This is a genomic window from Halothiobacillus diazotrophicus, from assembly GCF_001663815.1.
In the GTDB taxonomy this organism is placed as follows: Bacteria; Pseudomonadota; Gammaproteobacteria; order Halothiobacillales; family Halothiobacillaceae; genus Halothiobacillus; species Halothiobacillus diazotrophicus.
The window spans coordinates 1,742,672-2,204,044 of the sequence record NZ_CP016027.1; the positions used below are offsets into that span (position 1 = coordinate 1,742,672).

At 62.1% G+C, this 461,373-nt stretch carries 407 protein-coding genes, 4 tRNA genes, 3 pseudogenes, 1 CRISPR repeat array and 1 riboswitch (2 of these 416 only partly in view); of the genes and pseudogenes, 177 read left to right on the forward strand and 237 right to left on the reverse strand.

Annotated features, from left to right (window positions below; genetic code table 11):
* From A9404_RS07660 to gpmI, 5 genes are all read left to right on the forward strand, one after another.
* Positions 1-222, forward strand: partial view of a phosphoribosyl-ATP diphosphatase gene (locus A9404_RS07660; protein ID WP_066099811.1) — the 3' portion only. Its footprint begins 132 nt before the window's first position; the window shows 222 of its 354 coding nt (coding positions 133-354); its start codon lies beyond the left edge, outside the window; it ends in the stop codon at positions 220-222.
* A gap of 27 nt (positions 223-249) precedes the next feature.
* Positions 250-528, forward strand: coding sequence for a Sec-independent protein translocase subunit TatA (gene tatA / locus A9404_RS07665; RefSeq protein WP_066099814.1), 279 nt, complete (start codon positions 250-252; stop codon positions 526-528).
* Between the two features lie 42 nt (positions 529-570).
* Positions 571-1,179: a Sec-independent protein translocase protein TatB gene (gene tatB, locus A9404_RS07670; RefSeq protein WP_066099817.1), complete on the forward strand. Its 609-nt coding sequence runs from the start codon at positions 571-573 to the stop codon at positions 1,177-1,179.
* On the forward strand, positions 1,176-2,300 hold the full coding sequence (tatC, locus tag A9404_RS07675; RefSeq protein WP_066099819.1) for a twin-arginine translocase subunit TatC: 1,125 nt from the start codon (positions 1,176-1,178) through the stop codon (positions 2,298-2,300). Before tatB ends, tatC begins: the two co-directional genes overlap by 4 nt.
* Before the next feature lie 70 nt (positions 2,301-2,370).
* Entirely contained in the window at positions 2,371-3,912 is a 1,542-nt protein-coding gene (gene gpmI / locus A9404_RS07680; RefSeq protein ID WP_066099822.1) for a 2,3-bisphosphoglycerate-independent phosphoglycerate mutase, read from the forward strand.
* 40 nt (positions 3,913-3,952) lie between these two features.
* On the opposite strand, the gene A9404_RS07685 is transcribed toward gpmI, so the two are convergent.
* From A9404_RS07685 to A9404_RS07695, 3 genes are all read right to left on the reverse strand, one after another.
* Positions 3,953-4,747 (reverse strand): ABC transporter permease, encoded by a 795-nt coding sequence (locus A9404_RS07685; RefSeq protein WP_066099824.1) that lies wholly within the window; start codon positions 4,745-4,747, stop codon positions 3,953-3,955.
* Positions 4,744-5,337: an ABC transporter ATP-binding protein gene (locus tag A9404_RS07690; RefSeq protein ID WP_066099826.1), complete on the reverse strand. Its 594-nt coding sequence runs from the start codon at positions 5,335-5,337 to the stop codon at positions 4,744-4,746. The genes A9404_RS07685 and A9404_RS07690 overlap by 4 nt, the downstream gene beginning before the upstream one ends.
* A gap of 121 nt (positions 5,338-5,458) precedes the next feature.
* Positions 5,459-6,694 carry an MFS transporter gene (locus A9404_RS07695; protein ID WP_082922822.1) on the reverse strand — a complete coding sequence of 412 codons (1,236 nt, stop codon included), beginning with the start codon at positions 6,692-6,694 and terminating at the stop codon, positions 5,459-5,461.
* A gap of 129 nt (positions 6,695-6,823) precedes the next feature.
* Here A9404_RS07695 and A9404_RS07700 point away from each other — a divergent pair, with 129 nt between their 5' ends.
* From A9404_RS07700 to A9404_RS07710, 3 genes are read left to right on the forward strand one after another with little or no spacing between them, the layout of a single operon-like run.
* Positions 6,824-7,552, forward strand: coding sequence for an MBL fold metallo-hydrolase (locus tag A9404_RS07700; RefSeq protein ID WP_066099833.1), 729 nt, complete (start codon positions 6,824-6,826; stop codon positions 7,550-7,552).
* A gap of 18 nt (positions 7,553-7,570) precedes the next feature.
* Entirely contained in the window at positions 7,571-8,695 is a 1,125-nt protein-coding gene (locus tag A9404_RS07705; RefSeq protein ID WP_066099836.1) for a YeeE/YedE family protein, read from the forward strand.
* Positions 8,696-8,751: 56 nt separating this feature from the next.
* Positions 8,752-9,417 (forward strand): ArsR/SmtB family transcription factor, encoded by a 666-nt coding sequence (locus A9404_RS07710; protein ID WP_066099839.1) that lies wholly within the window; start codon positions 8,752-8,754, stop codon positions 9,415-9,417.
* Positions 9,418-9,513: 96 nt separating this feature from the next.
* Here the strand turns inward: A9404_RS07710 and A9404_RS07715 are convergent, their stop codons facing one another.
* On the reverse strand, positions 9,514-10,422 hold the full coding sequence (locus A9404_RS07715) for a c-type cytochrome (protein WP_066099842.1): 909 nt from the start codon (positions 10,420-10,422) through the stop codon (positions 9,514-9,516).
* Between the two features lie 196 nt (positions 10,423-10,618).
* On the opposite strand from A9404_RS07715, the gene recG reads away from it, so the two are divergent.
* Both recG and A9404_RS07725 read left to right on the forward strand, forming a co-directional pair.
* Positions 10,619-12,694: an ATP-dependent DNA helicase RecG gene (gene recG / locus A9404_RS07720; RefSeq protein WP_082922823.1), complete on the forward strand. Its 2,076-nt coding sequence runs from the start codon at positions 10,619-10,621 to the stop codon at positions 12,692-12,694.
* Between the two features lie 136 nt (positions 12,695-12,830).
* Entirely contained in the window at positions 12,831-13,271 is a 441-nt protein-coding gene (locus tag A9404_RS07725; RefSeq protein ID WP_066099844.1) for an Hsp20/alpha crystallin family protein, read from the forward strand.
* A gap of 118 nt (positions 13,272-13,389) precedes the next feature.
* On the opposite strand, the gene A9404_RS07730 is transcribed toward A9404_RS07725, so the two are convergent.
* The 3 genes from A9404_RS07730 to A9404_RS07740 are packed head-to-tail and all read right to left on the reverse strand — an operon-like array spanning position 13,390 to position 17,820.
* On the reverse strand, positions 13,390-14,766 hold the full coding sequence (locus tag A9404_RS07730) for a diguanylate cyclase (RefSeq protein ID WP_082922824.1): 1,377 nt from the start codon (positions 14,764-14,766) through the stop codon (positions 13,390-13,392).
* Between the two features lie 2 nt (positions 14,767-14,768).
* Complete coding sequence (locus A9404_RS07735) at positions 14,769-15,140, reverse strand: response regulator (RefSeq protein WP_066103013.1); 372 nt, start codon at positions 15,138-15,140, stop codon at positions 14,769-14,771.
* 40 nt (positions 15,141-15,180) lie between these two features.
* Positions 15,181-17,820: a response regulator gene (locus tag A9404_RS07740; protein WP_231880879.1), complete on the reverse strand. Its 2,640-nt coding sequence runs from the start codon at positions 17,818-17,820 to the stop codon at positions 15,181-15,183.
* A 197-nt stretch (positions 17,821-18,017) separates the two neighbouring features.
* Between A9404_RS07740 and A9404_RS07745 the strand changes: the two genes are divergently transcribed.
* On the forward strand, positions 18,018-18,764 hold the full coding sequence (locus A9404_RS07745; protein ID WP_066099847.1) for a PP2C family protein-serine/threonine phosphatase: 747 nt from the start codon (positions 18,018-18,020) through the stop codon (positions 18,762-18,764).
* Between the two features lie 56 nt (positions 18,765-18,820).
* On the forward strand, positions 18,821-19,678 hold the full coding sequence (locus tag A9404_RS07750) for a LysM peptidoglycan-binding domain-containing protein (RefSeq protein ID WP_066099849.1): 858 nt from the start codon (positions 18,821-18,823) through the stop codon (positions 19,676-19,678).
* Between the two features lie 49 nt (positions 19,679-19,727).
* Here the strand turns inward: A9404_RS07750 and A9404_RS07755 are convergent, their stop codons facing one another.
* The 3 genes from A9404_RS07755 to queF all read right to left on the reverse strand — a co-directional run bounded on the left by A9404_RS07755 (position 19,728) and on the right by queF (position 22,655).
* Positions 19,728-21,431 (reverse strand): protein kinase domain-containing protein, encoded by a 1,704-nt coding sequence (locus tag A9404_RS07755; protein ID WP_066099852.1) that lies wholly within the window; start codon positions 21,429-21,431, stop codon positions 19,728-19,730.
* A 104-nt stretch (positions 21,432-21,535) separates the two neighbouring features.
* Positions 21,536-22,054, reverse strand: a complete 519-nt coding sequence (locus A9404_RS07760; RefSeq protein WP_082922826.1) for an FHA domain-containing protein — start codon at positions 22,052-22,054, stop codon at positions 21,536-21,538.
* Between the two features lie 211 nt (positions 22,055-22,265).
* On the reverse strand, positions 22,266-22,655 hold the full coding sequence (gene queF / locus A9404_RS07765) for a preQ(1) synthase (protein WP_066099854.1): 390 nt from the start codon (positions 22,653-22,655) through the stop codon (positions 22,266-22,268).
* Between the two features lie 97 nt (positions 22,656-22,752).
* Here queF and smc point away from each other — a divergent pair, with 97 nt between their 5' ends.
* Genes smc through ligA form a run of 3 tightly spaced genes read left to right on the forward strand, consistent with a single transcriptional unit; the run spans position 22,753 to position 29,339 of the window.
* Positions 22,753-26,271 carry a chromosome segregation protein SMC gene (gene smc / locus A9404_RS07770; RefSeq protein ID WP_066099856.1) on the forward strand — a complete coding sequence of 1,173 codons (3,519 nt, stop codon included), beginning with the start codon at positions 22,753-22,755 and terminating at the stop codon, positions 26,269-26,271.
* A gap of 2 nt (positions 26,272-26,273) precedes the next feature.
* Complete coding sequence (locus A9404_RS07775) at positions 26,274-27,281, forward strand: cell division protein ZipA (protein WP_066099859.1); 1,008 nt, start codon at positions 26,274-26,276, stop codon at positions 27,279-27,281.
* A gap of 33 nt (positions 27,282-27,314) precedes the next feature.
* On the forward strand, positions 27,315-29,339 hold the full coding sequence (gene ligA, locus A9404_RS07780) for an NAD-dependent DNA ligase LigA (protein ID WP_197490486.1): 2,025 nt from the start codon (positions 27,315-27,317) through the stop codon (positions 29,337-29,339).
* Between the two features lie 54 nt (positions 29,340-29,393).
* Here the strand turns inward: ligA and A9404_RS13405 are convergent, their stop codons facing one another.
* Entirely contained in the window at positions 29,394-29,537 is a 144-nt protein-coding gene (locus tag A9404_RS13405) for a hypothetical protein (protein ID WP_156521280.1), read from the reverse strand.
* Between the two features lie 324 nt (positions 29,538-29,861).
* Between A9404_RS13405 and A9404_RS07785 the strand changes: the two genes are divergently transcribed.
* Positions 29,862-30,938: a hypothetical protein gene (locus tag A9404_RS07785; protein ID WP_066099865.1), complete on the forward strand. Its 1,077-nt coding sequence runs from the start codon at positions 29,862-29,864 to the stop codon at positions 30,936-30,938.
* Positions 30,938-31,633 carry a TlpA disulfide reductase family protein gene (locus A9404_RS07790; protein ID WP_066099868.1) on the forward strand — a complete coding sequence of 232 codons (696 nt, stop codon included), beginning with the start codon at positions 30,938-30,940 and terminating at the stop codon, positions 31,631-31,633. Before A9404_RS07785 ends, A9404_RS07790 begins: the two co-directional genes overlap by 1 nt.
* Before the next feature lie 5 nt (positions 31,634-31,638).
* Here A9404_RS07790 and A9404_RS07795 read toward each other — a convergent pair whose 3' ends face one another.
* The 9 genes from A9404_RS07795 to A9404_RS07835 all read right to left on the reverse strand — a co-directional run bounded on the left by A9404_RS07795 (position 31,639) and on the right by A9404_RS07835 (position 41,445).
* Complete coding sequence (locus tag A9404_RS07795) at positions 31,639-32,271, reverse strand: nucleotidyltransferase family protein (RefSeq protein ID WP_066099871.1); 633 nt, start codon at positions 32,269-32,271, stop codon at positions 31,639-31,641.
* A 21-nt stretch (positions 32,272-32,292) separates the two neighbouring features.
* Positions 32,293-33,342 carry an XdhC family protein gene (locus tag A9404_RS07800; protein ID WP_066099874.1) on the reverse strand — a complete coding sequence of 350 codons (1,050 nt, stop codon included), beginning with the start codon at positions 33,340-33,342 and terminating at the stop codon, positions 32,293-32,295.
* A gap of 2 nt (positions 33,343-33,344) precedes the next feature.
* Complete coding sequence (locus A9404_RS07805) at positions 33,345-35,516, reverse strand: xanthine dehydrogenase family protein molybdopterin-binding subunit (RefSeq protein ID WP_066099876.1); 2,172 nt, start codon at positions 35,514-35,516, stop codon at positions 33,345-33,347.
* Positions 35,513-36,136, reverse strand: coding sequence for a (2Fe-2S)-binding protein (locus A9404_RS07810; RefSeq protein WP_066099879.1), 624 nt, complete (start codon positions 36,134-36,136; stop codon positions 35,513-35,515). The genes A9404_RS07805 and A9404_RS07810 overlap by 4 nt, the downstream gene beginning before the upstream one ends.
* A gap of 145 nt (positions 36,137-36,281) precedes the next feature.
* A complete protein-coding gene (locus tag A9404_RS07815) occupies positions 36,282-36,827 on the reverse strand; it encodes a GNAT family N-acetyltransferase (protein WP_066099882.1) in 546 nt (181 codons plus the stop codon).
* Between the two features lie 173 nt (positions 36,828-37,000).
* A complete protein-coding gene (locus A9404_RS07820) occupies positions 37,001-37,357 on the reverse strand; it encodes a DUF3817 domain-containing protein (RefSeq protein ID WP_066099885.1) in 357 nt (118 codons plus the stop codon).
* Positions 37,358-37,480: 123 nt separating this feature from the next.
* Positions 37,481-38,890 carry a glutamate--ammonia ligase gene (glnA, locus tag A9404_RS07825; protein ID WP_066099888.1) on the reverse strand — a complete coding sequence of 470 codons (1,410 nt, stop codon included), beginning with the start codon at positions 38,888-38,890 and terminating at the stop codon, positions 37,481-37,483.
* A gap of 366 nt (positions 38,891-39,256) precedes the next feature.
* On the reverse strand, positions 39,257-40,657 hold the full coding sequence (locus A9404_RS07830) for an ATP-binding protein (RefSeq protein ID WP_066099891.1): 1,401 nt from the start codon (positions 40,655-40,657) through the stop codon (positions 39,257-39,259).
* Positions 40,657-41,445 carry a response regulator gene (locus A9404_RS07835; protein ID WP_231880881.1) on the reverse strand — a complete coding sequence of 263 codons (789 nt, stop codon included), beginning with the start codon at positions 41,443-41,445 and terminating at the stop codon, positions 40,657-40,659. Before A9404_RS07835 ends, A9404_RS07830 begins: the two co-directional genes overlap by 1 nt.
* Before the next feature lie 231 nt (positions 41,446-41,676).
* Between A9404_RS07835 and A9404_RS07840 the strand changes: the two genes are divergently transcribed.
* From A9404_RS07840 to A9404_RS13620, 4 genes are read left to right on the forward strand one after another with little or no spacing between them, the layout of a single operon-like run.
* On the forward strand, positions 41,677-43,086 hold the full coding sequence (locus A9404_RS07840) for a TolC family protein (protein ID WP_066099894.1): 1,410 nt from the start codon (positions 41,677-41,679) through the stop codon (positions 43,084-43,086).
* The gene (locus A9404_RS07845; protein WP_066099897.1) at positions 43,083-44,267 is read left to right on the forward strand and encodes an efflux RND transporter periplasmic adaptor subunit; all 1,185 of its coding nucleotides are present in this window, start codon (positions 43,083-43,085) and stop codon (positions 44,265-44,267) included. Before A9404_RS07840 ends, A9404_RS07845 begins: the two co-directional genes overlap by 4 nt.
* A gap of 1 nt (position 44,268) precedes the next feature.
* Positions 44,269-47,370 (forward strand): efflux RND transporter permease subunit, encoded by a 3,102-nt coding sequence (locus A9404_RS07850; protein ID WP_066099900.1) that lies wholly within the window; start codon positions 44,269-44,271, stop codon positions 47,368-47,370.
* Complete coding sequence (locus A9404_RS13620) at positions 47,367-47,669, forward strand: DUF3240 family protein (RefSeq protein WP_066099904.1); 303 nt, start codon at positions 47,367-47,369, stop codon at positions 47,667-47,669. The genes A9404_RS07850 and A9404_RS13620 overlap by 4 nt, the downstream gene beginning before the upstream one ends.
* A 211-nt stretch (positions 47,670-47,880) precedes the next feature.
* On the opposite strand, the pseudogene A9404_RS13715 reads toward A9404_RS13620, so the two are convergent.
* The 12 genes and pseudogenes from A9404_RS13715 to A9404_RS07905 form a co-directional block, all read right to left on the reverse strand.
* Positions 47,881-47,934, reverse strand: a pseudogene (locus tag A9404_RS13715) (hypothetical protein); the annotation flags it as partial.
* A gap of 55 nt (positions 47,935-47,989) precedes the next feature.
* The gene (locus tag A9404_RS07860; protein ID WP_156521282.1) at positions 47,990-48,838 is read right to left on the reverse strand and encodes a hypothetical protein; all 849 of its coding nucleotides are present in this window, start codon (positions 48,836-48,838) and stop codon (positions 47,990-47,992) included.
* Between the two features lie 259 nt (positions 48,839-49,097).
* Positions 49,098-49,847: a tetratricopeptide repeat protein gene (locus A9404_RS07870; protein ID WP_156521283.1), complete on the reverse strand. Its 750-nt coding sequence runs from the start codon at positions 49,845-49,847 to the stop codon at positions 49,098-49,100.
* A gap of 195 nt (positions 49,848-50,042) precedes the next feature.
* Positions 50,043-50,456, reverse strand: coding sequence for a hypothetical protein (locus A9404_RS07875; protein ID WP_066099919.1), 414 nt, complete (start codon positions 50,454-50,456; stop codon positions 50,043-50,045).
* Complete coding sequence (locus A9404_RS07880) at positions 50,453-51,025, reverse strand: hypothetical protein (RefSeq protein WP_066099923.1); 573 nt, start codon at positions 51,023-51,025, stop codon at positions 50,453-50,455. Before A9404_RS07880 ends, A9404_RS07875 begins: the two co-directional genes overlap by 4 nt.
* 177 nt (positions 51,026-51,202) lie before the next feature.
* Complete coding sequence (locus tag A9404_RS07885) at positions 51,203-51,637, reverse strand: hypothetical protein (protein WP_156521284.1); 435 nt, start codon at positions 51,635-51,637, stop codon at positions 51,203-51,205.
* Between the two features lie 2 nt (positions 51,638-51,639).
* Positions 51,640-51,942: an EndoU domain-containing protein gene (locus tag A9404_RS13720; protein ID WP_197490303.1), complete on the reverse strand. Its 303-nt coding sequence runs from the start codon at positions 51,940-51,942 to the stop codon at positions 51,640-51,642.
* A 141-nt stretch (positions 51,943-52,083) separates the two neighbouring features.
* Complete coding sequence (locus A9404_RS07890; protein ID WP_156521285.1) at positions 52,084-52,524, reverse strand: hypothetical protein; 441 nt, start codon at positions 52,522-52,524, stop codon at positions 52,084-52,086.
* Positions 52,521-64,199 carry a two-partner secretion domain-containing protein gene (locus A9404_RS07895; RefSeq protein ID WP_066099932.1) on the reverse strand — a complete coding sequence of 3,893 codons (11,679 nt, stop codon included), beginning with the start codon at positions 64,197-64,199 and terminating at the stop codon, positions 52,521-52,523. Before A9404_RS07895 ends, A9404_RS07890 begins: the two co-directional genes overlap by 4 nt.
* 27 nt (positions 64,200-64,226) lie before the next feature.
* Complete coding sequence (locus A9404_RS07900; protein ID WP_197490304.1) at positions 64,227-65,900, reverse strand: ShlB/FhaC/HecB family hemolysin secretion/activation protein; 1,674 nt, start codon at positions 65,898-65,900, stop codon at positions 64,227-64,229.
* A gap of 144 nt (positions 65,901-66,044) precedes the next feature.
* Positions 66,045-66,188: a hypothetical protein gene (locus A9404_RS13415; RefSeq protein WP_156521286.1), complete on the reverse strand. Its 144-nt coding sequence runs from the start codon at positions 66,186-66,188 to the stop codon at positions 66,045-66,047.
* A 79-nt stretch (positions 66,189-66,267) separates the two neighbouring features.
* The gene (locus A9404_RS07905; RefSeq protein ID WP_066099935.1) at positions 66,268-66,930 is read right to left on the reverse strand and encodes an alpha/beta hydrolase; all 663 of its coding nucleotides are present in this window, start codon (positions 66,928-66,930) and stop codon (positions 66,268-66,270) included.
* A gap of 554 nt (positions 66,931-67,484) precedes the next feature.
* Here A9404_RS07905 and A9404_RS07910 point away from each other — a divergent pair.
* The 4 genes from A9404_RS07910 to A9404_RS07925 all read left to right on the forward strand — a co-directional run bounded on the left by A9404_RS07910 (position 67,485) and on the right by A9404_RS07925 (position 74,815).
* Positions 67,485-68,576: an efflux RND transporter periplasmic adaptor subunit gene (locus tag A9404_RS07910; RefSeq protein ID WP_197490305.1), complete on the forward strand. Its 1,092-nt coding sequence runs from the start codon at positions 67,485-67,487 to the stop codon at positions 68,574-68,576.
* Between the two features lie 10 nt (positions 68,577-68,586).
* Complete coding sequence (locus A9404_RS07915) at positions 68,587-71,727, forward strand: efflux RND transporter permease subunit (protein WP_066099940.1); 3,141 nt, start codon at positions 68,587-68,589, stop codon at positions 71,725-71,727.
* Between the two features lie 462 nt (positions 71,728-72,189).
* Entirely contained in the window at positions 72,190-72,744 is a 555-nt protein-coding gene (locus A9404_RS07920) for a methanogen output domain 1-containing protein (RefSeq protein ID WP_066099943.1), read from the forward strand.
* Entirely contained in the window at positions 72,728-74,815 is a 2,088-nt protein-coding gene (locus tag A9404_RS07925) for a putative bifunctional diguanylate cyclase/phosphodiesterase (RefSeq protein WP_066099946.1), read from the forward strand. Before A9404_RS07920 ends, A9404_RS07925 begins: the two co-directional genes overlap by 17 nt.
* Positions 74,816-75,146: 331 nt before the next feature.
* On the opposite strand, the gene msrA is transcribed toward A9404_RS07925, so the two are convergent.
* The 8 genes from msrA to A9404_RS07965 form a co-directional block, all read right to left on the reverse strand.
* Positions 75,147-76,448, reverse strand: a complete 1,302-nt coding sequence (gene msrA / locus A9404_RS07930) for a peptide-methionine (S)-S-oxide reductase MsrA (RefSeq protein ID WP_082922832.1) — start codon at positions 76,446-76,448, stop codon at positions 75,147-75,149.
* A gap of 138 nt (positions 76,449-76,586) precedes the next feature.
* On the reverse strand, positions 76,587-77,480 hold the full coding sequence (locus A9404_RS07935; RefSeq protein ID WP_066099949.1) for an anti-sigma factor family protein: 894 nt from the start codon (positions 77,478-77,480) through the stop codon (positions 76,587-76,589).
* Positions 77,477-78,055: a sigma-70 family RNA polymerase sigma factor gene (locus A9404_RS07940; RefSeq protein ID WP_066099952.1), complete on the reverse strand. Its 579-nt coding sequence runs from the start codon at positions 78,053-78,055 to the stop codon at positions 77,477-77,479. Before A9404_RS07940 ends, A9404_RS07935 begins: the two co-directional genes overlap by 4 nt.
* A 28-nt stretch (positions 78,056-78,083) precedes the next feature.
* Positions 78,084-79,406: a YVTN family beta-propeller repeat protein gene (locus A9404_RS07945; RefSeq protein WP_066099956.1), complete on the reverse strand. Its 1,323-nt coding sequence runs from the start codon at positions 79,404-79,406 to the stop codon at positions 78,084-78,086.
* 121 nt (positions 79,407-79,527) lie between these two features.
* Complete coding sequence (locus tag A9404_RS07950; RefSeq protein WP_156521287.1) at positions 79,528-79,989, reverse strand: nuclear transport factor 2 family protein; 462 nt, start codon at positions 79,987-79,989, stop codon at positions 79,528-79,530.
* Between the two features lie 153 nt (positions 79,990-80,142).
* Complete coding sequence (locus tag A9404_RS07955) at positions 80,143-82,671, reverse strand: cation-translocating P-type ATPase (RefSeq protein WP_066103032.1); 2,529 nt, start codon at positions 82,669-82,671, stop codon at positions 80,143-80,145.
* A 209-nt stretch (positions 82,672-82,880) separates the two neighbouring features.
* Entirely contained in the window at positions 82,881-83,507 is a 627-nt protein-coding gene (locus A9404_RS07960) for a hypothetical protein (RefSeq protein ID WP_066099959.1), read from the reverse strand.
* A gap of 206 nt (positions 83,508-83,713) precedes the next feature.
* Complete coding sequence (locus tag A9404_RS07965; RefSeq protein WP_197490307.1) at positions 83,714-86,089, reverse strand: bifunctional diguanylate cyclase/phosphodiesterase; 2,376 nt, start codon at positions 86,087-86,089, stop codon at positions 83,714-83,716.
* A 283-nt stretch (positions 86,090-86,372) separates the two neighbouring features.
* Between A9404_RS07965 and A9404_RS07970 the strand changes: the two genes are divergently transcribed.
* Positions 86,373-86,900, forward strand: a complete 528-nt coding sequence (locus A9404_RS07970) for a LemA family protein (protein WP_066099962.1) — start codon at positions 86,373-86,375, stop codon at positions 86,898-86,900.
* The gene (locus tag A9404_RS07975) at positions 86,897-88,897 is read left to right on the forward strand and encodes a DUF2207 domain-containing protein (RefSeq protein WP_082922833.1); all 2,001 of its coding nucleotides are present in this window, start codon (positions 86,897-86,899) and stop codon (positions 88,895-88,897) included. The genes A9404_RS07970 and A9404_RS07975 overlap by 4 nt, the downstream gene beginning before the upstream one ends.
* A gap of 22 nt (positions 88,898-88,919) precedes the next feature.
* On the opposite strand, the gene A9404_RS07980 is transcribed toward A9404_RS07975, so the two are convergent.
* Positions 88,920-89,513, reverse strand: coding sequence for a TetR/AcrR family transcriptional regulator (locus A9404_RS07980; protein WP_066099965.1), 594 nt, complete (start codon positions 89,511-89,513; stop codon positions 88,920-88,922).
* 113 nt (positions 89,514-89,626) lie between these two features.
* On the opposite strand from A9404_RS07980, the gene A9404_RS07985 reads away from it, so the two are divergent.
* Positions 89,627-90,094, forward strand: coding sequence for a nuclear transport factor 2 family protein (locus A9404_RS07985; RefSeq protein WP_066099968.1), 468 nt, complete (start codon positions 89,627-89,629; stop codon positions 90,092-90,094).
* 33 nt (positions 90,095-90,127) lie between these two features.
* Here A9404_RS07985 and A9404_RS07990 read toward each other — a convergent pair whose 3' ends face one another.
* Positions 90,128-90,523 (reverse strand): GNAT family N-acetyltransferase, encoded by a 396-nt coding sequence (locus A9404_RS07990; protein WP_066099974.1) that lies wholly within the window; start codon positions 90,521-90,523, stop codon positions 90,128-90,130.
* 237 nt (positions 90,524-90,760) lie between these two features.
* Here A9404_RS07990 and ada point away from each other — a divergent pair, with 237 nt between their 5' ends.
* The 4 genes from ada to A9404_RS08010 all read left to right on the forward strand — a co-directional run bounded on the left by ada (position 90,761) and on the right by A9404_RS08010 (position 94,085).
* The gene (ada, locus tag A9404_RS07995) at positions 90,761-91,957 is read left to right on the forward strand and encodes a bifunctional DNA-binding transcriptional regulator/O6-methylguanine-DNA methyltransferase Ada (protein WP_082922834.1); all 1,197 of its coding nucleotides are present in this window, start codon (positions 90,761-90,763) and stop codon (positions 91,955-91,957) included.
* On the forward strand, positions 91,954-92,610 hold the full coding sequence (alkB, locus tag A9404_RS08000) for a DNA oxidative demethylase AlkB (RefSeq protein WP_066099979.1): 657 nt from the start codon (positions 91,954-91,956) through the stop codon (positions 92,608-92,610). The genes ada and alkB overlap by 4 nt, the downstream gene beginning before the upstream one ends.
* A complete protein-coding gene (locus A9404_RS08005; protein WP_066099982.1) occupies positions 92,607-93,524 on the forward strand; it encodes an AlkA N-terminal domain-containing protein in 918 nt (305 codons plus the stop codon). Before alkB ends, A9404_RS08005 begins: the two co-directional genes overlap by 4 nt.
* A 186-nt stretch (positions 93,525-93,710) precedes the next feature.
* Positions 93,711-94,085, forward strand: a complete 375-nt coding sequence (locus A9404_RS08010) for a DUF805 domain-containing protein (protein WP_066099985.1) — start codon at positions 93,711-93,713, stop codon at positions 94,083-94,085.
* Between the two features lie 71 nt (positions 94,086-94,156).
* Here the strand turns inward: A9404_RS08010 and A9404_RS08015 are convergent, their stop codons facing one another.
* From A9404_RS08015 to A9404_RS08025, 3 genes are all read right to left on the reverse strand, one after another.
* Positions 94,157-94,906, reverse strand: a complete 750-nt coding sequence (locus A9404_RS08015) for a hypothetical protein (protein WP_066099989.1) — start codon at positions 94,904-94,906, stop codon at positions 94,157-94,159.
* A gap of 89 nt (positions 94,907-94,995) precedes the next feature.
* Entirely contained in the window at positions 94,996-95,823 is an 828-nt protein-coding gene (locus tag A9404_RS08020; RefSeq protein WP_066099992.1) for an FTR1 family iron permease, read from the reverse strand.
* Between the two features lie 3 nt (positions 95,824-95,826).
* A complete protein-coding gene (locus A9404_RS08025) occupies positions 95,827-96,153 on the reverse strand; it encodes a cupredoxin domain-containing protein (RefSeq protein WP_066099994.1) in 327 nt (108 codons plus the stop codon).
* 277 nt (positions 96,154-96,430) lie between these two features.
* Here A9404_RS08025 and A9404_RS08030 point away from each other — a divergent pair, with 277 nt between their 5' ends.
* The 4 genes from A9404_RS08030 to A9404_RS08045 all read left to right on the forward strand — a co-directional run bounded on the left by A9404_RS08030 (position 96,431) and on the right by A9404_RS08045 (position 102,558).
* Positions 96,431-96,913 (forward strand): GNAT family N-acetyltransferase, encoded by a 483-nt coding sequence (locus A9404_RS08030; protein ID WP_066099996.1) that lies wholly within the window; start codon positions 96,431-96,433, stop codon positions 96,911-96,913.
* A 68-nt stretch (positions 96,914-96,981) separates the two neighbouring features.
* Positions 96,982-98,865, forward strand: coding sequence for a gamma-glutamyltransferase (ggt, locus tag A9404_RS08035; protein WP_082922835.1), 1,884 nt, complete (start codon positions 96,982-96,984; stop codon positions 98,863-98,865).
* Between the two features lie 285 nt (positions 98,866-99,150).
* Positions 99,151-101,439, forward strand: a complete 2,289-nt coding sequence (locus tag A9404_RS08040; protein ID WP_066099999.1) for a hypothetical protein — start codon at positions 99,151-99,153, stop codon at positions 101,437-101,439.
* A gap of 15 nt (positions 101,440-101,454) precedes the next feature.
* Positions 101,455-102,558 (forward strand): DUF5723 family protein, encoded by a 1,104-nt coding sequence (locus A9404_RS08045; RefSeq protein ID WP_066100002.1) that lies wholly within the window; start codon positions 101,455-101,457, stop codon positions 102,556-102,558.
* Positions 102,559-102,827: 269 nt separating this feature from the next.
* On the opposite strand, the gene A9404_RS08050 is transcribed toward A9404_RS08045, so the two are convergent.
* The 12 genes from A9404_RS08050 to ssb all read right to left on the reverse strand — a co-directional run bounded on the left by A9404_RS08050 (position 102,828) and on the right by ssb (position 114,644).
* Positions 102,828-103,022: a hypothetical protein gene (locus tag A9404_RS08050; protein WP_197490308.1), complete on the reverse strand. Its 195-nt coding sequence runs from the start codon at positions 103,020-103,022 to the stop codon at positions 102,828-102,830.
* 3 nt (positions 103,023-103,025) lie between these two features.
* Positions 103,026-104,396: a CRISPR direct-repeat array (repeat unit 29 nt; unit sequence CGGTTCATCCCCGCGCCTGCGGGGAACGG).
* A 50-nt stretch (positions 104,397-104,446) separates the two neighbouring features.
* Positions 104,447-104,746 (reverse strand): type I-E CRISPR-associated endoribonuclease Cas2e, encoded by a 300-nt coding sequence (gene cas2e / locus A9404_RS08055; RefSeq protein ID WP_066100004.1) that lies wholly within the window; start codon positions 104,744-104,746, stop codon positions 104,447-104,449.
* Positions 104,727-105,647 carry a type I-E CRISPR-associated endonuclease Cas1e gene (cas1e, locus tag A9404_RS08060; RefSeq protein WP_197490309.1) on the reverse strand — a complete coding sequence of 307 codons (921 nt, stop codon included), beginning with the start codon at positions 105,645-105,647 and terminating at the stop codon, positions 104,727-104,729. The genes cas2e and cas1e overlap by 20 nt, the downstream gene beginning before the upstream one ends.
* Entirely contained in the window at positions 105,647-105,904 is a 258-nt protein-coding gene (locus A9404_RS08065) for a type II toxin-antitoxin system RelE/ParE family toxin (RefSeq protein WP_066100006.1), read from the reverse strand. Before A9404_RS08065 ends, cas1e begins: the two co-directional genes overlap by 1 nt.
* Before the next feature lie 32 nt (positions 105,905-105,936).
* Positions 105,937-106,212, reverse strand: a complete 276-nt coding sequence (locus A9404_RS13180) for a YlcI/YnfO family protein (RefSeq protein ID WP_082922836.1) — start codon at positions 106,210-106,212, stop codon at positions 105,937-105,939.
* 113 nt (positions 106,213-106,325) lie between these two features.
* Positions 106,326-107,018 carry a type I-E CRISPR-associated protein Cas6/Cse3/CasE gene (gene cas6e / locus A9404_RS08075; protein ID WP_066100012.1) on the reverse strand — a complete coding sequence of 231 codons (693 nt, stop codon included), beginning with the start codon at positions 107,016-107,018 and terminating at the stop codon, positions 106,326-106,328.
* Complete coding sequence (gene cas5e / locus A9404_RS08080) at positions 107,005-107,688, reverse strand: type I-E CRISPR-associated protein Cas5/CasD (RefSeq protein ID WP_066100015.1); 684 nt, start codon at positions 107,686-107,688, stop codon at positions 107,005-107,007. The genes cas6e and cas5e overlap by 14 nt, the downstream gene beginning before the upstream one ends.
* 3 nt (positions 107,689-107,691) lie before the next feature.
* The gene (gene cas7e / locus A9404_RS08085; protein WP_066100018.1) at positions 107,692-108,855 is read right to left on the reverse strand and encodes a type I-E CRISPR-associated protein Cas7/Cse4/CasC; all 1,164 of its coding nucleotides are present in this window, start codon (positions 108,853-108,855) and stop codon (positions 107,692-107,694) included.
* Entirely contained in the window at positions 108,852-109,364 is a 513-nt protein-coding gene (casB, locus tag A9404_RS08090) for a type I-E CRISPR-associated protein Cse2/CasB (RefSeq protein ID WP_066100021.1), read from the reverse strand. The genes cas7e and casB overlap by 4 nt, the downstream gene beginning before the upstream one ends.
* Positions 109,361-110,905 carry a type I-E CRISPR-associated protein Cse1/CasA gene (gene casA / locus A9404_RS08095; RefSeq protein ID WP_066100024.1) on the reverse strand — a complete coding sequence of 515 codons (1,545 nt, stop codon included), beginning with the start codon at positions 110,903-110,905 and terminating at the stop codon, positions 109,361-109,363. Before casA ends, casB begins: the two co-directional genes overlap by 4 nt.
* The gene (gene cas3, locus A9404_RS08100; protein ID WP_197490310.1) at positions 110,902-113,598 is read right to left on the reverse strand and encodes a CRISPR-associated helicase Cas3'; all 2,697 of its coding nucleotides are present in this window, start codon (positions 113,596-113,598) and stop codon (positions 110,902-110,904) included. Before cas3 ends, casA begins: the two co-directional genes overlap by 4 nt.
* 500 nt (positions 113,599-114,098) lie before the next feature.
* The gene (ssb, locus tag A9404_RS08105) at positions 114,099-114,644 is read right to left on the reverse strand and encodes a single-stranded DNA-binding protein (RefSeq protein ID WP_066100029.1); all 546 of its coding nucleotides are present in this window, start codon (positions 114,642-114,644) and stop codon (positions 114,099-114,101) included.
* Positions 114,645-114,800: 156 nt separating this feature from the next.
* Here ssb and uvrA point away from each other — a divergent pair, with 156 nt between their 5' ends.
* Positions 114,801-117,629, forward strand: coding sequence for an excinuclease ABC subunit UvrA (gene uvrA / locus A9404_RS08110; protein WP_066100032.1), 2,829 nt, complete (start codon positions 114,801-114,803; stop codon positions 117,627-117,629).
* A gap of 19 nt (positions 117,630-117,648) precedes the next feature.
* On the opposite strand, the gene A9404_RS08115 is transcribed toward uvrA, so the two are convergent.
* From A9404_RS08115 to A9404_RS08130, 4 genes are all read right to left on the reverse strand, one after another.
* Positions 117,649-118,449 (reverse strand): COG4705 family protein, encoded by an 801-nt coding sequence (locus A9404_RS08115; protein ID WP_082922838.1) that lies wholly within the window; start codon positions 118,447-118,449, stop codon positions 117,649-117,651.
* A 258-nt stretch (positions 118,450-118,707) separates the two neighbouring features.
* Positions 118,708-119,661 (reverse strand): bifunctional riboflavin kinase/FAD synthetase, encoded by a 954-nt coding sequence (gene ribF / locus A9404_RS08120; RefSeq protein ID WP_066100035.1) that lies wholly within the window; start codon positions 119,659-119,661, stop codon positions 118,708-118,710.
* 111 nt (positions 119,662-119,772) lie between these two features.
* Positions 119,773-121,428 carry a murein biosynthesis integral membrane protein MurJ gene (murJ, locus tag A9404_RS08125; RefSeq protein ID WP_066100038.1) on the reverse strand — a complete coding sequence of 552 codons (1,656 nt, stop codon included), beginning with the start codon at positions 121,426-121,428 and terminating at the stop codon, positions 119,773-119,775.
* Positions 121,415-122,104 (reverse strand): arylesterase, encoded by a 690-nt coding sequence (locus A9404_RS08130; protein ID WP_231880882.1) that lies wholly within the window; start codon positions 122,102-122,104, stop codon positions 121,415-121,417. Before A9404_RS08130 ends, murJ begins: the two co-directional genes overlap by 14 nt.
* Between A9404_RS08130 and A9404_RS08135 the strand changes: the two genes are divergently transcribed.
* The gene (locus A9404_RS08135) at positions 122,085-122,837 is read left to right on the forward strand and encodes an ABC transporter ATP-binding protein (protein ID WP_066100044.1); all 753 of its coding nucleotides are present in this window, start codon (positions 122,085-122,087) and stop codon (positions 122,835-122,837) included. The two genes, A9404_RS08130 and A9404_RS08135, sit on opposite strands and share 20 nt — an antisense overlap.
* On the forward strand, positions 122,834-125,392 hold the full coding sequence (locus A9404_RS08140; protein ID WP_082922839.1) for an ABC transporter permease: 2,559 nt from the start codon (positions 122,834-122,836) through the stop codon (positions 125,390-125,392). The genes A9404_RS08135 and A9404_RS08140 overlap by 4 nt, the downstream gene beginning before the upstream one ends.
* A gap of 34 nt (positions 125,393-125,426) precedes the next feature.
* On the opposite strand, the gene A9404_RS08145 is transcribed toward A9404_RS08140, so the two are convergent.
* The 7 genes from A9404_RS08145 to A9404_RS08175 all read right to left on the reverse strand — a co-directional run bounded on the left by A9404_RS08145 (position 125,427) and on the right by A9404_RS08175 (position 132,175).
* The gene (locus tag A9404_RS08145) at positions 125,427-126,170 is read right to left on the reverse strand and encodes a ParA family protein (protein WP_066100046.1); all 744 of its coding nucleotides are present in this window, start codon (positions 126,168-126,170) and stop codon (positions 125,427-125,429) included.
* A gap of 112 nt (positions 126,171-126,282) precedes the next feature.
* The gene (gene ntrC / locus A9404_RS08150) at positions 126,283-127,731 is read right to left on the reverse strand and encodes a nitrogen regulation protein NR(I) (RefSeq protein ID WP_066103059.1); all 1,449 of its coding nucleotides are present in this window, start codon (positions 127,729-127,731) and stop codon (positions 126,283-126,285) included.
* A gap of 8 nt (positions 127,732-127,739) precedes the next feature.
* Positions 127,740-128,861 carry a nitrogen regulation protein NR(II) gene (glnL, locus tag A9404_RS08155; protein WP_066100050.1) on the reverse strand — a complete coding sequence of 374 codons (1,122 nt, stop codon included), beginning with the start codon at positions 128,859-128,861 and terminating at the stop codon, positions 127,740-127,742.
* A gap of 314 nt (positions 128,862-129,175) precedes the next feature.
* On the reverse strand, positions 129,176-129,916 hold the full coding sequence (locus A9404_RS08160; protein WP_066100053.1) for a hypothetical protein: 741 nt from the start codon (positions 129,914-129,916) through the stop codon (positions 129,176-129,178).
* A gap of 132 nt (positions 129,917-130,048) precedes the next feature.
* Positions 130,049-131,176 (reverse strand): 5-(carboxyamino)imidazole ribonucleotide synthase, encoded by a 1,128-nt coding sequence (locus A9404_RS08165; protein WP_066100056.1) that lies wholly within the window; start codon positions 131,174-131,176, stop codon positions 130,049-130,051.
* A gap of 16 nt (positions 131,177-131,192) precedes the next feature.
* Positions 131,193-131,714: a 5-(carboxyamino)imidazole ribonucleotide mutase gene (gene purE / locus A9404_RS08170; RefSeq protein ID WP_082923027.1), complete on the reverse strand. Its 522-nt coding sequence runs from the start codon at positions 131,712-131,714 to the stop codon at positions 131,193-131,195.
* Positions 131,715-131,743: 29 nt separating this feature from the next.
* Positions 131,744-132,175 carry a SirB2 family protein gene (locus A9404_RS08175; RefSeq protein ID WP_066100062.1) on the reverse strand — a complete coding sequence of 144 codons (432 nt, stop codon included), beginning with the start codon at positions 132,173-132,175 and terminating at the stop codon, positions 131,744-131,746.
* 191 nt (positions 132,176-132,366) lie between these two features.
* On the opposite strand from A9404_RS08175, the gene A9404_RS08180 reads away from it, so the two are divergent.
* Both A9404_RS08180 and A9404_RS08185 read left to right on the forward strand, forming a co-directional pair.
* Positions 132,367-133,032 carry an energy-coupling factor ABC transporter permease gene (locus A9404_RS08180; protein WP_066100064.1) on the forward strand — a complete coding sequence of 222 codons (666 nt, stop codon included), beginning with the start codon at positions 132,367-132,369 and terminating at the stop codon, positions 133,030-133,032.
* Between the two features lie 226 nt (positions 133,033-133,258).
* On the forward strand, positions 133,259-133,597 hold the full coding sequence (locus A9404_RS08185; RefSeq protein WP_066100067.1) for a c-type cytochrome: 339 nt from the start codon (positions 133,259-133,261) through the stop codon (positions 133,595-133,597).
* Positions 133,598-133,780: 183 nt separating this feature from the next.
* On the opposite strand, the gene phoU is transcribed toward A9404_RS08185, so the two are convergent.
* On the reverse strand, positions 133,781-134,494 hold the full coding sequence (gene phoU / locus A9404_RS08190) for a phosphate signaling complex protein PhoU (protein ID WP_066100070.1): 714 nt from the start codon (positions 134,492-134,494) through the stop codon (positions 133,781-133,783).
* Positions 134,495-134,756: 262 nt separating this feature from the next.
* Here phoU and ppk1 point away from each other — a divergent pair, with 262 nt between their 5' ends.
* From ppk1 to A9404_RS08210, 4 genes are all read left to right on the forward strand, one after another.
* Positions 134,757-136,832, forward strand: coding sequence for a polyphosphate kinase 1 (ppk1, locus tag A9404_RS08195; protein WP_066100073.1), 2,076 nt, complete (start codon positions 134,757-134,759; stop codon positions 136,830-136,832).
* Between the two features lie 134 nt (positions 136,833-136,966).
* A complete protein-coding gene (locus A9404_RS13420) occupies positions 136,967-137,212 on the forward strand; it encodes a PP0621 family protein (RefSeq protein ID WP_066100076.1) in 246 nt (81 codons plus the stop codon).
* Positions 137,188-138,864, forward strand: coding sequence for a sensor histidine kinase (locus A9404_RS08205; RefSeq protein ID WP_197490311.1), 1,677 nt, complete (start codon positions 137,188-137,190; stop codon positions 138,862-138,864). The genes A9404_RS13420 and A9404_RS08205 overlap by 25 nt, the downstream gene beginning before the upstream one ends.
* 42 nt (positions 138,865-138,906) lie before the next feature.
* Positions 138,907-140,310: a sigma-54-dependent transcriptional regulator gene (locus A9404_RS08210; RefSeq protein ID WP_066100082.1), complete on the forward strand. Its 1,404-nt coding sequence runs from the start codon at positions 138,907-138,909 to the stop codon at positions 140,308-140,310.
* A 6-nt stretch (positions 140,311-140,316) separates the two neighbouring features.
* Here the strand turns inward: A9404_RS08210 and phoR are convergent, their stop codons facing one another.
* Positions 140,317-141,732 (reverse strand): phosphate regulon sensor histidine kinase PhoR, encoded by a 1,416-nt coding sequence (phoR, locus tag A9404_RS08215; protein WP_156521288.1) that lies wholly within the window; start codon positions 141,730-141,732, stop codon positions 140,317-140,319.
* A 95-nt stretch (positions 141,733-141,827) separates the two neighbouring features.
* Positions 141,828-142,520 carry a phosphate regulon transcriptional regulator PhoB gene (gene phoB, locus A9404_RS08220; protein ID WP_156521289.1) on the reverse strand — a complete coding sequence of 231 codons (693 nt, stop codon included), beginning with the start codon at positions 142,518-142,520 and terminating at the stop codon, positions 141,828-141,830.
* A gap of 251 nt (positions 142,521-142,771) precedes the next feature.
* Between phoB and nadC the strand changes: the two genes are divergently transcribed.
* The gene (nadC, locus tag A9404_RS08225; RefSeq protein WP_066100085.1) at positions 142,772-143,605 is read left to right on the forward strand and encodes a carboxylating nicotinate-nucleotide diphosphorylase; all 834 of its coding nucleotides are present in this window, start codon (positions 142,772-142,774) and stop codon (positions 143,603-143,605) included.
* A gap of 25 nt (positions 143,606-143,630) precedes the next feature.
* On the opposite strand, the gene A9404_RS08230 is transcribed toward nadC, so the two are convergent.
* Positions 143,631-143,963: a cytochrome c family protein gene (locus A9404_RS08230; RefSeq protein WP_066100088.1), complete on the reverse strand. Its 333-nt coding sequence runs from the start codon at positions 143,961-143,963 to the stop codon at positions 143,631-143,633.
* 155 nt (positions 143,964-144,118) lie between these two features.
* Between A9404_RS08230 and A9404_RS08235 the strand changes: the two genes are divergently transcribed.
* A complete protein-coding gene (locus A9404_RS08235) occupies positions 144,119-144,463 on the forward strand; it encodes an ArsC family reductase (RefSeq protein WP_066100091.1) in 345 nt (114 codons plus the stop codon).
* Positions 144,460-145,608 carry a succinyl-diaminopimelate desuccinylase gene (gene dapE, locus A9404_RS08240; protein ID WP_066100094.1) on the forward strand — a complete coding sequence of 383 codons (1,149 nt, stop codon included), beginning with the start codon at positions 144,460-144,462 and terminating at the stop codon, positions 145,606-145,608. The genes A9404_RS08235 and dapE overlap by 4 nt, the downstream gene beginning before the upstream one ends.
* Before the next feature lie 17 nt (positions 145,609-145,625).
* Here the strand turns inward: dapE and A9404_RS08245 are convergent, their stop codons facing one another.
* The 16 genes from A9404_RS08245 to A9404_RS08320 all read right to left on the reverse strand — a co-directional run bounded on the left by A9404_RS08245 (position 145,626) and on the right by A9404_RS08320 (position 166,939).
* A complete protein-coding gene (locus A9404_RS08245) occupies positions 145,626-150,008 on the reverse strand; it encodes an EAL domain-containing protein (RefSeq protein ID WP_082922842.1) in 4,383 nt (1,460 codons plus the stop codon).
* A 222-nt stretch (positions 150,009-150,230) separates the two neighbouring features.
* Positions 150,231-153,890 (reverse strand): urea carboxylase, encoded by a 3,660-nt coding sequence (gene uca / locus A9404_RS08250; RefSeq protein WP_066100100.1) that lies wholly within the window; start codon positions 153,888-153,890, stop codon positions 150,231-150,233.
* Positions 153,891-154,006: 116 nt separating this feature from the next.
* Positions 154,007-154,648, reverse strand: a complete 642-nt coding sequence (locus tag A9404_RS08255) for an urea amidolyase associated protein UAAP2 (RefSeq protein WP_066100102.1) — start codon at positions 154,646-154,648, stop codon at positions 154,007-154,009.
* 12 nt (positions 154,649-154,660) lie between these two features.
* Complete coding sequence (locus A9404_RS08260) at positions 154,661-155,398, reverse strand: urea amidolyase associated protein UAAP1 (RefSeq protein WP_066100105.1); 738 nt, start codon at positions 155,396-155,398, stop codon at positions 154,661-154,663.
* A gap of 82 nt (positions 155,399-155,480) precedes the next feature.
* Positions 155,481-155,927, reverse strand: a complete 447-nt coding sequence (gene nikR, locus A9404_RS08265) for a nickel-responsive transcriptional regulator NikR (protein ID WP_066100108.1) — start codon at positions 155,925-155,927, stop codon at positions 155,481-155,483.
* Positions 155,928-155,940: 13 nt separating this feature from the next.
* The gene (glnT, locus tag A9404_RS08270) at positions 155,941-157,326 is read right to left on the reverse strand and encodes a type III glutamate--ammonia ligase (protein ID WP_066100111.1); all 1,386 of its coding nucleotides are present in this window, start codon (positions 157,324-157,326) and stop codon (positions 155,941-155,943) included.
* Between the two features lie 23 nt (positions 157,327-157,349).
* Positions 157,350-158,153 (reverse strand): creatininase family protein, encoded by an 804-nt coding sequence (locus A9404_RS08275; RefSeq protein WP_066100114.1) that lies wholly within the window; start codon positions 158,151-158,153, stop codon positions 157,350-157,352.
* Positions 158,153-159,061 (reverse strand): ABC transporter ATP-binding protein, encoded by a 909-nt coding sequence (locus A9404_RS08280; protein WP_066100119.1) that lies wholly within the window; start codon positions 159,059-159,061, stop codon positions 158,153-158,155. Before A9404_RS08280 ends, A9404_RS08275 begins: the two co-directional genes overlap by 1 nt.
* Before the next feature lie 58 nt (positions 159,062-159,119).
* Positions 159,120-160,082: an ABC transporter permease gene (locus A9404_RS08285; protein WP_066100122.1), complete on the reverse strand. Its 963-nt coding sequence runs from the start codon at positions 160,080-160,082 to the stop codon at positions 159,120-159,122.
* Positions 160,083-160,136: 54 nt separating this feature from the next.
* Positions 160,137-161,120 (reverse strand): ABC transporter substrate-binding protein, encoded by a 984-nt coding sequence (locus A9404_RS08290; protein ID WP_066100125.1) that lies wholly within the window; start codon positions 161,118-161,120, stop codon positions 160,137-160,139.
* Between the two features lie 252 nt (positions 161,121-161,372).
* Positions 161,373-162,161, reverse strand: coding sequence for a hypothetical protein (locus A9404_RS08295; RefSeq protein WP_066100128.1), 789 nt, complete (start codon positions 162,159-162,161; stop codon positions 161,373-161,375).
* A gap of 100 nt (positions 162,162-162,261) precedes the next feature.
* A complete protein-coding gene (gene proB / locus A9404_RS08300; protein WP_407645334.1) occupies positions 162,262-163,389 on the reverse strand; it encodes a glutamate 5-kinase in 1,128 nt (375 codons plus the stop codon).
* Positions 163,386-164,507 (reverse strand): Obg family GTPase CgtA, encoded by a 1,122-nt coding sequence (gene cgtA / locus A9404_RS08305; protein WP_066100134.1) that lies wholly within the window; start codon positions 164,505-164,507, stop codon positions 163,386-163,388. Before cgtA ends, proB begins: the two co-directional genes overlap by 4 nt.
* 228 nt (positions 164,508-164,735) lie before the next feature.
* Positions 164,736-164,993 (reverse strand): 50S ribosomal protein L27, encoded by a 258-nt coding sequence (rpmA, locus tag A9404_RS08310; protein ID WP_066100136.1) that lies wholly within the window; start codon positions 164,991-164,993, stop codon positions 164,736-164,738.
* Positions 164,994-165,044: 51 nt separating this feature from the next.
* The gene (gene rplU / locus A9404_RS08315) at positions 165,045-165,356 is read right to left on the reverse strand and encodes a 50S ribosomal protein L21 (RefSeq protein ID WP_066100139.1); all 312 of its coding nucleotides are present in this window, start codon (positions 165,354-165,356) and stop codon (positions 165,045-165,047) included.
* 143 nt (positions 165,357-165,499) lie between these two features.
* Positions 165,500-166,939 (reverse strand): sensor domain-containing diguanylate cyclase, encoded by a 1,440-nt coding sequence (locus A9404_RS08320; protein WP_082922843.1) that lies wholly within the window; start codon positions 166,937-166,939, stop codon positions 165,500-165,502.
* A gap of 186 nt (positions 166,940-167,125) precedes the next feature.
* Here A9404_RS08320 and A9404_RS08325 point away from each other — a divergent pair, with 186 nt between their 5' ends.
* The 12 genes from A9404_RS08325 (at position 167,126) to A9404_RS08380 (ending at position 183,207) form a co-directional block, all read left to right on the forward strand.
* On the forward strand, positions 167,126-167,509 hold the full coding sequence (locus tag A9404_RS08325) for a hypothetical protein (protein WP_066100144.1): 384 nt from the start codon (positions 167,126-167,128) through the stop codon (positions 167,507-167,509).
* Positions 167,510-167,745: 236 nt separating this feature from the next.
* Complete coding sequence (locus tag A9404_RS08330; RefSeq protein ID WP_082922844.1) at positions 167,746-169,893, forward strand: copper resistance system multicopper oxidase; 2,148 nt, start codon at positions 167,746-167,748, stop codon at positions 169,891-169,893.
* Between the two features lie 24 nt (positions 169,894-169,917).
* On the forward strand, positions 169,918-170,751 hold the full coding sequence (locus A9404_RS08335; protein WP_066100147.1) for a copper resistance protein B: 834 nt from the start codon (positions 169,918-169,920) through the stop codon (positions 170,749-170,751).
* 144 nt (positions 170,752-170,895) lie between these two features.
* A complete protein-coding gene (locus A9404_RS08340) occupies positions 170,896-171,162 on the forward strand; it encodes an SHOCT domain-containing protein (RefSeq protein ID WP_066100149.1) in 267 nt (88 codons plus the stop codon).
* A gap of 191 nt (positions 171,163-171,353) precedes the next feature.
* Complete coding sequence (locus A9404_RS08345; protein ID WP_066100152.1) at positions 171,354-173,105, forward strand: multicopper oxidase family protein; 1,752 nt, start codon at positions 171,354-171,356, stop codon at positions 173,103-173,105.
* Between the two features lie 242 nt (positions 173,106-173,347).
* Positions 173,348-174,661: an NHL repeat-containing protein gene (locus tag A9404_RS08350; RefSeq protein ID WP_082922845.1), complete on the forward strand. Its 1,314-nt coding sequence runs from the start codon at positions 173,348-173,350 to the stop codon at positions 174,659-174,661.
* Between the two features lie 136 nt (positions 174,662-174,797).
* The gene (locus A9404_RS08355) at positions 174,798-175,196 is read left to right on the forward strand and encodes a hypothetical protein (RefSeq protein ID WP_156521290.1); all 399 of its coding nucleotides are present in this window, start codon (positions 174,798-174,800) and stop codon (positions 175,194-175,196) included.
* Positions 175,197-175,349: 153 nt separating this feature from the next.
* The gene (locus A9404_RS08360; protein ID WP_082922846.1) at positions 175,350-176,660 is read left to right on the forward strand and encodes a TolC family protein; all 1,311 of its coding nucleotides are present in this window, start codon (positions 175,350-175,352) and stop codon (positions 176,658-176,660) included.
* The gene (locus A9404_RS08365; protein WP_066100160.1) at positions 176,657-178,570 is read left to right on the forward strand and encodes an efflux RND transporter periplasmic adaptor subunit; all 1,914 of its coding nucleotides are present in this window, start codon (positions 176,657-176,659) and stop codon (positions 178,568-178,570) included. The genes A9404_RS08360 and A9404_RS08365 overlap by 4 nt, the downstream gene beginning before the upstream one ends.
* A 13-nt stretch (positions 178,571-178,583) precedes the next feature.
* A complete protein-coding gene (locus tag A9404_RS08370; protein ID WP_066100163.1) occupies positions 178,584-181,856 on the forward strand; it encodes an efflux RND transporter permease subunit in 3,273 nt (1,090 codons plus the stop codon).
* A gap of 243 nt (positions 181,857-182,099) precedes the next feature.
* Positions 182,100-183,080, forward strand: a complete 981-nt coding sequence (locus tag A9404_RS08375; RefSeq protein WP_066103074.1) for a polyprenyl synthetase family protein — start codon at positions 182,100-182,102, stop codon at positions 183,078-183,080.
* A gap of 50 nt (positions 183,081-183,130) precedes the next feature.
* Positions 183,131-183,207, forward strand: a tRNA-Pro gene (locus A9404_RS08380).
* Positions 183,208-183,291: 84 nt separating this feature from the next.
* Here the strand turns inward: A9404_RS08380 and A9404_RS08385 are convergent.
* The gene (locus A9404_RS08385) at positions 183,292-183,759 is read right to left on the reverse strand and encodes an Lrp/AsnC family transcriptional regulator (protein ID WP_197490312.1); all 468 of its coding nucleotides are present in this window, start codon (positions 183,757-183,759) and stop codon (positions 183,292-183,294) included.
* A 351-nt stretch (positions 183,760-184,110) separates the two neighbouring features.
* On the opposite strand from A9404_RS08385, the gene leuA reads away from it, so the two are divergent.
* The 7 genes from leuA (at position 184,111) to A9404_RS08420 (ending at position 193,541) form a co-directional block, all read left to right on the forward strand.
* Positions 184,111-185,823: a 2-isopropylmalate synthase gene (gene leuA, locus A9404_RS08390; protein ID WP_066100166.1), complete on the forward strand. Its 1,713-nt coding sequence runs from the start codon at positions 184,111-184,113 to the stop codon at positions 185,821-185,823.
* 128 nt (positions 185,824-185,951) lie between these two features.
* Positions 185,952-187,829 carry an ABC-F family ATP-binding cassette domain-containing protein gene (locus tag A9404_RS08395; protein WP_066100170.1) on the forward strand — a complete coding sequence of 626 codons (1,878 nt, stop codon included), beginning with the start codon at positions 185,952-185,954 and terminating at the stop codon, positions 187,827-187,829.
* Positions 187,830-188,014: 185 nt separating this feature from the next.
* Positions 188,015-188,521, forward strand: a complete 507-nt coding sequence (gene sixA / locus A9404_RS08400) for a phosphohistidine phosphatase SixA (RefSeq protein ID WP_066100174.1) — start codon at positions 188,015-188,017, stop codon at positions 188,519-188,521.
* Between the two features lie 39 nt (positions 188,522-188,560).
* Positions 188,561-189,124, forward strand: coding sequence for a rhombosortase (gene rrtA, locus A9404_RS08405; protein WP_066100176.1), 564 nt, complete (start codon positions 188,561-188,563; stop codon positions 189,122-189,124).
* A 176-nt stretch (positions 189,125-189,300) separates the two neighbouring features.
* Positions 189,301-190,413, forward strand: a complete 1,113-nt coding sequence (gene tal / locus A9404_RS08410; protein WP_066103080.1) for a transaldolase — start codon at positions 189,301-189,303, stop codon at positions 190,411-190,413.
* Positions 190,414-190,490: 77 nt separating this feature from the next.
* Complete coding sequence (locus A9404_RS08415; RefSeq protein WP_066100180.1) at positions 190,491-191,276, forward strand: class I SAM-dependent methyltransferase; 786 nt, start codon at positions 190,491-190,493, stop codon at positions 191,274-191,276.
* Between the two features lie 90 nt (positions 191,277-191,366).
* Positions 191,367-193,541, forward strand: coding sequence for a phosphocholine-specific phospholipase C (locus A9404_RS08420; RefSeq protein WP_066100184.1), 2,175 nt, complete (start codon positions 191,367-191,369; stop codon positions 193,539-193,541).
* A 566-nt stretch (positions 193,542-194,107) separates the two neighbouring features.
* Here A9404_RS08420 and A9404_RS13425 read toward each other — a convergent pair.
* The 3 genes from A9404_RS13425 to A9404_RS08440 all read right to left on the reverse strand — a co-directional run bounded on the left by A9404_RS13425 (position 194,108) and on the right by A9404_RS08440 (position 200,305).
* Entirely contained in the window at positions 194,108-194,671 is a 564-nt protein-coding gene (locus A9404_RS13425) for a hypothetical protein (RefSeq protein WP_156521291.1), read from the reverse strand.
* On the reverse strand, positions 194,659-198,813 hold the full coding sequence (locus A9404_RS08435; protein ID WP_197490313.1) for an RHS repeat-associated core domain-containing protein: 4,155 nt from the start codon (positions 198,811-198,813) through the stop codon (positions 194,659-194,661). Before A9404_RS08435 ends, A9404_RS13425 begins: the two co-directional genes overlap by 13 nt.
* A 922-nt stretch (positions 198,814-199,735) precedes the next feature.
* Positions 199,736-200,305 (reverse strand): protein disulfide oxidoreductase, encoded by a 570-nt coding sequence (locus A9404_RS08440; protein WP_066100197.1) that lies wholly within the window; start codon positions 200,303-200,305, stop codon positions 199,736-199,738.
* A gap of 171 nt (positions 200,306-200,476) precedes the next feature.
* On the opposite strand from A9404_RS08440, the gene coaBC reads away from it, so the two are divergent.
* Genes coaBC through argB form a run of 3 tightly spaced genes read left to right on the forward strand, consistent with a single transcriptional unit; the run spans position 200,477 to position 203,070 of the window.
* Positions 200,477-201,667, forward strand: a complete 1,191-nt coding sequence (coaBC, locus tag A9404_RS08445; RefSeq protein WP_066100200.1) for a bifunctional phosphopantothenoylcysteine decarboxylase/phosphopantothenate--cysteine ligase CoaBC — start codon at positions 200,477-200,479, stop codon at positions 201,665-201,667.
* A 28-nt stretch (positions 201,668-201,695) separates the two neighbouring features.
* Positions 201,696-202,151, forward strand: a complete 456-nt coding sequence (gene dut / locus A9404_RS08450) for a dUTP diphosphatase (protein ID WP_066100203.1) — start codon at positions 201,696-201,698, stop codon at positions 202,149-202,151.
* Positions 202,152-202,182: 31 nt separating this feature from the next.
* A complete protein-coding gene (gene argB / locus A9404_RS08455; protein ID WP_066100206.1) occupies positions 202,183-203,070 on the forward strand; it encodes an acetylglutamate kinase in 888 nt (295 codons plus the stop codon).
* Positions 203,071-203,108: 38 nt separating this feature from the next.
* On the opposite strand, the gene A9404_RS08460 is transcribed toward argB, so the two are convergent.
* On the reverse strand, positions 203,109-203,723 hold the full coding sequence (locus tag A9404_RS08460) for a DUF4124 domain-containing protein (RefSeq protein ID WP_066100209.1): 615 nt from the start codon (positions 203,721-203,723) through the stop codon (positions 203,109-203,111).
* Positions 203,724-204,081: 358 nt separating this feature from the next.
* Here A9404_RS08460 and A9404_RS08465 point away from each other — a divergent pair, with 358 nt between their 5' ends.
* From A9404_RS08465 to A9404_RS08490, 6 genes are read left to right on the forward strand one after another with little or no spacing between them, the layout of a single operon-like run.
* The gene (locus tag A9404_RS08465) at positions 204,082-205,044 is read left to right on the forward strand and encodes an AAA family ATPase (RefSeq protein WP_066100213.1); all 963 of its coding nucleotides are present in this window, start codon (positions 204,082-204,084) and stop codon (positions 205,042-205,044) included.
* A gap of 14 nt (positions 205,045-205,058) precedes the next feature.
* The gene (locus A9404_RS08470) at positions 205,059-206,105 is read left to right on the forward strand and encodes a DUF58 domain-containing protein (protein WP_066100216.1); all 1,047 of its coding nucleotides are present in this window, start codon (positions 205,059-205,061) and stop codon (positions 206,103-206,105) included.
* Positions 206,106-206,115: 10 nt separating this feature from the next.
* Entirely contained in the window at positions 206,116-206,628 is a 513-nt protein-coding gene (locus tag A9404_RS08475) for a hypothetical protein (RefSeq protein ID WP_066100218.1), read from the forward strand.
* Positions 206,622-207,584 (forward strand): VWA domain-containing protein, encoded by a 963-nt coding sequence (locus A9404_RS08480; protein WP_066100221.1) that lies wholly within the window; start codon positions 206,622-206,624, stop codon positions 207,582-207,584. The genes A9404_RS08475 and A9404_RS08480 overlap by 7 nt, the downstream gene beginning before the upstream one ends.
* A complete protein-coding gene (locus A9404_RS08485; RefSeq protein ID WP_066100225.1) occupies positions 207,581-209,440 on the forward strand; it encodes a VWA domain-containing protein in 1,860 nt (619 codons plus the stop codon). The genes A9404_RS08480 and A9404_RS08485 overlap by 4 nt, the downstream gene beginning before the upstream one ends.
* A complete protein-coding gene (locus A9404_RS08490; protein WP_156521293.1) occupies positions 209,437-210,855 on the forward strand; it encodes a hypothetical protein in 1,419 nt (472 codons plus the stop codon). Before A9404_RS08485 ends, A9404_RS08490 begins: the two co-directional genes overlap by 4 nt.
* Positions 210,856-210,963: 108 nt before the next feature.
* On the opposite strand, the gene A9404_RS08495 is transcribed toward A9404_RS08490, so the two are convergent.
* Together A9404_RS08495 and A9404_RS08500 are read right to left on the reverse strand one after the other, a co-directional pair.
* Complete coding sequence (locus tag A9404_RS08495) at positions 210,964-211,782, reverse strand: inositol monophosphatase family protein (protein ID WP_066100230.1); 819 nt, start codon at positions 211,780-211,782, stop codon at positions 210,964-210,966.
* A 149-nt stretch (positions 211,783-211,931) separates the two neighbouring features.
* Positions 211,932-212,936, reverse strand: coding sequence for a sulfurtransferase (locus A9404_RS08500; protein ID WP_197490314.1), 1,005 nt, complete (start codon positions 212,934-212,936; stop codon positions 211,932-211,934).
* Between the two features lie 546 nt (positions 212,937-213,482).
* Between A9404_RS08500 and A9404_RS08505 the strand changes: the two genes are divergently transcribed.
* Positions 213,483-214,547 (forward strand): AI-2E family transporter, encoded by a 1,065-nt coding sequence (locus A9404_RS08505; protein ID WP_082922849.1) that lies wholly within the window; start codon positions 213,483-213,485, stop codon positions 214,545-214,547.
* A gap of 10 nt (positions 214,548-214,557) precedes the next feature.
* Here A9404_RS08505 and A9404_RS08510 read toward each other — a convergent pair whose 3' ends face one another.
* Entirely contained in the window at positions 214,558-215,355 is a 798-nt protein-coding gene (locus A9404_RS08510; RefSeq protein WP_066100236.1) for a DUF2076 domain-containing protein, read from the reverse strand.
* A 194-nt stretch (positions 215,356-215,549) separates the two neighbouring features.
* Here A9404_RS08510 and A9404_RS08515 point away from each other — a divergent pair, with 194 nt between their 5' ends.
* Complete coding sequence (locus tag A9404_RS08515) at positions 215,550-216,770, forward strand: MFS transporter (RefSeq protein ID WP_197490315.1); 1,221 nt, start codon at positions 215,550-215,552, stop codon at positions 216,768-216,770.
* Positions 216,771-216,845: 75 nt separating this feature from the next.
* Here A9404_RS08515 and gspN read toward each other — a convergent pair whose 3' ends face one another.
* The 14 genes from gspN to A9404_RS08585 all read right to left on the reverse strand — a co-directional run bounded on the left by gspN (position 216,846) and on the right by A9404_RS08585 (position 230,595).
* Positions 216,846-217,661 (reverse strand): type II secretion system protein N, encoded by an 816-nt coding sequence (gene gspN, locus A9404_RS08520; RefSeq protein WP_066100242.1) that lies wholly within the window; start codon positions 217,659-217,661, stop codon positions 216,846-216,848.
* Positions 217,658-218,191, reverse strand: a complete 534-nt coding sequence (gspM, locus tag A9404_RS08525; RefSeq protein ID WP_066100245.1) for a type II secretion system protein GspM — start codon at positions 218,189-218,191, stop codon at positions 217,658-217,660. Before gspM ends, gspN begins: the two co-directional genes overlap by 4 nt.
* 76 nt (positions 218,192-218,267) lie before the next feature.
* A complete protein-coding gene (gspL, locus tag A9404_RS08530) occupies positions 218,268-219,551 on the reverse strand; it encodes a type II secretion system protein GspL (RefSeq protein ID WP_066100248.1) in 1,284 nt (427 codons plus the stop codon).
* The gene (gene gspK / locus A9404_RS08535) at positions 219,524-220,555 is read right to left on the reverse strand and encodes a type II secretion system minor pseudopilin GspK (protein WP_066100250.1); all 1,032 of its coding nucleotides are present in this window, start codon (positions 220,553-220,555) and stop codon (positions 219,524-219,526) included. The genes gspL and gspK overlap by 28 nt, the downstream gene beginning before the upstream one ends.
* Positions 220,552-221,292, reverse strand: a complete 741-nt coding sequence (gene gspJ / locus A9404_RS08540; RefSeq protein WP_066100253.1) for a type II secretion system minor pseudopilin GspJ — start codon at positions 221,290-221,292, stop codon at positions 220,552-220,554. The genes gspK and gspJ overlap by 4 nt, the downstream gene beginning before the upstream one ends.
* Positions 221,292-221,711 carry a type II secretion system minor pseudopilin GspI gene (gene gspI / locus A9404_RS08545; protein WP_066100256.1) on the reverse strand — a complete coding sequence of 140 codons (420 nt, stop codon included), beginning with the start codon at positions 221,709-221,711 and terminating at the stop codon, positions 221,292-221,294. Before gspI ends, gspJ begins: the two co-directional genes overlap by 1 nt.
* A complete protein-coding gene (locus tag A9404_RS08550; protein ID WP_197490316.1) occupies positions 221,708-222,292 on the reverse strand; it encodes a prepilin-type N-terminal cleavage/methylation domain-containing protein in 585 nt (194 codons plus the stop codon). Before A9404_RS08550 ends, gspI begins: the two co-directional genes overlap by 4 nt.
* On the reverse strand, positions 222,270-222,746 hold the full coding sequence (gene gspG, locus A9404_RS08555; RefSeq protein WP_066100262.1) for a type II secretion system major pseudopilin GspG: 477 nt from the start codon (positions 222,744-222,746) through the stop codon (positions 222,270-222,272). Before gspG ends, A9404_RS08550 begins: the two co-directional genes overlap by 23 nt.
* A 1-nt stretch (position 222,747) precedes the next feature.
* On the reverse strand, positions 222,748-223,971 hold the full coding sequence (gene gspF, locus A9404_RS08560) for a type II secretion system inner membrane protein GspF (protein WP_066100265.1): 1,224 nt from the start codon (positions 223,969-223,971) through the stop codon (positions 222,748-222,750).
* A 6-nt stretch (positions 223,972-223,977) separates the two neighbouring features.
* The gene (gene gspE, locus A9404_RS08565; RefSeq protein WP_066100268.1) at positions 223,978-225,477 is read right to left on the reverse strand and encodes a type II secretion system ATPase GspE; all 1,500 of its coding nucleotides are present in this window, start codon (positions 225,475-225,477) and stop codon (positions 223,978-223,980) included.
* A 13-nt stretch (positions 225,478-225,490) separates the two neighbouring features.
* The gene (gene gspD / locus A9404_RS08570; protein WP_066100271.1) at positions 225,491-227,683 is read right to left on the reverse strand and encodes a type II secretion system secretin GspD; all 2,193 of its coding nucleotides are present in this window, start codon (positions 227,681-227,683) and stop codon (positions 225,491-225,493) included.
* Positions 227,680-228,543, reverse strand: a complete 864-nt coding sequence (locus A9404_RS08575) for a type II secretion system protein N (RefSeq protein WP_197490317.1) — start codon at positions 228,541-228,543, stop codon at positions 227,680-227,682. The genes gspD and A9404_RS08575 overlap by 4 nt, the downstream gene beginning before the upstream one ends.
* A 259-nt stretch (positions 228,544-228,802) precedes the next feature.
* Positions 228,803-229,366, reverse strand: a complete 564-nt coding sequence (locus A9404_RS08580) for a phosphatase PAP2 family protein (protein ID WP_197490318.1) — start codon at positions 229,364-229,366, stop codon at positions 228,803-228,805.
* A gap of 2 nt (positions 229,367-229,368) precedes the next feature.
* On the reverse strand, positions 229,369-230,595 hold the full coding sequence (locus A9404_RS08585; RefSeq protein WP_066100276.1) for a glycosyltransferase family 4 protein: 1,227 nt from the start codon (positions 230,593-230,595) through the stop codon (positions 229,369-229,371).
* Positions 230,596-231,091: 496 nt separating this feature from the next.
* Between A9404_RS08585 and A9404_RS08590 the strand changes: the two genes are divergently transcribed.
* A complete protein-coding gene (locus tag A9404_RS08590) occupies positions 231,092-231,502 on the forward strand; it encodes a globin family protein (RefSeq protein ID WP_066100279.1) in 411 nt (136 codons plus the stop codon).
* Between the two features lie 24 nt (positions 231,503-231,526).
* On the opposite strand, the gene A9404_RS08595 is transcribed toward A9404_RS08590, so the two are convergent.
* Positions 231,527-231,946, reverse strand: a complete 420-nt coding sequence (locus tag A9404_RS08595) for a DUF4260 domain-containing protein (protein ID WP_066100282.1) — start codon at positions 231,944-231,946, stop codon at positions 231,527-231,529.
* Positions 231,947-231,956: 10 nt separating this feature from the next.
* A complete protein-coding gene (locus A9404_RS08600) occupies positions 231,957-232,496 on the reverse strand; it encodes an NADPH-dependent FMN reductase (protein WP_066100286.1) in 540 nt (179 codons plus the stop codon).
* A gap of 222 nt (positions 232,497-232,718) precedes the next feature.
* Between A9404_RS08600 and A9404_RS08605 the strand changes: the two genes are divergently transcribed.
* The 5 genes from A9404_RS08605 (at position 232,719) to A9404_RS08625 (ending at position 236,909) form a co-directional block, all read left to right on the forward strand.
* The gene (locus A9404_RS08605) at positions 232,719-233,321 is read left to right on the forward strand and encodes a class I SAM-dependent methyltransferase (RefSeq protein WP_066100289.1); all 603 of its coding nucleotides are present in this window, start codon (positions 232,719-232,721) and stop codon (positions 233,319-233,321) included.
* A gap of 148 nt (positions 233,322-233,469) precedes the next feature.
* Positions 233,470-233,799 carry a FeoA family protein gene (locus A9404_RS08610; RefSeq protein ID WP_197490319.1) on the forward strand — a complete coding sequence of 110 codons (330 nt, stop codon included), beginning with the start codon at positions 233,470-233,472 and terminating at the stop codon, positions 233,797-233,799.
* Entirely contained in the window at positions 233,796-234,047 is a 252-nt protein-coding gene (locus tag A9404_RS08615) for a FeoA family protein (RefSeq protein WP_066100292.1), read from the forward strand. The genes A9404_RS08610 and A9404_RS08615 overlap by 4 nt, the downstream gene beginning before the upstream one ends.
* A gap of 110 nt (positions 234,048-234,157) precedes the next feature.
* Positions 234,158-236,494, forward strand: a complete 2,337-nt coding sequence (gene feoB, locus A9404_RS08620) for a Fe(2+) transporter permease subunit FeoB (RefSeq protein ID WP_066100295.1) — start codon at positions 234,158-234,160, stop codon at positions 236,492-236,494.
* A gap of 55 nt (positions 236,495-236,549) precedes the next feature.
* Positions 236,550-236,909 (forward strand): FeoC-like transcriptional regulator, encoded by a 360-nt coding sequence (locus A9404_RS08625; RefSeq protein ID WP_066100298.1) that lies wholly within the window; start codon positions 236,550-236,552, stop codon positions 236,907-236,909.
* A gap of 90 nt (positions 236,910-236,999) precedes the next feature.
* On the opposite strand, the gene A9404_RS08630 is transcribed toward A9404_RS08625, so the two are convergent.
* Entirely contained in the window at positions 237,000-237,905 is a 906-nt protein-coding gene (locus A9404_RS08630) for a DnaJ C-terminal domain-containing protein (protein ID WP_066100301.1), read from the reverse strand.
* Between the two features lie 126 nt (positions 237,906-238,031).
* Here A9404_RS08630 and A9404_RS13755 point away from each other — a divergent pair, with 126 nt between their 5' ends.
* From A9404_RS13755 to hemW, 3 genes are read left to right on the forward strand one after another with little or no spacing between them, the layout of a single operon-like run.
* Entirely contained in the window at positions 238,032-238,379 is a 348-nt protein-coding gene (locus tag A9404_RS13755) for a hypothetical protein (protein ID WP_456064521.1), read from the forward strand.
* 9 nt (positions 238,380-238,388) lie between these two features.
* Entirely contained in the window at positions 238,389-239,021 is a 633-nt protein-coding gene (gene rdgB / locus A9404_RS08640; RefSeq protein WP_156521294.1) for an RdgB/HAM1 family non-canonical purine NTP pyrophosphatase, read from the forward strand.
* Positions 239,021-240,187 (forward strand): radical SAM family heme chaperone HemW, encoded by a 1,167-nt coding sequence (gene hemW / locus A9404_RS08645; RefSeq protein WP_066100308.1) that lies wholly within the window; start codon positions 239,021-239,023, stop codon positions 240,185-240,187. Before rdgB ends, hemW begins: the two co-directional genes overlap by 1 nt.
* A 6-nt stretch (positions 240,188-240,193) precedes the next feature.
* On the opposite strand, the gene glmU is transcribed toward hemW, so the two are convergent.
* The 15 genes from glmU to mnmG form a co-directional block, all read right to left on the reverse strand.
* Entirely contained in the window at positions 240,194-241,582 is a 1,389-nt protein-coding gene (gene glmU / locus A9404_RS08650; protein WP_066100311.1) for a bifunctional UDP-N-acetylglucosamine diphosphorylase/glucosamine-1-phosphate N-acetyltransferase GlmU, read from the reverse strand.
* Between the two features lie 101 nt (positions 241,583-241,683).
* On the reverse strand, positions 241,684-242,130 hold the full coding sequence (gene atpC / locus A9404_RS08655) for an ATP synthase F1 subunit epsilon (protein WP_066100316.1): 447 nt from the start codon (positions 242,128-242,130) through the stop codon (positions 241,684-241,686).
* 14 nt (positions 242,131-242,144) lie between these two features.
* Positions 242,145-243,533, reverse strand: coding sequence for a F0F1 ATP synthase subunit beta (atpD, locus tag A9404_RS08660; protein WP_066100320.1), 1,389 nt, complete (start codon positions 243,531-243,533; stop codon positions 242,145-242,147).
* A gap of 43 nt (positions 243,534-243,576) precedes the next feature.
* Positions 243,577-244,437 carry a F0F1 ATP synthase subunit gamma gene (atpG, locus tag A9404_RS08665; protein ID WP_066100322.1) on the reverse strand — a complete coding sequence of 287 codons (861 nt, stop codon included), beginning with the start codon at positions 244,435-244,437 and terminating at the stop codon, positions 243,577-243,579.
* A 15-nt stretch (positions 244,438-244,452) separates the two neighbouring features.
* Positions 244,453-245,991, reverse strand: coding sequence for a F0F1 ATP synthase subunit alpha (atpA, locus tag A9404_RS08670; protein ID WP_066100325.1), 1,539 nt, complete (start codon positions 245,989-245,991; stop codon positions 244,453-244,455).
* 9 nt (positions 245,992-246,000) lie between these two features.
* Positions 246,001-246,537, reverse strand: coding sequence for a F0F1 ATP synthase subunit delta (locus tag A9404_RS08675; protein ID WP_066100328.1), 537 nt, complete (start codon positions 246,535-246,537; stop codon positions 246,001-246,003).
* Between the two features lie 18 nt (positions 246,538-246,555).
* Positions 246,556-247,026 carry a F0F1 ATP synthase subunit B gene (locus A9404_RS08680; protein ID WP_066100331.1) on the reverse strand — a complete coding sequence of 157 codons (471 nt, stop codon included), beginning with the start codon at positions 247,024-247,026 and terminating at the stop codon, positions 246,556-246,558.
* A gap of 102 nt (positions 247,027-247,128) precedes the next feature.
* Positions 247,129-247,416: a F0F1 ATP synthase subunit C gene (gene atpE / locus A9404_RS08685; RefSeq protein ID WP_066100340.1), complete on the reverse strand. Its 288-nt coding sequence runs from the start codon at positions 247,414-247,416 to the stop codon at positions 247,129-247,131.
* 44 nt (positions 247,417-247,460) lie between these two features.
* A complete protein-coding gene (gene atpB / locus A9404_RS08690; protein WP_066100343.1) occupies positions 247,461-248,282 on the reverse strand; it encodes a F0F1 ATP synthase subunit A in 822 nt (273 codons plus the stop codon).
* 10 nt (positions 248,283-248,292) lie between these two features.
* Positions 248,293-248,703, reverse strand: coding sequence for an ATP synthase subunit I (locus A9404_RS08695; RefSeq protein ID WP_066100346.1), 411 nt, complete (start codon positions 248,701-248,703; stop codon positions 248,293-248,295).
* Positions 248,696-248,965 carry an AtpZ/AtpI family protein gene (locus A9404_RS08700; protein WP_066100349.1) on the reverse strand — a complete coding sequence of 90 codons (270 nt, stop codon included), beginning with the start codon at positions 248,963-248,965 and terminating at the stop codon, positions 248,696-248,698. The genes A9404_RS08695 and A9404_RS08700 overlap by 8 nt, the downstream gene beginning before the upstream one ends.
* A gap of 142 nt (positions 248,966-249,107) precedes the next feature.
* Entirely contained in the window at positions 249,108-249,980 is an 873-nt protein-coding gene (locus A9404_RS08705; protein ID WP_066100354.1) for a ParB/RepB/Spo0J family partition protein, read from the reverse strand.
* A 21-nt stretch (positions 249,981-250,001) separates the two neighbouring features.
* Complete coding sequence (locus tag A9404_RS08710) at positions 250,002-250,823, reverse strand: ParA family protein (protein ID WP_066100357.1); 822 nt, start codon at positions 250,821-250,823, stop codon at positions 250,002-250,004.
* Positions 250,820-251,482 carry a 16S rRNA (guanine(527)-N(7))-methyltransferase RsmG gene (gene rsmG / locus A9404_RS08715; protein ID WP_082922855.1) on the reverse strand — a complete coding sequence of 221 codons (663 nt, stop codon included), beginning with the start codon at positions 251,480-251,482 and terminating at the stop codon, positions 250,820-250,822. The genes A9404_RS08710 and rsmG overlap by 4 nt, the downstream gene beginning before the upstream one ends.
* A gap of 2 nt (positions 251,483-251,484) precedes the next feature.
* Positions 251,485-253,365: a tRNA uridine-5-carboxymethylaminomethyl(34) synthesis enzyme MnmG gene (mnmG, locus tag A9404_RS08720; protein WP_066100362.1), complete on the reverse strand. Its 1,881-nt coding sequence runs from the start codon at positions 253,363-253,365 to the stop codon at positions 251,485-251,487.
* Between the two features lie 654 nt (positions 253,366-254,019).
* On the opposite strand from mnmG, the pseudogene A9404_RS13625 reads away from it, so the two are divergent.
* Positions 254,020-254,217 (forward strand): annotated as a pseudogene (locus tag A9404_RS13625) (cold-shock protein); the annotation flags it as partial.
* 10 nt (positions 254,218-254,227) lie between these two features.
* On the opposite strand, the gene A9404_RS08730 reads toward A9404_RS13625, so the two are convergent.
* Complete coding sequence (locus A9404_RS08730; protein ID WP_066100369.1) at positions 254,228-255,154, reverse strand: LysR substrate-binding domain-containing protein; 927 nt, start codon at positions 255,152-255,154, stop codon at positions 254,228-254,230.
* A 288-nt stretch (positions 255,155-255,442) separates the two neighbouring features.
* On the opposite strand from A9404_RS08730, the gene trxA reads away from it, so the two are divergent.
* A complete protein-coding gene (gene trxA / locus A9404_RS08735) occupies positions 255,443-255,769 on the forward strand; it encodes a thioredoxin TrxA (RefSeq protein ID WP_066100373.1) in 327 nt (108 codons plus the stop codon).
* A gap of 174 nt (positions 255,770-255,943) precedes the next feature.
* A complete protein-coding gene (gene rho / locus A9404_RS08740; protein ID WP_066100376.1) occupies positions 255,944-257,203 on the forward strand; it encodes a transcription termination factor Rho in 1,260 nt (419 codons plus the stop codon).
* A gap of 146 nt (positions 257,204-257,349) precedes the next feature.
* Here rho and purD read toward each other — a convergent pair whose 3' ends face one another.
* On the reverse strand, positions 257,350-258,627 hold the full coding sequence (gene purD, locus A9404_RS08745) for a phosphoribosylamine--glycine ligase (protein WP_066100378.1): 1,278 nt from the start codon (positions 258,625-258,627) through the stop codon (positions 257,350-257,352).
* Positions 258,628-258,751: 124 nt separating this feature from the next.
* Here purD and trmL point away from each other — a divergent pair, with 124 nt between their 5' ends.
* Both trmL and tsaA read left to right on the forward strand, forming a co-directional pair.
* Positions 258,752-259,240, forward strand: coding sequence for a tRNA (uridine(34)/cytosine(34)/5-carboxymethylaminomethyluridine(34)-2'-O)-methyltransferase TrmL (gene trmL, locus A9404_RS08750; protein ID WP_066100381.1), 489 nt, complete (start codon positions 258,752-258,754; stop codon positions 259,238-259,240).
* A complete protein-coding gene (gene tsaA / locus A9404_RS08755) occupies positions 259,233-259,961 on the forward strand; it encodes a tRNA (N6-threonylcarbamoyladenosine(37)-N6)-methyltransferase TrmO (protein ID WP_197490321.1) in 729 nt (242 codons plus the stop codon). The genes trmL and tsaA overlap by 8 nt, the downstream gene beginning before the upstream one ends.
* 1 nt (position 259,962) lies before the next feature.
* Here tsaA and A9404_RS08760 read toward each other — a convergent pair whose 3' ends face one another.
* From A9404_RS08760 to A9404_RS08790, 7 genes are all read right to left on the reverse strand, one after another.
* Positions 259,963-260,991 (reverse strand): NAD(P)H-dependent glycerol-3-phosphate dehydrogenase, encoded by a 1,029-nt coding sequence (locus A9404_RS08760; RefSeq protein WP_066100383.1) that lies wholly within the window; start codon positions 260,989-260,991, stop codon positions 259,963-259,965.
* 30 nt (positions 260,992-261,021) lie between these two features.
* On the reverse strand, positions 261,022-261,516 hold the full coding sequence (secB, locus tag A9404_RS08765; protein WP_066100386.1) for a protein-export chaperone SecB: 495 nt from the start codon (positions 261,514-261,516) through the stop codon (positions 261,022-261,024).
* 109 nt (positions 261,517-261,625) lie between these two features.
* Positions 261,626-262,060 (reverse strand): thioredoxin TrxC, encoded by a 435-nt coding sequence (gene trxC / locus A9404_RS08770; protein ID WP_066100388.1) that lies wholly within the window; start codon positions 262,058-262,060, stop codon positions 261,626-261,628.
* Complete coding sequence (gene grxC, locus A9404_RS08775; RefSeq protein ID WP_066100391.1) at positions 262,053-262,394, reverse strand: glutaredoxin 3; 342 nt, start codon at positions 262,392-262,394, stop codon at positions 262,053-262,055. The genes trxC and grxC overlap by 8 nt, the downstream gene beginning before the upstream one ends.
* Before the next feature lie 93 nt (positions 262,395-262,487).
* Positions 262,488-262,913, reverse strand: a complete 426-nt coding sequence (locus A9404_RS08780) for a rhodanese-like domain-containing protein (protein ID WP_066100394.1) — start codon at positions 262,911-262,913, stop codon at positions 262,488-262,490.
* Positions 262,914-262,955: 42 nt separating this feature from the next.
* A complete protein-coding gene (locus A9404_RS08785; RefSeq protein ID WP_066100396.1) occupies positions 262,956-263,165 on the reverse strand; it encodes a YgaP family membrane protein in 210 nt (69 codons plus the stop codon).
* Positions 263,166-263,246: 81 nt separating this feature from the next.
* Positions 263,247-263,579: an ArsR/SmtB family transcription factor gene (locus tag A9404_RS08790; protein WP_066100399.1), complete on the reverse strand. Its 333-nt coding sequence runs from the start codon at positions 263,577-263,579 to the stop codon at positions 263,247-263,249.
* Between the two features lie 342 nt (positions 263,580-263,921).
* On the opposite strand from A9404_RS08790, the gene A9404_RS08795 reads away from it, so the two are divergent.
* The 3 genes from A9404_RS08795 (at position 263,922) to A9404_RS08805 (ending at position 267,531) form a co-directional block, all read left to right on the forward strand.
* Positions 263,922-265,154 (forward strand): murein hydrolase activator EnvC family protein, encoded by a 1,233-nt coding sequence (locus A9404_RS08795; RefSeq protein WP_066100402.1) that lies wholly within the window; start codon positions 263,922-263,924, stop codon positions 265,152-265,154.
* 257 nt (positions 265,155-265,411) lie between these two features.
* Entirely contained in the window at positions 265,412-266,779 is a 1,368-nt protein-coding gene (locus tag A9404_RS08800) for a S41 family peptidase (protein ID WP_082922857.1), read from the forward strand.
* A 197-nt stretch (positions 266,780-266,976) separates the two neighbouring features.
* Positions 266,977-267,531, forward strand: coding sequence for a DJ-1 family glyoxalase III (locus tag A9404_RS08805; protein ID WP_066100405.1), 555 nt, complete (start codon positions 266,977-266,979; stop codon positions 267,529-267,531).
* Between the two features lie 131 nt (positions 267,532-267,662).
* On the opposite strand, the gene A9404_RS08810 is transcribed toward A9404_RS08805, so the two are convergent.
* Genes A9404_RS08810 through A9404_RS08820 form a run of 3 tightly spaced genes read right to left on the reverse strand, consistent with a single transcriptional unit; the run spans position 267,663 to position 270,132 of the window.
* Positions 267,663-268,970, reverse strand: coding sequence for an ammonium transporter (locus A9404_RS08810; RefSeq protein ID WP_156521295.1), 1,308 nt, complete (start codon positions 268,968-268,970; stop codon positions 267,663-267,665).
* Positions 268,971-268,982: 12 nt separating this feature from the next.
* On the reverse strand, positions 268,983-269,321 hold the full coding sequence (locus A9404_RS08815) for a P-II family nitrogen regulator (protein WP_066100410.1): 339 nt from the start codon (positions 269,319-269,321) through the stop codon (positions 268,983-268,985).
* A gap of 28 nt (positions 269,322-269,349) precedes the next feature.
* Complete coding sequence (locus A9404_RS08820) at positions 269,350-270,132, reverse strand: TorF family putative porin (protein ID WP_197490322.1); 783 nt, start codon at positions 270,130-270,132, stop codon at positions 269,350-269,352.
* Positions 270,133-270,378: 246 nt separating this feature from the next.
* On the opposite strand from A9404_RS08820, the gene A9404_RS08825 reads away from it, so the two are divergent.
* The gene (locus A9404_RS08825) at positions 270,379-270,642 is read left to right on the forward strand and encodes an accessory factor UbiK family protein (RefSeq protein ID WP_066100413.1); all 264 of its coding nucleotides are present in this window, start codon (positions 270,379-270,381) and stop codon (positions 270,640-270,642) included.
* Positions 270,643-270,743: 101 nt separating this feature from the next.
* Positions 270,744-272,258, forward strand: a complete 1,515-nt coding sequence (locus A9404_RS08830) for a YifB family Mg chelatase-like AAA ATPase (protein ID WP_066100415.1) — start codon at positions 270,744-270,746, stop codon at positions 272,256-272,258.
* An 81-nt stretch (positions 272,259-272,339) separates the two neighbouring features.
* On the opposite strand, the gene zapE is transcribed toward A9404_RS08830, so the two are convergent.
* The 8 genes from zapE to A9404_RS08870 form a co-directional block, all read right to left on the reverse strand.
* Entirely contained in the window at positions 272,340-273,467 is a 1,128-nt protein-coding gene (gene zapE / locus A9404_RS08835) for a cell division protein ZapE (RefSeq protein ID WP_197490323.1), read from the reverse strand.
* A gap of 95 nt (positions 273,468-273,562) precedes the next feature.
* Positions 273,563-273,862, reverse strand: coding sequence for an FAD assembly factor SdhE (locus A9404_RS08840; RefSeq protein ID WP_082922860.1), 300 nt, complete (start codon positions 273,860-273,862; stop codon positions 273,563-273,565).
* Positions 273,863-273,867: 5 nt separating this feature from the next.
* Positions 273,868-274,566 (reverse strand): succinate dehydrogenase iron-sulfur subunit, encoded by a 699-nt coding sequence (locus A9404_RS08845; RefSeq protein WP_066100418.1) that lies wholly within the window; start codon positions 274,564-274,566, stop codon positions 273,868-273,870.
* Between the two features lie 41 nt (positions 274,567-274,607).
* Entirely contained in the window at positions 274,608-276,365 is a 1,758-nt protein-coding gene (gene sdhA, locus A9404_RS08850; protein ID WP_066100421.1) for a succinate dehydrogenase flavoprotein subunit, read from the reverse strand.
* A gap of 23 nt (positions 276,366-276,388) precedes the next feature.
* Positions 276,389-276,739 (reverse strand): succinate dehydrogenase, hydrophobic membrane anchor protein, encoded by a 351-nt coding sequence (gene sdhD, locus A9404_RS08855; protein ID WP_066100424.1) that lies wholly within the window; start codon positions 276,737-276,739, stop codon positions 276,389-276,391.
* The gene (gene sdhC / locus A9404_RS08860; RefSeq protein ID WP_197490324.1) at positions 276,733-277,107 is read right to left on the reverse strand and encodes a succinate dehydrogenase, cytochrome b556 subunit; all 375 of its coding nucleotides are present in this window, start codon (positions 277,105-277,107) and stop codon (positions 276,733-276,735) included. The genes sdhD and sdhC overlap by 7 nt, the downstream gene beginning before the upstream one ends.
* Positions 277,108-277,221: 114 nt before the next feature.
* Complete coding sequence (locus tag A9404_RS08865; protein ID WP_066100430.1) at positions 277,222-277,968, reverse strand: GntR family transcriptional regulator; 747 nt, start codon at positions 277,966-277,968, stop codon at positions 277,222-277,224.
* A 96-nt stretch (positions 277,969-278,064) separates the two neighbouring features.
* Complete coding sequence (locus A9404_RS08870; RefSeq protein ID WP_066100436.1) at positions 278,065-278,619, reverse strand: cupin domain-containing protein; 555 nt, start codon at positions 278,617-278,619, stop codon at positions 278,065-278,067.
* A 165-nt stretch (positions 278,620-278,784) separates the two neighbouring features.
* Between A9404_RS08870 and A9404_RS08875 the strand changes: the two genes are divergently transcribed.
* From A9404_RS08875 to A9404_RS08885, 3 genes are all read left to right on the forward strand, one after another.
* Positions 278,785-280,218, forward strand: a complete 1,434-nt coding sequence (locus tag A9404_RS08875) for an aspartate aminotransferase family protein (protein ID WP_066100439.1) — start codon at positions 278,785-278,787, stop codon at positions 280,216-280,218.
* The gene (locus A9404_RS08880) at positions 280,215-281,720 is read left to right on the forward strand and encodes a CoA-acylating methylmalonate-semialdehyde dehydrogenase (protein ID WP_066100442.1); all 1,506 of its coding nucleotides are present in this window, start codon (positions 280,215-280,217) and stop codon (positions 281,718-281,720) included. The genes A9404_RS08875 and A9404_RS08880 overlap by 4 nt, the downstream gene beginning before the upstream one ends.
* Before the next feature lie 179 nt (positions 281,721-281,899).
* Positions 281,900-282,421: an FUSC family protein gene (locus A9404_RS08885; RefSeq protein ID WP_066100445.1), complete on the forward strand. Its 522-nt coding sequence runs from the start codon at positions 281,900-281,902 to the stop codon at positions 282,419-282,421.
* A 63-nt stretch (positions 282,422-282,484) separates the two neighbouring features.
* Here A9404_RS08885 and A9404_RS08890 read toward each other — a convergent pair whose 3' ends face one another.
* The 12 genes from A9404_RS08890 to A9404_RS08945 form a co-directional block, all read right to left on the reverse strand.
* Positions 282,485-282,826, reverse strand: coding sequence for a DMT family transporter (locus A9404_RS08890; RefSeq protein WP_066100448.1), 342 nt, complete (start codon positions 282,824-282,826; stop codon positions 282,485-282,487).
* 18 nt (positions 282,827-282,844) lie between these two features.
* On the reverse strand, positions 282,845-284,209 hold the full coding sequence (glnT, locus tag A9404_RS08895; RefSeq protein WP_066100451.1) for a type III glutamate--ammonia ligase: 1,365 nt from the start codon (positions 284,207-284,209) through the stop codon (positions 282,845-282,847).
* A 2-nt stretch (positions 284,210-284,211) separates the two neighbouring features.
* A complete protein-coding gene (gabT, locus tag A9404_RS08900; RefSeq protein WP_066100454.1) occupies positions 284,212-285,504 on the reverse strand; it encodes a 4-aminobutyrate--2-oxoglutarate transaminase in 1,293 nt (430 codons plus the stop codon).
* A gap of 22 nt (positions 285,505-285,526) precedes the next feature.
* Entirely contained in the window at positions 285,527-287,014 is a 1,488-nt protein-coding gene (locus A9404_RS08905; protein WP_066100457.1) for an aldehyde dehydrogenase, read from the reverse strand.
* A 108-nt stretch (positions 287,015-287,122) separates the two neighbouring features.
* Positions 287,123-288,586: an NAD-dependent succinate-semialdehyde dehydrogenase gene (locus A9404_RS08910; protein ID WP_066100460.1), complete on the reverse strand. Its 1,464-nt coding sequence runs from the start codon at positions 288,584-288,586 to the stop codon at positions 287,123-287,125.
* A gap of 191 nt (positions 288,587-288,777) precedes the next feature.
* Positions 288,778-289,614 (reverse strand): ABC transporter permease, encoded by an 837-nt coding sequence (locus tag A9404_RS08915; protein ID WP_066100463.1) that lies wholly within the window; start codon positions 289,612-289,614, stop codon positions 288,778-288,780.
* Positions 289,611-290,525 carry an ABC transporter permease subunit gene (locus tag A9404_RS08920; protein ID WP_066100465.1) on the reverse strand — a complete coding sequence of 305 codons (915 nt, stop codon included), beginning with the start codon at positions 290,523-290,525 and terminating at the stop codon, positions 289,611-289,613. Before A9404_RS08920 ends, A9404_RS08915 begins: the two co-directional genes overlap by 4 nt.
* Before the next feature lie 10 nt (positions 290,526-290,535).
* Positions 290,536-291,648, reverse strand: coding sequence for an ABC transporter ATP-binding protein (locus tag A9404_RS08925; RefSeq protein ID WP_066100467.1), 1,113 nt, complete (start codon positions 291,646-291,648; stop codon positions 290,536-290,538).
* Positions 291,649-291,755: 107 nt separating this feature from the next.
* Complete coding sequence (locus A9404_RS08930) at positions 291,756-292,874, reverse strand: polyamine ABC transporter substrate-binding protein (RefSeq protein ID WP_066100470.1); 1,119 nt, start codon at positions 292,872-292,874, stop codon at positions 291,756-291,758.
* A gap of 132 nt (positions 292,875-293,006) precedes the next feature.
* Entirely contained in the window at positions 293,007-294,431 is a 1,425-nt protein-coding gene (locus A9404_RS08935; protein WP_082922862.1) for an aspartate aminotransferase family protein, read from the reverse strand.
* 11 nt (positions 294,432-294,442) lie between these two features.
* A complete protein-coding gene (locus tag A9404_RS08940) occupies positions 294,443-295,813 on the reverse strand; it encodes a glutamine synthetase family protein (protein WP_066100475.1) in 1,371 nt (456 codons plus the stop codon).
* Positions 295,814-295,847: 34 nt separating this feature from the next.
* On the reverse strand, positions 295,848-296,612 hold the full coding sequence (locus A9404_RS08945; RefSeq protein WP_066100478.1) for a gamma-glutamyl-gamma-aminobutyrate hydrolase family protein: 765 nt from the start codon (positions 296,610-296,612) through the stop codon (positions 295,848-295,850).
* 251 nt (positions 296,613-296,863) lie between these two features.
* Between A9404_RS08945 and pdxR the strand changes: the two genes are divergently transcribed.
* Positions 296,864-298,360 carry a MocR-like pyridoxine biosynthesis transcription factor PdxR gene (pdxR, locus tag A9404_RS08950; protein WP_082923031.1) on the forward strand — a complete coding sequence of 499 codons (1,497 nt, stop codon included), beginning with the start codon at positions 296,864-296,866 and terminating at the stop codon, positions 298,358-298,360.
* A gap of 56 nt (positions 298,361-298,416) precedes the next feature.
* Here the strand turns inward: pdxR and A9404_RS08955 are convergent, their stop codons facing one another.
* Positions 298,417-299,724, reverse strand: coding sequence for an NAD(P)/FAD-dependent oxidoreductase (locus A9404_RS08955; RefSeq protein WP_197490325.1), 1,308 nt, complete (start codon positions 299,722-299,724; stop codon positions 298,417-298,419).
* Positions 299,725-299,785: 61 nt separating this feature from the next.
* Positions 299,786-300,736 carry an agmatinase gene (gene speB / locus A9404_RS08960; protein ID WP_066100486.1) on the reverse strand — a complete coding sequence of 317 codons (951 nt, stop codon included), beginning with the start codon at positions 300,734-300,736 and terminating at the stop codon, positions 299,786-299,788.
* Between the two features lie 191 nt (positions 300,737-300,927).
* Here speB and A9404_RS08965 point away from each other — a divergent pair, with 191 nt between their 5' ends.
* A complete protein-coding gene (locus tag A9404_RS08965; protein ID WP_066100489.1) occupies positions 300,928-302,292 on the forward strand; it encodes an aspartate aminotransferase family protein in 1,365 nt (454 codons plus the stop codon).
* 42 nt (positions 302,293-302,334) lie between these two features.
* Here A9404_RS08965 and A9404_RS08970 read toward each other — a convergent pair whose 3' ends face one another.
* The 4 genes from A9404_RS08970 to A9404_RS08985 form a co-directional block, all read right to left on the reverse strand.
* A complete protein-coding gene (locus A9404_RS08970) occupies positions 302,335-303,501 on the reverse strand; it encodes an MFS transporter (RefSeq protein WP_066100491.1) in 1,167 nt (388 codons plus the stop codon).
* A 185-nt stretch (positions 303,502-303,686) separates the two neighbouring features.
* The gene (locus A9404_RS08975; RefSeq protein WP_066100493.1) at positions 303,687-304,061 is read right to left on the reverse strand and encodes a RidA family protein; all 375 of its coding nucleotides are present in this window, start codon (positions 304,059-304,061) and stop codon (positions 303,687-303,689) included.
* A 13-nt stretch (positions 304,062-304,074) separates the two neighbouring features.
* Positions 304,075-305,172, reverse strand: a complete 1,098-nt coding sequence (gene alr, locus A9404_RS08980) for an alanine racemase (RefSeq protein ID WP_066100495.1) — start codon at positions 305,170-305,172, stop codon at positions 304,075-304,077.
* Between the two features lie 4 nt (positions 305,173-305,176).
* Positions 305,177-306,481: a D-amino acid dehydrogenase gene (locus A9404_RS08985; RefSeq protein WP_066100498.1), complete on the reverse strand. Its 1,305-nt coding sequence runs from the start codon at positions 306,479-306,481 to the stop codon at positions 305,177-305,179.
* 170 nt (positions 306,482-306,651) lie between these two features.
* On the opposite strand from A9404_RS08985, the gene A9404_RS08990 reads away from it, so the two are divergent.
* Positions 306,652-307,164, forward strand: a complete 513-nt coding sequence (locus tag A9404_RS08990) for a winged helix-turn-helix transcriptional regulator (protein ID WP_066100501.1) — start codon at positions 306,652-306,654, stop codon at positions 307,162-307,164.
* Positions 307,165-307,174: 10 nt separating this feature from the next.
* Here the strand turns inward: A9404_RS08990 and cmoB are convergent, their stop codons facing one another.
* The 9 genes and pseudogenes from cmoB to rpmH all read right to left on the reverse strand — a co-directional run bounded on the left by cmoB (position 307,175) and on the right by rpmH (position 315,722).
* On the reverse strand, positions 307,175-308,206 hold the full coding sequence (cmoB, locus tag A9404_RS08995; RefSeq protein WP_231880884.1) for a tRNA 5-methoxyuridine(34)/uridine 5-oxyacetic acid(34) synthase CmoB: 1,032 nt from the start codon (positions 308,204-308,206) through the stop codon (positions 307,175-307,177).
* Between the two features lie 2 nt (positions 308,207-308,208).
* On the reverse strand, positions 308,209-308,973 hold the full coding sequence (cmoA, locus tag A9404_RS09000; RefSeq protein WP_066100504.1) for a carboxy-S-adenosyl-L-methionine synthase CmoA: 765 nt from the start codon (positions 308,971-308,973) through the stop codon (positions 308,209-308,211).
* Positions 308,974-309,221: 248 nt separating this feature from the next.
* Complete coding sequence (gene mnmH / locus A9404_RS09005) at positions 309,222-310,361, reverse strand: tRNA 2-selenouridine(34) synthase MnmH (protein WP_066100507.1); 1,140 nt, start codon at positions 310,359-310,361, stop codon at positions 309,222-309,224.
* Complete coding sequence (gene selD / locus A9404_RS09010) at positions 310,358-311,425, reverse strand: selenide, water dikinase SelD (RefSeq protein ID WP_066100508.1); 1,068 nt, start codon at positions 311,423-311,425, stop codon at positions 310,358-310,360. Before selD ends, mnmH begins: the two co-directional genes overlap by 4 nt.
* Positions 311,426-311,700: 275 nt before the next feature.
* Positions 311,701-313,053, reverse strand: a complete 1,353-nt coding sequence (mnmE, locus tag A9404_RS09015; RefSeq protein WP_066100511.1) for a tRNA uridine-5-carboxymethylaminomethyl(34) synthesis GTPase MnmE — start codon at positions 313,051-313,053, stop codon at positions 311,701-311,703.
* Positions 313,054-313,093: 40 nt separating this feature from the next.
* Positions 313,094-314,791: a membrane protein insertase YidC gene (yidC, locus tag A9404_RS09020; protein ID WP_066100514.1), complete on the reverse strand. Its 1,698-nt coding sequence runs from the start codon at positions 314,789-314,791 to the stop codon at positions 313,094-313,096.
* 189 nt (positions 314,792-314,980) lie between these two features.
* A pseudogene (yidD, locus tag A9404_RS13630) lies at positions 314,981-315,208 on the reverse strand (membrane protein insertion efficiency factor YidD); the annotation flags it as partial.
* The gene (gene rnpA / locus A9404_RS09030) at positions 315,193-315,576 is read right to left on the reverse strand and encodes a ribonuclease P protein component (protein WP_066100521.1); all 384 of its coding nucleotides are present in this window, start codon (positions 315,574-315,576) and stop codon (positions 315,193-315,195) included. The gene rnpA and the pseudogene yidD, both read right to left, overlap by 16 nt.
* An 11-nt stretch (positions 315,577-315,587) precedes the next feature.
* Positions 315,588-315,722 (reverse strand): 50S ribosomal protein L34, encoded by a 135-nt coding sequence (gene rpmH / locus A9404_RS09035; protein WP_066100524.1) that lies wholly within the window; start codon positions 315,720-315,722, stop codon positions 315,588-315,590.
* A gap of 312 nt (positions 315,723-316,034) precedes the next feature.
* Between rpmH and dnaA the strand changes: the two genes are divergently transcribed.
* From dnaA to xth, 7 genes are read left to right on the forward strand one after another with little or no spacing between them, the layout of a single operon-like run.
* The gene (gene dnaA / locus A9404_RS09040) at positions 316,035-317,432 is read left to right on the forward strand and encodes a chromosomal replication initiator protein DnaA (protein WP_066100526.1); all 1,398 of its coding nucleotides are present in this window, start codon (positions 316,035-316,037) and stop codon (positions 317,430-317,432) included.
* Positions 317,433-317,474: 42 nt separating this feature from the next.
* Positions 317,475-318,587, forward strand: a complete 1,113-nt coding sequence (dnaN, locus tag A9404_RS09045; protein ID WP_066100530.1) for a DNA polymerase III subunit beta — start codon at positions 317,475-317,477, stop codon at positions 318,585-318,587.
* A gap of 6 nt (positions 318,588-318,593) precedes the next feature.
* Positions 318,594-319,655: a DNA replication/repair protein RecF gene (gene recF, locus A9404_RS09050; RefSeq protein ID WP_066100532.1), complete on the forward strand. Its 1,062-nt coding sequence runs from the start codon at positions 318,594-318,596 to the stop codon at positions 319,653-319,655.
* A 49-nt stretch (positions 319,656-319,704) separates the two neighbouring features.
* The gene (gene gyrB, locus A9404_RS09055) at positions 319,705-322,122 is read left to right on the forward strand and encodes a DNA topoisomerase (ATP-hydrolyzing) subunit B (RefSeq protein ID WP_066100534.1); all 2,418 of its coding nucleotides are present in this window, start codon (positions 319,705-319,707) and stop codon (positions 322,120-322,122) included.
* A 48-nt stretch (positions 322,123-322,170) separates the two neighbouring features.
* Positions 322,171-322,743, forward strand: coding sequence for a LemA family protein (locus A9404_RS09060; RefSeq protein ID WP_066100537.1), 573 nt, complete (start codon positions 322,171-322,173; stop codon positions 322,741-322,743).
* Positions 322,744-322,757: 14 nt separating this feature from the next.
* Positions 322,758-323,690 (forward strand): GIDE domain-containing protein, encoded by a 933-nt coding sequence (locus A9404_RS09065; protein WP_066100540.1) that lies wholly within the window; start codon positions 322,758-322,760, stop codon positions 323,688-323,690.
* 25 nt (positions 323,691-323,715) lie between these two features.
* Positions 323,716-324,495: an exodeoxyribonuclease III gene (xth, locus tag A9404_RS09070; RefSeq protein WP_066100542.1), complete on the forward strand. Its 780-nt coding sequence runs from the start codon at positions 323,716-323,718 to the stop codon at positions 324,493-324,495.
* 16 nt (positions 324,496-324,511) lie between these two features.
* Here the strand turns inward: xth and glnE are convergent, their stop codons facing one another.
* The 3 genes from glnE to A9404_RS09085 all read right to left on the reverse strand — a co-directional run bounded on the left by glnE (position 324,512) and on the right by A9404_RS09085 (position 328,390).
* The gene (gene glnE, locus A9404_RS09075; RefSeq protein ID WP_066100544.1) at positions 324,512-327,328 is read right to left on the reverse strand and encodes a bifunctional [glutamate--ammonia ligase]-adenylyl-L-tyrosine phosphorylase/[glutamate--ammonia-ligase] adenylyltransferase; all 2,817 of its coding nucleotides are present in this window, start codon (positions 327,326-327,328) and stop codon (positions 324,512-324,514) included.
* A gap of 72 nt (positions 327,329-327,400) precedes the next feature.
* A complete protein-coding gene (locus A9404_RS09080) occupies positions 327,401-327,772 on the reverse strand; it encodes a hypothetical protein (protein ID WP_066100547.1) in 372 nt (123 codons plus the stop codon).
* A 147-nt stretch (positions 327,773-327,919) separates the two neighbouring features.
* Positions 327,920-328,390, reverse strand: coding sequence for a DsrE family protein (locus A9404_RS09085; protein ID WP_066100549.1), 471 nt, complete (start codon positions 328,388-328,390; stop codon positions 327,920-327,922).
* Positions 328,391-328,730: 340 nt separating this feature from the next.
* Here A9404_RS09085 and A9404_RS09090 point away from each other — a divergent pair, with 340 nt between their 5' ends.
* A complete protein-coding gene (locus A9404_RS09090) occupies positions 328,731-329,576 on the forward strand; it encodes a metallophosphoesterase (RefSeq protein ID WP_066100551.1) in 846 nt (281 codons plus the stop codon).
* Positions 329,577-329,596: 20 nt separating this feature from the next.
* Positions 329,597-329,815 carry a hypothetical protein gene (locus tag A9404_RS09095; RefSeq protein ID WP_156521296.1) on the forward strand — a complete coding sequence of 73 codons (219 nt, stop codon included), beginning with the start codon at positions 329,597-329,599 and terminating at the stop codon, positions 329,813-329,815.
* A gap of 61 nt (positions 329,816-329,876) precedes the next feature.
* Here the strand turns inward: A9404_RS09095 and rmuC are convergent, their stop codons facing one another.
* From rmuC to A9404_RS09110, 3 genes are all read right to left on the reverse strand, one after another.
* A complete protein-coding gene (gene rmuC, locus A9404_RS09100) occupies positions 329,877-331,415 on the reverse strand; it encodes a DNA recombination protein RmuC (RefSeq protein ID WP_231880886.1) in 1,539 nt (512 codons plus the stop codon).
* Positions 331,416-331,448: 33 nt separating this feature from the next.
* Complete coding sequence (purH, locus tag A9404_RS09105) at positions 331,449-333,011, reverse strand: bifunctional phosphoribosylaminoimidazolecarboxamide formyltransferase/IMP cyclohydrolase (RefSeq protein ID WP_156521297.1); 1,563 nt, start codon at positions 333,009-333,011, stop codon at positions 331,449-331,451.
* Between the two features lie 83 nt (positions 333,012-333,094).
* Positions 333,095-334,060: an NAD(P)-dependent oxidoreductase gene (locus A9404_RS09110; RefSeq protein WP_322098979.1), complete on the reverse strand. Its 966-nt coding sequence runs from the start codon at positions 334,058-334,060 to the stop codon at positions 333,095-333,097.
* A gap of 38 nt (positions 334,061-334,098) precedes the next feature.
* On the opposite strand from A9404_RS09110, the gene dgt reads away from it, so the two are divergent.
* Together dgt and yfbR are read left to right on the forward strand one after the other, a co-directional pair.
* Positions 334,099-335,547, forward strand: coding sequence for a dGTP triphosphohydrolase (dgt, locus tag A9404_RS09115; RefSeq protein WP_231880888.1), 1,449 nt, complete (start codon positions 334,099-334,101; stop codon positions 335,545-335,547).
* A 9-nt stretch (positions 335,548-335,556) separates the two neighbouring features.
* Complete coding sequence (yfbR, locus tag A9404_RS09120) at positions 335,557-336,165, forward strand: 5'-deoxynucleotidase (protein ID WP_231880890.1); 609 nt, start codon at positions 335,557-335,559, stop codon at positions 336,163-336,165.
* Here the strand turns inward: yfbR and A9404_RS09125 are convergent.
* The 3 genes from A9404_RS09125 to trxB are packed head-to-tail and all read right to left on the reverse strand — an operon-like array spanning position 336,156 to position 338,329.
* On the reverse strand, positions 336,156-337,001 hold the full coding sequence (locus tag A9404_RS09125) for a hypothetical protein (protein WP_066100562.1): 846 nt from the start codon (positions 336,999-337,001) through the stop codon (positions 336,156-336,158). The two genes, yfbR and A9404_RS09125, sit on opposite strands and share 10 nt — an antisense overlap.
* The gene (locus A9404_RS09130; protein ID WP_066100565.1) at positions 336,998-337,312 is read right to left on the reverse strand and encodes a hypothetical protein; all 315 of its coding nucleotides are present in this window, start codon (positions 337,310-337,312) and stop codon (positions 336,998-337,000) included. Before A9404_RS09130 ends, A9404_RS09125 begins: the two co-directional genes overlap by 4 nt.
* Positions 337,313-337,360: 48 nt before the next feature.
* Complete coding sequence (gene trxB / locus A9404_RS09135; RefSeq protein WP_066100568.1) at positions 337,361-338,329, reverse strand: thioredoxin-disulfide reductase; 969 nt, start codon at positions 338,327-338,329, stop codon at positions 337,361-337,363.
* Positions 338,330-338,462: 133 nt separating this feature from the next.
* Here trxB and hemH point away from each other — a divergent pair, with 133 nt between their 5' ends.
* From hemH to A9404_RS09160, 5 genes are all read left to right on the forward strand, one after another.
* Entirely contained in the window at positions 338,463-339,575 is a 1,113-nt protein-coding gene (hemH, locus tag A9404_RS09140; protein ID WP_066100571.1) for a ferrochelatase, read from the forward strand.
* Entirely contained in the window at positions 339,572-340,357 is a 786-nt protein-coding gene (locus tag A9404_RS09145; protein WP_066100573.1) for a competence/damage-inducible protein A, read from the forward strand. Before hemH ends, A9404_RS09145 begins: the two co-directional genes overlap by 4 nt.
* Positions 340,358-340,387: 30 nt before the next feature.
* On the forward strand, positions 340,388-341,158 hold the full coding sequence (locus A9404_RS09150; RefSeq protein ID WP_066100576.1) for a TIGR01458 family HAD-type hydrolase: 771 nt from the start codon (positions 340,388-340,390) through the stop codon (positions 341,156-341,158).
* A 202-nt stretch (positions 341,159-341,360) separates the two neighbouring features.
* The gene (locus A9404_RS09155; protein ID WP_082922865.1) at positions 341,361-342,812 is read left to right on the forward strand and encodes a DegQ family serine endoprotease; all 1,452 of its coding nucleotides are present in this window, start codon (positions 341,361-341,363) and stop codon (positions 342,810-342,812) included.
* 283 nt (positions 342,813-343,095) lie between these two features.
* Positions 343,096-343,866, forward strand: a complete 771-nt coding sequence (locus tag A9404_RS09160; protein WP_066100579.1) for an exodeoxyribonuclease III — start codon at positions 343,096-343,098, stop codon at positions 343,864-343,866.
* A gap of 16 nt (positions 343,867-343,882) precedes the next feature.
* Here A9404_RS09160 and A9404_RS09165 read toward each other — a convergent pair whose 3' ends face one another.
* Positions 343,883-344,629, reverse strand: a complete 747-nt coding sequence (locus A9404_RS09165; protein ID WP_066100582.1) for a TerC family protein — start codon at positions 344,627-344,629, stop codon at positions 343,883-343,885.
* Positions 344,630-344,862: 233 nt separating this feature from the next.
* On the opposite strand from A9404_RS09165, the gene A9404_RS09170 reads away from it, so the two are divergent.
* The 5 genes from A9404_RS09170 (at position 344,863) to A9404_RS09190 (ending at position 349,211) form a co-directional block, all read left to right on the forward strand.
* A complete protein-coding gene (locus A9404_RS09170) occupies positions 344,863-345,300 on the forward strand; it encodes an outer membrane lipoprotein (protein WP_231880891.1) in 438 nt (145 codons plus the stop codon).
* A 112-nt stretch (positions 345,301-345,412) separates the two neighbouring features.
* Positions 345,413-346,012 carry a DedA family protein gene (locus A9404_RS09175; RefSeq protein WP_197490328.1) on the forward strand — a complete coding sequence of 200 codons (600 nt, stop codon included), beginning with the start codon at positions 345,413-345,415 and terminating at the stop codon, positions 346,010-346,012.
* A 1-nt stretch (position 346,013) separates the two neighbouring features.
* Positions 346,014-346,643, forward strand: a complete 630-nt coding sequence (gene gmk, locus A9404_RS09180) for a guanylate kinase (RefSeq protein ID WP_066100589.1) — start codon at positions 346,014-346,016, stop codon at positions 346,641-346,643.
* Between the two features lie 39 nt (positions 346,644-346,682).
* Positions 346,683-347,006: a DNA-directed RNA polymerase subunit omega gene (gene rpoZ / locus A9404_RS13700; RefSeq protein WP_066100592.1), complete on the forward strand. Its 324-nt coding sequence runs from the start codon at positions 346,683-346,685 to the stop codon at positions 347,004-347,006.
* Complete coding sequence (locus A9404_RS09190) at positions 347,007-349,211, forward strand: RelA/SpoT family protein (protein ID WP_066100595.1); 2,205 nt, start codon at positions 347,007-347,009, stop codon at positions 349,209-349,211.
* Between the two features lie 88 nt (positions 349,212-349,299).
* Here A9404_RS09190 and A9404_RS09195 read toward each other — a convergent pair whose 3' ends face one another.
* The 6 genes from A9404_RS09195 to A9404_RS09220 form a co-directional block, all read right to left on the reverse strand.
* Positions 349,300-350,031, reverse strand: coding sequence for a DUF481 domain-containing protein (locus A9404_RS09195; protein ID WP_197490329.1), 732 nt, complete (start codon positions 350,029-350,031; stop codon positions 349,300-349,302).
* A 111-nt stretch (positions 350,032-350,142) separates the two neighbouring features.
* Positions 350,143-351,240, reverse strand: coding sequence for an HDOD domain-containing protein (locus A9404_RS09200; protein WP_066100602.1), 1,098 nt, complete (start codon positions 351,238-351,240; stop codon positions 350,143-350,145).
* 15 nt (positions 351,241-351,255) lie between these two features.
* Complete coding sequence (locus A9404_RS09205) at positions 351,256-351,564, reverse strand: BolA family protein (protein ID WP_066100605.1); 309 nt, start codon at positions 351,562-351,564, stop codon at positions 351,256-351,258.
* A gap of 38 nt (positions 351,565-351,602) precedes the next feature.
* Positions 351,603-353,921, reverse strand: coding sequence for a putative bifunctional diguanylate cyclase/phosphodiesterase (locus tag A9404_RS09210; protein WP_066100609.1), 2,319 nt, complete (start codon positions 353,919-353,921; stop codon positions 351,603-351,605).
* Between the two features lie 179 nt (positions 353,922-354,100).
* Positions 354,101-355,366: a PfkB family carbohydrate kinase gene (locus A9404_RS09215; RefSeq protein ID WP_066100612.1), complete on the reverse strand. Its 1,266-nt coding sequence runs from the start codon at positions 355,364-355,366 to the stop codon at positions 354,101-354,103.
* A 43-nt stretch (positions 355,367-355,409) separates the two neighbouring features.
* Positions 355,410-355,958, reverse strand: coding sequence for a metallophosphoesterase family protein (locus A9404_RS09220; RefSeq protein WP_066100615.1), 549 nt, complete (start codon positions 355,956-355,958; stop codon positions 355,410-355,412).
* Between the two features lie 441 nt (positions 355,959-356,399).
* On the opposite strand from A9404_RS09220, the gene A9404_RS09225 reads away from it, so the two are divergent.
* Positions 356,400-357,272 carry a 23S rRNA (adenine(2030)-N(6))-methyltransferase RlmJ gene (locus A9404_RS09225; RefSeq protein WP_066100618.1) on the forward strand — a complete coding sequence of 291 codons (873 nt, stop codon included), beginning with the start codon at positions 356,400-356,402 and terminating at the stop codon, positions 357,270-357,272.
* Between the two features lie 76 nt (positions 357,273-357,348).
* Here A9404_RS09225 and A9404_RS09230 read toward each other — a convergent pair whose 3' ends face one another.
* On the reverse strand, positions 357,349-358,062 hold the full coding sequence (locus tag A9404_RS09230; RefSeq protein ID WP_066100621.1) for a LytR/AlgR family response regulator transcription factor: 714 nt from the start codon (positions 358,060-358,062) through the stop codon (positions 357,349-357,351).
* Entirely contained in the window at positions 358,059-359,279 is a 1,221-nt protein-coding gene (locus tag A9404_RS09235) for a sensor histidine kinase (RefSeq protein WP_156521298.1), read from the reverse strand. Before A9404_RS09235 ends, A9404_RS09230 begins: the two co-directional genes overlap by 4 nt.
* 3 nt (positions 359,280-359,282) lie before the next feature.
* On the opposite strand from A9404_RS09235, the gene argH reads away from it, so the two are divergent.
* Both argH and A9404_RS09245 read left to right on the forward strand, forming a co-directional pair.
* Positions 359,283-360,716: an argininosuccinate lyase gene (argH, locus tag A9404_RS09240; RefSeq protein ID WP_066100624.1), complete on the forward strand. Its 1,434-nt coding sequence runs from the start codon at positions 359,283-359,285 to the stop codon at positions 360,714-360,716.
* Positions 360,717-360,720: 4 nt separating this feature from the next.
* A complete protein-coding gene (locus tag A9404_RS09245; RefSeq protein WP_066100626.1) occupies positions 360,721-361,167 on the forward strand; it encodes a carboxymuconolactone decarboxylase family protein in 447 nt (148 codons plus the stop codon).
* A 17-nt stretch (positions 361,168-361,184) separates the two neighbouring features.
* Here the strand turns inward: A9404_RS09245 and A9404_RS09250 are convergent, their stop codons facing one another.
* A complete protein-coding gene (locus A9404_RS09250; protein WP_066100630.1) occupies positions 361,185-361,820 on the reverse strand; it encodes an alpha/beta hydrolase in 636 nt (211 codons plus the stop codon).
* Between the two features lie 228 nt (positions 361,821-362,048).
* On the opposite strand from A9404_RS09250, the gene pdxH reads away from it, so the two are divergent.
* Entirely contained in the window at positions 362,049-362,723 is a 675-nt protein-coding gene (pdxH, locus tag A9404_RS09260; protein WP_066100636.1) for a pyridoxamine 5'-phosphate oxidase, read from the forward strand.
* Complete coding sequence (locus A9404_RS09265; protein ID WP_066100639.1) at positions 362,720-363,409, forward strand: uracil-DNA glycosylase; 690 nt, start codon at positions 362,720-362,722, stop codon at positions 363,407-363,409. The genes pdxH and A9404_RS09265 overlap by 4 nt, the downstream gene beginning before the upstream one ends.
* An 18-nt stretch (positions 363,410-363,427) precedes the next feature.
* Here A9404_RS09265 and radC read toward each other — a convergent pair whose 3' ends face one another.
* The 5 genes from radC to A9404_RS09290 form a co-directional block, all read right to left on the reverse strand.
* The gene (gene radC, locus A9404_RS09270) at positions 363,428-364,099 is read right to left on the reverse strand and encodes a RadC family protein (RefSeq protein WP_066100642.1); all 672 of its coding nucleotides are present in this window, start codon (positions 364,097-364,099) and stop codon (positions 363,428-363,430) included.
* A gap of 28 nt (positions 364,100-364,127) precedes the next feature.
* Positions 364,128-364,889 (reverse strand): HvfC family RiPP maturation protein, encoded by a 762-nt coding sequence (locus A9404_RS09275; protein ID WP_066100645.1) that lies wholly within the window; start codon positions 364,887-364,889, stop codon positions 364,128-364,130.
* Entirely contained in the window at positions 364,886-365,731 is an 846-nt protein-coding gene (locus A9404_RS09280) for an HvfB family MNIO-type RiPP peptide maturase (protein ID WP_066100648.1), read from the reverse strand. Before A9404_RS09280 ends, A9404_RS09275 begins: the two co-directional genes overlap by 4 nt.
* 99 nt (positions 365,732-365,830) lie before the next feature.
* The gene (locus A9404_RS09285; protein WP_066100652.1) at positions 365,831-366,058 is read right to left on the reverse strand and encodes a hypothetical protein; all 228 of its coding nucleotides are present in this window, start codon (positions 366,056-366,058) and stop codon (positions 365,831-365,833) included.
* 175 nt (positions 366,059-366,233) lie between these two features.
* Entirely contained in the window at positions 366,234-366,824 is a 591-nt protein-coding gene (locus A9404_RS09290) for a thioredoxin family protein (protein ID WP_082922870.1), read from the reverse strand.
* A gap of 242 nt (positions 366,825-367,066) precedes the next feature.
* On the opposite strand from A9404_RS09290, the gene hemC reads away from it, so the two are divergent.
* The 4 genes from hemC to A9404_RS09310 are packed head-to-tail and all read left to right on the forward strand — an operon-like array spanning position 367,067 to position 371,362.
* Positions 367,067-368,041 carry a hydroxymethylbilane synthase gene (gene hemC, locus A9404_RS09295; protein ID WP_066100660.1) on the forward strand — a complete coding sequence of 325 codons (975 nt, stop codon included), beginning with the start codon at positions 367,067-367,069 and terminating at the stop codon, positions 368,039-368,041.
* 16 nt (positions 368,042-368,057) lie between these two features.
* Entirely contained in the window at positions 368,058-368,852 is a 795-nt protein-coding gene (locus tag A9404_RS09300) for a uroporphyrinogen-III synthase (protein ID WP_066100663.1), read from the forward strand.
* A gap of 6 nt (positions 368,853-368,858) precedes the next feature.
* Positions 368,859-370,121 (forward strand): uroporphyrinogen-III C-methyltransferase, encoded by a 1,263-nt coding sequence (locus A9404_RS09305; protein WP_066100666.1) that lies wholly within the window; start codon positions 368,859-368,861, stop codon positions 370,119-370,121.
* Positions 370,118-371,362 carry a heme biosynthesis HemY N-terminal domain-containing protein gene (locus tag A9404_RS09310; RefSeq protein WP_066100669.1) on the forward strand — a complete coding sequence of 415 codons (1,245 nt, stop codon included), beginning with the start codon at positions 370,118-370,120 and terminating at the stop codon, positions 371,360-371,362. Before A9404_RS09305 ends, A9404_RS09310 begins: the two co-directional genes overlap by 4 nt.
* Before the next feature lie 25 nt (positions 371,363-371,387).
* Here the strand turns inward: A9404_RS09310 and A9404_RS09315 are convergent, their stop codons facing one another.
* The 6 genes from A9404_RS09315 to A9404_RS09340 all read right to left on the reverse strand — a co-directional run bounded on the left by A9404_RS09315 (position 371,388) and on the right by A9404_RS09340 (position 378,789).
* Complete coding sequence (locus A9404_RS09315; RefSeq protein WP_066100672.1) at positions 371,388-372,779, reverse strand: GGDEF domain-containing protein; 1,392 nt, start codon at positions 372,777-372,779, stop codon at positions 371,388-371,390.
* 16 nt (positions 372,780-372,795) lie between these two features.
* Positions 372,796-373,638, reverse strand: a complete 843-nt coding sequence (locus tag A9404_RS09320; protein WP_066100676.1) for an endonuclease/exonuclease/phosphatase family protein — start codon at positions 373,636-373,638, stop codon at positions 372,796-372,798.
* A 50-nt stretch (positions 373,639-373,688) separates the two neighbouring features.
* Entirely contained in the window at positions 373,689-374,375 is a 687-nt protein-coding gene (locus A9404_RS09325; protein WP_066100678.1) for a thiol:disulfide interchange protein DsbA/DsbL, read from the reverse strand.
* A gap of 175 nt (positions 374,376-374,550) precedes the next feature.
* The gene (gene ccsB, locus A9404_RS09330) at positions 374,551-375,768 is read right to left on the reverse strand and encodes a c-type cytochrome biogenesis protein CcsB (protein ID WP_082922871.1); all 1,218 of its coding nucleotides are present in this window, start codon (positions 375,766-375,768) and stop codon (positions 374,551-374,553) included.
* Between the two features lie 108 nt (positions 375,769-375,876).
* Complete coding sequence (locus A9404_RS09335; protein ID WP_082922872.1) at positions 375,877-377,994, reverse strand: cytochrome c biogenesis protein ResB; 2,118 nt, start codon at positions 377,992-377,994, stop codon at positions 375,877-375,879.
* Positions 377,995-378,150: 156 nt separating this feature from the next.
* On the reverse strand, positions 378,151-378,789 hold the full coding sequence (locus A9404_RS09340) for a c-type cytochrome (RefSeq protein ID WP_082922873.1): 639 nt from the start codon (positions 378,787-378,789) through the stop codon (positions 378,151-378,153).
* Positions 378,790-379,095: 306 nt separating this feature from the next.
* On the opposite strand from A9404_RS09340, the gene yihA reads away from it, so the two are divergent.
* Positions 379,096-379,743 (forward strand): ribosome biogenesis GTP-binding protein YihA/YsxC, encoded by a 648-nt coding sequence (gene yihA, locus A9404_RS09345; RefSeq protein ID WP_066100684.1) that lies wholly within the window; start codon positions 379,096-379,098, stop codon positions 379,741-379,743.
* Positions 379,744-379,996: 253 nt separating this feature from the next.
* Positions 379,997-382,582 carry a GGDEF domain-containing protein gene (locus A9404_RS09350; RefSeq protein ID WP_156521299.1) on the forward strand — a complete coding sequence of 862 codons (2,586 nt, stop codon included), beginning with the start codon at positions 379,997-379,999 and terminating at the stop codon, positions 382,580-382,582.
* A gap of 45 nt (positions 382,583-382,627) precedes the next feature.
* Here A9404_RS09350 and A9404_RS09355 read toward each other — a convergent pair whose 3' ends face one another.
* The 6 genes from A9404_RS09355 to A9404_RS09375 all read right to left on the reverse strand — a co-directional run bounded on the left by A9404_RS09355 (position 382,628) and on the right by A9404_RS09375 (position 388,965).
* The gene (locus A9404_RS09355; protein WP_066100690.1) at positions 382,628-383,548 is read right to left on the reverse strand and encodes a LysR family transcriptional regulator; all 921 of its coding nucleotides are present in this window, start codon (positions 383,546-383,548) and stop codon (positions 382,628-382,630) included.
* An 86-nt stretch (positions 383,549-383,634) separates the two neighbouring features.
* Positions 383,635-384,999, reverse strand: a complete 1,365-nt coding sequence (gene gorA / locus A9404_RS09360) for a glutathione-disulfide reductase (RefSeq protein WP_066100692.1) — start codon at positions 384,997-384,999, stop codon at positions 383,635-383,637.
* A 188-nt stretch (positions 385,000-385,187) separates the two neighbouring features.
* The gene (locus tag A9404_RS09365) at positions 385,188-385,925 is read right to left on the reverse strand and encodes a glutathione peroxidase (RefSeq protein WP_066100694.1); all 738 of its coding nucleotides are present in this window, start codon (positions 385,923-385,925) and stop codon (positions 385,188-385,190) included.
* A 167-nt stretch (positions 385,926-386,092) separates the two neighbouring features.
* Positions 386,093-387,385, reverse strand: a complete 1,293-nt coding sequence (lysA, locus tag A9404_RS09370) for a diaminopimelate decarboxylase (protein WP_066100696.1) — start codon at positions 387,383-387,385, stop codon at positions 386,093-386,095.
* Positions 387,386-387,409: 24 nt separating this feature from the next.
* On the reverse strand, positions 387,410-387,568 hold the full coding sequence (lptM, locus tag A9404_RS13435; RefSeq protein ID WP_156521300.1) for an LPS translocon maturation chaperone LptM: 159 nt from the start codon (positions 387,566-387,568) through the stop codon (positions 387,410-387,412).
* A gap of 86 nt (positions 387,569-387,654) precedes the next feature.
* Positions 387,655-388,965: an RsmB/NOP family class I SAM-dependent RNA methyltransferase gene (locus A9404_RS09375; RefSeq protein WP_066100701.1), complete on the reverse strand. Its 1,311-nt coding sequence runs from the start codon at positions 388,963-388,965 to the stop codon at positions 387,655-387,657.
* Between the two features lie 98 nt (positions 388,966-389,063).
* On the opposite strand from A9404_RS09375, the gene A9404_RS09380 reads away from it, so the two are divergent.
* The 6 genes from A9404_RS09380 (at position 389,064) to secF (ending at position 396,312) form a co-directional block, all read left to right on the forward strand.
* Positions 389,064-389,876, forward strand: coding sequence for an alpha/beta fold hydrolase (locus A9404_RS09380; RefSeq protein WP_066100704.1), 813 nt, complete (start codon positions 389,064-389,066; stop codon positions 389,874-389,876).
* Positions 389,877-390,580: 704 nt separating this feature from the next.
* On the forward strand, positions 390,581-391,666 hold the full coding sequence (gene queA, locus A9404_RS09385; RefSeq protein ID WP_066100707.1) for a tRNA preQ1(34) S-adenosylmethionine ribosyltransferase-isomerase QueA: 1,086 nt from the start codon (positions 390,581-390,583) through the stop codon (positions 391,664-391,666).
* A gap of 4 nt (positions 391,667-391,670) precedes the next feature.
* Entirely contained in the window at positions 391,671-392,795 is a 1,125-nt protein-coding gene (tgt, locus tag A9404_RS09390; protein ID WP_066100711.1) for a tRNA guanosine(34) transglycosylase Tgt, read from the forward strand.
* Between the two features lie 175 nt (positions 392,796-392,970).
* A complete protein-coding gene (gene yajC, locus A9404_RS09395) occupies positions 392,971-393,315 on the forward strand; it encodes a preprotein translocase subunit YajC (protein ID WP_407645335.1) in 345 nt (114 codons plus the stop codon).
* 108 nt (positions 393,316-393,423) lie between these two features.
* Positions 393,424-395,286 (forward strand): protein translocase subunit SecD, encoded by a 1,863-nt coding sequence (gene secD, locus A9404_RS09400; RefSeq protein ID WP_066100716.1) that lies wholly within the window; start codon positions 393,424-393,426, stop codon positions 395,284-395,286.
* Positions 395,287-395,376: 90 nt separating this feature from the next.
* Entirely contained in the window at positions 395,377-396,312 is a 936-nt protein-coding gene (secF, locus tag A9404_RS09405) for a protein translocase subunit SecF (RefSeq protein ID WP_066100719.1), read from the forward strand.
* Between the two features lie 132 nt (positions 396,313-396,444).
* On the opposite strand, the gene A9404_RS09410 is transcribed toward secF, so the two are convergent.
* Positions 396,445-397,239, reverse strand: coding sequence for an inositol monophosphatase family protein (locus A9404_RS09410; RefSeq protein WP_066100722.1), 795 nt, complete (start codon positions 397,237-397,239; stop codon positions 396,445-396,447).
* A gap of 96 nt (positions 397,240-397,335) precedes the next feature.
* Between A9404_RS09410 and A9404_RS09415 the strand changes: the two genes are divergently transcribed.
* The 16 genes from A9404_RS09415 (at position 397,336) to der (ending at position 414,835) form a co-directional block, all read left to right on the forward strand.
* Positions 397,336-398,175, forward strand: coding sequence for an RNA methyltransferase (locus tag A9404_RS09415; protein WP_066100725.1), 840 nt, complete (start codon positions 397,336-397,338; stop codon positions 398,173-398,175).
* Positions 398,176-398,177: 2 nt separating this feature from the next.
* Positions 398,178-399,005 carry a serine O-acetyltransferase gene (gene cysE / locus A9404_RS09420; RefSeq protein WP_197490491.1) on the forward strand — a complete coding sequence of 276 codons (828 nt, stop codon included), beginning with the start codon at positions 398,178-398,180 and terminating at the stop codon, positions 399,003-399,005.
* Between the two features lie 160 nt (positions 399,006-399,165).
* Positions 399,166-399,666, forward strand: coding sequence for an Rrf2 family transcriptional regulator (locus A9404_RS09425; protein ID WP_066100731.1), 501 nt, complete (start codon positions 399,166-399,168; stop codon positions 399,664-399,666).
* A gap of 316 nt (positions 399,667-399,982) precedes the next feature.
* Complete coding sequence (locus A9404_RS09430; protein ID WP_066100734.1) at positions 399,983-400,528, forward strand: PRC-barrel domain-containing protein; 546 nt, start codon at positions 399,983-399,985, stop codon at positions 400,526-400,528.
* 39 nt (positions 400,529-400,567) lie between these two features.
* Complete coding sequence (locus A9404_RS13185) at positions 400,568-400,732, forward strand: DUF1328 domain-containing protein (protein ID WP_082922874.1); 165 nt, start codon at positions 400,568-400,570, stop codon at positions 400,730-400,732.
* Between the two features lie 215 nt (positions 400,733-400,947).
* Positions 400,948-401,373, forward strand: coding sequence for a nucleoside-diphosphate kinase (gene ndk / locus A9404_RS09435; RefSeq protein WP_066100737.1), 426 nt, complete (start codon positions 400,948-400,950; stop codon positions 401,371-401,373).
* 2 nt (positions 401,374-401,375) lie between these two features.
* Positions 401,376-402,551, forward strand: a complete 1,176-nt coding sequence (rlmN, locus tag A9404_RS09440; protein ID WP_082922875.1) for a 23S rRNA (adenine(2503)-C(2))-methyltransferase RlmN — start codon at positions 401,376-401,378, stop codon at positions 402,549-402,551.
* Positions 402,551-403,360 (forward strand): type IV pilus biogenesis/stability protein PilW, encoded by an 810-nt coding sequence (pilW, locus tag A9404_RS09445; RefSeq protein ID WP_066100740.1) that lies wholly within the window; start codon positions 402,551-402,553, stop codon positions 403,358-403,360. Before rlmN ends, pilW begins: the two co-directional genes overlap by 1 nt.
* Positions 403,360-404,511: a helix-turn-helix domain-containing protein gene (locus tag A9404_RS09450; protein ID WP_066100742.1), complete on the forward strand. Its 1,152-nt coding sequence runs from the start codon at positions 403,360-403,362 to the stop codon at positions 404,509-404,511. The genes pilW and A9404_RS09450 overlap by 1 nt, the downstream gene beginning before the upstream one ends.
* A gap of 1 nt (position 404,512) precedes the next feature.
* On the forward strand, positions 404,513-405,613 hold the full coding sequence (gene ispG / locus A9404_RS09455; RefSeq protein ID WP_066100744.1) for a flavodoxin-dependent (E)-4-hydroxy-3-methylbut-2-enyl-diphosphate synthase: 1,101 nt from the start codon (positions 404,513-404,515) through the stop codon (positions 405,611-405,613).
* The gene (gene hisS, locus A9404_RS09460; protein ID WP_066100747.1) at positions 405,606-406,862 is read left to right on the forward strand and encodes a histidine--tRNA ligase; all 1,257 of its coding nucleotides are present in this window, start codon (positions 405,606-405,608) and stop codon (positions 406,860-406,862) included. The genes ispG and hisS overlap by 8 nt, the downstream gene beginning before the upstream one ends.
* A 162-nt stretch (positions 406,863-407,024) precedes the next feature.
* On the forward strand, positions 407,025-407,681 hold the full coding sequence (locus tag A9404_RS09465) for a YfgM family protein (RefSeq protein ID WP_066100750.1): 657 nt from the start codon (positions 407,025-407,027) through the stop codon (positions 407,679-407,681).
* The gene (gene bamB, locus A9404_RS09470) at positions 407,678-408,880 is read left to right on the forward strand and encodes an outer membrane protein assembly factor BamB (protein WP_066100756.1); all 1,203 of its coding nucleotides are present in this window, start codon (positions 407,678-407,680) and stop codon (positions 408,878-408,880) included. The genes A9404_RS09465 and bamB overlap by 4 nt, the downstream gene beginning before the upstream one ends.
* A 172-nt stretch (positions 408,881-409,052) precedes the next feature.
* Positions 409,053-411,770 carry a cation-translocating P-type ATPase gene (locus tag A9404_RS09475; RefSeq protein ID WP_066100760.1) on the forward strand — a complete coding sequence of 906 codons (2,718 nt, stop codon included), beginning with the start codon at positions 409,053-409,055 and terminating at the stop codon, positions 411,768-411,770.
* 4 nt (positions 411,771-411,774) lie between these two features.
* Positions 411,775-413,124 carry a hypothetical protein gene (locus A9404_RS09480; protein ID WP_156521301.1) on the forward strand — a complete coding sequence of 450 codons (1,350 nt, stop codon included), beginning with the start codon at positions 411,775-411,777 and terminating at the stop codon, positions 413,122-413,124.
* 70 nt (positions 413,125-413,194) lie between these two features.
* Positions 413,195-414,835, forward strand: coding sequence for a ribosome biogenesis GTPase Der (der, locus tag A9404_RS09485; RefSeq protein WP_066100765.1), 1,641 nt, complete (start codon positions 413,195-413,197; stop codon positions 414,833-414,835).
* Between the two features lie 35 nt (positions 414,836-414,870).
* On the opposite strand, the gene cysZ is transcribed toward der, so the two are convergent.
* The 12 genes from cysZ to A9404_RS09545 form a co-directional block, all read right to left on the reverse strand.
* Entirely contained in the window at positions 414,871-415,605 is a 735-nt protein-coding gene (gene cysZ / locus A9404_RS09490; protein WP_066100768.1) for a sulfate transporter CysZ, read from the reverse strand.
* A 30-nt stretch (positions 415,606-415,635) separates the two neighbouring features.
* Complete coding sequence (ispH, locus tag A9404_RS09495; protein ID WP_066100771.1) at positions 415,636-416,592, reverse strand: 4-hydroxy-3-methylbut-2-enyl diphosphate reductase; 957 nt, start codon at positions 416,590-416,592, stop codon at positions 415,636-415,638.
* Positions 416,589-417,062 carry an FKBP-type peptidyl-prolyl cis-trans isomerase gene (locus A9404_RS09500; protein WP_066100774.1) on the reverse strand — a complete coding sequence of 158 codons (474 nt, stop codon included), beginning with the start codon at positions 417,060-417,062 and terminating at the stop codon, positions 416,589-416,591. Before A9404_RS09500 ends, ispH begins: the two co-directional genes overlap by 4 nt.
* Positions 417,059-417,637: a signal peptidase II gene (lspA, locus tag A9404_RS09505; protein ID WP_066100777.1), complete on the reverse strand. Its 579-nt coding sequence runs from the start codon at positions 417,635-417,637 to the stop codon at positions 417,059-417,061. Before lspA ends, A9404_RS09500 begins: the two co-directional genes overlap by 4 nt.
* A gap of 8 nt (positions 417,638-417,645) precedes the next feature.
* The gene (gene ileS, locus A9404_RS09510) at positions 417,646-420,462 is read right to left on the reverse strand and encodes an isoleucine--tRNA ligase (protein WP_066100780.1); all 2,817 of its coding nucleotides are present in this window, start codon (positions 420,460-420,462) and stop codon (positions 417,646-417,648) included.
* 154 nt (positions 420,463-420,616) lie between these two features.
* Positions 420,617-421,228, reverse strand: a complete 612-nt coding sequence (locus A9404_RS09515; protein ID WP_082922876.1) for a GspH/FimT family pseudopilin — start codon at positions 421,226-421,228, stop codon at positions 420,617-420,619.
* Positions 421,229-421,356: 128 nt separating this feature from the next.
* Complete coding sequence (locus A9404_RS09520; protein WP_231880896.1) at positions 421,357-421,830, reverse strand: type IV pilin protein; 474 nt, start codon at positions 421,828-421,830, stop codon at positions 421,357-421,359.
* A gap of 17 nt (positions 421,831-421,847) precedes the next feature.
* Complete coding sequence (locus A9404_RS09525) at positions 421,848-425,432, reverse strand: pilus assembly protein (protein WP_066100786.1); 3,585 nt, start codon at positions 425,430-425,432, stop codon at positions 421,848-421,850.
* 41 nt (positions 425,433-425,473) lie between these two features.
* Positions 425,474-426,088 carry a pilus assembly PilX family protein gene (locus tag A9404_RS09530; RefSeq protein ID WP_082922877.1) on the reverse strand — a complete coding sequence of 205 codons (615 nt, stop codon included), beginning with the start codon at positions 426,086-426,088 and terminating at the stop codon, positions 425,474-425,476.
* Between the two features lies 1 nt (position 426,089).
* On the reverse strand, positions 426,090-427,118 hold the full coding sequence (locus A9404_RS09535; protein WP_082922878.1) for a PilW family protein: 1,029 nt from the start codon (positions 427,116-427,118) through the stop codon (positions 426,090-426,092).
* Positions 427,115-427,645: a type IV pilus modification protein PilV gene (gene pilV, locus A9404_RS09540; protein ID WP_082922879.1), complete on the reverse strand. Its 531-nt coding sequence runs from the start codon at positions 427,643-427,645 to the stop codon at positions 427,115-427,117. Before pilV ends, A9404_RS09535 begins: the two co-directional genes overlap by 4 nt.
* Complete coding sequence (locus A9404_RS09545) at positions 427,617-428,237, reverse strand: GspH/FimT family pseudopilin (RefSeq protein WP_082922880.1); 621 nt, start codon at positions 428,235-428,237, stop codon at positions 427,617-427,619. Before A9404_RS09545 ends, pilV begins: the two co-directional genes overlap by 29 nt.
* A gap of 280 nt (positions 428,238-428,517) precedes the next feature.
* Here A9404_RS09545 and nadA point away from each other — a divergent pair, with 280 nt between their 5' ends.
* The 14 genes from nadA (at position 428,518) to galE (ending at position 443,007) form a co-directional block, all read left to right on the forward strand.
* Positions 428,518-429,627 carry a quinolinate synthase NadA gene (gene nadA, locus A9404_RS09550; RefSeq protein WP_082922881.1) on the forward strand — a complete coding sequence of 370 codons (1,110 nt, stop codon included), beginning with the start codon at positions 428,518-428,520 and terminating at the stop codon, positions 429,625-429,627.
* 236 nt (positions 429,628-429,863) lie between these two features.
* On the forward strand, positions 429,864-430,313 hold the full coding sequence (locus tag A9404_RS09555; protein WP_066100789.1) for a DsrE family protein: 450 nt from the start codon (positions 429,864-429,866) through the stop codon (positions 430,311-430,313).
* A gap of 169 nt (positions 430,314-430,482) precedes the next feature.
* A complete protein-coding gene (locus A9404_RS09560) occupies positions 430,483-432,333 on the forward strand; it encodes a cation:proton antiporter (protein ID WP_066100792.1) in 1,851 nt (616 codons plus the stop codon).
* Positions 432,334-432,436: 103 nt separating this feature from the next.
* Positions 432,437-432,512, forward strand: a tRNA-Gly gene (locus A9404_RS09565).
* Position 432,513: 1 nt separating this feature from the next.
* A tRNA-Val gene (locus A9404_RS09570) sits at positions 432,514-432,589 on the forward strand.
* A 13-nt stretch (positions 432,590-432,602) separates the two neighbouring features.
* A tRNA-Asp gene (locus A9404_RS09575) sits at positions 432,603-432,679 on the forward strand.
* A gap of 177 nt (positions 432,680-432,856) precedes the next feature.
* Positions 432,857-433,648 (forward strand): ABC transporter permease, encoded by a 792-nt coding sequence (locus tag A9404_RS09580; RefSeq protein ID WP_066103160.1) that lies wholly within the window; start codon positions 432,857-432,859, stop codon positions 433,646-433,648.
* Between the two features lie 3 nt (positions 433,649-433,651).
* The gene (locus A9404_RS09585) at positions 433,652-434,368 is read left to right on the forward strand and encodes an ABC transporter ATP-binding protein (RefSeq protein WP_066100795.1); all 717 of its coding nucleotides are present in this window, start codon (positions 433,652-433,654) and stop codon (positions 434,366-434,368) included.
* A 217-nt stretch (positions 434,369-434,585) separates the two neighbouring features.
* The gene (locus A9404_RS09590; RefSeq protein WP_066100797.1) at positions 434,586-435,476 is read left to right on the forward strand and encodes an FkbM family methyltransferase; all 891 of its coding nucleotides are present in this window, start codon (positions 434,586-434,588) and stop codon (positions 435,474-435,476) included.
* A gap of 17 nt (positions 435,477-435,493) precedes the next feature.
* Positions 435,494-438,118, forward strand: coding sequence for a glycosyltransferase family 4 protein (locus A9404_RS13190; protein WP_082922882.1), 2,625 nt, complete (start codon positions 435,494-435,496; stop codon positions 438,116-438,118).
* A gap of 63 nt (positions 438,119-438,181) precedes the next feature.
* A complete protein-coding gene (locus tag A9404_RS09600; RefSeq protein ID WP_066100799.1) occupies positions 438,182-439,342 on the forward strand; it encodes a glycosyltransferase family 4 protein in 1,161 nt (386 codons plus the stop codon).
* Complete coding sequence (locus A9404_RS09605) at positions 439,339-440,526, forward strand: glycosyltransferase family 4 protein (RefSeq protein WP_066100803.1); 1,188 nt, start codon at positions 439,339-439,341, stop codon at positions 440,524-440,526. Before A9404_RS09600 ends, A9404_RS09605 begins: the two co-directional genes overlap by 4 nt.
* 87 nt (positions 440,527-440,613) lie before the next feature.
* Positions 440,614-442,017: an undecaprenyl-phosphate glucose phosphotransferase gene (locus A9404_RS09610; protein ID WP_082922883.1), complete on the forward strand. Its 1,404-nt coding sequence runs from the start codon at positions 440,614-440,616 to the stop codon at positions 442,015-442,017.
* A 12-nt stretch (positions 442,018-442,029) separates the two neighbouring features.
* Positions 442,030-443,007: a UDP-glucose 4-epimerase GalE gene (galE, locus tag A9404_RS09615; protein ID WP_066103168.1), complete on the forward strand. Its 978-nt coding sequence runs from the start codon at positions 442,030-442,032 to the stop codon at positions 443,005-443,007.
* 10 nt (positions 443,008-443,017) lie between these two features.
* Here galE and murU read toward each other — a convergent pair whose 3' ends face one another.
* The 3 genes from murU to A9404_RS09630 form a co-directional block, all read right to left on the reverse strand.
* The gene (murU, locus tag A9404_RS09620) at positions 443,018-443,722 is read right to left on the reverse strand and encodes an N-acetylmuramate alpha-1-phosphate uridylyltransferase MurU (RefSeq protein ID WP_197490330.1); all 705 of its coding nucleotides are present in this window, start codon (positions 443,720-443,722) and stop codon (positions 443,018-443,020) included.
* A gap of 61 nt (positions 443,723-443,783) precedes the next feature.
* Positions 443,784-445,265, reverse strand: coding sequence for a TolC family outer membrane protein (locus tag A9404_RS09625; protein WP_066100806.1), 1,482 nt, complete (start codon positions 445,263-445,265; stop codon positions 443,784-443,786).
* A 222-nt stretch (positions 445,266-445,487) separates the two neighbouring features.
* Positions 445,488-446,153 carry a protein-L-isoaspartate O-methyltransferase family protein gene (locus tag A9404_RS09630; protein ID WP_082922884.1) on the reverse strand — a complete coding sequence of 222 codons (666 nt, stop codon included), beginning with the start codon at positions 446,151-446,153 and terminating at the stop codon, positions 445,488-445,490.
* A gap of 310 nt (positions 446,154-446,463) precedes the next feature.
* A riboswitch (TPP riboswitch) is annotated at positions 446,464-446,557 on the forward strand.
* A gap of 61 nt (positions 446,558-446,618) precedes the next feature.
* Between A9404_RS09630 and thiC the strand changes: the two genes are divergently transcribed.
* Complete coding sequence (gene thiC / locus A9404_RS09635) at positions 446,619-448,508, forward strand: phosphomethylpyrimidine synthase ThiC (RefSeq protein ID WP_066100808.1); 1,890 nt, start codon at positions 446,619-446,621, stop codon at positions 448,506-448,508.
* Positions 448,509-448,538: 30 nt separating this feature from the next.
* Positions 448,539-449,018 carry a peroxiredoxin gene (locus A9404_RS09640; RefSeq protein ID WP_066100811.1) on the forward strand — a complete coding sequence of 160 codons (480 nt, stop codon included), beginning with the start codon at positions 448,539-448,541 and terminating at the stop codon, positions 449,016-449,018.
* A gap of 104 nt (positions 449,019-449,122) precedes the next feature.
* Here the strand turns inward: A9404_RS09640 and A9404_RS09645 are convergent, their stop codons facing one another.
* On the reverse strand, positions 449,123-449,881 hold the full coding sequence (locus A9404_RS09645) for a class I SAM-dependent methyltransferase (protein WP_066100813.1): 759 nt from the start codon (positions 449,879-449,881) through the stop codon (positions 449,123-449,125).
* A 44-nt stretch (positions 449,882-449,925) separates the two neighbouring features.
* Here A9404_RS09645 and A9404_RS09650 point away from each other — a divergent pair, with 44 nt between their 5' ends.
* Positions 449,926-450,852 carry a hypothetical protein gene (locus A9404_RS09650; RefSeq protein WP_066100816.1) on the forward strand — a complete coding sequence of 309 codons (927 nt, stop codon included), beginning with the start codon at positions 449,926-449,928 and terminating at the stop codon, positions 450,850-450,852.
* 53 nt (positions 450,853-450,905) lie between these two features.
* Here the strand turns inward: A9404_RS09650 and A9404_RS09655 are convergent, their stop codons facing one another.
* From A9404_RS09655 to rnd, 3 genes are all read right to left on the reverse strand, one after another.
* Positions 450,906-451,238: a DUF1244 domain-containing protein gene (locus A9404_RS09655; protein ID WP_066100819.1), complete on the reverse strand. Its 333-nt coding sequence runs from the start codon at positions 451,236-451,238 to the stop codon at positions 450,906-450,908.
* Positions 451,239-451,276: 38 nt separating this feature from the next.
* Entirely contained in the window at positions 451,277-451,504 is a 228-nt protein-coding gene (locus tag A9404_RS09660) for a BolA family protein (protein ID WP_066100822.1), read from the reverse strand.
* Between the two features lie 83 nt (positions 451,505-451,587).
* Complete coding sequence (gene rnd, locus A9404_RS09665) at positions 451,588-452,691, reverse strand: ribonuclease D (protein WP_082922885.1); 1,104 nt, start codon at positions 452,689-452,691, stop codon at positions 451,588-451,590.
* Positions 452,692-452,892: 201 nt separating this feature from the next.
* On the opposite strand from rnd, the gene A9404_RS09670 reads away from it, so the two are divergent.
* Both A9404_RS09670 and A9404_RS09675 read left to right on the forward strand, forming a co-directional pair.
* A complete protein-coding gene (locus tag A9404_RS09670) occupies positions 452,893-454,326 on the forward strand; it encodes a cytochrome P450 (protein WP_066100829.1) in 1,434 nt (477 codons plus the stop codon).
* Complete coding sequence (locus tag A9404_RS09675) at positions 454,323-455,312, forward strand: lysophospholipid acyltransferase family protein (protein WP_066100832.1); 990 nt, start codon at positions 454,323-454,325, stop codon at positions 455,310-455,312. The genes A9404_RS09670 and A9404_RS09675 overlap by 4 nt, the downstream gene beginning before the upstream one ends.
* 106 nt (positions 455,313-455,418) lie before the next feature.
* Here A9404_RS09675 and A9404_RS09680 read toward each other — a convergent pair whose 3' ends face one another.
* From A9404_RS09680 to gshA, 6 genes are all read right to left on the reverse strand, one after another.
* Positions 455,419-455,973: a peptidylprolyl isomerase gene (locus tag A9404_RS09680; RefSeq protein ID WP_231880987.1), complete on the reverse strand. Its 555-nt coding sequence runs from the start codon at positions 455,971-455,973 to the stop codon at positions 455,419-455,421.
* Between the two features lie 52 nt (positions 455,974-456,025).
* Positions 456,026-456,442 carry an RNA polymerase-binding protein DksA gene (gene dksA / locus A9404_RS09685; RefSeq protein ID WP_066100838.1) on the reverse strand — a complete coding sequence of 139 codons (417 nt, stop codon included), beginning with the start codon at positions 456,440-456,442 and terminating at the stop codon, positions 456,026-456,028.
* Between the two features lie 190 nt (positions 456,443-456,632).
* Positions 456,633-457,385: an energy transducer TonB gene (locus A9404_RS09690; protein WP_066100841.1), complete on the reverse strand. Its 753-nt coding sequence runs from the start codon at positions 457,383-457,385 to the stop codon at positions 456,633-456,635.
* Between the two features lie 61 nt (positions 457,386-457,446).
* Positions 457,447-458,517, reverse strand: coding sequence for an FAD:protein FMN transferase (locus A9404_RS09695; protein ID WP_066100844.1), 1,071 nt, complete (start codon positions 458,515-458,517; stop codon positions 457,447-457,449).
* Between the two features lie 20 nt (positions 458,518-458,537).
* Positions 458,538-459,503, reverse strand: coding sequence for a glutathione synthase (gene gshB / locus A9404_RS09700; protein ID WP_066100847.1), 966 nt, complete (start codon positions 459,501-459,503; stop codon positions 458,538-458,540).
* On the reverse strand, positions 459,500-460,861 hold the full coding sequence (gene gshA, locus A9404_RS09705; protein ID WP_066100850.1) for a glutamate--cysteine ligase: 1,362 nt from the start codon (positions 460,859-460,861) through the stop codon (positions 459,500-459,502). The genes gshB and gshA overlap by 4 nt, the downstream gene beginning before the upstream one ends.
* Before the next feature lie 289 nt (positions 460,862-461,150).
* Here gshA and A9404_RS09710 point away from each other — a divergent pair, with 289 nt between their 5' ends.
* On the forward strand, positions 461,151-461,373 hold the 5' end (the start) of the coding sequence (locus A9404_RS09710; RefSeq protein WP_066103178.1) for a response regulator. The gene runs 236 nt beyond the window's last position; 223 of the gene's 459 nt are visible here — the first part of the coding sequence; the start codon lies at positions 461,151-461,153; its stop codon lies beyond the right edge, outside the window.

Genomic DNA, 461,373 nt, shown 5'->3' on the forward strand with positions numbered 1-461,373 from the left:
ATCGCACAGAAGGTCGGCGAGGAAGGCGTCGAGGTTGCGCTGGCGGCGGTCGGCGGACAGTCCGGGGAAATCATCGCCGAAATGGCGGATTTGTGGTTCCACTGTCTGGTATTGTTGGCAGACGCAAATCTATCGCACCAGGCTGTGCTGAATGAACTGGCACAGCGCTTTGGCCTGTCCGGCCTTGAAGAAAAGGCAAGCCGGACCAATAACCCTTCATAGATTCACTTTTTTTGAGGAGCGCACATCATGGGTAGTTTTAGCATCTGGCACTGGCTGGTCATCCTGGCAATCGTACTGCTGCTGTTCGGCACCAAGCGTCTGAAAAACCTGGGCACCGACCTGGGCAGCGCCATCAAGGGCTTCAAGAGCGCCGTCAAGGACGAAGAGAAGAAGGATGAAGCCACTGCCGCCGGCAAGGCCACCGAAACCATCGCGCACAAGGATGCCGACGCCGGCCGCGTGATCGAGGGCGAAGCGGCCACCCGCCAGGAACATTCGGACACGACCCCGCCCAAGCAGGGCTGAGTCTTGGTGGCTTCATCGCGCATGACGACCGGGGACTAGACCGTGTTCGGACTCAGCATCTGGGAAATCTTCCTGATCCTCGTGATCGCCCTCCTCGTGGTCGGGCCCGAGCGCCTGCCCGGACTGGCGCGCACCGTGGGTTCATGGGTTTACAAGGTGAAACGGTTCGTGGCCAACGCCAAGGCCGAAATGGACAGCGAATTCAACCTCAAGGACATGCAGAATCTGCTGACCTCGCAGGAATCAGAAATCGCCAAGCTTCGCGCCTTGGTCGAGGAAACCCGTCAGGAAGTCAGTGACTCGGGGCGGCAGGTGCTTGGCGCCGTGGATGAAGCGGAAGCCAGCTTCCGTGCGGCTGCGGCGTCTGAGCAGTCGCTCGAAGCAGATACGGCGGAGAAGGCCGCAGCCGAAGAAACCGCCGCCGAAACCACCGGCACCGCCACGGATCGCTCCGCCCAAGGGGATGCTCCGGCACAAGCCGAACAGGCAGCGCCGGACAAGCCCATGACGTTCGAGGAAGAAATCCGCGCCCTGGAGGAAAGCTCCGGTCAAACGTTCAAGCGACCCTTCGAGCCCATGCCCGAACCGTCTGTAGCGGAGCCGACGCAAGACGCCCCGTCCCCGAACACCCGGAACACGAAATCAACATGAGCGAACATGAAGTCCCCGCCGGGGGAGCTGACGCCCAGCAACAAGACCAGGAACAAGGACTGACGGGCTTTCTGACGCACCTGGTCGAACTACGCAATCGGCTGCTCAAGTCCGTATTGGTCGTACTCCTCCTCTTCCTGGCGCTGTTCCCCTTCCGGAACGAACTCTTTACCCTGCTGGCCAACCCGCTATCGCACCATATGCCGGCAGGCACGACCATGATCGCGGTCCAGGTCGCCTCGCCGTTCTTCATTCCGCTGAAACTCACGGCATTGACGGCCGTATTCATCGCCATTCCCTTCCTGCTGTATCAGCTCTGGGCCTTCATCGCCCCCGGCCTGTACAAGCACGAACGAAAACTCGTCGCGCCGCTGGTCTTTTCCAGCACGATCCTTTTCTATCTCGGCGCGGCATTTGCCTATTTCGTGGTCTTTCCGGTCGTCTTCGGCTTCCTCAGCACCGCCGGCCCCTCGGACGTGAACTTCGCGCCGGACATCGGCGAATACCTGAGTTTCGTGACTTCCCTGTTCTTTGCCTTCGGCTTCGTATTCGAGGTCCCCGTCGCCATCGTGCTTCTGGTGATCGTCGGCGCCGTCACGCCTGACAAGCTGGCGGAGTTCCGACGGTATGCGATCCTCATCGCCTTCATCATCGGTGCGATCCTGACGCCGCCCGACGTACTGTCCCAATTCATGATGGCCGTGCCGATCTGGTTGCTCTACGAGGTCGGCATCATCGTCGGCCGACTCGTCCTAAAAACCCGCAAATCGGACGAAGCGGCAGCTGAAGAGGAAATCCAGACCATGTCGGCCATCGACACCGTCGAGGACCAGGCCGTCACCGAACGACACGCGCGTTACGAACAGGAGGCCGATCTCGACCTGGACAAGGCATTCGACGAGGCCGAAGCCGATCAGCGTCGCCTGGACGCCGCCTCGAATGACGCCCCAGAGGCCCCGCACGGTACCGACGGAAACCCCGCCGAGTCCGAAGCGACGGACGTGGATCGCCCCAACGCATCCGCAACAGACGGACAGGGCGAAGAACATGATGCGGGAAATACCGGCGATTCGACGCAACCGCCCAGCGAACCGCCCAAGAAACCCGGTAATTCGGCTTAAAGAGCCCAACTTGCCCCTGCCGGACGGCCAACCCGTCCGCAGAATCGATTGAATCCGAGGAAGAGAGTCTATGTCGAGAAATGCGCCCCGCCGTCCTGTACTACTGGTCATCATGGACGGAATCGGCGTCAACCCGAGCCGCGAGAACAACGCCTTCGCGCTCGCGAACACGCCGAACCTGGACCACCTGTTCGCCCATCACCCCCATACCGTCATCGAGGCATCCGGCCGCGCCTGCGGCCTGCCGGACGGTCAGATGGGCAACTCCGAGGTGGGCCATCTGACGCTGGGCTGCGGTGACCTGATCCGTCAGGATCTGGTACGCATCGACGACGCCATTGCCGACGGCAGCTTTTTCGAGAACACCGCACTGATCGAGGCCGCCCAGAAGGCAGCCCAGGCCAATCGCCCGTTGCATTTGATCGGCCTCGTCTCCGACGGCGGCGTACACAGCCACATCAACCATCTGCTGGCGCTGGTCGACCTCGCCAGCAAGAACGGCGCCCGCCCCCTGGTGCACATGATCACCGACGGCCGGGATACCGCCCCGAAATCCGCTCCGTCCTATCTCCCCGAACTCGAGGCGAAGCTGAAGAAGGCAGGCGGCGCCATCGCCACGATCAGCGGCCGCTACTATGCGATGGACCGGGATCAGCGCTGGGAGCGCACCGAACTGGCCTGGCAGACCATCGTCCGCGGCGCGGGCGAGCGATTCGCCACGGCCAACGAAGCGCTGGAACACTCCTATGCCTCGGGCAAGACCGACGAATTCGTCCTGCCCGCGACCCTGGGCGCCTTCCAGCCCATCGAATCCGGCGATGCGGTGATCTTCTTCAATTTCCGCAACGATCGTCCGCGCCAGCTGACCGAAGCCCTGGGCCAGCCCGAGTTCTCGGGCTTTGACCGGGGCGACTACGAGCGTGCTCTGGTCACCTGCCTGACCGAATACGATCCGCGTTTCCTCTCACCCATCGGCTTCCCGCCGGAGCGCCCGAAGAACGTGCTTGCCGAGGTCATCAGCCAATCCGGGATCAAGCAGTTCCATTGCGCGGAAACCGAGAAATACGCCCACGTCACCTTCTTCTTCAACGGCGGCAAGGAAGAGCCGTTCGCCGGGGAAGACCGCTACATGGCGGCGTCCCCCAAAGTGGCCACCTATGATCTGCAGCCGGAAATGAGTGCGGCCGAGGTCGCCGATGCGGCCATTGGTGCCGTCGAGAGCGAGGATTACGGCTTCGTGCTGGTGAATTTCGCCAATGGCGACATGGTGGGACACACAGCGATTCGCGAGGCGGTGATCAAGGCCGTGGAAACCGTGGATACCCAGGTGGGACGCCTTGTCGAGGCAGCCCAGAAAAACGGCTTCTCGATCATCGTGACCGCCGACCATGGCAACTGCGACGAGATGGTCGACCCGGTCACCGGCGAGCCGCATACGCAGCACACCGTGTACCCCGTTCCCTGCCTGCTGATCGACGAAACGCCTTCCAAGCTCCGTACCGGGGGCGGCATCGCCAACATCGCCGCCACCGTGCTGGAGTTGATGGGACTGCCGGTCCCCAAGAAGATGAAGCGCTCGCTGCTGCTGAACGGCCCCAGCCCGATCGAATAATCGATCCCGTGCCGGATCGGGATCTTCCGGCGCCTCGGCGTCAGCCGCCGAGCCGATCCAGCCGCAACCGGTCCCGGCCATCGAACAGCCGCAGGCTGCCGAGATGGACGGCCAGCATCGAACCGAAGCCGGTGGCGGCGGTGATCAGCAGCATGATCAGGATCTGATAGCGGACGGCCTCCATCGGCGGCGCTCCGGCCAGAATCTGACCGGTCATCATCCCCGGAAGACTGATCAACCCCGCCGCCGCCAGCATGTTCAACGTTGGAATCAGCCCCGCCCGCAAGGCATCCGCCCGCAATTCCCGCGTCGCGGCGCGGGCCGTCTGCCCCATGAGCAATCGCGCCTCGATCTGCACGCGACTCGACCAGGCCGTCTGTGTCAGATGATTCAGCGCGAGTCCGATCCCCGTCATGGTGTTTCCCAGGATCATGCCCAGCAAGGGAATGGCATATTGCGGCGTGTACCAGGGCTTCGGCTGAACCACGATCAGCAAGGTGAACAGGGTGATGATGGCCGCCGTCACCCCCATCGAAACTAGACCGATACCGTAGCCCCGCCAGCCCTTGATCGGCCGCTTCTGGCGGGCAATCACCTCATAACTCGCCAACAGCAGCATGACGAGCGCCATCAGCGTGATCCAGCCCAGATTGGCCACGGCAAACAGACTCTTGAGTACCAGCCCGACGAGCAGCAGTTGCAGCACCATCCGGATGCTCCCCCAAACCAGGGAGCGCAGCAGGCCAAGTCCGAGCAGCAGCTGGACGACGCCCAGTGCCAGCACGAGCAGGCCTGCGAGGATGAGATCGACGACGGAAAGCACCTGAATATTCATTCGATGTGCCCACCTTCCGCGGTCATCTGCAGAACCTTGCTGTCCAGCAGATCCCCTTCCGCGGCATCATGCGTCACCCAGACGGCTGCAGCACCCTGCCTGCGGACATATTCGGCCACGAGCTGCGTCATGGCTTCGGAGTTTCGTGGATCCAGGTTGGCCGTGGGCTCATCCAGCAACAGGACCCGGGGATCCAGCATGAGTGCACGCAGGAGGGCCAGTCGCTGCCGCTCACCGGTCGACAGGCGCTCGACCGGCGTATCGAGGAGCGTCGCTTTCAGGGAGAGTCGCGACAACCAGTCATCCGGCGGCTGCCGGGGGAAGTGGTCGGCGACGTGATCTGCCCACCAACCCGATTCGGCAGGCACATAAACCACGCGCCGGCGCCATTCGGCCGGTGCCATGGCCGGTTGCGCCACCCCGTCCAGCGCAATGTCGCCTGTATGAACGGAGAGATCGGCCAGGGCCCGAAGCAGTTGGCTCTTGCCGACGCCGGATGGCCCGCGCACCGTCAGGATATCCCCATCGGCAAGGTGGAAGCTGACAACCGGCAGGTGCGGGCCGGCGACATTCTGAACGGTCAACGTCATCAGCGGACGAACCGATAGGCAGCAGACATGGATAGAGCCATCAACACGCAATCCCGAACAAGCTGAATGCAAAAGGTTTCACAGTATAGTCACACCGCAGGCCAACCGCATTCAGCGCCGCTCAAGTCCTCGCCGTTACTGGTGATGACAGCCGCACCATCAGATACAGTCCCGACAGAAACATCGACACGCCCACGAACCAGAACGGCAGAGTGATCCCCTCGCTCAACTGGGCGACCAACCCAAGTCCCAGCCCGCCCAGGGCATAACCCAAGTCGCGCCAGAACCGGTAAATCCCTAGGATGCCGGCACGCTGGGCAGGATCCGCGTGATCGGCGACCGAAGCCCCCAAGGTGGGGTACAGCATCGCCATGCCCGCGCCGATCACGGTCAGTTCGGCGACCCAAAGCCAGGGGGTCGTCGTCACACTGACCGCCAATACCCCCGCGCCGCATAGCCACATGCCGACCACGATCATGAGCTTCCGGCTGATCCGGTCGGAAAGCGGCCCCGTGACCAGCTGACCGCCCCCCCACACCAACCCATAAACGGCTACCAGCCCACCCGAGGCCACGAGACTCATACCGTTTGCCAAAAAATACACCGGAAAAAACAGCCACACGATCGCATCTGTGAATTTTTCGACCAATCCAGCCTGATTCAATGCGAACAGGGAACGGTTGCCCCAACTGGCGTAACCGAAAAGCCGACGCATAGCCATGGGTTCGGGCGCAGTCGACGCATCACCCAGATGCAGCAGCGCCCACGGCCGCGTTTCACGGACCAGAATCTGCGCGATCACCAGGGCCGACACGATGACTGCGGTGGAAAAGAGAAACAATCCCAACCGAGCGCCATAGGCCTCCACCACCACGGCGGAAAAGATGCCCGCCAGCGCGACGCCGCCGTAGCCTGCGAATTCATTGAAGCCGTTCACGAGTCCCCGCTGCCGCGCATGCGTCAAATCCAGCTTGCTGTTCAGCGCCATCGACCAGCTCAGGCCCTGATTGATCCCGAGGAAGACCGTCGCCAGGATGATCCAGCCCCAGCTTGGCCCATACAGGATCAGAAACGGTACCGGCAGGGCACTCAGCCACCCGAGAATCAGCACCCGCCGTCGGCCCCATCGATCCGACAGACTGCCGGCGGCAAGGTTGAGTCCCGCCTTGACGACACCGAACACGGCCACAAAGGTCGCCAGTGCCATAAAAGAGGTCGCCGCCAGGCCGAAATCGGATTCCGCCAGTTTCGGCAGCACCGTCCGCGTCATACCGACGAGACTGCCCACCAGGAACACCTGAAGCAACTGCAACGAAAACTGCAGCATATTGGGGCGAATGCCGTGCGTTGGGGTCATGCGCATGATTCCTAACCTATCGCTGAATGGTCGCCCAGTATGAAACAGCTTGACCAATCATTCAATAGAGTGATTGAATAATTGCGCATTCCAACGCTAAACCATCCGGACAACCGAGGAGCACACCCTATGTTTTTGGAACAAATTGCCTGCGATAAATCATCTCTTGCTTATCTGTTTGGTTGCGCCGGACAGGGTTTGGCCATCGCCGTCGATGTCCATGCCGGCGACGAAGACCGTTTCGTGGCCATGGCGGAAGCCCGCGGCGTGACCATCCACTACGTCATCGATACCCACATTCATGCCGATCATGTTTCCGGGGGACGGCGACTGGCAGCGCGAACCGGCGCGCAGTACGCGTTGCATGAAAGCGATCGCGGCCTGCCATTCGATTTTCTGCCGCTGGCCCATGGCCAGATACTGAAAGTCGGCAATGTGTCGGCTCAAGTCCTACATACGCCGGGCCACACGGAAGATCATATCTGCCTGCTCGTCACCGATCACGCGCGCTGCGAAGAACCCTGGTTCGCGCTGACCGGTCACGCACTCTTTGTCGGCAGCGTCGGCCGACCCGACCTGCACGGGCGGGCCGAGGAAATGGCGTCACAGCTGTACGACTCCTTGTTTGACCGACTACTCACCCTGCCGGATCATCTGGAAATTCTGCCCGGCGCGCAGGCCGGCAGCGTCTGCGGCGGCGGCATCAGCGGTAAGCCCTGCTCCACCATCGGGTTCGAGAAGCGACACAACCCCACGCTCGGCAAATCGCGTTCGGCCTTCGTCGAAGAAGTCAGCCGCGCGGTACTCCCCCCAGTCGAAGAAATGCAAGCCATTGTCCACGCCAATACCACACGCTGATTGAGAGAGGATATTCCTATGGATCCGGTGATCACTCGTTACTTATTCTGGATACTCGCCCTGTCGATCGCTTTCGGCGCGGCCGCTCAGTTTTCTCGTTTCTGCCTGTTGGGCGGACTGGGCAGCTATCGACAATCCCGTGACGGGCGACGGCTCGCGGTCTACCTCGCTGCGATCGGCGTTGCCATTCTCGCCACCACCCTGGTTCAATCCGTTACCGGCATCGATCTGGACAACACGCGGCCGGCCTATCGCTCACCCGATTTCGCCTGGGGCCGCTACCTGATCGGCGGATTTGTGTTCGGCATCGGCATGGTTCTGGCGCGGGGATGCCCCGTACGCAGTCTCGTGAAAGTGACTCAGGGCAATCTGCAGGCATTGCTTGCCGTCATCGTGATGGCACTTGCCGCCTACGCCATGACGCGAACGAATCTGTATGCCACCGCATTCCTGCCGTGGGTAGGCGCCCTCAGCACCAACCTGACGTCGTTCGGCATCGCGCATCAGGATTTGGCCAGCCTGCTGGATGGCGGCCGTGAAATGTACTGGATCCTGGCACTCGCCATCAGTGCCCTGCTGCTCTTTGCATCCTGGCGCTGGCTCCCGCTGCGGGCCAATTGGCTGGGCTGGCTGGGCGCCTTAACGATCGGGATCGTGGTGGGCCTCGCCTTCTGGGTCACCGGGGGTTCTTTGGGTCAGGCGGCCGCCGATGCCGCCGAAATGATGAACAATCCTCAACAGGGCCTGGGCTTGCAGTCATTCACCTTCAGCGCGCCCATGGGCGATGTTGTCTATTTCCTACAGCGCCCCGCCACCTTCGCCGCCATCACCTTCGGGGTGGTCGCCGTGGCCGGCCTGTTGCTGGGCAGCCTGATCAGCACCCTGATCCGACGCGAGTTCCGGTTATCATTCCCCCGATCCTGGCAGGAGTGGACGCGCACGATCATCGGCGCACTGATGGTCGGCATCGGCAGCGTGCTGGCCATGGGCTGCACGGTGGGCCATGGCTTGAGCGGGATCTCGACACTGGCACTGGGATCGTTCATCTCCCTCGCCGCCATCATGGCCGGCGCCTGGATTGCCTTGCGCGTAGAACACGAGTTTTTCGGGCGAGCGTCCCACGGTTGTACACTACCGGAATAAACAGAACCGAACGGGTGCCCTACCGGCACCCCTCCATAGGAAGAACCGTCGCACCCATGGGATTCAAACAGCAACTCAATGATCAATTCGCCCGCCTCGGAATGGCGCTCTCCAACGGGCCACGTCTCGAGATCCTCGAATACCTGGCCCAGACCGAGCGCTCCGTGGATCAACTGGCCACACTCACCGGACATAGTGCCGCGAATACATCGAGACACCTTCAACGTTTGCATCAAGTCGGCTTGGTGACTTCCCGCCGACAGGGTAAGCAAATTTTCTACCGTCTCGCCGACGATGATGTCGTGGAATTGCTCGCCGTACTGAAACGTGTCGCCGAACGGCACCTCCACGAAGTCCGCGACCTGATTCAGAGTCACCTGACCCAAAGAGACAGCCTCGAACCGCTCTCGGCCGATGAATTGATTGCCCGTTGCCGAGATGGGCTCGTCACGGTTTTGGATGTCCGACCACCTGAAGAATATGAGGCCGGGCACATTCCGGGCGCCATCAATATCACCTTGGCCGATCTCGAGCGCCGGATCGCCGAACTCGATCCCAAGCAGGAAATTGTGGCCTATTGCCGCGGTGCCTACTGCGCCCTGTCTTTCGAGGCGATCGCACAACTCCGGGCAAATGGCTTTCAGGCGCGTCGATTGGCGGACGGCTTCCCGGAGTGGAAGCACGAACTGCACCCCGTGGCCTACGGCCCGAACCCGGGCTGATCCTCACCGGATCTCGCCCGATCCTGATCCAGAGCGAAACACAAAAAAACGCCGGGCAAATGCCCGGCGTTTTCTCAAGGTCCGATTTCCCGAGGATTATTCGGTTTCGGTACCGTGCATCTTGTCCTTGCCGATCGTGGAGATGAATGCGGCCAGGTCGTTGATCTCGTCATCCGTGAGGTACTTGGCCTGCGGAATCATCGCGTAGGAACCCGGACCCATGGACTGCCCCTTGCGGAACATCTTCAGCAGGGAAACCACCGTGTTGGCCGGCAGACCCGCCAGCTTCGGCGCATTCAGCAGATGCCCGCCTTCACCCTCGGCACCGTGACAGACCGCGCAGGATGAGAACAGGGCATGGCCCCGGGCAACCACCTCACTGGAGATGATCATGGCCGGAGCAGCTGGCGCCGCGGGTGCAGCAGCCTTCGTCGCGCCCGCCGCAGCCGGAGCAGCACCCGCCGCATGACCGCCGAGTTCGGCGATGTAGGCTGCCAGATCGGCGATATCGGTTTCAGACAGGTTGGCCGCTTGCGGCGCCATGGTGCCGTACCGTGCGCCACCCAGACCATGCTTCTTCAGCGTCTCCATGTCGCCCTTCTTAAAGGCGGTGAGGATCGTGTCGGCATCAGCCGCACTCAGCTTGGTCAGGTCCGGGAAAGCACCGCCGTTACCCTTGCCATCCGCTCCGTGGCAGGCCGCACAGGTCGCGAACTTGGCCTTTCCCGCCGCAGCGTCGCCAGCAGAAGTCGAAGCCGCAGTCTTCTCGGCGGCAGGGGCCTCAGTCGCAGCAGGAGCCGGACTGGCCGCAGGCGCGGCGGCCGTAGCCGGTTCGGCGGGCGATGCGGGGCTATCGACGACCTGAGCGGTCTCGGCCGTATTGCGATTCACGACATTGATCAGGGAATTGACCATGTAGTAAATCGGGGCCAACAAGAGAATTGCCGCCACGAAACCGATCAGTTTCGCGCTGGAATCAACCTTAGGGGTGTTGCCGTGTGCCACTGGAACCTCCAATACAGTATCTGAATGTCAAAAAATAAACTTCGGCCGATGCGAGAAAGCTTGGGGGTGAAACGAGCATCCCGGTCGGCATTTCGCGACATCCGGAATACGTGATCCAATCCGTTGGCGGGAAAGTATATAGTGATTTGCCCGCCTTGGTGCATATAATCGCTCAATAATTCAATATGTGAAGGCTATGACAGCGCACCGGTCCCCGCCCAAGGCGGGCACACTCATGGATCCCGTGGACCGGCTCACCGGCGTCGGCAGCCGTGTCGCCGCCCAATTGAGCCGCCTGTCGATCAACACCATCGGCGATCTGCTCTGGCATCTCCCCATCCGTTACGAGAACCGGGGACAGATCCAGCCCCTCGGCCCACACCTGATCGGCCAGTCCGCCCTGATTCGCGTCACCATCGACGAGGCACGGGCACTCAGGCATGGCAAGGCCCGATTGGTTGCCCAGGGCCACGACGATACGGGCGAGATCACGCTCTGGCAATTCGGTCGCTTCGGCCCCACCCTCGCTGCCGGCCAACAGTACCTTCTGTATGGGGAAGTGCGCACCAACGCCCACGGCGGCCTTGAGATGGCCCAGCCCGAGCTTATGCAAAGCGCGCAGCACGACGCGATTCTTGCGGTTTATCCCACCACCGAAGGTCTGAGCCAGATCAAACTGCGCGCGTGTATCGATCAGGCGCTCGGGATTGCCCTACATGACCTGGAAGAGCTGATTCCGGCGCACATTCGCCGGTCCGAAGGCTGGCCGGGCATCCTCGCCGCCCTGCAGCGGGTTCATGCGCCCCGCCTTTCCGAAGGCATTCCGCTCCGGAACGATCCGGCCTTTGTCCGACTGATCGTGGAAGAACTGCTCGCCCACATGCTGGCCCTGCGCCTGAAACATCACGAATTCGTCCAGAACCGTGCACCCAGCCTCTCGCCCGGCGGCCGCCTGTATCGAAATTTGCTGGATAGCCTGAGCTTCGAACCGACCCGCGCCCAGGCCCGTGTCCTGCAGGAAATCCATGACGACCTCGCCCGCCCGGCCCCCATGCTGCGACTCGTTCAGGGCGATGTCGGCTCCGGCAAGACCCTCGTGGCCGCAGGCGCCGCTCTCACCGCCATCGAGCAGGGCTACCAGGCGGCGCTCATGGCACCGACTGCCCTGCTCGCCGAGCAGCATCACCGGAATTTTTCCCAATGGCTCGCCCCACTCGGAGTTTCGGTTCACCTGCTCTCCGGCCAGCAGTCCGCAGCCGAGCGTCGCGCCAATCTGGCGGCGCTGGCCGATGGCAGCGCGAAAATGGTGATCGGTACGCATGCGCTGTTTCAGGAACAGGTTCGTTTCGACCGTCTGGCGCTCGTGATCGTGGACGAACAACACCGATTCGGCGTCCATCAGCGGCTCGCCCTCAGCGACAAGGGGGCACGACCGGACGGGGAAAGCCTGCGCCCGCACCAACTGGTCATGACGGCGACACCCATCCCCCGGACCCTGGCCATGAGCGCCTATGCCGATCTGGACCTGTCGATCATCGACGAACTCCCACCCGGCCGCAGCCCCATCACTACGGCACTCATCCGGGCCGACCGCCGTGACGAACTCATCGAGCGCATCAGCAGCGTCTGCAACAGCGGCAGACAGGCCTACTGGGTCTGCCCGCTGATCGAGGACTCCGAACGAATCGAGGCTCAGGCCGCGGAATCGACTACCGCCGCGCTGCGCGAATCACTGCCGCATCTGCGGATCGGCCTGGTGCACGGGCGCATGAATTCGGCGGAAAAGAATCGGGAGATGGCCCGCTTCAAGGCGCACGAATACGATCTTCTGGTTGCCACCACGGTCATCGAGGTCGGGGTAGACGTCCCCAATGCCTCCCTGATGATCATCGAAAACGCCGACCGGATGGGCCTGGCACAACTTCACCAGTTGCGGGGACGGGTGGGCCGCGGCGCGACGGCCTCCTTCTGCATTCTCCTGTTCGACGAACCGATTTCCGACAAGGCACGCACCCGTCTCTCCCTCATGCGGGAAACCCAGGACGGATTCCGACTGGCCGAGGCCGATCTGGCGCAACGGGGCCCCGGCGAAATTCTCGGCACCCGGCAGACGGGATTGGCCCGCCTGCGTGTTGCGGACCTGATTCAGGACGCGCATTGGCTCGCGCACGCACGCGACCTGGCCGACGCGTTGATCGCGGAGAACGATCCGAACACGAGCGCGCTCATCCGTCGTTGGGTCGGATCCGCCCAACAGTATGGACAGGTCTAGCCCACCCCTTCCGCCCCAATAATTCCCACATGGGAAATCTTGAAATTCGTGATGCCGCCCCCACCGTATTCAACCAGAGCGTTGGCAAACAACGCATGCCCGTCAACGGGTTGGCTACAACTGGAGGAAATGCATCATGTCACTGATTCGCTACGAACCCTTTGGTCTTTTGACGCAGCTGCAACGTGAACTGGAACGGTCCTTCGACAAGACCGCCGCCGAAGGCTCGACGGTCACCGCCCAGTGGGCACCCACCGTCGATATCAAGGAAGAAACCGACAAGTTCGTCATTCATGCGGACATCCCGGGCGTGAAGCCGGAGGATATCGATGTCTACATGGAAAACGGGGTCCTCACGATCAAGGGCGAAAAACGCACCGAAGCGACGACCGAGGACAAGAGCTACAAGCGGATCGAACGATCCTACGGTTCGTTCTACCGCCGCTTCAGCCTGCCGGACACTGCGGATGCCGACAAGATTTCCGCACACAGCGCGTTGGGCGTGCTGAACATCACGATCCCCAAGCGTGAATCCGTTCAGCCGCGCAAGATCAATGTCTCGTCCGATCTGAACTGAACCGGGGACGCTGATCTCGGGGATCCCCAAGAACCCTAAGCGCAAACCAAGGCGCCGCCGATCGATGATCGGCGGCGCCTTTTTACTGGAAGCAGCGGTACAGCGCGTCGAAAGACCGTCACTGCGCCCCGAGCGTACCGACCTGGTTTCGACCGGCCGCCTTGGCTTGGTACAGCCCCTTGTCGGCCAGATTGATGAGTGCGCTCGGCTCGCAGAAGGCCGTCGGGCGCCACTCCCCCACCCCCAGACTGGCGGTCACCACGGGCATGACCGAACTGGCCGGATGCGGCAAGGCCATCTCCATGATGGCCATCCGCACGCGCTCCGCAACGCTGATGGCATCGTCCAGGGCGGTTTCCGGAAGAATGACGGCAAACTCTTCACCACCGTAGCGCGCGGCCAGATCCTTGGCGCGGAAGAGTCCGGTGCTCACCGCCTTGGCCACGCGCATCAGCGCGTGGTCGCCGGCTTCGTGACCGAGCGCGTCGTTGTAGCGCTTGAAGAAATCCACGTCGATGAGAATCAGCGAGACCGGCGAGCCCTCCTGCTGAGAACGGCGCCAGACCGTCATCAGATACTCGTCGAACTTGCGTCGGTTGGCGATGGCCGTCAAACCGTCGATATAGGAGAACTGCTTGAGTTGCCGGTTGGCCTCCGCCAACTGACGGGTCACCTTGCGCAGATAAACCTGGGTCGCCAGGCGGGCGAGCGCCACCGGAAAATCCAGCGGCTTGGCCAGATAATCGTTGGCGCCCTGCGTCAAAGCGTCCACGATAGTTTCCGAACCGTGCCGCGCCGTCACGACAATCACCGGCAGCTCATGTGCCGAGAACCGGCTGCGAATTTTCGCCAGCACATCGGCGCCACTCATCTGCGGCATCAGCCAGTCCAGAAGCACCACGTCGAATTGCTCGTTCTCCAGTCGCTGAAGGGCATCCTGGCCACTGTTGCTCACGGAAACCCGGTAGCCCTCCCGAATCAGCCGACGCTGCATCAATTCGAGATTTTCGGCCCGGTCGTCGATGATCAACAGGTGTCCGTCCGCCGTCCCAACGACCTGCCCCCCCGCATGTTCGCGCTCGGCAGGTACGGGCGGCGTCCCGAGATCGACGACGGGCCGTGCGCTCAAGGTTTCCAGCAGGGCGCGCATGTTGCCGACGGCTTCGGCGATCTTTGCCACATCCGCCCCGGCATCCGCCCAGTACTGATCCGTTGCGGTCTTCAGGTGCAGCAAGTCGGCATCGATCAGGGCCATGCGCTCGCGCCAGTCGGGAAAGAGGGCATCGAATCGACCGAGCGACACGGGCGTCGGCCGATTGATGGTATCCAGCAATCGGTAGGCGCTGGCCAGCAGATTCTTGAGGGGGTCCGTCAGAGCGGATTCGCAGGCCTTGGGCAACTCATCGAGCAGCATTTCGGTATAACCGACCATGTGATTGATCGGTGTGCGCAAGTCATGACGGATATGGGCATCGCAGGGATGAATGTCTGCCATGGTTACTGCACCGCACCGAGCAGACGCTCCATTTTGTCGAGCAAGCGCGGCAGCTCGACGGGCTTGGTATCGAAATCGTCGCAGCCGGCATCCAGTGCCTTGGTGCGCTCCCCTTCCATCGCGTGGGCGGTCAGGGCGATCACCGGGATCTTGCAGGTCGCTTCGTCGGCGCGCAGGGCACGCGTGGCTTCCCATCCGTCCATCTTCGGCAGACTCATGTCCATCAGAATCAGATCGGGAAGGTGCTCCTGCGCCATGGCGAGCCCCACCTCACCATCAACGGCCAGCAACACGTCATAGCCGCGGCGGACCAACCGCCGCGAGAGCATGTCGCGATTCATTTCGTTATCTTCTACCAGTAATATCCGGGCCATTTCCATCTTCTCCTAGCAATCCGGTATCGCCGCGCCGGACTCAACGCTCTTTCTTTCCATGCGCGCAGATCTGGTCGTGCAAACACGCAATCACGTCCGCCTCGCTCTGGCCATTACGCTCGATGATGTGCTCCACCCGGAGACTCAAGCGCCGGCGATCTTCCTCGGTCAACGTTTTGGCCGTCAGCACCACGATCGGCAAACGGTCGTATTCAGGCTTCTTGCGCAGGGCGTCCACAAAGGCAAAGCCATCCATGTTCGGCATCATCAGATCGAGTATCACGAGATCCGGCATCGGATGCGCCGCCAGCCAGTCAAGACCGGACTGACCGTCGCTTGCCTCGAACGTCTCGATAGACTCGCCCTCCAGCACCCGCCGCAGGAGATCCCGATTGGTTGCGTCATCGTCGATCACCAGCACCCGGCACACCGCCGGATGGCGCGCGTACTGTCGGAGCAGTCCCAGCAACGCCTCGCGATTCACGGGCTTGGTCAGGAACTGGGCTGCGCCCAGGGCATAACCCAAGCTTTTCTCGCTGGTCATCGTCAGCACGAAGACGGGGATATCCTTGAGCGCCGGATCGGACTTGAGCGCCGTGAGCACCGACCAGCCATCCATGCCCGGCATCATGATATCCAGCGTAATGAAATCGGGGCGCTCCGTTTTGGCCAGCGCCAGCCCTTCCTGACCGCTGCCGGCAACGATCACGCGATAACCCGCCCGGGCCAGAGAGCGCTGCAACAGATCGTGGACGGCCGGATCGTCATCGATCACCAGGATGGTTTCCGCATCGGCGCCCGCCGCAACGGGCACGTTGGTCGGCACCTCCGCCGATTCCGCACCCGCTACGGGGGCCGACGATTCCTCGAGGACGACCTGGAACGGCAACGTGACCGTGAAGGTACTGCCGACGCCTTCCGTACTCTCGGCAGCAATATCGCCGCCCATCATCCGGGCGAAGTGACGGGAGATGGACAATCCCAGCCCGGAACCGCCGTATTTCCGCGTCGTGGACGCATCGGCCTGACTGAACACCTGGAATAATCGCGACAGCTGTTCCGGACTCATGCCGATACCGGTATCGGCGACGGCGATCGTGAACTGATCGCCCCCTTGACGCCCGACCGTCACCGTCAGCGTCCCCTCATGCGTAAACTTCGCGGCATTGCTGATGAGGTTCAACACGATCTGGCGGAACTTGGTGAGATCGCCCGTCATGCCTCCGAGACTGTCGTCGCAGACCAGGTCCAGCTGGTTCTGATTCTTTTCAATCACGGGCCGGGCGGTATCGACGACAGCCCGCAACTCACGACAGATCGGGAAGTTCTCGAGATACAGCTCCATCTTGCCAGCCTCGATGCGCGACAGGTCGAGAATGTCGTTCACCAGCGCCAGCAGATGCTTGCCGCTATTGAGGATGCGATCCAGATCCGGCGTGTACTGGGTATTCCCGTCGTCTGACGCCTCCTCAATGAGGATTTCGCTATAGCCGATGATCGCGTTCAAGGGCGTCCGCAGCTCATGGCTCATGTTGGCGACGAACTGGCTCTTGGTCTGATTGGCCTCTTCGGCGTCCCGTCGGGCCTGCCGGGCATCCTCCAGCGCCAACTCCAGCTTCTGGGTCCGCTCCCGAACCGCCACGTTCAGATTCTGCTCGCGATCCGCCACTTCATGCGCCATGGCCTGGAAACTGCGTGCCAGTTCGCCGGGCTCGTCGCCCTGCGCGGCCAGTTGCTGCATGTCGGGCTGATCGAACACCGTGAGCTGTTCTGCCGTTGCCGCGCCCGAGCCAATGGCGCGTGCGGCCGTCGTCAATCGCTGGATGGGGCGGACCACGGTGCGCCGGATCTGCAGGATGAGCAAGGTTGTACCCACGGCAAAGACACCGAAGAAGATACCCATGGCCATCATCAGATAGCGATGCCCCCGGGCAAAGATTTCATCGGAGGGGACGTACACGGTCTGCGCGGTCACAATCTCGCCCATCTTCCAACCGAAACCATGCTCGCTGCCATAGGTGGCAATCAGGCTTTTCGGGGCCGCTTCGGGTGTGGAATGACATTGCAGACAAGAACCCTTCGTGATCGACAGGGGACGCGCCGTATAGAACAGGCTCTCGCCGTTGAGCTCACGGTAGCCGGAAAGGATTTTCAACGAGGGATCGTCACGAAACTTGGCAATCAGACCCTGCTCGAATCCATCGGCCTTGTCGAGGGGATTGGTCGGATCCAGCGTGGCTTCCTTGTAGAAATAGCTGGAAAACTGGGGCATTTTCCGGAAATTCTCGAACACGGTTCGCGCCGAGAACGCAGGCACCGTCTCGGAGATGAACTCCGGCTCCGTCATCAGTTGCTGACGCAGTTTGGGCGCGACGTACGCACTGGTGTATCGCCGTACGGAATTCATAACGCCGGTCAGCATCTCCGCCCGCATCTCGATTTCGGCCTCGGCCTTCTGATTCATTGCGCGCGACAGAAAGAAACCCGACACGGCGATGCTGATCAGAAACGCAATGATCAGAAATGCAGTCAGCTTCGTGCCAATCCGGAGGTTTTGCAGCATGTCCTCATCCTTGAAATAGTCGCCCGCCGTGGAGAAACCGCGCCAGAGCAGGCAGCCGATGCCTTGTCGAGCCTCGCCCGGAACGTCGCCGGTCGCGCCGCTCGACGCCGATTCCAACCAAATTCCAACCAACCGGAAGAGCGGAGATGCGGGAAGGAGGCTCGCAACGTGTCATTGACCGCGCTATTGTGTCATAAAATCAAGGCTCAAACGAGCGAGGACCGTTGATCGGTCAACGGCATATCCAGTCAGAAACAGGGACACCGTCATTGGACCAGGATCACGCAGGCCAAGCATCGGCCACTCGCGATTTCATGGGCTGCGACCGGCATATAGGGGGCCGGTCGCATCAGCAGGATCAGCTCGCATGCCTAAGCACGCCCGATCTCCGGCGACAACTCGTGATCGTCGCAGACGGCGTGGGCGGTCACTGGGGCGGTGAGATGGCGTCGAATGCCGTGATCGATACTGCGCGCCTGATGTTTCCCACTGCTCTGAACGAGTCTGCGGGAACGGATTTTCTTCGCGCGCTCTGTACCCGGGCCAGCCAGGAAATCCAGCTACGCGCGGCGATGGAGGGTGAGCAGGCTTACGCCACCGTCGTCGCTCTGCTGACGGACGAGACGCGCGCCTATTGGGCCCATGTCGGGGATAGCCGGCTGTACTGCTTCGAAAACGACGTCCTGCTGCACCAGACACAAGACCACTCGCTCGTGCAGAACCTGTTCGAACAGGGAAAGATCAGCGCCGAGGAACGCGCCACCCACCCCGACCGGAACCAGATCCTTCACGCTCTGGGGATGGTCGGGGAAGTCCGCCCCACGCTGGGCGAGATGTCCCTGAACACCAATCTGCGGTTCCTGCTGTGCACCGATGGTTTTTGGTCGCAGGTAGCAACCGCCGAGATGGCGGGCATTTTCTCGGCACCGGATCTGAATTTCGCCACATCGCTCTGGGTTCGGCAGGCCGCCCGGCGCGGGGGCGCGCAGAGTGATAACATTGCCCTGGCTTTATGGCGACCTCCGAAGCGAGCATCGCGGGGCTGGTCATTCTTTCGTTGATCTTATTTCCATTCGCACGGCACTGTCGGTACATCATCAGGGAGACTTGGAGCGGCATGCGATCGATTCGTCGAATTCTCTTCATTCTGGCTATTGCGGAGCTCGTGGGGTGCAGTCAGCTACCCACCGACCTGAAGTCAGCGCTGTCCCCCACCGAACCGCATGCCGAGCGCAAGACGATGAAATCCACGGACGCCGATGCAGTGGTCGCCAAGGAACATTCGGATGCGCCCAGGCAAAATATCGGGCAGATCATTCGCCTGCTGGAGGACGGCAAGCAGGATGAGGCCCGCAAGGCGCTGAAAGAATTCCGCGCCAATGATCCGAAAAACCCCGTGGCGCTGAGCTTGCAACAGCAGCTGGAAGCGGACCCGGTCAAGATGCTTGGCAAAAAGGCGCGCAACTATACCGTTGCGTCGGGCGACACCCTCGGCGGACTGGCGGAGCGTTTTCTCGGCAACCCACTGAAGTTTGTGATCCTGGCGCGCTACAACCACATCGCCCGGACCAAGGATTTGCGTGTCGGACAAGTCCTCCGGATACCCACGGGCCCCCAACACGAGGAAGCACCCTCGGAGACGACGGAACAAACGGTTCAGAGCGAGACGCCCACACCAGCACCGGTCGACACGCCCCCCACGAAGTCCGAGGAAAAGCCCGAGACGCCGGAGAAACCGATAGTGACCGCCCCGGAATCGCCGTCAATGAAGGACGCGGCCACCCTGGCACAGGTGCGCAAGTATCACGAACAGGCACTGCTCGCCTATCGTCGCCAGGATCTGGATCAGGCCATTTCCCTGTGGAATAAGGCCCTGGCGCTGGACCCGACCTACGAACCGGCCCTGGGTTACCGGGCACGGGCGTTGGAGCTCAGGAAACGCCTGAATCAGCTGGGTGGTGACAGCACGCACTGACGACACGCACTGACAGCCCCGCCGAGCCGCTTCGGTACGACAGCGAAACCTACCGCTTTCCAGCGGTCGGATTGGGCAGACGAACGGTTGCCCGCTGGGCGGGCTCTTCCGGTGACGTCGTATTCAATCCGGCATTCGGCACCCCGGAACCACCGCCCACCGACCGGACCTGTCGCGCCTCGAGCGCATCGACCATCGCGTTGTAGGCAGCGAAGATCTGGGCAAATTCATCCCGTCGCCGCGTCCGTATCCGATGATCCAGGCGGCCGACCCGGACCTGTTCCTGCGCATTGAGCAGAATATCCAGCGGAATCTGTATGCGCCGGGCGAACCAGTAGGTCCCTAGCATCACGACCAGGAACACGACGGAAATCCAGATCATCAGGGTGCCCAACGTCGCATGGTTGGCTTCCGCGAGGGCATTGGTGGTCAGGCCGATGCGCAGCTGGCCGATCACGCGCCCCTGATAATCGATGGGCGACTCGAAGACGAAGTAGGTCGTCCCGTCATCCTGACGCACCGAATAGACCCGTTGCGCCCCCCGGTCCCGAACCACATGGTCTGCGGTGAGCTGTGCGCCCATCAGGCGCGTCAGGTCCGCAGCCTGACTATGGACGGAGGGCAGGGTATCCCGGCCATCGATCGCCATATAGACGATGTCCCGATTCTTGCTCATGCTGTCGACCCAGGACTGGAGGGCCAGCTTGTCCTGCAGAAGCAGATCCTCCGCTGTCTGCATGGCCACCCACTCCGACAGGCTGAATCCATAATCGAACGCGAGATTGGAAATCACCTGATTCTGGCGCTGATGCACCCAGATCAGTCCCAGCACCATCGTGACGGCCACCACCGCCGCCATCAGCAGTGGCCATCGGACCCGGAGCGGGATGATGCGGCGCGCCAGCCAATGCTGGGTCATCTCCGTCTGGCGCCGCGCCATGGATCGCAAATCCGCTGCGACGCCCGCCGCGGACTGATACCGCTGACCGGGATCCTTGGCCAGCAGGGTGCGGATCAGCTCCAGCAATTCGGGGGGCGTTTGCGGGTCGAGAGGTCGAACTTGCGGGGTCGGCTGATTCATTACCTGCTTCCAGATCGACCACGGGTCATCGCCCCGGAAAGGAAGCTGTCCTGTCACGAGCTCGAACAGAACCACGCCCAGGGTATAAAGATCGCTCCGACCGTCCACCGGCTGATCGCCGATCTGCTCCGGGGACATGTATTCCGGCGTGCCGGACAGAAAGGCACGGGCACCTTCGGTTGACGGCAAATCGGCTTTCGGCAGGATACGTGCGATCCCGAAATCCATCATCTTGATGTCCCCCCGATCGTTGATCAGGGCGATGTTTTCCGGCTTGAGATCCTGGTGCACGACACCGTGCTGATGGGCAAAATCCAAAGCATCGGCGATCGCGATTGCGATACGCAGCAGGATAGGTACCGGGATACCCTCCGGAAACCGGGCAGCGAACTGATCCAGGGTATGACCAGACAGCAGTTCCATGGCAATGAACGGAATACCGGCCACTTCGCCGACATCGAACACCGTCACGATATGGGGATGGTTCAGGGTCCCGGCGGCTTTGGCCTCGGTGAGGAACCGCTCGCGATACTCGGGGTGCGCGGAGAACTCCGGGCGAAGTGTCTTGATGGCCAGTGTTCGGGCGATCTTCGGGTCATAGCCACGGTAGATGATGGCCATGGCACCCCGGCCGACCTCGCCCAGTATCTGATAACGACCGAATTGATTCATCGAAAACCTCCACGCATATCCCCTGCGTTTACGGTTGAGCGATCGCCATCGTCACGAACGGCGCGACGGGCTCGCAGGTTGCCAGAATCGGCGCTTGTAATTCCTCAGTGCCACAGGCCAGCGAACCAGCTGATCGCCCCCAACACGCCGACCAGAACGATGCCCCCGACGACCCACTGCCAGACGCGCGGATCGAGCTGCGCGGTCCGCTTGCCGGTATGCAGCTCGAAGGTCAAGGCGCCGAAACGGATTCGGTCGCCATGCTTGACCTCGATCTCGATGATCCGCTGATCGTTGACGAAGGTACCGTTGGTGGAAAGGATGTTCATCACCCGATAACGCCCCTGGTCTTCGATGACCCAGGCATGCATGGCAGACACGCTTCCGTCGGTCAGTACCAGATCGTTATCGGCCCGACGGCCAACCGTGGTTTTCCCGTTTCGCAAGGGGAAACGGAACCCTTGATACGGGGTGGTCATGCCGACCAGGGCGGGCTGATCCAGATCGACGTGCTGAGACTCGGCATTCGTGACGGCGGCGGTGCGCACGTCGTCCTTGGCGACCAGCATCGTGCCGTGCGAACCGACCGAACGAGCATTCCCGCTATGTTTCGGAGCTTCCATAGACCATCCCCTCCTGTGAAAATCTGACGTATCCCGATTGGCCAGCCGATCCCGACCGCCCCCCGATCAGATGGGAAATCCTTCCCCCCGACCACCACTCCAAGGCATGCCGGAAGCGCTACCTTCCCGCAATCCCGTCAAATATGCAACTGACAAATAGGGCCCTCGCTTGCCAGGTCGTGACTGCCCTTCAGCCGGTAAAGCCCGGTAATTACGGCAGCTCGACGCGCGGCGCCGGCTGCCAATCGGGTTTGCGATACTCGACCACGACGTTCGTATATACGCCGCCACGGACGTTCCACTCGCCGGTCACCCGGATGAAGCGCGGGGAGATGGCCTGAACGATATCGTCGAGAATGCCGTTGGTCACCGCCTCGTGGAAACCGCCTTCCTCACGGAACGACCACATGTACAGCTTGAGCGACTTGAGCTCCACACACAGCTGGTCCGGCACGAAATCGATCAGAATCGTGGCAAAATCCGGCTGTCCGGTTTTCGGGCACAGGCAGGTGAATTCGGGCACCCGCATGTGAATGGTATAGTCGCGATTCGGGTAGGGATTGGGAAAGGTTTCCAGGGTTTTGCTCGGTTGCGTGCTCATGGGGGCGCCTTCAGGTCAACGATTAAAGGATGTAGATGAATTCTGGGCGACATTATAGAGGGAAGCAGCCGACCCTGCCGGGGAAATGCCCGGTAGCATGCACGCGACCGCCATGCGACTGACCCGACTCTATCTGGCCGGCTTCAAATCCTTTGCCACGCCGACCGAAATCGCCCTGCCTGCACCGCTGGTCGCCATCGTCGGGCCGAACGGCTGCGGCAAATCCAATCTGATCGACGCCGTGCGCTGGGTGCTGGGGGAATCCTCGGCCAAACAGCTGCGCGGCCAGGCACTGGACGACGTCATCTTCGCCGGCAGCGGCGGGCGCCCACCCGCCAGCCAGGCCGTCGTCGAACTCGGCTTCGACAACAGCGAGCGCCGACTCACCGGCCCCTTTTCCGCCTACGACCAGATCGTCATCCGCCGCAGTCTCGGCCGGGATGGCCAGTCGCGCTACAGCATCAACCAGACCAAGGTGCGCCGACGGGACGTGATCGACCTCTTCCTCGGCACCGGCGTCGGTGCCCGATCCTACTCGGTCATCGAACAGGGCCAGATCAACCGTATCGTCGACGCCCGCCCGGAAGAACTGCGCGCGTATCTTGAGGAAGCGGCCGGCATCTCGCTGTACCGGGAACGCCGCCGCGAAACCGAATCGCGCATCAGCCAGACCCAGGAAAACCTGAGCCGGCTGAGCGATCTCGCCGACGAGCTGGGGCGCCAGCAAAACCAGCTGGAACGTCAGGCCAAAACCGCCGAACGCTACCGGGTGCTGCAAAAGAAATGGCGCCGACAAGTGGCCGAGCAGGCGGCCGTGCAGCACATCCTCGCCACACGGGCGCATGAAACGCTGGCGGCCCGCTTGACCGAACAACAGGCCGACCTGACGCGAATCCATGCCGAAGGCGAGCAGATCAACCGGCTGATCGCCGATCTGGAGCACCAACGCGGCGCCGTGCAGGACGAACTGCGTCAGCTTCAATCCCGGCTGTACGAAGTCGCGGCAGAACGGGCCCAGGTCACGGGCCGACTGGGGGAATTGGCCGCACGGCAGGAAGCCATCGAACAGCAGCGTCAGGATGACCGCGCCCAGCAGACGCGACTGGCCGACCGGATCGAACAGCAACGAACGGAACGCGAAGCGCTGCACCAAAAACAACAGACCCTGGAAACCGAGCGGACACAGGCCCAGGAGCAACGTGCGCTGGCTCAGGCCGAGCTTCGGGTAGCCGACGAGGAACTGGCACGCCTCCGCGCCGACTGGCTGCAGGCCAACGAAGCCCTGGCTACCCCGCAACAGCAACTGGCCGCCCGCCAGGCGGAGCGCGCCACCCTGCTGCGCCAGCACCAACGACTCGCGGCGGAACCCGCGGCCCGCGATCAACCGGATCAGGACGACCAACGCCGTCGGTTCGCCGAACAGATCGCCCAGTTGGAGACACAGCACAGCGAAGAGCAGGCCCGATGCGACCAGCACCAGGAAGCGCATCGACAGGCTGTTGCCGATATGGAACGACAGACGCAGGCCGCGGAACAGGCGCAGGACATCGCCCACGAACGCATCCGTACCCGGGATGGGTTGCTGGCCGAACGCAACGGGCTGGAGCGCCTGCTGAGCCATACGAAAAAGCAGGCCGCGCCCCGCACCGGAACGCCGACGGAAACCTTGATGCAGCGACTGGCTACCGCACAGGCCGATCCGTGGTGGGGCCACGTACTCGGCGCACAGATCGAAGCCGACTGCATCCCCGATCTCGATGCCCTCCACGCCGCCTGGACAGACTCGGGTCAACAACCGAATGCCGGCTGGTGGGTCGCACCCGCCGCAGAAACATTCGAGGCATCGTCCAGCGAACCGGTACTATCCGACGAACTCGGACCGTGGCTGGCCGACTGGCAGAAGACGCGCCATCCCGCCCCGTCACTGACCGAGGCCCTCGCCCGCCGCGCCGAGCTTTCGCCCGGCCACGTCTTCGTCCTGGCGGATGGCTGGCAGGTCGGTCGACACTGGATGGGGCGACCAGCAGCGGATCAGGCGGCCATCCATCTGCAGCAGCAGACCCGCCTGAATACGATTCGGGACGAACTGGTTGCCGCCGAACATTCCGCCGAACAGGCTCAGGAACAGGCGCGCAATCTTTGGGCTGAGGTCAAGCAGACACGACAGCGGGCCGACGCGCTGGCTCTGAAGGAGCGCGAGGCCCATCAGACATGCTCGCGCCTCGCGGCCACCCTGGCCGATGTCCACCGCAAGCAGGAACGTGCCGAACAACAATGGGCCGACGAATCGGCGCGCCGCACGCGGCAGGAAGCGGAACGCCAGCGGATCGAAGCGGAACTCGTCCAGCTCGACGAACAGATCGCCGAGACCGAGCGGGAAGTCGCCGCACGCAATGCAGCGCGCAATCGGCTGACCGAACAACAGCAGGAAGCCGAGCGCCTCGTGCAGGAACGCCGACGGGCCTCCGGCGCTGCCGCCCAGCAAGCCCAGACGCTGGAACGCGCCTGTGACCAGAACCGGCAGCAGGGCATCCATATCGATCAGGCGCTGGCCCGCGATCAGGCCCAGTGGCAGCACATCGACCAGCGACTGGCCGAGTTCGACGACAAGGCCCTGGCACTCACCCGACAACTCGAAGAAGCCCGAGCGGCACAGGGCAGCATCGAGCAACGGCAACAGGCCCTGAGCCGCCAGGAGGCGGAAATTCTGGCGAAACAGGACGGCCTCACCCGCGTTCTCAACGGGCATCTTGCCGAGCGGACAGCGCATCAGCTGAAGGAACAGAAGGCCCAGACGGACGTTCAGGCCACGGCCCTGCAGGTCGCACAGGCCGAAGTGCATGCCACCCATACGGCGGAAACGCGGGCGGCCGCCGAGCAGCAACTGGCCGACGATCAGGAAATCCTCGACGAGACCGCCATGCAACGGCTCGCGGACATTCCGCAGATCGAGGCGGCGCAAAAAGGGGAACGACTCAACCTGGAACAGCAGATCGCCCGGCTGGGGCCCGTCAACCTCACGGCCATCGCCGCCTACGAAGAAGTCCGCGGACGCAAGGCGGAGCTGGATCAACAGATGGCCGACGTCCAGGCCGCGCTGGATCAACTCACCGACGCCATCCGCACCCTCGACCGGCAGACCCGTGCCAAATTCCGTGCTGTGTTCGAAGCCGTCAACGAACGACTGACGCCCTTGTTCGAGCGCCTGTTCGGCGGCGGAGAAGCCCGTCTCGATCTCACCGACGGCGACGAACTGAACGCTGGGGTCACCCTCTTCGCCCGCCCGCCGGGCAAGAAGACGACCCAGCTGTCCCTGCTCTCCGGCGGCGAACGGTCATTGACGGCCGTGGCCCTGATCTTCGCCCTTTTCCAGCTCAACCCCGCGCCGTTCTGCATTCTGGACGAAGTGGACGCGCCGCTGGACGAGGCCAACGTCGGGCGGTTTTGTGCTATGGTTTCGGCCATGTCGGACCGGGTGCAATTCCTGTTCGTCACCCACAATAAAACGACCATGGCCAGTGCCTCCGCCTTGGTCGGTGTGACCATGCGCGAGGCGGGCGTGTCGCGGATCGTTTCGGTCGATGTGGATCGTGCCGTGCAATTACTAGAGTCATGAATATGGAATGGTTACGTTGGATTTTGTTGGCGGCGGGTGTGGTCACCCTGATCGGCATTGCCTGGATCTACTTCCGGCACAAGAGCGAACAGGCCATCGAACTCGGTAGCGGTCGTACTGAAGCCAATCTCGACGATCCGATCGACGTCCGCATTCGCGCCCAGGAAACCCATGTCCACACCGAACTCGGTGCCGACCTGCATGAGGAAGACGATGTGCCGCCGGCCACGGCCCGCCGGGCGGAACCCCGTCTGGACGCCGGGATCACCCCCGCCAGCGAACCCTTCGAAGTCGAACCCGAACCCCTGCGCTGGTCTCAACCGAATTTCACGCGGCACAGCGATCCGAAAGCGCATGACGATCCGCCGATCGACATCGATTTCAGCGACGCCGAGGGCATTCTCGGCACCGTGCGCCGGACGCCGCTGCACGATGACCCGACTGCCGCGGCCGGGCAACCGGGTGGACTGTTCCAGCAGCGTCAGGGCACCGCGCCCGCCCGTCGCTTCAGCTATCAGGAAAAAACCACGACGCCCCCTGGCGAATCCGAGGCCGCAAGCACGCCGGCACCAACGAACGAGGTCGCCCCGCCCGAACCGACGCAGGAAGAGCGCCAACCTGTCGTCCTGCCCCTGCTCATCGCCAGCCCGGATGCCGAGCCGTTCGATGGCGAACGGGTCCAAAGCCTGATCGAGGAGATCGGTTTCGAATTTGGCGACCTGTCGATTTATCACTACCCGGACGAAATGGGTGAACCACTCTTCTCGCTGATGAACGGCGTACAGCCAGGCACCTTCGACCGGGGCAACGTCGCCAGCTTTTCGACCCCCTTGCTGGCGATCTTCATGCAACTCCCCCTGGCAAGCCCCGGCGAAACCCTGATTTTCGAGCGGATGCTGGACATTGCGCGGGACATCGCCGACCAGCTCGGTGGCGAAATCCTCGATGACCAGCGGCAGCCGCTCAGTTCCGAATCGATCGATCGATACCGCGAACTCCTCCACAGCTGACGGTTGATCATGGCGGCAGAGCAGGATCGACCCCTGTCACGAATGCAGGCACGAATTCAGGCACGACTCCTGGCCCTCCGGGCCGAGATAGAACAACACAATTTCCGGTATTACGTGCTCGACGACCCGACGGTCAGCGATGCCGAATACGATGCCCTTGTCCGCGAGCTGAAAGCAATCGAGGCCGAGCACCCGGAATGGATCACGCCCGACTCGCCCTCCCAGCGTGTCGGCGCCCCGACCTTCGTCACTACCTTCGACAACGTCCGGCATCGCCAACCGATGCTGTCGCTGGATAACGTGTTCGACGCCGAGGAGTGGGCCGCCTTCGAGCAGCGCGCCCGCGACCGCCTGAATACGGATGCGCCTCTCGTCTTTGCGGCCGAACCCAAGTTCGATGGTCTGGCGATCAATCTCACCTATGTCGACGGCCGGCTGATCCAGGCCGCGACGCGCGGCGACGGCAGCGTCGGCGAGGACGTCACCCCCAACGTGCGCACCATACGCTCGATCCCGGATCGGCTGGATCTACCCGCGCCCAGCGTGGTGGAAGTTCGCGGCGAGATCGTGATGTCCCATTCGGCCTTCGCTGCCCTCAACCGGGCTGCCGAAGCGGCCGGCGACAAGACCTTCGCCAATCCGCGCAATGCCGCTGCCGGTTCCCTGCGCCAGAAGGATCCGCGCGTCACGGCCCGCCGGCAGCTGCAATTCTTCGCCTACGGCGTCGGTGCGGCGGAGGGCATCGACCTGCCCGACACCCAACTGGGCCTGCTGGACTGGCTCGGCGGTCTGGGCTTCACGGTTAGCGAATGGCGCACCGCCTGTACCGGCAGCGCCGCTGTGCTGGCCTACCACGCCGCCATGCTGGCGCGCCGTCCGACCCTGGACTACGACATCGACGGCATCGTCCTCAAGATCAACGCCGTCCAGGAACAACAGATACTCGGCTTCGTCGCCAAGGCCCCGCGCTGGGCCGTCGCCTTCAAGTTTCCGGCCGAGGAAGCCACGAGCCAGGTAAAGGCGGTGGATTTTCAGGTCGGCCGCACCGGCGCGCTCACGCCCGTCGCCCGCATCGAGCCCGTGTTCGTCGGCGGCGTCACCGTCTCGAACATCACCCTGCACAATATCGACGAGGTGACCCGCAAGGACATCCGCATCGGCGACTACGTCGTCGTGCGGCGCGCGGGGGACGTGATTCCCGAGATCATCAAGAACATCCCCGACCGGCGCCCGGAGGATACGCAAGCCATCACGCTACCCGAGCATTGCCCGGTCTGCGGCTCCGAGGTCATCCGGGTCGAGGGCGAAGCCATCGCACGCTGCAGCGGCGGCCTGTTCTGTCCCGCCCAACGCCGGGAAGCCATCCGGCATTTCGCCAGCCGAAAGGCCATGAACATCGACGGCCTCGGCGAGAAATGGATCGAACTGCTGCTCGAACACCAACTCATCGACCATGTCGACGACCTGTTCCACCTTACCCGGGAACAACTGCTCAGCCTGCCGCGCATGGGCGAGAAATCGGCCCAGAACCTGATCGATGCCCTGGAGCAGGCTAAAAACACCACCCTGCCGCGTTTTCTCTATGCACTCGGCATCCGGGAAGTCGGCGAAGTGACCGCTGCCGCGCTGGCCCAGCATTTCCCGACCATTGATGCCCTGGAACAGGCCACGCTGGACGATCTTCAGGCCGTCCCCGACGTCGGCCCCATCGTGGCGATGCACGTCCACACCTTCCTGCGTCAACCACACAACCGGGAAGTCATCGCCAACCTGCTCGCCACCGGGGTGCACTGGCCGGCACCCGCCGCTGCGCCGAAGGAAGCGCCGCTGGCCGGCAGAACCTACGTGCTCACCGGCACGCTGAGCCAGATGACCCGCGACGAGGCCAGCGCGCGCCTGCAGTCTCTGGGCGCGAAGGTCAGCGGGTCGGTCTCGAGCAAAACCACTGCCGTCATCGCGGGCGAAGCCGCCGGCAGCAAGCGCAGCAAGGCGGAAGCGCTGGGGGTGCCGGTTCTCGAAGAGGCCGATCTGTTGGCCTTGCTCGATGCGCCGGAATAAGTTGCGCCGGAATCACCTCGCCCCGCACTAGACCAGGTAAAGGGCGACCTTTCGTCACTGCCCGGCCCGATCCACCCCCGGCAAGGTGCCGGTATTGCCGGTCTCCACAGATCGCTTCAACAACGCCTCAAGATCCACCCTTCCGCCGCCCTCCCTGATTGCGTTCGGCATGAAGCGGGACCGGATGATCTCGCTCAACGACACCTCCCGTAGGGAATGGGACGATTTCAATCCCTCAAATATATCCGGACCAAACCTCTCTCTACGTCGTTGTTGTCCCGGTAATTTCAGCTCGGCCCGGAAGACCGCAAACGACCTGGCACGTGATTTACCCCAACACCTGTGTCATATCACACAGTTTTCCCGAAGCCCCTACCCCAAGATATTGATAGCTTTACGATTAGTTTTTGGCATGAAGCGTGCTGATTACGAGCGCGGCTATTTCCGCATCCCGGGCCCGCCGGTTGGCATCGACCGCTGTCCCGTGGCTTCGACATCCCTCACCCAATTAGGAATCTCATCATGCACGCCAATGGCACCGATCCCGTTCGCCCCTCATCGACCCGGCAATTCAAGCCGCTCCTGGGGCTTTCTCTTTCCTTAGGTGCCTTGATCTGGAGCCACGGGGCATTTGCCTGCGCAACCTGCGGTTGCTCCCTCTCCACCGATGCGGCCATGGGGTATTCGGCCAGCAGCGGCTTTCGGGTCAATCTGCAATACGACTACATCAACCAGAACCAATTGCGGACCGGGACACATTCGATTGCGCAGGCACAGGTCGCGACCGTTCCCGGCCAGGAAGTGGAAAACAAGACCACCAACAATTACTTCACACTCGGCCTGAGCTACGCGCCCGATGCGAACTGGAACTTTCAGCTGCTGATTCCCTACATCGATCGTCGGCACTCGACCTACAGCGCCGACCCGACGCTCCCGCTCAGCGCGGACCAGCTCAGCAGCGCCAAGATCAACAGCCTGGGCGACATCAAATTCCTCACGAGCTATCAGGGGTTTCTGCCCACCCATAACCTGGGCGTTCAACTCGGCATCAAGCTGCCCACGGGCAACTACGGCGGCCCCGATGCGACTGGCAGTGGCGTGGTCGGACGCAACCCGGTCTATTTCGGTGCCGCAGGCAATGCCGGCGGCCAGATCCTCGATACGAGCCTGCAGGCAGGTACCGGCAGCACCGACCTGATCGTTGGCGCCTACTACTATCAGCCGGTCAGTCAGAACTTCGACATATTCGCCAACGGTCAATTCCAGTCGGCCATCAAGGAGAAGCTGGATCAACCCGGCGCGAACTATCGGCCCGGCAACCTGGCGACCGTCAGTTTCGGCACCCGCTACGAGGCCAACCCGAACATCGTGCCGCAATTGCAGATCAACCTCAGCCACCGCTCGGCAGACCAGGGGGCACTCGCGGATACGACGGACACCGCCGGCACCGTGGCCTATCTGAGCCCGGGCATCAGCGCGAGCATCACCCGGAACATGCAGATCTACGGTTTCGTCCAGGTGCCGATCGTCAGCCATTTGAGCGGCTACCAGCTCTTCCCGCGCTGGACAGCATCGGTGGGCATGGGCTATTCGTTCTGATGCCTCGAAGCGTGCACATCACCGGAGCCAGCATCATCAATACGCCATCCCACACCGATTGCCCCAGCGACAAGACCGCCGACGACCGGGCAGCCCCACGTCGACGCGCCTTTCTCCGGATGGCCGCCAGCATGAGCCTCGGTGCGGTCGGTGGCCTGATCACCCCACAGTCAGCCGAAGCGAACGGACTGGTCCTCGGCCAACCGGCACCCCCGCTCGTGCTCCATACGCTGGACGGTCACTACATCGCCACCCGCGACCTGCTCGGCCAGGTCGTGATCGTCACCTTCTGGGCCTCCTGGTGCGATCCCTGTCGCGAAGAACTCCCGATACTGTCGGCCTACGCCAAAGCACACAGGCACCAAGGCCTGACCGTACTGGGTTTCAGTCTCGACGGTCCGGACGAACTGCCCCAGGTCCGCAAGATCGCGGCCGAACTCAGCTTCCCCGTGGGTTTGCTCGGCAGCGCCTGGGCCGGCGACTATGGCCGGATCTGGCAGATCCCCGTGAGTTTCGTCATCGACCGTTCAGGCAAATTGGTCGACAACGGCTGGGATGATGAGCAGCGGGCCTGGACACAGGCACGATTGGACAAAGTGGTAACACCACTGCTCACGGCGCAGCACCAGCCCAGGAATGGACAGGGGAATGGACAGGGGAATGGGCCGGGGAATGGACAGAGCCCGCAGGCATAGCCACCTCAGGTGGCACGTGACACTTGGGATGCCTTAAGCGACCCGCCGATCAGATCAATCGGCTCATCGATATCGAGCAGGACGCCCGCGTCGTCGGTCGGGATCAGCTTGCCATCGAAGGCGTTGAAAACGCCCTGGGCCCCCCGGTCACCGACCAGCCCCAGCAAGCCAAGGCGTGCCCGGGCAGAAAACCCCACCGGGTGGCCGGCCCGTCCGGCATGGATCGGACGGGCTGCAGACGCACCGTCCATGAGAGCCTGACGGACCAGCGCCACGCTGGCAGCCGAGACCGCCGGCATGTCGGCCAGACCCACGATCCAGCCTTGGGGATGATCTGCGCGGCATTGCACGCCCCAGGCGAGGCTGGCCCCCATGCCCCGTTCGGCATGGGGGCAGATCACGGGCACGCAGCCGAGATGGGCCAAGCGGTCGGCCAGTGCCCCGTCGTCAGGGCGAAGCACGGCGATGACTTCGGTCAGGGTTTCCAGCAATGGCCGGGCGCTGGCTTCGGCGAGACAGGACACCGCGTCCCAGGGCAGGTGGCGTTTGTCCTGACTGCCGAATCGGCGGGAGAACCCCGCAGCCAGGAGAATGCCCACGGGCTCGGGCTGTCGTTCGGCGACTCGATCGGTGGTCATCAACGTACTACGGCCCCGAGCTCAGGGTGCTCGTGACGCCACAGAGGCAGGATGCCGCGTAGCTGCCTGGGCTTCTTCCGACAGAGCGACACCGTCGTGATGCCCCTCATCGAACGATCCGGCTGCACGCCGCGCCGCCACGAGTTCGGCCGCGATGGAAACGGCGATCTCCGCCGGGGTGTGGCTGCCGATATCCAGGCCCGCCGGGGCCATCAGCCGACGGGTATCGAGGCCCAGGGACTGCAAGCGTTCGCGCCGCGCTTCACTCGTGCGCAAAGAGCCCATGGCCGCGATGTAGAAAGCAGGGCGCTCGAGGGCAACCATCAGCCCGAGATCGTCCTGACGCGGGTCGTGCGCCAGCGCCACCACGGCCGTCCTGCGATCGAGGGGCAAGTCCTCGGCCACGACGTCCGGGCTACCGGGCACCAGAGAGACGGCATCAGCCAGATCGGGGAACTGATGCCGCCAGTCGCGAACAACCTCCGGCCGGCCGTCGCAGAGCGTGACGTCGAACTCCAGTGCCAGGGCGATACGGACCAAATGACCGGCAACCGGCCCCGCACCAATCAATAGTAGCCGCCAGGCCGGGCCGAAGGCGCAGGTGAAGGTATCGTCGGTCAGCAGGACCGCCTGATGACCGGGTTGCCAGCGCACGCTCCCCGTCCGCAGATCAAGCAGGCGGGTAACCGATTCACGACGCGCCAGGGCCGCCAGAACCGGCGCCCACTGCGTCGCATCGATCAGTGACTCGACCACCAGCAGCAACGTCCCGCCGCAGGGCAGCCCCACGCGCTCGGCCTCGGCCCCACCGTAGCAGATCTGCTGAGGACGATCAGGCATCGGCACCGCGGCGAGGCGTCGGCGCAGGTCTTCCTCGACGCATCCGCCGGAAACCGAGCCGATCAACCGGGGATCGGCCGAATGAGGCGCGATGATCGCCAGCATCGAACCGGGCGGGCGCGGCGAGGAGCCCCAGGTCGCCGCGACCGTGACCAGCAGGACGACCTCGCCTGTCGCATGGGCTGCCAGCGCCGCCTCAACCACCACCCGGGAATCCGCATAGGTGGCCATGGCTAGAGTTGGATCGGCAGTTCGCGTTGCGGCTTTCCGGTGGCCGCCCGCAGGGCGTTGACCACGGCCGGCGCGATCGGCGGCAATCCCGGTTCGCCGATGCCGCCGATCGTATGCCCGGAATCGACACCAGAACCGACGATCGCCACCTCGACAGTCGGCATCTCGTCGATGCGCAGTGCGGGGTAGTCGTTGAAGTTCTGCTGCTGAACCCGGCCGTCCTTGAGGGTGATCTTGCCCGAGAGCGCGGCAGTCAGGCCATAGACGATGCCCGACTGCATCTGCGCCTCGATCCCGGCCGGGTTGACCGCGACGCCACAGTCGATGGCGCAGTACACCTTGTGCACGCGGGGCTTGCCGGATTCGATCGATACTTCCGCCACCTGGGCGCAATAACTGCCGAAGGCCTTGGCCACCGCAATCCCGTGATGATGCCCCTTCGGCAAGGTTTTCTTGCCCCAACCCGCCATTTCGGCCGCCTTTTCCAACACACCCAGGTAGCGCGGCTGGCCCTTGAGCAACTTGCGGCGGTATTCATAGGGATCATGCCCGCCGTGTGCGGCCAGCTCGTCAAGGAAACACTCGACCACGAAGGCGTTCTGCGAATGGCCGACCGAGCGCCAGAATCCGACCGGGACGCCCGGGTCGATCAGGGCGTAAGTCACCTCGAGATTGGGGATGCCGTAGGGCAGATCGGCCGCTCCCTCGACAGCCGAGGGGTCGATGCCGTCCTTCACGCGGGATGGCGCCACGCGCTGCCAGATCGAAGGCCCGGCGATGCGATGGACCCAGGTTTTCGGCATACCCTGCGCATCCAACTCAGCAGCCAGCTCGTTATAGGCGATCGGACGGTAGTAATCATGCTGCACGTCGTCGGGGCGGCTCCAGACCACCTTCACCGGGTGACCGTGCCGCTTGGCCAGCGTCACGGCCTCGGTCACGAAGTCCGCTTCGGAACGGCGACCGAACCCGCCCCCCAGAAACGTGGTGTGCACGGTGACTTTCGCGGCATCGACACCAGCCGCCTGGGCGGCGGCCTGTTGCGCCTTGCCCTGGGCCTGCGTCGGTGCCCACACGGTGACGCCCTGGTCGGTCACGGCGGCCGTACAGTTCATCGGTTCCATGCAGGTATGCGCCAGATACGGTGCCTGATAGACGGCACGGAACACCGACTTGCTGCCCGAAGCCGGCAGCGCCGCCGCCCCCTGCCCATGTTTGGTGGCCGTCCGCGCCTTGGCCTCGACGCCCTCGCGCAAGGCCTGGGTGATGCCTTCGCTGCTCAGGTCGGCCAGATGCCCCGGATCCCAGTCGATCTTGAGCTGCTGTCGCCCCTGCTCGGCCGTCCAGTAATCGCGCGCCAGCACGGCCACACCGTGAGGCAGGCCGATGACCTCGATAACGCCCTTCACCGCCTTGGCCGCAGCGGCGTCAAAGGATTTGACCGTACCGCCGAACACCGGACAACGCTCGATCACGGCGGTGCGCACATCCTCGGGTTGCGCGTCGATACCGAACCCCGCCTGGCCGTTGACCTTGATCGGCGTATCCAGCCGCGGGGTGGGCTTGCCGATGATCCGGAAGTCCTGCTCGGATTTGAGCATGACCGAACCGGGCACCGGCACGGAGGCCGCCGCCTCCGCCAAGTCGCCATATTGCGCGACCCGCCCGCTGGCCGGATGCACCACCCGCCCGGGTTCGGTGATCAACGAATTGGCGGACACGCCCCACTGCCTGGCCGCCGCCTGCAGCAGCATCTCCCGCGCCGTCGCGCCGACTTCACGCATTTTGGTGTAGAAACCGCGCACCGTCGCACTTCCGCCGGTGATCTGACCACCCAGCAGCGGGTTGGCGTAGGTCTGACTCGCCGGCGCAAACTCGGTGACGAATCGGCCCCATTCGGCATCCAGCTCCTCGGCGATCAGCATGGGCAGGACCGTCATGGCACCCTGTCCCATCTCCGAGGCAGACACCACGAGCGTGATCTGTCCGTCGGGCGCAATCCGCACCCAGGCATTGGGGACGAAATCCGGCTCGGTACTGGCGGACGCATCCGGCCCATTGGCATGTGCGCCCACCGCGTCCGCGGCACGCGTTTCTGCCAGCGTGGAAAAACCCAGCAACAGACCGCCGCCCGTGGCGATCCCGACCTTGAGGAAATCGCGACGGGAAATCATGACTGCACCTCCGTCGCTTCCTGCGCCAATCCGCTGTCGACCGCCGCCCCAGCGTTCAGGGCCATGTTCTGATTCGGATTCCCGGCCGCCCGCAGAATGGCGGACTTGATCCGGTTGTAGGTTCCACAGCGGCAGATATTGCCCGCCATGGCCTGGTCGATCTGCGCATCTGATGGGTTGGGCATCTCGGCGAGCAGGGCGGCCGCCTGCATGATCTGCCCCGACTGACAGTAGCCGCACTGGGGGACGTCCTCGGCGATCCAGGCCAGTTGCACCGGATGATCGGATACGGCGGAGAGCCCCTCGATGGTGGTGACCCGCTTGCCCTTCGCACTCGCGATCGGGGTCACGCAGGATCGAACGGCCTTGCCGTCGAGATGCACGGTACAGGCGCCGCAGAGGCCGGCACCACAACCGAACTTGGTGCCGGTCAGACCCAGATAGTCACGCAAGGCCCAGAGCAAGGGCATCTGCTCGGACACGTCCAATTGCAGTTTTCGATCATTTACCGTCAACTCGATCACATCGCACGCTCCCGCTGCGGCATCTGGCAGCATCTGATTCAAGGAATGGAACATGGCACGGCGGGGACAGCAGGGCGCCAACGGCCGCTTCGCCATGAGGAATTTATCCTCAAGCGTAGACGCCGGCCATCGACCTGCAAGGTGTTTTTCAGGAAATACCGCCCCTCGGTGACCGGCACAACGCCGGGGCATCACATCTTGGCTGGCCACCGCCGCACCGGGACGATACCTCGGGAACTGGCTAGGCGTCGCGCCCCGGCAGGTTGCGGGCGAGCACGCGGATATCTTCGTATGCGCCCCGGATGCATGCATGCCGTCGCAGCATGCCTTCCTCCGTCATGCCGCATTTTTCCATGACCCGGGCCGACGCCGGGTTGCGGGCAAAACATTGCCCGACGAAACGGGTGATCTGCCATTCGGCCTCGGCATACGCCATCAAGGCCTGAACGGCCTCGGTGCAAAATCCCCGCCCCCAGAAATCGACGCCCACCCAATAGCCCAACGCCGCGCGACGATGGGCGGGACGAATATCGATCAGGCTCACCGCACCCATCAACCGGCCCGTATGGCCATCCGTCATGGCGAGGGTGAGGGCCTGGCCGGCCTGGAAAGCCGGTTCATGACCCGCAATCCAATCGACGGCCGCACCATCGGGATACGGGTGGGGAATATGGCTCGTGGTTTCGGCGACTTGCCGAAGCCCCGCCAATTGCTGCACCCGCGGCGCATCTGCGACATGAAAGGGTCTCAGGACGAGGCGCGTACTTTCCAGGATCGGCATCGGCATGGGCTATCTCTTTGGCGGTCGTCGCAAGCTCGGGCGGAATCTTGGAGAAGAGCCGCCCACTTGACTGTTCAAGCGGTCAGGGGCAACGGAGTTCGGTCGATCGTGACACACGACCATGACGAAAGTCTGAACGAAACCATGGCGCACGGTAATCTTTACGCCGTGCGCCCGAATCAATGCCTGGCGACTTCCCGATCGATCATCCGATGCGACCACAAACCGCCAAACGGAATCAGTGCAGCCAGAAAGACCAACCCGCCCCTGGCCGGAGTCATCTGCCCCGCCACGATCGTCGACAGAAGGGTGCCCAGCATCCAGAGAAACAGCAAGCCATGAATGGGGCCAACGATCTCGACGGCCAAAGGCAATCCGGCCAGGTGCTTGAGCGGTACGGCGATCAGGATCAGAGCGATCAGTGAGCTGCCTTCGACAAGCGCCATCCTGCTCAAATGTCGTAACAACCGTGGCGATCGGCGCCCCTGCACTCGACCTGAGGCCACGACAGGCAAAGGATTTTGTTCAAGGGACATGTTGATGCTCCAGAATCAGAATGCAATTTCCGGCAGAAATCCATGGAATCAATCGGGCGGTCACGCACAAGACAAAACCCCCGGCAAGCCGGGGGTTTCTGATGTCATATCCTGCGGTGGCGATTAGATGCTGTAGTACAGCTCGTATTCGACCGGGTGCGGCAGCTGGCGCAGACGCTGGACTTCACCACGCTTCAGCTCCAGGTAGGCATCGATCAGGTCGTCGCTGAACACGTCGCCGCGCTTGAGGAACTCGCGGTCGGCGTCCAGAGCGTCCAGAGCCTGATCCAGGGAGAACGCCACTTCCGGAATGTTCTTCTCTTCTTCCGGCGGCAGATCGTAGAGGTTCTTGCTGGCCGCTTCGCCCGGATGGATCTTGTTCTGGATACCGTCGATACCGGCCATCAGCATGGCGGAGAACGCCAGGTACGGGTTGGCCGTGGAATCCGGGAAACGCAGCTCGATGCGGCGCGCCTTCGGGTTGGACACGAAGGGAATACGGATCGAGGCGGAACGGTTACGGGCGGAGTAGGCCAGCTTGACCGGCGCTTCGAAATGCGGGACCAGACGCTTGTAGCTGTTGGTGGACGCGTTGCAGAACGCGTTCAGGGCACGGGCGTGCTTGATGATGCCGCCGATGTAGTAGATCGCCATTTCGGACAGACCGGCGTAGCCGTCGCCGGAGAACAGGTTCTTGCCATCCTTGCCCATGGACTGGTGCACGTGCATGCCAGAACCGTTGTCGCCGTACATCGGCTTCGGCATGAAGGTCGCGGTCTTGCCGTAGCTGTGCGCCACGTTGTGAATCACGTACTTCAGGGTCTGGACTTCGTCCGCCTTCTTCACCAGGGTGTTGAACGCCACGCCGATTTCGCACTGACCGGCTGTCGCGACTTCGTGGTGGTGGACTTCAACGGTCATGCCCATGTCTTCGAGGACGAGGCACATGGTCTGACGCAGGTCGTGCAGCGAGTCGACGGGAGGAACCGGGAAGTAGCCGCCCTTGACGGTCGGACGGTGACCCATGTTGCCTTCCTCGTACTCGGCGCCGGCATTCCAGGCCGCTTCCTTGGAGTCGATCTTGACGAACGAGCCGGACATGTCCGTGCCCCAACGGATGTCGTCGAAGACGAAGAATTCATTTTCCGGACCGAAGTAGGCGACGTCGGCCAGACCGGAAGCCTGGATGTAGGCTTCGGCGCGCTTGGCGACGGAACGCGGGTCACGGGTGTAGCCCTGCATGGTGTCCGGCTCGATGACGTCACAGACCAGGATCATGGTGGGTTCTTCGGAGAAGGGGTCCATCAGTGCCGTGCTGGCATCGGGCATCAGGATCATGTCGGAGGCGTTGATCCCTTTCCAGCCGGAAATGGAAGAACCGTCGAACATGATGCCGGCCTCGAAACTGTCTTCGTCCACGCGGCTGGCGGGGTAGGTGACGTGCTGCTGCTTGCCACGAGTATCGGTGAAACGGAAGTCAACGAACTTGACTCCATTCTCTTCCATCATTTTCATCGCATGACTAACGGACATGAATTCCTCCAGGGACTTTTTTATCAAAACGGGGCAGTCACAGATGACGGCGGACGCAGTACAGACTGCCTGCCGCGCATCATCGAACCAAATCGCACAATACGCAATAAAAGCACGAATCGTGCCGAAAAAAACACCCAACAGGGCGCGGCATCAAGCCGCGCGGCCAAAACCGCCCTGTTTTTAGGCGGTTACCCTGACAACCGAATGACGGAGAATTTCCGCATTTTGGTTCATCGAATGATGGGGTCATCCAAAATGCCCCTCAAAATGCACCGATTTGGCGCACAAGGCCGTCTTCGCGCCCCAAAAAAGCGCCGCGCACCGACCCGTCAAGGCTGCGGCACCGAGCCAGGTCGGCCTGGTTCAACCAGATGACAGCACCGTCCGCGTCACCACATCCAGCGGCAGGATCAGGCAGGCAACCAGACCCTTGGGACGGCGCAGCGGTGCCGGTTCGGGATGCTTCCCGACCGGATAGAGAACCAGGCGCCAGTGCTGCGATTCGGCCAGCGCACTCGCCAGGCTCAACCCCAAACCATAGCCGGAGTCGCCACCGCGGGCCGCGTCCTTGCGCGCGAACGGCGCCATCAGCTGCTCGATTTCCGCTTCGGTCAATCCCTCGCCCTGGTCCTCGACGCACAAAACGAGTGCGTCCGTCTGAACCACCAGACGCAGTACCACGGGTGGCGCCCCATAGCGATGCGCGTTATCGATCAGATTGTCGAGAATTCGCTGCAAGGCCATCGGCGCGATATCGGCCTGGGGCGCCTGTCTCGGCAGCATCAGCTGAAGCAGGATACCCCGCTGTCGGGCGCTGTCGGCCAGATTTTCCAACCAGGGCTTCAGGTCGACGCGCTCCGTGGACGCCTGGTTGACACCCCGGGCGATCAGCAGGACCTCGGCGATCAGGCGATTCATCCGACCGATGTCGTCCTGCATCTGATCGTGCAGCTCTGGTTCGAGGCTATCCTGGGCCAGCGCCAGACTGAGGCTCAGGCGCGTCAGCGGCGTGCGCAGGTCATGAGAAATCCCTGCCAGGAGGATGGTCCGACTCTCCAGCAGCTGCTTGACCTCGGCGGTACGCCGGTTCACTGCATCGATCAGCACCCGCGTTTCCTTCGGCCCCGTAAGGGGCAACGGCGCATCGGGCAATCCCCGACTGACCTGTTCGGCCAACTGACTGACGGGACGCGTGAGACGACGCGTCAGCCACAACCCCACGATCAGGGTGATCAGGATGCCGGAAACGAGAATGATGGCGAGCGTGAACGGAATCTTGTAGCCCACGCGCTCGCGGGAAAACTCGAACTTGAGCACGTCGTCGGCGATGGGCAATTCCAGCCAGTAGCCCGCACCGCGGGGCAATTCGCCGATATAGATGCACTCCCCGGTTTGCGGGTCGATCGTGCCGGCTGGGCACTGATGGAATCGTTGCACCACGGCGTCGTGCAGGAAGCGCACATAGGGCAGATGGGCGCTGTGCAGGCGATTCAACTTGGGGATTTCCTCGATGGAGATGCCGTGCTGGGACTTGAGTTCGGCCGCCAGTAGCGGCTGGACGTTATGCGGCAGTTCGACCCAGGTCTGGGCGGACAGGATGATCAGGGCGGCCAGATCGTCTGCCGACCGTTTCGCCATCGGCACCATGACGAACCAGGTGACCGCCGCCAGCGCGAACACCAGAATCACGCTGATGGAACCGATCAGCGCGAGTGCTGTGCTGGAAAACATGCTCCAGCCCTGCCCGTCGGGTCGCCGGCGCATCAGCCTTCCTCCATCTGATCGGACACGCGCGGCATACGCCCGGCGGGCACGAACAGGTACCCTTCGCCCCAGATGGTGACCAGGTAGCGGGGGTCGGTCGGGTTTTCCTCGATCTTCCGCCGCAGACGCGTCACGCGCACATCGATGCTGCGGTCGAACGCGGAGCGCTCATAGCCCTTGAGATGATCCATGATCTGATCGCGGCTGATCACCCGATTCGGTCGCTCCAGGAAAAATGCCAGCAATTGCCATTCCCCCCGGGTCAGATCCAGCAACTTGTCGTGCAGAAAGGCCTGATGCATGGGCGCATCGATCGAGAAATCGCCCACGTACTGCCGGTTGTCCGCCCGGGGGGGCGACTTGGCGGATGGATCGATCGCCGGTCCGCCCCGACGGAGTACCGCTCGGATTCGGGCGATCAGTTCGCGCGGATTGAACGGTTTGGGCAGATAGTCGTCTGCGCCGATCTCCAAACCGACGATCCGATCCACGTCCTCGCCGCGCGCGGAAAGGATGATCAGGGGCGGCCGATTCATCGGGTCGAGACGGCGGGCGATCGACAGGCCATCCTCCCCCGGGAGCATGATGTCCAGCACAATCAGGTCGATGGACTGACCGGAAGCCATCACGGCATCGAACGCGCGGCTGTCGCCGGCGATCACCACCGCGAAGCCCTGCTCGCGCAGATAGCGGCTGAGCAGCGTCTGAATCCCGGGATCGTCGTCCACGACCAGGATTACCGGGCTATCGATCTGGGTTGTGGGTTCTGAGGCCTCGGCCATCGTCATGGGTGTCGCCATCAATGGGGAACGTTCAGGCAGTGTCACCAAGCCGAAGTCGGGCGTCAATCACCAGGACACGCCTGTAACACAATGAAACATGCTTGCAATAACCCGGCACGACCCAGCGGCTATTCTCGATGTCAGAATGGCCGAGCGCAGACGCATCCAGGCTCAAAACCGCCACCACGACGGTGGCCTTGATCCGCCCGACATAAAGACGAACCGCAGGAACCGCCGATGACGAGAATCATGCCCTCCCCCACCGCCTTGCCCCGCCTGCGCGCCTACAAACCCATACTTGCCGCGATCCTGCTCGGGCTCCTGGGCGCCGCAGCAGTGCCCGTTCAGGCAGAAAATCTGGCACCGCTGAATGCCCAGACTGCCATGCCGCCCGCAACGGCATCCGACTGGCAGGGGATTCTCGCACGGGCAGAGCGACGTCTGGACATGAACCTCGTCACGGAGGCGGATCTGGCCCGTGTCCGAGCGGAACGGTCACGGGCCAACGGCTGGCTGGCCGGCGCGCCGGTGATCGATGGTCTCTATCGCGACGACCGTCCGATGACGAACCGCGGTGAAGGGGAAATGCAGCTGGACATGCGACTGCCCCTTCGTCGCTTCGACCAGACCGGTGCCTGGCAGCGTCTGAGCGAACAGGCCGCACTGAACGCGAAAAGTCGCGAAGCGGCCACCCGCCTGGAACTGCTCGGCACGCTGCGTCAACTGGCCTGGGATTGGCGTCGCGCCGAAACCACGCTCAAGACCGCCGAGCAGCAGGCGACCATCATGCGACGCAACCTCGACGTGGTGACGCATCAGGTCAAACTCGGCGAGGCGGCGGAGGTCGATAAGCTGACGGTGGAAAGCAGCCTGCTTTCCGCCGAGGACGCCGTGCACCAGGCGCGCATCCAGTTCCAAAACGCCCAGAGCCGGTGGCAGTCGATCAGCGGTAGCCCGACTCTGCCGACGGATCTCGGCGCCCCCGAAAAAACCCCGATACCCACGACCCCCGTCACGGCGGAAAGCCTGTTCCAGACGCACCCGATTCTGCGCCGCATGGCCAGCGAAATCGGCCTGGACACGGCAAAAATCGACGCGGAACGCGCAGCCGGTGCCGGCGCACCGGAACTCGGCTTCGGCATCAAGCGCGATCGCGGCGATCGCGGCACGCCCTGGGACAACAGCCTGCTGGTAACCCTGAGCCTGCCCATCGGCGGTCAGGCCTATCGCAATCCGGCCCTGGCGGAAATGGCGCAGCAAAAGGCGCAGGCGCAGGTCGCGCTGATGCGTACGGCACATCAGATTCAGGGTGACGTCACCGCCTATCAGCAGCGCGTGGCCGAATGGCCGACCCGCATCGCCCAGCTGGATCGACGGGCGGCACTCACCGAAAAGACGCTGAAACTCAAGGAAAAGGCATTGCGACTGGGCGAACTCGACTGGAGCCGCCTGATGTACTTCGAACAGGAAGCCGCCAGCGCACGCCTGCAGGCAAACCTGGCCCACATCGACTACCGCGCCGACCAGAGCAGTCTCAAGCAATCCCTCGGCCTGATGCCCGGCACGAGCCAGACCACCGAAAAGCCCGGCGACAAGAACACCCCACAGAAATCAACAAGCTCCGAAACGAAAGGAATGACGCCATGACGACGCGCCCGATCCGCACCCCCGCCCTGCTCCCCCTGCCGACTTCACGGCGCCATTCCCGGATGCTGGCGCTCGCAGGCCTTTCGCTCCTGGCCGGCATGACCCTGTTACCCAACGTCGGATTTTCGGCCGAGTCAGGCCAACCTCAGCCGATTGCCATTCCCGAAGCCATGCGGCCCAACATGGACATCACGAGCGAGCCGCTGCATTTCGGCAAGTCGCTGCCGGTGACCCAGGGCATCGTGCACATCGCCGCTTCGTCCAGCGGACAGAGCCAGGAAATGGCCAGTGCGGCAGTTTCTGCGCCCATCGCCGGAAAGGTGGTCGGCGATCTCCCGCAACTGGGACAAAGCGTCAAGGCTGGCGAAGCGCTCGTCACCCTCATCAGTCCGCAACTCGCTCAGGATCAGGCCCAGTGGTCAATGGCCAATGCCCAGGCCGCCGTCGCCCGGCAGAGTCTGAACCGCGATCAAGCTCTCTACAAGAACGGCCTGATCGCGAAAAAACGCCTGGATGCCACACGGGCAGAGGCAGAAACGGCCGCCGCCGAACTGGCGGGCGCCACGGCACGGCTCCGGCTGGCCGGCGTCACGCATCCGGGACAGAACCTCAAATCCGATGCCGCCAAGCTGGTCGTCACGGCCCCGATCGGCGGGGTGGTGACCCAGCGCAGCGTCATCCCCGGAACCCGGGTCACCACGGGACAGCCCCTCCTGGAAATCACCGCGACCAATCAGCAATGGTGGCTGATGCCCGTGCCGCCGGCATTGGCCCCCACCCCGGGCACGCAGGCGTCGCTGAAGATCGATGGCTGTCCGGAAGCGGCCCCCGTCCGTCTGATCGACCTGACCGTCGACCCGCACAGCCAGATGATCACCCTGCGCGCCCAGCCCAAAACCGCCTGCCCGGCGCTTCGACCCGGCCAGATCGGCACGGCGACGCTCTGGATCACCTCGGCGCAGTCATACGCATCCGTGCCGATTACCGCCCTGACCGAGCTGGACGACAGCACCCATGTCTTCGTCCAACGGGGTGATCAATACCTGCCCATTCCGGTCTCGCTCCATGGCGAAGGTGATGGTCAGGCGTTCGTGACCGGACCCTTCCAGGCGGAGGACCGTGTGGTGACCCAGGGCATGAGTCGTCTTAAGGCGCTCGGCGAAGGCATGGGGGCGCAATAACATGCTGCAACGACTCATCGCCTTTTCCCTCACCCAACGCCTGATGGTGCTGATCGCCGCGCTGGTCGTCGGCGCCTTCGGGTGGCGGGCGTTTTCCACGATTCCGATCGACGCCTACCCCGACATCGCACCGATCCAGATCCAGATCATCCTCAAGGCCCCCGGCATGACGCCCACGGCCGTGGAGCAACGCATCACGGCGCCGCTGGAAAATGCCCTGCTGGGGATCCCCAAGCAGACGATGATGCGCTCGACGGTGAAGTACGGCATTTCGATCACCACCATCGACTTCGCCGAAGGCACCGACATCTACTGGGCACGCCAGCAGGTGAACGAGGTGCTGTCCGGCGCCCGCGGCGACTTCCCGCCGGGGGTGACCGGCGGCATCGCGCCCATCACCACGCCCCTGGGCGAAGTATTCATGTTCTCCCTGGAAAGCCCCTCGCTGTCGCTCATGCAGCGGCGCCACATCCTCGACTGGGTGATCCGCCCCGCCCTGCGTGGCGTGAAGGGCGTGGCAGACGTCAACTCCCTCGGCGGCTTCGTACGCAGTTTCGAGGTGATTCCCAACCCGACGGCCCTGGCCGCGCACCACCTCACCACCGAAGACCTCCGGCGCGTCATTCAGGAAAACAACCGCAACGACGGTGCCGGTCGACTGGACGTCGGCGACGAGGCCTGGCTCGTCCGTTCGGAAGGCCAGATCAAGACCATCAAGGATCTGGCCGACATGGTCATCGCCATGCAGGGCAACCAGCCGATCCGGCTACGCGACGTCGCCCAGGTGAAAATCGGTGCCATCACCCGGTTGGGCGCAGTGACGCGCAACGGCAAGGGCGAATCGGTCGAAGGGGTGGTCATGGCCCTGCGCGGCGCCAATGCCCGCATGGTCGTCGACGGCGTCGAACAACGACTGGCCGAAATCAAGCACAACCTGCCCCCTGATCTCAAGATCAACGTATTCTATAACCGGGCCGATCTCGTTTCCGACGCCGTACACACCGTGAGCAAGGCCCTCGTCGAGGCGGTGGTGCTGGTGCTGATCCTCCTCGTGCTGTTCCTGGGCAACATCCGGGCAGCGGTCACCGTCGCCATCACCCTGCCCATGGCCGCGCTCGTCACCTTCATCCTGATGAAACAGTTCGGCATGAGCGCGAACCTGATGAGCCTCGGCGGCCTGGCCATCGCCATCGGGATGCTGGTCGACGCCGCCGTGGTCGTCGTGGAGAACACGGTCGAGCACCTCGCGCACGCCCACAAGCATCCCAACCGGCCCCGCCTGCATCTGATCTACCGGGCGGTCAGCGAAGTGTCCGTGCCCGTGTTGTCCGGCATCGTGATCATCATGCTGGTGTTCCTGCCGCTGCTGTCCCTGCAGGGCCTGGGCGGCAAGCTGTTCTCGCCGGTCGCGCTGACGATCATCTTCGCCCTCGGGGCCTCGCTGATCCTGTCTCTGACCCTGATTCCGGTCATCGCCTCCCTGATCCTCGGCAAGGTGGGCGATCACGAACCCTGGCTGATGCGCCAGTTGCGGCACCTGTATGTTCCCGTGCTCGATTTCGCCCTGCGCCGCCCGTTGCCGATCGTGCTCGGCGCCCTGGCCCTGCTGGTCGTCGCAGGCGGCTTCTATACGCAAATCGGCAAGACCTTCATGCCGCAGCTCAACGAGGGCACCATCGTCATGCAGGTCGAGAACCTACCCTCCACGACCCTGAACGGCACGATTAAGCTCAATACGGCGATCCAGAAGGCCCTGATGACCCACGTACCCGAGATCAAGCAGATTCTCGGCCGCTCCGGTTCCGACGAACTGGGCCTCGACCCCATGGGTCTGAACGATACGGACACCTTCATCATCATGAAGCCCAAGTCCGAATGGACCGTGCCGAACAAGGCGGCGCTGATGGCGAAGATCCGCCATGTCCTGACCACCGTGCCCGGCTTCAACCACAATTTCACCCAGCCCATCGAAATGCGGGTCTCCGACATGCTCTCCGGCACGCGCGGCGACGTCGCCATCAAGGTCTTTGGCGACGATCTCAGCACCCTCAACCGCCTGAGCAACGAGATCAAGGCGGTGGTCAAGAAAGTCCCAGGCGCCGAAGGCGTGGCCACCACCGAAAACGAGGGCCTGCTCTACCTGAAGATCAACGTGAACCAGAATGCCGTCGCCCGCAGCGGCCTCTCCGTCGATCAACTCGAAAACATCCTGCGGGCGCAGATCGACGGCCAACTGGCGGGTATCGTCCAGGAAGGCGCGGCACGCACGCCGATCCTCATTCGGGCCGATGCCCTCACCAACGCCCCGCAGAAACTGGCCGAACTGCCCATCGCCCTGCCCAACGGCAGCATTCAACCGCTCGGCAACCTCGCCACGGTGGAACGCACCACCGGCCCGGTCTTCGTCAATCGGGAAATGGGTTCGCGCTATGCCGTAGTACGCTCCGACGTCCGCGGCCGGGCCCTCACCGACTTCGTGGACGACGCCAAGGCGCAGGTTGCGGCCAAGGTCAAGCTGCCAGTCGGCTATCGCATCGAATGGGCGGGCCAGTTCCAGAACCAGCAACGCACCGCCGCGCGCCTGGCCGTCGTCGTGCCGATGGCGCTCGCCCTGATCTTCGTGCTGCTGTTCACCACGTTCAATTCGCTGCGTCAGGCGCTGCTGGTATTCGCCAACATTCCCTTCGCCCTGATCGGCGGGGTGTTCGCCCTCTACCTGAGCCACGAATACCTCTCCGTGCCGGCCTCGGTGGGCTTCATCGCCCTGCTGGGGATCGCGGTGCTCAACGGACTCGTGATGGTGACCTACTTCAACCAGCTGGCAGCCCGGGGCATGCCCATGGTCGAGGTCGTGCGACAAGGCGCCATTCGCCGGTTACGGCCGGTACTGATGACCGCGAGCATCGCCGCACTGGGACTCGTGCCCCTGCTGTTCGCCACCGGTCCCGGCTCGGAAATCCAGAAACCGCTGGCGATCGTGGTCATCGGCGGGCTGGTTTCCTCCACCCTGCTGACCCTGATCCTGTTGCCCATCATGTTCCGCCGCTTCGGGCGTGAACGCAGCCCCGATCCCCTGCCCACCGCCACGGAGCCCGCCGCATGACCCCGAACGCCGTCCGACTCGACCTGATCTCACCGCGCGAGCTCGAAGCCGACCTCACCGACTGGCTGACGGAGCACCAGCCCGAAGCGCCGCTGCTGGTCACCCACGTCAACGGCCACAACGACGCCAGCCGCCCCATGACCATCGCCGAACAGGTGGCCGGCACCTTGCCGCTGATCCGGCTATCCCTGACCACAAACGAGGAAACCGCCCGCCGGCTGCTCGCCAGCCTCGCCACCGACTACGCCGGCAGCGGGGTGCGCTGGTCGATGTGGCCGGTGGAAACGGGGCGGGTCTAATTGAACGGCTTTGTCTGAGGACAGATAACTGGCAGATTCGCTGCTTACGGCTGAGACCGGATTGCTTTTCCGACAGGGTGCGATATTTCGCCAGGGTTTCTTGCTTGCAGGCCTGTGTTTTACAACTTTCCAGCTCTGCGCCCAATTCAGCAATTTGGGTATGGAACAGAAAGTTGTTCTGCGCCGCATTCGCCGCCGTGCCGCTGGCGATCGCCACGCCCTGGGCGTTCTGGCCCGTCAGGGCGGCGGCGATGCCGCCCATCATGCTAGGTAATTTCGCTCTGACCCCAATTATTCATCGTCGACCCGATTGATCGCGCTCACCCACAATTAACCGGTATATTCACCACAGAACCAGGGAAAAGCACCCGATTCGAATAAAGGTATTTTTGATAACGCAAGATTATATTGCTTTTCCCCTTGCAGCCTGCATGGCGCAAATCTTTCATATCAAAACGAATTTCGGCAATCCCCTTGCAAAACCGAGCATCACCAAAGTAAGGGTCGCCATGGACCATCAAGGCACATGTCCCACTCACACTGATCTTTTCAATGTTTATCGCACCCAGCTTCAATGAAATACTGTCGTAGGGAACATACAACCCATTAGGGATATCGAACCTAATCAATAGCGCGTCTGAATCTTGCGATGCCTCAACACCCACCACTGAAGAAAAATGAGTGGGCCCCTCTGTTTCGCAACCATCCTTAACCGTACTGTCGGAATAATGTTTCAACCACTCAGAAAATTGCTCAGCACTCCCCCACACATCCCCACACGCGCGCCCGCCTTGTACAACCTTTAGATCATTATTCAACACCACCACAGCCGGAATACTGTTTACTCCATAAGAATGCTGCAGGCGCAGCTGATCCTTTCGGTGTTGACTCATATCAAACACAAAAAAAGAGTAACCCTGGAATTTCTTTGCATCAATATCAGATATTTTCTTCTCTAAAAGCAGTGAGTTAATTGCCCAATCGGCTTTAAAAAAAACAACGAAATGACTACGCCCTGATTTTTTCTCGGTAGAGATTTCCTGCATGAGCGAAGATGGGTCGGAAAATACCCGCCACCCCGCGGGCTCAGCAAGGACTGGATTCACGAAAAACAACAGAACAGCCATTAGCATGGATCTCTTGAGGAAAACGCCCATTGGAAATTTCATAAAGTAGCAACCTATACTGTAGATCAATTGGCTTATCACACATGTGCTCGAAAATTGCAACAAATATGGATCACATTTTTTCTTTTCATCGGGAACATTGGCAATGAGCCGAAGCGCTGAATCGCCATGACGAATTTTTTGAACCCAATCACCACCGCACCCATCTGGATCATTCGGACGAACTTGACTATACCGAGTGAAATTGTGCCCGGCGCCATATCACCGCGAAAATCCCCAGTAGACTTTGAGAGCAATAGGTCTAAGGAGTAGATTGGCCGCAAAGATAATCTGGTCGCTTGGGGTGGCTTGCAAGAAGCTTAGTAAAAATCATGTCCGCCTGAGCCCCTTCTTCACGACTGAGCATAGGTTGAATCCGTGAAATGAGTTGTTCGGCTAGAAAACTCAAATTTGGGGATCCCTGACGTTTCGCCAACCTCGCCCAAGCGAGCGCTTCTGCCATGTTTTTGGGCGTCTGGCTGTCGCCTGTTAGATAATGAACAGCAAGGAAGATTCGTGACATTTCATCACCACCATTGGCGGCCATGGTTAGCCAAGTTCTTGCTTCAAGAGGCATATCAGGCATAAGGATTTCACCAAGTATCCCTGCTGAACCTATGCAGCCTTCCATAGCCGATTCACGCAATAACTTAATTGACTCTTTGGGGTTGGCTTCGGCCAGCACGGCACCTAAAAGAAATTTTGCGACCGGATCACCTGCGGCGGCAATAGGTTCGAGATCCCGGATGAACGGACCAAAGTCATTGTCGCCAGCCTGAAGACGGGTTATATGGTGTTTTAATGCCTCAAGACAGGCAGGAGTCGGATTCGGGTGAGTTGTTCCCAACACTTCTGCCCCGATACAAGTTGTGGACACCATCACGAATAACACACTAAACACCAGAGCGACAATCTGTCGAACATAGTATTCCCAACGTAATCCAAACAAGCCCATAAAACCGGAATGCTCAATATGTTCAAGAAGTTTCCCCATCATTGGGATAGATCTCATCTGCACTCCTTGCCTCTATCAATAAACAAGCCATAGGTAAGCCGCTGGCTACCGCCACGCCCTGGGGCGTTCTGGCCCATCGGGGCGGCGGCGATGCCGCCCATCATGCTAGGTAATTTCGCTCTGCCCCCAATTATTACACCGCCGCACCAACGCCGTGGCCAACTGGCGCAGCTAGGATCAATGACTCCGACCCTATTGATCATAATTTTTCATCAAATATTCCGACATAAATTTTGCCAACATAGGCAAATCATTATTTGCACGCACACCAAATTCAGGATCCATTTCCCCCAAATAAGCCACGATCTCAGAATCACTCAAATATAAACCAGAATCTTCTAACTCCTTAACTCGCGCAGGCAGCAAAACCCAATTCTTTCCACTGAACCACACAACCCAATCTACTTTACCCTGAAAGGCCCTCACCGCAGTTGCAACCTTTTCTTCGGCTTCCGTTATATCTTCACGCTTCATCGAATGCACAGCATATCGCCAAGCCATGACAGGTGGGTAGTTATAATCTCGGGTCGATTTCGACACTGCGACTCTAAACCATTCAAGAACAAAAAAACGCTCAAGAACGTCAATAACTTCGCGCCCCGTCATTTTATTTTCGCCCCCGGGTTTAACCCTCTGATCATTTGCTCCCAATCTCCTTTTGGCACAGGAGAGCCACTCAAGCGCGGATCATAGACATAGCGACCATCGGTAAATACTTCGTGATATTTGAATGGTCCATCTACGCGACCATGCTCAAGAAGATTAATATCACCGCCGCCTTTACCAGTCACTCTCAAAATTTTTCCATTCCCACCAGCCGCATTAAACAATTTTTCTGCAATCTCCGAACAATCAGTTCCAGCACAGAGCTTCATGCTGTTCATTTGATCGACTAACGAGGCACTTGGAGGGTAGGCGGAATTAGCGGCCCTAAACGGTTTATCTATTCCGGGTATTCCCTTCCCAACAACCGTCGCACCCTTATCGACCTGCTTGAGTGTCTCTTCGCCCTTGGCCATCGCCGTGGCGGCGGCCTTGCGCTCTATGCCGACAGGTGTCCCGTCGAGTATAGCGTTGATAATGGGCATGGCGATCTGATGGGTAAAGACATCACGGCTCGTCGGCTCCACCAGAACTTGTAACGCTTTGAGATTCATTGCGGTCATGTCTTGCATGCCGCTTGAGGTCAGCTTGGTGTATTCCGCCCAGGCCGCCACTTTCTGGTCACAGCCCGCGTAGCTACAGTCGGCGGTCGCCTGTCTTGCCCATTCATCTACCTGGGCATAATACGCATCCAGCTGCTTGCGGCTGAGACCGGATTGCTTCTCCGACAGCGTGTGATCCCAGCTCCATCAACTGATCTCTGGAATGGCCGGAGTCGGATCGTCCGGAAAGGGCACTTCGATCGGCTTGCTCTCGGGATCACTCAGAAACCGCACATAGGTCTCCACCGCCAGTTTGTACTGCCGGAATGTCACCGCACCCCCTTCGCCCTGGCTGTACAAACCTTCGAACCAGACCACCTCCGGCGTGATATGCGCAATCCAGGCATTGCCGTCGGCGGGAATGTACCGGGTTTCGCCGGTTTCAATTTGGCGAATTCCTCGAAGGAAGCTCGCACCTGAACCTTCGGGGTTCTGGATGTCGTTATCAATAGCCTCGCACATGAACTCGAATCGCTGGAGAATCCGTGCCTTCAAATCGACAACATGGAGGTTCAAGTCGATGCTGACCCCATTCACTTCAATTCTTGGCGTGCAACGCAAAACAGCAGTTGGGTGACCCATAATCATTCTCCTAACGGATAGAACGTCGTACGCTGGTTCTTTGAATCCCAAGAAAACTGCAAACGAATCCCGGACGGTGAGGTTGCAATAAACCGTTGCCCGGCCAGTCCGCCTGCTTGAGCCTGCTTAAACGCCTCACTCACCTCATACTCGATGCGCGCCTGGGACCATGACGGCGGGAAGAATGTCGAGTCTGCAAACTTATTTACCCACACTCCTTTCTGGCCGGTCGCAGGGTTGACCTTGTTCGCATCAAATACCTGGACCGGAGCTTCGGCTGTTGCTCGCGCTGCTGCCAGCCGCACCGGCCAGGCAGCCGTTGATGGCGTGGGGCAGGGTGGCGGTGAAATCGTTTATCTGGCCGGCGCCGTTGAAGAGGCTGCCGGTCCTGGCAGCACCAGCATGCGATCAACTGCTTGTTCGCCGCTGTTGTCTTGTGAGTCGCGTCAACTCAGATCTGGAATGGCCGGGGTGGGGTCGTCCGGAAAGGGCACTTCGATCGGCTTGCTCTCGGGATCACTCAGAAACCGCACATAGGTCTCCACCGCCAGTTTGTACTGCCGGAATGTCACCGCACCCCCTTCGCCCTGGCTGTACAAACCTTCGAACCAGACCACCTCCGGCGTGATATGCGCAATCCAGGCATTGCCGTCTGCTGCGATGTACCGGGTTTCGCCGGTTTCAATTTCGCGTATCCCTCGAAGGAAACTTGCCCCTGAACCTTCGGGGTGCTGGATGTCGCCAACAATCGCTGCACACATCAAATGGAAGCGGCTCGTGAATAGCCCATTTACGTCTATCACGCTGATGACGCGTGACCATCTTTCTTCTCCATCGACCGTCTCCAATACGCGGGGAGATATTCTGAGTCTGAGTTTGGCAATCATTTTTTTGGGCTTCCATACGGATAGAACGTCGTACGCCGATTTCTTGCATCCCAATAGATCTGAATATCAACCCCGCTCGGCGTTTGCCCGACCCATCCTCCTTCAGGATTTACGCGCTTGTTCTTAAACGCCTCACTCACCTCATACTCGATGCGCGCCTGGGACCACGACGGCGGGAAGAAGGTCGAGTCTGCGAATTTGTTCACCCACATTCCTTTCTGGCCCGTCGCAGGATTGACCTTGTTCGCATCGAATACCTGTACCGGGGCTTCATAGGTGCCGTTGGCATTGAACTTGATCTCGGCACCTGGCGCAATCCGCGATGCGCCGTCGGCTGCAAGCTCCGCATGATACCCCGTCGCGGCCTTTCGCCCATTGATCTCGCCGCTGAGCACGTGATCCATGTCAAAGTTGTTGTCCTTGAGGATGGATTGGTCCGTCCGGGACCGGTAGATGTCGTCAAATCGTGTGTCGGGCTGGTAGCGGGAGAGTTCCGAAAGCTCGGCTTTGAGGTTTGCGCCTTGTGTCGCATTCACAGGGCCGTCTCGCAGCCCCTCAGGCTTGTTGGCGACCCCACCCAGGCTCGGCGGGAGCTCCGAGACCTTCCCCAACACCTTCCCCGTCGCTTCTTCCACCACCACGCGCTCGGCCCCCTGGGTGACGACCTTGAGGCCCTTGCCCGCTCCGGGGATGAGATCGATCGCGCTGGTTGGCAGGATGATCGTGGAACCAACGTACACCCCTGCCCCCAGCCAGTGACGCAGGCTGTCTTGCTCCGACCCGCCCAGGTCCACCGCCCAGCCGGTGATCGTGCCTTGCGCATCCACCAGCGCCTTGATCTGCGCTTTATCCAGAGCCTTCACCAAGGAACCAAGTGCTTGGTCCGCACTGTCTCCAAACCGGCTCAACACTCGTCCCCACGCAATCAGTGAAAAGTGTTGGTATCCATAGCTTTTCGCCGCCGGATCTCGATTCAATTGTGCGGTACACTCCGCCTCTGTTCCATTGACGCAGGCATTGAGCAGAAGACGGTTGTTGAGCTTATCCACTAGCTCCAGTCCAGCGATTTCGCTGTCGCAGCGGGCATCGCACTGGCCGCTCAACCGTTTTTCTTTCAGTAACTTCAACCGTGCCGCATCGGCATGGTTCAGCCAGTTATTCTGCGCCGCATTCGCCGCCGTGCCGCTCGCTATCGCCACGCCCTGGGCGTTCTGGCCCGTCAGGGCCGCGGCGATGCCGCCCATCATGCTGGCGAAGGCGACGGTGTCTTGCTTGGCGGGCGCATCGCCGTTCCCCGAGTTGTAGAGCTGGGCGCTGAGTTCGCCCACCGCTGCGCCAATGGCCCCCGCCCCGCAGGCTTTGCCGCCGCCGATGCCGCTGCCCGTGGCGCTGGCCCCGGCGGCGCCGGCCAGGCAGCCGGCCACGGCATGGGCGAAGCTGTGGGCGTATACATTGAGCCGGTCTTTCATGGCGACGTCGCCAATCCAGTTGGCCCCTTGCGCCGCCGCCGCATTCAGTACCCCGCTGACCAGTTCCGTCTGAAGGTTGGTTTGCAGGTCCGTCCCGGTGATCGCGCTGGTCAGGGTGGCGCGGGCCAGCCCATTGACGAGGTTCTTGCCGATGTTGGCGGTGAGGCCGTCCTTGACGGTCACGTCGTTCAACCGGAAGGCGTTCTTGCCTTCGCCGAACTGGATGCCCCCGATTCCATTGAGCACCCCGGCGGTCACCACCGCTGTGGCCAGTTGGCGAAGGTTCGCGCTGCTGCCCAGTTCATGCAGGGTTTTACCCACATTGCCCTGGTTGTTGATCAGGCTGACGCTGGCCTGACTGGCCAGGGTGGTGACGGCTGTGTTCAGAATGACGCCCGCCGTTGAATAGGTCGTCACGCCGGCAGCCGTCGTGGTCGCCAGGGTCGTGCCTGCCAGCGAGGTGGTGGTCACGCCGCCGGCCGTAGCCGAGGTGCCGACGGCCGCCGTACCCGCCCCTGCGGTGAAGTAGGCGACCACGACGGCGACCACGGCGGCGGCAGCCGGGGTGAGGCCCTGTTGTTTGTAATCCCATTTCTGGTGGGCTTCTTCGATGCGTTTCCAATCCACTTTCTGGTTGAGGGCCGAGTCTTGCTGCAATTGCTTGAGCCAGCCCATGCCGGGTTCCTGGGCCAGCACGGCGGCGCTGTCCCGCACGCCCATGTCGGCGGTGATGCGGTTGGCGGCACTGAGCTTGAGCTGTTCGGCGTTGAAGTGGTTGTACTGCGTGGTTTGATCGACGGTGCCGTGCCCTTCGACGCCTTGCCAGGCGAGATCCTTATGCTTTTGATCGCTGCTCTGACTGGCGGTGGTGGTCACGCTGGCCAGGTTGAGGTTGTGGGCGGCATCCAGGCTCAGGGTGCCGAGTTGATGGTCGCCCGTTTCGGTGGTCGTGCCCTTGGCCGTCGCATCGATGGCATTGAGGGTGATATCGCCCGCCGTGCTTTGGATGGCGATGTTCTGCCCGGTCAGGCTGGCCGGTGCGCGCGTGGTTTGCGCCTGATCCGTGTTCAGGGCGGTTTTGTAGCCGATGCCTTTGCCCGGCGTGAAGGTGCCGGTGAGATCGCGGAGGTTGACGCCGGTCTTCTTGTAGGTCTCCTTGCTGCTGGCGCTGCTGCTGTTCAGATCGCTGTGAATGCTGACCTGGGCACCGCTGATCTGGATGTCGCCCCGATCGGCATTCAGCTGCCCCGCTGCGATATCGACGATGCCATTGGCCTGGAGACTTACCCCCTCGCGGCCATTCACGGTACTGCCGTTCAGGGTAACTTGCTGGCGATCGGCATCGACGCCGCGCTTGTGGCCACCGGGCAATCCGGTGGTGAATGCCCAGGTGCTTTTGCTTTCCTGCAGGGTGCTTGCCGATGCACTCGTGTCGGCGCTGGTTGAAAGGATGATGTGCCTGCCGCCGATATCGACGCGGCCGGCATCGGCTTGGACCCGACTCCCCTGAATCAGGGCGATGCCCTGCGCCGGATCCTGCGGGTCGAGGGCACCGGCGATCAACGCAATATTGCCCTGTTGGCTATGCAGATCGCTGCCGGTGTTGCGGATGGTGTCGAGATCGTGGGTTTCGCGCTTGCTGGAGGAACCGTAGCCGCTGGTCGTCAACCCGGATTTGCTGGACTGCGCGTAATGGCTTTCCGTATGGGTATCTTGTGACGCCAACAGGGAAACGTCGCCGCCCCCCATGAGGGCAATGTCGTTCCGGGCGGCCACGCGACTGCCTTGCAGCGTGACGTCGTTGCCCGCCATCACATGAACGCTATCGCCGCTCAGTACCGTGCCGATGGCTTGGGTATCTGCCGTGCTGTCGCGGGTGATCGAGGTGCTGCGGGAGAGGAAGCCTCGGCTGGTGACCTTGATGGCCTGATCCCAGTTCCGACTCGTCTGCCCGTTGATCAGGCTGATGTTCCGCCCCGCCTGAAGATCGACGGCACCGGCTGTGCTGGCGATCTGCGCGGCTTTGGCCTGAATGTCCTGCCCTGCCGTAAGCTGAACTGCGCCCTGGGTCTTGATGGTGGTGCCGATATCCTGGCTATTGCCCCGGAACAGGTGGTTGTCGGCATTCCAGACCACGTTGTTCTGCTCGCCGGTAGTGATTGCGGATAGCGTGAGGTCGCGTTTGGCTTGCAGGATCGTCTGGCCGGTGCCGGCATTGGTGATTTGCGCCGCCGTGAGGTTGATATCCCGTCCCGCCGCGATCTGAAGGACGCCATCCGGGTTCTCGACGCCCACCCGGGCCACCTGATCGATGCCGGTGCGGCTGAAACGGCTCGCCCCGGACGGGTTCTCGCCGCTCCGGGTGGTGGTGGCGATGGTGATATCGCGCCCGGCTTGCATGGCGAGCAGATCGCCCGCCGTGATGGTGCCGCCGAGGTTCTCGATGTCCTGCCGGGCGTTCAGGGCCACCGTGTGACCGCCGGTAATGCGCCCGCCGAGGTTTTTCACGTTTTCGGCGGCGAGCGACACGATGCTCCGGCCGGCCAGGGTGCCGCTGTTCTGGACGGAGCCGCTGGCTTGCATATCAATGGCCTGTGCGGAAACCAAACTGCCGGCCCCGTTGACGTCGCCCGGATGGACAACCGTATACACCTGGGGCACCAGGACTTTTTGCGTGCTGCCATCCGGCAGGATGATGGAGCGCTCGACCAGCCACACCATATCGGAGGTGAGCTGTGCCATCTGGGCGGCCGTCAGGGCGACGCCGGGCACCAGATGCCATTGCCTGGCATAGGTGAGCCCGGCATTCATGAGTGCCATGTATTCGCTTTGATCGCTGGCATAACCCTCGAGGAATCGACGACCGGTGAGTTGGGCGACCTGTTCCTGTACCAAGCGCTGCTCGTAGAAGCCGTCGCCCAGGCGTTTTTGCGTGGTGGCCGGATCCAGCTTGAGCTGGTTCAGCAGGTAATCGGAACTGATCCACTGACGGTAATCGGTGAACCGGGAATCCGTCGCGATCAGGTACCCGGCCGAGGGATCGGGCGTCACGTGGAACAGGCTGTTCCGGGGAATCGTCGTATTCACGGCGCCGGTGCGCACGATGCCGGCCGGCCCGCGTGCCGTATTGCCGGACAGCGGCGCGACGGAAACCGCCGGGTTGGCCACCGGCGTGCCGTGATCGCCCGGCGCCGCCAGGCCATCGTTCACCGTGCCGCTTCGCGTCGCCTGCGCGAGGCTGTCCGTCTGCGCACCGGTCACCGCGGCCACGGGGAGGGCACTCGGCCCGTTCGCTGTCGGCGCGTTCGCGGCGAGATCGGGACCTTGAACCGTGTCGGTCGGCACTGCCGCAGCGGGCGTATCGGACTGAGCACTGCCCACCGGGTGCTGGAGGGGAATACCCTGGTACCAGCCATTCTGAACCACGGCGGGTACGATTCCCGACGGATTGCCGCCGACAGCGGGACCTTGCCCCGCCGTGCCAGTGGCCGCGGCAGGGGACACGGCGACCCGGGCCGACCCCGCGCCATCGGCGGTCTGAGCGACGCTGCCGCTCGACCGAGCGGCGATCGATGCGCCCGTGCCGGAAACGGCCGTGTTTTGTTCCAGCAGCGTGGTGGGCAGGTCATAGGGCGTGCCGTAGACGGGGGGCGGCATATAGGCCGTTTCGCCGTCCCATTTGCGCTCATGATGCTTGCTGAAAAATGACCCGCCCCAACCGACATGCGTATGCTGCGCCGTGCCGCTGTAACGGAGGATATCCTGGCCTTGCGTCGCCTGATTGAGGAAGTTGGCCCCCGTGAAGGTCATCACCCCGCCGGCCACCATATGACTATCCTGATTCAGCACGTCGCCGCCGGACAGCGTGAGATCGCCACCGGATAGAATCTGGCCCGGTTGCGTGGACACCACCTCGGTGTGCGAGGCCACGGTGGTCAGGCGGATCAAGGTGTAGTCTTCGAACTGGCCGGGGTAACCCACACAGCTGTTCTTGTCCTGCCCGCCGCCGATGCCCCAGCAATTAGCCGCGTTATATTGAACGGGGCTGCGATCCGGAACTACGAATGCCTCATGGATGGCCGGATCGTCGACTTGCTGGGTGACCAGATTGGCGTTCAGGTTCTGCAGATCGCGGGTGTCGATCGTCAGCGCCCCCAGCGCGTTGATCGTCGCGCCACGGTTGACGACCGAATCCGCGGTGCCCGTGGCCTGTTGCCGCGCATCCAGACCGCCGCCAATCGCCATGTCGCCCAGGCTGAACATGAGCGCATGATCGAGATTCTGGACGCTGCCTGCGCCGATATCCAGGCGATTTCTGGCCGCGATGACCCCCGCCACGCCATTTTCGGCGGCATTCACCAAACGCGTCGCGGCGATGGAGAGATGGTCGCCATACATTCGGCCCGTTCCGAGGTTATCCACCGTGGCAGCACTCACCCCCGTCGCTTGCCCGTCGATCAACCCGCGATTGATCACGGCATCGCTGGCGGTGACCGAGGTGTTCTGCGCGGTGATTTCGCCCGTGTCGGTGTTCTCGACACGGCGCGCCTGAATGGCGAGATCCTGGCCCGCGTTCAATACGGCCTGGTTGCGCAAGGTTCCCGCTGTCGTCACCGTGGCATGACCGTCGGCCGTTAGCTCGCCCGTCAAAGTGAACCCTTGGCGGAGGTTGAGACTCAAGTCGCCCCGGGAGAGCAACTTGCCGTCCCCGGTCAGCCCGGCACTGTCGATGGACAGCCGTTGCCCGGCGATCATCGTGCCGGCCGTGTTGGTGACCTGAAGCGCGGCGTTGGCCGGGTCGACGTCCTGCACCTGCACGGTTTGTTGACCGGATATCAGACCCTGGACATTTTGGATATCGCCGCCGCTCGTCAACACGATATCCCGGTCCGCCCGGATCGCCCCCGAGGCATTGTCGATAGACGGCGCGGTCAGGTGGACCGACCCGCCCTCCAGTCCCTGATTGCTGCCTTGCGTGCCGACATTGGTGATACCGGCGGCGCTGACATTCAGCGTCTGCCCCGAACGCACGAGGCTGGCGGTGTTATCGAGCGCATCGCTCAATGTCATGGTCACATTGCCCAGCGCCTGGATTTGCCCGCCGCGATTGTCCAGCGATCGCCCGGTCAGATTCATCTGGCCGGAGCTGGTCAGCACGCCGCCCTGCACATTGCCGATCGCCGCGCTGACGATCGAGAGATCCCCGAGACTGCCGACGAAGCCCCCGGCGTTATCCATGGCACCCGTATTGAGCTGGACATCGCCGAGACCAATGATCCCCTGCCCCGCCGCCGAATGGGTATTCGTGAGCGTTTGGCCCTGGGTATCCAGATGGAGGCTGCCCTGGGCCTGGATAAGGCCCCGGTCGTTGACGACGGCACCGCTCTGGATCGTCAGGGCGCCGCTATCCGCCGCCCCGGTCGCCACCAATTGGCCCCGGGTGTTGTCGAGGTTGTGGCCGTCGATCTTCAGGCTGCTGCCGTTGATGAGCCCGCCGGCGTTCATCACGCCGTGGCCGCTGAGCTGAAGGTGCAGGGCCGCGGCAATTTGGCCGCCGCTGTTGTCGATGCCCCCCGCCGTGGCGATGAGGTCGGTTCGGTCCTGCACCGAGCCGATGTGGCCCTGGCTGTTGTCGATCTGCCCGGCGGTCAGACTGACGGGGCCGTTGGCAGCCAACAGGCCGTGGCTGTTGGTCAGGCGGTCGGTGGTGTCGACGGTCAAGCCCTGCTCGGCAGTGATTTGCCCCTGACTGTTGGCAAGGGTTTCGGCCGTGAGGTGAACGGCACCGCTGGCGCCCATACGGCCACCCTGCTGGGTAGCGGTCGATTGGCTGTTGTCCACGCCATCTGCGGCATGAATCGTCAGATCGCCCCCGGCCGCCTGGATGGCGCCACCCCGGTTGTCGAGACTACCCTGCGTACCGAGCGTGGTGTGTCCCGCACTATAGATCGTGCCGCTGTTCCGGATGCCGACCTGGCTGTCTACCCGGGTGTCGCCGCGACTGGTGATCTGACCGCTGTTTTCAACCTCGCCGGCAGCATCGATCCCCACGGCTCCTTGGGCCTGGATGATGCCGTCGTGATTGGCGAAATACCCGGACTGGATCGTCAGGGCGCCGTTATCCTGCGCCCCGCTGGCAATCACCTTGCCGAAGGTATTGTCGAAAGCGCTGCCCTGGGTGTTCAGGTCGATGCTGCTCCCGGCCATCAACCCGGTAGTATTCATGACCTCCTGCCCCAGAATATGCAGGCCTTGTGCAGCCTCGATCACCCCGGCACTGTTTTCCAGGGTATCCGATATCGTGACGTCGGTGCCCCCATGCACCGAGGCAATGCTCCCCTGAATATTGTCGATTCGCTGAGCGTGTACCGTGACCTGCTGATCGGCTGCCAGCAACCCTCGGGCATTGTGCAGATCCTCGCGGGTATCGATGTGCAGCGCCTTATTGGCCGTAATCCGTCCCTGCATGTTGAACAGATAGCGACTGGTAAGTGAGATATTGCCGCTGGCGCTGATCTGTCCTGCCGCATAGGCAGTGAAGGGCATGGCGCTTTCGACATAGTCGTTGTAGCCCGCCTGATACGTATCGCTGGCGGCGCGGGTTGTCGATGACCGGTTGTCCACGCCATCTGCGGCATGAATCGTCAGATCGCCCCCGGCCGCCTGGATGCTGCCGCCCCGGTTGTCGAGTTCGCCGGCCGAGAGGGTCATCCCGCCGTTGCTTGAGATGGACCCGTCGGTGTTGTCCAGTCCGGCTTGGGTGGTGATGCTGCCCGTCCCGCTGCCGGTCTGGATCACTGTGCCGTTCCGGTTGGAAAGACTACCGCTGTCGATCGTGAGTTGCCGGGCGACGGTACTGCCGCCGTCCAGGGTGACGGAGCCGGCTTCGAGTTCGAGCCGACCGTTGCCGATCACCTGGCCGTCTCGCCCGTCATAGGTCGAGGCGGTCAGGCTCAGGGTGCCGTCGCCGGCGTGCTGGAGGCGACCGCCCGTGTTGTCGATCTTCGCCGCCGATATGCTCAGGTTCCGGCTGTTGCCGGCAATCCGCCCGCCGCTGTTGTCCACGTCGCCCGGCAGATCGAGGGTCAGGTCGCCGCTGCCGATCTGCACGAGGTCGCCTTGGACGTTGGACAGGTCGTGGGCCTGCAGGTCGAGTTGGTCGCCGGAAATGTGCGCTCCATCGGTTCGCAGGGTTTGTCCGGTGTGGGCGCTCAGGCCGTGTTCGGCCACGAGGGTGGCGCCGCTGAGGTCGATGTCGCCGCCGGCATCCAGCTGGAGGTTGGCCCCTTTGCTCTGGCCGTCGCTCCGGTCGATCCGCCCGGACTGAAGCCGCTGGTCGCCCCCGCTGAGGTGCTTGCCGTGATCGGCAATCGCTCGGGTGGCGGTCACGCTCAAGTCGCCGCCGCTGCCCAGGCTGCCGTCGGCCTGGATGCCCGCGCCCAATACGCTGCCTTGAGCGCCGGTCACCTGGCTCTGGCTGCCGTCGGCCACCAAATGGGTGTTCCCTTGGGCGGCGATCACCCCGTGGTTGGCGATGTCGCCTCGGGTGCCGAGGTCGGCATCGCCGCCGCTGTAGATCGTGCCGCTGTTCTGAATACCGGCGGTGCTGTCGATCCGGGTGTGGCCGGTACTGGTGATCTGACCGGCGTTGTCCAACGGGCCTTGGCTGTTCAGCGTCAGGTCGCCGGTGGCCTGAATGAGGCCCTGGTCGTTGGTGACGGCACTACTCTGGATCGTCAGGGCGCCGTTATCGGCCGCGCCGGTCGTCGCCAGTTGGCCCCGGGTGTTGTCGAGGGTCGGGCTGTCGATCCCCAGGCTGCCGCCCTGCATGAGGCCGTCGACGTTGGTCACGCCGTGGCCGCTGAGCTGGAGGTGCCGGGAAGCGGTGATCTGCCCGCCGCTGTTGTCGATGGCGCCCGCCGTGGCGGTGAGGTCGGTTCGGTCCTGCACCGAGCCGATGTGGCCTTGGCTGTTGTCGATCTGTCCGGCGCTGAGTGTGACCGGGCCGTTGGCGGCCAGGAGACCTTGGCGGTTGCTCAGGCTGCCGGTGGCGTCGACGGTCAAGCCCTGCTCGGCGGTGATTTGCCCCTGGCTGTTGTCGAGGGTTTCGGCCGTGAGCTGGACGGCGCCGCTGGCGCCGATCCGGCCGCTCTGCTGGCTGGCGCTCGATTGGCTGTTGTCCACGCCATCTGCGGCATGAACCGTCAGATCGCCCCCGGCCGCCTGGATGCTGCCGCCCCGGTTGTCGAGTTCGCCGGCCGAGAGGGTCATCCCGCCGTTGCTTGAGATGGACCCGTCGGTGTTGTCCAATCCGGCTTGGGTGGTGATGCTGCCCGTCCCGCTGCCGGTCTGGATCACTGTGCCGTTCCGGTTGGAAAGACTACCGCTGTCGATCGTGAGTTGCCGGGCGACGGTACTGCCGCCGTCCAGGGTGACGGAGCCGGCTTCGAGTTCGAGCCGACCGTTGCCGATCACCTGGCCGTCTCGCCCGTCATAGGTCGAGGCGGTCAGGCTCAGGGTGCCGTCGCCGGCGTGCTGGAGGCGACCGCCCGTGTTGTCGATCTTCGCCGCCGATATGCTCAGGTTCCGGCTGTTGCCGGCAATCCGCCCGCCGCTGTTGTCCACGTCGCCCGGCAGATCGAGGGTCAGGTCGCCGCTGCCGATCTGCACGAGGTCGCCTTGGACGTTGGACAGGTCGTGGGCCTGCAGGTCGAGTTGGTCGCCGGAAATGTGCGCTCCATCGGTTCGCAGGGTTTGTCCGGTGTGGGCGCTCAGGCCGTGTTCGGCCACGAGGGTGGCGCCGCTGAGGTCGATGTCGCCGCCGGCATCCAGCTGGAGGTTGGCCCCTTTGCTCTGGCCGTCGCTCCGGTCGATCCGCCCGGACTGAAGCCGCTGGTCGCCCCCGCTGAGGTGCTTGCCGTGATCGGCAATCGCTCGGGTGGCGGTCACGCTCAAGTCGCCGCCGCTGCCCAGGCTGCCGTCGGCCTGGATGCCCGCGCCCAATACGCTGCCTTGAGCGCCGGTCACCTGGCTCTGGCTGCCGTCGGCCACCAAATGGGTGTTCCCTTGGGCGGCGATCACCCCGTGGTTGGCGATGTCGCCTCGGGTGCCGAGGTCGGCATCGCCGCCGCTGTAGATCGTGCCCGTGTTCCGAATATTGCCGTTGGCATCCAAATGCACCGCCGTCGCACTGGACATCTGACCCGCATTTTCCAACTGACCATTGGCCGTGAGCACTAACTCGCCGGCCGTGGCCCCAATGTTGCCGGCGTTACGCACACCCACCCCGGCCTCGGTCCCGACGAGGGTGATCTTCCCGGCATACATCCCGCCCAGTTGAGCGACATCAATCGATACCGTGGGCACCGCCCCCGTCCCTGCGATGGGCGCCACGGTGTTATTCGTGGTATCGACATGATTGGCGCCCGTCGTGACTTCGAGTTGATGCGCCCAGATCCCCGCATTCACGTCCACGGCACGGGCGATGAGATCGGTGTAGTCGGTGCGACTGGCATCCAGCCCCGCGCCGGTGACCGAAATCGTGCCGCCCTGAACCCGGTAGCCTTCCAGATTGCCGCCGTTCAGGATCGGCGTACCTGTGGTGAGCGTCGCACGACTGGCATTGAGGAATCCGCCTCCGTCAATGCTGATGCCCGCCGGATTGGCAATCACCACTTCGGCGCGCTGGCCGGCCACCTCGACATACCCCTTCAACTGGCTGGGGTTCGCGCTGTTCACTTCGTTCAGGATGACGCGGGCACTCCCGGCGGCCAACCAGGGATTCCCTTGAACCCAGCCGCCCAGTTGGGTGGCGGTATTCGTGCGGGCGTTGTTCAGTATCGCCCCCTGACGGGCGACATCGAACTGGCTGTAGGTGTTGCGGGACACCCCCGCCGCGCTGGGCGTCTGGATGTTGACCAGGGGCAGGCCGTTCGCGGTGTTGAGAATCGTGGGCTGCTGGTTATTCGGAGCCTGCGGGTCCGCCACGATCGCCGCTTGCGCCATGGGCAGGCCGATCAGGACGCCCCCCAGCGAAACCAAGGTGGCAAACGAAAGGGGCGTGAGCCGCGCCAGTATCCGATCCGCTCGTCGCGGCCGACGGCGGGACGCCGAACCGCTCTTGCCCTGGGCCGATGGCAGTTCCGAGGCCACCACCATCACACCCAAGGCCTTACTGAAGATGACGCGATACAAATTCCGATTCATGACGATCTCCCTATGTCACGAAAAAAGTTAGAAGGTCCATCCCAGCCGAAATCCGGCGACCATCCCGTCCGCCGGGAATCCGGCCGGCTTGGCGATGGCGTGCCCGGCAAAGACGTCGTAGCTCAAGCCCTTGAAGCCACCCCGTACCCCCAACACCCCACCGGCCAGACGCTTGCCCGGCAACCAGCGCGCCGAGGGCCCGCTGACCTGCCCGTAATCCACACCGATATACAGTTCGCCGTACGGCCCCAGAACCAGCCCCAGATCATTGCGAATCAACAGCCCATGCTCGGCGGAAAGCAGGCTCTCCCCACTGAATCCGCGCACGGTATAACGCCCACCAATGGCAAAGCGATCTTGCGGAATCAGCACGGTCTGGCTCCATTGCGCCTGCATTTCCGTACGGTAGCGAAGCTGCTCGGCGCCCCATTCGAACGGCACATTCAGGGCCAGGGCAGCCGTTTCAATCCGAGGTTTGGCCGTGCCCTCACCAAAGGCCGATTCGGGGGCGGGGATGGCGCCGCGTGCGCCCGTCCCCCAGCGATACGCAGCCTCGAAATCCAGGGTGGCGCGACCGATAAACTGTCGATAGGCGACGGCCGCCTTGAACCCCGCCATCCGGCGGCGCTGCACGACGATTTCCGTATCGTCGATGTAATTATGGGCGGTCGTCAGATAAGTACTGGCCGACAGCGTGAGCTTGCGAACCGCGTCGCGATACATGAGGCGGGATAGCTTGAGTTCCTGATTATGGTTTTTCCCACGGTACACGTAGGACTGGTTGGCGCCGGCAATGGACTGACGATATTGACTCTCGCTACTGGTGACTCCAAGCCCCCAATAACCGAACGGTACGGAGTAATGAATCGTGTAGGCGCTGGTGCCATGTTCCGACGGAATGCGATCCAACCCCAGACTCCGGTTCACGCTGAGGTAGAACAGGTCATTCAAGGTCAACCAGTTGTCGTAGGAAAGAATCGCGCCCCCCTGATAGCGACCGGTTTCCTTGCTCCCGGCATCGTCCACGAAGAGGCTCAATCTCAAGGGGTACGACTGCCGCCAATGAATCAACACATCGCTTTCCCCGGGTTTTGCGCCCGGCACAATCTGCATGTCGGCATCGGCCGTCGGCACGCGCTTGAAGTTTTCCAGACCCTGCTCGATGTCGCGCAGGTTGAGCACATCACCCGACTCAAGCGGCAGGGCATTCCAGGCATGTGCCCGGGGACTTGTGCCTTCGGCAAAGCGAACCCGGCCGACGCGCCCCGGAACCAGCGTCAGATGCAGAATGCCGCTGCGAAGATTCTGGGCGCCGGCCAGGACCCGGGTCGTGATGTATCCCCGTGCAATCAGGGCATTTTGAATGCGCTGCATCACCACGCCGATGCCTTTGGCCCCCAGACAACGGCCGATGGCCGGGTCTTGATCGGCATTCGCGGCAGACAACGCCCAAGAAAACGATTTCGCCGAATCACCGACCAGATCGATCTGCCGGATGACGAAACAGGGCGTCTCGTGGTCGGGAATCCGGCCGGCATCTGCCGTCGGTTTGACCTTCAACTGAACATCGGTGGGGGGTTCTTGTTGCGCACGCAGGGCGCGCTCCTGCTGAAGCTGGCGAATCGTTTGCTCATCCAATCCGGTGGCTGGGGCGGCAAACGCCTTGGAGGGAGAAAAAACCAGGCCAATTCCAATGGCCAACCAAGCGCATGACAGTAAAGACCTCTTTCGGAGGCCATCCATTCGATCCATCTTCATTCCATCCTTGGAAAATTCTGAAGGGATTCTCGCCGAAGATCGGCCCGCACACAAGGCCCCCACCACGGAGGGTACGAGCCATCAAGGTCAGCCGGGAGCGCAGAACCAGGGCTTATCCGTCACGAACTTCAGCACGTCGCCATTGATGCCGTAGCGCTTACCGACACGTGGCAGACCGTTACCGAACCCCGCGCCGGCGCGGACATCGACGCTGGCAGAGGTCGCCGCCACCGCGCCAGGATTCGGACCAAACGCTCAGGGACGTTTTCAGCGGCGGACGTCCGGCCACTGAGACCCCATGGTCTATCGGCTAATTCCGCTGTTTGAGCCAGTTGACCACTGCCGCGACCAGTTCCGACTCATGATCTTCGAATTTATGATTGGCCCCGTCGATCGCAACGTGCGAATAGGTCGCTGATCGCAGACCCGCTCGCTCGGAAGCCGCCTCGGCATCCTTGCCGTTACTGCTGCCCCAGATATCCAGTACCGGCAAGCCAACCTTCTGCAAATTCTTATCGCAGTCCAGCGGCGACCCGCCATTGTTCCGGCACCCCACGACGATCAGGCCGGCAAGGCCGCTATTCGGGTGTGTGGCAACAAACGCACTGACCATGCGCGCGCCCATGCTGTGGCCCAGCAGATAAATTCGGGTGACCCCTTTCTCTTTCAGAAAACTGATTCCCTGGTCAATGGTCTTGTAGGCTTCCGGAAAGGCCCCGGCGTAGTTTTTCCAATTCCCCCCCACGATGGGCATCTGCAGAGAGAGCGTGTGATAGCCCAGCTCATCGTGAATCCCCTTGCGAAGCGGGTCGACCACCAGCCAGGTCGGGGATTTGCCGCGTCCATGCGCGAGGATGAGCCCGTATTTCACATCGCCGCCATCCAGATAGACCGAGCCATCCGGCTTGTCTGCCTGTGCAATGGGCGCCACGAACATCCCCACCAATGCCAATACGGCAATTATTTGCTTCATCAATTTCCCTCACCCCGCTGATACAACCTGGCATGCGGGCATAAGACACATGACCAGACTCGCGAACACGCTACGACACCCCGAAAAGACACAGGGATTGTTACCGCACCGCGGTGTCCGTTCAGCGGCTGAAGCCGATGGCCTCGTGCGATGACGGCGACCCCGTGGGTAAAAACAAGCGCCATCGAGCGCCACGCCCGACCAGTCAAGTGTGCATGCATCCAGAAGGACAGTCATACCCCAAATGAGTGAGGCATTTCCGCTCATGGCGCGAAAGCAGGTACGTGTCGCTGTCCCTGGAAGTTGGTCATTGGCGTCCAGGCCGCCCGCTTCTCCGGATTCCTGAAAACAGGCATCGAAAAATTGGCCTGTATCCGGGATAAGCGCCGGAGGCGATTTATGCAGAACGTCCCAAGACAATGGATATCAGCGGAAGAATTTGCCCCAACCCTCAAGCCGTCACGTGGCTGCCGCCGGCAGATCCGGGACCTATCTGCCGGCGGGATTACAGGATCGTAACCCGCCCCCCAAATCGTGCTCACTATACTCAACGCATGAATGCGCCCAACGAATGTCGACGCCTTGGGGATCGCTCCGAGCGAAGCTCAGCACAATCTATCGCCCGCCTGTTCCTGATAATCGGCCTGCTCGCGTCGTCCGGCGTGGTCATCGCCGACGACGAGATGCCGGCAGGCAGCGTTGTCGTCGTTCGCACGACAGTCACCCCAACTCAGAGCGGCTACGGGGCCATCCGGCCCGTAGCCGACGTGGCGCTGACCGCCCAGGAAACCGGCCGAATCACCGATTTCAGCATACTGCCCGGCCAACTCATCAAAAAGGATACGGTGATCGGGCATCTCACCGGTACCACGATCGAAGCACGTCGCGCCGAATATCGGGCGCGTCTGCAGCAAGCCACGGCAGCCGAAACGCATGCCGAGCAACTGCTGACCATCGACCGACGCACCCTGTCCGACCAAATCAGCACCCGACAACAGCTCATCGGTGCAGAACAGGCCCTAAAACGCGCGCAGGGCGAGCGACGCGTCGCCCAAGCTCGGTTGAACGAATTGATCCGAAAAACCGTCGTGCGCAGCCCGATCGACGGTACCGTCACGACCGTCGAACACGTCGACGGCAGTCTTGTCCGGCCGGGAACAGTCATCGCGCGTCTTGCCCCCATCCAGAATCTGCACCTTACCGCCCGCTTTTTCGATTCACCCATCACACCCGGCATGCGCGGGGTATTTCTCCCCCTCGGTTCGCACACCCCCATCGCCGTCCGGGTCACCCAGGTATTGCCCATCGATCCACGTGATGGGAGTCGGCCCGCCTTATTGCGTCCTATCGCGGCGACGGCGCCGTCCGATTGGGTCATGGGCGTCGCCGGCCGGGTCGAGCTATCGCGACCGCCGCAATCCCGAATGCTCGTACCGACCCGAGCATTGATTCTGGATCAGGGACAGTGGTGGGTTTTATTACAGACCGCACGCGGCCCGCAGCGTCAGGCCGTCACCATCGGGCACAGCCAGGGGGACGACACCGCCGTACTCAGCGGCCTGAAAGCCGGTGACCGCGTGATCGTGGAACAGGTCTATCGGTTGTTCCACCGCGATTTTGCTCAACGCTACCAGCAGCCGGATTAATCATTACCCCATGCCGGACTCCGTCAATGCCCCCGTTGTGCCCCCCGCCTTGAGCCGCCTTTGGCAGAAACCCACCCTGTGGGCACTGCTGTATGGCGCGCTGATCGCCTATGGCATTTATGCCTTCATGCTCATTCCCGTGGAAGTGCTCCCCCGCTTCGACTATCCGCAAATCAGCATTGTGACCCATGCACCCGGCGCCACCGCCCAGGAGCTGGAACAGATGATCGCCCGTCCGCTGGAAGCCGAGTTGCTGGCCTTGCCGGGGCTGGAAGGGCTTCGATCCACCATCGGGCACGGCAGCGTGCAAACCGATGTGCGCTTTGCCGAGAACACCCGCCCCACCCTGGATCTGCAAACGGTCAACGGGGCGATCGATCGCGCCCGAAGCCACCTGCCGGCCGACGCCCACCCCTACGCCGAGATCATGGGCAATGCCATCAATGAAGTGGCCGATTACAGCTTGATCCTCCCCCCCGATGTGGCACCGGCCACGGTGCAACGCCAGATTCAGAATCGGATCGTCCCCGCCTTGCGGGCCCTACCGGGCGTGCAGCGGGTCAACGTGTATGGCGGGGGCGAACAGGCACTCTGGGTTCAACCCGATCTGACTGCCCTGCGCCAACACCACGTTTCGATCGATGCCCTCAAGCAGGCGCTCCGGCAGCAAGTGATTCTGCAACCGGCCGGGTATCTCACCCTCGGTCATCAGGATGTCCTGATTGAAGCGCGCAACCTGCCCAAAACCATTGCCGAATTGGCCAAAACCACCGTACCGGGCGCCGCCGGCCCCATCCCGATTTCCGCCCTCGCCCGGATCGTACGCGCGCCGATCCCTACCCACAGTGCCGTGGCACTGGACGACCACTCCACCATCGCCCTGACGATTTTCAAGCAACCCGGCGCATCCACCCTGCCCGTCACCCAGGCCGTGCAATCCACGCTGGACGCGACCCTCGCCCAGTTACCCAAAGGGACGCACTGGCTCAGGGTGTACGATCAGGGGCACCTCGTCCGCGTGATCGGCAACGATCTCACGCGCAATCTGCTGATCGGTGCCGTGCTCGCCGTCCTGGTGCTGTTCTGGCTGCTGGGCGGGGGCCGCGGGATCTGGATTCTGGCGGTCAGCATTCCGTTATCCTTATTGCTCGGGATTGCCGGGCTGTATGCCGTCGGGCAAAGCCTGAACCTGCTCACCCTCGGCGCGCTGACGGTGGCCGTGGGGTTACTGGCGGACGACGCCATCATCGTGCTGGAAAGCATCATTCATCGCTGGGAGCAGGGTGACGACCGCTGGGCGGGCATCGGCCGCGGGCTGCGCGACATTGCCAGCCCGGACATCAGCGGCACCTTGTCTACGGTCGCGGTATTCCTGCCCCTGCTGCTGGTCGGCGGACTGGCCGGGTTGTTTTTCGTCCCCTTTGCCCTGGCGATGACCTTCGCGCTGCTGGCGTCCCTCGTGGTGTCGCTGACCGTCATCCCCCTGGGGCTTGGGCTGCTGCACGCCGAGCGATACCTCGTTCCCCGTCAGGCCACCGAAATCGCCGCGCCGCGCCCGGCACAAACCCAGGATTCGCGTCACAGGGGTTGGCGTGACGCCGGCCCCCGGACGGTGGCCGCGCTCTACCGGGCAAACCACCGTATTTTCCGGGCCGTCAGCCGCCACCCGCGCAGCAGCTTGGCCGCCAGCCTGCTGCTCTTACTGATCAGCCTGGCGGCCATGGGCTGGGTGACCGTGAATTTCCTGCCCCTGCCGAACGAAGGCGTGATGCTGGAAAGCTTCACCCTGCCGCCGGGCACCTCGCTCACCGACACCGAAGCCACGGTCGCCCAAATGACGGCCCGCCTGCGTCAGGATCCGGCCGTCCGCCATGTATTCGCCCGAATCGGTTCTGCCGCCAGCACCGCTTATACGGAGCCGGCCTATGCGGGCGAAATTCAGATCGTCCTGCGTCCGAACATCACGGTGGACGACCTAAACGCGATCGGTATCCGGCTACAAAAAATCAGCGCACTCGATGGGGTGCAAACCGCCATCGACACCCCGACTATCGAACGCGTCGGCGAGAGCCTGTCCGGCCTGCCGCAACCGTTCGTCATTCGCGTGTATGGGCAAAACATCGACACCCTGCGCGCGATCGCGCAGAAAATCACCGCACATCTGCGAAAAAGCGTCCCCGAACTCACCGATGTCTTCAATAACGACGGCTACCCCATCAACCAGTTGACCCTAACCCCCAAGCCCGCCGCCCTAGCGCTCTATCACACCACCCCCGCCCGCCTGTACGCCCAGCTCAAACCCCTGCTGGCCGGCGAAATCCTCGCCCGGATTCCCGATGGCAATCAGCCGCTCGCCCTGTATCTGCGCCCGGCGGACAGTCATCACCTGTCGCTCGATCAACTGCGCGATCTGCCCATCCAGCTACAAGGCGCCCCTACGCCCCGCACGATTCCCCTGGGGCAACTCATGGACATTCGGCTCACCGAAACACCCAATCAGATCCGACATATCGACGGCGCCCGCGCCCTGGACATTCTGGCCACCCCAACCAGCATCAATAGCCTCTCCACCATCCGGAAGGCCATCGACACCATCCCGCTGCCCAGCGGCTACCGCATCGGCTTCGCCGGCCTCTACCCCGAACTCATCCATACCGGCATTGCCCTGGCCATCGCCGCCCTGCTCGCCTTCGCGCTGATGTTCGGCATCCTGATCCTGCAATTCGACGGCGCGCTTGCCCCCGGCCTGCTCCTGCTGCAAATCCCGCTCGCCTTCACCGGGGGTGCCCTGGCGCTTAGCTTGAGTGGGGTGGGGCTGAACATCACGGGGTTGATCGCCTTCCTCACCCTGATCGGCCTCGGGTTGAATCACGGCATCGTTTTGCTCCATCGCGTGCGGCGCAACGAGCAAGCAGGTCAATCGACGGCCGATGCCGTGGAGGAAGCCATCCGCATCCGCTTCCGCCCCATCCTGCTCACCACCCTCACCGCCATTCTGGGCATGCTCCCCACCGCCCTCGGCTGGGGCCAGGGCGCCGCCCCCGAGCAAGGACTCGCCATCGTGATTCTGGGGGGGATTTTGTGGAGCGCCCTGCTCTCGACCAACCTGATTCCGGCCCTGTATCTGCATTACCAAACGGGACGTCGTTAAATCTCCCCTGAGCGCCCGACAACGCGCTACGAACGGGGCAAATCCATGTCCAGCCGACGATCGACCGCATGCCAAACCATCCCAGCCCGCACCGTCTCATCGCCCCAAACGGGTTCGTTGTCCCGCCCGGCCCCGGGCAAAGTCGGCGCATCGAATCAGCGGGGAAATCGCCCCTGATCAAGGCGAAGTTGCGCTTCTGGAGATTATCTATGAGCAAATACGGCACGTTATTTCACGCCCGATTAATGGTTAAATAAATAAACCACCATTCACCCAAAAATACCTTCAATCACCATTTATGTATGCATGACTAAATAATGAGCCAATTAACAACATGACTGCCATGACATAGAACAAAACAAACCCTGATATACTGTAAAGTCCAGTATCGCCACCTTCAAGATAGGTACCAATGCTATATATCACAGGGATATAGCGCACAGTCAAACGAGGTACAAACCGATGTCCACTTCCAGCCCTTCCCCCGCCCAATTACCCGCCCAGGATCTGGATATCGCGCTGGAAAGGGATGTTTTCTTGCGGACGCTGATTCGCGAACTCTCCGGCACCCTGCAAGACGTGGTCGGTCTGGACGAGGCATCCGGATTCGTCAGCGTGGTCGGTCAACGCATTGGGGAGTGGATCGATCATAACTACCGCGAAGCCTGGCAAATTGAACGCATGACAGCCGAGCAGGTCGCCGAAGTGCTGGTGGATCTGAAAGCCCGGATCAACGGCCAATTCCGACTGGAAGAAAGCACGCCGGAAAAAATGACGTTTTTCAATACCCGCTGCCCGTTCGAGGAAAAGGTTATCGGACGACCGTCGATGTGCATGATGACCTCAAACGTATTCGGCACCATTGCCGCCGAAAATCTGGGCTACGCCAAGGTCGAATTGCAAAAAACCATTGCCAACGGCGATGGGTGCTGTCGGGTGGCGGTCCATTTACGCCCAACGACCGAAGCGTTGGCTTGCACGGGACGCGAGTATTTTGGCGATGATGAAATCGTTTGATCCTGAGCAGTTTTCAGCCATTGGCGACACGCTACCCGATGCCCTGCTCATCCTACAACCGAACGGTGTGATAGAAGCCCTCAACCGAGCGGCACGAAAGCTCTTTCCCCGCGCCCAAATCGGAGCGCATCTGGAAAACAGCGTCCAGGAGGATTCCGACGCAGTCGGTCGACTGCTCAAAACCTGGCGCCGTGCCGCAACACCGACACCGGGCACACTGCACGCGCGTGCCGAACAACCCGGCATGCAAAATCCGCCGCTGCGTTGCGAGGGTTGTGCCGTCGCCCAAAATGGGGTTCTCGTGCTGCACTGCCGCCCCCGCGAGCAAGCAACCAAGCCTTTTGCCATCCTGAACGAGGAGATCAAAAAGCTCCAGCATGCCAACCATGAGCTGCGTCACGATCGCGAGTATCTCGCTCAGCGCGTTGAAGAACGCACCCGCACCATCCGAGAAAGCGAACGCAGGCTGCACGGCATCCTGGAAGCGCTGGCCGAGGCCGTCATCTGCTTTAGCCATGAGGGTACGGTGCTGAGTTCCAACCCTGCGGCCGACACGCTATTTGGCTACCCGACCAACGCGATGATCGGTGTGCAGATGCAAACCCTCCTCCCGGGTGCTTGGCCAGAAGGATCATCGTCACAGCCCCTTCCCAAGCGAAACATGGAATTGAATGCGCAGCACCGAAGCGGCATGACATTTCCCGTGGAAATCAAGATTCGCGAACTGATCCTGCAAGATGAAACCGTCTTTACGGCGCTCATCAGCGACATCAGCGAACGCAAAGCCCATCTGCTTCACCTGAAATATCAGGCCGAACACGATGTCCTGACTGGCCTGTACAACCGACGATATTTTCAATCCGCACTCGATCGGCTGGTCGACGAGGGGGGCACGCTGAACGACGCCGCCCTGCTATTCATCGACCTGGATAACTTCAAATTTGTCAACGACCAATATGGCCATAGCGCGGGCGATCGGGTCTTAAAGGAAATCTCCGATCTACTTCAGCGTCACACCCGCAACAGCGATCTGTTGGCCCGACTGGGCGGAGACGAGTTTGCCTTGTTGATTTCCGACGCGCGCGCAGCCGAAGTGGATGCGATCGCCGAACGCATTCGGACCTCCCTTGAGACCTATACCTTCACCTGCAGCGAGGGATACGCCGACATCGGCTGCTCGATCGGCATCGCCGACCTGCACGAACCTCTGGCGGTGAATTTGGTGCTCGGTCGCGCGGAGTTTGCCTGTCGCCGCGCCAAAAACAGAGGGCGCAACGCCATCTGGCGCTACACCGATACCGATGAGGAAGCCGCAAAGGCCGGCACCCAGGAAATGGGCTGGTTGAACCGAATCAGACGCGCATTGCGAGACGATCTGTTCGTACTGCACATCCAACCCATCCTGGGCACCGACACGAACGATCTCGCCGCCTCGGAAGTACTGATCCGACTCGCCGATCAGGGCGACAGTCTCGTGATGCCCAATGCCTTCTTGCCCGCGGCCGAACGCTTTGGCTTGATGCCCGAGATCGATCGCTGGGTTGTTCGACATGCCCTAAGACGGATATCCCATGAAACGGGCGCCCTATCCATCAACCTATCGGGAACGACACTCGAGCACGGCGGAATAGCCGACTATGTCGCCCAGCAGTGCCAGGAGCACGACGTCGCGACCGAGCGACTCGTTTTCGAAGTCACGGAAACGGCCGCCATCGCCAATCTCGCCGGCACGGCAATGGAGCTGGGAAAACTCCAGGCACTCGGCTGCCGAACCGCACTCGATGATTTTGGCGCGGGGATGTCTTCGTTTGCCTACCTGCGTGAATTGCCGGTGGACTGGGTCAAAATCGATGGACGCTTTGTGCGCGACCTCGCTCAAAACTCGGTCGACCTTGCCATGGTCAAGGCTATGCATGAAATTGCCCACACGCTCGGCAAGCACACCGTGGCCGAGTTCGTTGAAAATCAGGACACGCTCGTGATCCTGAAAAAACTCGGCATCAACTTCGTTCAGGGATATCATCTCGGCCGCCCGATGCCACTCGATCGGTCCACCTGCCTCATGACCTAAACGCGCGTCACATCCATATCGAGAGCGATACGGCGGCAGACAATCATACTTAGCGATCAGTGCGCCCTGCGCGTTCAGGCCGCACCCGTACTGGTTTCATGTAGAGAACCGGATGCCCATTACGACAGGCAATCAAATTTCGCCGATTGGCCGTCGACGGTGCAATGACGGTCTGTGCGCGCCTTTACGCGGTGTTGACTGACACATGAGGGCACGCCCCCAGGAATCCGCGGATACCGTCGTCAACCCCCAAGGCGCGACTCGGGGGAGATGCCGCTCAAAATGAACCATGAGAAAAACGCCGAATCCGCGCTCATTTGGTGTAAGGCGTTCATGACTTATCCGGCACGAACTTCAGCACGTCGCCATTGATGCAGTAGCGTTTGCCGGTGGGTGGCGGGCCGTCGTCGAAGACGTGTCCGAGGTGGATGCCGGAGCTGGCGCTGATCACCTCGACGCGGTGCATGCCGTAGGAGTTGTCTTCCTTGAGCACGATGGCGCCGGGTACCGGGTTGAAGAAGCTCGGCCAGCCCGTGCCGCTGTTGAACTTGGTGTCGCTGCGGAACAGCGGGGCGCCGGTGATCGGGTCCACGAAGGTGCCGGGCCGTTTTTCATCGAGGTGCGAGCCGGTGAAGGGCCGTTCGGTGCCCTGCTCGAAGGCGATCTTGCGCTGTTCCGGCGTGAGCAGCTGGTAGCCCAGCCATTTCCAGAAGCGATCCTTGTCGCCGTTGTAACCAGTGTACCGCGACACTTCCTTGCCGTGCTCGAACAGCACGATGGTCGGCGTGGCGAACAGGGCCTTGTCCAGGGTCCAACCCTCGGGCGCATGCGGGTTGAGGGTGGCGACGATCGGCACCTCGGACTGCCAGCCGTCCAGCACATCCGCCTTGAACTGCTTGCAGAAGGGGCAGTCCTTCGCCTCGAACACGATCAGCTGACGGTCGAAATGCAGGTCTTCCGCCTTGAGTTGGGGCGGCTGCGGATTTTCGGCGGCCCCGGCTTGCGGATAGGCGACACCCGTGCCGCCCAAGCCGCAATAGCCGTTGGGGTTTTTCTTGAGGTAATCCTGGTGGTATTCCTCGGCCCGGTTGTAGTTCTTGAGCGGCGCGATTTCGGTGGTGATGGCCGGATAGCCCGCTTTCGTCAGCGCGGCCTGATAGGCGTCGCGGGTCGCGATCGCCACGGCTTTCTGATCCTCGCTGGTGTAATAGATGGCGCTGCGGTAGTTGCTGCCGACGTCATTCCCCTGGCGGTCGCCCTGGGTGGGATTGTGGTTTTCCCAGAACTTGATGAGCACGGTTTTCAGGCTCACCTTCGCCGGGTCGAAAGTCACCTTGACCACTTCGGCGTGATTGCGGGCAGTGGTGTCGCCACGACGGCGCGCCCGTTCCTCGCCGAGCACGTCCTCGTAGTCCACCTTGGGCGCATCGCCACCGGCATAGCCCACTTCGACGTGCACCACGCCGGGAATTTCGGACATGCGTTTTTCCGCACCCCAGAAACAACCCATGCCGAGCACGATGGACTCGGTTTTCCCGTTCGTCGGCGCGGTATCCGCGGCGGAACCCACAAAGGGTATACCCATCATCAAGACTCCCAACAAGATGCGTAATTTCTGCGTGATCGCGAACATGGTCGCCTCCTCAGTGTATAGCAGCCGAACCGGTGACTTACCGACCGATCCGGCTTGATTCGTTGTTCTGCTCGAAAGATTCGTCGGGCGACACGGCGATTTCTTACCGCCAGCCTGCACAGAGATGGATATCGACGGTCATTTCGGGTTGATCTGGTTGTAGACCGCCAGTGCCACCCGGGCCAGTTCGCTCCGGTTCGTGCCGGCGGAAATCGCATAGCCCATGCCGTTGTCGATCCAGTAGAACACGCCGATCGGCCCTTCCTCGGCGAAGTGGAACGCCGTGTCCTGCTTGTCCTCGCGCTCGCCGGACACGTACAGGGTGAGGCGCTGGCCCTTGGCATCGTGATACATGAACTGGGCGACCGGCCCCTCTGCACCCGGCAACAGACGTCCGCCGATCAGTTCATAGCCCTGCGCCTGCAGGCTGGGCGGCTTGAGCGTGACGCCGAGGCGCTTGGAGAGCCACTGCACCAGCTGCGCCTCCTGATCCGCGCCGATCTCGACCGGCCGACGGGTATCCGGGCTGTAGACGGCATGCGCCACGGCCGCGCGCCAGGCGAGTCGATCACCCACGGTGGTGCGCGCCCGGGCCGGGCCGACCCCTTGGTCGGCGAGCTGGCCTGTCACCGGGCCAGGCGTTCCCCCGACCCGTGCGTTGTCATAGGGCAGGGGCGCAGCCATCTGGGCGAGCATCGACGGGGCACCCCGCAGCTCCCAGCCCAGCACGCCGCCGAACGCCCCACCCAACACGGCACCCAGCGCAACCCAGGTGACCATGGCGGCAGCGCGCCATTGCGGCCACCCCGTGCGTTCCCGGACGATCCGGCGCTGAGTGACCGGCACCGGTTCGTCCAGTTCGGCATCGAGCAGGGCCCGCAGCTGCGCGTTCTGTCGGCGATAGTCGGCCAGACGGGCGGCTTCCTCGGGATGGTCGGCGAGATAGGCCTCGACCTCGGCCCGGCGGGCGGCATCGAGCTGCTCGTCGACATAGGCCTGAAGATCGGCTTCGGTAAGGGGGGATCGGTTCATTTGACTATCTTCATCGAAATCGCCACGGGAGAAGTTCGCCCGGCCCTGGTGGCGGCCTGAGCGGTTGACAGGGTGCCGGCCGTGGCATCGGCGGGCACCGCGTCGTCCATGAGTTCGCGCAGTCGCGCCCGGGCACGCGACAAGCGGGACATCACCGTGCCCTGCGGGATGCCAAGGGTTCGGGCCACGTCCCGATACGACAATTCTTCCACCGCCACCAGCAGGAGCACCGCCCGCTGCTCCTGGGGCAAACGGCGCAGGGCATCCTGCAGGTTCTGCAGTTCGAGCAGGCCGTCCTGACCGGGCGGCACGGCCGTCTCGAACGCCGCATCGTCCAGGGACTGGGTCGGCAGCCGGTTGCGGCGGACCTGATCCACATACAGATTGTGCATGATGCCGAACAGCCAGGGCCGCAGATCGCTGCCCCAGCGCCAGAAATGAATCTTGCGCCAGGCCCGCTCCAGCGTGTCCTGCACGAGGTCGTCCACCCCTGCCTGCTGGCCGCTGCCGAGCAGGACCCGCGCATAGCGGCGCAGGCGCGGGATGCAGGCTTTGATTTCCCGCTCCAGACTCATGGATTTCCCCCGATCGGCCCGCGATTCATCACGAATTCCCCGGCACGGCCACCCAGAACGGGAAGGCCCCGACGGGAATCTTCTGCGTCACGGTCAGGGTCTTGGCATCGACCACGGCCACGGCGTTTTCCTGGGTCAGTGTGACGTAGATCCAGCGGCTGTCCGCACTGGCGCGGATACCATGCGGCCCCTTGCCGACCGTGACGTTGCGCACGGACAGATCCCGGGTGTCGATCACCGAGATGACGTTGTCGCCGATGGCGGCCGTCGCCACATAGCGCCCGTTGGGCGCCACGTCGATACCGCCGTGACCGTTGCCGACCGTGATCACCTTTTTCACCGTCCCGTTTTTCAGATCCAGCACCGCCACATGGTGCACGAAATCACGCACATATGCCGTGTTTTCGTCGGCAGACAGGTCGATGTTGTGCGGCCCCGTGATGCCGGGCACGGGAATGACCCGCGTCATCTTCCGCGCGCGTGTATCGATCACGCCGATCCCCGCGCCGCCCTGCAGGGTGACGTAGCCGATCCGGCCGTCCCGGGTGAAGCGAACGTTGTGCGGTGCCTTTTCTACCGGGATCGTATCCACCACCTTCAGTGCCGCGAGATCGATCACGCTGATCTCGTCGGAACCTTCGTTGCTGACATAGGCGAACCGGCCATCCGGCATGATCTTCACGCCCTTGGGCGCCTTGCCGACGCGGATCACGGCGCGCTGCTTGCCCGTGGCCGCATCGAACACGTACACGCTGCCGGTGGAAGGGCTGGTCGCCAGCAGCGTCTTGCCGTCGGGCGTGAGCGCGTTGTAGAGCATGTCCGGCCCACCGGACCAGACGTTCTCGCCGGGGAAGGCCGTCACGGCACCGGCCTTCTTCAGCGTGACGAACACGGGCTGCGGGAACAGGGCCGGGTTGGCCGGGCCAGTCGGGGCCGTCACGTCCGTCGAAGCGACCGCCGTCGGCATGAAGCCGGAAAGACTGGCGTAGTAGGCAGCCAGATTGCGGATATCGGCCTCGCTCAACGACGCCGCCATCGCGTTCATGGTCGGGTCCTGACGACTCCCCGTCTTGAAGGCCATGAGCTGCTTGACGAGATAGGCCTCCTGCTGGCCGGCCAGATTCGGAAACTCGCCACTGAGCCCGATGCCCTGGGCGCCGTGACAACCGGCGCAGGTCACGGCCTTTTCCTTGCCCAACGTCACGTCGCCGGCCCAGGCGGGCGCAACGAACGACATGGCTGCAAAAGCGCCGAGCATGAGTCGGGGGAAGTGCGCCCGGAACCCGGACATGGCGGGGCGGGGCTTGAAATCGGTCACAGAATGATCCGTCATGGCATGGAAGGTGTTCATCAGGCTTTCCTCGGGATAAACAGAATGGGCATAAAGGGCGTGGGCGCTCAGAAAATGAAGCGGCGGCGCGGCGATACCCTGATCGACGCCCCGCCTCGGCGACCTATCCGTGCGACCCGGCTCAGTAGCCGCCGCCGACAGCCAGCTTCGGTGCGATTTGCCAGGTTTCGGCGATCAGCTTGTCGCCGCGATAGGTGAGCACGTAACGCACCTTGACCGTCGCCTTGCCGGCGAACACCACGTTGGCCGTCACGGTCGATCCCTTGGGATTGGCCGCCTCCTCCAGATGCTCGACGGTGACCTTCATTTCGCCCTGGGCCTTGGCGAATTTCGTCCAGACGCCACGGATCGCCGCCGCACCGGTGTAGTCGCCATCCAGCGGCCCGCCGACCCAGTAGAAACGGCTGTCGTCGGTATAGGCGTTCGCAATCCGATCCACGTCGCCCGCGCCGATGGCGGCGAAGTGGGCTTTCGCCTCCTCGGCAGGACCGGCAAAGGCGGTGGAAGCGGCCATCAGACCGCCGAACAGGGCACAGGCCAGGGTGGTACCGCGGATCGCGGTCGATGCAAAAATCGATTTCATGAATAAGCTCCCCAATGAATGAACGGCCGATGGCCGGAAACGCGTCGGATTGAACGCGTCACATGGGGGTGTACGAGACGGGGCGGCGGATTATTCCCGCCGTTGGAAATTTTTTTTGGAACAATTTTTTTTGGGGACCGCCCCGCGAAGACGCTACCGCGGCCGGAACAGTCGCTTGACGCCCTCGAACGGGAGCAGCAGGGAGACGCCCAGGGCGGCCGCGGCCAAGGCCAGATCGCCGGGCGGCGGTTGGAAGTCGAAGGCGCCCGCCAGACCGGGCAGACCGATGATCGCCGCCAACCCCAGCAGGGTGAGGCCCAGCACCCACAGCGCAACGGGGGACAAGCCGGAAAACAACCGGTGCAGATCGGCATCGGGCGAACGTGCCGACAGGATCAGCACGGCATTGGCCACCACCACCACGATGAAGGCCAGCGCCCGGGCCGAGTCGGTCGCCACGCCCAGGGACAACGCCCAGCTATAGCAGGCCAGGGCCGCGACCGTGGTCACGGCGCCCTGCACCACGCTGAGCCCGAGATGCCGCGCGGCGATCAACGGCTCGGTGGGCGGCCGCGGCGGCTGCGTCATGAGGCCCCGACGGCCCTTTTCAGCCTCGAAGACGATCGAACAGGCCGGGTCGATCACGAGTTCGAGAAAGGCGATGTGGATCGGCATGAGGATCATCGGCCAGCCGAACAGCACCGGCACGATCGACAGGCCGATGATGGGCATGTGTACAGCCACGGTGTAGACGAGCGCCTGACGGAGATTGGCGAAGATGCGCCGCCCCAGACGGATGGCGGCGACAATGGCGGTGAAATCGTCTTCGAGCAGCACCAGCGATGCAGCCTCGCGGGCGACGTCCGTGCCGCGCCGCCCCATGGCGATACCGATATGCGCCGCCTTCAGCGCCGGGGCGTCGTTCACGCCGTCGCCCGTCATGGCGACCACTTCCCGATCGCGCTTCAGGGCGGACACGATCATCAGCTTCTGGGCCGGCGTCACCCGGGCGAACACATCCGTTTCGGCCACCCGGGCCGCCAGCGTGGCGGAATCCATGGCCGCCACCGCCTCACCGGTCGCAACGGACGCCGCATCGATCCCGGCCTGTTCGGCAATGGCCCGCGCCGTGCCGGGATGATCGCCGGTGATCATCACCACGCGAATGCCCGCCCGATGGCATTCCTCGATGGCGGCGGGCACCTCCGGGCGCAGGGGATCGGCCAGGCCGATCAACCCGACCAGCGCGAAGGGGAAATCGTGCTGCCGATCCGGGAACGGTTGCCCGCTCGGATGGGTGGACTTGGCCACCGCCAGCACGCGCCAGCCCCGCGCAGCCATGGCATCGGCCGACTGGCGCAACGCTTCGTGGGCGATTGGGTCGAGATGACACAGATCCGCGATCGCCTCCGGCGCGCCCTTGGCGGCCACCACGTCATGCGGCAGCGAACCATCCCGCCAGAGATGGGACATAGCCGGCAGCGCCGGGGACAACTCGTATTCCCGGGTCAGCGCCCAGTCGGGATGCAAATGCTCGGTATCGGCGAGGTAATCCTGCGCGAAGCGGTGAAAGGCCTGCTCCATCGGATCGCTGGGGTCGATCTCGCTGGCGAGCACCGCGTATTCCATCAGCTCGTGGTAGTGCTCCGGCAAATCCCGCGCCGCGAGATCGTCCGCGACCAGCAACTGACCCTCGACGGAGAGGGCCGCCAGCGCCATGCGGTTGCGCGTGAGCGTGCCCGTCTTGTCGACGCAGAGCACCGTGGTTTCGCCAAGGGTTTCGATGGCGTTGAGCCGCCGCGTCAGCACCTGATGCGCCGCGATCCGGCGGGCGCCGAGGGCGAAGAACACGATCATGATGACCGGGAATTCCTGGGGCAGGATGCCCATGGCCAGGGTGATGCCCGCGAGCAGGCCGTGCAGGGCGTCGCCACGCAATGCCCAGAACAGGCCGGCGAGGAACAGGCTTAACCCGGCCCCGATCAGCGCGAGGCGCCGGGTGAGACGGGCAATCTCGGTGCGCAGGGGGGAGGCCTCGACACCGATGGCTTGCAGGGATTTTCCGATCCGCCCCAGCTCGGTCTGCGCGCCGATAGTCGTCACGCACATCAGGCCCTGACCGCGCACGATCATCGTGCCGGCGAACACCCGGTCTCGGGCCGCATCCGTCGGATCGTCCGAATCGGCAGGAAACTTCGCCACCGGCTCCGACTCGCCCGTCAGCAGGGATTCGTCGGCAGCCAGCTCGTGGGCCTCGACCACGAACCCGTCGGCCGGCACGCGATCGCCCTCCGTGAGCATCAGCACGTCCTCGCGCACCACCTCCGCCCCGGCGATCCGCACCGGCACGCCATCGCGGATCGCCAGCGCCCGCGGGCTGGACAGCGTGCGCAGCATGTCCAGCGCATGTTCGGTCCGCCGCTCCTGCAGGATCGTCACGCCCATGATGATGCCCACGAACCCCAGCAGAATGAGTGCCTCGTGGACGTCGCCCATCAGCAGATAGATGGCGCCGGCGCCCAGCAGCAGCAGAAACATGGGTTCGCGGATCACCTCGCCGGCGATGGCCCACAGCGTGCGCCGCCGCTCCTGACCCAGCTCGTTGAGGCCCTCGGCGGCCAAGCGCTCGGCGGCCGCCGCCGAGGTCAATCCGTGCAATTCCGGGGAGGCATTATCAATCATGGGATGCTCGGGATGGTCAATTCGAAGGGTCATCGTACAACCCCAACCATCATACGCCGACGATCGTCCGCAGAAGGCGCGTCGCTCAGTCAGGAGCCCTGGATCGCGTACTGGCTCGTCCGCTCTCATCCCTTGGGCAGCGCCAGACAAAAAACCCCGCCGGCTTTCGGCGGGGTTCTAAGCAACCTCTCAGGTCAGAGAGACCAGGCTCAGGCGTAGGTGTTGACGGCCTGTTGTCGGTTCTGAACCGGCAATTGACTGGACAGATTAGACAGGAAATTGCTCAGGTTGGCGCCGGATACGCCCATTGCATCAGCCAGTGTCTGGAAGCTCGATTGCAGGTTGGACAGGTTCCCGGTGGTCGCAATGCCCCCCGATGCCGAGTTCGTGGCGGTCGTTGTCGCGGAGGACGATGCAAGCTGGCTCATCAGGCTCTGCAGGTCGGACGCCATGTTCATGCGCTGATGTCCGCCATGGCGACCGGCGCCCCGTGCGCGCCCCGTACTGCCATCCGTATCACCGTCACTATCCGTCGAGGACGCCCCGCTACCGGAACTGCCGGTAGCGCCATTCTGGGCATGCAACGCCTGAAAGAGCGATTGCATGAACGCACCCATTGCCTGTTGCTGCGTCGGATTGAGGCTTGCGGCGGTGGTCGTGCCCGTTGGGTCCGATCCCGCCGTGCCGCTTCCGGAAAGGGCGTTGAGGATGACCCCCTGAAACCCGCCCGCCGACGGGGTGCCGCCGGAAGCGACCGAGGCGGTCCCGAGAGGTTGGCTCGGGTTGTTGACTTGAGACCACCAGTAGCTGTTCGTCGAAATGGCATTGACGTTCATGATCGGGACTCCTGATAACCGGGGATGATCGGCGGAAAAACACGCCACATGAATTCTGTCTACTGATAATTAGCAGACAGATCTATTTGAGCATTCTGACAGAAACTCGGCAGAAATCAGACACCACACGATGGAGAAACGTCGGCAAATTGTGAACGGGGTGTATACCGGACCCGACTGTCCCAGACCAAAGCGCCAGACAATCCCTAGTATTCCCGGACCTCGTCGCCCATGGCGCGGACAAAGACCTCGAACGCCTCCGGCGGCATGGGCTTGCTATAGAGGTAGCCCTGCGCTTCGTCACACCCCTGAGCCCGGAGGAACTCCAGCTGGGCCGGGGTTTCCACTCCTTCGGCGAGCGACTGCAGATTCAGGGCGCGGGCCATCTGCACGATGGCGCTGACGATCGCGCGATCCTCGGGATCGCGGCCGATGTCCCGAACGAACGACTGATCGATCTTCAATCGGTCGACCTTGAATTTCTTCAGGTAGGAGAGGCTCGAATAGCCCGTACCGAAATCGTCGATCGCGAGCTTGATGCCCAGATCCTTGAGGCGATTGATCAGCGACAGCATGATCTCCATGTCATGCAGCAGCACCGACTCGGTCAGTTCGATCTCGAGAAAGCGCGGGGCAAGCCCGCTTTCCGACAGCGCCGTCAGCACGGATTGCTCGAAGTCTCCGCGACGGAATTGCACGGCGGAGATATTGACCGCCACCACCAGCGGCGGCAGACCGGCACGTTGCCAGGCCACCGCCTGACGGCAGGCCTCGCGCAGCACCCAGTCGCCGATCTCCACGATCAACCCGGTCTGCTCGGCGATCGCGATGAAGTCGTTGGGCGGCACCAGCCCCTCCTCGGGATGGTGCCAACGGATCAGCGCTTCCGCACCGACCAGGGCACCGGTCCGCAGATCGATCTGTGGCTGGTAATGCAGCGCGAACTCGCGCGCCCGAACCGCCGCACGAAGACTGTGCGCGATCCGCAGGTGCGCCAGGCTGTCCGTATTGATCTGCTCCGTGAAGAAGCGATAGGTGTTTCGCCCGGCCTCCTTGGCGTGATACATCGCCTTGTCGGCACGCTTCAGAAGGGTTTCGAACTGATCCCCGTCATCCGGATACACCGCCACGCCGATCGAACAGGTCAGCGACAGCGGACGGCCATCGATATCCAACGGGCTGGCAACCTGGGCAAGGACCTCAATCAGCACGTGATTGATGGCGTCGACACTGTCGATATTGGTCAGGGCGATCAAAAACGCATCGCCGCCGAGACGACTGATGCTGTCGGTTTCGGGAATGCACCCCTTCAACCGCAACGCCACCGCGCGCAACAACGTATCCCCGGCGGAATGGCCGAGCGAGTCGTTCAGCAATTTGAAGTTGTCGAGATCCAGATCCAGCAACGCAACCCGCCGATGGTCGCGGGCCGCATTCGCAATCGCATTCTCAAGCCGATCCTGGAACAACATGCGGTTCGGCAGGCCGGTAAGTGCATCGTGAGAAGACAGATACTGGATCTGGGCTTCCGTCGATTTACGCCGACTGATATCGCTAAACGTGGCGATGTAGTGGGTCGTCGTGCCCTCGGTATCGTTGACGGCGGAAATATTGAGCCACTCGGGAAACACCTCGCCATTCTTCCGACGTTTCCAGACTTCGCCCTGCCAGCGGCCGAACCGTCGGACGTTCGCCCACAGCCCCGAATAAAAAGTTTCGTCGTGCTCATCAGAGCGGAGCATCGGGAGCGTCTGACCGATGACCTCTTCGGCCGAATAGCCATACATCCGGGTAAACGTCATATTCACGCTGAGGATATGCAAACCGGTATCGACGACCATGAACCCCTCTTCGCTGCCGGCTATCGCCGTTTCGAACAGGCGCAACGATGCCTCGACCTTATTTCGCGCAAGCACGATGCCGATGATCGACGCGCCGATTTCCAGCAGTTTTTGGTGAAAGGGACTGGGCGAGCGGTGCTCGAAACTCGACAGGGCAAACGTGCCCACGATCTTGCGTTCGGCGGAATAGACGGGGATGGACCAGCAGGAGCACAGATTGAAATCGTAAGCGATCTGGCGAAGATCCTCCCAACGCGGGTCAGTGAAAGTATTACTCACGAACTGCGGCACGGCGGTGAAAAGCACATTCCCGCAGGAGCCGGCGCCCGGTCCCGGCCGCAAGCCATTCAGTCGGGCCACGCCCTCGGGCGGAATGTTCGGCGCGGCGTAGACGTTCAGGAGCTCATCCTTCTCGTCCAGCAACATGACCGAACCGACGGAATTGGGCAGCAATTGCTCCGCCAACCGGCAAACCTGATCCAGGATCGCCCGGTGATCGGCCCCCTGAGCGACCGAGGTCAGAACCGTCTGCTGCAGTTGCAGGATCTGCTCCTGCTCCTCGCGCGACAGTGCGCTGTACTCTCCGTTGGTGGGATACCCGAACTCCGCGGACATCGGCATTCCGCGCATCTCGCTCATGCGACGCTCACCCGTGATGCCGGGCAGTCGGTCCGCCGAGGCAAGAAACCGCGCGACAGCCGCGCCGACCGACGGGAACCGCAGTCGGTCCTCGGCACGCACCGCCCGCCACCCGGCAGACCCTCTCCACGGACAAAATTCCCAGGCACAGCTTGATCCCTCCACCCGTACACCCCGTCGGCGAAGCCGATCGTTCATCCTCAGGCATGTGCCAAAGTTGAATTGGGTTCATCATCGCCGATTCTTTTGATCCTGTCATTGCTTGGGGATCACTTCGTGTTGCCCCCCGCCCTGATCGACCGAGGTGCCGGAGTCCGCTGGGCGCTCCGGAGCGAATCGGCTAGACTGCGACGACGAATCGGCAGGTCATACGGAAAGGAAGCACATGCTGAGCTTTGGCATCCTGGGAAGTCTCCTTGTCCTGGCCGCCCTTGTCTGGGCGATCTGGATCTACAACCGTCTGGTGCGCGATCGACACCGGGTGTTGGCCGCCTGGAGCGACATCAATGTCCAGCTCAAGCGTCGGCACGACCTCATCCCGAAACTGGTCGAGGCCGTCCAGGGCTATACCGCCTACGAACAGGCCACACTGCAAACGCTGACCGCCCTGCGCACCCGCAGCGGCCAAACCGAAGACCCCGCCGCACGCGGTGCGCTGGAAGCCCAGATCACGACCGGCGTACATCGCCTGCTTGCCCTGGCCGAGGCCTATCCCGATCTCAAGGCCAGCGCCAATTTCCTCGAATTGCAGCGGGACATCTCCGCCGTCGAGGACAGCCTCCAGCATGCCCGTCGCTACTACAACGGCGCGGTGCGCAACCTGAACACGCGCATCGATTCCTTCCCCGATCTCTTCATCGCCCGCACCCTGGGGTATCGCTACGCCGTGTATTTCCAGAGAGAAGGCCAATGAACAGGCCGGGCGGAGCACCGGGACGCGGGCAGCGGTGCCAATTCGCACGACCGATTCGACGACCGCTCCTGCACCTGCTGCTCCTGTTTCTGCTGCTCCCTGGCTTCTGGATCGCCGGTACGGTCGCCGCCCTCGCCGACGAGCGGATTCTCGATTTCGACAGTGCCGTCGTCGTCGAGCCCGATGGCGGCCTGCAGGTTCGCGAGACCCTGCGTGTCCGGGCCGAAGGCCGGTCGATCCGCCACGGTATCTATCGCGATCTGCCCCTACGCTATCGCACCCTGCTCGGGCTATATCGTCGCGTCGGCTTCTCGCTGGCGCAGGTCCTGCTCGACGGCCAGCCCGTCGCCTGGCATACCAAGACGCAGCGCAACGGCATCCGCATCTATATCGGCCAGCAGAACCGACTGCTCAATCCGGGCATCCACACCTATACCCTCGTCTACCGAACCGATCGTCAGCTGGGGGTTTTTTCCGACCACGACGAGCTGTACTGGAACGTCACCGGCACCGACTGGAAATTTCCGATCGACCACGCCCGCGCCACCGTCACCCTGCCGGACGGCGTACCGCGGGATGCCATTCGGGTCGAGGGCTATACCGGGCCGCAGGGGGCCAAGGGCCAGGACTACACGGCCAAGGTGACGACGGAAGGCCTGGCCGAATTCGCCACCACCCGCCCCTTGCCGCCGCATACGGGGCTGACGATCGTGGTCAGCTGGCCCAAGGGCTTTGTCCGCGAACCCAGCCGGGAAACGCGCCTGGGCTGGTGGCTCGAGGACAATCGCTCGGCGCTGATCGCCGGGGGCGGCCTGATCCTGCTGCTCGGCTACTTCCTCATCGCCTGGTATCGCGTGGGGCGAGACCCGGAAGCCGGGGTCATCATTCCGCGCTACAGCCCGCCGGACGGCCTCTCGCCCGCCGCCATGCGCTTCGTCCGGAACATGGGCTACGACAACAAGACCTTCGCCGCCGCGCTGGTGGGCCTGGCGGCCAAGGGCTATTGCACGATCGACGAACAGGACGGGGACTACACCCTGACACGCCTGGACGCCGAGTCGCCGCCATCGTTGACGACCAGCGAAGCGGCGCTGAACCAGGCACTGCAGTCCTGGCCTCGGCACTTCCGGTTCCGACAGGAAAACCACGCGGAAATCCAGACGGTCCGGAAAACCCACGAAAAGGCGCTGCGCCGGGAGTACGCCGCCCGGAATTTCCGGCTCAACGCGACTTACCTGTGGATTGGCGTCGCACTCCTGGTCGTCAGCTACGCCACGGCCCTGCTTACCCTGCCGGACACCGAGGACAAATCGCTGGGACTCTTCCTCAGTCTGTGGCTGACGATCTGGAGTTTCGGCGTGTACATGCTTGTCGCACGCGCTATCGGGGCATGGCGCCAGGTCGGAAGCCCCGGCGGAAACTTCCTGAACCTTTTGGGCGCCCTGGGCGCCACGCTCTTCGCCCTGCCGTTCATCGGCGGCGAGGTTTTCGGCATCGTCATGCTGGTTCGGGGCATCGGCATCCTGGTGGCCCTGCTGCTGGTATCGGGCATCGGCCTGATCCTGCTGTTCCACCACCTCCTCAAGGCCCCGACCCTGCTCGGCCGACGCCTGCTCGACCGCATCGAGGGTTTCCGGTTGTACCTTTCCGTGGCGGAAGCCAGCGACCTCAAGATGACCTACAGCCCGCGCGTGGACCGGCAGATGTTCGAAACCTACCTGCCCTACGCCATGGCATTGGACGTCGAAGACGCCTGGACCCGTCGCTTCGCACAGAGTCTGCGCGACAGCGGCACGTCGCCCGACACCTACGCCGGGCCGGCCTGGTACGGCGGCTATCTGGGTGGAAACGCGCTGAGCGGCCTGTCCAGCGGGTTCAGCAGCGCCATGTCCAATGCCATCGCGGCAGCGGCCACGCCGCCCGGCTCGTCGTCCGGGAGTGGGGGCGGAGGATCCTCCGGCGGCGGTGGGGGTGGAGGCGGCGGCGGGGGCTGGTAATCACCCAAAACCGGGGACAGGCTTATTCCGAGTCGGTGCCATTTCCTGAGATCGGCAGCAAATGAACGATCCAGTCCAGGGTTCGCAACGCCTCCTCGGGCGATGCATCCATCTGTGCCCGGACGATCGCACCATCTACCGCCAGGGCCAGCGCCCGGGCATGCTGCGCCCGCTGAGGGTTTTCCGGCAGCAACCCTGCGATCACATCCGCCATATCCTGTTTGTGTCGATGAGAGATCGTCACCACATCCGGCAGCGTCGTCCCCAGCTCCCCGACACTGTTGATGAAAGCGCAGCCACGATAGTTTTCCGAGCCGAACCATTCGGCCAGGGCCGGCACCAAGGCCCGATCATCCCCCCCATGTCGTTGCAGGGCTTCCGTGAACCAGGTCATCCAGCGCTGATGCCGGAATGCCAGAAATTCGCGAATCAGATCGTTCTTGCTGGGGAAATGTCGATAAAAGGTGACCTTGGTCACACCGGATTCGGCGATCACCCGATCGACCCCGGTTGCGCGAATCCCATCCCGATAGAACAGGTCATGCGCGGCCAAGAGAATGCGCATTCGCGCGGATGGTTGGGTCAATGTCGGTTTGTCTGCGGACAGCTTGCTCATGCCACGGATTGTAGACAGCTCTGTCTACCGTGGATAGACTCGGCCATGTAGACAGATCTGTCTACATGGCCATTATCGACCATTAATCGACCATTGATCGACAGGAGTTCAGCATGGAAATTAAGCCGCCCCTTCCCCCCTTCACCCGGGAAACCGCCATCCAAAAAGTGCGCATGGCCGAAGATGCGTGGAACACCCGCGATCCGGAACGAGTTGTCCTCGTCTACACCGAGGACACGCGCTGGCGGAACCGCGCCGAATTTCCGGAAGGACGGGAACAGGTGCGCCAATTCCTCGAGCGCAAATGGACCCGAGAGCTGGATTATCGACTCATCAAGGAGCTATGGGCCCATGACGGGGACCGCATTGCCGTACGCTTCGCCTACGAATGGCGCGACGACGCCAACCAGTGGTTCCGTGCCTATGGCAACGAAAACTGGGCGTTCAATGCGCAGGGCCTCATGACGCATCGCTATGCCAGCATCAACGATCTGCCCATCAAGGAGACCGAGCGGAAATTCCGCTGGCCGCTCGGACGACGACCGGACACACATCCGGGACTCAGCGATCTGGGGCTCTGAGTCTCAAAACACATCGACTGGTAACGCAGTTGCCTATCCCTTGCGGCGGATCACAAAGGCATTGTCCGCCCGCGTGAAGCCCACCTTGGGGTAATAGGCCATCGCGCCGGGTGCCGACAGCAGAATGAGCGTCACATTCTCCCCAATGTCGTCCTGAATCAGCCGGATCAGTTCATGGCCGATACCCTGCTTCTGGTAGGCCACATCCACGGCGAGATCGGAGAGATAGCAGCAATAGGCATGGTCGGTGAGCGCCCGCGCCACGCCGATCAGGCAGTCGCCATCCCAGGCAGACACGACAAGATCCGCCCGGGTGAACATTTGGGCGATGCGCGGGAGATCCGCCGTCGGCCGGTTGATGCCGGATGCATCGAAAACCCGGGCGACCTCGGCGGCATCGAGCGGATGATTCAGACGATATTCGATCATGCGGCCATGCTCCGGGTACGATGGACCCCATTGAGCCTTGCGTGGAATTCAAAAGCAAGATGCGGGCTGTTTCGGCCCCGTCTGCCGTTTAGGATACCTTCCAGAAGTCGGGACCGACCCTGGAGATAGGCCCTGGAGATAGGCCCTGAAGATAGGCCCTGAAGATAGGCCCTGAAGATAGGCCTTAAAGATAGACCCGAGGATCGACCTAAAATCCGGCAGAGAGGACAAGCAACCATGACCCATCGAATGCCACTCTCGGACACCGAGCCGGCGCCAACCCGGACGACGACCGAAACCTCATCCTCCGGCATCGACGACCCGCGCTGGTTGGCGGTACGTGCCCGCGACCCTGCGGCCGAGGGGCAGTTCTTCTATGCGGTTCGCACCACGGGCGTCTATTGCCGGCCGACCTGCGGCGCCCGCACGCCCAGACCGGAAAACGTCACGTTCTACCCCACGCCCCAGGCGGCGGAACAGGCCGGATTCCGCCCCTGCAAGCGCTGCAAGCCCGATCAACCGCCCCGCGCGCAACGCGAGGCCGCCCGCGTGGCCGAATTGTGTCGATTCATCGAGCAATCGGCGGATCTCCCCAACCTGGATCAACTCGCCCGCCACGCCGACATGAGCCCCCATCACCTCCACCGGATGTTCAAGGCCGTCACCGGCGTGACGCCGAAAGCCTATGCAACGGCCATTCGCGCCCGCAGGGTTCGTGGGGCGCTGACGGGCGACAGCTCGATCACCGAAGCGATCTTCGAAGCCGGCTACCAAGCCAACAGCCGTTTCTACGCGGAATCGGATCGACGATTGGGCATGACGCCCAAGCACTTTCGAAAGGGTGGGGCGCAGACCACCCTGCGGTTTGCCGTCGGCGATTGCGCGTTGGGCTGTGTGCTCGTCGCGGCCAGTACGCGCGGGATCTGCACCATCGCCTTGGGCGACGATCCGGATGCGCTGGTACGCGAACTTCAGGATCGGTTTCCCCTTGCGGCGCTCATCGGCGGTGACGCCGAATTCGAACACTGGATCGCCCAGGTGATCGGTTTCATCGAGATGCCGCAACGAGGACTCGATCTGCCCCTCGATATCCAGGGCACGGCCTTCCAGCAGCGTGTCTGGCGCGCCCTGCAGGACATCCCCGTCGGCTCGACCGCGAGCTATACCGAGATCGCCGAGCGCATCGGTGCCCCGCGCTCGGTGCGTGCCGTGGCCGGCGCCTGTGCGGCCAATGCCTTGGCGCTGGCCATTCCCTGCCATCGGGTCGTCCGCAACGACGGGACGCTGTCCGGCTACCGTTGGGGCGTCGAGCGCAAGCGTGCGCTGCTCGAACGGGAGGCCAAAACCGGCGCCCGAACTGGCGCGCGGGCCAACACCCGGGGCAACACCCGGGCCGCCCCCTTGATCGACGACTTGGCCCCGGATAAGCCATGAACGATTTGATCGACACGGCGCTGGCCGACGAAGGCAGCCGGGAGACCTTGGCCGAGGGCGCGATGATACTACGCGGGCGAGCCCGGAGTCAGGCGCCAGCGTTGCTTGCGGCGGTAGCCGCCATCGCCGCCGAGGCCCCGTTTCGCCGCATGATGACGCCCGGTGGACTGACCATGTCCGTGGCGATGACCAACTGCGGCGCCCAGGGCTGGGTGACGGATCGCCACGGCTACCGCTACACGCCCGTCGATCCGCAAACCGGCCGCCCCTGGCCCGCCCTACCGGAAGCGCTCCGCCGCTTGGCCGTCGAGGCCGCGGCCGAGGCCGGATTTCCCGGTTTTTCGCCGGATGTCTGCCTCATCAATCGCTATGAACCCGGCAGCAAGCTTTCGCTGCACCAGGATCGCGACGAGCCCGACCGCTCGGCGCCGATCGTTTCGGTCTCGCTGGGCCTGCCGGCGGTTTTCCTGTTCGGCGGGCTGACCCGCGACGCACCGAAGACGCGCACGCGACTGGCGCATGGCGATATCGTCGTCTGGGGCGGGCCGTCCCGTCTGGCCTATCATGCCGTGCAGACCATCAAGCCGGGATCACATCCGGCAACGGCGGACCAGCGCATCAATCTCACCTTTCGCAAGGCCGGCCCGCCATGACGTCCCGACTCGACTGCAGCCTGACTCTGCCCGCCGATTTCCGCCCCAGCGACATCCTGAGTTTCCACCGACGAGATCCCCAGGAAATCGCCGAACGCGTGACCGATACGTGCCTGTACAAGGGGATGATCTGGGGCGGATATCCCGCCCAATTGACGATCGAATTCGCGGAGGGTGTTGCTCATGCCGCTCTGACGGTGGACGGGCCACACGCTGGCAACCTGCCGTTGTTTCAGGCCCTGGTGCACCGCCTGCTCGGCCTGAATCAGGATATCTCCGCCTTCGAGGCCGCCTATCGCGAGCATCCGCAGCTGGGGCAGATGATCGCCCGCAACCCGGGCCTGCGCGTGCCCGTCACCACCACCCCGTTCGAGGCACTGACCTGGGCCATCACCGGCCAGCAGATCAGCGTTCAGGCGGCGGTGTCGCTCCGGCGCAAGCTCATCGTCACCGCAGGCATCGCACATTCGAGCAGTCTGCTCTGCTATCCCGAAGCCCCCCAGATCACGGCGCTCCCCCTCGACCGGATCCGGCAGGCGGGCTATTCCCGCACCAAGGCGGAAACCCTGCATCGACTGGCTGGCCTGGTGGCCGACGGATCGCTACCCCTGGACGCCGGGCTCGGAACAGGAAGGCCCCTGTCGTCCGAAGCAGCCGAGGCACTGCGCGCGCAGCTGCTGGCCGTCAAGGGCATCGGCCCCTGGACCGTCAGTTACGCCCTGCTGCGCGGATTCGGCTGGCTGGACGGCTCGCTGCACGGCGACGTCGCCGTCCGTCGCGGCCTGCAGAGGCTCATCGACAATGAAACACCCGTCGACGAGAAGCAGGCGCGGGACTGGCTGATTCCGTTCGCGCCCTGGCGCGCCCTGGTCGCGGCCCACCTCTGGGCCTGGCAGTCGAGCACGGCCTACTGACGGAGGCCAGAAACGGGCCCCACAAACGAAAAAGACAATGGACGGCAGGGCATTATCGAAACGTCACTTGATTTGACCCGCATCCGACGCTAGCTTGGGAGGCGCCGGAATCAAGTCGTTCGACCCCGTGCCGAACGCCGAGAATTCCGGCAACCCCACTGGAAGCATCTGTACATGGAGTCGCACATGAACTGGTATCTCGACGTTCTGAAACAGTACGCAGTATTCAACGGCAGAGCACGTCGCGCGGAGTATTGGTACTTCGTCCTCTTCAACCTCATCATCAGCATCGTCCTGGGCATAGTCGACGGGATGCTGGGCAGTAGTGGCGTGGGCCTGCTGGGCGGCCTCTATTCCCTGGCGGTTCTGATACCCAGTCTGGCCGTGTCCGTGCGCCGGCTGCACGATACGAACCGCAGCGGCTGGTGGTTGCTCCTGCTCCTGATTCCGCTCATCGGGTTCATTGTGATTCTGATCTTCATGGTGCAGGACAGCACCCCTGGCGAGAACACCTACGGGTCCAATCCCAAAGAAACGACGCCCTTGGGCATCCCTGCCTGATCGTCGCAGTCTGAAACGGATGGCAGGGTTTCACCCTGCGCATCGATCCGGCGCAGCGCCGGATTTCCTGTTTAAAACTCGTATTCCACCTGAGCCCGGAGATTATGACTCGGGGCGGCCGACGAGGTGCCGATCAACCAGGCCACGTTGTAGCCGATGGATCGGTGCCCACCGAGCGGCAGCTTGCCGAACACGGCAGGTCCCACGCGGTTGCCGCGCTCGCTTTCCGGCGCCCAGTCATTCCACTTGCCGAACTCGCCGAAACCCTGCAAACCAAACTCGAGCGGTTCACGCCAACGATACTTGGCCTGCCACTGGTACCCCATCTCGGTATCGCCCGATCCCTCCCCCCGAACATGACGTTCGAACAACAGGTTGGCGTTTAACTGGATCTTGCCGAACTCCGTCTGGAACAGGGGGCCATACTTTACCTCCCAGCCTTCGGCGTGATCGCGCGGTCGCTCGATCTCCAGCAGAAATCCGACATCCACCGGATAGCGCCCAGGCTCGGTGAGCTGAAAACGGTTCTCCCACTCGGTGGCCTCGTAGGCGGTCGGCTGCCCGTTCGCACGCGTTCCCTTGACCGCAACCTCGGTAAACCACCAGGCATTCACGCCATATCCAAAGCCAATGGCCGTATCCGTCTGCGGCTGGGCCGGGTCCTGGTTCCAGTGCCCGTAGTGCAGCTCGATTTCTTTCACGCCCTGCTCCACTGTCGGGAGATACAGATGCTCATCGGAACCGGCCATCGCGGGCTGAATCCACAAAGGGGCGGCCAGAACGCCACCGACACCCACCATAAAAGAAAGACTGTTTTTCATCGATGCCTCAAACGAATCAAAAATTATGGGGCACACGCGGTGCCCCTGTAACATCAAGGGTAGTTAGGATAAATCAAGGAAACCCGCAGTTAATGTGGACTGCCTACAGGCGCCGGTTTCTGCCGCGCCAAGCGCATCCCCAGCAGGATCAACGCGGCCGTTGCCACATAGAAAATCACCTGCATGCCGGCCGGGTTGGCATCGTACCCCACGAGCGTCTGCAGCAATAAACCGACTGCCGAATCATTGCTGAGAAGCCCCGAAGTATCCCACAACGGCGCGGCCAAACTCGGCAACAGATCGCTCTGGATCAGCAGATTGGCCACCTGGCTGGCCATGGCCGCCGCCAGGAAGAGGATCAGCCCGCTGGTAACGACAAAGAACCATCGCGTCGGAATCCGCAGGAACCCCAGATAGAGCGCCAATCCTGCCGCCGCGCCGGCCGCCAGCCCCATGCCCGCTCCATTCACGATCGCCCAGGCATCGTGCTGACCGCCCAGCGACATCCCGTACAGGAACAAGGCCGTCTCCGAACCTTCCCGCAGCACGGCCAGGGCAATCACCACGAACAGGATCGGCAGGGCCTTGGCGCCCGCCTGCACATCCCGGCCCAACTGACGCGCATCCCGCGCCAGCGTGGCCCCATGGCGCGCCATCCAGATGTTGTGCCAAGCCAGCATGAGCACCACGACCCCGAGCACGAGCGCATTGAACAGCTCCTGCCCCATCCCTTCGGCAAGATTGGCAATCTGTTCCGTCAGACTGGCGACGACCAGCGACCCGGCGATGCCGGCCAGCACCCCGGCCGTCAACCAGCGCGCCCGGCCGGTCACGCCCACCGTCGCGGCGGCGATGATGCCCAGGATGAGCGCGGCTTCCAGGGTTTCCCGAAACACGATGATGGCGGCACTGATCATGGCTTACTCCGCGACGACCACGCCCTGAGCCGTGGCTTCGTTGAATTCGCCGAAGAACGGGTAACGACCCGGCTCCAGCGGGCCGATATAGATGGTCGCCTTGGATTTGCCGGCGATTACTTTCTCGCGGTTCAGCTCATGGCTTTCGAACTCCTCGGGCGTCGCATCCTGGTTATCGACGATCAGGCGAATCTTCTGCCCGGCCGGTACCTTCACCTCGGACGGCGTAAAGCGGTGATCCTTGATCACCACATGGACCTCGGGCGGCGCCGCCACGGCGACGGAGGAAACGAGGGCGGCAAAGAACACACTGGCCTTGAACACGGACATGACAAACACTCCCAGAAAGTTGGTGAGAAAAACACAAAAGAGACACGAGGCACGAACGATAACGATTCTCATCTGTATAGTCAATAGGATTGATTCGCATTTACGAAAAAATGACCGGGGCGTTGCCGAAAGCGCTCATCGGGCGCGTTGAAATACATTTCGGGACGGGTTTACCGACAGCGCGCCAGTCGCCACAATGAGGACGGCGGCGTTGCGGTCCAAAGCCGCACGCGGGCGCCTGTGCCACGCCAAGTTGTCACCCAGCCACGGGCCATCCATGGAAACGATTATTCGCGCCGATCTCGCCCGTCCCGAGCATGCCGAAGCCGTGCTCGCCCTGCTTGATGCCTATGCCCGGGACCCGATGGGCGGCGGCGCGCCGCTCAGCGATTTCGTTCGCCAGAATCTGATCGCCGAACTCCGTACGCGGCCAGCCATCCGGCTACTGCTCGCCTTCGTGGATGACGCCCCCGCCGGGCTCGCCCTGTGCATCGAGGGCTTTTCCTCCTTCGCCTGCAAACCGCTCCTCAACATTCACGACCTCGTGGTACTGCCGCCCTATCGGGGTCGCGGACTTTCGAAAAGATTGCTGACCAAGGTCGAGGAAATCGCCCGCGAACTGGGCTGCTGCAAGTTGACGCTGGAAGTGCTGTCGGGCAACACGGTTGCCCAGGCGGCCTACCGAGCCTGTGGCTTCACGGGCTATGAACTTCGGCCGGAAACGGGCAAGGCCCTCTTTTGGGAAAAACCGCTGCCATGACGCCGACTCCCGCCCCCCACGCCGGGCACACGCCTGCCCCCCTGCCCCAACCCAATCCTGAGGTCCCCATGCGTACCGCCCAACGCCCTGCCCCGATCACCCATCGCCATCTGGGCCGCTGTCTAGCCGTCATACTGATCGGGTTGGGCACCCTGTCGCCCGCGTTTGCCTGGTCATCGCCAGAATTGACGCAGCCGGATACGGCGACGATTTCCACTTCTGCGCTGGACGTCACCGCCCCCGCAACCACCCATGCCGAACTCGCCACGGCCCGACCGGTAACGGCGAAGCACGCCATGGTCGTCACCGCCCAGCATCTGGCGACCCAGGTCGGCGTGGACATCCTCAAGCGGGGCGGCAATGCCGTCGATGCCACCGTGGCCGTCGGGTACGCGCTGGCCGTCGTCCACCCCTGCTGCGGCAATATCGGCGGCGGCGGGTTCATGGTGCTGCATCTGGCTCCGAGCGAAAACCAGGGGATGGATAAAGGGGAAGACAAGGGGCTGGCCAATGGGATGGACAAGGGGAAAACCGTCTTCCTCGATTTCCGCGAGAAGGCCCCGCTGAAAGCCACCCCCACCCTCTTTCAGGATGCCGAAGGCAACGTGGTCAAGGGGCGCAGCACCGACACCTATCTGGGCGTGGGTGTCCCGGGCACCGTGATGGGCCTGAACACCGCCCTTCAGACATACGGCACGATGAGCAGGAAGGAAGTGATGGCACCGGCAATCAAGCTCGCCCGCGATGGCTTCGTGCTGACCCAGGGCGACATCAACATCCTGCACACCCGCAGCCAGGATTTCGCCAAATATCCCAACGTGGCGGCCATCTTCCTCAACCACGGTAAGCCCTACGAAGTAGGCGACCGGCTGGTGCAGCCGCAACTGGCGCACACGCTGGAACAGATCGCGAAGGACGGCAGCCGCGCCTTCTACCACGGTTCCATCGCCCAGGCTGTCGTCAAAACCAGCGAAAAGAACGGCGGCCTCCTGAGCCTGAAGGACTTCGCCGACTACACGGTGCAGTGGGACAAGCCCATCACCTGCGGCTACCACGGCTACACCGTGCTGTCCGCCCCGCCGCCCAGTTCCGGCGGCACGACCATCTGCCAGATCCTGCAGATCATCCAACCCTACCCCATGGGCCAATGGGGTTATGGCTCGGTAAATACCCTCCATACGCTGGTCGAGGCCGAGCGCCGCGCTTTCGCCGATCGCAACACCTATCTGGGCGATCCCGCCTTCGTGAACAACCCCATCGACGAACTGCTCTCCCCAAAACACATCGCCAAGATGCGCGCCACCATCCAGCCCGGCAAGGCCACGCCCTCCAGCGAGATCAAGGGCAGCCTCGGCCCGGCGGAAGGGCAGCACACCACGCACTTTTCGATCGTCGATGCCCAGGGCAATGCCGTCAGCATCACCTTCACCATCAACTACCTGTTCGGCCTCGGCCAGATCGCCGGCAACACCGGCTTCTTCCTCAACAACGAGATGGACGACTTCACCGCCAAGCCCGGCGTGCCCAACAGCTTCGGCCTCGTCCAGGGGCGGATCAACCAGATCGAGCCGGGCAAGCGCCCGCTCAGTTCCATGTCGCCGACCATCGTGCTGAAAGACGGCAAGCTGTTCATGGTGACCGGCAGCCCCGGCGGCTCCACCATTATCTCCACCACCCTGGAAAGCATCCTCAACGTCGTCGACTTCGGCATGAACATGCAACAGGCCGTCGATGCCCCGCGCGTGCATCACCAGTGGTACCCGGACGTCGTCCTCGTCGAACCGGGCCTGCTCACCCCGGCCACGAAATCGACCCTGGAAAAAATGGGCTATGCCTTCAAGGAGGTGGAATCCTGGGGTGCGGACGAAGCGATCTTGGTCGATCAGAAAACCGGCCTACTCGACGGCGCCAACGACCGCCGCCGCCCGGCGGGTCTGGCGGCAGGATATTGAAGACGCGATCGCCACCCGATACCCGCGCCCCGAAATTTCCGCCGCCCTGTTTTTTCCGCCATAACGAAAATCCGGCTTGTCCTTCGGACCCCGGATTGACGCTGAAAAACCCTGCGATCGCATAAAGCTTCCACCACGTCCAAACCAGCCCACGGCACGCGCTCATGTAATGACAATGACACATGCTTCGCAGTATGATCGACGGACGAAAAGCGCGATCATTTCCGCCAAATCCGTTAAGAAAACGCTATTTCCCAGCCAACCAGAACAGTAAGGAAGCCGTTCATGCCCCATCGTCATATCCTAGCCAACGCCGTTGTTATCGCACTGGGTGCGACCCTGCTCACCGGATGCGGCGGCGGAGGTGGTAGTTCCACCACCGCAAGCGTCAATTCGCCCACGGTTGCAGCGACCACAACCAGTGGCGTTGCCTCCGATGGCATCATCGTCGGCGGAACCGTTACCGCGTCCTCGTTGGACGGCGCGACGCAATACGGCACGGCGACCACAGGACAGGATGGCGCATACACGCTCGCGCTGAGTAGCCAATACGACGGCAAGCGTCCCCTCCTGCTCACACTGACCGCCGGCACCGGTGCCAGCATGATCTGCGATGTCTCCGGCGGCTGCGGCTCGGTCGCCTATGGCGGCGCGATCCCACTGTCCAGTAGCGCGCCGATCGTGCTGCACACCGTGCTTCCGGCCAAAGCCGCTGGCGGCAAGATCAGCGCGGCAATCACCCCCTGGACCGACATGGCCTACCAATACATCAAAGCCCATACCAACCAGGCTTCGTCCAGTGCGGATATCGATGCGGCCAACAGTATGGTGAGTCAGATTACCGGGGTGAACGTCGTCGATACGCAACCGGTGGATCTGACGAAATCGACGTCTTCCGCGCGTTCGGATCAACTCGCCTACGCCCTGATGAACTCGGCGTTTGCGCGCTCCGTGGCTTCGGGTACCGATCTCGGCACCGCGATCACCAAGCTGACCGAGGAGTTCAGCGACGGCAAGCTGGCATCCGACGAAACGCTGAGTCCGGCGAATCTATCCAAGAACATCAGCGAGCAAAAGCCCTTGATTGCCAGTGATCCGGGCGCATCCGCACTGATCACCAATATCGAGAACACCATTTCCGGCCAGCCCGATCTCGCGCCGACCCCCACCAGTTCCACGACCTTGTCTGCCGTGGGTCAAGCGAAGCAATTGGTGGGTCAGGCGCGCGCATTGGGCAATTCGATCGCTCAGTTGCAAACCCCCGCCGAGGCATTCAAGGGCAACCTGAATACAGCGAGCAACGTGCTCAACAACAACGCGCAAGCATTGATGACTTCGGTCAGCGAGGTCGTCAAACAGGTCGTCAAGCAACTGCAAACGGATCAGGTGACCGGCAACAAGACCTACTCCGCACTGCCGATCTACGATGCACAAAACACCCAGGTCGGCGTCGCCAACGTGACCGTTCAAACCACGGCGAGCGGCGGCTTCACCGTTGCCATCACCTCGTCGCTGAACGGGGGCGCCACCCGCGTCGACCTCGGCGTGAACTCGTCCCTGCCGCTGACCGCCGTCTCTTCGCCGGTCTCGGCGACCAACGTATCGTTGACGGCCACTGGTTCCGTCACCAACAGCGAAGCCAAAGTGGTGCTGAACGCCATGACGCTCAGCATCGGCTTCACGCAGCCCCAGACGATCGACACATCGAGCAGCGCCCCCATCCCTGAGTCGGCCATCAAGGACGCGACCCTATCCGGCGACATCGAAATCGACGACCTCAAGGGCGGTGCCAGCTTCAAAGGCGGGGCGTCGATCACCGCCGTTCCGCTGAACGCCACGGCGTTGCATTACTATGCGACGAACGGCTATACCTCCGCCCAGTCGCAGGAAAGCCTCTCGTTATCCAAGCTCAGCTTGAACGGCACGTTCAGCGACGCCAACGGCAGCACGTTCACCGCCAAGGCCGCCGCCGACCTGACCAATGCCGCGCAATTCGATGCCATCGGCTACCTATCGGGCCATCAGCAGTCCATCTCCCTCTACTACACCATCAATGGGCCGGTGACCGATCCAACCGCCACCCTGAACCAAAAGTTTCTGCAAGGCAGTTCGGGCTACACAATCAATTCGACGAATGTCTATTACGCTTACTACGACGCGAGCGCCAATGTCACCTACCTGTCGGGCACACTGGATGTTTCCGCCGCCGAAACCAACGCCAGCTTTGCCAAGGGGACGTTGAGCCTTTATCTGGGTCTGGCACTCAAAGGCTACCCGAACACCACGGCGGCGATCACGGTCAACCGGACGGACTTGAATGCCGGCAACGCCACGGTGACGCTGGCACAAAATGGCGGCATCTCCCTCACCGCGGTCTACCAACGCACGGCGACCGGAGACAGCCTATCGATCAGCAACCCGAGCGGTACCACACTCGTGGCCACCAAGACAGGGAGCAATCCGCTGACCGGAGTTGTCACGCTGGCCGACGGCACGAAGGTGGGCACGATTTCACAGACCAACAGCCTGTATATCGTTCGCTACGCAGACGGCACCTTCGAAACCCTCCAGTAAGACTGCAAGGTATCAATGATTCATCGCGCGTTCGGGGGGCGGCTGAAACCGCCCCTCTTTATTGCTTTCCTGATTCTGGCCAGCGCACCTGCCCGGGCCATCGCCCAGGACTGGGCGCCCTACGTACGCATCGAATCGATGACCTACAGCCAGCCGAATTCCATCAAATCCGCCCTGAATGAATGGCATGGCGCCTTTTACGGCGGCACGCGTCAATGGACATTCAACACGATCGAGTCCGGTGTCGAAACCCATGACTGGTCGCTGGGCGTGTTCTACCGCAAGGATTACGACCTGCGCTTTTCGCGTGGAACGGCGGAAGCCTATTACCTCTTGAAGAACAAGTACCCCCTGCCGATCGGCAAGCACTACCTGCTGGACCTGTCGGCGTCGAGCTTCGCTGCAAAAGGCATCCGGGGCACTTGGCGCATCGAGCCGACCGACCAGATGAAGCTGCGCCTGGGTCTCTCGCTGTTCACGGCAAGCGCCCTGATCGACGGCGCCCTGCACGGCGACGGCACGGCCCTTTCGCAGGACAGCTATCGCTACGATGCGGCCGTGGACTACCACTACAGCCGCGATTATCTGTTCAAGCGCGACGTGAGCCCACCAAGCGGCATCGGCGCCAGCCTGGATTTCGGCTTCACCGCACAAATCCAACCCTGGCTCCGCGTGCGCGGCCACGTGGACGACCTGCTCGGTCGCATCTGGTGGAAGCAAGCCCCCTACACCGTGGCGACGGCCAGTTCGAACCGCGAGTCTTACGACGCCTCGGGCAACGTGCACTTCGCCCCCTTGATCAGCGGCTACGAAGGTACCTCGGATCGTTACGTGCAGCGCCTATCCCCCCGATTCTCCGGTCAGGCCGAACTCGGCCGAACCGGCAAACCCAACGGCATCGTGGCGGTGCAATACCAATACGGCCAGACCCTGCTTGGCGCCGGCGCCGCCGTCGGCTTCCACGACTACGTCTTCAACGTCACCGCCTGGCCGCAGGTACGTACCCTCAGCATCGGCGTCGCCAAAGGCCGCTACCGCCTCGAATTAGGCGCCAGCAGCCTCTCCCCGTCGACGACGCGAAGCCTGTGGCTGAGACTGAATATCGGGCAACTGGGTTGATGAACCGGACGGAAGGAAACAACCCCGCGGGGCATGGACGCCCCGCCACTCGCGGCACCCCCCGTGGCACCACGGAATGCGCTAGACTATCGATGCTTGATCCGGGCATCGAACCGTGTGCTCATACCACAAAACGTTCCGGACGTAGGGTAGGGGGACGGATCAAGCCCCATTCATGGTTCGCTGGGTTCATTCAAACCGACTGCTGCCCGCCCTCCGGAATCCAGATCGGCACGCCGGCCTCGATCGCATCTGATGCGGTGCATCCGTCAGTGATAATCATCCTCGCGCTGATGACGATCGGCCACAATCGTCACAAACTCGCCAGACTCGATTTCATACAAAGCAACATAGCCCGCAGCACCAAACTCGATCAGCATTTCACGCAAGAACGGATACTCGGGCGCGGCCTTGCGGCAGGCAAAGGGGGAACGGGCGGGATTGCCGACGTAGACCGGCGTCACGTCCGGTTCATCCCCGCGCCTGCGGGGAACGGTCGATTACACCACCGGCGCACTCTTGCTCACCCGGTTCATCCCCGCGCCTGCGGGGAACGGTCGCCCTCCATATCAACAAAATCCCGATGAGTCGGTTCATCCCCGCGCCTGCGGGGAACGGGACATGGGGCGGTTCCTGTGTTTCGGTTACGGCGGTTCATCCCCGCGCCTGCGGGGAACGGTGGGCAATCTGGCCGGCGTCGATCTGCTCGACCGGTTCATCCCCGCGCCTGCGGGGAACGGCCAAGGCCATTGCCCAGGGTCAGGTGTACAACCGGTTCATCCCCGCGCCTGCGGGGAACGGGATTTCATGAACACAAGCCAATGCGTCAGGCCCGGTTCATCCCCGCGCCTGCGGGGATCGGGCTGGCCCAGGATGGCATGGGGCAACTCAGGACGGTTCATCCCCGCGCCTGCGGGGAACGGGCGCCATTTCTCGCGCACCCTGTCCAAGGTCTCGGTTCATCCCCGCGCCTGCGGGGAACGGACTTGGGTCGATGGGCTCATTGATCGGGCGATCGGTTCATCCCCGCGCCTGCGGGGAACGGATGTGACCCCACTGGCGCAACCAGCAGCAGCACGGTTCATCCCCGCGCCTGCGGGGAACGGAGGATTGTATTTTGCAATTCTGCTAACGGCCCCGGTTCATCCCCGCGCCTGCGGGGAACGGAACGGAATGGAATTAAGCATTTCCATGATAATCGGTTCATCCCCGCGCCTGCGGGGAACGGGTAGTGATCCAGCCGTAACGCTCGTTAGGAGTCGGTTCATCCCCGCGCCTGCGGGGAACGGACGATCCGGCTATTGGTGTTGACGGAAAGCACCGGTTCATCCCCGCGCCTGCGGGGAACGGGAGGCCATAATTTGCCGCGTTGTTCTGCAGTCCGGTTCATCCCCGCGCCTGCGGGGAACGGAGACCTACTCGCTGTTTCGCATCCTGTTGGCACGGTTCATCCCCGCGCCTGCGGGGAACGGGCATTCACTGCCTGCTCCGGCGTGATGCCGTCCGGTTCATCCCCGCGCCTGCGGGGAACGGTGACAACCGGCTCATATCAATACTGCGGTGACCGGTTCATCCCCGCGCCTGCGGGGAACGGTCTCATTGCTCCGTGAAGATGCGTGATTCTCGCGGTTCATCCCCGCGCCTGCGGGGAACGGTCGAACAATCCCAACGGGCTTTTAACGGTATCCGGTTCATCCCCGCGCCTGCGGGGAACGGTTTCGTAGAAGAATTTAGCGTGATCCTCGATGCGGTTCATCCCCGCGCCTGCGGGGAACGGAGCCTTTTTCTGACTGCCGTGGTTTACTAATGCGGTTCATCCCCGCGCCTGCGGGGAACGGGTCTTAACATTTACGCTTGTTTTAAAAGACTTTTAACAGCACCGGAAATTCTACCGGGAAATTTCCTTATTTTCCTCAGGCAGAAATGAAACGAGTTTAGCGCCATCCATTTCGACCGGAATACGTCGATTGGTGCCGATGGTCATGAAGTCGAAGCCCGCTTCGTTGCTGGTTCGCCACGCCATGACAGCATTGCCTTCCTCAATGCCTACCGCAACCTGACTCCAGAGGTAATCCCGCACTTTAGCGGAGTAGTTGCCCACATATACCCCGGCGCGGATTTCCAGCAGCCAGACAGCCAAACGCCCCCTCAAACGGGGCGGGGCATTTTCAACCACGATGACCAGCATCACCCAGCCCCTTCGATGCAGGAATGGCCGGTTCGACTTGTTCCGGCGCCGCGGTAGGTCGCTCAATGCCACCAGCGGAAAGCATGTCCTCTATGCCGGGAATGATCCGCTCCAGCAGCCGGGTCTCGCGGAAGATATCCCGGCAGCGCAACCGCACTTCGCGCTCCGGGTTGGCCGGCGACTTCGCCGCAATCTTAAATGCCAGAGGCACCACAGTTTCGAATTTGTAAACATCCGCCACGTCATAAACAAAAGACAATGGTTTTCCGGTATGGATAAACCCAATCGCGGGGGCATAGCCTGCTGCGAGCACAGCTGCTTCCGTCACGCCGTACAAACTGGCAGTGGCGGCAGAAAGGCAACGATTCGGTAGATCAGAAACGTCCCATTCTTCCGGGTTGTACTTACGCCCATGCCACTTCACACCATATCGGGCAGCCAGTTGCTTGTATGTCTCGCGAACACGGGCACCTTCAATGCCGCGCAGCTGATCAACGGAACGGCGCTGTGGCGCGGGTTCGCCAAATCGCAATTCATACATATGCCGAACGACCTTGAGCCGCAGGTCGTCATCCAATGCCAGTTTGGCCTGATACAGCAGGCGATCTGCCCTGGCACCGCCCGGCTGTCCCGCGGAGTAGAGACGCACGCCTGCCTCGCCAATCCAGACAAGCAGCGTGCCCACGCGCGCTGCCAGGACACAAGCCATATGCGAGACGCGCGTTCCCGGCTCCAACATAAGACAAGCTACGCCGCCCACGGGAATATGAGTACGGACGCCATGGACATCGATCACCACGAATGCGCCATCGAGCACGTCAAGCTGGCCTTTCTCGATGTACAGAACCGAGAGTCGCTCTTTGATCGGAATGGGTTTGAGCGGCGGGAGCAATTCAGCCATCAGTAATAATCATCCTCGCGCTGGTGCCGTACGCCCAGAATTGTCACGATATCGCCCGTTTCGACCTCGCAAAGCGCGACATAGCCCGCGCTGCCAAATTCGATCAGCTTTTCGCGCAGAAAAGGATGATCGGCGGATACTTTTCGGCAGGCAAACGGAAAATCACGCAGGAACCGGCATGCCAGTTCGATGGCTTGGCGCGCCCTCATCGCTGCGACCAGATCTTCCCCCGCCAGAAGTGTGAACAGCCGCCGCACATCTTCGTTCGGTCAGCCTATAAGCTGATAACTCAAGCGGCTCCCGCCTTGTCGCGCGCATGGACAAGCAGGGCATCAAGTTGGGTGAGCAATTCCTGACTGCTCACATAACCATTAACGGCCCTCGCCTCATCTCGGGCTTTCAGGCTACGCGCCACGAATTCCTGCCGAGCTTCCCGCCGCTCGATGTTCAGCCGAACCGCTTCCAGTACGAAGCTGGACAGCGTTTCTCCCTCGCGCAGAACAGATTCGGCAGCGGTACGCAGAGCACTATCCACACGCAAAGGAGGTAAGGTGGCGTTTTTCATGGCAAACCTCCGAGCATTGCATATGCGATTCAGTCTAAAAGAAAGTCTGGAGACCCGCAAAAATTCACTTCTTCATTCAGCCCCCTAGCCAGCAAACCAAAGGTTGAACTGACTTATCTTTGCGAGGGCACAACAGACAAAAGTCCCAGCCCCATGACCTTAGCGTGACCGATGCCCTTTTGGATCGCCGCACGGAATTGAGCCGGATCACTGACAACAAGACGCCCCTCGTAAAGTACGGAAAACACGCGAATCGTGCGGCCATCATGGCGCCGCCCAACCAGCATCTGATCTTGCGACACCCGCACATCGGGATACGCCCGCCCTTTGGGGCTGTCGAGAAAATCGAAATAGTCCGGCGTGTTGGCGCTGGGCACGGAAAAGCCATGCTGCTGACCTTTTCGTGCCAGCCAGTCGTGTTGCGCATCCAGGTGAAGCAACCCCAAGCGCTTACCGTGTAGGGTTTTGCACGGATTGGCACGCAAGCGGAAGCGGAAGACTTGGCCGGCGGAGAGCGTATCGAGAGAGAGTTTCTGTACCAAATCGATCCCAGGTTCGGCCACGGCGAGCCAGCCGGACTCGTACAGGGGTGACCATTCCGGGGGTACTTGCGACTGTATCAGCACGCGCGGTCGACCGTCTCTGTCGGTCTCCGGCTCCAGTCGCCACAACAGTGCACCCGGTCGAGACGGCGTATGTTCCGGAAAGAACGCTCGGCACAATGTGGCGTGCATCTGGTAGGGGTCCGCCAGATCACGACGCGCCGCCTTGCTGCGTGGGTTCAGGGTGATTCTATGCAGACGCATCGTTCGGCCCTCTGTTCAATTCGACCCACGCCGAACGCACGTACCGCGCACCAAAGCGTCGGTCAGCAAACGACGACAGAAGCTGATCCATACGCAACGCACCGTTACCATCCATTGACTCCAATGACACAAGCAGGCGCTCCGGCATGACTTCGCCGTGGCGCAATGTGGTGAGCCAGGGATGAGCCGAGAGTGCGGACATCAGCGGCTCTTCCGCCACACCTCCTTCCAACCAAATCGACTCCGAAGGCACATAAGACTTGCGCCCCAGCGCGAGGGGCCAAGTCGGGTTCTGCAAGGCCGCGTGGGCGCGTTCGAGCAAAGCGCGATCCAGGCCTTCGAGGCCAACCAGAAACACTGCGTCGGCGAGGTAGTCACGCGTGGTGACGGCCGTTTCGTGCATCTTTGATCGGTCGGCGGAAATGATCCGTTGCGCGGTCTGGTAATCGCGTTTAAGCACCCCAGGTCGATCATGCCGCACACCCATCGCCAGCGCGGCAAGCGCTTGCAAGTCTTCGTTCCAAGTTTCGCGGTCGATACCGAGCGCAGCGGCGAGCAACCCAATCACGCCGGACTTGCTCGGCTCCTTACCGGTGTCGCGCTGATCGAAGCGGCTGGTCGTTCCCCAGGATTGCATCGGCCCGGCCAGCCTCAAAAGCAGGGTCGGCATGTCTCAACCCTTTGCCGCAGTAAGTACGGCGTCCAGCACGGCATCGAGCGACGCCTTGTCTTCGCCAAAGCCACCAATGTCGGCCTTCGCCACGTTGAGCACGAAGGTTTGACCCTTGCGTGGATAGGCGGTATCGAGCGCGTGCGCCTTCGTCGCCAGCGCCTCCGCCGACTTGCGCGTCAACGATTCGCCCGTCTTGGCGCGAATCGCGGTTTCAAACGCATTGGCGAGATTGCGTGGTGCGGCATCGTGACAGACCGACACAGCGACGAACTCGGGCGGGTTGTGCGCGGCGAAACTGTTTTGCTTTCCGGTGGGTTCGGCAAGTACGAAACCTTCGAGGAAGGTGCGCAGCCCCTTGGTGGCAAGATCCGTGTCGCCCTGGAGGTTAGTCACCAGCTTTTCCCAATCGACGACGGCGTAACGGTAGTAGCAGGCCGAATTGAATTCGATCGTGCCCATCATGTCCGCGCCCGTCGTGTCTTCCGGTTTCAGGTCATCTACCGCTGTGTAGAAGTCGAATTCGCGTTCGACCGCGTGGGTCGAAATCGCGTGCGCGACCTGGCAGGCGGCATGCTGGTTTTTCTCGGGCATGTCGGCAAGCATCCGACCGAACAGTGCCACATCCACCGCCTTACCGCCGCTGAAAATCGCTTCGATCTGGTCCCTGACCTCTTTGGGCGCGCTGCCTGCGGCGTCCTTCTTCGACTTCTTCTTTTTGCTGCCATCCTCAGCTTGATCAGCTTCGGCTTCCACGATCAAATCCCAGTGCTGGTCAATGGCCCCCGCCACCGCTGCGATCTCGCGCTTGCCGAGAAACAGCAGGTATTGCGTCTTGTCAGCATCCTTGGATCTGCTGATCTTGATGTAGGACAACGCGGTTTCCGCTTTTGCTCGCGCTTCGGCGGCATCGCGTTTGCCCGCCAGTGCGTCGGCGACAGCCTGGTACACGCGCTTGGTACGCACGGCAAGTTCGTCTGCACTGAATACGCCTTCGCGTACTTTCTCGTCGAAGAATTGCCGAATCGCGCGCTTGTCGCACTGGCTCGACACCCGTCCCCGGCGCGTGCCGCCGAAAAACGCGTCCTTGGGCGCGCCGGTGTCGTCTCGGTTGAGGTTGGACGGCGCAAAATTTTGCAGAACGTGAATCTCGATCAGGGTTTTCATGCGGCGGTCTCCGTGTCGGCATCAATGTTTTCGGTGGGTGTGATAGTGCGGTAGAAGGCACGTGCCCAAGCGTTTTGCACATTCTTGTCGGGGCGGTTCCAGTACAGCAGGTCGTTCAACAGCGCCTGAAAGTCGATGGGCTGCTCGTTCAGCAGAGCGATCATCTGGCGCAGGCGGTGCGGGAGTTGTTCGCGGTCGGCATCCAGTAGATGAATGAAGCGTCGCTCGGTGCTCACGGAACCGCTGGCAAGCTGGTGCAGCGCACAGGCTTTGGCGAGCGGCGTCAACACTCCGGCACGACCCTCGCGCCAATGTGCTGCCCACAGACCGGCGACAAGGTAGTGCATCTGCCTGCGCCAGCCTTCGGCTTCGCCCTTCAAGAAGGGCTCGACGTAGGGAAAAGCCGGAATGTGCGTGCCGGGGTCGAATGCGAGGCTGCGCCGCAATACAGCGCGCACTTTCGTGTCTCGTGCGTTCATGTCTTCCAGCCATGCGATGTACTCACTCATGCGGGTTCCTCCTGTATCTGGGGATGGGTTTCGTATTGCTGGATTTCCTTGTTCAGCGCGCCGACTTGCTTGTTGACGTGCACTTCAGCGCGCACCAACGCGCGGATGGCCCAGGCATCGCTGGTCGAAACCGACGCTGCATGCCGATGCCATGCGTCACGGAGCGTCTTGCGCACGGTTTTGAGCCAACCGTGCCGTATGACATCAGGGTCGGCATCGATGGTGTATTGGCGCAGCACGTCGTGGAAGGCAGTTTCGAGCGTGGACCAGTACATGGCGGACACAAGCATCTGCTCGACGAAGCGGCTGATGTCCTTGCCATCGGGCTCGCGCTCGCCCCTGCTCAGCAAGTCGCGTGCGAAACACTTGCAGGCACGCCACAGAGCCTGCTGGCAGGTTTCGGCATCAGCGAGAAGTTGATGAATTTCGCTCCGGATCGTACGGTCGCCAAGCAAGGCCTCGGGTAACGCGAAGCGCTCCAACCGCCAGAACTCGATCTTGGCTTTGTTGTTGGACTGCCCCAGAACAATAACCGAACGCGGAAAACGCGCGTGGTCGAAGCGCGTCAGCGCCATTGCGTGCCCAATGACTTCGGGGGCCAAATTCGTGTCATCCGGCAATAGCGAATCGAAATCGCGCCACAACCCACGGTCACGGAACTGGATCGACAGCTTGCCGTTCTTGTCGTCAATGCGGTAACCGAGCATCGGGTCGATGTGGTCTTTGGTCACATTTTCCACACCGGACGCGAAAGCAAGCTTGCTGACGCTACCATCGTCCTCTCCACTTAGTCGGATCGACCTCGTACGCCAAGTGTAGCGGTCAGCGTAGCCCGCTATGCCGCGCTTTGCTCCCGTCTTGAGATCCGCCACCGTTTCCGGATTGCGCTCCCAAACGGGCAAGTCGCCTGGTATTAGCACGCGGTTCTGCGGCACGAGGTTCATAAGCAGGGTGTCTTCCAGGTGGCGCCCCAGCGGTAGCACCATCGCTGCCGTTGCGGACGGCGCGGTGCCGGTGTGGGACAACTCGCTTTTGCCCGCGCTTACGGAAAATGTCTGTGTCGCAAGCAGCCAGCGTGCCGCTGCCGCAGGCGACACAGCTTCGGGGTGAGTGACATCGACATGATCGAACAGCACCTTGGCGTTGTCGGCATTATGTTCGGCGGCGAGCACTGTCCACGCACGCCAAACTTTGGGCTCGAAGTCCGGGATCTGAAAGAAGGGCTTTTTGTCGTCGAACAGCCAGAATCGATCTCGCCAACCTTCGAGGTAAGCGCAGATCTTTTGCAGAGGCAGCCCAGCCTTAAACAGCTCCTTGGCCTGATCGATGTCTGTCGGTCCTTCGAGCGCCCGGTAGAGCACGGCGAGCAGGAAGCGATGCAGGCTGGCCGTGACCAACGGCGAGGGGTCTTCGATCACTGCGATGTCTTTGGCTTGCAGCAAAGTGTCGCGGATGCCGAGTTCAACGCGCCCGCCGTCGAGCTTGCGAACAGGAATCCAGGCTTCGTCGATCAGATTGAAACGGCTCGATCCAGCGCTCATGGGGTCTCCTTGGTTTCGTAAATCAAACCCAGTTCGCTGGAGATCCGCACCTGCGGGTCATCGATCCAGCGTGATTCGGAGTCGAGCCGTAGTGGATAAGCGTTACGCAGCAAGGCGCTTTGCCGCCAGCCTTCGGGCACGCCCTGCGCCCGTAACCGCGTAACGATACCTTTGCGCGAGAGGTTCACGGCACGCAGATACCAGGCCTTGGCCTGCGCGAAATCAGGCGCCACGGTGGGGTCGAAAGCGTCCGACGCGAAGAGCGGCACAACGAGGACGGAATCCTCGCCGAGCCGGGTTCTGACCTTAAGGCTGGCGTGGACGCCGGGCTCATCGTCGTCGTATAGGGTGAAACGCATACCTGTTTTCCACGAAGCGTCGTCAGGCAGACCGATGATGGACCGATGGGCTTCGCCGAAATGGGCAAATTCCTTACCCAGTGCGTCCTGCATGGCGCGATCAAGGCGAGCTTCGAGCGAGGCTTCGACGTCGACAGATTCCTCGTAGACCGATGCCACCAGCACGTCGATGTCGTCCGGAAGTTGCAGCGTCGGTTTGCCGCGTAACAGGCTGCGGGTACGGAGCAGCACGTCTTCGCGGTAAACAGCTCCCCACCACAGCGGCTTGCCGAAGCACGGCGGCGGGTCTTCCGCCAGCCCGGCGACGATGAGGTTGGGCTCAGCGACATGGCGCGCACCACGCGCATGCCGCCACAACCGCCCGGCACGTTGCAGCAGCAGATCGATGGGTGCGAGGTCGGTGACAATGAGGTCGAAATCGAGGTCGAGGCTTTGCTCGGCCACCTGGGTGGCGATGAGGATTTTCCTGCCCGTGCGCGGGGCGGGCGAAGTATTGTCGGGCGGACCAAACAACTTCAGAACAGCGTCCTCGCGGCGCTGCCGCGCGTCGGCGGGGAAGCGGGCGTGGAAGAGGTAAACCTCCGTGTCGTCAGGCAGCCGCTTACCGATAGGCTCACCATCAACCATCAACGGCGCACCTACTCCATAATCCCGGTACAAATCCTGAGCGCGCTGCACGGTGTTGGTGAGCGCCAACGCGTAGCCCCCGTCAACGAGTTGCGCTTCGAGTGCGGCCTTGATCGCATCGAGATCGGCGGTGACCGCTTCCACGCGCAGGGTCAGGCGGCGCCTGGGGTCGGCGTCAAACGAGGTCGACCGCACCGCTTCGCCCGGCTGGTAAACCGAAAGGCGTGGATAAATGGCGTCTGGTTCCGGCGGCTTCTGTCCAACCAGTTCCGCGAGCTGACGACGCGTCTGCGGTGGCAGCGTTGCCGTCAGTAGTACGACCGACGCGCCAAGCGCCAGCAACCAGCGCAATAAGTGAAGCAAGAGCGTGCCGGTGTAAGCGTCGTAGGCGTGGATCTCATCGAACACGACGACGCGATTCGCCAAGCCCCACATACGCACGAACTGATGGCGCACCGGAAGGATGGTGAGCAGCGCCTGATCAATGGTGCCGACGCCATATTCCGAGAGCAAGGCTCTCTTCTTGTGGGTGAACCATTCGCTGGCGCGCACATCACCGCCCTTGGCGATATCAGAAATGCCACCGGGCTTGAGTTGTTGGAATTCGTCGTTGAGCAGTGCGCCCCCATGCAACAGTTGCATATCCAGTTGCCGATCACCGCGCTGGCTCTGCAAGAACTTGAGCACACGGTGAAACATCGCATTGCCGGTGGCCTTGGTCGGCAAAGCGACATAGAGCCCACGATGTCCGAGCCGCCGCTGTAATTCCAGATGCGCGTACAACGCGGCCTCGGTCTTGCCTTCACCCATTGGCGCTTCGATCAGCAGAATCGTGGGTTGGTCGATGGCAGCAAGCGCGTTGACCATCGCTGTTTGTAAAGGGCGCGGTGCAAAGCCGAATACCTCATCGAACGGTCGTGCATCGTCCATAAGTGGCAAACGTGGCAGCCAGCCAATCTGGTTCAGCGCGTTTTCGACGTTAATCGCGCGACGGGTCCGGAACCACGCCGACGGATCCTCGCAATCGTGCGGCGTGCCGAAGGGGAAAACCGCTTCGTTTGATCCAATCCAATCGGCGAAGCTGGTCAACCCCGCCAACAACATGAAATCCGGACCGGAGAGCGATGGTTTGCTGGGCGGCGCACCAGGAGCGAAGACTGCGATTAGAGATTGGAACAGCCCACGACGGGTCTCTTGCCATGCGGGTTTACCGAGTGCACGACGATTGCCTCCGAGCCGGTCAAGCGTCAAAAGGGCCGCCCGCTCTCCATGGTGACACCCCACCGCGTCCGCGACCAGTTCCGCCATGTCTTCGGGCCAGCCATGTTCGATCAACAGTTCGAGTAACTCAACCTGGCTGACAAACGCATGATTGATTGACGTATCGGGACTCGGCCCGACATCCAGGCCCGACAGGTTTTTCCACTTGCACTGAAACCCTGGGCATCCCTTACCCAAATCATGACAGGCGATCAGCAGTAGAAGCCACGGTTGAGCATCAACCCAATCCAACCCCAACGCGGCAGCAAGGCGATCTCGCGTGCCTTGTGGTTCGCGCGCCATAATACCGTCTGCGCAGGCAGCGACATCAAGAAGGTGAAGCAATAACGGATGCCACGCGTCGGTGCCGATGTCACGGGTCTTAGCCCACAGCAAATGGTGCGCAGGTAACGCCAAATCAACGACCGGATCTATCGACTCTGACACGAAACCTATGCTCCCTCGGCCTCATTGATCAGCCGCGAACAGTTCAGACACCAGTCACACGTCAACTAAGTTGACTCATTATGGCAGTACATGGCACACAAGCAATAGAGGGGAAAAATCCGAAGCAGACAAAGCGGAACGTATGGTCACGAAAGTCGGAACGATTCGGATCAAGGTGGACAACCTGACTCATCCCCAAAATTGACCATCAATAATCGACCTGCGCATCATCTTCATTCTTGGCCAACATCAACACGTTAGTAATCGCACACACCGGTGCGCTCATACCATGAAGCGTCCTGGACGGAGGGATCGGGCCATTTCTGACACCCTATCAGTATCAATACATGTGCCCTCGCACCGCCTCCAATGCAATACCTCCACTAGGTGGTAGATCTGCATGGAAACCCCAGGTCAGATGCAACTCCATAAAATGCAAAAAAAGCCAGCATTTCTGCTGGCTTGAGTTACATTTGCAACACTTTTACCGATGGTAGAATCTAGAACGGAATATCGTCCTCGCCAAACCCCTGATCCGCACGGGCTGGAGCGCGCGGCGGCGGGGGCGGTGCGCCGTAGCTGTCGCGGTTGCCGCTGCTGCGGGCTGCCGCCGGGGCGCGGGAACCGCCACGGGCCGGCGGGGCGTTGCCGTAGTCGTCGTCCATGCCGCCGCTGGAGCCGGCACCGCCGCCCGAACCGGAGCCGCCTCGGCCGCCGATCATCTGCATTTCGCTGGCGACGATTTCGGTGGTGTAGCGGTCCTGACCGTCCTGGCCCTGCCATTTGCGGGTTTGCAGGCGGCCTTCCACATAGACCTGGCTCCCTTTCTTCAGGTATTCGCCGGCAATTTCCGCCAGACGGTTGAAGAACACGACACGATGCCACTCGGTGTTTTCCTTGGTTTCGCCGGTGTCCTTGTCGCGCCAGGTTTCGGAGGTAGCCACGGTGATGTTGGTGACCTGCCCGCCGCTCGGCATGTACCGCACCTCGGGGTCCTTGCCCAGATTGCCCAAGATGATGACTTTATTGATTCCGCGACTGGCCATCGGTGATTCCTCTTCTCAATATATGCGCTCGGCCGCTGCTGGCGGTTCCAGCGCGGCACTAAAGTCCGTACTATAAATCACTTGGCCGGATCTTTCCCCCTGGATTGCTGGCGTGGCTCTTTACCCCCTGATTATCTTGCTCGAACTTGGATTCCCATGGCTGACCCGTTTATTCGCATTCGCGGCGCACGCACGCACAACCTGAAAAACATCGATGTGGATTTGCCGCGCGACAAACTGATCGTGATCACCGGGCTGTCCGGTTCCGGCAAATCGTCGCTGGCCTTCGACACCCTGTTCGCCGAGGGCCAACGCCGCTACGTGGAGTCGCTGTCGGCCTATGCCCGCCAGTTCCTGTCGATGATGGACAAGCCGGACGTGGACTACATCGAGGGCCTGTCGCCGGCGATTTCGATCGAGCAGAAAACGACCTCGCACAACCCGCGTTCGACGGTCGGCACGGTGACGGAGATCTACGATTACCTGCGCCTGCTGTACGCCCGGGCGGGGATTCCGCGCTGCCCCGAGCACGGCATCGATCTCACCGCGCAAACGGTGTCGCAGATGGTCGACTGGGTACTGGCCCTGCCGGAGGAATCCCGCTGGCTGCTGCTGGCGCCGGTGATCGAGAACCGCAAGGGCGAGCACCACAAGCTGTTCGACGAATGGCGGGCGCAAGGCTTCCTGCGGGTGCGCATCAACGGCACCGTGTACGAGATCGACGAGATTCCCCCGCTCGACCCCAAGGGCAAGAACACCATCGAGGTGGTGGTGGACCGCATCAAGGTTCGCTCCGACCTCGGCCTGCGCCTGGCCGAATCCTTCGAAACCGCCTTGCGCATCGCCGAAGGCCGCGCCGTGCTGGCCAGCATGGACGACGAGACCAGCCATACCTTTTCGGCCCGCCATGCCTGCCCGGTGTGCGGCTATTCCCTGGCCGAACTCGAGCCGCGTCTGTTCTCGTTCAACAATCCGGTGGGCGCCTGCCCGACCTGCGACGGCTTGGGCGTGAAACAGTTCTTCGATCCGGCCAAGGTGATCGTCAACGAGGAACTGTCGCTGGCCGGCGGCGCGATCCGCGGCTGGGACCGGCGTAACGTCTACTACTATCAGCTGCTGCTCTCCCTGGCCCAGCACTACGGTTTCGACCTGGAAACGGCCTGGCAGGATCTGCCGACCGGTATCCAGGACAAGATCCTGAACGGCAGCGGCCGCGAGAAGATCGTGTTCACCTATCTGAGTCCGCGTGGCAAGCCGAGTACCAAGGAGCATACCTGGGAAGGCGTGCTGCCGAACATGGATCGCCGTTATCGCGAAACCGATTCCCAGGCCGTGCGCGAGGAACTGGCGAAATACATTTCCGAACAGGCCTGCCCGGCCTGCCACGGCGCGCGACTGAATCAGGCCGCGCGGCATGTGTTCATCGCCGATCACAACCTGCCGGCCATCAGCGCGCTCTCCATCGCCAAGGCCGCCGAGTTTTTCCATAATCTGAGCCTGGAAGGCGCGCGCGGCGAGATCGCCGGACGGATCGTGCGGGAAATCGGGGCGCGTCTGGGCTTCCTGAACGACGTGGGCCTCACCTATCTCTCCCTCGACCGCTCGGCGGAAACCCTGTCCGGTGGCGAAGCGCAACGCATCCGCCTGGCGAGCCAGATCGGCTCAGGGCTCGTCGGCGTCACCTATATTCTCGACGAACCCTCCATCGGCCTGCACCAGCGCGACAACGACCGCCTGCTCGGCACCCTCACGCATCTGCGCGAACTGGGCAACACGGTGATCGTGGTCGAGCACGACGAGGACGCCATCCGCGCGGCCGATTACGTGCTGGACATCGGCCCCGGCGCCGGGGTGCACGGCGGTCAGGTGGTGGCCCGCGGCACACCCGAGGAAATCGCCGCCACGCCGGATTCCCTGACAGGCGATTTCCTGGCCGGACGACGGGCCATTGCGGTTCCCGAACGTACGGCGCCGAACCCGGATCGCCTACTGCGGCTCCATGGCGCGAGCGGGAACAACCTCAAGGGCGCCGTACTGGAAATCCCCATTGGCCTGCTGACCTGCGTGACGGGCGTTTCCGGCTCCGGGAAATCCACCCTGATCAACGACACGCTGTTCCGCATTGCCGCACGCGATCTCAACGGCGCGAGTACGCATCCCGCGCCTTACGAGCGCATCGAGCATCTCAACCTGCTCGACAAGGTCATCGACATCGACCAGTCGCCCATCGGCCGCACCCCGCGCAGCAACCCGGCGACCTACACGGGCCTGTTCACCCCGATCCGCGATCTGTTCGCGGGCACCCAGGAAGCACGCTCGCGCGGTTACTCGCCGGGCCGTTTCTCGTTCAACGTGAAGGGCGGGCGCTGCGAAGCCTGCCAGGGCGACGGCGTGATCAAGGTGGAAATGCACTTCCTGCCGGATGTGTATGTGCCCTGCGACGTGTGCCACGGCGCCCGCTACAACCGCGAAACCCTGGACATCCGCTACAAGGGCAAAACGATCGCCGACGTGCTGGGCATGACGGTCGAGGATGCCGCGCCGTTCTTCGAGGCCGTTCCCGCCCTGCATCGCAAGCTCACCACCCTGCTCGACGTGGGTCTGGGCTATCTCAAGCTCGGCCAGAACGCCACGACGCTCTCGGGCGGCGAGGCCCAGCGGGTCAAGCTCGCGCGGGAACTCTCCAAGCGGGATACGGGCAACACCCTGTACATCCTCGACGAGCCGACCACCGGTCTGCACTTCGCCGACGTCGAGCAACTGCTTGCCGTGCTCTATCGCCTGCGCGACCAGGGCAATACCGTGGTGGTGATCGAGCACAACCTCGACGTGATCAAGACGGCGGACTGGATCGTGGACCTGGGGCCGGAAGGCGGCAGCGGCGGCGGCGAGATCATCGCCAACGGCACGCCGGAAACCGTGGCCCGCAATCCGCGCTCCCACACGGGCCGCTACCTCGCGCGCTTACTGGTTCCCCCGGCGTAAATCGCCCGGATCGACAAAATCAGTCGGACACGGGCGCAGCATCGCGCCGCGTCAGAGTGAGATACGTCACCAATCCCAGAATCACGGCCAGGAACAGGGCACTGGTGCCGACCGTACCCAAACCGAGCCCCTGATTCGCAACGGGCTGGGAGAGGTAATCCCCCAATGAGGCGCCCAAGGGCCTAGTTAGGATGTACGCCAGCCAAAAGGCCAGGATGGCGTTGAGCTTCAGGAAGACATAGGCCAGCGTCACCGCAGCAATCACGCCGGCAAACAATACGGCCGAAACCCAGTAGCCCAATTGCAGACTTTCCGCTGCCAAGTCGCCGGCGGCCGTGCCCAACGCGAACGTGAAGAGGATCGCCGCCCAATAAAAAAGCTCGCGCGAGCGGGTGAACACGCTGTGAATCGACAGCGTGCGCTCCTTTGCGAACCAGAAGGCAAACGTCGCGATCAATGCCACGCTGAATCCCGCCGTCGCCGCCTCAAGGGACACCCCGAAATGATCGACCAGATTATCGGTAATCAGGGTACCCACGACACTGATCAGCACGACGGCCAGCCAATACAGCCAGGGGATATATCGCGGGCTGCGAATCTGAGCGGTCAATACCGCCAGCAGCAATACGGTCATCACCACCGAGGTGCCGGTCAAGCCGAGGTTGAGACTGACATTCAGAAAATCCGCCGCAGTCTCTCCCACGGTCGTCGCCAGGATCTTGATGATCCAGAAGAACAGCGTGATTTCCGGTACCTTGCTCCACAACATGCTCGAGGCGGATTGGGCGGGAGACATTGTTGCATCGAGGGTGTTTGCCATGTTCGAACTCCTGGTTTCCTGAGTATTTTGATTCAGCACGAACCATACGAGACCCGACATGGCACAGAGATGAACGATGGATTACCGTTCGGAAAACCGGGTACAACCGGATGCGCCCCCGGCATGGGCGTGGACGTGGGGCGCGACCAGAGGCAGGATCCGCTGCTAGAGCAGCGGTCGAAGCCGGTCAACGTCCGAGGGAGCATGGGGAGCGGGAGGGCGGGACCGCTGGGTACCGCCCAGGGGTAGGGCCACCTGCTAGTCGCCAGGCCGGGGCGCGAGCCAGGCCCGGGCGGACTGCTCATCCAGCTGGATCTGGGCGACCAGATCTGCCAGCGAATCGAATTTCCGCTCGTCGCGCAGGGGGTGCAGGAAGCGCACCCGCAGAATCTGACCGTAGATATCCCGGTCGAAATCGAAGAGATGGACCTCAAGCCGGGCATCGCCGCCACTGACGGTCGGCCGGGTGCCCACGTTCGCCACGCCGGAATGGATCGAGCCGTCCGGCAATTCGGCATCCACCACGAACACGCCCCGCAGCGGGGAGAGGCGCCGGTTCAGGGCGACATTGGCCGTGGGAAAGCCCAGTTGCCGCCCGCGTTTGTCGCCGTGGGTCACCCGGCCGCAGAGCGTCACCGGCCGGCCCAGCAAACGGGCGGCACCCGCCACGTCCCGCTCGGCCAGATGGGCGCGAATCCGCGTGGATGACACGCGTTCGCCATCGACCTGCATGGTGTCGGCGGCCTGCACCCCGAAGCCCGACTGCGCCCCCATCCGTTCGAGCAGGGCGAAATCCCCTTGCCGGCCATGGCCGAATCGGAAATCGTCGCCGATCACGACCTGCCGGGCCTTGAGCGTCTCCACGAAAATATGCCGCACGAAATCCTCGGCCGGCATGTCCGCCAATCGACGGGTGAAGGGCAGCACGATCAGCGCTTCCGCGATCGGTCGCTCGGCCCCCAGTTCCCGGATGAAGCAGACCCGTTCGCGCAGGCGCGTCAGCCGCGCGACGGGGGCATCGGGCCGGAAGAACTCGCGTGGCAGCGGCTCGAAGGTCATCACGACCAGCGGCAGGGACCCCGACTCGGCCAGGGCGGCCGCCTGCCGAAGCACGGCCTGATGCCCCAGATGCACGCCATCGAAGTTGCCGATCGTGACGACGCAGCCGTGCGGGAAACGATCTGGGTCGGGAAGTCCACGAATGAGTTGCATGACCGGGTCTCGGTTAATCTCGAACGGATGATTTAGGACGCATGATCTCGAATCGGCAGGCGTGCATGCATTGGCGCGCTGCCCGAGGCGCCGATTGTAACGCAGGGTGGCTCATTGCCCCGGCCCGCCGTGTCGCGCTTCGTGCGCCTCGTCGACCGCCTTAAGATCTCGAGGCGCGGCATCCTGCGTGGAACGCAGGTGCTGGAGCAGCCGCCGGGGGTGCAGGCCGCCGAGCCACCCCGTCAGCGCGAAAACCAGCGCCCCCCCCGTAATCAGCATCACCAGCACGCCGAAGCGCTGCCAGGCCGGCCAATGGCCCCAGCTCGCGGCCTGCGGGAGCACCCAGAGCAGCACGGCGCTCATTACCAGGGTCGCCGCCAGCACTTGCCGCAGAAACAGCCACAACGCCGGGTCCGGTCGCCAGCTCCCGCGTCGCCGGAGCGTGAACGCCAGCAGCCCGAAATTCACCCAGGCCGCCAGCGCGGTGGTCAGGGCCAGCCCGACATGAGCGGCATAGCCACCCAGCAGGAAAATCCACGGCAACACGATGATGGCCTTGAATCCGAGGTTGGCGCCGACCGCCACCATGCCGATCTTCACCGGGGTCTTCGTGTCCTGCTGGGCATAGAAGCCGGGGGCAAAGATCTTGATGAGCAGGAAGGCGGGCAGGCCCAACGCATAGGCGGACATCGCCAGCGCCACCATATGGGTATCGAAGGCGTTGAACGATCCATATTGAAAGAGGGAGCTGAGCATCGGCTGCGCCAGCACGACAAGCCCGGCGCAGATCGGCAGGCCGAGCAGCACGGTGAACTTGATGGCCCAGTTGAGGGTGCCGTTGAAATCGCCGTGATCCGTCCGGCTGAAGGCACGCGAGAGCTTGGGCAGGATCACCGTGGAAATCGCCACACCGAACACGCCCAGCGGCAGTTCGACCAGCCGGTCGCTGTAGTAGAGCCAGGACACGCTGCCGGCCATGAGCAACGAGGCCAGAATCGTATCCACCAGCAGGTTCACCTGGGTGACCGACGCACCGAAAATCGCCGGGATCATCAACCGAATGGTTTTGCGTACGCCGGCGTGATGCCCAAAGCGCGGACGCGGCAGCAGGCCCAGTCGCGCCAGAAACGGCAGCAGAAATCCGAACTGCAGCACGCCGGCTGCAAGAACGCCCCAGGCCAGGGCCATCACCGGCTCGGCAAAATACGGCGCGGCAAGTACCGTGGCGGCGATCATGGCGATATTCAGCCAGATGGGGGCCAGCGCCGGCATGGAGAAGCGGCCGAAGGCGTTCAGGGTACTGGCGGCAAAAGCCGTGAGCGAGATGAAGAACAGGTAGGGAAAAGTGATCCAAAGCATGTGCACGGCAAGATCGTGCTGAACCGGATCGCCCGTGAAGCCGGGCGCGAACACCAGGATCACGAGCGGCGCGCCGGCAATGCCAAGCCCCACCACCAGGATCAGAACGGCCGCCAGCGAGCCGAACATGTGATCGATGAAATCCTTCAGTTCTTCCGCCGTGTTCTTCTCGCGATATTCCGACAACACCGGCACGAAGGCTTGCTGGAAGGCGCCTTCGGCGAACAGTCGCCGCAGAAAGTTCGGAATCTTGAACACCACGAAGAAGGCATCGGTGGCCGGGCTGGCGCCGAACACCCGGGCCAGGAGCATGTCGCGCACGAAACCCAGAATTCGCGACAGCATGGTCATGCTGCCGATCACCGCCGTGGAACGCAGCAGGCTCACGGGACGACTAGTGTTGGCCATCGAACCCCCACAGCGGCCCGACGACCGACCAGATGTTCGCGAGGACTTGCGGCTCGCCCGCGGCCGTGGGGTGCAGGCCGTCCGCCTGCATCAGGCTGCGATTCTCCGCCACGCCCTGCAGGATGAACGGCACCAGCGGCAGGTGGTTCTGCGCGGCCAGCGCGTGATACATGTCCCGGAAGGGCGTCGTGTACAGCGGGCCGTAGTTCGGCGGCAGCATGATGCCGAGCAGCACGACGCGGGCACCGGCCTGTTCGCTCAACGCGATCAGCTTCTGCAGGTTCTGGCGGACGATCGACAGGGGCAGGCCCCGCAGACCGTCGTTGGCGCCGAGTTCGATCAGCACCCAGCCGGGCTGATGCACGGCCAGCAGTTCCGGCAGGCGGGACAGGCCGCCCGAGGTGGTCTCGCCGCTGATCGAGGCATTGATGACGTCCCAGGGGATGCGCGCGCCCGACGACTGCTCCGCTGCCTTCATCCGTGCCGTCATCAGGGCTACCCAGCCCTTGTCCTCGGGCAGGTTGTAGGCGGCCGAGAGCGAATCGCCCAATACCAGCACCGTATGGGCGCGAACCTCGGGAGCGAGCGGCGCTTGCCCCCAGGCGAGGGATGAACTACAAGCTAGAAACAGCACAATCAACCAGCGGAACACGCACATGCCCTCAGAAGTCGTCAATCCGGTCATCCGTGCCGAGCGGGTCAGCAAGGTGGTGGCCGGTCCGGTCGGGGCGACCGATGATAGTCCGAAAACCCTGACCATTCTGCACGAGGTTGACCTCGAAATCGCGCCCGGCGAGGCCGTGGCGATCGTCGGCCCCTCCGGTGCGGGCAAATCCACCCTGCTGGCTCTGCTCGCCGGACTGGACCGGGCCTCGACGGGGCGGATCACACTGGCCGGTTTCGACCTCGACGATCGGGACGAGGATGGACGCGCCGCCGTCCGCGCCGGTCGCGTGGGGTTCGTCTTCCAGTCCTTCCAGTTGATCGACGGGCTGACGGCCCTGGAAAACGTTGCCCTCCCGCTGGAGCTGAACGGCATCGCGGCCGCCGAGGACCGTGCCCGCAACGCCCTGACGGAAGTGGGCTTGGCCCAGCGGCTCAGTCACCAACCCCGGCAGCTTTCCGGCGGGGAGCAGCAGCGCGTGGCACTGGCACGAGCTTTTGCCGGAACGCCCGACATCCTGTTCGCCGACGAGCCGACCGGCTCGCTGGACACCGCCACGGGCGACCAGGTGATCGACCTCCTGTTCGAACTGCGCGACCGGCATGCCACCACCCTGGTGCTGGTGACCCACGATCCTGCTCTGGCGCGCCGGTGCGATCGACGCTACGAAATCCGCGGCGGTCGCATCCGGACGCTCGGCGCATCGGATGGCACGCCCACGACCGACGCGGAGCCGGCCGCGTGACGACCCGACAGATCACCGTCCGACCCGGCTCTGCCCGCCCGGCCATCGGGCGCATTGCGGCAAAGGGGCTCTGGCGGGAGCTGCAATCGGGCATGCTGACGACCATGCTGGCCGCACTGATCGTCGCCGTGGCCGCCGTCACGGCCGTCGGGTTTTTCACGGATCGCGTCGATGCCGGCATGCGTGCCCAGGCGGCGGAGTTCCTGGCGGCCGATGGCCGGATCGATGCCCCCGACCCGCTGAACCAGGTGCGGGAGACGGCCCAAGGGCTCGGTCTCACCACGGCGGATACCCTGACCTTTCCCACCGTCGTGCTGGCCAACAACCGGCCGCTGCTCGTGAGCCTCAAGGCCGTCGGCCCCGGCTACCCCCTGCGCGGCAGCTTGCAGATCGCCCCGGCCATGGCCCCGGCAACGGTCCCGGCCAGCGCCCCCTCTGACGAGTCGGTCGATTCGGGCAACCACGAAATCGATGCCGAGACCGTCGACCATGGCCCCGCCCTCGGCACGGTCTGGCTCGCGCCGCGTGCCCTTGCCCTGCTGGACCTCAAGCCGGGCGACCCCCTGCAGATCGGTCAGAAGACCTTCACCATCGCCGCCCGCCTGCTGCGCGAGCCGGACGTCGGCAATGTCTTCGCCCAGGCCGCTCCGCGCGCCATGATCGCTCTGGCAGACATCCCGGCCACAGGCCTCGTCACGCCCGCGAGCCGGGTACGCTACCACCTGCTGCTGGCCGCACCCGCTGCGCAACGCGCCGCCCTGTTCGCCAAGCTCAAGGCCAGGCTGCCGAAGGACCGGACGATCGAACGCCCGGAAAACAGCCAGCCGGCCTTCAAGACTGCCTTCGACCGGGCGGCACGATTCCTGGGGCTCGCCGCCATGGTGGCCGTGCTGCTGGCTGGCGCGGCCCTGTTGCTGGCCGCACGCCACTACAACGCGGTCCAGCAGGATTCGGCCGCCCTGATGCGCGCCTTCGGCGCCTCCCGGCGCACCATCGGCCGGATCTACGCCCTGCGCCTGCTGATGCTGGCCCTGCTCGCGACGGTGCCGGGCGTGCTGATCGGCGCCGTGACCCAGCAGGGTCTGGCCGCGCTCATGCGCCATGCACTCGCCGTCGCGCTGCCGCCCCCGGGCCTTCTGCCGGTGTTCATCGGCCTCGGCATTGCCCTGATCGCCCTCATTGGTTTTGCCCTGCCAGCCCTGATCCGCCTGCAGGACACGCCGCCCCTGCGCGTGCTCAACCGGCAACTGGCAGCGCCGCCGCCCGCGGCGGCAGTGCTGTTCGGCTTCGGCCTCGTCGCCATGGGGCTGCTCGTCTGGCTGCAGGCGCGCGACCTGACGCTTACCGCCTATGTGCTGGGCGGCATGGGCGCGAGCCTCTTGGTCTTCCTCGGGCTGGCCTGGCTGCTGATCCGGGGCCTGCGTCGGTTGCGCGTCCAGGGCGTGGCCCGCTTCGGTCTCGCCCGGCTGGCACGGGAACCGCTGGCGGGCAGCATCCAGATTGCGGCGCTGGCGCTGGGATTGACGGCCCTGCTGCTGCTCGGCGTCGTTCGCGGGGATCTGCTCGATGCCTGGCATGACCAGATCCCCGTCGATGCCCCGAATTTCTTCGCGATCAACATCCAGCCCGATCAGGTGGCCGATCTCAAGGCCTTCCTGCAGGCGCACCGGATTCACGGGGCGGGGTTCTATCCGATGGTGCGGGCGCGCTGGACGGCGGAGAACGGCAAAACGATCCACCCGGAAACCTATCAGGGCCAGGCACGACGTCTGGCGGAACGGGAATTCAATCTCTCCACCACGCCGACCCTGGCCGCCGACAACAGGATCGTGGCCGGCCACTGGTCCGGCAAGGGCTGGTCGGTCGAGCAGGGTATCGCCGATACCTTCCACTGGAAACTGGGCGACACCCTGACCTTCCAGGTCAACGGCTCGCCCGTCACGGCGGCCATTACCAGCATCCGCAAGGTCAACTGGGACTCGATGCGACCCAACTTCTTCGTGCTGGCCCCCAAGGCGCTGCTCGCCCAGGCACCGGCCCAGTACGTCACGAGCTTCTACCTGCCCCAACCGAACATTCCGCAACAGACCGCCCTGCTGCGTACGTTCCCGACCCTGACGCTGTTCGACCTCGGCCGCATTCTGGCGGAAGTGCGCAGTCTGATCGACCGGGCCAGTCAGGCCGTGCAGTACGTATTTCTGTTCACCCTCGCCGCCGGCCTTATCGTGCTGATGGCCGCCTTTCACGCCAGCGAAGCCGCCCGCCTGCGCGAAACGGCGATTCTGCGCGTTCTGGGCGCGCGACGCAGCCAGATCATGCAGGCACTCTGGCTGGAATTCACCGTGATCGGTCTGCTGGTGGGGCTGCTTGCCGCCGTCGCGGCCGGGGGATTGGGCGCCGTGCTGGCCTGGAAGCTGTTCGATCTCTCCTGGCGGATCGACCTGCGCCTGCCGACCTACGGCCTCGCGGCCGGATGGCTGCTCGCCCTGCTGCTCGTACCCTGGCTGGGCGCGCGGATCACGCGGGCATCGCCGATCGCCGCTTTACGCCGCTAACCGCCAGACGGCAGCCGAAGTCCTTGCGGAAAAGTCACTTCAAGGCCCGATCGACCCGCTGCCAGAGTTGAAAGTAGGCCTGGGCCACCGGGTGGCGCGCATGGCTGTAGACCACGGGGATCTGCGCCTCGCCCATCTGCTCGACCACGGCCGCGTAGGGAATCTCGACATCCCACAATTCCGGCATGTCCAACTGGTGCTGTTCGCTGAATTCCCGATGCAGGCTGCGACGCCGGTCGACCATCGAGAGGAAGCCGGCCAACCGGCCGGGCTTGATCTTGTCCTCGGCCAGATGCGCCTTGAGCTGGAACCAGGTTCGTTCGGAAAGATGGGTCGGTACGACGGGAACCAGCACGAGATCCGCCGCGCGCAGAACGTTGTCGCCCAGCAGGCTGAGGCCGGGCGGCGTATCGATCCAGATTTCCTCGAAGTCTTCCGCCAGTCCGTCCAGCACCTTGGCGATCCGATAGCCGGCGTCCTTCTTTTCGGCCAGCCGATGCTCGATATCGTGATAGCGCTGATCGGAGGGAAGTACCGTCAGATTGCGGTGACGCGTCGGTCGCAGGCCCTCGGCCACCGAGCGCGCCTTGAGCAGGTGGCCAACCTTGGGCGCCGATTCCGGCTCGGCCTGCAGATACCAAGAAGCCGCGCCCTGCGGATCCAGATCCCACAGGAGCACCTTGCGTCCCTGGAGGGCGGACAAGGCCGCCAGATTGACGACGGCGGCCGTTTTACCGACCCCGCCCTTTACGGAATAGAGCGCGATGATCTCCGCCATGAGAGCTGCCTAACCATGGTGCGAATGTGCCGCCATGATACGCCATCCCGGACGAATATCCCGTGTGCGTCCTTCTGCCCACCGGCAGACCGAAGAATTGCCTCGAACCGGGTCACTCGCCCAGATCGGCCAGTTCCTTCAGTTTGCGGGTCACGGTGTTTCGCCCCCAGCCGATGAGGGCCGCGGCCTGCTGCTTGTGCCCGCCGGTGAAGCTCAGGGCCGCCTTGAGCAGAGTGCGCTCGAAGGCGGGCCCCGCCGTCGCCAGCAGATCCTGATCGCCGGCGGCGAGGCGTGCATCGGCCCAGCGCTTGAGATTGGTCGTCCACTGCTCCAGCAGGGCATCGTCGTTCAGGGCACCCGTCGCCCCCCCGGACCGGCTGAGGTTGTCCGGCAGGTCCTCGATACCGATCTCATGTCCGGGCGCCATCACCGTCAACCACCGCGCGGTGTTTTCCAGTTCGCGCACGTTGCCCGGCCAGTCATGCTGCGCCAGTTGCGCCAGGGCTTGCGGGTGGATGGTCTTGACCGGGACCCCCAACTCCTGGGCCGCCCGCTGCAGAAAATAGCGCAGCAGCTGAGGAATATCCTCGCGGCGCTCGCGCAGGGCGGGGAGCTTGAGACGGATCACGTTGAGGCGGTGGAACAGATCCTCGCGGAACTGGCCGCTGACGACCCGATCCTCCAGGCGCTGGTGGGTGGCCGCCACGATGCGCACATCGGTACGGATGAGATGCGTACCGCCCACGCGATAGAACTGACCGTCGGCCAGAACGCGCAGCAGGCGGGTTTGCAGGTCCAGGGGCATGTCGCCGATTTCGTCCAGGAACAGCGTGCCGCCGTGCGCCTGCTCGAAGCGGCCCACGCGCTGCCCGGCGGCGCCGGTGAACGCCCCCTTCTCGTGACCGAACAGTTCCGATTCGAGCAGATCCTTCGGAATGGCGGCCGTGTTCAGCGCGACGAACGGCCCGTTGCGCCGCAGGCTGTGCTGATGGAGGGCCCGGGCAACCAGTTCCTTGCCGGTTCCGGATTCCCCGTTGATCAATACCGTCACGTTGGAGCGGGCCAGGCGACCGATCGCCCGGAAAATTTCCTGCATCGACGGCGCATTGCCGATCAGGTCCGTCTGCTGTGCACCATCCGTGCCCGAGCCACCTTCACCACCCGCGCGTCCGGCCTGGGGCTGTCGCGAAGCCAGGGCACGCTGGGCCAGTCGCACGGCATCGTCGATATCGAATGGCTTGGGCAGATAATCGAAAGCGCCGCCCTCGAAGGCGCCAACCGCGCTATCGAGGTCCGAGTGGGCCGTAATGATGATGATCGGTAGATCCGGATCGGTTTCCTGCAGGGAGGCGAGCAGACTCAGACCATCCTCGCCCGGCATGCGGATGTCCGAGAACAGGACGTCCGGCTTGCTGACCCGCAGACGGGCGCGCAGCAACGCCACGCTCTCGAAGGATTCGACGGAAAACCCGGCCGATTTCAACGCGCGCTCCAGCACCCAGCGGATGCTGTGGTCGTCGTCTACGATCCAGATTTTTGCGGGCGTATTGCTGTTATTCATGGTGGTCATCATTGTCGTGCCTCATGCGGCTTGGGCGCGGGGTGTATCGGTAATATCAGTGAAAATTGGACGGTGTCGGGTTTCTGCTTGAACTCGATCATGCCCTGATGCTGTTCGGCGATCGTCTGGGCGATGGACAGGCCGAGCCCGCTCCCGTGGGCGCGGCCGCTGACCATCGGCAAAAACAGGCTTTCAACCAGGTTCTCGGGCACGGGCGGGCCGTTGTTTTCCAGATCGATCTTCAGAACCAGGCGGTGGCGCTGCTGGTGGATCGTGAACTGGCGAAGCACCCGGGTCTTCACACAGATGCACGGTTCGGGCGCCTGACTCTCGCTCAATGCCTGCAGGGCATTTCGTCCAAGATTCAACAGAACCTGAATCAGCTGATCGCGATCCGCCACGATCTCCGGAATGCTGGGGTCGAAGTCCAGCTTCCAGCGCAAGGGGGTCGTCAGCACGCAGTCTTCCGCCTCGATGCAGAGCAGTCGCCGCACCTGCTCCAGCGGATCATGGATATTGACGCTGCTCTTCTGTGGCCGATCGCTGGGGCCCAGCATGCGGTCGATCAGATTCTTCAGACGCTCCGTTTCCGTCAGGATGATCTTGGTGTACTCGCGCAATCCGGCGTTGGGCAACTCGCGTTCCAGCAACTGGGCCGCACCGTGCAACCCGCCCAGCGGATTCTTCAACTCATGCGCCAGCCCACGGACCAGTTGCCGGGTGGACAACTGCATGGCATGCAGTTGCGCCTCGCGTGAAATCCGCACATGGCGCTCGATATCGGTCAACTCCATGAGGATGGCGGCATCCTCGATACTCGGATCCGGGGTGATCGCGCAGTCCGCGATTCGGGTCTGCCCGTGAGGCACGATCAATTCCGCCTCGCGCAACGTCACCACCTGCTGCGAGGCGCGCGCCTCTTCCACGGCATTCGCCAGGATCGGATTCATGGCGAAAAAGAACTGCCCGCCCTGCTTCAGCACAGAGGCATAACTCGTATCCCAGAATTGTTCCGCCGCGGAATTGAGGTAAAGCAACTGCCCCGCCCGGTCCAAAACCACAATGGCGGTATTCAGTGCATCCGCCAGGCGCGCCGGACGTATGGGCGAATTGATCACAGACTGGGTCACAGTGGCTCCGATTTCCTAGATTGCCCTGCAAAGGTTCGATAGGCGGACAAACGCAAAATATATGCCTAAGACCGCCACCCTTGTTCAGGCAAAAAAATAAACCCTTAACAATCAGCAAACTGCACAAAAAAAAGGAACGACACAGAAATCATTTTCGCGTTCCCGGAGGCCAAACGACCGGAAATATACAATTTCAGCGACGCCATGGCACCAATATGGTGCCCAATGCGCCGTATTGTGTGTGTTTTTGGTGCATTCAAAGGCGGTGTGCGGAAAAACCCCGCACCCGAAAGATGCCCTTCGCCCGAATAGGGCTAGCTGGCTGCGCCAGTCAGATGAATCACGACCGGCGACGACTGAAAGATGTTCTTGCCTTGGCGCGAGACCAGAGCAATCAATGTGTGCTCACCATTCGACAAGCCACTGATCATAAAGCGATGCCCCGTCGAATCCTCCACCTTGTCCTCACCGTCAATCACGATACGGATCCGGTCCCCGGCCGACACATCCAGTGCCGGCGTGATTTGCACCTGCACAAAGATCGTGCCTCCGGGATGTGCTGCAACCGGCCCCGAATGGGGCTCGGAGATCGACAGGGTTTGATAATGCCCCCCTGCCGCCGGCGATACCGTCGTCGACACGAGCGGCGCCGGTTTGGATGCACTCGGCGGCAGCACAGTCGGAGGTTCGGCTCGAGGCCCGGATCCGGATGCCGGCGCCTCGGTCACCGGCATCTGAACAGAGGGTACCAGGGGGGCTTGGGGCGCCGACTGGGGCGCCGCCTGACTCCCGACGGGCGCGGACGGCGGTGGTGTAGCCGGCGGCAGATTGATGGGCGTCAACGGAATGGGCGGTGGCGGGTCGACATGAATCTTGCGCGCGCCCTTGGTCGGCTCATCCGTAAACACCCGATCTCCCTGGCTGTTCGTGTAGGTATAGATCGTCTCCGCCTGAGCGGCGGCCAGGGCAGCGGCGATCAAACAGCCAACCAGTCCCAACGAAAGAATCCGACGCGGACGAAGGAACCCGTCCCGCAGTGCGTTTGGAACGTTCATCACTTGGCCTCCATGACAGAAGATGAATACGATCAAGCACCGATTGATACAGAACACCGATGTCTCGCCCGGCAAGCAGCCGCTCGAATCCTTGAGACGGCGCGAACGATATCCGGTTCCCGCCGGAAACCGTCAGGCACCCTGGATGAGTCGGGACACCGCCTCCGCCCGGGTGATACACGCCGCGCGCGTCGGCGCCGTGACGTTGACGTGCCCCAGCTTCCTGCCCGGCCGCGGCTCCTTGCCATAATCATGCACATGAACGCCCGGAATCGCGAGCATGCCCATCCGCGCCGGGATCGTGCCGATCAGATTCAGCATCACGCAGTGCCCGACACTCTCCGTTGCGCCCAAGGGCCAGCCAAGGATCGCCCGGAGATGATTCTCGAACTGCGATGTAACGGCACCATTCTGCGTCCAGTGGCCGCTATTGTGGACCCGGGGCGCCATTTCGTTGGCAATCAATTGACCTTGCCGCTCGAAGAACTCGATAGCCATGACGCCGACATAGTCCAGCCCTTCCAGAACCCGGCGGGCATAATGCGTCGCATCGGCCTGGGCCGGATCGTTCGGCAGGATGTCCGTACGATAGAGAATGCCGCCTTCATGACGGTTCTGACCCACGGGATAGAACGCCATCTCGCCCGAGGCGCTCCGCACCGCCACGATGGACACTTCGCGATCGAAAGGAATCATCTGCTCGAGGATCGCCGCGTGTCCGCTCAACGCGGACCAGGCAGCGGCCGCGTCATCCGCCGCACGAATGACGGCCTGACCCTTGCCGTCATAACCGAGTCGACGGGTCTTGAGAATGGCCGGATAACCGATTTCCTGCAATGCGGCATGCAGATCCGCCAGGGAGTCCACCGCGCGATAGGCTGCGACCGGCACACCCAGTGACGCCAGATACTGCTTCTCATGAACCCGGTCCTGAGCGATGGATAGCGGCTTGGCGCCCGGGCTGATCCGATTGTGCCGACTCACGCTCTCCACCGCGGAAACCGGGATGTTCTCAAACTCCAGCGTGATCAGGTCGCACTCGACCGCAAGCTGTGCCAACGCGCGCTCGTCATCGTACTCCGCCTGAATCTGTCGCCCCAGACGAGCGGCAGGAGGTTGCGCCCCCGGGTCCAGAAACGTGAAGCGGTGGCCCATGGCGATACCCGCCAACGCCAGCATCTGACCAAGCTGCCCCGCACCGATGACCCCGATGTGGGCCTGGGCCGGAGCTACGCCCGATCCTACCGCCGGATGGCTCATACGCCTGCCGCCCGCTTCATGGGGCGATCGGCGGCGCCACGCGCGGATCTGCCGACGCCAGCACCGATCGCGTTTGCGCGGAGCGATAGGCATCCAGCCGGTCGGCCAGCGCCGCATCCGTCGTCGCCAACTGCGCCGCCGCGAACAGTGCGGCATTCACGGCACCGGCGCGACCGATGGCAAGGGTACCGACAGGGATGCCGGCCGGCATCTGCACGATGGAAAGCAGCGAATCCCAACCGGAAAGCGCCTTCGACTGAACGGGCACCCCCAGAACCGGAATGCGCGTCTTGGCCGCGAGCATACCCGGCAGGTGCGCGGCCCCGCCCGCGCCGGCAATGATCACCCGCAACCCTCGTTCTGCCGCCGTGGCTGCGTAACTGAACAGCCGGTCGGGGGTTCGATGTGCCGAAACCACCTCGGCTTCAAAGGGAATATCGAGTGCCGTGAGGGTCGCACAGGCATGCTGCATGGTTTCCCAGTCGGACCGGGACCCCATGACCACGCCGACCAGCGGCGATTCATGATTGGCCGCGATATTCAGGTCATCGGACGCGGCAGGTGCGCTCATCCCTGTACCCCCGTTTGGACCGCCGGTGTCGTGGCCGGTGCCGACATGAACGGCGTCGCCGTCTTCATGCCGCCCGCCGCGGCGATATACAGATACAGGACGATGGCCGCGACCCAGGCGCTACCGCGAACCGCCTTGGTCTTGCCAAGCTTCAGGGCGAACAGGCCCAACACGATGTACACGATCAGCCCGACGATCATGACCGTCACATAGTCGGGGTTCACGCCATGGCGCCAGAACATCAGGTACGCCGCCATCAAACCGCTCAGCAGCAAAATCGTGTCGATGACGTGGGGCGTGATCTTGACCCAGCGGGCCTTGAGCCGGACGGAGTCCGTCAGCATCCACAACCCGCGCAGGACGAACCCGATCAAGGAAAGAAGCACAGCAAGCCCATGGATATGGACAGTGATTTGGGCGATAGTCATGGAATTTCCTGTCGGACGGCTGGTGATAGAAGCGCCTCATTAAACACCAAGCCCCCGGCGAAGAAAAGAGCCCCAGAACCGGCGACGCTCTTTGATGCATCGCCGCAGGTTCTACAGCATTCACCCTGCCTTGCCGGGCAAAATGGGGCGACCAGAGAGGATTCGCGAGCCCCTCGCACACCGGAGTCACCATGAATCTGCCCGACAGCCTGCTTTCGAACACCGCAACCCTGATCGGATGGCTCAGCCTGCTTGTCACACTGGGGTTTGCCGCGCAACGGGCACCCTGGCGCGCGCTGATCCGCGTGCCCGTTCGGCTGAACCTGATCCTCGCCAGCATCCTTGGCCTCACTCTGCTCTGGCTCCTGCGCGCCGACACGCTGCCCGGCCTTTCCGTACACTTCCTCGGACTGACGGCCGTCACCCTGTTGATCGGCTGGCCGTTCGCCCTGATCGCGGGCACGGCAGCCTTGATTATGTTGGCCCTGCTCGGGCACCAGGGCTGGGCCGGACTGGGAATCGATTTCCTGGGCACGATCGCCCCGCCCGTGCTGATCACGACGCTGGTCGCCCGCGGCGCTCAACGCCACCTGCCACCGAACCTCTTCATCTATCTGTTTGTGGATGTATTCCTGTCCGCCTGCCTCGGCGTGCTGGCCGCCGCATTGGTCACCGCTCTGCTGATGACGGCCCTTGGTCTCTACACCTGGAGTACGCTTTGGGAGAGCTACCTGCCCCTTTCGCTCCTTCAGACCATCCCCGAAGGCATCGTCAATGGCATGATCATGACGGCGCTGGCCCTTCTGGCGCCGACCTGGGTCATTTCATTCGACGAATCACGTTATTTCCCCGGCTAGGAAATTGGCTCCGGGGTTGCAAACCGGATTGCGACTGTGCAAATTGCAATTCGGCACCGGCCAACCGCGCATACCGGGATGAGATAACCTATGATTATTAGGCCGGTTTTCCACCCCGCCCCCTTTGGCATGAAACTTGGATGACCATCCGGACCGCCCCACAGATGTGGGCCGAATAATGTTTCAGTAGAATTTACGTGCAACCGACCCTTCAGGAGAGAGTTCGATGAAAAAAATGACCGTATTGATGCTGGCCGCAGGCCTGATGACTTCCGGCGCTGCAATGGCCGGTGGCGACGCCGCTGCAGGCAAGACCCTGTTCGACGCATCCTGCGCCTCCTGCCACGGCATGCAGGCCCAGGGTCAGGGCATGTTCCCCAAGCTGGCCGGCATGTCCGCCGCTGACATCAAGACGACCCTGGCTGCGTTCAAGGCGGGCGACATGGCCACGCTGAAGAAGCACAACCTGGGTGGCCCGAACTACGCCATCATGGCCCCGAACGCGGCCGGCCTGTCCGATCAGGACATGGAAAACCTGGGCGCGTACATCGCCACCCTGAAGTAATTCCCAACACGACCCGTCTTGCCATGGCAATAACGGGTTGCGGACAGGAAGATTCGCCGAGCGCCATGCCGGCGACATGAAAAAAGCCCCGAATCCGGGGCTTTTTCGTTAGGGAGCCGCGTGTCATCGGCAAAAGGGGCGGGCAAACAGATATCTACCCGCTCCCCGGTCACGCTCCCCCGGTCAGATTTGCGTACGCTGCTTGTCGCGAGCGATATCGCTATGACGCACGTCGGCACCCTTCTTCTGAAAAATCACGTATTCGGCAATGTTCGTGCAGTGATCGCCGATCCGCTCGATCGCCCGGATGCAGGACAGCATCCGCAAACTCGTATCGGCCGAATTCGGATTGTCCGTCATGAACTTCAACAAGACTTCATGGACGGCATTGTATTCCTGATTCACATGGGTGTCCCGGCGAATGATCTCCTCAGCCGCAACGGGATCCAGCCGCACGAAGGCATCCAGCGCATCGTGCAGCATGCCACCGACGATTCGCCCCATGACCCGTAGATGATCGGGGAAATCCGTCGTACGCAGCACCGGACCGATTTCCTCGGCGATGCGCGCCAGCTTTTCGGACTTGTCGCCGATACGCTCCAGATCGGTGATCGCCTTGACGATCGACATGATGCCGCGCAGATCGATGGCCGTCGGTGAATAACGTGCGATGATCTGGATGGCCAACTCGTCGATGGTGGTTTCCAGCTGATTGATTTCGTAATCCTGCTTGATCGCCCGCACGCCGCGCGAAGCATCGCCATCCAGCAGGTAGGCCATGGCGTCGGCGAAATGCTGCTCTGCCACCCCGCCCATGTTCATCAACAACGTGCGCAGGGCATTGAGATCGTCGTCATAGCGCGTCAGCGTATGAGGGGTGCCAGTGAAAGGATCCATGAACGTACATACTCCTGAGTGCGAATAGATAATCAACGACGACGGCCGCGCTCTTCACCGTACTGTCACCTGCCAAAGGCATAATGAAGAATGTTGCCTAGCGCGTGCAAAGGTTTGTATCCTGACATGTCTGCCCCGCTGACGGCAAAGCCCAGCGGGCGCCGCAGGCCTGTCAACCGGAGATCGCCCGAGGGACCCTGAACGCTGCTGGCCAGGCCGCCAGAAACCCGGCTATATTTTATTCCAAACACGTTGCGAAATTATGACCGAGACTCTTCCCGCCCCCGTATCCCCGGTGTTCATCAATCGGGAGCTGAGCCTGATCGCATTCAACCGACGCGTTCTGGAACTGGCTCAGGATACGTCCCTGCCTCTGCTGGAACGCCTCAAGTTCCTTTGCATTTCGTCAGCCAACCTCGACGAACTCTTCGAGGTGCGCGTCGGATCGCTCACCCAGCAACGCCGCGCCGGCATCGATCGCCCCGACGACTCCGGACTCACGCCCGTCGAACAATTGAGCCAAGTATATACCAGGGCCCACGAGCTGGTCCGGGACCAATACCACACCCTGAATGACGAAATCATCCCGTCACTCGCAGAATCGGGCATCCACTTCCTGCGCCGCACGCACTGGAATGAAGCGCAGGCTTTGTGGGTCAAGCAGTTCTTCCGGCGGGAACTGCTGCCCTTGCTGACCCCCCTGGGGCTGGACCCGGCCCACCCCTTCCCGCGTATTCTGAACAAGTCGCTGAATTTCGTGGTTTCCCTGGAGGGCACCGACGATTACGGCCGCGAAGGGTGGATGGCCGTCGTCCAGGCACCTCGGGCGCTGCCCCGCATCATCCGGATGGATGAGGAGGCTGCGGGCAGCGAGGAAAGCTTCGTGTTCCTGAGCTCGATCATTCATGCCCATGTGCACGAGCTCTTCCCCGGCATGACCGTCACTGGTTGCTACCAGTTCCGCGTTACGCGCAACAGCGATCTCGCCATCGACGTCGACGACGACGAGGATCTGCTCAAAACACTCCAGGGTGGGCTTTTCGAGCGCAACTACGGCGACGCAGTCCGCCTCGAGGTGGCCGACAACTGCCCACAGGAAATGATCGACTTCCTCTGCGATCGCTTCAAACTGGGCGAGCAGGCGGTTTTTCAGGTGCACGGCCCGGTCAATCTGAATCGCCTGATGGCCCTGTACGGCCTCGTGAGCCGACCTGACCTCAAGGACGCACCGTTCACCCCCCGTATCAAGAGCGAGCTCGGCCCGGAGAGCAACATCTTCGAAACCATCGAGCAGCGCGGCGCCATTCTGCTCCACCATCCCTACGAATCCTTCCTGCCGATCATCGAATTCATCCGCCAGGCCGCCAGCGACCCGAAGGTCGTTGCCATCAAGATGACCCTCTACCGCACGGGCCGAGATTCCGCCATCGTCGACGCCCTGGAGGCCGCCGCCCGGGCAGGCAAGGAAGTGACAGCCGTCGTGGAACTGCGCGCACGGTTCGACGAAGAAGCAAACATTGACATCACCACCCGCCTGCAGAAGGCTGGCGCCTATGTCGCCTACGGCATCGTCGGCTACAAGACACACGCCAAGATGGCGCTCGTCCTCCGGCGGGACGGTTCCCGGCTCAAACGTTTCGTGCATCTGGGTACAGGGAACTACCACCCCGGAACGGCCCGTATCTACACCGACTTCGGCCTGCTGACCGACGACCGCTTCTTCGGTGACGACGTCAACAAGCTGTTCATGCAGCTGACCGGCCTGGGGCGGGGCATGCGCTTGAAGCGCCTGCTTCAGTCGCCCTTCACCTTGCATAGCGGCATGCTGGAACGGATTCATCGCGAACGCGACCACGCACTGGCCGGGCGCAAGGGCCTGATTCGCGCCAAGATGAATGCACTGATCGATCGACAAATCATCGAGGCGCTCTACGAGGCATCCCAGGCAGGGGTGCACATCGAACTCATCATTCGTGGCGTTTGCTGTCTGCAGCCCGGCGTGCCCGGCCTATCAGAAAACATCCACGTCCGGTCCGTCATGGGGCGGTTTCTGGAGCACCCGCGCGTGTTCTACTTCCTCAACGACGGGGATGACGAACTCTTCCTTTCCAGCGCCGACTGGATGCCGCGCAATTTCTTCGTCCGTGTGGAAAGCTGCTTCCCGATCGATGCGCCAGAGATCAAGGCCCGCGTCATGAACGAAGCGTTCGAGCGATACCTCGCAGACAATACCGGCGCCTGGACCCTGGGACCGGATGGCGTCTACACCCGCGTGAAGCGGCACCATAACGCGAAGCCGCGCTCAGCCCAGCAATCCCTGCTGGACGACCTGAGTTAAGTTCGGAAACCCCGGCACGGCGCTTGAACCAAGGATGATTCTCGCCCTAAAAATGTGACACACTAAGCGTATCGGCCACCGAAGAATCGGACTCAACGAACGCCGAGCATCTTTGAGCGACCGAGAAGAATGCCATGATCAAGCTGTTGTTTTGGATCGCCCTGATTGGCGGAGCGATTGGCTATGTCGCCTTCCGACTCAAGCGACGCAACCTGCCGTCCGCTCCCGCGCAGACGGCAGCGGAGCCCCGCACCTTCGAATCGGTCCGTTGCCGTCAATGCGGCGTCTACCTGCCGATCGAAAAATCGATCCAGCGGGATGGCGAGTTCTTTTGCAGCCAGGAACACGCACAAAAGTGGCTCGGGAAAAAGGCAACCTGATGCACTGGGGCACCACCCTCTCACCACCAGAGCGGGATAACTGGCGCGGCATCCGCCTCGTCAATGCCTATCGGGTGCTCCTGTCCTTCGCCCTGGTCGCCGCCGCGATTACCGGTCGCGGTCCGCATGTCCTGGGGCAGCAGGACCTGTATCTGTACGCCTTCGCCGCCTGGGGCTACCTGCTGATGTCCGTTGGCTTCGAGTTCCTCCTCGAACTGCACGTCATGCCCTTCCGCCCTCAGGCCCACCTCCATGCGCTGGGCGATCTCCTGGTGCTCATCCTCATCATGCACGCCTCAGGCGGGCCGGGCGGGGGCGTGGCGCTGCTGATGATCATCTCGGTGGGCCTGAACGCCGTCCTGCTCGGCGGCAGTGCCGCAATCGGTTATGCCGCCCTGGCCTCACTGGCCGTACTGGGTGAGGCGGTTTTCAGCACCTGGCTCGGGCAATCCGAGCGCCAGTTCGCTGCCGCCGGCTTTCTCGGCTTCGCTCTGTTCGTCGTCACCATACTGGTCGCCACCTTCGAACAACGCGCCCAACGGTTCGAACGTATTACCCGGCGCCGCGAACAGGAGGTCAACTATCTGTCGACGCTGGCCGTCCAGATCATCGAGCAATCCTCGAATGGTGTTCTGATCAGCGAGCCGAACGGGCAGGTTGACTACATCAACAGCGCCGCTTGCCAGTTGTTGGGTGCGCAATGTCGCAACGAACCCCGATCACCCGCCAAGGTTCACGTTGCCCGGAGCGGTGCCGCAATGCGCCTGCAGGACACCCACGCCGCACTCGCCGCCGCACTCGAGGATTGGCAGGGCAGCCATCGGGACGGCCATTCCGTCGAGATGAGCCAGCCTCAACGATTCCGCGCCGAATTCCATGCGCTGGATACCGAACTCGGCCCCCGCTACCTGGTCGTCCTGATCGATTTGTCCGCCGAAGATGCACGCGTGCAGCAGAACAAGCTCGCCTCTCTGGGGCGACTGACCGCCAGCATCGCACATGAAGTGAGAAACCCGTTGTCCTCCATCCGCCAGGCGGCCGAGCTGCTCGCGGACACCAAAACCGAGGAGGAGCGGGAACAACTCATCCCCATCATCATTCGCCACAGCATCCGCATCAATACGCTGGTAGAGGGCGTGCTGGATGTCGCCAGACGACCCAATGTACAACCGGCGAAAATCGATCTGGCCACCTGGCTCGGCGAGTTCGTGAATCTGCACCGACTCGACTGGGAAGCGAACAACGTCCATTGGCAGGTCCCCACTCTTTCGCCCGGTAAGCACCTGATTCGTTTCGACCTGATGCACCTGGGACAAATCATGGATAATCTGGTCATGAACGCGCAGCGACACGGTCGCGACAGCGATGGTGCCGTGCAACTGCGCCTGGAGATACGCGAAGGCACACAGGATCCCGAGATGATCGAGATCTGTGTTTGCGACACCGGTCCGGGGCTGGCGAAAGAGGTCAGGAATGCGCTTTTCGAGCCATTCATGACCACCCACAATCAGGGTATCGGGCTGGGCCTCTACATCAGTCGCGAGTTGGCGCTGGCCAATGGCGCGCAACTCTATGCACGCGCACAGAGCAACGAGACGACGGGTTGCTGCTTCTGCCTCCAGGCGCCCGAATGGACCGAAAATCCTGACTGACAACCGACGCTATAACCCCAGCACAGCCCATGGAAGCCGCTCATGCCCGCCTGCCTAATCATTGACGACGAACCGGACATCCGCACCCTGATCGCCCTTGCGCTCGGCCGCGACGGTATCACCTGCCATTTGGCGGCCGATCTCGCAGAAGCGCGTCAACTGCTCGACGCAGCGGGTGAGGAACTCGATTTCTGCCTGACGGACATGCGGCTGCCGGATGGGGATGGTCTCGATCTGCTGGAGGAAATTCGCGACACATTTCCGACCCTCCCGGTCGCCGTCATCACCGCGCATGGCCAGGTGGATGCCGCCGTTCGCGCCCTCAAGGCGGGGGCATTCGATTTCGTTTCCAAACCGATCGAGCAGCTGGTACTGAAACGCCTGGTGCGCGATGCGCTCAAACGCCGGGCTGCTGATGCCACGACAGAACCCGACGACACCCCCATCAGTCGGACCGAAGCACCGGTCGATGCCTCGCCACTGCTGGGCGAGTCACGCGCCATGCAGGCGCTGCGCATGACCATCGACAAGGTTGCCCGCTCCCAGGCACCGGTGTTCATCCATGGCGAATCCGGAACGGGCAAGGAACTGGTTGCCCGTCAGATTCACGCGCGCAGTGGTCGTGCAGATGGACCGTTCGTCCCGGTGAACTGCGGCGCCATCCCCGCAGACCTGATCGAAAGCGAGCTGTTCGGTCACAAGAAAGGCGCCTTCACGGGCGCCCACCAATCGAACAGCGGTCTGTTCCGGGCGGCCGAGGGGGGGACACTGCTGCTGGACGAGGTTGCTGAGCTGCCGCTGAGTCTCCAGGTGAAGTTGTTGCGCGTGATTCAGGAGCGGAAAGTACGCCCCGTCGGCGAGCACAGCGAGATTCCCGTCGACGTCCGCATCCTCTCGGCCTCCCACCAGGATCTTGCAGCCGCCGTGCGCGAAGGCCGTTTCCGCCACGATCTCTTCTACCGCCTGAACGTCATCGAACTCAAGGTCCCGCCCCTGAGAGATCGCCTCGACGATTTGCCGATCCTCTGCCGACACATTCTCGACAAGCTCGCGGCCCGGGAGCAGTGCGCACCGATGGACATCACGCCTGACGCCCTCAGCTGGCTCGCTTCGCTTTCGTTCGAGGGAAATATCCGTGAGCTGGAAAACCGGCTCGAGCGCGCGATGGCGCTCAGTGACGGTGATCGGCTGACCCGAAAAGTCCTGTCGGACTCCCTCATGACCCCCGCCGCACACTTGCCCGCCCAGGATGCGCATCTGGAAATCCCCGGCCTGCCCAGCCTCAACTTTGGACAGGCCCCGCACAATGCCCTCGAGGCGGAAGAACAGCGCATGGTTCTCAATGCCCTTGAAGATACGCGGTGGAATCGCAGCGAGGCCGCCCGGCAACTGGGCATGACCCTCCGGCAGCTGCGCTATCGGCTGAGCAAATGGGGCGTGGAATAACCGGGATCAGTCCTTGTTGACGTTCGGGCCACTGCCTGACGCCATCCGATGACGTTCTGCACGCAATGCCGGGAAGGTCACCCGGAACGTGCTGCCCAAGTGCGGCTGGCTCGTGATGTCCAGTTGGGCGTCATGACGCAGAATGACATGCTTGACGATCGCCAGACCCAACCCGGTCCCGCCCCGAGCACGGGAACGGCCGACGTCAATCCGGTAGAACCGCTCCGTCAACCGGGGAATATGGCGCGGCTCGATGCCGATACCGGTGTCCTGAACCTCGAATACGGGCTGCCCCTTGCCATTCGCGAACCAGCGGATCGTGACCTTCCCGCCGCCCGGCGTGTACTTGACCGCGTTGAACACCAGATTCGAGAGTGCTGAGTGCAACTCGCGAATGATGCCCACCAGCCAGAGCTGCGGATCCACCTCCAGCACGATTTCATGCTGCTCCGGCCCGGACAACAGCTGCGCGTCGTGCGCGATGATGCCCAGCAGGCCCGCCATATCGATCGACTCGAAGTACTCCTCGTCGGGATGGGTCGTTTCCAGACGCGACAGGAGCAGCAAATCCTCGACGATCCGGCGCATCCGCTCCGACTGCTGATGCATGTTCGTCAGGATGCGATGCATTTCGCTCGAGGCGTCCTCCTCGCTGTCGAGCAGGGTCTCGAGATAACCGGCGAGCACCGTCAACGGCGTACGCAACTCATGAGACACGTTGGCCACGAAGTCCTGGCGGACGCCCTGAAGCCGATAGAGCGCCGTGACGTCCCGACCGATCAGCAGATTGCGATCCTCGCCGTATGGCTCCATGCGCAGGCTGATCGCGCGATTTTCGTCGCCCGGCGACTGGAACTCCAAGCTCGTGCCCTGCTCGTTGAGCCAGTGCACGAAACTCGGACTCCGGATCAGATTGTCGATGCGGAATCCGGTATCCCCACGCGACAGGCTCAATAACTCGCAGGCCGCGTCGTTCAACCATTCAATCTCGCGCGTGGGGGTCAGCACCACCATGGCATCCGGCACCGACATGGCCGAATGGTGGTATCGCTTGAGCAGTTCGACGAGTTTTCGCTGACGCCGGCGCCATGCCGTCCGGATGCGGCGCTGGCGATCCTGGACGAGCCCGGGCATCCCGTACACCGCCAGACCCCGCTGATGCCGTCGGGCACTGCGCGCGAGACGGATCAATCGATAGACCAGGGAAAGGTTGTACGCGGCCAGCGCCGCCGCCACGGACCAGCCCCACTGCCCCAGGATCAGAAACACCAGCGCACCGACGCCGACGCACAGTGCGACCACCAACAGCTCCTGACGCCAGCGCGCCACGCTCAGGCGAAGCGTTCGCGCGGGACGCTGCCCCTGTCGCACATCCGTTGGAGATGACGAGGTGGGGGGATAGGGAACGGATTTCTGGGCCAACTGAAACTCTCGCGGGCGAAGACGAAAAACAAAACCGGGGTCAGTTCGACCCCGGCGCCACGATCAACGATCGGAAAATGATATACCGAACCCGATCAGGACTTGCTCGACAGGCGATAGCCGACACCGCGCACCGTCTGGATCAGTGCATCGAACCCGCTCGGCATCAGGGCCTTGCGTAGGCGGAGGATATGCACATCCACAGTACGCTCCTCGACGTAGGCATTACGCCCCCAGATCCGGTCCAGCAACTGGGTCCGGCTGAACACGCGTTCGGGATGCGTCATGAAGAAGGTCAGCAGACGGAATTCGGTCGGTCCGATCTCGATGTCCACGTCACCGCCGGTCACCCGATGGCTCTCCGGATCGAGACGAAGGCCCGCCACCTCAATCACGCCGCCTTCACCTTCCGGGGAAACCCGACGAAGAACGGCCTTGATCCGCGCCATCAACTCCCGCGGAGAAAATGGCTTGGTGATGTAATCGTCGGCACCGGCCTCCAGGCCACTGACCTTGTCTTCCTCTTCGCCCCGGGCGGTGAGCATGACGATCGGCACATCCCGTGTCAGTTCGTCGCGCTTCATGCGGCGGGCGAACTCGATACCGCTGGCACCGGGCAGCATCCAGTCAAGCAGGACCAGATCCGGCAACTTGTGGGACAATTGCTCGAAGGCTTCGGCGACATCGCCCGCCTCGACCAGATCATAGCCCGCGCGCCCCAATGCGAAAGCCACCATCTCGCGGATGGGTTTTTCATCTTCAACGATCAGAATTGTCTTGCGCACCATGCTCGCTACTCGTGTTGCACTGTAATGACCATTGAACCTCAGTGCAGTGACATGAATATGACAATATGACAATCGATTGAAAACATCCAGCTGGGGGGTTTTGGTCGCCCCCATCTTTCGGGCGCCCTGTTTCCACACAGGTTTGACGGGACAACAATAGGCGCCCGACACCAATCGATTTTCGGACATCCGACTGGCCCGAACCCGAAACGCGCAGTAAAGTACCGGTCCCGCCTTCGGATGACGCAACTATGATCGACCCCCAACACATTGCCGACGACGTGACCCGAGCCCTCGAAGAGGATATTGGCAGCGGGGACGTCTCTGCCCGCCTGATCCCGATCGAACAGGAGAACACGGGCCGGATCATTGCCCGCGAAGATTGCGTGCTTGCCGGCCTCGCCTGGGCGGAGGCGGCCTTCCGCCGCGTCTCGAATCGCATCCAGATCGACTGGCTCAAGCAGGATGGCGACCGGGTCGCCGCCAACGACGTGCTGTGCACGCTGTCGGGACCGGCGCGTGCGCTACTGACGGCCGAACGGACCGCATTGAACTTCCTGCAGACCCTCAGCGCCACGGCCACGGTGACGCGGCAGTACGTCGATATCGTCGCCGGAACCCAGGCGCACATTCTCGACACCCGCAAGACGTTGCCGGGTCTGCGTCATGCACAGAAATACGCCGTAACCTGCGGCGGTGGTCTGAACCACCGCATCGGTCTCTACGACATGGTTCTGCTGAAGGAAAATCACATCATGGCCGCGGGCTCGATTACGGCTGCCGTCCAGGCCAGTCGCCAGATCCATCCCGATCTGCCGCTGGAAGTGGAGGTCGAAACCCTCGCCCAACTGCACGAGGCCCTGTCCATCGGGGTGGACCGGATCCTGCTGGACAATTTCGATCTGGATGGCCTGCGCGCAGCGGTGGTACTGAATCAGGGCCGTGCCAAGCTGGAGGCTTCAGGTAATGTCGATTTGACGACCTTGCGGGCCATCGCCGAAACCGGCGTGGATTTCATTTCGATCGGCGGGCTGACAAAACATATTCGGGCAATCGATCTCTCGCTGCGCTTCGATCACCCCTGACGCGCTGCTCGGCGCTCGGCCCGGATCAGTCGTATTTGTAGTATTTGGTGTTGAGGTAGCTGGTCACGGCATCCACTTCCTCATCGAACCACGCTATATTGAAGTAGTTGGCACATGACTGAACCATCGTGAACACACTGGCCCGGCTTTTCAGCTTCTTGCCACGGCGCGACTCGTAAAATGCGGCATTATGGGGCGTCTTGTGACAGCCAGCACACTCGGCCTCGTGGAGCGAGGCGCCCCAATTCGGATCATGCTGATCGGCCGAGGCGGGCTGGGCAAATGCCAATCCCAGCGCGAGGCTCGCCACCAGGTAAATAGGGACGGTTCGACGATGCGACAAAGCGGTCTGGTTCATGAGGCCACACTCCTCGGTTGAAGGGTCCGAAGGGCAGAATCGCCCTCGAAAACCGGATGATCATGACAGCCCAGTCTAGACCGGCGCGACAGACGGAAAAATCAAACTTTCCTATCCAGACCAATCAAATTCACTTGCCAGAACAAATGATTAACATGATGACAGTTTACGGAATACCGCAGTGCAGCACGGTCAAGAAGGCGCGAGCCTGGCTGGATGAGCAGAGGGTCGACTACGCGTTCCACGATTACAAGAAAAAGGGCGTCCCCGAAGCGCTGCTCGACGAGTGGATCGATCGTTTCGGATGGGACGTTGTGATCAATCGACGCGGCACGTCCTGGCGTGCGCTCCCGGAGGCGGTACGATCCAGCATGGACGCCGCCGGCGCACGCGCGGCCGCGCTGGCCAACCCCAGCCTGATCAAACGACCGATCCTGGTGGCTGGAGACACCACGCTGATCGGCTTCGACCCGGAACAATGGCAGGAGGTAGGCGCATGAGCCCTCGTCGTCACGCCGACGCCACCGTCGCCCTTGCCCAGGAACTGGTCTCGCGCCCCTCCGTGACGCCGGAGGATGCCGGTTGCCAACCGCTGCTGGCCGAGCGCCTGAGCGCGCTTGGATTCCGTATCCACAACCTGCGCTTCGGTGACGTCGACAACCTCTGGGCAATCCGGGGCGAGACGGGGCCTTTGTTCTGCTTCGCGGGCCACACCGACGTGGTGCCCACCGGTGACGAATCCGCCTGGCAGCACCCGCCCTTTGCTGCCGAGATTCACGCGGACATCCTGTTCGGACGTGGCACGGCCGACATGAAAGGCTCGATTGCCGCCATGGTCACCGCCTGTGAACGATTTCTTGCGGACACGCCAACCCCACCGTTCCGACTGGCCTTCCTGATCACCAGCGACGAGGAAGGGCGCGCGACGGACGGCACCGTGAAGGTGGTCGACTGGCTCAAGACACAAGGGGAACGGATCGACTGGTGCCTGGTCGGCGAACCGTCCAGCAAACACCGATTGGCAGACGAATACAAGATCGGGCGACGCGGCTCGATCACCGGCAATCTCGTCATACGGGGAAAGCAGGGGCATGTCGCCTATCCACACCTCGCCGACAACCCCGTGCATCGCGCCGCACCGTTTCTGGCGGAATTGACGGCCATCGAATGGGATCAGGGCAATACGCATTTTCCGCCGTCCACCCTGCAAGTGGCGAACATTCAGGCCGGCACGGGTGCCAACAACGTCATTCCCGGCACCCTGAACATCCAGTTCAATCTCCGATTCAACACCGAGACTACCGTGGACTCGATCAAGGAACGCGTCACCGCGCTCCTGGCCAAGCATGGATTGAATTATTCGCTGGACTGGCAACTGTCCGGTGCGCCCTTTCTCACGGAAAGTGCCGCACTGGTCCAGGCTGTCGAACGCGCCGTCGGCACGATCATCGGCAGTACGCCGGCCGCTTCGACGGCCGGGGGCACCTCCGATGGCCGCTTCATCGCCCCCACGGGTGCCCAGGTGGTCGAACTCGGGCCGCTCAACGCCACCATTCACCAGATCGACGAACAGGTACCCACCGAACACCTGATCACGCTGTCGACCATTTACGAGCGCATCCTTCAGGAACTGCGCACAGCTTAGGGTGTGCGACTGTCGGTCTAACGCAGGCAGGTGACGCGCGCCTGCTCTTCGTGGACCTGCTCAGACAGCCAGGAAAGCAACCGGGCCGCCAGATCCGGATCTGATGGCGCGGCCTGCAACTGTGCATGCCATTCTGCCGCGTCGGGATCCGTTCGACCAGACGCGCGCAGGAACGCCATCAGCGGGCATCCCGATTCGGGCTGTCCGTGACCGGATCGCTTCTGATGCATCATGCGCCACTGATAGGCCAGCGCCCCCAGGAAGGTACGGATCTCCCGGGCATCGACAGGGAGTCCCTCCGGCGGGCGCCAGGCAGGCAGTTCGTCTGCCGGCATGGGGCGCGCAATACCGAACCCCTGTCCGAAGACGGCACCCAACTGCGTCACGGCTTCGATCATCCCGAGATCCTCCAGACCTTCGGCCACGACTTCCCGATCGAAATCCTTACCCATCTGCAGGATCGACGCGATCAGGCTGATCGCCTGAACGGGATTTTCCCGGATATGCAGCAAGAGCCCCTGATCGATCTTGATCGTGTGGAACGGCACCTTGGAGAGACGGAGCAGACTGCTGTAACCGGAGCCCAGGTCGTCCATCGCCAGCTTCACGCCGAGATCCAGAAAGGCGGCGATCGTCCTGTCCTGATGCGCCACATCCATGCTCTGGGTCTCCAGCAGTTCCAGCGTCAGCCGCTCCGGCGCGACATTGAACCGGCTCAACGTTTCCGCGACCCAGCGCGGGCATTCGGCATCCAGGAGATTACTGGGCGGCAAGTTCACGGCGATATCGATCGACAGACCCGCCGCATCCCATCGCGTGAGTTCGGTCAGCGTTGCGACAAGCCCTAATCGGAACAGATGATCCAGGTCGGCTTGGCCGAGCAACGGCAGAAACACGCCCGGGGGGATGATCTGCCCATCGGGCATCTGCAGTCGGGCCAGCGCCTCGGCCTTGACGAGTCGACCCGTGGCTAGGGAGATAACCGGCTGCATGAACATGCGCAGCCCCCCCGAGAAGAGGGCACGACGCAATCCGATGGCCTGATCCTCCGGCATGACGGGGGCCGGGGTCGAACAACGCTGCCAGATCTGCTCCCAGCGCTGTTGCAAGCCCCGTGCGAAATGCTGGATCGTCGCGGACTCGAACTGGTTGGGGTAGGCACCGAACAGACTGACAACGGCCTCTGCTTGGCCGGCAGCATTGAGGAGCGGTACGCTCAGGGCGGAACGCAGGCCCAGTGGCTCGACCACCTTATGCCAGGCACGATAGCGAGGATCCAACGCATAGGAGGGTGTGCTCAGTATCTGGAGGCTTCGCCAGGCCTGGGCACTGAGCCCTTGCCCCCGGGGCGAGTCGGGATCGACTACCGCTTCCCGCCCGGGCTCCCCGAGCACCGCCGCGATGCGCCCGCCATGCGGGCCTGCACTTCGCTCCACCGTGAAGACCCCTTCCGGACTCAAGCGCATCAGGATGGCGCCCTGTATGCCGGGTAAATCGCCCAGCCAGTCGATGTCGAGGGCGCTGGCCTCGATCCAGGACGTACCGGCCGCCGGCATGGGACGCGACAGATGATCGAAATAGGCGCTGAGCACCCGGCCCTCCATGTCGAGCTGGATTTCCAGGTCCGCCTGGAGTCGCGCTTCCACCGTCTGCAGGAGCCGATACCGCGTCCCGGTGGGCAGCTGAAACTCCTTGAGCTGCTCGCTGAGCAGGCGGCGATAGAGCGACAGCATCTGGGTCAACAAGACGGCCGACACCCCGACCAGGGCATGAACCTGTCCGACATGGCGCGCACGATCGTGAATCATGGCCTGCGTCGTGGACGGAGCAAGCAGGAACTGAAGATAGGCCGCCTGCTGCGTCATCAAAGAACGGACCTGCTCGGTGGTGAAGTTGCGCAGAATCGTATGCATCTGCGCTTCCTGGCTGAGTTCGGTGTAGAAATGCTCGATAAAACGATCCGTCACAGGCTTCAGGTACGGCTGCGACTTGGCCAGGAGGGCGTTGGCATCCTCGCCGAAGACATCGAACGACGCATCTTCCGCCAATGCTTCCGCCTCGTCGATCTCCGACACGCTCGGCTGCCACCAATTCTGTCGATGCTGCTTGTTCTGCTTGGCTCGATACATCGCTGCATCGGCCAGACGAATGAGACTGTCCCCATCCGTCCCGTCAAAAGGGAAAAGCGCGACCCCCAGACTCAGCCCCACGACGGCCTGAGCGCCCGGTGCCACGTCGAAGGGGGATTCGACGGCCCGGTGCAGACGATCCAACACCCGAGATAGCTGCTCGGCCGCATGATCCGCATCCAGGTCCTCGATGACGATCACGAACTCGTCCCCCCCGAGCCGGGCCAGCAGATCCGTCTCCCGCAGGTGGTTCTTCAGCCGCAACCCCAGTTCCTTGAGCAACCGGTCTCCGGCCGTATGCCCCCAGGTATCGTTGACCGGCTTGAAGTTATCGAGATCCATCATGCCAACGGCTACCACCCCCTGATTGCGCTGGGCACGGGCAATCGCCAGGGGCAAATGGTTGTCGAGCGCCCGCCGGTTCGGCAGATCGGTGAGGATATCGTGCAATGCCTGGCGTTGGACCTGCTCCCGCGCTTCCTGCAAAGCCGTAATATCGATCATGCTGCACAACACGCCGCTGCCGCCCTGCGGCAGGCTGATCTTGGTGCCCAGCGCTTGAACCGTCAGGGTCTCCCCATTGCTGCGCTGCAGCGACATCATCAGTTGAATCGAGGCTTCCGAACGGATCCGGGATTCGTAGAAGTCGGCGAAATCGTCGAAAGGCCGGTCGTCGGCGTATAGCATGGCCAGGCTCTGCCCGATCAGCACCTCGGCCGGAAACCCCGTCATCTCGCATAGGGAGGTATTCACGTCGACGATGATGCGCTGGGCATCGATGATCAGGATACCGGCCGCATTCCGTTCGAAGAGGGTGCGCTGATACACCCGGGCACGTTCGAGATCCTGTTCGAGCTGACGCTTGCGTTCGGCAGCCTCCAACCGGTCCAGACCGTTGGAAATGGCCTGAGCCAGATCTTCCAGCAGCCGACGCAGGTCATCGTCCCAGATGTTGGCGCGCTCGTGAAATACGGCGAGGACGGCCACGGTCCGCCCATTCTGCAGGATGGGCAGCGTGGCACCGGCACGCAGCCCCCATCGTTCGGCGCGTGCCTGCCAAGGCTTGAGCGTTACGGTCGCGCCGAACGACTCGCTGTAATAGGCCCGACCCTCCCGCCAGGTACGCCCACCGGCCCCCTGACCTTCAGGAATCGAGGGGTCCGCCGAGATGAACAGTCCGTCGATATACGACACATCGCCCCCCGCAGCGATGAACTGGAAACGCTGCGCATCGTCCGGGCGCCCTACCCAGGCCAATTTCAGATGACCATAACGAATGGCGAGATCGCAAATTGCCTGGAACAGATCATCTTCCCGAACGCTGTCGGCGACCACCTGACTGGCCTGCGCCAACAGGGCATTGAAGTCGCTCAGCCGTTGCAGACGCAACGCATCCTGGGCCCGTCGCCGCAGAAGCGCCGTCACCCAGTAGACCGCGAGCAACAGCAACAGCAAGGCCCCGACCTCGAACACCCAGCGCGACGGCGCCGCCTCGAGATAACGTTCACGCACCAGCCCTTTCGGCCAGGCGACCCGGACCGCCAACGGGTAGCCGCTGATCTGCAGGCGTTTGCCGAATCGTGCCAGATCCGGCTGATCGAACTCGACCCGGTCCCGCCGCCAGGTACCGAGGACGCTTCCGTCCCGCGTGTCGATCACCGCAAAGTCCCAGGGAATGCGCGTGACCACGCCCGCCAGGAGATAGTCGAGCCGGTAGGGCGTCCCCACGAAGTAACGGGTCTTGCCCGATGCGTCTCGCAAGCGGTAGCGCGTGGTCAGCACATGAAAACCGATCCGGGGCGCGAACTGTGCCTGTCCGAACATCAGGTTGGCATTGCCCGCGAGGGCCGTGAAGTCGCGCCCCGAATCAATGGGGTCGGAAGACTGGTGCTTGGTCGACCAGAGAATTCGGTTACCGTCGGCGGACTGGACATTGAAGGCATACAAACCGGGGTGCGTCGCCATGAAGCGGCGCAGCGTCTGCACGGTCTTTTCATCCGGTGTCGTCGGGTCGTTGCCGGACCCGATCAGCTCGACGGCCACGAACTCCAGCTCGGCATAATGGGCCATCAGGCGGTTGGCGATCTGGGCGCCGTAGGTCATACCGGCCTGATTGGCATCCTGGGTGACTTCACGATTCTCGAGATGATATTGCTCGGACTCCACCCAGAGACTGAGCACCCCCACCAGGAGCAAAGGACCGAGAAAGGACAGCAGGAGCCACCCCGGCAGCACCCCGCTCTCCCTCCGGGCGACTCGGTTCAGCGGCATCGATCGCTGGCCCTTGGTCGGCTCCGAAACGGGTCGAGAATCGGGGTGATCACAACACACATCGGCATTCAGGCGTTATCCCTAAAACAGATGACGCCAATGTATCAGATCGGCAAATTCGCCACATAATTGCGCAACAGGAATTACCCCACGGTCATGAAGGAAGTTTCTGGACAGGTGGGGATGAGCGGATACCGCAGGCAACTCGCCGCGACCCGAAAATCAGACATCCGGCCGGAGCACCAGCAACGTCTGCCCGGCGGAAACCGGCGTGCCCTGGGCGCAGAGCACCTCGACCACGGTGCCGGCTTCGTCGGCCTCGATGGCGATTTCCATCTTCATGGCCTCGACCACCACCAGGGCCTGTCCCGCGGCCACGCGATCGCCGGGTTTCGCCGCTACCTGCCACACGCTGCCCGTAACCGGTGAGGCCAGCGCCTCGCAGCCTTCCGGCAGATCGATCCCGGCATCTGCGCTTGCCGCATCGCCGGCAGGGTCCGCCTCGTAATGGGCCTGCCCCGTCGCCACCCAGCGTTCGCGCTCTTCCTCGAAAGCAGCATGACGATGCTGCTGGAAGGCGTCGATGGATGCGCGCTCGGCCTCGATGAACGCGCGGTAGTCGCGCAGCTTGAGCACGGTTTCCTCGATCTTGAGCTTGAAGCGACCCTGCGGGAATTCCTCACGCATCTTTGCCAGCGCCTCGGAGGAGACCGGGTAGAAGCGCAGCTGGTCGAAGAAGCGCAGCAGCCACTGCTTGCCGTCGGTGAAATCGGCGGTCTGACGGTAGCGGTTCCACATCTGTACCGTGCGGCCGACGAACTGGTAGCCGCCCGGCCCTTCCATGCCGTAGACGCAGAGATAGGCGCCGCCGATGCCCACGGCATTTTCGGGGGTCCAGGTACGGGCCGGATTGTACTTGGTGGTCACCAGGCGATGGCGCGGATCCATCGGCGTGGCGACAGGCGCGCCGAGATAGACGTCGCCCAGCCCCATGACGAGGTAACTGGCGCTGAACAGGATCTTCTGCACCGCGTCGATGCTGTCCAGTCCATTGATGCGGCGGATGAACTCGATGTTGCTGGGGCACCAGGGCGCGTCCGGACGCACCGACTGCATGTATTTCTCGATGGCCAGCTGCGTGGACGGATCGTCCCAGGACAAGGGCAGGTGCACGATGCGACTCGGCACTTCCATGTCGTCGATGGCCGGCAGTTCGGCCTCTGCTTTTCGCAACGCTGCCAGCAGATCGGACTGGGTGATGATCCGGCTGTCGTAGTGCACCTGCAGGGAACGGATGCCGGGCGTGAGATCGAGGATCCCCGGTACGCGGGCTTCCTGCATCCAGGTCATCAGTGCATGCACCCGGAAACGCAGATCCAGATCCAGCACCAGCGGGCCGTACTCCACCAGCAGATACTTGTCGCCCGCCTGTCGGTAGCAGACCGCGACCGGCTCGCCCGCATTCTGGGCGTGGGCATGCTCGCTCCGGTAGAGGATCGGCGACGCGGATGCCCCGGCCGTCCGCGTCGCCGTCACGGTGTGATCGAACGCGGCGAGCGCCGCAATGGCGGCATCCTGTGCCGCTTCCCGCCGATTGGCCTCGGCCACGTCGATACAGTGAAAGCGGATCGTGTCGCCCGGCTTGAGTTGGCCCATCTTCCACAGTTCGGCCTGCACGATGGTGACCGGGCAGACGAAACCGCCGAGGCTCGGACCGTCCGGCCCCAGGATCACCGGCATGTCGCCCGTGAAGTCGACGGCGCCGATGGCGTAGGCGTTGTCGTGAATGTTCGAGGGATGCAGGCCCGCCTCGCCGCCATCCCGGCGCGCCCAGGCCGGTTTCGGGCCGATCAGGCGGACGCCGGTGCGGCTGGAGTTGTAATGCACTTCCCAGTCGGTGGCGAAGAAGGTGGCGATGTCCTCGTCGGTAAAGAAGTCAGGCGCGCCGTGCGGGCCGTACATCACGGCGATGTTCCAGTGACGCGCGAAGTCGGGCACCAGGCTGGCGGGCGCCGGCGTGCAGGCGGCGAGATCGGCACCCGGCGCATTCAAACGCAGCACATCGCCGACCCGCAACGTCCGGCCGGCATGACCACCGAACTGACCGAGGGTGAAGGTCGACTTGCTGCCCATGTAGTCGGGCACGTCGAACCCGCCCTGCACGGCGAGGTAGGTCCGGCTGCCACCGCCGCCCCCATCCTTGGCGGGAATGCCGCGCAACTTGAGCACGGCCCCGGCGGCCACCGCGACGGGTTGGCCGTAGGCAACCGCGACGCCGTCCAGCTCGGCCTTCATCCGGGCACCGGTCAACGCAATCACGGTATCGGCATTGAAGCGCAGTGTCGGGCCGGTGATGGTGAGTTCCAGCCCGGCCACGCCCTCCGGATTGCCCACGATACGGTTGGCGACGCGGAACGCCAGCGCATCCATCGGGCCGGAGGGCGGCACGCCGATATCCCAGTAGCCCGTCCGCCCCGGATAATCCTGGATCATGGACTGGGTGCCCGGCGAGAGCACATCGATCGTCCGCGGCCTGAAGGCGAATCGGCCGAGATAGCGGGTGTATTGGCGACCCTCGACGAACACATCGTCGGCAATCACCTGCTGCAGATAGTCGAGGTTGGTCTCGATGCCATAGACGCGGGTGTTCTTCAGGGCGGCGGCGAGATTCGCCAGCGCCTCGGTCCGATCCGCGCCATGGGCAATGATCTTTGCCAGCATGGGGTCGTAGTAGGCCGAGACTTCGGTACCGGTCTCGATCCAGCTGTCGATCCGCAGGCGATGGGCGGGCTGGTCGTCCGGGAACTCGACCGCATTCAGCAGACCGGCGCTCGGCTGGAACTGCTTGCCGGGATCCTCGGCGTACAGGCGCACCTGGACGGCATGGCCCTGTGGCGCGAAAACGTCGCGGTCCAGCGTCGGCGGTTCGTTCGCCGCCACCTGCAGCATCCACGCCACGAGATCGGTGCCGGTGACCATCTCGGTCACGCCATGCTCCACCTGCAGGCGCGTGTTGACCTCCAGGAAGTAGAACGCGTCCTCCTTGACGTCGTAGACGAATTCCACCGTACCGGCAGATCGATAGTTCACGGCACGGCCCAGGCGCAACGCGGCCTCATAGAGCTGCGCCCGCGTGGCGTCGTCCAACCCCGGTGCCGGGGTTTCCTCGATGACCTTCTGATTGCGGCGCTGCACGGAACAGTCTCGCTCGCCGAGGGCAACGACGTTGCCGCGGCCGTCGCCGAAGATCTGTACCTCGATATGCCGGGCGATTTCGACGTACTTCTCGAGGAAGATGCCGCCCTGGCTGAAATTGCTGCGCGACAACCGCTCCACGGAGTGGAAGGCCTCGCCCAGCTCCGTCGCGTTCCAGCACAGTTGCATGCCGATGCCCCCGCCGCCGGCGGTGCTCTTGAGCATGACCGGATAGCCGATCCGCTCGGCCTCGGTCAGGGCATGCGCCGCGTCGTTCAGCAGGCCGCTGCCCGGCAGGAGCGGCACGGCATTGCGCTCGGCCAGTTCGCGCGCGGTGTGCTTGAGCCCGAAGTCGCACATCTGCTGCGGCGTGGGCCCGATGAAGGCAATACCGTTGGCTTCGCAGGCCTCGGCGAAGGCGGCGTTCTCGCTCAGGAATCCGTATCCGGGGTGGATGGCCTCGGCACCCGTCGACCGGGCGGCGTCCAGGATCTTGTCCTGGCGCAGATAGCTTTCATTGGCGGGTGCGGGCCCGAGAAAGATGGCCTCGTCGGCCTCGATGACGTGGCGGGCGTGTCGGTCGGCTTCGGAATAGACCGCCACCGAGGCGATGCCCATCTCTTTGAGTGTCCGGATGATGCGACAGGCGATCGCACCCCGGTTGGCAATCAGAACCTTCTTGAACATGATGTTGTCGTGCGGCAGCAGAGCCGCATACTCCCTGGGTGTGGGCCGTCCCACATGGCTTCAGAGCCGCAGCGGGACGTCCCGCGCGGGGCAGCCGACGAGGCTGCCGGATTCACTCAGGGGTTCCAGACCAGAACCTCGATCGGGGTCGGATTATACGCGTTGCAGGGGTTGTTGAGCTGAGGGCAGTTGGAAATGAGCACGATCACGTCCATCTTGGCCTCGAGCTCCACGTACTTGCCGGCGTCCGAAATCCCGTCGGCAAAGGTTAACCCACCCTCGGGCGTCACGGGTACATTCATGAAGAAATTGATGTTGTGCGTGATGTCCCGCTTGCTCAGGCCCATGTCGGCATGCTCGGCCACCGCCAGCATCCAGCTGTCCCGGCAGGCGTGCATGCACTGGGTATGCAGCCCGTAGCGCACGGTGTTCGATTCGGTCGCGCAGGCGCCGCCCAGGGTGTCGTGGCGACCGCAGGTATCGGCCACGATCTCCAGCATCGGATTACCTTCGCTGCTGAGCAGCATCGTGCCCGTGGTGAGGTAGACGTTGCCCTGCTCACGGATCGTGTCGATGGCGCTGTAGCGTTCGGTCGGATTGGACGCGCTGTAGAACAGCGTATCGGCCGCCTGGTTGCCTGCCAGGTCCAGGATGCGAACGGTCTGGCCCTTGAGCACCGTATGGATGAAATAATCGCCGGCCGGGACGACCTGACGGAAACAACTGTCGTCGGCGTGCAGCATGCTTTCTCGGATCATGATGTGCGCTCCTCAGCTACAGCAGGCGCCGGTGTGGCAACCGGCGAGATAGCGTTCGTTGTTCTGGAAACCGCGCTGGTTTTCCGCGCAGGCGTTCATGCACTCGTCGTCCGCCGTCACCGGATCGGCCTGCCAGAGCTGGTAGATCACCGGCTTTTTCGGATAGGCCGGCGCCGGGTTCATCGGATGCGGACAGGTATGGAACACCACCAGCGTATCCATCTCGAACCTCAGGGAGATGGCATCGCCCGCCTGGCTGTTGCCTTCGACGAACTGCAACGCGCCGTCCTCGGCGACCACCAGCTTGCTGAACAGATTGAGGTTGGCCGCCAGATCCTTCTTGCCCAGCCCGTACTTGGCCAGCTCGACGAGGAAACTGTCCGTACCGCTCAGGGTCCAGTCGTTGCGCGCTTCCTGATAGGTGCGTTCCTGCCATTTTTCCCGCAGCTTCGCCTTGCTCAGATTTCCGCCCACCGTGTCGTGCCAGCCGACGGTATCGTCGACGATGGAGCAGAAGATCCGCCCCATGTCCGAGTACAGGCAATGCCCCTGCGTCAACTTGAAGGTATGCTGGCACTTGAGGGTATCCGGCGCGTTGTAGCGCTCCAGCGGATTTTGCGGGTTGTAGAACAGCATGCCCACGTTCGCACCGCCTTCCTGGTCGATGAGCTTGAGCGTGGTGCCCTGCTTCATCTCCAGCGACCAGTGCGTGCCGCCCGGCATTCGGTTTTCGTAAAGCATCTTAGCCATTGGTTCTCCTCATTAAGCTCCGCTAAATAGCATTCTTGAATCATGGTGGCACGGCGTTCTTCGCCGTGCGTCGCCCCGGCCGCTACGACAGCGGATGCAGGGGCGGAATCTGCGTCGTGGTGAGCTGCAAGCGGCCGGTAATCACACCGCCGCAGGTCACCATCTGGTCGGCGATCCACTGCAGTTTCGCGGCCGGCCCCTGCACGAGAATGACCTCCATGGTCTGATTCTGCATCAAGTGCACATGCAGCGAACTGATCACCTCGTCGATGTACTTGTGCTGCAGATCCGCCAGATCCTTCTGCAGCCCGGGCGTCGAGTGGTCGTACACCAGGGTGATGGTGCCGGCCATGACTTCGTTGCCCAACTCGCTCTTGTGGGCGACCAGCTGCCGGTTGATCATTTCGACGATGGCCTGGGAGCGGCTTTCGAAGCCCCGTTCCGTCACCATGCGATCCAGTTCGCCCAGCAACCGCGCCGGGAGTGAAATGCTGATCCGGCTGATCTGGCCCTTGTTCAGATCATTCATCAGCGTGCCCTCCTCAGAACAGGTGACTGTACCGCTGCACTTCCCAGGCGGAAATGCTCTGGTGGTAATCGGTCCACTCGCGGCGCTTGTAGGTGACGAACTCGTCGCGCAACTCTTGACCCAGCACCTCGGTGACGAACGGATCGGCCTCGAAGGCCTCCACCGCCGCCAGCAGGTTGTTGGGCAGGAATTCGATACCCCGGGCCGTGCGCTCCGCTTCGCTCAGTTCGTACAGGTTGTCCTCCTGCGGCTTGCCCGGGTCGAGCCCCTCGCGAATGCCTTCGAGGCCGGCGGCCAGCACCAGCGTCGCCGCCAAGTACGGGTTGACCGCACCGTCGGCATTGCGCGACTCGAAACGCCCGCCGCCCATGGGCACGCGGATGGAATTGGTGCGGTTGTTGGAACCGAAGGAATTGAACACCGGCGCCCAGGTGAAGTACGGCATGTCGCCCTGACGAACCAAGCGCTTGTAGCTGTTGACCGTCGGCGCGAGCACCGCGCAGAGCGCCTTGCCGTGCTTGAGGACGCCCGCGATGAACTGATAACCGAGCTCGGTCAGACCCAGACCCTTCGGATCGTCCTTGGGATCGCAAGCGAACAGGTTCTTGCCGGACTCGAGATCGTACAGCGACATGTTGAAGTGCGCGCCGTTGCCGGTCTTGTTGGCGAACGGTTTGGGCATGAAGGTCGCGATCAACCCTTCCTGCTTGGCGTATTCCTTGGCCATCAGGCGCAGGAAGGTGTAGCGGTCGCAGGTGGTCAGCGCGTCGGCATATTTGAAGTCGAACTCGTACTGGCCGTTGGCGTCTTCGTGGTCGAAGGAATACAGATCCCAGCCCAGGTCGTTGATCGTGGTCGCCATCCGATCCAGCCAGCTGAACTGGTCGAGGAAGCAGCGCGCGTCGTAGCAGGGCTTGGTCAGGCGGTCGTCCGGATTTGGTACCGCCAGGGATCCGTCCTCGTTCTGCTTGAGCACGAACAGCTCCGCCTCGATGCCGAGGTTCATGCCAAAGCCCATCTCGGCGGCCTTGGCCAACTGCAGCTTCAGCGCCACGCGGGTGTTGAGCGGGTACGGTTCGCCGTGGAAGGTGTTGTCCGCCGGCATCCAGGCCATTTCCGGCTGCCACGGCAATTGGATGATGTGGTCGAGATCCGGCACGGAGGCGATCTCGTCGTCGTTGGGCCGCTGGCCGAGGCCATCGAGCGCATAGCCGGTGTACAGCTCGGAGCCGTGCGCCATGTGCTCGAGGTGGTCGATCGGCACGACCTTGCCCTTCGGCACGCCATGGATGTCGACATAGGCCCCGAGGCAGTACTTCACGCCCCGGCTCTTGAGCTGCTTCTGGATGGCCTCGATTTCCGGGGTCGATTTCTGTTCAAAGGTACTGTTGGATTTCATGACCAATCCCTAATGTTCAGTGCTTAACTTGCAGCGACCTTGTCGCCATAAATCGACGCGCTGTAGCCATGGGCCAACGGCGGGGCCTCCCGCATCGCCCGGCGGATCAGCGCCGTCAGGTCCTCAACCATCCAGTCGAACAGCGCGCGCCCGTCGTCGGGCGTGGCTGTCGACGGCGTCCCGGTAACGCCGTTGAGACTGGTTCGGTTGACGGGGTGGGAAAACACGCAGCCGACGGTGCGATCCGGATCGTCGGCCGTCGCCAGACGATCCTCGCGCACCAGCTCGGGTGCGATGGCCTGCATGAGCGCAGTCTCGGCGGCATTGGCGTGCCAGTCTTCGGCATCGGCGAAATGTCGCTCGCGAACGCGCTCACTGATGTGCGCGCTGTTGACGACGGCGACCATCAGGTCGTCGTGGTCGGCACGCAGCATTTCGAGTGCACAACGCAGCGGCGCCGCGTTGGTCACGTGACTGTTGACGATGATCAGGCGCTTGACGCCAGAGGCGCACACCCAGTCACCGATATCCTTGATCACGTCGATCAGGGTCTTGGGCTGGAGGGCGAGGGTACCCGGCCAACGACGCGAATGACCGATCGAACAACCGAACGGCAGCGTCGGCAGCAGCAGCGCACCCGCCGCCTCGGCGGCGCGGGCACAGAGCTGATCGGCCAGCTCGGTATCCATGCCGCAGCCCAGATGCGGACCGTGCTGCTCGGTGGCACCGACCGGCAGAACTGCCGTGTCGATGCCCTCGGCGACGCACTGACCGACTTCTTCCCAGGTCAGGGCATGCCAACGCCGAGTGTTCGGTTCGCGCGTCATCAGAAAATATCGCTCACGTCGTCGTCGACACGCACCATGCGCATCATGTTCAGATGGTCGCCTTCGGCCTCCTTCTCCCCCGGCGGATGAATCAGGGCCTCCAGGCGTTTCTTGGTCGCCAGGAATTCCGGCGACAGCTGCTGACCCACGGAACGCGGCTGGGGCACCGGCACCTCGATGATTTCCTGGACTTCGCCCGGATGGGCCTTCAGCACCAGCACGCGGTCGGCGAGATAGACGGCCTCGTCCAGATCGTGGGTGATGAACAGGATGGTGACGTCGATGTTCTTCCAGATCTCCATCAGGTAGGACTGCATCTTGGCGCGCGTCTGGGCATCCAGGGCGCCGAAAGGCTCGTCCATCAGCAGGATGCGCGGCTGGTTGGCCAGCGCACGGGCGATGGCCACGCGCTGCTTCATGCCGCCGGAGAGCTGATGCGGATAGTGGTCGGCGAACTTGGACAAACCGACGAGATCGATCCACTGCATGGCCTCCTGCTCCGGCAAACCGCCGCGGCCGGACACCTCGAGCCCGAACATGACGTTCTTCTTCACCGTCAGCCAGGGAAACAGGGTATAGCCCTGAAAGACCATGCCGCGATCCGGCCCCGGACCGTCCACCGCCTCCCCGTTCAGCAGGACCTCACCCTCGGTGGCCTGCTCCAGACCGGCGAGTATCCGGATCAGGGTGGACTTGCCGCAGCCCGACGGGCCGATGACGCAGACGAATTCGCGCTTGTGCACCTTGAAGTTGATGTCCTTGAGCGCGGTGACCTTGCCCTGAACGGAGTCGAACTGCTTGTGCAGCCCCTTGACCTCCAGGGTCACCGGGCGCTGCTTGAGGCGCTCGAAGCGGTCGCGGACTTCCGGCGACTGATCGAGATAGCTGGGGAGATTCATGTCGTTCATGGGCCACTCCTACCTTAGGTTCCTTATGCGGTTCTCTTCACTGCGCTCGGCGTCTGAGTCAGGCCTTGGCGCCACGCTGCCAGGGGAAGATGCGCCGGCCCAGCCAGGCAAGGAACAAATCGGTGGCGATTCCGATGATCCCGATCATCATGATGGCGGCGTACACGTTGTCGAAGTTCTTGTAGCGGGCCTGCTGGGTGATGAACCAGGTGATCCCCGAACTCGCGCCGATCATCTCGGCGACGATCAGGTAGGTCCATGCCCAGCCCAGCAGGATGCGCATGTCGCGGAACAGATCCGGCAACACACCGGGAATCACCACCTTGAACAACAGGGTCAACCGCTTGGCACCCAGGGTCATCGCCGCCTCAAGCAGCGAGGGATCGAGCTTGCGGGTGGTATTGGCCATCACCAGCACCTGCTGGAAGAACGTGCCGATGAAGATGATCGCGATTTTCGGCGCCTCGTTGATGCCGAGGATGGCCACCGCCAGCGCCCCGAAGGCCGGCGCGGGGAGATAGCGGAAGAACTCGACGAACGGTTCGGTCAGCCGCCCGAAGAAATCGTAGGTGCCGGCAAGAATGCCGAGCGGCAGGCCGATCAGGGTCGAGATCACGAAGCCCAGGAAGATGACCGAAATACTGTCGCCGAGACTCTGGTACAGCCATTTCTCGTCGCGACGTTGCGGGGGGGTGGTGAAGGCGGTGTAGAAGGCCTCTGCGACCTCATGGGGCGCCGGCAGATACACCGGATTGGCGGGCACGCCCTGCGGCGGTGCCTTGCCTTCTTTTTCGAGGCGCTCTACCTCACGATGGAACGAGGCTTTCGGCAGCATCATGCCATCGCTGAAGTAACTGACGGATCCCGGATTGGTGATCTTCACCATCGGGTGCCAGATGCCCGGTACGTAACTGACCAGACACCAGAGCAACAGCGGAATGCCGAAACTCATCAACGACAGGAACAGGCGTCGTTTCGGTGACAATTCCCGGCGTACGGCGAACCATGATGAATTCGACATTGTGATCGTCTCCGCGGTCTATCTGATGACCGGCTCAGGGATTACTTTCAGGGATTACTTCATTTCTTCGATCAGGGACGGATCGATGTAGGAATCGATGTCCTGCGGCTTGGCGTAGACCTTGTTGTCGACGTTGAACTTGTCGACGATCGCGCTGGAGCCATAGATCGAGCTGAAGCCGTCACCCTTCTTGAAATGCACCTTGTCTTCCTTGAGGGTCAGGATCTTGGTGCCGTCCACGAACGACTGGTATTCCTTCGGCGACACGCCAACGCGCGAGGCCATGATGCGGATCGCATCTTCGTGGGTCTTCGGGTCGTTGATGTAATTGACGACCTTGTACCAGACCTTGATCACCTTCTTCCATTCGTCGCGATGCAGGGCCAGACTCTGCGGCGAGACCGCCAGGACGTCATAGATCAGGCCGGGCTCGTCGGCACTGGTGTAGATCGGCTTGGAGCCCGGAACCATCTTCAGCGCCACGCCGGAGTTCGGCTGCCAGGCGGCGATGGCGGAAACCTGACCGGAGGCCAGAACCTGCGGGGTTTCGTTGGTCGGCACGTTCACCAGGGTCACGTCCTTGTCGGTCATCCCGGCCTTCTTGAGACCGTTGAGCAGCAGCAGGTGATCGACAAAGCCGATTTCCACGCCGATCTTCTTGCCCTTGAGGTCCTTCAGGGAGTTGATGCCCGGGCCGCCAACGACCATGTCGTTGCCGTTGCTGTAGTCGTTGATGAGAATCATGACACTCTTGCCGCCGGTCGCACCGGTCACCAGCGCATCGCCGTTCGTCATGCAAACCGCATCCAGCTTGCCTGCGGCAAAGGCATCCATGGACGGCACGTAGTCGAACCAGTCGAACTTGACGTCCACACCCTCTTTCTTGAACCACTGTTTCTCGATGGCGATCTGCCATGCAACCCAGCCCGGCCAATCGCTGTACCCGATCTTCAGGGGCTCGGCGAGTGCCGTGGCGGACATACTGAGAAAGGCTGCACCAGCAACCATGTTGAAGAACGTTTTGATCGTTTTTTTCATGCCCCACCTCTTGAGTATTACCAAACAACGAAACAGTAATACCAGTTAGCAGAACCTGTGCCAAAAGAACCCGGCAAGAATATTCTTTTATAGTCAGACAGTTGGAATAAGCACAACAATCGAGGGGAAAACATGGCGGCACCGGAACAGTGCATTGGATGCGCAATGAGGGCGCATGTCGACGGAGTCGAGCCTGGTCGGCTTAGCGCGGTTAACTCGCCGGGGCGGAGGCAAAACCGTCAGGGACGGGCGTCAGCCTTCGGCGGTGAGCAGTGTTGGATAGGCATGTTCCAAGATCGTCCAGACCGCACTCGTATCCCGCAACACCGAACCGAGCGGCGGCGACCAGTCGGTCCCTGCCGCTGGAATGGTCACCGACGGCGGCAGCAATCGACTGCCCTCGACGATCGGCAGAGAGGATCGTTCGATGATCCAGGGCTGACTGCCCCAGATATGTCCGTAGCCAATCTCGCAGCCCCGAAACCGGGACTGTTCCGAAACCGATCCCTCGATATCGCGACCCCGCAGGGGAATCTCGCCCTGCCAGTCGATGGCATACATGAAGTCGTTGCCGACCGCGACGAACACGCCGGCTCGCGCCCTGGACGAGGGCTTCATGCGCATGGCCAGCACGCGTTGCTCGTTCACCGGTGTCGTTTTGCGCCAGCGCTCCACATAATCGACCAGGGTGCCCGTCTCGATCATGTGCACCTGGTCGAGGAACTCGATCCGCCCGCGATCCTCGAAAGCGCCCGGCGGTTGCAGATCCAGATCCCGCTGCCAGTGGCAGAGATCGCCCTGAACGTCGAGCACCCCGGCAAAGCCCTCCTGACGGGAAAGCCATTCCCGGTGGTGCGGCGGGCAATCCGCAACGAGCCAGTCCAGCCGAAAATCGGGGCGTCCGGCGGGAATCCGCAAGTCGACATAGAGCCCATGGCTCTGCAACCAGTAGACCTCCGTCGTGTCGTCGCGAACACCCTGTGCATCCACCAATTCATCACGACGCCAGAGCCCGACATAGGCAGAGGGGACCATCGACATACCAAAGACTCCTTTCAACGAATGGACGATGACCTTCTGTCGCCGAATTCGTCTGCTGGGCGCGGGGGCGAGACGCCGGGTGATACGCGAGAATCGACGGTCAGAGGATGACCAGATTATCACGATGGATCAATTCGTCTTCCTCGGCGAAGCCCAGCACATCGGCAATCGCGCTGCTGGGCTGACGACAGAGCTTGCGCGCCTGATCCGCACTGTAGTTGACGAGTCCGCGCGCGAAGTCCCGTCCCGTTTCGTCAATAATGCGTACGAGATCACCGCGATCGAACTTTCCGTCGACCCGGATGACGCCGATCGGCAGCAGAGAACGACCACCCTGTCGCAGGGCGGCCGCAGCGCCGGCATCGACCTGGACCTCTCCCTGAGCCCGCAACTGCCCGGCCAGCCACTGCTTGCGGGCGGCCAGTCGGGTCTGGGCCGGTTGGAAAAGGGTTCCGACGCCCGGTTCGGCTGATGCCAGACGCACCAATACTTCCGGCTCCGCACCAGACGCGACGATGGTGGCTGCTCCGGACTGGGCCGCCCGCTTGGCCGCCATGACCTTGGTATACATCCCGCCGCGGCCCAACCGGCCGCCTTCGGGCGAAGCCATGGACTCCAGCGCCGGATCGCCGGCCACCACTTCCGTCAGCAGTTTGGCGGTGGGATTGCGCCGGGGATCGGCATCGAACAGACCCAGCTGGTCCGTGAGAATCACCAGCACGTCGGCCTCGACCAGATTGGCCACGAGTGCCGCCAGCGTGTCGTTGTCGCCGAAGCGGATCTCGTCGGTGGCGACGGTGTCGTTCTCGTTGACCACCGGCACGACCCCAAGCCCCAACAGCACCCGCAAGGTGCTGCGTGCATTGAGATAACGCTCGCGATCGGACAGGTCCTCGTGGGTCAACAGAATCTGCGCCGTATGGATGTCGTAGCGACGGAGCACGTCGGCATAGGCCTGCACCAGCCCCATCTGCCCGACGGCAGCGGCTGCCTGCAGCTGAGGCAGGGCCGTGGGGCGATCCTGCCAGCCCAGGCGCGCCATCCCCTCGGCCACGGCACCGGAGGTCACGATGACCACTTCACGCCCCGCCGCACGCAGGGCGGCAATCTGCTGAGCCCAGCGGTCGATCGCCGCCATGTCCAGCCCAGCCCCGTTGCCGGTGACCATCGCCGAACCGATCTTGACGACCCAGCGTCGATCCGTGCTCAGATGCGCCCGGCTCATCATTCCGTCCATTCGATGTTGGGATTGCCGCGCGCCGCCGCTGTCGATTCAACGGGGACCGGCTGCTGGGCAGCCGCCAGATCCGCAGCCCGTGCCGCTTCCATGAACTCCATGATCGCCCAGACCAGTGCCTGGGTATTGAGCTTGTTCAGGGCACTGATCGCGAAAATCGGGCCCTGGAAATCCAGTTCGGTGCGGAACCGCTCGGACAGGGCTTCGATCTGCGTCTGCCGCTCGTCCTCGGGCCATTGATCGATCTTGTTCAGAATCAGCCAGCGCGGACGCTCCGCGGAATCGGTGAGATGGCTTTCGTCGTAGCGTTCCAGCTCTTCCTCGATGATCGCTACGGACGCGACGGGATCGACCTCGTCGATGGGCGCCACATCGACCACGTGCAGCAGCAGATTGGTGCGGGCGAGGTGACGGAGGAACTGGTGCCCCAGGCCGGCGCCCTCGGCGGCGCCTTCGATCAGGCCGGGAATGTCGGCCATCACGAAGCTGCGGTGCGGTTCGGGCGCGACCACGCCCAGGTTCGGGTGCAGGGTGGTGAACGGGTAGTCCGCCACCTTCGGCTTGGCCTGGGACACGGCGCGGATCAGGGTCGACTTGCCGGCATTCGGCATGCCGAGCAGACCGACATCCGCCAGCACGCGCAACTCCAGCAGCAAACGGCGTTCTTCGCCGGGCGTACCGTCCGTCTGCTGGCGCGGCGCGCGATTGGTCGAACTCTTGAAGCGGGCATTGCCGAGACCGTGCCAGCCGCCCTTGGCGACCAGGAGATGCTGGCCGTCCGTGACCACTTCGCCAAGCACTTCGCCGGTATCCTGATCGTGGACAACCGTGCCCAGGGGAACCTGCACGAAGAGATCCGCCCCCTTGGATCCGGTCTGGTTACGACCGCTGCCGTTCTGGCCACGCCCCGCCTCGTAATGCCGCTGGAATCGGAAGTCAGCGAGCGTATTCAGATTGATGTCGCCGACGAAATAGACGCTGCCGCCATCGCCGCCGTCGCCACCGTCCGGGCCGCCGTTGGGCACGTACTTCTCGCGACGGAAACCGACCACGCCGTTTCCGCCGTCGCCAGCCTTGACCTTGACCTTCGCTTCATCGACAAATTTCATGACCTACCATCCCGGCCCGACCGGGCCCAACTCACATCGCCTATATGCCGGTGGACCCCATTGGATCCGTCGGTTGCGTCGCACATCGCAACGCCCGGCGCACATCTTCGGCCTGAATACACCAAAGACCCAAACACAAAAGCCCCGCATACGACGGGGCTGGATAATCTCGTGGACCGAGCGGAACGACCCGACGCACGGGCCGAATCAGCCCGCGCGTCCAGCAGATCAGGCGGGAACGATGCTCACGAAGCGACGGCCTTTATCGCCCTTCACTTCGAACTGAACCGTACCGTCGACCAGGGCAAACAGGGTGTAGTCCCGACCACAACCGACGTTGTCGCCCGGATGGAACTGAGTGCCGCGCTGGCGAACGATGATGCTGCCAGAGCTGACGACCTGACCGCCGTAGCGCTTGACGCCCAGTCGCTTGCTTTCGGAATCACGGCCGTTGCGTGACGAGCCGGCTGCTTTTTTATGTGCCATGTTTAAACTCCAAACAAGTATCGAAACCGGGGTTCACCCCGGAGACGACAATTAACCATTGATGCTGGTGATCTTGATCTCGGTATACGCCTGGCGATGACCTTGATGCTTGCGGCTGTGCTTACGGCGACGGAACTTGACGATGTCGACCTTCTTGCTACGACCCTGACCGATGATCTCGGCAGTGACGGTCGCGCCGTCCAGAGCGGGCGCACCCACCTTGACCGAATCGCCATCGGCAATCATCAGGACGCGATCCAAAGACACGACACTGCCTTCCTCGCCTTCCAGTTTCTCGACCCGAAGCCAAGCGCCTTGTTCTACGCGGTACTGCTTACCGCCGGTGACTACTACTGCGTACATGTTTACATTCAACCTTTGATGAGGTCACGTACACCCGCCGGGAAAAGACGCTCGGCACAGCGCACGTATTGATCGTACAGAAAGGCGGCGGATATTACCGGCATCGGCCGCGGCCGTCAAGAGCGACCACGACTTTTGCCCCCTCAGGCCGCATCGAAAATCACGCTGGTATTCCGGCCTGCATGCTTGGCGCGATACAGGGCCGCGTCCGCCCGACGAATCAGCTCTTCATGATCCATGTCTTCACGGGCCAGGTTTTCACGGTCCCGGTCTTCACTGTCCATGGGGCCGCCCTGTCCATCGTAGGTCGCAATGCCGATGCTGACCGTGACATGCGCCGAGAGCCCATCGAAGCGGGGAATCTGCAACAGCGCGATCTGCGCGTGAATCTGGGTGGCGATCGACTCGGCCGTGTGCGCATTCGCACCGGGCAGCACCACGACGAACTCCTCGCCGCCATATCGCGCCACGCAATCCCCGGCACGGCGCAATACCTTCTTGATCGCGGCAACGATGGCCACCAGGCATTGATCGCCCTTCTGATGGCCCTGATGATCGTTGTAACCCTTGAAGTGATCCGCATCGATCATCAACAGGGACAGCGGCACACCCTCCTGCCGGGCAAGCACCATGGCCTTTTCCAGGTGACTGGTGAAGTACCCCCGGTTGTAGGCTTCGGTCAACCCATCGTAGGTCACCCGATCCTCGAGCTGACGATGCGAATCGAGCAGTTGGCGATACAGCCCGGAAATCTCCCAGATCAGGAACCCGAGCACCATCGACGAGGAAATCAGACTCAACACCCGCGCGGCATACCAACCCACACTGTATCGTGCGATCGCGGCCAGCGTCAGCACCACATCCCCGAGCGCGGCCAGCAGTGCGAGCGCAAGCCAGAGGCCCAGCAGATCGCGCATGCGCGTTACGTATACGCAGGCCGCCAGCGCCGCCAGGCCGAGCGCGATCACCAACGGCGCCAGCAAGGAATCGGCAATGTTCGAATAGGATTTTCCGGCGACCAACTCGGGCAGCCGATGCCCCAACGACACGACGACCAGGGCGACGATCAGCCCAAAAATAACCGGCCACAACATCAGGATGATACCGGGAAGATGCCTGTACCGACCGACCGCCAACTGCGGCGCCGGAGACGGTCGCGGCGAGTAGAACAGCAGGGCAATCAGAATGAAAAACGGAAACCCCGCGTGCCAGGTCACCCAGAACCACGGCGCGCTTTGCGGCCCCGTGTCCAGCAATCCCATCTCGGAAAAGACACCGGGAAAGACGATAACCTGGAAGATAACCATAACGACCACGTAGCCATAGGCACCGGACAACGCCGCCATGAAGCGCCAACCGGTGAATCGATACTGGATGGCGAAAAAGTAGGCCGTCAACCCTTCGATAAGCACCACGGCCATGGCATACATCGGCATGTAGGCCTCGATGACCGGGAGTGGACGAGCACTGAGCGGAAAGAGCAGAACCGTCGACAAAATGACGAGGGCCGCGACGATGCTGACCACCCGAAGCATCCTTGGGGACGGTGCCTGATTCAAGATTTCATTAACGGCCTGGCTCATGGACTCATCCTGACAGTGACGGGATCAGCTCTGTTTTTATCGCCGAATCGGCGTCTACGCGGCGATTCGGTCGATGTTGGTTTTTAGGCGCGCACCTTTATCGGCCGATATTCGAAAAAATTAAGCACGCAGCGAACCGGCATAGCCGCTTGATTTTTCTTCCATCGTACCGTCTATAATTAGTCCATGATGAAAACACCGCGCATTCTGCGACTTCTGATCCTGCTGCTCGCCGTCTGGCTGCCGCTGGACAACGCCGTGGCCGGCGCGGTGATCGCGGATTGCCCGATCATGTCCCATGCCTTCGAGAAGGGTGTGGCGGCCACCATTGATGCCCCCCATCAGCCAGCCATCATGAGCGCCATGCCGACGCCACATGCGCCAATGACGACGTCCTCGAACGGCTGCTGCGAGCACTGTGGCGTCTGTCTGCTTCTGGGTGGCATCGCACTGCCGAGTGTCCCTGCCACGATTGTGCGCCCAACCCTCTCCCTCGACTATTCCACCGCCCCGGAAACGCAAGGTCCCGTCGGCGTCCACACCCTTCCTTTCCGACCGCCCATCGTCTAATCCCCCGAGCCCGATGTCGTATCGATCGGCGCCGTGCGTACGCGCTCGCCTGATCGACCGAACTCGGGCATGGGGGCGATGGCGGGACAGACATCCCGACGCGCCATGACCCCGTGAATGATCCCGTGACCCTGCCGCCCCTGCGGTCGGGCATCCCGTTCCGGGTCGGCGTCCGCCCGTCCATCGCCTCAAATCCCAGGCTTAACCGCTTTGATCACGATTTTGAGGAAACAACGATGAACATCATCCGTAAAAACCCGAACCGGCCCGGGTCAACCGCGTCCGGACAACAGCCCGATGCGTCCCGGCGTATCTTTCTGCAGGGACTCGTCGCCGGCGGCGTCATGAGCGCCCTGGGTCTCAATCCGGCCCGCGCCCTCGCCGCCGACGGCCAACCGGCGGCCAACGTGCTGCGTGGCACCGAATTTGACCTTGTCATCGAGGAGATGCCGGTCAACTTCACCGGTCAGCCCCGCCCGGCCATGACCATCAACGGCTCGATTCCCGGCCCCACCCTGCGCTGGCGCGAGGGCGACGTGGTGACGCTGCGGGTCACCAACCGCCTGAAGGTATCCACCTCCCTGCACTGGCACGGCATCATCCTGCCGTTCGAGATGGACGGCGTCCCCGGCCTGACCTATGCAGGCATCGCCCCCGGCACCACCTTCACCTACCGCTTCCGCGTCCAGCAATCCGGCACCTACTGGTATCACAGCCATAGCGGGTTCCAGGAACAGAACGCCGTCTACGGCGCCATCGTGATCGACCCGGCCAACGCCGATCGCGTTGCCTACGACCGGGATCACGTCGTCATGCTCAACGACTGGAGCGATGCCAGCCCGGACTTCATCTTCAACCGGCTCAAGACCGCCGACGGCTACTACAACTACGTGAAGCCCGATCTCATGGATCTGATCCGCCAGTCGGAAAAAATGGGCTTCGGCGCGGCCATCGAGGATCGGCTGATGTGGGACAGGATGCGCATGAGTCCGCGCGACCTGCTGGACGTGACCGGCGCCACCTACACCTACCTGATGAACGGCAGCACGCCGGCCGCCGACTGGACCGCGCTGTTCCGGCCCGGCGAGAAAATCCGCCTGCGCTTCATCAACGGCTCCTCGATGAGCTACTTCGACGTACGCATCCCCGGCCTGAAAATGACCGTGGTCGCCGCCGACGGCCAGGACGTGCATCCGGTCACCGTCGACGAGTTCCGGATCGGTGTCGCGGAAACCTTTGACGTGATCGTCGAACCCGCCAGCGACCAGGCCTACTGCGTCTTCGCCCAGGCCCTGGACCGCTCCGGCTATGCCCGCGGCACGCTCACGCCCCATACCGATCTTCGGGCACCCGTACCGCCCATGGACCCCGTGCCGACCCTGACCATGGCGGATATGGGTATGGACATGAGTGGCATGGACATGAGTGGCATGGACATGAGCGGGATGGATATGGGCGGGATGGATATGGGGGGCATGAACAGGCATGGCCAACCCATGAACGGCATGGCCATGGGCGACCAGAAATCCATGGCCGGAATGGCGGGCATGAATCACGATCAGAGCGCACATCCGGGCATGGCCAGCATGAACATGGGCGGCCAGTCCAAGCAGGGCATGGCGATGGACCAGCCGAAACCCATGTCCGGAATGGGCGGCATGAACCACGACCACAACGCACATCCAGGCATGGCCGACATGGACATGAGCGGCCAGTCCAAGCAGGGCATGGCGATGGGCGCGCAGAAACCCATGTCCGGCATGGCTGGCATGGATCAAGAAGCATCGATGCATCAGCCCATGCCGCACAATCCGATGGATCTCCCCGGCCTGCACAATCGCCAACTCAAGGACGGCATGCTGAAGATCGACTGGCACCCGGAGACCGAACACGGGGTTGGGGTCGGCATGAAGGCGCAACAGGTCTCCATGAGCCTGAACGATCCGGGGGCGGGGCTGCGGAATAATGGTCGCCGGGTGCTCACCTACGGCGATCTGCGCGGCATCGATGGCCCGATCAGCCCACGCGAGCCGGAGCGCGGCATCGAACTGCACCTCACCGGCAACATGGAACGGTACATCTGGGGCTTCAACGGCGTCAGTTACCGCGACGCGACACCCGTCGAACTCAAATACGGCGAAACCGTGCGCGTCGTGCTCATCAACGACACCATGATGAACCATCCCATCCACCTGCATGGGATGTGGAGCGAGCTGGAGAACGACCGGGGCGAATATCTCGCGCGCAAACACACCCTGAGCGTCGCGCCCGGCCATGCCATCAGCTACCGCGTGCACGCCAACGCCATCGGCCGCTGGGCCTACCACTGCCACCTGCTCTACCACATGAACGCTGGCATGTTCCGGGAAGTTCGCGTGGTTTAACAGAGATCAAACAGGAGCATCATCATGAAAAAAATCGCACATTTCAGCACGCAGGCCGTCGTACTCGCCCTGGCGGTCTCCGCCGCGGCGGGCTCGGGCACGGCCCAGGCACAAACCGACTACGCTGCCGCCAACGCGGCGAGCTACCAGCCGCCCTCTTTGGCACAGCAACGGGCCGACGTGAAGAAACTGGCCGAGGAATCCGCGCGCCACGAAACCCACAATCCCCTGATCTACAAGGTGATGATCGATCGCCTGGAACGGGATTTCACCCATAAGGGCAGCTTCACCCAGTTCGAAGGCCAGGCTTATGTGGGCACCGACACCGACAAGCTCTGGCTCAAGGGCGAAGGCCAACGCATGGGCGGTAAAACCCAGGATGCCGACATCGAGGCCTACTACAGCCATGCCATCGCGCCGTTCTGGGATGCGCAGATCGGCGCCCGGCACGACTTTTCGGCCGGCACGGTTCCGGGGCGCAACTGGCTCGCGATCGGCGTCCAGGGTCTGGCCCCGTACAAGTTCGATACGGCCGCCACGGCCTATGTCGGCAATGCGGGACGCACGGCCCTGCGGCTGACCAGCGAGTACGACTTCTTCATCACCCAGCGCCTGATCTTCTGGCCCGGGGTGGAGCTGAACCTCTACGGCAAGAACGATCCGGAACGCGGCGTGGGCCGGGGCTTGTCCGATTCGCGGGTCGCCCTGCGGCTGCGCTATGAAATCCGCCGAGAGGTCGCGCCGTACGTCGGTATCCAGTGGACGAACAAGTACGGCCAGACGGCCAGCTACGCCCGGGCGGACGGGGAAGCCACCAGCGACATGCAGGTCATCGCCGGCCTGCGCCTCTGGTGGTAACGACAGGAATATCGTCCCGTGGACTGACCGGGCAAACCTCTGCCTGGCCACGGTAACGATCCCAGGGCGGCCGCGAACATCCGGTTCCCGGCCGCATTTCAACACGAACGATGGCCATCACGACGCCATCAGGAGGATATCGACATGCCTTTTTACGATCATTGGGGAATGGGTGGGTTCTACGGCGGCTTCGGCCTGATCTTCATGCTGCTCGGCATGGTGCTGATGGTGTTCATCATCCTTGCCATTCTGCGTTTTCTGCTGGGCGGCAGTTCATCCGCGCCAACCCAGACCCCGCAGGAACGCAGCCGCGCCCTGCACATTCTGGAGGAGCGGTTCGCCCACGGCGAAATCGACGAGGCGGAATACAACGAACGCCGCCGCATCCTGGAGAGAGGCTATCGATCCTGAAGGGAACGGGCCGAACGCATCGAACCGCACGGGAAGCAAAACCGTACCTGACGGAGACACGAACGTGAAACCGCCCCCGTTTCGGATCGCTGCGCAACGGCTTTTCGACGCCCCCTTCCGACAACCTTTGTCCCGACATCTGCCTCATACACGGTGCGCTGCGACGCGCGCCGTACACTCAGGAGCAAACCATGTCTCAATTTGATTCGCATGAACATCCAAAGGCACGCGAAGCTGCGGCTTGCGACGATACAGCCGAACCTGCCGCATACTCGCCGCAGCGCCGACACGCCCTGAAAACGCTGGTCCAGGGCTCGGCGGCCGTGTTCTCCGGCATCGCCCTGGAGGGCTGGACTTCCGCCGCATCGGCCCAGACGATGGGGTCTGGAATGGGCACCGGGATGGGCCCGGGGATGGGTATGGGCCCAGGCATGATGATGGGCGGCATGATGGGCTCGTCCCGATCGGCCGTCAGCAAGTCGGGCCTGTTCGACCGGGCGATGCCGATCCCCCCGCAATTGTTCGGCACGACCGATACCCAGGGCGTTCGAACCTACGCGCTGAACGCCATGGCCGGACAACATACCGAACTGGTTGCCGGCCGGCGCACCCCCACCTGGGGTTACAACGGCGCCTACCTGGGGCCGACGATCCGGACACCCCGAGGCAAACCGCTGCGCTTCGACATCCGGAACGGGCTCGATCAGTCCACCACCGTCCATTGGCACGGTGCCCACATTCCCGGCAACGTGGACGGCGGACCGCACAACCCGATCGCCCCCGGCGATCGGACGAGCATCGCGTTCACGCTGGACCAGCCGGCCGCCTCGTTGTGGTATCACCCGCACCCCAACGGCCGCACCGGTCCTCAGGTCTATGCCGGACTGGCGGGATTCCTGCTCGTGGACGACGGGCTGGACGCGCGCCTGGACATGCCCCACACCTATGGCGTCGACGATTTCCCCGTCGTGCTCCAGGACCGCCGCATCAATGAGGCCGGCACGCTCGATTACATGACATCCATGCGGGACATGATGGGCATGAAAGGCGATCGATTTCTGGTCAATGGCGTCGAGCAGCCCTATCTTGCGGTACCCGGCCAGTGGATTCGCCTGCGGGTGCTCAACGGCGCCAACGCCCGTGCATTCAACCTGACGTTCTCCGACCAGTACCCTTTCCACGTCGTGGGCAGCGATGCCGGATTGCTCGAACGCCCGGTCGAACGCACGAATCTCGTCCTGGCCAGCGGCGAACGGGTCGAGATCATGCTCGACCTGCGCCGGATGCAGGGCAAGCGACTGGTGTTGCGCAGTGAGTCGGCTGGCGTGATCCCCGACATGAACCGCATGCCCATGGCCGCAGACGGCTACGACCATGGTCGATTCGATCTCCTCGAACTGCGGGTGGGCGCCCCTGCCGGACAAAGCGGAAAACTACCGGCCCGCATGGCCGAGATACCGACGCTGAACGCGGACGGCCCCCATCGGAAAATCATTCTGGATGGCATGGCGATGCGGATGATGCGCGGCATGATGATGGGCGGCGGTACGCCCGAAGGCGCGGCCTCGGGCCCGGGCGGCATGCGCATGGGCGTGGGCGGACGCGACCTGTTCGCGATCAATGGCACCTTCATGGACATGAAGGTCATCAACGAGCGCGTAAAACTGGGCAGCACGGAAACCTGGACCGTAACCAACCAGGGCATGATGGCGCATCCCTTCCACATCCACGGCACCTCGTTCCAGATACGCGACCGCGACGGCGCACCGCCGCCCGCGCACGAGCGCGGGTGGAAGGACGTGGTATTCGTGCCCAGCGGGCAATCGGTCGAACTGATCGCACGATTCGATCAACCCGCCGGCGACGCCCACCCCTTCATGTATCACTGCCATATCCTCGAACATGAGGACAATGGCATGATGGGGCAGTTTACCGTGGCTTAATTGAACAGGGGCTATACGAATCGGCTCGCGAATCGCTGGACCGGGATGAATCCTCTGTCGGACGCACCCCGGCCAGATGTGGCGTGCGACGCCGCGCCGGCATAGCGTGATCGATTCATTCGGTGCCCCCCGCATGACCGGACGAAAGCGAGACGTGCATGCACGGCCTCGGACAAACCAAGAAAAGACAATATAAGTAACCCGGATAAAAATCCCGGTATGCACACTTGAGGAGCCCTACGATGCAATCGCTGAAAACCCTGACTCTGAGCGCCTCGCTGGCCGCACTCTCACTGGGACTCGCGGGTTGCCCGGATACGACGACGGTCTATACCATCAGTGGTTCGGTCACGGGGCTGGACAGCGCCGCATCGGTCACCCTGCTGAACAACGGCAAGGATTCGCTGACCGTGACCCGCAACGGCAACTTTGTCTTCCCCGCAGCCCTGGTCGACGGCGCGACCTATTCCGTCACCGTCGGGACTCAGCCCATCGGGGAGACCTGTACCGTGCGCAACGGCAGCGGCGTCCTGGTGGCCGGCAACGTGACGAATGTCTCGGTCACCTGCGGCACGCCCCTGGTTTCGACGCTGGCCGGCTCTACGACACCCGGCGCCGCCAACGGATTGGGCGCAGCCGCGTCGTTCTACTATCCGACGGGCGTCGCGGTCGATACCAACGGCAATCTCTACGTCGCGGACACCAACAATTTCGAGATCCGTAAGATCACGGCGGCCGGACTCGTCACGACACTGGCCGGAACGACGACCCAGGGTTCTGCCGACGGCATCGGTGCTGCCGCCGGATTCAGCTATCCCACGGACGTGGCGCTCAGCGCCAACGGCACGACACTCTACGTGGCCGACTCCTACAACAACGAAATCCGCACGATCGATCTGGCGACGGGCATGGTCAATACCTTCGCCGGATCGACCACGCCCGGCTTCAAGGACGGCGTCGGCACCGCAGCTGGCTTCCACTATCCCAAGGGCGTGAAGCTGGATACCGCCGGCAATCTCTACATCGCAGACTTCAACAACAATGCGATCCGCAAGATTACCCCCGGCGGGGTCGTGACCACCCTGGCCGGCTCGGGTGCGGCAGGGGCTACCGACGGCACGGGCACCGCAGCCACGTTCAACCATCCGAAAGGCATCGCCGTCGACGCCCAGGGGAACGTGTATGTCGGCGACGTCGACAACAATGAAATCCGCAAGGTGACCCCCGCCGGGGTCGTCACCACGCTGGCGGGTTCCACGACCCCGGGGGCCGCCGACGGCATCGGGAGCGCCGCGTCGTTCAAGGCACCCAAAGGCGTGGCGCTCAATGCCGACGAAACCGCGCTGTACGTCGCCGACGGCAACAACGAGATCCGCCGGATCGATCTGGCGACGCGGATGGTCACGACGGTGGCCGGCTCGACCACGCCCGGGACCACGAACGGCCCGGCCGCTTCCGCCTCGTTCAACAACCCGGTGGGCATTGCGCTCGACGCAACTGGCAACATCTACGTGGGCGACACGGACAACCACCAATACCGCAAGATCACCCCATGATCCCCATCGAGATCTGCGGTGTGACCCCTAACGCGCTCTCAGACGCTATCGACCGGATGAACGGCACAGCGCCGCCCACTGGCGACATCCGCCAATCCAGTGGCTTTTCCCGCAGGCCAGTCTATAATCCATCTCCATGAAAATGCCGCGCTTTCTGCACTACGTCTTCCTGCTGCTCGCTGTCTGGCTCCCGCTGGACAACGCGCTGGCCGTTGCCGTGGTGGAAGGCTGCCCGATGATGTCCCATGCCTTCGCCCAAGGGCTAGCGGCCACGGAACATCCCTCGACCGACGGCGGCCACTGCATGCACACAGCCACGCACGGCGCGGATATCAGCCAGCAGGCGCAGTCGGCGCCCTGCGAGCAATGCGACAACCATTGCTGCGCCCTCTGTCTGCTGCTGGGCAGCGTGTCCCTGCCCAGCCAATACGGCATCGCGGTGCCGGCATTTCATGGCATCGTCGCCTTCGCAGACCTGCATGCCGTTCGTCCTGCAGCCCCCTCCACTCCGCTGTATCGCCCACCGATCGTATAACCCCACACGGACGGATCGCTTCGGCGTTCCAGGATCGCATCCGAATCCGCACCAAGGCGCGCCCGTCCGAAATACCACGCAATGATTCCGGTTTGATCTGCCGCCTCCGGCTTATTCTGACCGCCACACTGTTCGTGAATTGAAGGGGTTATCATGAAACCACGCCCTCCGAGGTTGCATCGCGCAACCCTGACGCCGATGGCCATCGCCACGGCATTGCTGTGCCTGCCGTTCCTGGCGGGACTCAGCGCGACCACCTACGCCGCCGCGGTCAAATCAACCGAGATCAAACCGACTGACGTGCAGCAATCGCTAAGCCTGCAGGAAGCCGAGCAGCTGGCCATCCGGCACGATCAGGGCCTGGACGCCGCCCAAACCGTCCGGGACGCCAACGCCAGCGCCGCCCGTGCCGCCAACCAGCTACCGGACCCGACGGTTTCCGTGCAGCTGGCCAACCTGCCGCTGGACACGTTCAGCTTCACGCAATCGCCGATGACGATGACCCAGGTCAGCCTCAGCCAGATGCTGCCGCCCGGGGATACCCTCGCACAACGGGCATTGGTTGCCGATGCGAAGACCGCCGCCGCCACGGCGAATCTTGCGGTGAAAACCCAGATTCTCCGTCGGGAAGTCGGGCGCTTCTGGCTGACGGTCTACCGCGACCGGCAGACCCTCGCCCTGCGCCAGCAGGAACGGACGCTCTACCGCAAGCTGCTGCACAGCGCCGAAACGGCCTACAGCGTCGGACGCGCGCGACCCACGGATCTCGTGCGCCTGCGCGTGCGCCTTGCCGAACTGGACGACCGGATCGAGCAGCTGCGCGGCGACACCGCCGCCACCCAGGCCCGTCTCGCCCGCTGGATCGGCCCGCGTGCCGAGGCTCCGTGGCCATCGGCCCTCCCGGAGGCCCTGACCACCCTGCCGCAGGGCGATCTGAACAACCAGCCGGAGCTGAACGCATTACGCGCCCAGCTGGCCGAAGCCCGCGCCGAAACCGGGGTCGCCCGAGCGGCCTTCAAGCCTCAGTTCGGTGTGCAACTGGGCTATGGAATACGCGCGGGCCATCAGCCCGACACCCTGAGCGTCGGCGTCAGCATGAGCCTGCCGATCTTCACCGGCGAACGCCAGACGCCGCTGCTCGTAGCCGCCCAGAAGCGGGCCCAGGCGCGCCAGCTCGATCTGGACAACCGCGCGGCGGAACTCCACGCCCAGGCCGAGGCGCTGCGCCAGGCATTGGCGAGTCTCGACCGCCGCATTCACGGCTACGATCACGACATCCTCCCCCAGTTGCGGCAGGTCGCCAAAATCGCCCAGAACCAATTCGGCTCGGGCAGCGGCGAATTCACCGCCGTGATCGACGCCGAGCAAGCCATTCTGCAGGGCCGCCAGCAGCGGCTCGACCTCATGATCGACCGGGCCGGCCGCCTGATCGACCTGCGCTATCTTCTGGAGAATCCCGCATGAACCGCCCGAACCTCTTCCGCACGGTCGTGACCGGCGTCGCCGCCTCCGCCGTGACTTATACCCTCATCAGCGTCCCGATGATCCATCCAAAGGACGCCCATGCGAACGACGCCAGCCAAACGGTCAATCCGACAGGCAATGGCCATGACCATGCCGCGATGCCTGCCAGTCCCGCCGCCAGCAGCAAGGCCGGCGACGAAACCAAGTTCGTCACCAAGTACACCTGCCCGATGCACCCGCAGATCATCGAGGATCATCCTGGCACCTGCCCGATCTGCGGCATGAACCTCGTGCCCAAGCTCTTCCCCGTGAAGGTGAAGCCCAGCGCGGCCGAAACGGCGACGCACGCGGTCGCAACACCCCAGGCTCAGCAGCAAATGGCCGACGACCATAGTGCGCATGACCACTCCGCGATGCCCAGCGGGACCACGGCCAGCGCCAAATCCGGGGCCGAGACGAAATTCGTCACCAAGTACACCTGCCCGATGCACCCACAGATCATCGAGGATCATCCCGGCACCTGCCCGATCTGCGGCATGAACCTCGTGCCCAAGCTCTTCCCCGTGAAGGTGAAGCCCAGCGCGGCTGAAACGGCAACGCAAGCGGTCGTAACGCCCCAGGCCCAGCAGCAAATGGCCGACGACCACAGTGCTCATGACCACAGCGGGCACGACCACACCGCCCTGCCCAGTGGGACCACGGCCAGCGCCAAATCCGGGTCCGAAACGAAATTCGTCACCAAGTACACCTGCCCGATGCACCCGCAAATCATCGAGGACCATCCCGGTACCTGCCCGATCTGCGGCATGACCCTGGTGCCCAAGCTGTTCCCCGCCGACACCAAGGATTCCGGCGGACAGGCCCAACCTCAGGCGCAGGCCGCCCAACCGACCGTAGCCGCGCCGGCAGCTCAGGAGACTTTGCCCCCGGTTGCCGTGGCGCCGATGACCCTCAAGTACATGAACGTGGTGCTCGCGCCCGTGCAGTGGCGTAACCTCACACGTCAGATCCACAGCGTCGGTCTCGTCGGGTTCGATGAAAATCGGATTTCCCACGTGCATCCGCGCGCCAGCGGCTGGGTGGAAACCCTGAACGTGCGCGCCCTGGGCGACACGGTGAAGAAGGGCGAGGTGCTGCTCACGGTCTATTCGCCGGACATCCTGGCGGCGGAGAAGGATTATCTGGTCGCTGCCAAGAGCGGCATGCCGGCCTTGCGCGATGCCGCACTGGAACGCCTGCGGCTGCTGAGCGTGCCCGAGTCGATCATCAAGCAGATCGCCGATACGGGGCGCGTGACCCGCACCATCCCCATCACCGCGCCGCAATCGGGCTATATCTCCGCGATCAACCTGCGCGAGGGCATGTACATCACCCCCACGCTGGACCTGTTCACCATCGCCGATCCCGGCAAGGTCTGGGTACAGGCGGAAATCCTGGAACGCGACATGCAGCAGGTCGCGGTCGGTCAACCGGCCGAGATGACCGTCGACGGCATTCCCGGCCGTATCTGGCACGGCAAGGTCGATTTCGTGTATCCCGAGCTCGACCCCAAGTCCCGCACGCTGAAAGCGCGACTGGTGTTCGACAACCCGGACGGCGTGCTCAAGCCGAACCAGTTCGCCGAGATCGGCATCAGCGGGGTATCGCAGGGCGACGTGCTGACCGTCCCGTCCACAGCCGTGATCCCGACGGCGAGCGGCGCGCGCGTGGTGCGCAAGAATGCCGACGGCACCTTCCAGCCGGTCCATGTGCAGCTGGGCGACTCGGCCGGCGGCTATACCCAGATCACCCACGGCCTGTCGCCCAACGACGTGGTCGTGGCCTCCGGCCAGTTCCTGATCGACTCGGAAAGCAACGTCCAGGCGGCCTTCGCCCGGATGACCGGCGCCGTCGATCAGCCGGCACAATGAGGGAGATGCCCGCATGCTGAAATCCCTCATTGAACTGTCCATCCGCAATCGCGTGATGGTCCTGCTGCTGGCCGCGTTTCTGGCGGCCATCGGCTGGTATGCCTGGCAGGCAACGCCGCTGGACGCGATCCCGGATTTATCCGACACCCAGGTCATCATCAAGACGAGCTACCCGGGGCAATCGCCCCAGGTGGTGCAGGACCAGGTGACCTATCCGCTCACGACCACCTTGCTTTCGGTGCCGGGCTCCACGGCGGTGCGCGGCTATTCCTTCTACGGCGATTCCTATATCTACGTGACCTTCAAGGACGGCACGGACCTGTACTGGGCCCGCTCCCGCGTGCTCGAATACCTGAACCAGGCCCGGGCCAACCTGCCGGCCAACGTGCAACCGGCGCTCGGCCCGGACGCCACGGGCGTCGGCTGGGTGTACGAATACGCGCTCACCGACCCCAGCGGCACGATGAACCTCGCCCAGCTCACCACGTTGCAGAACTGGTTCATGAAGTTCCAGCTGCAGACCGTGCCCGGTGTCGCGGAGGTGGCCACCGTCGGCGGCATGGTTCAGGAATACCAGATCGTGGTCGATCCCAACCGCCTGCGGGCTTTCGGCGTTTCCATCAACACCCTGCGCACCGCGATCGCCGGGGCCAACCGGGAAGTGGGCGGCGGCGTGGTCGAACTGGGCGGTTCGGAATACATGGTCACGAGCCGGGGTTATCTGAAGAGCGTGGCCGACATCGAGCGCATTCCCGTCGGCGTCACGAAGACCGGCACGCCGATCCTGGTGCGGGATCTCGGCAGCGTCCGACTCGCGCCCGCGCCCCGGCGCGGCGTGGCGGATCTCAACGGCAAGGGCGAGGTGGTCGGCGGCATCATCGTGATGCGCAGTGGCGAGAACGCCCGCCAGGTCATCGACGCGGTGAAGACCAAGCTCGAACACCTGAAGCCCAGCCTGCCCAAGGGCGTGGAGGTCGTGCCGGTGTACGATCGCTCCGGGGTCATCAATCGCGCGGTCGATACCCTGAGCAACAAGCTCATCGAGGAATTCCTCGTCGTGGCGCTCGTCTGCATCGTGTTCCTGTTCCACTTCCGTTCCGCACTGGTGGCGATCGTGAGCCTGCCCCTGGGCGTACTCGCCGCCTTCATCGTGATGCATCTGCAGGGAATCAACGCCAACATCATGTCGCTGGGCGGCATCGCCATCGCGATCGGCGCCATGGTCGACGCGGCGATCGTACTCATCGAGAACGCCCACCGACACCTGACGGACTGGCAGGAGAAACACGGGGCCCCGCCACGCGGAGACGACCACTGGGCGCTGATCGCCAAATCGGCGGGCGAGGTCGGGCCGGCGCTGTTCTTCTCGCTGCTCATCATCACCCTGTCGTTCATGCCGGTCTTCACCCTGCAGGCGCAGGAAGGGCGGATGTTCGCGCCGCTGGCCTTCACCAAGACCTATGCCATGGCCGCCGCCGCCGGCTTGGCCGTGACCCTGGTGCCGGTGCTGATGGGCTATTTCATCCGCGGTCGCATTCCGCCCGAGGAGCGCAACCCCATCAACCGCGCCCTGATCTGGCTGTACCGCCCGGCGCTGCGTGGCGCCTTGCGTTTCCCCAAGACGCTGATCGCGCTCAGCCTCGTGTTCATGCTGTCCATGGTCCTGCCGCTGGCGGGGGTCCAGGGCTTTCTCAGCCCGCTCAAGTGGGGTGGCAGTACCGACTGGCAGCTGAAGGTCACCCAGTGGCAGAACGCGATCGCCAACGGCTGGTCGCAGACGTTCTCGGGGTCGCCGCGTATCGCCCAGCTCGGCCGGGGTCTGGGCAGCGAGTTCATGCCGACCCTCGACGAGGGCGACCTGCTGTACATGCCGACGACGCTGCCGGGCCTGTCCATTGGCGAGGCCCGCATTCTGTTGCAGCAGGTCGATCACCTGATCGCCGAGGAGCCCGTGGTGAAATCGGTGTTCGGCAAGATCGGCCGGGCCGCTACGGCCACCGACCCCGCACCGCTGACCATGATCGAAACGACCATCCAGCTCAAGCCACGGGACGAGTGGCCCGCCGGGATGACACTCGACAAGCTGATCGACAATCTGAACCAGAAGATCCAGTTTCCGGGCCTGAACAATGCCTGGGTCATGCCGATCAAGACGCGGATCGACATGCAGACCACCGGCATCCAGACACCAATCGGCGTGAAGATCTCCGGCCCCGACCTCACCGAGATCGCCCGGATCGGCAAGCAGGTGGAAGCCGTGCTGCAGACGGTGCCCGGCACCCGGACGGCCTATGCCGACCGGACCAACAGCGGCCGCTATATCGAGATCACGCCGGATCGCGTCAAGGCGGCCCGCTTCGGGCTCAACATCGGCGACATCCAGGACGTGATCAGCATGGCGGTCGGCGGGGTGGAGGTCACCCAGACCGTCGAAGGCCTGGAACGCTTCCCCGTGAGCCTGCGCTACCCCCGGGCGGATCGGGACAGCGTCGCCAAGCTGGAAGACCTGCCGATCGTGACCCCGAGCGGCGCCACCGTCGCCCTGGGGCAGATCGCATCCGTCGCCGTGGTCGAAGGCCCGCCGATGATCCGGAGCGACGACAGCCGACCGGCCGGGTACGTGTTCGTCACCACGCAGAACGTGGATCTCGGCGGCTACGTCAACGCGGCGCGGCGGATCGTCGACAGCAAGGTGCACTTGCCCGAAGGTTATGCGATCAACTGGACCGGCCAGTACCAGTACCTGCAGCGTGCCAGCAAGCGGCTGGAACAGGTGGTGCCGCTGACCCTCGGCATCATCTTCGTCCTGCTGTTCCTGATTTTCCGGCACGGCGGCAAGGCGCTGATGATCATGGGCAGCCTGCCGTTCGCCCTGGTCGGCGGATTCTGGCTGCTCTGGGCGCTCAACTTCGAGATCTCCATCGCGGTGGCCGTCGGCTTCATCGCCCTGGCGGGCGTCGCGGCGGAGTTCGGCGTGGTGATGCTGATCTATCTCGACCAGGCCATCGCGCGGCGTCGCGCGGCCGGCACGCTGAACACCCGCAGCGATCTAGCCGAGGCGATCATGGAGGGCGCCGTGCTGCGCGTGCGTCCCAAGGCAATGACCGTCGCCGTCATTCTCGCCGGCCTGATTCCGATCCTTATCGGCCACGGCACGGGGGCGGAAGTGATGTCCCGCATCGCCGCCCCGATGATCGGGGGCATGATCACCGCGCCGCTGCTCTCGCTGTTCCTGCTACCGGTCATCTACTGGCTCTGGCAGCGTCGGGGATTGCCGCGCGGCTGATTCGGCCATGACCGTACTGCCTGCACCCCCGGCCCCGTGCCGGGGATTTTTTGCGCCACAATCGGGGGGAAACACACCGATGAAGGCCCGCAGCATGCCGATCCCGGCTGAACGATCGCGCGAAATCCTGTACTGTATGACCCGATCCTGACCGCGCAGGTCGGATGATCGGTGCGCGCACCCTTCGCCCGATCGGCCCGCGTCACGCCCCGTTGTACCTGAATGAGCGACTCTATGCCCCCGATGACCGTCGACCAGATTCGTCACCTCGCCGCGCCCGACATGGCGGCGGTGAATACCGTGATTCAGCAGAAGCTGTCCTCGGATGTCGCGCTCATCAACCAGTTGTCGCAGTACATCATTGCCGGCGGCGGCAAGCGGTTCCGACCGATGGTGCTGATGCTGAGCGCCCAGGCGCTGGCCTTCCCCGCGCTGGAGGCCCCCGCCTGGTCCGCTCAGATGGCCGCCGTGGTCGAACTGATCCACACGGCCACCCTGTTGCACGACGACGTGGTCGACGAATCCACCCTGCGCCGGGGTCGCGACACGGCGAACGCCCTGTTCGGCAACGCCGCCTCGGTGCTGACCGGAGATTTCCTGTACTCGCGCGCCTTCGAGATGATGGTGGAAGTTGGCGAACCCCGCGTCATGGCCATCCTGGCCCAGGCGACCAACCGGATCGCCGAGGGCGAAGTACTCCAGCTCATGAACATGGGCGACCCGGACGTCGACGAGGCCCGCTATCTGGACGTGATCGTGCGCAAGACCGCCACCCTGTTCGAGGCGGCCACCCGGCTGTCGGCCGTACTGACGAAGCAGGCGCCGGATGTGGAAGACGCCATGGCGGCCTACGGCCTGCATCTGGGCACCGCCTTCCAGCTCATCGACGACGTGCTGGATTATGACGGCGACGAGCAGGAGACCGGCAAGCACGTCGGCGACGATCTGGCCGAGGGCAAGCCGACCCTGCCCCTGATCGTCGCCATGCGCGAGGGAGATGCGGCCACCGTGGCCCTGATCCGCCGGGCGATCACCGAACAGAGCAGCGCCGAAATCGACGCCGTGTGCGCGGCGATTGAACAGACGGGCGCTCTGGCCTATACTGCGCGCCTTGCCGAGATCGAGGCGGATCGGGCGAAGGCGGCCATCGCGTCGCTTCCCGATAGCCCGTACAAGAACGCCCTGATCTCGCTGGCCGATGCGGCCGTGCAAAGAAAAGGCTAATGTACTGATTTTACAGCGCTTATCTGCCGATTGTTTGCACAAGGCATTTTCGGAGTGTGGCTCAGTCTGGTAGAGCACTACGTTCGGGACGTAGGGGTCGTAGGTTCGAATCCTATCACTCCGACCAATTCGAAAACCCCGCCAAGAACCCGCTCGGGTCGTCTGGCGGGGTTTTTTCATGTGCGGTAGAACAAAACGGCCAGATCCCCCATCAGGTCGGTATCGGCAAGGCCGTCTTGTCCAGCACCCGGCGCAAGACGAAACTGGTGTGCACCCCCGTCACCCCTTCGATCCGGGTGATCTTGTTCAGCAGCAACGCCTGATACGCATCCATGTCGCTCACCACCACCTTGAGCTGGTAATCCGCCGACTGCCCCGTGATGAGCAGGCACTCCAGCACCTCCGGCAACCGGGCGATCTGCGCCTCGAAGTGCGCGAACCGCTCCGGCGTGTGCTGATCCATCGAGATATGCACCAGCGCCTCCAGATTCAGACCCAGCTTGCGGGCGTCGAGCAGGGCGCGATAACCCTGGATGATGCCGCTTTCCTCGAGGGCGCGGACCCGACGCAGGCAGGGCGACGGCGAGAGACCGATCGCATCGGCCAGTTCGATATTGCTCAGGCGCCCGTTCTCCTGCAGCAGACTGAGGATATGGCGATCGTAGCGGTCCAGCGACATGGAAAATCCCCTTTTCAGACCCTGTTTGGCATGTAAATTCAATAATGAATTTATTTTTAGCACGATTTTGCCAAAAACACGTCAATCACGCTGAAATACGCAATCGCCTGCCGCATCGAACGACATAGAATTTCTTCGTACCCGGTGACCCCGGGCCGCCCCCGACCTGAGGCCTACCCGGCTGGCAGGTCGGCTCGCCGCCTCACGAGGGCCGCAGGGCGGTGCAGGGGGTTTTTCGGGCCACCCCCGAACCGTGGTACCCCATCGCTTCCGCCACCCACCCCCGGGAAAATCCCAGGAAAACCCCAGGAAAACCCCAGGAAAACCCCAGGAAACCCCAAGGAGCCCATCATGTTGTCGCAGCCCAGCCGGAAATACCGCCCCACGCCCGTCCCCGACCTGCCCGATCGCCAGTGGCCCAGCCGGCGCATCGAAGCGGCGCCCGTCTGGCTGAGCACCGATCTGCGCGACGGCAATCAGGCCCTGTTCGAGCCGATGGATACCGCACGCAAGCACCGGATGTTCCGCATGCTCTGCGCCATCGGCTTCAAGGAAATCGAGGTGGCGTTTCCATCCGCCTCCCAGACCGACTTCGACTTCGTGCGCCAGCTGATCGAACAACGGCACATCCCCGACGACGTGACCATCGCCGTGCTCACCCAGGCCCGGCCGCATCTGGTCGCCCGCACGCTGGAGTCCCTGCAGGGTGCGCGGCGCGCCATCGTGCACCTCTATATCGCCACCTCGCCGACGTTTCGGGAAACCGTATTCGGCATGAATCGGGAAGAAGTCACGCAGCAGATCCTGGCGGCCGTCGAACAGACGCGACGCCACGCCGACGCCCATCCGGAAACCGAATGGGTACTGGAATTCAGCCCGGAAACCTTCAATGCCACCGAACCGGAATTCGCCCGCGATCTCTGCGATGCGGTGGTCGACCGGTGGGGCGGTACGCCCGAACAGCCCGTGATCATCAACCTGCCCGCCACGGTGGAAATGGCCACGCCGAACGTGTACGCGGATCAGATCGAATGGATGCATCGCCATCTGGCCCACCGCGACCGCATCGTGCTGAGCGTGCATCCGCACAATGACCGGGGTACGGCCGTGGCCGCCGCCGAGCTGGCCCTGATGGCCGGCGCGGACCGGGTCGAAGGTTGCCTGTTCGGCCAGGGGGAACGCACCGGCAACGTCGACCTGATCACGCTCGCCCTGAACCTCTATACCCAGGGCATCGACCCGCAGCTGGATTTCGGCGACATCGACGCCATCGCCCGCGTCTGCACCGAGTGCAGCCAGCTGCCGATCTCGCCGCGCCATCCGTACGTGGGCGACCTGGTCTATACCGCCTTTTCCGGCTCGCACCAGGACGCCATCAAGAAAGGCTTCGCGGCCCGGGACCCCGACGCGCCCTGGTCCATTCCCTACCTGCCCATCGACCCGGCGGATCTCGGCCGGACCTACGACGCCGTCATCCGGGTGAACAGCCAGTCGGGCAAGGGCGGCATCGCCTACCTGCTGGAGACCGCCTACGGCCTGCGCCTGCCGCGCCGCATCCAGATCGAGTTCGCGGGCGTGGTCCAGCAGGCCATGGATCGGCAGCATCAGGCGGGACAGTCGGCGGAAATGAGCGCCGCGCAATTGATGGCGCTGTTCGAGGCGACCTATCTGGCGCCAACGACGGCCATCACGCTCGTCGAAAGTCGCCTGGCCACGGCAGCGGACGGCGTCACGCAGACGGTGAAGGCGACCTGGGAAGCGGGTGGCGCGCGCTTCGAACGCCAGGGTTCGGGCAACGGGCCCATCGCCGCCTTTCTCGACGCCCTCGATCTGCCCGTGCGCGTCCAATGGTATGAGGAGAGCGCCATGACCCAGGGCAGCGATGCACGGGCCTCGGCCTTCGTGGGGCTCGTCACCGACGACGGACGGTACAGCGCGCAAGGCGCGGGCATCGATGCGAATATCGTGTCCGCTTCGTTCCAGGCGATCATCTCGGCTCTCAACCGGATGGATGCGTTTCGCGTTGCGGACCCCGCGATGGCGTTCGAAGCCGCGGCGCATTGACCCCGCCGATGACGCGCTGACTCGGGGACCGCCCCCCGAGCCTCAGGTAAACCCCAATCCGCCGCCAAAACGCGGTATCCTGCCGCGTCGCTCTGTTCACCCATTTCCACGCCCACAAGACTATCTCCATGATCCAGCTTCAGGCCGTCAGCCTGCGTCGCGGTACGCAACTGCTCCTCGAAAACGCCAACCTCACCCTGCAGCCGGGCCATCGCCTGGGACTGGTGGGGCGCAACGGCACGGGCAAATCCAGCCTGCTCGCACTGATCGAAGGCACGCTCACGCCCGACGAAGGAGACATCGAGCGGGCCGGCGGGCAGCGCCTCGCGACCGTCGCACAGGAAATCGACGACATCGAGGTCAGCGCCATCGAGCACGTCCTGGCGGGCGACACCGAATGGGCCCGGCTGAACGCGGCCATCCAGGTGGCGGAAGCCGAAGAAGACGGCATGGCCCTCGCCACGCTCTATCATGATTTTTCCGCCATCGACGGCTTCAGTGCGCGGGCGCGCGGCGCCAAGCTGCTGGACGGCCTGGGCTTCGCCCCCGACAGCATCGACCGGCCCGTCCGTTCGTTTTCCGGCGGCTGGCGGATGCGGATCAACCTGGCGCGGGCCCTGCTGGCACCCAGTGACATCCTGCTGCTGGACGAACCCACCAACCACCTGGATCTCGACGCCGTGTTCTGGCTGGAGCAATGGCTCGTCACCTACCCCGGCAGCCTCGTCGTCGTCTCCCACGACCGCGACTTCCTCGATCAGGTCTGCACCCACATCGCCCACCTCGAAAACAAGACCCTCACCGTCTACACCGGCAACTACAGCGATTTCGAATCGATGCGTGCCGAACGACAGGCTCAGAATCAGGCCTTTGCCGCCAAGATCGCCCGCGAGCGGGCGCATCTGACCGCCTTCATCGATCGGTTCCGCGCCCAGGCCACCAAGGCGCGTCAGGCCCAGAGCCGAATCAAGGCCCTGGCGCGACTGCCGCTCATCGCCGCCACCCACGCCGACAGCACGTTCACCTTCTCGTTTCGTCCGGCCCCGAACGCCCCCGATCCGCTGCTCACGATGGAACACCTGGCGCTCGGCTACAACGGCAAGGCCCTGCTGAAGAACATCACCGCCTCGGTGCGCGCCGGGGACCGCATCGGCCTGCTGGGCGCGAACGGCGCGGGCAAGACCACCCTGATGCGCGCCCTCGCCGGGGTCGAGAAACCCATGGATGGCATCCTCCACTGCTCCGCCGGTGTCCGCATCGGCTACTACGCCCAGCACCAGCTCGAGCAACTCGACCCGCGCGACACGCCGCTCACGGCGCTGGAACGCATTGCCGGCCGGGCAACCACGCAGGAACTGCGCAACTTCCTCGGCGGCTTCGGCTTTATCGGCGACCGCGCCTTCGAGGTCATCGCACCGTTTTCCGGCGGGGAGAAGGCCCGTCTTGCCCTGGCCCTGCTGGTCTGGCAGGCGCCGAACCTGCTGCTGCTCGATGAACCGACCAACCATCTGGATCTCGAGATGCGCGAATCCCTGGCCTCGGCCCTGCAATCCTTCGAGGGCGCGCTGGTCGTCGTGTCGCATGATCGCAGTCTCATCGAACTCGTCTGCGACGGTTTCTGGCGCGTACATTCGGGCAAGGTCGAAGTATTCGAGGGCGATCTCGAGGATTACCGCCGCACCCTGGCCGACGAGCGCAGGGCAGCCAATCAGCCAGCGGAAAAACCCACAAAGCCTGCCTCAAACCCGCAGACGTCAACCTGGGCACCGGAACGTGTGAGCAAACCGGCGGCGCCCACCAAACGGGTTCAGCAACGGATCGCCGCCATCGAAACGCGTCTGGCGGAACTGACCGAGCTGTGCGCGCAAACCGATGCCGAACTCGCCGACCCGGCGCTCTATGCCGACCCGGCAAGCCCCCGCATCCAGGCGCTGAACGATCAACGCCAAGCCCTGACCCACGAACAGGCCGAACTCGAGGCCGAGTGGCTGACCCTGCAGGAATAAGGCCGCCTGGGGGCACATCACCGCCCCATTCGCCACAAAACCGTTATCAAAACGCCGCATACTGCGCAAAAAGGGGTGCACAGGGACTATGATCGCTGATCATCATCTGGCAACCTGAACGCTCCTGAGTCGTGCGCAGCCCAAGCACTGCACGACAGGCGAACCCAACCGGAACCCGAACGCGCATGGATCTACTGATTATTCGTCACGCACCCGCCGAAGACCGCGACCAGTTTGCCCTGACCGGTCTGGCCGACGATCTGCGCCCGCTCACCGAGCGCGGCATCGAGCGCATGCAGTTGGCAGCCCGCGGCGTGATGACCCTGGCATTGCCGATCGAGCGACTGATCGTGAGTCCGCTGACCCGCGCGCAGCAAACGGCCGAGATCCTGGCGCCCGCCCTGGAAATCCGCAAGTTCGATACCGAGGCCATCCTCTCGCCGGAGGCCACGATCGACAGCGTGATCGACTGGCTCCGCAAACAACCGCGCGTCGATGGCATGGCGCTGGTCGGTCACGAACCCAACCTGGGCCAACTCGCCGAAACCCTGATCCACGGGCGAGCGAACGGCAACATGCCATTGAAGAAGGGCAGTGCCATGCTGATCCGGTTCAGCGACGCGATCGCCGCGGGGCAGGGACAGCTGATCTGGTTCCTCCCGCCCGGCGTGCTGCGGGCACTGGCAGACTGACGGACCGACACCGCGCAATTCAAGGACCCGATTCGCACCATGACCGAATCCACGCACAAATGGCTCATCTCGCTGACCGTCGCCGCACTCACCATCGCGATTCTGTTCTTTCACGGCGGCCACTGGTTCCGCTTTGATCGGGGCGACATTTTTCACGGTCAGATCTGGCGCATCCTCACGGCCAACTTCACGGAGGGCAACGGCCGGCAACTGGTGGTCGATCTCGCCGGCCTGATGATCTGGACCCTGCTCGCCGCCTACCTCGAAACCGCACGGACTTACGTCATCCTGCTGCTGGGCACCGGTCTTGCCATCGGCCTGGCACTGCTGTGGTTCGACCCGCGCATCGGCGGCTACATCGGGTTGTCGGGCATTCTTCACGGTCTGTTCGCCGCCAGCGCCATCCGGCTGATCTCGCGCCGGGAATGGCTCGGCGGGCTTTCCCTGCTCACGGCCGTGGCACTGAAAATCTACTGCGAGCAGCATCTGGGCGACCTCGCTCTGGCCCGTCTGCTCGACGTACCCACGGTATTGGCGCCCCACCTCTATGGCGCCGTGGCCGGCGCGGCCATCGCATTGGCCCTACTGCTTTTTCGCCGTTGAAGGACGGCAGGGGGTGCCCGGGGGAATTCATGCGCGCCCCGGGCATCCAATACGACAGGAAAGAACGATCCGGGGCACGTATCACCGGACTGCTTGATTGAGGATCAGAACACCCGAAAACCGGGGCATCGGTGCACGCGCACCCCACGACCCCAACGTTCATGGAGATCACGCTCATGCCTGCCAACGATTTGTCGACCCTTCATGCCAGCCTCGGCCAGAGTCTCTGGCTGGACAACCTTTCCCGGGAGCTGCTGTCGGACGGCAAGCTCGCCAACCTGATCGCCAACTACGGCATTCGCGGCCTCACCTCCAACCCGGCGATCTTCAAGAAAGCCATCGTCGGCAGCCCGTTCTACACGGAAGACATCGCCACGCTGAAACGCACCTACGACGAGATCGAGGCCGTGTACGAGCATCTGGTGCTCAGCGACATCCAGCAGGCCTGCGATCTGCTGCGCCCCATCTGGGACGAAAGCCGCGGCGAGGATGGCTGGGTGAGCTGGGAGGAATCCCCGCGGATCGCCCATGACGCCGCCTCGACCGTACAAGCGGCCGAACGCCTGAAGAAACTGGCCGACCGGCCGAACCTGCTGATCAAGGTGCCCGCCACCGACGAGGGCATCGACGCCTTCGAGCAGCTGATCGGCCGCGGCATCAGCGTCAACGTCACGCTCATGTTTTCCCTCGATCAGGTCCAGCGCGTCTTCGCTGCCTATCTGCGCGGACTGAAAGCACTGCGGGAAAGCGGCGGCGCCGTCGGCCGCGTGCGGGCCGTGGCCAGCCTCTTCATGAGCCGGGTCGACACCCTGGTGGACCAGCAACTCACGGAAATCGACACCGCCCAGTCGCTGGCACTGCGCGGCAAGGCTGCTCTGGCGCTGGCCGGCATGGCCTATCAGCATTTCCGCGAAGTATTCGAAGGCGAGGCATTTTCGGAACTGGCCCAGCTGGGCGCTCGCCCCCAATACCTCCTGTGGGCCAGCACGGGCACCAAGAACCCGACCTACTCCGATGTCCTCTATGTCGAGAACCTGATCGCGCCCAAGACCATCAACACGCTGCCCGAAGCCACCCTCAAGGCCTTTGCCGAGCACGGGCGCCTGGCGTCCATGCTCAAGCCCCGCCTCGCCGAGGATCGGGATGTCTGGGCACAGCTCGCGGATGCGGGGATCGATATGGACGGTGCCGTGGGCCATCAGCTGCTGAACGAGGGGCTGGATCTGTTTGCCGAGGCCTTCGACGATCTGCTGGCCGCCATTGCGGCCACCGGCAACGTCCCTGACTGATCGAACCGCCCGACGCACATACACGGCCTGAACCCACTGTCGAGCACCCCTGAATATCCGACAATGAATATCCGACTATGAACATCCGACAATTCATACGCCGGAAAACCGATCGCGAGTGGGAAAAATTCGGCACGGACGATCCCTATTTCGGGGTCATTGCCGACGAAAAATATCGCGCGGCGCATCTGACGGAAACCGGCAAGGAGGCCTTCTTCCGATCCGGCGCCGAATATATCGACTATGTGCTCGGCAGGGTGCGCCAACTCTTCTCGCCGGACTGGCGCATCGGCAAGGCGCTGGATTTCGGCTGTGGGGTCGGCCGGCTGGTCATCCCCCTGGCCACCCATGCGCGGGCAGTCACCGGCGTCGACGTCTCGGACGCCATGCTGGCCGAAGCCCGCAGGAACTGCACGGCACGATCGATCGGCAATGCCACCTTCGTCAAATCCGACGACGACCTGTCGCGGCTCGACCAAACCTACGACTTCATCCATTCGACCATCGCGTTCCAGCACATACCCGTGCCGCGTGGCGAACACATTCTCAAACGCCTGCTGACGCTGCTCGAACCCGAAGGCATCGGCGTGCTCCACTTCAGCTACGCCGAACCCCGCCGCGCCTCCTGGGCCGCACGAATCAACCATCTCGCGATCGACTATCTACCGTTCTACCGGAACGTCCGAAACGCACGTAAGGGCCGGGGATTCTTCTACCCGGAAATGCGGATGCACGCCTACGACATGAGTGCGATTCTGTCGATCCTGCAAACCGCGGGCATCGCGAACTTCCATGCCGAATTCACCGACCACGGCGGCTTTCTCGGCATCACCCTGTATTTCCGCAAGCCCCGGTCGGATTAGCGCCGCCCTAAATTAGCATTCTCTGTAATACGCAGGTAACGACGGAACCGCATAGTGTGCGGCCGTTTTCCCCAAAACCAGAGACTCGACATGCCCATCGACAATCGCCGCGACTTTCTGCGTGCGCTCGCCGGAACCGTCGGCGCCGCAGCCGCCGTTTCCGTGTTGCCCCCCGCCATCCGCAACGCGCTCGCCATTGAGGCCAACCACCGTACCGGGACCATCAAGGACGTCGAGCACATCGTCGTCCTGATGCAGGAAAACCGGGCATTCGACCATTACTTCGGCACGATGGCCGGCGTGCGGGGGTTCGGCGACCGGTTTCCGATCCCGCTCCCCGACACGCAGAACGTTCAGGGCAAGAGCGTCTGGTATCAGACCAATGACGCCGACCCCGCCCATCCCCAGGTCATTCCGCCGTTTCACCTGAACACGGTACAAACCTTCGACTACATGCGCGTCACCGGCACGCCCCACACCTGGCTCGATGCCCAGGCCGCCTGGAACAACGGCAAGATGAACACGTGGCCAACCTACAAGCACAACCACGCCATGGGGTATTTCACGGCGGAGGACATCCCGTTCCAGTACGCACTGGCCAACGCCTTCACCCTCTGCGACGCCTATCACTCCTCGTTCCAGGGCGGCACCAACACCAACCGCCTGTTCCACTGGACGGGCACGAACGATCCGTTGGGCAAGGGCCACGGCCCGGCCACGTACAACAATTACGATCATTTCGATGGCGACCCGGGCAAGAACGGCGGATACACCTGGACGACCTACCCCGAACGTCTGGAGAAAGCGGGCATCAGCTGGCAGATCTATGAAAACATGGCCGACAACTTCACAGACAATCCATTGGCGGGGTTCAAGGTCTTCCGCGATGCGTGGTTCGAAAAGCCCGGTTATTCGAAATCGCTGAAGGCACGGGGCGTCAGTACGCGGGATCTCGACAAGCTGAAGGAAGACGTCCTGGCAGACAAGCTGCCGCAGGTTTCCTGGATCATCGCGACGGCCGACGGCTCCGAGCACCCCGATGCCTCAAGCCCGGCCCAGGGCGCGGACTATACGGCCCACGTGCTCGAAGCCCTGACCGCCAACCCGGATGTCTGGAGCAAGACGGTATTCATCGTCAATTTCGACGAAAATGACGGCTTTTTCGATCACGTTCCGCCGCCTTCGGCGCCCGCCTACACGCACTACGATGCGGATCCGAAAAAGGCGGCCTTCGCCGGTGCGTCCACCGTGGACACCACTGGGGAGTATCACGAAATCATCCTCCCCTATCAGACCAACCCGCTGGAACCGCTGGCCCTGCACCGCACTTACGGCCTGGGGCCGCGCGTACCGCTCTACGTGATCTCCCCCTGGTCCAAGGGCGGCTGGGTGAACTCGCAAGTGTTCGACCACACCTCGGTGATCCGCTTCATCGAGGAGCGCTTCGGGGTCAAGGAACCCAACATCAGCCCGTGGCGTCGCGCGGTGTGCGGCGACCTGACCAGCACACTGGACTTCAAGGATCCCGACAACACCGCGTTTTTCAAGGCGTTCCCGGATACCGTCGAACAGGCCAAGCGCGCACGCGCATTGACCAAGAAAACCACACCGGAAACCCCGACGACCCTGAGCCTGCCTGTTCAGGCCACGGGCACCCGCCCGGCGCGGGCACTGCCCTACGCCTTGCACACGTCGGCCAAGACGCACGGTGCCGACCGCATCGAACTCACCTTCGGTAACACGGGCTCGGCGGCCGCGGTCTTTCATGTCTACGACCGCAAGCACCTCGATCAGGTACCTCGCCGGTACACGGTCGAAGCGCACAAGACCCTCACGGGCAGCTGGGATCTGGCTGCGGATGGCGGCGCCTACGATCTGTGGGTACTCGGTCCGAACGGCTACCACCGGCACTTCACCGGCCATGCGACGCAATCATCGGTCGAAATCCAGGTGCAGTACGACGTGCCGGGCGAAATGGTGGTACTCGTCATGACCAACCACGGGCAAGAAGCGGCGGATTACCACGTGGCGGCCAACGCTTATTTCGACCAGGGGCCGTGGACCGGCACGGTAGTGCCCAACAGTATCGTTGAACGGCGCTGGCCACTGCAGGCCAGCAGCCACTGGTACGACTTCACACTGACGCTCCCACAGCACCCCGGATACTCGCGGCGCTTTGCCGGCCATCTGGAAACCGGCAAGCCCAGCATCAGCGACCCGGCACTGGGCGGCAAGGCCATCGGGGAGCAGGTGAAGATCGTTTAGCCATAGGATATTCAAATGGCCGCTGATCAATGAGAGGCCCCTGAGCACGCGCAATGCTATCTCGTAGCCACGGCCGGTTCGGCTGGCATCATCCACGGCAGACGTTTCGGATGATGCAGGGTGACGAGGGCGGCATTTCAGAGTTGAGCATCCGAGAAGAGGCGCGAACCCCATGAGCCACACCCTCGTCACAGGCTCAGTTTAGACGATCTGACACGCCCTTGCCCTGCAAAATCCTAAGATAGACCCCATTGATCCCAAGATCCGGTTTGGTTATGCCAAGGTCCGCTATCGCGGACTGGCCAAGAACCTGAGCCGGATCACTTTGCTGGCCGGCATGGCAAACCTGTTTCGCGCTCGAAGTTACGAGCGCCGCCATGGGATGATTGGGTCTTGAATCTGGGTAAATGCCACCAATGGTGCAGAAATTGGCCAAAACAGGCCAAAAAACAGGGGATCTCGACCCGCTTTTCCGGATTCATGAACGTGGTCGTCCAAAAATGATGTCTGAATCTGAAATCAGGCACGTGAGATCGATTTATTCAGACGTTCCCTAACCCCAATTGTTACTCCAAGAATATAGGCTTGAAATACACTCCTAAAAAACCCTTAACATCGATTATTTCTTTTAGCCTCGTCCCTGTAATCACCGCTGGTGCTTGGGCTTTTCCGCTGCCAAACGACACGTCTGTTCGGTAAAAGCCATTAGGATCTATTGTGCTAGCATCTTTGATAAAACCGGGTGAAGCCCCGGCAATTTCTGCGTAATGCCCACAAAGATTACATTTATTCGCAAAAATAGTTTTTCTGCGGGCGTAATCCAAGGTTACTTTGCGCCGAGGCGAAACCAAAAATAAGTCTTTATCTTTAGACACGCCTACAAAGGAGACCCCATCTGGGTCACTTGTCAGAGCAGTAGAGACAAACTCGCTTGAACATATTGGCCTGTTATCATTGGTAAATGAAAATGGATATATTCTCCCTGTATGAAGATTTTCAGGCGCATAGTTTTCTCCACTAGAAAGAAGCAAGCCGCACTTAGGGCAAAACAAATCAGATGGTGCCCCATCGAGAAATATCCCACCATTATCTGGCCCATAAATAAAATAGCCGACGATCACTTTGGACATGATGCATAATCTGGGTGCTGTCTGAAAAAATCTTCTGCAGCACTTGGAAAAAGGTCATAATACATATCGTAAAATTTACTCAGCGCTCTTAATAGTTGATCACGTGTAAAGTTTTGCCTGATATCGGCCCCACTGTTGTTTGACTGCGGTCTCATATGGTTCCCAAACTCATCTTCCTGCGTTCGCAGAAAATCATTTAACAGTCGATGCAAAAGTACGTGATCCGATCTGGATAAGTCCGTAAGAGGCTGGTTCTGATCACCACCAGCAAAGATAGGGTAAGAGTGATGCCTCTCAATTCTAGAATACTTTGGATCATTCAGAGTATTTCTTAATGCTGGGCCATAATACTCATACATTAATGGATCTTGTTCAATTGGAACGAACGGACTAGAAAACTCCTCCTCTGTTCCTGCCAGGGCTAGGCGGTCAATCCATCCGCCAGGGTTACCATTGGCGTAAAGATAAGTATTATTTCCGCCTGCTAGCCCGATCAGGTCACTGGATTGATACCGCCCCGTATTCGGGTCATAGTACCGATTCCAGTTGTAGAACAACCCGGTCTCGGAGTCGTAGTACTGCCCCGGGTAACGCAGATTGACCTGAATTCCATGGCCTCTGCTGTGATCCCAATCGTGGTCACGATGGCCATGGCGCTCCTGATCAGTTGAAGCCTTCGTACCAAACACATCCTCATTCCAACGCCAAACCACATGCTGCTTGGCATCGGTCGCCAGTCTCGGCGTACCCATGGCATCGGTGTGCAGGTAGTAGAGCCGTGCCGCTCGGTCGTTCTCTCTGCCTTCGTGGTGATGCAGGAAGCCCATCAGTGTAGGCGGTAACCAGTCCTTGTGGATCTTGACCTCGCCTACCGGGGAGTCGATGCGGGCGATCGGGGCGGTGTCGGTCCAGAGGTAGTCGCGCTGACCTTCGTCTCGACCTCTGACGGTTCGCTGACTGATCAGATGGCCGCTGGGGTCGTAGGTGAAGTCGGTGGTACCCGCTTCGGTGACCTTCTGCCGACGCAGGCCACGGTAGTCGTAGCGGTAGCGGGCAATGGTGATACCCCCTTGCTTGACCTCGGTCAGTCGGCCGGCGGCATCGTAGCGGTACTGGTACTTGCCGTCGTCGAGGGTGTTGCCGGCGGCATCAAGGGTCACCGCCTGGTGCCCATCCTGCGTCATACGGTTGCTTTGCGGCGCGTAGCTGTAGGCCTTGGTGGTGCCGTTCGGGCGCAGTTGGGTCAGGCGGTTGCCGTTGTCGTCATAGCTGTAGGCGTTGTGGTACTTGCCCTGCTGTTCGTCGACGAGGCGGTCGAGGGCGTCGTACTGGTAGATCGCCTGGGATTGACCACTCTGCCAGCCGGTGAGGTTGCCGTTGGCATCGTAGGTGTAGCCACGGCTGTGGGCGGCATTGCCGGTCAAGGTCCAGCTGCTGAGTTGGCCCTGGCCGGTGTAGCTGCGTTGGTCGATTAAACCATTGCCGAAGGTTTGGCTGAGGAGTTGACCGTCGGCGCGGTACTGGCGATCGCTGACGATGGGCTGGCTGTGGCCGCTCACCGTGGTACTGATGGCCTGAACCCGACCGATGGCATCCCGCTGGATGCTGGCCTTGCGGCCGTCCGGATAGATGATGCCCACGATGCGGTCACCGGCATCGTATTGGTACCGGACCTGGGTGGTGACCGGTTTGTGATGATCGTTTGCTACGCCGATATGTGTGGCCGTGACGGTATTGCCGTAGGCATCGTAGGCGTACTGCGTGGTACCGGACTGGTCTTGCACGCTGCACAGGCGGCCATTGCCGTAGCTGCAATTCTGCCCTTGATCGTAGGTCAGGCTGATATCGGCGTCGTTGGCAACTGGGCTATTCGCTTTCAGTCTGTGCCAGAGGTTATTGAAGAAACGAGTCTGATCATGATCTCGGTCGTGGTCACCATCCCAGTCCTCACGCTGTCCCGAAGACGTGGTCGCACCGCTGTAGTGGATGGCGGTCAGCCGGTTCAGGGCGTCGTAGCTATAGCTGGCAATCACGCCGCGGGCATCGGTCTTCTGAATCATGTTGCCAGCGGCATCGTAGGCGTAGGTGGTGGTGCCGCGATCCGGCGAGACTTCCTGCAGCAGATCACCGAAGTCGTCGTATTGGTAGCCGGTGGTGGCGCCGATGGGCGTGATTACCTGGCTAACCTGACCATTGGTGTCATAGCTGTAGCTGGTAGAGCCGCCGATGGCGTTGACGGTCTGGATCAGCCGGTTCAGCGGATCGTAGTTGTGGGTGGTCGGCGGGTTGTTGTTGGGGTCGGTTTGCTGGAGCAGATTTCCCACCGCATCGACCACCTGTTTTGTGATCGAGCCGCTGTCGTTGATGCTGGCCAGATGGTTGCGCAGGTCGTAGACCTCGTCGATCTTGCGAATCAGCGTCCCGTCCGGGTCGTAGGTGCTGGTCTGGCTGCGGTTGCCTCGGCTGTCGTAGGCATAGCTGACCTTGTCGCCCAGGTTGTCGGTGATGGCGGTCAACTCATGGGCATCGTCGTAGCCGTAGGTCAGCGTACGGCCATCCGGCAGCGCGACACTACTGAGTTCGTTGAAGGGTGTGTAGCTGAAGGTTGTGACCCGCGCCGCGCCACCACTGATTTGCTGGGTGATCCGGCTGACGCGGCCACGCGGATCGTAGGCGTATTGCGTCACCAGGCCGTTGGGGTCGGTTTTCTGCAGCAGACGGCCGTTGGCATCGAAGGCGTCAAACGTAGTGGTGTGGCCCAGCGCATCGGTGACGGATTTGAGCTGGCCACAGCCGCTGCCGCTCTGGCAGTCGTTGTAGCTTAGTGTGGTGATGTCGTTCACATCCGTGCGCGGGCCATCGATTTTCGTTACTTGACCGGCACTGTTATAGCCAAGGTTCAAGGTACGGCTGATGGCGCTGCAGGAAGGCGTGTCGCCATTCTCGGTGATCTGGATCGGGTTGTGCTGGGCATCGTAGGTGATGACCGTGCGCTGCGTCGCCGTGCTGCACACGCTGGGGCGGTCGATCTCGACCGGCAGAGCCAGACCGTCGCTACCGTACTGGTAGCTGACCGTACGGGCCTGCGGCGTGCCGGCGGCCTGGGTCTCGGACGTCAGGCGGTTCTGATCGTCGTAGGTATAGGTGATGGTATGGCCGTTCTCATCCGTGCTGGAAATCAGATTATTTCGGACATCGAATTGCTGGGTCAGGCCCTTGCCGTCACTTTGCGTGACGCGTGACAGCAGATTCTTGATGCCCAACTGGGACTCGAAGGTCAGCACGTCCTTGCGCCCGGCGGCATCGGTCACGGTCGTCTGGGTATCGGAATCGTAACTGAGATCGAAACGCTGCTGCCCACCGGCCAACGTATTGGTGGCGACCTTGCCGGCGCTGTCGTAGACGAAATTGTCGAAGGAGCTGACTACGCCGTTGGTGTCGACGAAGGCAACACCGGTCAGGGCATGCGGGAAACTGCTGTCGCCGTAGCTGTATTGCTTGGCGGTGCCGTCGGGGTAGCTGACCTGAGTGAGGTTGCCGGCGGCATCGTAACCGTAGCGGGTAACTTGCCCGGCCGGGTCGGTCAGGCTGGCCAGACGGCCACTGCCGTCGTAGGTGAAGCTGAGCGTGTGGCCGAACGGGCCGGTCACACTGGCGATATGGTTGCTGGCGTCGTAGGTGAAAGTCGTCGTTTGCCCGGCACGATCCGTTTCGCTCTGCAGATGACCACTCAGATCATAACGCTCGCTGGAACCATCCTGGCGCTGCACGGTATAGCCGGTGGCGTCTTGCGTCAGGGTCAGCTTGGAATCGGGATCGCCTTGCCAGACGCCGTTGGTCTGCGTGAAGGGCAGCCCCTTGCCGTCGGACTGATAGGCCGTGAGCGTACTGCCACTGATCTCAAGATGCTTGCCGACATTGGAAACCCAGCCGTAGCCCAAGCCGTGATCATTGGTATCCAGGCTGTTGTAGGCGCGGGTGAAGGATAACGTACCCGAGGGGCCTTGGTAATCGGTATCGTACTGGAACTCGTTGCCGGTGCCCGCGTCGCAGGGCTCACCGATTTGCTTTCCGGCTGAACCGTTAGAGCCAGAACAGCCTAGTTGTTTGGGTTTTGTGGGCGTAGCTAAACTACAGTTCAAATTTCCTGCATTTATGATTTGCTCAGGAAGGGGTGATTCCACACCAGAAGGTGACCTTATCCAATAAACCGAACAGGTCAATCCACCACTAGCTGTGGTTTGAACTTTTGATGGCCATGGATAGAAACCACACCAGTAATGGTTGCCATTCCGAGCCACACAGTCTGTTTCCAGTTTCTTATAGTACGCACCCTTTTGATTACAAAAAGTTTTAAAATCATTTGACTGCGCGGCCGTACACTGTGGGTACGCGAACACTGGACTCGTGAATGCAACAAGCACAAGCCCTCCCCAAAGGGCTAAATTCCATTTCATTGGGTTATCCCTGCCTGTTACAAAATTGATCATTGGTTTAAAAATTGGCACACCGTCTCTCCTTGTGTATTGCCACCCAGGTTCCTACCGGAATCCGCGGGGAAAGCTTCCTTATTCAATTTGTTGGCAAAGTTGCCATAGCCACGCGCTTTTGCATGCCCGCCAAGGCCGACATGCGGCATTGGCGGGCATGCACGCACGCGCCCTTGGCGCCAATGCTGCCTAGCCGTTGGCGCGGGCAAGTGAACCGTCTTGAAATGGGTGGGTGATGCTGATGATGGAATACGCGGCTTGAGCCTCGGCTCCGGGCCTACTCTTTGGCCTGCTCCGTGATCCGCTCCTGGCCATCCTTGGTTTTTCTTCATCGCATTGTCCTGTGCGGGAACATGAAATCAATAATCGCTAGGGTAGCTACTATTTATGACACGCACAATACAATTTTGCCTCGGTTCAGCACAGCAAATCCCCCCACGAAAAAGCCCCGCCTCACGACAGGGCTTTTCAATGAATCAACGGGTTAATTCGTCGAAATCAACTTATCGGTACATACGACGAGCACCACCCCGACTGAGACACAGCCGCCAGCGCCCTGGCTGATCGCCCGCAATCAAAAATGCCGAAGCCACCACAGCCGCAACCGGATCCCCCAGCTGCTGGTGATACCGGTTTCCGCCATGGCGATATGGCCGTCGGGCGCAATGAAGAACAGGGTCGGCGTGACGCTGACGCCGAATTTCCGGGCAATCGTGCCCTCAGGATCATTGACGACCGTCAGTTGATCCAATCCTTTCTCCACCAGATATTTACGCACCGCATCGGCATCGCCGGACTGCATCGCCACCGTGATGATCCGGTGCGTTTTCGACAGGTCGTTCAGCCAGGGTAGCTCCACGTGGCACACCGGGCACCAGGTGGCCCAGAACACCAGGGCCGTGGGCTTTCCGGGCAATCCGATGGTGGTCGTACCGCCCGAGAGGGTGGGTGCCGTAATCAACGGCAACGCGCCATGCGCCAGGGATTCCGGCACGTTGGGCGCCATGTACGCGCGGACGGCCAGGAAAATCCCGACGAACAGCGCGATCTCGATCAACCACACCAGCCAGCGACGGCGTTTTTGGGCAGGCCGTGACGGTGGCGTCGGAGGCGGGGTTTCGGAAGCGGGAGGCGTTTGAGTCATCAGGCAATCATCGCAGGTCGAACCATTGTGGTCAGTCTATCCCATAGGCGGGTGGGGTACACTGGACGGCAGTGCCGCCCGTATGAGCGCATCGAAGATCCGTCTTCGATAGCACGGGGGCCAAAAAATTACGGTACTCGATCATAGAACAGGATGTGAGACACATACACCATGCGGATTCTGATCGGCATAGCGGGCGGCATCGCCGCCTATAAAACCATCACGCTGGTTCGACGCTTGGTCGAAGCCGGTGCCGAGGTGCGCGTCGTGATGACCGAGGCGGCGGCACAATTCGTCACCCCGCTGAGCCTGCAGGCGGTATCCGGCCATCCGGTGCGCATGCAGCTGTTCGATGCCGAGGCCGAGGCGGGCATGGATCACATCGCACTCGCGCGCTGGACCGATCAGGTGGTGATCGCCCCGGCATCCGCCGACCTGATCGCCCGTTTGGCCCAGGGCATGGCGAACGATCTGCTGACCACGCTCGTCCTCGCCACGACGGCCCCCGTGACCCTGGCACCCGCCATGAACCGGCAGATGTGGGCGCACCCCGCCGTGCAGGCGAATGTGCGGACGCTCCTGAGCCGGGGCGTCCGGCTGATCGGCCCCGCTTCCGGCGCTCAGGCCTGCGGCGAGGTGGGCGCCGGGCGGATGGTCGAACCGGAGGACATCGCCCGGCAGGTGCTTGAAACGACACCCGCAAGTCCGGTCGATTGGCGCGGCAAGCGCGTCGTGATCACGGCGGGCGGCACCCGTGAGCCCATCGATCCGGTACGCTTCATCGCGAATCGCTCCTCAGGCCGGATGGGCTTTGCCCTGGCCGCCGCCGCCGCAGCCTGCGGTGCGGACGTCCGGCTGATCTGCGGCCCGAACGCACTCGATACGCCACCCGGCGTCACGCGGATCGATGTGGAAACGGCCCTGCAGATGGCCGAGGCCGTCTCTGCCATCGAATCGATGGACGTCTTCATCGGTGCGGCAGCGGTCGCGGACTATCGCGTGGCCGAAATCGCCCCGCAGAAGATGAAGAAGGACCCCGCGCAACCGGGACTGACCCTGCATCTGGTGCCCAATCCCGATATCATTGCCACCGTCGCGCGGCGGGCCAACCGGCCCTTCGTGGTCGGCTTCGCCGCCGAAACCGAACAGCTGCTCCGTCATGCCGCCGAGAAGCGCATCGCCAAGGGCATGGATCTGATCTGCGCCAACGAAGTGGGCGACGGACGCGCGTTCGATCAGCCCGACAATGCCCTGACCCTGATCTGGTCCGACGGCAGCCAGCAGCTGCCCCTGGCTCCGAAAGCAACGCTGGCGACGGAAATCGTGGCGATAATCGATGAATTGATGCGACGCACCGAATAACCACTCCCAAATCATCAAGAGACCCGACATGCACCATATCGAAGTGAAATGGCTGGACCCCCGACTGGGCGACACCATTCCCCGCCCGGACTATGCGACCGAAGGCTCCGCCGGACTGGATTTGCGGGCCTGCCTCGCCGAGCCGCTGGTACTGGCGCCCGGTCAGACGGAGCTCATCCCGACGGGCATGGCGCTGCATCTGGCCGATCCCGGTCTGGCCGCCGTGATCCTGCCCCGCTCGGGACTTGGCCACAAGCATGGCATCGTGCTGGGCAACCTCGTGGGCCTCATCGATTCGGATTACCAGGGCCAGTTGTTCGTCTCCGTCTGGAATCGCGGCAGCACCCCGTTTACCATCGAGATCGGCGAACGGATCGCCCAGCTGGTCGTGGTGCCCGTCGTTCAGGTCGCCTTCGAAACGGTCGAGGAATTCACCCCCAGCCATCGCGGCACCGGCGGCTTCGGCCACACGGGACGCAGCTAGTATTCACATCCACGCATTTGAGGAAATCGCCATGGCGCGCCATGACCCGGCCGTAACCGCAGACGTATTGATGGAGGCGCTCCCGTACATCCAGCGCCTGTTCGACAAGACCATCGTGATCAAGTACGGCGGCAACGCCATGATCGACGAATCGCTGCAGGATGCCTTCGCCCGCGACATCGTCCTGCTCAAGCAGGTCGGCCTGAACCCCGTGGTCGTCCACGGCGGCGGCCCGCAGATCAACCAGGTGTTGGAAAAGATCGGCAAGCAGGGCGAGTTCGTCCAGGGCATGCGCGTCACCGATCGCGAAACCATGGATGTAGTGCAGATGGTGCTGGGCGGCCTCGTGAACAAGGACATCGTCGCGCTCATCAACCGCCATGGCGGCCGCGCGGTGGGCCTGACCGGCCGCGATGCCGGCCTCGTGCGGGCGCGCAAGCTCACCCTGAGCCGGAAGACGCCCGAAATGCAGGTGCCCGAAATCATCGACATCGGCCATGTGGGCGAGGTGGCCTCCATCGATCCGTCGATTCTCAACGTACTGGAAAACAAGGACTTCATTCCGGTCGTCGCACCGATCGGCGTGGGCGACGACGGCGAGGCCTACAACATCAACGCCGACGTGGTCGCCAGCAAGATCGCCCAGGTGCTGGGCGCGGAAAAACTGTTGCTGCTGACCAATACGGCCGGGGTTCTGGACAAGGAAGGCAAGCTGCTGACGGGGTTGTCGGCGCGGGACGTGGAAGGCCTGATCGCCGACGGCACGATCTACGGCGGCATGCTGCCCAAGATCGATTTTGCCCTGGATGCCGTTCGGGGTGGCGTCAAGACGGTTCAGATCATCGACGGGCGCGTCCCCCACGCAGTCCTGCTGGAGCTGCTGACCGACCGCGGCGTCGGCACCCTGATCCGGGGCTGATATCCGACACGGACCATACCGGACATCGCTGGTCCGGCTTAGCGATCCGACCCAGCCTTCCGCGCGCCCTTCAACTCATCGAACCGCTTGAGGTCGTGGTCGAATTGTCTTGTGACATCCTCGCGCACGCCGTATAGCTCTGCCAGATTTTTGCGCAGCTGGACGATGTCGCGGTTGGCCGAGGCAACCTCCGACGGTTGATCGGACCGCGCCCGGACATCCGCCCGCTTCAGGGCATCTTCCACTTGCTTGATTTGGGCATTGACCTCTGCAAGGCGCTGGCTCCGAGCACGTTCGATATCTGCCCGGCTGGCATATAACTGAAGCAGGACCCGATCCTTCTGCGCCTGTTCCTCGGCCGCCTTGGCCGCCTCTTCGCGCTTCCGTTCCTCGGCCGCGGCGGCTGCGAGTTCCTCGGGCGTCTTGGCCCGATCGATATGCCGGATCACCGCCCCGGTTGCGGGATTGATGATGTCGTAGCCATGTGCCGCCTGACCGGAAGGCATGTTGTCGCCATAATGCAGACGACCGTCCGGTGTGGTCCAACGATAGAGTTCCGCCTCAGCCACGAGGGGGCTTAAAATCAGCCCCATCAACCCGGCCAGCAGGGCGGCACACCGCAGGCACTTGGAGGTTGCGAAGGTTTTTTGCACTGAAGACATATCCTTACCCGCCGACAATCCCTAACTGTTTGGCGCCTATCATCGCGTGGCGCGTTCGTCCTGACAAGTCGCGTTCTTGACGCCACGAACGGACGGCCACTAGAGTAACATTCAATAAACCACTAGAATGTTTTCACCCGCTCTCGAACAGCCTGCAACCCATCCCCGGATCACCCATGCACTTATCTCGTACAACCTGCCGCCTGACGGCGAGGGCTCCCCTTCTCCGGCTTGCCGTGTCAGAATTCGCGTCACCGAGCGCATCCTCTGGAACGCCCTGTCCAACAGCGGGTCTCACAACCGCCGACCGGCCCATGCCGCGCGCCACCCTTCAGTACGGAGTCCATTCATGAGTCACGGATTCAGCGCCCTGCGCACCCATCTGGCGCAATTCATCGTGGGACAGTCCGCCCTGGTCGACCGCCTGCTGATCGGGTTGCTGACGGGGGGGCATCTTCTGGTGGAAGGCCTGCCCGGCCTGGCCAAGACCACGGCGGTCAAGGCATTGGCCGAAGGCGTACACGCCCGCTTCAAGCGCATCCAGTTCACCCCCGACCTGCTGCCGACCGATCTGCTGGGCAACGAGATCTACCATCCGGAAACCCGTACGTTCTCGTTCCAGCCGGGGCCGCTGTTCAATGAAATCATCCTGGCCGACGAGATCAACCGGGCGCCGGCCAAGGTTCAGTCCGCCCTGCTCGAAGCCATGGCCGAGCGTCAGGTCACCGTGGCGGGGGAAAGCCGACCGCTGCCGGAATTGTTCCTCGTGATGGCCACCCAGAACCCGTTGGAACAATCCGGCACCTATCCGCTGCCGGAAGCCCAGCTGGACCGGTTCATGCTGCACGTGGCGCTCGATTACCCGAGCCGGCAGGACGAATACGACATTCTGGCCCGGACGCTCTCGGGCACCTTGGGCGGCAAGGCCGTATCCGAAAGCCAACTGACCGTCCCGCAGGTGCTCGCCGCCCGGAAGAGCGTGCAATCGGTCCATTGCGATCCCGCCCTACAACGCTGGGTGGTCGACGTGGTCGCCAGCACCCGCCAACCCGAAGCGGCCGCATCGGGTCTTTCCGGACTCGCCGGCATGGTGCTCGTCGGTGCTTCCCCCCGGGGTGCCCTGGCCTGGGTACAGGCGGCGCGCGCCCTGGCCTGGCTCGACGAACGGGATTTCATCAGTCCGGACGATCTGCTGACCCTGGCCGGCGACGCCCTGCGCCATCGGATCATCATGAGTCCGAAGGCTCTGGTCGCCGGCGTGACGCGCGACCACGTCATCCAGCAGATCTGCACCCACCTGCCGCCGCCCTGATTCCGGAAGCTCGCGTGGGACGCCTCACCGCCTTGCTGCGCCGCTCGTCCTCCGGACGGCGGACGCACGCGCCTAACCCCGCCGATATCGACCGGTTCATGCCGGCAGCGGACGCCATTGGCTCCGCCTGGCAACTGGGGGCACAGATCGGCCCCCTGATGGAGGAAAGCGCACCGACTGCGACCCTGCTTTCCGGCGACCAGCTCGCACGCCGCCTGGGTCAGGGTCTCGATTTCGAGCAGTTGCGCGTCTATCAGCCCGGCGAACCGTCAAGCCTGATCGACTGGCGCATATCGGCCCGTGCCCATGAACCGATGGTCCGCGTCTACCGCGAACCCGCGCAGCGCCAGTGCCATCTCATCATCGACACCAGCGCCAGCATGCACTTCGGCACCCGGCAGCAACTCAAGATCACCCAGGCCATCACGGTCGCCCACCTGCTTGCCGCCGCCGCCCTGCGCCAGGCCATGTCGGTGGCCCTGCACACCCCGGCCCTGCCGCAACGGCCCTCGGACGCACCCAGCACCGGACGGACGGCCCTCATGCACCGTCTGTCGACCCTAGCCGAATGGGCCGCCATCGGCGAGGCCAACCGGGAAACGGACGGCGACTGGGCCGGCTTTCGTCAACGGCTGTTGCGCTGCCTGCCCGACGGGCAGGTGATCGTCGTCATCAGCGACTTCCTCACCGAACCGGGCAACGAGCACGGCCCGCTGGTCTGGCTGCCGCTGGCCCAGCATCACCGCGTGCTGTTCGTCCAGATCGCGGACCCGGTCGAACGCGCGCTGCCGGATGTCGGATCGGTGGTCTTCGCCGGTAACCCGCCCCGCCGTATCGACACCCATCGGTCCGCCGAGCGCGAACGTCTGGCGCGCCTGTTCGAGGAACGGCGGATCACGCTCGAGGACACGGCCCGCGCTCTGGGCGGCTGGCATGCCCTGCTGTTCACCGATCAGGCCGTGCCCGATCTCGCCCGGCAGATCGCCGGGGCACAACGGGGGCAGGCCGTCACCGAGCCGGTCGCGAGCGACCGGAACGATCGGAATCGGACCAGCCCATGAGCACCGCATCATGAATCTGCCGCCGCTTCAGCATCCGCCCGGTCAGATACCGTCCACGGCCCCTCAGGGGCTGGTGGACATTCTGTGGCCGGAACCGGCGTCGATCACGCAACACCTCGGGGCGATCCTGACGCAACAGGGCCGGGATCACGGGGTTTGGTGGCTGGCCGCATCGGTACTGCTCATCCTGGCAGGGCTGCTGGTCTTCCGTGTCTGGCAGGACCGCCACGGCATCATCCTGCGTTGGCGCCTGCAGCGACTGCGTCGCCTGCTCGACCGGCCGCAAGCCAACAGGTACACGCCGGCACAGCTATCCGCCGCCGCGATGTGGGCGCTGGCCCGGTACTTCGGCATGCGGCCGGCCCTGCAACGCCCCCTTCTGCCCACGCACTGGCAACCGCTGGTCCGTCAGCTCGATGCCTTGCGTTTCGGCCCCGATTCGGCCGATGGCGCGGCGCTCCAGGGACTCCTGTGCACCATGCAGACCCTGAGTCGGCTACGCCGCCCGGAGGCATCATGCTGACGTTCGCCGCCCCGCTCTGGCTCCTCGCGCTGCTGCCGCTCCCCTGGGTCTGGCGCCAGATTCATCGTCGTTACGCCGCCCTGCCGGTCTCGCTGATGCTGCGCCACCCTGTGCTCGAACGGGAATCGGCACCGGAACAGCTGCCGCGTTCCGGCCGATGGGTACCCCTGCTCTGGACGCTGGCCCTGGCGGCACTGATCGGCGCGCTGAGCGGGCCGCAATGGCTTGGGGCCTGGATCAAACCACCGCCGCCCAGTCGCTCGATCCTGCTCCTGGTGGACGCCAGCCCCAGCATGAGCGCCAAGGACTTCCCCACCGGCGACGGACACTTCATCGCCCGGATGCAGGCCATGAAACAGGGGTTGATGCGCTTCATCAACGCGCGACCCCAGGATCGCTTCTCCCTGATCGTGGTCACGGACTCGGCGGGCAAACTCCTGCCGATGACGGGCGATCATCGCGCCCTCGCGTTCTGGATCCGGCAGTTGCGGGCCGGCGTCAACGGCAGCGCGACCGCGCTGGGGGATGGCCTGGCCCTGGCGATCCGCGACATGACGGCCCGCAGTCACGCCGGCCAGCAACCGCCGCTGCTGATCGTCTGGACCGACGGCTTCAGTACCGGCGGCATCATGACCCCGGCCGAAGCCCTGGCGCTGGCCCGCGCCAACAAGATCCACATCTATACCGTCAATCTGGCGCCCGCCGGCAGCGCACCGGACGAGGGGCAACCGACCCTGGCCGAACTGGCCGATCTGAGTGGCGGGCGCCCCATTCTCGCGGGCGATCTTGCCGCCATGAACCGGGTGACCGACACCATCGCCCAACGTGAAGTGGCTGTGGCGGGCACGCCCGCCGTTCATCACCGCACGCCGCTGTACGGCGGCTTCCTGATCCTTGCCGCCCTGTTGATGCTGTCGGCGGGCGGCCTCGATCTCCGCCTCCGGGGTGGAACATGACGACCGCGTTCATCCATTATTTGGCATGGCTGTTCGATGCGTTCGGGCTGGGCGACGTCGCGGCCTGGCTGGGACAGACGCCCATCGCCCTGCCCAGCCTGGCACAACCGCTGTGGCTGCTCATCCTCCTTCCGCCGCTGGGATTGTTGCTGTGGCATCGATGGCAGCGACAGCGGCTGATCCGCTATGCCGATCCGGGCCTGTCACCGTGGGCGATGACGCGCCTGAGTCGGAATCAGTCGCCGCGCCGGCGGCAGGCAACCCTATGGCTCCTGGGATTGTTCTGGCTGCTGCTTGCCCTGGGTCTGGCGGACCCCCGCGTGCCGAAAGCGGACGGTGCGGCCATGCAGGTGCAGCCGCCCATCCTGTTCGTCGTCGACGATTCGGCCGCAATGAGCGTCCAGGACGTCAGTCCCGATCGACTGTCCCGCAGCGTGCAGCTCATCCGGCTGCTCCTGCCGCAACTCGGCCAGCGCCGCCTGGGTCTCATGGTCTACGCGGACCAGGCCGGGCTGCTCCTCCCGCCGTCGATCGATCCGGATCTGCTGCGCTACTTCCTCGAGCAGATCCCGTCCCTCGCCCATCCGGTGGTCGCCCCACAGCCCGATCAGGCCTTCGACGTCGCCGCCGAGCTCAGCGACCTGAAGGGCGGCGCCATCGTCTGGCTCACCAGCGCCGATCAGGCGAGCTTCGTCGGCGCGGCCGGCAGCCGGCAACTGGCTGCCGCGGAACAGCTCAAACGGCATGGACTGCCGCTGTTCGCCATCAGCGAAGCCAGCGACGGCGGGCCCCTGATGGCCGAGGGACAACCCATCAAGGACAGTGAAGCCAACCCGATCATCAGCCGCCCCGCGCCCCAACGCGTCGAGGAATTGGCGCAGCTCACCGGGGGCGCGGCCATGTCGACCCGCACCCTGCCGGCCGATGCCGCCTTCCTGCTGGATCGGATCCGGCAGCTGCCCGATCTGCCCCCCCAAGGCCGGGCGCAGGACCAGACCCGATCGCTCCATGCGCTGCCTCTGTTGCTCGCCGTGCTCAGCCTGATCGGCGCCGGGCTGCTGGGTCTGCCGCGCGCATCCGGGCGAGCGACCGGCAGCACCGTGCCGAGTCTGCTGGCCCTGACCACCGCGCTGATCCTCGGCAGCAGCCTGCCGCCACCGGCCCAGGCCGCCGACGGCGCCGCAACGCTGTCGCGCCAGGACAATCGACAACAGCTGGCGCAGGGCAATCAGGCCATGGCCCAGGGAGACTTTGCCCGGGCACAGGTTCTGCTGTCCGGCGCCAAGGGATTCCCGGCGCGGCTCGGTACCGGCATCGCCGCCTATCGACGTGCCGACTACCCCTTCGCCGTCACCCAGTTCCAGATGGCCCTGTGGCTGGCGCAGGCACCGGCCGAGCGCGCGCTCGCCCTGTTCAACCTGGGCGATGCCCTGGTGATGACCGGTCGCTACGATGCCGCCTTCGATGCGTTCTCCGCCGTGCTCGCCATCCAGCCAGACAATGAAAACGCGAAGAAAAACCGGGATCTTGTCGACAAATTCAGGAAAAAGACCAGCAAGAACGAGCAGGACAGCCCGAAGTTCAAGGGGTATCAGGCAGCGACCTACGGCTATTACCACGAACCGAAGACCAGCAAGATGGACAAGGAGATCCAGCAAAGCAGCGGCGGGGTGAATGGTGCCGGGGCAGCGACACCCCAGGCCGCCAAGCCAACCGCCCCCTTTGCGCTCACCGAAGCGATCGGCGCCAGCGCACGCAAGAAACTGGATCTGGTGAACGATCAGCCGGCGCCGTTGCTGGACGGGCTCCTCCGCCAGCAGCCCTACCATGCACTCGATACCGGAGCGGCGCCATGAACGCCCCCATGGCCCGGCTGATCCGCGACCTGACTCTGGGCGCGCTGCTCGGGATCGCCGGCCTGGCGGCGGCCCAGGCCTTCGATATTCCGACACCCGCCAACCAGCCTTCGGCCCAGTCGTCGGCGATGACCGCCACGCAACCGCACACGCAGGGGCCCATCGTGCCTCTGCCGCCGACGGAGGATCTCGTCAGCGCGTCGGGTGCCGGAGAACTTCCGGAAGGCGTCACGGTAGAAACCGATATCGCCCCGACCGCGGGCGGCCTGCTGGTCCGCGCTCCGTTTCTGGTCACGCTGACCATTCTGGACCGGACGCGCTCGCTGACCGACCACCGCCTCCATCGACCGCACGGCGACGCGTTCGTGACCCGACGGATCAGCATCGACCAGAAGCTCGTCAACCTGAATGGCCGACTGGTCAACCGCTATGTGTACCGGTTCGCGGTCACCCCCCTGCAACCCGGCACCGCCGTGCTCTCGTTCGCCGAAATGACCTTCCGCACGGTCGGCAGCGGTGAAACGCCCTATACCTTCATGCCCGTGGCGCGTCAGCTGAGCATTCGTCCCCTGCCGGGCTACTGGCCGGAATACCTGCCGGTGGCGCCGAAACTGAGCATTCGGGCCGACGACCTGCCGCCGTTATCGGCCGGGCAACCCGTCGACTGGCATCTGCGCGTCACCGGCGAAGGCCTCACGGCCCAGGCCCTGCAGAAGATGCTGGACGAACAATTGCTCAGCCCCGCCCATCTGCGTGTGGGCACGCCCGAGATTCGGCTCGCCACCGACACCCCGGTCCCCGCGGACGACCTCCTGGCCGAGACCTACAGTATCCGCATCCCCCTGCTACCCGCGCCTGCGGGACAGGACACCACCGAAGCGAAACTCCCCGAACTGCGCCTGCCTTATCTGGACAGCCGCGCCGCAGAACCCGGCCAGCAGCTGCGCTACGCGGCGCTGGCCCCGCAAACCCTGCATTGGGCACCATCGACCGGGCAACGCGTGCTGGGCGGCATCGGTTATTGGTGGTGGCGCATCGGGGTGATGCTGCTGCTGGTTTATGCGGGTGCCTACGGCGTCCGCGATCTCCGGCGCCGCTGGGCGATCCGCCAACGCTACCGTGCGGCGCAGGCCCGACTGGCGGCTTGCGCCGATCCGCAGGCGCTGCTACGCACCCTGCGTCAGGAAACCGGGTTGCCCAGCGTGGGCCAGATGATCGACCGCGCGCCCAACCCGCGCTTCATGGCGGCGGTCAAGGCATTGGATCGGCTCTGTTATCGTCCCGAAAATGCCAGCCTCGACGCAACCGACAGCGCGCATGTGGCATTCCCGTCGGTGCGCGACGAACTCGTCCGTTGGCTACCCCGGGTCTTTTTCCAGGCAGTCGCCCCGGGGCATCGCCAAGGTCATCATTAGGGTCAGTACCAGGGTACGCACCAGGAATCTGGTCAAGAGTCTGGCCAGGAATCTGGCCAGGAATCTGGCTAGGAATCTGACGAGGAATAACGCCGGACCGGCGACGGATCAGCCGAGGGCTGCCAACCACTCGGCCATCAGCGCCGGGCTGACCGCCGCCACCGCCGATCGGGGGGCTAGGGCGAGTACCGCATCGGGTTCGTCCCGCGTCCCGTCCAGCTGCGCGGACTCGGCCCCGGCCTCCAGCGCGATCAACTGACCGGCAGCATAATCCCAGGGTTTCTGCTTGCCATGGACGTAGACCTGGGTTCGGCCCGCCGCCAGCCAGCACCAGTCCAGCGCGACCGAGCCGATCGAGCGCTGCGACCCGAAAGGCGCTTCGCTGGCGAGCCGACAGGCCAGGGGCTTGGGCAGCCGCTTGAAGTCCACCGTCGCCAGACAGCGGGCCAGCGGAATCGCCGGCAGCGGACGGACGTCCAGCCGGGAATCGTTCAGGAAGGCGCCGGCACCGCGCCGGGCATGGAAGAGTTCGTCCCGAACCGGATCGTAGACCAGCCCGGCCGCGACGCGCCCCCGGTCCAGCAGCACGAGCGTGAGGGAGAACACGGGAAATCCCGCCCGGAAGTTGCTGGTGCCGTCCAGAGGATCGACCACCCAGAGCGACTGCGTGCCCGCGAGGCAGGCCGCCCACGCCGCATCCTGCTCGGCCTCGCTCATCTCCTCGCCCAGAAACCCCACGCCGGGAAAGCGCTCGGCCAACCAGCCCTGCACGGCGGCCTGCACGGCATGGTCGACCGCCGTGACCCAGCTGCCGTCCGCCTTGGTCTCGACGGCTGTGGCGCCGGCCAACATGTGCTGCCGGGCGATGTCCCGCATCTGCGCCTGGATCGCCCGCCAATCGGTATCGTTCAACGTAAAAGCCGTCATCGCTGCCCCTGAAGTCCTGGTGTTTCCTGATCAGGGCGGAACGATAGCAAAGGCGGCCCGGGGGATCGAGCCGTCGGCCCCATTCCAGACAACCAAAATCCCGGGCGCTGTCGCGTCCGGGATTGGCGCCTCGGCAAGCAGTCGGTGGGTCAGAGACCGACGACAGGCTGGCCCTTGTTTTCCCAGGTGTAGATCGAACCGGCATACTCGCGGACGTGGTGCAGTCCCATGATGCGATTCAGGATGAACCAGGCACCGGCGGCATACTGTCCCGTATTGCAATACACGATGGCGGGCGACACCTTGCCGAGATGCAACGCACGAACCGCCGCATGGTAATGCGCGGCGTTCATGTACCGCCAGGAGCCATCCTCGGCCCGGAAATAGAGCGCCTCGGCAGGCAGCGCACGTGCGCCGCGAATGTGGCCCAATTCCGGAACAACCGGGCTTTTGGCAATCCCGATGAATTCGGAGAGGGGCCGGGCATCCAGAATCGACTCGTGGGACCGCTGCGCTGCCTTGACCTGCTTGGTGGTCGCGATCAGATCATGCCGTTCCTTGCCCGCCAGCCACTTGCTGGAATCCATGGGTACGATGGCATCGACCACCACGGGATACCCTGCCGCCAGCCAGGCGTGCGTGCCGCCGTTGAGAATGGCCACCTGATCGGCTGGCACGCCGAAGGTTTCGAGTTCGAGCGCAAGAAATGCGGCTTCCTGCAGCGAAATGGCATCGTCACCCGTCGGCGCGAGCACGATGGGCTTGCCGTTTTCCAGCACGGAAGTCCGCATCACGACCTGGAACTCTTCGGCCGTCGGGAACTGGAAGTCGAGTTTCTTGCCTTCCACCGTTCGCTTGACGCGCAACGCCCAGAAATTCACGGACAGAGCATCCGGAATATGGCCGCCACTCAGCTGCAGAACCTTCTTACCCTTGATGGTGATGTATTTCGGGTTGTCCATCAGACCGTCGAGATCGTCCCGGATATCGACGATCTGGACGGACTTGGCATGATCGTGCAGCCACTGCACGGTGACCAGGGGCCCGGGCAACACCGTCGATTCGGCAGCCCGAGCCTGCCCGATGCCCATCACCGTGGTCATCAACAGCATCAAGGGGATACCCCAGGGCATCCGGGTGGGTTTCTGATTCATGGCCGGCTCCTCACTTGTGTTTCGTTTTGAATGACGGCGGATGCGAACGATCCTCCGGAATCACTCTGTGACAAGTAAAAAGCGCACTCAACCAAATGTTTTTACTGGGCCAATCGAGGTCGTAAATAATATGAAATACTAATAAATAACCAGGAAACATTCTGTGTCCGGCACTGGGACGATCCGAAGAACCCAAATAAACAGGTTCAAGGACGAAGCGCCCTCGACAAATGACGGAACAGTCCAAGCTCATTGACCCAAGCTCATTGACCCAAGCTCATTGACCCAAGCTCATTGACCCAAGCTCATTGACCCAGGTTAATTGACCCAGGTTAATTGACCCAAGTTAGTTGATGAGAAACGAACGCACGACACGACGATCGGGCGGGCGCTGTCGGTTTTGCAGGATGGCCAGAAAGGCACGCACAATATTTTTCGTCGACCTATACTCCTCGCAACGCGCCCCGGATCCTGCATCTCGATAACACAGGACGCAGCCGACGCACGGAATCCCGACACCCCATCAACTCCCGGACAGTGAACACCATGGAACCGAGCGCACTCAGACTCCCCGTGTGGGGGCTATTCATCGGCCTCATCGTCGCCTTTCTGGAGGTCGCGCACTCGATTTTCATCCCGATCTTCTTCGCGATCTTCGCCGCTTTCATCCTGAGCCCGATCGTGCATTTTCTCCATCGATGGCACCTGCCACGCACCATCAGCAGCGCCCTGATCATCGTGCTCTTCACCGTCGGAATCGGTGCGCTGTTCAACTATCTGTCCGAACCCATCAGCGTCTGGATGGAGCGCCTACCCACGGAATTGAAGCATGTCGAGAAGAAGCTCATCGTCGTGCGTCATTCGATCCAGAACGTTCAGGAAACCACCGAAAAGATCGACGCCATCTCGTCGTCGGTGGGCGTACCCACCGCACGGAACAAGGTCGTCACGGTCAAACCGCCTTCCGTCCTGAATCGATTGCTGAACAACACACAGAGCTTTCTCGTGAGCCTGATTTCAACCGTGGTGCTGATCTACCTGCTGCTGGCCTTCGGAGAGGATCTGGCCAACACGGCACGCAACGTGTGGCGGAACACGGGTTATCAGGAAATATTCGTGCGCATCGCACAGGATGCGCGACGCAAGGTCAGTCATTACCTGCTGCTCATCACCGTCATCAATATCGGGCTGGGGGTCTGCGTGAGTCTGGTCATGTGGGTCACGGGGATGCCGAATCCCGTGATCTGGGGGATTTCGGCCACCATCCTGAACTACATCCCCTACATCGGTCCGGCCATCAACCTCGCCATCGTGCTGGCCGTCTCCCTGCTGACCTTCAACAACCTCGGGGCCGTCCTGCTGCCGCCGTCGCTGCTACTTCTGCTGAACATCATCGAAGGGCAGTTCATCCAGCCGATCTTTGCGGGGAAGATGTTCATCATCAACCCCATCCTGATCTTCGTATCGGTCCTGTTCTGGGGGTGGCTGTGGGGCGTCGCCGGGGTATTCCTGGCCGTACCGATCCTGATGGTCCTGAAAATCGCGGTCGACCACACCCGGCTCCACCGCACCCAGCTGCGCGGTGAAGCGGCGCTGACCGCGGACGAGTGACGCCGGTCCCTCAGACCCAGCTGTCGTCGTCCCCACCACCGAAGAATCCGTCCCCTAAGAATCCGTCGAATGGGCCACCGCCCGAATCATCGTCCGCGCTGTTCCCGAATCCCGGATCGAAACCGTCATCGTTCAGGCTCGCATACTGCGGGTCGATCGGATCGGCGGCAGGATCGTCGAAGCCATCGTTGGGCAAGTTGTTCGACCAACCGGCATCAGCCGTGTCCATCCCGGCCCCGTTCATATCAGTACCGTAGAAATTCTCGGTGATATTCGTGACCTCGGTCGGTTCCGCCATGCCGGACCAGTCATTGCCCCCCATGAATCCCTGACCGCCGCCCATCAGGTGCTCGATACCCTGGAACAGCAACGCCCCGCCGATCACGCCCGTCGCCGTCGCCGCGGCCGTACCCAGAAACGAGCCGCCACCCAACCCGCGGCCGGCAGGCGCGGCAGCCACCGATGGGCCTGCGGTCGGCTGCGCCGATGTCTGGGCGGCCGCAGGAGAGATGGCCTGGCCATAGACATTGGTCGCGCCCGTCGAAGACGAACCGAGAAAGCTGCCACCGGCCGGCGATGCGGGCGCATTCCGCTCCAGTTCGCCGATGCGCGCCTGCGCGCTCTGCAGCGCCTGTTCGAGCAGCAGGTGCCGCTGCACAAGGAGATAGGCGATGTCCGGTCGCTGGGCCAATGCCTGATGGATCAGCCGATCGGCTTCCGCATCCTTGGCCTGCGACGCCAGTTCAGCGGCCGCCTGGTCCAGATTGCGGAGCAGGGTCGTCAACAGGGTCTGTTCTTGCGCGTTCATGGTTGCCCTCACATGCGAGTCATCGTGGTTCCTTTGAGTTCGATCTGCCCGGTACGGTTCCCCGAGGCAGGACGAATCTTGGCAGACACCCTGCACTCATGCGATATCCGACCCAATCCTGCAAAAGATAGGTAGCCAATCTATAATAATTCTCCCTGGTTCCGAACCACCCCGCGACCCATCCGAGCGAAATCATGACAACGCCGACCACTCATTCCGCTGCGCCCGCCGCCCCGGCCATCCCGACCCAGTACCGGATCCTCGGTGCGATCAGCGTGTCGCATTTTCTCAACGATCTGATGCAATCGCTGATGATCTCGATCTACCCCCTGTTCAAGAGCAATTTCTCGCTCAGCTTCGCCCAGATCGGCCTGATCACCCTGTGCTTTCAGTTGACGGCGGCGATTCTCCAGCCGCTGATCGGCAACGCCATCGATCGACGCCCGATGCCCTATTCGCTGGTCATGGGCATGGGCTTCACGTTCAGCGGTCTGTTCCTGCTGGCGTTCGCGCCGAATTACGGGTTCATCCTGGGCGGCGCTGCCCTGGTGGGGATCGGTTCGTCGGTCTTCCACCCCGAATCCTCGCGCGTCGCCCGCATGGCGGCTGGCGCGCGCCCCGGTCTCGCCCAGTCGATCTTTCAGGTGGGCGGTAACGCGGGTAACGCGGCCGGCCCGTTGTTGGCAGCATTGATCGTGATTCCCCACGGCCAGTCGAGTATCGCCTGGTTCACGGTGGCCGCTCTGATCGCCATGGTCGTCCTGTTCCAGGTGGGCAAATGGGCGGCCCAGCAGCATCGCAAGCCGAAGGCCAAACGCCTTCTGCCGCCGCCCGACCTTTCCCGGACATTGCGGTTATGGGTGCTGGCCGCCCTGCTGATCCTGATGTTCTCGAAATTCCTCTACCTGGCGAGCATGAACAACTACCTGACGTTCTACCTGATGCACCGGTTCAGCCTGCCGGTCCAGGAAGCGCAGCTGCATCTGTTCCTCCTGCTGTTTGCCGTGGCGGCCGGCACCCTGCTCGGCGGGCCGATCGGCGACAAGATCGGCCGCCAGCGGGTGATCTGGCTGTCGATTCTCGGGGTCGCCCCTTTCACCCTGCTGCTGCCGCACGTGGGTCTGATGGCGCAATCGGGTCTGCTGCTGGTGATCGGATTCGTGCTTGCCTCGGCCTTCCCGGCCATGGTGGTCTATGCACAGGAACTCTTCCCGGAACGGGTCGGTGCGGTTTCCGGGCTGTTCTTCGGTTTCGCCTTCGGCACGGCGGGGATCGGCGCGGCACTGCTCGGCCATTTTGCCGACCATTACGGCATCGACACGCTGATTCTGGACTGCGGTTTTCTGCCGCTGATCGGGGTGATCGCGCTCTTCCTGCCCGACCTGCGGGCCAAGGCGGCCCCCCAGAGCACCTGAAGCCAGAGCACCTGAAGCCAGAACATCAGTACCCAGAACGCCTGCGGCAAGCGCCGGACACGCCACACTCTGGGGCTAGGCGCCCGGAAGAAACCCGTTGACCGGGATGCGCCCCTGCGCATCCGTTGTCCCCAGTAGCCCCAATTGCTGCCGCAAGGCCGGGCTGGCTGCAGACGTGGGTTGCAGCCAGCCCGTCACCCGGATGTGCTGCGGATCGTGGATGTTGCCCTTGAGATCGAGCTGTCCCAGCAACGGGGCATTCGAGGTGGCCTCGGGCGTGACGCGACCGGACAGTCGCCCGCCATCGGCCAGCGTGGTGGACAAGGTCAGGGTGCCCAGGGTCAGTGGTTCCGTCGTGGTCAGCTGCGCATCCGTCCAACGCAGGCTGAGCGAACCGGATTCGGGCATCAGGCCCTGCTGCATGCGTCGCAGATATACCGCCCCACGCCCATCGAACCGACCGCCCATCGGCCAGGCCGTGACGAGGCGCATCGCATCGCCCGCCCAGCGCGCCGTCAGTCCGTCGATCGCCACGCCGGACCAGCCCGGCGACACGTCCGCCGAGGCAGACACGCCATCCCCCTGAACGCGGATCCGCCAATCCAGTCGGCCGTGCCAGAGCGCGGCGGGACGGAAGCGCGCGGTCACCGCCCACGCATCCCCCTGCGGCAGGTTCAGGCGCCATTGGCCCTGCCAGATCGTCCCCGACACCGGTGTCAGGGTCATGTTCCCCGGCAGCATGCCGGCCGGAACACGAACCAGCCCTGCCGGAGCGGTCAGGATCAACGACACCCCCCAGCTCAGCAGGAACACCCCGATCAGCAGCGCCACGCCCAGCCAGCCGAATGCGCCGGACCGTCGAGCGGCCCCGGCGCCCGTCGCCACCGTCATGATTCGTTGGCCCGGCTCAGGACCAGCGAGGCATCCACCCGACCCGCGGGATGCGCGGCATCGCCATTCTGTGGCGTGATGTCGGCCCGCAGCACGGAGAGGCCCGCCGCGTGTGCCTGCATCAGCCACTGAACCAAGGTCTCGAACGGAACCGCCGCAAATTTCAGTTGTACGCGATCGTCACCGTCCGGCTGACGCTGGATCAACGCATCCTGAATGCCCATCTTCCGCGCTGCCTGCTCGACCCAAAGCATCGGCGGCAGGTTTGTGCCGGACTGCGGTGCAGCCACTGGCGTCGCCCGACTCAGGACCCCCCGTGCCCGGGCACTGAACTGCGCCAGATCCTGGGCGGCCGCCAGCCGGGCGGATTCCCGCTGCGCCGCCTGCTGAATGGGGGTCCAGACGAACTGATAACCCAACATCAGCACCACGGCCACGGCCGCCAGCAACAGCGTTCGCCGCTCCTGGGCCGATCGCTGCTGCCAAAAATCGTCGATCCGCGCGCGCAGCGCGGTCATGGAACCATTCATATGCCTATCCCGTGCAGGGGCCATTTGAATATCAGCGCCCGTCTATTCAATGCCTGGCCACACACATGCCGTTCGCTCATGTCGTCGCCTGCCCGCTGTCCTGCATCGGCGCCAGACGTAGCCGCATGTGCGCCTTGCCGTCTTCCACGCCGGAATCCACGCGCGTAACCGTCAATCCGCCCGTCGTCTTGAGCCGGTCGAACAGGGACTGCAGCACGGCATACTGCTGGCCGGTGATTTCCGCCGTCAGCTGATGGTCGGCATAACGCAGGGATTGGATGGTCAAACTGCCGTCCTTCTGCCGCAAGTCATGCAGCGTCTTGCCGAACGCCGCGAGGGTCGTCAGGAACCCGTCTCTTTGCGGTCCGGCGTCCAACTGATCGAGCGCCTGCTGCAACTGCACCCGGGCATTGACGAGGCGCTTGGCCTGGGGCAATGCGGCGTGAAAATCCTGCACCACCTGCGCTTGCAGGGCATCAGCCTGCCGCGCCATCTGCCAGGTCGAGACGACCTGACCGACCATCACGAGACCCAGCATCACGCCCGCAACCAACGCCACCTGTCCCCAGCGTCGCTGCAGCAGCCGCGCTTCGGCCTGTCGCGGCGGAGTGACGGCGGACAGGGGCTGATTGCCCGCCAGGCCCTGCCGCCAGATTGCCGGCCACTCTGCCTCACCCGGCGCTGGCACCGATACCCGCGCGATATCCGTCGGCCAGCCCTCGGGCGCCGGCGAGGCCGCCCGGGTCGGATCGGCATCGTGGAACTGAACCTGCTTGGGCCGATCCGCCAGCCGGGCCAGCACCGCGCCGACGCGCGCTTCCGAGTCACCGACGCCATCGACGGCGGGCGGCAGCACGAACCCCTGATACGGGCCGGTCACCACCACGATCAGATCGGTAAAGGGTTCCCGCCAGACGGAGAAGGTCTCCGGTTCCGGCGGGGGCAGCAGATCGGCCAGCGCCACCATGGCGAAGGCCGTAACGCCCGATGCCTCGAGTTGTGCCAGTATCCGGGTACGGCGCGCGGCATCCACCAGCAGCACCGGCCAATGGCCCGGCGTCAACGGACGCTCGGCCAGTACGACGTGCAATTGCGCCGGGTCCTCGGCCGCCGCCAGTTCTTCCAGGGCAAACGGCAAGGCCTGCAGCGCTTGATGGCGCTTGCTGCTCGGGATCGGTACCAGCAGCCGACCGACGCCGTGATCCGAAAGAATCACGACCAGCGACGGTCGACCCGTTTGCGCCGCGACGAAAGCCCCGAACTCGGGCCAACCACCGTGCATCGGCGCCTTACCGGGCGGATACCAGACCAGGGTCTGGCCCGCCTGGTCGGCTATAAACAGTAAAATCCGTTCAGACATGCTTCGGAACTCAAGGCAATGATTCGAGAAGGACCCGTCATCGGGCGCTCAATGATCGCATAGCGCCGACGAATCACCGTATCCAGATGCACCGTCACCACGCAGAGAAAATATCCACTGTTCACCGCCAGCCCTTCCGCCGGCACCGTTTTGCCGCCGAACAGCGGCTGCGCCAGGAAATTCGCCACCGACCCGATGTTCTGACGAATCGTTGACCCGGCCTGCCCGAGATTGTCCACCGCCGGGCCCACAGATGGGCTCGCATCCTGGCTGACACCTTGGCCCACTTGCCCGCCGGTCGACAGCCGATCCGCCCCCAGGGCGATCAACACCGGTGACGGCGCACTGTTCAGGTTGATCGGCGTACCGATCGGCAGGGCCGTCACATAAGGCGCCAGACGTCGATAGATGTCCGGCGTCACACCCGGTAGCGCACGCAGTTCGGTCACGCTTTGCATCGGTCGCCCCGCCGGCACGAAGGGCGTATCCGGCGTCGACGTCTGACTCAGGGGCTCCAGATTCGGGTTCCGGGAAATCCAGTCGATCAGCGCATTGCTGATGTCCGTCTGGATATGCAGTGCCGACAGCAGATGCTGGAACCGCGTCTTGGCCACCAGATCGACCTTGTCCTCCGTCGTGATCAGACTATTGAGATTGAATCGTCCCTGGAGGTCGATCACCCGCAAACTCATCGTCGCCGCATCGACCGGAATCCCCGTCAACGGCTGCGCCCAGGAATCCGCCGGGCCATCGACATGGCGGTCGTCCCGATCCAGCAGTGCCTGCGCCAGCACGAGCGCGCTCGAGGCCAGTTCATCGGCCCGCGCGCCATTGATCAACGCCGAGGTGGTGCCGATCGCATTCTGATTCCGGACGATCATCGTCGCCGCCAATCCCGTTGCGATGGCCAACACCAGCAGGGCCACGATCAGCGCCACGCCCTGCTGCTGCCGGCAAGCCGGTATCGACCGCCCCTTTGTCATGCGGACAAAATGCCGACTCATCGCCCATTCTCCTCGGCCGGCGCCACCAGGCCAGAGGACACGGGTGCCGACGTCGACGCCCCCGCCGTACCCGCATCGGTCGCCGATGAACCAGGTGAAGCCCCCTCGCCGGTTGCGGACGGTGCCTGCGCCTTGGGCCAATCGGCTACCTGCGGAACCGTCAGGCGCAAGGGCGGCATCTGCGCCAAGGTGATATTCAGTTCGGTCGCCTTCGGCAGGCCCGCATCCGGCGCATTCGGCGGCGGCCAGACCTCGAAGGACTGGTTATTCGCATCGTAAAATCGGAGCGTCAACGCCTCGACACCCGTGAGCAGCGGGTGCCAGACCAGAGGCCGCGCACTGTCGTTCACGGTACCGTCCACCGGCATCAACACGGCGCGCTCCAAGGTTTTTCCCGTCAGTCGCCAGAACACCCGCGCCATCTGCGAACGGGGTTTGTCCCAGGGGTTGGCGGCATCCAGGCGCGTGAGCGTCAACAGATCGGTCGCACCGCCCAGAAAGGCCGGTACCTGACCACCCAGCACGTCACGCACCGGTCGGTCGACGGCAAAGGCCAGATCCTGCTGCAGCACGCGCAATCCCTGCTGACGCACCGTGAGGGCCTTCGTCGCCGCCTGCACGATGCCGCCTTGCCGAATCACCGTATTCAAACCGCCGTAGGCCATGACGGCGACGAATGCGAAGATCGCGATCGCCACCAGCAGTTCCAGCAAGGTGAATCCCGATTGACGCCGCATCAGCCACCCCCTGCGGGGGCCACATCGCTCGATGTCGTCCCGCCCGCATACAGATAGGTCACCATGCTCGACTGCCCCTCGCTCGACGGCGGTGCGATCACGCGATATTCCACCCGAAACACGCCGGGGATCAGGCCCTTCGACACCGTTTGGGTCACCTGCCACGTCCGACCGGACACCCGTATTTCGCTGCTTTGCGTGCCGAGCGGCGGCATGGCTGCGGCCAGATGGAGGCGAGCACACAGATCCTCGGCAATCACATTGGCCGCCGTATCGGCCCGCAGCCGCTGCAGGATGTCGGCACTCTGTCCGCTGACCCGGATCACCGCGCCCATGGCGATCGCCAGGATGACCAGGGCCACCAATACTTCGAGCAGGGTGAATCCCCCTGCTGCCGATACGCCGGTTGACCGCTTCATGGGGACGACGCACCCGGCTCGTCCGCCAGGCTCAGCGTCTGCGTCCGACCATGCCGACCGCGCAGGCTCAGCTCAGGTGCACCGCTTGGCGCACGCCACTGGCCCTGTGACGTCACGGCCAGCAGGGCGTCCCGCCGGGGATCGCTCGCCGGCAAGTGCAACGAATCTCCCGCATCGGATCGCGAATCGACTCGGCAACCCGTGGCCCATTGCAGCGTGTCAAGCACCGTCCGTGTCACGCCGGCGGTTTCGGACGGCGTCGCGGCCGGCGAGGTCGATGCCCCCGCCACCGTCGGCGCAACCGCCAGAACGAAACTGTCCAGGGTATCGTTCCTTCGACCGATGTAGACCGTTTCATCCCGCTGCGCGGCGGTCACGACCTGCCGATCGAGCCAGCGCTGGGCGTCCGCCCGGCACACCGTAACCCCGTCCGGTTCGGTCCGGTTCAGACTCATCACGGCGAAGCTGGCCAGGATCCCGACGATCACGATCACCACGACCAGTTCGATCAGGGTGAAGCCAGCCTGATCGCGATGGCGGGGCCGTTTCGGCGAACGGTCAGGAATGATTCCCGGCCGCACCGCCATCTTCCTGCCAATTGCCGATGTCGGCATTGGCGCCGGTTCCGCCCGGCTGACCGTCGGCGCCGAGGCTGTAGAGATCGAAGGGGCCATGCTGGCCCGGACTCAGGTACTGATAGGGGTGATTCCAGGGATCCATCGGCAGTCGATCCAGATAGCCGCCCTGGCGCCAGTGCGGGGCATTGGCGGGCGGCTTCACCAGTGCTTCGAGCCCCTGGTCGGTGGTCGGGTAGACCTGGTTGTCCAGCTTGTACAGCTGCAGGGCGGACTCGATCGCCCGCACGTCCTGCTTGGCCTTGGCGATGCGCGCGTCGTCCGGCCGATCCATGATCTTGGGCACGACGATGGTCGCCAGAATCGCCAGAATGACCACGACGACCATCACTTCGATCAGGGTGAAGCCGCGGCTGGCGCGCAGACGGGTGGGCAGGAAATTCGTCAGGGTGTGTGTCATCTCAGTGAACCATTTGGTTGAGGTCGAAAATCGGAATCAGGATCGCCAGCACGATGATCAGGACCACCGTCCCCATCACCAGGATCAGGATCGGCTCGAACAGGCCGAGCAGGGCATTGATCAGCGTATCCAGTTCGCGTTCCTGCTGGGCGGCCGCCCGCTCCAGCATGTTGCCCAGAGCACCGCTCTGCTCTCCGGCTGCGATGAGCTGGACCATCATGGGCGGAAATCGGCGCGACTGTTCCAGCGAACGGGCCAGTGGCGCCCCCTCCCGGACCCGGTCGGTGGCGGCCAGGATGGCGCGGCGCATGGGCTCGGAGGCCACGACCTCGCCGCTGATGGTCAACGCCTTGAGCATCGGCACCCCGGCGGCACTCAGGATGCTGAGCGTACGCGCGAACCGCGCCGCATTGAACCCCCGGATCAGCGGACCGATCACCGGCAGCTTCAACTGCAGGGTCGCCCACCACAGGGCGAAGCCGGGCTTCTTCAGCGCCCAGGCAAAGCCGACGCCCGCCGCAACCATGCCAAGAATAAGCCAGACCCATTGCGCCCGTATGAACGCGCTGGTCGCCATCAGCCCACGGGTCAGGGGCGGCAGGGTCTGCTTCATCTGCACGAACACCTGGACGACCTGCGGCACCACGTAGGTGACGAGGCCCACGACGACCGCCACGGCCATCAGGGTCAGCAGGGCCGGGTAGAAGAGGGCCATCTGGACCTTCTGGGTCGTGGCCTGACGCGCCTCGGTATAGTCGGCCAGCCGTTCCAGCACGGCTTCGAGATGACCGGACTCCTCGCCCGCCGCCACCGTCGCCCGGTACAGATCGGAGAAGGCACGCGGAAAGGCCGACAGTCCCTGGGCAAAACTCTGCCCCTCCACGACCCGGGAACGCACGGTGGTGATGATGCGCCGCACGCGGGGTTGTTCCGTCTGACGAATGATGCCCGCCAGGGCCGCATCGATGGGTAGCCCGGCGGCGATCAGCGTCGAGATCTGGCGGGTGAACAGGGCGAGTTCGGTCGGACTCAAGCCCTGCCAGCGGGAGAATCGGCCACCGGCGCCCGGTGGGGGGGCGGCATCGTTCGACACGGCCGCAATGGTCAGTGGCGACAGCCCTTGTTCCCGCAACAGGCCGCGGGCGCCCCGCGCACTGTCGCTCTCGATCACGCCCTTGCGGGTCTTCCCCCGGGCATCCAGCGCGCTGTATTCGAAGGCGGCCACGGCGACTTATCCTTCCGCCGTGACGCGCAGCAGTTCTTCCGTGGTCGTCACGCCCGCCCGGACCAGTGCCGCCCCGTAGGCGAGAATCGACGGGCTGCTGCGCCGCACCTGCGCCTCGATCGCCTGTTCCGCCGCCCCGTCGTGAATCAGCCGACGCGCGTCGGCGTCGATGGCGATCAGTTCATACACCCCGGTTCGCCCGACATACCCCCGCCCCGCCTCGCGGGCCGCCTCGCTGACACGATACAGGGTCGGCGGATCGCGCGGATCCAGCCCCAGCAACGCACATTCGGCGTCATCCGGCGTATAGGCTTCGCGCGTCTCGGGATCCAGTCGGCGTACCAGGCGCTGGGCGAGGACGCCGATCAGGCTGGACGACAGCAGGAACGGCTCCACGCCCATGTCCCGCAAGCGGGTGATCGCCCCAACGGCCGAATTCGTGTGCAGGGTCGACAGCACCAGGTGCCCCGTCAAGCTCGCCTGGACGGCGATCTCCGCCGTCTCGACGTCGCGGATCTCCCCGACCATCACCACGTCCGGATCCTGACGCAGAATGGCGCGCAGACCGCGGGCGAAGGTCATGTCGACCTTCGGGTTGACCTGGGTCTGCCCGATGCCGTCCAGGTAGTACTCGATCGGGTCTTCCACCGTGAGAATGTTGCGCGCCCGCGTGTTGATCTCGGACAGCGCCGCATACAGCGTGGTGGTCTTGCCGGAGCCGGTCGGCCCCGTAACCAGCAGAATCCCGTGCGGGCGATGGATCAGGGCATTGAGGCGCGCCTGTATTTCGGGCGTGAGGCCGAGGTTGTCCAGCGTGAGACGTCCGGCCTGCTTGTCCAGCAGACGCAGTACCACGCGCTCCCCGTTGCCCGAGGGCAATGTCGAGACCCGCACGTCCACCGGCCGCCCCGCCAGCCGCAGCGAAATGCGCCCGTCCTGCGGCACGCGCTTCTCGGCAATGTCGAGATTCGCCATCACCTTGATCCGCGAGACGATCACGCCGGCAACGGCACGCGGCGGTTCGATGATCTCCCGCAGCATACCGTCGATCCGGAAACGCACGACCATCCGCGACTCGAAACTCTCGATGTGGATATCCGAGGCCCCCTCGCGGACCGCCTCGCTCAGCAGGGCATTGATCAGGCGGATGATCGGCGCCTCGTCGTCGGCTTCCAGCAGGTCGATCGGTGCATTAAGGGTATGAGCGAGATCGTCGAGGCTTCCCTCGCCGAGATCCTCGACCATCTCCTGGGCCATGCTGGACCCGCCTTCGTAGGCGCGCGCCAGTTCCCGCTCGAATTCGTCCGGGTCCAGCCAGTCGAACGTCAGTCCCTCGGGAAACCGGCGCCCCAGTTCCGCCAGAACGGGGACGGGCAGGGGCTTGCAGTGCCGCACGGTCCAGGCCGGCGTCGCGGTATCGGTGGCCGAAGTCGTCGACGCCACCAGCACACCGAACCGGCGTGCATAGCCATAGGGCAACGGAGGCTTGGTCGGCAGGACATTCATGAAAACGCGATCCTCACTGGGCACGCGCGGACTGACTGACCGTCGTCGCGGCGCCTCGGAGCGTGGCTTCCCGGACCCGATCCTGCTCCATCAATTGCTGGATGTTCTCCGGCAGGGGAATCGGCAGGTTCCGCTGGAAGGAGTGCTCGGGGGGAAGCACGGCCCAGTCCTTCGGATCGATCAGCGAGCGGGAATCGTAGATGTCTCGCTGGCTCTGGCGGATCCGGGCATATTGCGCCTGACTGAATTTGGCGAGCTTGCCGTTCGCATCGATGATCAACGGACGGATGAACACCATCAGATTGCGCTTGGTGGAACTCGCCGTCCGGTAACGGAACAGGTTGCCGATCACCGGGATGTCGCCCAGGCCCGGCACGCTCTGCTGGTTGGAATTCGAGGAATCGTCGATCAGGCCGCCCAGGACGACAACGTCGCCATCGTCCACCTGTACCGTCGTTGTCACGTTGCGCTTGTTGGTGATCAGACCGGCCGTCGTCTGCGCCGTGGTGTCGAGGCTCGACACTTCCTGCTCAATCTTCAGACGGACCGTGCCGTCCGGGCTGATCGTCGGCGTCACCTTCAGCTTGACGCCGATATCCTCGCGGGTGATCGTCTGGAAGGGGTTGGTCGGCGAGGTGGCGGAGCCCGTCTGCGCGTAGGAACCGGTCACGATCGGAATGTTCTGGCCGACGACGATACTGGCCTCCTGATTGTCCAGGGTCAGCAGGCTGGGCGTGGAGAGGATGTTGTTGCCCGCATCGCCGGAAAGGGCCGAGACCAGCAGGGCGAAATCCGTCCCGCCCTGACCGTAGCGCCCTACGCCGACATTGCCGCCGTCACCCAGGCTCGAGGCCAGACCGAGCCCCAGGGCATTGGCGGTCCCGCCCGTGCCGGCCTGCGCCGCTGAGCTGGCCACGCTCGACAACAGGCCATTGAAGGTGGAAATGCCGATCGGCACCGTCCCATTGTGCCCACCCACGAGAAACTGGGTGCCGATCTTCTTGGTCAGGCCATTGGACACCTCCGCGATGATCGCCTCGACGAGGACCTGCTGCCGGCGAACATCGAGCTGGTGAATCACCGACTCGATGGACTCCATCCGGCTTGGCGATGCCGTCACCACCAGGGCGTTGAGGGACTTGTCGGCCGTCACGTCGACCTGTCCGCCCAGCACGGCCGCCGTAGTCCCCGCGCCGGCCTTACCAGTTGGCGTAGTCGTACCGGTCTGTGCGGCAAGGCCCTTGAGCACCTTCACCAGATCCTCGGCATTGGCGTACTGCAAGCGGAACACCCGCGTATTGCCGAAGCTGCGCTCCGGCGTATCCAGATTCAGGATGACCGCCCGCATACGCGCCCGGGCCACCGCATCGCCGCTCAACAGCACGCTGTTGGTCCGGTCATCCGCGGCGAATGCCGGCACCGACGAAATATTGTTCGCCGCATTTCCGCCCCCGGCCGCACCGCCCGCTGCCGCATGTGCCATGAGGCCGCTGGCACCGAACAGGGCCTTGAGCGTCGCCACGACCGATTCGGCGGACGCCCGTTTCAGGCGGATCACCTCCACGTCGCCGACCGCCGGCTGATCCACCTGGGCGAGAATCTTCTTCAGACGGCCGATATTGCCCGCGCGATCGGTAATCACTAGGGCATTGGCGTCCGGATACACCGAAAGCGCCGCCTGTTGCGGCATGATCTGTCGCAACACCGTCAGCAGGGGAGCCGCGGGCACATACCGCAGACGCACCACTTCGGTCACCATCTGATCGCTCTCGGTAGACGGTCCGGGATTCACCGGCTGGGCATCCGAGCGCGCGTTGACTTCCGGGACGATCTTGATGACGTTGCCCACGGTCACGGCGGCAAAGCCATTCACCTGCAGAATCGACAGGAAGACGTCGTAGAGTTTCTGCGGACTCATGGGATGGGCCGAAATCACGGTCACCCGGGCCTTTACCCGCGGATCGACGATGAAATTCTTGCCCGTGACCTTCGACACCGCCTCGATCAGGGCATTGATATCCATATCGCGGAAATTCAGGGTGACCTCACCCTGATCGGCCGAATGCACACCCGGCGGCGGTTCATCGGCGGCCGGCGCTGCAGCGGCTGAGGCGCCCCCCAGACCGACGGTCAGGGCAACTGCCAGTGCGACGACCAGCGGGTGGCCGAGAGATCCCTTGCGGGGTGCGTAAAAGCGCTGTGTCATCGAAGAGCGTCCAAATTAAGCGTCAAATGCATCGGGCGACCTTGGCGCTCGATGGTTACGGGGATCGACTGGCCAGAGCGGAGCAGTGGCATCAGGTGCGGCAACAGATTGCCGTCCGTCACCGGACGTCCGTCCGCCTCCGTCAGCACATCGCCGTCCATCAGGCCGAGGCGCCCGAGCAATGCGGTCTGACCGGAAACGGGGTGCAGGACGAAGCCCCGCAGTTGCCCACCGCGGTTTTCCGGAACCAATCGCACGTACTGCATCAGGGATTGCGGGTTTTGCAGAATGGATTGACGAGTGGGCGGCGGCGTTTCGGATTCGGGCAACGTATTGGTCTCCGATCCGCCCGACAGCAACGTGGGGGGTACCGTACTCGGGGCCGTATTCAGTGCCGCCGGCTTGGGGAAGCGAATGGCCTCCAGCCGCCCCTGATTGGCGAGAATGACGCGATCGGGTTCGATCGCATGCACGACCACGTTCGGCGAGACTTCCGAGCCAACCTGCAGCAACTTGACCGCATTACCGACACCCAGCATGACGAGTGGCGGTGTCGTCCCGCTGATAATCCCTTCCAGGCGCACCCCCAGACTGGACGACTGGACCGTATCGATCGGCTGTTCGCTGGGCTTCGCCCGACCAAACAGGGCCCACCGGCCCACCTGACCCAGAGCAGCTTCGCTATCGATCGCCGCGCGCGCGGTCGTCCCCGGATTCGGATTCGATGCGGCGGGCAAGAACGGTGGCGGTACGACCCACGACCAGGTCAGCCGCGCGGCGATGAGCCCGCAGGCAATCACCAGCAACAGCAGAACAAGGTTCGGAATGCGTACGGATTGCAACCAAACAGGGGGATTCACGTCGATCAAATTTCCAATCCATGCAGCGTTTTCACGCTGATCCGTGCCGAACCGCCGATAACTGATGCCGGAGATGACCCGGCGCGGGATGCAGGCGAGCACCCCCGGTGCCCGATCATGACACCCCGGACACCGGGCAACAGGCGGCGCCTTCAGCGATTCATACCGCGCGGCACGGTAAACTGCAAGTGTTTACACAACATGACGATGCCAGGATGCGGCCACCAAGTCGGTCAGCGCGTCCTGGCATCGCGAGGGTTCAGGTCAGACCGGACAGGGCCCAAAGACTCAATCCGGCCAGCATCCCGCCAATCAACGCCCCCACCAGCACATCCGAGAGGTAGTGCAGACCGAGCACCATGCGCGACAGAGCCACGGACAAGGCAAAGGGGATGACCAGCCAGGACAGGGAGGGGGCAAACACGATGATCTGAATGGCGAAGTTGACCGCATGCAGGGTGTGACCGGAGGGAAAGCTGTACTTGTCCAGGGGCGCCACGCTCAACACCAGCCCGTCATGGGCCATTTGCGGACGGGGACGCGCCGTCAGATGCTTGATCGAGGCGTAGATCGCCAGACCGAGACCGGCGGAGATCAACATGACGGCCATGGCCAACCAGGCATCATGCCCGCCGAATACGGCAATCAATCCGGCCAGGGTATACCAGGCAACCCCGTCGCCGAGCCGACTGGTGATGGCGAAATAGCGACGCAATCCACGGATCGCGTTCACATGGTTGAGCCGATACATCACGACCTGCTCCCAGTGCAGGTAGCGATGGAGAATCGAAGAAGCGCGCAAAGATCGGATGAACGTAGCCATTTTCAGCCTCCCGTCTTACCCTGCTGCTCACCCAGTGCCGTGGTCGGCACTTCCGGCAGACGAACGACAGAGCCGTTCGACTCCAGAACCGTGAGCAGATGATGCTCAAACAACCGGGTGATCAGCCCCCAGTCGAACTCCGCGGCCGTCTTGCGTGCCTGACCGCCCATGTCGGGTTGGCGATTGACGGCCGCGTCGACCGCCGTCTGCACAAACCCTGCGTCGTCATCCCATTCCACGAGGTACCCGCTGACGCGATCCTCGATCAGGCGGCTCCCGGCCGCATAGTTGAAGCTGATGCAGGACAATCCGCTGGCCATCGCTTCAAGAACCACATTACCGAACGTTTCGCTCTTGCTCGGGAAGACGAACAGATCGGCGCTGGCGTAATGCCGTGCAAGTACCTCGCCACGTTTCATGCCGACGAACCGCACCCAGGGCAACGCACGCTCCAGGCGCGTCCGTTCCGGCCCGTCACCCACCACCACGGCCCGCAAATCGGGGCGTTCGGCACGCATGGCCTCCAGCGCCTGCACCAGCAGATCGAGATTCTTCTCGGCGGCCAGACGCCCCACATGCAGGGCGACCAATCCGTCATCCCCTGTCGACGTCGTGCCCGCCAGCCATTCCTGACGCAGGGTCTCGTCCCGTCGCGCCGGAGAGAACAGATGGGTGTTCACCCCGCGGCCCAATACCACCAGTCGCTCGAAGTCCATGGCGGACAGGACACTGGCCTGCTGGTCCGTGGGGATGAAGGTCAGCGCCGTCCGATTGTGGAACCAGCGCAGATACGCCATCACCGGCCGGGTCATCCACCCCATGCGATAGTGGGTCATGTAGGTATGAAAATTCGTGTGGAGCGACGAGGTGACCGGGATCCCCAACCGACGCGCAACCATCAGCGCCGCGAAGCCCAACGGTCCCTCCGTGGCGATGTGGACGAGATCCGGACGCTGGGCGCGCCAGTTACGCATCAGGCGCCCCCACATCGGCAACCCGAAACGGACCGCCTTGTAAAACGGCAAGGCAATCCCCGGGACTTCCACGCAATCCGGCAGATCACGCGGCTCGTCAGCCCGGGGACAGATCACCTGAACCTGATGGCCGGACGCCAGCAATGACGCGTGCAGCTGTGCCAGCGTCATCGCCACGCCATTGATATCAGGCTCAAAAGTTTCGGTAACCAGACTGACGAACACGGTCGGCCTCACTATGTTTGGGTGAACCATTCATTTTCCTGCTTCGCAGAAATCACGCCCTGCGAAGCGGCCCTGGGTCGATCTCGCCGAGGGTCATTCTCCCGGGGAGCTCCACCCCGATACCATCACCGCCGAATCGGCGCGATGTGTGCCACGTCACAAGATCATTATGCCGCGTCGATACAGATTAAACACTGTCACCAACCTTAGATAAGCGGCATGACAAACGCATGACGATTATCGCAAGAAAGCCCATGATCCAAGCCCACTTGCCGGAATACACGGTCCGCCACGAACGGCCATTGGGTGTCGTCATCCGGCACCATTTCCATGCAGAAAAATACGCCAGCGTCCTATTTTGATGCAATAAACACCAAACCACCACCCGCCGCAGGCCCGGAACACGACGAAAACATTCACATCACATGCTTTTTTAATTCTGGCCCGCTTCCTGCAAATTAACGACGACCCGTTGCCCGGCGCACGGGTCGCATATCTCCCCACCATCCCTAACGAGGAAATCGCCATGACACCCGCACAAAAAGATCTGGTTCGTACAACCTGGGCGCAAGTCGTCCCCATCAAGGAAAAGGCCGCTGAACTGTTCTACGGCAAACTGTTCGAGTTGGACCCCGCCGTGAAGCCAATGTTCAAGAACGACATGGCCGAACAGGGCAAGAAACTGATGATGTCGATCAATACGGTCGTCAACTCGCTGGATCGCCTGGAACCCATGGTACCGATCCTCCAGGACATGGGCCGCCGACACAAGGGCTACGGTGTCCAGGACGCACATTACGATACCGTGGGCAGCGCCCTGCTCTGGACCCTGGAAACCGGCCTTGGCCCCGCCTTCACACCCGAGGTCAAGTCCGCCTGGACAGAAGCCTACACACTGATCGCCACCGTCATGAAGGACGCGGCCAACGCAGCCTGAACATTGCCCGCATCGCCAACGGCTTCATCCCGTTGGCGGCCGCTCCGTTGCCTTCTGCCCGGGTGCGCCTGCGATGCCGATGGCACCGAGATGAGTATGGCCGAACCCTGTGGGGTACTTGAGCCCATAACCCAGGGCTCGGTCGAATCCGATGTGCGCCCCCCAGATCAAACCCGCCAGCGTCCAGGTGGGTTCAGGCAGAAGCCACCCCAGCAACAGACAGATCATCGGCCCAACATAAGTATGCGCGAGGTTGTAGACCCCGGCGCCTATACGTGCCCCGCCCAGATACCCGAGAAACGCCAGATCCGGTAAAAAGAAGCAGAGCGCAAAAATCCATCCGTTACCGCCCAAGGCCCTGTACATCACCCCCGCGCCCACCAGCATCGCCAAACCCTCGAACCTGAGCAGCCAGCGTACCGAACCTGTTGCACCCACGGTCATACCAACCTCCTCAACGCCCGTCACGTTCCGCCGGTCGAACAGCCGCCCGCAGAATCGCCAACTGGTTGCGTAAAGCGCCGACAAAATCCGGACGCGCCATGATTCCCTGCTCATCCAGCCCGGTTCCCAGCACCGGCAGTGTCAGACACGCGGCATCAACCCAGTGAGCCGACATCGTGATCAGAATTTCCCGCAGGGAAGCCGGTGCATGAACGTACCGTGGCGACGCAGAGAGCAGCGCCACCGGCTTCTCCACAAAAGCCTCGGTACCGACCATCCAGTCGAGGGCATTCTTGAGCGTGCCCGTGACCCCATGGGCATACTCGGGACTGGCGATCAGTACGGCATCGGCCGTCACCAGCGCCGCACACAATCGAGCCACAACCGGCGGGGCCGTCGCCTCATCATCCGGGTTGAACAGGGGCAACGCCCCTAACGAATCGTAGACTGCCAGCTCAATGCCCTCGGGCGCGGTCTCCGCCGCGGCACGCAACAGGGCTCGGTGCAACGAAGCCGAACGAAGACTGCCGGACAAACCCAGTATGTGCATGATTCAGAGCTCCGATTCACCGGGGTAAGCGCCTGACGTCATCCCCCGTCCAGGCCCGGCCCTGCTTTCCGTAAGTCCACATCATAACGCGCGCCGACAGCCGCAGGTGACCGCAGTCCGTGAAACTCTGCACTAGAATAGCGACACGTTCATCACGGCGTCGCGGGCGGACATGACCCGCGGATCGGCGCCCTCATCCACATCTGCCACGGGAAACGCGTTATGTCAGAGTTCTGGAATCAAAAATACCAACGAGACGATTACTTTTACGGCGAGGCCCCCAATGATTTTCTCCATTCCCAGGTCTTTCGCCTGCCGGCCGGTGCCCGCATCCTGGTCGTCGGCGACGGCGAGGGGCGCAATGGCGTCTGGCTCGCCAAGCAGGGCTTTGAGGTCACGACGGTGGATTTTTCCTCGGTGGCCTGCGGCAAGGCCAAGGCGCTGGCCGATCGGATGGGCGTTCATCTCGATGTCCAGTGCGCGGATCTGCACCAATGGCAGTGGCCGAAAAGCCACTACGATGCCGTCGTATCGATCTATCTGCATTTCATGCCCGAAGATCGCAGGCAACTGCACCCGAAGATGGCCGAAGCACTGATTCCCGGCGGTTGGCTCATCATCGAGCTGTTTCACCCCTTGCAACTCAACTATCAAAGCGGCGGACCGAAAGTCCCGGAGATGCTGCTGACCACCACCGATCTGGCCTCGGACTTCACTCAGCTGCAATGGCGACTGCTGATGGAGGGCAAGGCGCTATTGGCCGAAGGCCCGGGTCATGCCGGCCCGGCGCACGTGACGCACGGTGCCGCACAGAAACCCCGGTAATCGTGACATGGTAGAAAGTTGAGCCCGATTCGGGGCAGGGACAAGCCAACAGGAGGGAATACTAAATGACTATTGTTCTCATTTAGCTTACCGTGCTACAGTATTAGCTACTGGTTAAATGCGAACAATACTCACCCGGGGGATCCCGATGAAACACCCCACTCTTTTTTCCGTGGAGTCGGCTCTTGTGAACGCGATCAGGCCCGCCCATGCCGTCCGAACCCAAACCCCGCCGGATTACGTGCTGGGACTGGCCACGCGCGGCACGCATGTCCGCGTCACGGGCTTTCGCGGTGATGCCGTCGCGATGGAAAAGCGCCTGGCAGCCATGGGCATTCGCATCGGCAGCGAGCTGGAAATCGTCCAGCACGAAGGCAGCTCGGTCGTCGTTCGCGTCGGAGAAACCCGCATTGCCATCGGCGTTGCCCTGGTACATCGGCTCCTCGTCACGACCATCGGCGGATCCGCGCGCTCATGACGGAAGCCCTCAGTCTGATGTCGCTGAAACCCGGCGACGAGGGGGTTGTGCTGGGATTCGTCAAAGGCGGGGACATCGAGTACCGTCGGCGCTTGATGGCCATGGGGCTCGTCCCGGGCACCCGATTCACCGTCACCCGGCTGGCGCCCCTGGGCGATCCCATCCAGCTCAAGGTACGGGATTCCGCCCTGACCCTGCGCAAGGACGAAGCCCACCAGTTGCGCATCGGCCGCGCGACGGACGCGTAACCCTCGACGTCCGAATCGACAATTCATTTCCCGCAACACTCCTGCCGACGACGGCACGCGCACCGCGCTGACGGACCGACTACGGCAAACACCAACATGGGTAAAAAGGCATGGCGACATTCACCGTTGGCTTGATCGGCAACCCCAATTGCGGCAAGACCACCCTGTTCAACGCCCTGACGGGCATGCGGCAGAAGGTGGGCAACTGGCCCGGCGTCACCGTCGATCGCAAGACGGGGCTGTTCGATATCGGCTCGGAGTCCATCGAAGTCGTGGACCTGCCGGGCACCTACTCCCTGGATGCCGCCTCCAGCGCCTCGCTCGATGAGGCGATCGCCCGCGAATACGCACTCTCGGGCGAGGCCGACGTCATTCTCAACATCGTCGATGCCAGCAACCTCGAGCGAAATCTCTATCTCACCACCCAGCTGATGGAAATGCGGCTGCCGCTAGTACTCGCCGTCAACATGATCGACTTGGCCGCCGAAGCCGGCATCGTCGTCGACTGCGCCGAACTGGAGCGCCAGCTGGGCTGCCCCGTCGTCCCGATCACGGCCAGCAAGAAGCAGGGGTTGGACGAATTGAAGCGCCGACTGATCGAGCGTGCACGTCAGGCGGACGAACCGGGTATCAAGATCGAGTACGCGGCACTCATCGAAACCGCCCTGCGCGACCTCAAGCCGCTGCTCGAACCATTCGCAGCGGAACAGCGGATCGACCCCCGCTGGCTGGGCATCAAACTGCTGGAAAGCGACCCGCTGACACTGTCCACCGTGGACGACACCGTGCGTCAGGCCGTGACCGCCGCGCAGGAGACGATCCGCGCCCACATGGACGAGGAGGCGGACGTCTTCATCGCCGACGCCCGTTATACCTTCATTCATCAGGTGACCCACCATGGCGTCACCCGTCGCGGACAACTGCGACGCTCGCTGACGGACCGCATCGACGCCATCGTGCTCAATCGATTCCTCGGCATCCCCATCTTCCTCGGGGTGATGTATCTGCTGTTCGTGATGAGCTTCAACGGCGGCAGCATCTTCCTCGACTTCTTCGAACAGACCGCACACACCCTATTCGTCGCGGGCGTGGGCCATGTCCTCCACCTGATGCATGCGCCGGACTGGGTCGTCGCCTTCCTCGCCACCTCCGTTGGCGGGGCGATCCAGCTCGTTTCCACCTTCATCGCGCCGATCGGCATGACCTTCCTCTTCCTGTCCCTGCTCGAAGACTCCGGTTACATGGCCCGCGCGGCCTTCGTGATGGATCGGTTCATGCGCAAGATCGGCCTGCCCGGCAAGGCCTTCGTGCCGATGATCGTGGGATTCGGCTGCAACGTGCCGGCGGTCATGGCGACCCGCACCCTCGAAGATCCCCGGGAACGGTTGATTTCCGCCCTCATGCAGCCCTTCATGTCCTGCAGCGCGCGACTCGTCATCTACATGGCCTTCGTCACTGTGTTTTTCCGCGAGAACGGCGGACAAGTCGTTTTCGGCCTGTACGTACTCGGCATCGTGCTGGCCATCCTGACGGCCCTGCTGCTCAAGCGGACCGCCCTGCGCGGCGAAGCCACCCCGTTCGTCATGGAGCTGCCCACCTATCACATCCCGACCCTGCGCGGCCTGCTGCTGACCACCTGGGAGCGCCTGTCGGTGTTCATTCTCCGGGTCGGCAAGGTGATCATCATCGCTTCGGTGATCGTGACCCTGCTCTCGAGCTACAGCATGTCCGGAAAACCCCTCGCGGAAGGCGATGTCGGCGACTCCATCCTGGGCTCGATCGGCAAGACGATCACGCCGGTCTTCCATCCCATGGGCATCACCGAGGAGAACTGGCCGGCCGCCGTCGGACTGCTGTCCGGGGTGGTCGTCAAGGAGATTGTCATGGGCACCCTGAACGGCGTCTACACGCGCATGGATGCCGGAGATGCCGCTCAGGCCGCGCCCACCGAAACACCCGCGAAACCGGCGCCGTTCGATTTCTGGCAGGGCATCGGCAAGGCCATTGCCACCATTCCCGCCAACCTGGATACCTTCGCCCACGGCTTCTTCGATCCCCTGGGCCTCGGCGGCGTGAAGGTCGCCCAGACCAGTAACCTGCAGCAGGCCGCGGAACAGCAGGGCCTCGATACGCAAACCCTCTCCCGCATGGGTAGCCTGTTCACCGAAACGGCCGCCATCGCCTACCTGATCTTCATCCTGCTCTACATCCCCTGCGTGAATACCATGGCGGCGATCTTCCGCGAGACGCGCAGCGCGGGCTGGACCGTCTTCGCCATTTTCTGGGGGATTGGCCTAGCCTATAGTTTGGCCGTACTCTTCTATCAGTTCGCCAACTTCAGCCAGCATCCGACTGCGGCCCTGCTCTGGCTGATCGGCGTCAGCGCCGCCTTTACGGTGGCCATTGCGGCCCTGCATCGGCAGGGCCGGCGACGTGCCGTCGTCTAGCCTCCGGCGACGCGACAGGGCAAGCCATACGCGAGACACGAGGAGAGGGCACCAGATGAGCACAGATCTGAGCACACATCGCCAGCCACTGACCCCCAGCAGCCTCAAGGCCTATCTTCAGGCACGCGGCACCGCGCCGTTTGCCGATCTCGTCAATCGTTTCGATGCACCGCCGGAAGCGGTCAGCGCGATCCTGACGTTCTGGCAGGACCGAGGCCGCGTGCGTGCCGTCCCCTTGGACTCGAACGCCGCCTGCACGTCAGGTTGCGGCGACTGCGGGCCCGGCGGACGCGACGCGCACTGCGCGGTACCGGACGATCAACCGCGACAGTACGATCTTTATACATGGATCGACCCTGAGGCCATGCCGCTCGACCTGGACGCACTGGCCATCCATCAGCAGACGCACGGCTAGACAGTACGCCCCCCCTATCCCCAATGACGCGACAGCCCGCCAAGAGGCGGGCTGTCTATCGTTCACGCACGGTACGAAAACACGCGTCCGTCAGACACCCTTTCTTGGATCGAACGGCATCGAAACCTTCATTTCCTGATACAGGGCGCGCGCCTCGTCCGTCTTCGCGGGCGGCGTATGAATGAGCAGGGTCACGATGAAATCCCCGCCGGCCACGCCGCGCTGGCGCAGCCGCAAACGTTTCCCGGACTGAGAACCCGCCGGCACCGTCAGCTCGATGCGTCCGCCGGAGGGCGTTGGCACCGGTACCTTCTCGCCCAATGCCGCTTCCCAGGGCGTGATCGGCAGGTCATACAACACGTCATTGCCGTCCAGAGTGAAGCCCCGGTTGTCCGCCAGCTGCACGACGAGATAGAGATCGCCCGGCGTACCGCCCTGAGTGCCGGAGCCCCCCTGACCGGTCAGGCGAACGCGCTTGCCCGGCACACTGTCCTTCGGGATATTGACCTTGAGCGTCTTGCGTCCCGTTTCCGGATGATCGACCACGACGGATTTGCTGCCGCCCTCGATCATTTCCTGCACGGTCAGGTTCAGCGGCATTTCGTAATCGGCGCCGCGGGCCGCCCGTGTGCGTCGCGAATACCCGCTGCCACCGCCCTGCTCGAAGCCTCGGGCACCAAAGATGCTGCTGAAAAAATCGGAAAAGCCCGCGCCGCCATATTGACCGCCGAACTGGCTCGGGTCGAATCCCGGGGGCGGCCGGAATTCATCCCCCGCATGATAGTTGGCGCCCAAGGCATCGTAGCGGGCACGTTTTTCGGCATCGCCAAGCACATCATAGGCTTCGTTGATCTGCTTGAACTTGGCCTCGGCACCCGGTTCCTTGTTGCGGTCCGGATGATATTTCTGCGCCGCTTTGCGGTAGGCTCGCTTGATTTCGTCGGCGGTGGCCGAACGTGCGACGCCGAGCGTTGCGTAATAATCTTCGAATTTCAACGTAGCTTCACCTCGGAACAGATCAGGAGATCAGGAGAAATATGCCCGTATTCTTGAGGGTATTTCGGGTGATTTTCAAGGTTCGCGTATCGCACTGAGGAAAAAAAACCCGCCTTTCGGCGGGTCATGCGCTATCCCATCGAACCTCGCGACGCATTAGCGCTGGCGAGCCTTGAAACGCGGGTTGGTCTTGTTGATCACGTAAACCTTGCCGCGACGGCGCACGATCTGACAGTCTTTATGCCGGGTCTTGGCGGACTTCAGGGAAGAAAGGATTTTCATATCAGCCTCGGTCTATCGAATTTCGAAATCAAAATAGGTTGCGCAAAATATCCCAAAACCGGCTTAAAGGCAAGAAATGAATACTTTTTCATCGCTTTTCCGCGCATGCCGTCCGTCTGCGGGGATTTCGCTATACTGCGCACCGGTTCTGCCATTCCGGCAAGCCCTCCCGACCAACACGATCTGCCGTAACGCGAGTCCGTGAACCCAATGACACAAATAGTGATCGCCACCCATAACCGGGGCAAACTCCGGGAATTCGAGGCCATGCGCGTTGCCCTGTCGACCGCATTTCCGGGTCTCTCCCGAATCCAGTTCCTCCCCTTGTCCGACTGGCAGGGCACACCGCCCGACGAAGACGGCGAGCGCTTTATCGACAACGCCCTCATCAAGGCACGCGCGGCCGCCGCCCTGACGGGACTGCCGGCCCTGGCCGACGATTCCGGGCTCGTGGTCGACGCGTTGAATGGCGCCCCTGGCGTTTACTCCGCACGCTACGCGGGTGTCGGCGCGACCGATGCCGAAAACAACCTGAAACTGCAACAGGCGCTCGCCGGCACGCCGGAGTCGCAACGGAGCGCGCGCTATGTCTGTGCCCTGGCCCTGGTGCGCCATGCCGAGGATGCGCACCCTCTCACTGCCGAAGGGGAATGGCCCGGAAGTATGCTGACCGATCCGCGCGGGACCGAAGGATTCGGCTACGATCCGTTCTTCTTCTCGCCGGAACACGGCCAGACGGCCGCCCAGATGCCTGCCGAACTGAAGAACAGCATCAGTCACCGTGCGCGTGCCCTGACTAAACTGCTCACCCTGCTTGGACACGCCCCGCTCTGATGCAACTTCTGCAATTCACTGAAAATCCGCCGCTGGCACTGTACATCCACCTGCCCTGGTGCATGGAGAAATGCCCCTATTGCGATTTTAATTCGCACGGTCTCAAGGGACAGGCGCTCCCCGAGCGCGATTACATCGATGCCCTGCTGCGCGACATTGAGCGCGAACTCCCCTTGATCTGGGGGCGCCCCATTGAGACGATTTTCATCGGCGGTGGCACCCCCAGCCTCTTCTCGCCCGAAGGGCTGGATCGGCTGTTCTCCGGCCTGCGTGCCTTGCTTGATCTGCGCTTTTGTCGCGAAGTCACGCTGGAGGTCAATCCCGGCACCGACATGGCCACCCGGCTGAGCGAATACCGAAGCATCGGCATCAATCGCGTGTCCATCGGCGTACAGAGCTTTGATGACGACAGCCTCAGGCGCCTCGGCCGCATTCACGACCATCACGCCGCGATTCGCACCATCGAAGCCGCCCACGATGCAGGGCTGGACAGTTTCAACATCGATCTCATGTTCGGCCTGCCCCATCAATCGACTGAGCAGGCCGAAGACGACATCCGACAGGCTCTGGACCTCGAACCACCACATCTTTCTTGGTACCAACTGACTCTGGAGCCGAACACACCTTTCGCGGCCCATCCGCCGACCCTCCCCGAGGATGACACGATGGATGCGATCAACGAACGCGGTCTTGACCGCCTGGTGGGGGCTGGCTTCCAGCAGTATGAGGTATCCGCCTATGCGCAACCGGGACACGCGTGTCAGCACAACCTCAATTACTGGCAGTTCGGCGACTATCTCGGCATCGGGGCTGGCGCCCACGGCAAGATCACGCTGGCCGGGGAGTCTCGCATCGAACGCCGCGTCCGCACGCGCCACCCGAGTGCCTATCTGGCGCAGGCCGGTTCGGATGCCGCCATCACGGCGCACACGGTGCCCAGCCGCGAACTGCCCTTCGAGTTCATGCTCAATGCGCTTCGCCTGACGGAAGGTTTCGACGTCCCACTGTTCACCCACCGTACCGGACTGCCCATCAAGGTGATTTCCGACACCCTGCACAGCCTGGAGCAGGACGAACTCATCACCTGGACCATGACACACATCCGGCCGACCGAGCGTGGCGCTCGCTACCTGAACGATCTGGTCCTGCGCTTCATGCCCGACTGAGCCGCTTCAAGCCGGCTTTTTCTTCACCGGCCGCTGCCACCCCGTCTTGAGCACCTGCGGCGCACGTGCCAAGGCCAGTTGCTCTTCCGGTACATTTTTCGTGATCGTCGATCCTGCGCCGATCGTGGCACCGCTCCCCACCGCGACGGGCGCCACCAACTGGCTGGCCGACCCCACGAAGACCCGGTCGCCGATCAGGGTTTTGTGCTTGTTGGCCCCATCGTAATTGCAGGTGATCGTACCCGCCCCGATATTACACTCCTGGCCCATTTCCGTATCGCCCACGTAGGAGAGATGGTTGACCTTGGAACCCGCCCCGATTCGACTGGCCTTGACCTCGACGAAATTGCCGATCCGACTGTGTGCGTCCAGAAACGTGCCCGGGCGCAGCCGGGCATAGGGGCCGATCACCACGCCTTCCGCAAGCTCGGCGCCATCGACGTGGCTGAAGGCCAGTACCTGAACGCCATCTGCCAAGGTCGCGTTCCGGATGATGCTGTTCGGGCCAATCGTCACCCCGTTTCCTATCGTCACCCGTCCCTCGAAGATCACGTTGACGTCGATCGTCACATCCGTGCCGATGCTCAGTTCCCCGCGAATATCGAGCCGCGCAGGATCGATGATGGTCGCGCCCGCCAGGGCGAGTGACTTCGCCTGTCTGCGTTGCCATTCCCGCTCGAGTTCCGCCAGCGCCCAGCGGTCGTTAACGCCGGCAACCTTGACGGGATCATCCGTGAATACCCCCTCGATCGCCACCTCCGCCGCATGGGCCATGCCGACGATGTCCGTGAGATACAGCTCGCCCTGTGCATTTTTCGGTTCCAGTCGGGTCAGCCACTGGCGCAACTCCCCCACCCGGACGCACATGAGACCGGTGTTGATTTCCGTGATGGCCTGTTCCAGTGGGGTGGCATCCTTCTGTTCGCGGATGGCGATCAGGGCATGCGCCGCATCGCGAATGATCCGTCCATATCCGCTCGGATCAGAGAGCTCCGTCGTGAGGACCGCCAGCGGACTGCGTCGGGCTGCATCGACCAGGCCCTGTACGACTGCCGCGTCCAGCAACGGTACGTCGCCGTAGAGAATCAGCACATGGTCGTCGTCTGCGAAATCGACCTCATCAAGGGCGCATCGAACGGCGTGGCCGGTGCCGAGCTGCTCGTTTTGCAGGACCCAGCGGATATCTGCCCGGTCGGTCGCCGCCACAATCTGATCGGCACCAAACCCCACGACGACGTTCAGGGAGGCCGGTCGAATCGATGTGGCCGCATCCAGTACACGCGCCAGCATGGTTTTCCCACCCAGGGACTGAAGAACTTTGGGCTTGGCCGAACGCATACGCGTCCCCTTGCCTGCAGCCAGAATGACGACATGGAGTTGGGGCGTCGTTGACATGATTTCCTCGAAAACAAAAAAGGAGCCTAGGCTCCTTTTTATTGTACTGGACAACGCCTCACCGTGGCTTTCGCAACAGATTGGCGATCAGGATCTGATCCTTAACGACGTCCCGCGCCCATGCCTCGTAGGGAGCGCACCCATTTCAACCGCTCCTCGGCCTCGATCATGATCGACTGAGCCGAAGTGAAGTCCAATTGGCCGCGCTGCTCGTAGTCACGGATGTAGACGGCTTCTTCGGCCAGCTTGGCCTCGAGCTCGGACGCATCCACGCCATGAGCATCCTCTTCGGTCAGGGCCCAGTCTGCGATGATGCTCACCACCATCGGCTGAACCTCGAGGATACCGAAACCCACGAAGTAGCGGACGACGGAACCGTCAGCAAGATGCACGCGCACTTCACCGGGTCGCAGGATTGACAGGGTCTGCGTATGGAGCGGGGTAACCCCCACTTCGCCCGCTTCGGTGGGAATGGACACAAAGCTCGCATCCCCGGAGAAGATCGGACGCTCCATGCTGACGATGTCAACACGAATGGTCATTGCCATGATTTGGCCTCCCGTTACGCCTTCGCAGCGAGTTTGGCGGCCTTCTCGACCGCTTCGTCGATGGTGCCGACCATGTAGAAGGCCTGCTCGGGCAGATGATCGTATTCACCCGCGGTGATGCCCTGGAAGGCACGAATGGTTTCCTTCAGGGAAACGTAGCGACCCGGCGCACCGGTGAACACTTCGGCGACGAAGAACGGCTGGGACATGAAGCGCTGGATCTTACGCGCGCGAGACACGATGGCCTTGTCGTCGTCGGACAGTTCGTCCATACCCAGAATCGCAATGATGTCCTTCAGTTCCTTGTAACGCTGCAGGGTTTTCTGCACGGTACGGGCCACGGTGTAGTGCTGCTCGCCGACGACCTGCGGGTCCAGCTGACGGCTGGTGGAATCCAGCGGATCGATCGCCGGGTAGATACCCAGGGAAGCGATGTCACGGGACAGAACCACGGTCGCATCCAAGTGCGCGAAGGTGGTGGCCGGTGACGGGTCGGTCAAGTCATCCGCAGGAACGTAGACGGCCTGAACGGAGGTAATTGAACCGGTCTTGGTAGAGGTGATGCGTTCCTGCAGAACGCCCATCTCTTCGGCCAGCGTCGGCTGATAACCTACCGCGGACGGCATACGGCCAAGCAGCGCGGATACTTCGGTACCGGCCAGGGTGTAACGATAGATGTTGTCGATGAACATCAGTACGTCACGGCCTTCATCACGGAAGAATTCGGCCATGGTCAGACCGGTTAGGGCAACGCGCAGACGGTTTCCGGGCGGTTCGTTCATCTGGCCGTAAACCAGGGCAACCTTGTCCAGTACACCGCCATCCTTCATTTCGTGGTAGAAGTCGTTCCCTTCACGGGTACGCTCACCCACACCGGCGAATACTGAGTAACCGCTGTGCTCAACGGCGATGTTACGGATCAGCTCCATCATGTTCACGGTCTTGCCCACACCGGCACCGCCGAACAGGCCGACTTTGCCGCCCTTCGCAAACGGACACAGCAGGTCGATGACCTTGATGCCGGTTTCCAGCAGTTCGGTGCTGTTTGACTGCTCGTCGAAAGTCGGCGGCTTGCGGTGGATAGACCACTGCTCGTCGGAAGCGACGTCACCGGCGTTATCGATCGGATTACCCAGGACGTCCATGATACGGCCCAGGGTTCCCTTGCCGACCGGAACACGAATCGGTGAACCGGTGTTGCTCACGGCCATGCCGCGCTTCAGGCCATCGGAAGAACCCATGGCGATACCGCGTACGACACCGTCGCCGATCTGCTGTTGAACTTCGACGATCAAACCGGTTTCATCGATCTTGATCGCGTCATAGACCTTGGGAACGGAATCCCGAGGAAACTCGACATCGATGACAGCACCGATGATTTCGACAATTTTTCCAGAACTCATGTCTGTACCCTCAAAAATAAATATTGGCTAAAACCGACGACGATCAAACTGCCGCAGCGCCTGAAACGATCTCCGAAATCTCTTGCGTGATCGCGGCTTGACGCGCCTTGTTGTACTGCAGTTTCAACGCCTTGATCATGTCGCCCGCATTATCGGTGGCATTCTTCATCGCGATACGGCGTGCTGCCATTTCGCAAGCCACGTTCTCGATGGCGCTGGACACAATCTGTCCGGTGATATAGCGCTTCAGAACGGCTGCCAGCACTGCATGGGAATCCGGCTCATACAGATAATCCCAGTGGTGGCGCAGTTCCGGATTCTCCTGATACACCAACGGCGCAATCTGCTCGACGACCGGACGCTGCACCATCGAATTCACGAACGAGTTGTGCGCGAGTTCAATACGGTCAACGTGGCCTTCTTCGTAAGCGCCCATGGCAGCCGTAATGGCACCGCGCATTTTCGCGTAACTGGGCTTATCGCCCATGTGTGCGACCGATGCCAGAACGTTGCCGCCATAACGCTTGAAGAAAGCCCGGCCCTTCGAACCGATCGGGATGACGTCGACTTCGATGCCCTTGCTCTGGTATTCCTTGATTTTCAGCAAGGTGTGCTTGAGCAAGTTGACGTTCAAGCCGCCGCAGAGCCCGCGGTCCGTCGTGATCACGATGATCAGGACCCGCTTCACTTCACGCTCGACCATCAAGGGATGGCGATATTCCGGATGGGCATTGGTGATATGCCCGACGACTTCCAGAAACTTCTCGGCATAGGGCCGAGTCGCTTCCATCGCCTCCTGGGCGCGCCGCATCTTGGATGCAGCGACCATTTCCATCGCCTTGGTGATCTTGCGCGTATTCTGCACGCTCTTAATCTTGGTGCGAATCTCTTTGCCTACGGCCATGACTTCGCCCCCTGATTAATAAACGCCCTTCGCTTTGAAGGCCTCGATCACTTGCTTGATGCCGGCGGCGATTTCATCGTTGTAGGCACCGCTGTTACCGATCTTGTCTGCCAGATCCTTCGCGTTCGCCGCTGCGTAGTCGTGCAGGGCTTGTTCGAAGTCGTTGATCTTGTCGACCGCAACGTCGTCCAGATAACCTTCGTTCGCGGCCGTCAGGCTCAGGGCCATTTCGGTCACGGACAGCGGCTTGAACTGCTTCTGCTTCATCAATTCAGTAACGCGCTTGCCGCGCTCGAGCTGCTTGCGGGTCACTTCGTCCAGATCGGATGCGAACTGCGAGAACGCGGCGAGTTCACGATACTGGGCGAGGTCGGTACGGATCCCGCCGGCCAGCTTCTTGATCGCCTTGGTCTGTGCGGCGCCACCCACTCGGGATACGGAAATACCCGGGTTGATCGCCGGACGGATGCCGGAGTTGAACAGGTCAGTCTCCAGGAAGATCTGACCGTCGGTGATGGAGATCACGTTGGTCGGAACGAACGCGGATACGTCACCGCCCTGGGTTTCGATGATCGGCAGCGCCGTCAGTGAACCGGTCTGACCCTTGACTTCGCCCTTGGTGAAGGCTTCGACGTAGTCGGCGTTCACGCGGGAAGCCCGCTCCAGCAGACGAGAGTGCAGATAGAAGACGTCACCCGGATAAGCTTCACGTCCCGGCGGACGACGCAGCAGCAGGGAGATCTGGCGATAGGCCCAGGCCTGCTTGGTCAGATCGTCATAAACGATCAGTGCGTCCATACCGCGATCGCGGAAGTATTCGCCCATGGTGCAACCGGCGTAGGCTGCGAGGTACTGCATGGCTGCCGGATCAGAGGCGGTCGCAGCCACGACGATCGTGTACTCCAGCGCACCGTATTCTTCCAGCTTGCGAACCACGTTGGCGATTGAAGAAGCTTTCTGACCGATGGCCACGTAGACGCAGAACACGCCCTTGCCCTTCTGGTTGATGATGGCATCGATCGCTACGGCGGTCTTACCGGTCTGTCGGTCACCGATGATCAGTTCCCGCTGGCCGCGGCCGATCGGGACCATGGCGTCCAGCGCCTTGATACCGGTGAGGAGGGGCTGGTCGACGCTCTGACGCTCGATGACGCCCGGTGCGATCTTCTCGATCGGGGCGGTCAGGCTGGCGTTGATGTCGCCCTTGCCGTCGACCGGCTGGCCGAGGGTGTTCACCACGCGGCCCAGCAGCTCCTTACCCACGGGGACTTCCAGGATGCGCTGCGTGCATTTGACCTGATCGCCTTCGCGAAGGTGATCATAGGCACCCAGCACGATGGCGCCGACGGAGTCACGCTCGAGGTTCATGGCCACACCAAACGAACCGCCGGGCAATTCGATCATTTCGCCCAGCATCACGTCGTTCAGACCGTGAATGCGCAAAATGCCGTCGCTGACGGAAACGATGGTGCCAACAGTCTGCGCATCGGCAGACGTGTCGAAGTTTTCAATACGTTGCTTGATCAGGCTACTAATTTCAGATGGATTGATCATAGGATCTCCTTAGCGACTCAATTGGGCGGCCAGCTTTTCAATGCCGCCGCGCATTGAACCGTCGATCACCCAATCGCCGGCGCGGATGATGGCGCCGCCGATGAGGCTGCTGTCGATTTCCGTGTGCAAATCGACGGAGCGGTTCAAGCGCTTCTTGAGCGCCGCGTTAATAAGGTTGATTTCGTTCTCGGACAACGGATGGGCAGACACGACCGTGGCGGTAACCCGCTCTTCAGCCTGGGCGCGGAGCGCCTCATACTGTTCGGCGACGGCAGGCATCAGACTCAAACGTCCGTTTTCGCCCATAAGACGAACCAGGTTAACCCCGGCCGCATCCAACTCGGACGATACGACGGCCAGAAAGCCTTTCGTACGCTCTTCCGAGGGACGGGAAACGTCGCTCAAGTACCGAACCATGTCGTCGTTGCTTGCCACCTCGGCCAGCAATGCCAGTTGCCGCGACCACGCGTCGGCTGAACCAGCCGCCGTGCTCAGCTCGTGGACTGCCTTGGCGTACGATTGCGCAATTTGGATATTTTCGGACATTGACGTGTACCTATATCCTTAAATGTGGGCAATCAGATCGGCCAGCGCCGCTTCATGATCCTTGTTGGTCACTTCACGCTTCAGGATACGCTCGGCGCCAACGACGGCGATCGCAGACACCTGGCTGCGGAGTGCGTCCTTCGCCCGATTGACTTCCCGATCGATTTCAGCAGACGCCTGGGCAACGATGCGCTCGGCTTCCGCCTTGGCGTTCACGCGCGCATCTTCCAGAATCTGGTTCGAACGTGCATTCGCCTGGGCGATGATGTCGTTTGCCTTTTCCTTGGTCTCGCGCAGCAGTTCCGCAGAACGCTCTTGAGCCAGTTTCAGTTCGTGCTTGCCTCGCTCGGATGCCGAGAGGCCGTCAGCAATCTTCTGGCGACGGGCTTCCATCAATGCGGAAAGCGGTGTCCAGAGATATTTGCTGACCAGCCAAACGAGCACCGCGAAGGCGAGGATTTGTGCAACGAGTGTGATGTTAATGTTCACAGGTTCCCCTCGATTGTTGCCGTTTCGATGATACCGGGCCCAATGTCGTGATGCCGGTGCTCAACAGCGCCGGCATCACGGACAGACTAGGCCCGCACGAAGTTAGATTGCACCAATCGCGGCTTTCAGCGCGCCAACGAACGGGTTGGCGAACAGGAACCACATGGCGAACGCGAGGATGATGAACGGGAAGGATTCCATCAGACCGGCGAAGATGAACATGTTGGTCATCAGTTGCGGACGCATTTCCGGCTGACGGGAAATCCCTTCCAGGGTCTTGGAGCAGATCAGGCCCCAGCCGATGGCCGAACCCAGACCGGCAGCAGCCAGAATCACACCAACACCTACAGCTGTATAGGCGTAAATCGTCGCGAGCATTTCAGGGGTCATTTACATTCTCCTCAATCGAACAGTTAAAAAACGAAACACGAAAATCAGTGAGAGTCGGCGTCAATGTGCGCCATACCCAGGTACACAATCGTCAGCACCATGAAGATGAATGCTTGCAACGAGATGACCAGGATGTGGAAGATCAACCACGCCAGATCCAGAACGACCTGCAGCGGGAACCAGATCAGAAGGCCGGCACCGATGGTCGCACCCAGAGTCAGGAGCGCAATCAGCATGAAGACCAGTTCGCCGGCGAACATGTTACCGAAAAGTCGCAGCCCGAGGCTGATCGGCTTGGCCAGTTCCTCGATCAACGTCATGACGATATTGACCGGGATGAAGAATTTGCCGAAGGGGTGGAACAGGAACATCTTGATGTACCCGCCAACACCCTTGACCTTCAGGTTATAGAAGACGGTCAGCGCGAACACGACCAGTGCCATCGCCAGCGGCGTGTTCAGATCGGTCGTGGGCACTACTTTCAGGTGCGTGACGCCCAGACCATGCGCGATGGCAGGCAGCAGATCGATCGGGATCAGGTCCATGAAGTTCATGAGCCATACCCAGATCAGGATGGTCAGCGCCAGTGGCGCGATCAGGGCGGGCGCCTTGCCGCCGAAGGAATCCTTCACCTGATTGTCCACGAATTCGAGCACGCCCTCGACCGCGTTCTGGAAGCGGCCCGGGGTCTCCGTACGCAGATTCTGACCAATCTTCATGGCCACGAACAGAATCAGGCCACCCAAAAGGAAACTGAATATCAGGGTATCGATATTGAGTTGCCAGAATCCCTGACCAACCGAAAGATTGGTCAGGTGATGCTGGATGTACTCAACCGAACCGCCGCCGGTATTTTCTGTCGCCACACAAATCTCCTCAATCCAAGTTCAAATCTGTTTTGCTCGCCGGACGACCGGAATCCGCGCCGCGCGTTGCCAGCACGCCGACGACCATCAGCCCGACGAATCCGCCTACGGTGTACAGGGCCGGCAACTTCAGCCAGCCCAGCGCCAACCCGAACAGGATCAGCAGCGTCACGAACCGCAGCGCGGCGCCAAAATACATAATGTTCATGCTCGCGGAGGGGGACTCGACCGCGAGATCCGTTGCGCGCTGCATCGTGTAACGCAGCATCAGCATCAGGACCACCGCGATGATCGACCCGCCCAGCCCACCCAGGGCGGCATCGGGCCCGCGCCATATATAGAGCGCCGGAACGAGCAATGCCGCGGCGATCGCCTGGACGACCAGCACCCGGCGCGCGCGCCGGGCAATTCCATCAGACATTATCGCCATGATGTTTCGACAGCATTAAACGGTGGGCATTTCTCATGCCGCCGATAAACCCGAGCAGGCCACCAATCAGCATGCCGATTGGCGCCCACCCCAGCCAACGGTCCACCAAGTAGCCCAGGAGCAGACCGGCAATCACCGTGGACGCGAATACGTTGCCCGCACCGACATTCAGCAGCCCCTGCAACCGGGCCGCCAAGTATCCTGACACTTGTTTTTTCGGCGTATTCTGCGGGACGTCGTGGGAATCGGCCATCGTGTGCTCGTATTTACCGGCCAAAATTTGGCAGGTAGTTTAACGGCATATTTCACGGACAACAACAGTTGCCGTACCTACCCATTCGCGCCCCGGTCATTTGGCACAATCGACCGAAAACCTTGCCGCCTCACAGTTCGGATCAGATTGGCTCCGGATCGCGGGGATCAAGCAAACGGCTCAGAATCGACTCGAGTTGCGCCGGATGTTCATAGCGCAACGTCAGACGCCCCTTTCCCCGGGCGCCAGACTGCAGCTCGGCCACGACGCCCAGCGCTTCCGAGATTCGCCGAACCAGTGCCTCCGTATCCGCATCCTGCGTGTTCAACTCGGCGAGACGCGGCGCTTCGTTCAGCTTGCGCACCATGGTTTCCACCTGCCGGACGGTCAGGGCGCGCGCGACGATTTTCTCCGCCACGGCAGCCTGCTGCTCCTGCGGCAGCCCCGCCAGTGCCCGCGCGTGCCCGGCATCGATCCGGTTGCCCTGCAGGAGCGCCCGGACAGGCTCCGCCAGATCCAGAAGACGCAAGGCGTTGCTGACCACCGGTCGCGACACGCCGAGGATATCCGCCACCTGCTGATGGGTCATGTCGAATTCGCGGATCAACCGACTCATCGCTTCGGCTTGCTCGATCGGATCGAGATCCTCGCGCTGCAGGTTTTCGATCAACGCCAGTGCGGCCGCCTGATGATCGTCAATCTCGCGAACGATCGCGGGAATCTGATGCAGGCCTGCCAGTTGGGCCGCACGCCAACGTCGCTCACCGGCGATCAACTCGTATTCACCGGAGCGACGACGCAACACGACCGGCTGGATCAGCCCCTGAGCACGAATGGAATCCGCAAGACTCTGCAGCGCACCTTCGTCAAATCGGGTCCGGGGCTGAAAAGGGCTCGGATGAATCAGCTCCAGTGCCACATCCCGCAACTGACCACCCAATTCTTCCTGGGCCGATTCACTGGAGCGCAGGAGCGCATCGAGGCCGCGACCCAATCCTTTTTTCTTTACTGTCATGTCCGTTCTCTCTTTGGATCGTTATTCCCGCGCCTGTGCGGCCCGAAAACTTGCGGGTTTCGGGCCTGCCGCCAACCGCGTCCGGGCACGCTCGATCAACTCCCGGGCCAGCTCGTCATAGGCCTGCGCCCCCGAGGACTGCCGGTCATAGAACAATGCCGGCAAGCCATAGCTGGGCGCCTCGGCCAAACGAACATTCCGCGGGATCACGGTCGAGAACACCTGCGCCCCGAAATGGGCGAGCAATTGGTCGGAAACCTGTTGTGCCAGCAAATTCCGTGAGTCGTACAGGGTGCGCAGCACCCCCGCAATCCCGAGGGAGGGCTGCAAGGACAGGCGCACCTGCTCGATCGTATCCAACAAGGCACTCAACCCCTCCAGCGCAAAGTACTCACACTGGACCGGGATCAGGACGTCGTTCGCCGCAACCAGGGCGTTGATGGTCAGGGTGTTCAGTGCAGGCGGGCAATCGATCAGGATGAAATCGTAGCGCGCCATCACGGGAACCAGCGCCCGTCGGAGCTTCATTTCACGCCCGATCCGCGTGACCAGCTGGAACTCGGTGCCCGCCAGATCGATGGTGGACGGCAGCAGGTCGTAGCCCGCCGGCTCACTGCGAATCAAAGCCCGATCCACCGACAGCTCGTCGAGCAGCACCTCCGAAATGCTGGTCTCGACCGCCGGCTTGTCGACCCCCGAACTGACCGTGGCATTACCCTGGGGATCCATGTCCACCAGCAGGACCCGCTGATCCCGATCCCGCAGCGCGGCGGCCAGATTGACGGCGGTCGTCGTTTTACCGACACCGCCCTTTTGATTCGTAATGGCCAGCGTCCAACTCATGACATCGTCTCTCGCTGAAAGATGAGCAGATGCCGCTCCGCATTCAAACCGGGCACGGTCAACGGCATGATCTCCCTGATCTCGAATTTATCCGGCATCGTTTCCGGCGTCGCCACATCGACCCGCCCCTTCATGGCCAGCCACTCGCCCCCCGGTCGCGCGAGGTGTGCCGTCGACGTCAGAAAATCCGATGTCGAGGCATATGCACGGGAGATCACCTGATCGAACTGGTCAGCCGGCAACGACTCGACCCGTCCACGCACGACGCGTACATTCGGCAGGCCCAGTGTCCGGATGGCGGTTTCTGCAAATCGGGTCATCTTCAGATTGGAATCGATCAAGGTGACATCCAGCGTCGGGTCGGCTATCGCCAGGATAATACCGGGAATGCCCGGGCCGCTGCCGACATCCGCCAGGCGCCCGGCAGAACGAACCCAGGGGCGAACGGCCAGGGAGTCCAGCACATGGCGCACCACCATGTCGGCAGGATCCCGTACCGCGGTCAGATTGTAGGTGCGATTCCACTTGGACAGAAGCATCAGATAGCCGGCCAGCTGCACGGCCGTCTCGGGGGCGACAGGCTGGTCGAGTCCTCGCGCCCCGGCCGCAATCGCATCGACCAGCGCGGGGGCGACCCCGATCTCCGCCACCTGCGTCATGCTCAAGCCGAAGCCGCCAGCAAGCTGCGTCGCTTCAGGTGCACCAACAACAACGAGACCGCTGCCGGGGTCACGCCGGGAATCCGGCTGGCCTGTCCGATCGTCGCCGGGCGCTGGGCCGACAGCTTGCTGCGCACCTCATGGGACAGACCGGGGATGGCGTCGTAATCGAGATCCGGCGGCAACACCTGGGTTTCCTGCTGCACGGAACGGGAAACCTCGTCCCGCTGCCGGTCGACATAGCCCGCATACTTGACCTCGATCTCGATCTGCTCGGTCACCGCCCGGGGCAGCGGCGTTTCGGGCGACAGACTCGGCACCTGCGCCAGCAGGTCGTAGTCGATTTCGGGCCGCCGCAACAGATCCAGCGCGCGAACCCCCTTGCTGATCGGGCTCGGCAGACCGGCTGCATCCGGATGCTCAGGATGGATCCACAAGTCGGACAAACGCGAACGCTCCCGCTCGATGGCTTCCATCTTCTCGTTGTAGGCCCGCCAACGGGTTTCATCGACAAGACCCATGGCGTGCCCGATCGCCGTCAAACGCTGATCGGCATTATCCTCCCGCAACATGAGCCGGTATTCGGCCCGGCTGGTGAACATGCGGTAGGGCTCCTGAGTCCCCTGCGTGATCAGGTCGTCGACCAGAACCCCGAGATAGGCCTGATCACGTCGCAGGATCAGCGGGTCGCGGCCCAGCGCGCACGCCGCCGCATTGGCGCCGGCCAGCAACCCCTGGGCACCGGCTTCCTCATACCCCGTGGTTCCGTTGATCTGTCCGGCAAAATACAGACCCTCGATGGCCTGCGTCTCCAGCGTCGGCTTCAACCCGCGCGGATCGAAGAAATCGTACTCGATGGCGTACCCGGGGCGCGTGATCACGGCTCGCTCGAAGCCACGGATCGTGCGCACGTACGCCAACTGCACGTCGAACGGCAGACTGGTGGAAATCCCGTTGGGGTAGATCTCATTGGTGGTCAGTCCTTCCGGCTCCACGAACACCTGATGCGAATCCTTGTCGGCGAACCGATGGATCTTGTCCTCGATCGACGGACAGTAACGCGGACCGACACCATCGATCACGCCGGTGAACATCGGCGAACGGTCGAGGCCATTGCGGATGATCTCATGCGTCTGCTCGTTGGTATGGGTGATGTAGCAATTGATCTGCTGCGGATGCTCGCTGGCCGAGCCCAGGAACGAGAAGACGGGCTCGGGCGTATCGCCGGGCTGCGCCTGCATCACCGACAGGTCGATGGAACGGATGTCAATCCGGGGTGGGGTGCCGGTCTTCAGGCGACCCACGCCCAGCGACAGTTCCCGCAAGCGCTCGGCCAGACGCAACGCAGGCGCATCGCCGGCGCGCCCGCCTTGATAAGTTTGCAGTCCGATGTGAATCTGCCCCGCGAGAAACGTCCCGGCGGTCAGCACCACCGTGCGGCCGACGAATTCGATGCCGGCCTGCGTGCGCACGCCGATCACGCGATGCCCCTCGAGCAACAGGTCGTCGATCGCCTGCTGGAACAGCATCAGATTGGGTTGGTTTTCCAGCATCTGCCGAATGGCGGCCTTGTAGAGGATGCGATCCGCCTGGGCACGGGTGGCGCGCACAGCCGGCCCTTTGCGGGCATTCAGGGTCCGGAACTGGATGCCGCCACGATCCGCGGCGCGGGCCATGGCACCCCCCAACGCATCGATCTCGCGCACCAGATGCCCCTTGCCGATACCGCCGATCGCCGGGTTGCAGCTCATCTGCCCGAGGGTCTCGATGTTGTGGGTCACCAACAACGTCGACGCCCCCATGCGCGCAGCCGCCAGCGCGGCTTCGGTGCCTGCATGGCCGCCGCCGACAACGATCACATCAAAATTCTCGGGATAACGCACGGGCAAACTCCGGGACACAATAGCGATACTGCACCTGCAGCACGAACATCGCCAAGGCACAGATTCTTAAAGACGAAGGATTTTACGCGGGAAGGCGCACAAAATCGAGACTGACGCAGAAATTAGACGTTTTTTCTTTTGCTAAAACAGCGGGGTAGACACACCCACCGAAAACCGCCATCCATCACGACGATCACGTGCCGCGAGTTCGCGTACCCACATCGCCGGCGACCGCTTTCCACCAATCACTATTTATAAGGCACGGGGTTTCGTGCAGAATATCCGGTCCCCCGTTCGGGGGATGACCCCGTGCCTGCCCGGCAGACCGCAATCGGGCGACGGAATACACGCCACACCCTGCCTACCCGGCAACATAACATCCATATATACAAGGTAATAATGAACACACTGACAGAGTCACGTTTCTTTTCAGCCGTTATCGCGCTGGGCATCGCCCTGATCACCGCCCTGGCCATTACGGAAATCCAAACCAACCCGCTGATTGAAAACAAGAGCCTGCGCTTTTTCGCCACTGCTGCCGTCATCTTCATCGTCTTCATGCTGGCCACCTTGATGCCGACCCGCGCAGCCGGGACGGCCGCACGCGCACGTCCTGCGGACAACGCCACCCAAGACCCGCACCCGGTCCGGGAAACCGGTCACGTCAAATGGTTCAACGTCGACAAGGGGTTCGGCTTCATCGTCCGGGAGAACGGGGAGGATCTGTTTGTCCACTTTCGCGCCGTCGGGGACGGCTCGACCCTGCACCTGATCGAAGGCCAGCGTGTGGAATACCATATCGGCCAGGGACGCAAGGGCCCCCAGGCCGAACAGGTCGTCGTCCTGGAATAACGGGCGGTCGTCAGATCGGTCGACAGCAGCCCGGGATGTTTTCCCGAATCACGCTGCAGAGCAGGTCGATCGCCGCACTGCGCGTTGTGCGGGCGCGACTGGCGACGGCGACATCCCGGTAAGGCACCGGGTCCTCGAAAGGCACGTAGCGAATCAACCCCCCTGTCGCGTCCGGCATGACCGGGGTCGACGAGCAGGGCAGGACCGTGATGCCTGCGCCCGAGGCAACCATCATGCGCATGGTTTCCAGGGACCCCCCCTCCAGGGCACGCTGAAGCCGTCCGGCATTCGTGGTCTGGCCGCACTCGGGACAGACGCGCAGCACCTGATCCCGAAAACAATGTCCCTGCCCCAGCAGGAGCAACTCCTGATCCACCAGCGTTGACGAGCTGATCGCCGAAAGATCGCTCAACGGATGCCCGACCGGCACGGCCACGGTAAACGGCTCCCGATACACCGGGGTGACGGTCAGATGCGGCGCGGCAAACGGCAGGGACAGCACCACCGCATCCAGCTCGCCCTGCTGCAACTGGTACGCCAGATCGTGGGTAAACCCCTCGACGATCTCGATCGGCATCCGCGGCGCGCGCTGATGCATCTGTCCGATGAGCGAGGGCAGAAGATAAGGCCCGACCGTATAGATGAAACCGATCCGCAAAGTCCCGCTAAGCGGATCTTTCGCGGCATCCGCCAGGGATTGCAACTGCTCCACTTCCTGCAAAATGCGCACCGCCTGCTCGATGACGGCCTCCCCCCGCGGGGTAATGCGCAGATCAGTACGACTGGCGCGCTCGAAAATCTGTACGCCCAGCGCATCCTCGAACCGCTTCACGCCCACACTCAGGGTCGGCTGGCTGACAAAACAGGCCGCCGCCGCCCGGCCAAAGTGTCGCTCGCGCGCGACAGCAACCACATAACGAAGCTCGGTCAGAGTCATTCAGATTTCCCTACAACAGATCAACAGGACATCCATCGATGACAAACCGATGCAAGCACATAACGAACACGACCAACCATTTATGCCAAAAATTCAGCAAAAGCAGAAAGTTGCAGAGACGTATCCCGCACGGCGCACGCTGTGCGGCTTGAACGAGGGCACAAACAGAACAATTCGACTTTGCCACTAAAGTCTTGCAATGCAAGAACAGGGCGGGAACAATTATCGCTTACGGCTCAGACATGAGCTATCTTCCATGGGCGACAACGTACACCAAGGAGTATCACTGTGAGTGACAAAATCGTCTACATCAATGACGGCAACTTCGAACAAGAGGTCCTGCAAAGCGACCTGCCCGTTTTGGTTGACTACTGGGCAGAGTGGTGCGGCCCCTGCCGCATGATCGCCCCGATTCTGGATGAAGTGGCCGAGCAGTATGCCGGCAAGGTCAAGGTCACGAAGCTCAACATCGACGAGAACCCGGAAACCCCGCGCAAGCACGCGATCCGCGGCATCCCGACGCTGATGATCTTCAAAGGCGGTAAGGTCGAGGGCACCAAGGTCGGTGCCGTCTCCAAATCGCAACTGACCGCGTTCATCGACGGCGCACTGTAACCGGATTGGTTCGGCCCTGCCTGTTGGCAGCGTGCCGAAACTGTGCCACAATTCGCCAAATCCAATGGTTAGCGACTCCCGCAATCGCTTCAACCCGGCGTTCCGCCACCCAAGTTCCCCCGCCCAACCCTGAGTCCCCCGGACTCGATTCTCCACTCTAATAAAACTCATCCGATGAATCTTACCGAACTCAAAAACATGCCCGTTGCCGATCTGGTTGCGATGGCTGAAACCATGGGCATTGAAAACATTGCCCGTACCCGCAAGCAGGATGTGATCTTTGCCCTGCTCAAGGCGCACGCCAAAACCGGGGAGTCGATTTTCGGCGACGGCGTTCTGGAAATCCTGCCGGACGGCTTCGGTTTTCTGCGCGGTGCGGATGGGTCCTATCTGGCGGGGCCGGCGGACGTGTACGTTTCCCCCTCGCAGATCCGGCGCTTCAATCTGCAGACCGGCGACACCATCGCCGGCACCGTCCGCTCGCCGAAGGACGGCGAACGTTATTTCGCACTGCTCAAGATCGAAACGATCAACTTCGAACCGCCCAACATGGCCAAGGGCAAGGTGCTCTTCGAGAACCTCACGCCGCTGCATGCCAACGAGCGGATGCGGATGGAGCGCGGCAACGGTTCGACCGAGGATCTGACCGCACGAATCATCGATATCGTTTCGCCCATCGGCAAGGGGCAGCGCGGGCTGATCGTTTCCCCGCCGAAGGCGGGCAAGACCATGATGCTGCAGAATATTGCGCAGAGCATCACGGCCAACCACCCCGAATGCGACCTCATCGTCCTGCTGATCGACGAACGCCCCGAGGAAGTGACCGAAATGCAGCGCACCGTGCGCGGTGAAGTGGTTGCCTCCACCTTTGACGAACCGGCTGCCCGCCACGTGCAGGTGGCGGAAATGGTCATCGAGAAAGCCAAACGCCTGGTGGAACACAAGCGCGACGTCGTGATCCTCCTCGACTCGATCACCCGCCTGGCGCGCGCCTACAACACCGTCGTACCGTCCTCGGGCAAAGTGCTCACCGGTGGCGTGGACGCCAATGCCCTACATCGACCCAAGCGCTTCTTCGGCGCCGCACGAAATATCGAGGAAGGGGGCAGCCTGACGATTCTTGCGACCGCCCTAATCGACACCGGATCCAAGATGGACGAAGTGATTTACGAGGAATTCAAGGGTACCGGCAACATGGAACTCCACCTCGATCGCCGCATTGCCGAAAAACGCGTCTACCCGGCCATCAACATCAACCGTTCGGGCACGCGCCGCGAGGAGCTCCTCACGGATGCGGAAGAACTGCAGAAGATGTGGATCCTGCGCAAGTTCCTGCACCCCATGAGCGAACTCGAGGCCATGGAATTCCTGCTGGACAAACTGCAGAAGACCAAGACCAACAACGAGTTCTACGACTCCATGCGCCGCGGTTAAATCGCGGACGGGAACGAACGTCGGCGCTCAGCGCCCAGCGTTCGAGCATAAAAAACGAGCCGCTTGGGGCTCGTTTTTTGTTTGCGCGTCAGCCGCGATTTCGGCGCCTTGCTCCGGCGCCACCTCGACCTGCGGCGGCCGACGAATCAGGCCCCGCGGGCAATGGCGCGCCAGCCGATGTCGTCCCGGTAGAACCCGCCATCGAACGCGATTGCCGATACGCCCTGGTAAGCAGCCTGCTGCGCATACGCCACGTTGTCGCCCAGGGCCGTGACACAGAGCACCCGCCCGCCCGACGTAACAATTCGGCCGCCCTCGTCACGCGTGCCCGCATGAAAGACCTTGACGCCCGCCGGGACGGCATCCAGACCTCGGATTTCGTCTCCGGTCCGCACGTCCGCCGGATAACCGTAGGCCGCCATGACCACACCCACCGCCGTTTTCGGACTCCAGGCACCCTGTACCTGGTCCAGCCGCCCTTTGATGCCGGCTTCGAGCAGGTCGACGAGATCGGAGGCCAGGCGCATCATGATCGGCTGGGTTTCCGGGTCGCCGAAGCGGCAGTTGAATTCCAGCACCTTGGGCGCGCCGGACGCGTCGATCATCAAGCCGGCATACAGGAAGCCGGTGTAGGGGATGCCTTCCAGGGCCATGCCCTGAACCGTCGGCTCGATGATCGTCTTCATGACGGTGTCCGCAATCTCCGGCGTGACCACCGGCGCCGGGGAATAGGCACCCATGCCGCCGGTGTTGGGACCGGTATCGCCCCGATCCCGCGCCTTGTGATCCTGACTCGTGGCCATGGGCAGGATATTGCCGCCATCGACCATGACGATGAAGCTCGCCTCCTCACCCGCGAGGAAGTCCTCGACCACCACGCGGGAGCCGGCCGAGCCGAACTGGCCGCCGAAAATATCCCGAATGGCCGCCAGCGCCTCGTCCACGGTCTGCGCCACGATCACGCCTTTCCCGGCGGCCAGGCCATCGGCCTTCACGACGATCGGCGCGCCGCGCTGGCGCACATAGGCGAGGGCCGGCTCGGCTTCGTCGAATACCCGATATTCGGCGGTGGGGATTCGGTGCCGGGCCAGGAAGTCCTTGGTGAAGGCCTTGGAACCTTCCAATTGCGCCGCGGCCTGAGTCGGACCGAAGATCGGCAGACCGGCATCGCGGAAGCTGTCGACCACGCCCAACACCAGCGGCGCTTCGGGTCCGACCACCGTCAATCCGATCCCTTCCTGACCGGCGAAGTGCAGCAGGCCCGCGATGTCCGTGGCCGCAATGGGTACGTTGCGACACTTGGCTTCCTGGGCCGTACCCGGGTTGCCCGGCGCGACGAATACCGTCGTCACGCGGGGCGACTGGGCCAATTTCCACGCCAGGGCGTGCTCACGCCCGCCGCCACCAATCACCAATACCTTCATCATGATTCCTCGAACTAGCGATGCAACCGGCACGCCGGTCACGTTCTGTGAGCGCGCAATTTTGCCACAAAATGGACACCGAATCCGTTTATGCCGCGGCGATCCAAACCCCTATAATGCCCGGATGCTCGATATCGTCCTGTTCGAACCCGAAATCCCCCCCAATACCGGCAATATCATTCGGTTGTGCGCCAATACGGGCGCACGGCTGCATTTGGTGGAGCCACTGGGGTTTGCCTTTGAAGATAAGGCGCTGCGACGCGCCGGTCTCGACTATCACGAGTTCGCCCAGGTCCGCATTCATCCCCATTGGAATGCCGTGACGACGGCACTGTCCGGCAAACGGTGGTTCGCCTTCAGTACCCGGGGTACCGCCGATTATCATCAGGCTCGGTTCACGCCGGACGACGTGCTGGTATTCGGCCCGGAAACCCGGGGCCTGCCACAGGCGCTGCTCGACAGCTTTCCCGCCAATCAGCGCCTGCGCATCCCGATGGTCGCCGGTTCCCGCAGCCTGAATCTCTCCAACACGGTTGCGCTCGCTCTGTTCGAGGCCTGGCGGCAGAACGATTTCGCCGGTGCCGCCCCCCGACGCGTGGCCACTGATGCGTGATCGGGACAACCTCGTGGATTGGGCCGCCACCGGGCAACCGATGCCACCCGTCGCCCACGTACGCAGTCCGTTCAAGAGCCGCTTCGGCATTCCGCGTCAATCGGGCCTCGTCCCATCCGCCATCGGTTGGATCGAGCCCTGCCCCCCCTGGGATCGGATGGAGGCCTGGGCCGGCATCGAGGAATTCACGCATCTGTGGCTCATCTGGCACGTGCACGACCAGCCGCATCAACCGGTTTCCAGCGTGCGCCCGCCCCGGCTGGGAGGCAACGTCCGTATCGGCGTGTTCGCCAGCCGCGCCCCGGCCCGCCCCAACCCACTGGGCCTTTCCCTCGTCCGACTGCGCAAGCTGCATGCCGTGGACGGGCGGGTACGTATCGAGATCGGCGGGCTGGATCTTCTGGACGGCACGCCCATTCTGGACATCAAACCCCATATCGGCTTCACCGATTGCCCGGATGGTGCGGACAGCGGATTCGCGCGGCAGGCGCCTGATCGGTTGCCCGTGGATTGGTCGACCCTGCCGAGCGACCGCCTGACCACCTTGAGCGACAATCAGCGCGCGGTCATCACGGAAACGCTGTCACTGGATCCGCGCCCCGCCTTCCATGACGATCCGGACCGGATCTACGGCTGCCCGCTCTTCGGTTGGGATGTGCGCTTTCGTGTCCGAAACGGTCACGTGGAAGTCACGGACCTTGTCGACGATCCGCCGGGCTAGACTAGTGCTCGTGGTGACGCGGTTCCCGGGCCAGTAGCTGACCGACGGCCTCCCGGGCGGTCACCCCGTCGAACAGCACCTGATGGACGGCGTGCACGATGGGCATATCGACGAGATGACGCTCGGCAAGACGCTGGCCCTCCTCGGCGGCACCGATCCCCTCCACCGCCTGACCGATCGCCGCGAGCGCCTCCTCCGGGCCATAGCCCTGGGCAAGTTTCAGTCCGAAACGACGATTGCGGGACTGATCATCGGTACAGGTCAACACGAGATCCCCGACACCGGCCAGGCCCATGAAGGTCTCCGACCGAGCACCAACGGCAGCACCCAGTCGCATGAGTTCGGCCAGGCCGCGGGTAATCAGTGCCGCCCGGGCATTCGCACCGAAACCGAATCCATCGGAGACACCGGCGGCAATGGCCAGAACGTTCTTCAGACCACCCGCCAACTCGACACCCACCACATCGCTCGTCGGATAGGTTCGAAGTCGGGGGTTGCGCAGGCTTGCGGCAATGGTCTCGGCCGCCGCGAAATCGCGGCTGGCCACGGTAATGGCGGAAGGTTTGCCAGTCGCCACTTCATGGGCAAAGGTGGGCCCCGACACCACGACGAAGGGATGGTCCGCGAGCGCGCCGGCCCGATCCGGCTCGGCGAACAGTTCGCTGATCCGTCGCCCCGTCCCTCGCTCGAACCCCTTGGCGGCATTTACCAGGATGGCATGGGCGGGGATGGCGTCGCCTGTCTGGGCGGAAAGTTCGGCAATAAACGGCACCAAGGCCTTGGTCGGGAGAACGAACCACACCTGGTCCGCACCAGCCAGTGCCCTAGCCAGATCGGCCGTGACCGTGACCGAATCCGGCAAGCGACACTCGGGCAGGTAGCGGGCATTGATCCGATCACGTTGCGTTCGCTCCGCCATCTGCGGATCACGCGCCCACAAACGCACGGCGAGCCCGTTTTCGGCGAGCACCTTGGCCAGGGCCGTTCCCCATGAGCCTGCGCCCAGAACCGCCACGGAATTGGCTTGCATCGCGTCGCGTCCTTTGGGTGGGATCGATCTCTACTGCGGGCGAGAAACCGAAGCTTCGGCCTGCTCCTGGGCATGCTGGGCAAACAGTTGGTCGAAGTTGATCGGCTGCAACACCAGCTGGGGGAACCCCCCCTTCATGACGAGATCGCTGATGGTTTCCCGAATGTAGGGCTGGATGATGTTCGGGCAATAGGCGCCAAGCACCTGCTGGACACTGGCGTCATCGAATCCGACGATGGTGAAGATACCGGCATACTGCACTTCCGCCAGGTAAATCGTTTCATCCTTCTGGCTTGCGGTTGCCGTGATGGTCAACGCCGTTTCATACACGCCTTCGCCCAGCGGACGGGCATTGTTGGCCACCTGCACGTTGATCTCGGGCGACCATTCGTCCGACACGAAAATGTCGGGCGTCTGCGGCGACTCGAAGGAGACATCCTTGAGATAGATCTTCTGGATCACGAACTGCTGTTCGGTTGCGGCCGTGTCGACGGCTTCTGCGCCGTTGGCGGTTTGATCGGTCATGTTAAAGACTCCTTCACTAAATGCGATTAAATCGGAAAATCCTAACCAGGATTGATGAGGTTTCGATGACGAACGCCCAAATACCGTCGCTCTGCGGCCGATATCCGGCTCAATGGACACCCTGCTGCTGCAGCCATCGCGTCAGATCGGCCAGGGACATCGCCCCAGATGCACGTGCCACCTCACGCCCTCCCTTGAACAGAATCAGGGTCGGGATGCTGCGAATCCCGAACCGCGCCGAGGTCTGGGGCGACTGTTCGGTCTCCAGCTTCCCGACACGCAATACATTCTGCTTCTGTGCGGCTATTTGCTCGAACACCGGGGCCATCATCCGGCATGGTCCGCACCAGGTCGCCCAGAAGTCAACCAGAACTGGCAGATCGTTGCGCGAAATCTGGCGGTTGAAGTTCTCGTCGGTCAATTCGATCGATTTTCCCGGAAAAAGCGCTACCCCGCATTTGCCACACTTCCCGGCGCCCATCCGGCTCGCGGGAATCCTGTTGACGGCACTGCAATGGGGGCATACGACATGTGGGTCAGTCATGAGCGGCTCCTTGTTCGGAGGACGATTTATCCGCCCCACGCTCCTTGTCGAGAAGGGCATATAAATCCCCACTCGCCTTCAGGGCGGCGAGATCATCGTAGCCGCCCACGTGAGTCTCACCGATGAAAATCTGCGGAACCGTATACCGGCCGGAGCGCGCCTCCATCTCCGCACGGCGGTCTCGGGAGAAATCGACCGATATCCCCTCGAACACCAACCCCTCCTGCTTCAGGAGGCGCTTGGCAAAATGACAGTAGGGACACAGATCGCTGTAGTAGACGACGATCTGCGGCGCAGGCACCGAGGACTCACGGACGGCGTCGGATTCACTCATGGATAGGACCGATACATGTAACAACAGGCAGGAATGCTGCCGCGCCGGATACACACGACTTGACGAAGATCGTCCGTCGAAGCCATGGATCGACTATTTCCGGGTGACCGGGTAGTTTTCAGCCTTCCAGGCCATGATGCCCCCGGCCAGATGCCCCACGTTCGTGAAACCGGCCTTGACCATCATGTTGGCAGCTGCCGAGGAACGGTTACCCGACCGACAGTAGAGCAATACCTGATCCGCCTTGTGCTTTTCCAGATCAGTCAGCTTCGTGGGGAGGGACCCCAACGGAATATGCTGTGCGCCCTTGATATGCTCGCCCCGGAACTCATCCGGTTCACGAACGTCGATCAGCACAACCTGCTCACGGCCGATCAACCGAGCCAACTCGGCTGCCGTCAGATTCTGGAATTTTTGAAGCCCCCGGGTCATTTCGTTGCCCAGCAGCATCACGATCAGAACGATCGCCACCAGTGAAAGCGCCCAGTGGCGAATTAAGAAATCGAGAAATTCCTGCATAACCTGCCTTGTCGGTTACGGATGTTGAATGAACGATGCGCCTCAGGAGCAACGAAAACCAAATCGGGCCAGAATGGAATCCATCGGGCAGAATTTGGTAATACCGCTTTGGAACAGGTTGAGGCCGACGAACGCCGTCAACCACAACCAGGTGGGATGCTCCAAATGGGCCTGACCGGTCAGTTGTGCCAGAACCAGGGAAAGCAGCACCATGAACCCAGCCATGATGCGCACAATACGATTAGCCGTCATTTCTCGTCTCCGTTGTGTTAGGAATAAACAGGCGCCCGCCCCCCGAAGACGCGGACACCTGACTCATCGAATCTCATCATTTTAGGTGAACGGGCAGAAGACTTCCTGCATCATGCCGATCAATCGAAGTGTCCGGGCATCGGATACGCGGTAGAACACCTTGTTCGCATCCTTTCTGGAGGCGAGAATCCCTTTGTCCCGCAGAATGGCAAGATGCTGTGAAATGTTGCTCTGGGTCGTCCCCACGGCTTCCACGATCTCCTGAACATGCAATTCCCGATCCCCGAGAATGCACAAGATTTTCAACCGCAAGGGGTGAGACATGGCTTTGAGTGACCGCGAGGCCCGGTCGATATCCTCGGAGCGCGCCATCAAGCGCTCGTTGCCGCACTCTTCATTCACTTCAAGGCTCATTCACTATTTCTCGGTAAAGGTCATTAAACTTGGCGCATGATCATCATTACGCCAGGGAAAACAGTTTCAGGTCACCCCATTTCGCCGAGTAGACAACCTCATCCTAATCCGTGTCCCTGGGCGAATGTGATGACAGACGATCTCTTCTGCCTCATTTCGCTTTATATTTTTGAGCCTATACTAGCCATTTTTAGGGAACATGTCGTGGATAATTGCAAAATCGGGGCGAATCGTCAGAAAAGACGCGCAAAGTCTCCGTTTTTCCGATTTTGCCGAGCAAGCACGCCCAGCGCGTCGCTTTTTTTCCAAGCGCGGCAGTGTCATTTCAGCCTGGGAGCGCACATGAAGCGCCGGCCGGTTTATTTCCTGCTCCTTCTGTTCCTGATGCTCGCCCCACCAGCTTCTCAAGCCACAGATCCGGCACATCAGCTCAATCGTGCCATCGATCAGCAAAAATCCGAACTGAACGTCACGCGGGCAAAACAGGACCAGCTTCGGCAGGAACTGCGCGCCACACAGGCCCAGCTCAGCGACACCGAACAGGCACAAAATACCCTTGAGGATCGAATCAGCGGTATCGAGGAAAAAATCGAGCAACTCGAGGCCACGCAAAAGGCCCTTGCGTCGCAAGTCGAGGGACTGCGGCCTCAGATTGCCGATAATCTGAGGCTCGCCTATTCGCTGGGGGATCAGGCGACACTGGGCACGCTGCTCGCACACACCGATGCCCTGACGACAGAACGCAATCTTCATTACATTCGCGCATTGCTGAATGCAGCGCTCACCAAAATGGGCCAGCTCAAGCAGGCGGAACAGGAGCAGCAAGCCAACAAGGCAGCGCTCAAGGCGAACCACGAGGCCCTGGTTACGGCCCATGAAGCGCTTTCGAAAACCTTGGACCAACGTAAGAAACAGCAGGCGGAACAAAACGCGCTGCTCACGAAGATCAGCCAGCAAGTTGATCAACAATCCCAGCACCTGGCCGCCCTGTTGCGCCAGAAGCGGGCGTTGGACGCCCAGATCGCCCGACTGAATGCGGCCGCCGCCGAGGAAGCGCGAGCACGCGCGGCAAGGCGCGCCGAGGCGGCCAAACAGGCGCGCGCCGACCATGCGCGCTCCAGCAATTCGGCTGATGACGACCAGGAGGTTTCCGGCGATGATCGTCCCGCAGCCCCCGGCTCACCGGGCGCTATTCCGGTACGCGGTAAGGTGATTCGCGGGTATGGCGCACCGATCGCTGAAGGCGATATGCGCGCGCAAGGTATTCTGTTTGCCGCCCCCGCCACCGCTGCATTTCGTGCCGTGGCTGCGGGCAAGGTCGTTTTTGCCGATTCGATGCGCGGCTGGGGAAACCTGGTCATCCTTCGTCACCCCAATGGCTACCTGTCGCTCTATGCCCATGCCAGCGAACTTCGCGTTCATACGGGCATGCGGGTCAGCCGTGGGACCGAACTCGGCCTGTGCGGTCAGATCGAAGGCCGTGAAACGGGCCTGTATTTCGAAGTACGTCGCGGTAACGACACGATCAATCCGCAACGCTGGTCGGCCTATCGCACAGCCAGCAAGCAGCCCTGAGCGCGATCCGGCAGGCCAGGGTCAGGCCTGTGACATAACCAACCGATCATGGTCCTTGCCCCAGCCAGGCTAAATACTTGCTATGCTTCACGGGATGACCCCGAGAGACGATCGGACTCGCCCTAAGGCTGAACGATAACGAACGGTGCATGTCTTAACATGCAGGACTTGCGATTGAACCAAGTCATGCCTATTTCACGGATCGTGGTTCCTGTATGCCACGCTTTCCCTTCGCTTGATACGGAGAAACGACTTTCATGGCCCAGTGGTTGCGCAAAACATCTACCCTCGGGGTAGCCGCAGTATTTGGCTTTTCGGTTGCGATCGCCATCAATGCCCTCGCCGACAAGGATTCCGCGCCCAACGCAACGGACGTGCAGTCCACCATTCCCCTCAACGAGCTGCGGACATTCACCGATGTGCTGACGCGCGTGAAGGCAGACTATGTGGATCCGGTATCCGACAAGACCCTGATGGACAACGCCATTCGCGGCATGATTTCCCGGCTCGACCCGCACTCCAATTATATGGACAAGTCCGAGTTCAAGGATCTGCAGGAAACCACCACGGGCAAATTCGGCGGATTGGGCCTCCAGGTCGGCATGAAGGAAAACATCATTACCGTCATCGCGCCGATCGATGACACCCCCGCGCAACGGGCGGGCATCAAGGCCGGCGACAAGATCGTCAAGATCAATGGTGAACTGACCCAGGGGCTCGACCTGGAGAAGTCCGTCAAGTTGATGCGCGGCGAGCCGGGCACCAAGATCACCCTGACCATCGTTCGGGATGGCGTCGACAAGCCCTTCGACGTGACCATCGAACGCGCCATCATCAATGTGAAATCCGTGAAGGCGCGCATGCTCGATCCCGGTTTCGGCTATATCCGGATCGCCCAGTTCCAGTCCGACACGACGGAACAGATGCATGACGCCCTGAATCAACTCATCAAGGACAACGACAATCATCCGCTGAAAGGACTGGTTCTCGATCTGCGCAACAACCCGGGCGGCGTGCTGCAGGCGGCCGTCGGCGTGGTCGATACCTTCGTCAACAAGGGGCTCATCGTCTACACCGATGGACGCGATGCCGACTCGAAAATGAGCTTCAAGGCCCACGAGGGCGACATGCTTTCCGGCGCACCGATCGTCGTGCTCGTCAACGGCGGCTCCGCGTCTGCGTCCGAGATCGTGGCCGGTGCCCTGCAGGATGACGGCCGGGCGCTCATCGCCGGCGAGCGGACGTTCGGCAAAGGCTCCGTCCAGTCGATCATGCCGCTCAGCAACGGCGGCGCACTGCGCCTGACCACGGCACGCTATTTCACGCCTTCCGGTCGCTCTATCCAGGGCGAAGGGATCAAACCGGATGTCGAGGTGCATCAACTGAAGATCGCCGATATCGAGAAAGTCTTCTCCATCAAGGAAGCCGATCTGGCCGGACACATCACGAACCCGAACAACAACGGCAAGGGTGATAAAGCCCCGAAAGAGGCCCCCATCAAGCAGATGATCAACACCGACGGCAAGCCGCTCGTCGAATCGGATTATCAACTCTACGAAGGGCTCAACCTGCTCAAGGGCATGGCCATCGTCGCGAAGCGGGACGCGAAGCACACCGGGAGCTGATCAACGGCCAGGAGCGGCGCCAACCGCTATTTATTTTCGACCCGCCAGGCGGTACCTTGTGCGGGTCGTTTTATTTCCGCGCCTTCGCTCAGTTCTGCAGACACCGGACCGAGGGCGCGGGGTTTATCGTCACTGTTCCTATCAGCGCTGCGCTACACGGAGGTGCAGCGCGCCCAAGCCATCTGGAGAAGTATGTTATGTCGCTCAAGGCCATGGTTTTACTGGCACCCGGGTTCGAGGATCTGGAAGCCGTCACCGTCATCGATCTGCTGCGCCGCGCCAAATTCCAAGTATCGGTCATCAGCCTGCACGAAGACGAGGTTATCGGCGCACGGGGCACGCGCCTGATCACCGATAGCAACCTCTCACTGCTCGACAAACAGGCCGCTTTCGACATCATCATTCTGCCCGGCGGCCAGCCGGGTGTGGACAACCTGTCTGCAGATCCGCGCGTGGCCCGTTTGCTGAAGGCGCAGATCCAGGCTAATCGCCGCGTCGGCGCGCTGTGCGCCGCTCCGAAGGTATTGGCGAAGGCCGGCTTGTTGGCGGGCAAGACCGTGACCCATTATCCCGGCGCTCTGACGGACGCGGAACAGAGTAATGTGACGGTCACCAACGCGCCCGTTGTCGTCGATCCGCCCTTGATTACCGGACGCAGCCCAGGCGCCGCCATGGATTTCGCGCTGGCCATCATCGAGGAACTGGCAGGACAGGCATTGAAGTCGGACATCGAGTCCGCTCTGGTCCGCTAATCCAACGCCTAACCGGTCTCAAGTCCAGCACCGGACACCGTGCAGCAAAGCGTGACGCACAAACAAAAACACCCGCAGATGCGGGTGTTTTTTTGGGCAGGTCGTTTTACCTGACGATGAGGGCCTATCCCTTAGACACGCTCACCATGCTGGTTGATATCCAGACCTTCTGCTTCTTGCTCTTCGGTAACCCGCAGACCAATGGTCATCTTCAGTACCATCAGGATGATGAAGGTGACGACCGCATCGTAGATGATGGTGAAGCCAACACCCTTCAGCTGAATCATGAACTGGGCGAAGATGCTGCCGTTGGCGGCCGCGTTCAAACCGGCGCCGCCGAAGGCCGCGGCCGAGAAGATACCGGTCAGCAGGGCACCGACGATACCGCCGACCGCGTGTACGCCGAAGGCATCCAGGGAGTCGTCATAGCCAAGCGCGCGCTTCAGGTATACGGAGGCCAGGAACGGGATGATACCGGCGGCGATACCGATCACGAAAGCACCGGTCGGGCCAACGAAGCCGGATGCCGGGGTGATGGCAACCAGGCCAGCGATCGCACCGGAAGCCATGCCCAGCAGGGTCGGCTTGCCACGCATGATCCACTCGATACCCATCCAGGACAGGGCAGCAACGGCAGTGGCGATCTGGGTGACGGCCATGGCCATACCTGCAGTGCCATCGGCAGCCAGTTCAGAACCGGCGTTGAAGCCGAACCAGCCCACCCACAGCAGTGCGGCACCGGACATGGTGTACACCAGGTTGACCGGCGGCATGGCTTCTGTGCCATAGCCCTTACGCTTGCCCAGTACCAGAGCAGCAACCAGACCTGCAACACCGGCGTTGATGTGCACGACGGTACCGCCGGCGAAATCCTGTACGCCGTCGCCGGCAAGCCAGCCGCCACCCCAGACCATGTGGGCAATCGGTGAATACACGAGGATGGACCACAGACCCAGGAAGATCAGCAGAGCGGAGAACTTCATCCGCTCGACCAACGCACCGATGATGAGCGCGGGGGTGATGATCGCGAAGGTCATTTGGAAAGTCATGAAGACGCTTTCCGGAATCGTGCCGCTCAGGCTGTCATAACCCATACCTTTCAGGAACAGAGCACTGAGGTCGCCGACGTAGGCGCCGCTGCCCTTGAAAGCCAGGGAGTATCCGATAACCGCCCAGATCACGCTGATCAACGCAGTCGTGGCGAACGTTGCCGCAGCAACGGACAACAGGTTCTTGCGACGAACCATGCCGCCGTAGAACAGGGCCACGCCCGGGATGGTCATCAACAGGACCAGCGCGGTGGAAGTCAGCATCCATGCCGTGTTGCCAGCATCCAGCTTCGGCGTCGCATCCGCTGCGGAGGCCGCTGTCGAGAACAGCAACCCAAGAACCGTCATAATTCCCAGCCCGATGCCAGGATTCATTTTAAAATTTCTCATGTTACGTGCTCCTTAAAGCGCCTCTGGACCTGTTTCACCAGTACGAATCCGCACGGCTTCCTCGATCGGGGCAACGAAGATCTTGCCGTCGCCGATTTTGCCCGTACTGGCAGCCTTGGTAATCGCATCGATCACGGACTCAACCGTCGCGTCATCCACGACCATCTCCAGCTTGACCTTGGGCAGGAAGTCGACGACATACTCTGCACCACGATAAAGCTCGGTGTGGCCCTTTTGCCGACCGAAGCCTTTGACTTCGGTCATCGTAATCCCCTTCACGCCAACGGTAGACAGTGCTTCACGCACATCGTCGAGCTTGAAGGGTTTGATAATTGCTGTTACCAGTTTCATAAAAAACCCCTTGGATTATGAGCGTGACTTAGAAACTCTTGCTGATGCTGAACACCGCAGTCGCGCCAGCAATGTATTTGCTATTGCCTGCATTGTCAGTGAGGGTGTACAGGCTCTTCTTCGCATTCGTATCGATATAGGCGACGCTGAACGCCCAACCCGGTGCAAAGGTGTCTTTCGGCATGGTGTAGGTGAGGCCCAGCAGCCAATCGGTGTAGCTCAGACCGTTGTTACCGGCGCCACGAATTTTCTGGTGGCCGATATGACCGTCCAGGGTCAGCGCGTCGGTCAACGGGTAGTGTCCGTCCAATTGGATGTAGTTGGAACCCTTACTACCCGGTACGCCGTAGTACTTGGAGGAATCGATGTTGTACTGGGCGGTCAACCACTTATAGGTTGCAGCGATATGCCACTCGGTCGTATTGATGCCTGAAGAGCCAGAGTTCATCGGGTAGTACACGTAGATGCCGCCGATATCGAATGAGACATCGTCGTTCAGCTGGTAGGTGTAGCCGCCGAACCAGTCGGTTTCCATGCCAGCCAGATCCGGTACGCCCAATGACGCAGTGGAAATGCTCGAGCCCCAGAAACCGGCGTAGAAGCCAGCCGGCAGGCCCAGGTTGATGCCAACCTGTACGGCCGGCTTCTTGAAGGTCTGGGATAGACCACGCCAGCGGTAATCGCTGACGACTGCGGCACTACCGGACAGGCTTACAGCCGGAGCGTCCGCGGCCTGCACGGAAGGGACGGCAAAGGCGGACAGGGAAGCGACTACCGAAGAAGCGATCAAAGTCATTTTGAATTTATTCATGAACTCATTCCTCATTGTGTGATGCTACAGATTGCCCCATTGCCTTTATCAGGAACCGTGCCACATTTTTATCTTATTGTTTCGTTTGAACTATCCCTGGTGGCCCCCTATTTTTCAGCAAGATGACGTCCCGTTTTGGTGCAACGCCCAAACCCCGGGTGATCCATAATAGTGCAACCGGAACTCCTTGCAAGCACGACGATAATCCCTAAGAATCATTCTGTTGATCAGACTGAGGGAATGGGTATGTCACTTTCACACACCATCGAAGAACTCTCCCACCGGATCGAGCAATCGCTGCCCGAGGGCATTCGTCAGACCAAGGGCGAACTGGATAAAACGATTCGTCAGGCCGTCATGAACGCCTTCCAGAAAATGGAACTGGTCACCCGTGACGAATTCGACATACAAACGCAGGTACTCGCCCGCACCCGCGCAAAGCTGGAAATGCTGGAACAACGGGTTGCCGACATCGAAGCACGCCTCGATCCGCCGAAACCGGCCGAATAACACGGACGAATGAACCATGCGCCGGGATCGGCGCATTTCTTTTTTCACCGCTCGCACCGGTCCATCGGTGCACATGCTCCATCGACACAGGCAGGGATGATATGTCGATCGCCAAGGTTTTCAGCCGCGCACGCATCGGGATCGACGCACCGCTCATTACCGTCGAAGCGCATGTCAGCAATGGCTTGCCGGCCGTCACCCTGGTCGGTCTTCCTGAAACAGCCGTGCGGGAAAGCCGGGATCGCGTCCGTGCGGCCATTCTTTCCTCCGGCTTCGAGTTCCCACCCCGGCGACTGACGATCAATCTCGCACCCGCCGACCTGCCCAAGGAAGGCGCACGATTCGATCTGGCAATTGCCATCGCCATTCTAGCCGTCACCGGTCAAATCCCTCTTACCGAGGGACAGGCATTATCGACGTATGAGTTCCTGGGAGAGTTGTCGCTGGATGGCGGCCTTCGTCCGGTTACCGGCGCCCTGCCGGCGGCCATCGGTGCCCGTGATCACGAACGAACGCTCGTCATTCCGCCCAGCAGCGCCGCCGAGGTGGCGGTGATCAATGAAGTCCGAGCCCTGACGGCGTCGCACCTGACGGCCGTCGTGGCGCATCTCGCCGGACAGGAGGCGCTGGCACCCGTGCGCTCCGAGATTCGCAGCGTTCCGGATCCGGCCATCGATGGCGACCTGTCGGACGTGAAGGGGCAACCACGCGCCAAACGCGCCCTCGCGATCGCTGCGGCCGGAGCGCACAACCTCCTGCTGATCGGGCCGCCGGGTGCCGGCAAGAGCATGTTGGCTCAACGCCTGCCGGGCATCCTGCCGCCTATGACCGAGGCCGAGGCCATCGAGGCGGCCAAGATCGCCTCGGTGTCTTCGGCCGGTTTCGATCCCGCACGCTTCGGTGTTCGCGCGTTCCGCGCCCCACATCATTCGGCCTCTTCGGTGGCCCTGATCGGCGGCGGCTCGAATCCAAAACCCGGCGAAATTTCCCTGGCTCATCATGCTGTGCTGTTTCTGGATGAGTTGCCGGAGTTCGACCGCAAGGTGCTTGAAGCGCTGCGGGAGCCTCTGGAGAACGGGCACATCACGATCTCCCGGGCCGCTCAACAGGCCGAGTTTCCGGCCCGGTTCCAGCTGATCGCCGCCATGAACCCCTCGCCCCAAGGTACGGAAATCCATTCCCTGGCAGCTCAGCGCTACCGGGCAAAGCTTTCCGGCCCGCTGCTGGACCGGATCGACATGCATCTGGAAATCCCCCGGGTGTCCGCCAGCGCCCTGAGCCAGCCAGCCGACCCGGAAACCGCCGGCTCCGCGACGATTCGCGAACAGGTGGTCCGGGCGCGCGCGGCGATGCTGGACCGACAGGGCATGCCAAACGCCTTTCTGCCGCCCCGCAGTCTGTCCACCGTGGCGGCCTTGTCTACAGCGGATCAGCATTTCCTGAATCAGGCGCTGGAAAAGCTGAAGCTGTCGGGCCGGGCACGGGACCGAATTCTCAAAGTGGCCCGCACCATTGCGGACCTGGATCAGAAACCGCAGATCGACACGGCAGCCTTAAGCGAGGCCATGGGCTATCGCAATCTGGATCGCCTGTTCAACGGAACAGGGGCGACGTGACATAACCGCGCACGCCAGGCGGGCACCACGGCGAGTCCGGCAAAATATTGGGTTGCACCCATGCTGTGCAACCGCAGGCGATCACGGGACTGCGCGCTCGCCCCAGACCAGCCCCTCGACGCACGACTGCATTTCCGTGAGCCGACTCCGGACACGGCGGAATGCTCCGTCGAGCAGACCGTCATGCCCAAGGTGCTGGATCGGCACGGCCGCCGAACAGATCAGCGTCACCTCATGATCGTAAAGCGTGTCGACCAGCCACATGAATCGGCAGGCCGAATCCAAGGAGGTTTCGTCGAACTGCCGGACGCCCGACAGGAGCAGGGTATGGACCTGGCCTGCCAGCGCGATATAGTCGGCCTTGCCCAGATTTGCAGCGCACAGTTCAGCGAAATCGAACCAGGCCACGCCGTTGCGGTAACAGCGCGCCTGTAGGCTGCGCCCTGCAGACGCTTGCAGGGTGGTGCCCGCCTGCATCGACACGTCGGCGCCATCGCCGGAGTCCGTGGTCAATGCCCGAAAGAGCGCCGGGAACGCTTGCTCGCTGACCCCGAACGCACCTTCGGCACTGCCTGCGAGCCGATAGTCCTCATCGCCCGTGAAGGGAACCACGACCATGTTGGCCTTGATCAGGGCAATCGTCGGAAGGAATCGCTCACGCTGCAATCCGTTCGGATACAACCCCGCTGGCTCGGAATTGGCGGTCATGACAATGGCGACTCCCCGGGTGAACAGCTCTTGGAGCAGCCCGCGAATCAGCATCGCATCGCCAATGTCGGTAATCTGGAATTCGTCCAGACACAACAGGCGAACCTCGCGGGCAAGGTCCGCGGCAACGAGCGCGAGGGGGTTCCGTCGTCCTTTCAAGGGGGCCAGTCGTTCATGCATCGCCTGCATGAACGCATGAAAATGCAGGCGCGCCCGCCGTTCGATGGGGACGCAGTCGTAAAAGGCATCCATCAGGAAGCTCTTGCCCCGCCCGACATCGCCACAAAGATAGACGCCCTGCACCGGCATCGGCCGACGCACGCGGCGCAACCAGCGCGCGCCGGGTAATCCATCAACCACCGACGACGGCACCGACAACCGCCCCGTCATCTCCTGCAGAGCCATTAGGGCAGACCGTTGGGCGTCGTTGAGCGTGAACCCGAATTCTTCTGCCCGCGCCCGGACGCAGCATTCCAGCGACGAGGCCATCACGCCGTCCATGCGCATGCTTCCTCAAGGCCCGGTTTGCCGAGTGCCGAACGAACGGGGTAGGTCGAGGGAATGACGACGTCGTGCATGTCACACCGGCCCGCGATTCACGACACGACGCTCGCGCGCAGCCACTGCAGGACGACCGATGGCGCTGGCCCAGGGTCGGGCGTTTGATCGCGAATATCCTGCCAGAGTTCCTGATCCGCCTGGCTCAGCATCTGCTCGAACTCCTGCCACTGTGCCCGCGTCATGCGGCTGGCGTTGTCGTCCAGGAAACGCGCCAGCACCATGTCGAGCTCCAGCATGCCGCGACGGCAGTGCCAGCGGATTCGGTTCAGATCCGGTGCCCCCGCCCCGGAACAGAGCCGGGCACGGTCGATCGGGTTGTCGTGGGCGGCGGGCATGATCGTCAGACCGTCCGCTTGACCAGCAGCGACTTGATCTTGCCGATCGCCTGCGTGGGATTGAGTTCCTTGGGACAGACATCGACGCAATTCATGATGCTGTGGCAGCGGAACAGTCGGTAGGGATCCTCGAGATCGTCCAGCCGCTCATTCTGTGCCTGGTCGCGGCTATCGGCAATGAACCGATACGCCTGCAACAACCCGGCCGGCCCGACGAACTTGTCCGGATTCCACCAGAACGATGGGCAGGAAGTCGTGCAGCAGGCGCAGAGAATGCACTCGTACAACCCGTCGAGCTTGGCCCGATCCTCGGGCGATTGCAGTCGCTCGACATCCTGACCGGGTTCGTCATGATTGATCAAGTAAGGTTTAACGGAGCGGTAGTGCTCAAGGAACTGGCTCATGTCCACGACGAGATCGCGGATCACCGGCAGGCCCGACAAGGGACGCAGGGTGATCGGTTGCTTCAGGCCGACGAGGGGCGTCACGCAGGCCAGACCATTGCGGCCATTGATGTTCATGCCGTCCGACCCGCAGACGCCTTCCCGGCAGGAACAGCGCACGCTCAGGGTTTCATCCTGTGCCTTGATCATCAGGATGGCGTCGAGCAGCATGTTGCCTTCCGGTTCGATATCCAGCTCGTAGTCCTGCATGTAGGGCTTGGCATCGGTATCGGGGTTGAAGCGGTAGATGGAAAATCGCATGTCGGAATCCTGATCGGTACGGGGCCCAGTAAACGTTCAATCTAGTAAACGCGCGGCTTGGGTTGGAAGGCATCCACGGTCAGCGGGCGCAGCCGCACCGGCTTGTAGTCGAGGCGTTGGCCTTCGGCAAAATACAGCGTGTGCTTCATCCATTGCGTATCGTCCCGCTCGGGGTAATCATCCCGGGCATGGGCGCCTCGGCTCTCCTGACGCGCGGCTGCCGAGATCATCGTGGCCAGCGCGACCGCCATCAGGTTTTCCAGTTCGAAGGCCTCGATCCGACCGGTATTGAACACCTTGCTGTGATCGCGCAGCACCACGCCCGGCAACTTGGCGGCGACATCACGCATTTTCCGCACCCCTTCCTGCAGCACCGCCTCGGTACGGAAGACACCGCAGTGCTGCTGCATGGTCCTGCGCATTTCCTCGCGCAGCTCGGCCACGGTGATGCCGTCGCCCGTTCTTTCCCAGCGGTTCATCCGGGCCATGATGGGTTCGAGCGATGTGGCCGACACGGGGCGGGGCGTCGGGTTTTCGTGGCAATAGGCGATCACGTCCTTGCCGGCGGATCGGCCGAACACGATGAGATCCAGCAAGGAGTTGCTGCCCAGGCGATTCGCCCCATGCACCGACACGCAGGCACATTCGCCGATGGCATAGAGCCCGGGCACCGCTTCCTCGGCGCCATCGGGCGATGGCTTCACCACTCGGCCGTGCAGATCCGTCGGAATGCCGCCCATCATGTAATGCACGGTGGGCACGACAGGAATCGGATCCGAGGCCGGATCGACATGGGCGAATTTCTTCGCCAGTTCGCTGATGCCCGGCAGGCGCTGCTGGATCACCTCCGGCCCGAGGTGGTCGAGCTTGAGCAGGACGTGATCGCCCTGCGGCCCGCAGCCCCGGCCTTCGTGGATTTCCATGGCCATCGCGCGGGAAACGACGTCGCGACTGGCCAGATCCTTGGCATTGGGCGCATAGCGTTCCATGAACCGCTCGCCGTCCTTGTTTACGAGGTATCCGCCCTCGCCACGGACGCCTTCGGTCACCAACACACCCGCACCGTGGATCCCCGTGGGATGGAATTGCCAGAACTCCATGTCTTCCAGCGGAATCCCGGCCCGCAGCGCCATGCCGAGTCCATCGCCCGTATTGATCAGCGCGTTGGTCGTGGCCGCAAAGATGCGGCCGGCGCCGCCGGTGGCAAGGATCGTCGCCCGCGCCTCGATGAGGATCGGTTCGCCGCTTTCGATCCCGAGCGCCACCACGCCCAGCGCGTGCCCGGCGTCGTCCATGACGAGATCGATCGCGAAATATTCCTCGAAGAACTGGGTACGTGCCGCGATGTTGCGCTGGTACAGGGTGTGGAGCATGGCATGCCCGGTCCGGTCGGCCACCGCACAGGTGCGTACGGCCGGCGCGCCGCCATATTCCTGCGTCATGCCGCCGAAGGGCCGCTGATAGATCTTGCCGTTGTCCAGGCGATCGAACGGCATGCCGTAGTGTTCCAGCTCGATCACGGCCTCGTTGGCGTTTCGGCACATGAACTCGATGGCGTCCTGATCGCCCAGATAATCCGAGCCTTTGACGGTGTCGTACATGTGCCAGTGCCAGTTGTCTGCGCTCACGTTACCGAGACTGGCGGCGATGCCGCCCTGGGCGGACACCGTATGGGATCGCGTGGGATACACCTTGGATACCACGGCGACCTTGATACCGGCTTCGGCCAGCTGCAGGGCCGCGCGCAGACCGGCGCCGCCCCCGCCAACGATCACCGCGTCGAATGTTCTCTTGTCCATCGTCCTTCCCATGGGCGCCGTCGTCATGCCGCACCCCACAAAATCTGCACCGCCCATGCGCCGTAGGCGGCCAGGGCCAGAATCACCAGCGTGTGCAGGCCAAGCCGCACCAGCGTGGGATGCACGTAATCCATGAAGATGTCCCGCATGCCCACCCAGGCGTGGAGCAGCAGGCTCAACACGAAGAGCAGGGTGAACAGGCGAACGGGCAGGCTGTGGAACATCGCTTGCCAGCCCGCATATTGCCCGACGGGATGCAGCAGCAGATAACCGGCGACGAACAGGGTGTAGACGATCATCACGACGGCGCAGAGCCGCTGAATCAGCCAATCCTTGATGCCGTACCGGGCACCGCTGGGCACGCGATTTACCATAGCCACACCCCGATCAGCAGGGTCAAACCGATGCTGACGACCAGCACCAGCTTCGCCGTGAGGCGCGCCTGCGCCAGATGCACCCCGATATCCAGATCCAGGGCCAGATAGCGCAACCCCATGAAGAAATGATGCAGATAGGCCCAGAACACGATCAGCAGCGCGAGCTTCGCCACGGGTGCGGCAAACCACGAGCGTACCGTGGCAAAACCTTCGGCCGAACTCAGGGACATCTGCAGCACGTACAGCAGAAAGGGGATCAACAGAAACAGAAATGCCCCGCTGATGCGATGCATGATCGAGACGATGCCCGGCAGAGGCAGCCGGATCTTGAGCAGATTGAGGGATACCGGACGAGACGTTGCCACGATCAGGCCCCCATCCTTGGCATTGGCCATCCGACCAACGCGATCACGCCCGGGGTCGCCTGGCGACAAACCGGGAAATCAGTGGAGCAGGGCATCGCGTGATACATGGCAGTCCTAGTTCAGTTCATCAAAGTAATAGTGGTTTTCCGTGTTCACGTAGCTCATGCGCCATTCGACCGGCTGATTCTTGTAGGTGAACGCCACGCGCTCGATGGCCAATAGCGGCATCCCTTCCATCACGCCCAGCAAGCCCGCCACCCGCGCATCCGCCAGCGTGGCGCGGATGCGCTCCTCCGCCGAGATGATGCGAATCTGGTACTGCGTCTCGTACAACGAATACAAGGTGCCTCGATAGGCGTTCACATGCTCCTCGACCATCGCGCTGGAAATGCCCTTCAGCAGCGCGGCCGGGAGTCGGATATCGTCGTACACCACGGCATTGCCGGACAGATTCAGGATCCGCTGGATCTGCACCAGTGCGCTGCCGCTGCGAACACCCAGCCGTCGGGCTACTGCCGCATCGGCCTTGCCGCGACCGAAGCCGATAAAGTCGCTTTGCGGATAAGCCTGCTCGCCGGCCAGATTGCGCAGGTGCAGGAAGCGATAGCTCGTGCCATCGTCCGTATGGGTCGCCACGAAAGTGCCCCGCCCCTGGCGGCGCACCAGCATGTTTTCCGCCACCAGTTCGTTGATCGCCTTGCGCACCGTACCCTGACTGACGCCATAACGCCGCGCCAGCGCCATTTCGCTGGGAATCATGGCGCCGGGCTGCCACTCCCCGTCGGAAAGGCTCCGCGTGATCAGCCGCTTGATCTGCTCATACAACGGCAAAAAGCTGGGGGTCTGCTGCTTGGTTATCATCGCGAAAAAGTATATATCACATCTTTTCGGCGCGTCCATAGGTCTTATATAAGACATAAGATAACGCGCCCACGGAGATGCGCGCCGAATCGACCATCAGAACGATGGCGGACTGCAGGAACTGACGAGGGTACAGGGCTCCTTGCCCACATTGCGGAAACGATGCGGTTGCCGGCTGTTGAAGTAGTAGGCGTCGCCCGCCTTGAGCACGCGCGTCGCCTCGCCCACGGTCACCTCCAGCTGACCGGACAGGATGACGCCCCCTTCTTCCCCTTCGTGATGGAGCATGTTCAGGCCGGTATCCGCCCCCACATCGTAGTGTTCGAACAGAATCTGCAGTGCATGCCCCGCGCGGGCCGAGCCGATCTGCCGATAGGAAATTCCGTCCCCGCCACTGATCTCGGTCAACTCGGCGGCCCGATAGAAGATGTCGCTTTCCGCGGGGGGCAATTCGTCGGAGAAGAACTCCGCCAGCGTCATCGGAATACCGGCAAGAATACGCTTGAGTGCGCTCACCGAGGGACTGGTTCGTCCCGATTCGATCAATGAGATCGTGGCGTGTGCCACCCCCGTCCGCTTGGCCAAAGCTCGCTGCGACAGTTGGTGCCGCAAACGCACCAACCGCAACCGAAAACCGACGTCTTGTTCCATGGTTTCTCCCCAGATTCTGCATGGCTGTTATAAGTGTTAAAAAAACGATAACACAAAGCCACCACCGAGCCATTAAATCAGCCAGTTAAATAGATAAAAATACAGTCTTGACGACAGATAATGAACACCCCGACACTCGCCGCATCTCCAACCGAGGAATGCACCGTGTCCGACCTGCCCAATCTCGATCATTACTGGCTGCCCTTTACCGCCAACCGCCAGTTCAAAAGCATGCCGCGCCTGTTCAAGGCCGCGAAAGGCAACTACTACACCACCATTGACGACCGCACGCTGCTGGATGGCACCGCCGGCCTGTGGTGCGTCGCCGCCGGCCATGGCCGCGAAGAAATCGCCAGCAGCGTGGCGCACCAGTTGCGCACCCTGGACTATGCGCCCGCCTTCCAGAACAGCCATCCTCTGGCCTTCGAGGCTGCCGAGCGCCTGGCCCAATACATGCCGCCCGGCCTCGATCGCATTTTCTTCACCGGGTCCGGTTCGGAATCCGCCGACACGGCCCTGAAGATCGCGCTGGCCTATCACCGGATCACCGGCAACCCGCTGCGCAACAAGCTGATCGGACGCGAACGCGGCTATCACGGCGTCAACTTCGGCGGCCTCGCCGTCGGGGGCATCGCGGGCAACCGCAAGGCCTTCGGCAACGGTCTGCCCGGCGTCGACCACATCCGTCATACCCTGGACATCGGCCTCAATGCCTTCACCCGCGGCCTGCCGCAGGACGGCGGCATCGCCCTGGCCAACGAATTCGAACAGCGCATCACGACCCTGCACGACCCCGCCACCATCGCCGCACTGATCGTAGAGCCCATGCAGGGCTCGGCGGGCGTGCTGCTGCCGCCGGTGGGATATCTCAAACGCCTGCGCGAGATCTGCGACAAGCACGGCATTCTGCTGATCTTCGACGAAGTCATCACCGGTTTCGGGCGGCTTGGCACCCGATTCGCCGCCGACTACTTCGGCGTGACACCCGACATCATCACCTGCGCCAAGGCCCTGACCAATGGTGCCGTGCCGATGGGCGCCGTTGCGGTGAAACGGGAAATCCACGACGCGTTCATGGCCAACAGCCCGGCGGGCGGCATCGAACTACCCCACGGCTATACGTACACCGCGCACCCGGTCGCCTGTGCAGCAGCCCTCGCTACGCTGGACATCTTCGCCAGCGAAAAACTCGAGGACCGTGCCGCCGGCCTGAGTGCGCACTTCGAGCAGGCCGCGCACAGCCTCAAGGGCCTGCCGTTCGTGAAGGACATTCGCAACATCGGTCTCGTCGCGGGCATCGAACTGGAATCGATTCCGGGCAAGCCCGGCGCAGCCGCCTTTGCCACTTATCTCAAATGCTACGAAATGGGCGTACTGGTGCGCTACACCGGCGACATTCTCGCCATTTCGCCGCCGCTGACCATCGAGAAGGACGAGATCGATCGCCTGTTTGGCACCATCGGCGAAGCACTCACAACACTGGCAGCCGAGGGCGAAGCAGGCCTGGACCCCACCCGTTATCTGAAGAACGAACAGCAGTGGGCAGCGCATCAACAGGAAATTCATCAACAACAAGCGACCTTGGAGCAAACCGCATGACCGCCCCGGAACAGATCATCGGCCATTACATCGACGGACAGCTTTTCGCCGGCAGCGGCGAGCGGAAGGGCGACGTGTACAACCCGGCCACCGGCCGGATTCAATCCCAGGTCCGGTTCGCCACAGCAGCGGAGGTCCATCAAGCCATCGCCGCCGCGGCACAGGCCTTTCCCGCCTGGTCCGAAACCTCGCCACTGAAGCGGGCACGGGTCATGTTCAAGTTCAAGGAACTGCTCGAGCAGAACAGCGATGCCCTGGCGCGCGCCATCACGCTCGAGCACGGCAAGACCCTGAGCGATGCCCAGGGGGAAATCATCCGCGGTCTCGAAGTGGTCGAGTTTGCCTGCGGCATGCCGCATCTGCTCAAGGGTGAGTTCAGCGATCAGGTAGGCACGGGCATCGATACCCATAGCCTGCGCCAGCCCCTGGGTGTCGTAGCCGGGATCACCCCGTTCAATTTCCCGGTCATGGTGCCGTTGTGGATGATCCCGATGGCCCTGACCGCCGGCAACACCTTCGTCCTGAAACCCTCTGAACGCGACCCCAGCGCCAGCCTGATGCTGGCCGACCTGCTCGCCCAGGCCGGGCTGCCGGCGGGCGTCTTCAACGTCGTGCAGGGCGACAAGCTGGCCGTGGACACCCTGCTGACCGACAAGCGGGTACAGGCAATCAGTTTTGTCGGCTCGACGCCGATCGCCGAATACATCTACACCACGGGCACGGCAAACGGCAAACGGGTACAGGCACTGGGTGGCGCGAAGAACCATCTCGTGGTCATGCCCGACGCCGACCTGGATCAGGTGGTCGATGCCCTCATCGGTGCCGGCTTCGGCTCGGCGGGCGAACGGTGCATGGCCATTACCGTGGCGGTGGCCGTCGGCGGCGTGGGCGACGCGCTTGTCGCCAAGCTCGCGGAAAAGGCGCGCGACATCCGGGTCGGTCAAGGCCTGGACGCCGACGTGGACATGGGACCGCTCGTCACCCCGCAACACTTTGCCAAAGTCAAATCCTACGTGGACACGGGGGTGGCGGAAGGCGCGGATCTCGTGGTCGACGGCCGGGACTTCTCCCTGGCCGGCCATGAGGACGGATTCTTCATCGGCCCCTGCCTGTTCGATCACGTCACCCCGGACATGACAATCTACAAGGAAGAGATCTTCGGCCCGGTTCTGTCCGTGATGCACGTCGACGACTTCGAAAGCGCCCTGCAGCTGGTCAACGATCACGAATACGGCAACGGCACCGCGATCTTCACCCGCGACGGCGGCGTGGCGCGGGCGTTTTCCCGACGGGTACAGGCCGGCATGGTGGGCGTGAACGTGCCGATTCCCGTGCCGATCGCCTTCCACAGCTTCGGCGGCTGGAAGCGCTCCCTGTTCGGCGATCACCACATCTATGGACCGGAAGGCGTCCGCTTCTATACCCGCCTGAAAACCACCACCACGCGCTGGCCGGCAGGCGCACGGGTTGCCGCCGAGTTCGTCATGCCCACCATGAAATAAGTCGGCATGAAGTAAGTCGACGTGCGTATCCGCCGTCTGCCCGAGGTGCTCGGGCGGGCGGCGTTTTTGATGAGGCACGAAAGATTGAACCGCGTCCCTGTATCAGGCCAAGACACGCCCCCGGTCATTGGCCCGAGCCGCTGTCTGTCCGGGGGCATTCCGCATCGAGGTGTCCGTCCATGATTGGTTTTGCCTCCAGCCGGGTCGCGGCTCAGATCACCCTCGTCTCCGTGGCGTCCTATCTGGCCGGTTTCTATTTCACCGAGCTGTTTCACGCCGCTTCGGCCAGCCTGGGCGGACTCTGGTCCTCGGTCTCCGCCATCGTCGTGCTCCAGGCGACGCAGCGCGATACCTTGTCCTCGGCCTATCTGCGCATCTTCGGCTCGCTCATCGGCGCGATCACCAGCGCTGCCTATCTGTCCGTGCTGCCGTTCAGCCCGCTCGGTATGGCTGTATCGATCTTTCTGACCGTGCTCGTCTGTCACGCCATCCGGATTCCCGACCATGCCCGGCTGGCCGCGATCACGGTGGTCGTGATCATGGTAATCACCAGCATCGACCCGACCCTGAACCCGCTGCGCAATGCCGGATTGCGATTCAGCGAGGCCTTTATCGGCGCGGCGTTGGCGGTGATCGCCGCCCTGCTGTGGCCGGGCGCCAAGGAAATGCCCCGTTCCCCGATGCCCGGGACCCAGGACTGAGAGCCCAGAACCAAGGACAAGGGCCATGGGAGGAATGCGCCACAAGTGGCGCTGTTGCTCGACTCAGTCGAGAGACGTGTGCGAAAACAGGTTGATCACGACCACCCCGGCCAGAATCAGGCCGATGCCGACCATGGCCGGTGTATCCAGCATCTGCTTGAAGAAGACGGCGCCGATTATGGCAAGCAGCACCATGCCGACCCCCGACCAGACGGCATAGACCACACCGACCGGAATGGTCTTCAGCGTGAGGGAGAGGAGATAGAACGACAGGGCATAGCTGACGACCACCAGCACGGAGGGCCAGAAACGCGTGAAGCCTTCCGCCGATTTGAGCGCACTGGTGCCGATGACCTCGGTGACGATGGCGATGCCCAGATAGAGCCAGTACAGGGATGCTTTCATCGTCTTCCCGTCAGGCCCTTACGGCCAGGTCAGGTAGCGCTGATATTCCCAGTCGCTGACCGACCGGCAATAGTCGACCCAGACCATGCGCATGGTGTCGATGAATCCGCCGACGAATGCCGCCCCCAGCGCGCCGACAAGCACGTCGTCCGCTGCCAGCGCATCCAAAGCATCGCCCAGCGTTTGCGGCAGGGTCGCCACGCCCCGCTCGGCAAACTGCGCGTCGGGCCAGGCGTAGAGATCCTCGTCGTTGGGGGCGGGCGCTTGCATGCCCTGCGTGACGCCATCCAGCATGGCGGCGATGGCGGAAGCCAGTGCCAGATAGATGTTGCAACTACCGTCCGTCAGTCGGAATTCGACCCGCCCGCCGGTCGTACGGAGCACCGAGGTGCGGTTGTTGTCGCCCCAGGCGATGTGCGCCGGCGCCCAGCTCGTGCCGGAACGGGATCGCCCCACCACCAGCCGCTTGTAGGAATTCACGCTGGGCGCGTGGAATGCCGTCAGTGCCCGCGCGTGGGCAAGGAGCCCCGCGACGCACTGCCGGCCCGTTTCGGAGAGGCCATGGGAATCGTCGGCATCCGCCATCACCGCCCGCCCCGTCTCGTCCCGTAACGACAGATGCAGGTGCAGGCCGTTGCCGGGTCGGTCGGCGAAGGGCTTGGGCATCATGCTGAAGATCAGCCCTGCATCCTCGGCGATGTGATGCGCCGCCATCTTGAACAGCACGAACCGATCGGCGGCCGTGAGCGCATCGCTGTAGTGATAGTTGAGTTCGAATTGACCGCTGGCGTCCTCGTGATCGATCTGGAAGACGTCGAACCCGCAGGTTTCCAGATCCTGCATCATCCGGTGCAGCACGTCGCTGACCCGCGCCATGACCTTGAGATCGTAGGACGGTTTATCCAGCGCATCCGCCGGATCGGCCGGCACCGGTCGCCCGGCGGCATCCTGATGGAAGAGACAGAACTCCGGTTCGATACCGACGTTCAGGGTCCAGCCGCGCTCGGCCAATCGCGCCAACTGACGACGCAGCAGGTAACGCGCGCACCAGTCATGGGGTTCGTCGAGGACCTCGCCCTCGCAGACGATGCGGGCATACCCCGGCATCCAGGGCAGCGCCTTCAGGGTCGAAAGATCGCCGCGACCATAGAACTCGGCGCGGGGGCCATGACGCGGCAGACCGGTCCCGTCGATGGACGGCGAGCCGAATCCGGCACCCGGCGAGACGATATCCGCCAGGTGGGCTAGCGGTATGTAGGTCCCCTTTGCCGCGCCGTGGATGTCGACGAACTGGGCAATTACGGTATGCACGCCCGCAGCCGCCATGCGTTGGTGGGCCTCGGCCACCGCCGTCTCGGAAACACGTTCCAACGAGGTACTCATGATCAGGCCTCGGCCAGCGCGCGGTCGAGAATGTCCAGCGCCTCGTCGAACACCGCATCTTCGATTGTCAGCGGATAGAGGAACCGCACCACGTTACCGTACACGCCGCAGCTGAGAAGAATCAGGCCGGCCTTGAGCGCCGCCTGCTGAACCCGTTTGACGGCATCGGGTGAAGGTGCTCCGGTGGCCGGATCGAAGAACTCGGCGGCGATCATCGAACCCAGTCCGCGCACTTCCTTCAGGGCGGGCACGTTGGCCTGGGCGGCGGTCAGGCGTGCCGTCAACTTTTCGCCCAGCCGATTGGCACGGGCCACCAGCTGTTCCTGTTCCATGACATCGATCACGGCATGCGCGGCGGCGATCGCCAGCGGATTGCCGGCATAAGTGCCGCCGAGCCCGCCCGGCGCCGGCGCATCCATCACCTCGGCCTTGCCGCAGACGGCGGACAACGTCATGCCGCCCGCCATGCTCTTGGCTAGGGTCATGATGTCCGGCAGTACGTCATAGTGCTCGGTCGCGAACAGCTTGCCGGTACGGCCAAAACCGGTCTGCACCTCGTCGAAGATCAGCAGGATGCCGTGCTCGTCGCAGACCTGACGCAGGCCGCGCAGCAGTTCCGGCGGCGCGACGTAGAACCCGCCTTCGCCCTGCACCGGTTCGATGATGATCGCGGCCACCCGCTTCGCTTCGATGTCGGCCTTGAACAAGGTCTGTAGCGCATTCAGCGAATCCGCGACCGTCACGCCGTGCACATCCATCGGGAACGGCAGGTGATACACCTCGGAGGGGAACGGCCCAAAACCGACCTTGTAGGGCACGACCTTGCCCGTCAGGGCACAGCCCATCATCGTCCGACCGTGAAAGCCGCCGGAAAACGCGATCAGACCCGGGCGTCCGGTATGGGCGCGAGCGATTTTCACCGCATTCTCGACCGCCTCGGCACCGCTGGAGAAGAACGCGGTCTTCTTGGCATGATCGCCCGGCGTCAATGCATTGATACGCTCGGCCAGTCGCACGTAACTTTCATAGGGCAGCACCTGATAGCAGGTGTGGGTGAAGCGCTTGAGCTGATCCTCGATCGCAGCCACGAGCGCCGGGTGCCGGTGCCCGGTGTTCAGTACGGCGATGCCGCCGGCGAAATCGATGTAGCGATTGCCCTCGATGTCCCAGACCTCGGCGTTCAAGGCCCGATCGACGTAGAAGCCGGCCATGACGCCGACCCCGCGGGGCGTGGCGGCGAGCCGCCGCTCATGCAGACTGGCGTTGTTGATGGGCGTGGATTGTTCTTGGCTCATGTCATCTTCCTTTCCCGCCGGTTCAGGCGAGGCTGATCCAGGTCGTTTTGAGTTCGGTGTACTTTTCCAGCGCGTGCAATGACTTGTCGCGACCGTTGCCGGACTGCTTGTAGCCGCCGAACGGCACGGTGATGTCGTCCTCGTCGTAACAATTCACGTGCACCGTGCCCGCCCGCAAGGCGCGCGCCACGAGATGGGCGCGGGAAATGTCGCGGGTCCACACGGCGGCGGCCAGACCGTAGCTCGTGTCGTTGGCGATGCGGATGGCCTCTTCCTCGGTATCGAAGGTGATGATCGACAGAACCGGCCCGAAGATTTCCTCGCTGGCGATGATCATCTCGTTGGTCACGCCGTCGAAGATGGTCGGTGCCACGTAGAATCCGCCGGTTTCCGTGCGGACGCGCTCGCCGCCGCAGCAGAGCGTGGCACCCTGGCTCTTGCCCGACTCGATGTACCGAAGCACGTTCTCCATCTGGACCTGGTCGACCAGCGCGCCCATCTTCGTGTCCGGATCAAGGGGATCGCCCGGCATGTGGTTCGGCGAATACTGCTTCAGTTTCTCGACGAATTCGTCGCGGATCGATCGCTCGACCAGCAGGCGGGACGGCGCATTGCAGCTCTCGCCCTGGTTGTAGAAGATCGACCCGGCCGCCGCGGCGACGGCGCGATCCAGATCCGGGCAGTCGGCGAACACGATGTTGGGCGACTTGCCACCCAGCTCGCACCAAGCCCGCTTGAGGTTGCTCTCGCCCGCCATGACCTGGATCTTCTTGCCCACAGCCGTCGAACCGGTGAAGGCGATGCAGTCCACATCACCATGCAGGGCCAGGGGCGAACCCGCCTCGGGACCGAACCCCGGCACCACGTTCAGCACCCCGACCGGAATGCCGGCCTCCAGAGCCAGTTCGCCCAGGCGCAGCGCCGTCAGCGGCGATTTTTCCGAGGGCTTGAGAATCACGCTGTTACCCGCCGCCAGGGCCGGGGCGATTTTCCAGGAAGCCATCAGCAGGGGATAGTTCCAGGGCACGATGGCCGCCACGACGCCCATGGGCTCGCGGGTGATCAGCGCCAGCGTGTCGCCGTGGGTCGGCGCGATTTCGTCGTAGACTTTATCGATCGCCTCGCCGTACCAGCGCAGGGTATTGGCCGTCGCGGGCACGTCCGTCGCCATGCTGGCCGAAATCGGCTTGCCCATGTCCAGGGTTTCCAGCAGCGCCAGTTCTTCCCGGTGAGCCATGACGAGGTCGGCAAACCGGATCATCGTGCGCTTCCGATCCCCCGGCGACAGGCCTGCCCAGCGCCGATCCTCGAAGGCCGCCCGGGCCGAGGCGACGGCGCGATCCACATCCGCCGCCCGACACCGCGCCACGTCCGCCAGCTTGCGGCCGTCGACCGGGGAAATACTCTCGAACGTGCCGCCGTCGGCGGCTGCCACGCGTTGTCCGTCGATCCATGCGCGACCGTCTACCGTCAATGCCGCTGCGCGGGCATGCCAATCGATCGTGTTCATTTCATCACCTCGTGTTTTCTGCGCTGTTGCGCGCTGCTCAGCTTCATGGATTTTTCATGAAAGCTTCAGGTTAGGGCCGGCCCGATGGCCGGCTGAGATTACCGGCCGCTAGGACAAACCGGCCATCGCGACATATTTGATTTCCAGGTATTCATCGATCCCGTGATGCGAACCCTCGCGGCCGAGACCGGATTGCTTCACACCACCGAAGGGCGCCACCTCGTTGGAGAAGATGCCGGTATTCACACCGACCATGCCGTACTCGAGGGCCTCTGCGACCCGCCAGATCCGACCGATGTCGCGGCTGAAGAAGTACGAGGCCAATCCGAACTCGGTGCGGTTGGCCAGTTCGATCACTTCATCATCGGTCTTGAAGCGGAACAGCGGGGCGACCGGTCCGAAGGTCTCCTCGCGGAACACCATGGCTTCCGGGCTGACGTCGGCCAGCACCGTCGGCTCGTAGAACGTGCCGCCCAACGCATGAGGCTTGCCGCCGGTGACCAGACGCGCGCCCTTGGCGATCGCGTCGCCCACGTGACTTTCCACTTTCGCCAGGGCCGCCGCGTCGATGAGCGGGCCTTGGGTGACGCCTTCGGCAAAGCCGTCACCCACCTGGAGTTCAGCGACGCGATCGGCCAGTTTCTGGGCGAAGGCATCGAACACGCCGTCCTGCACGAACAGTCGGTTGGCGCAGACGCAGGTCTGGCCGGCATTGCGGTATTTGCTGGCGATGGCGCCTTCCACGGCGGCATCCAGATCCGCATCGTCGAACACGATGAATGGCGCGTTGCCGCCCAGTTCCAGCGACAGCTTCTTGATGGTGTCCGCACTCTGGCGCATCAGGATCCGGCCAACCTCGGTCGAACCGGTGAAGGAGAGCTTGGTCACCACCGGGCTCTCGCAGATGGCGCCGCCGATCTGTACCGGATCGCCGGTGATTACCTGGAACACGCCGCCCGGGATACCGGCTTCCTCGGCCAGGACGGCCAGTGCGAAGGCCGATAGCGGTGTCTGTTCGGCCGGCTTCACGATCATCGAACAACCGGCTGCCAGGGCCGGTGCCGCCTTGCGGGTGATCATCGCGGTGGGGAAATTCCAGGGGGTGATGGCCGCCGTCACGCCGATCGGCTGCTTCAGGACCACGAGGCGCCGATCGCCCTGCGGCGCGGGGATCACCTCGCCGTAGACCCGCTTGGCCTCCTCGGCAAACCACTCGATAAAGCTGGCGCCGTAGGCGATTTCGCCGCGCGCTTCCGCCAGAGGCTTGCCCTGCTCGGCGGTGAGAATCCGCGCCAGATCGTCCTGATGCTGCATGATCAAGGCAAACCAGGTCTTCAGCCGCGCCGAGCGCTCCTTGGCCGTCAGGGCACGCCATTGCTTTTGCGCGACGGCCGCGGCAGCGATGGCACGCTCCGTTTCCGCTCGTCCCATCAGGGGGGCTTCGGCAATCGTGGCCCCCGTAGCCGGGTTCTTGATCGTCAGGGTGGCGCCGGAATCCGCGCCGACCCATTCGCCCGCCAGCCAGGCAACGCCTTGCTTGAGGAGCGCGGGATGATTCAATGGGATCGACATAACTTCTCCAGTATTGCTGTCAGCGTCGCACGCAGGCTCGCTGTCGGTTTTCATGAAATCGGGATGTGAACATCCCGCAACCTGGGAACCCCCAGGTCGTCAAACGGATCTTGTGGTTGTTTTTTCCGTCCCCCGGACATTTGGGGGGCGGCCCGTCTATTCTGTGTCGCTCGATGCGCGTCCGCTTCGGATCAGCTTCGCGACGACTGTCCGTATGCTTCGGAGATTTCACGCTGGCGTCTTTTCTGCGATCGCAGCTGATACAGGCTGGAGGCGATGACCCCGATGCTCACCACGACGATGATGATCGTGGCGACCGCATTGATCGAAGGGTCCAGCCCCAACCGCGCCCGGGAGAAGATCACCAGCGGCAAGGTCGTCGAACCCGGGCCGGACAGGAACGCCGCGACCACTACGTCATCGAACGACAGCGTAAAGGTCAACAGGAAGGCCGACACCAGCGCCGATGCGATCAGGGGCAACGTGACCAGCATGAATACCTGGAACGGTTTGCAACCCAGGTCCATGGCGGCCTCTTCCAATCGGCGATCGATTTCCCGCAGTCGGGAAATAATCACCACGGTGGCGAAGGACGTACCGATCAGCGCATGACCCAGCAGAATCGTGGGGATGCCCCGTTCCGGAAAGCCCAGCCACTTCTGCAGCGCCACCAGCATCAGCAGCAGCGAGATGCCCACGATCACGTCCGGCATCACCAGCGGCGCATTCGCCATGGAGGACAACAGGGTCCGCCCCTTGAACCGACCATAACGGACGAGCACGAATGCCGTGAAGGTCCCGAAAATCACCGACAGGATCCCACTCATGAAGGCCAGTTTGAGCGAGATGATGAGACCGTCGATCAGTTCTCGATCATGGGCGGCATCCACGTACCACTTGAAGGTAAACCCCGTCCACACCGTACTCAGGCGCGAGTCGTTGAACGAATAAACGACCAGCGTGACGATGGGGATGTACAGGAAGATGAATACGGCGATCAGCCAGGATCGACCAAACAGGTTTTTCATGACTTTTCTCCGACCTTGGTTTCATCGTTGTAGCGATTGAACAAGGCCATTGGCACGATGATGAGCAGAATCATCACGATGGTCACGGCAGACGCCATCGGCCAATCGTTGTTGCTGAAGAACTCGTCCCACAGGACCCGGGCGATCATGAGCGTCCTCGCGCCGCCGAGCAGCTCGGGAATCACGTATTCGCCGAAGGCCGGAATGAACACCAGTAGGGACCCGGCGATGATGCCGCGCTTGGAGAGCGGTACCGTCACCAGCCAGAAGGTTTTCAGCGGGCTCGCACCGAGATCCGCCGATGCCTCGAGCAGCCTTTCGTCCAGCTTCACCAACGTTGCATAGAGCGGCAGCACCATGAAGGGCAGATAGGCGTACACCATGCCAATGGTCAGCGAGAACGAGGTATGCATCATGTGGATCGGCGTCGCGAGCCAGCCCAGGTTCATGAGGGTGGTGTTCACCACGCCGTTGTCCGCCAGCAGCGCCTTCCAGGCGTAGATGCGCAGCAGGAACGAGGTCCAGAACGGCAGCATGACCAGCATCAGCAGCATCGGCCGCAGATGGGACGGTGCCCGGGCGATGAAATAGGCGAACGGATACCCCAGCGCCAGACAGTACAGCGTCGTCATCGCGGCGTACTTCACCGAGGACAAGTACGTGTTGAAGTAGAGGGAATCGTCACCCAGGTACAGGTAGTTGCCGAAATTGAATTTCAGCGTCAGCTCGTCGTCGGACCACTGCCAGAGGCTCGATACCGACGTGATGTTCATGTGGGCCAGACTGATGTCCAGCACGATCAGCAACGGCAGGGCAGCCAGGGCGAACAGCCACACCATCGGCACGCCGATCACCAGCGTGCGTGCCGTGAACAGATTACGGAACCGGGATAGTACGGTACTAGCGCGCATGATCTCCCCCTTACTCGGTCAGAACGACCATGGCGTCGCGGGTCCAATGGGCGTACACATGATCGCCCCAGGTCAGGTCATCCGCCGCCTTCCGCGTCAGATTGGACTGCTGCACCTTGAGGATCATGCCCGTGGGCAACTTGATGTGATAGGTGGAATGCGCCCCGAAATAGGCGATCTCGACCACCTCGCCGGCGCACCAATTGTATTCGTCCGCCGGCCGCTCCCGGGTCAGCTGGATTTTCTCGGGACGCAGTACCACGGCGACCTCCATGCCGGGCGAGCCGGTAATGCCATGACCGACGTAATGCATGCATTCCGCACAGCGCACGGTAATGTGGTCGGGCTCGTCCTCGACCACGGTGCCCTCGAAGATGTTCACGTTGCCGATGAAGCTGGCGACAAAACGGCTATTGGGCGTTTCGTAGATCTCGTCCGGCGTACCGACCTGCAGGAGCGAGCCTTCGTCCATGACCGCAATGCTGCAGGCCATGGTCATGGCCTCTTCCTGATCGTGCGTCACCAGCACGCAGGTCACGCCGACCTGCTCGATGATGTTCACGAGTTCGAACTGCGTGGTTTCCCGGAGCTTCTTGTCCAGAGCGCCCAGTGGTTCGTCGAGCAGAAGCAGGGTCGGGCGTTTCGCCAGGCTCCGTGCCAGGGCGACGCGCTGTTGCTGACCGCCCGACAACTGATGCGGCTTGCGCTTGCCATATTTGGACAGCTGGACCAGATTGAGCATGGCATCGACGCGCTCGGCGAGTTCGCCCTTGCGAAGGCCGTCGCGCCGCAGGCCGAAGGCCACGTTGTCCCAAACGCTCAGGTGCGGAAACAGCGCATAGGACTGGAACATCATGTTGACCGGACGCTGGTACGGCGTCAGATCGGTAATATCCTGACCCGACAGGTAAATCCGACCGCTGGTCGGGGTCTCGAATCCGGCCAGCATCCGCAACAGGGTCGATTTGCCGCAGCCCGAGCTGCCGACGAGGGCGTAGATCTTGCCCTTGGGAACGGTCAACGAGACATTGTCGACGGCCTTGACGACACCGTCGAAAACCTTGCTGACACCTTCGATTCGCAACAAAACATCGGGGTCCGTATTGGCTGTTACCGGCGCCATACCAATCTCCTCATGGGGGGTTCTTCTTCTCGATCCAATGGGCAAACACCTGCCCTTTGGATCGAGAAGCGCTCCGCGCAGGATCGGCGCGGAGCGAGTGGACTAGATCAAGAACCTGTCTTGAACTTGGTGTACAGGCGGGTCATCAGACGACGGGTTTCGCTGTTGACGGCCTTCGGGGTCACCAGTTTCTTCAGGTTTTCCTCAGACAGGAAGACAGTCTTGTTGTTGGCTACGCTCGGATCGACATACGGCAGCGAATCCTTGTTCGGGTTGGCGTACAGAACCGCATTGGTCAGAGACGCGTCGACCTTCGGCTGGAGAATGTAGTTCATCCACTTGAGCGCGTTTTCCGGGTGCGGGGCATCGGCCGGAATCGCCATGCTGTCGAAGAAGGCCAGACCACCGTTTTCCGGAATCAGGACCTGGATTTTCTGACCGTTCTTGCTGTCGACGGCACGCTGCGCGGACTGGCTCATGTCGCCGGACCAGCCGAGAGACACGCACAGGGAACCGTTGGCCAGATCGTCGATGTAGCTGGAAGAGGAGAATTCCTTGATGTACGGACGGATCTTCTCGATTTTCTTGAAGGCCGCCTCGTAATCGGACTTCTTGTTGGAGAACGGATTCATGTTCATGGAATGCAGCGCTGCCGGCAGCACTTCATAGGCGGAGTCCAGAACGGAAATGCCGCAGGACTTCAGCTTGCTCGCATACTTCGGATCGAAGATCAGATCCCAGGCGCTCTTCGGCATCGGCGTGTCGCCCAGTGCCTTCTTGACCTTGTCGACGTTGATACCGACGGTGGTGTAGCCCCACAGCCAGTTCACGAGATGCTGGTTGCCCGGATCGACGGCGGCCAGTTTTTCGAGAATGGTCGGATCGATGTGCTTCCAGTTCGGCAGCTTGCTCTTGTCGAGCTTCTGGAACAGACCGCCCTTGATCTGAAGTTCGGCCCAGTTGGCGGAGGGTACGACGATGTCGTAGCCGGTGTGGCCGGCAACCAGCTTGGCATGCAGCGTTTCGTTGCTGTCGTAGTTGTCGTAGTGGACCTTGATGCCGGTTTCCTTTTCGAAATTCGAAATGGTGTCCGGTGCGATGTAATCGGACCAGTTGTAGATGTTGAGGACCTTTTCCTCTTCCGCACTGGCGATCGGCGCCAGGCCCGCGGCGAACGCGACGACGGCCATCCCGCCGAGCAATTGTTTCTTGAACAGTGATTTCATGCGAAGTTCTCCTTCAGGTTCATTAAGCAAGATTCGATAAATTCAACCAACACATCCAACCATGGGTCACATCCGCTGGCCGTTTCCGACAAACCTCTGCGATCCGATTACGCGCGTTTAACAATCATGCAGTCACCCCGCCGAGTGGCCTGCATCCATCCAGCCTCGCGACTGTATGTCCTTCAGGGTCGCATCCAGGCAAATGCGTACCCGCTTGATCAGTTCATCGATGTCCGATTTGGTGCAGACCAACGGTGGCGCGATGATCATCCGGTCACCCACGGCCCGCATCACCAGCCCGTTGGCGAAGCAATGATCCCGGCAAATCATGCCAACTTCCAACGACGAATCGAAGGGCGTCCTGCTTGCCTTGTCCTTCATCAGCACGAGGCCGCCCACCATGCCGAACGTTTCCGCGCCGGCGACCAGGGGATGCTCGGACAACGCGGCGAACTGTTCGGCCAGATAGGGGCCCGTTTCCTCGCGCACCCGATCCACCAGCCCCTCGCGCTCGATGATATCGAGATTGGCCAACGCCACCGCACAGGCCACCGGGTGACCGGAATAGGTGTAGCCATGATTGAATTCGCCCCCCTGTCCGATCACGACATCGGCCACCCGCTTGCCGACCACGACGCCGCCGAGCGGTATATACCCCGAAGTGACGCCCTTGGCAAAGGTGATCAGATCCGGCTTCGCGCCCATCATTTCGGCGCTGAACCAGGCGCCGAGACGTCCGAAGCCGCAGATCACCTCGTCGCAGATCAGCAGGATCCCGTACTTGTCGCAGATCCGCTGAATCTCCGGCCAATAGGTTTTCGGCGGGATGATCACGCCGCCCGCCCCTTGGACCGGCTCGCCAATGAAGGCTGCCACCTTCTCGGGACCGACCGCCAGAATCTTCTGCTCCAGCCAGCCGGCCGCCTCGATACCGAAGGCATCCCGATCCATGTCCGGTGCCAGCTCGAAGTGATAGGGCTGCTGGATATGCTCGATCCCCGGCACCATCGGACCACCCTGCGCATGCATGCCCGACATGCCGCCCAGGGCGGCGCCGCAGACGGTCGAGCCGTGATAGGCATTCTTCCGGCTGATGATGACATTGCGCTCCGGTTGACCAAGCGTTGCCCAATAATGGCGCACGAGACGCACATTGGTATCGTTGGATTCCGAACCGGAGGAGCTGAAGAACACATGGGAAAAACGCGCGCCTGCTAGGCCGACGATGCGCTCTGCCAGTTGGGCCGCCGGAAGGTTCGTCGTCTGGAAGAAACTGTTGTAATACGGGAGCACTTCCATCTGGCGCGCGGCCGCTTCCACCAGTTCCTGGCGCCCGTAGCCCACGTTGACACACCACAATCCGGACATGCCATCGAATATCTCGTTGTCCTCGGAATCCCAGACATAGACGCCTTTCCCACGGGTGATGACCCGTGCACCCTTGCCCGCCAGCGATTGATGATCCGTAAAGGGATGCATGTAGTGTGCCGAGTCCAGGGCCTGTACTTCACGGGTGGTTAGCGACATGGTGTTCTCCTCGTTCGTCGTCTGATTCATGGCTGTTCACGTCACACGTGCATCAACAGATGCTCGCGTTCCCAGGGACTGATGACCCGCATGAATTCCTCATGCTCGGTTTCCTTCACGGCGACGTAGACGTCGATGAAGTTGTCCCCGAGCACTTCGCGCAATGGCAGGGAGGCATCCAGCATGCGCAACGCCTCGGACAGACCGCGCGGTAACTGGTAATTCGCGTCGTAGGCACTCCCCGTCGTGACGGCACTGGGCGTCAGCTGTTCCTTGATGCCGAGGTAACCGCAGGCCAGGGTAACGGCCATCGCCAGATACGGGTTGGCGTCTGCGCCCACCACGCGGTTCTCGACGCGGCGCGCCTCGGCGTCCGAAATGGGCACCCGGATCCCGACGGTACGGTTGTCGTAGCCCCATTCGATATTGATGGGCGCGGCGCCGCCGCGGACGACCCGGCGATAGGAGTTGACGTAGGGCGCCAGCAACGCCATCGCCGATGGCAGGTACTTTTGCAGCCCGGCGATGTAGTGCTGGAACAGCGGGGACTCGGTCCCATCCGGATTGCTGAAGATGTTCAGCCCCGTCTTGGTATCCAGCACGCTTTGGTGGATGTGCATGGCCGATCCCGGCTCGTGGGCCATGGGCTTGGCCATGAACGTGGCATACATGTTGTGACGCAGCGCCACTTCGCGCAGGGTGCGTTTGAAGAAGAACACCTTGTCGGCGAGGATCATGGGTTCGTCGTGCAGGAAGTTGATTTCCATCTGACCTGCGCCGAATTCGTGGATCAGCGTATCGAGTTCCAGCCCCATGATGTCGCAGTATTCGTAGATGTCCTCGAACAGCGGGTCGAATTCGTTCACGGCATCGATGCTGTAGAGCTGACGGCTGGTCTCGGCGCGGCCGCTGCGGCCGATCGGCGGGACCAGCGGCTGGTTCGGATCGGTATTGCGCGCCAGCAGGTAGAACTCGAGTTCCGGTGCCACGATCGGCGTCCAACCCATCTGCTTGTACAGATCGGTGACCTTGCGCAGGACGTTGCGCGGGGCGAAATCCACGGGAGATCCGTCGTGGAACAGGCAATCCATGATGACCTGGGCGGTCGGATCCGCGGCCCAGGGCACGAGCCGCACCGTGCCCGGGTCCGGTACCAGCACCATGTCCTTGTCGGTGAAACCGAAGACGTTGTCGTACCCGCTGTGGTTTGCCGGCGCTTCGCCCGTCACCGTCACCCCGAGCACCTGCTCGGGCAGGCGCATGGCCCGTTCCTCGGTGAACTTCTCTCGCGGCAGGATCTTGCCGCGCGCCACGCCGGTGAGATCGGGCACCAGGCATTCGATTTCCGTGACACTGCGCTCGGCAAGCCACTGATCCATGTCGCGATGGGAAAAGTTTCTACGGTCGGTCATTTGAACGCTCCAAGAGTTCGATGATTCATTCGGCTCATGCTTCACGCTGCGCGACCCGGGCGCGGCACGCATCGCCGAAGGCACGGAATATTGCCAGATAGGGCGGGGTATTCAGCACGTTCCACTCGGGGTGCCACTGCACCGCCAGGGCAAAAGACTTGGCCCCGGCGATTCGTACGGCCTCGATAAGACCGTCGGGCGCATGGGCTTCGGCGACGAGCCCGGCACCCAGTCGATCAATGCCCTGGCCATGCAGGGAGTTGACCATGAATTCGCTGCAGCCGGTGATTTCCGCCAGCAGACCACCGGGCACCGTCGTCACCGGATGGACTTGGGCGTATTGCTCGCTCTGTTCGGGGCTGTCGGGCTCCCGGTGATCCGCCATGCCCGGCTGCTCGTGAACCGCCTGATGCAGGCTGCCGCCGAACGCCACGTTGATTTCCTGAAAGCCCCGGCAAATGCCCAGCAGGGGTACGCCCGCCTCGACCGCCGCGCCGATCAGCCGCAAGGTCAGGCCATCCCGCGCCGGATCGAGCGGTAATGCCGGATTCAGGACGTCCTGATCGAAATGCGACGGGTGCACGTTCGACACCGCGCCCGGCAGGAGGATGCCGTCGGCGCAGGCCAGCAGGGATTCGATATCACTGTCGGCACCCAGCGCCGGTGCGATGAGTGGCAACGCGGGTACGGCCTTGGCGACGGCGGCCACGTACTTGCCCCCGGCCACATGGAAGGACTGCTTATCGATCTGCCGATAATCCGCAGCCAGCAGAACGACAGGTTGACGGTTTTGACCCATGAATCGGACATCCTTTTTGAGCAATTGTCTTGATTGTTGCCGCGTCGATGATTGGCCCTAAGGGAGGCTCAACTATGAACTATCAAAGCACCAAAGTGGAACCAAAAAACGCACACAACTAAGACATTGTTTTACAAAAATATTTTTTGCAACTTATCAATGAATGGGTTTATTCTTGTCTCAATTTGGCAAACCAGCAAGAGCCAATTAAAGAATCTGCATGGAACCACTTATCCGGGGGGATGACCATTTTGGAATCACTGACCATCTCGGACTGGTTGCGCACCGAGCTCAAGCAAGGCCGATTCCCGCCCCGAATGCCCGCGCATCGCCGGGTCTACGAATCGATTCGCCGCGCCATCGCCAATGAGCACCTCACGCCAGGCACGCGCTTGCCCTCGACCCGAAGTCTTGCCCAGGACCTGGATTTGTCGCGCAATACGCTGCTGGCCGCCTTCGAGCAATTGCACGAAGAGGGCTATGTCGTGTCGCAGGTGGGCAGTGGTACCCGGGTTGCCGATACGCTGCCCGAGAGTTTCCTGGTCCTGGACGAGGCTCAGGCTCAGGGCGGCCAGGAGGCTGCCAAACGGCCCGCCATCCTCTCCCGGCGGGGCACAATGGCCGCAGGGCCGGTCGATCAGCCCAGTCATGAAGTCCAGCCATTCACACCGGGCGAGGATGATTTCTCGGCGTTTCCGACGCGACTCTGGCGACGCCTGCTGAACCGGCAGTGGCGCGATCCCCAGCCGGCCTATCTCGATTACGGCCATGCCGGGGGCCATTTGCCCCTGCGTCGCGCCATCGCCAATTACCTGCGCATGTCCCGTACGGTCAATCTGACGGTCGAACAGGTGCTGATCACGTCCGGTACGCAGCAATCCATCGATCTCTGCGCGCGCATGTTGACCGATGTCGGCGATCGGGTCTGGGTGGAAAGCCCCTGCTACTGGGGGGCGCGCCGGGTGCTGGAGGTGAATGGACTGGATCTGCACCCGGTGCCTGTCGATGACGAAGGCATGGCGCCGGGCAATCGCGACTTCCGCCGGCCGCCGCGCCTGATCTACACCACCCCATCCCATCAGTATCCGAAAGGGGTCGTGATGAGCTACGGCCGCCGTCGCCTTCTTCTGGACTATGCGGCGAGCCGCGGTGCCTGGATTCTGGAGGATGACTACGACAGCGAGTTCCGCTTCGAAGGGCGGCCGCTTTCTTCCCTGCAAGGCATGGATCAGAATGGCTGCGTGCTGTACATGGGTACGTTTTCCAAGGTGATGTACCCCGGCATCAAGCTCGGCTATATCGTCGTTCCCCCGGATCTGGCCGACAGCTTCAAACGCGGGTTGTACGAACTGCAGCGGCCCGGGCAAGTGGTCATCCAAGCGGCGCTGGCCGAGTTCATCGAGGAGGGCCATTTCTCGACCCATATCCGGCGATTGCGGCAAATCTACAAGGAACGGCGACAGTTGCTGCAGAAGGTCCTGGCACCGGTCGCCACCGTGGGTGCGCGGTTGCCGCCCGCGGGTTCGGGTCTGCATCTCGTGGTGGAATTGCCGGCCCACTGCGACGATGTCCGCGTCGCGGAACTGGCAGCAGAACAGGGTTTGCGGGTATACCCGCTCTCACTTTACGGCGTGGGCGAAAAACGCGAAAAGGGACTGATCGTCGGCTATGCCTATGCCGCAACCGAGCGCATCACGCCCTATGGCCGAATACTGGCCGACGTCATCCAGGCCGCACTGAGCAGCTAGACTGAGCAGCTAGACTGAACAACTCGGCCCGACGCGACCGGTGCCGATCGGCGCGATCAGCCCAGCGCGTCCCTTAGCCGATACCAGGCCATGCCCAGGACCAGGGCAGGCGTGCGCAGGAGCTTGCCGCCAAAGAAATCGTGATGCGGAATGCGGGCCATGAGATCCAGACGCTCCGCCTGGCCGGCAATGGCTTCCGCCACCATTTTTCCGGCCATACCGGTCAGTGCCACGCCATGGCCGGAGAATCCCTGAAGGTAATAGACGTTCGGCGCAATTCGGCCGAAATCCGGCGCGCGGTTCATGGTGATGTCCACAAAGCCGCCCCAGGCATAGGTGACCTTGGCTTCGGCGAGCAGGGGGAATACCAGCGCCATCCGCTTGCGCATGTCTTCCTTGAGATTGGGCGGGGTCATGGTGCTGTAGCTCACGCGGCCGCCGAACAACATCCGGTTGTCGGCGGAAAACCGGAAGTAGTCGAGCACGAAATTCGAATCGCATACCGCCGATTTCGTCGGAATCAATTGGGAAACCAATGCGGGGTCCAGGGGTTCGGTCCCCACGATATAGGTGCCGACCGGCATGATTCGCCGGGCGAGTTTGGGGGCCATTTTAGGGGCTACTTCCGGGAGGTAGATGTTGCCGGCCAGAACGACATAGCGCGCCTTGACGCTGCCCCTGTCGGTCGTGAGCACGGCCGGCTCGCCTCGGCTCAGCGTCCGTGCCGGGGTATGTTCGCAGATGCGCACGCCCAGTGCCTGGGCCGCCCGGGCCAGTCCCAAGGTGTAGTTCAGCGGATGCAGGTGCCCGGATCGCCGGTCGTGGTAACCGCTATGAAAGCGCGGACTGTCGATCCAGCGATGCAGATTCTCCGACTCGATCCATTCGGCATCGGTATCGTACTGATAGCGTTTGGCCATGGTCTCGTACCAGTCCCGGAGGGCCGCGCCCTTGCGGGCCCCGACCGCCACGCCAAGAAAACCATCCACCAGATCGCAGTCGATATCAAACCGCTTGACCCGTTCCCGCACCAGATCAAGCGCCTCGATCGTGATATCCCAGGCCTGTTTGGCGGCATCGAACCCCAGGGACTTCTCGATGACGGACTGATCGCAGGCCAGACCGGCAATGATCTGGCCGCCATTCCTGCCGCTTGCGCCCCATCCGACGGTTTCCGCCTCGAGCACAATCACCGAATAACCGCGATCCGCGAGTTCGATTGCGGCCGACAGGCCTGCCAGACCGGCACCGACAATACAGACGTCCGCTTCCGCGTCGCCATCGAGCGGCGGGTGAATGGCATGGGCATGGGCCGATGCCGTGTAGTAGGAGTTCTGGATCAGCTTCTGTTCGCGGGCAAGCATATCGATTTCCGTTCAGTGGCCGTTCCGTGGCCGATCAGTGGCCGATCAGTGGGCGCGTGGGTTAGGCAGTTTGGCGCGCGGCGAGACGGCCGCATAACCAGGTCCAGATCATGGTCGACGCCGCATTGCTGGTCAGTTCCGAGTAGTCGTAGGGCGGGGCGACCTCGACGAGATCCATGCCCGCCCAATTGAGATCGTGCCAGCCCTCCAGCAACGTCATGGCCTGGGCAGTCGTCAGCCCACCCGGCTCCGGCGTCCCGGTGCCCGGGGCGAAAGCGGGATCGAACACGTCGATATCGAAACTGAGGTAGACGGGCGGATGGCCGAGTTTCGCCATGCGTTCGCGCACCGCATCGATCACGTCCTGCAAGGCCGCGCCGTCACGACCTCGCAGTTCGCGGGCGGTATAGATATGCCCACCCTGATCGTTCACGAACTCGCGCGCGTCCCGCTCACCCGAGGAGCGGATGCCGACCTGTACGAAACCCTCCGGGATCACCAATCCTTCGCTGAAGGCCTCGTAGACCCAGGTGCCATGACCTGAGGGTTCGCCGAAATGGTCGGTCCAGGTATCGCAGTGCGCATCAAAATGGATGCAGGCCAGCGGTTGTCCCAGATGCGCATGATAGGCACGCAGCAGGGGCAGCGTGATGGAATGGTCGCCCCCGAGCCAGACCATTTCGTGACGATCGAGCAGGGCAGCGACCTGGGGCATGAGTGCCGCACGCATCGTTTCCAGGCTTGTGTTCGGCAGGGGCAGATCGCCCAGATCCACCATCTCGTCCAACGGCGTGGTGTCGAACAGCGGATGCGTCGCATCACACAGCATCCGGCTTGATTGACGAATCGCCGTGGGTCCGAGGCGTGCACCGGGTCGATTGGTCACGCTGCAATCCCAGGTAATGCCTGCCAGGGCGAACGGCTTGCCGGATTCCTGCGCCGACGGCGCGTCGGGCGTAATCGGCAAGCCCAGAAAGCCACCGGCCGAGAGGTAGGCAAACGCATGATTCATGGTGTTACTCCACTGGTGGATTCGTCGTGATTCAGACTTCCGACACATGCGATAGTCCGCATCGGCAACGAACAAAAAATGGTGATGCAAAACGTTTGGTTAGGTCGCATACTACCCAGATAATGGCCTTTCTTATAGAGCCATTTTGAATAAATCAATGGTGCCATTTGTGGGCATCCGGCGGGTCAAGTATGAACGTAATCGATGACGCAATGAATCTCCGGGCCGAGCGGCTCCTCAAGCACGAACAGCAGCGGTATGTGCAACTGCACCCGTCTTCGGCCGACCTGGCCGATACCGCACGACGACATTTTCTCTATGGTGTGCCCATGCACTGGATGAACGACTGGGGCACACCCACCCCCCTGTTCGTCCGTTCGGCACGGGGCGCCCACTTCACCTGTGCCGACGGCATCGAATACACGGATTTCTGCCTGGGCGATACCGGCGCCATGTTCGGCCATAGTCCGGAACCCGTCGCCCGGGCACTGGAGCGGCAGGCCCGCCAGGGATTCACCACGATGCTGCCGGCCGTCAACACCCCGGATGTCGGCGCTGCGCTGAGCGAGCAGTTTGGCCTGCCCTACTGGCAGATCGCCACCACGGCGACTGACGCCAATCGCTTTGTCCTGCGCTGGGCCCGTGCCGTCACAGGGCGGAACAAGGTTCTGGTTTTCGATGGGTGCTACCACGGTACGGTGGACGATACGCTCGTCGACGTATCCGACGGAAGGACGGTCAGCCGTGCGAGCCTGCTCGGACAAACCGTCGACCTGGGCCGATACACCGTCGCCGTGGACTTCAACGACCTCGCTGCCGTGGAACGCGAATTGGCCGGTGGTGATATCGCCTGCGTGCTCACCGAACCGGCACTGACCAATTGCGGCATGGTGCCGCCCACACCCGGTTTCATCGAAGGTCTGCGGACACTGACCCAACGCTACGGCAGTCTGCTGATCCTCGACGAAACCCATACCATTTCCAGCGGTCGCGGGGGTTGGGCACGGCAGGCGGGCATCGCACCGGATTTCATCGTATTCGGCAAGCCCATCGCGGGTGGCCTGCCCGCGGCGGCCTATGGCTTCAGCGAGGCACTCGCCCAACGCATGGAGGCAGCCAAAGATGCAGCCCCACCGGGTCATTCCGGCGTGGGTACCACCCTGTCCGGCAACATGATGACCCTGGCGGCCATGCACGCCACCCTGACGGAAGTCGCGACCCCGACAGCCTACGAACATATGTTGGGGTTGGCGGCCGAACTGGAGGTCGCGCTGAACGCCCTGCTGGCGCGTCATGGTCTGTCCTGGTGCATCACGCGGATCGGCGCCCGCCTGGAACTCCAGTTTTGCGGCACCGCACCCACCAATGCCCGAGAAGCCCGTGCGGCCCAGCATGATGCACTGGAACACGCCATTCATCTCTATCTGCTGAATCGCGGCGTCCTGCTGACACCCTTCCACAACATGATGCTGGTCTGTCCCGAAACCCGTCCGCTGGATATCGAAAAACTGCTCGAAGTCCTCGACGGCTGCCTGACCGCATTGACCACGGACTGACCGCCCGAAACCCGATCGTGATCTTTCCCCACGCACATCGGCTCAACGTGTCGTCGTGCGCTGCCGTCGCCCCATGAGCAGTACGAATCCGGCCAGCACGAGGGCCAGTGCCCCCAGCAGCCAGATCAGCGCTTCGCTGGACAGGGATTTCATGAGTGCGCCCGCCAGCATCGGTCCGAAGATCGCGCTCCCCGTGTAGGCCATGGAAATGAGTCGGACCGTCACCGAGAGATCGCCATGTCCCGCCTGGGTGGCGGCGACCAGCGCCAGGGTCAGAAAGGCCGTGATCGTGCCCCCCAGGAAGAAGAACGTGAAGGCCAATCCACCGAAACCCAGGGGAAAACTGGTCAGGACCGCCATCAGGATCGTGAGGGCGGCATTCGTCAGTAGTGCAAAGATCAGGCCGCGGTGATCGGCGAGCCAGCCCGTCAGATATTGCAGCAGCAGGCCGCCCAGGCCGAAATAGGACAGCAGGGAAACCATATGCGCCGCACTGAGTTCGCGGCCGGCGCCAAAAATGGGAAACAACCCGGAAAATGCCGCTTCGGTCAGCCCGCCGATCATTGCCGAGGCCACGCCAAGAACCAACACGACGTTGCGCAGCGAGATCACGCCTCGTTGGGTCCGACCGGGTTCTTCGGCAGAAGCGGTGGGGGCGGGCCCGGCGATGGCAAGGGGAATGAATGCCAGCGCGGTGAACAGGATCCCCAGCAGCAACGGGGCGACGCCCGTGATGCCCACCCAATTCGTCATCAGCGGAGCGACGATGGGCGCAATGCCAATCAGCGTTTCATGAAATCCAACCAGCCGACCGCGTCCTTCGGCCGGAGCAATCCGGTACAGCCAGGGCTCCAGACCGATCCAGCGCAACCCCATCCCCAATCCGATGAGAAAAGCGGAGACAAGCCAGATCGGTTGGCCGATCGTCGCCATGGCTGCAAAGGCGACGATCGCCACCAGCAAACCGAGGGAAACGACCTTGATATGGCCAAACCGAGTGTTGAACCGCGGAGCAATGGCAAGCCCCACCAGCATCCCGAACCATTGTGCGGAAACAAGGATGCCCAGCTCCGTCGCATTCAATCCATGCTGCGCCAACCAGACAGGCAGGACCACGAAGCCGATGCCGAATTGGCCCAGTTGGGAAAAAATGGAAACGACATTGAGCGCAACGATGGTTCGCCAGTCGATCCGGCCTGATTGCGTCATGGTCTCGGGCCTGGACCCGCGCCTGGACCCGCGCGCTCATCGATTTCGGCTGCAGCGCACCGATGGGCAGTCTGATCGACCGCCGCACGACCTGCCAATCGGAAAACGTGAGGGGAAAGCACGGGGTGTTCTATTGTGAAAATTCGACCAATCAGGCCTTTGGCTGCCAAACGCTTCCCGCGAACTCAGACCAGCGAAACGATGGCTTCGATTTCCACCAGGACATCCCGCGGCAATCGCGCGACCTGTACCGCAGAACGGGCGGGACGGTGATCGCCAAAGGCGGCTTCGTAGATGCCGTTCATGGCGACGAAATCCTGCAGATCCTTGAGGAATACCGTCGTTTTCACAACCCGGGACAGGGAACCACCCGCCGCTTCGATCACGGCACGCAGGTTATCGAGTACCTGCTGGGTCTGTACCTCGATACCGCCTTCGACGAGCGAACCGTCCGCACGCAACGGAATCTGTCCGGACGTGAACAACATATCGCCGACCTGGATCGCCTGAGAATAGGGTCCGATGGCCGCCGGCGCGTTCGGGGTTTGGATCTGCTTCATGTTTTCTCCTGAATCAATACGAGGTGTCCGAATACACAAATCGGGCACGTTTCACGTTACACAACAATTCATAGGCGATGGTTCCGACCCGGGATGCCACCTCATTCACCGGAACCTGATCGCCCCAGAGTTCAACGCGGCTCCCGATCTCGGCCTTGGGCAGGTCCGTCAGATCGACGGTCAGCATATCCATGGAAACCCTGCCAATCAGGCGGGTCAGTTGCCCATCCACCGCCACGGGTGTTCCGGTCGGCGCCGTCCGGGGATACCCGTCGGCATAGCCGCAGGACACGACGCCGACGCGCGTGGCACGATCCGAGACGAACATCCCCCCGTAGCCCACGGGCTCTCCCGGGGCGATGGTCCGAACCGAAATCAAAGCGCCTTCGAGCTGCATCACCGGTCGCAATCGGGCGCTCAACGGTTCGCCCGGTTCATCCATCTGACCAACGAACGGGTCAGGCCCGTACAGCATGATACCGGGTCTCGCCCAATCGGCATGCGCCGCCGACCATCCCAGTACGGCTGCGGAATTGGACAGACTGATCGGTGCGGAAATACCGGCAATCGACTCATGGAAGATTTTGAGTTGCCGCGGCAGGTACGTGGAACCCGCCTCATCCGCGCGGGAAAAATGACTCATCAGCACGATATCCGCAACCTGCGGATGGCTTTTCAGCCGCGCGTAGACAGCCTGATAACGTTCCGGCTCGATGCCCACGCGATGCATCCCGCTATCCATTTTCAGCCAAACGGTCACTGGCCGTGACAATGCCGTCGCCATCAGCGCCTCGACCTGCCAGTGCTGATGAACCACGATCCAGAGATCATGCGCCTGGATATCGGGCAGCTCGGCGGTTTCAAAAAATCCCTCCAGCAGCAGGATGGGTGCCGAGATACCCGCTGCCCGGAGCGTCAGCGCCTCCTCGATCGACGCCACCGCAAACCCGTCCGCTTCGTCGGCGATCGCCTGCGCGCAACGAACGGCGCCATGCCCGTAGGCGTTGGCCTTCACGACCGCGAGCGCACGGCCGCCGTGGCTAGCCTTGGCCAAACGATAGTTATGTCGGAATGCATCCAGGCGAATCCGTGCCGTCAATGGGCGCCCCATCGGATCAGGCCCCCACAACCAGTTGGGCGGGCTTCGCCGCCGGGCCGCCCGCGTGATGATAACGGGACAACGCCAGGTCATCGGCCGCAATCTGTGTGGGCCGGCCGGCCAGCAGATCCGACAGGACCTGGGCTGAGCCGCAGGACATCGTCCAGCCCAATGTTCCGTGTCCGGTATTGAGCCACAAATTGTCGAGATGCGTCGCGCCGATGATGGGCGTTCCGTCCGGCGTCATCGGCCGCAAGCCCGTCCAGAACTGACCATAGGCAGGATTGCCGCCCTCCGGGAACAGATCGCCCAGCACCATTTCCAGCGTTTCGCGCCGACGGGGATTGAGGCTGAGATCGAAACCGGCCAATTCGGCCATGCCGCCGAGGCGGATACGATCCTTGAAACGGGTGATCGCCACCTTGTAGGTTTCATCCATGATCGTGGAAACCGGTGCCGCGGCGTCGTTGATGATCGGCACGGTCAGAGAGTATCCCTTGACCGGATACACGGGAATGTCGATGGCCAGGGCCTTCAGCATCGGCCGCGAATAGCTACCGAGGGCAACCACGAATTGATCGGCCTCGATCAGTTCCCCGTTGGTCGTTTCCACGCCGATGATGCGGCCGTTCGCCGCCCGCAATCGGGCAATCGAAACGTTGTAGCGGAACGTCACGCCGAGCTTGCGGGCTTCCTGTTCCAGAGATGTGGTAAACATCTGGCAATCGCCGGTTTCATCGCCTGGCAGACGCAAGCCACCCACGATTTTTTCACGAACGGAATTCAGGCCCGGTTCGGCGTCGACGCAGCCGGCCTGGTCCAGCAAGGCATAAGAGACGCCGCATTCTTCCAGTACGGCAATGTCCTTGGCCGCCGAATCGAACTGCTTTTGCGTGCGAAACAACTGGAGCGTACCTCGGGTCCGTTGTTCGTAGTCGATTCCGGTTTCGTTACGCAGATCGCGTAGGCAATCGCGGCTGTGTTCTGCCAGGCGCACCATGCGGGATTTGTTGACGGCATACCGTTCGCTGGTGCAGTTGCGCAGCATTTTGGCCATCCACTGCAATTGCCACAAACTGCCATCCGGTCGGATGGCAAGTGGCGCGTGCCGCTGGAACAGCCATTTAGCCGCTTTCATCGGAATGCCCGGTGCAGCCCAGGGCGCTGAATAGCCCGGCGATACCTGCCCGGCATTGGCGAAACTGGTTTCCATGGCTGCCGTCGGCTGTCGATCGAGCACGGTTACCTCGAACCCGCTCCGGGCAAGATAATAGGCGCTGGTTACACCAACCACCCCGCTACCCAGTACGACTACGCGCATAAAGTACCTCCCCAGTTCCGCTTCGAATCTAACGTCAGAGAGAAATTTTATTCAACCGATGAAATTGAATTATCCATATATCTGTAGTTTTACAGATGAAATTTATATATTTTTGTTCAATACATGAATTTTTAACTAAAAAACATCTGCACCGAAAAAGGATCATTACGATGCGCATCCGCACTCATTCGATTCGTGAACTGGACAAGATCGACCGTCGGATTCTGGCCATCCTGCAGGAGGATGCCCGAATTTCCATCACGGATCTGGCCGATCAAGTTGGACTGTCCGTAACGCCCTGCGGCGAACGCGTTAAGCGACTGGAGAAAGAGGGCGTCATTCTCGGCTATCAGGCACGACTGAATCCCCAAGCCCTCGAACTCTCGCTCCTGGTTTTCGTCGAAATCAAGCTTTCCGCCAAATCCGGCGTTATTTTCGAGAGTTTCAAGAAAGAAATTCTCAAGCTGCCGAGTATTCTGGAATGTCATCTCGTTTCGGGCGAATTCGATTATCTGATCAAGGCCCGTATTCCGAAGATGACGGATTACCGGAAATTGCTGGGCGAGATTCTGTTGGCATTGCCGGGCGCCCAGGAATCCAAAAGCTATATCGTCATGGAGGAAGTCAAGGAAACCCTGGCATTGCCGTTGGGCACGGTTCAATCGGAATCCGTCGACGACTGAACCGACCCGATCACACCTCGGGTTTTTCGGCAATCAGAATGGCCCGCAGCGGTGCGGGATAGCCTTCGATCGTCCTGCTTCGATCCTCCGGATCCAGAAAATCGACCAGGGATTGCCGGAAATCCGTCCAACGGGTCGCGCGCTGTTCTTCGAGGGACGTCGGTTCCTGATTCACCAGACGGATACGACGGTAACCCAGGCGGGTCAACCAGGTCGTCAAAAGCGGCACGCTGGGGATAAACCAGACATTGCGCATGGCCGCGTAACGATCATAAGGGGTGAGTACCTGTTGCCCGTCCCCTTCGATCACGAGGGTTTCCAGGACCAGTTCGCCGCCGGGACGCAGACATTCCTGCAGTTCCCGCAAATGCCCCAGGGGATCGCGGCGGTGATAAAGCACGCCCATCGAAAAAACGGTATCGAACAGCGGCGCCCGGTCCAGTTGTTCCAGCGTCACGGGCAAGAGGGTTGCCCGGGCTTCATTCAGAAGATGGGCCACGGCGTGGAACTGCGCCACGAACGCCAAAGTGGGTTCCACGCCCACCGCGAATTCGGCACCCGCACCCAACATGCGCCACAGGTGGTAGCCACTGCCGGTACCGACATCGAGCACGAGTCGCCCGTGAAGATCGGCAAGATGATCCTTCAATCGATCCCATTTGAAATCCGACCGCCACTCCGTATCGACATCCACGCCATAAAGGGAAAATGGCCCTTTGCGCCAGGGTGATAACGCGGCAAGTTGCTGTTCGAGCGCACTTGTGGAAATGGCCAAGACGCCGGCCGCCTCGATGGCGGATCGATCGAGTTGCACGTTCGCCTGTGGATCCGGCTCGGGCAGGTCATTGACGGTCTGCAGCCACTGCGACCAATGCCCGTGATTCAGTTCATCGAATACGCGGAGCTGCGGCAGCATCCATTGCGTCAGGGTTTCCCGACCTGATGCCCGTACCGATTCGACAAAGCGATCGATCTGGGTGGCCACACGACCCAGCTTCCGACGCTGGGCAAAATTGAACCGATGGTCGGTGTGCATCGTCATGATCAGTCCCGTATCGCCACCCAGGTTGAGAAGTTGTAGTGCTTGGCGATCAGGCCGATGTGCCTGAAACCGGCATCGACCAGACGTTGCGCGTGTTCGTCTTCGGTTTCGGTGATGAGCACGTTTTCCAGCGCCTGTCGTTTCTGCGCGATCTCCAGTTCGGAATAACCGTTGATGCGTTTGAATTCGTGGTGCAGTTCGGTCTGAAATTCCTGCATAGGCGAATCCGTTTCATGAGTCTTTTCGATCAGAAGCAAGGCGCCACCAGGATTGAGACCGTCGTGGATTTTTCGGATCAGCTCCGAGCGTTGTTCCGGTCGGAGGAACTGCAGGGTATAGGCGAGCACTACCAGAGAGGCGTTCTCGATGGGGGTCTGGGTCATGTCCTGGCAATGGAGCTGAATGTCCACCAGCGGGCGGAATGCCGAAATATGAGTTCTAGCCCGATGAATCATTGCATCCGATGAATCCACGGCATGGATCACGACATTCCGGTCGACGAGTCCTGCAGCAACCACACCGGCACGAATGGCCATGGTAATTGACCCGAGTGAACATCCCAGGTCATAGACCTGGCTATTCGGTCGAACCCGATTTTTGGCCGTTGCGGTAATCGTCTTCAGGCAAAAATCATAACCGGGTACCGATCGTTCGATCATGTCGGGAAAGACGGCAGCGACTTCCTCGTTGAAACTGAAACTGCCGGGTTCGCGAATCTGCTCGAACAAGGTGTCCTTTTGCGTACCGGGTTTTGAATCGTGATTCATAGAAAGATGTTTTATTCAGTTGATCGTGTTGATAGTTAGCGTGGGCATTTTGGATGAAAACCCGGATTTTTCCTTACAGATGAAATGATTGTCCAAATACATCCTTGTTTGCGATTCCCATTCAGGGTTGTGGATAATATTGTGTGTATTGTGGATAACATGGCCTTTTTCTTTTATCCACAGTTTCAGGACGCGTTATCCCGTCATTTGCCGAATAAGATGCTCGAGTACCACCAGAAATGAAGTCATCAGATGGATCGATCGGTCGACGTGCTCGAAAATCCGCGTTCCATCAACCAGTTCGTTACTTCCGTCCGATCGCCTGAAAACAGGACATGTCCCTGCTTCTTGCTTAATTGATAGTCGTACATCGGATCGTAATATTCCTGCAGCAACTTGCTGATGAGTTGTCTGAGACCGCCAAGTGCCCGCTGCTCGTAAAATTCGGTGAGCGCTTCGTTGGCAAGCCCCAGAAAGGCCTGATGCCGCACGCCACCCAACCGTTTCTGCACGCGATTCAGGGCATCCACGATGTGTTCCCGCAGCGCATGTTGTGCAGATGCCTCATCGGGCATGACCCGACGATAATCGCTCAGCATGCGCAATACATAGTCGTTGAGTGCCTGTTCGATCCGTTCGTCCAACGTGGACTCCAGCACGATCAGCGGTGCCTTGACCATGGCATGCCAGAGCGGTTCGACGATTCGACGACCCCCAATCTTGGCACTTTCATCCTCGATCAGGACGGGCGCGGTTGCGTCTTCCACCATGAAACGCATCAAGGCGATCGACAGTTCGTTATCGATACTGATCTGTGGCGGTTGCGGCTCCACTTCGCGGCCGAATGCCGATCCCTTGTGCTTGGCCAGACCCTCCAGATCGATGGATCGGGAAATCGTGTGCAGGAATTCCGTCTTGCCGACACCGGTTCTTCCACCGAGCCGAATCAATACCGCCTGGGGGGCATTCTGATTCATCTGATCGATGAGAAAACGACGCAGTCGCTTGTAGCCACCGACGATCCTGGGGATTTCGATTCCCGCTTCCTCTGCCAGCATGCGTTGCGTCAGTCGAGAACGAAGCCCACCGCGAAAACAGTACAGCAAGGCATCGGGATGGGCTGCGATGTATGCGGTCCACTGTTCGATACGTCGCTGCTTTTCCGGTTCATCCACGAGCTGATAACCCCGTGCGATGGCGGCTTCCTGACCTTGTTGCTTGTAGGCGATGCCCACGAGGCGTCGTTCCTCGTCGGATAGCAACGGAATGTTGGTGGCGTAGGGGAATGCCCCTTCGGAAAACTCGACGGGTGCGCGGACATCAAGCAGGGGACGCTGATCCAGGAATAGTCGGGCGTAATCCGACTCCGTGGGCAGTTTGCTGTTCATGAAGGATCCGATGCATCTGTTTTCAATCGGATCCAGGGCGTCTGGGCTTCGTGCGTTGTGAGTGTGCCGATGGGGTCAGCGTGACACTCGTGCTCGATCAGCAAGCGTCGGACCGATTCCGCCGATTCCGGACGAACGGCGATCAGCAGGCCGCCCGAAGTCTGCGGATCACAGATCAAGGCACGTTGTTGTTCGGTCATGGTCGTCATGTACTGGCCATAGCTGGCGAAATTCCGGTTCGTCCCCCCCGGGATCTGGCTTTGTGCCAAGTATTTCGGTACGGATTCGATGACCGGTAGCCGGTCAAAGTCGATTTCCGCGGACAGTTGGCTGCCGCGACAGAGTTCGAGCAGGTGGCCACCCAGTCCGAACCCGGTTACGTCCGTCATGGCGGTGACGCCGTCCTGTTGTGCCAGGACGGCACCGACGCGATTCATGCGACACATCTGTTCCGGTGCGCGATGCTGATCTTCCGTTGCGAGGATGCCGGATTTTTGGGCGGTTGTGAGGATGCCGACGCCCAGGGGTTTCGTAAGAAACAGGATGTCACCGGTTTGTGCCGTGTCATTGCGTTTCAGTTGATCCAAGGCAACGCGTCCCGTCACGGCCAGACCGAAGATGGGTTCCGGCGCATCGATGGAATGCCCCCCAGCCAGAGGAATTCCTGCTTCCCGACAGGCAGCACGTCCGCCGTCGACGACCTGTGCCGCGGTGGCTGCATCCAGTTTGTCGATGGGCCATCCGAGGATGGCAATGGCCATCAACGGCGTGCCTCCCATGGCGTAAATGTCACTGATCGCGTTGGTGGCCGCGATCTGTCCAAAGGTGAAGGGATCATCCACGATGGGCATGAAAAAGTCCGTCGTGCTGATGATTCCGCTGCCGTCGCCCAGATCGTAGACGGCGGCATCGTCACGCGAATCGTTGCCGACGATGAGATGGGGATCTGTGGTGATCGGTGTCAAGGCACTGACCAGGATCTGATCCAGCAGGGCCGGGGATATCTTGCATCCGCAACCGGCACCATGACTGTATTGGGTCAATCGAATCGTATCGTTGTTCATGCGCGTGTCCTGTGCCGCGGGTTTTGGCTGTTCGCTTTCGGGCCGTGGCTATAGAGATATGTTTTTATTTCTGGTTAATGTGATGTTGATTAGCGTAGCCGATTGGATCGGCAACTCGGAATTCCTTCCATATTCTCTCAGCTTAGCGATTTTCGAGACGGTGGGTAATTTCCCTTTTCGGCTGTGGATTGTTTTGAGCGATGTGTGGATAAGTTCGGGTTTCCGAATGCTGCCCAGTTTTCTCAAGGATTGTCCACAGTGTTTACGGCGGCCGGTTATTTGCCGATACAGAAGCTGCTGAAGATGGTGCCCAACAAGTCGTCTGCGGTGAATTTCCCGGTAATTTCGTCGAGGGCCAATTGTGCCCGTCGCAAGGATTCGGCTGCGAGTTCTCCTGCCTGCCATTTGTCGAGGGCCTGTAGGGCGGCGGTCACTTCCTGTTGTGCCTGACGAAGGGCATCCAGATGTCGTCGTCGGGCGATGAATTGTCCGCCTTCGCTTACCTGATAGCCCATGATCCGCTGCAACATGGCACGCAGTTCCCTGATGCCGGCACCGGTTTTTGCACTGATGCCGATCGTTTCCTGATCTTCGGGATCCAGCCCGGCGGAACGTCCGGTGAGATCGATCTTGTTGCGAATCCGGATCAGCGGTTTGGTGGGCAGTTGTGCGAGCGTTTGTTCATCCGCCTCGGTGATGCCGTAACGGTCATCGATCATGAGCATGATGGCGTCAGCTGCGCGGATTTCCAGCCAGGCGCGGCGAATGCCTTCCTGTTCGATCGGATCGTCGCTCTGGCGGAGTCCGGCCGTATCGATGATATGAACGGGCATGCCGTCGATCTGGATCTCGGCACGCAGGACATCCCGTGTGGTACCCGGGATGTCGGTGACGATGGCGCGCTCGTCGCCGGACAACTGATTCAGCAGACTGGATTTGCCGGCATTCGGCTGACCGACGATGGCCACGCGCATGCCTTCCCGAAGCAACACCCCCTGACTGGTTTCAGCCATGAGGGTATCGAGCTGTTCCCGCAGGCGGCGGTTCTTCTCGATGATGCGGGTATCCGCCAGAAAATCGATTTCCTCCTCCGGGAAATCCAGGGCGGATTCAATATGCATCCGGAGTTCGATCAATGCCCGGGTGATTTCGTCGACCCGCTGGGAGAACGCCCCCTGCAGTGCGCGTGAAGCCGCCTGTGCCGCGGCCTGGCTACCGGCGTCGATGAGATCGGCCACGGCCTCTGCCTGCGCGAGGTCGATACGACCGTTGAGGAAGGCGCGTTCCGTGAATTCGCCGGGTCGGGCCAGACGTGCCCCAAGCGCCACCACGATCTGCAGCAGGGTATCGAGGACGACAGGTCCGCCGTGTCCCTGAAGTTCGACGATATCTTCGCCCGTATAGGAGTGCGGCGCGGCGAAGGCAAGACAGAGTCCGTCGTCGAGGGTCTCTCCGCTGTCCGGATGCCGGAACGACAGATGCCGTGCATAGCGGATCGGCGGCAGCTCGCCGACAATGCGCGTGGCCAGGGCATGTGCCTCGGGACCGGATATCCGAATGATGCCGACCCCGCCCTTTCCGGGCGCGGTGGCAATGGCGACGATGGTATCGGCGGGGCTTTTCAGCATGGGGTCTTTTTCCCCAGACCTACCCAGAAGGCAAAGCGGGTCAGTCTGCTTTGGCGGCGGCGGTCGCCATCTGCTTTTCGATCTGGCGCGTGATCATGTACTGCTGGGCGATCGACAACAGGTTGTTCACGAACCAGTACAGCACGAGACCGGCCGGGAAGAAGGAGAAGAACACCGTGAAGATGACGGGCAGCCAGGCGAAGATCTTCTTCTGCATCGGATCCATCGGCGCCGGGTTCAGTTTCTGCTGCACGAACATGGAAATACCCATGAGCAACGGCAGCACGAAGTACGGATCCTTCTGCGAGAGATCGTGGATCCACAGGATCCACGGTGCCTGACGCAACTCCACGGATTCGGCCAGTACCCAGTACAGCGAAATGAACACGGGAATCTGGATCACGATCGGCAGACAGCCGCCCAGCGGATTGATCTTCTCCTTCTGGTAGAGCTTCATCATCTCCTGGGAGAGTTTTTGGCGATCGTCGCCGAATCGTTCCTTCAACTGCTGCATCTTCGGCGTGACGGCACGCATCTTCGCCATGGAGCGGTAGCTGATCGCGGACGGCCACAGGAAGAAGAGCTTGATGACCAGAGTGACGAGTACGATTGACCAGCCCCAGTTGCCGATCCATTCGTGGAAATGCTTCAGCAACCAGAAGATCGGGTCGGCGATGACCGTGAAAATGCCGTAGTCGATGGTGAGGTTCAGGCCCTGCGCCAGCGGTGCCAGGTTGGCCTGGATCTTCGGGCCCACGTACAGGGTGGAATCCAGCTTGGCCGTGCTGCCTGCGGCCACGGTGGTGACCGGCGAGGACATGCCGATCGAATACAGTTCCTGATTGTTCTTGGACGATTTCAGCGTATAGAAATGATTGACCTGATCCGGTTTGGCCGGGATCCAGGCGCTCATGAAATAGTGCTGGATGATGGCGACCCAACCGTTCGTGAGATCCTTGGACAGGTTGTTCTTGGCCATGTCCTCGAAGGATACCTTCTCGTAGGCGAGTCGATCCTTGCTGCCCGGAACGTCGCCGGCATAAACCCCGCCCGTATAGGTATGTACCAGTTGGGTTCCCGGCGTCACGCCCAGACGGGTGAGCTGACGATACTGGCTCGCGGACCAGGGTTTCGCGGTGGTGTTGTCGATGTTGTATTCGACGCCGATGGCGTAGGTTCCACGTTTGAGAATATAGGTCTTGGTGATCTTGATGCCGTCCTGTTCCCAGGTCAGCGGGATCTTGAGTTCGTTCTGGCCGGGTTGCAGTTCGTAATGATCGCGGGCCGACTGGAATGTCGCGTAGTGGTCCGGTGCCACATCGCCCTTGGCGCCGATCAGGCCGGACTGGGCGACATACACGAAGCCCTGACTGTCCGTCAGCAGCTGGACGGGTTTGGCCTTGTCCTGTTCCTCGGGGTACTTGAGCAGATCGGCCTGATCGATCACGCCGCCGACCGTACTGATGTGCAGGTCAAGCACATCGGTTTTTACCGTGATGGTCTGCGTTGCCGCCGTTTTGGTTTCTGCGGCCGGATTGCTCGCAGCGGGCGTGCCCGGAGCGGTGGCCTGAGGCAGATCTTTCGCGGTCGACTGATCGGGGATACCCGGTACGGCGGTTTGGGGCGCAGCGGTGCCCGTTGGTGCATGCTGCGCAGTTTGATCCTTGGTCCAGGCTTGCCAGAGCAGGAGAAGTACGAAGCCGAGGGAAATTACCAGGATCAGTCGACGATTATCCATCTTAGAGACTCAAGTGATTTAAGGTGTTTTGTTGGCCAGTTTGTCCCGATGTTCGGAAGTCGCCGGTTGGGTCACTGCATAATCGACCGACGACGGGGAGACGGGTTCCTCGTTGGGACGATTTTCGCGTGGGTTTGACGTGTCGTGCCCGGTTTCGCTTTTGCGAACCGACAAGTCTGCCGCCATTTTATGACAGGAGCATGCCGGTTCGGGAACCGGATCATAACCCCCTTCGCAGAAAGGATGACAGCGACCGATCCGTTTCAGGGCCAGCCAACTGCCCCGCAAGCTGCCGTGCTTGCGCAGTGCCTCGAGGGCATAGTGGGAACAGGTGGGTTCGAACCGGCAGCTGGGGGCCAGAAAGGGGCTGATCAGCAGCTGGTAGCCGCGGATGAATTTAATCAGGAGCCAGCGCATCGGGTGATCACCTTGTCGAACAGAAGGATCATCATGCTGCGCAGCTCAGCAGCCGATAGCCGATCTGCGCCGGCCTTCGCAAGGATGACCATGTCGATTCCGGGGAGACGACCCTGGTTCTCCCGGAACAGCTCACGGGCATGGCGCTTGATCCGATTGCGCTCATGCGCTCTGTGGATCTGGCGTTTTGCGATGGCCAGACCAAGCCGGGGACGTGGGGTTTCGCCGAGATGCGCGACGGCCATCAACAAGCCGCAATGGATGCGTTTGCCGGATTGAAAGACGCGCGTAAAATCGCCGGGCCGGGTCAGTCTTGACTCGACCGGAAAACCAAACCCTGCTGGCGAGGCCAATACGGTTTGGTTCATGGTTGCAGCCGTTAGACGGCGAGGCGCTTGCGGCCCTTGGCGCGACGTGCGTTGATTACGGCACGACCACCGCGGGTTTTCATGCGCGCACGGAAACCGTGGGTGCGTTGACGGTGAATGATGCTGGGCTGAAACGTTCTTTTCATGACTTAATCCTAGGCAGACAGTGTTTTACGGTTTGTCAGGCGCGATGCAACCATCGCGCGGTTACCCGCAGGGTTCGTGCAAGTCGTCCGTAAAATCAGTCGGTTACTTGCACGAATGCTCATCGGGTTACCTGTCCGCGTCCGTGCCACAAGCTTCGGACCGCAAACCAAAAGGCCAAATATTACACTGCAAAAACAAAGGACTGTCAAGGACTCTAGCGGGATTCGGCGGGCGTTGGGCTGGCTTGCGTCACACGAAACAGGGGCCTCGATGATACACTGTTCGTTTTGGAAGGTGCTTGATTCAGTCTTATGTCAACGAACACTCTAGAACTTTGGCAGCGATGTGTTGAGCGCCTGTCTGCGGACCTGACGGCGCAGCAGATCAATACCTGGATCCGGCCGCTTCAGCCGGAATCCGCCGATGCGAATCATCTGATTCTCTGGGCGCCAAATCGTTTCGTACTGGATTGGGTCGCCCAGAAGTTGCAGGGCCAGATTCTCGGTTATGCGCGTGAGCTCGACGCGAATCCCGAACTGGTCATCAGTCTTCAGGTCGGAAGTGCACAAGCGAAGGCGGTGGCTCAGCCGTCCCCGCGCGTGTCCTCCATCGAACCGAGCGTCGACGATTCCGGCGGTGCGGACGAAGCGGGCGGTGCCGAAGCCTCGCTTCCGGACAACAAGACCTTTTCCAGCCACATCAACAGCAAGTTCAATTTCGACAATTTCGTTGAGGGCAAGTCCAACCAGTTGGCGCGGGCGGCATCCCAGCAGGTCGCTCAGAACCCCGGCGTCGGCTACAACCCGCTCTTCATTTATGGCGGGGTCGGTCTCGGCAAGACGCACCTGATGCAGGCGGTCGGCAATGCGATCCTCGAACGTTCGCCCAATGCCCGTGTCGTCTATCTGCACAGTGAGCGATATGTGCAGCAGATGGTCAGTTCCATCAAGAACAACACGATCGAGGAGTTCAAGAATTTCTATCGGTCGGTCAACGCGCTGCTGATTGACGACATCCAGTTTTTCGCCGGAAAGAATCGCAGTCAGGAGGAGTTCTTTCATACCTTCAATGCCCTGATCGAGCAGGGGCAGCAGATCATCATGACCTGCGATCGCTATCCCAAGGAGATCGAGGGGTTGGAGGAGCGTTTGAAATCCCGTTTCGGCTGGGGGCTCACGGTGGCGGTCGAACCCCCCGATCTGGAAACACGGGTGGCCATCCTGCAAAGCAAGGCGGAACAGTCCCAGATTCAGCTGTCGACGGATGTCGCCTTCTTCATTGCCAAGCGGATCCGCGCGAACATTCGAGAGCTGGAAGGCGCGCTCCGGCGGGTCATCGCCACGGCCCAATTCACGGGGCGCCCGATTACGGTGGAGTCCACCAAGGAAGCGCTGAAGGATCTGATTGCCGCCCAGGCGAAGCTGATCACGCTGGAAAATATCCAGCGTACGGTAGCGAAGTATTACAACCTGAAGGTTTCCGACCTGACTGGTATCCGTCGTTCGCGGTCCATCGCCCGTCCCCGTCAGATTGCCATGAGTCTCGCCAAGGAACTGACCAACCACAGTCTGCCTGAGATCGGCGAGGCCTTCGGTGGGCGGGATCACACTACGGTTATCCACGCCTGCAAGAAAATCGAAGAGTTGCGCGAAACCGAGACCAAGTTGAACGACGACTACAACTTACTGAGACACACGTTGAACGTATAAACTGCATATCGCCATCTGCGGCGGGACATCGAGGGAAGAATAATGCGCTTAATAGCGGGTCGTGAAAGCATTCATGCAGCAATCAGTCAGGTATTGGGTGGTGTCGAGAAGCGCCAGACCATGCAGGTGTTGAGCAATGTGTTGCTCGATGCGCGGGCAGGCCAATTGATGCTGGTCACTACCGATCTGGAAATCCAGCTTTCTACACGGATCGACGTGCAGATACAGGAGGAAGGCAAGGTCACGGTCAATGCCCGGAAACTGGCGGACATCATCAAGTCTGCTGCGGCTGATGCCGAAATTTCCTTCTCGATCGAAGACCAGTGGTTCGTCATCGATATCGGGACCGGCAAATTCCGTCTGGCGACCATCGACGCCCAGGATTTCCCGCTGATGACCGAGGAGGCCGCGTACCGCAACACCCTGACCTTGGGCGAGAAGGAACTGCATGACCTGATCGACAAGACCCAGTTTTCGATGGCCCAACAGGATGTTCGCTATTTTCTGAATGGACTCCTGCTGGAAGTTCGTTCCGACGAAATCGTGGCCGTGGCCACGGATGGCCATCGATTGGCCTACGCGCAGATTCGCCAGGAAAACCCGGTCGATCAGGACCGTCAGGCGATCATTCCGCGCAAGATGATTCTGGAGTTGTTGAAGTCACTGGACCCGGCGCGAAACGCACCCATCGAACTGGCCCTCGGCGACAGTCAGATTTCCCTGACCATTGGCCAGAACCGTCTGATCAGCAAGCTGATCGATGGCAAGTACCCGGACTACAATCGCGTCATTCCCAAGAACAACAGCAAGACCCTCATCGCGGCCAAGGCGGATCTCCGTCAGGTGTTGCTCCGCGCTTCCATCCTGTCCAACGAGCGCTTTGCCGGGGCGTATTTCCATCTGTCGCAGAATGAACTGGTCATTGAGTCCAACAATGCCGAGCACGAGTCATCCCGTGAGGCCATGGCCGTTCAATATACCGCGGATGACCTGAAGATATCCTTCAATATCAGCTACATGCTGAATATCATCGCCGTGATCGATTCCGCGGATATTGCCATCTATCTGGAATCGCCGGATGCCAGCGTCTTGATCTGCCCCACGGTCGACGGCCCGGTCGTGACTCGTTACGTGCTGATGCCGATGAAGCTGTGATCGCTGTTGGCCTGTCTGACTTCGATCTCCATTCGGGACTTCAGAAATCTGGATGTGACCGATTGTGCACTCTCGCCCCGGTTCAATCTGCTGACCGGCGATAACGGCGCCGGTAAAACCAGTATTCTCGAGGCCATCTATTTTTTGGGAAGTGCGCGCTCCTTCCGGACCCCGAATGCCGCAGATCTCATTGCGCACGGGGCATCCTGTGCCACGGTTCGGGCCAGCGTATCCGACGAGTCGATCAGCCATTCCCTGGGTATCGAACGTTGCAAGAGCCATGTGCGTATGCGCCGGGACCAGACGGATGTCGCGCGCGTCAGTGCATTTGTCGAGCATGTGCCCGTATTGGCATTGCATCCCCATTCCGACGAATTGATTGTCGGGGCGCCGGATATTCGACGGAAATTTCTCGATCGCGCCGCGTTTTATCTCTACCCGGATTTTTTCAGCCTATACGGTCAGTTCGCTCGTGTTCTGAAACAGCGGAATGCCGCCCTGCGTCGTCGGGAGTCCACTGAGCCCTGGGATGCCCTGTTCGTGCAGTACAGTGCTTTGATGACCGAAAAGCGCGAGGAAACGGTGGCCCACTTGCGTCGTGTTGTCCCCGGGATCCTCGCTCAGCTCAACGATCGACTGATGGTCGATTTTCATTATGCCCCGGGGGTCAGGGTGGGCGAGGAGCTTCAGGCTGCGCTTGTTCGGCAACGTCAGCGCGAGTACGAACTGGGTGCGACCCTGAGCGGTCCGCATCGCGCGGACCTCGTCTTTACGCTGGCCGATCAGTCGGCGAAGAGCACCGCCTCCCGGGGGCAGGTGAAGTTGATGGCCACCCTGATGAGTCTCGCTGTTTCCCGCCTCTGGCAGGAGCTTCGCGGCAAGACGGCGGTGATGGTCTTTGACGATCTGTTCTCCGAATTTGATCGGCGTCATGTCGACACCCTGCTCGCCTACCTCGCCACCCTCGATCAGCAGTGCCTGTTCTCGGCTACCCCGCTGAATCGCTTGGATTTCGACTTCGATGCGCGATTCACCGTTCAGGGCGGTCAAATGGCTTCCGTGGTATAATTCCGAGCCTTAGTGCTGACGAAAACCGACTTCTGGAAATAGAACGATTATGAGCGACAATTCGAATTACGACTCGAGCAGTATCAAGGTTCTCAAGGGGCTTGATGCCGTTCGCAAGCGGCCCGGCATGTATATCGGTGACACGGATGACGGCAGCGGTCTGCATCACATGGTTTTCGAGGTTGTCGACAATGCCGTGGACGAGGCGTTGGCCGGACATTGTTCGACCATTACGGTCACGATGCACGCAGACGGTGCCGTCTCCGTCCTCGACGATGGTCGGGGCATTCCGGTCGATATTCATGCCGAGGAAGGCGTATCGGCCGCCGAGGTCATCATGACCGTGCTGCATGCCGGCGGCAAGTTCGACCAGAACAGCTACAAGGTCTCCGGCGGTTTGCACGGCGTCGGGGTGTCGGTGGTCAACGCCCTTTCCGACGAGCTTGAGCTCAAGATCTATCGTGGCGGTCGCGAATACCGTCAGGTCTACCATCTCGGGGTGCCGCAGACGCCGTTGACGGACGTTGCGCCCGCCCAGAAAACCGGTACCTACATCCGGTTCCGTCCCAGCCCGAGCATCTTCTCGGATGTGGTGTTCCATTACGACATCCTGGCCAAGCGTCTCCGGGAACTGTCGTTCCTGAACTCGGGGATTCGCGTCAATCTGCATGACGAGATTTCCGATCGATCCGATGTCTTCTTCTACGAGGGCGGCATCAAGGCGTTCGTCGAGCACCTGAACAAGGGCAAGACGGCCATTCACAAGCAGGTACTGAGCTTCACCGGCCAGCGCGACGTGGTTCAGGTGGAACTGGCGCTGCAATGGAATGACAGCTATCAGGAAAACATCTTCTGCTACACGAACAACATTCCGCAGAAGGACGGCGGGACCCACTTGACGGGGTTCCGTGCCGCCCTGACGCGCACGCTCAACGACTATATGGATCGTGCCGGCATTCTGAAGAAGGCCAAGGTCGCCACTTCGGGCGAGGATTGGCGTGAAGGCCTGGTCGCCGTCATCTCGGTCAAGGTGCCCGATCCTAAGTTTTCCTCGCAGACCAAGGAAAAACTGGTTTCCTCCGAGGTGAAGTCTGCCGTCGAGTCCCTGACCGCCGAGCGTCTTGCCGAGTTCCTGGAAGAAAACCCAGCAGAGGCCGGGCTGATCACCAGCAAGATCATTGAAGCGGCCCGTGCGCGTGAAGCGGCCCGACGGGCCCGGGAAATGACCCGGCGCAAAGGCGCCTTGGACATCGCCGGCCTGCCCGGCAAGCTGGCCGACTGCCAGGAGAAGGACCCGGCGCTCTCCGAAATCTACCTCGTGGAGGGTGATTCCGCGGGCGGTTCTGCCAAGCAGGGCCGTGATCGCCGTACCCAGGCGATTCTGCCGCTGAAAGGTAAGATCCTGAACGTCGAGAAGGCCCGTTTCGACAAGATGCTGTCCTCCGCGGAAGTCGGCACCCTGATTACGGCATTGGGCTGCGGCATTGGTCGGGAAGATTTCAACCCGGACAAGCTGCGCTATCACCGCATCATCATCATGACCGACGCCGACGTGGATGGAAGTCACATCCGTACGCTCCTGCTCACGTTTTTCTACCGTCAAATGCGCGAACTGGTTGAGCGCGGGCATATCTATATCGCTCAGCCGCCGTTGTACAAGGTGAAGAAAGGCAAGCAGGAGCAGTATCTGAAGGATGACCTGGCCCTGAACCAGTATCTGCTACAGCTGGCGCTGGACAATGCGGCGCTTCAGGCCAGTGCGGATACGCCGCTGATTTCCGGTGCGGCCCTTGAAACCCTCTCGCGGTCCTATCTGGTTGCCCAGGCCGTGATCGACCGTCTGGCGCACCGTTACGATCCGGCCGTTCTCAAGGCGATTTTGCATTTGCCCAAGATTGCCATGGACGACATGAACGGCTCCGAGGCGTTTTCAAGCTGGGTCGCTCGATTCTCGAGCCTGGTCAATGAGTTTGCCGACCCGGGGATCGCCTACGCCTTGAGTTGGCAGCCGGGCGACGAAGAGACTTCGGCTTCGTTCCGTTTCACACGAACCCAGCATGGTGTTTCACATGAAACATCGATGCCGAGCAGTTTCTTTGCAACGGCAGATTACAAGGTGCTGGGCGATCTGGCCGTTCAGCTGGAAGGGTTGATCGGTACGGACGCGCGCGTGATTCGCGGTGAAAAATCGGCGCCGATCACGCATTTCGAGCAGGCCATCGAGTGGTTGATGCAGGAAGGCCGACGTGGCTTGGGTATCCAGCGTTACAAGGGTCTGGGTGAAATGAACCCGGATCAGTTGTGGGAAACCACGATGAACCCGGACACCCGTCGATTGCTTCAGGTGCGGATCGAAGACGCCATTGCGTCCGACGAGTTGTTCACGATTCTCATGGGAGACCTCGTCGAGCCGCGGCGAGACTTTATCGAAAAATTCGCCTTGTCCGCGGCGAACATCGACATCTAACGACAAGAAACGAGACACCACAGACGAGCAAACAGGGAGAGCCAACTCATGGGCGTCACACTTTCCATCATGATCTTTATCTTCGCGCTGCTGATCGTTTGGGCGATCATCATGTACAACGGATTGGTCGTGCTCAAGCACAATGTGTCCCAGGCGTGGTCGAACATCGATGTCCTGCTCAAGCAGCGCCATGACGAGTTGCCGAAGCTCGTCGAAACGGCCAAGCAATACATGCAGTATGAGCAGGAAACGCTCCAGAAAGTGATGGCGGCGCGTTCGGCCGTACGCGATGCGCAGGATCGCGGAGACCTGGATGCGCTGGGCGCTGCCGAGAACCTGCTGCAGCGTGGGCTGGGCGGGTTCTATGCCGTGGCGGAGGCGTATCCGGACTTGATGGCCAACCAAAACTTCCAGCACCTCCAGCAACGGATTTCCGGTTTGGAGAACATGATTGCGGATCGGCGCGAGTTCTACAATGCGGCGGTCAATCTCAATAACGTGCGGATCGAGCAGTTTCCTGATGTGCTGATTGCGCAACTGTTCGGTTTCCGTGCCTTCAAGTTGCTCAATTTCAAAAGCAATGAAACCAAGGATGTCGATATTAAAAGCCTGTTTGGCTGAGGTGGGTTCACTCCATGCTGGCGTTCTACGCAGACTGGTTGGCGCGGCTATCGGATCATCATTTCCTCGCATACCTGGTCATCCTGGTCGTTGTCACCCTGGGCCTGATGGGCGCCGGGGTTTTTTTTGTGCGACGGGCGTACTGGATTTCGAATACGGCAACGTCCCGAATTGCCTCAGCGCATCAGGGTTATGTCGAAATTGAGGGGGCGGCCAAAGGAGAAGCCGGGGTATTTCCGCTGGTCTCTCCCCTGTCTGGAACCCCTTGTGTCTGGTTTGAAGTATCGGTTGATCAGGATGGTCAGCCCAATGGCTGGATCGGCAATCGAAAGCCGCACAGGATTTTTCATCAAGTCAGTGACCACCTGATCGTGGTCGACGATGGCAGCGGCGAGTGCGTGGTCGACCCCGATGGGGCGACCATCTTTCCCGAACGTATCCGGGTTTGGCGCGGGGAAACGGAACGCCCAAGTCATGCCAGTGCGATACGGACCAACAAATACGTGGGCCCCTATCGCTACACGGAGAAACTGATTCTCGATCAGGATCCCTTGTATGTGCTGGGCTGGTTCAAAACCATTCGTCACGATGCGCATCAGCTGGCGGACGACAGCGTTCGGGATCTTCTTAGATCGTGGAAGCAGGATCCTCACCGAATGAAATCCTTCGATACGGACGGAAACGGTGTGATCGACGAGGCGGAGTGGCGGGCGGCGCGTCAAGCGGCCAAAGACATCGTCCGTCAAAAACAGGTTGCAGAACAGGATGTGGAGAAATCACATATCCACACCATGTCGAACCCCGAGTCGCAGCGACGGCCGTTCATTATTTCGGCACTCGACCAGACGTCATTGGCCGGACGTTATCGTCGCTGGGGTTATGCCCTCTGGCTGTTGAGCGCCGTGAGTTTTTATTTGTGGGTGACCGCCTATTACCTGCGCGGCTAGCCTTCACCATTAGAGATTTTAAGCAATGATCATCGCGACTTGGAACGTAAACTCGTTGAATGTCCGGATGCCGCAGGTGTTGGCCTGGTTGGCGGAATGGCGTCCAGCGATACTCGGTCTTCAGGAACTGAAACAAACCACGGAGGCGGTGGATGTCGAAGCCATTCGGTCATTAGGTTATGAAGCGTTGGTCAATGGGCAGAAAACCTACAATGGTGTTGCATTGATCTACGATGCTGCGCTCGGTGCGCCCACCGATGTGGTGACAGATATTCCGGATTTCGACGACCCGCAACGACGTGTCATTGCTGCGACCTTTGGGTCGATCCGTGTGATCAACGTCTATGTGGTCAATGGCGAAGCCATCAACTCGGACAAGTTTGCCTACAAGCTGCGGTGGTTGGCTGCGCTGCATGCGTGGATCAAACAGGAACGCGCGGAATATGACCAACTTGTCCTGATGGGCGATTTCAACATTGCGCCGACAGATGCGGATGTCTACGACCCGGAATCATTCCGCGGCCAAGTGTTGTGTACGGAAACCGAACGGGGCCACTTCAATGAATTGCTGTCCCTTGGGTTGACCGATGCACTGCGCTATATAGAACCCACGGAGCCAAACTATACTTGGTGGGATTACCGAGCTGCAGGATTTCGTCGGGACCGCGGACTGCGCATCGATCATGTCCTGATATCAGAAGGTTTGCGGTCGCGTTTGTTGCACGCAGAAGTTGATCGTGTGGCGCGCGGCTGGGAGCGACCTTCCGATCACGCCCCGGTGCGAATCACCCTGGGCGCAGATTAGGAAAGTCTGCGCAACACTAGTCGGTGAAATAATGTTGCCAGGTGGCCATGACGGTCGCCCGTTCGGACGCGAAATCGGCGATGGGCACATTCAAGGACTGGTTGGCCAACGTTCGGCGGTGTGTTGCGTTGCGCAATGACTGATAGGCGGTAATCAGCGCCGATCCGATGGCTTCTGGCAGGACCTTCTCGTTCATGAGCGCGGTCAGCTGACGAATATTGTCCGTGAACCGAATAATCTCCGGGTGGGCGTGTGCATGGCGCAGCAGGAGATATTGAACGATGAACTCGATATCCGTAATCCCCCCAACACCGCGTTTGAGATGGAAATGATCGGGCGGGGGGCTATCCTGCTCGGCCCGCATTTTTTCCCGCATCGCACGAATCTCGGACCGCAGCATGTTCGGGTCACGGGGGGTACAGATCACGGCTTTCCGAATGGCGGTAAAGGCAGATTCGATGGGCGGATGACCACAGATGAAACGGGCACGACACAAAGCCTGGATTTCCCAAAGCCAGGCATGCTCCTGCTGGTATTGCGCGAATCCCTTTAGACTGGAGACAAGCAGCCCGCCGACACCATCCGGTCGAAGCCGGGTATCAATTTCATAGAGTACGCCCGCCGGTGTCCTGATGCTCAGGGTATGGATGATTTTCTGGGCAATCCGGGCGAAGAAGAGACTGTTATCGATGACCTGCGGCCCCGTGGTAACCGTCTCCTCACCATCCGAGTCATGCAGGAAGACGAGATCCAGATCCGAGCCATACCCCAGTTCGATGCCGCCCAGCTTGCCATAGCCGATGATGGCAAATCCGGGTTCGATGACGCCTTCCGGGGTGGTAGCCTGCGGGCGGCCATAGCGCTCCTGCAATTTATCCCGGGTACGGTTCAGCACGGCACGAAGTGCAACTTCTGCGATCCAGGTCAGCTGATCGGATACCCGCATGACAGGAAGCACCCCCATGGCGTCCGCGGCCGCAACGCGCAGTACGGAGAGTTGACGGAAACGGCGCAGTTCATCGAACTGTCGCTCCTCGTCTTCGGGGAAACGGGATAACAGACCATCGAGTTCGGCGCAAAGATCATCCACGTCGGGCTGGACGTACAAAGCCTCGGGATCGACAAGTTCATCCAGAAGGATGGGGTGTTGTCGCAGAAGATCGGAAATCCAAGGACTCGCCGAGCAGAGTTGAATGAGTTGACGGAGCGCCTGGGGTTGCTCGATCAGCAGTGCCAGGTAAACTGATCTTCCCAGCACGGCGCTAATGAGGGTCAGGACAGCCTGAAGTGTCGAAATGGCATTGTCGCCAGTTGCAACTTCGTGAAGAAGATTGGGTATCAGTACATCGAGGCGCTGGCGGACGATGTCACTGACAAGCGCATAGTGTTCACGTTTCCAGGCGCGTAGGGTTTCTAGGGCAGCCTGTGGGTCGGAAAAACCCTCGTGCTCGAGATGATTCATGGCCCGTGCATCTGACAGGCTGTCGTCCTGCCACACAGTGAGCAAGGGGTCATCGTCGCGTCGCTCGTCGCGCTGGGTCTTGAGAATCTCGCCGAAATGTCGATGAATGCGGTGCCGGTGCGCGTCGAGGGCCGGGAGAAAGTGCTGCCAGCTATCAAACCCCATCGCCAGGGCCAGACGGGTACGATCATCGTCCTTAATCGGCAGGGATTGGGTTTGTTGATCGTGTTGCATCTGAAGCCGGTTTTCGGTGCGCCGAAGGAAGTCATAGCCAGACTTGAGCTCGGCAATCATCGATGCAGGCAGCTGATGCGTCTCTCCCAGAACATCGAGGGTCTTCAGAATACTCCGGCTCTGCAGACGCGGTTCCCTTCCTCCGCGGAGCAGCTGGAACAACTGGCCGATGAACTCCACTTCACGAATGCCTCCTGGCCCAAGCTTGATGTTGTCGATCAGGCCCTTTCGGGTCATTTCCACTTCGATGGCCTTTTTCATGTCCCGAAGTTGGGCAAACGCACCGAAGTCCAGGTACTTTCGATAGACGAACGGTTTGAGTTGGTTGAGCAGAGTTTCTCCGGCAGCAAAGTCCCCTGCGATGACCCGAGCCTTGATGAAGGCGTAACGCTCCCATTCACGACCTAGCGTGGCGTAGTAGTGCTCCATGGCATCAAAGGGAAGCGCCAGGGCACCCTCGTCGCCATGGGGTCTCAGGCGCATGTCGACCCGAAAGACGAAACCGTCGCTTGTCACATGATCCAGGGAGCGGATGATGCGTTGCCCGAGCTTGATGAAGAACTGACTATTGGCAATCGGACGTTCGCCATCCGTTTCACCTTCGTGCTCAAAGGCGAAAATGAGATCGATGTCCGAGGAGTAATTCAGCTCATACCCACCGAGCTTACCCATACCCAGCACGACCAGACGTTGCATTTGGCCCGAGTGATCCCGGGGGCTGCCATGACGGGCCGTCAGAGCGGCTTCATGAAAGAGTAGCGCTTGCTGAACACTTTGGTCCGCCAGTTGCGACAGGTCAAAAAGCGTTTCCTGCGTGTCAGCCAGACCACAGACATCCCGCCAGGCAATACGGATCATTTCGATACGTCGGATCTGACGGAGGGCCCGGTCAAACTCTTCATCAGCACGTGTCGCAAACCAGGCGTCAAATCGAGCCCGGAGATCGCGCTCGTGATTCGGTTTGGAAATCAGGGGAATGAGCTGAACCCAGAGCCAGGGCAAGGTCTTGAGGCTCTGGGCGATAAAGGGACTGACCGTGGCGATCACGCGGAGCTGCTGTAGGGTCACTTCGTCCGCGCCGGCCACAATGGCCGCTTCAGAAAGAAACTGGTAATCGGACTCAGGCAATTGAACCATCGGGCATTCGCTCATTGGTGGCGCAGCGATCAATCCGTCTGCGGGGCGGCACGGATACGGTCGACAGTATCCTCATGCAATCGAGGATCCGTCCTGCTTGTGAATGTAAATGAGCCGCATGTTCTGAATGTGATCCGTTGCCCGGCTTGCCGCACGGACTGTCTCGATTATTCCGTACAGGGAACGTGGTCCTTCGGGGCATTCATCGTCATAGACGACGACAGAGCCGTCCGGCGCATCGAGGGGAACACTGGCGATCGTAATGGACAAGGCGTCTTCATGGGTCAGGACCCCGACGTTGGGGGGGCCGAAGGCATTGAGCGGCTGAAGATACACCGCCCGTACTTGATGATCATCGCGTCGATCTCGGCCGAACTCATGGATGATGGACGATATATCCTCGGGCGTGAGGTCGTTGGCAGGCGGCTCTTTGGCAACGGTCATGGCGGAATCCTGTAGCAAGCGTTATCCGTACCTAAGAATACTGGAGCCACAGGAAAAAAAAAGTCGGCGCGCGGCCGACTCGATGGGAATGCGTGTGTTCCCGGCAGGCCGCCGCGCTAGGAAACGGCGAACCGGGGAGGTGTATCCTCAGGGGCGCACGAGAATATAGCCGGCTTCGACCAGTTTCACGATACGGACGATACCGGACGGCGTCTTTTGTGCAACGGGGTTGAGAACGGGTTCGTGGCCCAGTTTCGCCGCGGCCTTTTTCAACGAATTCTCGCAGGCTGTAAAACGTACGCCTTGTTCAGACAAGGCTTTGATCTTGGCGGCATTGGGGTTGTCGGCAAAAAGCAGACCGACGCCTGGTCCAAGCGCGACAACTTCGACATCCACGTCGGTGCCGAATGCCTGCATCAGGTTGGTGGCGACGTTCAGTGGCACGATCTGACGCTTCGGATCTTCATCCGTAACCTGGATCACGACATGATGCGCGGCAAGGGAGTTGCCGCCCAGGGCGTCGATGGCTTTGGCATCCGCCATGGCGGCCTGGGCTGACAGCGTGCCCGCGAGCAGCGTCAGAGCGAGAAGAAAACGCGGGAGGCGAAGTTTCAACATGATTTATCCTCGATGATATTCAGAGTCCGTAGGGTTTTTGTCTCAATGGTTTTGTTTTATGAAGAGACCGCGCCAGTTTAATCACAATTGGCTACGGGAGGCAAAAACGAATTTATGATCGGGGGATTAGTCACGTTATACGGGATTTATCAGAATAGAGGTTCTTTGCGGCACATTGACTTCTTGACGAAGATCCGGGTTAGGGGTGATACTCAGGCAAACCCTTAACTTGCTAATGATATATCGTCCGCCCCCCGCTTCAGAGTGGGTGGGGTTCAGGCCCGTTGTTCGCCATGAGGAACGACCCGCGCTGAATTAACGAAAAGCTCAATCCGTATTAATGACATTATTCAAACAGCTATTAATTAATTCCGAAGGACGGGATTTTGTTGTCGGCGACCTGCATGGGAATCTGACCCGGCTGGAGAAAGCGCTGGAATACCATCACTTCAAACCGGATCGGGACCGGGTGATTTCCGTTGGCGACCTCATTGATCGGGGCAGTGAATCGTTGAATACATTGCGGTTGCTCTCGGAGCCCTGGTTCTTTTCTGTTGCAGGGAATCACGAACGATTATTAAGCCTGCATCGAAATGCGTTGACGCGACGTCAATTGGACCCGATGGCGCGCGCGCGACTCCAGGAGTCCGGAGCGCAGTGGTTGTTGGATGCCTACGACGGGCTCAATGAGGACAAATGGGCCGATTTCATCACGGAGATCATGAATCTGATCAGCCAGCTTCCACTGATGATACAGATCGGCAATGGACCAGACGCCGTCGGCGTCGTGCACGCAGAACTCCCGGACTGGGATTGGAGTCGAAACGTGGCCCGGCTGGAGCGGATCAAAAAGGTGCGGTTCTGGGATCAAACCCGGGACGAACCGACCATCGAATCGATTCTCTGGGGGCGCGGTCAATTCCAATCATTATTGCGCGGCGATCATAACGACCGGATGGTTGAGGGAATCGCGTGGGTTATTTATGGTCACAACACCCTGCATACACCTCGGCGCGCGGGAAATCGACTATGGATAGATACGGGCGTGCATGAAAAGCAGCCGGATCGGGGGCTCTCTCTCGTGGAGGTCGGCCCGGTTCTTTCCGTGACAACCCATTTCAGGGATTTACGCATTCGGACCGAACGTTTCAGCGCCCCGGCGCCGGTCCGTTTTCATTCAGTTTAAATCGTAGAGATAACGTTGCCTTGAAAACAGAACTGATATCTGAATTAGAGGATTTGAGTATTGCTGAGCTCGAGCAGCTCATCGAATCGATTGCTGCAGAAGTGGCGCGGCGCGATGCCGAGTCTGCGGAGCGCGCTACTCCGCCAAAACTCGACGAAAGTGAAATCGTCCAGGTTCTGGCTTTCGAACTGAAACGCCACCGCAAGCAGAAAGACGAAGTCTTCAATCCCTTTGCCTGAGCGACAGGGGTGGTCGAGCTGCGGACGGGGGGCGACTGTCCCACCGTGTGCGTGACCATCCTTACTTTGAAACGTCGTCACTTCCGTTCTGATGGAATTCGGCCGCCGTCAGTGAGCGCGTCTCGGTGGTGATGGGGGCCAGATCGGGAATATCCGATCGTTTGGCATGGACGGCACCAAGGTCACGAAATTTCCGGGCGCTGGGCAGGACGCGCCCCTCCAGTGCACCCACCGACTGGTTATACGCCATTACGGACTGATCCAGGCTCCTGCCCAGACGTTGCCAGTGCTCTGCCAATGTACCGATGCGTTCGTAGATCTCCCGGCCGAGCTGGGCCATCTCCTGAGCGTTCTGGGCCAGCGCTTCCTGACGCCATCCATAGGAAACTGCTTTGAGCAGGGCGATCAGGGTGGTCGGACTGGCGGGGATGACCCGCTTTTCTGCACCGAACTCGATGAGTGTCGGATCCTGCATCAGGGCGGCCGAGAAAAACACCTCGCCAGGCACAAAAAGAACAACGAATTCGGGCGTCGGATCGAACTGTTCGAAATAGTCCTTCTTGCTGAGCTGATTGATGTGGGTACGTACCTGCTGTGCATGATCATTGAGGTAACGGACGCGGTCGATCTCGTTCGTGGCCTCGATAGCCTGAAGATAGGCGCTGACCGGGGCTTTGGCATCAACGACGATGCGCCGCCCTCCCGGCAGATGCACGATCATGTCCGGGCGGAGCCGCCCCGCTTCCGTCGACTCGGACACCTGCTCCTCGAAATCACAATGGGCCAGCATCCCGGCGAGTTCGACCACCCGTTTGAGCTGTACTTCGCCCCAGCGTCCCCGGGCACTGGGCTGTCGTAACGCCTTGACGAGATCCGCCGTTTCCCGATGCAGCTGTGGGAGATGAATCTGCAGGAGATCGTTGATCTGTTGCTGAAGTGCACCATAGGCCGTGGTACGAACCTGTTCGAGTAGGCCCAATTTCTGGTCGAACTGTTCAAGACGTTCACGAATAGGCTGGGTTATTTGGCCAATGGCGGCCTGGCGCTGCGCGAGATCCTGGGTGGCGGCCGTCTGAAACTGGCTCAGATTTTCCTTGGCCAGCTTGAGGAAGGATTCGTTGTTGGCCCGGAGCGCATCCGCCGAGAGCGCCTGGAAGGCCTGTTGGAATTGATTCTTGGCCTGTTCGAGCAGGGCAAGTTTCTCTTCACTGGAATGACGCTCCTGGGCCAGACGTTCCTGCAGTTCAGCCAGTTGACGCTCGCCATCGCGCGTCTGCTGTTGGAGTGTCTCGATTCTTCGTTCAGCGGCGTGGCGCTCCTGCTGCAACTCGTTCAGGCGACGCTCCATACCGGCCAACGTTGCCTGGTGCCCGGCAAGATCGACCGACAGGGCCTGAGCCAGGTGCTGTGCTGACTCGCGTTCCTGCCGCAGGTCGACCATGTCCGCGGCCTGTCTCTGCAGTTGCTGCTCCTGCGTCGCCAAGGTTCGGCGCGCATATTTGATGGTAGACCAAAGAGCGAATGCTGCCGGCAGTGAAACGACGGCGATAACCAGAATCACCCACGCCCACAGTGCCGGGAAAGACGGCAATGAATCCATCCAGGCGTACCAGGGCGTCATGGGGCGTTGGGTTTAGTGACGGAAATGGCGGATGCCGGTCAGGACCATCGCGATACCGTGCTCGTTTGCGGCATCGATCACCTCCTGATCCCGCATGGAGCCTCCGGGGTGGATCACGGCCGTGATGCCCGCCTCGGCTGCCGTGTCGATTCCGTCCCGGAACGGGAAGAAGGCATCCGATGCCATGACGGAACCGGCGACCGGCAAGCCGGCATCCTGGGCCTTGATGGCGGCGATGCGCGCCGAATACACCCGGCTCATCTGTCCGGCGCCGACACCGATGGTCTGTTCCCCGCTGGCGTAGATGATGGCATTGGATTTGACGAATTTGGCGACTTTCCAGGCGAACAGCAGGTCACGGAGTTCTGCCGGCGTCGGTTGCCGCTGCGTCACGATCTTCAGATGATCGGTCGTTATGACGGCGCTGTCCTCATCCTGAACCAGTAAGCCACCGTTGACGCGCTTGTAGTCGAAGGCGTGTTCGGCATACGCCGGCCATTGGCCCACGGCCAGCACGCGGACGTTCGGCTTTGCGGACAACTCGGTACGTGCCTCGTCCGTGATTTCCGGAGCGATGATGACTTCGACGAATTGGCGGTCGATGATGCTGCGTGCGGTGTGGGCATCGAGCGGCCGGTTGAAGGCAATGATGCCGCCGAAAGCCGAAGTGGGATCCGTGGCATAGGCCCGGTCGTAGGCGACGGTAAGATTGTCGTCGACGGCGACGCCGCAGGGGTTGGCGTGCTTCACGATCACGCAGGCCGGCTCGACGAACTGCTTCACGCATTCGAGCGCGGCATCCGAGTCGGCGATGTTGTTGTAGGACAGGGGTTTTCCTTGAATGATGCGGGCGGCAGCAATGCTGCCCACCGGGGGCTGATGTTTCACGTAAAACGCCGCCTGCTGATGGGGATTTTCGCCATAGCGTAGATCCTGAGCCTTGACGAGTTGCAGATTGAACGTCGGTGCGAAGCGGTTGCCACTGACCATCTTGCCGAAATGGGTCGCGATCATGCCATCGTAACGGGCGGTGTGCTCGAAGGCGCGGACAGCCAGTTCGAAGCGCGTGTTGCCCTGGATTCCACCCTGTTCGATATCGGCAAGAACGCGTTCATAATCTGCAGGGTCGACGATGATGGCGACATCTTTGTGATTTTTGGCTGCGGCGCGCACCATGGCGGGTCCGCCGATGTCGATGTTCTCGACCGCATCTTCATAACGGCAATCCGGATCGGCGACCGTCTGCTCGAAGGGATACAGGTTGACCACGACGAGGTCGATGGGCTCGATACCATGTTCGGCCATGACCGCGTCATCCACGCCACGCCGGGCCAGAATGCCGCCATGGATCTTCGGGTTCAGGGTCTTCACGCGCCCGGCCATGATTTCCGGGAAGCCCGTCACATCGGCAACTTCCGTGACCGCCAGTCCGGCGTCCCGAAGAAGCTTGGCCGTACCGCCCGTCGAGATGAGATCGATGTTGTGTCGGGTCAGGGCGCGGGCGAATTCCAGAACGCCGGTCTTGTCGGAGACGCTCAACAGCGCGCGTCGCGGGATCATGGGTTGGTCAATCATAAGTCAGGTACCTGTCGTCGTAATCAGTCGGCGGCTGACGTGCAGCACCGACGGGGCGAAACCGGCCATTTTACATGATCATGTCATTCTGCCCGAACGATCGTGTCGAACAGGGCGCTATAGTCATCGTCCGCATGCCCGGCTTGCACGCCCTGCTCCAGTACGAGCGCCAGGGTATCGATGAGTCGCGTATCGACACCCCGCGGATCGGCGGCGGTCTTGAACAGGCGAATGTCCTTGAGCAGATGCTTCAGAGGAAAGTTCGCCTCGGTGAAGTGCCGCTCGGTCATCCGGTCGAGCTTCTTGTCGAAGGTCGGCGCATAGAGGGCACTGTCGCGCAGTGTCGCCATGAAGGTTTCGACGGAAACGCTTTCGCGCTGGATCAACCCGAGGCTCATGGAGAACGCTGCCGTCAGGCTGCCGATCAGCTGGTTCATGGCGAGTTTGGCTGCCGCGCCCTGGCCGATGAAGCCAAAGTGGGCGGGGGTTCCTAGGGCTGAAAGGAAGGGTGTGGCGGCAGCTATGTCGGCCGGATCGCCGCCAAGCAGGATCTGCAGCGTACCGCTGGCAGCCTGCGGCGTGGACCCCAGAACAGGTGCTTCCAGATAGCGCCCGCCTGCATTGCGGATGGCGGCGGCCAGGGTGCGCGATTCCTCTGGTGCGATGGTGGCGGCATTGATCACGAGCCGGTCTCGCCATAGGGGCAGTGCCGATTCGGCACCGAGCACCGCTTCACAGGCGGCGAAATCCGCTAACATGACCCAGACAAACGCCGCATCCCCGACGGCGGTAGTAAGATCCTGGCTGACGTTCAAAGCGGTCGAATCGATGTCCTCGCGCAGGCTGCGGTTGTAGCCGGACACGTGGAAGCCCTGTGCCCCGAGGCGTTGGGCGATCGCCTGGCCCATCAGGCCCAGGCCCAAAACGGCAATGGATTCTGTTTGCATGGCGGTATCCTGTCGGGTGGCGGCAATGAGGACATGATAGGCCCATCCCCCCCGAAAATCGCGCATCTTTTGGGGACGGTCCGGTAACGGTCGATGCGCCATGAGCCTGTGCACATACCTAATGAATCGAGAGAAACACGGTGACCAATCCGAAAACCGAAGACCTGCCCTGGGCTCAATGGTTGAACCCACGCCGACGTCGACCCAGTCAGACGAGTCCGGCCCTGTTCCACACGGAGGCTCGGGCCGAGATCGAGCGGGATTACGATCGGGTCCTGTTCTCTTCTCCGGTCCGACGGATGGCGGACAAGACCCAGGTGTTCCCGCTGGATCACTCCGACAGCGTACGGACCCGTTTGACGCATTCTCATGAGGTGGCGAATCTCGCGCGCTCCGTCGGAATCGATCTGGTATTCAACCATGGCCTGGCCGCGCACGTGCCCGCAGCCTTGCGTGAAGTACCCGCGTTGCTGGCAACGATCGGACTGGCGCACGATCTGGGGAATCCCCCCTTCGGGCATCAGGGTGAGGAAGCCATCGCGCGTTGGTTTCACCGACATCGATCCACCGTGCTGGATGATGGCACCACGTTGACCGAAGGGATGAAGCAGGATTTCCTGGCGTTCGAGGGCAATGCCCAGACGCTGCGGCTGCTGACGAAGTTGCAGCTGATCAACGACGATTTCGGTCTGAATTTGACCGTGGCCACCCTGGCTGCGCTGATCAAGTATCCCGCACCCAGCGATGCGGTGGATCGGACCCAGGTGACCCGCAAGAAATACGGGTTCTTTCAATCCGAACGGGCGCTGGTCGAGGAAGTCTGGGCGCAGTGCAACTTGAAGGCCGGTGTGCGGCATCCGCTGACCTGGATCCTCGAGGCCTGCGACGACATCGCCTACTCCGTGCTGGATGCCGAGGATGCGGTCAAGAAGGGGTTGCTCTCGTTCTCGGATATCATCGCCTTCCTGCGTCATGCGGCCGGAGACGATCCGATCGTGGCCCAGGTGTGCGAGGCGGCCCAGCTGGAACATCGTCGGTATCGCCATGAGAATCTGTCGCCCGGCGAGTTGAACGACATTTCCATGCAGACCTTTCGGATCCGGGCGATCGGTGCGCTCATGCAGGCCGTGGCGGACACCTTCCTGCGCCAGTTGCCCGCGATCGCCGATGGCAGCTTCAACCAGGAACTGATCGAGGCCTCACCAGCTCATGCGCTGCTGAATGCCCTGAAGGCGTGCAACTGGGTTCATGTCTACCGGCACCAGTCCGTCCTTAAGGTCGAGTTGACGGGGTTCGAGGTGATCCACGGGTTGATGGATGCCTTCTGGTATGCCATTACCGATCGGGCCGACCCCGGTGATCCGGCCAGCGCGCGCAACACGCCGTTGTCGAGTTACCTGTACCGCCTGATCTCGGAAAACTACCGCCGGGTCTTCGAGGCTGTCGATAATCCGATGCCCATCCGGTATCGCGAGGCCCAACTGCTAACGGACATGATCTCGGGCATGACCGACAGCTTTGCCGTGCGATCCTGGACGCAGATCCAGGCGGCCGGATTTCCGGCCCAGGTCCATCGAACCCAAAATTAGGAACCGCAAGTGAGCGAAACGCCCAATAACCAGAGCCATTTTTTTGCTTATCTGGCCCGGATGAAATATATCGTGCGCTGGGGCCTGATGCGCAATACCCGCGCGGAAAACATCCAGGAGCACAGTTTGCAGGTGGCGATGATCGCCCATGCGCTGGCATTGATCGGCAACAGTCAGTTCGGGGAGAACCACGATGTCGGACGCATCGTAACCGTCGCGCTCTATCACGATGCCTCCGAAATCATCACGGGCGATCTGCCGACGCCGATCAAGTATTTCAGACAGGATATCCTGGCGTCCTACAAGGCGCTGGAGGCTCATGCCGAGCGCAAGCTGACGGGCTTGCTGCCATCTGAGCTGCAGTCGGCCTTCGCCGACGTGATCGAGTCCGAGCGCATTGAGCCGGCGGTCTCCCGGGTGATCAAGGCGGCAGACTCCCTGTCTGCCTACCTCAAATGCGTTGAGGAACGGCGCGCCGGAAATACCGAATTCCAGCGCGCGGAACAGTACCTGCGGGAAAAACTGGATGGGATGACCGATCTACCGGCCGTCCGCTATTTCAGGGACTATTTCGTTTCCGGTTTCGAACTGACCTTGGATGATCTGAGTCACGACTGATCCGCCAGTCGGTCTGTGGCGCGGGTGCGAGCTGTTCGGCGCAGATAGAGATAGTGGAAAGCCCCGGCGACGATCAGTCCGCCGATAGCGAGCAGGAACATGCTTCCCTGCACATAGCCCAGCATCGCGATGGCCGCGCCCAGTAGCCCAAGGTGTCGCCCGAGAACGCGTGTGGCTCGGGTGATGACGATGCCCAGCGCCGACAGCGCGCCCAACTCCAGTGCCAGGAGGGCCATGACGATAAGCAGCAACCGGGCGTATCCGGGAAAGACGACCGCCAGGAGCCCGAGGCCCAGCGCAGCGGACAGGACGGCAAGCCCGACACGTTGTTGCATTCGGGTCGGGCTGGACGCGGGCAGATAATCGTTGAGGCGCAACCAGAGCATCAGACCGGCGGCGAAGGTCCAGACGCCGATGAACACACTGACCACTGCGATCAGGCGCAGATCGAACCCGTCCATCCGGTAGTTGGTCTCGAACCAGCCGGTCAATCCCAGCAATGCGACGGCCAGACCGCTGCCGATCGTGATCAGCGACAATCCGTTGAGAATACTGTCCTGTTCAGAATGTGACGCTGCGGATTTGGGTCGACGCGCAGAAAAGGGGGCCGCTGCGACGCCCAGCAGGATCATGATCGTGGCCAGCAGGGAATTGCTGCTGTCGGCTGCCCAGATGACGCTCCCCAGCAGGACGATCAGGGTGACTATCAGCAGGAGCACAGCGCGACGTGGTCCGATGAACGGGAGCGACACCCGTCGGCTGAGCGCAAAGAGCGCCAGCAGTAACGCGATCAGGGCAAACCAGCCGATGAGATCGATCTGCAAGCCGAAGTTCATGATTCGCGATCCCTCTCAGCGTGTTGGCGGTGTGCTGGCGGGCGCGTTTCAGCGCGAATTTCGCGCCAGAGCAGCGACAGGGCCGCCGTGGCTGCCTGTGCGGAGAACAGCACGGCCAGGGCCGTCACGATCATGCCTGGGATGGTGGTGGCCGTCACCAGTGCGCTGGTCGCGGCCACGACGATAAAGCCGGAAAGCACGCCCGCCAGCAGCAGGCCCCGACCGCGTCGACGGGTATCGGAACGTGCCAGGCCACTGAGACCCAATGCGGTGGCCAGCAGTATCGTATAGAGCGCAATCACCGGATCCATGTCGATTCCCCATCATTTTGCCCGTCGCGACGATCGACGGTGCCGTCCTCAGGCGCCGAGTTCCAGAGCCTCGAGATAGTTCTTGGCATCCAGCGCCGCCATGCAGCCCGTGCCCGCTGAGGTGATTGCCTGACGGTAGACGTGATCCATGACGTCACCCGCCGCGAAGACGCCGGGGATGGAGGTGGCCGTGGCATTGCCATGCGTACCGCTCTTGACCTGGATATAGTCTCCGGTCAGTTCCAGCTGACCCTGGAATATCTGGGTGTTCGGCGAGTGACCGATGGCAATGAATACGCCGGTGAGCGGGATGTCTGTCAGGTGACCGTTCTTTGCGTGCTTGATGCGCAAACCGGTGACACCCGACTGGTCGCCCAGCACTTCCTCGACGACGGAGTCCCAGTGCAGGACCACCCTGCCTTCGCCGACTTTCTTCATCAGTCGGTCGATCAGAATGTTTTCCGCCTTGAATTTGTCCCGGCGATGGACGACATGGACCTTGGATGCGATGTTGGACAGGTAGAGCGCTTCTTCCACGGCCGTGTTGCCGCCGCCGACCACCGCCACTTCCTGGTTGCGATAGAAGAACCCATCGCAGGTGGCGCAGGCCGAGACGCCCTTGCCCTTGAATTTCTCTTCGGATTCCAGGCCCAGATAGCGGGCACTGGCGCCGGTGGCAATGATCAGTGCATCGCAGGTATAAGTGCCCGAGTCGCCATGCAGGGTGAAGGGGCGCTGGTTCAGGTCGGTCGACTGAATGTGATCGAAGATGATTTCCGTGTCGAACTTCTCGGCATGCGCTTTCATGCGTTCCATCAACTCCGGCCCCGTCAGATCATTGGCGTCGCCCGGCCAGTTCTCGATTTCCGTGGTTGTGGTCAGCTGGCCGCCCATCTCCATGCCGGTGATCAGGACCGGGCTCAGGTTGGCACGGGCCGCGTACACGGCGGCCGCATAGCCGGCCGGGCCGGATCCCAGGATCAATAAACGACAATGGCGTGGGGTGGAACTCGTCATGGGAACTCTCCTGATGCATGTGGCGCGGATTTTGCGCGTAAACTACCTTCAATCATACGTGGCAACGGTGGGGATCGCCATGCGTCATGGTTGCCCGCCCTACTCTTCAATTCGCGATTTAAAGGATTCATGCATGCAATATCAAGGCGAGGCGGACTATCGTCATGGCAGCGCGGAGCGTCTGGGGGTGCTTCTGCTCAATCTGGGGACCCCGGACGAGCCTAGCACACCGGCGCTTCGACGTTATCTGAAGCAGTTTCTTTCGGACCCCCGGGTGATCGAGTTGCCGAAATGGAAGTGGTGGCCGATTCTCAATCTCATCATACTGAATACCCGTCCGGCCAAGTCGGCAGCCGCCTACCGCGCGGTCTGGGATCATTTCGGGCCGGGCTCGCCCCTGCTGACCATCTCCCGGGAACAGCAGAAAGGCCTGCAGGATCGACTGTCCGCCCAGATGGCGGGACCGGTTTCCGTGGCGGTCGGCATGCGGTACGGCAATCCGTCGGTCGCGCAGGCGCTGGCGGAACTGCGGGATGCCGGCGCGCGGCGCGTGCTTGTTCTGCCCCTGTATCCCCAGTACGCGGCTGCCACGACGGCATCCAGCTTCGATGCGGTCTTCGACGCGCTCAAGACCTGGCGCTGGATGCCGGAACTGCGGTTGGTCAATCACTATCATCGCGATACCGGGTATCTGGATGCCTTGGCGGCGAGCGTGCGTGAGCACGTGGCCGAGCACGGTCAACCCCAAAAGCTGATCATGAGCTTCCATGGCGTGCCCCAGCGCTATCTGATGTCCGGCGACCCCTATCACTGCGAGTGTCATGTGACCGGGCGACTGCTCGCTGAGCGGCTCGGGCTGGCGGATGATCAGTGGATGGTGACGTTCCAGTCCCGGTTCGGTCGCGAGGAGTGGATCAAGCCGTATACCGACGAGACCCTGAAATCCCTGCCTGAACAGGGCATCAAGCATGTCGCCGTCATCTGCCCCGGATTTTCCGCCGATTGTCTGGAAACCATCGAGGAAATCGGCCAGGAGAACCGCGGGTACTTCACGGAGGCCGGCGGCGAGACCTATCACTACATCCCGGCACTGAACGCCCGGGACGATCATCTCGATGCCCTGGCCCGTCTGATTCATCGGCACACACAGGGATGGGTCGAGCACAGCGGCTTCGACGCCCTAGCCGACCAGCACGAACGGGGGATCAGCCAGGCGCGCGCACTCAAGCTCGGCGCAGCACAATGACCACTGTTGCCTCGGCCAGCGGGGACGTCACCATCGGCGTGCTGATCATCGGGGATGAAATCCTGTCGGGGCGACGCAGCGATCAGCATCTGCCTGCGGTGATTGCTCGCCTTGCGCCGCTGGGGAGATTGCCCGGCTGGGTGCAGATGATCGGCGACGATGCCCCGCGCATCGAGGCCGTGCTGCGCGCAAGTCGCGAGGCCGACGAGATCGTATTCTGCTTTGGCGGTATCGGAGCGACGCCGGACGATCTGACCCGCGCGTGCGCGGCGGCAGCCTTCGACCGTCCTCTGGTGACACATCCGGAGGCGCTGCGGCTCATCGAGGCAGAGTTTGGCGAACGCGCCTATCCGCATCGTGTGCGGATGGCGGAGTTGCCGGCCGATGCCGATCTGATCCCCAATCCGGTCAATCGCGTGGCGGGATTCTCGCTGGCGGGGCATTTCTTCATGCCCGGATTTCCGAACATGGCGCACCCGATGCTCGATTGGGTGCTGGCCGGTCCGTTGGCGCACCTGGAGCGTCGGGACTATCTCGAGCAGTCGCTTTGGGCAGTGGATGTCGCTGAAAGCGCATTGATCGAGGTGATGGACGAACTGTGCCAGAATTATCCCGGGCTCAAGCTGTTCAGTCTGCCCGGCCGCGTCGACGGACGACTTCTGATCGAATTGGGGCTCAAGGGTGCCGCCACGCCGGTCGTTCAGGCCATGAGTCAGTTGCGGCGTCGTCTGGATGCGCTCGGCGTTCGTTACCAGGAGACGCGTCCGATAGCCGGTTCTTAGGGGGCTCCGGCGAGTCCCAAGGAGGAAAGCATGTCCGATCAGGCCATTCTCTTCGACATCGGCGGCGTCCTGATGGATGGCGATCGTCCGCTGCCCGGCGCGCTGGAAACGCTCGCCCGCCTGCACGAAGTTGGCGTGCCGTTCCTGCTGTTGACCAATACGACCCGCCGCAGTCATGCGGCGTTGTGGCAAGATCTCGCCCATGCCGGTATCCATGTGCCGGCTACCCACCTGCTGACCCCGGCTTCACTGGCCAGTGCCTGGTTGCGCGATCATGCGCGCCATCCCTATTTCCTCATTCATCAGGGGTTGCGGGCAGATTTCATGGACACACCGCCTGCCGAGGCGGATCAGCAGCCGGACGTGGTCGTCATCGGCGATGCCGGCGACGACTTCAGTTATCGCCATCTCAATATGGCGTTTCGCGCGGTGATGGCCGGCGCACCGCTCATCTCCCTTTCCGACAGCCGATATTTCAAGGAGCATGACGGTCTCTCCCTTGATGCCGGACCTTTCGTACAGCTGCTGACATTTGCCGCAGGCATTCAGGCCATCTCTCTGGGCAAGCCGGGCGCCGAATTTTTCCGGGAAGCCCTGGCGCGGCTCGGGATGCCGGCGGAGCGTGTCACGATGATCGGGGATGATGTGGTCAGCGACATTCAGGGCGCGGTGGCACAAGGGATACAGGGCATTCTTGTCGAGACGGGGAAATATCGTGCCGGAGATACGGCCCGCCTGCCGCCGGGAGCGCGGCAGGCACAGGATGTCCGTGCCGCGGTCGATATGCTGTTGTCCGCCTGAGTTTCCCTACGGCGGGGCGAGGAGCGGCCATGCCGGATAATCCCACCTCGGATTCCTTCATGCACTGAACTAATTTCCGCGCGCGGCGTCACAAACATCATGCAACGTGTTGCTGAGCAGGCATTCTGGTGCGGTTTGAGCGCCCACCGTCCGTTGCGCTTGTCAGAATGTGAATGATCCATGAGAACCAAAGGGGTAGCGTATGCGAACCAAGAACTTGACACAGTCGATCCGAAATACCGTTCAGATTCGTGGCCGTCATCTGGCGGTTGCCGCCGCGTTGGCTCTGCCGCTGACGCTATTGGCGCCCGTGCCCGGCTTCGCCGATACCGTGATGCCGGACTACGTTCAATTGGTCAAGCAGTCGAGTCCCTGGGTGGTGAACATCAGCACGATTTCGAAGCCCAAGGCGCAGCCGGCCTTCGATAGCGGTAACGAACCGATTTTCCCGCCCGGCCCTGCCGGGGACATGTTCCGCCACTTCTTCCAGCAGATGCCGCAACAGCAGCAACGTGAACCCATTCGCTCCCTGGGTTCCGGCTTCATCATCTCGGCCGATGGCTACATCCTGACCAACGCGCACGTGGTGGCGGGCGCGGACAAGATCACCGTCAAGCTCAGCGATCAGCAGGAGTATCCGGCGAAAGTGATCGGCCAGGACAAGCGGACCGATATCGCTCTGATCAAGATCGATGCGAAGAATCTGCCGGTGGCACAGATCGGTAACTCGGACAAGATTCAGGTCGGCGAATGGGTGCTGGCCATCGGCGAGCCGTTCGGGCTCGACCATACGGCGACCCACGGGATCGTTTCCGCCATTGGCCGGGATCTGCCGGACGAAAGTTATGTGCCGTTCATCCAGACCGACGCACCGGTGAACCCGGGCAACTCGGGCGGTCCGTTGATCGACGCCAACGGCAAGGTGATCGGCATCAATTCGCAGATCTACACCAAGTCCGGCGGCTACATGGGGATTTCCTTCGCCATCCCGATCAATGTCGCGATGAACGTGGTCGATCAGCTCAAGGCCACCGGCAAGGTGACCCGGGGTTATCTGGGCGTCTTGATTCAGCCGGTGACCAATGATCTGGCCAAGTCGTTCGGTCTGAGCGATACGCGCGGTGCGCTGGTGGCGCAAGTCGAACCGAATACGCCGGCCGCGAAGGCGGGGCTGAAGTCCGGCGACATCATCACGAAGTTCAACGGCAAGGTGATCAAGCATTCGGGCGAATTGCCCATCATGGTGGGTATGGCGCCCATCGGTAAACCGGCCTCCCTGACCGTCCTGCGGGACGGCAAGGAGCACGAGATGACGGTGGTCATCGAGAAGCTGGACAAGCAGGACATGGAAGCGGCGGCCGGAACGCAGGCGGCCATCGAGAAAATGGGTCTGAAGGTCTCCTCGCTGACGTCGGACGATTTGCAGCAGCTGAACATCAAATACGGCGTGAAGGTCGACGCGATCAAGAACGATTCGCCGTTCGCCTCGGTGCTGGCACCGGGCGACATCCTGCTCGAGGTGAATCGGCAGCCGATGAAATCCACGGGAGATCTGCGCAAGGCGCTGGATGCAGCACCGAAAAACCGGCCGATTGCGATTCGCTTGCTGCGGGATGGTCAGCCGCTCTTCTTGGCTGTCCAGCTGGGCGATTGATGCCCAAACCGTGCCCCCGCTTCGGTGGGTGCGACGGTGCCGAATGGCTTTACCGGGCGGTCTTCCAGGGAGGGCTGCCCTTTTTTCAATTTTGGTCAGGAATTTCTCGTGGCTAGGTGAACTTTTACCAAAGCTACCGATCTCAAACAGTGGCTCCTCAAGGATGAACCATTGCCCCGAATGATCCGGGGCTTTTTTTTGCCTGTCGTCCGGGCGCCTGTGCGGGACAGGTTGCGCTACACTCCCGATTCTTCAAGCATGAGGCAGGCACGGGGGAGTCGGGATGCGGGTCATTTCATTCAACGCCAACGGGATTCGATCCGCTGCGCGGAAAGGGTTTTTCGACTGGCTGGCAACACAGGATGCCGATTTCGTCTGCATTCAGGAAACCAAGGCACAATCCGATCAGTTGACCGACCCCGAATTCAATCCACCCGGATACGTTTGCCAGTATGTATCCGCCGAACGCAAGGGATACAGCGGGGTGGCGATCTTCGCTCGGCGCCCGCCGACGCGAATCATCACCGAACTGGGGCTGCCGGAGTTCGATCAGGAAGGCCGCTATTGCGCCTTCGAGTACCCGGACCTCGTGGTGGCGTCCCTCTACCTGCCTTCCGGTTCCGCGGGCGACCATCGCCAGGCGTCGAAGGATCGTTTTCTTGAAGCCTATCTGCCGATCATGGCGGCCTATCGGGAATCCCATGAGCAACCCTTCATCCTGTGCGGTGATTGGAACATCGCCCATCGGGAACTGGATCTGAAGAACTGGCGCAGCAATCAGAAGAATTCGGGTTTCCTGCCGCACGAACGTGCCTGGCTCGATCGGGTGTTCGGCGAACTCGGTTACGTCGATGCGCATCGGGTCGTGGCGCCGGACGAGGCGGTGTACACCTGGTGGTCGAATCGGGCGAATGCCTGGGAAAACAACGTCGGCTGGCGGATCGATTATCAGATCATCACGCCGGACATGAAGGATCGGGTGCAGTCCGCGCGGGTCTACCGGGATCAGAAATTCTCCGATCACGCCCCGCTGATCATCGATTACCGGGACTGAACGACGGTACCGCTCATCATTCGGTGATGTCGGCCGTCAGCTGTGCCCGCTTCTTTCGCAGGCGCATGTTCAGCATCTCGATAACGAGCGAGAAGGCCATGGCGAAGTAGATGTAGCCCTTGGACACATGGATGCCGAAGGATTCGACGATCAGGAATACCCCGATCAGAATCAGGAAGGCCAAGGCGAGCATCTTGACCGTCGGGTGTTTTTCCACGAACTCGCTGATCGATTTTGCGGCCAGCATCATCACCACCACTGCCACGACGATGGCGGCGACCATGATCTCGATATCCTTAACGAGACCGATCGCCGTGATCACCGAATCCAGCGAGAACACGATGTCGATGAGTGCGATCTGCAGAATGACGCTCCAGAGCGCTGTCTTGGCGGCGTCCTTGGCTTTGGGCGGTGCCGTGAGCCCCCCCGACTCCATCGTGTCGTGCATTTCGGTCACGGCCTTGTAAACCAGGAACAGGCCGCCTGCCAGGAGGATGAGATCCCGTCCGGAAAAGGCCAGTGTGCCGATGTGCAGCCAGGGTTCTGTCAGCCCCATCAGCCAGAGCAGCGAGAACAGTAGTGCGATACGCGTCACCATCGCGAGCCCCAAGCCCAACAATCGACCGGCGTGGCGCTGGTGTTCGGGCAGCTTGGACACCAGGATCGCGATCACGATGATGTTGTCGATACCCAGGACGATTTCCAGGGCCGTCAGTGTGGCAAACGCGATCCATGCCTCGGGGGACAGCAATAACTCAAGCATGGGGAACCTGTGGGGTAGTCGGGTGACCGAAGTGATACATGGGGGTGCAATCTAGCACTTTGTCTCATTTTTCAAAACCCTGCCGCCCGAGATCGGCAGGCGCGCGGGACCTTCCCGATCGATAGTCCACGGTTGGGCGCGCATCGTTTTGGGGGGATGTTCTCGTATACTGCGCATCCTGAGTGAATCCACCGGAGGGTAGTCTTATGTTGCGCGTGATTTCTGTGATGATCTTGAGTGGCTTGACCGTTCTGCTGGGCGGTTGCGCCAGCAGTATGAGCAGCGATACCTACAGCCGCGGCTCGTCCATGCAGATGCAGAATGTGCAGTACGGCACGGTGGAAAGCGTGCGCGGCGTGCGCATCGAGGGAACGAAGTCGCCACTTGGCGCCATCGGCGGGGCCATCGTTGGTGGTCTGCTCGGCAGTACGGTCGGTGGGGGTCGGGGCAAGGATCTGGCCACGGTCGGCGGTGCAATCGCCGGTGGCGTGGCCGGTTCGGCCATCGAGGAGGGGGCCACGCAACAGAATGGCGTGGAGATCACCGTCCGTCTCGACAATGGCCGAATCGTTTCGATCGTCCAGGCGGTGGACAATCAGCGCTTTGCGCCGGGACAGCGGGTTCAGGTGATTACCGCGCCGAACGGCGTGAGTCGCGTCACGGGCGGTTAAGTGCATCCCCGGCTGTTTCCGTGGTCAGGCCCGGGAAGCCGAGAACCATCTCATCGGGAACACGGGGGTGTGGGGCTGCACGTGTCCGGCCATCGCCTGTTAAGGAGCAATTGTGTTTGGATTTGATATCGCTCCGTTGTTGACCCAGTACGGATTGATCGTGCTTGCGATCGGTTGTCTGCTCGAGGGCGAAACGGTGCTCGTGCTGGCGGGTCTTGCGGCGCATCAGGGTTGGCTCGGCTTGCCGGACGTCCTGTTGGTTGCGATGTTTTTCGGCTGGTTGGGCGATCAGATCTTTTTCTGGTTGGGTCGCTGGAAAGGGGATGCCATCCTTCTGCGCCTGCCGGCATGGGGCCGGCAGAAACCTCGGGTTGATGCGTGGATCCACAAGTACCATGCGCCGGTCGTCGTCATGATCCGATTCATGTATGGGCTGCGCGTGGCTGGGCCGGTCCTGATCGGCCATAGCGGGCTCTGCCCCTGGAAATTCGCCGTCTACAATGCACTGGGGGCCGCTATCTGGGCGAGTCTGTTCGTCGGCCTGGGCTGGGCGTTCGGTCAGGCGGCCGAACAGGTGCTCAACCGGATCAATCACTGGGGGCACTACGTGTTCTACATCGGGGCTGCAGTCGTGGTGATCGCGACCGCGGTTTTTTGGTATTGGAATCGTCGTCGTAGCCGACGGGCCATGGCGGCGGAGAAAGGAGAGTAGCGTGATTCGGGGGCAATTGTATGTGGTTTCGGCACCATCCGGAGCCGGTAAGACGAGCCTGATCAAGGCATTGCGCGCGCGCATGCCGGAGATTGGATTGTCGGTGTCGCACACCACCCGGCCCATGCGTCCCGGGGAAGAGAACGGCGTGCATTACCATTTCGTGGACGTAGCGACGTTCGAGGCCATGATTGCCGCAGGGGCGTTCGTCGAGCATGCCCGGGTGTTCGATAACTACTACGGGACGTCGAAAGCGGCGATTTCGGCCGTACTGGCGAGCGGTCGCGATCTGATCCTGGAAATCGACTGGCAGGGTGCGGAACAGGTACGGGCGCAGTTTCCAGACGTGATTTCCGTGTTCATCCTGCCACCGAGTCGCGAGGCGCTGCGCGAGCGGCTGTTCGGGCGCGGTCAGGATGCGGCGGATGTGATCGCGCGCCGGTTGGCCGAGGCGACGCTGGAAATGCGTCAGCATCCGCACTACGACTATCTGATTATCAACGAGGATTTCTCCGTTGCTCTGGAACAGCTGGGCTGTATTTTCACGGGCAGCCGTCTGCGCATGGCCAGACAAATCGAGGCCGAGCGGAATCGCCTGGAAAATTTGCTGAATACCCCCGAAAACCCTTAAACTGTCCGGTCAGTTTCACATTTCTGGGTAGAGATCATCATGGCGCGTGTCACCGTAGAAGATTGTCTGGCGAAAGTTCCCAACCGCTTTGAGTTGGTTTTGATGGCGGCGCGACGTGCCCGGCAGATTGAGCAGGGCGCAGAGCCGCTGGTCCCGATGGGCAAGGAAAAACCTGTGGTCATCGCCCTGCGCGAGATCGGCGAAGGCAAGATCGACGAGGCGCAGATCAACGAGATTCAGGCCAACATGGTCGTCCTGCGTTCGCAGATCTCCGAAGCCGAAATTCGCGCTGAATTGGCTCAGTTCGCCGACGAGAGCGAAGGTGCCGTTCGCCGTACACCGGTTAGCAGCGACGAGGGTTAAGTGTCTGAGGCGAGCGCGAAATCGCCGATTTCCGGCGCGTCCAATTTCGGCGCGCCGGCCGCTGAAGTAGAAGTGTTTTTTGCGCCGCTTGCCGAACGTCTGGCGCAGTACATCGATCCCGAAGGCATCCAGCACATCAAGGATGCCTTTGTTTTTGGCGCCAATGCCCATGTGGGCCAGGCCCGCAAGAGCGGTGAGCCCTACATCAGTCATCCCGTGGCCGTGGCGGAAATCCTGGCCGGTCTGCACATGGACGAGGCGACCCTGGTGGCGGCGATTCTGCACGACGTCATCGAGGATACGGCCGTGGCCCGCGAGGAAATCGTGCAGCACTTCGGCGAGGAAGTGGCCCGACTGGTTGACGGCGTTTCCAAGCTGACCCAGATCCGTTTCAAGTCCAAGGCGGAGGCCCAGGCCGCCAACTTCCGCAAGATGATGATGGCGATGGTCGAGGATGTGCGCGTCATCCTCATCAAACTCGCCGACCGCCTGCACAACATGCGTACCCTGGGTGTGATGCGTCCGGACAAGCGCCGGCGGATTGCCCGGGAAACGCTCGACATCTATACGCCGATCGCGAGCCGACTCGGGTTGAATGCTCTGCGGCATGAGCTGGAGGACATGGGGTTCGCCGCACTCTATCCGGCGCGTTATCGGGTATTGACCGAAGCCGTGCGCAAGGCGCGCGGGAACCGCAAGGAAGTCGTTGCGGGCATCGAGGAGCGCTTCATCCAGCGCTTTGCCGACGAGCGCCTGCGCGCCTCCATCGATGCCCGGGAGAAACGACCCTATTCCATCTACCGCAAGATGGCGCAGAAGCATCTCTCCTTCAAGGACGTATTCGATGTGTTTGCGGTGCGTATCGTCGTGGGTAGCGTGGACGAGTGCTACCGTGCCCTCGGCATCGTGCACAATCTCTACAAGCCCCTGCCGGGTCGGTTCAAGGACTACATCGCCATTCCCAAGGCGAACGGCTATCAGTCGCTGCACACCATCCTGTTCGGTCCGCATGGGATTCCGCTGGAAGTCCAGATCCGGACCGCCGAGATGCACCAGTTCGCCGAAAGCGGCATCGCCGCGCACTGGCTCTACAAGGCGAACCACGACCAGGGAACCGTGACCCAGGCGCGCGCCCGCGAATGGCTGCGCGATCTGCTGGAAATCCAGCAGAAGGCCGGGAATCCGCAGGAGTTCCTGGAGTCGGTCAAGGTCGACCTGTTCCCGGACGAGGTGTATGTGTTCACGCCGATGGGCGAGATCATCGAACTGCCGCGACGGGCGACCGCCGTGGATTTCGCTTATGCCATTCACACCGACGTGGGCAATACCTGCGTTTCCTGCAAGATCGATCGACGATTCGCCCCGTTGTCCACACCCGTCGAGAACGGTCAGACCGTGGAAATCATCACGGCCTCGGGGGCGGAACCCAACCCGAACTGGCTCTCCTTCGTCGTGACGGCGAAGGCCCGGGCGAATATCCGAAGCTATCTCAAGAACCTGCAGGATGCCGAGGCGATCAAGCTGGGGCATCGATTGCTGACGAAGGCATTGAGCGTGGAGTCCGTCGAGTTCGAGGACGTGCAGACCGATCGCTTGAATCAGCTGCTGGCGGAGTATCACTACGAGGGGCTATCGGATCTGTTGCGCGACATCGGTCTGGGCAATCGCATGGCGCCTCTGGTCGCCCGCCTGCTCCTGCTGGACGGTACGACGGAGCCGGTAGATACCGAGGGGCCCGCGCGGGCGGCCACCATCAATGCCGCCAACTCCCCCATCATCATCAGTGGAACGGAAGGATTGGTGGTGGATTTCGCCAAATGCTGCCATCCGATTCCGGGCGATGGCGTGGTCGGGTTCCTCAGTACCGGTCGCGGGATTGTGGTCCATCGCCGGGATTGCTCCAATGCGGCCGATGTCGGCGCGCACCCCGAGCGCTGGCTGGCCGTGAATTGGGCCAGCGAGCCCACGGGCGAGTATCAGGCGCAGATCGTGATTCACGCCAAGAACGTGCGGGGTGGCCTGGCCCGCATTGCGGCATCGGTGGCCGAAACGGGGGCCGATATCGATGACGTCCGCTTCGATGATCGGGACGTCAATCTCACCATCATCACCGTGACCTTGCGCGTGAGCAATCGGGTACACCTAGCGCGCGTGATGCGGCGGGTCAAGCAGGTGACCGACGTCGTGAAGGTCGTTCGCCCCTGATGCCCGGCATGCCGGGATGGCGTTCCCGGGTTGGTTGATCATTCAGACCGAGGCGGGTTCGCAGTCACACCTCGCCGCAACGCAATGATCATTCGAACTGATAGACCAGATTGACCGAGGTGAACGTGTCGGTATGTCGGGTGTTCGCAGGCACCTGGGTATTGTGCTGCACGGTGTAGGAGAGCTTCATCGCCAGCTTCTTGGTCATCGAGGCGCTGAGCGAGGAGACGGACTCGATTTCAGTGTTGTTGCGGCCGGCAAGCACGGTCAGTTCCTGTTCGAATTTGCCCATTTGGGAAAAACGATATTCCAGATCACCGTTGACGCGACCGATCAGATCGTTGCTCGTTTCGCCCGTAGTGAGCTTGGCGCGCCGGAAGCCGGGGCCGACTTCAAGCGTGAAGCTGCCCGCGTCGGACATCCAGAAACGATGTCCCAGGCCGGTTGCGGCATTGACCTGATAGTCGTAACCGGAAAAGGTGTCGCGGATGGCGCGCGTGGCGCCGAACACGTAGTTCCGCTTGTCCAGGGAGTAGTTGCTTTCGAAACTGCCCAGAACCCGGTTCGCCGTGGCGTTCCCGTTCTCGCTGGCCCGCAGGGTTTCCAGCCGAAGCTTGTTGGTCCAGGGTTCGTCGTGGTATTTGATTTTCAGCTTGGCATTCAGATTCGTGCTCTGGCTGTTTCCGGTCGCCACCGCCGCACCCAGTTCGGCGGACGAGGTCCAGACCGGTGTTGGGGTGTTATCGGCCGCCAGGGCTTGAGTGGAGATCAGGGGTGTGCTCAGGCAGATCGGTGCCAGCATCCAAATACGTAAAGACATGCAGACAGTTCCTCTCTTGTGTCTGATTGGGGTTCGGGTCGATAGGGGGCGGCCATGGACCATAGTGCAAACGGGCCCGGCATGCAAAGCCAGAGCGCTGGTGTCGGTGCGTCAGTTTTCTTCGTGCGTGCCAACGCAGAGGTCATACCACTCTTCGGTGTAGGGCGGAAGGGCGCGCGTCAGGTGCAGGATCTGCGCCTGATCGAGGTAGCCGCGCCGGTTCAGGGCGCAGGCCAGGGAAAAGTAGCGGGCTTCCCGCCGGAGTCGATCCAGATCCGGTGAGGGGCTGCAGATCAGGCGAATGGTGTTTTCAGGCAATCCCCATGCTTGGGCGATGCGGGCGCTGTAGGTCGGGATCAGGGCGCGGAAGCGTTTGAGGAAGGCTGGGCTGAGGAAGGGGCCGTTGAGGGTGCCCTGATGGAGCAGAGCAAACAGCCCCGTGTGTTCGAGCAGTACGGACAGATAAAGGTCGAATCCCAGGTTTTCATCGATCGCGGGTAAGGTGCTCTCCTCACCGGGGCGGGGCTTGTGTCGCAGCGCCAGGCGCAATGCATTGGCGGCGCGAAGGCTGACCGGCCAGATGTCGTGAATGAGCAGTGGGTTGATGCCGCTAACGGGCTTGGATACGGCAATCGGGCTGAACATGGCTGCGGCAACCACTTCCCGCATGCCGGAAAAACCCAGAAGCATCACGGCCTGCTCGATGGAGGTGACATTGTCGTGCCGGATCCGCATGGCGGGGCTGTTGATCAGCCGGAGTACCTGGGTGGCTATGGTCGGATCGGATTCAATCAATTCGGTCAGCGTCCGGATCGGCGTGGCTGGATTCTTCAGTGCCGTCATCAGCTTGGGAAGAATGTTGGGTAGCCGCGGCACGTAGTTTGTCAGCCGGGTCGGCGTTTCCTTCAGATCATCCGTGCGCTGCTTCAGCCAGGCGACTTCCGGCGCGGTCAGAGTCTGGCTCACACCTTTTTGCGATGGCGAGGCGTTCAACAGTTTTTCATAGAAGAGTGAGGAGACCGCCTCCGGGTCGGGGAAGTGGGACTCCAGGGCGGCTTCGCTGGGTTCGAAGCTTTGAGCGTTGCGCGGGTCGTGAGGGGGCAGGCGCAGGCCTCTTTGAGCTCGGTGATCTTTCTTGGCATGGATCGGGCGTCCGCCCTCAGCGGGCGGCAGCGAACCGGAGAACACCTGTTTGAGCCAATGCCACATACACGGTCCCTGGCTTCAGGCGTTGTGCCCGGCGCAGGCCGGCGACGCCGGGGCCGCTTCACCCTTCACGCGCCATTCTTCCGGGGTATAGGTATGCAGGGCTAGGGCATGTAGGCCAGCATCCCGCTCCTGTTGCAATAGATCCTGGACCAGACGATGGCGAGCCAGCAGGCCTGCCCCGGCAAAGCGTTCGCTGACCACGACAAGGCGAAAGTGGGATTCCGTTCGGTCACCGGCGTGCATGTGGGATTCGTTCTGGAGATCGAGGTGGCTCGGGGCCAGATGGGTTTCGATGGCGGTACGGATACGAATGGCGCGAGACATGGCGAGGCGACTCCCTCAAATTCGGATATCTGGAGAGATCATAGCAACCCCACGCCCAGCATGGAGGATATTTCTTCCGGTTTGCCTGGGCGGCCGACTAGATAGCCTTGGAACGAGTCGCAGCCAAGTCCTTCGAGCAGGTCTCGCTCGTCCACTGTTTCGACCCCTTCTGCCACGACCTCGAGACCCAGTGCATGGCCCATCGCGATGATGGCCTTGACGATTTCCAAGTCCTTCGGATCGTCGAAGATATCGCGCACGAAGCCCTGATCGATCTTGAGCCGATCGAAGGAGAAGCGCGTGAGATAACTTAGGGAGGAGTAGCCGGTACCGAAGTCGTCAAGGGCGAGCTGCACGCCCAGGGCCTTCACTTCGGCGAGGGTGGCCGCCGCCTTGGCGGGTTCGATGACGAGCGAGGACTCGGTCAGTTCGAGCTCAAGCAGGTCGGGGTTGATGTTCGATTCGCCAAGGGCACTGCGTATCCGGTCCACAAAGCAGGGGGCGTGCAACTGGACGCTGGAAATATTGACGGCCACGCTGATGCGTTCGCCCAGTTGGTCTCGCCAGGCGGCGGCCTGACGGCATGCCTCATGCAGTACCCAGCCGCCGACTTCGATGATGAGCCCGGATTGTTCGAGCAGCGGCACGAATTGGTCCGGCCGTGCAGCCAGATCGGGACGGGGCGGGGACCAGCGTAGCAAGGCCTCCACGCCTGTAATCGCGAGGCTGTTGGCGTTTTGTTGAACCTGATAAACAAGACGGAATCGATTTTCCGTCAGCCCCGAGCGCAGGGCGGTCAGGAGGTCGGAGCGCCAATTCTGCAATTCGGCGATGTGCGGCGAGAAGACGGCATGGCTGTTGCGCCCCAGTTCTTTGGCTTCGTACATGGCGGAGTCGGCCTGGTGCAGCATTTCATGAATGGCCTGACCGTGGTCGGGCCAGAGTACGATGCCCGTGCTGGCCGAGGTAAATATGCTGACGCCGTCGATCACGAAGGGCCGGGCCGTGATTTCCTTGATTCGCGCCCCCAGGGCATCCAGGCTGGTCGGCGCGTTATCCGCCGGCAGCAGCAGGGCGAACTCATCCCCGCCCATCCGCGCAATCAGGATTTGGTCCGAGGTGCACTCATGCTGAAGGCGATGAGCCATTTCCTGGAGCAGACGGTCTCCCCGGGCATGACCATAACTGTCGTTCACCGAACGGAAGTAGTCGAGATCGAACATGACGAGTGCCAGCTTCTGGCTGGATTTCTCGCGCTTGAGTTCGTCGATCCAGCGTTGCGCTTCCAGTTGGAAGCAGCGACGATTCAGGAGTCCGGTCAGTTCGTCCTGGCTGGCCAGGTTCTGGTAGCGTGCCTGAGCTTCCTGGCGCTCGGTCACGTCCCGACCGATGATGACCAGTACCTTGCGCCGGCCATCAATTTCGAACAACGGCAGCTTCAGGGTATCGAAGACACGGGTGCGCCCGCCGGGCAGCGGCAGCGTATCCATGGTCCGGACCAGCCGGCCGGTTTCCCAGGCGCGCAGATCGGTTGCGCTGTAGCGGGCGAAGGTGGCCCGGTACATGGGGTGTGTCATGGCGGCCAGCTCGTCGTCGGTCTTGCCCCACCAGGCGATGTCCTGCAGATGGCAGAGATCCAGGGCCGATTCGTTGGCCAGCAGCCAGCGGCTATCGGCATCCTTGATGACGATGAAATCCGGCGTGGCGTCGATCAGGGTCCGCATCAGGCGTTCGTTGTCGCTGAGTGCGTGTTCCAATGCCTTCATGGCCGTGATTTCGTGCGCCAGGATGAAGTCATGCAGGGCTGCCGAGGGCGGTGCCTGGATCGTCTGGCGCTGGAAAATGCGGGTTTTCCCCGTGCGATCCTGCACCGAGAGCTCCATCGGCGCGTCGGCCGTGTCGGAGAAAGCGGGCACTTGTCGGGTCAGTTGCGCGATGAGGGACTCATCCCGGGCGTCATTGGCAGCCTTGTTGAGAAATACCGTTGCCTGTTGTTCGTCGCGACCAATGACGAAATCGGGCAGGCGATCGAGCCAGCCAATGGCGTCTTCGGACAGGCGGGGGTAGGCGGAAACGTGCAGCAGTCGTGCCTGAGGCGTATGGGGCGAGGCCCAGCGGCCAAGATGCGTCAACGCAAGCCACCGAACGCGCCAGACCCAGCCTCGGGTTCCTTCGGTCGGCCCGTGGCGTCCGTGATCGTCGGACCAGGCGTCAAGATGTCCCAATGCGTCCAGAATCAGCGGCAGATCGTGCAGCTTGCCCGTCTGGGTGATGACCTGATGCGCGCGGATCTGACCTTGTTCCTCAAGGTCAATCCACAGCCAGGCATCGGCATAGTCGGTCATGACAGGCAGCATGGGGCGGCAGCTGCTCAGGCGATTGGGGGTGCGTCAACATGCGGGGGGCATGGCGCGGCGATCGAGTTGAAGTCACATGGCGACAGCATATGAAAGGTCCTTTTTTCGAGCTGTGATGTCGGAATGCACATACGTTCCTGACAATGTAAGGATAGCTAAGAATGTGTGCAATGAATATTTCAACTGGATGACACCGGGCCATTCATGATCTGCGGCGCGGTGACGTCACCATCCAGATAGATCCGGTCCTGGGCGATGCGAATGGCCACCGGTTGCAGGGGATGGCCTGCGCAGGGGCCTTTTGTGCACAGGCCGCTCTGCGGGTCGAAATGGGCATTGTGCACGTCGCAGCGCAAGACACGGCCGGCGTTCCTTTCGACAAGATAGCCGCGACGTGCGTTGCGGGACAGCGGGGAGCCATTGTGCGGACAGACGTTGGCAAAGGCCTGGATGCGGTTGTCGGTCCGTACGATCACGATACTGGGAATGCCCTGGATGGGGCGAACGCCCAAGGCGTCAGCAGGCCCGAGGTCGTCAAGTCGGCAAAGCGGTGCTTCGGTTTCCGCCTCGGTGCGTGCCAGATCCTCGAAGCCGGATTGCGCGATTTTCCGTTCCGCCAGTCGTGCACCGAAGGTGACCGCTTCGGGCCAGTTGTGCGCCGACAGCCGGGCATGGATCACGCCGGCGATCAGCGTGTCGCCGGCGCCGACGCTATCCACCACCGACGCCACCGGCCGACTGGGAATGTGCTGGCATACCCCATCCGCTGCCGGGTCGCGCAGATAGGCCCCTTCGGCACCCCAGCCGAGGACCACTACCGCCTGCGGTACCCAGCTCGCCACCTCGGCCAAGAAGGCTTCCGGATCGGAAAATCCCCGCCCTTGGGCGAAGGCCCGGGAAAAGAAGACGACATCGGGAAAGGGAAACAGCTGCTCGAGAAAGGGGCGTTCCTTTTCGATTTCCAGCGAGATCGGCTTTCCCGGATGCAGCTTTTTGGCCCAGGCAAGCATGGCGGCCGTGTCCATGCAGTTTCGCCCTTCGAAGTGCAGCCAGTCGAAGGGCGCCAGGTCGATTTTGAAGAAGGGGCTGACGGTGTACTCCGGCAGGTCGCGGTAGTGGACGATGCTGCGGGAGCCCGTGGCCCGATTGAGCGTGATGTAGGACGTGGGTGCATGACCGTAGCCCAGGCGTTCGGCGTGACTGAGATCGATGCCCTGTCGTTCGAGCTTTTCCTGAATCAATCGACCGTCGGCGTCTTCGGTGAGTACGCCGGCAAAATGGGCCTGATGGTCGAACTGGCTCAGTACGGTGAGCATATTGACGACGTTGCCGCCGGTGCGTCGGTGTTGCGCCAGCGCCCGTACCTCGCTGTCTTCCGGCGGGTAGTTGTCGACTTCGTTGATGATATCCAGGGTGGCGATTCCGACGCCTAAGATTCTGGCCATGCGCGCAGTGTTCTCCGGTGGTGTTGAACGGAACAGCGGGCAATTATGCCGAATCGGCGTGGGCGGTCGGAAGCGTCCGAGTTTCGATGCGCCATTCCTGCGGGGTCGCATGCAGCAGCAGGCAGCCCGCGCCGCCGTAGGCGCGGACACGCCCCGCAGCGCCGGGGTTCAGGACCCAGGTCGGCGCGCTGGTGTCAATGCAGCGTTGGTGCGTATGGCCATAGACGATGGCGCGCGCCTCCGGATGTCGGGCGCGGAGTTTTTCGTGACGGACGTGGGCAGGTGTGACCCGGTGGCCATGTTCGACGACCAGTAGTCCGCCCGGCAGTTTGAGCTGGGCGATTTCGGGCAGGGTGTTCAGCAGGTGAGCCGTACCGCTCGGCCATTGTTCCGGCGTGTCGTTGTTGCCGCGGACGGCGATGACGTGACCGGAACGGGGCGTGACGCGACGCAGGATGTCAGGGTCGAGGATGTCGCCGGCATGGACGATGACATCACACTGCTCCATGACCGCGAGAATGGCGTTTTCTATTACGCCATGCGTATCGGAAATGATTCCGACACAAACTGCGTCTTGCGTTTCAAGATCCACGCCCCCTCCTCTGTGGTCTTCGTTGTCGACTCGATGGCGTTCTGTTCGACGCGGCATCTATCCAGATGTTCCGCATCGGCTTTCCACAGTATGGGTGGCCGACCTCATTCTGTCACCTGCCAAGCATCAGCCTACCCGCGAAAGCCCGGCATGTCGATAATGCACATGAGATCAATTTCCATTTAATACAGCGTGTTCCCGGATTCCCGCCCCGAATGAACCGGTCGGTATGTCGGGCGCGGCCCTGAGATCGGGGCGCCGAGCGCCCGCGTGGACAGGGTTGCCGTCGCCCCCCCGTGCGGAGCGGCTAATGTGGCCCGGGAGAGGCTCCGGAGCAGGCCGGGGTCGGTTTTCCGGGGTGAGGGACGTATCATGCATGCATGAGGCGTCTGCAGACGACGGTTGTGAATCGCCTTTCTTCGTTACCGTGAAAATTTTCCCATGAATTACCAACATCATTTTCATGCCGGCAACCATGCCGACGTGCTCAAGCATCTGGCCCTCCTGCAGCTGATCGCGTTGATGGAGCAGAAGGACGCGGGATTTCTGGTGCTGGACACCCACGCCGGCGCGGGCCTGTACGACCTGGAAGCGAGCGAGGCGCGGCGTGGTGACGAGGCCGAGGGAGGGATCGGGCGCCTGCGCGCGGCCAGCGAGAACGCCGACGCGGCCGTGCCGGCGCTGATTCGTCGTTATCTGGGTCTCGTGGATGGCTTCGGTCGCCGGCATTACCCCGGGTCGCCCGCGCTGGCGGTGTCGACCTTGCGCGCCCAGGATCGGTTCGTCGGTGTCGAGATGGTGCCGAAGGTAGCGCGGGAGCTGGAACGGAATCTCTCCGGTCTGGCCGTTCCCGAAGATGGTCTTGCGCCACGGCGGCGGACGACGCGCTGCGACAATGGACTGGCGGCGCTGAAATCCGATCTGCCGCCGATCGAGCGGCGCGGCATCATTCTGATCGACCCGCCGTACGAACAGGCCAGCGAGCGCGAGGATATCGTGCTGGCCATCGAGGCGGGGCTGCAGCGATTCGCGACCGGGGTGTTCGCCCTGTGGTATCCCATCAAGCAGCGGGCCTATCTGGATCGCTGGTTGCGCCGCATTGCGCGACTGACGCCCAAGCCGGTGCTGACAATCGAGAACTCGATCATCCGGGACGAGCCCGGCAACCGCCTGACGGGTTCGGGATTGCTCGTCATCAATCCGCCTTGGCAGTTCGACATCGCCATGGCGCCGGTGCTCGAATTCATCAATCGAGCCTTGCGGGAGGACGATGCGGCGCCGGCGTCGATAGACTGGCTCAATCCTCCGGCCTGACCCGGCGCGCTCATGGACAGCGCGCTCAGGGCCGGCGCGCTCAGGGCCGGCGAGCAGACAGGCTCAGGGCGTCGCCCTATTCCTGAGTCTGTGTGCCCAGGGCCTGGCGCACGAGCGGCAAGGCGCGCCGGCTGATCTCGAGCGCCGTGTCGAGGCCCCGGATCTCGGCGAAGTGCCGTCCGGTCGCATCGCGGTGGATGCCCGTCAGACGGGCGCGATTGACCAGCGCATGCCGATGGATGCGCAACACGTAGTCCCCGAGCAGGGCTTCGATTTCCTTGAGACTGGGGTCGATCAAGGCCTCGCCCTCCGTGTGAATCAGCCGGGTGTACTTGTCTTCGCTCAGGATGGCGATGACCTGACTGGCGCGAACGACGCGTTGCGTACGCCCGATCTGGATGCTGAGGCCGGGCTCCCGTTCCTGTTGCGCCCGGGTCGGCTGTCGGGCGCGGGTGATCGCCTGGGCCAGTCGGTCCGCCTCGATGGGCTTGAGCAGATAGTCGACGGGCCCGGCCGTGAAGGCGTTCAGGGCGTGTTCGGGGTGCGCGGTCGTGAAGACGATCGCGGGGGGCAGCGGGCGATTTCGCAGCCGGCTGGCCCAGACAAGGCCCGTTTCCCCCGGCATTTCGATATCGAGAAACACGAGATCGGGATCGAGGGTTTGAAGGAGCGTCTCGGCTGCTGCCGCGTGACCCGCCTCCCCGACCACGACGATGTCCGGATGGGCGTCCAACAGACGGCGCAGACGCGCGCGCGCCAGGGGTTCGTCGTCGACGATCAGGACTTTCATCCGTGTCTCTCCGGGGTGTCTTGCGGCCGGTCCGGTCGGGGAATCACGAGCTTGACCCGATAGCGGTCGTCCACGACCCCCGCCCGCAAGCTGGCCGCGTCGCCGAACATCAGGGCCAGGCGATCCTGGATATTGGCCTGGGAGATGCCGTTGCCGTTCGATGCCGTCTCGCCCGCCACCCGCGGATTGTCGATCACGATGCTGACCGACCGGGGGCTGACCTGACACTCCAGACGGACGGTACAGGGTGCGGTGCTGCGTTCGGCGCTGTGCCGGACCGCGTTCTCCAGCAGCGGTTGCAGGGTCAGTACCGGTAGCCGGATCTTGGGCAGGTCTTCCGCAGGCAGGTGTTCCTCGAAGGAGAGTCTTGACCCCAGACGCCATTGCTCCAGCACCAGATAGCGGCGTGCCAGCTCGAGTTCCTCGGCAAGCAGCGCCGTGTCCGCGGCATTGAGGGCGGCGCGGAAAATCGAGGCGAGGTTCAGCACGGCGGTTTCCGCCGCCTTCGGGTCCGTGTCGATCAGGGCGGCCACGGTGTTGAGACTGTTGAACAGAAAATGCGGACGGATGCGGGCATGCAGCGCATCCAGTTCTGCCTTCGTCTGGGCGGAGAGCTGGCGCGCCTTGGCCAGATGGAGCGAGAAGATCCAGATGCCGACGGCGCCGACCACGGCGGCAATCGCCAGGTTGTGCAGCAGAAACTCCGCTTGCGATTCGGTGGCCTGCCAGCCCAATTCGGTGAGCGACTGGTAGGCGAACAGGCTGACCGCCGCCGTGACCGCGAGCAGGGTGCTCATCACGCCCAGCAGCAGCGGGGTCAGCCGTAATCGGCTCAAGGGGCGACGGAGCGCACACAGCAGGCTGACGGTGATCAGTGCGACCCAAGTCGTGAACCAGGCGGTGGTGCCCAGGCGCACCCAGCGGTCCTCGCTGGCGCCCGGTGCGATGGCGAGCAGCAGTGCCAGACAGAAGCCGAGCAGCAGCGTGATCAACAGGATGTGCGGGGTACAGAACGCGGGCAGCGCGGCGGAGCGGGGTGTGGGTTCCTGCTGGGGGTTGGGCGGTGCCATGACGGTCTCCTTGTCCTGGTACGGATCGCCGGTGGACGACGGCCGGTCGTTGCCCGATCCGGCACGCGCATCGGGCAGGTACAGCGGGCCAGCGATGACCGGGCTGCGATATACTAGCGCAATCCTGCGAACCACATCGAGAAGCACGCCATGATCCGACCCGACGAGCAAACCGCCGACCAGAACCCCGACCTGCCCCTGGTCAAATTGTGGGGCGGCCGATTCGACGAGCCGACCGATGCCTTCGTCGAAGCCTTCACCGCCTCCATCGGTTTCGACCAGCGCCTGTACCGGGAAGACATCGCCGGTTCGATCGCCCATGCGCGGATGCTGGCGAAGGTCGGCGTGCTCAAGACCGAGGAATGCGACAAGATCGTCCAGGGTCTGAACGCGATCCTGCTCGATATCGAACGCGGCGATTTCGCCTGGGTCGTGGCCTACGAAGACGTGCACATGAACATCGAGGCCCGGCTGATCGACCGGATCGGCGATGTCGGCAAGAAACTGCACACGGGGCGCTCGCGCAACGATCAGGTGGCCACAGACGTGCGCTTGCATCTGCGTGGGGCGATCGACCGCATCCTGGCGGAACTGACGCGCCTGCGTTCCGGGCTGGTGGATCTGGCCGAGCGCGAGGCCGATACCGTGATGCCCGGCTTCACCCATCTGCAGGTCGCCCAGCCCGTCAGCTTCGGCCACCATCTGCTGGCCTGGTACGAGATGCTGACGCGGGATGCCGATCGTCTGGTCGACGTGCGCCGCCGGGTGAACGTCCTGCCGCTGGGCTCGGCCGCGTTGGCGGGGACGTCCTATCCGCTGGATCGGGCCTATGTGGCCGAGCAGCTCGGTTTCGACGGCGTGAGCCGCAACTCCCTGGACGCGGTCTCCGATCGCGATTTCGTGATCGAATTCCTGTCGGCGGCCTCCCTCGCCATGATGCACCTCTCGCGCATGAGCGAGGAACTGATCCTCTGGACCTCCGCGCAGTTCGGCTTCATCGACCTGCCCGACCGGTTCTGTACCGGCAGTTCGATCATGCCGCAGAAGAAGAACCCGGACGTCCCCGAACTCGTGCGCGGCAAGACCGGCCGGGTCTACGGCGATCTCTTCGCCCTGCTCACCCTGATGAAGGGGCAGCCGTTGGCGTACAACAAGGACAATCAGGAAGACAAGGAGCCGCTGTTCGATGCCATCGACACGCTGCTCGGCTCCCTGCGCGCCTTCGCCGACATGATCCCGGCCCTGCAGCCCAACCGCGACCGGATGCGTGCCGCCGCCCGTCAGGGGTTCTCGACGGCGACCGATCTGGCCGATTACCTGGTGCGTCAAGGCGTGCCCTTCCGCGATGCGCACGAGATCGTCGGTCGGGCGGTGCGCCACGCGCAGAACGCCGGCTGCGATCTGGCCGATCTGCCTCTGGACGTCCTGCAGGGCTTCTCCGCGAAAATCGGCGAGGAGGTGTTCGCGGTGCTGACGCTGGAAGGCAGCATGGCGGCTCGGGACATCGAGGGCGGCACGGCCCCGGCGCAGGTGCGCCGTCAGGCGGCGGCCGCCCGAGCCGCCCTGGCCGAACAGGGCGCCTGATCCCATGGCGGGGGATGCGGCCAACGATCCGGCCAACGGTGCTGCCAGTCATGCCGCCAGCGACGACGACCGCTTCCGGCGCGGCTGGGCCAAGCTGCAGGAAGTCGATGGGGCGGCGGCGGAACGCGTCATGACCGCCCTGCAGGACATCGCACCGGATCTGGGCCGGTACATCGTCGAATTCGCCTATGGCGACGTCTATGCCCACCCCGGACTCGACAACCGCACCCGCGAGATCGTGACGGTCTCGGCACTGGCCGCCATGGGCAACGCCCAACCGCAACTCAAGATCCACATCCATGCCGCGCTGAACGTCGGTTGCACCCGCCCGGAGATCGTCGAGATCATGATGCAGATGGCGGTGTATGCCGGTTTCCCGGCCGCGTTGAACGGCATGTTCGCCGCGAAGGACGTCTTTGCCGAACGGGATGCCGCCGGCAAGACGAACTGAGTCCGTCGTCCGGAAGCCTAGGCTGTACTTTTCGCCAGTCGCGCCCGCAGCCAGTCGGCCATGTCGACCAGCTCCTCGGGCACGATGCTGTGTGCCATGGCATAGCTGCGTTGCGTGACCGCCGTCATGCCGAGATCGCGCAGGTGGGCGGCGGCGCTGTCCGCGGAGGTGTGGGGGACGACATCGTCCTGCGTGCCGTGACCGATGAAGATCGGCAGTGTCCGGCGGTCCGGCGGTACCGAGAATGCATCCCGCGCCGGGAGCCAGGTCGACAGCATGAATACGCCCAGCGGCGGCCGTTCCGTCGCCATCGCCGTGCGCAAGGCAACGACGCCGCCCTGGGAAAAGCCGCCGATGACGAAGGGGGCATCGCCGATCCGCGCCTCGATCAGGCGCACCATGTCCGAGACTGCGCGCGCGATGCCGGCTTCGTCCACGGGGGCGGTGCGGTCGTGGCCGAGAATGTCGAACCAGCTGGGCATCACATAGCCACCGTTGATCGTTACCGGGGCAAAGGGGGCATCCGGGGTATGAATCACCACAGCATCGACCGGCAGGCCGGTTTGCTCGGCCAGCAGTCGCCCCACGGGGGCCAGGTCGTCTCCCTGGGCACCCAGGCCGTGGAGCAGGAAAATATGCAGCGTTTGGTTCATGGGGGATTGCGCTCACCGAATAAAAGGGAACAATCCGCTGATTGTAGCCCAGCGCGCCTGTTCCGAACGCCGTTTGCCCGCGCCGAGCCACCCCAGGAAGGCCACCGCTCGGGTGCTGCGGATCGACACAGGATACGCCCGGATCCACGGGGATCGGTTAGGATTCGGTGTCGAGGCGACACTCACCCGCGCCCCGCCCTTGTTCACCCGCCCAGCGATCGAGGTCCCATGACTGATTCATCCATCGACCAATCCGAATACGACCACCGTGCCGTCCGGCGCGATTTCGTCTTTGGCGAGTTGCACCGTGCGGAACTGTTGCCCGATCCCGTGGCCCAGTTGCAGGGCTGGTTGACTGCCGCGCAGGCGGCCGGAAATTTCGACCCGACGGCCATGTGCCTGTCGACGGCCTCGGCGGCGGGTCGTCCGTCCTCGCGTTATGTGCTGCTCAAGCATCTGGATGCCCGCGGCCTGTGCTTCTATACGGACAGCCGGAGCCGCAAGGGCCGGGAACTGGCCGAGAATCCCCATGCCGCGCTCGCGTTCTACTGGCCGGAGACGGACCGGCAGGTTCGCGTGACCGGACGCATCGAACGACTGCCGGACAGCGATGCCGAAGCCTATTTCCAGCAACGCCCCATCAAGTCCCGCATGGCCGCTGCCGCCTCGGAGCAGAGCACGCCCATCGCCGATCGCTCGGTGCTGGAGGCGCGTTTCCGGGAAATCGCCGAGCGCTATCCGGAAGGCGACGTGCCGCGCAATCCGGCCTGGGGCGGCTATCGGCTGGTGCCCGAGGAATGGGAGTTCTGGCAGGGGCGGCCTTCCCGATTGCATGACCGCTTCGTCTATCTGCCCGATGCGGATCAACCGGGCGCCTGGCGAATCCAGCGGCTGATGCCATGACCGAGGCGCCACCGCTCGAACCGGGCTGGTGGGCGCAGCTGGCCTCGGTATTCGCCACGCCGCCCATCGATCGTCTGCGGGATTTCCTGCGCACGGAACTGCGGTCGGGAAAGCAGTTGCTGCCCGCCAAGACGGACTGGTTCAATGCCTTCGCCGCCACGCCCTTCGACCGGGTGCGGGTAGTGATTCTCGGTCAGGACCCCTACCCTACGCCGGGTCACGCCCATGGGCTCAGTTTCTCGGTCCGGCGGGACGTGCGCCCCCTGCCCAAGTCGCTGGTGAACATCTTCCAGGAGCTGGCGGACGATCTCGGCATCCGCAATACCTCCGGGGACCTCACGCCCTGGGCGGATCAGGGCGTTCTGCTGCTGAACGCGGTGCTCACCGTCCCGGCGCGACAACCGGCGGGTCATCAGAATCAGGGCTGGGAATTGATTACCGATGCGGCAATCAGTGCGCTGGCCGCGCGGGAAAAACCCGTGGTGTTCGTCCTCTGGGGGGCGGCGGCCCAGCGAAAGGCGGCCCTGATCGCCCCGCACAACCACAACCAGCGTCATCTGATCATCCAGAGCCCCCACCCCTCCCCGCTCTCCGCCTATCGCGGCTTTTTCGGTTCGCGGCCGTTCTCGCGCATCAACGACTTTCTACAGCAGCACGGCGAGCCGCCCATCGACTGGCGCACCTGACGACGGTCGTGGCCGGGTTCAGAGCATGCCGCGCTCGGCCAGGGAGGTGCAGCGGTCGCCGACGATCAGATGATCGAGCAGGCGCACGTCGATCAGGTTCAGCGCATCGCGCAGCCGCACCGTGATCTCCTGGTCGGCCCGGCTTGGTTCGGCGATGCCGGAGGGGTGATTGTGGGCGAGGATGACGGCGGCGGCATTGTGCCGCAGCACGGCTTTCACCACCTCGCGGGGGTGGACGGCCGCCTGGTTGATCGTGCCGTGGAACAGGCGCTCGAAGGCGATTACCCGATGCTGGTTGTCCAGGAACAGCACCGCAAAGACCTCCTGGTCGCAGTCGCGCAATTCCGCATGGAGGAAGCGTCGGGTGGCCTCGGGGGAATCGATGACGGCACCAACCGTCATCTCCTCGGCAAAATGGCGACGCGCCAGTACCAGCACGGCCTGGAGCTGGGCATATTTCGCGTCCCCCAGGCCCTTGGCGGCGGTGAACGCGACACGCGGTGCGCCAAGCAGGCCCCGCACCCCGCCAAAATGAGACAGGAGATCGCGCGCCAGATCGACGGCGGAGCGACCGGCCACGCCCGTGCGCAGGAAAATCGCCAGCAGTTCGGCGTCGGACAGGGCTTCCGGCCCCTGTTTGAGCAATCGCTCTCGCGGCCGCTCGTCGGCCGGCCAGTCGGTAATCGCCATCACGGACTCCTTGTGGTGGTTGGGTGAATTATCGTTTCGATGCGGTCCGCCGCGTACTCCCGAGCAGGACGCCGTCCCGGCGCCAGTCTTCCAATTGTGCCAGGGCCTGGTGACGCGTCTCGTCCGGCGGTAGGCCGCTCTGCCGACAGAGTTCTTCGATGATGTCGGCTCCGGATGCGTCCGGGTTTTCCCCGATCAGCGCGAGCAGCAGGGCGCTGGCGGCGGAAAGCGTCTGTATCCGAATCAATCCCGCGTCGTCGCGGATCAGGCAGAGAAAGGTCGGTTGTGCGGCGCCTTCGATGGGCGACCAGGCCGGATCGTGGACCGGAAAATCGCTCTCGAACAGCAGGCTGTCGGGGGTCGGCACCGGATGGCCGGCCAGAAGATCGCCATCTGCGGTCAGTTCGGGCGCGGGTTCCGGGTCCTCGGCCTTGCGCAGTTCGAAGCAGGCCAGTTCGAAGGCGGCGAGCTCTTCCTGTCCCGGCGTGAGCGCCAGCGGCGACTGCTCGGCCAGAAAGTCGGCGAATCGGGCGGGCACGTCGGCCAGAAAGGGTGAATGCTGTGGCGAGTCGCGAAAGAAGGTGTGTACCAGGGTGTCCCAGTGCGCCGTGAGCAAGCTGGCACGCAAGCGGGGGAAGGTGCTTTCCAGCACGCCATCGAAGTTGTTGAAGAAGAGCCGGTGGTAATGTCGCATCCGGTCGGCATCGCAGCCATCGGGCAGCGGCGCCTGATCCGGGTTGCGGACATGGGCGGCAAACTGGCGTTGCAGCGTCTGAAAGTCCGCCGTCATGAGGTCGTGGTCTCTCGCGGTGCCGCATCGGTCGGTAGGGCGGATGCCGCGATGGTCCGTATCGTGGACACCTCGGCCATCAGGGCGCTCAGGGGTGGGATCTCGAAATCCCGTTCCAGCAGGGTGGGCACGGGGCCGAATCGCCGGTAGGTGTGTTCGAGCAGCGACCAGACCGGGTCGCTGACCGCCGCGCCGTGCGTATCGATGATCAGATTCGGCTCGATCTGCTCGTGACCGGCCACGTGCAGATAGCGGACACGATCCAGCGGCATTCTGTCGATGAAGGCGGCTGGGTCGTAGCCGTGATTCACGCTGTTGACGTAGACGTTGTTCACGTCGAGCAGCAGGTCGCAGTCGGCCCGTTCGAGGATGGTGGTGATGAAGGTCGCCTCGTCGAGTTCGGCGGTCGGTGCGGTGTAGTACGACACGTTTTCCAGCACCAGCCGGCGGCCGAGGAGGTCCTGCACCCGGTCGATCCGTTCGACCACGTGATCGATGGCTGCCTCGGTAAAGGGGATCGGCATCAGATCGTAGAGATGGGCATTGTCGCTACAGAACGACAGGTGTTCGCTATATAGAACGGGTTGGCATTCGTCGAGGAATTGCCGGATGGCGCGAACAAACGCGATGTCCAGCGGTGACGGGCCACCGATCGACAGCGACAGCCCATGGGTGTAGAGCGGGTAGCGTGCGCACAGCGCCTGAAAGCGTTTTTTGACCGGGCCGCCCAGTCGTAGCCAGTTTTCGGGGGCGACTTCGAGAAAGTCCAGGTCGGGCTGACTCTGCTCGATTTCCTGCATCAAGCTGCCCCGACGCAGCCCGATGCCGACATCGACGGCCATGCGGGTGTTCACGGATGTCACCGAAGTGTCCCGGTCAATGGCGCCCGCCTGGTCCGACTGAACCGGGTGCCGGAGGTGGTCATGGCGCCGGATGCGGCATCAGCTCTTGTTTTCGGTCTTGGTTGAAGACTTGTCGTCTTTCTTCATGTTGCCGCCACAGGCGCCGTTCCCGCCACAGGCCATTTCGGCCAGCTGAACGGTGCTGCCCTGCGCATTCTGGCTGCTGAAGGTGTTGTTCTGCGTCGCTGCAGTGGCGGTGCCCGCCGTCATGGCGGCTGCAATGGCCGTGGAGGCGAGGATGGCTTGTGTGCGCGTACGGACTTTCATGGTTTTTCTCCTGTCGAGGGGTGGTTCCTGCCGCATTGGTTTGGGCAGAGCCCTTTTATAGCGGCAGTCGGGGATGGAAGCAAACGAATTAACCTGAGGATTCCTGTTGATAAGTGTCGGTTGTTTCAGGGTTCTTGTTCTGTAATCGGCGCCCGAATGACAATCGATCAGGCGATCACAGGACGCGACGATCGGCCCTTTTCTTGGGGGTGCATTGCTGCGGATCGGGTGTCTTGACGCAACGCTCGGCGAGCTCGATGCCCTGCTGCAGGTAATACGGGTAGAAGTCGGGCACGGTCACGCCGGTGATCGGGGCGCCGATGGCCTGTCCGTCCGGGCCGAAGAACACGACGACCGGGACCAGTTGTACGCCGAGTCGGCGGGCCAGATCCCGATTCGATTCCGAATTGCCGCGCGGGTCGAGGACCGAGCCCGGCGCATCGATTTCCAACCGACGGACGATCAGTTTTCCCTGGTAGGCCGGGTCTTTGGCCATGGGACTGATGAAGTCGCTGTCCACCACCTGACAGTAGGGGCAGTAGCTGGCGTGGACGAACAGCAGCATGGGAATTTTGGCCGCTTTCATCGCGGCGAGATCCCGAGGCAGATCCCGCAGCTCCGCCATGAAGGGGACGGTTGGCGCACTGTCGCCATCCTCTGCCCACGCGGTGGCTGGCAATGGGCCGGCGATGAGCAAGGCCAGGCTCAGTAGCGGCAAGAGACGACCAATTAGTGTCGGGCGTGGGCGGGTCAGGAGTCGGGGCATGGGATGACCTGTGGTGCTCGGCAGGAAGGAGATGCTGGGCACGATTTTAGCGCAAAAACCAGCGACTTTCGGTCGGTGTCCCGTGCGCGGGGGCGATGGTGAACAGCATGCATCATCCTTGGACGCGGCGGATGGCCGCCGGTTCCCCCCGATCGTAGGCGGAGCGGTCGCTGCGGGCGGCGGTACCCCCAATCGGAGCGAACTTGGGTAACATAGTCCTTCGTTTTACTGGAGATAAGTTCATGCCGCATGCCACTGCCCCCGTGGATCTGATTCGTATCGCGACACGCGAAAGCCCGCTGGCGCTCTGGCAGAGCGAGTTCGTCGCCGAGGAGCTCAAGCGTTTGCATCCCGGGTTGCGCGTCGAACTCGTCAGCATGACGACGAAGGGGGATCAGCTCCTGGACAGCCCGCTGTCCAAGATTGGCGGCAAGGGTCTGTTCGTGAAGGAATTGGAAGTCGCCCTGCTCGACGGGCGGGCGGATATCGCGGTCCATTCGATGAAGGATGTGCCGATGCATTTCCCTGAGGGACTGGGGCTGGTGGCCGTGCTCGAAGGGCACGATCCCCGGGATGCGTTCGTCTCGAACACCTATGCCCGGCTCGAGGATCTCCCCGAGGGTGCCGTGGTCGGCACCTCCAGCCTGCGTCGCGAAACGCAGATTCGCGCCCGGTTTCCGCAGTTGGTCATCAAGATGCTGCGCGGGAATATCCAGACCCGGATGGCCAAGCTGGATGCCGGTGAGTACGACGCGATCATCCTGGCCGCCGCCGGCCTGAAGCGTATGGGTTACGACGAACGCGTCCGTTACGAGATCCCGCCCGAAGACTCCCTGCCTTCCGTCGGTCAGGGCGCCTTGGGTATCGAGGCCCGTACCGACGCACCCGGCGTGCACGCGCTGGTTGCCGGCCTGATCGATGCGGCCACCACCACCCGGATCACCGCCGAACGCGCATTCAACACCCGGCTCAACGGTGGATGTCAGGTTCCCATCGGCGGTCACGCCATCCTGCTGGACGATGGCCAATTGTGGCTGCGCGGCATGGTCGGCAAGCCGGACGGGTCGCAGATGCTGCGCGACGAGATCACCGGCCCCGCTGTAGAAGGCGCTGCCCTTGGCGTCGCCCTGGCCGAGCGCATGTTGGGCAACGGTGCGGATCGGATCCTGGCCGAGGTGGGCATTCATGCCGACCCGGTGGCCGGTGACGATCAGTAGCAACGCGAGGCGTCGCGTGCGCGGCCAACCCACTCCGCTGATTGCCCTGACGCGTCCGGATGGCGGCAATGCCCGCCTGGCAGCGCATATACGCGCCGCCTGTCCGGACTGCCGAGTCGTCGATTGGCCACTGCTGCTGATCGAGTCCGCCGCTGATCCCGCGCGTCTGCGAACCGAACTGAGCGCGATGGCCGAGGATGACTGGGCGGTATTCGTCAGCCCCCGTGCCGTTCGACACGCGCAGGCCTTGCAGCCGCTGGCTCAATGGCCCGCCCGACATTGGGCCGCCGTGGGCGGTGCCACTGCAGCCGTCCTGGGCGATTTTCGGGCGGGCTCGGCGACCGAAATACTCGTGCCGAAGACCACCCAGGATTCCGAGGGACTGCTGGCGGCCTGGCCGTCCGGTGACCTGACCGGCCGTACGGTCTGGCTCGTTCGGGGTGAAACCGGGCGAGAGACGCTGGCAGCGGGCCTTCGGTCCCGTGGTGCGAGGGTGCGCTATCTGCCCGTGTATCGCCGTCGTTGTGCCGGGGCGCCGCCAAAGGACGGTGCGGATACGGGCACGCTTCCCGCCATCTGGGTGATCACGTCTCCCGAGTCGCTGGTGTGCCTCACCAACTGGGCGACAGCGGCGCTGGATGCCGGACAGCGAAAAGGGCTGTTACACTCTGGTCTCGTGGTCATCAACGAACGCACTGAAGCCAAGGCCCGCGCGCTCGGATTCACCGGCACCATCGTTCGGGCGACGGATCCGGATGATCAGGCACTGGCCCGGGCCTGCAGTGATCGTTCCCTTATTGAAGCAGGATAGCCGCTCATGACGACACCCTCCTCCGATGCGCCGGACAAGCGCGAAAAACCGACGGCCAGCGAAATCGCCGACGAGATCAAGATTGGGTCCCGAGCGCCCGCTGCAGATGAAATCGCTGCCTCCGAAGACCTGACGGCCGACACGCCTGCGGCGAATGGCGGCGAACGGGCGGACGAGGCGCCGATCCCGGCGCAGCGTGCCTATGGCTATTGGTTGCTGGTGATGTTCGTTGTCTTTGCCGGCTCGTTGGCCAGTCTGGCCTGGTATGGCTGGAACCTGTTCCAGACGAACGCGACACGCATCAATCAGGTGCTGACGACGCAGAAGGCGGATCAAACTGCGCTGGATCAGGCGTTGGCCAATGCGCAGTCTCGTCTGGACCGGCTGGACACTGAGGCACAGGCGGCGCAACAACAGCGTGCGGCCATGCAGTCGGACAATGGCGCGACCGAGAAGAAGCTGACGCAGCGTATCGATACGCTGGATCAGCACTATGCGCAGATCGAGGATCGACTCGGGCGCGGCGAACTGGCCTGGCAGGTGGCGGAGATCGGGTTCCTGCTGACCCGGGCCGAGGAACGACTGAGCGTATCGCATGATCCCGCAGGGGCCGCCGTGGCCTTGACCCTCGCCGATCAGCGACTGGCGGGCTTGTCCCGTCCCGAGGTGCTGCCCGTGCGCGCCGATATCAGCCAGGCACTGGCCCAGCTCCAGCAGGTGGATGCCTTCGATCGCGTCGGGATGGCCCTGCTGTTGCGTCGCTCCGTTGATGCGGTCCCGCGCTGGCCCCTGATCGGGACCGATCTGTCGTCCCGGGACGCCAATGCGTCTCCACCCGCATCCACGGCGTCTGAGCCGAATGCCGCACCCTGGTACGTTCGCTGGCCGCGTGCCGTGTGGCAACCCGTCGAGGCGTGGTTGGACCGCCAATTCACGCTGACCCGCAGCGATGCGCCCCTGAAAGCCAGTGCGCGTGCCAGTACGGATCGGGAAACGGAAATATGGTTGACGGCCGTTCGCGAGGCGCTTCTGGCGCGAGATCCGCATGATTTGACTGCCTCATTGCAGCAGGCGGAGGATTGGATCAAGTCACACTACGCAGATCAGGATCCCGAGGTGAAACGCACCCTGCAGGCACTGGAAGAAACCCAGAACTTCTTTGCGACGAAAAAACTGCCTGATCTGACCCCGATCTTCAAAGCCTGGCGTGCGACCGGTCTGATGGCCACGACGACCTCGGCACCCGCCGCGACGGAGGCACATCCATGAAACGCTTCGTGATCTTTGGGCTGCTGATTCTCTTTGTGGGGGTCGCCGGCTACTACTTCGTTCGGGATCCGGGTACGGCGGATGTCGCGCTGCTCGGTTGGCATCTGCAGACGTCCGCCCTGGGGCTGTTGGTTCTGATTCTTCTTTCCTATCTTGTGCTGATGATCGTGTGGCGGTTGCTCTCAGCCCTGTTCGGCCTCCCCGGATATCTGCGACGACGCAGCGCGCGTCACAAGCAGCGGGCTGCCGACGAAGCCCTGCTGCGCGCCTGGGCGGAGTTGGAGCGGGGTCGGTTCGCGGCAGCCGAAAAGCTGGCGCTGAACAACCGGGCCCATGGGAGTCTGCCGCCACTGCATTCGGTGGTCGCGCTGGATGCGCTGCTTGGCCGCGGCGAGACGACGGCAGCCCTGGATCTCTTGAATGAGGTTCGGCTGCAGTATCCGCGTTTCGCCGATTTCCTCGCCCTGCATCTGGCCAATCGCTTGCGCGTTGAGCGGGAATATCCGCCTGCGCTGGAGCTGTTGCACGGGCTGTCGGTGGCCCATCCCAAGGACGAAGCCATTCTCTGCGCTTTTGCGGAAACGCTCTATGCCGCAGAGGACTGGGCCAAGCTGCAGACGCTGCTGCCTGCCTTGCGGCGTCTGAAATGGCCGGGGTTCACCGAGCAGGACCTGAGTCGCATCGAGTTTGCGGTTTTCGACGGCCTGATCGCGACGGCGACCCGTACCGGCGATACCGAACGACTGACGCAGCTCTGGGCCGATGTGCCCAAGTCCATGAAACACGATTCTCGTCTGATCAGCCGTTTGGCACGGGCATGGGCCCAGAGCGGTCGAACGGCCGATGCGGAGTTGGTTCTGGAAAAGGCGTTGAAGCAGCGCTGCACGCCGCCCTTGCTCCGGCAGTGGCTTGACCTGCCGCCAGCCGATCCGGCGCGTGGCCGGAATCTTTTCGCCGCATGGGCCGGGCAGCACGAGTGTGCGTTGGGCGATGCGGACAAGGCCTACGCTCAGGCCAAGCTGGCCTGGTTGAACGACGATCTGGCCACGGCGCAGAATGAGTTGGCCGCCGCGCTTACGCACCAGCCCGATGTGGCGACGTTGCGTCTTGCCGCACAGATTCACGAACGCCAACGCGACAGCGTGCAGGCACTGGCCTTCTACAAGCAGGCCACGACGCGTCTTGAAACCGAGGTGCTGGGTGAAGGTGAGGGCCGAACGCCATCAGAGGCACGACGCTAACGCGGCCGCAACGAACGCCCCTTGGCTACTTGATCAGCGCCATTTCGGTGCGATTGCGACCATTGGATTTGGCCCGATATAAGGCCTCGTCGGCACGCATGATCGCCGTTTCGCTCGTTTCCTGGGGTTGTACTTCGGCCACGCCACAGGAGAGCGTGATCTTCAGGGGGGTTTCCTTGAAGCGGAAGGCAGTGCCGGCCAGCGTCTCGCGAATTCGTTCAAGAATCACGAATGCCTGTTGCAGGTTTGCCCGGGGCAGAATCATCACGAATTCTTCGCCGCCGTATCGGGCCACCATGTCGACGTCACGGATCAGCTTGTGCAGCGTCTTGCCGACCACGTGCAGCGCCTTGTCCCCTGCCTGATGCCCGAAGGTATCGTTGACGCTCTTGAAATGATCGATATCCCAGATGGCGAAACACAGCGGGGTGCTTTCGCGTTTCATGCGCGCCATTTCCAGTTCGACACGCTCGTCGAGGGCGAGCCGGTTCGGTAGACCGGTCAGGGGGTCGCGCAGCATCTTCTGCTCGCTGGCGATCAGTTGCTCGTGCAAGAAGCTGCGCGTGCTTTCCAGTTTGGTGATCTGCTCACGCATGTGCTGATTCTCGAGTTCCAGTTCATCGAGTCGCTTTTCTTCCGTTTGCCGGAAGGACTGTATGTAGTCGCCGATGCGCAGGATGCGTTCGCGAACCTCTTTCTTCAATTCGTCGAGATCAGTGGCCGATGCCACGGTCTGTCCGATGTGCGTGACCTGTTCCGTCACCGCCTCGTCGAGGGCACGCTGCGAGTCCCTTTGCGTCTGGATGTCGGTGAGGTGCGCGAAGGTATGTTGATCGATTTCCGAGAGGGACTCCGTCAACTGCTGGAGAAACTGCGCCAACTCCGTCTTCTCATGTTCCAGCGCGCGGCGCATATCGTTGATGAGGGATGCGGCACGATCGATCAGAACGGAGTTGAGCGTGCGATCCTTGGGATCCTGAATGATTCTAAGTAGCTTGGCGCGCCGCCCATCAAGCTGCTCGGTAAACGCGATACGCTCGAGTAGGATCGGCAGAAAGTCTCGGACGTCGATCTGTGCGGCATTCTCCTCCGGCGTGAGCGTCTCGCTGCGGGGCGGGGTGAGATTGTTGGCCTCGATGGCACGGATTTCCTCGGCCAGGCGCTCGATGCTCGGCTGAAGGCGGTCCAGCGCGAGCGGGCCGTCTTCCGACTGGCGGAGCGTTTCGCGAAGTTTCTGGCTATCCGCGGCAAGTTCCGGATAGGCCTTGTCGACGGCGAACAGAACCCGGCTGATCAGTGTCCGCAGCAGCGACTGGTGTCGCTGCTCGTTGTTTTCCAGCGTGCTGATTTCACCCAGTAGTTGCTCATAACGTTCGCGATAGTCGATTTTCGGGGCTTCTTTCGGGGTCTCGCTCATTCGCCGCTCCTTGGGATCATGATGCGTTCGCTTGGAGATGGGGGCTGTCCGGAGGGGTCAAGGCAATTTGCATGGCCAACGGCGCGTGATCCGATACACCGAAACGCAACGCCTCGACCGATTCGATCACGATTTCCGGGCTGACGAGAATGTGATCGATGGCGCGATTGGGGCGCCAATTCGGATAGGTGTCTGGCGAATCCGCCGGCAGCTTTAGGTTCGCCTGATTGCACAACTTTTGCAAGTCGGCGTTGTCCGGCGTGCAGTTGAAGTCTGCCATGACGATCTTGGGGCCGGGGTGTTCGGCACACAACTCGATCAACCGAGTCAATTGCTGTCGCCGTGCGCGCTGGCTCAGGGACAGATGACTCACGATGATGCGCAGGGATTGCCCTTGCCAGGCGAAATCCGCCAGAAGGACGCCGCGCCCCGGGATTCGGCCCGGCAAGGGGTGTTTTTCGATATTCAGGGGCTGCGTGCGGGCCAGAAGACCGAGGGCATGCTGGCCCCAGTGGCCGAGATCTCGGTTGAGGCGACTGGACCAGTGGGGCAGGCCAGAGCGAAGGGAAAGATATTCGGTCTGATTGAGAAAATGACTGCGCAGGGAGCCGTCATCGGTTTCCTGGAGCCCCACGATATCGAATTGCCGAAGGAGTCCTGCAATGTGATCGAGATTGCGGATGCGGTCGGCGCTCGGCAGCACGTGTTTCCAGCCATGGAAGACGTAATCACGATATTGGCTCGTCGCGATACCGGCCTGGATGTTGTAGGAGAGCAGTCTCAGGGACGGTGCGTCCTCTGCCAATGGGGCCGGTACGGGGTTGAACACGATGGGATGGGTGCGCTGCGTGCTGGCCATGGGATGGTCGTTGTCCGTACCTCGCGGCCGGGGCTGAGCCCGGCCAGGTATTACTTCGATGCGGATGTCCGCTTTTCGGCCGTGATCTTGTCGATCAGTGCCCGAACCACCGGGAGCATGGCTTCATTGCTGCCCACCATGTCGCCGGTGACCAGGTATTTGCCGTCGACGAGCATGGCGGGGACGCCGGTGACACCAGCTTCCTGCCCGACGACCTCGGCTTGGCGAACGGCATTATCCACGCCGAAGGAGTCGTACATCTGCAGGAACTTGTCCCGGTTGACGCCGAGATCCGCGTACATGTCGGCAATCTGCTCCTTGTTGACCGGCCGCATGCGCTTGACGTGAATGTCGTCGAAGATCGCCCGGTGGGTTTGTGGCAACACGCCCATGAACTTCGCGGCGAAGAACGCCTTCGTCAGCGGTATCCAGTTCGGGGAGAGCGGCAGCGCATAGGGTTCGAAATCGACGTTGGCGGGCAGCGTCTTGCGCCAGGCTTCAATCTTCGGTTCCAGATGGAAGCAGTGCGGGCAGCCGTACCAGAAGAATTCCTGCACGAGGATCTTGCCGTCGGCAGGTGGTTTGACGTCGGTGATGACGACCCGGTAATTGCCGTTTTCCTTGAGCGTGACCGCCGGTGCATTTTCCGCGGTGGCTACGGGGACACTCAGTATCGACAGGCACAGCAGGCCAAGACTCACCCAGGCACGGGTCCAGGGGATAACACGTCGCGACATAAAAACTCCTGTTGAAACATTCGGGTGCGGGACCCGTTCCGGTATGGGGGACGAATTGAAATTGTACGATATAGACCGGGCATTTGAACGGACGTTCGGCTTCAGGGCGAAAAAAACCCCGCAGAGATGCGGGGCTATCGTGACCGGGTGGCGCCGGTGAAGGCGCCTGCGTCCGTTACAGTTTGCCGTAAGAGTGCAGCCCGGACAGGAACATGTTCACGCCCAGGAACGCGAAGGTGGTGACCAGCAGTCCGCCGACGGCCCACCAGGCCATCGCGGCACCGCGCCAACCCTTGCTCAGGCGCAGGTGCAGCCAGGCAGCATAGTTCAACCAGACGATCAGTGCCCAGGTCTCCTTGGGATCCCAGCTCCAGTAGCCGCCCCAGGCCTCGGCCGCCCACATGGCGCCCAGAATCGTGGCGATGGTGAAGAAGGCGAAGCCCAGCGCGATGGACTTGTACATGATGTCGTCCATCACGCTCAGGGACGGCAGCCGGTCGTTCGGGCCGTCGCCACCCATTTTTTCCTTGATCAGGTAGGCCACGCCCACCATGGCGGAGATGGCGAAGCTGCCGTAGCCGATGAAGTTGGCCGGGACGTGAATCTTCATCCACCAGCTCTTCAGGGCCGGTACCAGCGGTTCGATGGTGTTGGCTTCCTGCGATACCTGATACCACATGAGGAAGGCCAGGGCGGCGGTGACGACCGTCATGACGAAGCCGCCGAGCGCACGGGTCTTGTAGCGGCGCTCGTAGTACAGGTACAGGATCGACGTGAAGACGCTGAATACCACGAAGACTTCGTAGAGGTTGCTGACCGGGATGTGACCGTAGTCGAAGTTGATCAGATAGGACTCGCGCCACCGGGCGAAGAAGCCGATGAAGGCCATGGCGACCCCGCTCCAGACCAGGCCGCTCGCCACCTTCTGGGTGAATTCCGACCGACGCCAGAGACCGAAATAATAGGCGGGCATGGCGAGCGCGAACAGCACGACCATCCACATGGTGGCGGCCGGGCTGGCGAAGAAGAACCGCAGGAAGAAGTGACCTTCCTGGATTTCATGCAACTTGACGCGGCCTACGGCTGCGCCGCCCGGTGCATAGAGCCCGTACTGGTAGAGCGTGAACAGGGAGAAGACGGCAACCACGCCCACCAGCCAGCGGGTCGCCGGCCAGATCCAACCCAGAAAGCTGAGGGCGATGGCCGAGCCGAACAGCATTCCGATCTGGGGGCCCCAGAGATAGGTGCGATAGTGGTAATACGCGAAGACGGCGGCGGCCAGCATGACCAGGGTGTAGACGATATCGATGGCCCCGATACGACGATTGGGTTCGAACCTCGGCTTCAGGGATGCATCGAGCATCGGCATCATGTGTTCTTTAGGCACAGACATGGTTGGTTACTCCTAAAATCTGAAACGGTACGGTCGGCGGGGCCGATCACGGGGAGGGGGAACGGTGGGCGATCCTGCCCCGGCTTCCCCGCACGAGTGCCTGTTGAATCAGGCTTGGTCTGATTTGTCGTCGGTCTTGGTTTTGGACTCTGTCACAGTCATAAGTTCAGTGCAAAATTCCGAGAAATCCTTGTCAAAATCAAGGTTTTTGCGGATGTCCGATCCGGCGGCCAGCAGGCGCGCCCCGGAGCCGTCCGGCTTGATCAGGATCCACTGACGCCGGTAATGGATGTAGAACAGCATGAAAATGCCGAGCACGAGCATGATGGCACCGAGATAGACGAACAGGGTGCCGGGTGCGCGCGAGATTTCCAGACCGGTCGACTGGATCTGCTGGAAGCTCGTCGGCTGGATGAAAATCGGTGCGCCATAGGCCGGGAGGGCGGAGATGGCGTCCATGGCATCGTCGAAGAACTTGGCATCCTTGTCGGTGAATTCCTTTTTGTCGCCCTGCTGCTGCAAGGTGTCGAGATAAGCGCGTTCCAGCACCGAGCGAACGACGCTGACCGAGGCCTGTTCCGCCTGTTTCGTCGCTTCGGGCGACAGCTTGCGCTTGGCGAGGGATTCGTCGATCTGCTGTTTCATCGCGCCGAAGCCCTGGGTCACGAACAGATGAACCAGTTGGGCGATGGAGGCGCTGGCCGATTGCGTCAGCGCGGTATGGGTGGCGTCGTCCTTGCCGGCGGCCTGACTGACCTCGCCGATGAGCTGGGCGGCAATCCGCTGGACCTGCTCGGGGTCGGACAGGGTGCCGAGGAAGGCCATGAAGGTCTTGATCGAGCCCTTGCTGTCTGCGGGGATGTACAGGTACTGCTGCTGGGCGCCGATTTCCCGCTTGACGCCGCTGAGGAAGTACTCGTGGCCCTTGAAGTCGATGGGCAGGAAGTAGTTCTGGTATTCGATGGCTTCACCCGCCGCGTTGCGGAGCTTGAAGGTGATCGACGGGCCGAAGTTCTTCTGATGGACGACCCCGTTGGGGCCGATTTCCGGGTTGATGTTGTACATCCGGAAGTCGGTGAATTCGAGCTGATACTTCTTGCCGTCGAAGTCGAAAGGTTTCTTCTGGAACACCGCGGAGTCGATCGGCTGTGCCACCCCGGCCTTGCCGGACAACTGCCAGGCATCCATCTTGAGCTTGGTGCCGCCATCGCCGAAGCTGGACTGGAAAATGTTGTAGCCCATGAAATGAACGGGGTGGTTGACCTCGATCGTTTCGGTGATTTCCTTGCCGGTCTTCTTGTCGGTCAGGGTGACGTTCGACTTGTAGGATTTCGGCATCCCGGTGTCGTAATGCTCGATCTGGAACTTGTTCACGAAGATCTTGAACGGCAGTTGCTGGACGACATAGCCGTCCTTGAGGCCGATGAAGGCGACGTCGCCCCATTTGCCTTCCGGAATGTTCACGTTGCCGCGGAAGGCCTGCAGTCCGCCGACGGGGATCTGACTGTCGGCGGGAACCTGGCTGACCGGGATGTCCGCCGTCTCGACCTTGACCATCCCCAGGGCATTCATCAGTTTCAGTTGCATCTTGCTGTCGAGCAGGCCGCCCAGCAGGATCACGACGATGCCCACGTGGGTCAGGATGTAGCCGATGCGATTCATGCCGCCCTTGCGGCCGGAAATCAGGATTTCATCCGGCTGTTGGCGGACCCGGCTCTTGAAACCCCAGCGTTGGAGGAGGTTCTGGGCCGGTTCGATCAACTGCTCGGGGGGCGTGGCGCTGTGCATTTCCGCGCGGTGGGCAAAGCCCCGCAGGGACTTTTCCTGAGCGTTCAGGCGGAAATTGCGGACGTCCCGAATGAAGGACGGGGCGTTGCGCGCCACGCAGGAAGAGGTGGACGCGACGAGAAACAGGAGGATCGACACGAACCAGGTGGCCGAGTAGACATCGTACAGGGACAGATTCTTGAATACGGCGAACCAGAAAGGCCCGAACTGATCCAGATAGTTGGTGAAGGATTCGTTCTGTTTCAGCACCGTGCCGATGACGGACGCGATGGCCAGGATGACCAGCAGCGTGATCGCCAGGTTCATCGAGGTCAGCCATGCGAGGACGCGCTTGGTGAGGCTCGGTTGCCGTGCGTGGGCCGATGCCGGGCGTTCGGCCCGATTGACGTCGTCGGTCATCGGCGTTTGTTGACCGGTGGAAATCATGGGATCGGACATGCGTGCTGCCTATGGTCGTGATCGGAATGAATGGAGTCGGGAGGCTGTTGGAGCGGGTTGGGGGGCGCAAGTTCCCCGAGTCGTGATTGTGTCGTTCCGTTGACCCGGGTTGGCGGGTCGCCCTGGCGACGCGGGCGATCCAATCCGATTCGGCGGTCAGTGGAAGGTGGCGATATGCTGCGCGACATCCTTCATGTCGTCGTCGGTCAGTTTGCTCGCGATGCTGACCATGATGCTGGCATGTTCGGTCTTGCGCTGGTCGTTGCGGTACGCCATCAGCGATTCGATGACGTACTGCGGCGTCAGGCCGCGCAAGGCGGGGAAACCCGCGGGCTGGTTACCCTCGCCCTGTGGGCCGTGACAGGCGGCGCAGGCGGCGATCGCGTTGCCGTGCCCGCCAAATTTCCAGAGATGGGCACCGGGAATGGAGTCGGTGGTTGCCGGTGCCTTGACCGTGCGGGTCTGTGCCGCGTAATAGGCGGCCACATCGGCGATCTGCGCATCGGTCAGATTCTTGGCCTGGGGTCCCATGATCGCATTGACGCGCTTGCCATCCCGGAAAGCATGCAGCTGTTCGGCCAGATAGCTCGCCGACTGCCCGGCGATGGACGGGAACGTCGGCATCGCGCTGTTGCCGTCCGCGCCGTGACACGCGGCACAGGTCTGGCTGACGGTCTTGCCGGCTGCGACATCGCCATTCGCGCTGGCGGCCGAGCAGCCCAGAAGGGCCAGCCCTAGGACTACGGCGGCACTGCGGAGGTGGGTCAAGGCGAATTGCATGTGTGAGTTGTTCATGGAGCACCCTTAAAAAAACCGGTTCAGGTCACGGCAACCATTGTGTGTGGATCCAGCGGCTGAGGCATCAATGCGGCAACAGGACGCTGAGGAATCTTCGGCCGTCCTGCACGAGGCCGACTATCTGTGAAACAATGCCGCCCTTGAGTGAGGGGGGTAGGCTCCGTGCGGGACAGCATTTTAGCAGCGAAAGTATGCGGATGTGATTCGGATCGATCAATACCCCATAAGTAAAGAGTCCTGCGTCACGGACTGCGTGTCTCGGTGCGGTGCGGGCGTGTGCGGTTGGCGCCTGGAGGAATGGCGATGGTTGATTTCAGGGCGGCATTTTTCATCAAGAGCGCGCCTTCCCCCATGGGGCTGGATGCGGATATCGGTCGGGAAATTGCGTTTGCGGGACGTTCGAATGCCGGAAAGTCGACGGTGCTCAATGCGTTGGTCGGACAAAAAAGCCTGGCGCGTACCTCGCGCACGCCCGGACGAACCCAGTTGATCAATCTATTCGGCTTGGGGGACGAATCCCGGCGGCTCGTGGATTTGCCCGGCTACGGCTATGCCAAGGTGCCGGCCGCGATGCGCCAGCGTTGGGGTGTCGCCCTGGCGAAGTATTTTGCCGAGCGTCGTTCCCTCGCCGGTGTTGTGGTGATCATGGATATCCGTCACCCCCTGAAGGATTCCGACCGGCAGATGATCGATTTCGCCCTGGACCGCGATTTGCCCGTGCTGTGCCTGCTCAACAAGGCCGATAAACTCAGCAACAATGAAATCAGCAAGACGGTGTTGTCTCTGCGACGCGATGCCGCGCTGTCGCAGGTCAGCTGGCTACCTTTTTCGGGGCTGCGTGGCCTCGGCGTACCCGAGGCGCGCTCCCTGTTGTCCGAATGGTTGAGTGAGTCGGAGCCGGAGGATGAGAGGGCGGACGCCGAACCGTCCGAAGGGACACCGGCGGGTTGATGATCGGACGCTGCACCGCGGCAGGGCAAAAGTTGCGCGTCGCCAAGGTGTTATGCGCTATGCTTCGAAAATCGGCATTTGCTTATGAAGTGATTCTGGCCGATCTGCGGACAGAAGCGTCGCGTCGGATTCCGGCCCGGCCACGGGCCGCTTTGTCCGGTGGGGGGTAGGCCACGGCGCAGTCGTCGTGATTGATTGTGAGGGATGTCAGGCTTTGCTACGGCGCATTTTTCGTTCTATTCGACTGTTGATCGTGGTTTCTGCGCTGGTGGTCTCGGTGCTCGTGGCCGGGGCCATGTATTGGGCGACCGTTTCCGTATTCGACCGTTCCGTGCGTCAATCTGCCGTCGAGATGTCCGCCTCGCTTGCCGACGGTACGTTCAACGCCATGTACCAGATCATGCGTCAGGGCTGGACGCGGGGTCAGCTCAACGAGTTCCTGCAAAGTATCCGCAGTCAGAACCAGCGCAATGCGGACAGTGCGCGCATCGAGTTGTACCGCGGCGACGAGGTCATCGCCCAGTTCGGCAAGATCGAGCAGCCGGAGCCGGATACCCAGGTTGCAGCTGCATTTGCATCCGGCCAGACGCAAGTCACGATGGCGCAGGGCGTGATTCGCTACGATCGTCCCCTGATCGCCGAGGCACAGTGCGTCCGTTGCCATACCCGGGCTCATGTCGGCGACGTGCTGGGCGTCATGTCGGTCACCCAGCCGGTCGCGGCCCTGACGAAGCGGGCGCATCAGGATCTGTTCGAGCGTCTGTTGCTCATTATGCCGCTGCCGTTTCTGGCGGCCTTCGTCATCGCGCTGTTTCTCGGCGGGCGCATGGCGCGTTCATTGCGGATTCTCAAGCGTTCCATCGGCCAGGTGGAGCGTGTCGAGGATCTGACGCACGTTCGGTTCAGCGATGCCCATACCGGTTTTTCCGAGTTGGATGACGTGCTGGTCGAGGTCGATCATCTGACCGATAAGGTGCGCAATCTCGCGGTCGATCGGAATCTGCTGGAATTCGAGATCCGTCTGCTCGAGCGATTCGTGATCACCTCCGATGTGGTGCGTGACTGGCGTCGCTATGTGCGTGACCTGCTGACCGAGATCAACACGGTCCTGCCGGTGCACGGCGTGTTTACGGCATTTACGGTCGGCGATCGGCCGCCGGGTATCGAGCTGTTCTGGCACGACGCGGTGACCGAACCCGTTGCGGCCACGGTCAGTTTCCGGGTGCAGACACGGGTCGGTGAAGTGCTTGGCGCCACCGTTGCCAATCTCATTCCTCGCCAGCACGCCCCGGAATCCAGCGGCCGCGCGCCCCTGATCAACGCTCGCCTGATCGATCTGCGTACCAAGGAAATCGCCATGGATACCCCGGTCATGCAGGGGGTGGTCGGTCTGATCATTCCCAGTGACCAGGATTTGTCGCCGGTCACGCGGCTGCTGATCGAGTCGATTCTCTCGACCATGCTCAATGTGGTCGGATCGGTCCGGGCGATCGAGAAACACACCGAGGATCTGGAGTTCTATGCCACCCGCGATCCGCTGACGCAGCTGTACAACCAGCGCATGTTCTGGTCCCTGCTGGAATATGAGGTCGGTCGGGCGCGGCGCCACGATTACCAGTTTGCCGTGCTGGTGATCGACATGGATAACTTCAAGAACATCAACGACAGCTACGGACACTCGTTCGGCGACGTGTTCCTCACCCAGGTTGCCAGCGCACTGCAGGATGGCCTGCGTGCCGGGGATATCCTGGCCCGTTACGGTGGCGACGAATTCGTGGCCATCCTGCCCGAAGCCGGCATTGCGGCGGCGGAAATGGTCGCGACACGCCTGCTGGAACGTCTGCGGGATCTTCAGGTCCGGACGCCCAACGGCGAAAGCGTGGGGGCGTCGCTCTCCATCGGCATGGCGATCGGCCTGACGCATGCCGATACGGCGCGCGGCCTGTTCGCGGTGGCCGACAGCCAGATGTACCGCGCCAAGCTGGGGGGCAAGAACCAGCTGGCCGTTCCCGATCCCATGTCGCCGGATCGGGATCTCATCGCCCCGATCGTCGATGATGACGCCTTGTTCCAGTCGCCGACCGATCAGACCCTGCAGCCCATCTTCCAACCGATTTTCTCCGTGCAGGATGCGCTTGTGGAGCGGGCGGACGAGTTGTTGCTGCAGCAGGTGGGCATGGAGGTCTTCGCCCGGATCTATGCGGGCAAGCGCTGGCGCGAGGCGCAGGACTTCATTGGCGTCATCGAGCACAACGGCAAGAACGAGGCCTTCGACCGGGCCCTGCTGGCGCGCGTATTGCGGCCGGAAATCGCCGAACAGTGCGAGGGCCTGATTTTCGTGAATATCTCTGCACGCACGGTGCGCTCGAACACCTTCCTGAACGATGTGGTCGCATGGGTTGACGCCTGTGGCCTCGCCCCCGAGCAGCTGGTGTTCGAGTTGAACGAGCGCGAGTCCCTGGCCGACATTGCGGTGTTCGACCGCTTCGTCGAGGCGCTGCACGGCCACGGATTCAAGTTCGCGATCGGCAACGCCAGTTCGGGGCACTGGGTCTTCCAGCACCTCCGGCGTTACGAGGTTGACTACGTCAAGGTTTCCGCCGATTGGCTGGTGACGCTGGAGCGCGTGTCTCGGGATCGGGCGTTCATCGATGGCCTGTTGGGTCTGGCGCGCGCCCTGTCGGTGACGGTGATCGCCCAGCGCGTCGAGACGGCCGAGCAGCTCGCATCGGTTCGAGCCGCCGGTATCACCTGGGTTCAGGGTCGTCTGCTGGCGCCGGAGGCCTCGTTGGCCGAAGGGTTCGTCTTCAACCGTCCGGATCAGCGCTTCACCCCCTGATCGCGGCGGTCCCGGGCGTATCGACGCCCGTATGCTGCCTGATGATCAGCCGAGGATCCGGATGTCGGTCAGTACCTTGCGGGCCGAGATCCGCGCGGCTTCGACGAAGGCCCGGGTATAGGCCAGATCCCGTTCGCCCGACCGGAATGCCAGGTACAGCGTGGACTTGAGACCGGCTTCGCCCAACGGGCGCGCCACGATGCTGCCTCGAGCCAGTTCGTCGGCGACGGCCCAGGCGGGCAGGGCCGCGACACCGCGACTGCTGGCCACCCACTGCGCAATCATCACCGTGAGTTCGGAGCTGCGGCTGGCCGCCGGCTCGATACCCGCCGGCGCCAGAAATCGCGCAAAGATGTCCAGCCGGTTGCGGTGTACGGGGTAGGTGATCACCGTCTCGTCGGCAAGCATGGCCGGCAGGATGAACGGCTCGGCCGTTAGCGGATGCTGCGGCGGAAGCGTCAGTACGATGTCGTACTCGAACAGCGGGACAAACGCGATGTCCGGATTTTCCACGGGGTCCGAGCTCACGACCACATCGATCAGGCCGCGCGCGAGGGCGTCCAGGGCATCGAAGCTGTGCGACAGCGACAGATCCGTATCGATGTTCGGCCATTGTTCGCGATAGGCGTCAAGTGTCGGCAGCAGCCAGGAAAAACAGGAATGGCATTCCAGCGCAATGAACAAGCGGCCGGTATCGCCACCCGCCAGCTGCCGCAGATCGCGATCCAGCGCGTCGATTTGCGGCATGATCAGGTTGGCCGCCTCCAGCAGGCGTCGCCCGGCCGGTGTGGGCTGCATGGGGCGTGAGCGGCGCGAGAACAGCTCGAGACCGTAATACTCCTCGATGGACCGGATCTGGTGCGACAGGGCGGATTGGGTCAGATGCAGCTGTTCGGCGGCGATCGCCATCGACTGGCTTTCGACCACGGCGCGGATGGTCCGCAGATGACGCAATTCGAGAAACATGCGTTATCGCCTCCTGCCAGGGGCGCGGTCAGTGGGCGCCGGATACCGGGGCAAAAACAGGCCGCCGGTATGGGGTTTCGGGCCGGTCAATCGCGCGGAACCTTGAGGGTCACGAGCTCTTCGGAGGCAGTGGGGTGAATGGCCACCGTATCGTCGAACTGAGCCTTGGTCAGGCCGGCTTTCACGGCGACCGAGAAACCCTGCAGCATTTCGTCGACGCCGTCGCCGATGATGTGCAGTCCTGCCACCCGCTGCTCGGTGCCGACGCAGACCAGTTTCATGGCCGTCTTGTAGCCCTGGGGCGAGAGCGCATAGCGCATCGGGGTGAAGCGGGTTTCGTAGATCGTCACGGCGTCGTCGCCGAACTGTTCGCGCGCGGCGGCCTCGGTCAGGCCGACCGTGCCGATGGGCGGATGGGCGAACACCACGGTCGGAATCGTGTCGTAGTTGAGCTTGGCTTCCGGTTTGTCGTTGAACAGGCGTTCGGCCAGCAGGCGCCCCGCGGCCACGGCGACCGGTGTGAGCGGGACGCGCCCCGTGATGTCGCCCAGGGCGTAGACGCCGGGTACGTTGGTGTTCTGGTAGGCGTCGGTCGGTACGATGCCGTTGCGCTCGACCGTGACCCCGACCGTCTCCAGGCCGATGTCCCGGGTATTCGGTGCCCGGCCAACCGCCCAGATGATCGTGTCGAACGGCCCCAGGCGCTGACCGTCGGCACCCTCGATGAATTTGCCCTCGGGGGTGTCGACAAGTTGCTGCACCTTGAACGGCAGGTGCAGAGACACCCCCAGTGCCTGCAGGTTTTCAGTGGCGGTTTCCCGCAGAATCGCGTCGAACGGGGCGATGATCGAGTCCAGCATGTCGAGCAGGGTTACCGCGCTGCCGAGCGACTGGAGGACCCCGGCCAGTTCGACGCCGATATAGCCGCCGCCGATGACGGCAACCCGTTCCGGCAGCGATTCGATATCGAAGAACCCGTCTGAGGTGATGCCGAGTTCGGCGCCGGGGACCGGCGGCACGAACGGACGCCCGCCGGTGGAGACGACGATGTGCGGCGCCGTATAGGTCTGGTCGCCGACGGCCACGGTGTCCGCCGCCGTCAACTTGCCGTATCCGGGGATCACGGTGATGCCCATGTCCTTCGCGTAGCCGTCCCAGTAGTCCGTGATGTGGCGAATATACGTGCGACGGCCGTCGACCAGCTTCTTGAAGTCGATCCGGTCGTGAATCGGGGTGAACCCCCAGCCTTCCGCTTCGTGGCGGGCATGGGCCAGGTTGGCGGCGTACCACATGACTTTCTTGGGCACGCAACCCAGGTTGACGCAGGTGCCGCCGAGCTTGGCGGGTTCGATGATGGCAACCCGGCGACCGTGTTGCGCCGCCCGCTCGGCCACGGCCAGGCCGCCCGAGCCCCCACCGAGCACGATCAGGTCAAAGGTGTGTTCCGTCATGATGCGTCTCCAGAAAATATGTCGTCGAAATCAACCGGGTATGAACCGAAATCCAAGCGCATCGCGGGTGTCGTGAGATGCGCTTGGGTTTCGGTCGAAAGGGTCTGGACACCCGACCGCGGCGTTCCGCTCCGGTCGGGGTCGGGATCATCGAGGGGCGGTGATTCCCTTCGTGATCCGCGTGCAGGTTACGAACGGCTTGCCAGCCAGTCCGCCAGCTTGTCGCTGCCGCCGATCAGCTTGCCGTCAATGAAGACCTGCGGTACGGCGTCGGAACCGGAGACCGCGCGCAGGCCGCGCAGGGTGACCTGATGGCCCACGTCGATCTCGTCGAAGGCGATGCCGGCATCGTGCAGCATGCCCTTGGCACGTGCGCAGAACGGGCACAGGCGGCGGGTGAAGATCAGGACTTCGTTCGGCTTGACGGCATTCGGCGCCAACCAGTCGAGCATGGTGTCGGCATCGGAAACTTCATACGGGTCGCCTTCGACTTCCGGCTCGATGAACATCTTCTCGATCACGCCGTCCTTGACCAGCATGGAATAGCGCCAGGAGCGCTTGCCGAAGCCCAGGTTCTCCTTGTCGACCAGCAGGCCCATGCCTTCGGTGAATTCGCCGTTGCCGTCCGGGATGAACTGGATGTTCTCGGCTTTCTGATCGGCCGCCCATTCGTTCATCACGAAGGTGTCGTTCACGGAGAGGCACAGGATACTGTCGACGCCGTGCTTGAAGAACACCGGGGCGAGTTCGTTGAACCGCGGTACGTGGCTGGATGAGCAGGTGGGGGTGAATGCACCGGGCAGGGAGAACACCGCCACGGTCTTGCCCTTGAACAGGTCGTCGGTGGTGACGTCGACCCACTGGTTGTTCTGGCGGGTGTGGAAAGTCACTTGCGGTACGCGCTGGCCTTCACGATTCTCGAACATCTTGAACTCCTTAGGAAAGCGATGATGAAAGGATGCGTCAACGATCTAAAACCCAAATCATTGAACCTTGATGACAATACCCAAGGCCCGGGAGAAACCGAAATTGAATTTCTCCATGGGTTTGATAGCCGTTCTCTATGAATGTTCGACCGGACCCGTTTTTCCGCTTATCGCAGCGTGTCGGGGATCATCTCGTTGGCCCAGAGGGATTCGACAGTCTCCCGGGCGCGGACGAGACGCGCTTCACCGGCATCGATCAGGACCTCGGCCGGTCGCCCCCGGGTGTTGTAGTTCGATGCCATGGAAAAACCATAGGCGCCGGCACCGAGAACCGCAAGGAGATCGCCCGGGGCGAGGGCCAGATTGCGGGCATGGCCCAGAAAATCCCCGGTCTCGCAGACCGGGCCCACGATTTCCCAGGTGGCGGGCGGCAGGGTTGCATGTGGCGTCACCGGCTCGATGGCCATCACGCTGCTGTAGAGGGCGGGGCGCATCAGGTCGTTCATGGCCGCGTCGACGATCGCGAAGGATTTGCCGTCGTCGGGATGGGGCTTGAGGTATTCGACCCGGGTCAGCAGGACGCCCGCGGGGCCGACGAGAAAGCGCCCGGGCTCCAGGTAGATCGGCAGGTGCCGTGCGATCGGGTGCGCATCGACGATGTCCACGACGGCACGTACCCAGTCCGCGGCGTCCGGCGGCGTTTCGTCGGTATAGCGGATACCCAGCCCGCCGCCGAGGTCGAGGTGCTTGATCTCGATGCCTTCCAGCACGAGCTGATCCAGCAACGCCAGCACGCGCGCTGCCGCATCGGAAAACGGCGTCACGTCGGTCAGCTGGGAGCCGATGTGGCAGTCGATCCCCACCACGCTGAGATGCGGGTCTCGGGCGGCCTGGCGATAAAGCGCCGGTGCATGCGCGATCGGAATGCCGAACTTGTTGTCCTTGAGACCCGTGGAGATGTAAGGGTGGGTCTTGGCGTCCACATCGGGGTTGACGCGCAGCGAGATGGGCGCGATCCGGTCCATCTCGCGGGCAATCTCGCTGACCCGGCTCAGTTCGGCCGCGGATTCCACGTTCAGGCAGCCGATCCCGGCCTCGAGGGCCGCCGCGATTTCATCACGCCGCTTGCCGACGCCGGAAAACACGATCTTGTGGGGCGCGCCGCCCGCAGCCAGCACCCGCTGGAGTTCACCGCCGGATACGATGTCGAACCCGGCGCCCAGACGTGCGAGCAGGGCGAGGATGGCCAGATTGCTGTTGGCCTTGACGGCGTAGCAGATCTGATGCGGTCGATCGCCGAAGGCTCGGGTCAGGTCGGAATAGGCCTGCGCGATAGCGCTTCGTGCATAGACGTAGGTCGGCGTGCCGAAGTCCCGGGCGATCCGGCTCAGGGGCGTGCCATCCAGGCTCAGTTCGTGTTCCGCGCCGCGCGCGAGATGGGCATAGGGTAATGGATTCATGATGGTGGTGGTGGGGGGTGATGTTCAGGGTTGGGCTTTCGTGCCGGACGTCGCCGGTGCGGCAGATTGCTGAGGCGCATCCTGCTGTTGGGGCAGGATGAGGGGACCTTTCTGGCCGCAGCCGCTCAAGAGCACGGCGCATAGGGCCAGGCCGAGGTATCCGACGAGGTGGCGACAGGTCATGATGGGTTCCGGATTTCGAGGTGATTGAGCTCGTAGTGTGCCAGTTCGGTCACCGGTTTTCGAGCGCGCCTGCATGCATTACCGGGTTAGTCCCGGGGGGCGGCAAGCACGGCAAAGAAGAAGCCGTCACTGCCCTGTCGGTCCGGTCGCAGACGGGCCATGCCGTTCGGGTCCGTCTCCACATGGCGGCTGATCTCTTCCGGCAGGGCGGTCAGGCGCCAGTTCGGGTGCCGCGCCAGAAACGCCATGACCTGCACTTCGTTCTCTTCCCGCCAGAGACTGCAGGTCGCATAAACGAGCAGACCGCCTGGTCGGGTCAACATGGCCCCTTCGTCCAGCAGGCGGCTTTGCGTGGTGCAGAGGGCGGCCAGATCGATGTCCGCCTGTTTCAGTTCCGGGTGTCGCCGGAACGTGCCCGACCCCGAGCAGGGCGCGTCGACGAGCACGCGATCGAAGGGCGCGCGTTGGGTCAGTGCCGGGTCCTTGCCCGAGACGATCGGCAGGCATTCGATGTTGTTCAGGCCGGCGCGACGACTCCGTTCGGGCAGTCGCGCCAGTCGGTCTGCGTCCACGTCGCAGGCCAGAATTCGTCCCCGCGTCCCCACGGCCTGGGCCAGACCCAGCGACTTGCCGCCCGCACCGGCACACAGGTCGAGAACGTGCTGGCCCTCGGCCGCCTGGCAGGCGGCAGTGATCCATTGGCTGCCGGCATCCTGAATCTCGAATGCGCCGGCGCGGTAGCTGGGCAGCCCAGTCAGGGCGGCGCTGTCGTGGATGCGAATGCCCAGCGGTAGGCCGGGTATGGGCGTGCCGCGAATCCCGGTGCTTGCCAGATCGGCTAGAACTTCGTCACGCGTCCCCCCGCCCACATTGACGCGGAGGTCCGTCGGTGCACGTTCAAGGAGGGCTGTGGCGACGGCAGCGGCTGCGTCGCCGAAGGCCTCGATCAACCGCCGGCTATCCGCGTCGGACAGGCTGAACTGCATGCCAAGTGCGGGCACGGGGTCCGCAGCCATCACCAGGGGACTGGCGATGACTGCGGTATCGACGCCGGTCAGTTCGCTCAGGCGCTCATCGAGTCGCCCGGCGCACTTCAGCGCCATGCCCAGTCGACCAAGCGTCGACGTCGGGTTCGGGGCGAGCAGTGTGTCGAGCAGTCGCCAATGCCGCAGGACGAAAAAGACGAGTGTCTGAAGGATCAGTCGATCGCGCTTGCCGAGCTTGCGTTCCGCGCGGAAGGCCTGATGCAGCACCCGATCGCTGGCCTGGCCCTGTTCCCTGATCTGGTCGATGAGCGCCGCGGCGCGCGTCAGTTGTTGCGGAAAGATGCGGCAGTCGGGCAGATCGATGGTCGGCAGTGCGCTACACGGGGCGTTTTGGGGGGCGATGGCATTCATGCGTGCATGATTGCACGAAGCGCGTGCATTTTCCCGTGGAGGCGGTCTGTTAGTATGTGCGGATTGTTCAATTTTCGGCGCAATGGAAAATCAGGTCTATGTCTCAGCCCGTCTCACTCAACTTCGAAGAATCCGGTGGCGGCCTGCCGGTGCTCATCATGCACGGCTTGTTCGGCTCGCTGGCGAATTGGCGTGGAGTTGCCCGGTCGCTGTCGGACACGTACCGGGTCATCAATCTGGATTTGCGCAATCATGGTCGATCCCCCTGGGCACCCGGCCTGAGTTATTCCGACATGGCCGATGACGTGTTGCGGCTCATGGATCGACTGGGTCTGGAGCGTGCCAAGCTGATCGGTCATTCGTTGGGCGGGAAGTTGGCGATGGTCCTGGCCGATCGCGCGCCGGAGCGATTTACCCGAATGGTCGTGGTCGACATCGCACCCAAGGCCTATCCTGCCTGGCACCAGGACGTTTTTGCGGCATTGCGCGCGGTTGATCTGACGGCGATCGAGTCGCGGGACGAAGCGCGCATGCAAATGGCACAGCATGTGTTCGATCCCGAAGTGCGGGCGTTCCTGACCGCAAACCTCATGCATGGACCGGATGCGGGATGGCATTGGCGCTTCAATCTGGAGGAGCTTGCCCGGGCCTATCCCGAAACCTCTCTCATGCCGGTGCTTCACGGTTTTTTCTGCGGCCCCGCGTTGTTCATCCGGGGTGCCGGTTCGGCCTACATCGAGCCGGTTGACGAGCCGTTGATGTCACGTCAGTTTCCCGGCAGTTGCCTGTGTACCCTGCCCCGGGCCAAGCACTGGCCGCATGTGGAAGATCCGCAGGGATTTCTGCAGGCGGTTCGCCGTTTTTTTGTCAGTGGCTGCGATTCGTTTCAGAGCCTCGATCACGCTCTGTGAGCATGTGATGCTCGATCTGTAGGATTATTCCTACACGATTAACCGCTTATTCTGACGGAACTTGCCCCCGTTCACGCTACAACTTGTCACAGATGTTCGTCATGATGGCCTCGTGTTCGGAAACACAGCGGCAGGACGCCGATTTTGTCTGTTCATGGATGATCAGACAGCACTCAATGGATCGATGCCCAAGGATGGGCTGGCCACGGCAGGGATGCCGTGGCCGAACTGCTTTCGGATGAGCAGCGTGACCAGGGATGACTTGTTACCAGGGATGACTTGTTACCAGGGATGACCTGTGACCAGGGATGACCTGTGACCAGGGATGATCAAGGGATCAACGAAGGATTCACACGGAAGTCTTCAGGATGATGCGCAAGGATGCGGCGGCAGGATGCCGACAGGGAAGCGTGTTGTACTGGACAGGATGTCTTGCAGAGGTTCGGGACGAATCTCCTTCGCGCGTGGCCGTAGGATTGCTCGGCTGCGGGCCGCCCAGGGATGGGCAAAACTGATCAGTTCAACCTTTGACTGTGTCCATGACGGGCATGTCAGGATCGAACCATGGAACGGGTTCTTGGCCAGGATGGCCTTTTCTGCTTGATTTCCCCGCCCTATTCACAAAGCAACCGCCGTATTGGGCACTGAAGGGCCGATGTCACCGCTACAGCCCGAATTGTCAGCCGTGATAGACTGCGCGCGCCATGCATACCCAACTTTTTGATTACGACCTGCCCCAGGAGCTCATTGCGCTGCGCCCCGCGGAGCCGAGAGAGTCCGCACGTCTGCTGATTCTGGATGACGACGCCCCCGGTGGCCTGAAAGACGCCTATATTGCCGATTTCCCGGACCTGCTGCGTGCGGGCGACTTGCTTGTGCTGAACGACACCCGGGTTATTCCGGCGCGCGTTTTCGGACAGAAGGAAAGCGGTGGTCGGGTCGAGATCCTGGTCGAACGTCTTGTCGACACCCAGTCCGCGTGGTGCCATGTACGAGCGAGCAAGTCTCCGAAGATGGGTGGGTGTCTGGACATGGAGGGCGGGGTGCGGTTGACGGTCGCTGCTCGCGATGAGGGCCTTTTTCTATTGCAACTGGTGCCGGGAGCCACCGAAACGGATTTTCTGGGCTGGTTGAAACGGGCGGGGCACATGCCGCTGCCGCCGTATATTGATCGTGCCGACGATGCGGCCGATCGCGCCGACTACCAGACGGTTTTCGCGCGCCGGGACGGCGCGGTGGCCGCACCGACGGCCAGCCTGCATCTGACCGCCTCGCTGTTGGCGCAGATCGCGGCGCGTGGCGTGGAAACGACCTTCGTGACCTTGCATGTGGGGGCCGGTACGTTCCAGCCCGTGCGCGTGACCGACATCTCCGCCCACAAGATGCACCGGGAGTGGCTGGATGTCCCCGCGGCGGCGGCGGACGCGATCAAGGCGGCCCGGGCACGGGGCGGCCGGGTCGTGTGCGTGGGAACGACGGCCGTGCGCGCCCTGGAAACGGCTGCGCGCGCCCATCCGGAGGCGGCCGCGCGCCGAGAAGTCGGCGCCTACCAGGGGGATACGTCGCTCTTTCTGTATCCGGGGCAGCCGACCTATGTGGTGGATGCGCTGCTGACCAATTTCCACCTGCCGCAATCGACGCTGTTGATGCTGGTGAGCGCCCTGGCTGGCCGTGAGCGCATGCTGGCGGCCTATGAGCATGCCGTTGCTCACGGTTACCGGTTCTTCAGTTACGGCGATGCCGTATTCATTCCAGTCACGTCATCCGGGCACGCGCCCGACAACGGATAGGCCTATGCAATTTGAATTGAAGGGGTCCGATGGCGGCGCACGGCGCGGCGAACTCCGCTTTGTGCGCGGCACGATCCAGACGCCGGCCTTCATGCCGGTGGGTACTTACGGCACGGTCAAATCGGTCGACCCGCTCGAGGTCGAGGCGTTGGGTGCCGAGATCATCCTCGGCAATACCTTCCATCTGATGTTGCGCCCGGGTACCGATGTGATCCGCGCCCATGGCGACCTGCATGATTTCATGGGCTGGCAGAAGCCGATCCTGACGGACTCGGGCGGGTTTCAGGTCTTCTCCCTGGCGGACATGCGCAAGATCACGGAGGAAGGGGCGCGCTTCCAGTCGCCTGTGGATGGTTCACCGGTGCTGCTGACCCCCGAGCGCTCGATGCAGATCCAGCACGAACTGGGCTCGGACATCGTGATGATCTTCGACGAATGTACGCCGTATCCGGCGACCCCGATCGAGGCGGGCGAATCAATGCGCCTGTCCCTGCGCTGGGCACAACGTTCCCGCGCCGCATTCGACCAGCTCAAGCCGGACAACACGGATACGGCGCTGTTCGGCATCGTGCAGGGCGGCATGTATCCGGCGCTGCGCCAGGAGTCCGCGGCCGGATTGCAGGACATCGGGTTCGACGGCTATGCGATCGGCGGGCTGTCCGTGGGCGAGCCGATGGACGAGCGAAATCATGTGCTGGAGGCGACCACGCCCCTGCTGCCGAACGATCGGCCGCGATATCTCATGGGGGTGGGCAAGCCGGAGGATCTCGTCGAGTCCGTCGCACGCGGTGTCGACATGTTCGACTGCGTCATGCCGACCCGCAACGCGCGCAACGGTCACCTGTTCACCCGCTATGGCGATATCAAGCTGCGCAACGCGCGATATGTCCGGGACACCCGGCCCCTGGACGAAACCTGCACCTGCACGACCTGTCAGCGCTACAGCCGCGCCTATCTCAAGCATCTGGACCGCTGCGGCGAATTGCTGGGTTCCCGACTCAACACGATCCACAACCTGCATTATTACCAGACGCTGATGCGCGAAATCCGTGCGTCGATCGAGGCGGGGCAGTTCGAGGCGTTCCGTCGGCAGTTCCATGCCGATCGTGCGCGCGGCATCGAGGCATAGCCGACCTGCGGGGTGCGGGACAACCCGCCCGGCACGTCGAACCACGGGTTGCCCGTCTTGCCAAAACACCGGGAACTTGCCGGGTCTGTGGCATACTAACGAACGCATTATTCGCGGGTCGACTGGTTTGACTTGATGATCAATTCACAAAACAACGTGTTACGAGGAGTACAGCATAATGTTCCTGATTTCGGATGCCCTGGCTGAAGCAGCGCCCGCCGCGGCCCAGCAGCCCAGTATGATTGCAACGTTCTTGCCGCTGGTGCTGATTTTCGGTGTCATGTACTTCCTGCTGATTCGTCCTCAGGTCAAGCGTCAGAAAGAACACAAGAAGCTGGTCGAAGCGATCGAGAAAGGCGATGAGGTCATCACCAACGGCGGCATGCTGGGACGCGTGATCAAGCTGTCGGACGGCTTCATCACCATCGAAGTCTCCGATGGCGTGACCGTGGTCGTGCAGCGGCAGGCCGTGGCAACCGTCATGCCCAAGGGTACGCTCAAGGACATGCGCGACGCGTAATCCTTCCCATCCGGCCCGTACCATCATGGACGGGCCGGATCCTTATTGATTCCCGGTTCGTCCATGAAGGCGCGGACCGTTGTCTGACTCGAGTTACAGGCGTTTACGATGAATCGTTATCCCTGGTGGAAAAACCTGATCATTATCCTGGTGCTGGCACTGGGAGTCTTTCTGGCGTTGCCCAACATCTACGGGGAAAATCCCGCCCTGCAGATTTCCAAGCGCAATGCGTCGGTTGATGCCGCGGCATTGGCCCAGGCGGAGACGGCGCTCAAGGCGGCGCATATTCCCGTCAAGAGTGCCCGGATCGAAGGGCAGGATGGTCTGATCCAGTTTGATTCCACCGACGCGCAGCTCAAGGCCGTCAATGTCGTGCGCACGGCGCTGGGCGAGGATTATCCGGTCGCCCTGAATCTGGCGCCGGCCGCGCCGCGCTGGATGACGGATCTGGGCGTCAAGCCGATGTTCCTGGGCCTGGATTTGCGCGGCGGGGTGCATTTCCTGATGCAAATCGACATGAAGGCAGCGATCAAGACGGCGCTGGAGCGTCGAGTGGATGGCATGCGCGGTGACCTGCGGCAGGCAAATATCCGGTACATCAGTGCCGATGTCGACAAGGACGATCAAATTGCCCTGCGGTTTCCCGATGCCGCGGTTCGGGATGCGGCCGCCAAGGCCCTGGAGGGTAATTATCCGGAGTTGCGATTCCAGTCGGTCGATCGGGATGGACAGCCGTTTCTAACCGCCCAGCTTACCGAGCAGGGCGCCACGGCGGAGCGGAAAGCCGCTCTGGAGCAGAACATCACCACATTGCGCAATCGCGTCAACGAGCTCGGCGTGGCCGAGCCGCTGATCCAGCAGCAGGGCGACGATCGAATCGTGGTCGAACTGCCGGGTATCCAGGATACGGTGCGGGCCAAGGAGATCATCGGCGCCACGGCGACGCTGGAATTCCGCCTGGTGGCGGGAACCCCCTCGGATTGGCTCGATGCGCAGCAGTCCGGCCATGTGCCGCCCGATGCGCGGCTGTATCATGAAAAGAACGGCCAGCCGGTGCTGCTGAAGCGGCAGGTGATCGTGACCGGCGATCGGATCACGGGGGCGTCCTCCGGCTTCGATCAGCGTTCCGGCTCGCCGGCGGTGTTCGTCAATCTGGATGGTCAGGGCGCGCGACGCATGGCGGATATCACGGGGCAGAACATCGGCAAGCAGATGGGCGTCGTGTTTATCGAGCATCGCACGGAAACGAAGATGGTCGACGGCAAGCCGGTCAAGGACAAGAAACTGATCCAGCAGGTCATCAACGTGGCCACGATTCAGGATCAGTTGGCCAATCGTTTCCAGATCACCGGACTGGATTCGCCCAACGAGGCGCGTGATCTCGCGCTGCTGCTGCGGGCGGGTGCTTTGCGTGCGCCCATGGACATCGTCGAGGAGCGCACAGTCGGCCCGAGCCTGGGGGCGGCCAATATCCAATCGGGCATCGATGCCTCCATTCTCGGCTTCGCGCTGGTCGCCGTGTTCATGATGATTTACTACCGGGTGTTCGGGACGGTTTCCGTCGTGGCGTTGGGGGTAAATCTCGTCCTGATCGTCGCGGCGCTCTCACTGCTCCAGGCCACGCTGACGTTGCCGGGTATTGCCGGTATGGTGCTGACCCTCGGGATCGCGGTCGATGCCAACGTGTTGATCAACGAGCGCATCCGCGAGGAACTGCGCAACGGCATGACGCCCCAGGCCGCCATCAAGGCGGGCTACGAACGGGCGTTCGCGACCATTCTGGATTCGCACGTCACGACGCTGCTGGCGGCACTGGCGCTGTTCGCCCTGGGCTCCGGGCCGATCAAGGGGTTTGCCGTCACGCTCAGCATCGGGATCATGGCCTCCATGTTTACCGCCATCATGGTGACGCGTGCCCTGATCAACCTGATCTACGGTCGTCGTACCCGACTGACCCAGTTGTCCATCTGATTTGTACCTGATGCGCCACGGTACCTTGCTGATCGAGACGCCGATCGCGGACCTTGGCCGCACACCATTTTTCATTGAGAGCGCACGGTTATGAACCTGTTTCCGCTGGATTCAAAATTCGATTTCTTCGGCAAGCGATATATCGCATACGGCGTGTCCATCCTGATGCTGGTGCTGTCCATCGTTGCGTTGAGCACGAAGGGCATCAACATGGGGCTCGATTTCACCGGGGGCGTGGTGATCGAGGTCGGTTATCCGAAGGCCGCTGACCTGGATGCCGTACGTGCGCTGCTGAAGAAGAGCGATTTCCCCGATGCGGTCGTGCAGTACTTCGGTTCGAGCGAGGCGGTGATGATTCGCATGCCCCCCGTGAAAGGGCAGAACCAGAACCAGTTGGCCGACCATGTGCTGAGCGTGTTGAAAACCGAAGATGCGGGCGTCACCATGCGACGCGTCGAGTATGTCGGTCCGGCGGTGGGGCAGGAGTTGTTCAACTCGGGCGGGATGGCGCTGCTGGTCGTCCTGGGCGGCATTCTGGTGTACGTGGGGCTTCGGTTCCAGTTGAAGCTGGCGGCTGGCGCCGTGCTCGCCCTGGCCCACGATCTGTTCATGGTGCTGGGTTTCGTCAGTGCTCTGGGGATCGAGTTCAACCTCACCGTGCTGGCCGCGTTCCTGGCGTTGGCCGGTTATTCCATCAACGATACCATCGTGGTCTTCGACCGGATTCGGGAAAACTTCCGCAAGATCCGCAAGGGCTCCGAAATCGAGGTGATGAATATCTCCACGAACCAGACGATGTCCCGAACGGTGATGACTTCCCTCACGACGTTCCTCACGGTGCTGTCGCTCTACCTGTTCGGCGGGGAGACCCTGTCGGGCTTTTCGCTCACGCTGCTGGTGGGTATCGTGCTCGGGACCTTCTCGTCGATCTATGTCGCCGCAAGCCTCGCCCTCGACCTGGGGCTCAAGCGCAAGGATCTGCTCAAGATGACCGACAAGGAAGCGGTGGCCGATACCCAGCCGTAAACAGAGCGCAGGTTACTGAGGCCCGATCTGGTTGTACGTCGGGTCTCTGCCTGCGCGGGGTGCGTTTTGTCGGGTGATGGCGGGCGTGTGGTCGGCGTGGCTGCCTGACGAGCTGCCCGATCGACAGAGGGGTCAGCCTTTCAGGGCATTGCCGATGCCTTTCAGCATCGCATGGGTCACCTTGGGGTTGGCGGCGATCAGGTTGCCCGTCGTCATGAAGTTTTCCGTGCCGTCGAAGTCGATCACGACCCCGCCCGCCTCGCGTACCAGCAGTACGCCTGCCGCAATGTCCCAAGGCCGAAGGCCGAACTCCCAGTATCCATCCAGACGTCCGCTGGCCACATAAGCCAGATCCAGCGCGGCGGAACCTGCGCGTCGGATACCGGCCAGCGGGCCGTGCAGCGCCAGGAAGGTTTTCAGATACAGGTTCACATCCTGTTCCGGGCGGAAGGGGAAGCCCGTTCCCAGCAAAGCGCCTTCCAAGTTGCGCAGACCAGCGACGCGGATGCGCCGGTTGTTCAGATAGGCGCCGCCACCGCGTTCCGCCGTGAACAGTTCCTGATTGGTCGGGTTGAACACCACGCCCAGTTCGATGCGTCCCTGGTATTCAAGCGCAATGGACACCGCGTAGTGCGGCAGGCCATGCAGGAAGTTCGTCGTGCCGTCGAGCGGGTCGATGATCCACCGGTAGTCGCTCGTGGCGTTGCCGGTATCGCCGGACTCTTCGCCCAGAAAGTGATGATCCGGGTAGGCGCGTTTCAGAATGTCTATAATCGCGTGCTCGGCCTGGTGATCCACCTCACTCACGAAATCGTTCCGGCGCTTGGCCTCGATGGTCAGATCCGGAATATGGTCCGTGGCGCGTGAAATGACATTACCGGCGGCGCGGGCGGCTCGAACCGCCATGGTGAGCATGGGATGGGGCATAATGGCGTATCAACACATTTACTAAAGTAGGTCGGAAAAGTTCGAACCTATCATTATACCTGTGACAGGGTTGATTATCCGGAAAAATATCGCGACATGAAGCGCAGCGCTCAGGAAACAGCATCGGATTACGTCGGGCGGCAATTGGACCGGATACAGGTCGTGCTGTGCGGCACCAGCCACTCGGGTAATCTCGGCGTGGTGGCCCGAGCGATGAAGAACATGGGCCTGAGTCGTCTCGTTCTCGTGGCGCCTAAGGCCGAGTTGGACGCGCAGGCATTATCGACGGCCAAGCACGCTGCGGATATTCTTCATGCGGCCCGCATCGAACCGGACCTGAGCGCCGCGCTGGGTGATTCCGTCGCCGTTTGGGCAACCAGTGCACGAAAGCGCGAGTTACAGTTGCCGGTGTTTGATGCGCGCACGGCCGCGCAAAGTATCTGTTCCGATTTGGCGCGGGATGGCGGCGTGATCAGTATCCTGTTTGGCGCGGAGCGTACCGGACTGACGAATCAGGAGCTGGCATCGGCACAGCGCCTGATCGAAATTCCTGCTAATCCGACGTATCCCGTGCTGAACCTGGGGCAGGCGGTTCAGATCGTGTCCTACGAGCTGTTCATGGCTGGCTTGCTGGGTGACGGGCACGCGGCGACTGTGGCGGGGGATGTCGACGAGGATCCGGATTGGGCGTCCATGGCCGAACTGTCGGCGTTCGAGACCCGTCTGGCCGACGCACTGGATCGCACGGCCTTTTTCGTGCGGGGCGCCGAGTCGGCCGAGGAGATCGCGCAGAACCGTCAGCGATTGCTGTCTCGCGTGCAGATCCTGTTTCGGCGGGCAAGGCCGACCCGAAATGAATTGGCCATTCTTCATGGCATGATCCGGGCATTGGCCATCGAGCCGCCGTCCCTTAAGAATTCGAGGCAAGCATCATGAATCTGTGGCAACGTGTCCGGGAGGACATCGATGGCGTATTTGCCCGGGATCCGGCTGCGCGCAGTCGTTTCGAGATTGCCCTGACCTATCCCGGTATCCACGCGATCTGGTGGCACCGCCTCGCCCATGCCCTGTGGGGCTGGCGACTGCGACTGCTGGCAAGACTGGTCGCGGGGTTGGGGCGCTGGTTGACAGGCATCGAAATCCATCCGGCGGCCAAGATCGGTCGGCGCTTCTTCATCGATCATGGCATGGGGGTCGTAATTGGCGAAACCGCAGAAATCGGCGATGACTGCACCCTGTATCACGGGGTGACGCTGGGCGGCACGCACTGGTCCGCGGGGAAGCGGCATCCGACCCTGGGTGATGGCGTGGTGATCGGAGCGGGGGCGAAGGTGCTCGGCCCCATCGTGCTTGGAGACGGCGTCCGGGTGGGGAGTAATGCCGTCGTACTCAAGGATGCGCCGGCGGGTGCCACGTTGGTGGGTATTCCGGCGCGCATCGTGGGGCGGCGGCCGGAGATCAGTGCGCAGCAGGCCCGGATCGCGGAACGGTTGGGTTTCGATGCCTATGGCATGGCTCAGGACATGCCGGACCCGGTGGCCGAGGTCGTCGACCGTCTGCTGGACCACGTTCAGGCGGCCGATGAGCGTCTGATGGCGTTGACTCAGCGTGTCCGAGCCTTGCAGGAGGCGACCGGGCTGGCGCAGGATGCGGATGTGGGGCAGGAGGATCGACCGTTGCCGAGTCTGGCCGGTTGCCACCTGGCAGATGACGAACAGGCGATTGGTTGCCCGACGCCGGATAGCGGGACCGAAAAGCAGGCGTAATCGTTCGGGGCTTGGTCGTACGGAGCCTGGGTTCGAAGCGCGGGAATGCCACGGTTCCCGATGCGTAGCGCATACGTGCGGCATTTAGGGTTGTGACTGCCCGGGATGGCGCGGCGCGGGTGCATCGGGTCGAGCGAAACATGATACGGGAGTTAGAGTAATGAGGCTGACGACGAAAGGGCGTTATGCGGTAACGGCCATGTTGGATCTGGCCATTCACGACCGGGGCGAACCGACGGCATTGGCGGATATCGCGGAGCGCCAGGGGCTTTCCCTGTCTTACCTTGAGCAGTTGTTTGCACAGTTGCGCCGAGCCCGTTTGATCAAAAGCGTCCGGGGGCCGGGTGGCGGTTATCAGTTGGCGCGACCGGCTTCGGAAATCAATGTGGCGGAGGTTGTCGTGGCGGTCGACGAGGAAGTGGACGTCACCCGCTGTGGCGGCAAGGGCGATTGCCAGGATGGTCACAAGTGCCTCGCCCATGACCTCTGGATGGGGCTTTCCCAGCAAATTCACAGTTTTCTCTCCGGCATACATCTCTCCGAGCTGATTACGAATCCGGATTTGCTCGATGTGTCCATGAAGCAGGATGCCGTGTTGAGCGCCAATCGGGAGCGCGATCAGGCCATCAATCTTCGTGGCGCCAGAGTGCGTCACAAATAGCTATCTCCCTGGGGGAGATCTCCCTGTCGATGCTTGGTTTCGTGCCGGGCCTGTCGTTGCGCTCCTCAAGTCTCTCGACATGTCTCTCTGCGTGTCGAGCGTGGGCATGTGCCTAACTGTCCGCCCATTTTAGTTCGAATAAGATTCTTCTATTGCCCGATAGCGCCTTGCAATACCCGAGTTCTGTTCTACGCTTAGCTGCAGCTCGCAATAAAACCCATGGCTACGGAATTGGATTTGCGAGCGATCCTGGGTCAGGCAGCTAGCCAGGCTCTTGCCTAAGGCGATTCGTCGCCCGTAACGAGAGAGGTACCTGATGAACACAATGATTCAAAAGACCACGATTGCTGTTGCCCTTTGCGGCGCCATTGCTTTCACCGTGTCCCCCTTGGCCGATGCGGCCGAGGGGCTTTACTCAACCAAGGCGCTGATGGGGGCCGAAGTCTATGTCGCGGATGGCAAGCACCGGGAAATTGGTGAGGTAAGCAACATCTTTCTGGATGAAAACATGAGGGTTGCGGGGGTGGTCGTCACCACCGGTGCCGTGCTGGGGCTGGGCGGCAAGGACGTCTATGTCCCTGCTGGTCAGTTTTCCGTGAAGACGGAACACGCCACGCAACTGAACGGTGTTGCCTACAAGGTGTATGTCGATGCAACCGAACAGGGCGTTGGCAAGTTTCCGGTTGTGGATCAGGACTGGTGGTCGACGACCAAGCGGTCCGCGGCCCATGCCTGGGAAAAGACCAAATCCGGCCTGAAGAGCGGATGGGAAGGCGCCAAGCATGTCACGACCAAGGCCTATGACGCGACGAAGGATGCGGCGGAAGATGCCGTGGATGCCGTCAAAGACAAGACGAAGTAATCACATCATCACTATCTGTACGGATGTAAGGAGATCGCTATGTTAAGTTGGGCTCTGATCTTTTTTATCATTGCAATTATCGCAGGTGCGCTGGGGTTCTTCGGGATCGCCGGGACGGCTGCCTGGGTTGCGAAGGTACTGTTTGTCGTCTTCCTGATTATGTTCGTCATTTCTCTGGTGGCGGGGCGTCGCCCCAGGGTGTGATCCCGGGTGGCCCTGGCGCGGGGTCCGTTTTCCTGCGCCCGGGTCGTTGCGTCGGAAGGCCGGATCGCTCCGGCCTTTTTCGTTGGTGATCGGTATGGATGGGCGCATGGTGCAGTCGTGGATTGTTGCGCGCCAAACCGGTAAACTCTCGCCTCTTCAGAATTTTCATAAAATCCCAGTTTTACTGATCTTTTGTTCGCCTTAGGAGAATAGCCGTGGCCGTTGAACGTACCCTGTCGATTATCAAACCCGATGCCGTTGCCAAGAATGTGATCGGCAAAATCATTACCCGTTTCGAAGACGCCGGTCTGGCGATCGTTGCCGGCCGAATGATGCAACTGAGCCGTGAGCAGGCCGAGGGCTTTTACGCCGTGCATCGCGAGCGTCCTTTCTTTGGCGAGCTGGTCAGCTTCATGATCTCCGGTCCGGTATTCGTCCAGGTGCTCGAGGGCGAGAACGCCATCCTGAAGAACCGGGACCTGATGGGCGCGACCGATCCGAAGAAGGCTGCGCCGGGCACCATTCGTGCGGATTTCGCGGACTCCATCGACGCGAATGCGGTACATGGTTCCGACAGCGCCGAAAACGCCGCGATCGAGATCGCCTACTTCTTCAAGCCTGAAGAAGTCACCTCGCGCTGATCATGACGCGCACCATCGAGGTCGATGCACTGCCCGCCGCGGTTGATTCGGGTGCCGATGCCCGAGTCAACCTGCTGGGCCTGACCCCGCAGCAATTGCGGGCGTGGTTTACCGAGCTCGGCGAAAAGCCGTTCCGGGCCACTCAGGTGCTGAAGTGGGTTCACCAGCGTCGGGTCAGCGATTTCGATGAGATGACGGACCTGGCCAAGAGTCTGCGCGACAAGCTCAAGGACTTGGCCTGCGTCCGTGCACCGGGTGTCCGACTGGATCAGGTATCCAGCGACGGCACCCGCAAATTCCTGCTCGAGTTGGACGGCGGCGGTTCCGTGGAGATGGTGTACATCCCCGAGGACGATCGCGCCACCTTGTGCATTTCCTCCCAGGTGGGCTGCTCGCTCGCCTGCACCTTCTGCTCCACGGGGCGGCAGGGGTTCAACCGCAACCTGACCACGGCGGAAATCGTCGGCCAGTTATGGCTTGCGGAACGTTTGATCGACCGCTCGGTCAATCATAATCGGGCGATCAGCAACATCGTCTTCATGGGTATGGGCGAGCCGCTGCTGAACTTCGAGGCGGTGATCAACGCCGCGACGCTGATGCTCGATGACAATGCCTACGGTCTGTCCCGGCGGCGCGTCACCATTTCCACCTCGGGCATCGTGCCGGCCATCGACCGGTTGCGCGAACGCCTGCCGGTGTCGCTGGCGATTTCGTTGCATGCGCCGGATGATCCGCTGCGGGACGTACTCGTGCCGATCAACCAGAAGTACCCGATCGCCGAACTGATGGCGGCCTGCGATCGCTATGCCGAGGTCGTGCCCCATGGCGCGATCATCTACGAGTATGTGATGCTCGAGGGCGTGAACGATGAGCCCGAGCATGCCCAGACGCTGATCCGCCTGCTCGGTCCGCGCAAGAATGCGGTGAAGGTGAACCTCATTCCCTTCAATCCGTTCCCGGATTCGGGGTATCGGCGTTCGTCCCGGAATCGGATCGAGCGCTTCCGCGCGCTGCTTAAGGGCGCGGGCATCAACACCGTGCCCCGGAAAACCCGGGGCGACGACATCGATGCGGCCTGCGGCCAGTTGGTCGGGGAGTTCGAGGACAAGGCCCGGCGCCCGCAAAAGCTGGCGCAAATGGGTTTGGCGAAAATCAAGGTGACAACGGAGGATCGTTGATGATGGTTCGTGGAGCTGTGCGTGACGTGTTGCCGATCAAAATCCTCGGGGCCTTCGCCCTGGCTGCGCTGCTGGCCGGCTGCGCCGGCATGGCCCACCGTGGGAGCGACGATGGGGTCAACCCACGGGACAACCAGACCGAGAACCAACGGGCGGCGCAAATCAATACCGAGCTCGGCGTCGGGTACATGCACGAGGGGCACATGGATGTGGCCGTCGAGAAAATCCGTCGCGCAATCTACTTCGACGACAATTTTGCGCCCGCGCATCATGCGTACGCGCTCATGCTCAATCAGCTGGGCGAAACCGAAAAGGCCGGCGTCGAGTTTGCCAAGGCCTATTCGCTGGATCCGAACAACTCCGATCTCGACAACAACTACGCCACCTATCTGTGCGGCCAGAAGGATTACGCACGGGCGCAGAAGCTGTTTGCGCGAGCCTACGGCGATCCGCTCTACAAGACACCGGAGTTTGCCCTGACCAATTCGGGGGTCTGTTACGAGGCCGAGGGGAACCTCTCGAAGGCCATCGATCAGTACCAGGCGGCACTGAACAAGACCGATGGCTATGGTCCAGCCATGCTGGGGCTGGCCCGTGCCTACTATGCCGACGGTCAGTTCCAGAAGGCCGCGACCGCCATGAAAAACTTCGAGCAGACGAACCGCGGGTCGCCCGAGTCCTTGCAGCTGGCGATCCGAATCGACCGTGCTACGCATGATCAGCAGGCATTGGCCAATCATGTGCTGATCCTGAAGGGGCGTTTCCCGGATTCAGCAGTGACCAAATGGTATGAAAGCGGAGCGAAATAATGAGTCAGGGCCATTCACAGGGTGACCATCAGGAGCCGATTCTTCCACCCCTGACCAGTGATCGACCGGCGGAAGACGTGCGCAACGAGGAATTTCGACCGGTGCAGAATCTTGGCAAGGCGATCCAGGCTGCACGTATCGCCAAGGACATGACGACGGCTGATCTGGCGCAGTCGCTGAACCTCGACCTGCGTATTGTCGAGGCCATCGAGGCCAACCGCTTCGAAGATGCGCCCGAGCCGATCTATGTGCGGGCTTACCTCAAGCATTGGGCGAGTCTGCTGGATGTGGATGCGCAGTCGTGGATCGATGTCTACAACACGCAGATTGCCCAGGAATCGGGGCAGGACACACGCAAGGTCGGTGCACGACCGACGCTGGATGTCATGGCGCATCGCAAATCCAGTCGTACCGTGCATGGCCATAAATCGGGCGGCCGCTTCTGGCGGGTACTGGTCTCGCTGGTTCTCCTGGGCGGAGCGGCGGCTGTCGTGATTTTTGCCATGCCGACGAGCTGGCAGCAATGGGTCATGGCGCGTCTGGGCGGACATGAGTCCACGACCGTCGTGAGTGATCGCGCGGTGACGCTCGTGCCGTTGGCGCCACCCGGTACGGAAGTGGCAACGCCATCGACCGCCGCAGGGCCGGGCACAACCGTACCGTTGGCGTCCCCGTCGACATCCTCCGATGCGGGAAATACGTCACCGGCGCCCGAAACGGGCGACGCTGCGACCGACACGAAGACCATGCTGCCCGCCCTGCCCGCCACCCCCCCTGCGGGTGTTTCGGATGAGGCAGCCTCTTCTGACGCGCCCGCTCCGGCCCCTGTGCCGGCGTCGACGGAGCCGACCGAAAGCCCCGCGACGACAACGGCCGCGTCGGCGTCCTCCGCCGAGACTGCGCCTGCGGCGGATCTCGAAATCAAGGCGACGTCTGCAGACTGCTGGGTCGAAGTCCGCAATGCGGCCGGCAAGCGGTTGGTCTACGACGTGCTGAAGAGCGGGGAGACCCGTCGGGTACCCGGTAGCGGCCCGTTCACCGTGGTGCTGGGGAACGCCGCTGCCGTCGAGGTGCTCTGGAAAGGCGCCCCGGTGAAGCTGGGCGCTCCGAATGCCACGACGGGTGTCGTGCGCACAACGATCGGAGGCTAGGATGAGTCACATCGCGTCGCCCACGATTCGTCGCCTGTCGCGCAAGATTCATGTCGGTGCCGTGCCCATCGGCGGCGATGCGCCCATCGCCGTCCAGAGCATGACCAATACCGATACCTGCGACGTGGCGGCCACGGTGGCGCAGATCCGTGCGCTGACCAAGGCGGGGGCGGATCTGGTGCGCGTTTCCGTGCCCAGCATGGCGGCGGCCGAGGCGTTCGGCCAGATTCGTCAGCAGGTCGAGATTCCGCTGATCACCGATATCCACTTCGACTACCGGATCGCGTTACGCGTTGCCGAGCTGGGTGCAGACTGCCTGCGCATCAACCCGGGCAACATCGGCCGTGAGGATCGCGTTCGCGCCGTGGTGGACTGCGCACGCGACAAGGGCATCCCGATCCGGATCGGTGTCAATGCCGGTTCTCTGGAAAAGGAGCTGCAGCAGAAGTACGGCGAACCGACCCCGGCCGCCATGGTCGAGTCCGCGCTGCGGCATATCGATATCCTGGAACGCCTGGATTTCCCCGAATTCAAGGTCTCGCTCAAGGCCTCCGATGTCTGGATGACCGTGATGGCCTACCGGCAACTGGCCGGGCAGATCGAGCAGCCCCTGCACCTCGGGATCACCGAAGCGGGCGGGCTGCGTTCCGGGGCGGTCAAGTCGGCCGTCGGTCTGGGCATGCTGCTGGCCGAGGGCATCGGCGATACCCTGCGCGTGTCCTTGGCGGCCGACCCGGTCGAGGAGGTCAAGGTCGGCTGGGATATCCTCAAGTCGCTGCGCCTGCGCAACCGGGGCATCAATCTGATCGCCTGCCCGTCCTGCTCCCGGCAGGAGTTCGATGTCATCAAGACCGTCAACGCCCTCGAAGGGCGTATCGAGGATATCGATACGTCCATGGACGTGGCGGTCATCGGATGTGTCGTCAACGGCCCCGGGGAAGCGCGGGAGGCCAGTGTCGGCCTGACCGGCGGCCAGCCGAGCCTGCTCTACATCGACGGCAAGCCGGTGCGCAAGCTCACCGAAAATGATCTGGTGGATGGCGTCGAACAGGCCATCCGCGAACACATAGCCCAGCAAAAAATCCCTGTTTCCCATGAGTAAAACCCTGCAAACCCTGCGCGGCATGCACGATGTGCTGCCCGCGCAAACGCCCGCCTGGGCGCATCTGGAATCGACGCTTTCCGCCACGGCCCGTGCCTACGGCTATCAGGAAATCCGAATGCCGCTCGTCGAGCACACGGCCCTTTTCTCCCGCAGCATCGGTGAGGTCACCGATATCGTCGAAAAGGAGATGTATACCTTTGCCGACCGCAACGGGGACTCGCTGACGCTACGTCCCGAAGGGACGGCGAGTTGTGTGCGCGCTTGTCTGGAGCATGGTCTGATCCACAACCAGCAGCGCAAGCTCTGGTACATCGGGCCCATGTTCCGGCATGAGCGCCCCCAGAAAGGGCGTTATCGGCAGTTCCACCAGTTCGGGGTGGAAGCCTTTGGCGTATCGGGTGCGGAACTCGATGTGGAACTGATCCTGATGGCGGCAGGCATCTGGCGTCAGCTCGGCATCACGGACGTGGCACTCCAGATCAACACCCTGGGGAGTCCGGAGGCGCGCACTGAGCATCGCACCGTGCTGATCGACTATCTGCAGGCGCATGCCGAACAGCTGGATGACGAGGCGCGTAGCCGATTGCTGACCAACCCGTTGCGGATTCTGGACAGCAAGAATCCGGCGGTGCAGGCGGTACTCGCGGATGCACCGGTCCTGTCCGACTATCTGACCGAGGCCGATCTCGAGAACTTCCGTGAGGTCCAGGCATTGCTCACCGCCGCCAACGTCCCGTTCGTGGTGAACCCGCGCCTCGTCCGCGGTCTGGATTACTACAACCGGACCGTTTTCGAATGGGTGACGACGGCCCTCGGGGCTCAGGGCACCATCTGCGCGGGCGGTCGTTACGACGGTCTGGTCACCCAGTTGGGCGGTCGGGCGACGCCGGCCGCCGGCTTTGCCATCGGTCTGGAGCGGTTGATCGAGTTGATGGCGCTGGCGGAAGATGAGTCCACGGCGGACATCTACATCCTCTGGCCGGAAAATGCGGCCAAGGCCGCCGCCCTCCAGCTGGCGGAAAGGGTACGCGCATCGCTGCCCGGGCAACGCGTCCAATGTGCGCTGGATGGCGGCAGTCTCAAGAGTCAGCTGCGTCGTGCAGACCGCAGTGGCGCGCGTTTCGCGCTGCTGGTGTCTGCAGATGGCGATGCAGGGATTACGGTCAAGGATCTGCGCGATGCCGCCATGGCCGATCAGGTGCTGGACGGCCCGGCCTTGTCTGCCTGGCTAACCGCGCTGCAATAACCGCCCCTTAATCATATCCAGCCTTATCCCGCGGCCGTGTGGCCCGGGTTGGGCGTTTCAGACAGTCTTGATAGACTAGGTCGGCTGGATCGGGGCAGAATCAGGACTGTTCCGGGGCGCCCCCCGGCCAGCGAATCATTCACGTAATCATTAAGGTGTGCTGTGGCTGCGACGGACGACGAAGAACTCGACAAGCTCAGGGATTTCTGGGCGCAATATGGCAAGCCGCTGATGCTGGGACTGACGGTCGGCGCCGTGGTCCTCGCCGGTTGGTTCGGCTGGCAGACCTGGCAGGCCCGTCAGCAGAATGCCGCGGCATTGGCTTTTCACCAGGTCGAACAGCTGAGTGCGGCCAACCAGCCGCAACAGGCCATGGAAGCGGCACGCAAGCTGGCCGCGGACCATTCCGGAACGGCCTATGCGGCATTGGCCCTGCTGGTCGGTGCGCATGAAGCCATGGCACAGAACGATCCCTCGAAGGCGGCCATCTATCTGCAGAAGCTGATTTCCGAGACGAAGGAGCCAGCGCTTGTGGCACTCGCTCGGTTGCGTCTGGCGCGCGTTCAATGGGCGCAGAACCAACCCGATGCGGCGCTGGCTACGTTGAAGACGGCCCCGCCCGCGCCTTATGCCCCCTTGTATGCCGAACTGACTGGCGACATCGAGGCCAGCCAGAAACACTGGTCGGCCGCCCGTGCCGCCTATCAGCAGGCCATGACCGGATCCCATGTTGATGCGACCCTGCTCAAGATCAAGCTGGACAATCTCCCTAACGACGATCATGCCGCTCCCTCACCGACCGAGAAGTCTCATTCATGAATGCAGCCCCCGTCCAAGATACTGTGTCCTGTCCAGCTGACCGATCCCATCGCGCGCGTATCGCGCGGGCCGCCCTGTGCCTCGTCCTGCCGGCCGTGTTGGTTGGCCTCTCCGGTTGCTCGGAGACGCGGGAGTTCGTCAAGCCGACGCCGCTCGGCCAGATCGACAACCGGTTCCCGCCGAAAATCGAGTGGCAGGCCAGTGCGGGCGACGCCCAGCGCAGCGAACTGGCACAGATCGCCCCGGTCGAGGCCGAGGGCCGCGTCATCGTCGCCGATCCGCGCGGCCGGGTGTTCGCCTATGACCTCAGTTCGGGCAAATCTCTCTGGACGGCTGATCTGCATGACGACCTGAATGTCGGTGGCGGTGCCAGTGGCGATATGGTGGTATTCGGCACCGCTGATGGCAAGGTGTTTGCCCTGGCGGCGGATACCGGCAAGCCCTTGTGGCAGTCACAGGTGCCGACCGCAGTCGAGGCGGCGCCTTCCGTCGGGCATCGGGATGTCGTCGTGCGTGCGAAGGACGGATCCGTCAGCCTGCTCAACGCTGAAGACGGCAAGGTGGTCTGGACCATCAATCACAACGAGCCGGCCTTGTCGCTGCAGGGTCAGAGTCGTGCATTGCTCTTCCCGGATGCGGTGGCCATTGGCTACGACGACGGGGAGTTTGCCGTCGTGTCCCGGGCGGATGGTCGCGTTCTGTGGAAGAATCAGGTTGCCTTGCCGACCGGCCGGACGGATATCGATCGCATGGTGGATATCGATTCGACGCCGCAATTCGGTGATGCGGTGTTCTATGTCATGACTTATCAGGGCCGCTTGGCCGCCATCCAGGCCCAGGGTGGTCAGACATTGTGGAGTCGCAAGTTTTCGGGCTATACCGACATGACGTTGGGCCAGCATGCCTTGTACGTGACGGATGCCAGTGGTGTGGTCTGGGCGATCGATCGTCGGACCGGGGAGCCGCTGTGGCGTCAGGCTGCACTCTCCTACCGCGGCGTCACCGGGCCGGTATTGGATCACGGCAAACTGGTCGTCGGGGACAAGGAAGGCTACTTGCACGTGCTCGACCCAGAAACGGGGGCGCTGGTCGGTCGGGGCAAGCTGGATGGGGCGATCATCGATCCGATGCGGGCCGAGCAGAACAGCGTGGCGGCCGTGACGCGCGATGGGGACCTGGTGGTGTTCCGCATCCCCTGATCCGTCGCGCGTCCACCCCGCCGCATGGGCGGTTCGACCATGCCAGAAGCAGCGCTCGCAAGGGGGCTGCTTTTTTGTTTGCCGATTTCCGTGCTTGACCGGAAATCGGGAAGGGAAAACGCTAGGATGAAGGGCAGGAAGATCCCGTGACGGGATCCATGCCGGAGAAATCATGACCGTTGCCCGATCCGAAGACGAAACCCCCACGCCAGACTGGCATGCGCAAACTGCAGAAGCGGTTTTGCACACCTGGTCCGTTCAGGCGAATCAGGGGCTGACGGCTGAAGTGGTCGCCGAGCGACTGGAAGCGTATGGGCCGAACCGACTTGCCGCGGCGCCCCCGCGCAAGGCCTGGATACGACTGATCCTGCAATTCCACAACCCCCTGATCTACGTGCTGCTGGCGGCCGGTGGGGTGACCCTGCTGCTGCGGGACTTCGTCGATGCCGGTGTGATTTTCAGTGTCGTCGTGATCAATGCAATCATCGGTTATGTTCAGGAAGGCCGTGCGGAGCGGGCGCTGGATGCCGTGCGCGCCCTGTTGACCAACCGGGCAGTCGTGCTGCGGGACGGCACCCGGCAGGAAGTCGATGCCGATCGCCTGGTGCCCGGCGATATCGTCTGGCTGGAACCCGGCGGCCGCGTCCCGGCCGACCTGCGATTGCTGCAGACCCACAGCCTGCGCATCAATGAAGCCGTGTTGACGGGCGAATCGATGCCCGTGGAAAAAGCGACGGCCCCCGTGCCCGCAGCGCATGCCGTCGCCGATCGTCGGTGCATGGCGTATGCCGGGACGGTGGTGGCCGTCGGGCAGGGCGTGGGCGTCGTCGTGGCGACGGCCGGCCGGTCGGAAATGGGCCGGATTGGTGCGTTGATGGGCACCGTCCCGACGCTCGTGACGCCGCTGACCCGTCGCCTCGATCAGATGGCACGGCAAATGACCATCCTGATCCTGCTGGTTGGATTCGTGACCTTCCTGTATGGCTATGCAGTTCGGGGCCTGCCGACGCTGGAGTTGTTCCTGGCGGTGGTCGGACTCGCGGTGGCGGCCATTCCTGAGGGTTTACCTGCCGTGGTGACGATCGTCCTGGCCATCGGGACACGAGTCATGGCGAGAAACCACGCCATCATCCGCCGTTTGCCCGCCGTGGAGACGCTGGGCTCGGTGACCGTGATCTGCTCGGACAAGACCGGGACGCTGACCCGAAATCAGATGACGGTCGTGCAGGCGATCCTGCCCGAGCAGACATTGGGGGTGACCGGCAGCGGCTACCGACCCGAAGGCACGTTTCTCCTCGGGGATCTGCCCATCGATCCGCTCCGCAACGAGGGACTGGGCGCACTGGCGCAGTGCGCGGTCCTCTGCAACGACGCGCAGCTGCGCCCCGGATCGGCGGCGGACGACGACTGGCAGGTGGTCGGGGATCCCACCGAGGGCGCCCTGCTGACGTTTGCCCAGAAGGCCGGGGCGATCGCGTCCGTACTGACAGCAGAGTTTCCGCGGGTGGACACGGTGCCTTTCGACGCGGCCCACCGCTTCATGGCGACCCTGCACCATGATCAAGACGGACACGCGGTCGTCTTTCTCAAGGGTGCCCCGGAGGCGGTGCTGGGCCGCTGTACGCAGGATATTTCCGGTATGACGCTGGATGCGCGGGACTGGCAGAGACTGATCCATCAGGCCGCGCTGTCCGGCGAACGGGTACTGGCGCTGGCGCGTGCCGACATGCCGACGGGCACCACCCAGATCAGTCTGGCGGATATGACGCCGCGATTTACCTTGCTGGGACTGGTGGGGCTGATCGATCCTCCACGGGAAGAGGCGATCGAGGCCGTGGATACCTGTCGTCTGGCCGGCTTGCAGGTGAAAATGATCACGGGCGACCATGCCGTCACTGCAGCGGCGATCGGGCGACAGCTTGGGCTGGGGGGACAGACCGTGCTGACCGGTGAGCAATTGGACCTGATGGACGATGCCCGTCTTCGGTCTCAGGTGTCCGAGACGGACATCTTCGCGCGCGCCAGCCCGGAGCATAAGCTGCGTCTGGTCGCGGCCTTGCAGGCCCAAGGCGAACTGGTCGCAATGACGGGCGATGGCGTGAACGATGCGCCGGCGCTCAAGGCGGCGGATATCGGCGTGGCCATGGGACAGAAAGGCACGGATGCGGCACGTGAGGCAGCGGATCTGGTACTGACGGACGACAATTTCGCGACGATTGCCCGTGCGATCAAGGAAGGGCGGGCGGTGTTCGACAACATTCAGCGATCCCTGCTATTCATGTTGCCCACGAATGGCGGCGAGGCGGGCGTGATCATGCTATCGGTCTTCGCGGGGCTGGCCTTGCCCGTGACACCGGCCCAGATTCTCTGGGTCAATACGGTCACGGCCATCACGCTGGCACTTGCGCTGGCGTTCGAACCCGCGGAAAGGCGGATCATGCTGCGCCCGCCCAGAAAACCGTCGGCACCCTTGATCACCCGGCTGTTTGCTCTTCGGTTGATCTTCGTCAGCGTGCTGATGGTGACGGCGACCTTTATGGTCTTCGAATGGACGCTGGCCCGCGGCGGATCATTGGACGCGGCACGGACCGCGGCCGTGAACATGCTGGTCTGCGGTGAGCTTGTGTATCTGTTCAACGTGCGTCATTTCGTCGCCTCGGCATTCCGTCGCGACCTGTTCACGGAAAATCCTGTCGCGTTGCTCATGGCGGTACTGTTGATCGGGATTCAGAGCGCATTCACCTATGCACCACCATTGCAGACGGTCTTCCATACGGTGGGGCTGGACGCGGTGTCCTGGGCCATGATTCTGGGGCTGAGTTTTCTGTTGTTCGTGCTGGTGGAGGGGGAGAAGGCCCTGCTTCGTCGGCGACGGGTCATGGGTTTCTGACGGCATGGGTGGGGGCATTCGGTGGCGTTCGGCCAGTGATCCTGATCCGTCGAAGCGTTTTTTCTGGCGACTTCTGGGGCGGATGGCGCCCCTCGCCATTCTGATTTTTCTGCTTTGGGCGTACGTCCTGCCCTATCAGGCGGCGGTACAGATCGACAAATCGCTGGCCGTGTGGGCTCGGGCACACGCCGGATGGCGGTTGGAGCGCCTCGGGGGCGGTGCCTACGAGCGCAGCTATCGCATCACCTGGACGGCGCAAGCGGATAGCGCGCCGTCGATCCGGGCCGGGCTCACGGTGCGAATTCGGCCGGTGGGCTGGTCGTCCGATCAGGGGCAGCGGCAGTGGGGCTGGGCGACGTTCTCCCTGTCGATGGCACCCGATAGTCCGATCCAGATGTTCCGTTGGCCCGATGACCCCTGGCATTTGAGTGGATTGGTCGGCTGGCTGGGTACCTGGGAGATGGCACTGCCCCGGTCCGGGCCGGAAAGCGGCTCGGCACACCTGACGTACGATCCCCGGTCCGGTCGCTGGCAGGGGGCCCTGAACCTGCCCGCCTGGACCGTGAAGACCCCGTCGTCTACTTGGCGATTCGGTCGGAGCAGTATCGATCTCGATCTGCACATCAGTCCGGCGACGGGCGACAGCACGCCATTTGCCGGTATCTTGGGCGAAGTCGGCGTGGATGTCCGGCGCCTGGGCTGGGTGGGACCGACGGAACGCGGTCTGGTGGATGATGTGCAGGCCCGATTGCGGCAGAGTGCCCATCATGCCGGTAAGCTACGTGACCTGATCGGATCGGTGTCCATTGGTGCGGCGCGATCGGTAGCCACAACACTCGGCGCGTCGCAGGTGACGTTCGGCATTTTCGATGCCGAGCCCGACGTGCTTCAGCGACTGGTCGATCTTGGGCTACGCATCCCGACGCTCGCTGTAACGCCGCCCGCAGTGGCGACCCCGGATGCGTTATGGTCCGCGCTGGAACACGATCGCGCCCAGCCGGCGCTGATGGACCTCCTGAACGCCTTGCGGCGGGCCGAGGTGCATCTGGACGCGCTGCGCTATCAGGGCCCCCAAGGCAGCGTGGCCGTTCGAGGCGTGGCCTATGGTCCGCGGTTTTCCATGTCAGCTTCTTCCCCGAAGCGTGCCGGCGAGGTGCCCTGCTGGCAGGCACAATTCGCCATCGAGATGGATGATGCCTGGTTGGCGCAGTGGCCGAGCGACGAGGTTCTGCGCTGGTCCGCCCGGCTGCAGCATCGGCAGAACCGATGGGTGGGCGACTTTGCGTACGGGGTGAAGGGGTGGCAGGTTTCGTCGCGTCCGGTGGATATTTCGACAATCCCACCGCAAGACTGAGATAATCCCGCCATGATTCAGGCCGCCGTCCGTTTGATCGGCGTGCCTCGACAACTTCCTGGAAAAACTCATGAAACCTGTAATTGCCCTTGTGGGCCGCCCCAATGTGGGCAAGTCGACCATGTTCAATCAGATGACCCGTTCGCGCGCCGCGCTCGTGGCGGATTACGCGGGACTGACCCGCGACCGCCAGTACGGCACGGCACGGCACGAGGATCAGGATTTCATCGTGATCGACACGGGGGGCTTGACCGGCGAACGGGGCGGTATCGAGGCGCTGATGCAGGATCAGGCCTGGGCGGCAGTCGAGGAGGCGGATTGCGTGGTGTTCATGGTGGATGCGCGGGCTGGCCTGACGGTGGCGGATCAGGAGATCGCCGAGCGCCTGCGTCGTTCCAGCAAGCCCATCCTGCTCGTGGTGAACAAGGTCGACGGCGTCGACGAATCCCTGGTTCAGGCCGAGTTCGCGCGCCTGGGTCTTGGGGAGCCCGTGTTCACTACGGCCTCCCACGGTCGGGGCATTGCCGCGGTCTGGGAAGGCGTGCTCGCGCTCATGGCCACGCGCAAGATCATCATCGCGGACGAGCCCGAACTGGAGGAGGGCGCGATTCGCGTCGCGCTGATCGGCCGTCCGAACGTCGGCAAGTCCACCCTGACCAACCGTCTGCTCGGCGAGGATCGGGTGCTGGCCTTCGATCAGCCGGGCACCACGCGCGACAGTATCTACATTCCCTTCGAGCAGAACGGCAAGCACTACACCCTGATCGACACCGCCGGGGTGCGTCGGCGCGCGCGCGTCTCGGAGATGATCGAGAAGTTCAGCATCGTGAAAACCCTGCAGGCCATCGAGGCGGCCAACGTCGTGATCCTGGTCTGCGATGCGCACGAAGGGATCAGCGAGCAGGATCAGCACCTGCTGGGCTTCATTCACGATCGGGGCCGCGCGCTGGTCATCGCCATCAACAAATGGGACAACATGACCGATTACGCGCGGGACGAGGTCAAGCGACAGATCGATCTGAAGCTCAACTTCATCAACTACGCCAAGATGCATTTCATCTCCGCCCTGCACGGCACGGGGGTGGGCCATCTGTTCGAAAGCGTGGACGCCGCGTACGCAGCGGCCATGCGCGACATCAACACCAATGTGCTGACCCGTTCCCTCGAGGCCGCGGTGTTCGCGCACCAGCCGCCGCTGATTCACGGTCGGCGGATCAAGTTGCGCTATGCCCACCAGGGTGGGGTGAACCCGCCGATCATCGTGATCCATGGCAAGCAGACCGATCGCTTGCCGGGCAACTATTCCCGTTATCTCGAAGGGTGGTTCCGCCGCGAGTTCGATCTGATGGGGACGCCGGTGCGTCTGGAGTTCCGCACGGACAGCAATCCCTACGAGGGCAAGTACGACAATCGGACCCCGTTGCAACGGTTCAAGGAAAAGAAGGCAGAACGCCAGATTGCCGGCATGAAGCGCAAATCGGCGGCCAATGCCGAGCGTCGGGCCCGTGCCGAGGCGGCGGCAGGCGGCGGTGCCGGCACGGCCTCAAGCAAGACAGCGAAATCTCCGGCGCGTCCGGCCGCCAAGGCGGCGGCAAAACCGACCGGGCGCAAGAGCGGGCCAAGTGCGAATACCGGTGCCCGGCCCGGTGCGAAGGCGTCCCGGAAGCCCGCCGGAGCGCCGTCCGGGCGCGGGGGCAAATCCGGCCGCTGATAAACGACAAACGACAAACCCTGAGCTGGCACGCGTTACTGTTCGGTCTTGATTGCTCGCGTGGTCAGGGCCGCGTTGCCTTGCTCGACCCACATCAGCGTTGCCGCGCACACCCCGACGGGCAGTGCCAGAAAGTTCAGCACGGGCACCAGGGTCATCCCGGTCATGGCAGCGCCGAAACCAAAACTCGTCACCGGCATGGCCCGCAACAGGCGCCGCTGTTCGCCGAATTCCACCTGATGATTGCCGGCGGGCGCATCGAGGTACTGCAGGCTCATCATCCAGGCCGAAAAGGCGAACCAGAGGAAGGGCGCGGCCAGATTCAGCACGGGAATCAGGAACAGGATGAGCAGCGGTATCGCGCGCAGGGCGAAGTAGAGGAGCTTGCGGGTTTCCGCGGCCAGCGTCTTGACCACCATCACCCAGAGCGGTGTCGTGTCCTCCGGCGGCGCCCGACCGGTCAATTGCGTTTCCAGCTTCTGAGCCAGAAGGGCATTGAACGGTGCGGCGATGAAGTTGGCGACCAGCGTGAAGGTGAAGAACGCCACGATCATCAGACCGATGAACAGAATCGGCAGGATCAGCCAGTTGAGGAATGTCAGCCAGCCGGGTAGCAAGTGATCAAGCCACTGGTGGGCATAGTGCAACGCTGCCCAGGTGCCAGCGGCAAACAGCAGGCTGTTGATGGCCAGCGGAATGAGGGTGAACCGGCGGATGCCCGGTCGCCACATCAGGCCGAAACCTTTCAAGACATAGGCGAAACCATTCATATCGATACCAGGGCCATGACGTTCACGAGGTCAGGCCTTACTGCTGTGTTCGGGACGCAATGCCTTGGGTACGGCAAACACCATATTCTCCACCACCAGCGGCGGTTTTTCCTCCATGGTGGCCGCGAACCGGAGCTTGAGGTGCTCGATGACCTGCTGGACCAGAATTTCCGGTGCCGAGGCGCCGGCCGTCACACCCACACGCTCGCAGGCGCCGAACCAGTCGTCGGCAATGTCCTCCGCCCCATCGATCAGGTAGGCGGCGATCCCGGCCTGTTCGGCGATCTCCCGCAGACGATTGGAGTTGGAGCTGGTCTTGGAGCCGACGACGAGGATCACGTCGCATTCGTCGCTTAGGGCGCGCACCGCGTCCTGACGATTCTGCGTGGCGTAGCAGATGTCGTCCTTGCGCGGTCCTTCGATATGGGGAAACCGCTCGCGCAGCGCGGCAATGATTGCCTGGGTCTCGTCCACGGAGAGCGTCGTCTGGGTCGAGTAGGCCAGACCCTTGCCGGGCGGGAGGTCCAGTCGGGCCACGTCGCCGATGCGTTCGATCAGATGGATCCGCCCACCGTATTTGGGGTCGAAGTGCCCCATGGTGCCCTCGACTTCCGGGTGGCCGGCGTGACCGATCAGGATGACGTCCCGCCCTGCGCGCGCATGGCGATCGACCTCCATGTGCACCTTGGTGACCAGCGGGCAGGTCGCATCGAAAATCCTCAGGCCACGGGCCGCCGCGGTTTCCTCGATCGCGCGGGAGACGCCGTGGGCCGAGAAGATCAGTGTGGCCTCGTCCGGCACCTCGCTCAATTCCTCGATGAAGATGGCGCCCTTGCTGCGCAGGTTGTCGACGATATACCGGTTGTGCACGATCTCGTGGCGCACGTAGATGGGCGCGCCGAACAGGTCGAGCGCCCGGTCGACGATCTCGACGGCGCGGTCGACGCCGGCACAGAAGCCGCGGGGGTTGGCAAGCTGGATCTTCATTCGGGGGTCTCGCAGGTTTGGCCGTCGATCGCCAGCACGTGGACGAGAAACTGGATGTTCAGCCCGGCCAGGGGATGGTTGAAGTCGACGGTGAGCGTGTCTTCGTTGATAGCCCGGACGGTGCCTGCCACGGGTTCGCCGCTCGGCAGGCTGAATTCCACCACATCGTCGATGGCGATCGTCAGATGGTTCGGGATATCCGAACGGGGCAGTTCGTGCACCATGTCGGGGTCCGGGTTGCCGAAGGCGTATTCCGGGGTCAGCAGGATCCGGGTCCGTTCACACAGAGGCAGGCCGATCAACGCCTCCTCCAGCATGGGGGCAAAACTGCCGTCTCCCAGCGTGAACGCGAAGGGTTCGGCATCGAAGGTAGAGTCCACCACCCGGTCGTCGGGCAGACGGACTTCATAGTGCAGAACGACGGCGGTACCGCGTTGAATGGTCGGCAGGTCGGGTGTGCTCGCGGTCATGAGGAGCGCGCTCCCTGAGCCCGACTGGGCGTTTTGGCCGGTAGGATTTCGACGACGAGCAGCAGAATCACGCCGATGGTAATGGCCGAGTCGGCAACGTTGAAGGCGGGCCAGTGATAGCCGAAGGCGTGAAAGTCCAGAAAATCCACGACATAACCGATCAACACCCGGTCGATCAGGTTGCCGATGGCGCCGCCGATGATCAGGGCGATGGCGAACTTGATCAGGATCAGTCCTCGACGCTTGGGAACGATGGCCTGTCTGCCGGGAATCCGCAGCAGCCACACCAGCAGCCCGCCGGCGATCAGTACGGCGAGAGTAGCGAATCCCCAGCGTTGCCAGCCACTGGCCTGTGCCAGCAGCGAGAATGCCGCGCCATGGTTGTAGAGTAGGGTCAGATTGAAGAAAGGCGTGATCGCCTCCGGCGTGGCGAACGTCAGGAAGTGGGTGGCCGCCCACTTGGTAGCCCAGTCGGTACCGATCACGATCAGGGACAGCCACAACCAATTCAGGTTGCCCCAGTACAGGCGGCCGGGGCGATGATCCTGCGTGTCGATGTGCTTAGCTGTGTCCATGTCCGTACTCATGCCCAGACCCGCTTTTCGCCATCGCCGTCGATGTTCTCGATGCAGCGACCGCAGAGGGTCGGATGGGCGGCATGGCTGCCCACGTCGGCCTGATGGTGCCAGCAGCGGTCGCACTTCGGCGACTCGGCGGCGGCGATCGACACGGCGACCTCGGTGCCGTTCGGCAATTCCTCGGGCGCCAGATCCTTGGGTGCCGCATCCAGCGCGTCGATGACCAGTTCCGAGACGATCAGCACGAAACGCAGTTCGTCGGCGATCGGCGCCAGGAAGCCCTGCAGGGCCGGATCCACGTACAGGGTGACGCGGGCGGTCAGATTGCCCTTGATCCGTTTTTCGTTCCGGGCCGTTTCGGCATGGCGGTTCACCACGTCGCGCAGGGCGATGATGCTGGCCCAGAAGGCCCGGTCCTCGTCACGCAGGACGCTGTGCAGGTCGTCGGTGTGCGTTGCGAGGAACACGGAGGCCGGGCGCGGCGACGCCAGGGCGGGCAGGAAGCCCCACAACTCGTCGGCCGTGAAGGAGAGCACGGGCGCGATCCAGCGCGTCATGGCTTCGATCACCCGCCACATCACGGTCTGGGCCGAACGCCGCATGCGGGCGTTCTTCTGGCCGGTGTAGATACGGTCTTTCACGATGTCGAGGTAGAAGGCGCCCAGCTCGATCGAACAGAAGTGATGCACCCGAGCGATCAGGGTATGGAAGTCGTAGTTGGCGTAATCGGCCAGCACGTCCCGATGCAACTGCGCCGCGTGATCGAGCAGCCAAGCGTCCAGCGGCAGCAGATCGGCATCGGCCACGCAGTCGGTGTTCGGGTCGAAGTCGTTGATGTTCGCCAGCAGATAGCGGGCGGTGTTGCGGATGCGACGGTAGGCATCGCCTGCACGCTGAAGAATTTCGTCGGAGACGGTCATTTCGCCCGAGAAATCGGTCGAAGCCACCCAGAGGCGCAGCACGTCCGCGCCCATCTTGTCGATGACCTTCTGCGGCGCGATCACGTTGCCGAGGGATTTGGACATCTTGCGGCCCTGACCGTCGACGGTGAAGCCATGGGTCAGCACGCCGCGATAGGGTGCGGTTTCCTTGAGTGCGACGGCCGTGAGCAGGGATGACTGGAACCAGCCGCGATGCTGATCGGAGCCTTCCAGATAGAGGTCGGCCGGCCAGGTCAACTCGGGACGGCGGGTCAGCACGGACCAATGGGTCACCCCGGAATCGAACCAGACGTCGAGCGTGTCGGTGACCTTTTCGTAGCGGTCGGCTTCGGCACCCAGCAATTCGGCGGTATCGAGATCGAACCAGGCATCGATCCCGGTCTGCTCGATACGTTCGGCGACCTGCTGCATCAGGGCCGGCGTGTTCGGGTGCGGCTGGCCGGTCTGCTTGTCGACGAACAGGCAGATCGGCACGCCCCAGGTACGCTGGCGCGAGATGCACCAGTCCGGCCGGTTCTCGATCATGCCCGCGATACGCTGCTCGCCCCAGGCCGGGACGAAGCGCACGTCTTCGATGGCGGTCATGGCCTGTTCGCGCAGGCCGTTCTGGGTCATTGAGATGAACCACTGGCCGGTTGCGCGGAAAATCAGCGGGGTCTTGTGCCGCCAGCAGTGCGGGTAGCTGTGGGTGAAGCGGCTATGGGCCAGCAGGGCGCTGGATTCGCGGAGGATCTCGAGGATGCGGTTGCCGCCTTCCTTGAGGGAAAGGCCGCCGACCTGCGGGGTGTCCGGCAGGAAGTGCCCGCTGCCGTCGACGGGATTGTCCACCGGGAGGTTGTAGCGCAGGCCGACCTTGAAGTCGTCCTCGCCGTGCGCGGGCGCGGTGTGAACGGCACCGGTACCGGCGTCCAGGGTGACGTGATCGCCCAGGATGACCATCACTTGCCGATCGAGGAACGGGTGCTTCAGATGGAGGCCTTCCAGCTGCGATCCCGGCGTCGTGGCGCGGACGGTGCCGCCAAGCTTCATCCGGCCGAGCGCGGATTCGCGCAGGCCTTCGGCCAGGATCAGACGCCGGCCGTCATCGAGTTCGACCAGGGCGTAATCGAGCTCGGGATTGAGCGCGACCGCCTGGTTGGCCGGCAGCGTCCAGGGCGTGGTGGTCCAGATGACGACCGAGACGGGCGTCGCGTCATCGAGGCCGAATGCACGATGGGCGGCCTGGGAATCCACGACAGAGAAGGCCACGTCGATCTGGTCGGACTGCTTGTCCTGGTATTCCACTTCCGCTTCGGCCAGGGCGGAACCGCAGTCCACGCACCAGTGGACGGGCTTCTCGCCCCGATGCAGATGGCCGCGCTCCACGATGCCCGCCAGGGCTCGGACGATGTCGGCCTCGGTGGCGAAGTTCATCGTCTTGTAGGGGTTGTCCCAATCGCCCAGCACGCCCAGGCGGACGAAGTCGGCCATCTGTCGTGCCACCTGGCTGTCGGCATAGCTGCGGCAGGCCGCCCGAAACGCCTTGGCGTCGAGTTTGGTGCCCGGCTTGCCATGCTCGCGTTCGACCATCAGTTCGATCGGCAGACCATGGCAGTCCCAGCCGGGCACGTAAGGGGCATCGAAGCCGGCCAGCTGCTTCGATTTGACGATGATGTCCTTGAGCACCTTGTTGACGGCGTGACCGATGTGAATGTCGCCATTGGCGTAGGGCGGGCCGTCGTGCAGTACGAATTTCGGGCGCCCGGCACTGGCCGCGCGAATGGCCGCATAGAGTTCCTGTTCCTGCCAGCGGGCCAGGCGTTCCGGTTCGCGCTGGGGCAGGTTGCCGCGCATGGGGAACGGGGTATCGGGGAGATTGAGGGTGGATTTGTAGTCAGTCACGGGATCGGGTCACTGCTTGGGCGATGAAAATGTCGCCTATTGTAGCAGTCAAAGCCGTGATCGGGCGCGTGTTGCTGGGGGCGGTTCGGTGTGGGGCATGGTGGATCGGAATCCCTGCACAGGATACAGGCGCCCGTGGCACCAGGCATGGGGTTCAGGGCGATGAGCAGTGGCCGTGGAGATCGACGCGCTCAACACGTACCCGACCGGAAATGGAAAGCACGAGGTCACGGGCATTGTTCTCGATCGCACTGGGTACACAGACCCGAAGTCGTCCGGCGGCGAAGGCGCCGGACACACGCTCGCCCTGCCCCATGGGCATGAACACGATGGGTTTTTTGAAGGGTGAATTTCCTGCAATGACCACGTTATCGCTAAAGGGTGTGCCTGTGCTCAGGATCGACTCTCCGCCATCCAGGACACCGTCGTGGTCCCGGTCAATAAACGCGAGCCAGCCTTTGGCCCAGTTCCAATTCGCCGATGCGAAGCAACCTTGGGCGTTCCCGGCGCACAGGGTGACCGGTGCGTTGCGGCTTACGGCAGTTTGTCGGGCAAAGGTTAGCGCGCGGTTGAAGTGATTGGCCGACGTAGCGAGGGCGTTTTGCGCCGTCATGTGCCTGAAGTTTGGAATGGCGATTGCAATGAGCACCAAGCCGATGGTCAGCGTGATCATCAGCTCGATGGCGGTCAGGCCCGTGTGCGCCCACCCCGGATGCAGCACTGGTGATCGATCGATACCGATTTCCTTGAAATCGCGGTCCAGCATATGGTGCATCCTCCCTGACGCTCTCCTCCGACGCCCTCGATGTCTGCTTCGTCGCCGGGTGGGTTGGTCGCTCCGCTACCTACCTGTCCTTGCGCATCGATGGTGTGGCTGCTTCAAGCATGGCGTGTTTACCAGCAATCGGCCACGGTACCGGAGCCGCTGACGGTGCGGGTGCCCGCCTGATTGAGAGTCAGCGTGCCACATTTCTTATCCCGGCTGGCTTGTGCCAGTTTCGGGATCGCTTGAATCGCATAGGTCGATTGTGTGGGGAAATTGGTGACGAACGAGAAACTATAGTTGTCCGCCATGCCACCGTCCGTGTCGCAGCCGAGGGCGGGAAGTGTGCCAATACTTTTTCCCGCACGATCTTTGTCGTAGGCCAAGTTGGTCGTGTAAAACCGCTCCATGTAATTCGCATGTTCCGAGAGGCAGGCTTCGGCCGCCGAACGCTTGGACTTGACCACGCTATTGATATAAGAAGGGTAGGCAATGGCCGCGATAATCGCGATGATCGCCGCGACCACCATCAGCTCGATGAGGGTGAACCCGCGCCCACGTACTGAGGAGCGAGGCATCCCTGGGATCGATGAAAGCTCATGCATGCGTATTTCCTTGTTCATTATTGGACAATCTCACGCCAGGAGACGCGGTTCAGCGTGCCCACGCTACCGGCTGTCGCAATACTACTCGTTGAGCCGTTGTCAAAACTGACCAGCATGGTGTTGCCGACGAAAATCGGGTTGTTTGGCAGGGCGTTGAAGCCAACCCCCCCGGCCGGATAGGTTTTGCCATTGATGGTAATGGTGTCGCTGCTGTCGAATTTACCGTCGCCGGTGGTATCGAAGAATACCGAAGATGGGTTGGTGCCCGTAAAGGGATCGAGCGCCATGATCCAGCCGCGTCCGGAGGGGTTGCAGACGTCTGTGGCCTGGGGGATGCGGGAGGTGCCGATCAGTAGGCTGCCCTGGAACTGATTCGGCGTGACCATCCGTTCGCCTTCGGCGCCATTCAGTGGCGAAGTGAGGTCGATGTACCAGCCGGACTTCCCGGCCATATCCGATGTGGCGGGTTTTTGCGTAAAGGCGCGCGCGCCGAGGGTGGTCGAGGTCGGGGCAACCTCGCCGATAATGCTGCGCTGCACCAGCGAGGAGCGGCCTTGGCTCAACAGGTTGCTCACGATCGAGGCGGTGCCCGACTGAGCAATCAATCCATACCAGGTCTGGGTGCTCTTGTCGTTTAGATCCGTTGAATTCAGGTATTCGCCGGTGCCGAAGAACAACCAGATATCCCCTGTTGTCGGGTTCTTGCCCGCGAGCATCCCGGCGGTGATCGGTTGCGCATTGCCCGAGGAATCGGTGGCGGTGAACAGTTTCGTGCCGAGGTTGCCCGTATTTGCCGCGGTGAGATCAAAGGACCAGACACGCCCCAGCAGATCCCCGGCATAAGCGGTCGTACTGAGTCCATTGCCGAGGTTGTCCATCCATACCGCCGGTGCTGCCAGGCCGTTATTGGTGTTTGTGTCGGTGGCATAGGCGGTTAGCGCACCGGTCTGGAGATCGAACTTCAGGAGTGCGGCCATGCCTGTGGTGCTGTTATAACCATTGCCTAACAGTACGGACCAAGTACCGTCCGCAGTCTGCGCAATAATCGGTTTTCCGGTGATTTGACCGATGTCGCCGCTGTTGGTCAAACCATCGCCGGCCGAACGTTCCCACAGGAACTGGATATTGGTTGGATCGGTCACGTCCAGCGCGTAGACGGCCTTGGCCGATCCGCGCCCCGTAGTGCCGACCAACACCGTATGCCAACTAGACGAGAAGTAGGCGTCGGCAATCGTCAACTCCCCATCGTTGAAAAACTGGTGCGGCGTCGTCGTTCCGTAGTTGGGATTGGCGAGCGTGGAGAGTCCGTTGGTGATGACGGCACCGGGGATATAGGCATAGGTTTCCTGACCGGTGCTGGCATTGAACGCATGCAGCATGCCGTCGTTTGCCGCCACGAAAATGACCGGGGTGCGGCCCGCTTGGGCTGAGGCAAAGGCGGCATAACTGCTGGAGCCGGAAAAGGTTTGACCCACAAATCGGTTGGGATCTGGGGCGCCCTCATACACGGGTTGCGAGTTGACGATGTCTCCGAGCGCCGTGGTCCTGTTGCGATAGGTGCCATTGTTCCTTTGCTCGTAGGTGGGGTCGCCACGCAGGTAGTTGATCATCGCCTGTGCGTTGGTGCTGCCGCCCAAAGCGGTCACTTCGGCGGTCGAGAGTTTGGTGGGGTCGCTGAAAGGAACATATTTGGCGCTGGCCGTGCTGCCGGCCGGGTTGTAGGTGTAGATCGTTCGACTGGCGGCGGTCGACTGCGTCAAGCCGCTCAGGTTCGTACCCGCGCTCCAGTTGGGGGTGGCGGCGATTGTGCCGTTGTTGGGGTCGACGGTAAACGCTTTCAAGTCGCCCGTCCATTTGCCGGTATGGTAGATCGACTGGTACGTCGTGGTGCCCGTGGACAGTTTGGTGGAGTTGGCGGCGAGGCTGGCGCCGGAGCCCACGCGCTCGGTTGCGCGGCGCAGTGCATCCTGAAGGCCGCTTGCGAAAGCCTGCGGACTGGTGGCCGAATAAAATCCGCCATGCCCATCGACCGCGGCATGGGCCAGATCGGCGATATTGTTGATGGAATTCGAAGCAGGTTGCGGCCAGCTGAATCCGCTGATCGCCGCGCCGCCGTTAGCCCAGCTGAAGATTTGATCGACGGTGGTTCCGGCGGGCGAGATGCCGACCGGGGTGAACCCCAAACCCAGGGTGAATGTCACCATATGCTGCCAAAATGCCGGATCGGCGGTGCTGGTCGGCACCTCATTGGCCACCGTGCTACGCAGATCGGTGGACCAATACTTCATGGCCACGTCGGCAAGCGTGTTCGCGTAGGTGTCGGCGTACGGCGCGGCTGCCGTGTATGTGTAGGTCTGCTGGTTCGGCCCGGTGATGGTGGTGCCATTGGTGCCATCGACGTTGTCGACGTTGGGGGACGAGCCGTTCCAGAAGCCGTCGGTCGTCAGGATGGTATAGGACTGGCGGCAGGCGAGTTCGGTCGTATCTGCCGTACTGGTTTGCCACGGTTGCGCCGTTTGGTAATAGCTGCCCACGGCATTCAGCGCACCGCGCAACGGGGTTGAATAATTCGGGCTCTCCCCCGCCAACCACGTCCAGAACTGGGCTTTTTGGGTGCCGGAAGCGCCATTGCCGAAGGGTTGAACCGCCGCCAGTTTGTTGGAATTGTTGGTGCTTGTGGAGAAGCTGTATGTGGGCGACGGAATATTGGCGGTGTTTTGGCCGTTGATCGAGCCGAAACCCACGCGGAATGTCGGATCTACCGTGCTGAATGAGTTCATCAGTCCGCTTTTCGCCATCAGGATGCGGGTGTGGTAATAGGCGAACCAGTTGGCGATGTTTTGGCCTGCCGGAACGCCCGAGGGCGCGCTTGTGCCCGAGGTGTCGGAAGCAAGCACGCAGTTGCTCAAAGACCCGCAACTCGTGTCGGCCACGTAATGCACGACATAGGGCCCGGCCGCCGGTCCGACGGAGTATTGAAATGCGCTAGTTTCGGTCGATGTGATGGTGCAGGTTTTTTTGTTGTCGTTGTAGTTGCCCCCGGTCGCGTTAGGAGTTGATTTGTAATAGGCGACACATTGGTCGTAGGTGACGTTGCGATAGGTGTCGGTTTTGGTTGAGGCGGCGGAGTAGTTCACGTAACCCGTGTCGCTGCTGCCATTGTAGTTGGTGAGATCGACGGAGCCCGCGGCCTGGTTGAAGCCATCAAGCCAAGCGCTGACGAGGGATACGGCATTGGGATAGGCAGTGCCGTCGGCCTTGACGGGCGGGGTATAGGTAATGGTCGGGTTGTAGTAGACGCCGTTGTTGCTGGAATCGATCATGGCGTCGTTATTAATGGTGCCTTGACTGCAATCCACGCCGTTTAGATAGCAGATGTCCGGCATAAAGTCCCAGCTCATCGAACCCGAATCGTCCAGCATCAGCACGATATTCGGGGGCAGGGGTTTTTTGATGATCAAGGGTTGCTGATCCACGGTGACGGCGGCCACTGCCGGCAAGACGGGCAGCAGGGTCGCGACGATCGTTGCGGCGATGGCGGCGACGAAGCGTCGGGCAAGGCCCGTGAATGGACGACGGAGCGGGTGACGATCTCGGTTCATAACGTGATCCCTCAATGGAGACGAAGTCGTTGCGGTGTGCATCATTGCTTGACCATGGCTTGCAGGGTCACGATGGCGCGATCACCCGTGTTGGTCGGATTGCTGCTGCGTGCCGTGATGCGGTAATAGATGGCCGAGGTGGCTGTGCCCTGGGCACCGTATTGGGCGGCATTGGCCGATTGGTTGTAGCCCACATTCAAGTTGGGGTCCGGCCAGTCGCCCATGTTCTCGATAACGTATTGCGGTTGCCCGGCGGCCACCGTGTCGGCCGAGTATTGCCCCGAACCGGTGCCCTGCGGAACCGTGATGATCGCGCTGGCGGCGACCGGGTTCGCGGTGTCGGTGAAGGGGTCGCCTTGGCATAAGACGCCGCCCGCGCCGCAGTTGCGGGCGATCACGGCCGAATTGGTCAGGATGGCTGCCGCGGCGGCCCGCAGGGCGGCCTCGGTGCTCTGAAATGCGATTTCCCGATCATAGAGGTTGCTGGCCATTTTCTGTTGCATGGTCGTACCGCGGATGGCGGCGAGTCCGACCAGCGTGACGAGAACCAGCAAAACCAATGCGACGACGAGCGCTACCCCTTGCTGTCGATGGCCTTGTGGCTTGCCGGAAAGAGTCGGGCTTGTCTTCAGGGTGGTTTCAAGGAACGTGTTCATGTCAGTTCACCCGGTTTCTGAGTGTGGTTGTCGCTGTGAAGATGCGTTGAATGGGCTGTCCGTCGGTGCCGGCACGTAGATTCGCACTTTGCAGGGTGAGGGTGACCTGCACGGCATCGACCTTGAGCCAGTCAGTGATGCTGCTGGCCCCCACGAACGCATTGGCGTTGGCACCGTTGCTTTGGTGATAGGTGATTTGCATGTCGGTCACGTCGCGCACCATTTCCTGGGGGGTCGGGGTGGGCGTGCCCGCATTGTTGACCAGAGCAATGCGGTAGAGGGAGCGGCCGCCCACCGGGTTGTTGCCGATATACCAGTCCGTGGCGGCCAGTTTGGCGATCTGGGAGTTGGGCGTGAACGTATAGGTGTTGCCGTTGGTCGTGCACTGGGTGGGGTATCCCAGACCCTTGGAGCAGTTGCCGGGCGTGCCCAGACCGGTGTTATGCACCAGGGAAACGTTGTTGGAGTTGTAGTTCGTGACCTGGGTAATGGCGGCGTGATCCGGATCGCAGACGATCACGACATCCCCTGCCTGAATGCTCGTGGTGGCCGCATTGATGAAGAAGGTTGCGGCGGTTGCGGTGTGTTTGACGATGCTCAGGCCGTTGCCGTCGGCCCCGATCAGTTGAATGGAGTCGGTGCCGGCCACGCGCTGGTTGAGACCGGTGCCGGTCGTGACGGCGGGATCGGCGACGCCATTGTCGTAGCCGATGACCGCATTGCCCCAGTTGGCCCACCAGTCGGTATTGGTGCCATTGGGGCCCGTTTTCAGAACGTTCGCGACGCGATCCGTATTGCCGCAGCCGGTCATGCCGGCATCCCGGATATCGCGCGCCATCAATTCGAAAGCAATGCGTGAGCTATCCTGCACATCGGCCAGCGCCTGATTGGTGCGATACGACTGTTGGTTGGAGAGAAATACGCTGACCACCCCGCCAATCACGACCAGCCCCAGGACGAGGGCGACCATGAGTTCGACGAGGGTGAAACCGCGTGATGTTGAACCCGTGTGCTTGAGGAGCTGGCTCATAACATGGCCTTGGTCGTGATGGTTTGATTGGTGGCGCCGACCGCGCCCGCGCCCGTCCCGGTCGTGCCCGCGCGGCTGTCGTCGAATTGGATCGTGACGGTGCAGTTGCCCGTTGCGGCGCAGTTGACGGTGCCTTTGGTGCTGGCAAGCGCCCCGAAGTTCTGAACCAATTCTTGCTTACACCAGGCTTTGAGTTGCGATTGCGCGAGGGTGCTCGTGGCGGTGGGGCAGGCATTGGCGGTGACGGTGCCGTTGTAGGCGCCCGCCAAGGCATTGGTACGATCCGCGCGCATCGCGTCCAGGATGGAATAGCTGGCAATGGTGGCCATGGATCGACTCATGGCGCTGTTGTTGGTCGAGAGCGACTTGGCTTGCAGCGCGGCCATGCCGAGAAAACCGATGGATAGAACCAGCACGGCAATGAGCACTTCGATCAGGCCGACCCCCGCTTGTCGGGATCGAACCGGTGGACGGCCCTGCGGTAACCGCGCGCCTCGTTTATTGGTTGCAGGGATTGGGTTGCGCATTTGGGCATGCTCCTGTCGACGTCACGGTGCAGGTGCGCACCACGGATCCCGTGGCGATATACACGCAGCGCCGGTTGTTCGATGAAATTTTGGTGGTGAAGAAGTCGGCGACCAGTCCGGTGTAGGGCGAATTGGCACCGACTGCTGTCCCTAGACCCTGTCCGGAGAAATTCAATCGCGTGAAATTTTGCACCGAGACGGGCGCCGCGAGCCCGACGATCCCCGCATTGATCAGTGTGGCACTTCCGTCGGGGAGGGTGGCATACACCGCGCCTGCTTGGGTGCCGCAGGCCGTGCCGAGCGTGTCTGATCCATTGCCCGTATTGCTACAGATGGTGACGAGGTTGTTCCGTTTGATCGCCTCCAGACGCGCCGTATTGAGGGCGGTGACCAGCCCGTTGGCCACGGTCGTGAGTTTGTTGGATACAGTGAGATAGTTGAAGCTGGGTATGGCGATGGCAATCAGAATCACGGCGACGGTCAGCGTGACCATCAGTTCGATCAGCGTAAACCCCCCGATGCGTGATCGAGGAGGAAGGTGTTCTTGCGATGCTCTGGTCGGCAAGCCGCTTGTTGTTTTGTTGTGGTTCATGCCTGTCCATCCTTTTTGGTCTATCTATCGAATCATAGCGTCGTTTGCGAGGCCAGAGGTGCGGTGCTGAGCGGTGCAATTGAGCCGATGAACGGCGCTCTCAGAGATATTGGGGTGGGGTGTCCATCCAGGAGGTCGGCCCCCCGAGTGCGTGGTCCCTGCTACACGGTCCCTTCTATCAGGGCGTATAATCCGGGTTCCCATAGCGTTCGTCCCGGCCAGTCGCATTGGTCCGGGGCGATCCAGCGCAGCATCTGAAACATCGTCTGAGGAATTCGCCATGAATACCGAATCCCCCGTTCTTACGGATGCGGCCGTCGCCGTGCCCGCCGCCAAGGAATCGCTGATCAATCGCTTGGCAATCACGGCGGAGCAGCCTGTGACGGTTGCGCCACTCGACGAGGCAGCGTTGATCGCTCGTATCAAGGCGAAACTGGTCGAACAGAATGCCGTGATGGTCGTTCATTATTATGTGGATGCCGTGCTGCAGCGGCTGGCCGATGAGACGGGCGGGCGGGTGTCCGATTCCCTCGACATGGCCGCCTTCGGTGCGGAGAGCGCCGCGCAGACGCTGGTGGTCTGCGGCGTGCGGTTCATGGGTGAGACGGCCAAGATCCTGAGCCCCGAGAAGCGCGTCATCATGCCGACGCTACAAGCCGAGTGCTCCCTGGATCTCGGCTGTCCCGCGGATGAGTTCACGGCGTTCTGCGATGCGCACCCCGACCGTACCGTGGTCGTCTACGCAAACACGTCCGCGGCCGTGAAGGCGCGGGCAGACTGGGTCGTCACGAGTTCGAACGCGCTGGAGATCGTCGGGCATCTGCGTGACCGGGGAGAGAAGATTCTCTGGGCACCGGACCGTCATCTCGGGCGATATATCCAGGAAAAAACCGGCGCGGACATGCTGCTGTGGCAGGGGAGTTGCATCGTGCACGACGAGTTCCGGGCAGAGGCGTTGGCCGATCTGAAGCGGCAGCACCCCGAGGCGGCGGTGCTCGTCCATCCCGAATCGCCCAAAGCCGTGGTGGATATGGCCGATGTCGTGGGTTCGACCAGTCGTCTGATCCGTGCGGCCATCGAATTACCCAACGAAACCCTCATCGTGGCGACCGACAAGGGCATTTTCTACAAGATGCACGAAGCCGCACCGCACAAAACCTTGATCGAGGCCCCGACCCGGGGCCATTCGGCCACCTGCGTCTCCTGTGCGCATTGTCCCTGGATGGCGATGAACGGGCTGGTCAATGTACTGGCGGCGCTGGAGAATCCTGCTGCGCATGAAATCCAGGTGTCGGAGCCGGTGCGCGTCGAGGCGGTTCGATCCATCGAGCGCATGCTCGATTTCTCCCGGGCGCGGGGCATTGTCACCCGGGGAAACAACGACGCCTGAGTTGATGCCGTTGATGCGGCTCGGTGCCGTGCCCACGAGTGACCGGATGGTTATCGGGCGTCGCGACGGGTAAGGTCGAGGTCGGTGGGTCTGAGAAAAGAATTAGTATTTAATTATTTTCGTAGCTGTCGTTTTAATTTATTTGTTAGGGCGCTTCTGGGATATAAAAGTCTTATTTCTTTAAGTTGGTTTAGTGTTTTACTCTGGTACCTCGAATTAATCGAGGGATAAGAGTAATGAAACGTATAATTTCTGCTTCAATATTGGCTTTTTTAGGTTTGTTTCTTTTTCATGGCGCCAGTGCCGTGGCCGGGTCGGACACCATGAAGCGTGCGGTCGTATACCATCTTGACAGTGCGGATCTCGATCATGAAAAGGCCACCTTGCGGAATATCAACAACCATATCAACTCTCCCTCGGGGCCGACAACCCAGATTGAACTCGTGATCCATGGCGGCGGCATCAACTTGCTGACAGCGGCCAAAAAGGACGAGCAACTGCAGGCCAGCATCGATGGTTTGAAGATGAATGGCGTTAAGATCAAGGTGTGCAATAACACCCTGAAGAGCAAGAAGCTGGACTACAAGACGGATCTTTACGATGTCCATGGCGAGGATATCGTGCCCTCCGGCGTAGCCTACTTGGCGGACAAGCAATTTGAAGGGTGGGCTTATATTCACCCCTAACGTAGTCTGACGGAGTCCGTAGTGTTAGGCTTTTGCCCCGCCATTTGGCGGGGCTTTTTATTGGGGCCGCTACGCAAAATGGCCGGTGTTGTTTCTGGTGTCATCTCCCGCCGTTGATTATGATGTTTTGGACTCATTTCTATCCGGAACATCTCTGGCTCGGGGGTATATGCAAGAAGGTATTCTGCTGGCGCTGACCAGCATCATCGTCGCGGGGATTGCGGCGCAGTGGCTGGCATGGCGGGTCAAGGTGCCCGCCATTCTGTTCCTGCTCATGATCGGCGTGCTACTGGGCCCCATGCTGGGTTGGCTGAGTCCGGACGATCTATTCGGCGATCTCCTGTTCCCCATCGTGTCGCTGGCCGTGGCCGTGATCCTGTTCGAGGGCAGTCTGACGCTGCATTTTCACGAGTTGCGCGGCGTGGGCGGGTTTATCTGGCGATTGGTCAGTATCGGCGCTGCCGTATCCTGGGGCGTGGCCAGTGCCGCAGCCCATTACTTCGTGGGATTGTCCTGGGAGATGGCCGCGTTGTTCGGTGCCTTGGTGGTGGTGACCGGACCCACGGTGATCGTGCCGCTGTTACGGATCGTGCGACCAGTGCCAAAGGTCGCAACCGTGCTCCGTTGGGAAGGTATCGTGATCGATCCCATCGGTGCGTTGTTGGCAGTTCTCGTCTTCGAGTTCATTATCACCCAGATCGAGCACGCAGGTAGCGGGCTTCTGTCCGTGCTTTGGCCGTTCATTCGATTGGTCGGTCTCGGGCTGATTTTCGGCATGGGGGGCGGCTATCTGCTTGGTCTGGTTCTACGGCGACACTGGTTGCCGGAATTCCTGATCAATGTGGTCGTGCTTGCTTGTGTGCTTGCCGTATTTACCCTGTCCAACCTGCTGGCGGACGAATCAGGGCTGCTGGCGGTCACCGTGATGGGCATTCTATTGGCCAACATGCGCGGCGTGCCTCTGGCGGATGTGCTGCATTTCAAGGAATCGCTGACGATTCTGTTCATTTCGGGCTTGTTCATACTGCTCGCGGCACGTATCCACCCGGCGATGTTCTCGGCTATTGGGCTGAGTGCCATCCTGGTATTGCTGACCATCCAGTTCGTAGCGCAACCCCTGAAAGTCTGGCTCAGCGCGATCGGTTCCGGTTTGAATTGGCGGGAAAAACTCATGATCGCCTGGATCGGGCCGCGGGGGATCGTCGCTGCCGCCATCTCCGGCCTGTTTGCCCTGAAACTGTCCCAGCATGGCGTGGCGGGGGCTGATGTCCTGGTCCCGCTGACGTTCATCGTGATCGTGGGTACCGTGGTCAGCGCCTCGCTGACGGCGCGTCCGCTGGCCCAGCGGCTGGGCGTTGCCCTGCCCGAGGACAAGGGGCTGTTGATCGTTGGCATCAACCAACTGTCCCGCAAGATTGCCCAGGCGCTGAAGAAGCAGGGATATCGGGTGATTCTGGCCGATACCTCGTATGGCGACATTCGCCAGGCACGCATGGAGGGCCTGGAGACATTCTATGGCAATCCGGTTTCTGAGGCGGCCGATCGACGGCTGGATCTGGTGGGGATCGGGCGTTTGCTGGCCATGTCCGCGCAGCCGGAGATCAACAATCTCGCCGCCGTGCGCTACCGTCATGAGTTCGGTGCCGGCAACGTGTATGTGCTCAAGACGCCGCAGGAGCTGGTGGGGACGGCCAGTCAGCGCTTATCTGAGACCTTTACCGGTCGTCCGCTGTTCGGCGAGAAGGTCTCATCCGGTGAGTTGCTCGGTCTGGTCGAGCAGGGTGCGGAAATCACGACCACGCGCCTGACGCAAACCTTCGGTTGGTCGCAATACCAGAGTATCTACGCCAACCGGGGCCTGGTGTTGTTCATGATTTCCCCGCGTGGGCTGCTGTTCGTGCACGGAAGCGGGCATGAGCCGACGCCGGGTGATGGTTGGGTCATCCTGGGGCTGTATCGTCCGGAGTCTGAGAGCAGTAAGGAGGATTTACCGGAAGCGACCCAGCAATCTGCGTCCTGATCCCCTCCGGCGGATTATGAAAAAAGTGTTGCGCTGCGGATTTTGGTTTGTATAATGCGCGCTCTGTGACAAACAGCCGCGGTCAAACGGGGTTGTATGATGTGCGGGAATAGCTCAGCTGGTAGAGCGCAACCTTGCCAAGGTTGAGGTCGCGAGTTCGAACCTCGTTTCCCGCTCCACGGGTGATTAGCTCAGTTGGTAGAGCGGCGCCCTTACAAGGCGTAGGTCGGGAGTTCGAGCCTCTCATCACCCACCAAACATCAAAATTAGCAGCGGTAGTTCAGTTGGTTAGAATACCGGCCTGTCACGCCGGGGGTCGCGGGTTCGAGTCCCGTCCGCTGCGCCATATTCCAGTTAAAAGCCGCCTTAGTGCGGCTTTTTTCTTTATGGGCTGACGGTGCGTTTCCTGCGCTGCTGTCCGTTCGTGGTCCCGGAGCTGCGGGACGTCCTGTTCCTGCCCGGCGGTTTCTATTCGATCGCGTTTCTCGCTATGATGCGGGCTGTTTTTCAGAACGAGCACACCATGTCATCCCGCTGGACGGCCACACAAAACGATCTGTTCGAGGCGCTTCGAAAACTGCCCGCCGCGTTGTTTCTCTCCTGGAGCGATACCAAGGCCCGGTACAAGCGGAGCATGCTGGGTCCGTTCTGGTTGACGCTGGGAACGGCGATCGGCGTCGGTGGCCTGGGATTTGTGTGGAGCACCCTGTTCAATATGGACAAGGCGACTTTTATCCCGTTACTGACGGTCGGCCTGATCCTCTGGGGCATGATTGCCGGGATCATCACCGAGAGTAGCCAGCTGTTCATCAGTAACGCGCAACTCATTCGTAACGTGCGCATGCCCTTGTTTTTTCATCCCCTCAAGCTGATTCTCAGGCACATGATCAATTTCGCGCACAATGCCGTGGTCATCCTTGCCGTGTTCCTCATTTTCCCGCCGCAGGCGTCCTGGTCGATGTGGCTGGCCCTTCCGGGTTTCCTGCTGGTCGTGCTCAATCTGACGTGGATGAGTCTCTTCGTCGGCATGTTCGCCGCGCGCTTCCGGGATACGGAAACGGCCATCGCGAATTTCATGCCGCTGCTGTTCTTCATGTCGCCGGTACTGTTCAAGGCGGAACAGCTCGGCGTCGGCAGCTGGGTCGTGTGGATGAATCCGTTCAGCTATTTCATCAGCGTGGTGCGCGACCCCCTGCTCGGTCACCCGAGTCCGTCGTTCGTCTGGCCGGTCATGCTCACGATGACGATCCTGGGCTGGGCGATCACGCTGTGGCTGTTCAATTCGCGGCGCACCCGCATTCCCTACTGGATTTGACCCATGGCTCGTCTGGTTTTCGAGAACGTCAGCGTTCGCTACCCCATCTACAACGCCCGGGCGCAATCCCTGCGACACCAGTTCATGCGAATCGCGACCGGTGGGAAGATTGCTGCCGAGGCCGGGCAGACCGTGTCCGTCACCGCGCTGGATGACGTGAGTTTCTCGCTGGGTAGTGGCGATTCGCTGGGCTTGATCGGCCACAACGGTGCTGGCAAGAGCACCCTGCTGCGCACGATGGCTGGCATCTATACCCCGGACAGCGGTCGGGTGATCCGCGAGGGTCGCGTGGCGACGGTGCTTGAAATCGGCTCCGGCATGGATCCGGAGCTTTCCGGCTACGAAAACATTCTGAGAATGGGCATGCTGATGGGCATGAGTCTGAAGGAGGCGCGCAGCAAGATTCCCGGTATCGAGGAATTCACGGAACTGGGGGATTTTCTCAGTTTGCCCGTGCGCACCTATTCTTCCGGGATGACCATGCGCCTGATGTTCGCGGTCGCCACCAGCCACCAGCCCGATATCCTGCTGGTGGACGAGATGTTCGGCACCGGTGATGCCGGATTCCAGGAAAAGGCCAAGGCGCGCATGCATGAGTTGATTGCCAACGCCGAGATCTTCGTGTTTGCTTCTCATGATCACGCTGTCATGTCGGAGCTTTGCGACACCGTATATGAGCTACGGCATGGGAAGATTTACCCCGCCACGCTGACTGGCTGATTTGATGATGTTCCCTGTCTGCAAGGTGCTTGAGGTTCGTCAACTTCTTGTGGCGGCACGTTATGAATAGGGAAGGATTAAGCCGTAACGGTCGTCTGAGGCGAGGACGCGACTCGCTGCAGCCCTGATTTCTGCTGAAAGCATTCCCAGGAATGGCTGTAAGGGATCACCCTGATGGCCTGGGCGGGCCCGATTAGCGTTCAATTGTCCGGGAGGGATGATGATTTCATATGCCCAGAATTTCGAAGATGTCATGCTCTGGCGTGTTCTGAAACATGTTGAAAACGGATTTTATGTGGATGTCGGTGCACTGTCGCCGGAATTCGATTCCGTCACCCGATGGTTTTACGAGCAGGGTTGGCACGGCATCAATATCGAACCGAATCCCGAGTATGTCGGGAAATTGAACGAATGGCGCGGCCGGGATGTCAATCTACCGGTCGCCATCGGTGAAAGTAACGGGGTCATTGATATCAACATCGTGAGCAATCCCGGACTTTCAACGACAGATCCGCAGATTTTGGCGCAACACGTGGCATCCGGCTTTTCGGTCCGAAAAACGACCGTTTTGCTGAAAACCCTGACTTGGGTCTTCGAGCATCACGTGCCGGCGCAGCAGGACGTGCATTTCCTCAAGATTGATGTCGAGGGCGGTGAGGCGGCCGTCATTCGTGGGCTTGACTGGTCGCGGTTCCGTCCCTGGGTCGTCGTGGCCGAGGCAACCGTGCCGATGTCCAAGCACGAAAGTCATGCCGAGTGGGAGCCGACGCTGCTGGAAAACAATTATGAGTTCGCCTACGCGGATGGACTCAACCGGTTCTATGTTGCGCGGGAGCACGCTGACCTGCGTGCCGGGTTCGATTATCCCCCCAATGTCTTCGACACGTTCGTCCTGGCCAGCCAGATTCGGGCAGAAGAAAAGATCAAGGCATTGGAGGCCGTCCTGGCGGAAGGGGACAACGAACTGAGGCAGGACCTCGCACGACTTCGCGCGGCAGAGGCGCAATTCAAGCAGACGGCGATGATCCTCGAGCAGATGGAGCGGAGCAGGTCGTGGCGGTTGACGCGCCCCTTGCGACTGCTGTCCAACTTGTTTTTAAAGAATTGACCTGGAGTGTGTTTTTAATGGGTTCCGCCGATACGGATTTGGTGTTTTTTACGATTGTTGCCAAGAACTATGTGTCTTATGCGCGGGTGCTGTGCCGTTCCATTCAGGACCAGCACCCCGAAGCCGCAATCTACGTGTGTCTGAGCGACGAGCGGGATGCGTCGTTCGACATCGGTCTGGAGGGCGTTGGCGTCGTTTGGGCGGACATGTTGGATCTGCCGGACTTTGACGGATTCGTCTTCAGATATGACGTCATGGAGTTCAGTACGGCGATCAAGCCCTATTTCTTCAAATGGCTGTACCGCCATACGACGGCGCGTAAACTGATCTATTTGGATCCGGATATCTATGTCGTCTCGCCGTTGTCCCAAGTGATCGACCGATTGGTACAAGGGAGTTCCGCCGTGCTGACGCCGCACATGACGGCGGAGATTACCGACGCGTGCCGCCCCAGCGAAAACGACATCATGCGGGTGGGCGTCTACAACCTGGGCTTCCTTGCCGTTGGCCGAACGGAAGAGTCGGAAAAGCTGATCGACTGGTGGGCGCGCCGACTCGAGAAAGGCGCCGTCGTGGATCTGGAAAAGGGGCTGTTCACCGATCAGAAGTGGGCGGACCTGATGCCGTGCCTGTTCGATCGTGTCGCGATCCTTCGCGATGACGGCTACAACGTGGCCTATTGGAATCTTCACTCGCGGATGATTTCCCATCGCGATGGCCTGTGGTATTCCAATGACGCCAGGTTGGCCTTTTTCCATTTCAGCGGGGTGGATCCCCGATCGCCGGGCATCTTTTCCAAGCACCAGGATCGCTTCATGATCGGCGATATCGGTGCGCTGCGTCCCTTGTATGACGATTATCTGAAGGCGTTGACCGAAAACGGTTTTTTCGAGCTGCAAAAAGTACCCTACGGCTTCGGGCGTTTTCCGGATGGCGGTGTCATCCATAAGGCGGCACGCGTCTACTATCGTGTCTGTGTCGAGGGGCGTGGGACGGTTGTCCCGCGGAATGAACTGACGACCGCCTATTTCAACCAGCTCTGCGAATGTCTTCCGAGCCACCGGATCGTGACGCGCTTCATGTACGGGCTCTATCTGGCGCAGCCGGAACTGCAGAAGAAATTCGATCTTGAGTCGCGCGAAGGACAGGCCGCCTTCCTGTTGTGGTTCAGGGATGCCGCGCGGGAAATTTACAAGGTGCCTGCAGTTTTTGTTGATGCCATCGCTCATCTGGTCAGCGATGTATCCATCGCCGAGCCGGGACGTTTTTCCCTCTTCAATCTGCTGAAGCGTGGTTTCTATCGTCTCGGTTATCGCGTGTATGTGCGTTACCCCGAATTTTCGCGGGCGGTTCTAAACTGGGCCCCTGCCACCTTCCGCCATAAATTGCGTGCGTCCGCCAAGAGCACGCTGCATTCGCCGCCGACCCCGGTGCGGAATCTGCCGCTGCTGCGATGGATCGGGGCTCTGAAGTCCACCTATCGTCACATGTTGGGGCGAGATCGCCGCCATCGTGTACCTGGGGTGAACGTCGTCGGCTATTTGGGGGGCAACTTCGGGGTGGCTCAGAACCTCCTCTCTCTCTCTCATTCACTGACTTCGGCCCATTATCCGTTCGACCTGACACGCATCGACGCCGGTACCGCATATACCCGTGCGGCGACGATCTTCGATACGCGCGTCGTTTCGATCAACACGCGCCTGATTCAGCTTTTCTGCGTCAACTCCGATCAGATGCCCCTGGTCGTCGATGCCGTGAAAGCCCGCGAGGGACTGAGCGATTATCGGATCGGTTACTGGTTCTGGGAGTTGGCCAATTTTCCCGAGCCCTGGCTCGCGGCACTGGATCTGGTCGATGAGATCTGGGCGCCGTCCCGATTCATCGAGGCGTCCCTCCGTCGTGTCACGAACAAGAAAATCACCTATATGCCGGTGGCAGTCGAGTTCGAAACGGCTGCCGTCGCCGATGCCAGCATTCAGACGTTGCCGAAGGACAGGTTCCTGTTCCTGTTCAGTTATGATTTTCACTCGTTTGCCGAGCGGAAAAATCCGGCGGCCGTGGTGGATGCGTTCCAGCGCGCGTTTCCCGAAGATGATCGCGTCGGGTTGGTCGTCAAGACGGTGCATGGTGCCCAGCATCCCGAGGCCTATAACGCCTTGCTGGCGTTGCAGGCACGGGACGCCCGCGTGACCGTGATCGACAAGGTGCTGCCCAGGGATCAGATGTATGCGTTGATCGAACGCTGTGATGCCTATGTGAGTCTGCATCGCTCCGAGGGTTTTGGTCTCGGCATGGCTGAGGCGATGTATCTGGGTAAGCCGGTCATCGGGACAGCGTATTCCGGCAACGAGGATTTCATGACTGCGGAGAACAGTTGTCTTGTCGATTATCAACTGGTCCCCGTGCCAGAAGGTGCCTATCCGTTTGCGCCGGGGCAGGTCTGGGCCGATCCGGATGTGGCGCAGGCGGCCGAGTACATGAAGCGACTTGTCGAGGATGCGGCTTTCCGGCAATCGATCGGCCGGCAAGCTCGGGAAACGATTCGTACACGGCATGGGTATGAGGCGGTGGGTTCCTTGATGGCGCGTCGACTGGATGAAATCGCGGCCGGTCTGCGGTCGTCGGAACATGATAAGGCATAGTCCGCGCGCACGGGACTGGCTACGTTGCCGCCGCGGGATACGGTCGAGCGGGGAACGCGCTGAATGAAGCTGCTCTTTCACTTGGACCGGTCCAGCGCGCGGACAGGCATCGGGTTTTATACCCAGCACCTCGTCGAGTCGTTGCGAGCCCACCCGGATGTGACCTCGCTGGTCGGCTTTTCCGGGGGCGAGATCTTTCAGGGTGATGCGGTGTCGTGGGTATTCGATGAGCCGTCGTCACAGACCGCAGGGCTTGGGCAACGGCTCGCGCCATGGCTGCGGCGGATTCCTGGGGCCTATGACCTGCGGCAACGCCGGCGGAACTGGGCTGCGGCCCGGATCCTGCCGGCCTACGCCAAGACGGGTTACATCTATCATGAGCCGAATTTCATTCCTGTCAGATACCCAGGAAAGCAGGTGATTACCGTGCACGATCTGTCCCATGTTCACCAACCGGCGTTTCATCCGCCGGCACGGGTCGCTTACCTGAACGCGCGTCTGGGGCCGGCGATGTCTCGGGCCGACGTGATTCTGACCGATTCCCACTTCGTCGCCGAAGAGATTCAGTCGGTCTACGGGGTGCCGGAAGAGCGCGTTTACGTGGCGCATCTTGGCGTCAGCCCGGATTTCCGTCCGCGAACAGCCGACGAGACGGCATCGACGCGTGCGGGATTTCAGCTGCGCGATCGCGGATTCGTGTTGTCGGTTGCGACATTGGAGCCCCGCAAGAACCTGATTCGCCTGATCGATGCTTACGCGCGGCTGCCTTCGACGCTACGGTCGGCCTATCCGTTGGTTCTGGTCGGTGGCGTGGGCTGGCAGAACGCGGATCTGTTGACCCGGGTTCAGGCGATGGAATCCGCTGGGGAGCTGATCCGCACGGGCTACCTGCCGCAGGCTCAGGTGCTGGATTTGTATGCGTCCGCTGCGATCTTTGCCTACCCGTCGCTCTATGAAGGCTTCGGTCTGCCGGTACTGGAGGCTTTTGCCAGCGGTACGCCGGTATTGACGTCGAATGTCGCCTCCTTGCCCGAGGTGTCGGGCGGTGCGGCGATCGAAGTCGATCCGCATTCGATCCAGGATATCGCCGATGGATTGCACCGCTTGCTGGAAGATAGTGCGTTGCGGGTACGTATTGTTCAACAGGGGTTGGATCGCGCTCAGCTGTTCAGCTGGACACGCTGCGCTGAACAAACCCTCGACGCCTATCGGATTTTGTCATGAAAGGGACAAAGGACGGGTCACCGAAACGGGTCGCCGTCGTGCATGACTGGTTGACCACTTATGCGGGCGCGGAGCGGGTTCTGGAGCAGATCCTGTCGTTATATCCCGAGGCGGACGTGTTTGCGGTCTGCGATTTTTTGCCCGAAAGCGAACGTACGTTTCTCGGTGGTCGCCAACCGCGCACGACGTTCATCCAGAAATTGCCGGGTGCACGTAAACACTATCGGCACTACCTAGCGCTGATGCCTCTGGCCATCGAGCAGTTGGATCTTTCAAGCTACGACTTGGTGATTTCCAGTTCGCACGCCGTTGCCAAAGGGGTGCTGACCGGCCCGGATCAATTGCATGTGAGCTACGTTTACACACCGATCCGCTACGCCTGGGATTTGCAGCATCAATACTTGCGCGAATCCGGTCTGGATCGGGGCCTGAAAGGCTGGGTGGCGAAATGGATGCTGCACCGGATCCGGATGTGGGATGCGCGAACGGCCAATGGGGTCGATCGATTCATTGCCGATTCCGGGTTCATCGCGCGTCGGATCTGGAAAGTATATCGGCGTGATTCCGAGGTGATCTACCCGCCTGTGGATGTCACCCGCTTTGCCCTGTGCGCACTCAAGGAGGACTTTTTTCTGACGGCGTCGCGCATGGTGCCGTACAAGAAGATGGATCTGATCGTAGAGGCATTTACTGCCATGCCCGAGCGTCGATTGGTCGTGATCGGCGATGGTCCGGAGTGGGAGAAGATCCGCGCCAAGGCCGGGCCGAACGTGACTCTGATGGGTTATCAATCGTTCGAGGTGCTTCGGGATCATATGCAACGTGCCAGGGCGTTCGTTTTTGCCGCCGAAGAGGATTTCGGTATTACGCCGCTGGAGGCGCAAGCTTGTGGTACGCCCGTCATTGCCTATGGTAAGGGCGGCGCTCTGGAGACGGTACGGGATTTGACGGTTTCGGCGCCGACTGGCGTGTTTTTCGATGCGCAAACGGTGCCGTCGTTGATCGCGGCGGTAGACCGATTTGAGCGGGAGGCTGGCGTGATTCGCTCGGCGGATTGCCGTGCGAATGCCGAGCGTTTTTCGATCGATCGCTTCCGTGCTGAGCTGACGACCTTCATTGATCGGGCGTGGACTGAATTCCGGGCATCGCGTCCTGGCGCGGGTTCGCTCACCGATCAGGTATAGTTCCAGCTGAGCCGTTCGTCGTGCCGTCGTGGCGCCATGTGATGAGCGTCCGCACCATTCTTACGTCTTACGGAAGTCACAGATTCCATGCCATCGGCCCCGTTGAAATCCCATGCCACCCTGATATCGCTCGTCACGCGCATTCTCGACGTGCTGCTCGTCGGAGTCGGCGGGGTGATTGCCTACGGGGCGCGGTTCGGTCTGGAGAACCTGCCGCCGTCGACATCGTACAGTGCGTTGTTGTTGATCGGCGGCCTGCTGGTCGCCATCGTCTTCCCGCTCGTCGGTGTCTATGATTCCTGGCGTGCCCGTGGGCTCTGGGCCCCGGCCGTGCGCGTGGTTGGTGCCTGGGCCCTCGTTCTGGTTTCCCTGTTTGCGTTGTTGATCCTCATGAAACTGGGGACAACCTATTCCCGGCTCTGGTTGGGTTTCTGGGCCGTGATCGGCGCCGCGCTGCTGTCGTTGCTGCGCCTGGTGGTGTACTACGTCCTGCGCATCATGCGCAAACGCGGTTACAACCGCCGTCGTGCGGTCGTGGTCGGTTGCGGGCCGCTGGCGCGGGATCTGATTCGGCGTGCCCGTGAGGAGACCTGGGCGGGCTTCGAAGTGTCGGCTGTATTCGATGCTGGCGGGAATGATCGTGCGCTGCCGGACGAACCGCTTAGGCCGCTGGATACGTTGTTCGACTATGTGTCGGGGCACGATATCGACGAAGTCTGGATCGCCGTCCCCCTGGAGCAGACCCGGCGTTTGCGGGACGTGCTGGAAAGTCTGCGGTTCTCGACGGCCAACGTACGCTTCGTGCCGGATCTGTTCGGGTTGTTCCTGATCAATCACGGCGTCTCCCAGATCCTGGACATGCCGATGTTCGATCTGACGGCCTCGCCGATGACGGGTGTCAACCGGTTGGTGAAGGGGCTGGAGGATCGGCTGCTGTCGCTCATGATCCTGATCGTGATCAGTCCTTTGCTGCTGGTGCTGGCCATCGGCGTGAAGCTGAGTTCGCCGGGACCGGTGTTCTTCCGGCAGCAACGCCTGGGGTGGGATGGCAAGACCTTCGAAATCTACAAGTTTCGCAGCATGCGGCAGCACGACGAGCCGGAAGGCCAGATCGTGCAGGCGACCCGTGATGACCCACGTCTGACCCGGTTGGGCGCCTGGATGCGACGTACGAGCCTCGATGAACTGCCGCAATTCATCAATGTGCTGCAGGGGCGGATGTCGATCGTCGGGCCGCGCCCCCATGCCATCGCGCACAACGAAGCCTACAAGGATCAGGTGGCCGGCTACATGCTCCGCCACAAGGTGAAGCCCGGGATCACGGGCTGGGCACAGGTCAACGGCTGGCGCGGCGAAACCGACACGCTGGAGAAGATGCAGCGGCGGGTGGAGCACGATCTCTATTACATCGAGCACTGGTCGCTGGCGTTCGATCTGAAGATTATTTTTCTGACCCTGTTGAAGGGGTTCGTCAACAAAAATGCGTATTGAAAGAGGGTGTTCGTGAATGTGCTTGTAGTGGGCGGCGCCGGTTACATCGGCGCGCACATGGTGAAATGGCTGGCGCGGGCGGGGCATGCCGTCACGACCCTGGACAACCTCTCGACGGGGCATGCCGATGCGGTGCGTTACGGCAAGCGAGTGATCGGCGACATGGCCGATACGGCGCTGCTGGATCAGGTCTTCACGGCCGAGCGCTTCGATGCGGTGATGCATTTCGCCGCCTTCAGTCTGGTGGCGGAGTCCATTGCCGATCCGGCCATCTATTATCGGAATAATGTGTCGCATACGATCAATCTGCTGGACGCCATGCGTCGGCATGACGTACGGCAATTCATCTTCTCCTCCAGTGCTTCCACCTATGGCGAGCCCCTTCAGGATCTGATCTCGGAAGACCATCCGCAAAACCCCATCAACCCCTATGGGCGCAGCAAGTGGATGGTGGAGCAGTTGCTGGACGATTACGCGTCGGCCTACGGTCTCCAGTCGGTCTGTTTGCGCTATTTCAATGCCGCGGGTGCCGATCCCGAAGGGGAGTTGGGTGAGCGGCACGAGCCGGAGACTCATCTGATTCCTCTGGTGCTCGAAGCCGCCGCCGGGCAGCGGGCGGCCATCACCGTGTTCGGTACGGACTACCCGACCCCGGACGGGAGCTGCATCCGCGACTACATTCACGTTCAGGATCTCTGCGACGCGCACCTGAAGGCGTTGCTATGGATGCAGGAAACCGGCCGCAGTGGCCGGTTCAATCTGGGGAATGGAACCGGGTTTTCGGTATTGTCCGTGATCGAGGCGGCGCGTGCGGTAACGGGCAAGCCGATTCCGATCGTGATCAGCGACCGTCGTCCGGGCGATCCGGCCCGACTCGTGGCGGATGCCCGTCTTGCCCGGTCGATTCTGGGGTGGGTGCCGGCCTATCCTGATCTCGATCGGATCATTGCCGACGCCTGGCGCTGGACGTGTCGTTCCCGGGATCGGTAGCGATACGGGTTCAGCCCGGTTGAAGGTTCGTGGCCTGGGCTTCGTTCAGTCGCTCGACGGTGCCGACGTCGAGCCAGACGCCCGGATGGTGCAAGCCGCTTCCCCGGTCTTTCGCGATTTCGTCGTGTAGCAGCGGCCCGAGCGGTCGCCGTCCTTCGGGCAGGGGCGCGAACAGGTTGCGCCGGTACCGGCCGATGCCCGCGTAGGTCAGACAGACCGAACCGGATCCCGCCGTGTTCGCACAGGGAGTGAGCCGACCTTGTTCGCTGAGGCCGAAGTCGCCCCGGGGGTGATGGGGCGGATTGTCCACCAGCGCAAGACGGAACACATCCGTCGGTGGCAGCGGGGTGGTCAGCAAGGTGTCGAAGGGAAAATCCGTGAGCACGTCGCCATTGACCAGGAGGAATTCCTCGCTCAGCAGGGACAGCGCATGGCGGATGCCGCCCGCCGTTTCCAGCGATTCTGGACACTGGTTTTCCCAAGAGTAATGCAGACGAACCCCCCAGGTCTCGCCGTCGCCCAGTACCGCGGGAATCTGCTCGGCCAGATGGTTGAGGTTGATTACGATGTCCTGGATGCCGCAGTGCACCAGCCGTTCGATATGGTGAACGATCAGGGGTTTTCCCTGAACCGGGAGCAGGGGCTTCGGGGTGTGATCCGTCAGCGGCCGCATCCGCTCACCCCGGCCGGCGGCCAGAATCATCGCACGGATCATGGCCGGAACTCTGGTCGAGGGTTGTGGCGGGATGTTGACCGACGCATGGGCAGACGGTTGCTCAGTGCGCGCTCGGGCTGTCCACGGTCTGCTTGGCGCGCTTGATGACCCGCTGGATCATCTGTTCCTGCGATTTCTGGTTGTTGGCGGCCTTGCCCATCAACGGTGCAATCAATGCGTTGACCTTGCCCGGGACGAGTTGATCGTTGATCGCCTTGAGATCGGCGACGGTCAGCTGCCCCGTATCGGATTTGAGTTGCAGTGAACTCGTGAGGTAGCCGTATCGCGCGTTCAGGAAGTTCGCCATGGCACTGAACACCTGAATCTGGGCATTGAGTACGTCAACGATCGTGCGCGTGCCCACCTGATAGCCTGCCTGGGTGGCGGCGAGACTGGTGCGGGCCGATTCCACCGCCTGCTCATAGGCGGTGATCTCGCTGATATTGGTGATCACGCCGCGGTAATCGTTGGCGGTGACCTGCTGAACCTGGCGACGCAGATTTTCCACCTCGTTCTGAGTCTGCTGGTACTGGAACGCCGCCTGACGGGATTTCGCGTTGATCCGCCCACCTGTATAGAGCGGCACGCTGACTTCGAGCCCGATGGTGCCGTTCAGCGTGTTGTTCCGCTGGCCGTTGAACTGGTTGGGCGCGCTGTTGTAACCGTACTGGCCGGTCAGGTTGACGGTCGGCAGACGCGCGGCCCGGTTGATCTCGACGTTCTGCTGGCTGATGCGGGTGTTGATTTCCGCACTGTTCAGGCTGAGGTTCTGCTTGGCGGCGAGATCGGTCCAGGCGCCCAGATCCTGAGGCTGTGGGCCGGGCGTGGTGAGGTTGGTTTTCACGTCGTCCAGTTCGGGGGGCTCTTCGCCGATGATGGTCGCCAGAGCTGCGCGGGCATTCTCCAGGGCATTACGGGCGGTGATGATGTCCGCGTTCGACTTGTCGTAATTGGCCTGGGCGTTGGCCACGTCGGTAACGGCCACGAGGCCGACTTCGAACCGTTTCTGGGCTTGCTCCAACTGATTCTTGAAGGCGTCCTGGCTGGCGATGCTCAGTTGCAGGCTGGCATTGGCCTTCAGGACGGCGAAGTAGGCCTCGCTTGTACGGAGGATCAGGTTCTGCTGGGCCGCCGCGTAGTCGAGATCGGCTTGCTGGGCTTGCAGATCGGCCACGTCGAGCGTCAGGTTGTCGATTCGGTTGTAGATCACCTGGTTCAGGTTCAGACCGAGGTTCCCGCCCGCACCCTTGATCTGGTGTGGGGCGCCGGGGAATCCGCCTGCACGAACGTCCGTCCGACTGTAGCTCACGCCCGCTGCGGCACCGATCTGTGGCAGCAGGTTCGCCCGCTGGATGGGAATGTTTTCCTGGGCTGCCATGCGCTTCTGGTCGGCGGCCTTGAGGGTCTGGTCGTTCTGCTCCGCCAGTTGATACATGTCGAGCAGGTTGGCCGGATAGGCCGGCAGCCCGTATCCCAGACCGAGCGTCAGAAGAGAGAGAAGCAGCGCCGGACGTCGGCGCAGGGGGATGTGTGCAGCAGCCATGAAAGATTTCCTACAATATAATTAGCCAGCTAATTAGTGGATACTTTAGCCTAAATTTGACCGATTGGGTCAGAGATTTGGCTGTCTTGGCCATGGGTCGTGCACAGGTCCCCAGGTGCGCAGCCGCCTCGCGGAGGAATCAAGTGCCCCAGTGCCATGGCTGCGGGCTGGGCGGCGTCTGGTCATTCGGTCGATGGACGGGATATCGGCGATATTCCCGGCTCAACCAAAGGAAAATTGCGGCTTGGGCTCGGCCCCGTGCAAGTAGCCCGTGCACGTTTCGAACAGGTTCTCCGTGACGAAGTGATCGTCGGCGCGACGTGTGACCAGTACGGCAGACATGACCGGCGCGGTGCCGACGATCGCGAACAGGCGGCCACCGACGTTCAGTTGCTGCCGATAGGATTCGGGAATGGCCTGCAGTGCGCCGGAAATGATGATCACGTCGAAACGCTCGTTGCTGGCCCATCCGTTCAGGGCGTCGCCCGTCTCGAGTACGATGCGTTCGAGCCCGAAATCCTTCAGGCGCTCGGCCGCAGCGGCCGTGAAGTCCGCGTGAATATCCACGCTATGAACGCTATGACCGAGGTGCGCCAGGCAGGCGGTCAGAAATCCTGTGCCGGTCCCGATTTCCAGGATGCGCTCCTGGGGCTCGATCGCGACGGCCTGCAGGATTCGGCCCTCCACGACGGGCGGCAGCATCGTCTCGCCGTGGCCGATCGGCAGGGCGGTATCGGAGAAGGCGAACTTGCGTTGCTCGGCCGGTGCGAAATGCTCGCGAGGAATCTTGAACAGGGTTTCCAGAACGCGCTTGTCCAATACGTCCCAGGGGCGGATTTGTTGCTCGACCATATTGAAACGGGCGAGTTCGGTATCGAATGCCATCATGCTGTTCAGTGGTTCCTACGAAAAATAATGAAGTCATGGGGGGTGATTGCGGCGCGGCTGCATCAGTGGCGCCAACCCGGGTCATGAGAATTAACCCGCGAATCCTATCAAATATATCGGCTTACCGGTATCTCTGGCGCATTCGTGCATACGGTCGCGACGGATGGCGGTCGATGCGGCCCGACAGGGCGGTCTGCGGCCGAGCACCGAGGATTCGGGCCTGTGCCGAGTTCCGGGCGGAAATGACGGGTTTTGGCGGGGCGGCCGAGGCGGAACTTGCTATCCGTGTGCAAGTGCTTTAGTTTCCACTCTTTACGACTAGGGGTGCTGCCGGTGGCGGCTGAGAGAGTCCCTTGGAACCTGATCCGGCTCGCACCGGCGGAGGGAAGTCGGTCGTCGGCGTTCTGTCGCGATTGTATCGTTCTGTCCGCGAGCCTTTTGACTTTATTGACGAAGGTGTTTGCCATGAGCGCAGTCCCAGATGATTTCCTGTCCAAAACCGCCCGGTTGTCCGAGTCGGTTGTGGCGCCGTTTGCCGGTAGCGCAAAGATTTACCAGACGGGTTCCCGCCCGGATGTGCGCGTGCCGATGCGCGAGATCACCCTGACGCCAACCCGTACCGATCGCGGTGTGGAAATCAATCCGCCCGTGACTGTCTACGACACCTCCGGCCCTTATACCGATCCGGCGGCCAAGATCGACCTGCTGGCAGGCCTGCCCCCGCTGCGTGCGGCCTGGATCGAGGAACGTGCCGATACGGAACAGTTGAGCGGTCCTTCCTCCGAGTTCGGTCTGGCGCGCCTGAGCGACCCCAAGACGGCCGGCCTGCGTTTCGCGCACGTGCGGTCCCCGAAAAAGGCCAAGGCCGGCCGGAACGTGACCCAGATGCACTATGCGCGTCAGGGCATCATCACGCCGGAGATGGAGTTCGTCGCCATCCGCGAGAACAACCGCCTTCAGGAAATGCGGGCCGACCCGCGCTACAAGGCCTTGTTGCGCCAGCATCGTGGCGAATCGTTCGGCGCCGCGATTCCGGACGAGATCACGCCCGAGTTCGTGCGGGACGAAATCGCCCGTGGCCGCGCGATCATCCCGGCGAACATCAATCACCCGGAAATCGAGCCGATGATCATCGGTCGGAACTTCCGTACCAAGATCAACGGCAACCTCGGCAACTCCGCCACCACTTCCGGCATCGCCGAGGAAGTGGAGAAGATGGTCTGGGGCATCCGCTGGGGCGCCGATACGATCATGGACCTGTCGACGGGCAAGAACATCCACGAAACCCGCGAATGGATCCTGCGTAACGCGCCGGTGCCGATCGGCACCGTGCCCATCTACCAGGCACTGGAGAAGGTCAACGGCAAGGCCGAGGATCTGACCTGGGAAATCTTCCGCGACACCCTGATCGAGCAGGCCGAGCAAGGCGTGGACTATTTCACCATCCATGCCGGCGTCCTGTTGCGCTACGTGCCGCTGACCGCGGAGCGCGTGACCGGCATCGTGTCGCGCGGCGGCTCGATCATGGCCAAGTGGTGTCTGGCGCATCATCAGGAGAACTTCCTCTACACGCATTTCGAAGACATCTGCGAGATCATGAAGGCGTACGACGTCAGCTTCTCGCTGGGCGACGGCCTGCGTCCGGGCTGTCTGGCCGACGCCAACGACGCGGCCCAGTTCGGCGAATTGCAGACCCTGGGCGAGTTGACCCAGATCGCCTGGAAGCATGATGTCCAGGTGATGATCGAGGGGCCGGGCCACGTGCCGTTGCACATGGTCAAGGAGAACATGGACAAGGAGCTGACGGACTGTTTCGAGGCGCCGTTCTACACGCTCGGCCCGCTGGTCACCGACATTGCGCCGGCCTACGATCACATCACCAGCGCCATCGGCGCGGCCAACATCGGCTGGTACGGTACGGCGATGCTCTGCTACGTGACGCCGAAGGAGCACCTGGGCCTGCCGGACAAGGAAGACGTGCGTGACGGCGTGATCGCCTACAAGATCGCCGCGCATGCCGCCGATCTGGCCAAGGGCTTCCCGGGGGCTCAGGTTCGCGATAATGCGCTCTCCAAGGCCCGTTTCGAATTCCGCTGGTCGGATCAGTTCAACCTGTCCCTGGATCCGGAGCGTGCCCGCGGCTATCACGACGAGACGCTGCCGGCCGAGGCCCATAAGGTCGCGCACTTCTGCTCCATGTGCGGCCCGCATTTCTGCTCGATGAAGATCACCCAGGACGTGCGCGATTATGCGGATAGCCTGGGTGTGGACGAGATGGCCGCTCTGAAAAAGGGGATGGAAGAAAAATCCATCGAATTCGTGAAGAAAGGGGCCGAGGTTTACGGCCGTATCTAAGATGCCTATGCAGTCCAAGAGGAGACCTACATGATCCAGGTTCAAGATCGTTTGCCCGAGGCCACGCTGCATTGTCGGGGGCCGCAAGGGCTGGACGGTTGTTCGATCGGCGAATTGACCGCCGATCAGCGGATTGTGCTGTTCGCCGTACCTGGCGCCTTCACGCCGACCTGTTCGGACAAGCATGTCCCGGGTTTCCTTGCGCTGAATGAGGAGATTCGTGCCCGCGGCATCGATGAAATCGTCTGTGTTTCGGTGAATGATCCCTTCGTCATGAAGTTCTGGGCCGAGCATCTGGGGGTCGGTGGGGCCATCCGCTTCCTCTCGGACGGCAATGGCATGTTCACCCGCTCGATCGGCATGGAGCGCGACATGAGTGGCGGTGCCATGGGCATGCGCTCTAAACGCTATGCGATGATCGTGTCGGATGGGCAGGTAGAGTGGCTCGGCGTCGACGAATCGGGGCTGCAGAATGCTTCGGCGGAATCGGTGCTGGCGGCGTTGTCCTGAGCGCGCGAACGGCCTGCGCGATCGCTGTCGGTACGAAATTGGCCGGGATCCATGTATCCCGGCTTTTTCATGGGCGTCGACGATTACCTATCGGTCGTGCTGGTTCAGCGACGCAGTCGGGGGGTGGACTGCAACCAGGGCAGCGTGTCCTTGATGGTGTCCCGGACGGCGGGTGCCCATTGCGGCAGGCGCGTATGGGCCTCGGCGACGTCTTCGGCCGTCCAGGGCGTCTTGCGGTACAGTACGACCGTGTTGAAGCGGTCCGGTACGTTCAGGATCAACGGGGTCGGGGAAAAGTATCGGGCCAGCTGGTCGTTGATATGGGCGACGTCCTTGAGGGAATTGCGCCAGATATTGGCGCAGAGAACCCCGTCGTCATCGAGTTGATCGGAAAGTACGGCGAAGCTGCGCGGGGGAATGCGCACCATGCCGTCCTCATCGAACACATCCAGCCAGATCAGATCAGCCGGCGGCGTATCCATGAGCCAGAGGTGGTCGGCGATGTCGCCGAATCTGAGGTCGATACGGGGATCTTCGGTATTCAGATCGAAGTGTTCCCGCGCGATGTCTCGCAAAATCGGACGAAGATCGTGGGCGGTGATGCGCAGGTCTGTGTAATGCAGCAGGAAGCGGGCCAGTGCGCCACCGCCCAGGCCGTACAGATTCAAACGCGCAGGATTCGGGTGGAACGCCAAGCCAGCGAGCAGGGCGCGGTAATAACCGAAGGCTAGCTGGTCGGGGCGTGCCGGAAACCAGCCCGATTGGGCGGTGTGATTGCCGAATCGGAGCGTGATCTCTCCCGCTTCCTCCACGACCTCGATCAACCCCCAGGCATCGCGGATCGCCAGCCGTTTGTGTTCCATCGTGCTATAACCCTATGACCCAATAAATGTATGAAGAGTGATCCATGAAGCTATTTCGTTACCTGATTCCGTTATGCCTGGCGTTGAGCGCCTGGGGCCAGAGTCCGCTCGTTGCTGCCGCCGATTTTGCCGTAGGGGATCGTGTATTCATCCCTCTATATGCCGAGAATCTGATGAACGACGGTTATGCCGACGGCATCATCCAGTCCATCAACCCGGACGGCACGGTGAATATTACGCTCAGCGACGTGGTGAATGGGTCGGACAAGACCCTGTACGGCACCTGCAGCCCCTCGGGCAATTCGCCGTTGACGAGTGGCGGGGCGGATAACGCCCCGGACGCGTCCAAGCTGGTGCGCGAGGTGCCGACCGACAAGATCCTGCCCTGGAAAGTGGGGCAGTTCCAGTATGTCGAGCGGGAGAACCTGTCCACCACCATTCAGCGCTGGCTGAACGGGGGGATGGCGATTACGCCGAATTCGTTGGATATCGCCGATCGACGGGCCCGGGAGCTCGGTTTGCCGCGGTTGCGCGAAGTGGTCGCCATCGCCAAGCTGCAGGTGGAGTCGACGGGTGGTAACGGTTTCCCGGTGCCTGCCGATCGTGCGCTCCACGGTGCCGCCGCCATGCTCGACGCCGTGGCGAAACGCCTGCAGCACAATCCTCAGGCGGTGAAGGATGCCGCCGCCATTCTGGCCGGGACCGCCCCCGCCCACAGCAAGGATCTTCTGGTCGAGACCATCGTCCACATCGCCAAGCTGACCCAGAGTCAGTTGCAGGATCTTGCGAACGATGACCCGGACCCGCGCAAGGTTTCCGGGTACAGCATCGCGCAGCTCACGGCCATCTACACCGGCTGGTACCGGATGATGACCGCCAACGATACCCAACCCTACGAGCACGCTCAGGTGGCGTTCTTTACCGATCGGGCCAAAAAGAGCCTCGACGCGGGCAAGTGGCCGACCTTCTGATGCGGCAGGTCGCGATGCGTCCCGCCCTGCCGGAAGCTGAGACCCCCTGAGGCCTAGCCGTGGTTCTTGAAGGCCTCCGTGAAGGCGGCTTTCTGGCTGTCCGTGGCCTCGGTCTGGTACTTGGCCTTCCATTCCGCGTAGGGCATGCCATAGACCGCGACGCGCGCGTCGTGATCGCTCAGCGGCGTACCGCGCGCCTCCGAGGCTTCCCGATACCAGCGGGACAGGCAGTTCCGGCAGAAACCGGCCAGATTCATCAGGTCGATGTTCTGGACGTCGGTTCGCTCGTCGAGGTGTGCGATGAGGCGCCGAAAGGTGGCGGCTTCCAGCTCGGTGCGTTCGGCGGCGGTGAGTTCGTCGAGTGATTTCTCAGGTGTGTTTGACATGGCGGATTTCCTGGGCACGTAGCGGATTCGTCGGATTATTACGGGTTTTGGGGGGCACGTGTGCTCAGCGTCACGGCATGCAGCGCGCCGGAGGTGATCGCGGGTGCCAGGATCTTGTTGACCATCTGATGCTGCTGCAGCATGGATTTGCCGGCAAAGGCGCTGCTGACGACTTCGATGCGGAAATTGCAGCCCTCGCCTTCGGGGTTGACCTGGGCGTCGGGCAGTACGGCCTGGATTTGCGCGATGATGTCTTGTGGGTTCATGGTTCGGGTTCCCTCAAAAATGTTGTGGGACAGAGTTTAGCAGTTGCCCGCGGTGCCCGCGTGCGTGATGGTGGCCGCGCCGCTCAGTCCGGCAGCAGCGCGCGCAGGCGATGACCGATGACCTCGGCCCGCCAACCGGTCGTGAGTCGCTGCGGGCGATCCGGTGTGCGGATGAGTGTGAGGAGGTCATCCGTGGTCGCCAGCAGGCTCGGTACCAGATCGGTCTCCTGAGCGACCTGCTGGACGGTTTCCTGTAGAAGGACCAGCAGGCCCGCCGTTTCCGGATCCTGACGAGTAAAGCGGACGGGTTGCGGCCATTGGTCGGCCGGCAGTTGCCGGGCCGCGTCCAGCCGATCGATCAGTTCGGCTGCTTCCGCAGGGGTACGTTGCTTCGGCCAGTGGCGCCGGGCGAGGAGCGCCTGCTGATTTTCCGGTGGCTTGATCGCCAGTTCGATGGCGAAATCGTCGCTCAGCACCCACCGTCGGGGCAGATTGAGTGCGCGGGCGGTTTGCTCGCGCCAGGCCGAGATCGCCTGGAGTAGCGATAGCTGTTGGGCGGAAAGACGCTGCTGGCCGCGAACCCGCCGCCACTGTCGATCGTCTTCCGGCTGGAAACGGAGGGTGTCGTTCAGGGCCGCGCATTCCTCCTCCAGCCAGTGCTGTCGTCCCATTTCTGCGAGCCGTTGCATCAGGTCGGGGTAGATCAGCCGCAGGAAACGCACGTCGTCGGCGGCATACTGGCACTGCGCCTCCGTGAGGGGCCTCGTCGACCAATCCGTTCGGCTCTGGGACTTGTCCAGTTCCTCGGCCATCAAGTGCTGGACCAACCGGGCGTAGCCGATTTGCTCGCCAAGGCCCAATAGTGCCGCGGCGATCTGGGTGTCGTGGATATGCCCTGGCAGGGCGCCCGCCGCCAGATACATCAATTCCAGATCCTGCTCGGCCGCGTGGAATACGATGGGCTGGGGCACCCCGTTCAGGGTACCCCAGAGGGGTTGCAGATCCAGATGGTTGGCCAGGGGATCGATCAGCCAGAGTCCATCGGGCGTGGCGATCTGGATCAGGCAAAGCTGAGGGTAATAGGTGGATTCCCTGAGGAACTCCGTATCCATGACCACAAATGGGGATTGGGGTAGGGCATCTAGGATCGGGCCAAGGGCGGCACTGTCCGTTATGATTGGGTGCATGCTGTGGGCCTGGGTGGTGCGTGTGCGTGCAACCGGCTGTTGGTTCGGCCTTCGGGCACCTGCGTGTATGTCGTTGGGTTTGCGATTCTGATTATAATGAAGCCACTACCGATCCGCTAAGAATGCGGCCAAATAATGGTTCGGTTGGCCGTGCCGCGATTCGATGCGTTGAAAACACTCTGGCAAGGATGACTTGACCCTATGACTGAATTTGCTCGCCTGACGCTTCCGGAGGGCTGCCGCGATCTCGCCGAACCGGATCCGGTCAAGGTCATACCGCCAACCGCGTGGCTGGATAGCACGCGAACACTTTCCGAACTCAAGACGAATCTCCTGTCCATCTGGCCGGAGCGCGCCTATCGGGGCCTTACCTTCGCGTTTCAGCTGTTGAATCAGCATTATCTTGTCTGTAATAGTCCCGACACGGTCAAGCGCGTGTTCCTGGAGGAGCACGATAATTACGATCGCAAGAGCCCGCAGATGCGCCATGCGCTGGAGCCGCTGCTGGGCGATGGTCTGTTCGTGAGTGATGGCGCGCTCTGGAAGGAGCGTCGCGACTATTGCGCGCCGGCCTTCGAGGCCGAGCGTCTGCCCGATTTTGCCGGTGTCATGGTGGAGTCCGCGCAGGAGATGGCTGATCGGTGGGCACGCCTGCCGCATGACCAGCCGGTCGATATGCTGAATGAGATGGCGCGGCTGACCTCCTTGATCATTGGGCGGACGATTTTCGGGGACGATACCTCCGATGCGGAGGCGGCCCAGGTGGTCGATGGCTTTTCGACCTACCAGAAGGCGATCGAGCAGATGAACTGGGCGGACACCTTCGGGCTGCCCTACCTGCGGTGGCTCAGCAACCCCCTGTCGCGGTTCCGCGCGCAACGATCAGCAGCCCGCATTCACGAAGTGATCGATCGCATTATCGAGCGGCACAAGGCGCGCAAGGACAGTGATCGCGTCACGCTGCTGTCGATGCTGCTCGAGGGGCACCCCGGCAGCCGGGGGCAGAAGCGCTGCCCTCTGCACGCCCTGGGTGCGCGTAACGAAGCCATCGTGATGTTCATGGCCGGTCACGAGACAACCGCCAACTCCCTGGCCTGGGCCTGGTATCTGCTGGATCACAGTCCTCGCGCGGCGGATCGCTTGCACGAGGAGCTCGATCGCGTCCTGGGCGGCCGCGCACCCACGTTGGCGGATGTCCCGAAATTGCCCTATACCCGCGCCGTGTTCGAGGAAACCATGCGTCTCTATCCGCCGGTGCCCGTGCTGAGCCGGCAGGCCCGAGCCGGTGACGAGATTCGGGGCAAGGCGTTGCGGAAGAACTCGATCATTCTGGTGATCCCCTGGCTGCTCCACCGTCACGAACTCTTCTGGGAAAAGCCCAATCAATTCATTCCCGAGCGATTCCTTCCCGGGCAGCCTCGGCCCGACAAATTCGTCTATCTGCCGTTCAGCGTGGGGCACCGGGTCTGTCTGGGCATGCGTTTCGGTCTCACCGAGGGCATCCTCTGCCTGGCGACACTGGCGCAGCGTTTCCGGGCGCGGATGGCGCCTGAGCATTCGGTGGATATCGAATGTCGCCTGACTCTGCGGCCCCGGGGGGGATTGCCGATGTATCTGGAGCCGCGGTCGTCATGACCGACCCGGCGCTGTCCAGCCCGTCGACCAAACCGAAGGTAACTCGGCTGACCCTGAAGGATCGGGCCGAGTTGCTATTGGCTTACCTCTTTCGTTTCCTGCCCATCGACTGGGTGTCCCGGATTGGTGCCTGGCTCGGCGCGCGCGCTGGGCGGCGGGCCATCGCCGCCCAGCGGCTCTGGGTCGGGCGTATGCACGTCAGTCTCGAACGACTCCTGGGCATTACCGATCCGCGCGCGCGCGAGGGGTTGATTATTGAGCACACCCGGAACATCGGGCGTGTTTACGCCGAGATACCCATCCTGCATCGCATGGTTCGTGCCGGGCGGCTGGAGATTGTGGGCGCCGAGCATCTGGAGAACTTGTCCCGGCCGGTGATCATTGCCACGGCCCATGTCGGCAACTGGGAGTTCATGGGGCGGGTGCCCGAACTGATCGGCGGGTTATGGTGCGACATCTACCTGCCCTTGGGTCAAGGGGTGCGGGCTAAGTTGGCCCATAAATCCCGGGCCGGGTGGCGGTTTGCGGATGGGCAGGAGGCCGATTATGTGGCGGCAGGTCCTGCCGCGATGCGTCACGTCAGCAAGGCGATGGCACGGGGTCGAAGCCTCGTGCTGTTCATTGACGAGGAAAAGGACGAGTACGTCTGGGCGCCCAGTCTTGGCCGCGATATCCCTTATGCGGGCAACCGCTGGATCGCGGCCCGTTTGGCCGTGCAGCACGGTCTGGACATTCTCCCTGTACATATCGAGCCCCATGGCCTGGGACGCTACCGGGCCGTGATCGAACCCAAGCTCACGCCACCGGCGGCAGGGGATACCGAGTCGCGGTCACGCTGGCTGGCTGATCGGCTTGACGCGCATCTGGATGCCTGGGTGCGCCGGTGGTTGACGTATTGGTACTGGTTGCCCCTGCTGGATATGGACAAGTCAGCGCCAAATGCCCGTCCATCATCTGGGCGGAGGAACGGTCAGGTCGATCCCTGATCAATCGTCCTTGCTGAGCGGTGGCCGTACGCCATGAAAAGCAGCAAGGCACGCCCCCGAGAGCGTGCCTTGCTGCTTTCTGCAACGACGATCGTCGTCTTGCGGATCAGGGCAGGATCTTGATCGATTCGATCACGACCGTCTGTCTGGGCACGTCCTGCGGGAACGGACCGCCGGAGCCGGTCGGCGTATGGGCGATCTTGTCCACCACCCCCATGCCCCGGGTTACGTGGCCGAAGACCGCATAACCGGCGCCGCGCATGGTGGGTGCGGTGTAGTCCAGAAACCGGTTGTCGGCCACATTGATGAAGAACTGACTGGTCGCCGAGTTCGGATCGCTGGTTCGCGCCATGGCAATGGTGCCGCGCAGATTGTGCAGGCCATTGCTTGCCTCGTTGATGACCGGTGCGTCGGTCGGTTTCTGGCGGAAGTTCGGGGTGAAGCCGCCGCCCTGGATCATGAAGCCCGGGATGACGCGGTGAAAGATCGTCCCGGCATAGAATCCGCTTTTCACATAATGCAGGAAATTTTCGACGGTTTTCGGCGCCTTGACGGGGTCCAGAGCAAGGACGATCTGGCCGAGATTCGTGGTGATTTCCACGGAAACCGTGTGCTGCAGCGGTGTGGGATTGGTTTCGGCGCTTGCGCCCTGAATACCCAACAGCAGCGTGCCGGCCAGCAGGCCGGCGGCAAGGATGCGACGTCGGCTGAGATCAGTCGTCACGCTGTACGCGCTCCAGTCGCTCGTGTCGTTCCTGGGCCTCGATCGTCAGCGTGGCAATCGGGCGCGCTTCCAGACGGCGGATGCCGATTTCGTCGCCCGTCTCGTCGCAGAATCCGTAGGTGCCTTCGGCAATTTGCTTGAGCGCCTTGTCGATCTTGTTGATCAGCTTGCGGTAGCGATCGCGCGTGCGCAGTTCCAGTGCGGCATCGGACTCCAGGGAGGCGCGGTCGTTGATGTCCGGTTCCTGCCAGTTTTCCTCGCGGAGGTGGTTGACCGTCGATTCGGACTCCTGCAGGAGCTCTTCACGCCATGCCAGGAGCTTCTGGCGGAAGTACTCCAGTTGCATGGGGTTCATGTATTCCTCGGATTCCGAGGGTTTGTAGCCGGGTGGGAGCGTGACTGCCATGTGCCAAAACCTCTGTCCGGGCGGGATGCCGGATCACTGTTGTCGTCGAAATGGGAGCGTGCGCGCGCAACGCCATCTTGGGCTTGATGCCGAATAAACAGCCGACGAGTATAGGTTTCCCGGCGACCATGCGCAATCGCCCTGTGTCGGTGCGCCCGAATGTGGGGGCGAATTATGTCAGATCAATCGCTTAGTGGGTGGATAATTGTTGTCCGCTGGTGAACAGCCAGGTCCGGGTGATGTTGATCTGATCGTACTGGGCCGCGAGCTTGGGCGGAAAGGGCGGGTAGGGTGAGGCCAGCTGCACCATGCGTCTTGCCGCCTCGTCAATGGTCGTGTTGCCAGAGGATTGACGCACGGCAATGTTGAGGACGTGACCGCCCTGATTGACCGTGACTTCGAGAATCAGTTGCCCAGAGAGATGCTGGGATTTGAGCTCTTCCGGGTAGTGCTGGTTGACGTAGCTTTCCACCTGCCTTTTCCATTTGGCCAGATATTGACCGGCGGGCCCATCCACGGTTCGGCTGGTCATGTACCCCGTTTTCAGGGACTGGCTCACGGCCTGGTTCAGGCGGTTGAACAGGTCGGGGGAGGGCAGGTGGACCGGACTGTCGGTAGCGCCTTCGCTTCCTTGGTCTGTCTTGCCGCTACCGGGTTTCGGCGGGGTCATCGTGTCGGAGAACGTGCCCTGTGCGCTGGCAAGCGAAGGCGTGGTGAGTTCCTTGTTGATGACCGGGCTGGGGCTCGGCGAGGCATCCACCGTCTTACTGGCCAGCGGGGCATCCAGGGTCAGTTCGATACTGGGCGCTCTGGGCGGCGGCGGTGGCGGGCTGGCGAAGATGAGCAGCAACAGCAATGCGTGCAGGCCCAGCGCAATCACCATGGCGAAGGCCAGTCGTTTGTCGCTGGCGATGTCGTTTTGATCGAGTGCCCAGTAATTCATATCGCTTCCTTGAGAGATGAGTGGGTGGCGGCTGTTACCGGGGCCAGATCCCGTCGCGTCCTCAGACGGGTGGTACCCGGTGCGTGCTCGTCAATCCCGCAATCGGCTGGATAAGGTGCGCGGCGGCCTGCATGCGGTCACTCATCCACAGTGCGCCATCTTCCTCCATGAACAGAACACCATTCAAACCTAATTTGCGAATCATAGCAGGCAGTTGTTCGGGTTCGAGCATCATGACGCCCTTGGTTGCCCCGTCGCTGATGGCGTAGTGATTGGCCCACACGGTACTGCCTGCAACCCGGCGGACGGGGCGGGCTGTCTTGGGGTTGATGATGTGGGAATAGGCTTCGCCCTTATAGATGAATCGATGTTCGTAGTTGCCGGAACTGTTGAGCGACTGATGCCCGGCCAGGTCGATGCTGGCCAGAACGCCGCGCTTCAGGGGGTTTTCGATGGCCAGATGCCAGGGTTTGTCGCCCGCCTGACCGATCATGAAGAGGTCCCCGCCCGTATCGAACAGGCAGTTCTTGACGCCGGCCTTCTGGGCGGCTTGGATCACGAGATGCCCCGCATAACCTTCGGCGCAGCCGTTGAAGTCGAACTGAACGCGTCGGTTGCGGACGATGACTTCCCGTCCTTCGACCGAGACATCGTTCATGCTGGGCGGATTTTCCAGCCAGGCGTCCAAAAAGGCGTCGGAAGGGAGTGGGTGGGATTGGTCCACATGGCTGTTGTGGAATCCCCAGGCGGCGATCAGCGCGCCGATCGTCGGGTCGAAGGTGCCCTCGGTCGCATCGAACAGCGTGCGCGAGATTCTGATGAGGTCGAGAATGGTGGGCGTCGCCGTTGCCCGGCCGTGCGCGGCGAGTTCGGCGTTCAAGCGCGTCAAGTCACTCGGCTTCCAGGGGTGGATGCTTCGGTACAGCGGTTCGACGATGCCGGCAGCTGCATTGACCGTGGCGGTGATCGCTTCGGGGGGTTCGTCCGCAAAACGCAAGGTCATCGGCATGTTGAACACCATGAATCCCTCTTCGGTGATTCGTGGTGTCGATCGGCTGCAACCGGCGATCAGGCTGCTGGCAAGAATCGGGGTGGCAGCAAGGGTGTGCAGGAAGTGGCGGCGGGACGTCATGGGGATTTCGGTGTGCAGGGTCAGGCAGTTGTGGGGGCGGTCGGGGTGACCGTGCGGCGCTGTTCCGCCAGGAAATCGAGCAGCTGTCCGGCCGGGTCGTTGCGGCAGACCGCATCGATCTCCCGGGCGCAGGTGGGACTCGTGACGTTGATTTCCGTGAGGTGGTCGCCAATGACGTCCAGGCCGACGAACCAGAATCCGGCACGGGCGAGATCGGGGCCCACGGCGGCGGCGATTTCCCGGTCGCGAGGGCGAAGCGGCACCACGGTGCCTTGTCCGCCAGCCGCCAGATTGGCGCGGAAGCGGTCGGCCGGCGGGCGGCGCAACAGGGCGTGATCCACCGGAATGCCGTTGATGAGCAGAATTCGTCGATCGCCCTCCTGGATGGCGGGTAGAAAACGCTGCGCCATCATGAGCCCGTTGGCGGTCATGGTCTCGAAGATCACGTCAGCGTTCATGTCGTCGCGCGTGACCTGGAAAATGGAACTGCCGCCCATCGCGTCCAGCGGTTTGACGACGATGTGCCCGTGCGTCTCGAGGAATTCCTGCAGTTGCGTCATGTTCCGGGTCACCAGCGTGGGCGGGCAGAAGGCGGGGTAGTGTTGGGCCAGGAGCTTCTCGTTCGCGGCACGGAGGGCATTTGGCCGGTTGGCCACGAGCACCCCCTGACGTTCGGCCAGCTCCAGCAGGGCGGTGACGTAGTGGTAATTCAGGGTGACGGGGGGGTCCTGCCGATGAAGAATGATGTCGAGCTCGGCCAGATCCGAACGAATTTTGGGGCCGAGCGTGAACCAGTCCTCGCGGGTGTCGCGAACGCTCACCGTGCACATGTCGGATTTGGCGCGGCCATCTTCGGCATAAAGCCAGTCCGGCTCGATGTAATACAGCGTCCAGCCCCGTGATTGCGCGGCAAGCATCAGGGCGAACGAGGTGTCTTTCCAGGGTTTGATGGCCTGTATCGGGTCCATGACGACGCCGAGTTTCATGCCACGACCTCGCGCTTGGCGGGGGCGTCGGTCGGTGCCTGAGGCGTCTTGGCCTGGATCATCTGGTGCTCGTAGGCGGCGGCCAGCAGGGCCAGTCGGGCGACCACGCCGTAGACGTAGAGTCGGTTGCGCTCGCTGTCGGGCGAGGCGCTGGGGGTGGGCAGGCTGCAGGCCTCGTTGAACGGTAATGGAACGAACGAGGCACCCGGCGAGTTCAGGCTCTCGTTGATGCCCTTCTTGGTGTGAACCCGATAAAAGCCGCCCACGACGAAATGGTCCACCATGTAGATGACCGGTTCGGCGACGAATTTTTCGGCACTTTGGTCGATGGAGACCTTCTCGAAGCTGTGCACGCCTTCCTGAATGAGGACGCGTTTGATCCCCAGGCCCTCCTTGCTGGCCTGCATGCGGGTGCGCTGCTTGCGGTTTAGCTGGGTGACCTCCTCGGCGGATTGGGCGGTCATGACGCCCATCCCGTAGGTGCCCGAATCGGCCTTGATGACCACGAACGGCTTTTCCCGGATGCCGTGCGTATCGTATTTTTCCTGGATTTCTGCCAGCAGTTCCCGCACCTGCTGCTCCAGACATGCCTCTCCTTCGCGCTTGAGGAAATCGATCTGCCCGCAGTCCCGCATGAGCGGGGTCAGCAGCCACGGATCCAGATCGATGACTTCGCAGAGTTCCGTCACCAGTTTCTGGTAGATCGTGAAGTGGTCGGATTTCGAGCGGTTCCACCAGCCCAGCTCGGCGGGCGGAATCACGGTCTGTTCGAGGTCATCGAGAATCGGGATCCGTCCGCCAGACAGGTCGTTGTTCAGCAGGATCGTGCAGGGAGAGAAGCCATCGACCTCAATGCGGCGCCCTACCCGGCAGATGGGGTGTTGCGTGAGCTGGCGGCCGGACGGGAGATCGAAGTGCAGAGGCTCGTCAATCGGGTCGAGGGAGCCGATGCGCACGCCGAAGCCCGCCAGTTCGACGAAATCGACCAGGGCCGCCAGTGACTCGAGGTAGAACTGATTTCGAGTATGTCGCTCCGGAATGATCAGAACGTCACGGGCTTCCGGGCAGGCGTGCTCCACGGCGGCCTGGATGGCCTGAACCATCAGGGGGTCGAAGATGTGGTTCAGATTGTTGAACCCCGCAGGAAACAGATTGGTGTCGACGGGCGCCAGCTTGAAGCCCGCGTTGCGTAGATCGACGGAGGCGTAAAACGGCGCGGGGTGTTGCAGCCATTGCGATCGGAACCAGGACTCGATCTGGCGATGCTGACAGATGATATGCGATTCGATTTCCAGCAAGGGACCGCAGTAATGGGCGTCGAGTTCGGGGTGCGGGGTACGGATGTGTTCGAGTGACATGCAGGCTATCTCTGGTAAATTCATCTGGTTATGCGGGCTCTGGTCGGCGGGCGTCAGAGGCGCCCATGCCCGGGAAGGGGCGGGCAAAGGCTTGCGGTACCGATCGGAAATTCTTCGTGCGCGCGGGCGCGGGCGACGTTGGCCCAACTTCGGTCAGTCTAGACCAACTTGTTGTCTGCTGCCTGTGATTCGATTTGTTTGCCAAAGCGGTTTGCCTTGGGTACATTCTTGGCACTGGATATAAGAAATGCCTTATCGTAAGGCAGGTCATCAAACGGGACGTACGAACATGGATAACTCGAATGAGCGGTCTTCCGATCCTCTGGCCTTTCCCGGGCTCAAGGTTTTGATTGTCGACGACAGTAAAACGATTCGTCGCACGGCCGATAGCCTTTTGTCCAAAGCGGGCTGCGTGATTGAAAGCGCAGTCGACGGATTTGACGCTTTGGCGAAAATCGGTGACTTTTCCCCGGATATCGTGATCATCGATATTCTCATGCCGCGACTCGACG

Coding starts and splice junctions, on each gene's coding strand:
- lysA (WP_066100696.1), bottom strand. CDS start 387,385: ATGAATCCATTACCCTATGCCCATCTCGCGCGCGGCGCGGAACACGAA.
- A9404_RS09605 (WP_066100803.1), top strand. CDS start 439,339: ATGAAAGGGACAAAGGACGGGTCACCGAAACGGGTCGCCGTCGTGCAT.
- A9404_RS08515 (WP_197490315.1), top strand. CDS start 215,550: ATGACAACGCCGACCACTCATTCCGCTGCGCCCGCCGCCCCGGCCATC.
- zapE (WP_197490323.1), bottom strand. CDS start 273,467: ATGGACGGCGTGATGGCCTCGTCGCTGGAATGCTGCGTCCGGGCGCGG.
- A9404_RS09085 (WP_066100549.1), bottom strand. CDS start 328,390: ATGTTGAAACTTCGCCTCCCGCGTTTTCTTCTCGCTCTGACGCTGCTC.
- A9404_RS07820 (WP_066099885.1), bottom strand. CDS start 37,357: ATGTCCCTTGAACAAAATCCTTTGCCTGTCGTGGCCTCAGGTCGAGTG.
- argB (WP_066100206.1), top strand. CDS start 202,183: ATGGCGCGCCATGACCCGGCCGTAACCGCAGACGTATTGATGGAGGCG.
- A9404_RS07685 (WP_066099824.1), bottom strand. CDS start 4,747: ATGAATATTCAGGTGCTTTCCGTCGTCGATCTCATCCTCGCAGGCCTG.
- cmoA (WP_066100504.1), bottom strand. CDS start 308,973: ATGAATCACGATTCAAAACCCGGTACGCAAAAGGACACCTTGTTCGAG.
- trmL (WP_066100381.1), top strand. CDS start 258,752: ATGCTCGATATCGTCCTGTTCGAACCCGAAATCCCCCCCAATACCGGC.
- bamB (WP_066100756.1), top strand. CDS start 407,678: ATGAATGCAGCCCCCGTCCAAGATACTGTGTCCTGTCCAGCTGACCGA.
- A9404_RS08415 (WP_066100180.1), top strand. CDS start 190,491: ATGAACATCCGACAATTCATACGCCGGAAAACCGATCGCGAGTGGGAA.
- A9404_RS08610 (WP_197490319.1), top strand. CDS start 233,470: ATGAAACACCCCACTCTTTTTTCCGTGGAGTCGGCTCTTGTGAACGCG.
- A9404_RS09415 (WP_066100725.1), top strand. CDS start 397,336: ATGAAGCGCAGCGCTCAGGAAACAGCATCGGATTACGTCGGGCGGCAA.
- rmuC (WP_231880886.1), bottom strand. CDS start 331,415: ATGGATTCATTGCCGTCTTTCCCGGCACTGTGGGCGTGGGTGATTCTG.
- A9404_RS08465 (WP_066100213.1), top strand. CDS start 204,082: ATGAGTCACGGATTCAGCGCCCTGCGCACCCATCTGGCGCAATTCATC.
- trxB (WP_066100568.1), bottom strand. CDS start 338,329: ATGACGAGTTCCACCCCACGCCATTGTCGTTTATTGATCCTGGGATCC.
- A9404_RS09585 (WP_066100795.1), top strand. CDS start 433,652: ATGGCTCGTCTGGTTTTCGAGAACGTCAGCGTTCGCTACCCCATCTAC.
- A9404_RS08585 (WP_066100276.1), bottom strand. CDS start 230,595: ATGGTTCACCCAAACATAGTGAGGCCGACCGTGTTCGTCAGTCTGGTT.
- A9404_RS08185 (WP_066100067.1), top strand. CDS start 133,259: ATGAAAAAAATGACCGTATTGATGCTGGCCGCAGGCCTGATGACTTCC.
- gspD (WP_066100271.1), bottom strand. CDS start 227,683: ATGACACAGCGCTTTTACGCACCCCGCAAGGGATCTCTCGGCCACCCG.
- yidC (WP_066100514.1), bottom strand. CDS start 314,791: ATGGATAATCGTCGACTGATCCTGGTAATTTCCCTCGGCTTCGTACTT.
- atpE (WP_066100340.1), bottom strand. CDS start 247,416: ATGACCCCTGAAATGCTCGCGACGATTTACGCCTATACAGCTGTAGGT.
- A9404_RS08495 (WP_066100230.1), bottom strand. CDS start 211,782: ATGACGGCTTTTACGTTGAACGATACCGATTGGCGGGCGATCCAGGCG.
- gorA (WP_066100692.1), bottom strand. CDS start 384,999: ATGACGGAACACACCTTTGACCTGATCGTGCTCGGTGGGGGCTCGGGC.
- A9404_RS08925 (WP_066100467.1), bottom strand. CDS start 291,648: ATGGCGCCGGTAACAGCCAATACGGACCCCGATGTTTTGTTGCGAATC.
- A9404_RS09150 (WP_066100576.1), top strand. CDS start 340,388: ATGTCCGATCAGGCCATTCTCTTCGACATCGGCGGCGTCCTGATGGAT.
- A9404_RS08805 (WP_066100405.1), top strand. CDS start 266,977: ATGTCGCTCAAGGCCATGGTTTTACTGGCACCCGGGTTCGAGGATCTG.
- A9404_RS08510 (WP_066100236.1), bottom strand. CDS start 215,355: ATGAACGCGCAAGAACAGACCCTGTTGACGACCCTGCTCCGCAATCTG.
- tsaA (WP_197490321.1), top strand. CDS start 259,233: ATGCGTGATCGGGACAACCTCGTGGATTGGGCCGCCACCGGGCAACCG.
- A9404_RS09290 (WP_082922870.1), bottom strand. CDS start 366,824: ATGCCCCGACTCCTGACCCGCCCACGCCCGACACTAATTGGTCGTCTC.
- A9404_RS07695 (WP_082922822.1), bottom strand. CDS start 6,694: ATGACCCCAACGCACGGCATTCGCCCCAATATGCTGCAGTTTTCGTTG.
- A9404_RS08340 (WP_066100149.1), top strand. CDS start 170,896: ATGCCTTTTTACGATCATTGGGGAATGGGTGGGTTCTACGGCGGCTTC.
- A9404_RS08485 (WP_066100225.1), top strand. CDS start 207,581: ATGACGACCGCGTTCATCCATTATTTGGCATGGCTGTTCGATGCGTTC.
- A9404_RS09310 (WP_066100669.1), top strand. CDS start 370,118: ATGAAACGCTTCGTGATCTTTGGGCTGCTGATTCTCTTTGTGGGGGTC.
- ispG (WP_066100744.1), top strand. CDS start 404,513: ATGAGTCACATCGCGTCGCCCACGATTCGTCGCCTGTCGCGCAAGATT.
- A9404_RS08910 (WP_066100460.1), bottom strand. CDS start 288,586: ATGTCGATCCCATTGAATCATCCCGCGCTCCTCAAGCAAGGCGTTGCC.
- A9404_RS09410 (WP_066100722.1), bottom strand. CDS start 397,239: ATGCCCCATCCCATGCTCACCATGGCGGTTCGAGCCGCCCGCGCCGCC.
- A9404_RS07975 (WP_082922833.1), top strand. CDS start 86,897: ATGAACAGGCCGGGCGGAGCACCGGGACGCGGGCAGCGGTGCCAATTC.
- A9404_RS08360 (WP_082922846.1), top strand. CDS start 175,350: ATGAAACCACGCCCTCCGAGGTTGCATCGCGCAACCCTGACGCCGATG.
- A9404_RS07755 (WP_066099852.1), bottom strand. CDS start 21,431: ATGAATCAATTCGGTCGTTATCAGATACTGGGCGAGGTCGGCCGGGGT.
- A9404_RS08115 (WP_082922838.1), bottom strand. CDS start 118,449: ATGGCAAACACCCTCGATGCAACAATGTCTCCCGCCCAATCCGCCTCG.
- A9404_RS07980 (WP_066099965.1), bottom strand. CDS start 89,513: ATGAGCAAGCTGTCCGCAGACAAACCGACATTGACCCAACCATCCGCG.
- A9404_RS09125 (WP_066100562.1), bottom strand. CDS start 337,001: ATGAACTTCGGCTTGCAGATCGATCTCATCGGCTGGTTTGCCCTGATC.
- A9404_RS09655 (WP_066100819.1), bottom strand. CDS start 451,238: ATGTCAAACACACCTGAGAAATCACTCGACGAACTCACCGCCGCCGAA.
- A9404_RS08145 (WP_066100046.1), bottom strand. CDS start 126,170: ATGGCGGAGATCATCGCGCTCTATTCCGTAAAGGGCGGGGTCGGTAAA.
- A9404_RS08730 (WP_066100369.1), bottom strand. CDS start 255,154: ATGACTCTGACCGAGCTTCGTTATGTGGTTGCTGTCGCGCGCGAGCGA.
- A9404_RS08395 (WP_066100170.1), top strand. CDS start 185,952: ATGATCCAGCTTCAGGCCGTCAGCCTGCGTCGCGGTACGCAACTGCTC.
- A9404_RS07730 (WP_082922824.1), bottom strand. CDS start 14,766: ATGGCAGACATTCATCCCTGCGATGCCCATATCCGTCATGACTTGCGC.
- alr (WP_066100495.1), bottom strand. CDS start 305,172: ATGGGGCGCCCATTGACGGCACGGATTCGCCTGGATGCATTCCGACAT.
- A9404_RS07810 (WP_066099879.1), bottom strand. CDS start 36,136: ATGGCGAAGCGGCCGTTGGCGCCCTGCTGTCCCCGCCGTGCCATGTTC.
- A9404_RS08760 (WP_066100383.1), bottom strand. CDS start 260,991: ATGCAAGCCAATTCCGTGGCGGTTCTGGGCGCAGGCTCATGGGGAACG.
- A9404_RS08700 (WP_066100349.1), bottom strand. CDS start 248,965: ATGGCCGATTCCCACGACGTCCCGCAGAATACGCCGAAAAAACAAGTG.
- A9404_RS09560 (WP_066100792.1), top strand. CDS start 430,483: ATGCAAGAAGGTATTCTGCTGGCGCTGACCAGCATCATCGTCGCGGGG.
- ssb (WP_066100029.1), bottom strand. CDS start 114,644: ATGGCCAGTCGCGGAATCAATAAAGTCATCATCTTGGGCAATCTGGGC.
- A9404_RS08330 (WP_082922844.1), top strand. CDS start 167,746: ATGAACATCATCCGTAAAAACCCGAACCGGCCCGGGTCAACCGCGTCC.
- cysZ (WP_066100768.1), bottom strand. CDS start 415,605: ATGAATGGTTTCGCCTATGTCTTGAAAGGTTTCGGCCTGATGTGGCGA.
- A9404_RS08920 (WP_066100465.1), bottom strand. CDS start 290,525: ATGCGCGCTAGTACCGTACTATCCCGGTTCCGTAATCTGTTCACGGCA.
- A9404_RS08625 (WP_066100298.1), top strand. CDS start 236,550: ATGAGCACAGATCTGAGCACACATCGCCAGCCACTGACCCCCAGCAGC.
- glnT (WP_066100451.1), bottom strand. CDS start 284,209: ATGAGTACCTCGTTGGAACGTGTTTCCGAGACGGCGGTGGCCGAGGCC.
- A9404_RS08780 (WP_066100394.1), bottom strand. CDS start 262,913: ATGCAGGAATTTCTCGATTTCTTAATTCGCCACTGGGCGCTTTCACTG.
- glnA (WP_066099888.1), bottom strand. CDS start 38,890: ATGTCCGTTAGTCATGCGATGAAAATGATGGAAGAGAATGGAGTCAAG.
- hemC (WP_066100660.1), top strand. CDS start 367,067: ATGCCGCATGCCACTGCCCCCGTGGATCTGATTCGTATCGCGACACGC.
- A9404_RS08890 (WP_066100448.1), bottom strand. CDS start 282,826: ATGAAAGCATCCCTGTACTGGCTCTATCTGGGCATCGCCATCGTCACC.
- gspM (WP_066100245.1), bottom strand. CDS start 218,191: ATGAATGGTTCCATGACCGCGCTGCGCGCGCGGATCGACGATTTTTGG.
- A9404_RS09285 (WP_066100652.1), bottom strand. CDS start 366,058: ATGAAAGTCCGTACGCGCACACAAGCCATCCTCGCCTCCACGGCCATT.
- A9404_RS08355 (WP_156521290.1), top strand. CDS start 174,798: ATGAAAATGCCGCGCTTTCTGCACTACGTCTTCCTGCTGCTCGCTGTC.
- rplU (WP_066100139.1), bottom strand. CDS start 165,356: ATGTACGCAGTAGTAGTCACCGGCGGTAAGCAGTACCGCGTAGAACAA.
- A9404_RS07890 (WP_156521285.1), bottom strand. CDS start 52,524: ATGATTGCCAAACTCAGACTCAGAATATCTCCCCGCGTATTGGAGACG.
- gshA (WP_066100850.1), bottom strand. CDS start 460,861: ATGTCACTCGAACACATCCGTACCCCGCACCCCGAACTCGACGCCCAT.
- A9404_RS13185 (WP_082922874.1), top strand. CDS start 400,568: ATGTTAAGTTGGGCTCTGATCTTTTTTATCATTGCAATTATCGCAGGT.
- A9404_RS08255 (WP_066100102.1), bottom strand. CDS start 154,648: ATGATCCGAGAAAGCATGCTGCACGCCGACGACAGTTGTTTCCGTCAG.
- proB (WP_407645334.1), bottom strand. CDS start 163,389: ATGATGAGCCGGGCGCATCTGAGCACGGATCGACGCTGGGTCGTCAAG.
- A9404_RS07950 (WP_156521287.1), bottom strand. CDS start 79,989: ATGAAATCGATTTTTGCATCGACCGCGATCCGCGGTACCACCCTGGCC.
- A9404_RS09630 (WP_082922884.1), bottom strand. CDS start 446,153: ATGATGGCATTCGATACCGAACTCGCCCGTTTCAATATGGTCGAGCAA.
- A9404_RS08940 (WP_066100475.1), bottom strand. CDS start 295,813: ATGACCGACCGTAGAAACTTTTCCCATCGCGACATGGATCAGTGGCTT.
- tatA (WP_066099814.1), top strand. CDS start 250: ATGGGTAGTTTTAGCATCTGGCACTGGCTGGTCATCCTGGCAATCGTA.
- cmoB (WP_231880884.1), bottom strand. CDS start 308,206: ATGACGATGCACACCGACCATCGGTTCAATTTTGCCCAGCGTCGGAAG.
- A9404_RS08990 (WP_066100501.1), top strand. CDS start 306,652: ATGCGCATCCGCACTCATTCGATTCGTGAACTGGACAAGATCGACCGT.
- nadC (WP_066100085.1), top strand. CDS start 142,772: ATGATCGACCCCCAACACATTGCCGACGACGTGACCCGAGCCCTCGAA.
- A9404_RS08345 (WP_066100152.1), top strand. CDS start 171,354: ATGTCTCAATTTGATTCGCATGAACATCCAAAGGCACGCGAAGCTGCG.
- A9404_RS09245 (WP_066100626.1), top strand. CDS start 360,721: ATGGCGGGGGATGCGGCCAACGATCCGGCCAACGGTGCTGCCAGTCAT.
- dnaA (WP_066100526.1), top strand. CDS start 316,035: ATGTCAACGAACACTCTAGAACTTTGGCAGCGATGTGTTGAGCGCCTG.
- A9404_RS07800 (WP_066099874.1), bottom strand. CDS start 33,342: ATGGCCACCTATGCGGATTCCCGGGTGGTGGTTGAGGCGGCGCTGGCA.
- A9404_RS08930 (WP_066100470.1), bottom strand. CDS start 292,874: ATGAAATCACTGTTCAAGAAACAATTGCTCGGCGGGATGGCCGTCGTC.
- A9404_RS08915 (WP_066100463.1), bottom strand. CDS start 289,614: ATGAAAAACCTGTTTGGTCGATCCTGGCTGATCGCCGTATTCATCTTC.
- A9404_RS09640 (WP_066100811.1), top strand. CDS start 448,539: ATGATCCAGGTTCAAGATCGTTTGCCCGAGGCCACGCTGCATTGTCGG.
- A9404_RS08030 (WP_066099996.1), top strand. CDS start 96,431: ATGGAAACGATTATTCGCGCCGATCTCGCCCGTCCCGAGCATGCCGAA.
- atpG (WP_066100322.1), bottom strand. CDS start 244,437: ATGGCCGTAGGCAAAGAGATTCGCACCAAGATTAAGAGCGTGCAGAAT.
- hisS (WP_066100747.1), top strand. CDS start 405,606: ATGAGTAAAACCCTGCAAACCCTGCGCGGCATGCACGATGTGCTGCCC.
- argH (WP_066100624.1), top strand. CDS start 359,283: ATGATCCGACCCGACGAGCAAACCGCCGACCAGAACCCCGACCTGCCC.
- rpoZ (WP_066100592.1), top strand. CDS start 346,683: ATGGCGCGTGTCACCGTAGAAGATTGTCTGGCGAAAGTTCCCAACCGC.
- A9404_RS08885 (WP_066100445.1), top strand. CDS start 281,900: ATGATTGGTTTTGCCTCCAGCCGGGTCGCGGCTCAGATCACCCTCGTC.
- A9404_RS09610 (WP_082922883.1), top strand. CDS start 440,614: ATGCCATCGGCCCCGTTGAAATCCCATGCCACCCTGATATCGCTCGTC.
- A9404_RS08475 (WP_066100218.1), top strand. CDS start 206,116: ATGAATCTGCCGCCGCTTCAGCATCCGCCCGGTCAGATACCGTCCACG.
- atpC (WP_066100316.1), bottom strand. CDS start 242,130: ATGGCAATGACCATTCGTGTTGACATCGTCAGCATGGAGCGTCCGATC.
- A9404_RS09110 (WP_322098979.1), bottom strand. CDS start 334,060: ATGGCGCATCGACCGTTACCGGACCGTCCCCAAAAGATGCGCGATTTT.
- pilW (WP_066100740.1), top strand. CDS start 402,551: ATGATGGTTCGTGGAGCTGTGCGTGACGTGTTGCCGATCAAAATCCTC.
- gyrB (WP_066100534.1), top strand. CDS start 319,705: ATGAGCGACAATTCGAATTACGACTCGAGCAGTATCAAGGTTCTCAAG.
- A9404_RS09215 (WP_066100612.1), bottom strand. CDS start 355,366: ATGGCCAGAATCTTAGGCGTCGGAATCGCCACCCTGGATATCATCAAC.
- rpmH (WP_066100524.1), bottom strand. CDS start 315,722: ATGAAAAGAACGTTTCAGCCCAGCATCATTCACCGTCAACGCACCCAC.
- A9404_RS09080 (WP_066100547.1), bottom strand. CDS start 327,772: ATGACCGTTGCCAAAGAGCCGCCTGCCAACGACCTCACGCCCGAGGAT.
- A9404_RS08810 (WP_156521295.1), bottom strand. CDS start 268,970: ATGAGAAATTTTAAAATGAATCCTGGCATCGGGCTGGGAATTATGACG.
- A9404_RS13755 (WP_456064521.1), top strand. CDS start 238,032: ATGCGCTATCCCATCGAACCTCGCGACGCATTAGCGCTGGCGAGCCTT.
- A9404_RS09450 (WP_066100742.1), top strand. CDS start 403,360: ATGAGTCAGGGCCATTCACAGGGTGACCATCAGGAGCCGATTCTTCCA.
- glmU (WP_066100311.1), bottom strand. CDS start 241,582: ATGTCAACGACGCCCCAACTCCATGTCGTCATTCTGGCTGCAGGCAAG.
- A9404_RS07985 (WP_066099968.1), top strand. CDS start 89,627: ATGGAAATTAAGCCGCCCCTTCCCCCCTTCACCCGGGAAACCGCCATC.
- A9404_RS08820 (WP_197490322.1), bottom strand. CDS start 270,132: ATGAATAAATTCAAAATGACTTTGATCGCTTCTTCGGTAGTCGCTTCC.
- queA (WP_066100707.1), top strand. CDS start 390,581: ATGCATACCCAACTTTTTGATTACGACCTGCCCCAGGAGCTCATTGCG.
- A9404_RS09375 (WP_066100701.1), bottom strand. CDS start 388,965: ATGAATGCCATCGCCCCCCAAAACGCCCCGTGTAGCGCACTGCCGACC.
- A9404_RS09590 (WP_066100797.1), top strand. CDS start 434,586: ATGATGATTTCATATGCCCAGAATTTCGAAGATGTCATGCTCTGGCGT.
- A9404_RS08370 (WP_066100163.1), top strand. CDS start 178,584: ATGCTGAAATCCCTCATTGAACTGTCCATCCGCAATCGCGTGATGGTC.
- pdxH (WP_066100636.1), top strand. CDS start 362,049: ATGACTGATTCATCCATCGACCAATCCGAATACGACCACCGTGCCGTC.
- nadA (WP_082922881.1), top strand. CDS start 428,518: ATGAATACCGAATCCCCCGTTCTTACGGATGCGGCCGTCGCCGTGCCC.
- A9404_RS09380 (WP_066100704.1), top strand. CDS start 389,064: ATGTCTCAGCCCGTCTCACTCAACTTCGAAGAATCCGGTGGCGGCCTG.
- A9404_RS08675 (WP_066100328.1), bottom strand. CDS start 246,537: ATGTCCGAAAATATCCAAATTGCGCAATCGTACGCCAAGGCAGTCCAC.
- A9404_RS08365 (WP_066100160.1), top strand. CDS start 176,657: ATGAACCGCCCGAACCTCTTCCGCACGGTCGTGACCGGCGTCGCCGCC.
- A9404_RS08010 (WP_066099985.1), top strand. CDS start 93,711: ATGAACTGGTATCTCGACGTTCTGAAACAGTACGCAGTATTCAACGGC.
- A9404_RS08830 (WP_066100415.1), top strand. CDS start 270,744: ATGTCGATCGCCAAGGTTTTCAGCCGCGCACGCATCGGGATCGACGCA.
- A9404_RS07790 (WP_066099868.1), top strand. CDS start 30,938: ATGCCTCGAAGCGTGCACATCACCGGAGCCAGCATCATCAATACGCCA.
- rsmG (WP_082922855.1), bottom strand. CDS start 251,482: ATGACGCAGGTGGCGGAGATCGGGGTCGCCCCCGCGCTGGTCGATGCG.
- A9404_RS08235 (WP_066100091.1), top strand. CDS start 144,119: ATGATGACAGTTTACGGAATACCGCAGTGCAGCACGGTCAAGAAGGCG.
- A9404_RS07785 (WP_066099865.1), top strand. CDS start 29,862: ATGCACGCCAATGGCACCGATCCCGTTCGCCCCTCATCGACCCGGCAA.
- A9404_RS09280 (WP_066100648.1), bottom strand. CDS start 365,731: ATGGCCGTCGATGTCGGCATCGGGCTGCGTCGGGGCAGCTTGATGCAG.
- A9404_RS08705 (WP_066100354.1), bottom strand. CDS start 249,980: ATGACAGTAAAGAAAAAAGGATTGGGTCGCGGCCTCGATGCGCTCCTG.
- gspG (WP_066100262.1), bottom strand. CDS start 222,746: ATGACACACACCCTGACGAATTTCCTGCCCACCCGTCTGCGCGCCAGC.
- glnT (WP_066100111.1), bottom strand. CDS start 157,326: ATGAAATCCAACAGTACCTTTGAACAGAAATCGACCCCGGAAATCGAG.
- A9404_RS09515 (WP_082922876.1), bottom strand. CDS start 421,228: ATGCTGGACCGCGATTTCAAGGAAATCGGTATCGATCGATCACCAGTG.
- A9404_RS07745 (WP_066099847.1), top strand. CDS start 18,018: ATGGGCTGCGACCGGCATATAGGGGGCCGGTCGCATCAGCAGGATCAG.
- A9404_RS09645 (WP_066100813.1), bottom strand. CDS start 449,881: ATGGAACACAAACGGCTGGCGATCCGCGATGCCTGGGGGTTGATCGAG.
- A9404_RS09695 (WP_066100844.1), bottom strand. CDS start 458,517: ATGACGTCCCGCCGCCACTTCCTGCACACCCTTGCTGCCACCCCGATT.
- ada (WP_082922834.1), top strand. CDS start 90,761: ATGACCCATCGAATGCCACTCTCGGACACCGAGCCGGCGCCAACCCGG.
- gspK (WP_066100250.1), bottom strand. CDS start 220,555: ATGAGTCGGCATTTTGTCCGCATGACAAAGGGGCGGTCGATACCGGCT.
- A9404_RS09340 (WP_082922873.1), bottom strand. CDS start 378,789: ATGAACAACTCACACATGCAATTCGCCTTGACCCACCTCCGCAGTGCC.
- glnE (WP_066100544.1), bottom strand. CDS start 327,328: ATGGTTCAATTGCCTGAGTCCGATTACCAGTTTCTTTCTGAAGCGGCC.
- A9404_RS09065 (WP_066100540.1), top strand. CDS start 322,758: ATGCTGGCGTTCTACGCAGACTGGTTGGCGCGGCTATCGGATCATCAT.
- xth (WP_066100542.1), top strand. CDS start 323,716: ATGATCATCGCGACTTGGAACGTAAACTCGTTGAATGTCCGGATGCCG.
- A9404_RS07935 (WP_066099949.1), bottom strand. CDS start 77,480: ATGAACCGATCCCCCCTTACCGAAGCCGATCTTCAGGCCTATGTCGAC.
- A9404_RS08840 (WP_082922860.1), bottom strand. CDS start 273,862: ATGCCCGCCGCCCACGACAACCCGATCGACCGTGCCCGGCTCTGTTCC.
- A9404_RS07795 (WP_066099871.1), bottom strand. CDS start 32,271: ATGACCACCGATCGAGTCGCCGAACGACAGCCCGAGCCCGTGGGCATT.
- A9404_RS08020 (WP_066099992.1), bottom strand. CDS start 95,823: ATGATCAGTGCCGCCATCATCGTGTTTCGGGAAACCCTGGAAGCCGCG.
- A9404_RS08615 (WP_066100292.1), top strand. CDS start 233,796: ATGACGGAAGCCCTCAGTCTGATGTCGCTGAAACCCGGCGACGAGGGG.
- A9404_RS08580 (WP_197490318.1), bottom strand. CDS start 229,366: ATGGCTACGTTCATCCGATCTTTGCGCGCTTCTTCGATTCTCCATCGC.
- purH (WP_156521297.1), bottom strand. CDS start 333,011: ATGATTGACCAACCCATGATCCCGCGACGCGCGCTGTTGAGCGTCTCC.
- A9404_RS08350 (WP_082922845.1), top strand. CDS start 173,348: ATGCAATCGCTGAAAACCCTGACTCTGAGCGCCTCGCTGGCCGCACTC.
- A9404_RS09660 (WP_066100822.1), bottom strand. CDS start 451,504: ATGAACCCACAAGACATCATCGCGCAAATCCAGGCCGTACTGCCCGAC.
- A9404_RS09275 (WP_066100645.1), bottom strand. CDS start 364,889: ATGACGGCGGACTTTCAGACGCTGCAACGCCAGTTTGCCGCCCATGTC.
- A9404_RS08785 (WP_066100396.1), bottom strand. CDS start 263,165: ATGACGGCTAATCGTATTGTGCGCATCATGGCTGGGTTCATGGTGCTG.
- A9404_RS08295 (WP_066100128.1), bottom strand. CDS start 162,161: ATGTCGATGGTCCCCTCTGCCTATGTCGGGCTCTGGCGTCGTGATGAA.
- A9404_RS08325 (WP_066100144.1), top strand. CDS start 167,126: ATGATGAAAACACCGCGCATTCTGCGACTTCTGATCCTGCTGCTCGCC.
- A9404_RS07830 (WP_066099891.1), bottom strand. CDS start 40,657: ATGCGCCGGCGACCCGACGGGCAGGGCTGGAGCATGTTTTCCAGCACA.
- A9404_RS07700 (WP_066099833.1), top strand. CDS start 6,824: ATGTTTTTGGAACAAATTGCCTGCGATAAATCATCTCTTGCTTATCTG.
- A9404_RS08880 (WP_066100442.1), top strand. CDS start 280,215: ATGACCGCCCCGGAACAGATCATCGGCCATTACATCGACGGACAGCTT.
- A9404_RS08600 (WP_066100286.1), bottom strand. CDS start 232,496: ATGCACATACTGGGTTTGTCCGGCAGTCTTCGTTCGGCTTCGTTGCAC.
- A9404_RS08975 (WP_066100493.1), bottom strand. CDS start 304,061: ATGAAGCAGATCCAAACCCCGAACGCGCCGGCGGCCATCGGACCCTAT.
- A9404_RS07925 (WP_066099946.1), top strand. CDS start 72,728: ATGATGAAATCGTTTGATCCTGAGCAGTTTTCAGCCATTGGCGACACG.
- A9404_RS08490 (WP_156521293.1), top strand. CDS start 209,437: ATGAACGCCCCCATGGCCCGGCTGATCCGCGACCTGACTCTGGGCGCG.
- A9404_RS08175 (WP_066100062.1), bottom strand. CDS start 132,175: ATGACTATCGCCCAAATCACTGTCCATATCCATGGGCTTGCTGTGCTT.
- A9404_RS09315 (WP_066100672.1), bottom strand. CDS start 372,779: ATGAGCGAGACCCCGAAAGAAGCCCCGAAAATCGACTATCGCGAACGT.
- A9404_RS08505 (WP_082922849.1), top strand. CDS start 213,483: ATGGAACCGAGCGCACTCAGACTCCCCGTGTGGGGGCTATTCATCGGC.
- radC (WP_066100642.1), bottom strand. CDS start 364,099: ATGGCGATTACCGACTGGCCGGCCGACGAGCGGCCGCGAGAGCGATTG.
- A9404_RS09555 (WP_066100789.1), top strand. CDS start 429,864: ATGAAACGTATAATTTCTGCTTCAATATTGGCTTTTTTAGGTTTGTTT.
- cas7e (WP_066100018.1), bottom strand. CDS start 108,855: ATGAAAACCCTGATCGAGATTCACGTTCTGCAAAATTTTGCGCCGTCC.
- A9404_RS13180 (WP_082922836.1), bottom strand. CDS start 106,212: ATGAAAAACGCCACCTTACCTCCTTTGCGTGTGGATAGTGCTCTGCGT.
- A9404_RS08710 (WP_066100357.1), bottom strand. CDS start 250,823: ATGAGTTGGACGCTGGCCATTACGAATCAAAAGGGCGGTGTCGGTAAA.
- cas5e (WP_066100015.1), bottom strand. CDS start 107,688: ATGCCGACCCTGCTTTTGAGGCTGGCCGGGCCGATGCAATCCTGGGGA.
- msrA (WP_082922832.1), bottom strand. CDS start 76,448: ATGTTCGCGATCACGCAGAAATTACGCATCTTGTTGGGAGTCTTGATG.
- secD (WP_066100716.1), top strand. CDS start 393,424: ATGAATCGTTATCCCTGGTGGAAAAACCTGATCATTATCCTGGTGCTG.
- cas6e (WP_066100012.1), bottom strand. CDS start 107,018: ATGCGTCTGCATAGAATCACCCTGAACCCACGCAGCAAGGCGGCGCGT.
- cas1e (WP_197490309.1), bottom strand. CDS start 105,647: ATGGCTGAATTGCTCCCGCCGCTCAAACCCATTCCGATCAAAGAGCGA.
- A9404_RS13420 (WP_066100076.1), top strand. CDS start 136,967: ATGATCAAGCTGTTGTTTTGGATCGCCCTGATTGGCGGAGCGATTGGC.
- A9404_RS09165 (WP_066100582.1), bottom strand. CDS start 344,629: ATGCTTGAGTTATTGCTGTCCCCCGAGGCATGGATCGCGTTTGCCACA.
- A9404_RS07910 (WP_197490305.1), top strand. CDS start 67,485: ATGAATGCGCCCAACGAATGTCGACGCCTTGGGGATCGCTCCGAGCGA.
- A9404_RS09305 (WP_066100666.1), top strand. CDS start 368,859: ATGACGACACCCTCCTCCGATGCGCCGGACAAGCGCGAAAAACCGACG.
- atpD (WP_066100320.1), bottom strand. CDS start 243,533: ATGAGTTCTGGAAAAATTGTCGAAATCATCGGTGCTGTCATCGATGTC.
- A9404_RS08605 (WP_066100289.1), top strand. CDS start 232,719: ATGTCAGAGTTCTGGAATCAAAAATACCAACGAGACGATTACTTTTAC.
- A9404_RS09320 (WP_066100676.1), bottom strand. CDS start 373,638: ATGGCCAGCACGCAGCGCACCCATCCCATCGTGTTCAACCCCGTACCG.
- A9404_RS09480 (WP_156521301.1), top strand. CDS start 411,775: ATGGGTGGGGGCATTCGGTGGCGTTCGGCCAGTGATCCTGATCCGTCG.
- murJ (WP_066100038.1), bottom strand. CDS start 121,428: ATGGCCAACACTAGTCGTCCCGTGAGCCTGCTGCGTTCCACGGCGGTG.
- der (WP_066100765.1), top strand. CDS start 413,195: ATGAAACCTGTAATTGCCCTTGTGGGCCGCCCCAATGTGGGCAAGTCG.
- A9404_RS08795 (WP_066100402.1), top strand. CDS start 263,922: ATGAAGCGCCGGCCGGTTTATTTCCTGCTCCTTCTGTTCCTGATGCTC.
- A9404_RS07915 (WP_066099940.1), top strand. CDS start 68,587: ATGCCGGACTCCGTCAATGCCCCCGTTGTGCCCCCCGCCTTGAGCCGC.
- A9404_RS07940 (WP_066099952.1), bottom strand. CDS start 78,055: ATGAGTCTGGAGCGGGAAATCAAAGCCTGCATCCCGCGCCTGCGCCGC.
- A9404_RS09650 (WP_066100816.1), top strand. CDS start 449,926: ATGAAGCTATTTCGTTACCTGATTCCGTTATGCCTGGCGTTGAGCGCC.
- A9404_RS09355 (WP_066100690.1), bottom strand. CDS start 383,548: ATGTTTCTCGAATTGCGTCATCTGCGGACCATCCGCGCCGTGGTCGAA.
- A9404_RS13190 (WP_082922882.1), top strand. CDS start 435,494: ATGGGTTCCGCCGATACGGATTTGGTGTTTTTTACGATTGTTGCCAAG.
- A9404_RS09250 (WP_066100630.1), bottom strand. CDS start 361,820: ATGAACCAAACGCTGCATATTTTCCTGCTCCACGGCCTGGGTGCCCAG.
- A9404_RS09145 (WP_066100573.1), top strand. CDS start 339,572: ATGACCACTGTTGCCTCGGCCAGCGGGGACGTCACCATCGGCGTGCTG.
- A9404_RS08320 (WP_082922843.1), bottom strand. CDS start 166,939: ATGAGCCAGGCCGTTAATGAAATCTTGAATCAGGCACCGTCCCCAAGG.
- A9404_RS08845 (WP_066100418.1), bottom strand. CDS start 274,566: ATGCGATTTTCCATCTACCGCTTCAACCCCGATACCGATGCCAAGCCC.
- A9404_RS08945 (WP_066100478.1), bottom strand. CDS start 296,612: ATGGGTCAAAACCGTCAACCTGTCGTTCTGCTGGCTGCGGATTATCGG.
- A9404_RS08285 (WP_066100122.1), bottom strand. CDS start 160,082: ATGTCGAATTCATCATGGTTCGCCGTACGCCGGGAATTGTCACCGAAA.
- ribF (WP_066100035.1), bottom strand. CDS start 119,661: ATGCAACTCATTCGTGGACTTCCCGACCCAGATCGTTTCCCGCACGGC.
- A9404_RS09425 (WP_066100731.1), top strand. CDS start 399,166: ATGAGGCTGACGACGAAAGGGCGTTATGCGGTAACGGCCATGTTGGAT.
- A9404_RS08025 (WP_066099994.1), bottom strand. CDS start 96,153: ATGTCCGTGTTCAAGGCCAGTGTGTTCTTTGCCGCCCTCGTTTCCTCC.
- A9404_RS07705 (WP_066099836.1), top strand. CDS start 7,571: ATGGATCCGGTGATCACTCGTTACTTATTCTGGATACTCGCCCTGTCG.
- uvrA (WP_066100032.1), top strand. CDS start 114,801: ATGGCTGACCCGTTTATTCGCATTCGCGGCGCACGCACGCACAACCTG.
- ntrC (WP_066103059.1), bottom strand. CDS start 127,731: ATGAATAACAGCAATACGCCCGCAAAAATCTGGATCGTAGACGACGAC.
- grxC (WP_066100391.1), bottom strand. CDS start 262,394: ATGAGTGAATCCGACGCCGTCCGTGAGTCCTCGGTGCCTGCGCCGCAG.
- hemH (WP_066100571.1), top strand. CDS start 338,463: ATGCAATATCAAGGCGAGGCGGACTATCGTCATGGCAGCGCGGAGCGT.
- A9404_RS07970 (WP_066099962.1), top strand. CDS start 86,373: ATGCTGAGCTTTGGCATCCTGGGAAGTCTCCTTGTCCTGGCCGCCCTT.
- rpmA (WP_066100136.1), bottom strand. CDS start 164,993: ATGGCACATAAAAAAGCAGCCGGCTCGTCACGCAACGGCCGTGATTCC.
- gabT (WP_066100454.1), bottom strand. CDS start 285,504: ATGAGCCAAGAACAATCCACGCCCATCAACAACGCCAGTCTGCATGAG.
- smc (WP_066099856.1), top strand. CDS start 22,753: ATGCACGCGACCGCCATGCGACTGACCCGACTCTATCTGGCCGGCTTC.
- A9404_RS09325 (WP_066100678.1), bottom strand. CDS start 374,375: ATGTCGCGACGTGTTATCCCCTGGACCCGTGCCTGGGTGAGTCTTGGC.
- A9404_RS09530 (WP_082922877.1), bottom strand. CDS start 426,088: ATGAACACGTTCCTTGAAACCACCCTGAAGACAAGCCCGACTCTTTCC.
- A9404_RS07835 (WP_231880881.1), bottom strand. CDS start 41,445: ATGACGATGGCCGAGGCCTCAGAACCCACAACCCAGATCGATAGCCCG.
- A9404_RS08375 (WP_066103074.1), top strand. CDS start 182,100: ATGACCGTCGACCAGATTCGTCACCTCGCCGCGCCCGACATGGCGGCG.
- cgtA (WP_066100134.1), bottom strand. CDS start 164,507: ATGAAATTTGTCGATGAAGCGAAGGTCAAGGTCAAGGCTGGCGACGGC.
- A9404_RS08695 (WP_066100346.1), bottom strand. CDS start 248,703: ATGTCTGATGGAATTGCCCGGCGCGCGCGCCGGGTGCTGGTCGTCCAG.
- mnmH (WP_066100507.1), bottom strand. CDS start 310,361: ATGAACAGCAAACTGCCCACGGAGTCGGATTACGCCCGACTATTCCTG.
- casA (WP_066100024.1), bottom strand. CDS start 110,905: ATGAGCGCTGGATCGAGCCGTTTCAATCTGATCGACGAAGCCTGGATT.
- A9404_RS07905 (WP_066099935.1), bottom strand. CDS start 66,930: ATGAAGCAAATAATTGCCGTATTGGCATTGGTGGGGATGTTCGTGGCG.
- dapE (WP_066100094.1), top strand. CDS start 144,460: ATGAGCCCTCGTCGTCACGCCGACGCCACCGTCGCCCTTGCCCAGGAA.
- gspI (WP_066100256.1), bottom strand. CDS start 221,711: ATGAAGCGGTCAACCGGCGTATCGGCAGCAGGGGGATTCACCCTGCTC.
- A9404_RS08865 (WP_066100430.1), bottom strand. CDS start 277,968: ATGATAACCAAGCAGCAGACCCCCAGCTTTTTGCCGTTGTATGAGCAG.
- casB (WP_066100021.1), bottom strand. CDS start 109,364: ATGAGTGAGTACATCGCATGGCTGGAAGACATGAACGCACGAGACACG.
- A9404_RS13425 (WP_156521291.1), bottom strand. CDS start 194,671: ATGTCCAAAGTGATCGTCGGCTATTTTATTTATGGGCCAGATAATGGT.
- A9404_RS09195 (WP_197490329.1), bottom strand. CDS start 350,031: ATGTCTTTACGTATTTGGATGCTGGCACCGATCTGCCTGAGCACACCC.
- A9404_RS08045 (WP_066100002.1), top strand. CDS start 101,455: ATGATTCATCGCGCGTTCGGGGGGCGGCTGAAACCGCCCCTCTTTATT.
- A9404_RS08275 (WP_066100114.1), bottom strand. CDS start 158,153: ATGACGCGCGAACCGAACACTCGGCGTTGGCATGCCCTGACCTGGGAA.
- rnpA (WP_066100521.1), bottom strand. CDS start 315,576: ATGAACCAAACCGTATTGGCCTCGCCAGCAGGGTTTGGTTTTCCGGTC.
- A9404_RS08335 (WP_066100147.1), top strand. CDS start 169,918: ATGAAAAAAATCGCACATTTCAGCACGCAGGCCGTCGTACTCGCCCTG.
- A9404_RS09520 (WP_231880896.1), bottom strand. CDS start 421,830: ATGCATGAGCTTTCATCGATCCCAGGGATGCCTCGCTCCTCAGTACGT.
- A9404_RS08015 (WP_066099989.1), bottom strand. CDS start 94,906: ATGAAAAACAGTCTTTCTTTTATGGTGGGTGTCGGTGGCGTTCTGGCC.
- secB (WP_066100386.1), bottom strand. CDS start 261,516: ATGACCGATCAAACCGCCAACGGCGCAGAAGCCGTCGACACGGCCGCA.
- A9404_RS07815 (WP_066099882.1), bottom strand. CDS start 36,827: ATGCCGATGCCGATCCTGGAAAGTACGCGCCTCGTCCTGAGACCCTTT.
- A9404_RS08260 (WP_066100105.1), bottom strand. CDS start 155,398: ATGGCTAAGATGCTTTACGAAAACCGAATGCCGGGCGGCACGCACTGG.
- selD (WP_066100508.1), bottom strand. CDS start 311,425: ATGAACAACGATACGATTCGATTGACCCAATACAGTCATGGTGCCGGT.
- A9404_RS07750 (WP_066099849.1), top strand. CDS start 18,821: ATGCGATCGATTCGTCGAATTCTCTTCATTCTGGCTATTGCGGAGCTC.
- A9404_RS13620 (WP_066099904.1), top strand. CDS start 47,367: ATGACCCCGAACGCCGTCCGACTCGACCTGATCTCACCGCGCGAGCTC.
- A9404_RS08825 (WP_066100413.1), top strand. CDS start 270,379: ATGTCACTTTCACACACCATCGAAGAACTCTCCCACCGGATCGAGCAA.
- A9404_RS08500 (WP_197490314.1), bottom strand. CDS start 212,936: ATGAATCAGAAACCCACCCGGATGCCCTGGGGTATCCCCTTGATGCTG.
- A9404_RS07885 (WP_156521284.1), bottom strand. CDS start 51,637: ATGGGTCACCCAACTGCTGTTTTGCGTTGCACGCCAAGAATTGAAGTG.
- trxC (WP_066100388.1), bottom strand. CDS start 262,060: ATGACTGACCCACATGTCGTATGCCCCCATTGCAGTGCCGTCAACAGG.
- tatC (WP_066099819.1), top strand. CDS start 1,176: ATGAGCGAACATGAAGTCCCCGCCGGGGGAGCTGACGCCCAGCAACAA.
- A9404_RS07880 (WP_066099923.1), bottom strand. CDS start 51,025: ATGCAAGACATGACCGCAATGAATCTCAAAGCGTTACAAGTTCTGGTG.
- A9404_RS09335 (WP_082922872.1), bottom strand. CDS start 377,994: ATGTCCGATCCCATGATTTCCACCGGTCAACAAACGCCGATGACCGAC.
- A9404_RS08210 (WP_066100082.1), top strand. CDS start 138,907: ATGCCCGCCTGCCTAATCATTGACGACGAACCGGACATCCGCACCCTG.
- tgt (WP_066100711.1), top strand. CDS start 391,671: ATGCAATTTGAATTGAAGGGGTCCGATGGCGGCGCACGGCGCGGCGAA.
- A9404_RS07895 (WP_066099932.1), bottom strand. CDS start 64,199: ATGAATCGGAATTTGTATCGCGTCATCTTCAGTAAGGCCTTGGGTGTG.
- rnd (WP_082922885.1), bottom strand. CDS start 452,691: ATGCACCCAATCATAACGGACAGTGCCGCCCTTGGCCCGATCCTAGAT.
- A9404_RS09475 (WP_066100760.1), top strand. CDS start 409,053: ATGACCGTTGCCCGATCCGAAGACGAAACCCCCACGCCAGACTGGCAT.
- feoB (WP_066100295.1), top strand. CDS start 234,158: ATGGCGACATTCACCGTTGGCTTGATCGGCAACCCCAATTGCGGCAAG.
- A9404_RS07710 (WP_066099839.1), top strand. CDS start 8,752: ATGGGATTCAAACAGCAACTCAATGATCAATTCGCCCGCCTCGGAATG.
- A9404_RS07845 (WP_066099897.1), top strand. CDS start 43,083: ATGACGACGCGCCCGATCCGCACCCCCGCCCTGCTCCCCCTGCCGACT.
- A9404_RS07850 (WP_066099900.1), top strand. CDS start 44,269: ATGCTGCAACGACTCATCGCCTTTTCCCTCACCCAACGCCTGATGGTG.
- ppk1 (WP_066100073.1), top strand. CDS start 134,757: ATGACCGAGACTCTTCCCGCCCCCGTATCCCCGGTGTTCATCAATCGG.
- A9404_RS08790 (WP_066100399.1), bottom strand. CDS start 263,579: ATGAGCCTTGAAGTGAATGAAGAGTGCGGCAACGAGCGCTTGATGGCG.
- A9404_RS08965 (WP_066100489.1), top strand. CDS start 300,928: ATGAACGTAATCGATGACGCAATGAATCTCCGGGCCGAGCGGCTCCTC.
- murU (WP_197490330.1), bottom strand. CDS start 443,722: ATGATCCGTGCGATGATTCTGGCCGCCGGCCGGGGTGAGCGGATGCGG.
- A9404_RS08870 (WP_066100436.1), bottom strand. CDS start 278,619: ATGGAACAAGACGTCGGTTTTCGGTTGCGGTTGGTGCGTTTGCGGCAC.
- A9404_RS09210 (WP_066100609.1), bottom strand. CDS start 353,921: ATGCTGCCTGTCATGACCGACTATGCCGATGCCTGGCTGTGGATTGAC.
- gshB (WP_066100847.1), bottom strand. CDS start 459,503: ATGAAACTCGGCGTCGTCATGGACCCGATACAGGCCATCAAACCCTGG.
- A9404_RS07990 (WP_066099974.1), bottom strand. CDS start 90,523: ATGATCGAATATCGTCTGAATCATCCGCTCGATGCCGCCGAGGTCGCC.
- A9404_RS08905 (WP_066100457.1), bottom strand. CDS start 287,014: ATGAACACGATCGATTGGCATGCCCGCGCAGCGGCATTGACGGTAGAC.
- A9404_RS08590 (WP_066100279.1), top strand. CDS start 231,092: ATGACACCCGCACAAAAAGATCTGGTTCGTACAACCTGGGCGCAAGTC.
- dksA (WP_066100838.1), bottom strand. CDS start 456,442: ATGGCAGTCACGCTCCCACCCGGCTACAAACCCTCGGAATCCGAGGAA.
- nikR (WP_066100108.1), bottom strand. CDS start 155,927: ATGAATGATCTGAACAAGGGCCAGATCAGCCGGATCAGCATTTCACTC.
- thiC (WP_066100808.1), top strand. CDS start 446,619: ATGAGCGCAGTCCCAGATGATTTCCTGTCCAAAACCGCCCGGTTGTCC.
- ccsB (WP_082922871.1), bottom strand. CDS start 375,768: ATGTCTGTGCCTAAAGAACACATGATGCCGATGCTCGATGCATCCCTG.
- A9404_RS08970 (WP_066100491.1), bottom strand. CDS start 303,501: ATGACGCAATCAGGCCGGATCGACTGGCGAACCATCGTTGCGCTCAAT.
- tal (WP_066103080.1), top strand. CDS start 189,301: ATGCCTGCCAACGATTTGTCGACCCTTCATGCCAGCCTCGGCCAGAGT.
- A9404_RS07840 (WP_066099894.1), top strand. CDS start 41,677: ATGACGAGAATCATGCCCTCCCCCACCGCCTTGCCCCGCCTGCGCGCC.
- A9404_RS09200 (WP_066100602.1), bottom strand. CDS start 351,240: ATGTGGCATTGGCTCAAACAGGTGTTCTCCGGTTCGCTGCCGCCCGCT.
- A9404_RS09090 (WP_066100551.1), top strand. CDS start 328,731: ATGACATTATTCAAACAGCTATTAATTAATTCCGAAGGACGGGATTTT.
- A9404_RS09670 (WP_066100829.1), top strand. CDS start 452,893: ATGACTGAATTTGCTCGCCTGACGCTTCCGGAGGGCTGCCGCGATCTC.
- A9404_RS07875 (WP_066099919.1), bottom strand. CDS start 50,456: ATGACGGGGCGCGAAGTTATTGACGTTCTTGAGCGTTTTTTTGTTCTT.
- lptM (WP_156521300.1), bottom strand. CDS start 387,568: ATGACCTGTCGCCACCTCGTCGGATACCTCGGCCTGGCCCTATGCGCC.
- A9404_RS07725 (WP_066099844.1), top strand. CDS start 12,831: ATGTCACTGATTCGCTACGAACCCTTTGGTCTTTTGACGCAGCTGCAA.
- A9404_RS09430 (WP_066100734.1), top strand. CDS start 399,983: ATGAACACAATGATTCAAAAGACCACGATTGCTGTTGCCCTTTGCGGC.
- A9404_RS08245 (WP_082922842.1), bottom strand. CDS start 150,008: ATGCCGCTGAACCGAGTCGCCCGGAGGGAGAGCGGGGTGCTGCCGGGG.
- A9404_RS09365 (WP_066100694.1), bottom strand. CDS start 385,925: ATGTTCGAGAATCGTGAAGGCCAGCGCGTACCGCAAGTGACTTTCCAC.
- phoB (WP_156521289.1), bottom strand. CDS start 142,520: ATGGTGCGCAAGACAATTCTGATCGTTGAAGATGAAAAACCCATCCGC.
- A9404_RS07735 (WP_066103013.1), bottom strand. CDS start 15,140: ATGGCCCGGATATTACTGGTAGAAGATAACGAAATGAATCGCGACATG.
- A9404_RS09225 (WP_066100618.1), top strand. CDS start 356,400: ATGAATTACCAACATCATTTTCATGCCGGCAACCATGCCGACGTGCTC.
- A9404_RS08815 (WP_066100410.1), bottom strand. CDS start 269,321: ATGAAACTGGTAACAGCAATTATCAAACCCTTCAAGCTCGACGATGTG.
- ggt (WP_082922835.1), top strand. CDS start 96,982: ATGCGTACCGCCCAACGCCCTGCCCCGATCACCCATCGCCATCTGGGC.
- A9404_RS08230 (WP_066100088.1), bottom strand. CDS start 143,963: ATGAACCAGACCGCTTTGTCGCATCGTCGAACCGTCCCTATTTACCTG.
- A9404_RS09600 (WP_066100799.1), top strand. CDS start 438,182: ATGAAGCTGCTCTTTCACTTGGACCGGTCCAGCGCGCGGACAGGCATC.
- A9404_RS07690 (WP_066099826.1), bottom strand. CDS start 5,337: ATGACGTTGACCGTTCAGAATGTCGCCGGCCCGCACCTGCCGGTTGTC.
- A9404_RS08005 (WP_066099982.1), top strand. CDS start 92,607: ATGACGTCCCGACTCGACTGCAGCCTGACTCTGCCCGCCGATTTCCGC.
- A9404_RS07920 (WP_066099943.1), top strand. CDS start 72,190: ATGTCCACTTCCAGCCCTTCCCCCGCCCAATTACCCGCCCAGGATCTG.
- gspN (WP_066100242.1), bottom strand. CDS start 217,661: ATGACGGTGGCGACGGGCGCCGGGGCCGCTCGACGGTCCGGCGCATTC.
- rrtA (WP_066100176.1), top strand. CDS start 188,561: ATGACCGAATCCACGCACAAATGGCTCATCTCGCTGACCGTCGCCGCA.
- gpmI (WP_066099822.1), top strand. CDS start 2,371: ATGTCGAGAAATGCGCCCCGCCGTCCTGTACTACTGGTCATCATGGAC.
- A9404_RS08480 (WP_066100221.1), top strand. CDS start 206,622: ATGCTGACGTTCGCCGCCCCGCTCTGGCTCCTCGCGCTGCTGCCGCTC.
- A9404_RS08985 (WP_066100498.1), bottom strand. CDS start 306,481: ATGCGCGTAGTCGTACTGGGTAGCGGGGTGGTTGGTGTAACCAGCGCC.
- A9404_RS09525 (WP_066100786.1), bottom strand. CDS start 425,432: ATGAACCGAGATCGTCACCCGCTCCGTCGTCCATTCACGGGCCTTGCC.
- speB (WP_066100486.1), bottom strand. CDS start 300,736: ATGAATCATGCGTTTGCCTACCTCTCGGCCGGTGGCTTTCTGGGCTTG.
- A9404_RS08385 (WP_197490312.1), bottom strand. CDS start 183,759: ATGTCGCTGGACCGCTACGATCGCCATATCCTCAGTCTGCTGCAGGAG.
- mnmE (WP_066100511.1), bottom strand. CDS start 313,053: ATGCTGAAAAGCCCCGCCGATACCATCGTCGCCATTGCCACCGCGCCC.
- rho (WP_066100376.1), top strand. CDS start 255,944: ATGAATCTTACCGAACTCAAAAACATGCCCGTTGCCGATCTGGTTGCG.
- A9404_RS09625 (WP_066100806.1), bottom strand. CDS start 445,265: ATGGCTGCTGCACACATCCCCCTGCGCCGACGTCCGGCGCTGCTTCTC.
- gspE (WP_066100268.1), bottom strand. CDS start 225,477: ATGAATGTCCTGCCGACCAAGCCTCCGTTGCCCTATGGCTATGCACGC.
- A9404_RS08800 (WP_082922857.1), top strand. CDS start 265,412: ATGGCCCAGTGGTTGCGCAAAACATCTACCCTCGGGGTAGCCGCAGTA.
- A9404_RS09500 (WP_066100774.1), bottom strand. CDS start 417,062: ATGACCGCGAGCACACCCGACCTGCCGACCATTCAACGCGGTACCGCC.
- A9404_RS08040 (WP_066099999.1), top strand. CDS start 99,151: ATGCCCCATCGTCATATCCTAGCCAACGCCGTTGTTATCGCACTGGGT.
- A9404_RS08595 (WP_066100282.1), bottom strand. CDS start 231,946: ATGACCGTGGGTGCAACAGGTTCGGTACGCTGGCTGCTCAGGTTCGAG.
- A9404_RS07760 (WP_082922826.1), bottom strand. CDS start 22,054: ATGGAAGCTCCGAAACATAGCGGGAATGCTCGTTCGGTCGGTTCGCAC.
- ispH (WP_066100771.1), bottom strand. CDS start 416,592: ATGAAGATCCAGCTTGCCAACCCCCGCGGCTTCTGTGCCGGCGTCGAC.
- A9404_RS09545 (WP_082922880.1), bottom strand. CDS start 428,237: ATGAACCACAACAAAACAACAAGCGGCTTGCCGACCAGAGCATCGCAA.
- atpA (WP_066100325.1), bottom strand. CDS start 245,991: ATGATCAATCCATCTGAAATTAGTAGCCTGATCAAGCAACGTATTGAA.
- A9404_RS08165 (WP_066100056.1), bottom strand. CDS start 131,176: ATGAGCCATCCGGCGGTAGGATCGGGCGTAGCTCCGGCCCAGGCCCAC.
- A9404_RS09130 (WP_066100565.1), bottom strand. CDS start 337,312: ATGGATCCGGTGATTGCGCTCTATACGATACTGCTGGCCACCGCATTG.
- recG (WP_082922823.1), top strand. CDS start 10,619: ATGACAGCGCACCGGTCCCCGCCCAAGGCGGGCACACTCATGGATCCC.
- coaBC (WP_066100200.1), top strand. CDS start 200,477: ATGCGGATTCTGATCGGCATAGCGGGCGGCATCGCCGCCTATAAAACC.
- hemW (WP_066100308.1), top strand. CDS start 239,021: ATGCAACTTCTGCAATTCACTGAAAATCCGCCGCTGGCACTGTACATC.
- queF (WP_066099854.1), bottom strand. CDS start 22,655: ATGAGCACGCAACCGAGCAAAACCCTGGAAACCTTTCCCAATCCCTAC.
- rlmN (WP_082922875.1), top strand. CDS start 401,376: ATGACGCGCACCATCGAGGTCGATGCACTGCCCGCCGCGGTTGATTCG.
- secF (WP_066100719.1), top strand. CDS start 395,377: ATGAACCTGTTTCCGCTGGATTCAAAATTCGATTTCTTCGGCAAGCGA.
- purD (WP_066100378.1), bottom strand. CDS start 258,627: ATGAAGGTATTGGTGATTGGTGGCGGCGGGCGTGAGCACGCCCTGGCG.
- sixA (WP_066100174.1), top strand. CDS start 188,015: ATGGATCTACTGATTATTCGTCACGCACCCGCCGAAGACCGCGACCAG.
- lspA (WP_066100777.1), bottom strand. CDS start 417,637: ATGGACACAGCTAAGCACATCGACACGCAGGATCATCGCCCCGGCCGC.
- A9404_RS09060 (WP_066100537.1), top strand. CDS start 322,171: ATGGGCGTCACACTTTCCATCATGATCTTTATCTTCGCGCTGCTGATC.
- A9404_RS08955 (WP_197490325.1), bottom strand. CDS start 299,724: ATGCTTGCCCGCGAACAGAAGCTGATCCAGAACTCCTACTACACGGCA.
- cas2e (WP_066100004.1), bottom strand. CDS start 104,746: ATGCTGGTCATCGTGGTTGAAAATGCCCCGCCCCGTTTGAGGGGGCGT.
- A9404_RS08280 (WP_066100119.1), bottom strand. CDS start 159,061: ATGAACGACATGAATCTCCCCAGCTATCTCGATCAGTCGCCGGAAGTC.
- gspJ (WP_066100253.1), bottom strand. CDS start 221,292: ATGCGGCGTCAATCGGGATTCACCTTGCTGGAACTGCTGGTGGCGATC.
- A9404_RS09265 (WP_066100639.1), top strand. CDS start 362,720: ATGACCGAGGCGCCACCGCTCGAACCGGGCTGGTGGGCGCAGCTGGCC.
- A9404_RS08180 (WP_066100064.1), top strand. CDS start 132,367: ATGAATCTGCCCGACAGCCTGCTTTCGAACACCGCAACCCTGATCGGA.
- phoU (WP_066100070.1), bottom strand. CDS start 134,494: ATGGATCCTTTCACTGGCACCCCTCATACGCTGACGCGCTATGACGAC.
- sdhA (WP_066100421.1), bottom strand. CDS start 276,365: ATGGACAAGAGAACATTCGACGCGGTGATCGTTGGCGGGGGCGGCGCC.
- A9404_RS09160 (WP_066100579.1), top strand. CDS start 343,096: ATGCGGGTCATTTCATTCAACGCCAACGGGATTCGATCCGCTGCGCGG.
- A9404_RS09205 (WP_066100605.1), bottom strand. CDS start 351,564: ATGTCTCGCGCCATTCGTATCCGTACCGCCATCGAAACCCATCTGGCC.
- A9404_RS07960 (WP_066099959.1), bottom strand. CDS start 83,507: ATGAACGTCAATGCCATTTCGACGAACAGCTACTGGTGGTCTCAAGTC.
- yihA (WP_066100684.1), top strand. CDS start 379,096: ATGGTTGATTTCAGGGCGGCATTTTTCATCAAGAGCGCGCCTTCCCCC.
- leuA (WP_066100166.1), top strand. CDS start 184,111: ATGTTGTCGCAGCCCAGCCGGAAATACCGCCCCACGCCCGTCCCCGAC.
- A9404_RS08135 (WP_066100044.1), top strand. CDS start 122,085: ATGCCCTCAGAAGTCGTCAATCCGGTCATCCGTGCCGAGCGGGTCAGC.
- A9404_RS08420 (WP_066100184.1), top strand. CDS start 191,367: ATGCCCATCGACAATCGCCGCGACTTTCTGCGTGCGCTCGCCGGAACC.
- dnaN (WP_066100530.1), top strand. CDS start 317,475: ATGCGCTTAATAGCGGGTCGTGAAAGCATTCATGCAGCAATCAGTCAG.
- A9404_RS09580 (WP_066103160.1), top strand. CDS start 432,857: ATGTCATCCCGCTGGACGGCCACACAAAACGATCTGTTCGAGGCGCTT.
- alkB (WP_066099979.1), top strand. CDS start 91,954: ATGAACGATTTGATCGACACGGCGCTGGCCGACGAAGGCAGCCGGGAG.
- A9404_RS09675 (WP_066100832.1), top strand. CDS start 454,323: ATGACCGACCCGGCGCTGTCCAGCCCGTCGACCAAACCGAAGGTAACT.
- dut (WP_066100203.1), top strand. CDS start 201,696: ATGCACCATATCGAAGTGAAATGGCTGGACCCCCGACTGGGCGACACC.
- A9404_RS08290 (WP_066100125.1), bottom strand. CDS start 161,120: ATGAAAAAAACGATCAAAACGTTCTTCAACATGGTTGCTGGTGCAGCC.
- sdhD (WP_066100424.1), bottom strand. CDS start 276,739: ATGGTAAATCGCGTGCCCAGCGGTGCCCGGTACGGCATCAAGGATTGG.
- pilV (WP_082922879.1), bottom strand. CDS start 427,645: ATGCGCAACCCAATCCCTGCAACCAATAAACGAGGCGCGCGGTTACCG.
- A9404_RS07805 (WP_066099876.1), bottom strand. CDS start 35,516: ATGATTTCCCGTCGCGATTTCCTCAAGGTCGGGATCGCCACGGGCGGC.
- gspL (WP_066100248.1), bottom strand. CDS start 219,551: ATGTCTGAACGGATTTTACTGTTTATAGCCGACCAGGCGGGCCAGACC.
- A9404_RS09155 (WP_082922865.1), top strand. CDS start 341,361: ATGCGAACCAAGAACTTGACACAGTCGATCCGAAATACCGTTCAGATT.
- A9404_RS09535 (WP_082922878.1), bottom strand. CDS start 427,118: ATGAGCCAGCTCCTCAAGCACACGGGTTCAACATCACGCGGTTTCACC.
- A9404_RS08935 (WP_082922862.1), bottom strand. CDS start 294,431: ATGAATCAGACGACGAACGAGGAGAACACCATGTCGCTAACCACCCGT.
- A9404_RS07945 (WP_066099956.1), bottom strand. CDS start 79,406: ATGAACACCTTCCATGCCATGACGGATCATTCTGTGACCGATTTCAAG.
- A9404_RS07955 (WP_066103032.1), bottom strand. CDS start 82,671: ATGATTGATAATGCCTCCCCGGAATTGCACGGATTGACCTCGGCGGCG.
- A9404_RS07870 (WP_156521283.1), bottom strand. CDS start 49,847: ATGAGATCTATCCCAATGATGGGGAAACTTCTTGAACATATTGAGCAT.
- A9404_RS07860 (WP_156521282.1), bottom strand. CDS start 48,838: ATGAAATTTCCAATGGGCGTTTTCCTCAAGAGATCCATGCTAATGGCT.
- A9404_RS09230 (WP_066100621.1), bottom strand. CDS start 358,062: ATGAAAGTCCTGATCGTCGACGACGAACCCCTGGCGCGCGCGCGTCTG.
- A9404_RS09690 (WP_066100841.1), bottom strand. CDS start 457,385: ATGAATTACTGGGCACTCGATCAAAACGACATCGCCAGCGACAAACGA.
- A9404_RS08160 (WP_066100053.1), bottom strand. CDS start 129,916: ATGAACGTTCCAAACGCACTGCGGGACGGGTTCCTTCGTCCGCGTCGG.
- A9404_RS07775 (WP_066099859.1), top strand. CDS start 26,274: ATGGAATGGTTACGTTGGATTTTGTTGGCGGCGGGTGTGGTCACCCTG.
- uca (WP_066100100.1), bottom strand. CDS start 153,890: ATGTTCAAGAAGGTTCTGATTGCCAACCGGGGTGCGATCGCCTGTCGC.
- A9404_RS08440 (WP_066100197.1), bottom strand. CDS start 200,305: ATGACTCAAACGCCTCCCGCTTCCGAAACCCCGCCTCCGACGCCACCG.